Source organism: Streptomyces sp. NPDC057963, assembly GCF_042887155.1.
GTDB lineage: Bacteria > Actinomycetota > Actinomycetes > Streptomycetales > Streptomycetaceae > Streptomyces.
In genome coordinates, this window is the sequence record NZ_JBHVPX010000001.1 from 1 (window position 1) to 415748 (window position 415748).

At 70.6% G+C, this 415748-nt stretch carries 378 protein-coding genes, 4 tRNA genes and 6 pseudogenes; 158 read left to right on the plus strand and 230 right to left on the minus strand.

Features of this window, described 5'->3' with window-relative positions:
- Positions 1 to 124 precede the first annotated feature (124 nt).
- A complete protein-coding gene (locus ACFVT1_RS00005) occupies positions 125 to 724 on the plus strand; it encodes a TetR/AcrR family transcriptional regulator (protein WP_389791045.1) in 600 nt (199 codons plus the stop codon).
- 145 nt (positions 725 to 869) lie between these two features.
- Here the strand turns inward: ACFVT1_RS00005 and ACFVT1_RS00010 are convergent, their stop codons facing one another.
- Positions 870 to 1847 carry a DeoR/GlpR family DNA-binding transcription regulator gene (locus ACFVT1_RS00010; RefSeq protein ID WP_389791047.1) on the minus strand — a complete coding sequence of 326 codons (978 nt, stop codon included), beginning with the start codon at positions 1845 to 1847 and terminating at the stop codon, positions 870 to 872.
- A 194-nt stretch (positions 1848 to 2041) separates the two neighbouring features.
- Positions 2042 to 3481, minus strand: coding sequence for an NAD(P)H-quinone dehydrogenase (locus ACFVT1_RS00015; RefSeq protein ID WP_389791049.1), 1440 nt, complete (start codon positions 3479 to 3481; stop codon positions 2042 to 2044).
- A 261-nt stretch (positions 3482 to 3742) separates the two neighbouring features.
- Between ACFVT1_RS00015 and ACFVT1_RS00020 the strand changes: the two genes are divergently transcribed.
- The 5 genes from ACFVT1_RS00020 to ACFVT1_RS00040 all read left to right on the plus strand — a co-directional run bounded on the left by ACFVT1_RS00020 (position 3743) and on the right by ACFVT1_RS00040 (position 9085).
- Positions 3743 to 4180, plus strand: coding sequence for a gamma-glutamylcyclotransferase (locus ACFVT1_RS00020; RefSeq protein WP_362209734.1), 438 nt, complete (start codon positions 3743 to 3745; stop codon positions 4178 to 4180).
- A gap of 101 nt (positions 4181 to 4281) precedes the next feature.
- Positions 4282 to 5106, plus strand: a complete 825-nt coding sequence (locus ACFVT1_RS00025) for a purine-nucleoside phosphorylase (protein WP_389791051.1) — start codon at positions 4282 to 4284, stop codon at positions 5104 to 5106.
- A 162-nt stretch (positions 5107 to 5268) separates the two neighbouring features.
- The gene (locus ACFVT1_RS00030) at positions 5269 to 6909 is read left to right on the plus strand and encodes a phospho-sugar mutase (protein WP_389791053.1); all 1641 of its coding nucleotides are present in this window, start codon (positions 5269 to 5271) and stop codon (positions 6907 to 6909) included.
- A 521-nt stretch (positions 6910 to 7430) separates the two neighbouring features.
- Positions 7431 to 8042, plus strand: coding sequence for a TetR/AcrR family transcriptional regulator (locus ACFVT1_RS00035; protein WP_389791055.1), 612 nt, complete (start codon positions 7431 to 7433; stop codon positions 8040 to 8042).
- Positions 8039 to 9085 carry a DMT family transporter gene (locus ACFVT1_RS00040; RefSeq protein ID WP_389791056.1) on the plus strand — a complete coding sequence of 349 codons (1047 nt, stop codon included), beginning with the start codon at positions 8039 to 8041 and terminating at the stop codon, positions 9083 to 9085. Before ACFVT1_RS00035 ends, ACFVT1_RS00040 begins: the two co-directional genes overlap by 4 nt.
- Before the next feature lie 72 nt (positions 9086 to 9157).
- Here the strand turns inward: ACFVT1_RS00040 and ACFVT1_RS00045 are convergent, their stop codons facing one another.
- The gene (locus ACFVT1_RS00045; RefSeq protein WP_389791058.1) at positions 9158 to 9865 is read right to left on the minus strand and encodes a PH domain-containing protein; all 708 of its coding nucleotides are present in this window, start codon (positions 9863 to 9865) and stop codon (positions 9158 to 9160) included.
- A 124-nt stretch (positions 9866 to 9989) separates the two neighbouring features.
- Between ACFVT1_RS00045 and deoC the strand changes: the two genes are divergently transcribed.
- Genes deoC through ACFVT1_RS00060 form a run of 3 tightly spaced genes read left to right on the plus strand, consistent with a single transcriptional unit; the run spans position 9990 to position 13295 of the window.
- Positions 9990 to 10937: a deoxyribose-phosphate aldolase gene (gene deoC, locus ACFVT1_RS00050; RefSeq protein WP_389792184.1), complete on the plus strand. Its 948-nt coding sequence runs from the start codon at positions 9990 to 9992 to the stop codon at positions 10935 to 10937.
- Between the two features lie 5 nt (positions 10938 to 10942).
- Entirely contained in the window at positions 10943 to 12379 is a 1437-nt protein-coding gene (locus tag ACFVT1_RS00055) for an aldehyde dehydrogenase family protein (protein ID WP_389791060.1), read from the plus strand.
- The gene (locus tag ACFVT1_RS00060) at positions 12372 to 13295 is read left to right on the plus strand and encodes an aldehyde dehydrogenase family protein (protein ID WP_389791062.1); all 924 of its coding nucleotides are present in this window, start codon (positions 12372 to 12374) and stop codon (positions 13293 to 13295) included. The genes ACFVT1_RS00055 and ACFVT1_RS00060 overlap by 8 nt, the downstream gene beginning before the upstream one ends.
- Before the next feature lie 103 nt (positions 13296 to 13398).
- Here the strand turns inward: ACFVT1_RS00060 and ACFVT1_RS00065 are convergent, their stop codons facing one another.
- Complete coding sequence (locus tag ACFVT1_RS00065) at positions 13399 to 13815, minus strand: hypothetical protein (RefSeq protein ID WP_389791064.1); 417 nt, start codon at positions 13813 to 13815, stop codon at positions 13399 to 13401.
- A gap of 63 nt (positions 13816 to 13878) precedes the next feature.
- Between ACFVT1_RS00065 and ACFVT1_RS00070 the strand changes: the two genes are divergently transcribed.
- Positions 13879 to 14586 (plus strand): uridine kinase, encoded by a 708-nt coding sequence (locus ACFVT1_RS00070; protein WP_389791066.1) that lies wholly within the window; start codon positions 13879 to 13881, stop codon positions 14584 to 14586.
- 212 nt (positions 14587 to 14798) lie between these two features.
- Here ACFVT1_RS00070 and ACFVT1_RS00075 read toward each other — a convergent pair whose 3' ends face one another.
- Complete coding sequence (locus tag ACFVT1_RS00075; protein ID WP_389791068.1) at positions 14799 to 15560, minus strand: SigE family RNA polymerase sigma factor; 762 nt, start codon at positions 15558 to 15560, stop codon at positions 14799 to 14801.
- A 192-nt stretch (positions 15561 to 15752) separates the two neighbouring features.
- Between ACFVT1_RS00075 and afsQ1 the strand changes: the two genes are divergently transcribed.
- From afsQ1 to ACFVT1_RS00100, 5 genes are all read left to right on the plus strand, one after another.
- Entirely contained in the window at positions 15753 to 16430 is a 678-nt protein-coding gene (gene afsQ1, locus ACFVT1_RS00080) for a two-component system response regulator AfsQ1 (RefSeq protein WP_206433404.1), read from the plus strand.
- Complete coding sequence (locus ACFVT1_RS00085; protein WP_389791070.1) at positions 16427 to 17974, plus strand: sensor histidine kinase; 1548 nt, start codon at positions 16427 to 16429, stop codon at positions 17972 to 17974. The genes afsQ1 and ACFVT1_RS00085 overlap by 4 nt, the downstream gene beginning before the upstream one ends.
- Positions 17971 to 18594 (plus strand): hypothetical protein, encoded by a 624-nt coding sequence (locus ACFVT1_RS00090; protein WP_389791072.1) that lies wholly within the window; start codon positions 17971 to 17973, stop codon positions 18592 to 18594. Before ACFVT1_RS00085 ends, ACFVT1_RS00090 begins: the two co-directional genes overlap by 4 nt.
- Positions 18595 to 18690: 96 nt before the next feature.
- Complete coding sequence (locus ACFVT1_RS00095) at positions 18691 to 19239, plus strand: VanZ family protein (protein WP_389791074.1); 549 nt, start codon at positions 18691 to 18693, stop codon at positions 19237 to 19239.
- Positions 19240 to 19333: 94 nt separating this feature from the next.
- A complete protein-coding gene (locus ACFVT1_RS00100; protein ID WP_389791076.1) occupies positions 19334 to 19534 on the plus strand; it encodes a PspC domain-containing protein in 201 nt (66 codons plus the stop codon).
- Positions 19535 to 19608: 74 nt separating this feature from the next.
- Here ACFVT1_RS00100 and ACFVT1_RS00105 read toward each other — a convergent pair whose 3' ends face one another.
- Complete coding sequence (locus ACFVT1_RS00105; RefSeq protein ID WP_389791078.1) at positions 19609 to 19926, minus strand: hypothetical protein; 318 nt, start codon at positions 19924 to 19926, stop codon at positions 19609 to 19611.
- 144 nt (positions 19927 to 20070) lie between these two features.
- Complete coding sequence (locus tag ACFVT1_RS00110; protein WP_389791080.1) at positions 20071 to 21225, minus strand: adenosine deaminase; 1155 nt, start codon at positions 21223 to 21225, stop codon at positions 20071 to 20073.
- A 187-nt stretch (positions 21226 to 21412) separates the two neighbouring features.
- On the opposite strand from ACFVT1_RS00110, the gene ACFVT1_RS00115 reads away from it, so the two are divergent.
- From ACFVT1_RS00115 to ACFVT1_RS00125, 3 genes are all read left to right on the plus strand, one after another.
- Positions 21413 to 22090 carry an alpha/beta hydrolase family protein gene (locus ACFVT1_RS00115; protein WP_389791081.1) on the plus strand — a complete coding sequence of 226 codons (678 nt, stop codon included), beginning with the start codon at positions 21413 to 21415 and terminating at the stop codon, positions 22088 to 22090.
- A 331-nt stretch (positions 22091 to 22421) separates the two neighbouring features.
- Complete coding sequence (locus tag ACFVT1_RS00120; RefSeq protein ID WP_389791083.1) at positions 22422 to 23408, plus strand: helix-turn-helix domain-containing protein; 987 nt, start codon at positions 22422 to 22424, stop codon at positions 23406 to 23408.
- Positions 23409 to 23625: 217 nt separating this feature from the next.
- Positions 23626 to 25485 carry an RICIN domain-containing protein gene (locus ACFVT1_RS00125; protein ID WP_389791085.1) on the plus strand — a complete coding sequence of 620 codons (1860 nt, stop codon included), beginning with the start codon at positions 23626 to 23628 and terminating at the stop codon, positions 25483 to 25485.
- Positions 25486 to 25635: 150 nt separating this feature from the next.
- Here the strand turns inward: ACFVT1_RS00125 and ACFVT1_RS00130 are convergent, their stop codons facing one another.
- A complete protein-coding gene (locus ACFVT1_RS00130) occupies positions 25636 to 26589 on the minus strand; it encodes a LysR family transcriptional regulator (protein ID WP_389791087.1) in 954 nt (317 codons plus the stop codon).
- 62 nt (positions 26590 to 26651) lie between these two features.
- Here ACFVT1_RS00130 and ACFVT1_RS00135 point away from each other — a divergent pair, with 62 nt between their 5' ends.
- The 3 genes from ACFVT1_RS00135 (at position 26652) to ACFVT1_RS00145 (ending at position 29963) form a co-directional block, all read left to right on the plus strand.
- The gene (locus ACFVT1_RS00135) at positions 26652 to 27959 is read left to right on the plus strand and encodes an MFS transporter (protein WP_389791089.1); all 1308 of its coding nucleotides are present in this window, start codon (positions 26652 to 26654) and stop codon (positions 27957 to 27959) included.
- Between the two features lie 85 nt (positions 27960 to 28044).
- Positions 28045 to 28764 (plus strand): L,D-transpeptidase family protein, encoded by a 720-nt coding sequence (locus ACFVT1_RS00140; RefSeq protein ID WP_389791091.1) that lies wholly within the window; start codon positions 28045 to 28047, stop codon positions 28762 to 28764.
- 197 nt (positions 28765 to 28961) lie between these two features.
- On the plus strand, positions 28962 to 29963 hold the full coding sequence (locus tag ACFVT1_RS00145) for a sigma-70 family RNA polymerase sigma factor (RefSeq protein WP_389791093.1): 1002 nt from the start codon (positions 28962 to 28964) through the stop codon (positions 29961 to 29963).
- A 124-nt stretch (positions 29964 to 30087) separates the two neighbouring features.
- Here the strand turns inward: ACFVT1_RS00145 and ACFVT1_RS00150 are convergent, their stop codons facing one another.
- Positions 30088 to 30480, minus strand: a complete 393-nt coding sequence (locus ACFVT1_RS00150) for an STAS domain-containing protein (protein WP_389791095.1) — start codon at positions 30478 to 30480, stop codon at positions 30088 to 30090.
- Positions 30481 to 30798: 318 nt separating this feature from the next.
- Between ACFVT1_RS00150 and ACFVT1_RS00155 the strand changes: the two genes are divergently transcribed.
- Complete coding sequence (locus ACFVT1_RS00155; protein WP_389792186.1) at positions 30799 to 34074, plus strand: S8 family serine peptidase; 3276 nt, start codon at positions 30799 to 30801, stop codon at positions 34072 to 34074.
- A 154-nt stretch (positions 34075 to 34228) separates the two neighbouring features.
- On the opposite strand, the gene ACFVT1_RS00160 is transcribed toward ACFVT1_RS00155, so the two are convergent.
- From ACFVT1_RS00160 to ACFVT1_RS00210, 11 genes are all read right to left on the minus strand, one after another.
- Positions 34229 to 35506 carry a thymidine phosphorylase gene (locus tag ACFVT1_RS00160; protein ID WP_362209809.1) on the minus strand — a complete coding sequence of 426 codons (1278 nt, stop codon included), beginning with the start codon at positions 35504 to 35506 and terminating at the stop codon, positions 34229 to 34231.
- A gap of 128 nt (positions 35507 to 35634) precedes the next feature.
- Complete coding sequence (locus tag ACFVT1_RS00165; protein WP_362209811.1) at positions 35635 to 36033, minus strand: cytidine deaminase; 399 nt, start codon at positions 36031 to 36033, stop codon at positions 35635 to 35637.
- Entirely contained in the window at positions 36030 to 37319 is a 1290-nt protein-coding gene (locus tag ACFVT1_RS00170; protein ID WP_389791098.1) for an ABC transporter permease, read from the minus strand. Before ACFVT1_RS00170 ends, ACFVT1_RS00165 begins: the two co-directional genes overlap by 4 nt.
- Positions 37316 to 38431 carry an ABC transporter permease gene (locus ACFVT1_RS00175; protein ID WP_389791100.1) on the minus strand — a complete coding sequence of 372 codons (1116 nt, stop codon included), beginning with the start codon at positions 38429 to 38431 and terminating at the stop codon, positions 37316 to 37318. Before ACFVT1_RS00175 ends, ACFVT1_RS00170 begins: the two co-directional genes overlap by 4 nt.
- The gene (locus ACFVT1_RS00180; RefSeq protein WP_362209820.1) at positions 38428 to 40044 is read right to left on the minus strand and encodes an ABC transporter ATP-binding protein; all 1617 of its coding nucleotides are present in this window, start codon (positions 40042 to 40044) and stop codon (positions 38428 to 38430) included. Before ACFVT1_RS00180 ends, ACFVT1_RS00175 begins: the two co-directional genes overlap by 4 nt.
- A 277-nt stretch (positions 40045 to 40321) precedes the next feature.
- The gene (locus ACFVT1_RS00185) at positions 40322 to 41362 is read right to left on the minus strand and encodes a BMP family protein (RefSeq protein WP_389791103.1); all 1041 of its coding nucleotides are present in this window, start codon (positions 41360 to 41362) and stop codon (positions 40322 to 40324) included.
- A gap of 138 nt (positions 41363 to 41500) precedes the next feature.
- On the minus strand, positions 41501 to 42727 hold the full coding sequence (locus ACFVT1_RS00190) for an amidohydrolase (protein WP_389792189.1): 1227 nt from the start codon (positions 42725 to 42727) through the stop codon (positions 41501 to 41503).
- Positions 42728 to 42909: 182 nt separating this feature from the next.
- Positions 42910 to 43566 carry a hypothetical protein gene (locus ACFVT1_RS00195; protein ID WP_389791105.1) on the minus strand — a complete coding sequence of 219 codons (657 nt, stop codon included), beginning with the start codon at positions 43564 to 43566 and terminating at the stop codon, positions 42910 to 42912.
- Between the two features lie 238 nt (positions 43567 to 43804).
- Positions 43805 to 44191: a hypothetical protein gene (locus tag ACFVT1_RS00200; protein ID WP_389791107.1), complete on the minus strand. Its 387-nt coding sequence runs from the start codon at positions 44189 to 44191 to the stop codon at positions 43805 to 43807.
- A 94-nt stretch (positions 44192 to 44285) separates the two neighbouring features.
- Positions 44286 to 50453: an RHS repeat domain-containing protein gene (locus ACFVT1_RS00205; RefSeq protein ID WP_389791108.1), complete on the minus strand. Its 6168-nt coding sequence runs from the start codon at positions 50451 to 50453 to the stop codon at positions 44286 to 44288.
- A gap of 544 nt (positions 50454 to 50997) precedes the next feature.
- The gene (locus tag ACFVT1_RS00210; protein WP_389791110.1) at positions 50998 to 51258 is read right to left on the minus strand and encodes a hypothetical protein; all 261 of its coding nucleotides are present in this window, start codon (positions 51256 to 51258) and stop codon (positions 50998 to 51000) included.
- Positions 51259 to 51274: 16 nt separating this feature from the next.
- Here ACFVT1_RS00210 and ACFVT1_RS00215 point away from each other — a divergent pair, with 16 nt between their 5' ends.
- A complete protein-coding gene (locus ACFVT1_RS00215; RefSeq protein ID WP_389791112.1) occupies positions 51275 to 55360 on the plus strand; it encodes an FG-GAP-like repeat-containing protein in 4086 nt (1361 codons plus the stop codon).
- Between the two features lie 251 nt (positions 55361 to 55611).
- A complete protein-coding gene (locus ACFVT1_RS00220) occupies positions 55612 to 57105 on the plus strand; it encodes a N,N-dimethylformamidase beta subunit family domain-containing protein (protein ID WP_389791114.1) in 1494 nt (497 codons plus the stop codon).
- Between the two features lie 34 nt (positions 57106 to 57139).
- On the opposite strand, the gene ACFVT1_RS00225 is transcribed toward ACFVT1_RS00220, so the two are convergent.
- The 4 genes from ACFVT1_RS00225 to ACFVT1_RS00240 all read right to left on the minus strand — a co-directional run bounded on the left by ACFVT1_RS00225 (position 57140) and on the right by ACFVT1_RS00240 (position 61898).
- Entirely contained in the window at positions 57140 to 58195 is a 1056-nt protein-coding gene (locus tag ACFVT1_RS00225) for a hypothetical protein (protein WP_389791116.1), read from the minus strand.
- An 11-nt stretch (positions 58196 to 58206) separates the two neighbouring features.
- Positions 58207 to 59142 carry an N-acetylneuraminate synthase family protein gene (locus ACFVT1_RS00230; RefSeq protein WP_389791118.1) on the minus strand — a complete coding sequence of 312 codons (936 nt, stop codon included), beginning with the start codon at positions 59140 to 59142 and terminating at the stop codon, positions 58207 to 58209.
- Between the two features lie 150 nt (positions 59143 to 59292).
- Positions 59293 to 60528, minus strand: coding sequence for a cytidylyltransferase domain-containing protein (locus ACFVT1_RS00235; protein WP_389791120.1), 1236 nt, complete (start codon positions 60526 to 60528; stop codon positions 59293 to 59295).
- Positions 60529 to 60548: 20 nt separating this feature from the next.
- Positions 60549 to 61898 carry a DUF6716 putative glycosyltransferase gene (locus tag ACFVT1_RS00240; protein WP_389791122.1) on the minus strand — a complete coding sequence of 450 codons (1350 nt, stop codon included), beginning with the start codon at positions 61896 to 61898 and terminating at the stop codon, positions 60549 to 60551.
- Positions 61899 to 62107: 209 nt separating this feature from the next.
- Between ACFVT1_RS00240 and ACFVT1_RS00245 the strand changes: the two genes are divergently transcribed.
- The 3 genes from ACFVT1_RS00245 to ACFVT1_RS00255 all read left to right on the plus strand — a co-directional run bounded on the left by ACFVT1_RS00245 (position 62108) and on the right by ACFVT1_RS00255 (position 65807).
- On the plus strand, positions 62108 to 63085 hold the full coding sequence (locus tag ACFVT1_RS00245; protein ID WP_389791124.1) for a glycosyltransferase family 2 protein: 978 nt from the start codon (positions 62108 to 62110) through the stop codon (positions 63083 to 63085).
- On the plus strand, positions 63085 to 64467 hold the full coding sequence (locus ACFVT1_RS00250; protein WP_389791126.1) for a polysialyltransferase family glycosyltransferase: 1383 nt from the start codon (positions 63085 to 63087) through the stop codon (positions 64465 to 64467). The genes ACFVT1_RS00245 and ACFVT1_RS00250 overlap by 1 nt, the downstream gene beginning before the upstream one ends.
- A 413-nt stretch (positions 64468 to 64880) precedes the next feature.
- Positions 64881 to 65807 carry a class I SAM-dependent methyltransferase gene (locus ACFVT1_RS00255; protein WP_389791128.1) on the plus strand — a complete coding sequence of 309 codons (927 nt, stop codon included), beginning with the start codon at positions 64881 to 64883 and terminating at the stop codon, positions 65805 to 65807.
- Positions 65808 to 65868: 61 nt separating this feature from the next.
- Here ACFVT1_RS00255 and ACFVT1_RS00260 read toward each other — a convergent pair whose 3' ends face one another.
- Entirely contained in the window at positions 65869 to 66513 is a 645-nt protein-coding gene (locus ACFVT1_RS00260) for a TetR/AcrR family transcriptional regulator C-terminal domain-containing protein (protein WP_389791130.1), read from the minus strand.
- Positions 66514 to 66551: 38 nt separating this feature from the next.
- On the opposite strand from ACFVT1_RS00260, the gene ACFVT1_RS00265 reads away from it, so the two are divergent.
- A complete protein-coding gene (locus ACFVT1_RS00265) occupies positions 66552 to 68018 on the plus strand; it encodes an FAD-dependent monooxygenase (protein ID WP_389791132.1) in 1467 nt (488 codons plus the stop codon).
- On the opposite strand, the gene leuE is transcribed toward ACFVT1_RS00265, so the two are convergent.
- From leuE to ACFVT1_RS00280, 3 genes and pseudogenes are all read right to left on the minus strand, one after another.
- Positions 68005 to 68670 (minus strand): leucine efflux protein LeuE, encoded by a 666-nt coding sequence (leuE, locus tag ACFVT1_RS00270; protein ID WP_389791134.1) that lies wholly within the window; start codon positions 68668 to 68670, stop codon positions 68005 to 68007. The two genes, ACFVT1_RS00265 and leuE, sit on opposite strands and share 14 nt — an antisense overlap.
- 115 nt (positions 68671 to 68785) lie before the next feature.
- Positions 68786 to 69142, minus strand: a pseudogene (locus tag ACFVT1_RS00275) (Uma2 family endonuclease); the annotation flags it as partial.
- The gene (locus ACFVT1_RS00280; protein ID WP_389791136.1) at positions 69093 to 70673 is read right to left on the minus strand and encodes a methylmalonyl-CoA mutase; all 1581 of its coding nucleotides are present in this window, start codon (positions 70671 to 70673) and stop codon (positions 69093 to 69095) included. The pseudogene ACFVT1_RS00275 and the gene ACFVT1_RS00280, both read right to left, overlap by 50 nt.
- A 241-nt stretch (positions 70674 to 70914) precedes the next feature.
- Between ACFVT1_RS00280 and ACFVT1_RS00285 the strand changes: the two genes are divergently transcribed.
- The gene (locus ACFVT1_RS00285) at positions 70915 to 71841 is read left to right on the plus strand and encodes a L,D-transpeptidase family protein (protein ID WP_389791138.1); all 927 of its coding nucleotides are present in this window, start codon (positions 70915 to 70917) and stop codon (positions 71839 to 71841) included.
- A gap of 314 nt (positions 71842 to 72155) precedes the next feature.
- Here the strand turns inward: ACFVT1_RS00285 and ACFVT1_RS00290 are convergent, their stop codons facing one another.
- The 5 genes from ACFVT1_RS00290 to tgmA all read right to left on the minus strand — a co-directional run bounded on the left by ACFVT1_RS00290 (position 72156) and on the right by tgmA (position 77231).
- The gene (locus tag ACFVT1_RS00290) at positions 72156 to 73310 is read right to left on the minus strand and encodes a hypothetical protein (protein ID WP_389791140.1); all 1155 of its coding nucleotides are present in this window, start codon (positions 73308 to 73310) and stop codon (positions 72156 to 72158) included.
- Positions 73310 to 74131, minus strand: coding sequence for an RNA polymerase sigma factor (locus ACFVT1_RS00295; RefSeq protein WP_389792191.1), 822 nt, complete (start codon positions 74129 to 74131; stop codon positions 73310 to 73312). The genes ACFVT1_RS00290 and ACFVT1_RS00295 overlap by 1 nt, the downstream gene beginning before the upstream one ends.
- A 716-nt stretch (positions 74132 to 74847) precedes the next feature.
- On the minus strand, positions 74848 to 76017 hold the full coding sequence (gene tgmC, locus ACFVT1_RS00300) for an ATP-grasp peptide maturase system methyltransferase (protein ID WP_389791142.1): 1170 nt from the start codon (positions 76015 to 76017) through the stop codon (positions 74848 to 74850).
- Complete coding sequence (gene tgmB, locus ACFVT1_RS00305; protein ID WP_389791143.1) at positions 76014 to 76973, minus strand: ATP-grasp ribosomal peptide maturase; 960 nt, start codon at positions 76971 to 76973, stop codon at positions 76014 to 76016. Before tgmB ends, tgmC begins: the two co-directional genes overlap by 4 nt.
- 3 nt (positions 76974 to 76976) lie before the next feature.
- A complete protein-coding gene (tgmA, locus tag ACFVT1_RS00310) occupies positions 76977 to 77231 on the minus strand; it encodes a putative ATP-grasp-modified RiPP (RefSeq protein ID WP_389791145.1) in 255 nt (84 codons plus the stop codon).
- A gap of 213 nt (positions 77232 to 77444) precedes the next feature.
- Here tgmA and ACFVT1_RS00315 point away from each other — a divergent pair, with 213 nt between their 5' ends.
- Positions 77445 to 78443 (plus strand): XRE family transcriptional regulator, encoded by a 999-nt coding sequence (locus ACFVT1_RS00315; protein ID WP_389791147.1) that lies wholly within the window; start codon positions 77445 to 77447, stop codon positions 78441 to 78443.
- 20 nt (positions 78444 to 78463) lie between these two features.
- Positions 78464 to 79045, plus strand: coding sequence for an HD family hydrolase (locus ACFVT1_RS00320; protein ID WP_389791149.1), 582 nt, complete (start codon positions 78464 to 78466; stop codon positions 79043 to 79045).
- A 110-nt stretch (positions 79046 to 79155) separates the two neighbouring features.
- On the opposite strand, the gene ACFVT1_RS00325 is transcribed toward ACFVT1_RS00320, so the two are convergent.
- Positions 79156 to 80760 (minus strand): glycoside hydrolase family 20 protein, encoded by a 1605-nt coding sequence (locus ACFVT1_RS00325; RefSeq protein WP_389791151.1) that lies wholly within the window; start codon positions 80758 to 80760, stop codon positions 79156 to 79158.
- A 397-nt stretch (positions 80761 to 81157) separates the two neighbouring features.
- On the opposite strand from ACFVT1_RS00325, the gene ACFVT1_RS00330 reads away from it, so the two are divergent.
- The 6 genes from ACFVT1_RS00330 to ACFVT1_RS00355 all read left to right on the plus strand — a co-directional run bounded on the left by ACFVT1_RS00330 (position 81158) and on the right by ACFVT1_RS00355 (position 86094).
- Positions 81158 to 81688: a 2-oxo-4-hydroxy-4-carboxy-5-ureidoimidazoline decarboxylase gene (locus ACFVT1_RS00330; RefSeq protein ID WP_389792193.1), complete on the plus strand. Its 531-nt coding sequence runs from the start codon at positions 81158 to 81160 to the stop codon at positions 81686 to 81688.
- Positions 81689 to 81895: 207 nt separating this feature from the next.
- A complete protein-coding gene (gene sdhC, locus ACFVT1_RS00335) occupies positions 81896 to 82276 on the plus strand; it encodes a succinate dehydrogenase, cytochrome b556 subunit (RefSeq protein ID WP_389791153.1) in 381 nt (126 codons plus the stop codon).
- A gap of 5 nt (positions 82277 to 82281) precedes the next feature.
- On the plus strand, positions 82282 to 82758 hold the full coding sequence (locus ACFVT1_RS00340; protein ID WP_389791155.1) for a succinate dehydrogenase hydrophobic membrane anchor subunit: 477 nt from the start codon (positions 82282 to 82284) through the stop codon (positions 82756 to 82758).
- 29 nt (positions 82759 to 82787) lie between these two features.
- Positions 82788 to 84542 (plus strand): succinate dehydrogenase flavoprotein subunit, encoded by a 1755-nt coding sequence (gene sdhA / locus ACFVT1_RS00345; protein ID WP_389791157.1) that lies wholly within the window; start codon positions 82788 to 82790, stop codon positions 84540 to 84542.
- A complete protein-coding gene (locus ACFVT1_RS00350) occupies positions 84542 to 85309 on the plus strand; it encodes a succinate dehydrogenase iron-sulfur subunit (RefSeq protein ID WP_389791159.1) in 768 nt (255 codons plus the stop codon). Before sdhA ends, ACFVT1_RS00350 begins: the two co-directional genes overlap by 1 nt.
- 191 nt (positions 85310 to 85500) lie before the next feature.
- Complete coding sequence (locus ACFVT1_RS00355; protein WP_389791160.1) at positions 85501 to 86094, plus strand: hypothetical protein; 594 nt, start codon at positions 85501 to 85503, stop codon at positions 86092 to 86094.
- A gap of 328 nt (positions 86095 to 86422) precedes the next feature.
- On the opposite strand, the gene ACFVT1_RS00360 is transcribed toward ACFVT1_RS00355, so the two are convergent.
- Positions 86423 to 86932 carry a MarR family winged helix-turn-helix transcriptional regulator gene (locus tag ACFVT1_RS00360; protein WP_389791162.1) on the minus strand — a complete coding sequence of 170 codons (510 nt, stop codon included), beginning with the start codon at positions 86930 to 86932 and terminating at the stop codon, positions 86423 to 86425.
- Between the two features lie 88 nt (positions 86933 to 87020).
- On the opposite strand from ACFVT1_RS00360, the gene ACFVT1_RS00365 reads away from it, so the two are divergent.
- The 4 genes from ACFVT1_RS00365 to ACFVT1_RS00380 all read left to right on the plus strand — a co-directional run bounded on the left by ACFVT1_RS00365 (position 87021) and on the right by ACFVT1_RS00380 (position 89923).
- Complete coding sequence (locus ACFVT1_RS00365) at positions 87021 to 88247, plus strand: MFS transporter (RefSeq protein ID WP_389791164.1); 1227 nt, start codon at positions 87021 to 87023, stop codon at positions 88245 to 88247.
- A gap of 67 nt (positions 88248 to 88314) precedes the next feature.
- On the plus strand, positions 88315 to 88746 hold the full coding sequence (locus tag ACFVT1_RS00370; protein WP_389791166.1) for a hypothetical protein: 432 nt from the start codon (positions 88315 to 88317) through the stop codon (positions 88744 to 88746).
- Between the two features lie 8 nt (positions 88747 to 88754).
- The gene (locus ACFVT1_RS00375; protein ID WP_389791168.1) at positions 88755 to 89189 is read left to right on the plus strand and encodes a thiol-disulfide oxidoreductase DCC family protein; all 435 of its coding nucleotides are present in this window, start codon (positions 88755 to 88757) and stop codon (positions 89187 to 89189) included.
- Between the two features lie 23 nt (positions 89190 to 89212).
- Complete coding sequence (locus ACFVT1_RS00380; protein WP_389791170.1) at positions 89213 to 89923, plus strand: TetR family transcriptional regulator; 711 nt, start codon at positions 89213 to 89215, stop codon at positions 89921 to 89923.
- 151 nt (positions 89924 to 90074) lie between these two features.
- Here ACFVT1_RS00380 and ACFVT1_RS00385 read toward each other — a convergent pair whose 3' ends face one another.
- The 3 genes from ACFVT1_RS00385 to ACFVT1_RS00395 form a co-directional block, all read right to left on the minus strand.
- A complete protein-coding gene (locus ACFVT1_RS00385; protein ID WP_389791172.1) occupies positions 90075 to 91631 on the minus strand; it encodes an ABC transporter substrate-binding protein in 1557 nt (518 codons plus the stop codon).
- 186 nt (positions 91632 to 91817) lie between these two features.
- On the minus strand, positions 91818 to 93203 hold the full coding sequence (locus ACFVT1_RS00390) for a metallophosphoesterase (protein ID WP_389791174.1): 1386 nt from the start codon (positions 93201 to 93203) through the stop codon (positions 91818 to 91820).
- Between the two features lie 30 nt (positions 93204 to 93233).
- A complete protein-coding gene (locus tag ACFVT1_RS00395) occupies positions 93234 to 93479 on the minus strand; it encodes an SCO4848 family membrane protein (protein WP_093549020.1) in 246 nt (81 codons plus the stop codon).
- A 121-nt stretch (positions 93480 to 93600) separates the two neighbouring features.
- Between ACFVT1_RS00395 and ACFVT1_RS00400 the strand changes: the two genes are divergently transcribed.
- Entirely contained in the window at positions 93601 to 94863 is a 1263-nt protein-coding gene (locus tag ACFVT1_RS00400) for a D-alanyl-D-alanine carboxypeptidase family protein (RefSeq protein ID WP_389791176.1), read from the plus strand.
- Here ACFVT1_RS00400 and ACFVT1_RS00405 read toward each other — a convergent pair.
- Entirely contained in the window at positions 94811 to 95740 is a 930-nt protein-coding gene (locus tag ACFVT1_RS00405) for a YihY/virulence factor BrkB family protein (RefSeq protein ID WP_389791178.1), read from the minus strand. The genes ACFVT1_RS00400 and ACFVT1_RS00405 overlap by 53 nt on opposite strands.
- A 140-nt stretch (positions 95741 to 95880) precedes the next feature.
- Between ACFVT1_RS00405 and ACFVT1_RS00410 the strand changes: the two genes are divergently transcribed.
- Positions 95881 to 97230, plus strand: coding sequence for an FAD-binding protein (locus ACFVT1_RS00410; protein WP_389791179.1), 1350 nt, complete (start codon positions 95881 to 95883; stop codon positions 97228 to 97230).
- A 146-nt stretch (positions 97231 to 97376) separates the two neighbouring features.
- Positions 97377 to 98216, plus strand: a complete 840-nt coding sequence (locus ACFVT1_RS00415) for a decaprenylphospho-beta-D-erythro-pentofuranosid-2-ulose 2-reductase (RefSeq protein WP_389791181.1) — start codon at positions 97377 to 97379, stop codon at positions 98214 to 98216.
- A gap of 70 nt (positions 98217 to 98286) precedes the next feature.
- Here the strand turns inward: ACFVT1_RS00415 and ACFVT1_RS00420 are convergent, their stop codons facing one another.
- Together ACFVT1_RS00420 and trpS are read right to left on the minus strand one after the other, a co-directional pair.
- Positions 98287 to 98877 carry a 2'-5' RNA ligase family protein gene (locus tag ACFVT1_RS00420; RefSeq protein WP_389791183.1) on the minus strand — a complete coding sequence of 197 codons (591 nt, stop codon included), beginning with the start codon at positions 98875 to 98877 and terminating at the stop codon, positions 98287 to 98289.
- 130 nt (positions 98878 to 99007) lie between these two features.
- Positions 99008 to 100021: a tryptophan--tRNA ligase gene (gene trpS / locus ACFVT1_RS00425; protein WP_362208077.1), complete on the minus strand. Its 1014-nt coding sequence runs from the start codon at positions 100019 to 100021 to the stop codon at positions 99008 to 99010.
- 298 nt (positions 100022 to 100319) lie between these two features.
- Here trpS and rocD point away from each other — a divergent pair, with 298 nt between their 5' ends.
- Entirely contained in the window at positions 100320 to 101525 is a 1206-nt protein-coding gene (rocD, locus tag ACFVT1_RS00430; RefSeq protein WP_389791185.1) for an ornithine--oxo-acid transaminase, read from the plus strand.
- A gap of 31 nt (positions 101526 to 101556) precedes the next feature.
- On the opposite strand, the pseudogene ACFVT1_RS00435 reads toward rocD, so the two are convergent.
- Positions 101557 to 101640, minus strand: a pseudogene (locus ACFVT1_RS00435) (glutathionylspermidine synthase family protein); the annotation flags it as partial.
- Between the two features lie 293 nt (positions 101641 to 101933).
- Here ACFVT1_RS00435 and ACFVT1_RS00440 point away from each other — a divergent pair.
- Entirely contained in the window at positions 101934 to 102773 is an 840-nt protein-coding gene (locus ACFVT1_RS00440; protein ID WP_389792195.1) for a hypothetical protein, read from the plus strand.
- A 256-nt stretch (positions 102774 to 103029) separates the two neighbouring features.
- Here the strand turns inward: ACFVT1_RS00440 and ACFVT1_RS00445 are convergent, their stop codons facing one another.
- Positions 103030 to 104562, minus strand: coding sequence for an MFS transporter (locus ACFVT1_RS00445; protein WP_389791186.1), 1533 nt, complete (start codon positions 104560 to 104562; stop codon positions 103030 to 103032).
- The gene (locus tag ACFVT1_RS00450) at positions 104552 to 105124 is read right to left on the minus strand and encodes an SDR family NAD(P)-dependent oxidoreductase (protein ID WP_389791188.1); all 573 of its coding nucleotides are present in this window, start codon (positions 105122 to 105124) and stop codon (positions 104552 to 104554) included. The genes ACFVT1_RS00445 and ACFVT1_RS00450 overlap by 11 nt, the downstream gene beginning before the upstream one ends.
- 438 nt (positions 105125 to 105562) lie before the next feature.
- Between ACFVT1_RS00450 and ACFVT1_RS00455 the strand changes: the two genes are divergently transcribed.
- Positions 105563 to 106051 carry a winged helix-turn-helix transcriptional regulator gene (locus ACFVT1_RS00455; protein WP_389791190.1) on the plus strand — a complete coding sequence of 163 codons (489 nt, stop codon included), beginning with the start codon at positions 105563 to 105565 and terminating at the stop codon, positions 106049 to 106051.
- Positions 106052 to 106257: 206 nt separating this feature from the next.
- On the opposite strand, the gene ACFVT1_RS00460 is transcribed toward ACFVT1_RS00455, so the two are convergent.
- Complete coding sequence (locus ACFVT1_RS00460; RefSeq protein ID WP_389791191.1) at positions 106258 to 107466, minus strand: trans-sulfuration enzyme family protein; 1209 nt, start codon at positions 107464 to 107466, stop codon at positions 106258 to 106260.
- A gap of 63 nt (positions 107467 to 107529) precedes the next feature.
- Here ACFVT1_RS00460 and ACFVT1_RS00465 point away from each other — a divergent pair, with 63 nt between their 5' ends.
- Entirely contained in the window at positions 107530 to 108954 is a 1425-nt protein-coding gene (locus tag ACFVT1_RS00465) for a PLP-dependent aminotransferase family protein (RefSeq protein ID WP_389791193.1), read from the plus strand.
- Positions 108955 to 109167: 213 nt separating this feature from the next.
- On the opposite strand, the gene ACFVT1_RS00470 is transcribed toward ACFVT1_RS00465, so the two are convergent.
- Together ACFVT1_RS00470 and ACFVT1_RS00475 are read right to left on the minus strand one after the other, a co-directional pair.
- Positions 109168 to 109377: a DUF397 domain-containing protein gene (locus ACFVT1_RS00470; protein WP_389791195.1), complete on the minus strand. Its 210-nt coding sequence runs from the start codon at positions 109375 to 109377 to the stop codon at positions 109168 to 109170.
- Positions 109374 to 110204, minus strand: a complete 831-nt coding sequence (locus ACFVT1_RS00475) for a helix-turn-helix domain-containing protein (RefSeq protein ID WP_389791197.1) — start codon at positions 110202 to 110204, stop codon at positions 109374 to 109376. The genes ACFVT1_RS00470 and ACFVT1_RS00475 overlap by 4 nt, the downstream gene beginning before the upstream one ends.
- Before the next feature lie 104 nt (positions 110205 to 110308).
- Between ACFVT1_RS00475 and ACFVT1_RS00480 the strand changes: the two genes are divergently transcribed.
- The 3 genes from ACFVT1_RS00480 (at position 110309) to ACFVT1_RS00490 (ending at position 111755) form a co-directional block, all read left to right on the plus strand.
- Complete coding sequence (locus ACFVT1_RS00480; protein ID WP_389791199.1) at positions 110309 to 110569, plus strand: hypothetical protein; 261 nt, start codon at positions 110309 to 110311, stop codon at positions 110567 to 110569.
- The gene (locus ACFVT1_RS00485; protein WP_389791201.1) at positions 110566 to 110979 is read left to right on the plus strand and encodes a hypothetical protein; all 414 of its coding nucleotides are present in this window, start codon (positions 110566 to 110568) and stop codon (positions 110977 to 110979) included. The genes ACFVT1_RS00480 and ACFVT1_RS00485 overlap by 4 nt, the downstream gene beginning before the upstream one ends.
- Positions 110980 to 111068: 89 nt before the next feature.
- Positions 111069 to 111755, plus strand: coding sequence for a hypothetical protein (locus ACFVT1_RS00490; protein WP_389791203.1), 687 nt, complete (start codon positions 111069 to 111071; stop codon positions 111753 to 111755).
- Between the two features lie 166 nt (positions 111756 to 111921).
- On the opposite strand, the gene ACFVT1_RS00495 is transcribed toward ACFVT1_RS00490, so the two are convergent.
- Positions 111922 to 112734, minus strand: coding sequence for a DUF6585 family protein (locus ACFVT1_RS00495; protein ID WP_389791205.1), 813 nt, complete (start codon positions 112732 to 112734; stop codon positions 111922 to 111924).
- A gap of 224 nt (positions 112735 to 112958) precedes the next feature.
- Between ACFVT1_RS00495 and ACFVT1_RS00500 the strand changes: the two genes are divergently transcribed.
- Complete coding sequence (locus tag ACFVT1_RS00500) at positions 112959 to 113264, plus strand: YfhL family 4Fe-4S dicluster ferredoxin (RefSeq protein ID WP_389791207.1); 306 nt, start codon at positions 112959 to 112961, stop codon at positions 113262 to 113264.
- 19 nt (positions 113265 to 113283) lie between these two features.
- Here ACFVT1_RS00500 and ACFVT1_RS00505 read toward each other — a convergent pair whose 3' ends face one another.
- Positions 113284 to 113610, minus strand: coding sequence for a hypothetical protein (locus ACFVT1_RS00505; protein ID WP_389791209.1), 327 nt, complete (start codon positions 113608 to 113610; stop codon positions 113284 to 113286).
- A 252-nt stretch (positions 113611 to 113862) separates the two neighbouring features.
- On the opposite strand from ACFVT1_RS00505, the gene ACFVT1_RS00510 reads away from it, so the two are divergent.
- The 4 genes from ACFVT1_RS00510 to ACFVT1_RS00525 all read left to right on the plus strand — a co-directional run bounded on the left by ACFVT1_RS00510 (position 113863) and on the right by ACFVT1_RS00525 (position 117723).
- Entirely contained in the window at positions 113863 to 114021 is a 159-nt protein-coding gene (locus tag ACFVT1_RS00510) for a hypothetical protein (RefSeq protein ID WP_389791211.1), read from the plus strand.
- Between the two features lie 418 nt (positions 114022 to 114439).
- Positions 114440 to 115906 carry an IPT/TIG domain-containing protein gene (locus tag ACFVT1_RS00515; RefSeq protein ID WP_389792197.1) on the plus strand — a complete coding sequence of 489 codons (1467 nt, stop codon included), beginning with the start codon at positions 114440 to 114442 and terminating at the stop codon, positions 115904 to 115906.
- A gap of 416 nt (positions 115907 to 116322) precedes the next feature.
- Positions 116323 to 116829, plus strand: a complete 507-nt coding sequence (locus tag ACFVT1_RS00520) for a SigE family RNA polymerase sigma factor (protein WP_389791213.1) — start codon at positions 116323 to 116325, stop codon at positions 116827 to 116829.
- Positions 116830 to 116895: 66 nt separating this feature from the next.
- The gene (locus ACFVT1_RS00525) at positions 116896 to 117723 is read left to right on the plus strand and encodes a hypothetical protein (protein ID WP_389791214.1); all 828 of its coding nucleotides are present in this window, start codon (positions 116896 to 116898) and stop codon (positions 117721 to 117723) included.
- Between the two features lie 89 nt (positions 117724 to 117812).
- On the opposite strand, the gene ACFVT1_RS00530 is transcribed toward ACFVT1_RS00525, so the two are convergent.
- Positions 117813 to 119216, minus strand: coding sequence for a PLP-dependent aminotransferase family protein (locus tag ACFVT1_RS00530; protein WP_389791216.1), 1404 nt, complete (start codon positions 119214 to 119216; stop codon positions 117813 to 117815).
- Between the two features lie 47 nt (positions 119217 to 119263).
- Between ACFVT1_RS00530 and ACFVT1_RS00535 the strand changes: the two genes are divergently transcribed.
- Together ACFVT1_RS00535 and ACFVT1_RS00540 are read left to right on the plus strand one after the other, a co-directional pair.
- Positions 119264 to 119779 carry a carboxymuconolactone decarboxylase family protein gene (locus tag ACFVT1_RS00535; protein WP_389791218.1) on the plus strand — a complete coding sequence of 172 codons (516 nt, stop codon included), beginning with the start codon at positions 119264 to 119266 and terminating at the stop codon, positions 119777 to 119779.
- Between the two features lie 97 nt (positions 119780 to 119876).
- The gene (locus ACFVT1_RS00540) at positions 119877 to 120611 is read left to right on the plus strand and encodes an isocitrate lyase/phosphoenolpyruvate mutase family protein (protein WP_389791220.1); all 735 of its coding nucleotides are present in this window, start codon (positions 119877 to 119879) and stop codon (positions 120609 to 120611) included.
- A 213-nt stretch (positions 120612 to 120824) separates the two neighbouring features.
- Here the strand turns inward: ACFVT1_RS00540 and ACFVT1_RS00545 are convergent, their stop codons facing one another.
- The 3 genes from ACFVT1_RS00545 to ACFVT1_RS00555 all read right to left on the minus strand — a co-directional run bounded on the left by ACFVT1_RS00545 (position 120825) and on the right by ACFVT1_RS00555 (position 124401).
- A complete protein-coding gene (locus ACFVT1_RS00545; protein ID WP_389791221.1) occupies positions 120825 to 121814 on the minus strand; it encodes a malate dehydrogenase in 990 nt (329 codons plus the stop codon).
- A gap of 905 nt (positions 121815 to 122719) precedes the next feature.
- Positions 122720 to 123508 (minus strand): DUF3017 domain-containing protein, encoded by a 789-nt coding sequence (locus tag ACFVT1_RS00550; RefSeq protein ID WP_389791223.1) that lies wholly within the window; start codon positions 123506 to 123508, stop codon positions 122720 to 122722.
- Between the two features lie 29 nt (positions 123509 to 123537).
- Entirely contained in the window at positions 123538 to 124401 is an 864-nt protein-coding gene (locus tag ACFVT1_RS00555; RefSeq protein ID WP_351202770.1) for a bifunctional methylenetetrahydrofolate dehydrogenase/methenyltetrahydrofolate cyclohydrolase, read from the minus strand.
- 237 nt (positions 124402 to 124638) lie between these two features.
- Here ACFVT1_RS00555 and ACFVT1_RS00560 point away from each other — a divergent pair, with 237 nt between their 5' ends.
- On the plus strand, positions 124639 to 125226 hold the full coding sequence (locus ACFVT1_RS00560) for a hypothetical protein (RefSeq protein ID WP_389791225.1): 588 nt from the start codon (positions 124639 to 124641) through the stop codon (positions 125224 to 125226).
- Between the two features lie 107 nt (positions 125227 to 125333).
- On the opposite strand, the gene purH is transcribed toward ACFVT1_RS00560, so the two are convergent.
- Positions 125334 to 126887, minus strand: coding sequence for a bifunctional phosphoribosylaminoimidazolecarboxamide formyltransferase/IMP cyclohydrolase (gene purH / locus ACFVT1_RS00565; protein ID WP_389791227.1), 1554 nt, complete (start codon positions 126885 to 126887; stop codon positions 125334 to 125336).
- Positions 126874 to 127530, minus strand: a complete 657-nt coding sequence (gene purN / locus ACFVT1_RS00570) for a phosphoribosylglycinamide formyltransferase (RefSeq protein WP_389791229.1) — start codon at positions 127528 to 127530, stop codon at positions 126874 to 126876. The genes purH and purN overlap by 14 nt, the downstream gene beginning before the upstream one ends.
- Positions 127531 to 127963: 433 nt before the next feature.
- Between purN and ACFVT1_RS00575 the strand changes: the two genes are divergently transcribed.
- The gene (locus ACFVT1_RS00575) at positions 127964 to 128941 is read left to right on the plus strand and encodes a hypothetical protein (RefSeq protein ID WP_389791231.1); all 978 of its coding nucleotides are present in this window, start codon (positions 127964 to 127966) and stop codon (positions 128939 to 128941) included.
- 4 nt (positions 128942 to 128945) lie between these two features.
- Here the strand turns inward: ACFVT1_RS00575 and ACFVT1_RS00580 are convergent, their stop codons facing one another.
- Positions 128946 to 130649, minus strand: a complete 1704-nt coding sequence (locus ACFVT1_RS00580) for a DUF6350 family protein (protein WP_389792199.1) — start codon at positions 130647 to 130649, stop codon at positions 128946 to 128948.
- A 125-nt stretch (positions 130650 to 130774) separates the two neighbouring features.
- Here ACFVT1_RS00580 and ACFVT1_RS00585 point away from each other — a divergent pair, with 125 nt between their 5' ends.
- Positions 130775 to 132238 (plus strand): helix-turn-helix domain-containing protein, encoded by a 1464-nt coding sequence (locus ACFVT1_RS00585; protein ID WP_389791233.1) that lies wholly within the window; start codon positions 130775 to 130777, stop codon positions 132236 to 132238.
- A gap of 252 nt (positions 132239 to 132490) precedes the next feature.
- Here ACFVT1_RS00585 and sucD read toward each other — a convergent pair whose 3' ends face one another.
- The 6 genes from sucD to ACFVT1_RS00615 form a co-directional block, all read right to left on the minus strand.
- The gene (sucD, locus tag ACFVT1_RS00590; RefSeq protein ID WP_362207996.1) at positions 132491 to 133375 is read right to left on the minus strand and encodes a succinate--CoA ligase subunit alpha; all 885 of its coding nucleotides are present in this window, start codon (positions 133373 to 133375) and stop codon (positions 132491 to 132493) included.
- A gap of 21 nt (positions 133376 to 133396) precedes the next feature.
- The gene (sucC, locus tag ACFVT1_RS00595) at positions 133397 to 134578 is read right to left on the minus strand and encodes an ADP-forming succinate--CoA ligase subunit beta (RefSeq protein ID WP_266358625.1); all 1182 of its coding nucleotides are present in this window, start codon (positions 134576 to 134578) and stop codon (positions 133397 to 133399) included.
- Positions 134579 to 134999: 421 nt separating this feature from the next.
- The gene (locus tag ACFVT1_RS00600; protein ID WP_389791235.1) at positions 135000 to 136322 is read right to left on the minus strand and encodes a VWA domain-containing protein; all 1323 of its coding nucleotides are present in this window, start codon (positions 136320 to 136322) and stop codon (positions 135000 to 135002) included.
- The gene (locus tag ACFVT1_RS00605) at positions 136319 to 138964 is read right to left on the minus strand and encodes a DUF5682 family protein (RefSeq protein ID WP_389791237.1); all 2646 of its coding nucleotides are present in this window, start codon (positions 138962 to 138964) and stop codon (positions 136319 to 136321) included. Before ACFVT1_RS00605 ends, ACFVT1_RS00600 begins: the two co-directional genes overlap by 4 nt.
- Positions 138961 to 140073: an AAA family ATPase gene (locus ACFVT1_RS00610; protein WP_389791239.1), complete on the minus strand. Its 1113-nt coding sequence runs from the start codon at positions 140071 to 140073 to the stop codon at positions 138961 to 138963. The genes ACFVT1_RS00605 and ACFVT1_RS00610 overlap by 4 nt, the downstream gene beginning before the upstream one ends.
- Positions 140074 to 140184: 111 nt before the next feature.
- Positions 140185 to 140640 (minus strand): hypothetical protein, encoded by a 456-nt coding sequence (locus ACFVT1_RS00615; protein ID WP_389791241.1) that lies wholly within the window; start codon positions 140638 to 140640, stop codon positions 140185 to 140187.
- 133 nt (positions 140641 to 140773) lie between these two features.
- Between ACFVT1_RS00615 and ACFVT1_RS00620 the strand changes: the two genes are divergently transcribed.
- Positions 140774 to 142210, plus strand: coding sequence for an SWIM zinc finger family protein (locus ACFVT1_RS00620; protein WP_389791242.1), 1437 nt, complete (start codon positions 140774 to 140776; stop codon positions 142208 to 142210).
- A gap of 91 nt (positions 142211 to 142301) precedes the next feature.
- Complete coding sequence (locus ACFVT1_RS00625; RefSeq protein ID WP_389791244.1) at positions 142302 to 143915, plus strand: DUF5691 domain-containing protein; 1614 nt, start codon at positions 142302 to 142304, stop codon at positions 143913 to 143915.
- A gap of 475 nt (positions 143916 to 144390) precedes the next feature.
- On the opposite strand, the gene ACFVT1_RS00630 is transcribed toward ACFVT1_RS00625, so the two are convergent.
- On the minus strand, positions 144391 to 144804 hold the full coding sequence (locus tag ACFVT1_RS00630; protein ID WP_124716864.1) for a cobalamin B12-binding domain-containing protein: 414 nt from the start codon (positions 144802 to 144804) through the stop codon (positions 144391 to 144393).
- Positions 144805 to 144958: 154 nt separating this feature from the next.
- Entirely contained in the window at positions 144959 to 145210 is a 252-nt protein-coding gene (locus ACFVT1_RS00635; protein ID WP_389791246.1) for a hypothetical protein, read from the minus strand.
- 48 nt (positions 145211 to 145258) lie between these two features.
- Between ACFVT1_RS00635 and ACFVT1_RS00640 the strand changes: the two genes are divergently transcribed.
- Positions 145259 to 146215, plus strand: a complete 957-nt coding sequence (locus tag ACFVT1_RS00640) for an esterase/lipase family protein (RefSeq protein ID WP_389791248.1) — start codon at positions 145259 to 145261, stop codon at positions 146213 to 146215.
- 342 nt (positions 146216 to 146557) lie between these two features.
- Positions 146558 to 148144: a M23 family metallopeptidase gene (locus ACFVT1_RS00645; RefSeq protein ID WP_389791250.1), complete on the plus strand. Its 1587-nt coding sequence runs from the start codon at positions 146558 to 146560 to the stop codon at positions 148142 to 148144.
- Between the two features lie 257 nt (positions 148145 to 148401).
- Here ACFVT1_RS00645 and pcrA read toward each other — a convergent pair whose 3' ends face one another.
- The gene (gene pcrA / locus ACFVT1_RS00650; RefSeq protein ID WP_389791252.1) at positions 148402 to 150846 is read right to left on the minus strand and encodes a DNA helicase PcrA; all 2445 of its coding nucleotides are present in this window, start codon (positions 150844 to 150846) and stop codon (positions 148402 to 148404) included.
- 506 nt (positions 150847 to 151352) lie between these two features.
- Between pcrA and ACFVT1_RS00655 the strand changes: the two genes are divergently transcribed.
- On the plus strand, positions 151353 to 152492 hold the full coding sequence (locus ACFVT1_RS00655; RefSeq protein ID WP_389791254.1) for an NlpC/P60 family protein: 1140 nt from the start codon (positions 151353 to 151355) through the stop codon (positions 152490 to 152492).
- 215 nt (positions 152493 to 152707) lie between these two features.
- Here the strand turns inward: ACFVT1_RS00655 and ACFVT1_RS00660 are convergent, their stop codons facing one another.
- On the minus strand, positions 152708 to 153061 hold the full coding sequence (locus ACFVT1_RS00660; RefSeq protein ID WP_389791256.1) for a hypothetical protein: 354 nt from the start codon (positions 153059 to 153061) through the stop codon (positions 152708 to 152710).
- A 357-nt stretch (positions 153062 to 153418) separates the two neighbouring features.
- On the opposite strand from ACFVT1_RS00660, the gene ACFVT1_RS00665 reads away from it, so the two are divergent.
- On the plus strand, positions 153419 to 154465 hold the full coding sequence (locus ACFVT1_RS00665; RefSeq protein WP_389791257.1) for an NlpC/P60 family protein: 1047 nt from the start codon (positions 153419 to 153421) through the stop codon (positions 154463 to 154465).
- 40 nt (positions 154466 to 154505) lie between these two features.
- Positions 154506 to 155282 (plus strand): GNAT family N-acetyltransferase, encoded by a 777-nt coding sequence (locus ACFVT1_RS00670; RefSeq protein WP_389791259.1) that lies wholly within the window; start codon positions 154506 to 154508, stop codon positions 155280 to 155282.
- 1 nt (position 155283) lies between these two features.
- On the opposite strand, the gene ACFVT1_RS00675 is transcribed toward ACFVT1_RS00670, so the two are convergent.
- Together ACFVT1_RS00675 and ACFVT1_RS00680 are read right to left on the minus strand one after the other, a co-directional pair.
- Positions 155284 to 155979, minus strand: a complete 696-nt coding sequence (locus tag ACFVT1_RS00675; RefSeq protein ID WP_326767293.1) for a response regulator transcription factor — start codon at positions 155977 to 155979, stop codon at positions 155284 to 155286.
- Complete coding sequence (locus tag ACFVT1_RS00680; RefSeq protein ID WP_389791261.1) at positions 155963 to 157261, minus strand: PspC domain-containing protein; 1299 nt, start codon at positions 157259 to 157261, stop codon at positions 155963 to 155965. The genes ACFVT1_RS00675 and ACFVT1_RS00680 overlap by 17 nt, the downstream gene beginning before the upstream one ends.
- Positions 157262 to 157441: 180 nt before the next feature.
- On the opposite strand from ACFVT1_RS00680, the gene ACFVT1_RS00685 reads away from it, so the two are divergent.
- Positions 157442 to 158782 carry a PspC domain-containing protein gene (locus ACFVT1_RS00685; RefSeq protein ID WP_389791263.1) on the plus strand — a complete coding sequence of 447 codons (1341 nt, stop codon included), beginning with the start codon at positions 157442 to 157444 and terminating at the stop codon, positions 158780 to 158782.
- Positions 158769 to 159032 carry a hypothetical protein gene (locus ACFVT1_RS00690; protein WP_362207950.1) on the plus strand — a complete coding sequence of 88 codons (264 nt, stop codon included), beginning with the start codon at positions 158769 to 158771 and terminating at the stop codon, positions 159030 to 159032. Before ACFVT1_RS00685 ends, ACFVT1_RS00690 begins: the two co-directional genes overlap by 14 nt.
- On the opposite strand, the gene ACFVT1_RS00695 is transcribed toward ACFVT1_RS00690, so the two are convergent.
- From ACFVT1_RS00695 to guaA, 4 genes are all read right to left on the minus strand, one after another.
- Complete coding sequence (locus ACFVT1_RS00695) at positions 158939 to 159448, minus strand: DoxX family protein (protein WP_389792201.1); 510 nt, start codon at positions 159446 to 159448, stop codon at positions 158939 to 158941. The two genes, ACFVT1_RS00690 and ACFVT1_RS00695, sit on opposite strands and share 94 nt — an antisense overlap.
- A 128-nt stretch (positions 159449 to 159576) precedes the next feature.
- Positions 159577 to 160845, minus strand: a complete 1269-nt coding sequence (locus ACFVT1_RS00700; protein WP_389791265.1) for a hypothetical protein — start codon at positions 160843 to 160845, stop codon at positions 159577 to 159579.
- Between the two features lie 113 nt (positions 160846 to 160958).
- On the minus strand, positions 160959 to 161759 hold the full coding sequence (locus ACFVT1_RS00705) for a class II aldolase/adducin family protein (RefSeq protein ID WP_389791267.1): 801 nt from the start codon (positions 161757 to 161759) through the stop codon (positions 160959 to 160961).
- 193 nt (positions 161760 to 161952) lie between these two features.
- A complete protein-coding gene (gene guaA, locus ACFVT1_RS00710) occupies positions 161953 to 163548 on the minus strand; it encodes a glutamine-hydrolyzing GMP synthase (protein ID WP_389791269.1) in 1596 nt (531 codons plus the stop codon).
- Positions 163549 to 163912: 364 nt separating this feature from the next.
- Between guaA and ACFVT1_RS00715 the strand changes: the two genes are divergently transcribed.
- Positions 163913 to 164245 carry a chorismate mutase gene (locus ACFVT1_RS00715; protein ID WP_389791271.1) on the plus strand — a complete coding sequence of 111 codons (333 nt, stop codon included), beginning with the start codon at positions 163913 to 163915 and terminating at the stop codon, positions 164243 to 164245.
- A gap of 800 nt (positions 164246 to 165045) precedes the next feature.
- Here ACFVT1_RS00715 and ACFVT1_RS00720 read toward each other — a convergent pair.
- The 5 genes from ACFVT1_RS00720 to ACFVT1_RS00740 form a co-directional block, all read right to left on the minus strand.
- Entirely contained in the window at positions 165046 to 166875 is a 1830-nt protein-coding gene (locus ACFVT1_RS00720; RefSeq protein ID WP_389791273.1) for a GMC family oxidoreductase N-terminal domain-containing protein, read from the minus strand.
- Positions 166876 to 166924: 49 nt separating this feature from the next.
- A complete protein-coding gene (locus tag ACFVT1_RS00725; RefSeq protein ID WP_389791275.1) occupies positions 166925 to 168553 on the minus strand; it encodes a succinic semialdehyde dehydrogenase in 1629 nt (542 codons plus the stop codon).
- A 141-nt stretch (positions 168554 to 168694) separates the two neighbouring features.
- The gene (locus ACFVT1_RS00730; protein ID WP_389791277.1) at positions 168695 to 170428 is read right to left on the minus strand and encodes a serine/threonine-protein kinase; all 1734 of its coding nucleotides are present in this window, start codon (positions 170426 to 170428) and stop codon (positions 168695 to 168697) included.
- Positions 170429 to 170558: 130 nt separating this feature from the next.
- Positions 170559 to 173447 (minus strand): serine/threonine protein kinase, encoded by a 2889-nt coding sequence (locus ACFVT1_RS00735; protein WP_389791279.1) that lies wholly within the window; start codon positions 173445 to 173447, stop codon positions 170559 to 170561.
- A gap of 180 nt (positions 173448 to 173627) precedes the next feature.
- A complete protein-coding gene (locus ACFVT1_RS00740; protein WP_389791281.1) occupies positions 173628 to 175619 on the minus strand; it encodes a serine/threonine-protein kinase in 1992 nt (663 codons plus the stop codon).
- A 120-nt stretch (positions 175620 to 175739) separates the two neighbouring features.
- Between ACFVT1_RS00740 and ACFVT1_RS00745 the strand changes: the two genes are divergently transcribed.
- Positions 175740 to 176822 carry a serine hydrolase domain-containing protein gene (locus tag ACFVT1_RS00745; RefSeq protein ID WP_389791283.1) on the plus strand — a complete coding sequence of 361 codons (1083 nt, stop codon included), beginning with the start codon at positions 175740 to 175742 and terminating at the stop codon, positions 176820 to 176822.
- A gap of 172 nt (positions 176823 to 176994) precedes the next feature.
- Here ACFVT1_RS00745 and ACFVT1_RS00750 read toward each other — a convergent pair whose 3' ends face one another.
- Positions 176995 to 178701, minus strand: coding sequence for a glycerol-3-phosphate dehydrogenase/oxidase (locus ACFVT1_RS00750; RefSeq protein ID WP_389791285.1), 1707 nt, complete (start codon positions 178699 to 178701; stop codon positions 176995 to 176997).
- Positions 178702 to 179002: 301 nt separating this feature from the next.
- On the opposite strand from ACFVT1_RS00750, the gene ACFVT1_RS00755 reads away from it, so the two are divergent.
- Positions 179003 to 180265, plus strand: a complete 1263-nt coding sequence (locus tag ACFVT1_RS00755) for a nucleotide sugar dehydrogenase (RefSeq protein ID WP_389791287.1) — start codon at positions 179003 to 179005, stop codon at positions 180263 to 180265.
- A gap of 130 nt (positions 180266 to 180395) precedes the next feature.
- Positions 180396 to 181067, plus strand: a complete 672-nt coding sequence (locus tag ACFVT1_RS00760; RefSeq protein WP_389791289.1) for a hypothetical protein — start codon at positions 180396 to 180398, stop codon at positions 181065 to 181067.
- Positions 181068 to 181154: 87 nt separating this feature from the next.
- On the opposite strand, the gene ACFVT1_RS00765 is transcribed toward ACFVT1_RS00760, so the two are convergent.
- The 4 genes from ACFVT1_RS00765 to ACFVT1_RS00780 all read right to left on the minus strand — a co-directional run bounded on the left by ACFVT1_RS00765 (position 181155) and on the right by ACFVT1_RS00780 (position 185539).
- Positions 181155 to 182279: a GuaB3 family IMP dehydrogenase-related protein gene (locus ACFVT1_RS00765; protein WP_362207909.1), complete on the minus strand. Its 1125-nt coding sequence runs from the start codon at positions 182277 to 182279 to the stop codon at positions 181155 to 181157.
- Between the two features lie 106 nt (positions 182280 to 182385).
- Entirely contained in the window at positions 182386 to 183891 is a 1506-nt protein-coding gene (gene guaB / locus ACFVT1_RS00770) for an IMP dehydrogenase (RefSeq protein ID WP_362207906.1), read from the minus strand.
- A 163-nt stretch (positions 183892 to 184054) separates the two neighbouring features.
- Positions 184055 to 184630 carry a sigma-70 family RNA polymerase sigma factor gene (locus tag ACFVT1_RS00775; protein WP_072486721.1) on the minus strand — a complete coding sequence of 192 codons (576 nt, stop codon included), beginning with the start codon at positions 184628 to 184630 and terminating at the stop codon, positions 184055 to 184057.
- A gap of 297 nt (positions 184631 to 184927) precedes the next feature.
- Positions 184928 to 185539 carry a response regulator transcription factor gene (locus tag ACFVT1_RS00780; protein WP_003948568.1) on the minus strand — a complete coding sequence of 204 codons (612 nt, stop codon included), beginning with the start codon at positions 185537 to 185539 and terminating at the stop codon, positions 184928 to 184930.
- A gap of 411 nt (positions 185540 to 185950) precedes the next feature.
- Between ACFVT1_RS00780 and ACFVT1_RS00785 the strand changes: the two genes are divergently transcribed.
- Positions 185951 to 186286: a WhiB family transcriptional regulator gene (locus ACFVT1_RS00785; protein ID WP_362207903.1), complete on the plus strand. Its 336-nt coding sequence runs from the start codon at positions 185951 to 185953 to the stop codon at positions 186284 to 186286.
- Positions 186287 to 186370: 84 nt separating this feature from the next.
- On the opposite strand, the gene ACFVT1_RS00790 is transcribed toward ACFVT1_RS00785, so the two are convergent.
- A complete protein-coding gene (locus tag ACFVT1_RS00790; RefSeq protein WP_389791291.1) occupies positions 186371 to 187261 on the minus strand; it encodes a LysR family transcriptional regulator in 891 nt (296 codons plus the stop codon).
- A gap of 90 nt (positions 187262 to 187351) precedes the next feature.
- Between ACFVT1_RS00790 and ACFVT1_RS00795 the strand changes: the two genes are divergently transcribed.
- Together ACFVT1_RS00795 and ACFVT1_RS00800 are read left to right on the plus strand one after the other, a co-directional pair.
- On the plus strand, positions 187352 to 188026 hold the full coding sequence (locus ACFVT1_RS00795) for an MOSC domain-containing protein (RefSeq protein WP_389792203.1): 675 nt from the start codon (positions 187352 to 187354) through the stop codon (positions 188024 to 188026).
- 69 nt (positions 188027 to 188095) lie between these two features.
- Positions 188096 to 188869: an SDR family oxidoreductase gene (locus ACFVT1_RS00800; RefSeq protein ID WP_362207898.1), complete on the plus strand. Its 774-nt coding sequence runs from the start codon at positions 188096 to 188098 to the stop codon at positions 188867 to 188869.
- A 38-nt stretch (positions 188870 to 188907) separates the two neighbouring features.
- Here the strand turns inward: ACFVT1_RS00800 and ACFVT1_RS00805 are convergent, their stop codons facing one another.
- On the minus strand, positions 188908 to 190440 hold the full coding sequence (locus tag ACFVT1_RS00805; protein WP_389791294.1) for a right-handed parallel beta-helix repeat-containing protein: 1533 nt from the start codon (positions 190438 to 190440) through the stop codon (positions 188908 to 188910).
- A 200-nt stretch (positions 190441 to 190640) separates the two neighbouring features.
- Between ACFVT1_RS00805 and ACFVT1_RS00810 the strand changes: the two genes are divergently transcribed.
- From ACFVT1_RS00810 to ACFVT1_RS00830, 5 genes are all read left to right on the plus strand, one after another.
- A complete protein-coding gene (locus ACFVT1_RS00810; RefSeq protein WP_389791296.1) occupies positions 190641 to 191723 on the plus strand; it encodes a substrate-binding domain-containing protein in 1083 nt (360 codons plus the stop codon).
- Positions 191724 to 191912: 189 nt separating this feature from the next.
- Complete coding sequence (locus ACFVT1_RS00815; RefSeq protein WP_389791298.1) at positions 191913 to 193241, plus strand: ABC transporter substrate-binding protein; 1329 nt, start codon at positions 191913 to 191915, stop codon at positions 193239 to 193241.
- Positions 193241 to 194134: a carbohydrate ABC transporter permease gene (locus ACFVT1_RS00820; RefSeq protein WP_389791300.1), complete on the plus strand. Its 894-nt coding sequence runs from the start codon at positions 193241 to 193243 to the stop codon at positions 194132 to 194134. Before ACFVT1_RS00815 ends, ACFVT1_RS00820 begins: the two co-directional genes overlap by 1 nt.
- Positions 194131 to 194985 (plus strand): carbohydrate ABC transporter permease, encoded by an 855-nt coding sequence (locus ACFVT1_RS00825; protein ID WP_362207885.1) that lies wholly within the window; start codon positions 194131 to 194133, stop codon positions 194983 to 194985. The genes ACFVT1_RS00820 and ACFVT1_RS00825 overlap by 4 nt, the downstream gene beginning before the upstream one ends.
- A 35-nt stretch (positions 194986 to 195020) precedes the next feature.
- The gene (locus tag ACFVT1_RS00830) at positions 195021 to 196049 is read left to right on the plus strand and encodes a hydroxyacid dehydrogenase (RefSeq protein ID WP_389791302.1); all 1029 of its coding nucleotides are present in this window, start codon (positions 195021 to 195023) and stop codon (positions 196047 to 196049) included.
- 176 nt (positions 196050 to 196225) lie between these two features.
- Here the strand turns inward: ACFVT1_RS00830 and groL are convergent, their stop codons facing one another.
- Together groL and groES are read right to left on the minus strand one after the other, a co-directional pair.
- Complete coding sequence (groL, locus tag ACFVT1_RS00835) at positions 196226 to 197851, minus strand: chaperonin GroEL (protein WP_389791304.1); 1626 nt, start codon at positions 197849 to 197851, stop codon at positions 196226 to 196228.
- A 97-nt stretch (positions 197852 to 197948) separates the two neighbouring features.
- Complete coding sequence (groES, locus tag ACFVT1_RS00840; protein WP_093540722.1) at positions 197949 to 198257, minus strand: co-chaperone GroES; 309 nt, start codon at positions 198255 to 198257, stop codon at positions 197949 to 197951.
- A gap of 485 nt (positions 198258 to 198742) precedes the next feature.
- On the opposite strand from groES, the gene ACFVT1_RS00845 reads away from it, so the two are divergent.
- Positions 198743 to 199054 carry a DUF6234 family protein gene (locus ACFVT1_RS00845; RefSeq protein ID WP_389791306.1) on the plus strand — a complete coding sequence of 104 codons (312 nt, stop codon included), beginning with the start codon at positions 198743 to 198745 and terminating at the stop codon, positions 199052 to 199054.
- Here the strand turns inward: ACFVT1_RS00845 and ACFVT1_RS00850 are convergent.
- Together ACFVT1_RS00850 and ACFVT1_RS00855 are read right to left on the minus strand one after the other, a co-directional pair.
- The gene (locus ACFVT1_RS00850) at positions 198940 to 199299 is read right to left on the minus strand and encodes a hypothetical protein (protein ID WP_389792249.1); all 360 of its coding nucleotides are present in this window, start codon (positions 199297 to 199299) and stop codon (positions 198940 to 198942) included. The two genes, ACFVT1_RS00845 and ACFVT1_RS00850, sit on opposite strands and share 115 nt — an antisense overlap.
- Positions 199296 to 200321, minus strand: coding sequence for a polysaccharide deacetylase family protein (locus ACFVT1_RS00855; RefSeq protein WP_389791308.1), 1026 nt, complete (start codon positions 200319 to 200321; stop codon positions 199296 to 199298). Before ACFVT1_RS00855 ends, ACFVT1_RS00850 begins: the two co-directional genes overlap by 4 nt.
- 82 nt (positions 200322 to 200403) lie before the next feature.
- On the opposite strand from ACFVT1_RS00855, the gene ACFVT1_RS00860 reads away from it, so the two are divergent.
- The gene (locus tag ACFVT1_RS00860) at positions 200404 to 201699 is read left to right on the plus strand and encodes a methyltransferase domain-containing protein (protein ID WP_389792205.1); all 1296 of its coding nucleotides are present in this window, start codon (positions 200404 to 200406) and stop codon (positions 201697 to 201699) included.
- Here the strand turns inward: ACFVT1_RS00860 and ACFVT1_RS00865 are convergent.
- Together ACFVT1_RS00865 and ACFVT1_RS00870 are read right to left on the minus strand one after the other, a co-directional pair.
- Positions 201696 to 202061, minus strand: coding sequence for a hypothetical protein (locus tag ACFVT1_RS00865; RefSeq protein ID WP_362207871.1), 366 nt, complete (start codon positions 202059 to 202061; stop codon positions 201696 to 201698). The two genes, ACFVT1_RS00860 and ACFVT1_RS00865, sit on opposite strands and share 4 nt — an antisense overlap.
- A gap of 53 nt (positions 202062 to 202114) precedes the next feature.
- Positions 202115 to 202780, minus strand: coding sequence for a hypothetical protein (locus ACFVT1_RS00870; protein ID WP_389791310.1), 666 nt, complete (start codon positions 202778 to 202780; stop codon positions 202115 to 202117).
- Between the two features lie 102 nt (positions 202781 to 202882).
- On the opposite strand from ACFVT1_RS00870, the gene ACFVT1_RS00875 reads away from it, so the two are divergent.
- The gene (locus ACFVT1_RS00875) at positions 202883 to 203503 is read left to right on the plus strand and encodes a class I SAM-dependent methyltransferase (RefSeq protein WP_389791312.1); all 621 of its coding nucleotides are present in this window, start codon (positions 202883 to 202885) and stop codon (positions 203501 to 203503) included.
- Positions 203504 to 203519: 16 nt separating this feature from the next.
- Here ACFVT1_RS00875 and ACFVT1_RS00880 read toward each other — a convergent pair whose 3' ends face one another.
- The gene (locus ACFVT1_RS00880; RefSeq protein ID WP_389792207.1) at positions 203520 to 204914 is read right to left on the minus strand and encodes an MFS transporter; all 1395 of its coding nucleotides are present in this window, start codon (positions 204912 to 204914) and stop codon (positions 203520 to 203522) included.
- Positions 204915 to 205065: 151 nt separating this feature from the next.
- On the opposite strand from ACFVT1_RS00880, the gene ACFVT1_RS00885 reads away from it, so the two are divergent.
- Complete coding sequence (locus ACFVT1_RS00885; RefSeq protein ID WP_389791314.1) at positions 205066 to 205827, plus strand: TetR/AcrR family transcriptional regulator; 762 nt, start codon at positions 205066 to 205068, stop codon at positions 205825 to 205827.
- On the opposite strand, the gene ACFVT1_RS00890 is transcribed toward ACFVT1_RS00885, so the two are convergent.
- Genes ACFVT1_RS00890 through tsaB form a run of 4 tightly spaced genes read right to left on the minus strand, consistent with a single transcriptional unit; the run spans position 205766 to position 208336 of the window.
- The gene (locus tag ACFVT1_RS00890; RefSeq protein ID WP_389791316.1) at positions 205766 to 206050 is read right to left on the minus strand and encodes a hypothetical protein; all 285 of its coding nucleotides are present in this window, start codon (positions 206048 to 206050) and stop codon (positions 205766 to 205768) included. The genes ACFVT1_RS00885 and ACFVT1_RS00890 overlap by 62 nt on opposite strands.
- Positions 206047 to 207183 (minus strand): tRNA (adenosine(37)-N6)-threonylcarbamoyltransferase complex transferase subunit TsaD, encoded by a 1137-nt coding sequence (gene tsaD, locus ACFVT1_RS00895; protein ID WP_389791317.1) that lies wholly within the window; start codon positions 207181 to 207183, stop codon positions 206047 to 206049. The genes ACFVT1_RS00890 and tsaD overlap by 4 nt, the downstream gene beginning before the upstream one ends.
- Complete coding sequence (gene rimI / locus ACFVT1_RS00900; RefSeq protein ID WP_389791319.1) at positions 207183 to 207686, minus strand: ribosomal protein S18-alanine N-acetyltransferase; 504 nt, start codon at positions 207684 to 207686, stop codon at positions 207183 to 207185. The genes tsaD and rimI overlap by 1 nt, the downstream gene beginning before the upstream one ends.
- Positions 207683 to 208336 carry a tRNA (adenosine(37)-N6)-threonylcarbamoyltransferase complex dimerization subunit type 1 TsaB gene (gene tsaB / locus ACFVT1_RS00905; RefSeq protein ID WP_389791321.1) on the minus strand — a complete coding sequence of 218 codons (654 nt, stop codon included), beginning with the start codon at positions 208334 to 208336 and terminating at the stop codon, positions 207683 to 207685. The genes rimI and tsaB overlap by 4 nt, the downstream gene beginning before the upstream one ends.
- Positions 208337 to 208488: 152 nt before the next feature.
- Here tsaB and ACFVT1_RS00910 point away from each other — a divergent pair, with 152 nt between their 5' ends.
- The gene (locus ACFVT1_RS00910) at positions 208489 to 209055 is read left to right on the plus strand and encodes a hypothetical protein (RefSeq protein WP_389791323.1); all 567 of its coding nucleotides are present in this window, start codon (positions 208489 to 208491) and stop codon (positions 209053 to 209055) included.
- Positions 209056 to 209156: 101 nt separating this feature from the next.
- Here the strand turns inward: ACFVT1_RS00910 and ACFVT1_RS00915 are convergent, their stop codons facing one another.
- From ACFVT1_RS00915 to ACFVT1_RS00960, 10 genes are all read right to left on the minus strand, one after another.
- A complete protein-coding gene (locus ACFVT1_RS00915; RefSeq protein WP_389791325.1) occupies positions 209157 to 209342 on the minus strand; it encodes a hypothetical protein in 186 nt (61 codons plus the stop codon).
- Between the two features lie 257 nt (positions 209343 to 209599).
- On the minus strand, positions 209600 to 210151 hold the full coding sequence (gene tsaE / locus ACFVT1_RS00920; RefSeq protein ID WP_389791327.1) for a tRNA (adenosine(37)-N6)-threonylcarbamoyltransferase complex ATPase subunit type 1 TsaE: 552 nt from the start codon (positions 210149 to 210151) through the stop codon (positions 209600 to 209602).
- Positions 210120 to 211397 carry an alpha/beta fold hydrolase gene (locus ACFVT1_RS00925; RefSeq protein ID WP_389791329.1) on the minus strand — a complete coding sequence of 426 codons (1278 nt, stop codon included), beginning with the start codon at positions 211395 to 211397 and terminating at the stop codon, positions 210120 to 210122. The genes tsaE and ACFVT1_RS00925 overlap by 32 nt, the downstream gene beginning before the upstream one ends.
- Before the next feature lie 93 nt (positions 211398 to 211490).
- Positions 211491 to 212645, minus strand: coding sequence for an alanine racemase (gene alr / locus ACFVT1_RS00930; protein WP_389791330.1), 1155 nt, complete (start codon positions 212643 to 212645; stop codon positions 211491 to 211493).
- A gap of 124 nt (positions 212646 to 212769) precedes the next feature.
- Complete coding sequence (locus ACFVT1_RS00935) at positions 212770 to 213168, minus strand: DUF488 domain-containing protein (RefSeq protein ID WP_389791332.1); 399 nt, start codon at positions 213166 to 213168, stop codon at positions 212770 to 212772.
- A 125-nt stretch (positions 213169 to 213293) separates the two neighbouring features.
- Complete coding sequence (locus ACFVT1_RS00940) at positions 213294 to 214823, minus strand: NAD(P)H-hydrate dehydratase (RefSeq protein ID WP_389791334.1); 1530 nt, start codon at positions 214821 to 214823, stop codon at positions 213294 to 213296.
- A 4-nt stretch (positions 214824 to 214827) separates the two neighbouring features.
- Positions 214828 to 215196, minus strand: a complete 369-nt coding sequence (locus tag ACFVT1_RS00945; protein ID WP_389791336.1) for a holo-ACP synthase — start codon at positions 215194 to 215196, stop codon at positions 214828 to 214830.
- 20 nt (positions 215197 to 215216) lie between these two features.
- Positions 215217 to 217064 (minus strand): glutamine--fructose-6-phosphate transaminase (isomerizing), encoded by a 1848-nt coding sequence (glmS, locus tag ACFVT1_RS00950; protein WP_389791338.1) that lies wholly within the window; start codon positions 217062 to 217064, stop codon positions 215217 to 215219.
- Between the two features lie 69 nt (positions 217065 to 217133).
- Complete coding sequence (locus tag ACFVT1_RS00955) at positions 217134 to 218120, minus strand: GlxA family transcriptional regulator (protein WP_389791340.1); 987 nt, start codon at positions 218118 to 218120, stop codon at positions 217134 to 217136.
- 233 nt (positions 218121 to 218353) lie between these two features.
- Complete coding sequence (locus ACFVT1_RS00960) at positions 218354 to 219244, minus strand: S1 family peptidase (RefSeq protein ID WP_389791342.1); 891 nt, start codon at positions 219242 to 219244, stop codon at positions 218354 to 218356.
- Positions 219245 to 219385: 141 nt separating this feature from the next.
- On the opposite strand from ACFVT1_RS00960, the gene ACFVT1_RS00965 reads away from it, so the two are divergent.
- The 8 genes from ACFVT1_RS00965 (at position 219386) to coaA (ending at position 227006) form a co-directional block, all read left to right on the plus strand.
- Positions 219386 to 220387 carry a GlxA family transcriptional regulator gene (locus ACFVT1_RS00965; protein ID WP_389791344.1) on the plus strand — a complete coding sequence of 334 codons (1002 nt, stop codon included), beginning with the start codon at positions 219386 to 219388 and terminating at the stop codon, positions 220385 to 220387.
- Positions 220388 to 220712: 325 nt separating this feature from the next.
- Positions 220713 to 221129: a hypothetical protein gene (locus ACFVT1_RS00970; RefSeq protein WP_389791346.1), complete on the plus strand. Its 417-nt coding sequence runs from the start codon at positions 220713 to 220715 to the stop codon at positions 221127 to 221129.
- Positions 221130 to 221203: 74 nt separating this feature from the next.
- Entirely contained in the window at positions 221204 to 221458 is a 255-nt protein-coding gene (locus ACFVT1_RS00975; protein WP_389791348.1) for a winged helix-turn-helix domain-containing protein, read from the plus strand.
- 304 nt (positions 221459 to 221762) lie between these two features.
- A complete protein-coding gene (locus tag ACFVT1_RS00980; RefSeq protein WP_389792209.1) occupies positions 221763 to 222140 on the plus strand; it encodes an ATP-binding protein in 378 nt (125 codons plus the stop codon).
- Positions 222141 to 222385: 245 nt separating this feature from the next.
- The gene (locus ACFVT1_RS00985; protein ID WP_389791350.1) at positions 222386 to 222922 is read left to right on the plus strand and encodes a hypothetical protein; all 537 of its coding nucleotides are present in this window, start codon (positions 222386 to 222388) and stop codon (positions 222920 to 222922) included.
- Positions 222923 to 223113: 191 nt separating this feature from the next.
- Entirely contained in the window at positions 223114 to 224061 is a 948-nt protein-coding gene (locus ACFVT1_RS00990) for a hypothetical protein (RefSeq protein WP_389791352.1), read from the plus strand.
- A 4-nt stretch (positions 224062 to 224065) separates the two neighbouring features.
- Positions 224066 to 225814: a M16 family metallopeptidase gene (locus ACFVT1_RS00995; RefSeq protein ID WP_389791353.1), complete on the plus strand. Its 1749-nt coding sequence runs from the start codon at positions 224066 to 224068 to the stop codon at positions 225812 to 225814.
- 193 nt (positions 225815 to 226007) lie between these two features.
- Positions 226008 to 227006 carry a type I pantothenate kinase gene (coaA, locus tag ACFVT1_RS01000; RefSeq protein ID WP_389791355.1) on the plus strand — a complete coding sequence of 333 codons (999 nt, stop codon included), beginning with the start codon at positions 226008 to 226010 and terminating at the stop codon, positions 227004 to 227006.
- Between the two features lie 276 nt (positions 227007 to 227282).
- On the opposite strand, the gene glmM is transcribed toward coaA, so the two are convergent.
- The 6 genes and pseudogenes from glmM to ACFVT1_RS01030 all read right to left on the minus strand — a co-directional run.
- The gene (gene glmM, locus ACFVT1_RS01005) at positions 227283 to 228641 is read right to left on the minus strand and encodes a phosphoglucosamine mutase (RefSeq protein ID WP_389791357.1); all 1359 of its coding nucleotides are present in this window, start codon (positions 228639 to 228641) and stop codon (positions 227283 to 227285) included.
- Between the two features lie 276 nt (positions 228642 to 228917).
- Complete coding sequence (gene rpsI / locus ACFVT1_RS01010; RefSeq protein ID WP_362195979.1) at positions 228918 to 229445, minus strand: 30S ribosomal protein S9; 528 nt, start codon at positions 229443 to 229445, stop codon at positions 228918 to 228920.
- A gap of 44 nt (positions 229446 to 229489) precedes the next feature.
- On the minus strand, positions 229490 to 229933 hold the full coding sequence (rplM, locus tag ACFVT1_RS01015) for a 50S ribosomal protein L13 (RefSeq protein WP_072486702.1): 444 nt from the start codon (positions 229931 to 229933) through the stop codon (positions 229490 to 229492).
- Positions 229934 to 230211: 278 nt separating this feature from the next.
- Positions 230212 to 231102 carry a hypothetical protein gene (locus ACFVT1_RS01020; RefSeq protein ID WP_389791359.1) on the minus strand — a complete coding sequence of 297 codons (891 nt, stop codon included), beginning with the start codon at positions 231100 to 231102 and terminating at the stop codon, positions 230212 to 230214.
- Between the two features lie 151 nt (positions 231103 to 231253).
- On the minus strand, positions 231254 to 231997 hold the full coding sequence (locus ACFVT1_RS01025; protein WP_389792211.1) for an ATP-binding cassette domain-containing protein: 744 nt from the start codon (positions 231995 to 231997) through the stop codon (positions 231254 to 231256).
- 366 nt (positions 231998 to 232363) lie between these two features.
- Positions 232364 to 232765: pseudogene (locus ACFVT1_RS01030) on the minus strand (ATP-binding cassette domain-containing protein); the annotation flags it as partial.
- A 198-nt stretch (positions 232766 to 232963) separates the two neighbouring features.
- Between ACFVT1_RS01030 and ACFVT1_RS01035 the strand changes: the two are divergent.
- Together ACFVT1_RS01035 and ACFVT1_RS01040 are read left to right on the plus strand one after the other, a co-directional pair.
- Positions 232964 to 233815 carry a hypothetical protein gene (locus tag ACFVT1_RS01035; protein ID WP_389791361.1) on the plus strand — a complete coding sequence of 284 codons (852 nt, stop codon included), beginning with the start codon at positions 232964 to 232966 and terminating at the stop codon, positions 233813 to 233815.
- Positions 233816 to 233832: 17 nt separating this feature from the next.
- Positions 233833 to 235767 carry a hypothetical protein gene (locus tag ACFVT1_RS01040; RefSeq protein ID WP_389791362.1) on the plus strand — a complete coding sequence of 645 codons (1935 nt, stop codon included), beginning with the start codon at positions 233833 to 233835 and terminating at the stop codon, positions 235765 to 235767.
- 24 nt (positions 235768 to 235791) lie between these two features.
- On the opposite strand, the gene truA is transcribed toward ACFVT1_RS01040, so the two are convergent.
- The 32 genes from truA to rpsJ all read right to left on the minus strand — a co-directional run bounded on the left by truA (position 235792) and on the right by rpsJ (position 253825).
- Positions 235792 to 236646 (minus strand): tRNA pseudouridine(38-40) synthase TruA, encoded by an 855-nt coding sequence (gene truA / locus ACFVT1_RS01045; protein ID WP_389791364.1) that lies wholly within the window; start codon positions 236644 to 236646, stop codon positions 235792 to 235794.
- A gap of 87 nt (positions 236647 to 236733) precedes the next feature.
- Positions 236734 to 237237, minus strand: coding sequence for a 50S ribosomal protein L17 (gene rplQ / locus ACFVT1_RS01050; RefSeq protein WP_389791366.1), 504 nt, complete (start codon positions 237235 to 237237; stop codon positions 236734 to 236736).
- Positions 237238 to 237474: 237 nt separating this feature from the next.
- Positions 237475 to 238497, minus strand: a complete 1023-nt coding sequence (locus tag ACFVT1_RS01055; RefSeq protein WP_024755423.1) for a DNA-directed RNA polymerase subunit alpha — start codon at positions 238495 to 238497, stop codon at positions 237475 to 237477.
- 106 nt (positions 238498 to 238603) lie between these two features.
- On the minus strand, positions 238604 to 239230 hold the full coding sequence (rpsD, locus tag ACFVT1_RS01060; protein ID WP_093897256.1) for a 30S ribosomal protein S4: 627 nt from the start codon (positions 239228 to 239230) through the stop codon (positions 238604 to 238606).
- Between the two features lie 30 nt (positions 239231 to 239260).
- Positions 239261 to 239665, minus strand: coding sequence for a 30S ribosomal protein S11 (gene rpsK, locus ACFVT1_RS01065; protein ID WP_003956432.1), 405 nt, complete (start codon positions 239663 to 239665; stop codon positions 239261 to 239263).
- A gap of 105 nt (positions 239666 to 239770) precedes the next feature.
- Complete coding sequence (gene rpsM, locus ACFVT1_RS01070) at positions 239771 to 240151, minus strand: 30S ribosomal protein S13 (RefSeq protein WP_018519286.1); 381 nt, start codon at positions 240149 to 240151, stop codon at positions 239771 to 239773.
- A gap of 194 nt (positions 240152 to 240345) precedes the next feature.
- On the minus strand, positions 240346 to 240459 hold the full coding sequence (gene rpmJ, locus ACFVT1_RS01075; protein WP_003956441.1) for a 50S ribosomal protein L36: 114 nt from the start codon (positions 240457 to 240459) through the stop codon (positions 240346 to 240348).
- Positions 240460 to 240519: 60 nt separating this feature from the next.
- Complete coding sequence (gene infA / locus ACFVT1_RS01080; protein ID WP_003956442.1) at positions 240520 to 240741, minus strand: translation initiation factor IF-1; 222 nt, start codon at positions 240739 to 240741, stop codon at positions 240520 to 240522.
- 233 nt (positions 240742 to 240974) lie between these two features.
- Positions 240975 to 241811, minus strand: a complete 837-nt coding sequence (map, locus tag ACFVT1_RS01085; protein ID WP_389791369.1) for a type I methionyl aminopeptidase — start codon at positions 241809 to 241811, stop codon at positions 240975 to 240977.
- 130 nt (positions 241812 to 241941) lie between these two features.
- Entirely contained in the window at positions 241942 to 242598 is a 657-nt protein-coding gene (locus ACFVT1_RS01090) for an adenylate kinase (protein WP_389791371.1), read from the minus strand.
- Positions 242598 to 243917, minus strand: coding sequence for a preprotein translocase subunit SecY (gene secY, locus ACFVT1_RS01095; RefSeq protein ID WP_093540755.1), 1320 nt, complete (start codon positions 243915 to 243917; stop codon positions 242598 to 242600). Before secY ends, ACFVT1_RS01090 begins: the two co-directional genes overlap by 1 nt.
- 215 nt (positions 243918 to 244132) lie before the next feature.
- Positions 244133 to 244588, minus strand: a complete 456-nt coding sequence (gene rplO / locus ACFVT1_RS01100; protein ID WP_018550610.1) for a 50S ribosomal protein L15 — start codon at positions 244586 to 244588, stop codon at positions 244133 to 244135.
- A gap of 1 nt (position 244589) precedes the next feature.
- On the minus strand, positions 244590 to 244772 hold the full coding sequence (rpmD, locus tag ACFVT1_RS01105; RefSeq protein ID WP_018550611.1) for a 50S ribosomal protein L30: 183 nt from the start codon (positions 244770 to 244772) through the stop codon (positions 244590 to 244592).
- A complete protein-coding gene (gene rpsE, locus ACFVT1_RS01110) occupies positions 244772 to 245377 on the minus strand; it encodes a 30S ribosomal protein S5 (RefSeq protein WP_030914151.1) in 606 nt (201 codons plus the stop codon). The genes rpmD and rpsE overlap by 1 nt, the downstream gene beginning before the upstream one ends.
- A 47-nt stretch (positions 245378 to 245424) precedes the next feature.
- Positions 245425 to 245808 (minus strand): 50S ribosomal protein L18, encoded by a 384-nt coding sequence (rplR, locus tag ACFVT1_RS01115; RefSeq protein WP_093540756.1) that lies wholly within the window; start codon positions 245806 to 245808, stop codon positions 245425 to 245427.
- A gap of 2 nt (positions 245809 to 245810) precedes the next feature.
- Complete coding sequence (gene rplF, locus ACFVT1_RS01120; RefSeq protein ID WP_382899812.1) at positions 245811 to 246350, minus strand: 50S ribosomal protein L6; 540 nt, start codon at positions 246348 to 246350, stop codon at positions 245811 to 245813.
- A 21-nt stretch (positions 246351 to 246371) separates the two neighbouring features.
- Complete coding sequence (gene rpsH, locus ACFVT1_RS01125; protein ID WP_124716936.1) at positions 246372 to 246770, minus strand: 30S ribosomal protein S8; 399 nt, start codon at positions 246768 to 246770, stop codon at positions 246372 to 246374.
- A gap of 224 nt (positions 246771 to 246994) precedes the next feature.
- Positions 246995 to 247180, minus strand: a complete 186-nt coding sequence (locus ACFVT1_RS01130) for a type Z 30S ribosomal protein S14 (RefSeq protein WP_003948630.1) — start codon at positions 247178 to 247180, stop codon at positions 246995 to 246997.
- Between the two features lie 2 nt (positions 247181 to 247182).
- Positions 247183 to 247740 (minus strand): 50S ribosomal protein L5, encoded by a 558-nt coding sequence (gene rplE / locus ACFVT1_RS01135; protein WP_389791373.1) that lies wholly within the window; start codon positions 247738 to 247740, stop codon positions 247183 to 247185.
- Positions 247740 to 248063 carry a 50S ribosomal protein L24 gene (gene rplX, locus ACFVT1_RS01140; protein ID WP_018550616.1) on the minus strand — a complete coding sequence of 108 codons (324 nt, stop codon included), beginning with the start codon at positions 248061 to 248063 and terminating at the stop codon, positions 247740 to 247742. Before rplX ends, rplE begins: the two co-directional genes overlap by 1 nt.
- Before the next feature lie 2 nt (positions 248064 to 248065).
- A complete protein-coding gene (gene rplN / locus ACFVT1_RS01145) occupies positions 248066 to 248434 on the minus strand; it encodes a 50S ribosomal protein L14 (RefSeq protein WP_003966950.1) in 369 nt (122 codons plus the stop codon).
- Between the two features lie 109 nt (positions 248435 to 248543).
- Entirely contained in the window at positions 248544 to 248828 is a 285-nt protein-coding gene (gene rpsQ, locus ACFVT1_RS01150) for a 30S ribosomal protein S17 (protein WP_030977953.1), read from the minus strand.
- On the minus strand, positions 248828 to 249052 hold the full coding sequence (gene rpmC / locus ACFVT1_RS01155; RefSeq protein ID WP_015035581.1) for a 50S ribosomal protein L29: 225 nt from the start codon (positions 249050 to 249052) through the stop codon (positions 248828 to 248830). Before rpmC ends, rpsQ begins: the two co-directional genes overlap by 1 nt.
- Entirely contained in the window at positions 249052 to 249471 is a 420-nt protein-coding gene (gene rplP, locus ACFVT1_RS01160) for a 50S ribosomal protein L16 (RefSeq protein WP_014047785.1), read from the minus strand. Before rplP ends, rpmC begins: the two co-directional genes overlap by 1 nt.
- A gap of 5 nt (positions 249472 to 249476) precedes the next feature.
- The gene (rpsC, locus tag ACFVT1_RS01165) at positions 249477 to 250319 is read right to left on the minus strand and encodes a 30S ribosomal protein S3 (protein WP_093540760.1); all 843 of its coding nucleotides are present in this window, start codon (positions 250317 to 250319) and stop codon (positions 249477 to 249479) included.
- Complete coding sequence (gene rplV, locus ACFVT1_RS01170) at positions 250319 to 250666, minus strand: 50S ribosomal protein L22 (protein ID WP_004571827.1); 348 nt, start codon at positions 250664 to 250666, stop codon at positions 250319 to 250321. The genes rpsC and rplV overlap by 1 nt, the downstream gene beginning before the upstream one ends.
- A 43-nt stretch (positions 250667 to 250709) precedes the next feature.
- Positions 250710 to 250991: a 30S ribosomal protein S19 gene (gene rpsS, locus ACFVT1_RS01175; protein WP_003966956.1), complete on the minus strand. Its 282-nt coding sequence runs from the start codon at positions 250989 to 250991 to the stop codon at positions 250710 to 250712.
- A gap of 12 nt (positions 250992 to 251003) precedes the next feature.
- The gene (gene rplB, locus ACFVT1_RS01180) at positions 251004 to 251840 is read right to left on the minus strand and encodes a 50S ribosomal protein L2 (protein ID WP_124716938.1); all 837 of its coding nucleotides are present in this window, start codon (positions 251838 to 251840) and stop codon (positions 251004 to 251006) included.
- A 40-nt stretch (positions 251841 to 251880) separates the two neighbouring features.
- On the minus strand, positions 251881 to 252204 hold the full coding sequence (gene rplW / locus ACFVT1_RS01185) for a 50S ribosomal protein L23 (RefSeq protein WP_093897250.1): 324 nt from the start codon (positions 252202 to 252204) through the stop codon (positions 251881 to 251883).
- Positions 252204 to 252854 (minus strand): 50S ribosomal protein L4, encoded by a 651-nt coding sequence (gene rplD, locus ACFVT1_RS01190; protein WP_389791375.1) that lies wholly within the window; start codon positions 252852 to 252854, stop codon positions 252204 to 252206. The genes rplW and rplD overlap by 1 nt, the downstream gene beginning before the upstream one ends.
- Before the next feature lie 4 nt (positions 252855 to 252858).
- Positions 252859 to 253503, minus strand: coding sequence for a 50S ribosomal protein L3 (gene rplC / locus ACFVT1_RS01195; RefSeq protein WP_266747960.1), 645 nt, complete (start codon positions 253501 to 253503; stop codon positions 252859 to 252861).
- A gap of 13 nt (positions 253504 to 253516) precedes the next feature.
- Positions 253517 to 253825 (minus strand): 30S ribosomal protein S10, encoded by a 309-nt coding sequence (gene rpsJ / locus ACFVT1_RS01200; protein WP_003948644.1) that lies wholly within the window; start codon positions 253823 to 253825, stop codon positions 253517 to 253519.
- Between the two features lie 524 nt (positions 253826 to 254349).
- Here rpsJ and ACFVT1_RS01205 point away from each other — a divergent pair.
- Both ACFVT1_RS01205 and ACFVT1_RS01210 read left to right on the plus strand, forming a co-directional pair.
- Positions 254350 to 256020: an RNA ligase family protein gene (locus tag ACFVT1_RS01205; protein ID WP_389791378.1), complete on the plus strand. Its 1671-nt coding sequence runs from the start codon at positions 254350 to 254352 to the stop codon at positions 256018 to 256020.
- Positions 256021 to 258237 carry an RNA repair domain-containing protein gene (locus tag ACFVT1_RS01210; RefSeq protein WP_389791380.1) on the plus strand — a complete coding sequence of 739 codons (2217 nt, stop codon included), beginning with the start codon at positions 256021 to 256023 and terminating at the stop codon, positions 258235 to 258237.
- Positions 258238 to 258475: 238 nt separating this feature from the next.
- On the opposite strand, the gene tuf is transcribed toward ACFVT1_RS01210, so the two are convergent.
- The 15 genes from tuf to ACFVT1_RS01285 all read right to left on the minus strand — a co-directional run bounded on the left by tuf (position 258476) and on the right by ACFVT1_RS01285 (position 277150).
- Entirely contained in the window at positions 258476 to 259669 is a 1194-nt protein-coding gene (tuf, locus tag ACFVT1_RS01215; protein ID WP_362195928.1) for an elongation factor Tu, read from the minus strand.
- Positions 259670 to 259829: 160 nt separating this feature from the next.
- Complete coding sequence (gene fusA, locus ACFVT1_RS01220; RefSeq protein ID WP_389791382.1) at positions 259830 to 261959, minus strand: elongation factor G; 2130 nt, start codon at positions 261957 to 261959, stop codon at positions 259830 to 259832.
- 38 nt (positions 261960 to 261997) lie between these two features.
- Positions 261998 to 262468, minus strand: coding sequence for a 30S ribosomal protein S7 (gene rpsG / locus ACFVT1_RS01225; RefSeq protein ID WP_093897234.1), 471 nt, complete (start codon positions 262466 to 262468; stop codon positions 261998 to 262000).
- 2 nt (positions 262469 to 262470) lie between these two features.
- The gene (rpsL, locus tag ACFVT1_RS01230; RefSeq protein ID WP_003948652.1) at positions 262471 to 262842 is read right to left on the minus strand and encodes a 30S ribosomal protein S12; all 372 of its coding nucleotides are present in this window, start codon (positions 262840 to 262842) and stop codon (positions 262471 to 262473) included.
- Positions 262843 to 263105: 263 nt separating this feature from the next.
- Positions 263106 to 263633, minus strand: coding sequence for a DUF1707 and DUF4190 domain-containing protein (locus tag ACFVT1_RS01235; protein WP_389791384.1), 528 nt, complete (start codon positions 263631 to 263633; stop codon positions 263106 to 263108).
- Between the two features lie 147 nt (positions 263634 to 263780).
- A complete protein-coding gene (locus tag ACFVT1_RS01240) occupies positions 263781 to 267680 on the minus strand; it encodes a DNA-directed RNA polymerase subunit beta' (protein WP_389791386.1) in 3900 nt (1299 codons plus the stop codon).
- A 129-nt stretch (positions 267681 to 267809) separates the two neighbouring features.
- On the minus strand, positions 267810 to 271295 hold the full coding sequence (gene rpoB / locus ACFVT1_RS01245; protein ID WP_389791387.1) for a DNA-directed RNA polymerase subunit beta: 3486 nt from the start codon (positions 271293 to 271295) through the stop codon (positions 267810 to 267812).
- A gap of 601 nt (positions 271296 to 271896) precedes the next feature.
- Positions 271897 to 272280 (minus strand): 50S ribosomal protein L7/L12, encoded by a 384-nt coding sequence (gene rplL, locus ACFVT1_RS01250; RefSeq protein ID WP_362195911.1) that lies wholly within the window; start codon positions 272278 to 272280, stop codon positions 271897 to 271899.
- Positions 272281 to 272391: 111 nt separating this feature from the next.
- Entirely contained in the window at positions 272392 to 272922 is a 531-nt protein-coding gene (gene rplJ / locus ACFVT1_RS01255) for a 50S ribosomal protein L10 (protein ID WP_362195908.1), read from the minus strand.
- A gap of 314 nt (positions 272923 to 273236) precedes the next feature.
- Positions 273237 to 274136, minus strand: coding sequence for a hypothetical protein (locus ACFVT1_RS01260; protein ID WP_389791389.1), 900 nt, complete (start codon positions 274134 to 274136; stop codon positions 273237 to 273239).
- A gap of 162 nt (positions 274137 to 274298) precedes the next feature.
- Positions 274299 to 275021 (minus strand): 50S ribosomal protein L1, encoded by a 723-nt coding sequence (rplA, locus tag ACFVT1_RS01265; protein WP_389791391.1) that lies wholly within the window; start codon positions 275019 to 275021, stop codon positions 274299 to 274301.
- 81 nt (positions 275022 to 275102) lie between these two features.
- Positions 275103 to 275537: a 50S ribosomal protein L11 gene (gene rplK / locus ACFVT1_RS01270; protein WP_006126872.1), complete on the minus strand. Its 435-nt coding sequence runs from the start codon at positions 275535 to 275537 to the stop codon at positions 275103 to 275105.
- 176 nt (positions 275538 to 275713) lie between these two features.
- Positions 275714 to 276610, minus strand: coding sequence for a transcription termination/antitermination protein NusG (gene nusG, locus ACFVT1_RS01275; protein WP_389791393.1), 897 nt, complete (start codon positions 276608 to 276610; stop codon positions 275714 to 275716).
- A gap of 73 nt (positions 276611 to 276683) precedes the next feature.
- Positions 276684 to 276971 (minus strand): preprotein translocase subunit SecE, encoded by a 288-nt coding sequence (secE, locus tag ACFVT1_RS01280; RefSeq protein WP_389791395.1) that lies wholly within the window; start codon positions 276969 to 276971, stop codon positions 276684 to 276686.
- Between the two features lie 106 nt (positions 276972 to 277077).
- Positions 277078 to 277150 (minus strand) — tRNA-Trp (locus ACFVT1_RS01285).
- A 225-nt stretch (positions 277151 to 277375) separates the two neighbouring features.
- Between ACFVT1_RS01285 and ACFVT1_RS01290 the strand changes: the two genes are divergently transcribed.
- Positions 277376 to 278602 carry a pyridoxal phosphate-dependent aminotransferase gene (locus ACFVT1_RS01290; RefSeq protein WP_389791397.1) on the plus strand — a complete coding sequence of 409 codons (1227 nt, stop codon included), beginning with the start codon at positions 277376 to 277378 and terminating at the stop codon, positions 278600 to 278602.
- 120 nt (positions 278603 to 278722) lie between these two features.
- Entirely contained in the window at positions 278723 to 279745 is a 1023-nt protein-coding gene (locus ACFVT1_RS01295) for an adenosine deaminase (RefSeq protein WP_389791399.1), read from the plus strand.
- A 39-nt stretch (positions 279746 to 279784) separates the two neighbouring features.
- Here ACFVT1_RS01295 and ACFVT1_RS01300 read toward each other — a convergent pair whose 3' ends face one another.
- The gene (locus ACFVT1_RS01300) at positions 279785 to 280390 is read right to left on the minus strand and encodes a TetR/AcrR family transcriptional regulator (RefSeq protein WP_389791401.1); all 606 of its coding nucleotides are present in this window, start codon (positions 280388 to 280390) and stop codon (positions 279785 to 279787) included.
- Positions 280391 to 280477: 87 nt separating this feature from the next.
- Between ACFVT1_RS01300 and ACFVT1_RS01305 the strand changes: the two genes are divergently transcribed.
- Complete coding sequence (locus ACFVT1_RS01305; protein WP_389791403.1) at positions 280478 to 281113, plus strand: NAD(P)-dependent oxidoreductase; 636 nt, start codon at positions 280478 to 280480, stop codon at positions 281111 to 281113.
- Positions 281114 to 281125: 12 nt separating this feature from the next.
- On the opposite strand, the gene ACFVT1_RS01310 is transcribed toward ACFVT1_RS01305, so the two are convergent.
- The 8 genes from ACFVT1_RS01310 to ACFVT1_RS01345 all read right to left on the minus strand — a co-directional run bounded on the left by ACFVT1_RS01310 (position 281126) and on the right by ACFVT1_RS01345 (position 285866).
- Positions 281126 to 282181, minus strand: a complete 1056-nt coding sequence (locus ACFVT1_RS01310) for a UDP-N-acetylmuramate dehydrogenase (protein ID WP_389791405.1) — start codon at positions 282179 to 282181, stop codon at positions 281126 to 281128.
- Positions 282182 to 282251: 70 nt separating this feature from the next.
- Positions 282252 to 283682, minus strand: a complete 1431-nt coding sequence (locus ACFVT1_RS01315) for an MFS transporter (RefSeq protein WP_389791407.1) — start codon at positions 283680 to 283682, stop codon at positions 282252 to 282254.
- A 75-nt stretch (positions 283683 to 283757) separates the two neighbouring features.
- Positions 283758 to 284306: a TetR/AcrR family transcriptional regulator gene (locus tag ACFVT1_RS01320; protein WP_389791409.1), complete on the minus strand. Its 549-nt coding sequence runs from the start codon at positions 284304 to 284306 to the stop codon at positions 283758 to 283760.
- 131 nt (positions 284307 to 284437) lie between these two features.
- Positions 284438 to 284866, minus strand: a complete 429-nt coding sequence (locus ACFVT1_RS01325; RefSeq protein ID WP_389791411.1) for a MaoC family dehydratase — start codon at positions 284864 to 284866, stop codon at positions 284438 to 284440.
- Positions 284866 to 285318 carry a MaoC family dehydratase N-terminal domain-containing protein gene (locus tag ACFVT1_RS01330; RefSeq protein ID WP_362195869.1) on the minus strand — a complete coding sequence of 151 codons (453 nt, stop codon included), beginning with the start codon at positions 285316 to 285318 and terminating at the stop codon, positions 284866 to 284868. The genes ACFVT1_RS01325 and ACFVT1_RS01330 overlap by 1 nt, the downstream gene beginning before the upstream one ends.
- A gap of 103 nt (positions 285319 to 285421) precedes the next feature.
- Complete coding sequence (gene rpmG, locus ACFVT1_RS01335; protein ID WP_003956487.1) at positions 285422 to 285586, minus strand: 50S ribosomal protein L33; 165 nt, start codon at positions 285584 to 285586, stop codon at positions 285422 to 285424.
- Between the two features lie 89 nt (positions 285587 to 285675).
- Positions 285676 to 285748, minus strand: a tRNA-Met gene (locus tag ACFVT1_RS01340).
- A gap of 45 nt (positions 285749 to 285793) precedes the next feature.
- Positions 285794 to 285866: transfer RNA gene (locus ACFVT1_RS01345), tRNA-Thr, on the minus strand.
- 345 nt (positions 285867 to 286211) lie between these two features.
- On the opposite strand from ACFVT1_RS01345, the gene ACFVT1_RS01350 reads away from it, so the two are divergent.
- Both ACFVT1_RS01350 and ACFVT1_RS01355 read left to right on the plus strand, forming a co-directional pair.
- Entirely contained in the window at positions 286212 to 287519 is a 1308-nt protein-coding gene (locus ACFVT1_RS01350) for an amidohydrolase family protein (RefSeq protein WP_389791413.1), read from the plus strand.
- Between the two features lie 34 nt (positions 287520 to 287553).
- Positions 287554 to 288210: an SDR family oxidoreductase gene (locus ACFVT1_RS01355; protein WP_389791415.1), complete on the plus strand. Its 657-nt coding sequence runs from the start codon at positions 287554 to 287556 to the stop codon at positions 288208 to 288210.
- A 94-nt stretch (positions 288211 to 288304) separates the two neighbouring features.
- Here the strand turns inward: ACFVT1_RS01355 and ACFVT1_RS01360 are convergent, their stop codons facing one another.
- Positions 288305 to 288754, minus strand: coding sequence for a DUF523 domain-containing protein (locus ACFVT1_RS01360; RefSeq protein WP_389791417.1), 450 nt, complete (start codon positions 288752 to 288754; stop codon positions 288305 to 288307).
- A gap of 74 nt (positions 288755 to 288828) precedes the next feature.
- Positions 288829 to 288910: transfer RNA gene (locus ACFVT1_RS01365), tRNA-Tyr, on the minus strand.
- Between the two features lie 214 nt (positions 288911 to 289124).
- On the opposite strand from ACFVT1_RS01365, the gene ACFVT1_RS01370 reads away from it, so the two are divergent.
- The 3 genes from ACFVT1_RS01370 to ACFVT1_RS01380 all read left to right on the plus strand — a co-directional run bounded on the left by ACFVT1_RS01370 (position 289125) and on the right by ACFVT1_RS01380 (position 290995).
- A complete protein-coding gene (locus tag ACFVT1_RS01370) occupies positions 289125 to 289613 on the plus strand; it encodes a YajQ family cyclic di-GMP-binding protein (protein WP_362195857.1) in 489 nt (162 codons plus the stop codon).
- 196 nt (positions 289614 to 289809) lie between these two features.
- Positions 289810 to 290319, plus strand: a complete 510-nt coding sequence (locus ACFVT1_RS01375; protein ID WP_389791419.1) for a methylated-DNA--[protein]-cysteine S-methyltransferase — start codon at positions 289810 to 289812, stop codon at positions 290317 to 290319.
- 1 nt (position 290320) lies between these two features.
- On the plus strand, positions 290321 to 290995 hold the full coding sequence (locus tag ACFVT1_RS01380; RefSeq protein ID WP_389791421.1) for an alpha-ketoglutarate-dependent dioxygenase AlkB family protein: 675 nt from the start codon (positions 290321 to 290323) through the stop codon (positions 290993 to 290995).
- 6 nt (positions 290996 to 291001) lie between these two features.
- On the opposite strand, the gene ACFVT1_RS01385 is transcribed toward ACFVT1_RS01380, so the two are convergent.
- Positions 291002 to 291274: a GlsB/YeaQ/YmgE family stress response membrane protein gene (locus tag ACFVT1_RS01385; RefSeq protein ID WP_389791423.1), complete on the minus strand. Its 273-nt coding sequence runs from the start codon at positions 291272 to 291274 to the stop codon at positions 291002 to 291004.
- A 127-nt stretch (positions 291275 to 291401) separates the two neighbouring features.
- Entirely contained in the window at positions 291402 to 291959 is a 558-nt protein-coding gene (locus tag ACFVT1_RS01390; RefSeq protein WP_389791425.1) for an SMI1/KNR4 family protein, read from the minus strand.
- 178 nt (positions 291960 to 292137) lie between these two features.
- Here ACFVT1_RS01390 and ACFVT1_RS01395 point away from each other — a divergent pair, with 178 nt between their 5' ends.
- Positions 292138 to 292539, plus strand: coding sequence for a YccF domain-containing protein (locus ACFVT1_RS01395; protein ID WP_362195842.1), 402 nt, complete (start codon positions 292138 to 292140; stop codon positions 292537 to 292539).
- A 353-nt stretch (positions 292540 to 292892) separates the two neighbouring features.
- Here the strand turns inward: ACFVT1_RS01395 and htpX (ACFVT1_RS01400) are convergent, their stop codons facing one another.
- The 12 genes from htpX (ACFVT1_RS01400) to ACFVT1_RS01455 form a co-directional block, all read right to left on the minus strand.
- Positions 292893 to 293756, minus strand: coding sequence for a zinc metalloprotease HtpX (htpX, locus tag ACFVT1_RS01400; RefSeq protein ID WP_389791427.1), 864 nt, complete (start codon positions 293754 to 293756; stop codon positions 292893 to 292895).
- Positions 293757 to 294006: 250 nt separating this feature from the next.
- Positions 294007 to 294465: a large conductance mechanosensitive channel protein MscL gene (gene mscL, locus ACFVT1_RS01405; RefSeq protein WP_389791429.1), complete on the minus strand. Its 459-nt coding sequence runs from the start codon at positions 294463 to 294465 to the stop codon at positions 294007 to 294009.
- Positions 294466 to 294562: 97 nt separating this feature from the next.
- Positions 294563 to 296167 carry an NADH-quinone oxidoreductase subunit N gene (locus ACFVT1_RS01410; protein WP_389791431.1) on the minus strand — a complete coding sequence of 535 codons (1605 nt, stop codon included), beginning with the start codon at positions 296165 to 296167 and terminating at the stop codon, positions 294563 to 294565.
- A complete protein-coding gene (locus tag ACFVT1_RS01415; RefSeq protein WP_389792212.1) occupies positions 296164 to 297714 on the minus strand; it encodes a NuoM family protein in 1551 nt (516 codons plus the stop codon). The genes ACFVT1_RS01410 and ACFVT1_RS01415 overlap by 4 nt, the downstream gene beginning before the upstream one ends.
- A 27-nt stretch (positions 297715 to 297741) precedes the next feature.
- Positions 297742 to 299742: an NADH-quinone oxidoreductase subunit L gene (locus ACFVT1_RS01420; RefSeq protein WP_389791433.1), complete on the minus strand. Its 2001-nt coding sequence runs from the start codon at positions 299740 to 299742 to the stop codon at positions 297742 to 297744.
- Positions 299739 to 300152: an NADH-quinone oxidoreductase subunit NuoK gene (gene nuoK, locus ACFVT1_RS01425; RefSeq protein ID WP_389791435.1), complete on the minus strand. Its 414-nt coding sequence runs from the start codon at positions 300150 to 300152 to the stop codon at positions 299739 to 299741. The genes ACFVT1_RS01420 and nuoK (ACFVT1_RS01425) overlap by 4 nt, the downstream gene beginning before the upstream one ends.
- Positions 300152 to 300724, minus strand: coding sequence for an NADH-quinone oxidoreductase subunit J (locus ACFVT1_RS01430; protein ID WP_389791437.1), 573 nt, complete (start codon positions 300722 to 300724; stop codon positions 300152 to 300154). The genes nuoK (ACFVT1_RS01425) and ACFVT1_RS01430 overlap by 1 nt, the downstream gene beginning before the upstream one ends.
- Positions 300721 to 301350, minus strand: coding sequence for an NADH-quinone oxidoreductase subunit I (locus ACFVT1_RS01435; RefSeq protein WP_362195818.1), 630 nt, complete (start codon positions 301348 to 301350; stop codon positions 300721 to 300723). The genes ACFVT1_RS01430 and ACFVT1_RS01435 overlap by 4 nt, the downstream gene beginning before the upstream one ends.
- A complete protein-coding gene (locus ACFVT1_RS01440; protein WP_389791439.1) occupies positions 301350 to 302318 on the minus strand; it encodes an NADH-quinone oxidoreductase subunit H in 969 nt (322 codons plus the stop codon). The genes ACFVT1_RS01435 and ACFVT1_RS01440 overlap by 1 nt, the downstream gene beginning before the upstream one ends.
- Positions 302315 to 303586 carry an NADH-quinone oxidoreductase subunit C gene (locus ACFVT1_RS01445; RefSeq protein WP_389791441.1) on the minus strand — a complete coding sequence of 424 codons (1272 nt, stop codon included), beginning with the start codon at positions 303584 to 303586 and terminating at the stop codon, positions 302315 to 302317. Before ACFVT1_RS01445 ends, ACFVT1_RS01440 begins: the two co-directional genes overlap by 4 nt.
- Positions 303583 to 304263: an NADH-quinone oxidoreductase subunit NuoB gene (gene nuoB / locus ACFVT1_RS01450; protein ID WP_389791443.1), complete on the minus strand. Its 681-nt coding sequence runs from the start codon at positions 304261 to 304263 to the stop codon at positions 303583 to 303585. The genes ACFVT1_RS01445 and nuoB overlap by 4 nt, the downstream gene beginning before the upstream one ends.
- On the minus strand, positions 304254 to 304655 hold the full coding sequence (locus ACFVT1_RS01455) for an NADH-quinone oxidoreductase subunit A (RefSeq protein WP_037689408.1): 402 nt from the start codon (positions 304653 to 304655) through the stop codon (positions 304254 to 304256). Before ACFVT1_RS01455 ends, nuoB begins: the two co-directional genes overlap by 10 nt.
- Positions 304656 to 304825: 170 nt before the next feature.
- Between ACFVT1_RS01455 and ACFVT1_RS01460 the strand changes: the two genes are divergently transcribed.
- The 6 genes from ACFVT1_RS01460 to ACFVT1_RS01485 all read left to right on the plus strand — a co-directional run bounded on the left by ACFVT1_RS01460 (position 304826) and on the right by ACFVT1_RS01485 (position 313863).
- Complete coding sequence (locus tag ACFVT1_RS01460; RefSeq protein WP_389791445.1) at positions 304826 to 306016, plus strand: sensor histidine kinase; 1191 nt, start codon at positions 304826 to 304828, stop codon at positions 306014 to 306016.
- Between the two features lie 266 nt (positions 306017 to 306282).
- Entirely contained in the window at positions 306283 to 307638 is a 1356-nt protein-coding gene (locus ACFVT1_RS01465) for a sensor histidine kinase (protein ID WP_389791447.1), read from the plus strand.
- Positions 307639 to 307818: 180 nt separating this feature from the next.
- Complete coding sequence (locus tag ACFVT1_RS01470) at positions 307819 to 308493, plus strand: LuxR C-terminal-related transcriptional regulator (RefSeq protein ID WP_389791449.1); 675 nt, start codon at positions 307819 to 307821, stop codon at positions 308491 to 308493.
- A gap of 299 nt (positions 308494 to 308792) precedes the next feature.
- On the plus strand, positions 308793 to 310745 hold the full coding sequence (locus ACFVT1_RS01475; protein ID WP_389791451.1) for a 2-oxoacid:acceptor oxidoreductase subunit alpha: 1953 nt from the start codon (positions 308793 to 308795) through the stop codon (positions 310743 to 310745).
- Positions 310738 to 311796 (plus strand): 2-oxoacid:ferredoxin oxidoreductase subunit beta, encoded by a 1059-nt coding sequence (locus tag ACFVT1_RS01480; RefSeq protein WP_389791453.1) that lies wholly within the window; start codon positions 310738 to 310740, stop codon positions 311794 to 311796. The genes ACFVT1_RS01475 and ACFVT1_RS01480 overlap by 8 nt, the downstream gene beginning before the upstream one ends.
- Positions 311797 to 311907: 111 nt before the next feature.
- Positions 311908 to 313863, plus strand: a complete 1956-nt coding sequence (locus ACFVT1_RS01485) for an APC family permease (RefSeq protein WP_389791455.1) — start codon at positions 311908 to 311910, stop codon at positions 313861 to 313863.
- A gap of 158 nt (positions 313864 to 314021) precedes the next feature.
- Here ACFVT1_RS01485 and ACFVT1_RS01490 read toward each other — a convergent pair whose 3' ends face one another.
- Complete coding sequence (locus ACFVT1_RS01490; RefSeq protein WP_389791457.1) at positions 314022 to 314417, minus strand: winged helix-turn-helix transcriptional regulator; 396 nt, start codon at positions 314415 to 314417, stop codon at positions 314022 to 314024.
- A gap of 109 nt (positions 314418 to 314526) precedes the next feature.
- Between ACFVT1_RS01490 and ACFVT1_RS01495 the strand changes: the two genes are divergently transcribed.
- The 3 genes from ACFVT1_RS01495 (at position 314527) to ACFVT1_RS01505 (ending at position 316766) form a co-directional block, all read left to right on the plus strand.
- Positions 314527 to 315387 carry an SDR family oxidoreductase gene (locus ACFVT1_RS01495; protein ID WP_389791459.1) on the plus strand — a complete coding sequence of 287 codons (861 nt, stop codon included), beginning with the start codon at positions 314527 to 314529 and terminating at the stop codon, positions 315385 to 315387.
- 150 nt (positions 315388 to 315537) lie between these two features.
- A complete protein-coding gene (gene rarD / locus ACFVT1_RS01500) occupies positions 315538 to 316533 on the plus strand; it encodes an EamA family transporter RarD (RefSeq protein ID WP_389791461.1) in 996 nt (331 codons plus the stop codon).
- Entirely contained in the window at positions 316530 to 316766 is a 237-nt protein-coding gene (locus ACFVT1_RS01505) for a hypothetical protein (RefSeq protein WP_389792251.1), read from the plus strand. Before rarD ends, ACFVT1_RS01505 begins: the two co-directional genes overlap by 4 nt.
- On the opposite strand, the pseudogene ACFVT1_RS01510 reads toward ACFVT1_RS01505, so the two are convergent.
- Positions 316721 to 317254 (minus strand): annotated as a pseudogene (locus ACFVT1_RS01510) (MFS transporter); the annotation flags it as partial. The gene ACFVT1_RS01505 and the pseudogene ACFVT1_RS01510 sit on opposite strands and share 46 nt — an antisense overlap.
- A 169-nt stretch (positions 317255 to 317423) precedes the next feature.
- Between ACFVT1_RS01510 and ACFVT1_RS01515 the strand changes: the two are divergent.
- The 3 genes from ACFVT1_RS01515 (at position 317424) to ACFVT1_RS01525 (ending at position 320096) form a co-directional block, all read left to right on the plus strand.
- Positions 317424 to 318989, plus strand: coding sequence for an FAD-dependent monooxygenase (locus ACFVT1_RS01515; protein WP_389791463.1), 1566 nt, complete (start codon positions 317424 to 317426; stop codon positions 318987 to 318989).
- A gap of 56 nt (positions 318990 to 319045) precedes the next feature.
- A complete protein-coding gene (locus ACFVT1_RS01520; protein ID WP_389791465.1) occupies positions 319046 to 319288 on the plus strand; it encodes a hypothetical protein in 243 nt (80 codons plus the stop codon).
- Between the two features lie 559 nt (positions 319289 to 319847).
- Positions 319848 to 320096, plus strand: coding sequence for a DUF397 domain-containing protein (locus tag ACFVT1_RS01525; RefSeq protein ID WP_389791467.1), 249 nt, complete (start codon positions 319848 to 319850; stop codon positions 320094 to 320096).
- 388 nt (positions 320097 to 320484) lie between these two features.
- Here the strand turns inward: ACFVT1_RS01525 and ACFVT1_RS01530 are convergent, their stop codons facing one another.
- A complete protein-coding gene (locus ACFVT1_RS01530; protein WP_389791469.1) occupies positions 320485 to 321126 on the minus strand; it encodes a CGNR zinc finger domain-containing protein in 642 nt (213 codons plus the stop codon).
- Positions 321127 to 321148: 22 nt separating this feature from the next.
- Between ACFVT1_RS01530 and ACFVT1_RS01535 the strand changes: the two genes are divergently transcribed.
- Positions 321149 to 321598 carry a VOC family protein gene (locus ACFVT1_RS01535; RefSeq protein WP_389792214.1) on the plus strand — a complete coding sequence of 150 codons (450 nt, stop codon included), beginning with the start codon at positions 321149 to 321151 and terminating at the stop codon, positions 321596 to 321598.
- 63 nt (positions 321599 to 321661) lie between these two features.
- Here ACFVT1_RS01535 and ACFVT1_RS01540 read toward each other — a convergent pair whose 3' ends face one another.
- Positions 321662 to 322051, minus strand: a complete 390-nt coding sequence (locus tag ACFVT1_RS01540; protein ID WP_389792216.1) for a VOC family protein — start codon at positions 322049 to 322051, stop codon at positions 321662 to 321664.
- A gap of 65 nt (positions 322052 to 322116) precedes the next feature.
- Complete coding sequence (locus ACFVT1_RS01545) at positions 322117 to 323028, minus strand: nitroreductase/quinone reductase family protein (RefSeq protein WP_389791471.1); 912 nt, start codon at positions 323026 to 323028, stop codon at positions 322117 to 322119.
- Between the two features lie 369 nt (positions 323029 to 323397).
- Here ACFVT1_RS01545 and ACFVT1_RS01550 point away from each other — a divergent pair, with 369 nt between their 5' ends.
- Entirely contained in the window at positions 323398 to 324261 is an 864-nt protein-coding gene (locus ACFVT1_RS01550; RefSeq protein ID WP_389791472.1) for an HAD family hydrolase, read from the plus strand.
- A gap of 84 nt (positions 324262 to 324345) precedes the next feature.
- Here the strand turns inward: ACFVT1_RS01550 and ACFVT1_RS01555 are convergent, their stop codons facing one another.
- The 4 genes from ACFVT1_RS01555 to ACFVT1_RS01570 all read right to left on the minus strand — a co-directional run bounded on the left by ACFVT1_RS01555 (position 324346) and on the right by ACFVT1_RS01570 (position 328420).
- Complete coding sequence (locus ACFVT1_RS01555; RefSeq protein WP_362195764.1) at positions 324346 to 324960, minus strand: TetR/AcrR family transcriptional regulator; 615 nt, start codon at positions 324958 to 324960, stop codon at positions 324346 to 324348.
- A 195-nt stretch (positions 324961 to 325155) separates the two neighbouring features.
- On the minus strand, positions 325156 to 326055 hold the full coding sequence (locus ACFVT1_RS01560; RefSeq protein ID WP_389791473.1) for an ABC transporter permease: 900 nt from the start codon (positions 326053 to 326055) through the stop codon (positions 325156 to 325158).
- Positions 326042 to 327031 (minus strand): ABC transporter ATP-binding protein, encoded by a 990-nt coding sequence (locus ACFVT1_RS01565; RefSeq protein ID WP_389791475.1) that lies wholly within the window; start codon positions 327029 to 327031, stop codon positions 326042 to 326044. The genes ACFVT1_RS01560 and ACFVT1_RS01565 overlap by 14 nt, the downstream gene beginning before the upstream one ends.
- Before the next feature lie 117 nt (positions 327032 to 327148).
- Positions 327149 to 328420: an outer membrane lipoprotein carrier protein LolA gene (locus tag ACFVT1_RS01570; RefSeq protein WP_389791477.1), complete on the minus strand. Its 1272-nt coding sequence runs from the start codon at positions 328418 to 328420 to the stop codon at positions 327149 to 327151.
- 438 nt (positions 328421 to 328858) lie between these two features.
- On the opposite strand from ACFVT1_RS01570, the gene ACFVT1_RS01575 reads away from it, so the two are divergent.
- The 5 genes from ACFVT1_RS01575 to ACFVT1_RS01595 all read left to right on the plus strand — a co-directional run bounded on the left by ACFVT1_RS01575 (position 328859) and on the right by ACFVT1_RS01595 (position 335411).
- Positions 328859 to 329632 carry a DeoR/GlpR family DNA-binding transcription regulator gene (locus ACFVT1_RS01575; protein WP_389791478.1) on the plus strand — a complete coding sequence of 258 codons (774 nt, stop codon included), beginning with the start codon at positions 328859 to 328861 and terminating at the stop codon, positions 329630 to 329632.
- Positions 329633 to 329747: 115 nt separating this feature from the next.
- Positions 329748 to 331295 (plus strand): APC family permease, encoded by a 1548-nt coding sequence (locus tag ACFVT1_RS01580; protein ID WP_389791480.1) that lies wholly within the window; start codon positions 329748 to 329750, stop codon positions 331293 to 331295.
- Positions 331292 to 332725 (plus strand): FGGY family carbohydrate kinase, encoded by a 1434-nt coding sequence (locus tag ACFVT1_RS01585; protein WP_389791482.1) that lies wholly within the window; start codon positions 331292 to 331294, stop codon positions 332723 to 332725. Before ACFVT1_RS01580 ends, ACFVT1_RS01585 begins: the two co-directional genes overlap by 4 nt.
- Positions 332722 to 334164 (plus strand): NAD(P)/FAD-dependent oxidoreductase, encoded by a 1443-nt coding sequence (locus ACFVT1_RS01590; RefSeq protein ID WP_389791484.1) that lies wholly within the window; start codon positions 332722 to 332724, stop codon positions 334162 to 334164. Before ACFVT1_RS01585 ends, ACFVT1_RS01590 begins: the two co-directional genes overlap by 4 nt.
- Entirely contained in the window at positions 334164 to 335411 is a 1248-nt protein-coding gene (locus ACFVT1_RS01595; RefSeq protein ID WP_389791486.1) for an NAD(P)/FAD-dependent oxidoreductase, read from the plus strand. The genes ACFVT1_RS01590 and ACFVT1_RS01595 overlap by 1 nt, the downstream gene beginning before the upstream one ends.
- 474 nt (positions 335412 to 335885) lie before the next feature.
- Here ACFVT1_RS01595 and ACFVT1_RS01600 read toward each other — a convergent pair whose 3' ends face one another.
- The gene (locus ACFVT1_RS01600; RefSeq protein ID WP_389791488.1) at positions 335886 to 336896 is read right to left on the minus strand and encodes a polyprenyl synthetase family protein; all 1011 of its coding nucleotides are present in this window, start codon (positions 336894 to 336896) and stop codon (positions 335886 to 335888) included.
- Positions 336897 to 337052: 156 nt separating this feature from the next.
- Between ACFVT1_RS01600 and ACFVT1_RS01605 the strand changes: the two genes are divergently transcribed.
- The 5 genes and pseudogenes from ACFVT1_RS01605 to ACFVT1_RS01625 all read left to right on the plus strand — a co-directional run bounded on the left by ACFVT1_RS01605 (position 337053) and on the right by ACFVT1_RS01625 (position 343472).
- A complete protein-coding gene (locus ACFVT1_RS01605; protein WP_389791490.1) occupies positions 337053 to 338552 on the plus strand; it encodes a peptide MFS transporter in 1500 nt (499 codons plus the stop codon).
- Positions 338553 to 338561: 9 nt separating this feature from the next.
- On the plus strand, positions 338562 to 340556 hold the full coding sequence (locus tag ACFVT1_RS01610; RefSeq protein ID WP_389791492.1) for a CocE/NonD family hydrolase: 1995 nt from the start codon (positions 338562 to 338564) through the stop codon (positions 340554 to 340556).
- Between the two features lie 190 nt (positions 340557 to 340746).
- The gene (gene fahA / locus ACFVT1_RS01615; protein ID WP_389791494.1) at positions 340747 to 341976 is read left to right on the plus strand and encodes a fumarylacetoacetase; all 1230 of its coding nucleotides are present in this window, start codon (positions 340747 to 340749) and stop codon (positions 341974 to 341976) included.
- A complete protein-coding gene (locus ACFVT1_RS01620) occupies positions 341973 to 342665 on the plus strand; it encodes a GPP34 family phosphoprotein (RefSeq protein WP_389791496.1) in 693 nt (230 codons plus the stop codon). Before fahA ends, ACFVT1_RS01620 begins: the two co-directional genes overlap by 4 nt.
- 178 nt (positions 342666 to 342843) lie before the next feature.
- Positions 342844 to 343472 (plus strand): annotated as a pseudogene (locus ACFVT1_RS01625) (Uma2 family endonuclease).
- Between the two features lie 27 nt (positions 343473 to 343499).
- Here the strand turns inward: ACFVT1_RS01625 and recQ are convergent.
- The 15 genes from recQ to ACFVT1_RS01700 all read right to left on the minus strand — a co-directional run bounded on the left by recQ (position 343500) and on the right by ACFVT1_RS01700 (position 361786).
- The gene (gene recQ, locus ACFVT1_RS01630; RefSeq protein WP_389791498.1) at positions 343500 to 345596 is read right to left on the minus strand and encodes a DNA helicase RecQ; all 2097 of its coding nucleotides are present in this window, start codon (positions 345594 to 345596) and stop codon (positions 343500 to 343502) included.
- A gap of 159 nt (positions 345597 to 345755) precedes the next feature.
- On the minus strand, positions 345756 to 347420 hold the full coding sequence (nuoN, locus tag ACFVT1_RS01635; protein ID WP_389791500.1) for an NADH-quinone oxidoreductase subunit NuoN: 1665 nt from the start codon (positions 347418 to 347420) through the stop codon (positions 345756 to 345758).
- Complete coding sequence (locus ACFVT1_RS01640; RefSeq protein WP_389791502.1) at positions 347417 to 348988, minus strand: NADH-quinone oxidoreductase subunit M; 1572 nt, start codon at positions 348986 to 348988, stop codon at positions 347417 to 347419. Before ACFVT1_RS01640 ends, nuoN begins: the two co-directional genes overlap by 4 nt.
- Positions 348989 to 348993: 5 nt before the next feature.
- Positions 348994 to 350889: an NADH-quinone oxidoreductase subunit L gene (gene nuoL, locus ACFVT1_RS01645; RefSeq protein WP_389791504.1), complete on the minus strand. Its 1896-nt coding sequence runs from the start codon at positions 350887 to 350889 to the stop codon at positions 348994 to 348996.
- A gap of 14 nt (positions 350890 to 350903) precedes the next feature.
- The gene (gene nuoK, locus ACFVT1_RS01650; RefSeq protein ID WP_093543641.1) at positions 350904 to 351203 is read right to left on the minus strand and encodes an NADH-quinone oxidoreductase subunit NuoK; all 300 of its coding nucleotides are present in this window, start codon (positions 351201 to 351203) and stop codon (positions 350904 to 350906) included.
- Entirely contained in the window at positions 351200 to 352027 is an 828-nt protein-coding gene (locus ACFVT1_RS01655; protein WP_389791506.1) for an NADH-quinone oxidoreductase subunit J, read from the minus strand. The genes nuoK (ACFVT1_RS01650) and ACFVT1_RS01655 overlap by 4 nt, the downstream gene beginning before the upstream one ends.
- Positions 352024 to 352671 (minus strand): NADH-quinone oxidoreductase subunit NuoI, encoded by a 648-nt coding sequence (gene nuoI / locus ACFVT1_RS01660; RefSeq protein ID WP_389791508.1) that lies wholly within the window; start codon positions 352669 to 352671, stop codon positions 352024 to 352026. The genes ACFVT1_RS01655 and nuoI overlap by 4 nt, the downstream gene beginning before the upstream one ends.
- Entirely contained in the window at positions 352664 to 354064 is a 1401-nt protein-coding gene (nuoH, locus tag ACFVT1_RS01665) for an NADH-quinone oxidoreductase subunit NuoH (protein WP_389791510.1), read from the minus strand. The genes nuoI and nuoH overlap by 8 nt, the downstream gene beginning before the upstream one ends.
- Positions 354061 to 356592 carry an NADH-quinone oxidoreductase subunit G gene (locus tag ACFVT1_RS01670; protein ID WP_389791512.1) on the minus strand — a complete coding sequence of 844 codons (2532 nt, stop codon included), beginning with the start codon at positions 356590 to 356592 and terminating at the stop codon, positions 354061 to 354063. Before ACFVT1_RS01670 ends, nuoH begins: the two co-directional genes overlap by 4 nt.
- Positions 356589 to 357962, minus strand: coding sequence for an NADH-quinone oxidoreductase subunit NuoF (nuoF, locus tag ACFVT1_RS01675; RefSeq protein WP_389791514.1), 1374 nt, complete (start codon positions 357960 to 357962; stop codon positions 356589 to 356591). The genes ACFVT1_RS01670 and nuoF overlap by 4 nt, the downstream gene beginning before the upstream one ends.
- Positions 357959 to 358780 carry an NADH-quinone oxidoreductase subunit NuoE gene (gene nuoE / locus ACFVT1_RS01680; protein ID WP_389792218.1) on the minus strand — a complete coding sequence of 274 codons (822 nt, stop codon included), beginning with the start codon at positions 358778 to 358780 and terminating at the stop codon, positions 357959 to 357961. Before nuoE ends, nuoF begins: the two co-directional genes overlap by 4 nt.
- 29 nt (positions 358781 to 358809) lie before the next feature.
- Positions 358810 to 360132 (minus strand): NADH-quinone oxidoreductase subunit D, encoded by a 1323-nt coding sequence (locus ACFVT1_RS01685; protein ID WP_389791516.1) that lies wholly within the window; start codon positions 360130 to 360132, stop codon positions 358810 to 358812.
- Complete coding sequence (locus ACFVT1_RS01690; protein ID WP_389791518.1) at positions 360132 to 360857, minus strand: NADH-quinone oxidoreductase subunit C; 726 nt, start codon at positions 360855 to 360857, stop codon at positions 360132 to 360134. Before ACFVT1_RS01690 ends, ACFVT1_RS01685 begins: the two co-directional genes overlap by 1 nt.
- Positions 360854 to 361408 (minus strand): NADH-quinone oxidoreductase subunit B family protein, encoded by a 555-nt coding sequence (locus ACFVT1_RS01695; RefSeq protein WP_189546875.1) that lies wholly within the window; start codon positions 361406 to 361408, stop codon positions 360854 to 360856. Before ACFVT1_RS01695 ends, ACFVT1_RS01690 begins: the two co-directional genes overlap by 4 nt.
- A gap of 18 nt (positions 361409 to 361426) precedes the next feature.
- Positions 361427 to 361786, minus strand: a complete 360-nt coding sequence (locus tag ACFVT1_RS01700) for an NADH-quinone oxidoreductase subunit A (RefSeq protein WP_003992243.1) — start codon at positions 361784 to 361786, stop codon at positions 361427 to 361429.
- A 1101-nt stretch (positions 361787 to 362887) separates the two neighbouring features.
- Here ACFVT1_RS01700 and ACFVT1_RS01705 point away from each other — a divergent pair.
- Both ACFVT1_RS01705 and ACFVT1_RS01710 read left to right on the plus strand, forming a co-directional pair.
- Positions 362888 to 363733, plus strand: coding sequence for a C40 family peptidase (locus ACFVT1_RS01705; RefSeq protein ID WP_389791520.1), 846 nt, complete (start codon positions 362888 to 362890; stop codon positions 363731 to 363733).
- 265 nt (positions 363734 to 363998) lie between these two features.
- On the plus strand, positions 363999 to 365234 hold the full coding sequence (locus tag ACFVT1_RS01710; protein WP_389791522.1) for an MFS transporter: 1236 nt from the start codon (positions 363999 to 364001) through the stop codon (positions 365232 to 365234).
- On the opposite strand, the gene ACFVT1_RS01715 is transcribed toward ACFVT1_RS01710, so the two are convergent.
- On the minus strand, positions 365218 to 365664 hold the full coding sequence (locus ACFVT1_RS01715; RefSeq protein WP_389791524.1) for an ATP-binding protein: 447 nt from the start codon (positions 365662 to 365664) through the stop codon (positions 365218 to 365220). The two genes, ACFVT1_RS01710 and ACFVT1_RS01715, sit on opposite strands and share 17 nt — an antisense overlap.
- Positions 365665 to 365913: 249 nt before the next feature.
- Here ACFVT1_RS01715 and ACFVT1_RS01720 point away from each other — a divergent pair, with 249 nt between their 5' ends.
- The 4 genes from ACFVT1_RS01720 to ACFVT1_RS01735 all read left to right on the plus strand — a co-directional run bounded on the left by ACFVT1_RS01720 (position 365914) and on the right by ACFVT1_RS01735 (position 370097).
- On the plus strand, positions 365914 to 366768 hold the full coding sequence (locus tag ACFVT1_RS01720; RefSeq protein WP_389791526.1) for a helix-turn-helix domain-containing protein: 855 nt from the start codon (positions 365914 to 365916) through the stop codon (positions 366766 to 366768).
- An 11-nt stretch (positions 366769 to 366779) separates the two neighbouring features.
- Complete coding sequence (locus ACFVT1_RS01725; protein WP_389791528.1) at positions 366780 to 366980, plus strand: DUF397 domain-containing protein; 201 nt, start codon at positions 366780 to 366782, stop codon at positions 366978 to 366980.
- 477 nt (positions 366981 to 367457) lie between these two features.
- Positions 367458 to 368708, plus strand: a complete 1251-nt coding sequence (locus tag ACFVT1_RS01730; protein ID WP_389791530.1) for an MraY family glycosyltransferase — start codon at positions 367458 to 367460, stop codon at positions 368706 to 368708.
- A gap of 270 nt (positions 368709 to 368978) precedes the next feature.
- Positions 368979 to 370097, plus strand: a complete 1119-nt coding sequence (locus ACFVT1_RS01735) for a serine hydrolase domain-containing protein (protein WP_389791531.1) — start codon at positions 368979 to 368981, stop codon at positions 370095 to 370097.
- 151 nt (positions 370098 to 370248) lie between these two features.
- Here ACFVT1_RS01735 and ACFVT1_RS01740 read toward each other — a convergent pair whose 3' ends face one another.
- The 5 genes from ACFVT1_RS01740 to ACFVT1_RS01760 all read right to left on the minus strand — a co-directional run bounded on the left by ACFVT1_RS01740 (position 370249) and on the right by ACFVT1_RS01760 (position 375866).
- Positions 370249 to 370713 carry a hypothetical protein gene (locus ACFVT1_RS01740; protein ID WP_389791533.1) on the minus strand — a complete coding sequence of 155 codons (465 nt, stop codon included), beginning with the start codon at positions 370711 to 370713 and terminating at the stop codon, positions 370249 to 370251.
- 89 nt (positions 370714 to 370802) lie between these two features.
- Positions 370803 to 372743, minus strand: coding sequence for an alpha/beta hydrolase (locus ACFVT1_RS01745; protein WP_389791535.1), 1941 nt, complete (start codon positions 372741 to 372743; stop codon positions 370803 to 370805).
- Positions 372744 to 372746: 3 nt separating this feature from the next.
- Positions 372747 to 373289 (minus strand): amino acid ABC transporter permease, encoded by a 543-nt coding sequence (locus ACFVT1_RS01750; protein WP_389791537.1) that lies wholly within the window; start codon positions 373287 to 373289, stop codon positions 372747 to 372749.
- Positions 373290 to 373683: 394 nt separating this feature from the next.
- Complete coding sequence (locus ACFVT1_RS01755; RefSeq protein WP_362195683.1) at positions 373684 to 374967, minus strand: geranylgeranyl reductase family protein; 1284 nt, start codon at positions 374965 to 374967, stop codon at positions 373684 to 373686.
- 206 nt (positions 374968 to 375173) lie between these two features.
- Entirely contained in the window at positions 375174 to 375866 is a 693-nt protein-coding gene (locus ACFVT1_RS01760) for a demethylmenaquinone methyltransferase (protein WP_389791539.1), read from the minus strand.
- A gap of 136 nt (positions 375867 to 376002) precedes the next feature.
- Between ACFVT1_RS01760 and ACFVT1_RS01765 the strand changes: the two genes are divergently transcribed.
- The gene (locus ACFVT1_RS01765; protein ID WP_389791541.1) at positions 376003 to 376770 is read left to right on the plus strand and encodes a DUF3152 domain-containing protein; all 768 of its coding nucleotides are present in this window, start codon (positions 376003 to 376005) and stop codon (positions 376768 to 376770) included.
- Between the two features lie 12 nt (positions 376771 to 376782).
- On the opposite strand, the gene ACFVT1_RS01770 is transcribed toward ACFVT1_RS01765, so the two are convergent.
- From ACFVT1_RS01770 to ACFVT1_RS01785, 4 genes are all read right to left on the minus strand, one after another.
- Positions 376783 to 377409: a hypothetical protein gene (locus tag ACFVT1_RS01770; protein ID WP_389791543.1), complete on the minus strand. Its 627-nt coding sequence runs from the start codon at positions 377407 to 377409 to the stop codon at positions 376783 to 376785.
- Positions 377410 to 377416: 7 nt separating this feature from the next.
- Positions 377417 to 378616, minus strand: coding sequence for a cyclic dehypoxanthinyl futalosine synthase (mqnC, locus tag ACFVT1_RS01775; RefSeq protein ID WP_389791545.1), 1200 nt, complete (start codon positions 378614 to 378616; stop codon positions 377417 to 377419).
- Between the two features lie 72 nt (positions 378617 to 378688).
- A complete protein-coding gene (locus ACFVT1_RS01780) occupies positions 378689 to 380533 on the minus strand; it encodes a serine/threonine-protein kinase (RefSeq protein WP_389791547.1) in 1845 nt (614 codons plus the stop codon).
- Positions 380534 to 380929: 396 nt separating this feature from the next.
- Entirely contained in the window at positions 380930 to 381808 is an 879-nt protein-coding gene (locus ACFVT1_RS01785; protein ID WP_362195665.1) for a menaquinone biosynthesis protein, read from the minus strand.
- 402 nt (positions 381809 to 382210) lie between these two features.
- Here ACFVT1_RS01785 and ACFVT1_RS01790 point away from each other — a divergent pair, with 402 nt between their 5' ends.
- Complete coding sequence (locus ACFVT1_RS01790; RefSeq protein WP_003967102.1) at positions 382211 to 382414, plus strand: cold-shock protein; 204 nt, start codon at positions 382211 to 382213, stop codon at positions 382412 to 382414.
- A 175-nt stretch (positions 382415 to 382589) separates the two neighbouring features.
- Positions 382590 to 383417, plus strand: coding sequence for a MerR family transcriptional regulator (locus ACFVT1_RS01795; protein WP_389791549.1), 828 nt, complete (start codon positions 382590 to 382592; stop codon positions 383415 to 383417).
- 260 nt (positions 383418 to 383677) lie between these two features.
- On the opposite strand, the gene ACFVT1_RS01800 is transcribed toward ACFVT1_RS01795, so the two are convergent.
- The gene (locus tag ACFVT1_RS01800; RefSeq protein WP_362195659.1) at positions 383678 to 384910 is read right to left on the minus strand and encodes an amidohydrolase family protein; all 1233 of its coding nucleotides are present in this window, start codon (positions 384908 to 384910) and stop codon (positions 383678 to 383680) included.
- 263 nt (positions 384911 to 385173) lie between these two features.
- On the opposite strand from ACFVT1_RS01800, the gene ACFVT1_RS01805 reads away from it, so the two are divergent.
- Positions 385174 to 388134 carry a BTAD domain-containing putative transcriptional regulator gene (locus tag ACFVT1_RS01805; RefSeq protein ID WP_389791552.1) on the plus strand — a complete coding sequence of 987 codons (2961 nt, stop codon included), beginning with the start codon at positions 385174 to 385176 and terminating at the stop codon, positions 388132 to 388134.
- A 219-nt stretch (positions 388135 to 388353) separates the two neighbouring features.
- Complete coding sequence (locus ACFVT1_RS01810; protein WP_389791553.1) at positions 388354 to 388566, plus strand: hypothetical protein; 213 nt, start codon at positions 388354 to 388356, stop codon at positions 388564 to 388566.
- A gap of 371 nt (positions 388567 to 388937) precedes the next feature.
- On the opposite strand, the gene ACFVT1_RS01815 is transcribed toward ACFVT1_RS01810, so the two are convergent.
- Complete coding sequence (locus ACFVT1_RS01815) at positions 388938 to 390497, minus strand: FadD3 family acyl-CoA ligase (RefSeq protein ID WP_389791555.1); 1560 nt, start codon at positions 390495 to 390497, stop codon at positions 388938 to 388940.
- 92 nt (positions 390498 to 390589) lie between these two features.
- Between ACFVT1_RS01815 and ACFVT1_RS01820 the strand changes: the two genes are divergently transcribed.
- From ACFVT1_RS01820 to ACFVT1_RS01830, 3 genes are read left to right on the plus strand one after another with little or no spacing between them, the layout of a single operon-like run.
- Positions 390590 to 391738 carry a lipid-transfer protein gene (locus ACFVT1_RS01820; RefSeq protein WP_389792221.1) on the plus strand — a complete coding sequence of 383 codons (1149 nt, stop codon included), beginning with the start codon at positions 390590 to 390592 and terminating at the stop codon, positions 391736 to 391738.
- Positions 391739 to 391746: 8 nt separating this feature from the next.
- Complete coding sequence (locus ACFVT1_RS01825; RefSeq protein ID WP_389791557.1) at positions 391747 to 392187, plus strand: Zn-ribbon domain-containing OB-fold protein; 441 nt, start codon at positions 391747 to 391749, stop codon at positions 392185 to 392187.
- Between the two features lie 6 nt (positions 392188 to 392193).
- A complete protein-coding gene (locus ACFVT1_RS01830; protein WP_389791559.1) occupies positions 392194 to 392967 on the plus strand; it encodes an enoyl-CoA hydratase/isomerase family protein in 774 nt (257 codons plus the stop codon).
- Between the two features lie 82 nt (positions 392968 to 393049).
- Here the strand turns inward: ACFVT1_RS01830 and ACFVT1_RS01835 are convergent, their stop codons facing one another.
- Positions 393050 to 393595 (minus strand): hypothetical protein, encoded by a 546-nt coding sequence (locus ACFVT1_RS01835; RefSeq protein WP_389791560.1) that lies wholly within the window; start codon positions 393593 to 393595, stop codon positions 393050 to 393052.
- A 194-nt stretch (positions 393596 to 393789) separates the two neighbouring features.
- Between ACFVT1_RS01835 and ACFVT1_RS01840 the strand changes: the two genes are divergently transcribed.
- Positions 393790 to 394461 carry a hypothetical protein gene (locus tag ACFVT1_RS01840; RefSeq protein WP_389792223.1) on the plus strand — a complete coding sequence of 224 codons (672 nt, stop codon included), beginning with the start codon at positions 393790 to 393792 and terminating at the stop codon, positions 394459 to 394461.
- A gap of 141 nt (positions 394462 to 394602) precedes the next feature.
- On the opposite strand, the gene ACFVT1_RS01845 is transcribed toward ACFVT1_RS01840, so the two are convergent.
- Together ACFVT1_RS01845 and ACFVT1_RS01850 are read right to left on the minus strand one after the other, a co-directional pair.
- Entirely contained in the window at positions 394603 to 396996 is a 2394-nt protein-coding gene (locus ACFVT1_RS01845) for a PQQ-binding-like beta-propeller repeat protein (protein WP_389792225.1), read from the minus strand.
- 163 nt (positions 396997 to 397159) lie between these two features.
- Positions 397160 to 398068, minus strand: coding sequence for a VOC family protein (locus ACFVT1_RS01850; RefSeq protein WP_389791562.1), 909 nt, complete (start codon positions 398066 to 398068; stop codon positions 397160 to 397162).
- 320 nt (positions 398069 to 398388) lie between these two features.
- Here ACFVT1_RS01850 and ACFVT1_RS01855 point away from each other — a divergent pair, with 320 nt between their 5' ends.
- Positions 398389 to 399036: a TetR family transcriptional regulator gene (locus tag ACFVT1_RS01855; protein WP_362195632.1), complete on the plus strand. Its 648-nt coding sequence runs from the start codon at positions 398389 to 398391 to the stop codon at positions 399034 to 399036.
- A gap of 288 nt (positions 399037 to 399324) precedes the next feature.
- Here ACFVT1_RS01855 and ACFVT1_RS01860 read toward each other — a convergent pair whose 3' ends face one another.
- The gene (locus ACFVT1_RS01860) at positions 399325 to 399891 is read right to left on the minus strand and encodes a nitroreductase family deazaflavin-dependent oxidoreductase (RefSeq protein WP_389791565.1); all 567 of its coding nucleotides are present in this window, start codon (positions 399889 to 399891) and stop codon (positions 399325 to 399327) included.
- On the minus strand, positions 399891 to 401138 hold the full coding sequence (locus tag ACFVT1_RS01865; protein ID WP_389791567.1) for an acyl-CoA dehydrogenase family protein: 1248 nt from the start codon (positions 401136 to 401138) through the stop codon (positions 399891 to 399893). Before ACFVT1_RS01865 ends, ACFVT1_RS01860 begins: the two co-directional genes overlap by 1 nt.
- Positions 401139 to 401502: 364 nt before the next feature.
- Between ACFVT1_RS01865 and ACFVT1_RS01870 the strand changes: the two genes are divergently transcribed.
- From ACFVT1_RS01870 to ACFVT1_RS01885, 4 genes are all read left to right on the plus strand, one after another.
- The gene (locus ACFVT1_RS01870) at positions 401503 to 402672 is read left to right on the plus strand and encodes an acetyl-CoA acetyltransferase (RefSeq protein WP_389791569.1); all 1170 of its coding nucleotides are present in this window, start codon (positions 401503 to 401505) and stop codon (positions 402670 to 402672) included.
- A gap of 133 nt (positions 402673 to 402805) precedes the next feature.
- A complete protein-coding gene (locus ACFVT1_RS01875; RefSeq protein ID WP_389791571.1) occupies positions 402806 to 403621 on the plus strand; it encodes a pyridoxal 5'-phosphate synthase in 816 nt (271 codons plus the stop codon).
- A 189-nt stretch (positions 403622 to 403810) separates the two neighbouring features.
- Positions 403811 to 404722 carry a zinc metalloprotease HtpX gene (gene htpX, locus ACFVT1_RS01880; protein ID WP_389791573.1) on the plus strand — a complete coding sequence of 304 codons (912 nt, stop codon included), beginning with the start codon at positions 403811 to 403813 and terminating at the stop codon, positions 404720 to 404722.
- A 9-nt stretch (positions 404723 to 404731) separates the two neighbouring features.
- Positions 404732 to 405316: a hypothetical protein gene (locus ACFVT1_RS01885; RefSeq protein WP_389791574.1), complete on the plus strand. Its 585-nt coding sequence runs from the start codon at positions 404732 to 404734 to the stop codon at positions 405314 to 405316.
- A gap of 4 nt (positions 405317 to 405320) precedes the next feature.
- Here ACFVT1_RS01885 and ACFVT1_RS01890 read toward each other — a convergent pair whose 3' ends face one another.
- Together ACFVT1_RS01890 and ACFVT1_RS01895 are read right to left on the minus strand one after the other, a co-directional pair.
- Positions 405321 to 405797, minus strand: a complete 477-nt coding sequence (locus tag ACFVT1_RS01890) for a Zn-ribbon domain-containing OB-fold protein (RefSeq protein WP_389791576.1) — start codon at positions 405795 to 405797, stop codon at positions 405321 to 405323.
- Entirely contained in the window at positions 405794 to 406246 is a 453-nt protein-coding gene (locus ACFVT1_RS01895; protein ID WP_389791578.1) for a DoxX family protein, read from the minus strand. Before ACFVT1_RS01895 ends, ACFVT1_RS01890 begins: the two co-directional genes overlap by 4 nt.
- A 179-nt stretch (positions 406247 to 406425) precedes the next feature.
- Here ACFVT1_RS01895 and ACFVT1_RS01900 point away from each other — a divergent pair, with 179 nt between their 5' ends.
- Entirely contained in the window at positions 406426 to 407613 is a 1188-nt protein-coding gene (locus tag ACFVT1_RS01900) for a flavin-containing monooxygenase (protein WP_389791580.1), read from the plus strand.
- A 117-nt stretch (positions 407614 to 407730) separates the two neighbouring features.
- A complete protein-coding gene (locus tag ACFVT1_RS01905; protein WP_389791582.1) occupies positions 407731 to 408258 on the plus strand; it encodes an MFS transporter in 528 nt (175 codons plus the stop codon).
- Here the strand turns inward: ACFVT1_RS01905 and ACFVT1_RS01910 are convergent.
- A complete protein-coding gene (locus tag ACFVT1_RS01910; RefSeq protein WP_389791584.1) occupies positions 408161 to 409522 on the minus strand; it encodes a hypothetical protein in 1362 nt (453 codons plus the stop codon). The two genes, ACFVT1_RS01905 and ACFVT1_RS01910, sit on opposite strands and share 98 nt — an antisense overlap.
- A gap of 119 nt (positions 409523 to 409641) precedes the next feature.
- On the opposite strand from ACFVT1_RS01910, the pseudogene ACFVT1_RS01915 reads away from it, so the two are divergent.
- Positions 409642 to 409935, plus strand: a pseudogene (locus tag ACFVT1_RS01915) (IS630 family transposase); the annotation flags it as partial.
- A gap of 72 nt (positions 409936 to 410007) precedes the next feature.
- Here ACFVT1_RS01915 and ACFVT1_RS01920 read toward each other — a convergent pair.
- Entirely contained in the window at positions 410008 to 410385 is a 378-nt protein-coding gene (locus ACFVT1_RS01920) for a nuclear transport factor 2 family protein (RefSeq protein WP_053663874.1), read from the minus strand.
- Between the two features lie 81 nt (positions 410386 to 410466).
- Entirely contained in the window at positions 410467 to 411366 is a 900-nt protein-coding gene (locus ACFVT1_RS01925; protein WP_389791587.1) for a sigma-70 family RNA polymerase sigma factor, read from the minus strand.
- Positions 411367 to 411462: 96 nt separating this feature from the next.
- On the opposite strand from ACFVT1_RS01925, the gene ACFVT1_RS01930 reads away from it, so the two are divergent.
- The 3 genes from ACFVT1_RS01930 (at position 411463) to ACFVT1_RS01940 (ending at position 415578) form a co-directional block, all read left to right on the plus strand.
- Positions 411463 to 412149, plus strand: a complete 687-nt coding sequence (locus ACFVT1_RS01930; protein WP_389792227.1) for a nitroreductase — start codon at positions 411463 to 411465, stop codon at positions 412147 to 412149.
- Positions 412150 to 412475: 326 nt separating this feature from the next.
- Positions 412476 to 414704, plus strand: a complete 2229-nt coding sequence (locus ACFVT1_RS01935; RefSeq protein ID WP_389791589.1) for an acetate--CoA ligase family protein — start codon at positions 412476 to 412478, stop codon at positions 414702 to 414704.
- A gap of 43 nt (positions 414705 to 414747) precedes the next feature.
- Positions 414748 to 415578 carry an enoyl-CoA hydratase/isomerase family protein gene (locus ACFVT1_RS01940; protein ID WP_389791591.1) on the plus strand — a complete coding sequence of 277 codons (831 nt, stop codon included), beginning with the start codon at positions 414748 to 414750 and terminating at the stop codon, positions 415576 to 415578.
- The last annotated feature ends 170 nt before the right edge of the window (positions 415579 to 415748 follow it).

The following is a 415748-nucleotide window of genomic DNA, read 5'->3' on the forward strand; positions in this document are numbered from 1 at the left end:
GCTCGGAGCCGTACGGCTCCGAGCCCGCGGGGGCCCGTCGTGCGTCACCCCTCGGCGGACGTCACCCCTCCGGATCCGCGATGGCATCCTGGACCCTGGGGTGGAGAAGAGGGAGGACTGCGCAATGGCGATGAGCACGGCACAGACGCCGGCCCGGCCCATGCGCGCCGACGCGCGGCGCAATTACGACCGGCTGCTGAGCGAGGCCCGTACCGCGTTCGCGGACCACGGCACCGACGCGTCCCTCGAAGACATCGCGCGCCGCGCGGGCGTCGGGATCGGCACGCTGTACCGGCACTTCCCCAGTCGGCACGCGCTGATGAACGCCGTCTTCCAGGAAGCCCTGACCTCGCTGATCTCCCGTGCCCACGAGCTGGCGGGGGTGGAGCGGCCGTGTGCGGGCCTGGTGGAGTGGCTGGGCGCCCTCATCAGCCACGCGGGTGAATATCGCGGGCTCGCCCAGGCGCTCATGTCGACGTCACGGGACGAGACGTCCGCACTCTCTCCGTGCAATGTGCCACTGCGCGAGGCGGGGGCGGCTCTGCTGACGCGGGCGCAGGAGAGCGGTGCGGTGCGGGCGGACGTGTCCATCGACGACCTGATGCAGCTGACGAACGCGATCGCGCTGGCCGCGGAGCAGACGCCGGACGACCCGGAGTTGGCGGGCCGGCTGCTGACGCTGACCTTGCAGGGGCTGAAGAGGAGCGCGGCGGGGAGCGGTTGAGCGGGCGCGGCCGGCCGGCCGTGGGCGGTGCGGGGTCGCTGCGCGGGGAACCGTTCCCCTGCCCGCCCCTTCCCACAACCGGGGCCCTGCCCCGGACCCCGCGCCTCCGACCACCGGTGGGTCCGGCTTCGCCGGGGTGCACCCCCTACCGGCGCCGCAGGTCCGCCACCCTCGCCCGGTCCCCCGGCCCCTGGCCCTGTTCCGCCAGCGCCGCCGCGCTCCGGAGTTGCTGCGCCCCCGGGCCCCCGGGGCCGCCACGCGTCCGGCGCTGGCCGGGGAGCGGCATCTCGCGGCGGGGCTGGCGGCCCGGTGCAAGGGCTTCGGCCGGTGCGGGGCCGCTGCCCGCGCCGGCGACCGCGATCTGCACGCCCTGGTCCGCCAGGGCCTGCAGTTCGGTGGCGGCGCGCTCGTCGTGACCGGGCGGCTCGTCCGTCACCAGGCGGGTGATCAGATCCGTCGGCACCGTCTGGAACATGGTGTCGGAGCCGAGCTTGGTGTGGTCCGCCAGGACCACCACCTCCGCCGCTGCCTGCACCAGGGCCCGGTCGACGCTCGCCGAGAGCATGTTGGACGTGGAGAGGCCGCGTTCCGCGGTGAGGCCGCTCCCGGAGAGGAACGCGCGCGACACCCGCAGCCCCTGGAGGGACTGCTCGGCGCCGCTGCCCACCAGGGCGTAGTTGGAGCCGCGCAGGGTGCCGCCGGTCATCACCACTTCCACCCGGTTGGCATGGGCCAACGCCTGGGCGACCAGCAGCGAGTTGGTGACGACGGTCAGGCCGGGGACCCGCGCGAGCCGACGGGCCAGCTCCTGCGTGGTCGTACCGGCGCCGACGACGATGGCCTCGCCCTCTTCGACGAGACCGGCGGCCAGGTCGGCGATGGCCGTCTTCTCCGCGGTGGCGAGATGGGATTTCTGCGGAAAGCCGGACTCCCGCGTAAAACCGCCCGGCAAGACCGCACCGCCGTGCCGGCGGTCGAGGAGTCCTTCTGCCTCCAGCGCCCGCACGTCCCGCCGTACGGTCACTTCGGAGGTCTGGACGACGCGGGCGAGCTCACGGAGCGATACCGCCCCGTTGGCACGCACCATTTCGAGGATCAACTGACGACGTTCTGCAGCGAACACGAAACTGACAGTAACGTGATGTCCGAGCGTTTTCAGCGGTTTGCACCGAATACCAGAAGTTGTACATACACGGGGCCGCCAAGTGGTATAGGCGGCCCCGTTGTTGTCCCGTACTGACCGGACGGCGGCCGGACGACCGCCGTCCGGCCGCGAGTTGACGGGGATCGCCGGGTGTCGCCGGGGCCCCGAGGCGCTTACGCCTCGCCCGCGCTCTTACGGGTGTGCAACTGGCGGGCCACTTCCGCGATCGATCCCGACAGGGACGGGTACACGGTGAAGGCGTTTGCTATCTGTTCCACCGTCAGATTGTTGTCGACGGCGATCGAGATCGGATGGATGAGTTCACTCGCCCGCGGCGCGACGACGCAGCCGCCGACCACGATGCCGGTGCCGGGCCGGCAGAAGATCTTGACGAAGCCGTCGCGTATGCCCTGCATCTTGGCGCGCGGGTTACGCAGCAGCGGCAGCTTGACCGCGCGGGCGTCGATCGTGCCGGCGTCGACATCGGCCTGGGTGTAGCCGACGGTGGCGATCTCGGGGTCGGTGAAGACGTTCGACGAGACCGTCTTCAGGTTCAGCGGCGTCACCGCGTCCCCGAGGAAGTGGTACATCGCGATGCGGCCCTGCATGGCGGCGACCGAGGCGAGGGCGAAGACCCCGGTGACGTCACCGGCCGCGTACACGCCGGGGGCGCTGGTGCGGGAGACCCTGTCGGTCCAGATGTGGCCGGACTCCTTGAGCCGGACACCGGCCTCCTCCAGCCCCATGCCCGCGCTGTTCGGGATCGCGCCGACCGCCATCAGGCAGTGCGAACCGGTGATGACCCGGCCGTCGGCCAGGGTGACCTCGACCCGGTCGCCGACGCGCTTCGCCGCCCGGGCGCGGGAGCGGGCCATGACGTTCATCCCGCGGCGGCGGAAGACGTCCTCCAGCACGGCGGCCGCGTCCGGGTCCTCGCCCGGCAGCACCCGGTCGCGGGACGAGACGAGGGTGACGCGCGAGCCGAGCGCCTGGTAGGCGCCCGCGAACTCGGCGCCCGTGACACCGGAGCCGACCACGATGAGCTCCTCGGGGAGCTCGTCGAGGTCGTAGACCTGGGTCCAGTTCAGGATGCGCTCGCCGTCGGGGAGCGCGTCCGGGATCTCCCGGGGGTGGCCGCCGGTCGCGATCAGCACGGCGTCGGCGGTGAGCCTCTCCTCCGTGCCGTCGGCGGCGGTCACGACGACCGTGCGGGAGCCGTCGGCGGCCTGGAGGCCGTCGAGGCGGCCGCGGCCGCGCATCACGCGTGCGCCGGCGCGGGTGACGGAGGCGGTGATGTCGTGGGACTGGGCGAGTGCCAGGCGCTTCACACGCCGGTTGACCTTGCCGAGGTCGACGCCGACGACCCGGGCCGCCTGCTCGACGTGCGGCGTGTCGTCGGCGACGATGATGCCCAGCTCCTCGTACGAGGAGTCGAAGGTGGTCATCACCTCCGCCGTCGCGATCAGGGTCTTCGAGGGCACGCAGTCGGTGAGCACGGACGCGCCGCCGAGGCCGTCGCAGTCGACGACGGTCACCTCCGCGCCGAGCTGGGCGCCCACCAATGCCGCCTCGTACCCGCCGGGTCCGCCGCCGATGATCACGATCCGGGTCACGAAATGTCCGCCTCGCGTGTGTCATCCCGCGGCCGTCTGCTGCCCCGGCCGGGGGTCCGGGGGGCCGCCCCGGGGAATGCAGTACGTACTTCATTGTCCCGCACGCGCCCAAGGTGCTTCGCCCCGGGGCCCTCCATACGGGCACCGGGGCGTACGGGACAGGGGCGCGGGACCCGCTTCCCGGACCGGAGCGGAACCCCGTACGGAGTCTTCCTCACAGGAATCGACGTTCCGGCCACCACCTCCCGTACCCTCGATCACATGTCGCTCTACGCCGCGTACGCCGGCAACCTCGACGCGCGGCTGATGACGCGCCGCGCACCGCACTCCCCCCTGCGTGGCACCGGCTGGCTCAACGACTGGCGGCTGACCTTCGGCGGGGAGCAGATGGGCTGGGAAGGCGCGCTCGCCACGGTGGTGGAGGCCCCCCGTTCCCAGGTCTTCGTGGCGCTCTACGACATCGCGCCGATGGACGAGGACTCCATGGACCGGTGGGAGGGCATCGGCCTGGACATCTACCGGCGGATGCGGGTCCGCGTGCACACCCTGGACGGCGAGGAGCCGGCCTGGATGTATGTGCTGAACGGATACGAGGGCGGGCTGCCGTCCGCCCGCTACCTGGGCGAGATCGCGGACGCCGCGGAGTCCGCGGGCGCGCCGCACGACTATGTGATGGAACTGCGCAAGCGCCCCTGCTGACCGACCGACCAGCGCTTTTGTGTGAATGTACGAAGAAGCGTGCGCAGTCTCTGCGCCAGGGCATCTACGCGCGTAGGGAATCACCGGCTACCCTCATCCGCGTGAACGCATCAGTTATTCCGGACAACATCCAGGGCGACCCGCACGCCGCCGCCGCCGACGCCGCCGCCCGCCTGCGCGAGCTGACCGGTGCCGAGACCCACGACGTCGCGCTCGTGATGGGTTCGGGCTGGGCACCCGCGGGCGCTGCGCTCGGCACTCCGGAGGCCGAGTTCCCGGTGACCGACCTGCCCGGTTTCCCGGCGCCCGCCGTACAGGGGCACGGCGGCACGATCCGCTCGTACCGGATCGGTGCGAAGCGCGCCCTGGTCTTCCTCGGCCGCACCCACTTCTACGAGGGCCGGGGCGTCGCCGCGGTCGCGCACGGGGTCCGCACCGCCGTCGCCGCGGGCTGCAAGACCGTCGTGCTGACGAACGGCTGCGGCGGCCTGCGCGAGGGCATGCGTCCCGGGCAGCCGGTCCTGATCAGCGACCACATCAACCTGACCGCCGCGTCCCCCATCGTCGGCGCCAACTTCGTCGACCTGACCGATCTGTACTCGCCGCGGCTGCGCGCGCTGTGCAAGGAGGTCGACGACACCCTCGAAGAGGGCGTGTACGTGCAGTTCCCCGGCCCGCACTACGAGACGCCGGCCGAGATCGGCATGGTCCGGGTCATGGGCGGCGACCTGGTCGGCATGTCCACCGTGCTGGAGGCGATCGCCGCACGGGAGGCCGGCGCCGAGGTGCTCGGCATCTCGCTGGTCACCAACCTGGCGGCGGGGCTGAGCGGAGAGCCGCTGAACCACGAAGAGGTGCTCCAGGCCGGGCGGGACTCCGCCACGCGGATGGGCGCGCTGCTCGCGCGGGTGCTTGAGCGGATCTGAGCCGAACCGGGGCTCCGCCCCGAACCCCGCGCCCCGAACGCCGGTGAGGCCGGCTCTCACGCCGCACCCGCCCGGGACCAGGCCCCGCCGGCGTTCGAGGAGCGGGGGTCCGGGGGCCGGCGGCCCCCGCAACCCACCCCACCCCGCAGAAAGGCGGACACCGTGCAGCAGGAGCTGATCGCGCAGGCCAGGACGTGGCTCGCGGAGGACCCCGACCCCGAGACCCGTGACGAGCTCGCGGCGCTCATCGACGCCGAGGACCTCGACGAGCTGGCCGCGCGGTTCGCCGGCACGCTGCAGTTCGGCACGGCCGGGCTCCGGGGAGAGCTGGGGGCCGGGCCGATGCGGATGAACCGCGCCGTCGTCATCCGCGCCGCGGCCGGCCTCGCCGCCCATCTCAAGGCCGAGGGCCGAACCGGCGGGCTCGTCGTCATCGGCTACGACGCCCGCTACAAGTCCGCCGACTTCGCCCGCGACACCGCCGCCGTGATGACCGGCGCGGGCCTGCGCGCGGCCGTGCTCCCCCGCCCACTGCCCACCCCCGTGCTGGCGTACGCCATCCGGCACCTGGGCGCCGTCGCGGGCATCGAGGTGACCGCCAGCCACAATCCGCCCCGCGACAACGGCTACAAGGTCTACCTCGGCGACGGCTCGCAGATCGTCCCCCCGGCGGACGGCGAGATCGCCGCCGCGATCGCCGCGGTCGGCTCGCTCGACGGCGTGCCCCGCCCCGACGACGGCTGGGAGGTCCTCGGCGACGAGGTCCTGGCGGCCTACCTGGCCCGTACGGACGCCGTGCTCGCCACCGGATCGCCGCGCACCGCCCGGGTCGTGTACACGGCGATGCACGGCGTCGGTACGTCCGTGCTCACCGCCGCCTTCGCCCGCGCCGGGTTCCCCGCCCCGGTGCTCGTCGCCGAGCAGGCGGAGCCCGACCCGGCGTTCCCGACCGTCGCCTTCCCCAATCCGGAAGAGCCCGGCGCGATGGATCTCGCCTTCGCCACCGCACGCGGTACGGACTGCGACCTCGTCATCGCCAATGACCCGGACGCCGACCGCTGCGCCGTCGCGGTCCCGGACCCGCTGGCCGAAGGCGGCTGGCGGATGCTGCGCGGCGACGAGGTCGGGGCGCTGCTCGCCGCCCATCTGGTGGACCGGGGCGCGACCGGTGTCTTCGCCGAGTCGATCGTGTCGTCCTCGCTGCTCGGCCGGATCGCCGCCAAGGCGGGCCTCGGCTACGAGGAGACGCTGACCGGCTTCAAGTGGATCGCCCGCGTGGACGGCCTGCGGTACGGGTACGAGGAGGCGCTCGGTTACTGCGTCGACCCGGACGGCGTACGCGACAAGGACGGCATCACGGCCGCGCTGCTCGTCGCCGAACTCGCCTCCGGGCTCAAGGAGCGGGGGCGTACGCTCCTGGACCTCCTCGACGACCTCGCGGTCGACCACGGACTGCACGCCACCGACCAGTTGTCGGTCCGGGTGGAGGACCTGTCGGTCATCGCGGACGCCATGCGCCGCCTGCGCGAGCAGCCCCCGACCGCGCTCGCCGGGCTTCCCGTCACCTCGGCCGAGGACCTCTCGCGGGGCTCCGCGCAGCTGCCGCCCACCGACGGGCTGCGCTACCGCCTTCGGGGTGCCCGGGTGATCGTCCGCCCGAGCGGCACCGAGCCGAAGCTCAAGTGCTACCTGGAGGTCGTGGTGCCGGTCGCCTCGGCGGACGAGCTGCCGGCGGCCCGTACGAGGGGTGCGGAACTGCTCGCCGGGATCAAGCGGGACCTGGCGGTGGCGGCCGGGATCTGACGGCGGGGCCCGCCCGGCGGTTCGGCCCGATGCGTGGCCGTCCGCCGGTCCGCGCGCCATTCGCGCATCAGGTACGTGAAGCCGGTGTCCGGCCCCGGTACGGCCGGTGGCCGGGGGTTCGCGGCCGGACACCGTGCGGACGGGTCCGGGCCCGCGGAACCGCGGCCGGACCCGTCCGCACGGGCTCCGCCCGCCGGGACCGCAGCGGCGCCGCCGCGGGCTTTCACACGGAAGTTGCCCGTAGGGCGCCCGGCATACACGGAGGCGTTCCGCCCGGCGCCACGGCCGGTCGGCCTGAGGGCCGGGGACGAGGAGCGGATCACGGAAGGGGTGGGTCGGGCGCCGCCTCACCAGGACGTGACGGTCGGCCCCCGGTCTGTCACGTCCGGTCGGCCGCACCCCCCGCGCCGGGCCCGCCGACCCGGCAGGATCCGCCCTCCGACGGGCAGGCACGCGCCGCGGTCGGGTGCGGCCGCGCATACTAGGTAGACTGGTCTACCTAGTACCGGAGAGGGGCAGCCATGACGGACGCGAGGGCCACCGAGAAGCAGCCGGGGAAGCGGCGGCAGGGGCCCGCGCGGGGGCGGATCCTCGATGCCGCGGCGCGCCGGTTCTATGCCGACGGCGTGGCGGCGACGGGGATCGACACGATCACGGCCGAGGCCGGTGTGGCGAAGATGAGCCTCTACAACAACTTCGCCTCCAAGGCCGACCTCGTCCGCGCCTACCTCCAGGCCCGGCACGAGGAGTGGCTCGGCCTCTACCGGCGGCGCCTGGCCGAGGCACAGGGACCGCGGGCGGCCGTGCTGGCCGTCTTCGACGCCTACGCCGACCACGCCGGCCTCGCCTACGAGCACGGCTTCCGGGGCTGCGGGCTGCTCAACGCGGCCGCCGAGCTGCCCACCGGGCACGAGGGCCGCGCGGTGGTGCGCCGTCACAAGGAGGAAGTCGAGAGCCTGCTCGCCGCCCATCTCCGGGAACTGCTGCCCGACCGCGAGGAAGAGGCCCGAGCCGCGGCGGAGCACCTGGCGTTCCTGCTGGAAGGAGCCATCGTGCGCGCGGGTCTCGAAGGAGACGGCGTACGCATGCGGCACGCGCGCGACATGGCGGCGCACCTGGTGGACGGCCTGTGACGCGGCGGGCCGGGCGCGCCGCCGGGCCGGGGGCGGGCGCGCTCGCCGTGCTGCTGGCCTCGGTGCTCTGGGGCACCACGGGCACCGCGGCGACCTTCGCGCCGCAGGTCGGGCCGCTCGCGATCGGCGCGGCGGCGATGGGGCTGGGCGGCCTGTTGCAGGCGCTGATGGCCGGGCGCCGCATCGCGGGGTTCCGCACGGAGCTGAGGGCGCAGTGGCGGATCGTGCTCGTCGGCGGAGCGGGCGTGGCCCTGTACCCGCCGGCGTTCTACACCTCGATGCATCTGGCCGGTGTCGCGGTGGGGACGGTCGTCTCCATCGGCTCGGCCCCCCTGGCATCCGCCCTGATCGAGCGGATCGCCGACCGGCGGCGCCTGTCCCGGCGGTGGACGGCCGGTGCCGCCCTGGGGCTGGCCGGCACCGTGCTGCTGTGCGCGGCCGAGGCCGCGCAGTCCGGTTCCGAAACGGGCACGGGCTCCGCCGGGCAGACCGTCACCGGCGTCGGACTCGGGCTGGTCGCGGGCGTGACGTACGCCGTGTACGCGTGGGCGGCACACCGCCTCATCACGCGCGGCATCACCTCGCGCGCGGCCATGGGAGCGGTGTTCGGGCTGGGCGGGCTGATGCTCGTACCGGTGCTGGTGGCCACCGGCGCCCCGCTGCTCACCTCCTGGACGAACGCGGGTGTCGGCCTCTACATGGCGCTGGTGCCGATGTTCGCCGGGTACGTCCTGTTCGGGTTCGGCCTGTCCCGCATCCCCGTCAGCACCGCGACGACCCTGTCCCTGCTGGAGCCCGCCGTGGCGGCCGTGTTCGCGGTCCTGGTGGTGGGCGAGCACCTGCCCGCCCTCGGCTGGACCGGCATCGTGCTCGTCATCGCCTGCCTCGGCGTGCTGACCGCGCCCTCCCGGCGCCGGCACCCTCCCACCGTGCCGCAGGAGGCCGGGGCCGCGCCGGGTGCACCCGGACCCGAGGCCGCCGGGCGCCCGATCCGCCGGGCGCGGCGCGACCGCTCCGGAACGCTGCCGGCCAGGAACACGTAGCGGCGCGAACGGCCGGTGCGGGCGGCCGGGGTGACCAGCGGCGGGTTCCGCCCCGGAGGGGTCCGCGCGGCCTCAGCCGATCGCGAGCAGCACCACCAGCAGCACCACGCCCACCACCGCCGGTGCGATCACCTCGTACGCCCAGCGCACCGAAACCGAGGCCTCCGAAGACGCCGAATCCACCGAAGCCGCGGAAGCCTTCGAAGACGCCGAAGCCTTCGAGGACGCGGAAGCCTTCGAGGACGCCCCCGTCTTCGCCCGCTCCACCAGCTCCCGCAGGTCCGCCATGGTCTGGTCGGCCGTCGCCATGCGGGACCGGCTGTCGCGTACGTCGGCGTGCACGGAGGTCCGGCCGTACGGGTCGTCCAGCGACTGCCGGGACTGCTGGCGGGCCGCCTTCTTCCGCTGCCGCAGCGACACCGGTACCGCCCACAGCTGGAACTTGGCGCCGCTCTCGGTGAACAGCTCGCTCGAATACCCGGCCCGCAGGTCCACCACCTCGGTCCACGGCATGGTGATCGTCCGGAACGGATTGCGGATCCGGATGCGCTGCTCATTGGCGTACACGACGGGCCGCAGCGTGAACGCCACGACCAGCGGCACCGCGGTCAGCAGCCCGGCCAGTGCGAGCCAGGGCACCCGGCCGTGGCCCCGGAACACGGCGTCGCCGCCGATCCAGCAGACGAGGAGAAGCAGCAGGACACCCCCGACGATCCCGGCGGGCGACCGGAAGGTCCGGTCGGCGTAGGTCGGCTCGGCGGGCGGTGTGGGGCGTGTCATGGGCCCGATTCTGCCTGACGTACGCCAGGAGTACCGGGGCGGCCGCCCCGGTACTGCGCGACGCTCGGAGGACCCGGCCCCCTGTACAGGTCGCTACGCGCGTAGATATGCTGATCTGGTGACCATGCCCACCACAGCTCCCGCATTCTCCGACGCGACCGCGTCCGACAGTGCGCTGCGCCGCTTCCTGCACGGGCTGCCCGGCGTCGACGCCGTCGGCCTCGAAGCGCGCGCCGCGTCCCTCGGAACCCGTTCGATCAAGACGACGGCCAAGGCGTACGCCATCGACCTGGCCATCTCGATGATCGACCTGACGACGCTGGAAGGCGCGGACACCCCGGGCAAGGTCCGGGCTCTCGCCGCCAAGGCCGTCCATCCCGACCCGACCGACCGCACGGCCCCGCGCACCGCGGCGGTCTGCGTCTACCCGGACATGGCGGCGACCGCCGTCGCCGCGCTGGCCGGTTCCGGCGTGAAGGTGGCGTCCGTGGCGACGGCCTTCCCCGCCGGCCGCGCCGCGCTCGACGTCAAGCTCGCGGACGTCCGCGACGCCGTGGCGGCCGGGGCCGACGAGATCGACATGGTGATCGACCGGGGCGCCTTCCTCTCCGGCCGCTACCTGAAGGTCTACGAGGAGATCCTGGCCGTGAAGGCCGAGTGCGGCAGCGCGCGGCTGAAGGTCATCTTCGAGACCGGCGAGCTGTCCACGTACGACAACATCCGCCGCGCCTCCTGGCTCGGGATGCTGGCGGGCGCGGACTTCATCAAGACGTCGACCGGCAAGGTCGGGACGAACGCCACCCCGGCGAACACCCTGCTGATGCTGGAGGCCGTGCGCGACTTCCGGGCGCAGACCGGTGTGCAGATCGGGGTGAAGCCGGCCGGCGGCATCCGCACCTCCAAGGACGCGATCAAGTTCCTGGTGCTGGTGAACGAGACCGCGGGCGAGGACTGGCTGGACAACCACTGGTTCCGCTTCGGCGCCTCCAGCCTCCTGAACGATCTGCTGATGCAGCGTCAGAAGCTCAGCACCGGCCGTTACTCCGGCCCCGATTACGTGACGGTGGACTGATCCCCATGGCATCTGCATTCGAGTACGCACCCGCCCCCGAGTCGCGCTCGGTCGTCGACATCGCGCCCTCGTACGGCCTGTTCATCGACGGCGAGTTCACCGACGCGGCCGACGGCAAGGTCTTCAAGACGGTCTCGCCGAGCAGCGAGGAGGTGCTCTCCGAGGTCGCGCAGGCCGGCGCCGCGGATGTCGACCGGGCCGTGAAGGCGGCCCGGAAGGCGTTCGAGAAGTGGTCGGTGCTGCCCGGCTCCGAGCGCGCCAAGTACCTCTTCCGGATCGCCCGGATCATCCAGGAGCGCAGCCGCGAGCTCGCCGTTCTCGAAACCCTCGACAACGGCAAGCCGATCAAGGAGACGCGCGACGCGGACCTCCCCCTGGTCGCGGCGCACTTCTTCTACTACGCGGGCTGGGCCGACAAGCTGGACCACGCCGGGTACGGCGCGAACCCCCGCCCCCTCGGCGTCGCGGGCCAGATCATCCCGTGGAACTTCCCGCTGCTCATGCTGGCCTGGAAGATCGCCCCGGCGCTCGCCACCGGCAACACGGTGGTCCTCAAGCCCGCCGAGACGACCCCGCTCTCGGCGCTGTTCTTCGCGGACATCTGCCGCCAGGCGGGCCTGCCGAAGGGTGTCGTCAACATCCTCACCGGCTACGGGGACGCGGGCGCCGCCCTCGTCGAGCACGAGGACATCGACAAGATCGCCTTCACCGGCTCGACCGCGGTCGGCAAGGCCATCGCCCGGCAGATCGCCGGTACGGACAAGAGGGCCACCCTGGAGCTGGGCGGCAAGGGCGCCAACATCGTCTTCGACGACGCCCCGCTCGACCAGGCCGTCGAGGGCATCGTCACCGGCATCTTCTTCAACCAGGGCCAGGTCTGCTGCGCGGGTTCGCGCCTGCTCGTGCAGGAGTCGGTCCAGGACGAGCTGCTGGACGCCCTGAAGCGCCGGCTGTCCACCCTCCGGCTCGGCGACCCGCTGGACAAGAACACCGACATCGGCGCGATCAACTCCGCGGAGCAGCTCGCCCGGATCACCGCGCTCGCCGAGACGGGCGAGGCGGAGGGCGCCGAACGCTGGTCCGCCCCCTGCGAGCTCCCCTCGTCCGGCTACTGGTTCGCCCCGACGCTGTTCACCCACGTCACCCAGGCACACACCATCGCCCGCGACGAGATCTTCGGCCCGGTGCTCTCCGTGCTGTCGTTCCGTACGCCCGACGAGGCGGTCGCCAAGGCCAACAACAGCCAGTACGGCCTCTCGGCCGGCATCTGGACGGAGAAGGGCTCCCGCATCCTCGCGGTGGCGAACAAGCTCCGGGCGGGCGTCGTCTGGGCCAATACGTTCAACAAGTTCGACCCGACCTCGCCCTTCGGCGGCTACAAGGAGTCGGGCTTCGGCCGCGAAGGCGGCCGTCACGGCCTGGAGGCGTACCTCGATGTCTGACCGCTTGACTGTACTGAAGACCTACAAGCTGTACGTCGGGGGCAAGTTCCCCCGCTCCGAGAGCGGCCGGGTGTACGAGGTGACGGCGAAGACATCAGCTGGCGCGGCGGGCAAGGGCAAGTGGCTGGCGAACGCCCCCCAGTCCTCCCGCAAGGACGCGCGCGACGCGGTCGTGGCCGCACGCAAGGCGTTCGGCGGCTGGTCGGGCGCCACCGCGTACAACCGCGGCCAGGTCCTCTACCGCGTCGCGGAGATGCTGGAGGGCCGCAAGGACCAGTTCGTCCGGGAGGTGGCGGACGCGGAGGGCCTGTCGAAGTCCAAGGCGTCGGCCGCCGTCGACGCGGCGATCGACCGCTGGGTCTGGTACGCGGGCTGGACCGACAAGATCGGCCAGGTCGTGGGCGGGGCGAACCCGGTCGCGGGCCCGTTCTTCAACCTGTCCACGCCCGAACCGACCGGTGTGGTCGCGGTCCTGGCGCCCCAGGAGTCGTCGTTCCTGGGTCTGGTCTCGGTGATCGCCCCGGTGATCGCGACCGGCAACACGGCGGTCGTCGTGGCCTCGGCGGACTCCCCGCTGCCGGCCCTGTCCCTGGGCGAGGTGCTGGCCACTTCCGATCTGCCGGGCGGTGTGGTGAACATCCTGTCCGGGAGGACGGCGGAGATCGCGGCGCCGCTCGCGTCCCACCAGGACGTGAACGCCATCGACCTCACGGGGGCGGACGCCGCGCTCGCGAAGGAGCTGGAGATCGCGGCGGCGGACAACCTGAAGCGGGTCCTGCGGCGGCAGCCTGCCGGGGAGGACAGCACCTCCGACTGGACGGCCGATCCGGGCACCCACCGCCTGACGGCCTTCCTGGAGACGAAGACGGTCTGGCACCCAACGGGCGCACTGGGCGTGTCGGGGTCCTCGTACTGATCCGCGCGGGCACACCGGCCCGCACGGAGACGGCCCGCTCCGCCGGATTCCCGGTGGAGCGGGCCGTCTCCGCGTACGCGCCCCGTGCGTTCCCGCGACGGTCTCAGCCGTGCAGGACCGCTGCCGCCTGCCCCACCACCGGCAGGTCCTTCAGGGCGCCGCCGCTGGTCAACGGGTCGGTGACCGCGCTCGTGGAGAGCGGCTTGAAGTCGGCGACCTGCGTCCCCACCGCGTTGTCCAGCGGATCCGTGCCGGTACCGGCCAGCGGGTCGAGCCGCAGATGCGTCACCGGGGCGACGCCGTTCCTGAGCGAGTGCCCGAGCCCCCCGGTCACCGCGCCCGTGGCCGCCTCACCCGCCGCGCCGAGGCCGGTGTCGGCGTCCGCGGCCGGTACGAGGGGAAGCGGCGCCGCCTGGGCCGCCGCACCTCCCGCTCCGAGTGCGGCGCCGACCGCCGTGACGGTCAGACCTGCCCGCAGCAGGGCGCGGCGCCGGGACGTGGAAAGTGCGTGACGTGCCATGGATTTCCCACCTGATCGAGCCGATCGAGTAACCATTTGAGTACGTAGAGTAGTTGAGGTGTGATGCTTGATACCAACCCGACCTCCGGGGGATCCCCTGCGTGGGTCAATGCCTCACACTCGTGTCCTGTGAATTCCCAACCGCTCCCGACCCGCGTCGTGCTGCTCGCGGGCCCCTCCGGCTCCGGCAAATCGTCCCTCGCCGCCCGCACCGACCTGCCGGTGCTGCGCCTGGACGACTTCTACAAGGAGGGCGACGACCCCACGCTGCCGCTCGTCCCCGGCAGTACGGACATCGACTGGGACTCCGCGCAGTCCTGGGACGCCGATGCGGCGGTCGCCGCGATCACGCAGCTGTGCCGCACGGGGCGGACGGATGTCCCGGTGTACGACATCTCGACGAGCTCCCGCGTCGACCACGAGGCCTTCCACATCGACCGCACACCGCTGTTCGTCGCCGAGGGGATCTTCGCGGCGGACATAGTCGAACGGTGCCAGGAGCTGGGCGTGCTCGCGGACGCGCTGTGCCTGCGCGGCCGTCCGACGACGACGTTCCGCCGCCGGCTGCTGCGGGATCTGCGGGAGGGCCGCAAGTCGGTGCCGTTCCTGCTGCGGCGGGGGTGGCGGCTGATGCGGGCGGAGCGGCGGATCGTGGCGCGGCAGGCGGCGCTGGGCGCGTATCCGTGCGGCAAGGAGGAGGCCCTCGGACGGCTGGCCGCCGCAGCAGCGGGCCGGTGCCGCCGGGCGCCCGCGGCACGGGGCGCGGCGTAGCGGACTTCCCGCGCCCGGGGCCCCGCCCCGGGCCCCGGCTCCTCCGTTCCTCGGTCACCGGCGCAGCCGGGCTGCGCGCCGACGGGGCCGGACAGGACCCCCCGGCCCATCCGACCCCGCAGCACTCCCCCGTGCACCGCCGCCTCCCCCGAAGCAGCGGTCCCACTCTCCCCCGTATCCCCCGTTCGTCCCCCGGTTGTTCCCCCGTCCCCTCAGGCCACCAGCTCGCCGAAGGACTCCTCCTCGTCACGGCCGAAGCTGAGGACCTCGTCCTCGCGCAGCCGGCGGAGCGACCGCCAGATGCTCGACTTCACCGTGCCGACACTGATGTCGAGGATGGCCGCGATCTCCGGGTCGGTGCGGCCCTCGTAGTACCGCAGGACCAGCATCGTGCGCTGGAGTTCGGGCAGCCGCGCCAACGCCTGCCAGAGCACGGCGCGCAGTTCCGTGCCGCGCATCGCGTCCGTGTCGCCCGCCGTCTCCGGCAGCTCCTCGGTCGGGTACTCGTTGAGCTTGCGCCTGCGCCAGGCGCTGATGTGCAGGTTGGTCATGGTGCGGCGCAGATAGCCGCCGACCGCCGCCTTGTCGCTGATCCGGTCCCATGCCCGGTACGTCGAGAAGAGGGCGCTCTGCAGCAGATCCTCGGCCTCGAACCGGTCACCGGTCAGGTGGTAGGCGGTTGCGTACAGGGAGGCGCGGCGCTCCCGGACGTAGGCCGTGAACGCCGTTTCGGCGTCGTCGGCCCCCGCCGGGGACTTCCGCTCCCCCATGGCCTTCCCGTACGCGGATCCCCCGTTGCTTCCCCCGTTGCCCCCCGCAGGCACGTCAACCACCGTCATGTACGACGTGTGCTGACGCCCGGCGCCACGAGCGCACCCCCGCCCAGTCGCGACGCCGGACTTCTCGGCGCTCCGGCCGACATCGTGGAGACGCGTGACAACTGCGCTTGCGGTGGTGCTGTGAGCTGCGTTCATCTCGCGCCCCCCATCGGTGGAGTCCGTTCGTTCCTTGTGCCAATGAGCTTGCCGGGGCAGTTTCATCACGCTGTCCGCCGACTGTCACAGCCCTGTCACAGGGCCTGCCGTCGGTGCGTGCGCGGTGTGCCGGATGTATGAGTCGGCACCAACTGTCGAACTGGGGCTCCACCATGGGTCAGAATGACCAGCGTGCCTTTCCTGTTGCTGATCGAGGACGACGACGCCATCCGCACGGCCCTCGAACTCTCACTGTCACGCCAGGGCCACCGTGTGGCCACCGCGGCGACGGGAGAGGACGGCCTGAAACTGCTGCGTGAACAGCGGCCTGATCTGATCGTGCTGGACGTGATGCTGCCCGGCATCGACGGTTTCGAGGTGTGCCGGCGCATCCGGCGCACCGACCAGTTGCCGATCATCCTGCTGACCGCGCGCAGCGACGACATCGACGTCGTGGTCGGGCTGGAGTCCGGCGCCGACGACTACGTGGTGAAACCCGTGCAGGGCCGGGTGCTCGATGCCCGTATCCGGGCGGTGCTGCGCCGCGGCGAGCGCGAGTCCACCGACTCCGCGTCCTTCGGGAGCGTGGTGATCGACCGCTCCGCGATGACCGTGACCAAGAACGGCGAGGATCTGCAGCTCACGCCGACCGAGCTGCGACTCCTGCTGGAGCTGAGCCGCCGACCGGGCCAGGCCCTGTCCCGGCAGCAGCTGCTGCGGCTGGTCTGGGAGCACGACTACCTCGGCGACTCCCGGCTCGTGGACGCCTGTGTGCAGCGGCTGCGCGCCAAGGTGGAGGACGTGCCGTCCTCGCCGACCCTGATCCGTACCGTCCGGGGTGTGGGCTACCGGCTGGATTCGCCTCAGTGAGCGATGCCACCAGGCGGAGCCTGCTCACGGGACTCCGCTGGACGAGTCTGCGGCTGCGCCTCGTCGTCGTGTTCGCGCTGGTGGCGCTCACCGCCGCGGTGTCCGCCTCTGGGATCGCGTACTGGCTGAACCGCGAGGCCGTCCTGACGCGTACCCAGGACTCGGCGCTCGGGGACTTCCGCCAGGAGATGCAGAACCGGGCGGCGTCGCTGCCGCTGCGACCCACCAAGGACGACCTGCAGAACGCCGCCGTGCAGATGGCGAGCAGTTCGCCCGGCTACAGCGTGCTGCTGGTCGACGAGCGCGACACGGGCAAGCCGATCGTCGGCAACTCCGATCTGGACACCTTCACGCTCGACAACGTGCCGCTGTCGCTGCAGAAGGCGGTCACCGAGAAGCAGCCGGTCGAAGCGGGCAACAAGTACGAGTACCACCTGTTCTGGCAGCGGACCAGCATCGGCGGTACGCCGTACCTGGTGGGCGGCACGAAGATCATCGGCGGTGGCCCGACCGGCTACATGCTGAAGTCCCTCGACCAGGAGCGGCAGGATCTGAACTCCCTCGCCTGGTCGCTGGGGATCGCCACCGCGCTCGCCCTGATCGGTTCCGCGCTGCTCGCGCAGGCCGCGGCGACGACCGTGCTGCGGCCCGTGCAGCGGCTCGGCGACGCCGCCCGCAAGCTCGGCGAGGGCAAGCTCGACACCCGGCTCGTGGTGTCCGGCACCGATGAGCTGGCCGATCTCTCCCGTACGTTCAACAGGACGGCCGGTTCGCTGGAGAAGAGGGTCGCGGACATGAGTGCGCGGGACGAGGCGAGCCGGCGGTTCGTCGCCGACATGTCACACGAACTGCGCACCCCGCTCACCGCGCTGACCGCCGTCACCGAGGTGCTGGAGGACGAGGCGGACGGCCTCGACCCGATGATCGCGCCCGCGGTGCGCCTGGTGGTGAGCGAGACCCGGCGCCTCAACGACCTGGTGGAGAACCTGATGGAGGTCACCCGCTTCGACGCGGGGACGGCCCGGCTCGTCCTCGACACGGTCGACGTCGCCGACCAGGTCACCGCCTGCATCGACGCCCGCGCCTGGCTGGACGCGGTGGATCTGGACGCCGAGCGCGGCATGATGGTCCGCCTCGATCCGCGCCGGCTCGATGTGATCCTGGCGAACCTGATCGGCAACGCGCTCAAGCACGGCGGTTCGCCGGTACGGGTCGCGGTACGGACCGAGGGCGGCGAACTCGTCATCGAGGTCCGCGACCACGGCCCCGGCATCCCCGAGGACGTCCTGCCGCACGTCTTCGACCGGTTCTACAAGGCCAGCGCCTCCCGTCCGCGCTCCGAGGGCAGCGGTCTGGGTCTGTCGATCGCCATGGAGAACGCGCACATCCACGGCGGTGACATCACGGCCGCGAACTCCCCGGACGGCGACGGCGCGGTGTTCGTCCTGCGGCTGCCGCGCGACGCCGAGCCGCTCACCCGTTCCGCCGGGAGTGACGGGGATCAGGACCCGGGGGTCCAGGACGAGGAGGGCGACGCGACGTGAGGGGCAGCAACCGCCGGGGGCGCCGTTCGGCCGTGGCGCTGGCCGGTGCCGTGACCGCGGCCGTGCTGGCCGCGGGCTGCGGGATCAGGACCACCTCTGTGCCGGTGGACGCCGGAGCCGCGCCGTCCCAGGTACCGTGCTCGATGTCCGCCGAGGACGTCACCACCCAGGCGTTCCGGGGCATCCCCATACAGATCTATCTGATCTGCTCCTCGCAGCTGGTCACGGTGGACCGCACGGTGCGGGTCGACGAGACGACGTCGGACCGGGTCCGGATCGCGCAGGCCCTCCTGGCGGAGCTGGAGCAGAAGCCGTCCGCCGAGGAGCGGCAGGCCGGTTACTCCACCGCCGTACCGGCGGGCCTGCGGATCGGAGCGGCCCGCGGCGGCGACCGGCCGGGCGCGCTGCGGCTCAGCGAGCAGCCCGAGGACCTGCCGGCCGAGGCGCTGGCGCAGATCGTGTGCACGTACACGGAGAGCGACGCGCTCGCCCCGGACGGCAGGGTCACGCTGGGCGGGCCCGGGAACTACCCGGCGCGCGGATATCTGTGCACCTCGGAGACGAAGGCCCGGCCGAAGGCCGTGCCCACGCCGGAGGCGGGAACGGGCGCGGGGGCCTGAGCGGGAGGGGCGCCGGGGCCCGGTCCCGCCGCCCGGGGCCGGGCTCGGTTCCGGGCGAGCGGAACCGATCCTGCCGCCCGGCGCGTCTTGGGAAACGTGCGTCCAGGTTCGGGCAGTCAAACTGTCATCCGCTTCCGCGCGGCCGGAGTCTCCCTCCTTCTCGCGCATCTGCTGCTTGTCGGGTGGCTGACTCTGCGTCCGCTCGATGTGCCGTGGATGACCGCCTCGAATCTCCGACCGCTCGCCGGCATCAGAGCCGACCTGTCCCTCGGTCCGGTCGAGGCCACCCGCCGCATCGGTGAGGGGCTGCTGCTGCTCGCCCCGCTGGGCGTCCTGCTGCCGATGGCCGGGGGCCGGCTGTTCGTCTCCCCGTGGGCCTCGCTGGCCCGTACCGTCGCGGCGGGGGCGCTCATCTCGATGGCGATCGAACTGGCGCAGACCGGAGTCCCGGGGCAGGTCGTCGACGTCGACTCACTGCTGCTGAACACCATCGGGGTGGCGCTCGCCCATCTGCTGGTCGTACCCATGTGCCGGGCGCGGCTGCGCCGCAGGAAGCAGCGGCGGATCAGGGTGATGCCCCCTCCCAGGGACGAGACGGCTCAGGGACCGACCCCGACGATTCCCAGGGTCGGTATCGCACCGTAGAGCGACGCTTTGCCCCCGTTCGCCCGGCGACCATGGATGCATCGGGAGCACGACGGAGCTGCTCCCTCAGCAACGGTTCGCGAAGGAGCCCACCATGGCCGCACTTGCCCGCCCCCGTGACGGACGCATGATCGGCGGAGTGTGCGCAGCGCTGGCACGGCGCTTCGGCACCTCCGCGGGAACCATGCGCGTCATCTTCCTGGTCTCCTGCCTGCTGCCGGGGCCGCAGTGCCTGCTCTACCTGGCGCTGTGGGTGCTGTTCCCGTCGGAGAAGACGGCGTCCACCGCCTGGTGACCCGCGTACGCACGACATGCCTGTGGGGCGGGCACCCGGTCCGGGTGCCCGCCCCACGGGCGTGTGTACGGGGATCAGCCGCCGAACGGGAGACCGTTGGCCGACAGGCCGCCGGTCTTCAGGCCGCCCGCGGGCAGGCCGCCGAGCAGGCCCTTGACCGGGGCGGTGGCGTCGCCGACGAGCTTCTGCTGGCCGGTGCCGAGGAGCTTGGTGGCCGTGTCCTGGACCGGCAGGGACTGGGTCGCGGTCTCCAGCGCCGAGCCGGCGACCGGAAGGGCGGTGGCCGCGGCGTCGGCCGGCAGCACCGCGGCGGAGGCGGTACCCGCGGCGGCGGCGGCGAAAGCGGCGCCGAGAACGGCGGCACCGAGAGTCCTGACAGCAGACTGCTTCATGTGAAATTCATCCTTGGGGAGAGGGATGTGAGCGGCTCTGAAACGTAGTCAGCTCACTACCGGTCCCGCAAACATGCCCCACACGGAAAACAGCCGGGCAGCGGCTTCGATTTCGCCGTCCCGGCCGTTGCCCGAAAGCGCGGATCAGCCCGCGGAGGCGGAAGACGCGCTGGTCGTAGCGGTCTGCTCGAAGAGCCACTCGGACTTCAGCTCGGCGTATCCGGGCTTGATCACGTCATTGATCATCGCGAGACGTTCATCGAAAGGGATGAACGCGGATTTCATCGCGTTGACGGTGAACCACTGCATGTCGTCGAGCGTGTATCCGAAGGTCTCGGTCAGTTTCTCGAATTCACGGGTCATGCTCGTACCGCTCATCAACCGGTTGTCCGTGTTCACGGTGGCCCGGAAATGCAGCTTCCGCAGCAGCCCGATGGGGTGCCCGGCGTACGAGGCGGCGGCGCCGGTCTGGAGGTTGGAGGTCGGGCACAGCTCCAGCGGGATGCGCTTGTCCCGCACGTAGGAGGCGAGGCGGCCGAGCTTCACGGCGCCGTCCTCGGCGACCTCGATGTCGTCGATGATGCGGACGCCGTGGCCGAGCCGGTCGGCGCCACACCACTGGAGGGCCTGCCAGATCGACGGCAGGCCGAAGGCCTCGCCCGCGTGGATGGTGAAGTGGTTGTTCTCTCGCTTGAGGTACTCGAACGCGTCGAGGTGCCGGGTGGGCGGGAAGCCCGCCTCCGCGCCCGCGATGTCGAAGCCGACGACGCCCTGGTCGCGGTAGCGGTTGGCGAGTTCGGCGATCTCCAGGGAGCGGGCGGCGTGCCGCATCGCGGTGAGGAGGGCGCCCATGCGGATGCGGTGGCCGTCCCGGCGGGCCCGCCGCTCGCCCTCGCGGAAGCCCTCGTTGACCGCTTCGACGACCTCTTCGAGACTCAGCCCGGCTTCCAGGTGCTGCTCGGGCGCGTACCGCACCTCGGCGTACACCACACCGTCCGCGGCCAGGTCCTCGGCGCATTCGGCGGCCACCCGGACCAGTGCGTCGCGGGTCTGCATGACGGCGCAGGTGTGGGCGAACGTCTCCAGGTAGCGCTCCAGCGATCCGGAGTCGGCCGCCTCGCGGAACCAGATGCCGAGCTTGTCGGGCTCGGTCTCGGGGAGTCCGTCGTATCCGCTCGCGAGGGCGAGGTCGACGATCGTTCCCGGGCGCAGGCCGCCGTCGAGGTGATCGTGGAGAAGGACCTTGGGGGCACGTCGGATCTGATCCTGGCCGGGCACATGGAGGGTCGGGCTCATCATTTGGGCACTCTAGCGCCTACGCGCGTAGATTGTCGCTTGCCGATGCGTAACAGTGACCGCGAATACGGGTGGAGTACACCTGTCCTTCTGACACTGTTCTGTCATGGCACAGCGCGCACTCCCCCCGCCTGCTGCGAGGCTGGGACGGGCCGTCAGAACGGCCGGAGCACCAAACGCGGTCAGCGGCGTGGTTCTGCTGCTCCCGGACGGCGAGGCCGACTCGCACCGCCGCCCTTCCCCTCTTTCGTACGCCCTCCAGCTGCCGCTGGCCCGGACCCTGGCCCGCGCGGGCCGGGAGGACGGGCTCGCCGCGCATGTCGTGCGGTACCGCTGCCGCGGCTGGAACGCGACCGACGCGCAGCTCGCGGCGGACGCCCGGTGGGCGGTGGACGAGGTCGTACGACGCTACGGCGACGTCCCCGTCTGCCTCGCCGGCCACGGCATGGGCGGCCGGGCCGCGCTCCGGGCGGGCGGCCACGCGGCGGTCGGCTCCGTCCTGGCGATGGCCCCTTGGCTGCCCGAGAACGCCGCGGACGAGCCGGAACCGGTGAAGCACCTGCTCGGCCGGCAGGTCCTGCTCGTCCACGGCACGAACGACTCCCGCACCGACCCCGAGCTCTCCTTCCGGCTGGCCGAACGGGCCAAGAAGGCCAACCGCGACACCTGCCGCTTCGAGGTCCATTCCGACGGCCACGCACTGCGCCAGCACCGGGCCGAAGTGGTGGCCCTGGCGACGGACTTCGTCCGCGGCTCGCTCTTCGGCCGCGCCTACGCCCGCCCGGTCGCCGACGCCCTGGCGGCGCCGCCCCCGCTGGGGCTGCGGATGCCGCTGGCCGCGGGGTTCGGGAAGTCACTGAGGAACTGAAGAGGCCGGGGCGGGGGTGGGTACCGGCCCGTGGAGCGGGTGCGCGGTGACCACGAGGACGACCAGCCAGCGACCGTCCGGCAGCCCGTCGACCGGGCCCAGGCAGTGCGGCACCGTCCGGGCCCGCTCGTTCGCGACCTGCGCGGCCGTCAGGCCGTGCCTGCGCGTACGGGGCCGGAGCCGACGGCTTCCCCACGGATGCTCCTGGGACGAGGTGCTACCGGGGAATCCCCGGACCCGCCGCTGGGAGCAGTGGTCAGCAACTCCGTGGCGTGGAACCATCAGCAACAGTCATCCCCCGGAGAGCATTTGACCTGCGGTTTCAGGAACGGTGAAACGACAGTTGTTGGACGAGACGGTGTTCCGCAGCGAAGACGTGTCGGCGGCGGACCGGTTCGACTACTGGACCGAACTCTTGGGCCGTACCCATGCGCCCATGGAGCTGCGCAGCGACCACACCGACGACTTCCAGGCCTCCCAGCGCGTGCTGGACCTCGGTGGCGTCACCGTGTGGTCCGCCACGTTCCAGCCGCTGGTGTTCCGGCGCACACCGAAGCTGATCCGGCAGTCCGACCCCGAGGCGTACCACCTGTCACTCGTCGTACGTGGGAGCGGGGCGGGCGTGTGGCGGCACCGGGAGACCGAGTACAAGCCGCACGACCTGTTCATCAACTCGTCGTCACTGCCGAACGACGTCTACAGCACCGGGGATTCGGTGCAGACCGTGGCGCTGGAGGTTCCCAAGGCCCTGCTGCCACTGCCTCGTGAGATGGCCGGCCGGATCGTCGGTGCGCCGGTGTCGGCCCAGGAAGGCATGGGTGCCCTGCTGGCACAGTTCCTCACCCGGGTGATCGCGGACTCGGCCGCGTACCAGCCCTCCGACCGGTCGCGGCTGGCCTCCATCGCGACCCCGCTGGTCGCCGCGCTCTTCGCCCAGCTGCTCGAAGCCGACGCCTGCCTGCCCCCGGAGACGCACCGGCGGGCCCTCACCCTGCGCATCCAGGCGTTCATCCGAGAGCACCTGCACGACCCGCATCTCACCCCGAGCACCATTGCCGCCGCGCACCACATCTCCACCAGCTACCTGCACCGCCTCTTCCAGGACGCGGACGCCACAGTCGCCGCGTGGATACGACGCCTGCGCCTGGAGGCGGCCCGCCGCGACCTCACCGACCCCGCGCTCCGCACCACCCCCATCCACGCCATCGCCGCCCGCTGGGGATTCCCCCGCGCAGCCGACTTCAGCCGCGCTCACCGCGCGGCCTACGGCACCACGCCCAAGGACCACCGGAACCAAGCCCTCCACGACCGCGAGTGAACCCATTGCGAACGCGGTTGTGCACTCAGCGCTAACGCTCCGACCGCCTCACACAGGCATCCTGGAGGACGTCCGTGACGGTGAGCGGGCCCGGTTGTCCCGCTGGGTTGTCGAACCCTTTCCGGCCCGAACCCGGACCCGGACTGTCCGCCCCGCCCAGCCCGCACCGGTCGCCCTTCACCCCAAGCCCTCTTGCGACCTGACGGACCATCATCACATGTCCACTCAAGACAAATCGATCACACTTTGCGTCGATTTCACCGATGAATCGGGGTACGGCCACATGATTGCCAAGCAACGGGACCGCCGCAGAGGACGGATCACAGCGGCGCTGGTCGCTCTGTCCTCGTTGGCGGCGCTGATATCGGGCGCCCAGCAGGCGGTCGCCGACGATCCCCCCAAGATCGAGGACAAGGGCAGGCTGTTCAAGAGCGAGGATGCGTCCGGCTTCGTTCTCCATCCGCGGGAGATGCCAGGTGTCGACGAGGGCCAGACGGCACGCGCGGTGATCGAGGGGGCCGAGGCGAAGGGCGTCGTGACGCGGGTCTCCCCGCTGAGCGTCGCCCAGTCGAAGCAGCACATCGGCCGCCCTCTCTGCCACACGACCGGCATCAACGGCACGTTCAAGTACAACGGCTTCTGCTGGGACGAGGAGGACGACAAGACCAATGCCTGGGCCAAGGGATGGCATCCGCAGGGCTTCACCGCCTCCCACGACGCGGACCCGAGCGGCACGGTCGACGGCCACCACCTGTACATGGCGACCTGGTACTACGGCGTCGGGGACGGGGAAAACGACCGCAACAAGAAGGCCCGCGTCTCCATCCTCGAATCGAACGGCACGGAGCGCAGCTACGGGCACGTCCTGCTCGTCCAGCCCACCGGGAGCCGGGCCAACCCGGATTTCACCACCGCGGGCATCAAACAGCCGACCGGCGAGGGCGGCATCCACGCGGACGGCATGGTGTGGTACGGGAACAGGCTGTTCGTGGCCAACGGCGGCGAACTGCAGATCTACGACCTCGACCACCTGTGGAAGGTGAACTCCGTCTCCGACAAGTTGGGCATCTCGGGCGGCACGTCCTCGGCCGAGTACCACCAGTGGGCCCTGCCCATGGTCGCCCGCTACTCGACCCGCACCAAGGCCCAGCAGGACGCGGCCGATCCGGCCGATCGCTCCGATATGAACTGCGACGGAGCCATAGCGTGCCTGAGCTCCTTGAGCCTGGACCGCAGCACGTCACCGCCGCGCCTGGTCTCCGGACGCTACGGGGATCACAAGCGCACCCCTCCTGTGGACGTGATCCGCTGGCCGATCGAACACCTCGGTGAGGGCGGCACGTCCCCCGTCAAGGCGGAGGCCGCCTATGCCGCTCCTGTCCACGGCTTGCAGGGCGTGGCCACCGACGGCACGTACTACTACATGTCAGCCATGTGCGATACGGGCCACATGGGAGTCATCAACCCCGCGCACAAAGACGCCTACTACTGCATCTGGCAGGCCAAGCCGAACGGCCCCGTATCGATCCTCACCCGCACGCCGCCCCTCACCCAGAACCTGTCCTTCTCGTTCTCCTCGGGCCGCCTGTGGGGCATGAACGAGCGCAACGGCAAGCGCGTCGTCTTCTCCCTGCTGCCGCGGAAGGCCGACAACTACCAGTACCTGTACAACGACTACAGCAAGCTGTGCTCGGGCGTCGGCAGCAAGATCGAGAACAGCAGGCCGGTCATCCAGTGGGGCTGCAACAACGCCCAGGACGAGCGCTGGGTGTTCGAGGAGACCAAGGACAACAACGGCAACCCCGCCTACTTCATCCAGAACACGCACTCCGGCAAGTGCCTGGGCACCGGCAACAGCCTCGCCGACGGCAAGGGCATGATCCAGTACACCTGCAACAGCAAGGTGGACGAGAAGTGGTGGTACGACCAGGACACCCACGAGCTGCGGAACGTCTACTCGGGCAAGTGCCTGGGCCTGGGCTCCGCCGCCACCAAGGGCAGCCAGCTCATCCAGTGGACCTGCAACGGCGCGCAGGACGAGCGCTGGACCATCTCCAAAACCGCCCCCAGCGTGTGACCTGAACACGTGCCTCCGACGGCCCGCCGGGAAACCCGGCGGGCCGTCGCGTTCCCGGGGACGGTGTGTCGCGTTCCCGGGGACGGTGTGTCGCGTTCCCGGGGACGGTATGTCGCGTTCCCGGGGACGGTGTACAGCGCCCCGCTCCGTTCAGTCCGGCAGCAGATGGCCCCGGCGCGACAGCAGGAAGCGTTTGAAGGCGGCCACCGGCGGGGTGTCCGGGTGGCCGTCCAGCCAGGCGACGCCGATCTCGCGGGCCGCCCTCGGGGCCGTGACGGTGAGTTCGACGACGCCGGGGCGGGCCACGGCGGGCGGCGGCAGCAGGGCGACGCCGAGGCCGGCCGCGACCAGGCCGCGCAAGGTCTCCGCCTCCTCCCCCTCGAAGGCGACACGTGGCGCGAAGCCCGCCTCCGCGCACAGGTCGTCGGTGATCCGTCGCAGGCCGTACCCGGGTTCGAGGGTGACGAACTTCTCGTCGGCGGCCTCCGCCAGGCGGATGCGGCGGCGCGAGGCGAGGCGGTGGTCCTCGGGGACGACCAGGCGCAGCCGCTGTTCGTCGAGGCGACGGGCGACCAGGTCGGGGGCGTCCGGGACGGGTGAGGTGAGGCAGAGGTCGAGGCCGCCGGCCCGGAGCCGTTCGATCATGGCCTCGCCGTAGTTCTGCACGAGCTGGAAGCGGACCCGCGGGTGGTCGGCGCGGAAGGCCCGGATCAGGGCGGGCACGGTCTCGGAGCCCATGGTGTGCAGGAAGCCGAAGGCGACCTTGCCGGTGGCGGGGTCGGCGTCGGCCCGAACCGAGTCGGCGGCCTTCTCGACCTCGGCGAGGGCCCGCTCGGCGGAGCCCAGGAAGGTGCGGCCCGCCGGGGTGAGGGTGACGGTGCGGCCCTTGCGGGCGAACAGGGCGACGCCCAGGTCCTGTTCCAGCCTGACCATCGCCCGCGAGAGCGTCGACTGCGGGACGCCGAGCTCGTGCGCGGCACGGGTGACGTGCTCGTGGCGGGCCACCGCCTCGAAGTGGGCCAGTCGCGGCGCGAGGACGGCACGAATGTCTTCTTCGTAACTACTGGGTGACAGCCGGGGCTGTGAGCTGCGTTCATGCACCATGGGATTGATTATCGCCATTTCGTGCATTGGACGCATGAAACCGGGGCGCCTACGTTCGAAGCATGCCTCCTGCCAGTACCGGGGCGTCCACCCTCACCGTGGCCGCCTTGCCCCAGCCGTCCCCCGTCGCCGCCGCTCCTGCCGAGCCGGACCGGCTCGAACCCGGCCGCCCCGGCTACCGCCGGATGAGTTTCGCGCTCTTCGCCGCCGGTGTCGCGACCTTCGCACTCCTCTACTCCACCCAGGCCCTGCTGCCCGCCGTCTCCGCCTCCCTCGGCGCCACGGCCGGACAGGCCAGCTGGACGGTCTCCGCCGCGACGGGCGCACTGGCACTGTGTGTACTGCCGATGAGCGCGCTCTCCGAGCGATTCGGGCGGCGGCAGATGATGACGGCGTCGCTGACGGTCGCCGTACTGGTCGGGCTGCTGGTGCCCTTCGCCCCCTCGCTGGGCTGGCTGATCGCACTGCGCGCCGTCCAGGGCGCGGCGCTGGCCGGACTGCCCGCCTCCGCGATGGCATACCTGGCGGAGGAGGTGCGGCCGAAGGCGCTGGTCGCCGCGATCGGGCTGTTCGTGGCGGGCAACAGCATCGGCGGGATGAGCGGCCGTATCCTCACCGGCTGGATCGCCCAGCTGTGGGGCTGGCGGGCGGCGCTCGGCGCGGTCGGGCTGCTCGCCGCCGGCTGCGCGGTCGTCTTCCACTTCATGATCCCCAGGGCCCGGAACTTCACCCCCGGCTCGCTGAACCCGAAGGCCCTCGCCAAGACCGTGGGCGGGCACCTGGCCGATCCGCTGCTGCGCCGGCTGTACGCGATCGGCGCGCTGTTCATGACGGTGTTCGGCGCGGTCTACACCGTGATCGGCTACCGCCTGGTGGAGGCGCCGTTCAACCTCCCGCAGGGCGTCGTCGGATCGATCTTCCTGGTCTATCTCGTCGGTACGGTCTCCTCCGCCGCGGCCGGCCGGCTGGTCGCCCGGCTCGGCCGCCGGGGCGCGCTGTACCTGGCCGTCTCCACCACGGCCGCCGGTCTGCTGCTCTCGCTCGCCGACCAGCTGGCCGCCGTACTCCTCGGCCTGGTCCTGATCACGGCGGGCTTCTTCGCCGGGCACGCGGTCGCCTCATCGTCCGTGAGCCGTACGGCCACGAAGGGCCGGGCCCAGGCGTCGGCGCTCTACCAGTCCGCGTACTACCTGGGCTCCAGCGCGGGCGGCACGCTCGGCGCGGTCGCCTTCCACGCCGGAGGCTGGGCCGGGACCGTGTCGCTGGGGCTGCTCGCGGTCCTCGGTGTGGTATCGATCACGCTGTACGGCTCGCGGGCCGCACGCGCCGAACGCCGTCGGCCGGCGCCGGCGGCATCTGTACCGAACTGAGACATACGGCGCACAACCATCCACTCCCCGGCGCGCGTCTAGCAGGCGGAATCACCTCACGACGCGCGAAGGAGAGTTGGCGTACATGGGAATCGCAGGGAACATACGGGGGGTCCGGGCGCGGCGCACGCTCGCGCTGTCCGCCGCCGCTCTGACGGCGGCGCCCGCCCTCGTCCTGGGCACCGGCGGATCCGCGCAGGCGGCGGCATCCTGCACGACATCCACCGGGCCGTACCAGAAGCAGGTCGAGAAGTACCTGCACCGGCCGGTCGATGGCAAGCAGTCGGCCGCCGACTGCAAGGCGATCCAGTCGTTCCAGCGCACCTACGGGGTCACCCCCGACATCGGTTACGCGGGGCCGGTCACCTGGCGCACGATGAAGACGCTCACGGACCAGAAGGCGGCCGGCAAGAACCCGAACAAGGCCAAGAAGTGCCCCACCAACAAGGGGCGCATCGCATGCGTGGACCTGACCCGGCAGCTCAGCTGGATCCAGGACGGCAGCAAGCTGAAGTTCGGTCCGGTGCCGGTGCGGACCGGCCGGGACAAGTACGAGACCCGCACCGGGTCGAAGAAGATCTACATGCGGCACATCAACCACTGGTCGACGCTCTACCACGTGCAGATGCCGTACGCGCAGTTCTTCGACGGCGGGCAGGCGTTCCACTCGGTGGGCCTGAAGATGTGGAACCCGCCGGGGTCGCACGGTTGCGTCAACATGCGGCCCGGCGACGCGAAGTCCTACTGGAATCTGCTGAAGAACGGCGACGACGTCTACGTGTACGGGCGCAAGCCCGGAACGTGACCTGAAGGTGCGCCGCTCCGGCACTTCCCGCCGGCTGTGCTCCGCGGGCGTTCACGCACAGCCGAACGCCCGGCGCAAGGCGCTGTGCCCGGGGGGCGCTTCATCACCTGGCTGAAGAGCCCGGTGCGCCGCGCATGGGCCTGGTAGCTTCCGAAGTGCTGAAGTGAGCGGCGTCACAGCGCAACAGGGGTGGAGCGATGAGTGATCTGACAGCGGCGGCGGACATCGACAGCCGTCTGGAGGGACACCGGGTCGAGCTGACCGGCTACTGCTACCGGATGCTCGGCTCGGCCTTCGAGGCGGAGGACGCGGTACAGGACACGCTGGTGCGTGCCTGGCGCAACTTCGAGAAGTTCGAGGGGCGTTCCTCGCTGCGGTCCTGGCTGTACCGCATCGCCACCAACGTCTGTCTGGACATGCTGAACGCGGGCAGCAAGCGGGCCCGTCCGGTCGATCTGACGGGCCCGACACCGCTCGCCCGGGCGGCGCTCAACCCACTGCCGGAGAACACCTGGCTGGAGCCGATGCCCGACGGGCGGATCCTGCCCGCCGCGGCCGACCCGGCGGAGGCCGCGGTGGCGCGGGAGTCGGTGCGGCTCGCGTTCGTGGCCGCGCTCCAGCACCTGCCGCCCAAGCAGCGGGCCGTGCTGATCCTGCGCGAGGTGCTGGCCTGGAAGGCGAGCGAGGTCGCCGAGCTGCTCGACACCTCGGTCGCGTCGGTCAACAGCGCCCTCCAGCGGGCGCGGGCCACCCTCACGGAACACGAGGGCAAGGCCGTCGACACCGCGAACCCGCTCGACGAGGAGCAGCGCAAGCTCCTCGAACGGTACGTCGCGGCCTTCGAGGAGTACGACATGGCAGCGCTGACCGCGCTGCTCCATGAGGACGCCGTGATGACCATGCCGCCGTTCGACCTCTGGCTCCAGGGGCACGACGACATCACCGGCTTCATGCTCTCCATCGGTGCGAGCTGCGCGGGCTCCCGGCTGGTGGCCACCGCGGCGAACGGCACCCCCGCCTTCGCGCACTACAAGCCGAATCCGGACGGACCGGGGTTCGTACCGTGGGCGGTGCAGGTCATCGACATCTCGGACGGTTCCATCACCGGTATGCACTGCTTCCTGGACACGCCGCGCTGGTTCCCGCTGTTCGGCCTGCCGGACCATCTCGACGCCGACACCGACACCGAAGCGATGTGAGGCACGACGTGAGGCGCGGTGTGAGGCGCGGCGTACGGAACGGGCCGGTGGTGGCGGGCCGACGAGGCTGACGGAGCGGGGGCCCGCGGGGGTGAGGGCGGGTCGGCGGTGCGCGCAGGCGCCCTCAGCTCCCGCTTCCCCCGGCCTCGGTCCCCGTCCCGCTCCCGGGCCCGCAGCGCACGTCGACCACGTCGGCCAGCCCCACCAGGTCCAGCAGGCTCCGCAGCTCGGGCGGCACATTGCGCAGCCGTAGCCGGGTGCCGTCCGCCCGGCGTGCGACGAGCCCCAGCCGCGCCACCGCCTCGACCAGGGCCAGATCCGCGTGTACGACCCCGCCCACGTCGCAGTCCACCCCGGCGTCCGGGGCGCGGGCGGCGCCTTCGGGGCCGTACAGCAGCGACTCCAGCTCGGCGCAGAGCCCCGGCACCATGGCCCGCGTGACGCGGCCGGTGACGACGAGGACCTTCGGGGTCATGGATTCCACACCAGGAAGACCGGTCCGACGGCCGAAACTCATCGCCGACCGGTTCCACGGTTTCCCGGTGCACACCCCATCGCCCCCGCCGCACAGCGGCCCCCCGGCCACCACCGGCCCCACTGGTACACCGGCGAGCCTCCTTCAACTCCGGCCATCTGTGCGTTTCTTGTGAACCCTCTCGCTCAATTCCCCCTCTAGGAACGTGAACCGGTCCGCACCGGCATCCCATCGGTGCCGACTGACCAGTGGCCCCTCAGCGGGCCGCCTGATTCTCCAGGGGGAGAGTTGCGCAGACACGTGAGAAGCGCGTGTGTTTCGACCATCGCCACGGCGGCCGCCGTGGCGCTCGCAGCCGGGATGACCACGCCGGCCGTGGCACAGCCCGACGCCACCCACCCGGCGGACACCACGTCCGTGACACAGCACCGGCTGACGCTCATCACCGGCGACCGCGTCTCGATGGACGCCAAGGGCCGGGTCGTGCACTTCCAGCCCGCCAGGGGCCGCGAGCACATACCCGTGCAGCGGCAGATACGCGACGGCCACACCCTGCTCGTCCCGGCCGACGCACACCGGCTGATCAGCTCCGGAAAGCTCGACCGCCGGCTGTTCGACGTCACCGAGCTGAACCGTGCGGAGAACCGCAGGGCCCAGAAGGCGGGCCTGAAGCTGATCGTCGCCTACCGGGGCAGCCGGGCGGCGGCCGCGAAGGCGGAGGTCCGCGACGCGGGTGCCACCCGGGTCGACCGGACCCTGAAGTCGCTGAACGCCGAGTCCGTGACCACGCCGGAACGCGACGCGCAGGACATCTGGCAGGCGCTCACCAGCAAGCCCTCGCACGGCGCCCAGCGCACCACGGCCGCCGGCATCGACCGGGTCTGGCTGGACGGCGTACGCAGGGCCAGCCTCGACAAGAGCGTGCCGCAGATCGGTGCGCCGACCGCCTGGAAGGCCGGGTACACCGGAAAGGGCGTCAAGATCGCCGTTCTGGACACCGGTGTGGACGCCACCCACCCGGACCTCCAGGGCCAGATCCTCACGTCCAAGAACTTCACCCCGTCGCCCGACACCCGGGACCGGGTCGGCCACGGCACGCACGTGTCCTCGATCGCGGCCGGTACCGGCGCCAAGTCGGGCGGGAAGTTCAAGGGCGTCGCGCCGGACGCCAAGCTGCTGGAAGGCAAGGTGCTCGACGACGACGGCTTCGGCGACGACTCCGGCATCCTGGCCGGCATGGAGTGGGCGGTCGCGCAGGGCGCCGACATCATCAACCTCAGCCTGGGCGGCGGCGACACCCCCGAGATCGACCCGCTCGAAGCGGCGGTCAACAAGCTGTCGGCCGACAAGGGCGTCCTGTTCGCCATTGCGGCGGGCAACGAGGGCGACGGCGCCGGCACGGTCGGCTCCCCGGGCAGCGCGGACGCCGCGCTGACCGTCGGCGCGGTCGACGACAACGACAAGCTGGCCGACTTCTCCAGCCGCGGCCCGCGCATCGGCGACGGCGCGATCAAGCCCGATGTGACCGCGCCCGGCGTGGACATCACGGCGGCGGCCGCACCCGGCTCCGCCATCGACCAGGAGGTCGGCCAGAACCCGCCGGGCTACCTGTCGATCTCCGGCACGTCGATGGCGACCCCGCACGTCGCGGGTGCCGCGGCGCTCCTCAAGCAGCAGCACCCGCAGTGGCAGTACGCCGAACTCAAGGGCGCGCTCACGGCCTCGACGAAGCCGGGCGCGTACACCCCGTTCGAGCAGGGCTCCGGCCGGATCGCCGTCGACCGGGCGGTCGCCCAGACCGTCGTCGCGGACCCGGTCTCGGTGAGCTTCGGCGTGCAGCAGTGGCCGCACACCGATGACACCCCGGTCACCAAGAAGGTGACGTACCGCAACCTCGGCACGGCGGACGTCACCCTCGACCTCGCGGTCACCGCCACCGGGCCGAAGGGCGAGCCCGCCCCGGCCGGCTTCTTCACCGTCGGCGCCGACCGGGTGACCGTCCCCGCGGGCGGCACCGCCGACGTACCGCTGACCGCGAACACCAAGCTCGGCGGCACGGCCGACGGCTCCTACTCCGCGTACGTGGTCGCGAGCGGCGGCGGCCAGACCGTCCGCACCGCGGCCGCGGTCGAGCGCGAGATCGAGTCGTACGACCTCACGGTCAAGACCGTCGGACGCGACGGCAGGCCCGCCGTGTTCTACGACTCCGCCCTCTACGGGCTGTCCGGCGCAGCGAACGGCGTGTGGCTGGCCCCGACGGGCCCCGACGGCACGGCGAAGGTCCGCGTCCCCAAGGGCGGTTACGCGCTGAACTCGGCCGTCTACGTGGATCCGGAGGACGGCACGAAGGGCACCGACTGGCTCTCCCAGCCGAACCTGGACGTCACCAGGAACACCACCGTGACCTTCGACGCGCGCAAGGCGAAGCCGGTGGGCTTCACCCTGCCCGCCACCGGCACGAAGGCCCAAATGGCCTCGACCGACCTCCAGTTCGACGACAAGGACGGCGGCTACGGCTACGGCTGGATCCTCGACTCGTTCCAGGGGTTCCGCACCGCGCACATCGGCCCGAAGGTGACCGCCGGCTCGCTCTCCCAGCACTGGCTCGGCAGCTGGACGAAGGGAGCCTCGACCCGGTACGACATCGCGGTCGGCGGCCCGGTGGCCCAGGCCGCGACCGGCTACAGCCGGAAGTTCACCAGCGGTCAGATGGCCAAGGTCCGGACCACCCTCGGCTCGTCCGTCAAGGGCAAGACGGGTGGGTTCGCGGCCTCGGGCTCGCTGCCCGGTTCGTCCGGCGGCTGGTCGGCCTGGTCCAGCCAGAAGCTCCCCGGTACCAACACCGCGTACGTCTCCACCGCCGACAAGGTGCAGTGGAACTTCGACTTCAGCCAGGAGGGCGCGCTCGACGAGGACGGCTACCCGGCGACCGACGCGCAGTACTCCCTCGGTGACCCGCAGACCCTCAAGGCGGGCAAGACCTACACGAAGAACGTCAACACCGCGGTGTTCGGCCCCGCGCTCGGCACCGGCTACGGGATCTTCCGCGACGGCGGCGACATCATCGGCTCGCTGCCGCTCGTGGCCGACGGGCGCGGCAACATGGGCTGGTCCACGTACAGCTCGGTCAAGACCGTCCTGTACCGCAACGGCGTCAAGCTCGCGCAGAACACCGACCCGCTGGAGGGCGGCACCCCCATCGCCGTGCCCTCCGCCGCCGCCGACTACCGGCTGACGACCTCGGTGCGGCGCAGCACCAAGGTCTCGGCCGTCTCCACCCGGATCGACGCGAGCTGGACCTTCCGGTCCAGGAAGAGCGCCGGTCCGACCCCGCTGCCGGTCTCCATGGTCCGCTTCACACCCCATGTGACACCGGACGGCAAGGTGACGGCCGGAAGGACCGCTTCGGTGCCGGTGACGGTGCAGGGCGCGGCCGCCGGAAAGAACCTCAAGTCACTGACGGTGTACGTCAGTTACGACGCCGGAAAGACCTGGAAGAAGTCCGCGGTCAAGTCCGGCAAGCTCTCCGTGAAGAACCCGGCCAAGGGGAAGTCCCTCTCCTACAGGGCCGAGGTCACGGACAAGAAGGGCAACAAGTCCTCGGTGTCGATCTACAACGCGTACTTCGGCAAGTAGGCGAGCACGCAGGTGGGCGGGGTGAGCGCGTAGCCGCACCGCCCGCATGAGAGCGGCCCGTCGGAACGGATTCCTCCGCCCGACGGGCCGTTCGCGTACCCGTACCCGTACTCGTCCCCGTCGCTGTCCCGGGAGGCTCCGGGTCCGGGAGGCGTTACGCGATGCGCTCGCGCACCACCGGCGTCGGGGTGAACTCCGTGCCCTGCGGGGCGATGTCGTACGAGGAGGGCAGGGCCTTCAGCGCGTAGTCGAACTTCTCCGGGGTGTCGGTGTGCAGCGTCAGCAGCGGCTGTCCGGCGGTGACCGTGTCGCCGGGCCTGGCGTGCAGTTCGACGCCCGCGCCCGCCTGCACCGGGTCCTCCTTCCGGGCCCGGCCCGCGCCGAGGCGCCAGGCGGCGACGCCGATGTCGTACGCGTCCAGGCGGGTCAGTACGCCGGTGGACGGAGCCGTCACGACGTGCTGCTCACGGGCGACCGGGAGCGCGGCGTCCGGGTCGCCGCCCTGGGCGGAGATCATCCGGCGCCAGACGTCCATCGCGGAGCCGTCGGCGAGGGCCTTCTCCGGGTCGGCGTCCTTGAGCCCGGCCGCGTCCAGCATCTCGCGGGCGAGGGCCAGGGTCAGGTCGACGACGTCCTTCGGGCCGCCGCCGGCGAGCACCTCGACCGACTCGCGCACCTCCAGGGCGTTGCCCGCCGTCAGGCCGAGCGGGGTGGCCATGTCGGTGAGCAGCGCGACCGTCCGCACTCCGCTGTCGGTGCCCAGCGCGACCATGGTGGAGGCCAGTTCGCGGGCGTCCTCGATGGTCTTCATGAAGGCGCCCGAGCCGACCTTGACGTCCAGGACGAGCGCGCCGGTGCCCTCGGCGATCTTCTTGGACATGATCGAGCTGGCGATCAGCGGGATGGCCTCGACGGTGCCGGTGACATCGCGGAGCGCGTACAGCTTCTTGTCGGCGGGGGCGAGTCCGTCACCGGCGGCGCAGATCACCGCGCCGGTGGTGTCCAGGACGCTCAGCATCTCCTCGTTCGAGAGGTGGGCGCGCCAGCCGGGGATGGACTCCAGCTTGTCGAGCGTGCCGCCGGTGTGGCCGAGTCCCCGTCCGCTGAGCTGCGGCACGGCGGCGCCGCACGCGGCGACCAGCGGGGCGAGCGGCAGGGTGATCTTGTCGCCGACGCCGCCGGTGGAGTGCTTGTCGGTGGTGGGCCGGGAGAGCGACGCGAAGTCCATGCGCTCCCCGGAGGCGATCATCGCGGCGGTCCAGCGGGCGATCTCGGTGCGGTTCATGCCGTTCAGCAGGATCGCCATGGCCAGCGCGGACATCTGCTCGTCGGCGACCTCACCGCGGGTGTACGCGTCGATGACCCAGTCGATCTGCTCGGGGGTCAGCTCGCCTCGGTCCCGCTTGGTGCGGATGACGGAGATGGCGTCCATGTCCTGGGAGTCCTTCCGGCCGGTACGTACGCAAGAGTCCCGAATGACTCTACGCGCATAGAGGGTGAAGAGAGGGGTGGCCCTCCCGGCGGGCGGGAGGGCCACGGTGGCACGGTCGCGGGTGATCGCTACTTCAGGTGGTCCGGTCCGAACGCCTGCGGCAGCATCTCGGCGAGCGTGCGCAGTCCGTCCGGCGTCTCCAGGACCAGCTCCGGCCCGCCGAACTCGTACAGCAACTGCCTGCACCTGCCGCACGGCACCAGGATCTCGCCCGCCCCGTCCACGCAGGTGAAGTGGGTCAGCCGCCCGCCGCCGGTGGCGTGGAGCTGGGAGACCAGACCGCACTCGGCGCACAGCCCGATGCCGTACGAGGCGTTCTCGACGTTGCAGCCGGACACCGTACGCCCGTCGTCGACGCGGGCCGCGGCGCCGACGGGGTAGTGCGAGTAGGGGACGTACGCACGCGTCATGACGGACCGTGCGGCGCTCCGCAGCGCCGCCCAGTCGACCTCCGCGGCGGCCGTCACTTGCCCTGCCCCTTCCGGTAGCGCATGCCGTCCGCCTTCGGCATCCGCAGCCGCTGGGCGGAGAGCGAGAGGACGAGCAGCGTGACGATGTACGGGGTCGCGCTGACGAACTCGGTGGGCACCGTGTCCGTACCGAGGTACCAGACCAGCACCGCGGCGGCGACGACCGCGCTGACCACGCCCTGGACGAAGCTCTTCCGGTAGAGCTTCCAGGCCGCGAGCACGGCCAGCACGACCACGAGCAGCAGGAGCAGCGCGTGGACGGACTCGCCGCCGTTGCGCAGCTGGAGCGCGTCGGCGAAGCCGAACAGGCCCGCGCCCATGGCGAGGCCGCCGGGCCGCCAGTTGCCGAAGATCATCGCGGCGAGGCCGATGTAGCCCCGGCCGCCGGTCTGGCCCTCGTTGTAGATGTGCGAGGTGACCAGGGAGAGGAAGGCACCGCCGAGACCGGCCATGCCGCCGGAGATGATCACCGCGATGTACTTGTACGTGTAGACGTTCACGCCGAGCGACTCGGCGGCGATCGGGTTCTCGCCGCAGGAGCGCAGCCGCAGTCCGAACGAGGTCTTCCACAGCACGAAGAACGTGAGGGCGAAGAGGACCACGGCCAGGATCGTCAGCAGGGACACGTTGGTGACCAGGCCGCCGATGACGCCTGCCACGTCGGAGACGAAGAACCAGTGGTGCTTCTCGATGGAGTGCAGCCAGTCGGAGAGGCCCGGAACCGTCACCGAGGTGATGTCGTCGGCCGGCGGGGACTGCTTCGGACTGCCGCCCTTGGCCGCCGCCTCGCCCGAGTTGAACCAGAGCTTGGCGAAGTAGGTGGTGAAGCCGAGCGCCAGGATGTTGATGGCGATACCGGAGATGATGTGGTCGACGCCGAAGGTGACGGTCGCGATGGCGTGCAGCAGCCCGCCGAGCATGCCGCCGACGACCCCGGCCAGTACGCCGAGCCAGGGGTTGGTCTGCCAGCCGGCCCAGGCGCCGAAGAACGTGCCGAGGATCATCATGCCTTCGAGGCCGATGTTGACCACACCGGCCCGCTCGGCCCATAGGCCGCCGAGACCGGCGAGCCCGATCGGCACGGCCATCGCCAGCGCCGCGCTGATCTGCCCCGCCGAGGTGACGTCCTCGGCGCCGGTGATGGCGCGTACGGCGGACAGCGCGAGCAGCACGCCCGCGATGATCAGCAGGACGACGGGGAAGGAGGGGCGGGTGCGGCCGCCCTTGCCGCCGGCGACCTTGGGGGCCGCGGGGGGCGGGGTGGAAGTCGCCGTGACGGTCACGCCGACACCTCCTGCTGGTCGGAGTTACGGGCGGCCTGTGCGGCGAGTTCCGCGCCGACCTTGCTCTGCTGGCGCTTGAGTCCGTAGCGGCGGACGACTTCGTAGGCGATGACCACGCACAGGACGATGACGCCCTGGATCACGCCGACGATCTCCTTGTCGTACCCCTCGAATTCGAGCTTGCCGGTGCCGCGCTCCAGGAAGCCCCAGAGCAGCGCGCCGAGCGCGATGCCGACGGGGTGGTTGCGGCCCAGGAGGGCGATGGCGATGCCGGTGAAGCCGATGCCGACCGGGAAGTCGCCGCTGTACTCGAAGCTGTCGTTGAGGAGCGTCGGCATACCGATCAGACCGGCCACGGCACCGGAGATCAGCATCGAGGTGACGACCATCTTCTTGACGTCGACACCGCTGGCCTCGGCCGCGGAGCCGGACTGGCCGACGGTGCGCAGATCGAAGCCGAACCGGGTGCGCGAGAGCGTGAACCAGTAGGCGATGCCCGCGACGACCGCGACGACGATGAAGCCCCAGACGGGTGCCGGGGCGGTCGGGAACTCGAAGAAGTGCGAGGACTCCGGGAGCGGCTTGGTGGAGATCTTCGTGCCGGCCTTGTCGAGGTGGCCGAGGCGGCCCTGCTGGAGCAGGTAGCCGATGACCGCGGTCGCGATGGCGTTCAGCATGATCGTCGAGACGACCTCGCTGACGCCCCGGGTGACCTTGAGGACACCGGCGATGCCGGCCCACATCGCGCCGACGATCATCGCGGTGAGGATGATCAGCGGGATCTGCAGGGCGCCGGGCAGGGTCAGCGCGCCGCCGACCGCGGCGGCGAAGAAGGCGGCGAGGCGGTACTGGCCGTCGACACCGATGTTGAAGAGGTTCATCCGGAAGCCGACGGCCACCGCGAGACCCGCGAGGTAGTACGTCGTCGCCTTGTTCAGGATGTAGACCTGGCTGTCCGACTTCAGCCCGTAGTCGAACATGATGCCGAAGGCGCTGAACGGCTCCTTGCCGGTGGCGGCCAGCACCAGTGCGGTCACCAGGAAGGCGACCACGATCGCGAGTACGGGGGCCGCGATCCCCAGGAGCAGCCGCTCCTTGTCGATCTTCTTCATCGGTCCTCTCCCCCGTTCCGGGGGTCGGTGTCGGTGCTTTCGGCACCCGAGTCGTCCGGTGCTTCACCTGAGTCGTCCGGCGCTTCGCCCGAGTCGTCCGGTGCTTCGAGGTGGCCGGTGGCCGCGCCCGTCATCGCCGAGCCGAGCTCTTCCGGGGTGATGGTGGCCGGGTCGGCGTCCGCGACCAGCCGGCCGCGGTACATGACGCGCAGGGTGTCGGAGAGCCCGATCAGCTCGTCCAGGTCGGCGGAGATCAGCAGCACCGCCAGCCCCTCGCGGCGTGCCTCGCGGATCTGGTCCCAGATCTGCGCCTGGGCGCCGACGTCCACGCCGCGGGTGGGGTGCGCGGCGATCAGGAGCTTGGGGGCGTGGCTCATCTCGCGGCCGACGATCAGCTTCTGCTGGTTGCCGCCGGAGAGGGAGGCCGCGGTCACCTCGATACCGGGGGTGCGGACGTCGTACTCGCGCACGATCCGCTCGGTGTCGGCGCGGGCGCCCTTGAGGTCGAGGAACGCGCCCTTGCTGTTGGGGCTTTCGGTGACGTGCCCGAGGATGCGGTTCTCCCAGAGGGGGGCCTCCAGCAGCAGTCCGTGCCGGTGGCGGTCCTCGGGGATGACGCCCATGCCGTTCTCGCGGCGCTTGCGGGTCGGCGTCCGGGAGATGTCGGCGCCGTCCAGGGTGAGTACGCCGCCGTCGAGCTGGCGCATGCCCATGATGGCGTCGACCAGTTCGGACTGCCCGTTGCCCTCGACGCCCGCGATGCCGAGGACCTCGCCCTTGTGGATGGTGAAGCCGATGCCGTCGAGCACCGAGCGCACCACGCCGTCCGGGTCGGTGGCGCTCAGCCGCAGCCCCTCGACGGTCAGCATCGGGACGTCGGTGACGGTCGACTCGCGGGTCTCCGGAGAGGGGAGCTCGCTGCCGACCATCAGCTCGGCGAGCTGCTTGGTCGTGGTGTGCTTCGGGTCGGCGGTGCCCACCGTCGTACCGCGCCGGATGACGGTGATCTCGTCGGCGACCGACAGCACCTCGCCCAGCTTGTGCGAGATGAAGATGACGGTCAGGCCCTCGGCCTTGAGCTCGCGCAGGTTGTCGAAGAGCGCGTCGACCTCCTGCGGTACGAGGACGGCGGTGGGCTCGTCGAGGATCAGGGTGCGGGCGCCGCGGTAGAGGACCTTGAGGATCTCCACGCGCTGCCGGTCGGCGACTCCGAGGTCCTCGACCATGGCGTCCGGGCGGACACCGAGACCGTACGCGTCGGAGATCTCCTTGATCTTGGCGCGGGCCCGGTCGCCGATCCCGTACAGCTTCTCGGAGCCGAGGACGACGTTCTCCAGGACGGTGAGGTAGTCGGCGAGCATGAAGTGCTGGTGCACCATGCCGATACCGCGGTCGATGGCGTCGCCGGGGTTGTGGAAGGAGACCTGCTCGCCGTCCACCGCGATGGTGCCCTCGTCCGGCTTCTGCATGCCGTACAGGATCTTCATCAGAGTGGACTTGCCGGCGCCGTTCTCGCCGACGAGAGCGTGGACGGTGCCGCGGCGCACGGTGATGTCGATGTCGTGGTTGGCCACGACCCCGGGGAACCGCTTGGTGATGCCGCGGAGCTCCACGGCATGGGGACTGCTGGACGCGTTGATGGCGCACTCTCCTTGGCAGGAGCGGAGGGCGGAGGCGGTGGGACGAAGGCAGTGGGACGGAGGCGATGGAAGCGTGAAAGGTACCGTGCCCGATGGGTGCTACGCGCGTAGCGCCACCGAATCGTTGGCCACCTGATGACAGGTGGCGGACGGTGTGCGTACGGCTACGGCGAGAGCGGGGAAGCCGTACGTGAATCGGGGCCCGCGCCGAGCCGAAACGGCTCAGCCGGGCCCCGATCGACGGGCCGGATCAGGTCGTGGACTTGACCGTGATGGTGCCGTCGACGATCTTCTTCTTCGCCGCGTCGAGCTGGGCCTGGATGTCCTTGAGGTGGTCACCCGTGGTGGTCAGGCTGACGCCGCCCTTGGCCAGGGAGTACGTCTGCGTGCCGGCCAGCGGCTTGCCGTCCTTGACGGACTTGATCAGGTCGTAGACGCCGCCGTCGACGTTCTTGACGACGGAGGTCATGATCGTGTCCTTGTACTTCGCCAGCGACGGGTCGAGGGCCTGGTCGGAGTCGACGCCGATGGACCAGGCGCCCTTCTTGCCCGCGACGGCCTCGATCGAACCGGCACCCGAGCCGCCCGCGGCGGCGAAGATGACGTCCGCGCCCTTGTCGAGCATGCCCTTGGCGGCGTACGCGCCCTTGTCGGGGCTGCCGAAGCCGGACAGGTCCGAACCGGTGGACAGGTACTGGATCTGCACCTTGGCCTTCGGCTTGGTGTCCAGGACACCCTGCTGGAAGCCCGCGGCGAACTTCTTGATCAGCGGAAGGTCCACGCCGCCGATGAAGCCGACCTGGCCGTTCTTCGACTTCGTCGCGGCCGCGACGCCGGCGAGGTAGGAGCCCTGCTCCTCGGTGAAGACGATGCTGTCGACGTTCTTCACGTCGGAGACCGAGTCGACCAGACCGAAGTTGACCTTCGGGTACTTGGCGGCGATCTTGTCGACCGCGTCCTTGTACGCGAAGCCGATCGCGACGACCGGGTTGTAGCCGCCCTCGGCGAGGGACTCGAGGCGCTGCTCGCGGTCGGCGGGGGTCTCACCGGTCTTGGCGGTGAGCTCCTTCGTCTCGGCACCGAGCTCGGACTTGGCCTTGTCCAGACCACGCGCGGCGGAGTCGTTGAACGAGTTGTCACCACGGCCGCCCACGTCGTAGGCCATGCCGATCTTCATCTTGCCCTTGTCGGAGCCGGAGCTCTCGGTGGACGACTCGCCACACGCGGTGGCGGTGAGCGCGAGGGCCGCGGTGACAGCACACGCAGCGGTGATCTTGGATACCCGGCGCAAGGGAAGGCTCCTTCAAACCTGACCGAAGCGCCTCTTCCGGCGCTGGTTTCGCGGCGATCGTAACGCGCGTAGATGTCAGATAAAGCCCTGTACGGAAGCCGTTATCGGATCGTCGCGAACCGGGGGTGACCTGTCCCGTTACGGATGGTTGCCATCGAGCAACGCGGAGGCGGTGAAGAGCTCCACCGCCACGGTGATCGCCTCCTCGTCGGCGTCGAAATCGCCACGATGCAGGTCGAGCCGGGCGGTGTCACCGGGGGTGCGGACTCCGAGCCGGGCCATGGCTCCCGGGACGTGTTCCAAGTACCAGGAGAAGTCCTCGCCGCCGAGGCTCTGTTCGGTGTCCTCGATCGCGTACGAACCGCGGCGTGCGGTCATCGCTCCGGCGAGCAGGTCGATCACGGCGGCGTCGTTGACGACGGGCGGGACACCCCGGACGTAGTCGATCACCGTCTTGGCGCCGTGCATCGCCGCCACCTCGTCGATCGCCGCGTGCACCAGGTCCGGCGCCTCCCGCCAGGCCGCCAGTTCCAGGCAGCGCACGGTGCCGGAGAGCTCGGCGTGCTGCGGAATCACGTTGCAGGCGTGCCCGGCCTCCAGCCGCCCCCAGGTGACGGCGAGCCCGGCCCGTGCGTCGATCCGGCGGGCCAGCAGTGCGGGCACCTCGGTGGCGACCTTGGCCGCGGCCGTGACGAGGTCGGTGGTCAGATGCGGCCGCGCGGTGTGCCCGCCGGGGCCGTCGAGGCTGACCTCCAGCCGGTCGCAGGCCGAGGTGATCGCCCCGACCCGCAGCCCGATCCGCCCCACGTCCACCCTCGGGTCGCAGTGCACCCCGATGATCCGCCCGACACCCTCCAGCGCCCCCGAGGCGATCGCGTCGGGCGCCCCGCCGGGCAGCACCTCCTCGGCCGGCTGGAAGATCAGCCGCACCGGCCGGGGCAGCAGCCCCTGCCGGTCCAGCTCGGCGAGCACGAGCCCGGCGCCGAGGACCGCGGTGGTGTGGATGTCGTGCCCGCAGGCATGTGCCCGGTCGGGAACGGTGGACCGGTACGGGACGCCGCTCTTGGTGTCCGGAATGGGCAGGGCGTCGATGTCCGCACGCAGGGCGAGCACGGGCCGTGCGTCGCCTTCCCGGCGGCCCACGTCGCACAGGAGCCCGGTCCCGGTGTCGAGTACCCGTGGTTCCAGCCCCGCCTTCTCCAGCCGGGCCTTGATGGCCGCGGTGGTACGGAACTCCTGGTTGCCCAGTTCGGGATGCATGTGCAGATCGCGGCGGAAGGCGATCAGTTCGGCACGCAGGGCCTCGGGCAGGGTGCCGGGCAGCGCCTCGTCCCCGGACGGTCGGACATCGGAATCACGGGACATCAACTGGTTCACCTGGTGAAGCGTAAGGCCCTTCCCCCGTCAACTGACCATGAAACAAGAAAAGTTCAGCCACATAGACGAATAAATGACTGCGTCGTGGCGTGTGAGGCGATGGCGAGGTGGGTAGACTCGCCCATTTTGCGCCCACCGCCACCCGCACGGCCTCCTCCCTGGGGACTCCGTCAGCCGGGGAGCCCCCGGCGTACCGGAAACAGCGCCGCCCCGATGCACAGGGCTCCGACCGGCAGCAGGTCCAGGCTCATGGCCATCAGTACGGTCCCGGCCAGCACGGCCACGGGGGCCCACGCCCGGATCAAGTCCCGGCGGAAGACCGCGAGCAGGGTGACCAGGCCCAGCAGCCCGACCCAGAACAGCATCGGCACCACCGTGTAGACCAACGGCATCACGCCCGGTACGCCCTGCACCCGCCCGAACATGTCGCTCATGGCCTGCTCGTCCGCGGCGACGAACCCGACCAGCAGGTCGATCACCGCCTGGACCGCCACCGCCGCCGCCCCGACCAGCCCCGCCCAGGCCGCCACCTCGACGGCGACCCGCCTGCCGCCGCGCACCGCGGCGGTCTTCCGCAGGTCCAGGAACACCCGCACGAAGACGAGCACCCCGGCCAGGAACAGCAGATGCGCCACCGACCACCACCCACCGGGCCCGTAGTCACCGACGGCCCGCCCGACCAGCCGCACCACCCCGTACCCGGCCATCAGGGCCGGTCCGACGAGAAACGCCGCCCCTGCCACCCTGGCTGTCCCGGCCGTCCCGGCTGCCTTGGCCGCCCCGGCCGTCTCGCCCTGTCGCTCCGTCGGCATCCGCATCGTCGTCATACGCCGATGCTCGTGCCCGGCCGACCCTGCCCGCTATCGGGGCTTTCCCCCAACAAACCCTGAACGTAGTCCACTTCCGGCTCAGGATGAGGCCCGACGCATCGGAGCACGACTCAACCGGACACCGACTCCCCATCCCCGCGCGGCCGGTCCTCCCGGCCCACCACCACCCGCACGGCATCGGCAACGGCGGCCCCGTCACGACCGCCCCCTTTGCGCATCGAGCAAATTCCCTCTCTCACTCCGTGCATTCCACACTCAACATGATCTCACCATTCCATGCACCATCTGTCCTGATATAGGCAGTGTAATCAGGAAGACAATCACCGTTCCATTCTGCCGAACCAGTGCCCCAACCGTAGGAACCCCCACGCTTGATGGCCCACGCCTTCTCGCGGCTGACCGAAAGTTCCCGCACCGAGTCTTCAGACACTTCGGAAAAAGTATCGATCGGAATTTCGATCCGCTTCAGATATTTCTCCGAAACCGACGGCGGCGCCGCCAGCTTAAGAGTGGCTGACCTTTCGCCATTGTCGACTGATTCACAGAACCTAACGACGCTCCCCGCCGGAGCCGGGGGTAGTGAATAACGTCGACCAGCATCTGCGGGAATATCCCCGGACACGCACTGAACCTTCTGCCGATCGGAGCCGCCGCACCCAGTGATGGCAACGCAGGCAAGCAAGGCCACAACGAGCGCACAGATCCACCGCAAGTCGTCACCTCACATATTCTCGAGTGGAACTCTTGCCAACCATCCTGAATTCTCGCGCAAACCCTCTTTCATGAAGTTCAGCGAACGGGCGCAGCGAGATGCTGATGCCGATCACCGGGAGAGACGCGGTCTTCTCCTTGTCGAAATTCCAATCCTTGTAGAGCTCCACCCGGTAGGAAGAAGAGACCTTTCGCCCTCTACCCTTACCGCTCACATGATAGGTACCCGTGAGCCGCATCTGCGCGTGGCCAATACCCACAGCGCCATCAGCGCTCGTAAAATTCGTACCCTTCCATTCACTATCCGCATGGAAGGAACAGCTACCTCGCGGACACTTGAGTTCGGCCTCGGATGCCCACTTGCCAAGCAGTTGACTGACGCCAGACGATCCGTTTCCGACGTCATTTCCGCCCATGAATCCACTGTCACTACTCATAAGGGAATCCACATCGACATTCTTCTCTCCACCTTCCCGCGAGCTGTAATACCCCCAGAGTTCACATGTCACGTCGAGCCCTTTAGCGCATGCAAGCATTTGCAGGCTGGCGAGCTTGGCAATATCCTGACCCGCTGTGCTGGCGAGTACCGCGTACCACTTGACCGACCCGTACGGCTTGTTTTTACTGGGCGTCGTCGGTGTTTCTCTTCCACTGATCCATGTCAGATCCCCATCGGTTGTGCCATCACTCTTGGACGACGTCCCGAACGAGCCGTTGCCATTCGAATCAGTAGGGGTATATGTCTCCCACTTCGGGTTCTTTTTAGTGCCGACGTTGCAGACTCCTGCACCGCCGCAGGCGCCTTCAGGTCGCAGACCGGATGGGTCGGACTGTTTCACCGGGTTGTTGTTGGAGTACGTGTAGCCGTGTGTCTGCTGCGGATCCTGCAGGTCCATAACCGGGTCGACAGAGATGAAGCGGCCGGTGGCGGGGTCGTATTCGCGGGCGCCGAGGTGGGTCAGATCTGTATCGGTGTCCTGGGTGCCGCCGACGAATCCCTTGTCGCCCGCCCATCCGGTGGGTGCCGTGCCGCGCGGGGCTCCGAAGATCGTGCTCTGGCGTCGGGTGACGGCCTGCGTGGCGTCCGCGCTGACCTGGGTGGTGCTCGTGCCGTGGTGATCGCTGATCAGGAAGGTCAGCTTCCCACCGGTGCGCAGTGCGGCGGTTTCACCGGCCGCGCTGTAGTAGCGGCTTCCGGTGACCTTCCCCGCCTTGTCCAGGTGGAGTTCGTTGCCGGCGGGAAGATAGAGCGTGGTGCCGGTGGAGTCGCGGCGGACCAAGCGCTGGCCCGAGGTGTCGTAGAGGTAGCTGGTGGTATCGGTGACCTGGGTGACGGACGCCAGGTGGCCTTCGGGGTCCCACGCGAGGTCCTGAAGGTCGCCGCTGCCGATCTTGCGGGTCCGGGTGTTGCCGGTCGCGTCGTAGGTGTAGCTCTCGTTGTGCGGGTCGGTGCCCGCCTGGGTGACGCCGGGCAGATTGTGGGTGCCGGGCTCGGGAGCCGTGTAGGTGCGGACCGTGTCGGTGGCGGGTCCGGAGGCGGTGGTGTGCCGGGTCTCCGTCTTGCGGTTGCCGACCGCGTCGTAGGCGTACGTGGTCCAGTAGGCGTCCGGGCCGCCGACGGTCGCGGCGGTGGGCTTGGCGGCGCAGCCGTCGGTGGCGGTCCAGGCGTCGGTGATGCGGCGCAGCGCGTCCGTGAGGAAGCACTGGGTGTCGCTCTGCGCCGTGGCGTCCTGCCCGGTCGTCGTCGCGATCCTGTTGATATTGCCCGCGAGGTCGTACGTGTACCGCACGTCGTCGATGCGCTTGGGCGCCACCTCGCGGTCGGTGAAGGCACGCGTCAACTCGCCGGTGTGTTCGTCGTATTCGTAGTTCTTCCCCAGGTGCTGGCCGAAAGCTCCGTACTCCTGCTGGCTCGGTCTGCCGTAGTGGTCGTAGGAGGCGGAGTAGAGGATGGTGTCACTTCCGGCGGCGACACCCATCGGGAGACCGGAGCGGTAGGCGTAGGTGTTGATGACGCTCTCCGCCGGCAGGTCCCCCATGGCGGGCTGCCTCGTCTCCATGAGCTGGCCGGTATCGGCGTTGTAGATGTCCGTCCACTCGTACGTGCCGGCGAGCTCCGCTTCCGAGCCAGGGACGGTGAACCTGGTCGCAACGGGCTGGTAGAAGGCGTTGTAGTTGACGACCGTGCTGACGTAGGCGTCGGCGCCCTCGTAACGGGTGGTGCTCGAAAGCTGGCCGATCCCCTTCGTCGCCTTGTCGTACTCCCAGGCGGCCCGCTTGGTGGTGCCCTGGCTCAGTGCGGTCGGGCGGCCGAGTTCGTCGTAGTCGGTGTGCAGGACAGTGCCGCGGGCGTCCTTGACGTCGGTCGGCCGGTCGGCCTTGTCGTAGGCCGTCGTGTCGACGGTGCCCTTGTCGGGGTCCTCCGTGTGGTTCTGGCGGCCGGCGACGTCGTATCCGTAGGTCCAGACCGCGTCCGACGGGTCGGTGACCTTCTCCAGTCGCCCGAGGTGGTTGTACGCGTACGTGGTGGACTGGGACTTGGTCCTGTCGGCATCGGTGTACTGCTTCAGTTCCACGGTGCGACCGAGCGCGTCGGTCACCGTGGTGGTGGCGGTTCCGCCGGCCGGAGGGACGACCGTCGTCGTGTCGCCGGTGTACGAGGTGGTGACGGTGCGCTTGGTGTCACTGCCGAATTTCTTGGCGATCACCGCGGTCGGGCGGCCCGCTCCGTCGAAGACCGTTTCCGTCGACGACGGGTACTTGGTCTCCTGCCCGGTCACCAGGACCGGTTCGGCGGCACCGTCGGCGTAGTACGTACCGGAATCGCGCCACGCCTGGCCCCGGCTGTCGTACGCGATCTCGGTGACCAGCCGCCCCTTGTCGTCCGGGGCCTCCGCCTGGCTCTGGCGTTCGCGGAGCAGCCCGTCGTAGAACTGGTACGAGGTCTGGTACTCGGCGTTGTGATTGAGCACCTTGCTGGTGACCACGATCGGGCCGTCGTTGCGCACCTGGTAGCCGAACGTCCGACTCGGTTTGTCCGGGGAGGTGGCGGCGGAGCGGGTCGGCAGCCAGACGTTGGTGACACGGCCCAGCGGGTCGTACGCCGTCGTCGTCACCCGGGCATTGGCGTCCGTCACCTTGACCGGCTGGCCACGCAGCGGATCGAGTTCGGTGGTGACCCGATGGCCGCGAGGGTTGGTCACCGATGTACTGGTCGGGGCCTCTCCCGTAGTGGGCGTGTAGACGGTCGAGGTCTTCTTCCCGTACGGGTCCGCGGCAGCAAGGGCCCGGCCGTAGATGTCGATGTCCGCCACCGCGGTGGTGGCCACGGTGTCGTAGCCGTCACCCGCCCCGTTGATCTTCTCGATCTTTGTGACGTCGCCCTTGGTGGGTGTGGACAGCGTCGCCGTCGCACCGTCGTAGTACGTGCGCTCGTCGCTGATCACGTCACCGGGGCGTGACACCGTCGCGCCGCACAGCACCCCGACCACCTCGGTGCGGGCGACCTTGTTGAGCATCCACTTCGGGACGTTGGGGGCGTAGGAGCTGGTGGTGCACTGCTCGTCACCGGACTTTGCCGCGTCTCCCGTGTCCGAGACAGAGGTGATGAGGCCGTAGTCGTTGAAGCTCCGGGTCAGCACCTGCTTGCGTTCGCCGCCGGTGATCGCGGTGCGCACTTCCTCCTTGAGCGTGCCGGTGAGGTACGCCTCGAGGTCGGGCATGTCCGAGCGCGTGCGGCCGGCCGTCCGCGCGGATCGCCAGGGGGTGTACGAAGTCGCGGAGACGAGCTTGGCGGTGTTGTCGCCGTTGTAGGTGGCACTTTCACGCGCCTGGCCGGCGAACTGTTCACGGTCGGTGACCGCGACGCCCGTGGAGTCCTTCACCGCGGCACCGTCCAGACCGCGGAAGTACCGGGTCTCGGTCAGAGTCCGCGGGTCCAGGCCGGCCCCTGTGCGGGTCTGCACCAGACCGTAGCCGCGAGCCGTCGAGTAGGTCCGGTCGTCCTTCTTCGTGAACTCGTCGGTGCTCTTGGTCCATGCGGCACCGTTGAGGTAGTTGTATTCGGTGGTGGTGTCCGGGGTGTCGGCCAGGTTGTCGCCCTCGATGACCTTGGTCACCACATACGAGTTGAACCAGTCCTGTTTGGCCGTCTCACCCTCGTACGCCCACTTCACCGGATAGCAGCGGCTGCTGTTCGTGCCATCGGCCGGCGGGAGAGTGGAGGCGGTGCAGTCCGGCTGCGAGTAGTACGCGCCGATGGTGCCGCCGGTCTCCGTGGTGACCTGATAGAGCCGCAGCCGGATGAAGGGGGCCAGCCCGTCGCCCGTCTTGTCGACCCGGTTGGCCTTCTGCTCACCGGCGAAGGTGACCGCCGGCAGGGTCGCGCTGCCGCCGGCCTTGCCCGTGTGCTGGATGGACTCCAGCCACATCGGTGTGGAAATTCCGTCCCCCGAGGCCGGGAAGCCCTGCTTGAGCGCCCAGGAGTCGACCTCCTTGTAGGCACCTCCCGTCAGCACCTTGGTGGTGATCGTGCTCAGCTTCCTGCGTGACCAGAAGCTGGGCGAATACTGGTCCTTGCACTCGGTCGCACCAGGCTTGCAGTACAGGTCGTACGGGACGTCGGGCCAGTTCTTGGCGTTCGTCTGGTCGAACGTTCCGCAACCGCTCAGGCAGCGCTCGTCGGTCCCGAATTCGACGCGGCCCATGGCCTTGGCCGCGTAGGCGCTGCCGTCGCGCAGCCCGTAGTCGATGTGATCGAGGTAGCTGCCCCGGTCATACGCCGTGACCGTCGCTTTGCCGGTGGTCTCCGAGACGTTGAGGCCGTAGTTGTTGGCCTCGGTGTTCCAGTAGTACGCCATGGCGTTGTCGTGCGCGTCGACGACGTAGTCGAGCTGCCAGCGCCATGCCTGCTGGCACCAGGCCGAGGCGAAGGACGCGTTGTAGCAGGGTTCACCCGACTGGTTGCCGAACACCGGTACGGTGAGCGTGGAGTTGGTGACCGGATCGTCGTCGGTGGTCGCCTTGGTGCCGTGGTCGCTCCAGCCCGGCAATTTGTTCAGACCGAAGAAGTACTGCGTGCCGTCGGTCGTGGTGATCTTCCAGTGCTCACCGATGCCGTCGACACCGGCCGTCCCCTTGTCGTCGTTGGACGCGCCGGTCAGCTTTTCGACCTTCTCGCCCGAGTCCTGGGCCGGGTGCCACCCGCTCTTCGCGTCATGGACCAGTTCGGTGCTCTTGCCGCCGAGGGAGAGCGTCGCGTTGTCGTTGTACCAGCACAGGTCGCCGACCTTGGTGGTGTTGGTGCCGTTGTCCTTGTCGTCGTTGCAGGACTTGTACCGGCGTTCGATGTAGCCGGGCTCCCAGTTCCACCCGTCGCCGATCCAGCTCGGCTGGTTGTTGGACGCGGCGGTCTGGCCGTCGACCCGCTGCGAGGAGTAGTTCAGGGAGACGCTCGGCTGCAGTTCACCCGGGACGGACGGAACGCCGATCTCGTAGGACCAGTTGAACGCCCCGGCCGAGCCGCCGGCGCTCCACGAGCCCGATGGCTGGAGCGGCGTCGCCTTGTACGAGCCCGAGGAACCTGCCGCCCCCGCTGTCGCGGCCAGCACGGTGGCGGCCGGAGCGGCCGAGGAGACCGCAGTACGCGCCGCAGTACGGAGGGTGGCGTCGGCGGCCTCGGTTTCCACCTCGGCCGCCAGTGTGCTCAGTTCGGTGTCGTTCGCCGATGTGAGCGGGGTGCTGATCCGGCACTCCGGCTTCTGCGGTGTCGTCAGCACACACGCCGGGAGCTGCACCAGTCGAAGCCGTGCCGCCCAGTCACCGCCGTAGGCGCCCCGGAAGCCGGAGTAGTCGACCTTCACCTGCACGGACTGCTTGTCGCGTCCGGAGTCCGTCCGGCTCATCGACAGCAGTACTCCGTCGACGCCGGCCTCGGCCGCGGCTGCCCTGTTCGCGACCGAGACCTTGAGCTTCGCGGGACGCGTTGCGGGACCACGTGTCCGCTTGCCTGCCGGGGAGACGGAAACAGGCAGTCCTCCCACGCGCGCGGACTTGGTTCCGGCTGCTTCCAGCTCCATCTCGGCACTGGCCGCGGTCGGCCAGGTGGTCTTCGGCGCCCCTCGCCAGGCATGAGTCCTGGCATAGTCCTTGCGCTTGTTGCCGCCGAATTTCATGGGCGCCACCGGAACGGCCCTCGGCTGCTTTACCTGGGCACCCGGATGCTCCTGCGATATTCCGGAATCCGCTGAGACAGCGGATTCCGGCAGCATCCCAAACATAAGTGCAGCAGACAATGGCAATGCCATCAAGGACTTGCCGAACCAGCTCATTCCCCACCCCTCGCCCACCCCAAGAATGACCGTCGGAAGCTAACAGATCCTTCACAGAAAAGTCACTGGTTTATCGCCGCACACCCCGAGATCGCCCCTCCATATAGGGATATGACGCCACTCCCTCCTCCCCGCCCCCCACCCGACATCCACATTTGAAAATGTCCGATACATTCACCTTGCGAGAAATATCCACCGTTGAGTCGTTTAATTTCACATTGAATGCATTCGCCCCTGACAGAGATGCCGCCCTGAAATCATGAGCCGCCCTGCACTTCATGAGGCCGAGCCGTCACCTATAGGGTCGGCGCGAAGATCCATGACTTCCTGGGGGGAGCAAAATGAATCGCTTTACCAAACGGACCGTTCAAAGACACAGAACCCGACTTCAAGCCATTTCTCTGGCACTGGCCACCGTCGTCGGATCGGCCCTAGCCCTGACACCGGTCGCCTCTGCGTCCGCGGTCGCATCCGCGCCAAACAACGCTGCCGCTGCCGCTGCCGACGACCCTGTGGACGACGGCTCGGTCAGCGAGGAAGACAAGGCACTGGAAACGGCCAAATCCACCAACGCGCCGGCAGAGTTGGCATCGGCGCGTACGGAGACGTCGGACACCTGGGCGCTGCCTGATGGCTCCTTCTCGGTCAAGCGCTACGGATCTCCCGTGCGACTGTTCCGAAACGGCGCCTGGGTCGCGACGGACCCCAGCCTGGCATTCGGCGCCGATGGCACGGTCGTACCCCGGGCGACCACGGTGAACGTCGCCTTCTCCGGAGGCGGAACGGGACCGCTGCTGTCCGGCGTGAAGGACGGCCGTACACTCACGCTGTCCTGGCCGGCCGCTCTGCCCAAGCCGGTGCTCACCGAGAACGTGGCCACGTACAGCGAGATCCTGCCCGGGGTGGATCTGCAGCTGAAGGCCGAAGTCGAGGGCTTCTCCCAGCTGCTGGTGGTCAAGACCGCCGAGGCCGCCAAGAACCCCGAACTGGCCACCCTGAAATTCAAGATGAAGACAGCGGGACTGACCGTCACGGCCGACCCCGACACCGGCAGCATCTCGGCCGGTGACCCGGCGGGCCAGACCGTCTTCACCAGCCCCTCGCCCCTGATGTGGGACTCGAAGACCGCCACGTCCGGTGCTGCCGCCAAAACCGCCTCCCCCGCCGCTGCTGCTGCCGCCGGGACGACACCCTCGGACGCCTTCGAGCCCCCGCCCGGTGCCACCGACGCCCAGGTGCCGGCCACGGTGGTCGGCGACAGCATCGAGATCAAGCCTGACCAGGCCCTCCTGACCGGCACCGACACCAGGTACCCCGTCTACATCGACCCGTCCTGGGCCTGGGGCAAGAAGGAGAACTGGACCCGGGTCTACAAGAAGTACCCCAACTCCTCCTTCTGGAATGCGAACGAGGTCGCCCGCGTGGGCTACGAGAACGAGACTCTCGGGCTCTCCCGCTCCTTCTTCCAGGCCGACACGGACAACCTCAAGGGCGTACAGGTCAAGTCGTCGACGTTCAGGATCAAGAACGTCTGGTCCTGGTCCTGCCAGGCCAGGCCGGTCGAGATCTGGCAGACCAAAACCATCTCCAAGAAGACGACATGGAACAACCAGCCGGCCAAGGTCGGCAGCACACCGCTCAAGACCGTGAACGACTCCAAGGGATGGAGCAAGGACTGCGCCGCCGGCAACCTTGAGTTCGACGTCACCTCCAAGGTGCGCGACGCCGCCGCGGGCAACTGGTCGAGCCTCACGCTGGGGCTCTACGCGTCCGACGAGCAGGACACGTACGGCTGGAAGAAGTTCGACGCCAAGACCGCCGTCCTGGAGACCACGTACAACAACCCGCCCAAGACCCCGTACGACCTGGGCACCAACCCCAAGTCGTCCTGCTCCGCGGGCGGACTCATCGGCAACACCAAGGTCAGCGTGCACGCGACCGTGGACGACCCCGATGCCGGCAACCTCACCGCCCAGTTCCAGATCTTCAAGAGCGGCAGCACCACCCCAGTGGTCGACCAGTCCCTCTCCGCCCTGAAGAAGCGAGTGGTCACGCTTCCGGTCCCGGACGCTTACCTCCCCACGGGGGACTACACCTGGAAGGTCCGTGCCAAGGACAGCGACGGCGCGACCTCCGGTTGGAGCTCGACGTGCGCGTTCTCGGTGGACCGCACACGGCCGAGCAGCCCGCCCCGGATCAGCTCCACGTACTTCCCGGACGGCGAGAACGGTTGGCCGGAAACGACGGGCAAGGCCCGTACGCCGGGATCGTTCACCCTTGAGGCGAACGGCGTCACGGATGTCGAGCAGTACGGCTGGTACACCGACTCGGACCCGGAAGTCAGCTACATCGCAGCCGGCGGTCAGCCGGTTTCCGTGACCAGCACCCCGCCCGGCTACGGGGCACATTTCCTCCACGCGTTCAGCGTCGACAGAGCGGGCAATCGTTCGGACACCGCCACCTACGTCTACTACGCCACGCGGTCGGCCGAGCGAGACGCCCCCGGTGACCTCAACGGTGATGGCATCAAGGACATCTGGAGCGTGGACTCGAACGGCACACTGCTCACCTACTCCGGGCAGCAGGGCGGTCAGTTCTCGTCGGCGACCAACGGAGGTCAGGCCTTCGAGGACGTCGACATCGCGTACCGGACGGACTGGGGCCAGGACGGGTACACCGACCTCGTCACGCTTGAGTACGACCCGCTCGCCAAGCGCAAGAACCTCTGGACCTACACCAACAACGGCCTGGGCATCGCCACCACCGACTACAAGGAGGGCAAGCAGCGGCTGACCGTCGCGTGCCCGGTCGTCGACGAGGACTACGGCTGCGTGGGCGAGCCGGGATGGACCGGGAACGATCACTGGAGCAACGCCGAGCAGATCATCGCTCCCGGCGACCTGAACGCGGACGGCAAGCCCGACCTCCTCGTGAAGCAGGGCACATTGCTCTGGGCGTACTACGGGGACTTCAACAAGCGGCTGAGCTCCCCGGTACTGGTGGGCACCGACGACTGGGACAAGTTCACCGTCCTCTGCCCCGGCGACCTGAACAACGACGGCCTCGCCGACCTGTGGCTCCGGAACAAGTCCACGGGGGAGATCTTCCGCGCCTACGGCAGCAAGGGGCCGGACGGACTGCTGGACCCGACCGCCTGGGGCAACGCCTCGGCACGGGTGAAGATCGGCTCCGGCTATCCCGCGAGTGAGTATCCGACCCTCGGCACCGTCGGTGACCTCACGGGTGACGGTGTGGCCGACCTGTGGGGCCGCAAGACCGACAACACCATGACCGGCTGGCCGGGCCGGGTCACCGACACGGTCTTCTCCTTCGGTACCGCGTTCCCGATCGATGGCACCGTCGGGGGTACGCGGATCCCGGCAGGCACGACGCTCGCTGCCGGTCAGTCCTACACCTCCCGTTCGGCGAAGCTCACCATGAAGGACGACGGCGACCTGGAGATCTCCTCCAACGCGGGCCGTCGCCTCTGGTCCACCGGGACCGCCGGTAACCCCGGAGCGAAAGCGGTCATGCAGGCCAAGGGCAACCTGGTGGTCTACAAGGCCGACGGCAGCACCGTGCTGTGGGATTCGAAGACCAGCGGTGCGGAAGGGTACGCGGTGTTGCAGGACCGGGGGAACCTGGTCGTTCACAACGTCAAGGGACAGTCTCTGTGGAGCAGTGGGACCGCTCTTCGGCACGACTACAACGGCGATGGGCGCAGTGATCTGGCCGACTGGTACGACCACGTCGACGGCTCGGACACCATTCACAGCTTCCTGACGAACTCCGACGGGACCTTCAGGACTCCGTTCGCCGGGTGGAACGTCCCGCCGGACTCGTGGGCGGCGGCTCATATGAAGCGCACCACGGGTGACTTCAACGGGGACGGGATCGGCGACGTCGCGGCTGTGTACGGCTATGCCGACGGCCGGGTGGCTCTGTGGACGTGGCTCGGCACCCAGAGCGGCAAGTTCGGAACGCCGTTCGCGTCGTGGAAGGTCGCGGCCGGCAATTGGGGCTTCGACCGAATGAATGTGCACAGCGGCGACTTCAACGGCGATGGACGGGACGATGTCGCCGTCTGGTACGACTACGTGGACGGACACGATGCGCTGTGGACCTTCACCGCAGACGTCCGGGGCGGCTTCAACACACCGTTCATGTCGTGGACCAGCCCGACGGGCAGCTGGTCGGCTTCACGCGACAAGCCGGTCACCGGTGACTTCAACGGCGATGGACGGGACGATCTCGCCGTCTTCCACGGATACGCCGACGGAAGCAACAAGATATTCACGTTCCTCACCTCGCCCACAGGCGCGTTCAAGTCCCCGGTCGGTTCCTGGACCAGTACGTCGTGGGGGAGTTGGGCACGTACGACCGTTCACTCCGGCGACTTCGACGGGGACGGTCGGGACGACATCGCCGCCTGGTACGACTACGCCGACGGCCACGACAGCATCTACACCTTCCCCAGTAGCACGACGGGCACCTTCAGCGCTCTGTCCGAGGCCTGGACCACACCGGCGGGCTCGATGTGGCGTGAGCACATGTCGATCGTCATCGGTGACTACAACGGGGATGGCTTGGACGACTTCGGAGCCCTGTACGGCTACGACGACGGCAGCATCAAGGCCTGGACATGGTCGGCCAGGCCGGATCGCATGTTCGCAAACCCTGTGAGCAGCTGGGGAGTTGCCTCCGGCTACAGCTTCGCCCGCTCCTACGTGGTGGAGCGATACGGCAGCTGACAGCACAAGGGGCTGTGGCCGGGGTCACCCTCGTGCCGGTCACAGCCCCTTTGGGCCGATTATTAATCGCGCAGAGGCAACCGCACACGACTTCTCCTCATCTTCCTTCACGGTCGGTCACATGCGTGGGGTGAGCGACCACTGACGGGCACGGCGCGGGTTCTCGTACGTCGGCCGGTCATGCAGGTCCATGACGCGTGAGGCACGAGGCCCGGCGTCCGGGTCGTCGGAGTGTGTGTCCTGTGTCGAAGGTGTCCCGCCGGAGAGCGCTGGGAGTGATCGGGGTCGGTGCGGCCGCACTGACCGGGTGCGGGGTTCCGGGCAGATCCGCCCCGGCCACGCATTCCGGCGGCGCCCCGGCCGTGCGGCCGAAGCCCGTGGTCCCCACCGGTGATTGGGCCTCGGTCCAGGGCGGCATGAAGAAGGTGACCGATACCGTCGGCCAGATCCAGGGCTACGCGTCGAAGACCTCCGTCAGCCGTGGCGAGTCGATCGACTTCCACCTGTCGTCGCACCTCGCCCAGACCTGCCGGGTGGACATCCACCGCGTGGGCCGTGGCGACGGACCGGGCACCCGCCGGCTGATGACCAGCACCCCGTTCCCCGTACGACCCAGGACCAGGCCGACCCCCGCCTCAGGCACCGGGCTCATCGCCTGTGACTGGCCCGTTTCCTGGACGCTGCGCATACCCGGATCATGGGAGTCGGGGATATTCCTGGCCGTTTTCACGACCCAGGACGGGTACCGCAGCTACACGCCCTTCGTCGTACGCGACACCGGGCGCCGCTCCGACATCCTGATGGTGGTGCCCTTCACCACGTACCAGGCCTACAACCTCTGGCCCCACGACGGGCACACCGGAAGAAACCGGTACCGCGGGTACACCCCCGCAGGTGTGTGGGGCGGGATCGACGACCGGGCCCTCAAGGTCTCCTTCGACCGCCCCTATCCGGAGTCGGGACTGCCGCACTGGTTCGCACTGGACACCAGTGCCGCGCGGTGGGCGGAGAGCAACGGTTACGACATCACGTACGCCAGCAGCGTGGATCTGCACGAGGGCCGGATCGACCCGTCGAACCACCGCGTGATGATGTTCTCCGGACACGACGAGTACTGGTCCAGGGAGATGCGCGACTGTGCCGAGCAGGCCGTCTCCGCCGGAACCCATCTCGCGTTCCTGGCCGCGAACAACATCTACTTCCAGATCCGCGTCGAGGACTCCGCCGAGGGCCGGGCGAGCCGCGTGGTGACCTGCTACAAGGAGACCGCCGACCCCGCGCCCGGGCCGACCGGCCCCACCGTGCGGTGGCGCCAGCTCGACACGGATCACCGGCGCGCGGAGCAGGGGCTGCTGGGCGTCCAGTACAACGGCATCCTCAAGAAGCCCGCGCCCCTGGTCGTCCGCGAGAGCCGTCACTGGTTCTGGTCGGGCACCGGCCTGCGGGACGGCGACGAGATTCCGGATCTGATCGCCGTCGAGGCCGACGGCTTCGACCCGGCCATGCCCCGGCCCGCGGGCACCAAACAGACGCTGCTCTCCGCGTCGCCCTACGCCGACCGGCTGGGCCGCGGCCGCACCGTGCAGAACACCAGCCTGTGCGTGAACAAGAAAGGCACGTTCGTCTTTGTCGCCGGAACGTTCTACTGGCCGCTGGCGCTCGGCGACCCCCGGCACTTCAACCCGCATGTGCAGCGGGCCACCCGTAACCTCCTGACCCGCATGCTGGAGCACTCGGGCAAATGACCCTGCCGGACCGTCCGGCCGTGTCGCCGCGTGGTCACGCCTCCGTGATCGCCGTCGCCCGCCACGGGGCCAGGCGCTGGACGTCGCGGGCCGTTTCCGTGACGCCGCTCAGGAAGCCCTGGGCGCGCGGGGACGCCGTGTCGCGGAGCCATTCCGGGGCGATGTCGCAGACCGCGACCTTGACGTCCGTGCCGGCCAGGGCCAGCGGGAGGGTGTGGACGACCGTGGAGGGGAAGCTCAGGACCGTGCGGCCGATGGGGCCCCGGCGGGCTATGAGCTCCAGGGGGAGGTCGGGGCGGACGATCTCCAGGCCGGTGGCGGCTTCCAGGGCGTGGAGTTTCTCGGTGGACTCGCGGCGGTGGGCGAAGTAGCGAGTGGCCTGGTGGGTGCGGGCCAGGGCCGCGACGGCCTCCAGGTACTGGGCCCGGTCGAGGACTCCGGTCTCGACGAGCGAGGTGCCGACCAGGTCGGCGCCCTTGGTGAGCAGCGGCGGGCCGAAGCGGGCGCGGGTCCAGGCGAAGGTGTTGGAGGTGACGGTGACACCGGGCGGGGCCTCGACCGGCATGGCCGTGAAGACCTCGACCGTGCGGGTCGCGGACGGGATGAAGCGGCTGCGGGCGCGGGCGGTGACCGGGGCCAGGACGAGATCGCGCGGACCCGGGCTGCCCTTGCGGTGCCAGCGCACCAGCCGTTCGCCGCGCGCCAGTTGGGCGACGAACTCCATGGTGGCCGTGCCGTCGTCGACCACCGTGAGGCGGCAGGCGCGGACCAGGGTGAGCAGCAGCTGGACGTAGCGGGAGAACGGGTCGCCGATGACGATGCGGTCCGCTCTGCGCAGAAGTCCGGTCAGTGAGCGCAGGGTCTTCAGGGGCGCGCCCGTGCCGCCGCGCGCCTCCTGCCAGCGGACGTTGACGCCCTCGTCGCGGGCCAGCTCCGCCATCCGGCGCAGCTGGCCGCGCGACATCGGGTCGACCGGGGGAAGGACGACGACCGTGATGTCCGTGAGGACCTGGTCGTCGCCTCCCTCTGTGTAGGCCCACTCCAGGACGTTCAGGAGCTGGACCGGGCTCTCGACGAAGGCGAGGTTCACCGGTCGGCCCGTCAGACCGCGACCGGCTCGGCGGCCGGAGCCTCGTCGGCGTTCTCGGCGACGACGCCCGCGACCCGGCGGAGCTTCTTCATCGGGCCGAGCTCGGACTCGTACACCTTCTTGATGCCGTCGCCGAGCGAGGCCTCAATGGTGCGGATGTCGCGGACGAGACGGGTGAGGCCCTGCGGCTCGACGGAGGCGGCCTGGTCGGAGCCCCACATGGCGCGGTCGAGGGTGATGTGGCGCTCGACGAACGCGGCGCCGAGGGCGACGGCGGCGAGGGTCGTCTGGAGGCCGGTCTCGTGGCCGCTGTAGCCGATCGGGACGTTGGGGAACTCCTGCTGGAGGGTGTTGATCACCCGCAGGTTCAGCTCCTCGGCCTTGGCCGGGTAGGTCGAAGTGGCGTGGCAGAGCAGGATGTTGTCCGATCCCAGGACCTCCACGGCGTGGCGGATCTGGCGCGGGGTCGACATGCCGGTGGAGAGGATGACCGTGCGGCCGGTCGCCCTGAGGGCGCGCAGGAGTTCGTCGTCGGTGAGGGAGGCCGAGGCCACCTTGTGCGCGGGGACGTCGAACTTCTCCAGGAAGGCGACGGCCTCGGTGTCCCACGGGGAGGCGAACCAGTCGATGCCGCGCTTGGCGCAGTGCTCGGAGATGGCCAGGTACTCGGCCTCGCCGAACTCGACGCGGTGCCGGTAGTCGATGTACGTCATCCGGCCCCAGGGGGTGTCGCGCTCGATGTCCCACTGGTCGCGCGGGGTGCAGATCTCCGGGGTGCGCTTCTGGAACTTGACGGCGTCGCAGCCGGCCTCGGCCGCCGCGTCGATCAGCGCGAGGGCGTTGTCGAGGTCGCCGTTGTGGTTGATGCCGATCTCGCCGGTGACGTAGACGGGGTGGCCCGGGCCCGCGGTGCGGGTGCCGAGGGTGCGCAGACGGGAGGTGTTCATGGGTGGTGTTCCTTAGCTCGGAGGTTGGGGGCTCGGGGGCCCGGGGGTGGCTCGGGGCTTGGGGGCCCGGGGGTTGCTCGGGGTTTGGGGACCCCTGGGTCGCTCGGGGTTTGGGGACCCCTGGGTCGCTCGGGGCTCGGGGCCCCTGGGCTATTCGCGGGACTGAGCGGGAGTCGTGGTCGTGAGGGTGGGGCCCAGCAGCCAGGCCGCGATCTCGCGGATGGCGCCGAAGCCGCCGGGGGTCGTGGTGACGGCGCGCGCCGCGGCCCGTACCGAGTCGTGGGCGCTCGCGACCGCGACCGGCCAGCCGGCGAGTGCGAAGCACGGCAGGTCGTTGACGTCGTTGCCCACGTAGAGGACACGTTCCGGGGCGACGGACTGTTCGTCGCACCATTGCTTGAGGGCCAGGTCCTTGCGGTCGATGCCGTGCAGGACCGGGATGCGGAGCTTGTGGGCGCGGGCGGCGACGACCGGGTTCTGTTCCGTGGAGAGGATCAGCAGCGGCATTCCCGCCTTGCGCAGGGCCGCGATGCCCAGACCGTCGCCGCGGTGGACGGCGACGGTCTCGCGTCCGTCGGCGTCGATGAGGACCCGGTCGTCGGTCTGTGTGCCGTCGAAGTCGAGGACGACCGCGTCGATGTCGTCGAAGGTGGGCAGCGGTGAGGGGTCCAGGAGCGGCGCGAGGGCGCGGGCGCGGGCCAGGTCGTGCGGGTCGTCGATCTCCAGGACCCGGGCGGCGTCGGTGCGCACCAGGGCGGTGCGGCCGAAGAAGCGGTGGCGGTGGGTGCGGAAGCCGGCGGCGTTCATGGCGTACGCGGTGCCGGTCTCCAGCAGGTCCTCGGGGCGGTCCTGCCGCATCTGCCGGACGGACTTGTCGTGGTTGACGCCGTGGTTGTCCTCCTCCGGTGCACCGCCGTCGCGCCAGAGGAAGCCGTGGAAGGGCGCGACCGTGACCGCCGTGTCGGCGCCGTCGCGGGCGACCGCCGCGGCGACGCCGTCGATGTCCTCCCGCACGACGAAGGGGCTGGTGCACTGGACCAGCAGCACCACGTCGGCCGTGCGGGAGTGCATCGCCTCGTACGCATCCAGGGCGTGCAGCACCGCGTCCTCGCTGCTCGACCTGTCCCCGGCGATGGCGGCGGGGCGCTGGACGATGTGCACCCGCTCCGGGGCGCCCAGCGTGTCGCCCGCGGCGCGGGCCGCGTCGGCGATGGCCGCGTCGTCGGTCGTCACGACGACGTCCGTGACCTCGCGGGAGGCCAGGCAGGCGCGTACGGCGCGGGCGACCAGCGGTACGCCGCCGACCTGGGCGAGGTTCTTGGCCGGGACGCCCTTGGATCCGCCGCGGGCGGGGATCACGGCGAGCACGGTCGGGGTCGGGGTCATCTCTGCTCCTGAGGTCGTGTTCACAGCTCGCCCATCCGTCGGATCACCGGGGCGACCCGCTGGACGCCCTGCCGGTACGCGCCCCGCGCCGCCTCCCGGACGGCGTCGCGCACCGCGCCGCGCACCCCGCCGGTCTCGCGCGGCCGGTCGGCGCCCGGCAGCGGACGGCCGTCGGGGGCCAGGTGGTGGCGGGCGAGGATGCCGGGGAGATAGCCGGGCGCGGTGGCGGGTGTGTAGTACGGGGCGAGGTCGGGCAGGCGGGCGGCGGCGAGCAGGGCGTCGACGCGGGCGCGGGCGTTGTCGTAGGCCGTGGCGTACGTGCCGTCGGCGGCGACACCCTGGCCGGCCAGCCATTCCGGGTCGGGCTCCGGGCGGAAGCCGCCGTCCAGGCGGTCCCAGGAGGTGAGCAGGCCGGAGCCGATGAAGTGGTGGTTGCCGAGGGTCTCGCGGACGCCGAGATCGGTGAGGACCGCGGTCGGGATGCGCCGGTGCAGGGACTCCAGCGCGGCGGTCGAGGAGACCGTGACCAGCAGATCGGCGCGGTCCAGGACCTCGCCCATGTGCCCGTACACCAGACGGAAGTTGGGCGGCGGCCCGCCGGGCAGCTTCTCCGCGAGCCGCTGGTACGGGAGTTCCTCGATGTGTGTGGTGTGCTCGCCGGGCTTGGAACGCAGCTTCAGCAGCACCTCGCGGTCCGGGTGCAGCCTGGCGTGCTCGACGAGCCTGCGCAGCAGGTACGTGCGGTCGGCGCGGGAGGCCGGTACGGAGGGCTGGGCGGCGAAGACGACCGTGTCGCGGCCCTCCTGCGGGCGGTGCGGTGCGCCGCCGAGGAACGGCAGGGCGGCCTCCGTGACGGCCGAGGCGTCGGCGCCCACCCCCTCGTACACGGCCCGGAAACGCTCCGCGTCGTGGCGGGAGTTGGCGAGGACGACATCCGCGCCGTGCCGCAGCAGCAGTCCGTCGGCGAGCTTCTCGTAGACGACGCCGACGTAGCCGGTGACGACGACGGGCCGGGCCGGCAGGCGCAGCGCGGCGAGGCCGTGCAGCATCGCCTGAACGGCTCCCCCGACGAGGGCGAGGACGACGACGTCGTACCCCTCGTCCCGCACCGTGTGCAGGAACTCGACCGCCGTGACCTCGCGCACCCGGTCGGTGTCGACACCGACGTCGCCGACCTCGGCGAGCTGGCGCGGGGTCGGGGTGGCCCGGCCGCGCAGCAGGAGTCCGGTGATCTCTACGCGCTGCGCCGTTTCCCCGGACGCACCGGTGGTGAGGCGGCGCGCGGTGAGCGCGCCCCATTTCCACCGGGTGTCGGAGTCGGCGAGTACGGCTACCCGGAGGGCGGTCGTCCTATCGGTACGTGGGGGCACGCCCCAGAACTTAGGAAGGCATTTCGATTCGCGGCCCAACGCGACGGCAACAGCTGGTTAACAGCCCGCCGACGGTCGGCGAATCCACCTCGCAAATGCCTCGCGTTGAACAAGGAATCGATCCGGTTCATCATTTCGACATTCTTCGTTCACCTGTCGTCCTTTCCGGGGCCAAGGCAAATGACGGGCCCCCGCCTAGCGTGTGACTCGTGGTTAAGCTCTCCGTCATCGTGCCGTTCTACAACGTGCAGGCATATGCTCCCGACACCTTGCGAAGTCTGCGGGCCAATGCCCGCGAGGGCTTCGAATTCATCCTCGTCGACGACTGTTCGACCGATGGGACTCCGGAGATCCTCATGCGCGCCGAGCGCGAGATCCCCGGTGCCGTCCTGGTCAGACACGAGAAGAACGGAGGCCTGGCCACCGCACGCAACACGGGTATCGACGCGGCGCGCGGCGAGTACCTCACCTTCCTCGACGGCGACGACTGGGCGGCCCCCGGCTACTACGACCGGCTCCTCGCCGCCATCACGGATCTGGGCTGCGATTTCGTACGCACGGACCACGTCCAGTTCACGGACCGGGTGCGCACCGTCCACCAGGTGCCGCACGGACTGCGCGGCACCGTCATGCGGCCGCGCGACGTGATTCTGCCGTCCGACAAGTCGACGCCCGTGGACTACGCGTACGCCTGGGCCGGCGCCTACCACCGCCGGCTCGCGGAGTCGGGGCTGCTGCGCTTCCAGGACGGGCTGCGCACGGCCGAGGACCGGCCCTGGATCTGGCGTCTGCACCGCGAGGCCGAGTCCTTCGCCGTGGTCGGCCTGCTGGGGGTCTTCTACCGGCGCGGCGTGGCGTCCTCGCTCACCCAGATCGGCGATGTGCGGCAGCTCGACTTCATCCGGGCATTCGATCAGGTGCTTGAGGAAACGGCACAGGATCCCGAGGCGGAACGCCTGCTCCCGAAGGCGGTACGGACCTATTGCGCGGTCATGGCGCACCATCTGGAATCCATCGAAAGGTTCGAACCGGCAGTGGCACGGAAATTGCGCTCCCTGAGCGCGGCGTCCCTGCGGCGTATGCCCCAGGACATTCTCGCCGATACGCTGCATTCGCTGGGCGACCGCCGTGCGGCCCAGTTGCGCCGCGTACGGCGCCGCTCCGTGTCCCGGGAGGTCGCGGCCTGATGACTGGCACGTACACCGCGCCGGTCGGCCGGTCCACCACTCAGATCTTCTTCGCGTGCACGCAGTACTCCGTCGCCACGGTCGTCGCGGCGCTGCGCGCGGGCCAGTTCGGTCCGCGGTCCGGACACCGGCGCATTCTCGTCGTGAGCGACACCTCGCCCTCCCCCGAACTGGGCACTCCGCTCCACCGCAGGCCCGGATTCGAGAAATTGGCGTTCGAATTCGACACGGTGCATTCCTGGAACGACTTCATCGAGCCGTTCCACCCCGCCGGATGGTCGCCCCGGGAGCAGGACGCCTCGCTGTGGGAGCGGGCCGTGCGCACGGCGTGGGACCTCGGGGACGAACCGGTCGAGATCGCCTGCGAGTCCATCCAGGCCAATCCCTCCCAGGCTCTCGCTCTGATCTTCGGCGAGAGCCCGGTGCACATCTACGCCGACGGCCTGATGAGCTACGGACCGACCCGCAGCAGGATCGACCAGTTGATCGGCACCCGTATCCGCAGGCTGCTCCACCTGGACCTGGTGCCCGGCCTGCGGCCCCTGCTGCTGACCGAGTTCGGCGTCGAGTCCGAAGTCGTGCCGACGGACGTCTTTCTGAAGGTACTGGACGAGCTCGCCGGATCGGCGGGCACCCACGGTCCTTCCGGCCCGGCACCGGCCCTGCTGCTCGGCCAGTACCTCTCCACGCTCGGCATCCTGACCTCTCAGGAGGAGGAGGAACTGCACGCGCGGATGCTGCGCGGTGCCGTGGCGCTCGGCCACACCCGGATCGTCTTCAAGCCGCACCCCAGCGCGCCGGGCCACTGGGCACGGCTGCTGGAGCAGGAGGCGGAGCGGCTCGGCGCCGAACTCACCGTTCTCGACAGCCCCGTCCTCGCCGAGGCGCTCTTCCGGAGCATGCGGCCGGCTCTGGTCATCGGCTGCTTCTCCACCGCGCTGCTCACCGCCGCTTCGTTCTACGGCCTCCCGGTCGCCCGCGTCGGCACCGACACCCTGCTGGAGCAGCTCGCCCCGTACCAGAACAGCAACCGCATCCCGCTGACCATCGTCGACGCGCTGCTGCCCGACCTGGAGGACCCGGCCGCCGTCACCGGCTGGTCGCTCCCCTCCGCGGAACAGGTCCGGGGTGAACCGACCGGCCTGATCAGCGCGGTCGGCTACGCCATGCAACCGCAGATCCAGGCCGGTCTGCGCCCCGACGCCGAGCGCTACCTCAGCGGCCGGCACAGCGACATCTGGCGCTATTTCAAACGGCGCCGGCTGACCGCACTGGGGCTGCCCGGCGCCCTCCCCGCGCAGCTCGCGTTCATCCCGCGCAACGCGACGGTGCGCCGCCTCGCCCGCAGGGCCCGCACGTTGAAGCGGGCGGCGGCGGGCTGACGCGTTCTCCGGCCATGTGAACGGGGCGGCGGACGCATCCGCGCTCTCCCGCGCCCCCAGCCCTTCCGGAGGAACCCGATCCGGAAGGGCCGTCGCGTCAAGCGGCCGTCACAACCGCTCGACGGGGTGGTGGACGCGGTCCCGGTGGTCGGCGATCCATCCCTTTCCGCTCTCCGGCCACCGCCCCGGCTTCCCCCCGATCACCCGGATCGCCCCGGTGAACCGGTCCGGGCCGGCTGGCCCCACTGGCCCGACTGGCCCCACCGGCCCGCCCGGATCGGACGTCGCCGCAATGTCCTCAACTCCCCCAAAACATGGACACGTTCGCATTCCCACGGCGACACCGAGACTTCACCTGATCACCATCGCCACGTGGTGGGCCCCGCACATCGCGCCCGCGTACGTTCCCAGCCATGCCCTCCCTTCTGCGCAACCGCTTGACGAAGCGCGCCCTGCGCCCCGCCATCACCCTGGTCGACCGGCACATCCGGCTGCGCGTGGACCGCACCGCCGAACAACTGCGCAGCGAGCTCGACGTGCTGCGCAGGGACGCCGAGGACATGCGGCGGAGCCAGTACGCCCTCGGGCTGCTGCTCGACGGCACGGGCCGGGGCGCGCACCGCATCCCGCCGGCCCGGGAGATGGATGAACTGGTCCGCCAGATAGCCGACTTGTGCGGCAACGAGGCGCATGCCCGGCGCAGCGCCGTCGTCGCCTACCGCACGGTCGTGGCGCTGGAGGCTCTCGGGGTGGGCAGGCTGGCCGGTTCCACGTCCAATGTGTGCGGGAAGCTGGCGACCGTACCGCTGCTCTCGCCGCCGAACGGAAGCATTCTCGAAATCGGCACCCTGTACGGGCTGTTCGCCTCCGCGCTGACGCGCATGGTGCACCGGGCGGGCATCGAACCGGACCTGACGATCGTCGACCCGCTGGCCGGCTTCCAGCTCCAGCCGGGCACCGCGCAGCCCGCCGACCCCACGGGCACCCCGGTGCGTGCGGACGTGGTACGGGCCAACCTGGCGCTCTGCGGCGGAAGTTCGGCGCGGGAGACCCGGATCCGGCAGGGTTTCTCCTCGGACCCCGAGGTGCGGGACGCGGTCTCCGACCGGGCGTACGGCGTGGTCGTCGTGGACGGTGACCACTCCCTCGAAGGAGTGGCGGCCGACCTGGACTGGGTCGAGCGGATCGCCGCCCCGGGTGGCATCGTCGTCCTCGACGACTACGGCGACGCGTCGTGGCCCGGTGTCCAGGAGGCCCTGGACAAGCATCTGGCGGACGGCTCGTCCCGGCTGCGGATGCTGGGCAGGGTGTCGACGTCGGCGTACCTGCGGGCGGTGTGAGCGACGGGCGTGGCGCGGGCCGTCCGCCGACGGGGCAGGGCCCGCGCCGGCCCCGGCCCCGTCAGCCCACCCCGTACCGCGCTTCGATGCCCGCGACGATCAGCCGCAGTCCGTCCTCGAAGTGTTCGTCGTAGCGGGCGAAGATCTCGGCACCGGCCGCCGCGGCGAGCGGATACGCGGCCATGCGGTCCGCGCGCTCGCCGATGTCGAAGCCGTCGCGCCGCTCGTCCGGCATCGGCTGGACGCCCTGCTCCTCGGTGACGAAGCCCATGGTGTACGAGTACGCGGTGGTGCCCGCCCGGACGGCCTGCCACAGCTCGAAACCGGCGGCGACCATCGTGCGCAGATGGGACTCCAGCCCGTCGGCGTGGTCGGTACCGGTGAAGCGTGCGCCGCTGTAGACCTTCGCCCCGTCGCGGTAGCGCAGCAGAGCGGTGCGCAGTGCGCTGTTGTACGCGACGAGCTGGTCCTGCCAGCGCTCCGGGGCCGACCCCGGCAGGTCCTCGTCGAGCATCCGGCGGTACATCACCGTGGCCATCTCGTCGAGGAGTGCCTGCTTGTCCTTGAAGTGCCAGTAGAGCGCGGGGGCCTTGACGTCCAGTTCCCTGGCGATGGCGCGCAGGGTGAGCCCGTCGAGGCCCACCTCGTTCAGCAGCCGCAGCCCGGTGTCGGCCACCCGCGCCCGGTCGATCTTCGTTGTGCCCACCTTGACAATTTAACAGCGTTAAGCACAGACTCCGAATCATGGAACTTAACAACGTTAAGGAAACTGGGGTCCTGATCGTCGGCGCCGGCCCCTGCGGCCTGGCCCTCGGCTGCGACCTGGCCCGGCGCGGCGTACGCGCCCTGGTCGTCGAGCGGGCGCCCGCCCTCTTCCCCGGCTCACGCGGCAAGGGCATCCAGCCGCGCACCAGGGAAGTCCTCGACGACCTCGGGGTCGGCGACGCGGTGCGCGAGCACGGCGGCCCGGCCCCGGTGGGGATGGTCTGGCAGGACGGGGAGCGGCAGCGGGAGTACGACATGTTCCGCCGCGCGGACCCGACGGACGCCGAGCCGTACGGGGCGCCGTGGCTGATGCCGCAGTGGCGCACCCAGGAGATCCTGCTGGCCCGGCTGCGCGAGCTGGGCGGCGAGGTCGCCTTCTCCACCGCGCTGACCGGACTCGACCAGGACGCGGACGGCGTCACCGCCCACCTGACCACGGGCCCGGTCCGGGCCTCGTTCCTGGTCGCGGCGGACGGCGGCCGCAGCACCGTCCGGCGCGCGCTGGGGATCGCGATGACCGGCGAGGGGGGTCTCCCCGGCTCGGACGGAGCCGGGGGTTCGGGGGAGGTGGACCCGGCGCCGATGCTGGTCGCCGACGTGCGGGTGGCCGAGGACGCGCTGGACCGGGACAACTGGCATGTGATGAGCGGCGAACAGGGCTTCCTCGCGCTCTGCCCGCTGCCCGGTACGGCGGACTTCCAGCTGGTCGCCCAGTTCAAGGAGGGCGCGCCCGACACGTCCCCGGAGGGGGTGCGCGCGCTGGTCGCCGCCCGCACCCACCTGGCGGCGCGGGACGTCACCGAGGTCCGCTGGTCCTCCGACTTCCGGCCGCGCGCGGCGCTGGCCGACCGGTTCCGCGACGGGCGGGTCTTCCTGGCGGGCGACGCCGCGCACGTGCACTCCCCCGCGGGCGGCCAGGGCCTGAACACCAGCGTCCAGGACGCGTACAACCTGGGCTGGAAGCTCGGCCAGGTCCTGCGGTACGGGGCGCCGGCCGCCCTGCTCGACAGTTACGAACAGGAGCGCCGCCCGATCGCCGCCGACATGCTCGGCCTGTCCACCCGCATCCACCGCGGCGAGCAGAAACGCGGCGCGGCGGCCCAGCAGCTCGGCCTCGGCTACCGCGAGGGCCCGCTGTCGGCGGGCCGGGCCGGCGCCCTGCACTCCGGCGACCGCGCCCCGGACGGCCCGACGGCCGGGGGCCGGCGCCTCTTCGACGTCTTCCGCGGCCCGCACTTCACCCTGCTCGCGGTCGGCACGGACACCGAACTGCCCGTGTCCGACGGCGAGACGGTCCGCGTCCACCGTACGGACGCCTGCGAGGCGTACGGAAAGGGCCTGTTCCTGGTCCGCCCCGACGGCTACATCGGCTGGGCGGGCGAGGACGCCTCGGGGCTCGCCGAGTACCTGGCCCCGCTCGGCCTCGCCGCGGTCACACGCTGCTGAGCGAGAGCTTCGCCGCGAACCCGAGGAACAGCAGACCGGCCGCCGAAGTGGCCCCCGCCGACAGCCGCTTGCGACGGCGGAACGCGGCGGACAGGCGGGTGCCGCCGAATATCAGCATCGACAGATAGAGGAAGCTGGCGATCTGGAGCAGGGTGCCCAGCACCAGGAAGGACAGCGCCGGGTAGGCGTAGCCGGGGTCGACGAACTGCACGAAGAACGAGATCAGGAACAGGATCGCCTTCGGGTTGACGAGACTGACCACCAGCGCCCGCCGGTACGGCCGCTCCATCGCCGTGGCGGCCTCGGGCCCGGCGCTCTCCCCGGTCAACTCGGCCACCCGCCGGTGCCGTTCGCGCCACATGGCCACCGCGGCCCGCAGCATGCCGATCGCCAGCCAGGTCAGATAGCCCGCACCCGCGAACTTGACGACGGCGAACAGCACCGGCGTCGTCCGCAGCAGCGACGAGGCCCCGAGCGCGGACAGCGTCATCAGCACCGTGTCCCCGGTCCACACCCCGGCCGCGGCCACATAGCCGGTCCGCACACCGCGCCGGGCGGCGACGGACAGCACGTACAGCGAATTCGGCCCCGGCAGAAGAACGATCAGCAGCAGGCCGACGAGGTAGGTCGGAAGGTCGGTGACACCCAGCATGGAACGGAGTGTCGCACGCGGGTACGACACCGCGTTCGGGGGGTTCGGGGAGAGACCGGGGCCGGTCCTCGTCACCGTCGGGGAGGCGGTCCGCGGAGAGCTTCATCTCGACACCGACCACGTCCGGCACGGTGAACGACGACCCGCGCTTGTGGGGCACCTCGTCCCTGTACTCGGCGCTCCGTGGATCGCTGCGGAGCAGTACCTGGTCATGCTTGCGATCGGCCACGACGTAGGCCGGAATGCCCGCCTGGGCGCAGCCCTCGACCTTGGGACCGAGATCGTCCGCCCAGTTGGTGGACGTCACCTCCACCACCGAGCGGAAGACGTGGGCGGCGTAGCAGTTCTTCATGGCAGGGGCGTCCCATCGACCGTGGCCGTGGGCATTCAGCGAGAGATCACCCCTGCGGGCGGACACCGCCTCAGAACGCGTCCGACGGCGCGTACGTCCCCCACACGTCGCGCAGCGCATTGCAGACCTCGCCCACCGTCGCCCGCGCCTTGAGGGCGTCCTTCATCGGGTACAGGACGTTGTCCGTGCCCTCGGCGGCCTTCCGCAGCCGTGCCAGTGCCGCGTCCACCGCGCCCCGGTCGCGTTCGGCGCGGAGTTTCGCCAGGCGGGCCGCCTGCTGGGCCTCGATCGCGGGGTCGACGCGCAGCGGCTCGTACGGCTCCTCCTCGTCGAGCTGGAAGCGGTTGACGCCGACCACGACGCGCTCCGCGCTGTCGGTCTCCAGGGCGATGCGGTACGCGCTGCGCTCGATCTCGTTCTTCTGGAAGCCGCGCTCGATCGCCTCGACCGCGCCGCCCATGTCCTCGACCTTGAGCATCAGCTCCAGAGCGGCGGCTTCGACGTCGTCCGTCATCCTCTCGACGACGTACGACCCCGCGAACGGGTCGACGGTCGCGGTGACGTCCGTCTCGTACGCCAGGACCTGCTGGGTGCGCAGGGCGAGGCGGGCGGACTTGTCGGTCGGGAGGGCGATCGCCTCGTCGAAGGAGTTGGTGTGCAGCGACTGCGTACCGCCGAGGACCGCGGCCAGGCCCTGGACGGCCACGCGCACCAGGTTGACCTCGGGCTGCTGGGCGGTGAGCTGGACGCCCGCGGTCTGGGTGTGGAAGCGCAGCATCAGCGACTTGGGGTTCTCCGCGCCGAACTCCTCCTTCATCACCCGCGCCCAGATCCGGCGGGCGGCACGGAACTTGGCGACCTCTTCGAGGATCGTCGTGCGGGCGACGAAGAAGAAGGAGAGACGCGGCGCGAACTCGTCGACGTCCATGCCGGCGGCGACGGCGGTACGGACGTACTCGATGCCGTCGGCGAGGGTGAACGCGATCTCCTGTGCGGGCGAGGCGCCGGCCTCCGCCATGTGGTAGCCGGAGATCGAGATGGTGTTCCACTTCGGGATCTCGGCCCGGCAGTACTGGAAGATGTCGGCGATCAGCCGGAGCGAGGGCGCCGGCGGGAAGATGTACGTGCCGCGCGCGATGTACTCCTTGAGCACATCGTTCTGGATGGTGCCGGTGAGCCGGTGAGCCGGGACGCCCTGCTCCTCGCCGACCAGCTGGTACAGCAGGAGGAGCAGCGCGGCCGGGGCGTTGATCGTCATGGACGTGGAGACCTCGTCCAGCGGAATCCCGTCGAACAGGACCCGCATGTCGTCGATCGAGTCGATCGCGACCCCGACCTTGCCGACCTCGCCGGACGCGATCGCCGCGTCGGAGTCGTGGCCCATCTGGGTGGGCAGGTCGAAGGCGACGGAGAGGCCCGTCGTGCCGTTGGCGATCAGCTGCTTGTAACGCGCGTTGGACTCCGTCGCCGTACCGAAGCCCGCGTACTGGCGCATCGTCCACGGCCTGCCGGTGTACATCGTGGGGTAGACACCGCGCGTGAAGGGGTAGGCACCCGGCTCTCCCAGCTTGTCGTCGGGGCTCCACCCGTCGAGCGCGTCCGGCCCGTACACCGGCTCGATGGGCAGTCCCGACTCCGACTCGCGCGTCATGTGCTGTGCCTCCCGCTGAAGCCGTTCTATAGGACTACTTACTGGTAACAAATGATTCCCGCGACGGACTGTAGCGGCGGGCACGAGACCGGTGGAGGGGCACGGGCTGGGACCTTGCTCACAGCCCTCCGCCACGGACCCCGCCGCCGCTCTCCCCATCATGCGCGGGCTTTGGCAACCGGGCAGAGCGGGAATCCGTCCAAGGGGACACCGGAGCAACCCGGAGAAGCAGGGGGCCGAGATGACAGGCAGCACCACCGCAAGCACGTCACGACGCGGAGCACGGGGCCGGCCGGGAAAGACGGCCGCGGCGGCACTCGCCGTTCTCGCCATGACCGCCGCGACCGCCGGCTGCAAGGCGCAGCTTGCCGACGGCGCGTCGGCGGCCCCGGCGGCACCGCCCCGGGCCTCGGCGACCGACGACGCCAAGCCGCCCGCCCGGCAGCCGTCCTCGCCGCACGCGCCGTCGCCGTCGCCGTCCTCGAAGGCCCCCGTGGCGGGGGAGACGCCCGCCCCGAAGCCGCCGGACCCGCAGGGCACGACGCTGATGGCGAGCGGTTCCCAGGGCAAGCAGGTGCGGGAGCTACAGGCCCGGCTGCGGCAGATCGGCCATTTCGACCGCTCCCCCACCGGCTACTACGGCACCCTCACGGCCGCCGCCGTCCGGTCCTTCCAGGGCAGGCGCGGCCTCTCCGCCACGGGCAGGACGGACACCGTGACCTGGCAGAAGCTGCTCGGCATGACGCGCGAGCCGACCGCGGCCGAGCTGAACCCGCCGACCACCGTGCCCGTGGCCAAGCCGGACAAGCGCTGCATGACGGGGCGGGTGCTCTGCATCAGCAAGAACAGCCGGACGCTGTCCTGGATGATCGACGGCCGCGTCGTCTCGTCGATGGACGTCCGCTTCGGCTCCCAGTACACGCCGACCCGCGAGGGCACCTTCTCCGTCTACTGGAAGTCCCGGCACCACGTGTCGACGATCTATCACACGGCCATGCCGTACGCGATGTTCTTCAGCGGCGGCCAGGCGGTGCACTACTCGGCGGACTTCGCGGCCCGCGGCTACAGCGGCGCCTCGCACGGCTGCGTCAATGTCCGGGACGAGGGAAAGATCGCCTCGCTCTTCGCCCAGGTGAAGACGGGCGACAAGGTCGTCGTCTACGGGTAGGGCCCGTCCGGCCGGAGGAAGCCGGAGGAAGCCGGAAGGAGCCGGAAGGAGCCGGAAGGAGCCGAAGGAAGTCAGAGGGAGCTGAGCTGAGGGGAGCCGGAGGAAGCCGGAGGGAAAGGGGCGCGGACGGGACCGGGGGAACGTGTCCCGCCCGCGCCGATGCGCTGAGCCGAAGGTACGGGGGGAACCCCGGCTCTGTGCGCCGCCGATGACCAGTCGGCTCATTCTGTACTGCGTCGCGGCCTCGAAAAACGTCACACCCGGACGTCACACCCGCTGGTGGGCGGCGTGCAGAAGGGCCGGCGCGCGGGCACTCAGCGGGATGAGCCCGCGGCTGCGCCGGCCGCTCGCCCCGCCGCCGGCGGGGCGGCGGGGGCGGAGTCCGAGGTCGACGGCGACGGGGTGGTGGTGAACCGGATCGGCGGGAGCCTGCCGGAGTTCCCTCCGCCGTCCCCGTTCGCATCGCCGTCGCCGCCCTGCTCGTCGTCGTTCCCGTTGCCGTTGCCGTTGCCGTTCCCGTTGCCCTGGTTGCCCTGGCCGCCCTTTCCTGCTCGGGCGATCACGCGGTCGCAGAACCGGTCCAGATTGCGGGCGCCCTTCGCCAGCGCTTCGAGCCTCCGCCTGCTGGCGTCGTCCAGATCGCCGCCACGGTAGGCACGGCAGGCCTTGAGCGCCCTGGTGTACCAGTCTCCGGCGGCGAGGCCCCCGGAGCCCCCGGGCGCCTTGCCGTTCCCGGTGCCCTTCGACGACCCGCCCGCGGCACCGCCGGGCTTCCGGCTCTCGTCGCCGCCCTTGCGGTTCTGGCTCTTGCCGCTGTCCCGGTGGCCGCCGGGCGCGGAGGGGTCCGCCCGGGGCGCGGAGGGCTCCGTGTCCGGGGAGGCGGACCGCCGCGGAAGCGGGGTCTCGTCGGTGAGGGTCCCCGAGCCGAGCTCCTCGGGCGTCGCCGCGGCCGAGACGGAGGTGGCCGGTACGGGGTCGTGCCCGCCGAACGGTCCGGGGAGCATCCCCGTGCCCGCGGCCACGGCCACCCCGCCGAGCGCGCAGCCCGCGAAGGAGGCGACCAGGCCGAAGCGGATGGGCCTGCTCCAGCGCGGCGGGCGGGTACGGCGGGGCCCCGCGGCCGAGGTGTTCGCCGCGGTGCCGCCGGAGGCGGGCCGGATGTGCACCGGTTCGAGTACGTCGGGCCGTGCCGGTCCGGACGTCTGCTCGGCGTGCCCCTTCACCTGCGGGTGCGCCGCCCGGGTCCGCGCGCGTGCGGAGTGCGCGGCGGTGCGGAAGGCGGCCAGCGCCGCGGCCTCGCCCGGCAGTTCGCCGGTGGCCGGGCGGGCGGCACGCGCGGCGGCGTCCAGCGCTGCAGCGAGCATCTCCGCTTCCGTACACGCGTGGCCACCGACGGGATCGGCCGGTTCGCCGCGGAGCAATCTCTCCGCCGCGTCCTTGTCGAGCCATTCGTAGTGCTCGTCGGCCATCACATGTCCTTCTGCGTCGACAGACGCGAATGCGTCACACCGGCCGGCGCCGCCAGACCGTTGCGGGAAGGGCGCTGTGCGGGTACGGCGCCGAGTTCCGCCGTCCGGCCCGCAGCGCTCTCGCGCGAGGCGGACGAGTCCGCCGGACCGCCTGCGGGGGACCGGTCCGCGGCCGCGCCCTCGCCGCCCCCGGCACCGCCGTCCCGGCCCTCGTCACCGTCCTCGACAACGCTGTCGCCGTCGCTGCGGCGTCCGCCCGCACCGCCCGGACCGTCCGTACGCAGCAGCTCGGCCAGCCGCTTCAGCCCCCGGTGCGCCGCGGTGCGTACCGCCCCCGGTCGCTTGCCCAGCGTCTGCGCCGCGCTCTTCGCGTCCAGTCCGACGACCACCCGCAGCACCACGGCCTCGGCCTGGTCCTGCGGCAGCTGGGCGATGAGCGACATCGTGCGGCCGGTGGCCAGGGCCTCCATCGCCTCGTCGGCGGTGTCCGATTCGGCCGGCCGGTCCGACAGCTCCGACTCGTCGCCGCCGGCAGCGGGGCGCCTGCCGCGCATCCGCAGATGGTCCAGGGCGCGGTTGCGGGCTATCCGCGCCGCCCAGCCGCGGAAGCGGTCGGCATCGCCGCTGAAGCGGTCGAGGTCACGCGCTATCTGCAGCCACGACTCGGACGCCACGTCCTCGGCGTCCGGCTCCCCCACCAGCGTCCGTATGTAGCCCAGCAGCCGCGGCTGCACAGCGCGGTACACAGTACGGAAGGCGTCTTCGTCCCCGTCCTGCGCCGCGATCACCGCGGCAGTGAGCTCCGCGTCGTCCCCCAGCACTCCCTCAACCTGTCCTGCTGTCCTGAATCGCAGCTGGTCATCACTGCCGCGCCACCCTGCGCGACTCAGCACGCTACGTCCTTCGCGGGGGCCGCGTCCATGACTTGTACAACCCGCAACATTCCGCCGGCACGGCGCGGTGTGACAGAAAACGCAGTGACGGCGCTGAGAAGAGTACGGGGTCGTCCTACGGCCCCGCGGAAGACGACCGGGGCCTCTCCTGTGGGGGGTGGCGGCCCCGGTCGTCGTTCCATTTCCCCCGCTCTGGCGAGGCAATGCCCGGGGCGCGGCGCTTCTGCACGGCCAACGCGTGGCCAACGCATCCGGGCGTCCGCCTGATCCTCCCCAGACCAATGCGCTGCACTGTTCCCGATGCGAGCTCCCGGGCCCTCTCCGCCCGGCGGTCGCCGTGCTGGGCCATGGTCCGGCCCAGTGAGTGGTCTCTCACCCGGGCCGGGACCGCGACGGGGTTCTCTTCCCCCGGTCCAGGTCGTTGGTGACCTCGCTGGGACGCCAGTCATGGAAGCGGAACAGACCTCCCTCACGGGTAGCTGGCTGCTAAAGGGTGACGGGCTCATGGCAGCGAACGCCGAACGCCTGAAAGCTCTCGTGCGGGCGCACGCCGAAGCCAACGACGGCCTCTTCCGCGTCGCCCTGCAGGCGGCCGCCAAGTCGGCCCGCCAGGGACAGGCCACCGGTGCACACGTCTCTCTCGATCAGAGAAGGTGGTGCCGCCAGCGGAGCGCCGGGTGGCCTTCGATCCAATAGGTGTGGGTCTCCCGTGTGATGCGCAACCGTACGGCGGAGATGTCCGGGCTGCCCGCGTCCTGCCACGCGGTGAGGGCCTGCTCGATCGTGTCCCACAGCGGCAGCGGGCCGCCCTGGCGGACTGTCCAGCTCCCTCCGTTCTCCGTAAACGACGCGAAGGACTCGCGGCCCGGGTCGAAGAGGTGCAGCAGCCAGTTCCCCTCCGGCGACGTGGCCCGGGTGAAATGCGCTCCAGGGGCGGCGAGCTGCGCGAGGAAGGCCGGCATCCACTCCTCCAGCAGCAGCGGGGACAGCTTCGACTCGCGCTCGCTGTCGGCGTAGGCGGTGCGGGCGGACAGGTCACCGGCGATCGGCACCTCCGCCTGGGACCGGGCCTGCATGAACGAGCTACGGCCGACGATCTCGCCCTCGGCGGTACCGCCCTCGGCGACCGTGACCTTGGCGAGGCCCGTGCCGTAGTGCCAGTTCCCGCCGACCGTGGCGAGGATGATGCCACCCGGCTGGGTCTGCCTGATCCAGGTGTAGGGGATGCGGCGCACGGCGCAGGTGGCAATGACGCGGTCGTACGGTGCGCGACGAGGATGGCCGAGGAGGCCGTCTCCCGTGACGGTCCACGTCGAGAACCCGGCCGTCTCCAGCGCGGCATCCGCACGGGCCGAGACGTCCGGGTCCACCTCGACCGTGGTCACATTGTCCTCCCCCAGGCGGAAGCACATCAGGGCGCTGGAGTAGCCGGTTCCCGTACCGATCTCCAGCACCTGGTGTCCGTCCTCCACCTCCAGCTTCTCGATCATGTCCACGACAGTCACCGGGGTGGTGGACGACGACGTCGGGGAACCCGCAACGGGACCGTCGGCCCGGTCGGCGGTGAGGTGTCCGTCGAGCTGGGTAGTCAGGGACTCGTCGCGGTAGGCGATCTTCGCCCACTCCTCCGGGTCGGCTCCGACAGCCGTGACGGGTTCCCACCGGTAGCCTTCCGCCGGCAGGAACACACCGGGGTGCAGGAACAGCTCGCGGGGGACGGCCTCCACCGCCGCCCGCCACGAGGGGCTGACGAGAACGCCCGCCCGCGTCAGGCGGTCGGCAAGGGCACGCCGCTGAGGGGCGGTGTCGGTCATGGGACAACTCCTTGCGTCAGCAGGTCAGCAAATGCGGCGGACATCGCAAGGCCGGTGGATTCCTCCAGCCACCCCCACTGTCCGTTCGGGTTCAGCTCCAGCCACCAGAGGTCGCCCACCTTGTCCACCGCGAGATCGAAACTCCCCGAGACCAGCCCGAAGTGCTCCAGGTAAGCAAGGAGGGCCTTCCCCATACGGTCGGGCAGGTCCACCACGCTGTATGACAGGGCCGAGTAGTCCTTGCGCCAGTCCAGCATTCCGGACTGGATCCGCACGGCGAACGCCTCTCGGCCGACGACCAGCACGCGGAGGTCGGCCACCTTGTCCACGACGGCCTGGAACAGGTGCGGCACCACGCGCACGCTCTCGTCGATCTCGGGCGCGGTGACCGGGTCGGCCCATCCGGTGACGGGAACGCCGTCTCGCCGGCAAGGCGTCCACCGGAGCGTCTTGAAGACCACCTGATCGTGGCTCGCGACAAAGGACCGCGCCTCGTCCGGGTCGTTCGTCACCAGCGTCGGTGGCACCGTGAGCCCAAGACGCTGAGCGACGGCGAGCTGAGTGGGCTTGTAGTCCGCAGCGGCGTTCCGCAGCGGGTGGTTGACCCATAGCGGCCCGTCGAGGGCGTAGAGGATGCCGCCGAGCCCGTAGCGGGCCTGCGCCGCCGCGAACCGCGCGTCGTCAGCGCCGAGGTGGTCGAAGGCCGGCCACACCGGGCGGCGCCAGTACACCGACCGGATATGGGTCAGGTCCACGGTCCGCGACGGGGTGCAGACCTGGCCGGCCACGGGGGCCGGACAGGTTCCGAACCGAGCGGAGACCGTCAGGTCCGCACCGATGTCGGCAGGGTTGAACCTGGCCACCGGCACGTTTCGCCGGTTCAGCTCGGTGATCACCATGTCGGAGGTGACATCGTCCGCCTCGGTGGCCACGAGCACCGGCCTCACGTCGGTCACCGGTCAGTCCTGCTGGGAATCCTGGTCGTGCCCTTGGTCGGGGGCGGAGTCCGAGTTCGTGTTCGTGCTCGTCTCCGTGCCACTGCTGGTGCCGTGCTTGCCCATCTCGATCGCCTTGCCGGTGTGGTCCGCGTAGATGCCAAGCTGAGTGTCGGGGTCGAGCGTGACCGACGCATACGGACGGTGGGTGACGGTCGGGTACGGGGCGAGTCGACCAGCGCCCCAAGGACGAACGGCGGTCTCCACTGCGGTAGTCATCGTGGCCTCCTTGATGACGGTGGCTGTTCCGAATCAGACGCTACGGTCACCGTGGATGAAGTAGGACTGACTGTGAGTACGGGTTGGGCGGCCGAGGGCACAGGGGGCGGCATGGCCGTGAAAGGAACTGCACGCGGGCGTGCGGCAACGGGCACGATCGCCGGGTTCGTACTCCGCATCGCCCGGGAGAGCTCAAACACCACGCAAGTCGGCATGGCCGAAGCGATGGGCGTCAACCTCGACACATGGCAAGGCTGGGAGACCGGTCGAAGGCCGCTCGCCAACGTGAAGGCCGGGGCGCTCTTGGACCTCCGGCGCCGATTACCGGCCCTGGGGGCGGACACGCGCCTCCTCCACCTTCTCGATCCGGCCATGGACGCGGACCGTGTCATCTCCGCTACGATCCACCCGGAGAACACGGCACAGCATCCTCTGGCCTACTGGGTGCACACCCGCGATACGGCCCACATGATCGCGTGGGCGCTGAACGGCACAGTCCCGCCCGTCCTCGGACGCAGGGCGACGCCGGGACGCCGCGGCCCCGTCGCTCACGCTCCGGTGCTGCCCACGCTCGACCGCAGCATGTTCTTCTCCCGACTCCGGGATACAGCCGAGTCCTCCCTGCGCGCGGGAGACGACGGGCTGCTCCTTCACCGCCAGGCGCTCTACCTGTGCTCGTACGACCGCGCCCCGGAGGCGGCAACCTGGACGAACCACGCTCTGCATACGCGCCGAGACCTGATCGCAGCCCGCGGCTGGACACCCCACTGGGCAACAGCACGGTCAACTGCCGTCGCACTGGCTCGACTTGGCGACCGACAGCCTCTCCTGGACTTCATCGACCGGGGCATGGCGGACGACGATGCCGCCGAGACGGCCAACCTCAACTACTGGGCCTACTGGCTCGGATCGATCCGAGAACCGCAGCCGGACGACGGCTTCATGCGGCGCGGGCCGACCAACTGGGAGCCCGTGCACCTCCTTCACGGACTCGCCGCCGGTCTGCACCAGGCTCCGGCATACGTGGACCTGTACGTCCACTCACTCTGGGCCCTGCTGACCGCCCACCAGTGGCTGCCTCTGGCGGATACCGAACTGGCGGACGCGCTGTGCGCGCACACCGTGCGACTGCTCGATCACGGCGGGATCTCCCCACGATCAAGGCGAGAACTCAGTTCAGTGCATTACGTTCTACGCGAGAACCGCGCATGACTCATCGGAGGGCGTATTTCATGGCGGACACAGAGCAGGAGCAGACGAAGGGCACGGCGGGCTTCCTGTTGGAAATGGGGATGCTCAAGCGTGCGAAGCGCAGCGGGTGGTGGATTGCTGGGGTCAAGGACCCCGAGACCATCGCCGAGCACAGCTTCAGGGTCGCGCTCATCGGCTCCGTGCTCGCCATGATGGAGGGCGCCGACCCGGCGAAGGCCGCCCTCCTCGGGCTCTGGCACGACACGCAGGAGACCCGCGTCAGCGATATCCCGCACATCGGTCGTCGCTACCTCGAAGCCGCCGGCAACGAGAAGGTGACCGCGGACCAGGTCTCGGCCGCGCACCCGGCGGTGAAGGCCGGGGCTCAGCGGATCGTGGAGGAGTACGAAAACGGCGGCTCCCTCGAAGTGATCTGCGCCCACGATGCGGACAAACTCGAATGCCTCCTCCAAGCCGTCGAGTACCGCGAGCAGGGCTGCTCGAACGTCCAGCCCTGGATCGACAGCAGCATGGCCAAGCTCAAGACCGCCGCTGCCCAGAGCCTCGCCGAGGCCGCGCTCACCATGACCTCGATCGAGTGGCAGCAGACGTACCTCCGCTGACTGCCCACCAGGAGCCCGCCTCCGTCCCGGGGCAGGCGAACGCGGCCCCGCCCCGCCGTCCGCCCGCCCCGCCGCGCCGCGCCGCCCGCGGGGAGTTCCGCCCGCCCCGCTCAGCCCACCCCGTCGATCTGTCCGGCCAGCGCTTGGAACCGGTCCCAGCTCAGCGTCGGCTTGCGCGGGTCCCACAGCTTCTGGGCGGTCGCCCGCAGCGGCATCCGGATGCCCTGCGCCACCTGCGCCGGGGTCTGCGCCTGCGGGAGGTCGCCCCAGACCGCGAACCGGCCGCCGAGGATCTGGCCGGAGTAGCTCGCCGGGACCGGCTGGGTGCCGCGCAGGACAAGCGGGGTCCACTGCTCGTAGATCCGCTTGCCCGTGGGATAAACGAAGTTGTTGGGCTGGCCGAGTACGTAATAGAGGAACTCGTCGTTGAGGTTCACCACGCGCCGCCCCTCGCGCAGATACTCCTCCGGCGGCCGGGCGCCGTACTCCTTGCCCGTCCAGTACTCGACCTCGATGTCCTTGTCGGCGTGGACGACGCCGTCGCGGAAGAAGCCGTCGTTCCACGCCTTGGGCTGCTTGCCGTGCGGGCGCACCACCGCCGCGCGGTCGTTGAGCCAGCCGGTGGCGAGGTCCTTGATGCCGGCCTGCGGTCCGTATTTCTGCTGGGCGGCGCGTTGCAGCTGCGGGTACGAGGCGGCGGGGTCCCGTGCCATCAGCGCGAGGTACTCGTCGGCGCCGAGGTGCCAGTAGCGGCCGCCGAACAGCTCGGTGAACTCGCCGAGGAGTTCGTCGACGAGCTTCGCCGCTCCCGGGTCGGAGATGTCGAGCGATCCGGGCGAGCGGACCCCCGACACATTGCGCAGCTGGAGATCGGGGTGGGCCCGCAGGACCGCGCCCAGATGGCCGGGGGAGTCGATCTCGGGAACGACCTCGATGTGCAGCCGGCCGGCCAGACCGAGGATCGAGCGCACCTCCGCCTTGGTGAGGTGCTGCGGAGACACCACCTCGGGGTGGGTGTCGGACTGGATGCGGAACGCCTGGTCGTCGGAGAAGTGCAGGCCGAGCTGGTTGAGCTTCAGATCGGCCATCTCGCGCAGCCGGTCCTCGATCCACCCGGCGGTGTAGTACTTGCGCGCGATGTCCAGGTTGAGGCCGCGCTGCGGCCGGTCGGGGCGGTCGCGCACCTCGCCCTCGGGCATGCTGCCGTCGGCGCGCACCGACTGCTTCAGCGTGCGGGTTCCGTAGAAGACACCGGCCTGGTCGGGTCCGCTGATCGTGACCCGTCCCCCCTGGGTCTTGAGGGTGTACGACTCGGGGGTGCCCCGGCCCGGGGTGAGGGCCAGTTCCACGTCGCCCGCGCGGGCGGGGACGTCTCCCCGGTACTGGATCCGCAGCTCCTGGGCGAGCAGCTTGCCCTCGTCCGCGAGCGTCCCGCTGCCGTGGGCGACGACGACCCCGGTGGACGGGCCGGGCCGCCAGCCGGGGCCGCGGGCGGCGATGTGCTCGCGCACGGCGGGGATGGTGCGGGGCGGGGTGGAGAGCGGGTAGCTCCGGGTCGGCGAGGGGGCGGCCGAGGAGCCCGAGGGGGTACGGGCCCCCGACTCCCCCGCGAGTCCGCTGTCGGAGCTCTCCGGCCAGACGACGACGGCGATCGTCGCGGCGGCCGCCGCGGTGAGCACCGCACCGGCCACAAGAGCGCCACGTGAGGGCGACATCGGTCAGAGACCTCCGATACGAGCAGGAAAATGGGCAGAGAACTGGGCAGAAGCAAGACAAGAACAGGCAGGACCGAAGGAGGCGAAAGAGGGAGTCAGCCGGGCATTCTCCTCGGACCACGGCCCTTCAGCCGTTCCGAAACTCTCCCGTCCGGGTGAAGTTCGCTCATCCGTCGGACGGTCGTTGCCCGGCCTCGCTACCTTTGAGGCACATTCGTCACTCCCCTCACCCTGCACATCTCCTTTCGCTCTGTAAAACTCCCTTCACCCTGCATCCGCCCGGATCCAGCCGTCCCGCCCCACTCCGGGCTGCGGGCTGCGGGCTCACGGATGCCGCTGATTCGAGGAGCCCACGCTGTCCAGGTCCAGCGAGTCCCACGCCGGCCTCCCGAAGCGGCTGCGTCCTCCGGTCCCCCGGACGGCCGCACCCGTCCGGAATTCCGGACCGGCGCAGGGCCGGACCGGCCTCCCGGGCCTCGACCGCTTCAACACCGCGCCGTCCGCCGAGGCCGAGGCCGCCCTGCTGGGGTGCTCCGGCAGCCGCCGCTGGGCGCAGCGGCTGGCCGCCCACCGCCCGTACCCCGACCTGGACGCTCTGCTGGCCGCCGCCGACGAGGCGGGCTACGACCTGCCCCCCGCGGACCTCGCCGAGGCGCTCGCCGCCGAAGTCTCCCCCGGGCTGCACCACGCCGCGCCGCCCTCCGCCCATCTCGCGCTGCGGGCCGCGCACGCCGCGTACGAGTGCCGCTTCGGCCATGTCTTCGTGATCTGCCTGGACGGCTTCGAGCCCGCCGAGCGGCCGGATCAGGTGCTCGCCGGAATCCGGGCCAGACTGGGCCACGACCCCGACCAGGAGCGGGTGGTCACGGCGGAGGAGATGCGGCGACTCGCCCGGGGTCGCATCATCGGGCTGATATCGGGTTCATAACGGAATGGGATCGGTCCGTGGTGTTCAGCGGCCCGTTCTAGTCCGTCCGTGGCTGTTTGATTGCCACTTTGATCACACCAGAGGCCCCCGCGCGAACGAACCGACAAAGCGTCGCTACGATGGCCGGGGCCGGTGGACCGTACCCGGCCGGGTCAGACCGACAGTCAAGCCGGCCGGCCCCAATCCCCGCTCCCGGAGGGTTCTTCCGTGCCGGCTGGAACGCTGTACCGCGGCCGGGAAGGCATGTGGTCCTGGGTGGCTCATCGAGTCACCGGTGTCCTCATTTTCTTCTTCCTGTTCGTACATGTCCTGGACACCGCTCTCGTCCGCGTTTCCCCCGAGGCGTACGACGATGTCGTGGCCACGTACAAGACGCCGATCGTCGCGCTCCTCGAATACGGCCTGGTGGCCGCCATTCTCTTCCACGCGCTGAACGGTCTCCGTATCGTCGCCGTGGACTTCTGGGCCAAGGGCCCGCGCTACCAGAAGCAGATGCTCTGGTCCGTCGTGGGTGTCTGGGTCGTGCTGATGGTCGGGGCCCTGTACCCCGTCCTCGGCCACGCCGTACGCCAAGTCTTCGGGAGCTGAGGCCAATGTCCACCGAGTCCTCCGCCGCGATCGGCTCCGTCGAGGGCGTCAGCCTCTACGACGTCGACCACCCGGCCCCGGTCATCGAGCCGCCGCGTCAGCGGACGGCCAAGACCCCCAAGGGTTCGCGCACCAATTTCGAGATGTACGCCTGGCTCTTCATGCGCCTGTCGGGCATCGTCCTGGTCGTCCTGGTCCTGGGCCACCTGCTGATCCAGCTCGTGCTGGACGGCGGGGTCTCCAAGATCGGCTTCGCCTTCGTGGCCGGCCGCTGGGCCTCGCCGTTCTGGCAGGTCTGGGACCTGGCGATGCTGTGGCTGGCCATGCTGCACGGCGCCAACGGCCTCCGTACGGTCATCAACGACTACGCCGAACGGGACAACACCCGCTTCTGGCTGAAGATGCTGCTGTACACCGCCACGGTGTTCACCGTCCTGCTGGGCACGCTGGTGATCTTCACCTTCGACCCGAACATCCGCTAGGCGCCGGGCCAGAGGGACCAGAGGAAATCATGCAGATCCACAAGTACGACACCGTCATCGTCGGCGCCGGCGGCGCCGGCATGCGCGCGGCCATCGAGTCCACGAAGCGCAGCCGTACCGCCGTGCTCACGAAGCTCTACCCGACCCGCTCCCACACGGGCGCCGCGCAGGGCGGCATGGCCGCCGCGCTCGCCAACGTGGAAGAGGACAACTGGGAGTGGCACACCTTCGACACGATCAAGGGCGGCGACTACCTGGTCGACCAGGACGCCGCCGAGATCCTGGCGAAGGAGGCCATCGACTCCGTCCTCGACCTGGAGAAGATGGGCCTGCCGTTCAACCGCACGCCCGAGGGCCGTATCGACCAGCGCCGCTTCGGCGGCCACAGCCGCAACCACGGCGAGGCCCCGGTCCGCCGGTCCTGCTACGCCTCGGACCGCACCGGCCACATGATCCTCCAGACGCTGTACCAGAACTGCGTCAAGGAGGGTGTGGAGTTCTTCAACGAGTTCTACGTCCTGGACCTGCTGCTCCAGGAGGTGGACGGGGTCAAGAAGTCCGCGGGCGTCGTCGCGTACGAGCTGGCGACCGGCGAGATCCACGTCTTCCAGGCGAAGGCGATCATCTTCGCCTCCGGCGGCACCGGCAAGTTCTTCAAGGTGACGTCGAACGCGCACACCCTGACCGGTGACGGCCAGGCCGCCGCGTACCGCCGCGGGCTGCCGCTGGAGGACATGGAGTTCTTCCAGTTCCACCCGACGGGCATCTGGCGCATGGGCATCCTGCTGACGGAGGGCGCCCGCGGTGAGGGCGGCATCCTCCGCAACAAGGACGGCGAGCGCTTCATGGAGAAGTACGCGCCCGTCATGAAGGACCTCGCCTCCCGCGACGTCGTCTCCCGCTCCATCTACACGGAGATCCGTGAGGGCCGCGGCTGCGGTCCCGAGGGCGACCACGTCTACCTCGACCTCACGCACCTGCCGCCGGAGCAGCTGGACGCCAAGCTCCCGGACATCACCGAGTTCGCGCGTACCTACCTCGGTATCGAGCCGTACACGGACCCGATCCCGATCCAGCCGACCGCGCACTACGCCATGGGCGGCATCCCGACCAACGTCGAGGGCGAGGTCCTGGCGGACAACACCACCGTCGTCCCGGGCCTGTACGCCGCCGGCGAGGTCGCGTGCGTCTCCGTGCACGGCGCCAACCGGCTGGGCACCAACTCGCTGCTCGACATCAACGTCTTCGGACGCCGGTCGGGCATCGCCGCCGCCGAGTACTCCGCAAAGCACGACTTCGTCGAGCTTCCCGAGAACCCGGCGCAGCTGGTCGTGGACCAGGTCGAGCGGCTGCGCGACTCGACGGGCACCGAGCGGGTCGCCACGCTCCGTCTGGAGCTGCAGGAGTGCATGGACGCCAACGTGATGGTGTTCCGTACCGAGCAGACCATCAAGACGGCCGTCGACAAGATCGCCGAGTTGCGCGAGCGCTACCTGAACGTGTCCATCCAGGACAAGGGCAAGCGGTTCAACACGGACCTTCTGGAGGCCATCGAGCTGGGCAACCTGCTCGACCTGGCCGAGGTCATGGCGACCTCCGCGCTGGCCCGCAAGGAGTCCCGCGGCGGTCACTACCGCGAGGACTACCCGAACCGCGACGACGTCAACTTCATGCGCCACACCATGGCGTACCGCGAGGTCGCGGCCGACGGCACCGAGTCGATCCGGCTCGACTACAAGCCGGTCGTCCAGACCCGCTACCAGCCGATGGAGCGTAAGTACTGATGGCTACCCCGACAATGGAGAAGGCCGGCCAGGCCGAGGCGGGCTTCGCCGACTCCCCGTACATCACGGCCACCTTCCGGATCCGCCGGTTCAACCCCGAGGTCTCCGACGAGGCCCAGTGGCAGGACTTCCAGATCTCGATCGACCCGAAGGAGCGTGTGCTCGACGCCCTTCACAAGATCAAGTGGGACGTCGACGGCACGCTGACCTTCCGCCGCTCCTGCGCGCACGGCATCTGCGGCTCCGACGCGATGCGGATCAACGGCAAGAACAGGCTCGCCTGCAAGACGCTGATCAAGGACATCAACCCGGAGAAGCCGATCACGGTCGAGGCCATAAAGGGCCTCACGGTCCTCAAGGACCTCGTGGTCGACATGGACCCGTTCTTCCAGGCGTACCGCGACGTCATGCCCTTCCTCATCACCAAGGGGAACGAGCCGACCCGTGAGCGTCTGCAGTCCGCCGAGGACCGCGAGCGCTTCGACGACACCACCAAGTGCATCCTGTGCGCCGCGTGCACGTCCTCGTGCCCGGTGTTCTGGAACGACGGCCAGTACTTCGGCCCGGCGGCGATCGTCAACGCGCACCGCTTCATCTTCGACTCGCGCGACGAGGGCGGCGAGCAGCGCCTGGAGATCCTCAACGACCGCGACGGTGTGTGGCGTTGCCGCACCACCTTCAACTGCACGGACGCCTGCCCGCGTGGCATCGAGGTCACCAAGGCGATCCAGGAGGTCAAGCGGGCGCTGATCACGCGCCGCTTCTGACGCCCCGCGCACACCGGTCGCGTCCGTTCGCGTCAAGAGGTCCCGTTTTCCGCACGAACCGTGCGGGAAGCGGGGCCTCTTGCTGCGCCGTCCGGGTGTTGACGGTACGGTCATGCGGAACCGGGCACCGGTTCGCCGCCTCCGGCGCAGCAAGGCGCGGGGCGCACAGGCTTGATCGAGAGCGGGGAACGTTGAGCGATCCGAATCCGTACGCGGACGACTCATACAAGTGGGGGCCTCCCCAGCAGCCGGGCCATCCGCCCACCGTCGCGGACGGCCAGGGGAACGGGCAGCCCGGTCCGGGCGCTCCGGCCTACGGCTACCCGCAGCAGCTGCCCGGCTCCGCGACCCAGCCCGGCCCCGGCTACGGATACCCCCAGGAGCAGGCGGGGCAGCCGGCCTACGGCTACCCGCAACAGCCGGGCCCGCCGCCCGGCGGGGGCGTGCCGATGCTGGCGTTCGGTGACATCACCGTCATGAACGACCAGATCGTGACGCCGGCCGGCACGATGCCGCTCAAGGGTGCGGTGTGGACGGCCACGGACCTGTCGCGCACCGAGGAGAAGATCCCGACGGTCGCAATCGTGCTCGCGATCGTCTTCGCACTGCTCTGCCTGGTCGGTCTGCTCTTCCTCCTGATGAAGGAGAAGAAGACGACCGGCTTCATCCAGGTCTCGGTGACCAGTGGCGGCAGGCACCACTCGACGATGATCCCGGCCAACGGCCCGGAGACCTTCCAGATGGTGATGGCCCAGATCAACACCGCTCGCTCGATGAGCATCTGACGGCTCATGGGGAGGGCCCGAAGGGCTCGTCTCCGGCACACCGTCACGATCCTCGCGCCGGACCGCGACCGGCTCCACACGTACACCGCGCCGGTGGCTGCTCCGGCCGGTCGCCGCGTTCGCCCCGCTGCTCGCGGGTGCACCGCCGCGGCGCGGCTTCCGGGCCCCGGTGGAGCAGGCGGCCGAGCGGTCGAACGCGGCGCTCGGCAGCGCCCTGGCGCAGGGCCTGGACGGACTGCGGGCGGAGCCGGCCGATTACGCCGTCAGGGAGCCCGGCGGCGTGACCGGTGGCGCGCGCGGGGCCGGCTGAGCGCCCGGCCCCCGCGTCTCAGTCCCACCCGGCGCCGCCCCGGTCCTCCGCGACCACCATGATGCGCCGCAGCATGTCGTTGAGCAGCCCGCGTTCGTCGGCGTCGAGGACGCCGAGCAGCCGGTACTCCTCCTTGCCGACGGTGTCCATCGCCCCGCGCCAGGTCGAGCGGCCGTCGTCGGTGAGTTCCACGTCGACACGCCGGCGGTCGGTGGGGGACGGCGTACGGCGGACGAAGCCGCGCCGTTCCAGGGCGTCCAGCCGGCCGGTGACGGAGGCGGGCGCGAGGTCGAGGTCGGCGGCGAGTTCGGAGGGGGCCGCCTTCCCGCCGCGTGCGGCCAGCTTGTGGAGCGTGTCGAACTCCTGCCGGTCCAGGTCGAGGTCGACCAGTGACTGTTCGCGCACCCGGCGCAGGTGGACCGAGAGTTTGGTCATCCGGGTCACCGCGCCCTCGATGTCGGGGTCGAGGTGGGGCAGGACGGGCTTCCAGCGCTCCACATGTCCGTCGGTCCAGTCGCGTCGCTCCATGGGGAAAGCGTACGCCCGACGACCAAAGATATTTCGGTACCGAATATTCCGTTTGACGAATAATTCGGTACCGAAATAGATTGCGCGCATGCCGCACCCTCTGCGCACGCGCGCCTTCCGCCTGCTCTTCATCGGGCGCTCCCTCTCCCTCCTCGGCGACGCCGCCATCCCCACCGCCCTGTCCCTGGCCGTCTACCTGGCCACCGGTTCCACCGGAGCACTCGCACTGGTCCTCGGCTGCGCGATGGTCCCCAAACTGCTCCTGCTGCCGCTGGGCGGCGTCGCGGGCGACCGCTTCAACGCCCGTACGGTCGCGCTCACCACGGACCTCGTACGGTGCGCCACCCAGCTCTTCGTCGGCGCCGAACTGCTCGGCGGCTCCCCCGCGCTCTGGCAGATCGCGGTCGCCGAGGCGATCGGCGGCGCCGCCGGGGCGTTCGCGATGCCGACCGTCTCCCCGCTGATCCGCGGCACCGTGGCGGAGTCGGGGCTGCTGCGCGCCAACTCCCTGATGGCGGTGGTCAACAGCGCGACCCGACTCGGCGGCCCGGCCCTCGCCGGGGCCCTGATCCTCACGGCGGGTCCGGGCTGGGCCTTCGTGCTGGACGGCGCGAGCTTCGCGGTGAGCGCGGCGCTGCTGTCCGCCGTGAAGGTCGGCCATGTACCCATCCCCCGGCGCTCCCTGCTCACCGACCTCAAGGAGGGGTGGAGCGAGGTCAGGGGCCGCGACTGGTACTGGACGAGCCTGATCGCCCACGCGGTGTGGAACGGCGCGGCGGCCGTCCTGATGACCCTGGGCCCGGCGCTCTTCGTCCGCGAACCGGGCGGCAAGGGCGTCTGGATCGCCCTGCTCCAGGCCGGCGCGGTCGGCCTGCTCCTCGGCTCCCTGCTGGCCGGCCGGGCCCGCCCCCGCCGCCCGGTCCTGGTCGCCAACCTGGGCCTCGCCACGTACGCGCTCCCCCTCGGCCTCCTCGCCGCCCACGCGCCCGCCGCACCGGCCATCGCCGCGTACGGCCTCGCCCAGGCAGGCCTCGGTTTCCTCAACCCGGTCTGGGAGACCTCGGTCCAGTCCGCCGTCCCCGCGCACGCACTGGCCCGCGTGACCTCGTACGACTGGCTGCTCTCCCTCGGCGCGATGCCGCTCGGCTACGCCCTGGCCCCGCTCGCCGCCTCGGCCTGGGGCGCCGAAGTCCCGCTGGCCGCGGCCGCGGTGGCGGTCGGTGCCGCCTGCCTGGCGACGGCCGCGGTACCGGGAGTACGGCGCTTCGGCGCCCCGGACAGGCAGCCGGAGCCAGCCGTCGGGACAGCGGCTTGAACATGTTCAAAGTCAGGTCTACAGTCCATGACAACAGCTTTTGAACGCGTTCAAGGGAGGGTGGGACATGGATCTCACTGTGGTCGCGTACGTCATCTACCTGCTGATCAGCGTGGCGCTCACCATCTGGGTCGCGCGCACGCTCAGCCGCAACGGCAGGGTGTTCCTCGCCGATGTCCTGCACGGGAACGAGAAGCTCGCCGACGCCGTCAACCACCTCCTGGTGGTCGGCTTCTACCTGGTCAACCTGGGCTTCGTCACCCTCTACCTGAGGAACGACGACGGCGTCACCGACGCCCGCGGACTCTTCGAGGCGCTCTCGGTGAAGCTCGGCGTCGTCCTGCTCGTCCTCGGCGTGCTGCACCTCGGCAACGTCTATGTGCTGAACAAGATCCGCCGCCGCGGTCTGATGGAGCGTGAGCAGACCCCGCCCGTACCGCCGCAGGGGTGGACGACACCGGGCACCGGCCCGTGGACCGCACCCGCCGCCAAGGCCTGAGCCCCGCCGTGGCGACCGGAACCGGCGGACGGCACGCGTCCGTCGAACGGCTCACCGTGCTGTACGACGCGCAGTGCTCGCTCTGCGTCCATCTGCGCCAGTGGCTAGTGAAGCAGCGGCAGCTCGTCCCGCTCGACCTCGTCCCGGCCGCCTCCGAGGAGGCGCGCCGCCGCTTCCCCGGGCTCGACCACGCCGGGACGCTCGACGAGATCACGGTCATCGGCGACCGGGGGCAGATCTACCGCGGGACGTCCGCCTGGATCGTCTGCCTCTGGGCGCTGGCCGACCACCGGCCCAGGTCGCACTGGCTGACCACCCCGGCGGGCCGCCCGTTCGCCCGTGCCACCGTGCTCGCCGCCGCGAAGTACCGCTCGCTGACCGCGGCGCCGTGCGGCGACGGGGACGGGGACGGTGCCTGTACGGTCCCCGGATCCGGGGACTGACCGGGGCGGATACCCTCGGGACTGTGGTGAAGGAAGCGAAGGACGTGAAGGAAGTCAAGGCTCCCAAGAGCGAGCAGACCCGCACACTCATCCTCGAAACCGCGCTCCGGCTCTTCCAGGAACGCGGCTACGACAAGACGACGATGCGGGCCATCGCCCAGGAGGCCGGCGTCTCCGTCGGGAACGCCTACTACTACTTCACGAACAAGGAACACCTCGTCCAGGGCTTCTACGACCGGCTCGCCGCCGAACACGAAGCCGCGGTGCAGCCGGTCCTGGACGGCGACAAGGACCTCGCGGTGCGGATGCGCGGGGTCCTGCTCACGTGGTTGGACGTGGCGGAGCCGTACCACCGCTTCGCCGCCCAGTTCTTCAAGAACGCCGCCGACCCGGAGAGCCCGCTCAGCCCGTTCTCGGCGGATTCGGTCGCGGCCCGCGAGGCGGCGATCTCCATCCACCGGCGCTGCCTGGCCGGCTCCGACACCAAGACCGACCCGGAACTGGCCGAGTTGCTGCCGCAGTTGATGTGGCTGCTCCAGATGGGCCTGGTGCTCTACTGGGTGTACGACCGGACCGAGCACACCGAACGCAGCCGCCGCCTCGTCGAGCGCGCCGCCCCGATCGGTGCCCGCTCCATCGCACTCTCCCGGTTCCGGGTGCTGCGACCGCTGGTGCGGCAGATCCACGAGCTGCTGGAGGAGTTCCTCCCCGGCGCCGCGAAGCGCCGGGACTGAGAAGCCGGGGCCGAGGCTGAGGGACCGGGGCCGGGGCCGGGACCGAGAAGCAGGGCAGGTCGTCTCGGACGAAAGGGGCGGCCGTCCGACAGTGCCGGGACGACCGCCCCCGAGATCCCGTCGTACGCGCCGGATCCCGCGCGGCGGACCGTCAGATCCGCTTCAGCTCCCACAGCCGCCAGATTCCGGTGCCGTCCGAGAGGTACTGCGAACCGGAGACCTCGGTCGTACTGAGGACGTAGTCCTTCTTCTGCCACAGCGGCACCAGCGGCACGTCCTCGCCGACGAGCGCCTGGAGCTCCTTGTAGTCCGCCGCGGTACGGCCGCGGTCGCTGTACTGGAGCGTGGACGCGATCAGGGAGTCCATCTTCTTGCTGGAGTAACCGTTGTGGAGGCTGTTGTTGCTGCCGACCAGCGGCTGGCTGAAGGTGTCGGGGTCCGGGTAGTCGGGGAGCCAGCCGACGGTGTACGCGTCGTACTTGCCGGCCGCGTACTCCTTCTGGAACTTCTTCCAGTCGACGGCCTTGACCGAGACCTTGAACAGCCCGTTCGCCTCCAGCTGGTGGCGCAGCTCCGCGGTCTCCTTGGCGTACGCCTCGTCGCCGCCGCGGTAGGCGAAGGTGATCGACAGCGGCGTCTGCACGCCGGACTCCTCCATCAGCTTCTTGGCGCGGGCGGGGTCGGGCGAGGGGTAGGCGTCGAAGAACGGCGTGCTGTGCCCGATGAAGCCCTGCGGGATCAGCGAGTAGAGCGGTTCGACCGTCCCCTTGTAGATGTCGGTCACCAGCGGTCCGCGGTCGATGAGCGACGCGATGGCCTGCCGGACCTTCTTGTTGGCGAGGGGTTCGCCCTCCCGGACGTTGAAGACGAGGTTGCGGATCTCGGCGCTGTCGGCCTCGGTGACGCGCAGGTCGGGGTCGCCCGGGTTCAGCTCGTTGAGCGTGGTCGGCGGCAGCTGGCGGTGCGACACGTCGAGCCGTCCGGACTGCCAGGCCGCGAGGAGCTGGTCCGACTCCTTGTAGTAGTGCACGGTGACCGGAACACCGGTCTTCGTCAGCGCGCCCTTGTACCGGGGGTTGGGGACGAACTCGGCGAGGGCGCCGGGCCGGTACGACTTCAGGATGTACGGACCCGAGCCGTCGACCGTGTTCCCGGTGCGGAGCTTCTTCGCGGGGTACGACTCGCGGTCGACGATCGAACCGGCTCCCGTGGCGAGCTTCTGCGGGAAGGTCGCGTCGCGCGAGGAGAGGTTGAAGGTGATGGTGCGGCCCTCGGTCACCACGTTCTTGAGGCTCGGGAACAGCACCCAGGGGCCGACATCCGTCTTGATACTGATCATGCGTTCGATGGAGTACTTGACATCCGCGGCGGTGATCTTGCGGCCGTTGGAGAAGTACACGTCGTCGCGCAGCTTGCACTGGTACGTCTGGAGCTTCTGCCCGATGAACCCGCAGCTCTCGGCGGCGTCGGGTTCGGGGACGGTCGCTCCGGACTTGAACGTCAGAAGGGACTGGTAGATGTTGCCGTACATCGCCCAGGAACCGGCGTCGTAGGCACCGGCCGGATCGAGCGAGGTGACCTCGTCCGTCGTACCGACCGAGATCGGGTCACTCTTCACCTCGTCCGAGGGGAGCAGCTGCCAGGCGCCGACGCCTGCGATGACCAAAACCGCGAGAATCGCGAGAATCCGTAGTCGGATCGACCGCATTGCCGTGCTCTCCCTTACCAGCCCCACCTCGGCGTGGCGCACAGATACGCACATCACCGCATGCCCGGCTCAGCCAATCACACGATTTTCACATCTGGAAGAGCAAAACTAAGACTCATAGCCTTTTGTTCGACACTTGAAACCTCGGGTCGTCCGCAAGGTCTGTAACCGGCCATCGACGGAACGTCAGGCCTGCCGGGACGCGAGCTCCACGACGGTGATGTCGGAGGGTGCGCCGACCCGGACGGGCGGGCCCCAGGCGCCCGCGCCGCGCGAGACGTAGAGCTGGGTGTCGCCGTAGCGGTCGAGCCCGGCGACCGTGGGATTGGCGAGCTCGGCCACGAAGTTGCCCGGCCAGAGCTGACCTCCGTGGGTGTGGCCGGAGAGCTGGAGGTCCACGCCGTGGGCGACGGCGTCGTGGATGACGACGGGCTGGTGGGCGAGGAGGACGGCCGCGCGGGCACGGTCCCGGTCACCGAGCGCGCGGTCGAAGTCGGGCCCCTGCCCCTCGCTCTCCCCGGCGATGTCATTGACGCCCGCAAGATCGAATCCGCCGATCTCGACCCGGTCGTTCTCCAGGGGATGGAGTCCCAATTCCTTTACATGATCGACCCATTGGGCGGCACCGGAGTAATACTCGTGATTGCCGGTGACGAAGTAGCTGCCGTGGCGGGCACTCAGCAGCGCGAGCGGCTCCGCGGCCGGCCCGAGGTCGGCGACCGTGCCGTCCACGAGATCCCCCACGACGGCGACCAGGTCCGGCTGGGTCCGGTTGATGGTGTCGACGATCCGCCGGGTGTGGGCGCGGCCGAGAATCGGGCCGAGGTGGATGTCGCTGACGACGGCGATCCGGAAGCCGTGCGCGGACCGGGGCAGCTTGGCGAGCGGCACGGTGATCCGCTTGACCCGCGGCCCGCGCAGCACGCCGTACGTGCCGTAGCCGACCGTGCCGAGCCCGGCGACGGCGGCGGCGCCCCCGACGGCCCGTGCGACGAAGAGACGGCGCGTGGGGGCAGCGGGGCCGTGCGCGGCCGGGGCGACGGCGAGCAGGGTGCCAGCGGCGGAGGTGTCGGCAGGGGCGGCAGTGGAAGCGCCAGTGGTGGCGGCAGCGGAGGCGCCAGCGGCAGTGGAAGCGGCGGGCGCGGCGGGGGCGGCGGCGGGGGCGGAGATGCCGGCGCCCACGGTCGCGGCCTGCGTCTGGGGGGCTCCTGTCGCTGAAGTGCCGTCTGTCCGGTGCGGCTCCCGCGCGCGGCGCGCGAGTGCCCGTCGCAGGATCGGCCGCACCGCCTCGCCCACCAGCAGGGCCAGCGTCAGGTACAGCAGCGCGGCCAGCCACAGATAGCCCGGCCAGGCCAGCGCCCGCTGGAGCCAGAAGGGCGCACCCGTACGGCCGGAGACCAGGGCGCCGACGCTCAGCAGCGGCAGGAGGTACGCAGCCACCGTGCCGGTTCTGCGCAGGGCGCTGCCCTCGGCCGTGGTGTCGCCGACGAAGCGGCGCCACAGATAGCGGTGCACGCCGACGAGCAGGGCGAGCACCACGACCGCCGTCAGTGCGAGACCGGCCACTGCCACGTGCGACTCCTCCGCTTGTCGTGCGGCCTGTCAGGCACGTTCTCGGCGCAGAGCCCTGACACCACGGAACCCGATCACACCAACGGCCGTCCCCAGAAGAAAGGACGTGATGGCGAGCAGCAGATGCACCCAGAAGTAGGCAGTCGGGTCACCCGCGTCGTCGAAGGCGAGTCCGCTGCCGTCCTTCCACAGGTTCTTGACGAAAGTGATCCAGATGAACCAGCTCCACACCCCGAAAGCGAGCAGGAACCAGGAGACGGGGCGGCTGAGCTTCATGGATTCAGTATCTCCGCCGCGCTCCGGTGACGTCGCCCGGGGTGGGCTGTCCCGGGGGCATGCACGGCGGGTCAGGTCATCCGTGTCCCCAACCACATCTTCGCCCTGTACGTTTCCGACCGTGCCTGCTCTGAAAAAGATCGCATTGACGATCGCCTCGACTGCCTTTTTGTCCACTTTTGTCGTTACTCCGGCATCGGCGGTCGACAAGGACACCTCCGACGACCGGCCGAAGCCGCCCGCCGGCATGTCCCGGGTCGGTGGCGAACTGCTGGGCCGGACCGGCACACAGGTCAAGCTGGGGGCCGGCGCCCCGGTGCTGCCCGAGAAGCTCACGGGCAGGTCCTGGATCGTCGCGGACGCGGAGAGCGGCCAGGTCCTCGCCTCGCACAACGCGCACTGGCGACTGCCCCCCGCCTCCACCCTGAAGATGCTCTTCGCGGACACCGTGATGCCCGGCCTCCAGCCGAAGACCCGGACGTACACGGTGCAGGACGAGGACCTCGCGGATCTCGGCGAGGGCAGCAGCCTGGTCGGCGTCAAGGAGCACCTCAGCTACACGGTCCACGACCTGTGGCTCGGGGTGTTCCTGCGTTCGGGCAATGACGCGGTGCACGTGCTGTCCTCGATGTACGGCGGCATCCCCAAGACCGTCGCCGACATGCAGTCGCACGCGGAGGAGCTGCAGGCGCTCGACACGAAGGTGGTGTCGCCCGACGGGTACGACGCGCCCGATCAGGTCTCCAGCGCGTACGACCTGACGCTGTTCGCCCGCAGCGGTCTGCAGAAGGCGGACTTCCGGGAGTACTGCTCGACGGCCGAGGCGGAGTTCCCCGGCGCGGAGAAGAAGAACGGGAAGCGCGAGACCTTCGGGATCCAGAACACCAACCGGCTGCTCACCGGCGCGGACGGCGTCGACCCGTACAAGGGCATCGCGGGCGTCAAGAACGGCTACACCACCCACGCGGGCAACACCTTCACCGGTGTCGCCGAACGCGACGGCAAGGTGCTGCTCGTCACCGTCATGAACCCCTCGTCCGGAGAGCCGCACGCCGTCTACAAGGAGGCCGCCAGCCTCCTCGACTGGGGCTTCGACGCGAGCGGCAAGGTGACCCCGGTCGGCGAGCTGGTGCCCCCGAGGTCCGCCGATACCGGAACGGACAGCGGGAGTGGGAAGGGGCCGACGGCGAACGGGAAGAGCGACGGCGGCAACGGCTCCTCGGCCGCTGCCCGGACCGCCGCCGCGACCGGTGGGGGCGGCGGAGGCGTCGGGATCGCGCTGGGGATCGCCGGGGGCGTCCTGGTACTGCTGGCCGGCGGGGTGTTCCTGGTCAACCGGCGCTGGCCGCTGCCGGACCTGGTGCGCCGCCTCCCCCGTCGCTGACGGCCGCCGGTTCCTTCCCGGCGCCCCTGCCGCTCCGCGTCGCCGTCCAGGCGGCGCAGAACAGCAGCAGCTTCGCCGTGAAGTTGATCCACAGCAGCAGCGCGACCGGCACACCGAAGGCGCCGTACATGCTCTTCGACGCGACGCTCCTCATGTAGCTGCCGAGCAGCAGCTTGAGCAGTTCGAAGCCGACCGCGCCGATCACCCCGGCGACCAGCAGCCTGCGTCGCGGGGGCTCGACGCCGGGCAGCAGCGTCAGCAGGTAGAGCAGGAGCAGGAAGTCGGCGAGGGCAGCCACGACCAGGGCGGCCACCTGGAGCACCACACCGCCCGCGCCGCGGTCCGAGATGCCCAGTAGACCGGCGGTCCAGCCGACGGCGACCGAGCCGGCCGAGGAGACGGCGAGAGTCGCGAGCGCCGCCCCGCCCAGGCCGAGCAGCAGCCCGATGTCCTTGAGCTTGCGGATGACGGGATTGCCCTGGTCCACGTCGTCCATGCCCCACACGGCGCGCAGGCACCCCCGCATCGCACCGATCCAGCCGACGCCGGTGAAGAGCAGCAGCGCACCGGCGACCACCCCGACCGTGCCCGCGTGGGCCACCAGATCGCTGATGCCGAGCTGGTCGGAGATGCCCGGCACCTGCTCGGCGACCTTGCTCTCGATCTTGTGGAGCTGTTCGGTGGAGAGCAGCGTGGCACCGACCGCCGCACCGACCGCGATCAGAGGGAAGAGCGCCAGGAAGCTGATGAAGGTGATCGCGGCGGCGAGCCTGCTCCAGTGGACCCGTTCCAGCGTCTCGTACGAGCGCCAGGTGTGCGTCGCCATCAGCCGGGAGACGAGCGGCCCGATGACGGGGAGGTTTTTCAGCCAGTCCATGACGTACGACTACCCTCCCGGGCGCGGAAAACCGAATCCCGGTCACCGCCGGACGAGCTGACACTTCCTCAATCACCCATATCAGTGAGTGTTGTAACAAATGCCTCGAAAGGGTTTTCTCGGGCGATACGGTCACGATCATGTCTGTCGACACCGTGTCCCTGACCGGCTGGGGCCGTACCGCTCCGACGACCGCCCTGCGCTTCCGCCCCCGTACCTACGAGGAGGCGGCGGCGACGGTACGCGGCTGCGGGCCCCGCGGTTCCATCGCCCGGGGCCTCGGCCGGGCCCACGGCGACGCCGCGCAGAACGCGGGCGGCTCCGTGCTCGACATGACCGCGCTGAACCGGATCCGCACCATCGACGCCGCGACCGGCCTGGTGGTCTGCGACGCCGGGGTCAGCCTGCACCGGCTGATGGAGGTCCTGCTGCCGCTCGGCTGGTTCGTTCCCGTCACGCCGGCCACCCGCCATGTCACCGTGGGCGGAGCGATCGGCGCCGACGTCCACGGCCGCAACCACCACTTCGCCGGTGCCTTCTCCCGGCACGTCCGGGAACTGGAGCTGCTGACCGCCGACGGCGAGATCCGTACGGTCCGGCCCGGCACCCAGCTCTTCGACGCGACGACGGGCGGACTGGGGCTGACGGGCGTGATCCTCTCGGCCACGCTCCGGCTCCACCGCGTCACCAGCTCATGGATGTCGGTCGACACCGAACGGACCGTGGACCTGGACGACCTGCTGGCCAGGCTCTCCGCCGGAGACCACCGCTACCGCTACTCCGCCGCCTGGGTCGACCTCCTCGCCCGCGGCCGGGCCACGGGGCGTTCCGTACTCACCCGCGGGGAGCACGTACCCCGGTACCTGCTCCCCTCGCGCGCCCGGCGCACACCGCTGGCGTTCCGTCCGGGACAGCTGCCGTCCGCACCCGCCTTCGTACCGGAAGGGCTGCTCGGCCGCGCCTCCGTCGCCCTCCTCAACGAGCTCCGCTACCGCAGCGCTCCCGCGTACCGCATCGGCGAACTCCAGAAGCTCTCCACGTTCTTCCACCCCCTGGACGGCCTGCCGCACTGGAACCGGCTGCACGGCCGCGGCGGATTCGTGCGGTACCAGTTCGTCGTCGGGCACGGCCAGGAGGAGGCGCTGCGCCGGATCGTGCGCCTGATCTCGCAGCGGCGCTGCCCGTCGTCCCTCGCCGTCCTCAAGCGGTTCGGCGCGGGAGACCCGGGCTGGCTGTCGTTCCCGATGCCCGGCTGGACCCTCGCTCTCGACCTGCCCGCCGCCCTGCCGGGCCTGGCCGGGTTCCTGGACTCGCTGGACGAGGAGGTGGCGGGGGCCGGTGGCCGGGTCTGCCTGGCGAAGGACTCCCGGCTGCGGCCGGAGATGCTGGCCGTGATGTATCCGCGGCTGGCCGAGTTCCGGGCGCTGCGCGCCGAGCTGGACCCGAACGGGGCGTTCCGCTCCGACCTGTCACGCCGCCTGTCCCTGTGACCTGTCACATTGCCCGCTCCTCTTCTCCCGTCTTCTCTTCGCTCCTCTTCTCTTTCTCTCCTCCTTCTCTTGTCTCCTCCTCTCCTGTCTTCTCTTCTCTCCTCCTCTCCTGTCTTCTTCTTCTCTCCTCTGCAAGGAGTGTTTCCGTGAAGGACGCCTTCGGTGCCCCGCAGTCCCTGCTCGTTCTCGGCGGCACGTCGGAGATCGCTCTCGCCACCGCACGCCGGCTGATCGCCCGCCGCACCCGTACGGTCTGGCTGGCCGGCCGCCCCTCCCCCGCGCTCGACTCGGCCGCCACCGAACTGCGCACCCGCGGCGCCGACGTCCGTACGGTCGACTTCGACGCCCTGGACTCCGCGTCCCACGAGACCGCCCTGGGAAAGGTCTTCGCCGAGGGCGACATCGACGTGGTGCTCCTCGCCTTCGGCATCGCGGGCGACCAGGGGCGTGACGAGGAGGAGCCGCTCGCCGCGGTCCGGGTCGCCCAGACCAACTACACGGGCGCCGTCTCCGCCGGACTGGTGTGCGCCGGCGCGCTCCAGGCGCAGGGCCACGGCTCGCTGGTGGTGCTCTCCTCGGTGGCCGGCGAACGTGTCCGCCGCGCGGACTTCATTTACGGGTCCAGCAAGGCGGGCCTGGACGCGTTCGCGCAGGGGCTGGGGGACGCGCTCCAGGGCACGGGGGTGCAGGTGATGGTGGTACGCCCCGGAGTCGTGCGGCCCCGGAACGCGCGGCCGGAAGCCGCGGCCGGGCCGGGGGCGGCGGCAGGGACCCCGCGCACGAAGGCCCGGCTCTCCGCGGCCCGGTTCGCCGCGGCACCGCTGGAGGCGCCGCCGCTCACGACGACTCCGGACGAGGTCGCGGCAGCCGTCGTGACGGGCCTTCGGCGGGGTTCGGAGACGGTGTGGGTACCGGGGTCACTGCGGGTGGTGATGTCGGCACTGCGGCATGTGCCGCGCCCGTTGTTCCGGCGCCTGCCGGTCTGAGCCGGCGCGGGCCGGCGGGGCCCGCTCGGAGAGCGCGAGGGCGTCGGTCAAGGGCCGAGAGGGGGCTCCCTCAGGGCTGCAGAGAGGGCTCGTCCACGGTGGAGCCGCCCTGCGCGGGCACGGCGGGCGCACCGCCCCCGGCGCCGAACGGGAACTCGTTGATCTTGCGCCAGACGCTGTCCGGGCCCTGCTCGTACAGCGCGAAGGAACCGCAGGTCCAGGCGGCCTCGTAGTCGGAGAGCTCCTCGTACGCCCGGTCCATCGCCCGCTCGGGGATGCCGTGCGCCACGGTCACATGCGGGTGGTACGGGAACTGGAGCTCGCGCACCAGCGGCCCGGAGCTGTCCCTGACCCGCTTCTGCAGCCAGGTGCAGGCCGAGGCCCCTTCGACGACCTGGACGAAGACGACCGGCGAGAGGGGACGGAAGGTGCCCGTGCCGGAGAGCCGCATCGGGAAGGGGCGGCCCCCGGTCGCGATCTGGGCGAGATGCGCCTCGATCGCGGGCAGGTCGGCCGCCTCGGCCTCGGTCGGCGGAAGGAGGGTGACGTGGGTGGGAATGCCGTACGCGGCAGGATCCCCGAAGCTCGCGCGCCGCTCCTGGAGCAGGCTGCCGTAGGGCTCCGGGACCGCGATCGAAACGCCGAGCGTTACGGTCCCCACGTCGTTCTCCTCAATCCTCGATGATCGATGGTCCTCAGATGATCGATGGCCTGTTTTCGGCCATCCACCGGATCAACTTCCCGTCGCCAGTGTGACGCCTGCGGCCGCGAAACCGCCAGGGTCCTCGGACTCAGTGCTTCGCGGGCAGAAAGCCCATCCGGTCGTACGTCCGGGCCAGGGTCTCGGCCGCGACGGAGCGGGCCTTCTCCGCGCCCTTGGCCAGGATCGAGTCCAGGGTCTCCGGGTCGTCCAGGTACTCCTGCGTACGAGTGCGGAACGGTGTGACGAACTCGACCATGACCTCGGCGAGGTCCGTCTTGAGCGCACCGTAGCCCTTGCCCTCGTACTTCTGCTCCAGATCCGCGACACCGGTGCCGGTGAGCGTGGAGTAGATGCTGAGCAGGTTGCTGACGCCGGGCTTCTCGGCCCGGTCGAAGCGGATGACCGTGTCGGTGTCGGTGACCGCGCTCTTGACTTTCTTGGCGGTGGCCTTCGGCTCGTCGAGGAGGTTGATCAGGCCCTTCGGGGTGGCCGCCGACTTGCTCATCTTCGCCGACGGGTCCTGGAGGTCGTAGATCTTCGCCGTCTCCTTGAGGATGTACGGGTCGGGCACGGTGAAGGTGTCGCCGTAGCTGCCGTTGAACCGCTCGGCGAGGTTACGGGTCAGCTCCAGGTGCTGGCGCTGGTCCTCGCCGACCGGGACCTGGTCGGCCTGGTACAGCAGGATGTCGGCGACCATCAGCATCGGGTACGTGAAGAGGCCGACCGTGGTGCGGTCCGCGCCCTGCTTGGCGGACTTGTCCTTGAACTGCGTCATGCGGGACGCCTCGCCGAAGCCGGTGAGGCAGTTCATGACCCAGCCGAGCTGGGCGTGCTCGGGCACATGGCTCTGGACGAAGAGCGTGCAGCGCTCCGGGTCGAGACCGGCGGCGAGGAGCTGGGCGACGGCGAGCCTGGTGTTCGCGCGCAGCTCCGCGGGGTCCTGCGGAATGGTGATCGCGTGCAGGTCCACGACCATGTAGAAGGCGTCGTGGGATTCCTGCAGCGCCACCCACTGGCGGACCGCACCGAGGTAGTTGCCGAGGTGGAACGAGCCTGCGGTGGGCTGGATTCCGGAGAGCACGCGGGGGCGTTCAGAGGCCATGAAGCCCATTGTCTCAGGTACGGAACCCATCTCCGGCAGCCGGTGCGGAAGGGGCACGGGAGCAGCACGGAAGGTGGAGGGACTCGGGACGCGCACCGTCGCGAATGAGACGAGCACCACAATCGGGAGGCACGGCGGGAGGCGCGGGAGACACGAGGGGAGACGCGAGGGGAGACGCGGCCGGATCACGCAGCGGAACGGGCGCGCCGTGATTTGAAGGTTTCCTCGCCAGGGTTGCGACCGACGATACAAAGTGGGCACCACCCCCCGCCCACGCCGCACGACGAACGGAGATCCCGTGTCGACCACGGAAACTGCCATCGCCTCCGCCGAGGCGCACAGCGCGCACAACTACCATCCGCTGCCCGTCGTCGTCGCCTCGGCGGACGGAGCCTGGATGACCGATGTCGAGGGCAGGCGCTATCTCGACATGCTCGCCGGATATTCGGCGCTCAACTTCGGTCACGGCAACCGGCGCCTGCTCGACGCCGCCAGGGCGCAGCTGGAGCGGGTGACCCTCACCTCGCGCGCCTTCCACCACGACCGGTTCGCCGATTTCTGCACCCAGCTCGCGGACCTGTGCGGCATGGAGACGGTGCTGCCGATGAACACCGGCGCGGAGGCCGTGGAGACGGCGGTGAAGACCGCCCGCAAGTGGGGCTACCAGGTGAAGGGTGTCCCGGACGGCATGGCGAAGATCATCGTCGCCGCGAACAACTTCCACGGCCGTACGACGACGATCATCAGCTTCTCCACGGACCCGGAGGCGCGGGAGGGCTTCGGTCCGTACACGCCGGGGTTCGAGATCGTGCCGTACGGGGATCTGACCGCGCTCGCGGAGGCGATGACCGAGAACACCGTGGCGGTGCTGCTGGAGCCGATCCAGGGCGAGGCCGGGGTGCTGGTGCCGCCGCCCGGCTATCTCCCCCGGGTCCGTGAGCTCACCCGCGAGCGGAACGTGCTGTTCATCGCGGACGAGATCCAGTCGGGCCTGGGCCGGACCGGGAAGACCTTCGCCTGTGAGCACGAGGGTGTCGTGCCGGACATGTATGTGCTCGGCAAGGCGCTGGGCGGTGGTGTGGTGCCGGTGTCGGCGGTCGTCTCCTCGCAGGACGTGCTCGGGGTGATCCGGCCCGGTGAGCACGGTTCGACGTTCGGCGGGAATCCTCTTGCCTGCGCGGTCGCGCTGGAGGTCGTCGCGATGCTCCGCACCGGCGAATTCCAGCAGCGGGCGACCGAGTTGGGCGAACACCTCCACCAGGAGCTGGGGCTGCTGGCGAGCGGGGGCGCGGTGGAGGAGGTACGGGGGCGCGGGCTGTGGGCGGGCGTCGACATCGCGCCGAGCCACGGCACCGGCCGGGAGATCTCCGAGAAGCTGATGGACCGCGGGGTGCTGGTCAAGGACACCCATGGCTCGACGATCCGGATCGCCCCGCCGCTGGTGATCAGCAAGGAGGACCTGGACTGGGGGCTGGAGCAGCTCCGCGGCGTCCTGCGCGGCTGAGTCCGGGGGCGGGCCGCCGGGCCGGGATCCAGAGGATGACGTGGGGCAGGAAGCGGGCGTACTCGTCCGTGACCAGCCCCGCCGATTCGCGGATGCCGAGCCCGGCCGCCTCGTCCCTGGACGACCTCCATCCCGGTTCAGCCGCCGCCGGTGCCCGAGCAGCCGAAACCGCCGCGGTCGACCGCGGACTCGTTGATGCGACCAGCGCACCTTCACCGGCCCGATCCTGTGAAGGTTCAGTTTTCCGTCCGCTGTGACCGACCAGCGGGCATTCGCGGTGAAGCGGACGGATCGCCGGTTGTCCCGCCTCTACTTGAACCGGGGCTCGGCGGACAAACGGTCGCAGGATACGGCCGACAGCGGGTCCACCGAACGTCCGCAAGTAGAGTCCTTGGTGTGCTTCTCGGGATGATCTGCGCGCTCGGCGCCGCTGTTTGCTTCGGTACGGCCTCCGTTCTCCAGGCCGTCGCCTCGCGGGCCGCCGCCGAGCCGGGGTCGGACGCGGGAGTCGATCCGGCCCTGCTGCTGCGCGCGCTGCGGCAGTGGCGCTACCTCGCCGGACTCGCCCTCGACGGCTGCGGTTTCGTCCTCCAGATCGTCGCCCTGCGGTCCCTGCCGATCTACGCGGTGGGCGCCGCCCTGGCCGCGAGCCTCGCGGTGACGGCCGTGGTCGCCGCCCGGCTGCTCGGCGTGCGGCTGAGCGGCGTCGAGTGGACCGCCGTCGGGATCGTCTGCGCGGGGCTGGGCATGCTGGGGCTCGCCTCCGGCGGCGAGGGCCACGGGACCGGTTCGGCGGCTCTGACCTGGTGGATGCTGGGGATCGCCCTCGGCATCCTGCTGATCGGCACGGCGGCCGGACGCCTCCCGGAGAAGCCGCGGGCTCTCGTCCTGGGGCTGGGCGCGGGGTGCGGTTTCGGGGTGGTCGAGGTCACCGTCCGGCTGATCGACGACCTGTCCCCGTCCGCGCTGCTCACCAACCCGGCCGTGTACGCGCTGCTGCTGGGCGGCGGTTCGGCGTTCCTGCTGCTCACCTCGGCGCTGCAACGCGGTTCGGTGACGACGGCGACGGCCGGCATGGTGCTCGGCGAGACGATCGGCCCGGCGCTGGTGGGCGTCGTCTGGCTCGGGGACCGTACCCGTGAGGGCCTCGGCTGGCTGGCGGTCGCCGGTTTCGTGGTGGCGGTGGCGGGTGCACTGGCCCTGGCCCGGTTCGGCGAGGCACCGCAGGACGCCCCCGAACCGGCCTGAGCCCGCCCGCACCGTCCGCACCGTCCACAACCGGCGCGCACCGCCCGCACCACCTGCACTGCCCGCACCGCCTGCACTGCCCGCACCGCCCGCACCGCCCGCACCGCCCGCACCGCCCGCAATCGGCGCGAACCGCGCCGGGCGGGCGCCCGGGGAGCCGGGCGAGCTCGACGAGGGGGAGGCGCCGACCCCGGCGGCCTCCCCTTCGGTGCGGTCGTTCCCGAGTTGTCCCAACTGAGGGGTGCCCGGTGGTGCGTCAGGCTCTTCGACCGGGGTCGCGCTCGGCTCCCTCCACTGCCTTGTCCGCCGGTGCCCCGTTCGCCAGTGCCCCGTTCGCCGCGGCCACAGGGACGGTCGCCCTGCGGCGGGCCCATATCGACAGCCCGAGTGCCACGGCCGTGCCGGCGAGGAGGACGGCGACCGCGATCCAGGTGGCGTAGCCGACCGCGTCGGTGAAGGCGGTGCGCGGGTCGCGGACGTGGGCGAGGCGGTCCTCGAAGCGTGTGGTGATCAGCGTGCCGAGGATGCTGGTGCCGAGGACGGCGCCGATCTGACGGGCGGCGTTGACGGTGCCGCCCGCCTCGCCCTCGCGGCCGTGGGGGACGTGGCCGACGGCGAGTGCGGTGGACGGGGCGTTGGCGAGACCGCAGCCGAGGCCGAACAGGACGAAGGCGGCGGCGTATCCGGCGAACGCGGTGTCCGGTTCGACCCGCGCGAAGAGGGCGGCGCCGACGGCGGCCAGCAGCAGGCCCACCGTGATCAGGACGCGCGGGCCGAGTCGGCGTACGAGTATTCCAGCCAGGACCGAGGCCGCGATGAACGCGCCGAATTCCGCCAGGAGTTGCACGCCCACCTGTAGGGCGGTCAGCCCCCGCACCCGCTGCAGCCACAGCACCTGGAGGAGGGAGAGGCCGACGAAGCCGAACAGGACCGTCGCGGCCAGCAGCAGTGAGGCGCCGTAGGAGGGATCGCGCATCAGCCGCAGGTCGACCATGGGCGCCGCGCGGCGCAGTTCGACCACGGTGAAGGCGGCCAGCAGGAGGACCGCCGCCGCGGCGGCGGCCAGGGCTCGCGCCGACCCGTAGCCGTGGTGGCCGCCGTCGATCAGCCAGAAGACCAGCAGCGCCAGACCGGCAATCGCGGTGAACTGGCCTGCCCAGTCGAGGCGTTGGGCTGGATTGCGGGACTCGGCGACCCGGCCGAGCGCGACCGCCGCCGCGAGACCTGCCACAACGAGGTTGAGCCAGAACGCCGCGTGCCAGGTCCACCAGCGCAGCGCGAGGCCCGCGACGAGGGGGCCGACGGCCAGGCCCAGCCCGGAGGTGGCCGCCCATGCGGCGATCGCCCCGGCGCGGCGGCGCGGGTCGCGGACGGCGTGGGTGATCAGCGCGAGCGAGCTGGGAGTGATCAGGGCGCCGCCCAGGCCGGCGATCGCCTGACCGGTGAGGACGGTGGCCAGGCTGTCGGAGAGAATCAGCGTCAGAGCGCCCGCGGCCATCGCCGCGGTCCCGGCCAGGAAGACGCGCCGCCGCCCCCACCGGTCGGCCAGGGCGCCGGCGCCGAGCACGCAGGACGCCACGACCAGGGTGTACATGCTGGGCACCCACACCATGTCGGCCGGGTCGAGGCGAAGGTCGGCCTGGACGGCGCCGAGCGTGCCTATGGTCTCGGTGGTCTGGAGGAACACCGTGAACAGCCCCAGGCAGGCGGCGACGAGGACCGGCCCGGGGCGGCTGCCACCGGCATTGCCGCGTTCCTCGGTTGCCGGGTCACGTAGGTCAGTGGTCATGATTCGCTCCTGCAGACAGCGCGGACAGCATGGTCTTGATCCGGCCGGTGACGGCGTCGGCGAGGACTTCCTCGCGGTCGGCCTCGACGGCGTCGAGGACCTGGCCGACCACGTCGGCAGGGCTGATCTTGGGCTGGTCGACGTGGCCGGCCATGTCGGTGTCGATGAACGCGGCGTGCACGGCGACCGTGAGGGTGCCCTGCGCGCGCAGCTCTTCGCGCACCGCGTTGGTCATCGACCAGGCCGCCGCCTTGGAGACGCCGTACGAGCCGATCTGGGGCAGCGCGTGCCAGGAGAGTGCGGAGAGCCCGTTGACCAGGCCCCCGCCGCCGTTCCGGCCCAGAACGGACGAGGACGCGCTCTCCGCGGGGGCGCCCTGGACGACGCGGGCCTGCCGGGCGCGGACCGGGCGGCCCTGCCCGGCGGCCCGTTCCCGCATGGCGGTGAGTGCCGCCGCCACCGCATGGCTCCCGTGTGCACCCGCCCAGGACCGCCACAGGGGGTCGATCCGGGCCGCCGCCTCATCGGTGGCACACGTGCCGCCGGGTAGTGAAGTCCTCATTCCGGTCTCCTCGTTCGATCGAGCTCTAAGCCATGCTCGAACCAGATAGTTGGAAAACAGGACTCACTATAAAGACGTTAGTTGGAAAAACAAACGCACCCCTCGGCGACCCGTCGACCACGGGCTCACTGGTGGGTCTACTTTTCCAACTCGCGGGTTTACACTGGGAGGGCAAGCGGCCCGGACGGCAGACGATGGGTGACGTACCGCTGGGCGGCGGGTGAGCCCGGGGCTCCCGCCGAGACGCGCCGGGCACCCCTCGATCCGGGCCGCACCGGCCCGCCGCGAGACCGGCGAGGACGGGAGAGCCCGGCGGACCGGCAGACCGGCAGACCGGCAGACCGCAGGCTCTGCCGCCGAAGCGGCGCCCGCCCGCGCCGTGCCCCGCCCGCGCCGTACCCCGTCCGCACTCCGCCCCTTCCCCGGAGGTCCACACCGATGACCGTCGTCCGCCCGCGCCCCTGCTCCATCGCGAACTCGCTCGCCGTCATCGGCGAACGCTGGAGTCTGCTCGCGCTGCGGGAGGTGTTCCTCGGGGTGCGCCGCTTCGACCAGATCGCGGCGAACACCGGCGCCAGCCGGGACATCCTCACCGCCCGGCTGAAGAAGCTCGTGGAGCACGGCGTCCTGGCCAAGGAGCTCTACCAGGCCCACCCGCCGCGCTACGAGTACACGCTGACCGAGACCGGACTCGCGCTGCACCCGGTCCTGCTCGCCCTCAAGGAATGGGGCGACCGCTATGTGACCGAGGGAGAACCCCCGACGGTGTTCGGGCACGACTGCGGCGCGGAACTCCATCCGCGCACCGTCTGCGACGCCTGCAGTCGGCCCGTCCCTCTCGACAGCACCCACGCGATCCGCATCGGCGGCATCCCGCAGCACTCCGGGGCGGACGCTCCCGACGAGTCGCCGTCGACGAGCACGTGATCATTCCTTCGCCACCGAGGACCGCCCGTAAACGCGCCGTTCGCCGTGCGCCATGCGCCACACCTGCCGCCAACCGCCACAGCGCTCTCCGGACCGCCGCGGCGCTCTCCTGACCACCCGCGCCCGGCCGCCACGCGAGGAACGCTCCCGAACGGCGTTCAGGCAGGCCGTGACCGCGGCGACCGGGTGGCGTATGACGCGCTCGGTCAGTTCCCTGGCGTGGTCGAGCAGTTCCCGGGTGAGGCCGACGAGGCGAGCGCCTGGCTGAGATCGGCGATCAGGTCTGCTTCGTGTTCGAGGCCGACCGCGAACCGGATCAGGCCGCCCGGGACTCCGGCCTCGGCGAGTTCCTCCTCGGTCAGTTCGTTCGACCACATCGCGGCGGGCCGCACCAGTGTCGAGCGGGTGCCGCCCAGGCTGGGGGAACGCACCGGAAGGCTCAGCGCCGAGATGAGCTGCTCGGCCGTGGCCCGGCCGCCGCGGAGCTCGAAGCTCAGCAGTCCGCCGAAACCCCGCATCTGCCGCTTCGCGAGGTCGTGCTGGGGATGCTCCGGGAGCCCGGGGTAGTTCACCGTTCGTACCGCGGGGTGACCGGCCAGGTACTCCGCGACGGCCTGCGCGCACTGGTTCTGCCGCTCCGCCCGCAACGACAGTGTCCGCAGGCCGCGCAGCGCGAGCCAGGCATCGAACGGGCTGATCACCGAGCCCACCATGGTGTGTGCTTTCCAGAGCCGTTCGATCAGCTCGCCGCTCCCGAGCACGATTCCGGCCTGCACGTCCGCATGCCCTGATATGGCCTTGGTGACACTGTGCATGACGAGGTCCACGCCCTGCTCCAGCGGCCGCTGGTTGAAGGGGGTCGCCACGGTGTTGTCGGCGAAGGTGAGGACGCCCCGGGCGCGGGCCGCCGTGGTGACCGCTTCCACATCGGTCAGCCGGAGCAGCGGATTGCTGGGCGTCTCCAGCATGATCAGCCTGGTCTGCGGCGTGAGGGCCCGGACGAAGGCGTCGGCGTCGGTCTGGTCCACGAAGGTCACCTCGATCCCGAAGCGGGGTGCGACATCGCGCAGCAGACTCAGCGTGCCGCCGTACATGCTGTGCTGGGCGACGACATGGTCGCCCTGGGACAGCAGGGCGACCACGGCTGTGGTGATCGCCCCCATGCCGGACGCCGTGGCCAGGGCCGCCTCGGCCCCCTCCACGGCCGCGACGACACGCTCCAGCCGGGCCTGCGTCGGGTTGCCGTAGCGCCGGTAGTAGCGCAGGGGCTGGGACTGCTCGTTGAGTGCGTCGAAGTCCTCTGCCGTAGGGGCCGAATAGTTCACCGCCTGGTGGATGGGCGGCGCCACACCCAGTTCGTCCGGATCGGCGTCGGCGTGCGCAAGGAGAGTCTCGAAGGCCGGGAAAGAGTCCATGGCGTGAGCATGCAGGTTGATTGGCATTGTTTCCGATATCCAATCAGGGCAACATTGGACTGCATGGATGCCTCAAACCTGTCAGCTGGTCTCATCAGCGGCTCGTCTGGACCGCTCTACCAACGGCTGGCCGAGGGCCTCCGTGACGCCGTGCGCCGGGGTGAGGCCGGCGCCGGTTCCAAGCTGCCTTCCGAGCGCGACCTCGCACGGTTGCTGGGCGTCAGCCGGACCACCGTGATCGGCGCCTACCGGCTGCTGCGCGAGGAGGGCCTGCTGGAGAGCGCGCGCGGCAGCGGCACCCGGGTCGTCGCCTCCGGCCGCTGGATCGGTCCGGCGGTCCCGGCCGCGGCCCTGCCGTCGGGCAAGCTGACGGGCGAGCCGGCGGCCGGTGTGGTGGACCTGTCCGGATCCGCCGTCGTCGGCCCCGACGCGGTACCCCGCCTGGCACCGGACATCACCGACCTGTGCGCACTGACCACCGACTTTGGTTACCAGCCGCTCGGCCTTCCCTCCCTGCGGGGCCAGATCGCCGCCCGCTACACCCGGCTCGGGCTGCCGACCACGGCCGACGAAGTGCTCGTCACCAGCGGAGCGCAGCAGGCGATCAGCCTGCTGTTCACGCTGTTCGGCCGCAACGGCGGCGTCATCGTCACCGAGAACCCCGGCTACGTCGGCGCCCTCGACGCCGCCCACGCCGCAGGGGCGACACTCCTCGCGCTGCCCACCGACGCCGAGGGCATCAAGGTAGGCCCGCTGCGCGAGACGCTCGCCCGCTGTCCCGTCTCGCTGCTGTACGTGATGACGACCTGCCAGAACCCCACCGGCGCGGTCATGAGCACCCAGCGGCGCACCGAGATCGCCCGGCTCGCCGAGCACGCCGGTGTCCCGGTCGTCGACGACACAACCCTCGCCGACCTGGTCTTCGAAGGACGCTGGCGCCCCCTGCCGACCGCCGCTTCCGGCATCACCATCGGATCCTTGAGCAAGCTCTTCTGGCCCGGCCTGCGAATCGGCTGGCTGCGAGCGCCCCAAGCGCTGATGACCAGGCTCGCCCGCCTGAAGGTCGTGGCGGATCTCGGATCCTCACACGTCGGCCAGCAACTGGCCTCCCGTCTCCTGCCGGTGTCCGAGGACATGGCCACGGCACGGCGGGAGCAACTGACCGCGCGCCTCGACCTGCTGACCGAACTCCTGCGGACACGGCTGCCGACCTGGTCGTGGACCCGCCCGTCGGGCGGCCCCTTCCTGTGGGTGCGGCTCCCGTACGGCGACGCGGAGACCCTCGCCCAACTCGCCCTCGGTTACGGAGTCCAGGTACTCCCCGGCGCCAGAACCTCGGCCGACCGCAGCTTCGCCGATCACCTCCGCCTGTCGTTCGTGCACGAACCAGCAAACTTGCGGGTCGCGGTCGACCGACTCGGCGAAGCCTGGGCCGCGTTCCAGTCCGCCCACGACGCGAGCCACCCTCGCCCCTTCGCCACGGCCTGACGAAGGAGCGGCACCCGCCGTGCAGGCGCCGCCCGCGAGGGCCGAGCCAGACGCCGTGAGCCAGCAACTCGCGTCCCTTGAGCTTGAGTTCGCTAAGGCCACGGGAACCCGAGGGGTGCGGCGAGGGCCTTCGTCACGTCCGGGCAGCACGAAGCCCCACCATGCCGGGCACGATGGGGCGACGCCGAACCAGCCGGTCAACCGGTCAACCGGTCAGACGGTGCCGAACTCTCCGCCCCTGACGCCCGCCACGAAGGACGCGAACGCGGCAGCGGGAACGTCCAGAACGGGACCACCCGGGCTCTTCGAATCACGGACGGGAACCACGCCGCGCGAAGCGATGAGGTTTGCGGCGACCTCTACGCACTGGCCGCCGTTGCTGCTGTATGAGGACTTGAACCAGCGAGGGGATTCGGTCGTCACGGGGCGCCCTTTCGTACCTGCTCGATCACGGCTACGGACGCTGCTTGGGACAACGCTTCGGCCTGTAGTTGATGGTAGGCCGTCAACAGAGGCTGTACGAACCTCATATCGCGCTCCAGTCGCCCTTGCTGTGCCGACTCGGCGTATGCGATATGGGACCGGTCAGTGAGGGTCAGCAGTGTCACGGGAAGATCGAACGCCCTACGCTCCCCCAGGTCGTACGGGGCCACTTGCACGACAGTGGAAGGCAGCTCGGCGAACGCGGCGAGCCGGTCCAGTTGTCCCGCCATGACCGCGGGGCCACCCACCGGTCGCCGAATGCAACTCTCGTCGAGGACGACATACACCAACGGCGAGGGAGTCCGTTCCAGGGACGCCTGCCTTTGAGCGAGGAGTGCGAGTCGCTCCTCTGCCTGCTGCTCCGTGATCGCTCCCCGCCGCACGGCACCCCTGGTGATGGATGTGGCGTACTCCGGCGTCTGAAGCAACCCCGGAATGATTCCCAGTTCAAAGAGCCTGATCTCTACCGCCCGCACTTCATGCGCCACGAACTCCGGGAACCCCTCAAGTATCGCGGTGTTCCATACGGCCCGCCCCTGGCGTTCGAGCCGATCACCCGTTCCAAACGCCCTGTCAGCACTCGCCGCAAAGCGGGGGGTTGGAGGTCGCCGTCCAGTTTCGACGGCGGAAATATGCGTTCCGGAGCAGCCCATGCGCGCCGCTAACTCATCCTGTGTCCAGCCGCGCTCATCCCGCAACTGCCGTAGACGCTGACCAAAGCGCGCACCGGGCGACCTTTCAGGGTCCAGCTCTTTGCGGTTCACCATCTGGACGTCCCACTCTCCGTTCAAACGGCGCAAGTTGAAGACAGTCCGACTCTAGGTCAATGCTGGGCCTCCGGTAGCGGAATGACTACGGAGAGGAGTGGCTCATGATTGCGAAGAACAGCCTCCCGAACGGACAGGAATCCCACCGCACTCCAACCCCCGGCACGCTCATGGCAGATGCGAGTCACGGTGGCCGTGTAGGAGAGTTCCGCGGGCTCGCCGGCCCGCACTGGTCCCTGCGGCCGCTCGGTGGCGGTGCCGAGTGGGAAGCCGAGCCCGAGTGGGTCCGCGCGCTCACCCCCGCCGAGCAGCTGAGCGCCGAGAACGCGTTGCGGAACCTCAGGAGCAGGCGGGGTGGGCTGTGAGCACGAGCCCCTGCGCGTCTCAGGACCAGTACCTTGCCGAGGCGTATGCGGTCGACGGCCGGACGACCGTCTATCTCGGCGGAGTACTCGTCGCGACTCCCCGGCCTGCGCTCCGGTGGCTCCGGGGGCAGGCCGAACGGCTCGCGAGCGGGTTGGATCCGGACCCCGGCGCCCTGTGGATTCCCCTGTCCGTGTGCGAACGGGCACCCCGCTCCGCGGCTGACGCACCGACCGAGCTGCGGGCCTGGGCGGTTGACGACGGGCGTCAGGACGAGGCGTTGCAACGGCTCGCCGCGGGTGCCGAGTTCGAGTTCGTCGCCGAGGACGAGACGACCTGGTACGGGCTCACCGCCCGCGCTCTGCTCATACCGGAGTTCACCCCAAAGACGGACGCCCTGATCAGCACGTAGCCCACACGAACCCCGTCCGGCTGCCCCCAAGTCATAGGGGACGGTGGCATTCGGGCGGCTTCATCCGCCAGAGGAGAGATCGGGAAGGCATGAGCACCCTCGTCGACAGTCAGCACAGCCGCACGCGCCGAGCGCACGCAGAGGCAACGCCGGAGACGGAAGAACCCCCGCCGTTCATGGTTCCCCACGTCACGTCGCGGAGCACTGACGTCACCGTCCGGCTGTCCGAACTGACCGTTGAGATCACCCCGGGCGGGCCCCGGCTCGCCTACACCGTCCCGACGCCCACGGACCGCGACAACCACGGGAATCTCTGGATTCGCCTGTCCGACGGGCCGGTCAGGGGGCGCCCCTTGTACGAGTGCATGCACGCACACCGGCAACGCACGTGCATGGAAGACCTGCTGTGCCAGGTGTGCGCCGGGCCGGCCGACCGGAACAAGCAGGGCTGGCTGTTCATCGACTGGCGGCGCGAGGACTCGCCCCCGACAGGGCCCGAGCGGTCCATCACGTCCATGCCGCCCCTGTGCGCCCGGTGCGCCCGGGTCTCCGCGTGGTACTGCCCGTTTCTGCGCCGCACCGAGTACGCCGTTCTGCGTGTGCGGAAACCACAGCTCTACGGGGTGTCGGGAACCGTCTGCACCGTGATGGCCAACGGCTGGCGGGAGTCGGAAACCGACTTCCTTTCCGCATACAGCAAGCCCCGGTTTCCCGGCATGCTCGCGTCCCGTCTCCACCGCGAGTTGCGCGGTGTGACCGTCGTGGATCTCCCGTAGCCCCTCGCCCGCAGCTTCCGTCATCCGGCGGGGACCTCCCAGGGCTCCGGACCCACTCACGCCCGGCAGCCCACCCGATGACGGGCCGTTCGGCTCCGCGTGACGACACGGGGCGGAGTCGAACAACCCCGAGCCCGACCGGGACGGGGACCAGCAAGAGTGGATATCACCCCGCGTCTTCCCGACGGATCTTTGATCGCGGCCGCTCCCCGGCCGCCTCCTGGCGCATCCTTGTGGCGAGGGCCAGGAAGACCGACAGATTCTGGACCGTCTCCACGGGGAGCCTGGCCCACGGTTTTCCGTCGCCGTGCCGATGGATCTCCAGCCAGCCGTGTGTCACCGTGACCCGGTCGACCTCGCGCCAGCCGAGCCGGTGGTCGAGGTACCCGACACCGGCGGGATCGAGGTGGGCCCCGAAGAAGTCGACCCGTTCGCCCGCCTTCAGGCGGTCGCTGTCCTGCGGCAGCCGTACGCGCGTGAATGCCTTGTCCAGCTCGTCGGTGAACCGGGCGGCCTCCTTGTACGCGTCGGTCACCGTGATCTCGGTGCCCTCACGGGGACACACCCAGAGTTCGTGTGTGGTGGCGCTGGTGATCCCGTTCGTCACTTTGGTGCTGCGCCGCCGGATGCCCTCGATCTCGTCCCAGGAGTACGCCTCCGGCACGTGCCCGGCGAACTCCCGGACAATGCCGTGCTGGTAGTGGCCCACCCAGACCTGCACCTGCCGTCTCGTGAGCGCGAGGAAGAGGAAGTACCCGGCTACGGCGACCACGGCGGCCCCCAAAATGAGCAGCGGCAGCCCGTTGTACCAGGCGCCGTGGCTCCGCTGGCCCTCCACCGCGGTCGAAATCCCCAGCCGGAGCATCGGCAGCCCGACCAGCGCCGGCAGCAGCACCACGATCCACGGAAAGCGCTTGGGCTCGGTCCACACCAGCCCCTGGCGCGAACCGAGTTCGAAGTCCCGCGCGACTCTGCGCATGGAGGGCGGAACAGGAGTGGAACCACGATCCGACACAAGCCCCCCAAGGCCAGACAGTTGAGGGCCATTGTCGAGGAGAGGAGCCCGTACGGGAAGAGCGCCCCGGCCCGGCGCATCGGTTGCGCGGATGGTCCCGCACCACCTGCCTGCAGGCGCCGCGCGGTACTGCCCGGCTGTTCGCTCGTTGGTCATCTGACTGCACCAAACGACAGGAGCGAGCGGCAATGGCCATCAAGATCACCGAAGACTGCATCAACTGCGGTGCCTGCGAGCCCGAGTGCCCGAACGAGGCGATCAACGAGGGTGACGAGATCTACGTGATCGACCCCAACGCCTGCTCGGAGTGCGTGGGCCTCTACGACCAGCTCGCGTGCCAGGCCGTGTGCCCGGTGGAGAGCTGCCTGACGGATCCGGACAGGGTGGAGACCGAGGACGTCCTGATCAACCGAACCTTGAGCCTGCACCCCGACGACAACGAGCTCCGACGCAAGGCAGCCGCCAACGACTACCCCAGCCACTTTCGAAAGTGAACTTTCGCCGCTCTGCGGGTCAGGAGGAGCTCGCGCCGATCCGGCGGGCGTGGCGCTGACGTACGAGAGCGGTGTGCATGCGCTCCACGGCGGCGCGGTCGGGTGCGTGGTAGGCACGCGCGTCGCGGTCGTAGTTGTCGAGTAGCTGCTGTCCGACCAGTACCTTCTTGTCCAGGTCCTTGCCGCAGGCCTTGAACAGCTCGCGGTAGCGGGCCTGGTATTCCGGGCGGCCTTTCTTGCGGCTGGGTGCGGCGGCTGCGGGTTGTCCGTGACCTGCGAGGCATGACGCAGCAAGGCCGCCGAGCGTAACCCTGAGCGCCTGGCGGCGCGTTGGTTCGAAAGTCATGCACGGAAAGTAGCAGATTGGCTACGTGAAGCTACCGGGCGACCGTGGGCCCGTATCGGCCAGGCCCAGCCAATGCGCTGACGGCGGGCAGGGGCAACGTGGTCAACTCCTCCAGCTCTCCTTCAGCAACCTGGTGTTGAGATGGATTGGAGGAACGTTGCATTTCAGGGCGCTCAAGCAATTCGGCTGCCGGAACGTCAACAGGTCCGCGGGTGGCCGGGGGCAGGGGGCCGGACACCGGCTCCGGACCAGATGACGCAGCGCCGGTGCGCACTGGATGAGTACGAGGTCCACCGCTGCGTCGGCTGGTACCGGCACATCACCCTGGCCGTGCTCGCCCACGCCGTCCTGACCGCATTCGCCGCCCAGGCCGACAGCGAGGCCGGCCTGCCCGGCCGGCAGCCCGGTTGAGCCGATCGCGGCGCCCGCGGCAATGGCCGGCGGGGCGACCGTGGCGGCCGCCCCTGCCGACGGCGGTGATCTGCCGGCCGCACCCGTCCGCCCCGACGGCATCGTCGCCCCGGGCCGCCGCCCCGGGCCTTCCCGACGGACACCGCAGCTCCGGCGACCGCGCTGCGCACCCGGCTCGGCGAACCGCCCTCACACACTTATGACGAACGGCCAACAAGGTGAACCTGGTCAACCTGAAGGCGGGAAGAGCACCGGACAACGCAGGGGGGAGGTCTGATTGTGCGCGATCCAATCCGACGGTCGGTTCGGCAGAGATCTGCCCTGATGCTGCCGAAAGGCCGTCCCGCCTCCGCACCGGCAGAACAACCGAGGAGCAGGAACGACGATGGCACCCGATCCCACAATCGCCCAGGTGACCATGACCCTGGCTGCCCTTGCAGCCACCGGGGCCACCCCGCGTCCGTCCGGGGAAACCCTGGAGCATCAGACCGAGCGAATCATCACCGGCATCGACGCGCAACTGAGCGATCCCGGCCTTGCGACGCAGAACACGTGGAAGCTGGTGTGGCTCGCCCTGAGCGAGGCCAACGCCAATATGGCCTACATCGCACAGAGCACCGACGGCTCGAACGAGTTCGCCGTGGTCGCTCGCGGAACGGATGCCGATCTGACCGACATCCTCGAAGACCTCGACGTCGGCACAGTCGTCCCGTTCCCCGAAAGCGGATCTCCGAAGCCCATCGCCGTTTCCAAAGGGGCGATGGACGCGTTCAAACGGGTTGTCAACGCCCGCTCGATCGCCTCACCCTCCCCGAACGTCACGCTCGCTCAAGCGCTCGCCGTCGCACTCAAGTCGGCGCCCTCCTCGCCGCAGCCGACCGTCTATCTGACCGGTCACAGCCTGGGCGGATGCATCGCCACCATGCTCGCGCCGTACCTGCAGGCACAGACCTGGCCGAAACAGCCGAAGTTCGCGGTGATCACCTATGCCGCTCCCACCGCCGGCGTGCAGAGCTTCGTCGACTACTTCGACTCCGTGCCGTGGGTCATCGACGAGCGCCAGAACAACGCCTACGACCTGGTACCGCACGCGTGGGCCGATCTCGACACCACCGCCGGCTGGTACCCGAGCCCGGGACCGCAGGCGACCGAGGAAGTGAAGCTGCTCATCGGGGCGATCTCCAAGCGCACCAAGGGCAACGTCTACGTCCAGCCCGGCACGCTCTGCCTGATGAACACCGGATACACAAGCCTTGCCAAGAACCTGGTCAACAAGACCACCCAGGACTTCCTCGGCCAGGTCGCCTTCCAGCACGCCAACTCCACCTACCTGGACCTGGTGGGGGCGCCTGCCGTGCCTTCCGGGCCGGTGGTGACCGACGTGACCCCCACCTTCGGCGCACCGGGCGCCACCGTGACCATCAACGGCACCGGCTTCAGTCCGGACAGCGTGGTCGACTTCGGCCACTTCGCCTGCGCCAAGCGCGACATCAACCCCTCCGGCACCAGGATCACCGCTCAGGTCCCCAACGGAACCGGGGTCGTCCACGTCCGCGTCACCAACACCCTCGGCACCTCCCCGGCCGTCGCGATGGGGCAGTTCGCCTACGGCGGACCCGCACCTGTGGTGGTCAGTGCGGTCAGCCCGACCAGCGGAAAGGTCGGCACCCCGGTCACCATCAGCGGCTCGGGCTTCGCCAATGGCGCCACCGTGCACTTCAAGGACAAGGCATCCGATTCGGTCAAGTTCGTCTCCACCGGCCAGATCACCGCAACCGCGCCCGGTCAGCTCGACGACCACCAGACGGTCGACATCACCGTGACGGTCGGCAGGGCCACCTCTCCCACCAGCCCGGCCGACGAGTTCACCTACACCGGACGGTAGCGTCCGCACGCCCCCGTTCCCGTATCCGTATCCGTATCCGTCCCACACGCACCACCATCGGTCGCATCCCGCCCTCACCTGGCTTCTGACGCACCCCTGTTGCGCCCTGCCCTGCCCCCTTGGCGGCGCCGTCCGGCAGGCGCCGTCCGGCACGGGAAACAGGGGCCCTGGCACGGCTGACCGCACGGCGCCGGTACGCGCCGTGCGGTCGGCCGGGACGGCGGTTCCCGCCACCGCTGCGCGCCTGCCCGTGGCCCCCGCCCAGCCGGGCATCGTGCCTCCGACCCCCGCGGAACACTGCTGACGCGGCAGCGGTGGAAAAGAAGGTGCTCCTGTCGCGCGCGACATCCTGCCGTCCCACGTAGTCAAGAGGGTATGCACGGGGATCACGGAACAAGAGAACAGGCGGGGGCCGAGTGAAATCAGCACAGGAGGATCAGTACCTGGAGTTCGTTGCCGCGAGGGCGAAGGCGCTGTACCGCTCGGCATACGTCCTCGCGGCCGGCGACACACATCTCGCCGAGGACCTGGTCCAGGAAACCCTCAGCCGGGTGTACGTGCACTGGAAGCGGGTGGCCAGGGCGGACAGCCCGGCGGCCTACGCCCAGACGGTTCTGGTCCGCACCTCCCTCACCCTGCGGCGCCGGCGGAGCACCGGCGAGCGCCCCATCGGGAACATGCCCGACAGCGCGGCGGCCGGCCCGGACGCCGCACTGCGGCTCACCCTGCTCGACGCGCTCGGCCAACTGCCGCCCCGGGACCGGGCGGTGCTGCTGCTGCGCTACTGGGACGACCGCAGCATCGAGGAGACCGCCCGGATGCTCAAGCTGAGCAGCAGCGCGGTCCGCTCCCAGGGCACCCGGGCACTCAACAGGGTGCGCGCGTTGCTCGGCGACAGCCTGTCCGACCTGGTTCCGCACTGAACACCGGTGCACACAGGTCGAACCCACCGCACCATCCCCATCAGCGACAGAAAAGGTGACGCCAGCATGCCGTTCGAAGCAGACCTCGCACACGCCCTGGACCGCGCGACCGACTCCCTCGCCCCCGATCTCACCGCGCTCACGAGCGGAGCCGTCCAGCGCGGGCGGAGCCGCAGTCGGCGTCGGCGCAGCGCGGGCATCGTCGCCGGGGTCGGCGCCTGCGCCGCGATCGCGGCGGCCGGCCTGGTGCTCCCCGGTGCGCTCGCCGGGACTCTCTCCGAAGGATCCGACATGGAGACGGTGGCGCTGGCGATGCCCCGTTCCGCGATCACCGGCACCCAGATGATCGACGCTGTGAAGAAGACGTTCCCCGGGAGCCGGTTCGGCCAGGAGGACGGACAGAGCAACGACCCCTCGAATCCGTCCGGCGGGTGGGTCGCCAACGGCGGAGTGGACGTCAACGACGGGCACGGCGCCGCCAACGTCGGTGTCTCGGCCCTGCGGCTCAAGCTGCCGCTCAGGGACGGGGAAGGGCTGAACTGCGACAATACGGTCGGGCGTGCCGAGGTCGGCGACACCTGCAAGCTGAGCGAACTGCCGAGCAGCGCCGCGCTTCCCGGCGGAGCCCTGGTGATGTCGGAGAAGATCGCGGAAAGGCAGCCGATCGGTGCCGACCCCGTCCCCGACTCCGACATCGCTCACCGCTGGACGACGACGGTGACCCTGAAGTCGACCGGCGCCCAGCTCCAGATGGTGCAGTGGAACACCGCCGGCGACTTCGGTAACGGAAACAGGCCGAAGCCGACCCGTGACACTCCCCCGCTCTCCCAGAAGCAGGCGGTGGCCGCACTCACCGGTCCCACCTGGGCGCCGATCCTCGGTGCCGTCGGCTGACTCGTTGCCGCGCGCTCCTCAGCCCCGCGCGGTGAGGGACACGAGCCCCGCCCGGACCGTTCCCGGGCGGGACCTTCGCGTTCCCGGTCTCAGGAGAGCACCCGGCAAAGGGCTTCCAGCGCCCCCGCCCAGGCGCTGTCGGTCGGCGTCCCGTACCCGATGACCAGCGCGTCGCGCCCCGGCGGCGCCTGCGGGCACCGGAAGCGCGAGAGTCCCTCCAGCGCGAGCCCCTGCCACGCGGCCGCCCGCAGCGCCGCTGCCTCGGTGCCCTCCGGGAGTTCAAGGACGGCATGCAGACCGGCGGCGATACCGCTGACCCGCACATCGGGGGCCTGTTCCGCCAGTACCGCGACGAGTTGATCACGGCGGCGGCGATAGCGCAGCCGCATCGCCCGCACATGGCGGTCGTACGCGCCCGACGTGATGAACTCCGCGAGCGTCAACTGCTCCAACGCGCTCGACGACCAGTCGCTCGGCCCCTTCGCCTCGGTCACCTCCTGCACCAGGCTTCCTGGCAGCACCATCCACCCCAGCCGCAGCCCCGGCGCCAGGGATTTGCTGGTCGTCCCCAGGTGGACGACGCGTTCCGGGTCGAGTCCCTGGAGCGCGCCGACCGGCAGCCGGTCGTAGCGGAACTCGCCGTCGTAGTCGTCCTCCAGGATCAGCCCGCCCGTGCCGCGCGCCCAGTCGACCGCCGCGGCCCGCCGGTCGGGATGGAGCGGCACCCCCGTCGGGAACTGGTGCGCGGGCGTCATCAGGACCGCGCCCGCACCGCGCAGCCCGGCCAGTTCGCCGGTCCTGGCCCCGAGCCCGTCGACCGACAGGCAGGGCATGCGCAGCCCGGCGTCCGCGAGCAGTTGCCAGTGCACGTCGAGTCCGTACGACTCGATGGCCACCTCCCGCACCCGCCGCTTGCGCAGCACGGCCCCCATCAACTTCAGCGCCTGCACGAAACCGGCGCAGATCACGATCCGCTCCGGGTCCGCGTACACACCGCGGGCGCGGGCCAGATAGTCGGCGAGTACGGTGCGCAGCTCGATGCGCCCGCGCGGGTCTCCGTATCCGAAGGCGTCATTGGGCGCGGCGGTCAGGGCACGGCGGGCCGCCTTGAGCCAGTCGGCGCGCGGGAACGTCGAGAGGTCGGGCGATCCCGACAGGAGGTTGTGGACGGGCCGGGAGTGCACCGGCCGGGCCCTCGCCGTCCTCCTGGCCGCCGGGCGCGGCTCGGCCCGCTGCGCCACCCTGGTCCCCGAACCCTGCCGGGCGGTGAGCCAGCCCTCGGCGACCAGCTCCGCGTACGCGTCGGCGACGGTGTTCCGGGCGATACCGAGGTCGACGGCGAGGCTGCGGGAGGACGGCAGCCGGGTGCCGGGCGCCAGCCGCCCCGTCCGTACGGCCTCGCGCAGGGCGTCCATGAGCCCGGCCCGCAGCCCTGCCGAACCCGTCGTCTCCAGATGCAGGTCGGCACCGAAAGTGGCCCAGGGATCTGTCATGGAAATGGACCATACAGTTGTGCCGCCCGCCGCGTAGCGTCATACCCATGACGACGCACGAGCACAGCCAATCGCCCTCCGAACTCAACCCCGAGCACACTCCTCGTCTGCAGGAGTGGGCCGAGAAGGCCCCCGATGTCTTCAAAGCCATGGTCCGGCTGGACGCCGCGTCCTACAGGGGCCTCGACCCGGTCGTCGGGGAGCTGGTGAGGATCCGGTCCTCGCAGCTCAACCACTGCGCGTACTGCCTCGACATGCACTCCAAGGACGCGCTCGCGGCGGGCGAGTCCGTCGAGCGGATCGTCCAGCTCAGCGCATGGAGGGAGTCGCAGCACTTCTACACGCCGAAGGAAATCGCGGCCATCGAGCTGACCGAGGCCGTGACCGTACTGACCGACGGTTTCGTGCCGGACGAGGTGTGGGAGAAGGCCGCCGAGCACTTCGACGAGACCGAGCTCGCCCACCTCGTCGCCGCGATCACGACGATCAACGCCTGGAACCGGTTCGCCGTGGCCACCCGCAAGATCCCCGGCCACTACAAGCCGGGCGACATCAAGCACTGACCCGGCACGCCCGCCGCGTCCCGCACCCCGCCCGCCCCGCTGCCCGTCTCTCGCCCCTCTGCCCGCCCCTTTGCCGGACCGCCCCGGGAGCCCCGTGATGACCGCATCCGCCCTCCGAGCCCTGCACCACGACCGCACGCCCGGCGACCCGCTGATCCTCCCCGGTCCGTGGGACGCGGCGAGCGCCCGCGTCTTCGCCGAGGCGGGTTTCCCGGCGCTCGCCACACCCAGCGCCGGGGTCGCTGCCTCGCTCGGCTACGAGGACGGGGCGACGCCCGCCGCCGAGATGTTCGCGGCCGTGGCCAGGATCGTCCGCGCCGTCCCGGTCACCGTGGCCGTCTCGGCGGACATCGAAGGGGGTTACGGGCTGGCGCCGAAGGAGCTGGTGGAGCGGCTCCTGGAGACCGGGGCCGTCGGCTGCAATCTGGAGGACTCGGTCGACGGCGTCCTCGTCGACGCCCAGCGGCAGGCGGACCGGCTGGCGGAGGTGCGGGCGGTCGCGGGCGACCGGCTCTTCGTCAACGCCCGCGTCGACACCTACGTCCACGGCGTCCCCGACGGAACGGACCAGGAGGCGGAGACAGTGCGCCGCGCCCTGCTGTACGTGGCGGCGGGCGCGGACTGCGTCTACCCGATCGTGGCCCCGCCCGATTCCCTGCCCCGGCTGGCCGCCGCCGTCCCTGCCCCGCTCAACGCCCTCGGCCTGCCCGACGGGCCGGCCCCGCACGCGCTGGGGCGGCTGGGCGCCACCCGGATCACGTTCGGCCCCGGGTTGCAGCGCCGGGCCATGGCGGCCGTGCGCGGGATCGCGGACGAGCTGCGGAAGGGGTAGCCGCCCCGGGCCGCGCGGTCACGCCTGTCCGCCATCGATGGCCGCCGGGGTCCGCTCCGGCAGGTCCGGCCGGAGAGCGCATACGCGCCCTGTCGGCAGCCCCCGGTCACGGCCGCGTACCGGCACGAAGAACCCCTCCGCCCCCGGCAGCGACTGCTGCCGGGGGCGGAGGGGTGCGCCCCGGAGGGCGGGCGGATCAGATCGGCGTGCGGATCAGATCAGACCGAGCTCGCGGACCGCGTCGCGCTCCTCGATGAGCTCCTGCACCGACGCGTCGATGCGCGTACGGGAGAACTCGTTGATGTCCAGGCCCTGGACGATCTTGTACGTACCGTTCTCCGTGGTGACCGGGAAGGACGAGATGATGCCCTCGGGCACACCGTAGGAGCCGTCCGACGGGATACCCATGGACGTCCAGTCACCGGCGGCGGTGCCGTTGACCCAGGTGTGGACGTGGTCGATGGCGGCGTTGGCGGCGGAGGCGGCCGAGGACGCGCCACGGGCCTCGATGATCGCGGCGCCGCGCTTGGCGACGGTCGGGATGAAGGTGTCGGCCAGCCACGCCTCGTCGTCGACGAGCTCGGCGGCGTTCTTGCCGGCGACCTCCGCGTGGAAGATGTCCGGGTACTGGGTCGCCGAGTGGTTGCCCCAGATCGTCAGCTTCTTGATCTCGGAGACGGCGGCACCGGTCTTGGCGGCCAGCTGCGAAATCGCGCGGTTGTGGTCGAGGCGGGTCATCGCGGTGAAGCGCTCGGCCGGTACGTCCGGGGCGGCGGCCTGCGCGATGAGCGCGTTGGTGTTGGCCGGGTTGCCGACGACGAGGACCTTGATGTCGTCCGCGGCGTTGTCGTTGATGGCCTTGCCCTGCGGCTTGAAGATGCCGCCGTTGGCGGAGAGCAGGTCGCCGCGCTCCATGCCCTTCGTGCGCGGGCGGGCACCCACCAGCAGGGCGACGTTGGCACCGGCGAAACCGACATTGGCGTCGTCGGTGATCTCAATGTTGCGCAGCAGCGGGAAGGCGCAGTCGTCGAGCTCCATCGCGGTGCCTTCGGCAGCCTTGAGACCCTGCGGGATCTCCAGGAGACGCAGGTTGACCGGCACGTCCGGGCCGAGCAGGTGGCCGGAGGCGATGCGGAAGAGCAGCGCGTAGCCGATCTGGCCGGCTGCGCCGGTCACGGTGACATTCACGGGAGTGCGGGTCATGGCGATCTCCGTTAGACAGCTGGCGGTGGGGGCTCCTGGCCCCTGGTGCTGGACATCTCTGAATCTTGATGTGAAGAGATATCCAGCGATCAGGCTATCCGACCCGGAACCTCCGGTCGGCCCGGCCCCCTGTGGCACCGCACACAACTCGTCACACAGCGCTCACACGGCCGTATCGGTCCGCTGCCGACCCGTTGTCGCCCCGCTGCCGACCCGCTGCCGACCGCTTGGGAGACGGCCGCCCGGCGGTGGGGCGTCCTCGCAACGGCCCGTGGTGGGGCGTTCGCGACGCGGTCGGTGGTGAGGGCGTCCTCGTCGTCGCCGGATGCCCAGCCCCCGCGGCCGACCGGCGAACTCCCCTGCCTGCGGGTCGAGTTCGTCCGTCAGCACCTTCCGACGAGGCACCGCCCCCCCTCTTGCCCGGATCCGGTTCTCCATTCCGCATTCGGTCCGGATTCCGGCCCGGATTCCGGTCCATATTCCGTTTCGGATTCTGTTTCGGATTCCGTTTCGGACCGCCCAGGCGCCCGCACGAGCGCCGGACGAATGTTCTGGAGCCGGGGTGCACGGGGGTGTTCGGGTCCTCGCACCCCTCCACGCGCGCCCCCGGCGCCACCGCGCGGACTCAAGGCGCCACCGTTGCACGGTGATTGCGCCGTCGCGGGCCGATCACACCGTTGCGCGACGATCACACCGTGGCGGAATGGTCACTTCCGTGCCACAGGCCCCAGGGTTCCCTTGTACCGGCCCTCGCCGTCCACAAGGCTGAACGCAGGACGGAGGCAAGGCCGCCCATGTCGCCACATTCCGGAGCGGCCGCGTTCCGGTGAGCCCGTCCTCAGGTGTCCGTCCCTCCTCGGGGGAGGGGACGGACACCGTCCGCGCGCGGTGCAGCCGCACGCGGCTCAGCGGATCGTGAAGTGGACCGCGTCCTCCAGGAACGGAATGTCCAGCCACGGCTTGGGCTGCGCCACCAGCGCGAGCATCACGATGAGGAAGCCGAGCAGCCCGTACGTCACCAGGTCGGTGAAGCGGGAGCGGACCGCCAGCATGCCCACCGACGGGACGACGAGCCGCAGCACCGCGCCCCCGATGAGGGCCACGCCGATCAGCATCGTGCCGATCCTGAATGCCTCGGCGAACGGGTCGGTGGCCACGATCAGCAGCCCGATCCCGGCCGTGCAGAGCACGGCGAGCAGCGGCCACTGCCGAGCCGGGGCGGGCGCGTCCCCGGAGGCGGCCCGGCCACCGCCCTCGGGCCGAGCGGTGTCCCGGGTGAACGACGGAAACCTCCGCGACGAGCGGGCGGCCGGAGCGTCTGCCGGGGCGCCGCCGGAACCTGCGTCCACGACACCGGCGCCGGCGACCGCGCCGTCATCGGCCCCCGCTTCCGCTTTCACTTCCGCTTCTGCTTCTGCTTCTGCTTCTGCTTCTGCCTCACCACGAACCGCCGCGGCCTCATCCGTCACGTCGGCACCGGAACCGGCTTCCGCCTCGCCGTGGACCGGCGCCGGCGCGTCCGCCGCGTCGGCAGCGGCACCGGAACCGGCACCCGCGTCGGCACCCGTACCGGACACGCCCGCACCTGCCCCTGTCTCCGTCTCCGCGTCCACGCCCGCGTCCGCGCCTGACGGCACCGGAGACGTCCGGTCCGCCTCGGCAGCCGGGTCGGCCGGACTCCTACCAGCACCCATGGGGTTCCTTCCGGATCGGGGCAGCCGGCTCAGACGGCGTCGGCCGCGTTGCGCTCGGCCGCCTCAACCACGTTGACGAGCAGCTGGGCGCGGGTCATCGGGCCGACGCCGCCCGGGTTCGGGGAGATCCAGGCGGCGACCTCCGCCACGCCCGGGTGGACATCCCCGACGATCTTGCCGTTCTCGTCCCGGCTGACGCCGACATCGAGCACGGCCGCGCCCGGCTTCACGTCCTCGGGCTTGATGATGTGCGGGACTCCGGCGGCGGCGACGATGATGTCGGCCTGCTTGAGCTGGGCGGAGAGGTCACGCGTACCGGTGTGGCACTGGGTGACCGTGGCGTTCTCGGACTTGCGGGTCAGCAGCAGCGGGATCGAGCGGCCGATCGTGACACCGCGGCCGACGACCACGACATGCGCGCCGTTGATCTCCACGTCGTGGTGGCGCAGCAACTGGACGACACCCTGCGGGGTGCAGGGCAGCGGGCCCGCCTCGTTGAGCACGAGCCGGCCGAGGTTCATCGGGTGGAGGCCGTCGGCGTCCTTGGCCGGATCCATCAGTTCCAGGACGCGGTTGGTGTCGATCCCCTTGGGGAGGGGAAGCTGCACGATGTAGCCCGTGCACTCGGGGTTGGCGTTGAGCTCCCGTACGACGTCCTCGATCTCCTCCTGGGTGGCGGTGTCGGGGAGCTCGCGCTGGATGGAGCCGATGCCGACCTGCGCGCAGTCACGGTGCTTGCCGTTCACGTACCACCGGCTGCCCGGGTCGTCCCCGACCAGCAGGGTTCCCAGGCCAGGGGTGATGCCCTGCGCCTTGAGGGCCGCCACGCGGACGGTGAGATCGGACTTGATCGCGGCTGCGGTGGCCTTGCCATCGAGAATCTGGGCAGTCATGTCTCCATACTCGCGGATGACCCCGCCCGCATACCAATTCCGGGTGCCGGTGGTGGCCGGCAGATTGCGCTTGCACAACGCATTCGGCTATCGACTGGACAAAAAGCCGATGTCAAGACCACGATGAGCCGCGCAGTACCGCGGACAGTGTCGGGGGGACAGACCGTACTCATTGCGCATGTTTCCTCCGCCCGGACCGCGTCGTCCCCGCACTTTTTACAACGGAGGAATTTCGCCATGAGCTTCGGCGACCCGAACAACCCCTACGGCCAGCAGCAGGGCGGGCAGCCGGGGTACGGCTACCCGCAGCAGTCCCCGCAGGGCGTGCCGCAGCAGGGCGGCTACCCCGCGGCTCCGCCCGTGCAGGGCGGATACGGCTTCCCCGGCGTACCCACCGAGATGCCGGGCGGCGTGAAGGCGGCCCGCGTCATGCTCTACGTGATCACCGGCCTGCAGGTCATCGGCGCGGTCATCTTCGCGCTCGGCGCCGCGGCCGTGAGCGCCGCCAAGAACGACGCGACGCTCAAGGACGACGTCCAGTTCCAGCAGCTTGCCGACTACTCCGGCAACGCCCTGTGGGGCATCGTGGTCTTCGCGGTGCTGTGGGGTGCCTTCGCCGTGTTCCTGGCTGTGAAGTTCGGCAAGGGGACCAACGGCATCCGCATCGCGGCGATCGTCTTCGGCGCGATCACCGCGATTCTCGGCATCTACCCGTTCGTCTTCTTCGGCCTCGTGCACACGGTTCTCGCCGTGCTGATCATCGTCTTCGTCGCGAGGGCCGACGGCAACGCCTGGTTCAACCGGCAGCAGCAGCCGCAGTTCTGAGACGTTCAGCCTGCACGTTCCCCACGGGAACGAAGAAGGCCGTAAACCCGCACGCTCGCGGGTTTACGGCCTTCGGCCTTTCCGGGCCGGATGTCAGTGGCCCGACGTCAGTGGAAGAAGTGCCGCGTACCGGTGAAGTACATGGTCACGCCCGCCTTCTTCGCGGCCTCCACGACCAGTTCGTCGCGGACCGAACCGCCCGGCTGGGCCACGGCCTTGACGCCGGCCGCGGTCAGGATCTCCAGCCCGTCCGGGAACGGGAAGAACGCGTCCGAGGCGGCGTACGCGCCCCGCGCCCGCTCCTCGCCCGCCCGCTCGACGGCCAGCTTCGCGGAGTCGACCCGGTTGACCTGGCCCATGCCGACGCCGACCGAGGCGCCGCCCTTGGCGAGCAGGATCGCGTTGGACTTGACCGCGCGGCAGGCCTTCCACGCGAAGGCGAGCTCCTTCAGCTCGTCCTCGGAGAGGGCCTCACCGGTGGCGAGGGTCCAGTTGGCCGGGTCGTCACCGTCGGCCTGGAGGCGGTCGGTGACCTGGAGCAGCGCGCCGCCGTCGATCGGCTTGACCTCGACCGGGGCGGTCGGCGCGTCGGGACAGCGCAGCACGCGGATGTTCTTCTTGCGGGCCAGGACCTCGACCGCGCCGTCCTCGTACGCCGGGGCGACGATGACCTCGGTGAAGATCTCCGCGACCTGCTCGGCCAGGGCGACGGTCACCGGACGGTTGACGGCGATGACACCGCCGAAGGCCGACAGCGGGTCGCAGGCGTGCGCGTTGCGGTGCGCCTCGGCGACGTCCTCGGCGATCGCGATACCGCACGGGTTGGCGTGCTTGATGATCGCGACGCACGGCTCGGCGTGGTCGTACGCGGCCCGGCGCGCGGCGTCGGTGTCCGTGTAGTTGTTGTACGACATCTCCTTGCCGTGCAGCTGCTCCGCCTCGGCCAGGCCACCGGCGCCGGAGGTGTAGAGCGCGGCGGGCTGGTGCGGGTTCTCGCCGTACCGCAGGACGTTCTTGCGGTCGTACGTGGCACCGAAGAAGTCGGGGAAGCCCGAGTCGTCGGCGGCGGCGTAATCGTCCGCGAACCAGGAGGCCACGGCCACGTCGTACGCGGCGGTGTGCTGGAACGCCTCGGCGGCCAGACGCTTGCGGGCCGTCAGGTCGAAGCCGCCCGCCTTGACCGCGGCGAGGACGTCGGCGTACCGCGCGGGGCTGGTGACGACGGCCACGGACGGGTGGTTCTTGGCGGCGGCGCGCACCATGGACGGGCCGCCGATGTCGATCTGCTCCACGCACTCGTCGGCGGACGCGCCGGAGGCGACGGTCTCCTTGAACGGGTAGAGGTTCACGACCACCAGGTCGAACGGCTCCACGCCCAGCTCGGCGAGCTGCTCGCGGTGCGCGTCCAGGCGCAGGTCCGCGAGGATGCCGGCGTGGACGCGCGGGTGCAGCGTCTTCACGCGGCCGTCGAGGCACTCGGGGAAGCCGGTGAGCTCCTCGACCTTGGTGACCGGCACTCCGGCGGCGGCGATCCGTCCTGCGGTGGAGCCGGTGGAGACGAGCTCGACACCCGCCTCGTGCAGACCGCGGGCGAGGTCTTCGAGCCCCGTCTTGTCGTAGACACTGACCAGGGCGCGGCGGATGGGCTTATTCACCGACATGACCGAGATGAACCTTTCGTCCCTCAATGCGATAGCCGTCACGGGCGAGTCGCCCCACGGCCTCGACGAGCAGCTTGCGCTCGACTTCCTTGATGCGTTCGTGGAGAGCGGCTTCGCCCTCCGTCGTGTCCTCTTCGGCCACCTCGACCACGCCCTGCGCGATGATCGGACCGGTGTCGACGCCGTCGTCGACGAAGTGGACGGTGCACCCGGTGACCTTCACGCCGTACGCGAGGGCGTCACGCACCCCATGGGCACCGGGAAAGCTGGGAAGCAGGGCGGGGTGGGTGTTGATGAACCGGCCACCGAACCGGGCGAGGAACTCCTTGCCCACGATCTTCATGAACCCCGCGGACACCACGAGGTCCGGGCGGTGCTCGGCCGTCGCGGCCGCGAGTGCCGCGTCCCACTCGTCGCGGTCGGCGTAGTCCTTGACCCTGCACACGAAGGTCGGCAGCCCGGCGCGCTCCGCCCGGTCCAGGCCGACGATGCCGGAGCGGTCGGCGCCGACCGCGACGACCTGGGCGCCGAAGCCCTCGGGGTCGTCACCGATGGCGTCGAGCAGGGCTTGAAGGTTCGTACCGGAGCCGGAGACCAGGACGACCAGTCGGGTCGGCGTGGCGGCGGGGGGCGGGGAGGCCACGGCTGGGCCCTTTCTCGCGTGGTGAAGCAGAGCGACGCTGATTTGTATGGTCGTACGAAAGAATCGAGCCCCTCGATACGGGGAACTCTACGAACGAGCCGACCGTCAGCAACGATACCGGCACCTCGGAAGACCCCCACGGGACGGGGGTGAGAGGCCCCGGCCCGACTCCGGATCGACTGCGAGCAGTGTGATGATCGGCCTCCTTTCGGCGGCTGATCGGCCTCGGTCCGGCCTCTGGTTTGCCCTCTGATCGGCGGCTGATCGGCCATGGGACCGGCCGGGGGAGGGCGTGGGAGTGTCCGGAGAGCGGTCCTCGGCCGCACGGCGCAGCCGCTCCCAGCTTTCGGCCCCTCCTGGCCGGGAGGTAGCGTCAGGGGACAGGGAACCGTCCGCAGGGCGGAAATGACGAGATGGGGAAGACGTTCACCATATGCCGGACCGACGCCGCCGCACCGCCTTCCGCCACCCGCTGCCCGAGCGGACCTCGCTGCTGCTGCGAGAGCGCCAGTCCCCCACGGGCCCTTCTTCTTCCGGCTCCCCCGGTTCTTCCGGCTCCTCCGGTGCTTCCTCCGGCTCCTCTCCTTCGGGTTCGCCTTCCGACGACAACCCGTTCGCCCCGCCGCCCGAGAACCGGCCCGACCAGCCCTGGCAGCCCCGCCACCCCTCGAACACCGGAAACGGCAACGGCAAGGACGGCCAGGGGCACGGGGGCCGGGGCAACGGCGACGGGTCGCCCGAAGGCGATTCCTCCGGCGACCGGCCGGTCTGGGGCGGCCAGTGGAGCAGCCGGCAGCCCGGCCGCCAGGGCGGCGGCTTCGGTGGCCGTCCCGGAGGCCAGGGCGGGCCGAACAGCCAGGGCGGCCCCGAGGGCAACCGGGGCGGACTGCGCTGGGATCCGACCGATCCCGCCCAGCGCCGTGCCCGCTACGCGCTGCTCTGCGGCATGTGGGCCTTCTTCTTCGCGCTCTTCGACTTCCCGGAGATCGCCCTGCTGCTCGGCGCACTCGCCGTGTACTGGTCGATCAGCTCGCTCCGGGCGAAGCCGAGGGACGCGTCCGCACCGGGCGCCGCCGCCCGGGTCCCCGGAGCGGGCGCGGTGTCCGGTACGCCGGCTCCCGGCCCCCTTCAGGGTTCCGGTTCCGGTCATGTCCCCGGGCCCGCGACCGGGCCCGGAGGCGCGCCCGGCGCTCCCGCCCCGGGCTACGGCAGGCAGCAGACCACCGCCGCGGTCAGCGGGTTGGTGACGGCTCTGCTCGCGCTCTCGATCGTCGCCACGACGTTCACGGTGCAACTGGTCTACCGCGACTACTACACCTGTGTGAACGACGCCCTGACCAAGTCCGGTCAGCTGGCCTGCAACGACCTGCTGCCGAAGCCGCTGGAACCCTTCTTCGGCGTCAAGAGCTGACACCTCACGCACTGCCAAACGGCCCGGCCTCCTCGGGAGGCCGGGCCGCCGTCGGTTCGTGCCAGGGTTCGGCCGGCAGGAAGTCGTACGGCTCCGCGTCCCCGCCCTCACTGCCCGCACCGCCCGTCGCGGACGCCGCCCCGGCACCGCTCGCCGTGGCCGATACCCGGGGCCCGTAGGCGCGTCCGGAGGCGGGCACCGTTCCCGGCACGGGCATCGTTCCGGATACGGGCACGGTTCCGGATGGGGACGCCGTTCCGGATACGTGCATCGATCCGGACGCGGGCACCGGCTCGGTCCGCTCTCCTGCGTCCCGGCGCCCGGACCGCGTCCACCACCTCCGGCCGCCGCCCCCCGGTTCCTGCGGCACCTGCTCGGGGGCCTCCCCGAGTGCCCGGACCGCGGGTGCCCCTGCCGTCTCCGCCGTCTCCCGTGCCGGGCCCCGGTCGCCGCCCCGCAGCCGCCAGGCCCGCACCAGGAGCGCTCCGGGAACACCGAGCAGCGCCGTCCACGCCAGGGCCGCCGCACCGGTCAGCCACCACGACGGTCCGAACTCCGCCAACGCCCGGGTGCCGAGCGGTCCTCCCGCGGCGGCGGCCAGCACCGCCGTACCCACCCCGCACCCCAGCGCCCCCAGCCCGGCCGTCAACGCGGTCTCCCGCGGGCTCCACGCCCCGTCCCGTCCGGCGTCGGCGGGCGCGGCCCGCCGTACCGTGAACCAGGCGACCATTACCCCGGCCCCGACCGGCACCGCCGCGGCCGCCCAGTTCAGGACCGTCCCCGGACCCTGGTCCGGGACCGCGGCGAGCAACGGGAAGACGGGCAGTGCCGGACGCCCCGAGAACGCGAGCGGGGTGGCCGTGGACGCCGTACCGAGCGCGAAACCCGGCCCCATTCCGTACGCGGCACCCCACACCGCCGCGTTCGGCACCAGCACCAGCGCGAGCAGCAGCACCGAGACCCGGCCCGCCCAGCCGCCCGAGAGGTGGACGAACGACTGCTGCGCCGCCGACGCGTGCCACACCAGCCCCACCGCGACGAGCAGCGCCCCGCCGCCGAGCAGCGCCGCCACACCGGCCGCGGCCGACCGGCAGGCCGTGTCGGCGCGCTCCCTGAACCGGGAACGCGCCAGCTCCTCGTGCAGGCGCACCGGCGCCCAGGACGGCGGCGGCCCGATCGGGCGCCCGGATGCCGTCCAGACCCCGGCCCCCGCCGCGGCCGCCACCACAAAGACCGCGGGGAAGAGCAGCGACGGAATCTGCACGGACGGCGAACCGCCCCGCGCGTAGAGCGCGACGGCGCCACCGACCAGCAGATATCCGCCGGTGACCAGGGCGAACGCACTCGCCGCCGAGGGCGCCGAACGCCCCTCGTGCGCCTCCAGCGCGTCCCGGGCCGCGCGGTGCACCAGCCACACCGGCAGGACGGTGGGCAGCAGCGGAACGAGGCCGACCGGGGCGGGCGTTCCGCCGAGCGTGTCGGTCCTGATCAGCTCGGCGCCATGGGCGAGCAGCCAGAGCCCGGCCGCCGTATGGAGGGCCCCGCCGGGGCCGTTGTCGGAGGCCGGAGAGCTGATCCACAGCACCATCACCAGCACGGTGAGCGCACTCAGCCCCAGTCCGGCCGCGAGAGCCCCGCGCAGGAAGGTGAACGCCAGCCCGGCGGACCTGGCCCGCTCTGCCGACAACGAAGGGGTGCCTTCGGTCACTTGGGTCACACCGCCATGCTCCCAACGACACGCACTTATTCCGTGTAACGGGCGAACAGCCGTTGTGTCGCCCAAAATGCGTTTATGTACTTTTTTGCTCAGCGCAGGTCCAGGGGGGTTCGTTCATGACGCAGAGTTCGACCGATGCGGCCGCCGCCCTTCCGCTCCCCTCCCCCACGGAGCGGCGCAGGCTGCGTGAGGCGAAGTCGCTGAGTGAAGAGCAGGTCGCGATGGCGGTGGGCGTCACCCCGGCCACAGTCCGGTCCTGGGAGACGGGCCGCGCCACGCCCCGGGGGCGACAGGGCGAGGTGTATGCCACGCTCATCAGCGGCAGCCGGACGGACCCGCAGGCCACGCCTCCGCACGTCCGGACCAAGTCCACCGCCCCGAACACGCGGCCCAAGGCCGCCGCCAAGCGGGCGGCCCGCCCGGCGACGCCGACGACGACGGTCGCGAGGTGGTCCAAGCCGGTGACGTCCACGAAACCGCCGTCCCGTACTCCGACCCGTACTCCGCCCCGTACGCCGACCCCCGTCGAAGCCACCGGGAGCACCGCCATGGCCCCGACCGAGCCCGGCACCACGCCAGATCTGCCCGGCGCATCCGGCGCACGTGAAGCACCTGATGCCCGTGAAGCAACCCTGGCACCGGAGTCACGGAAGTCACGGGAGTCACGGAAGTCACGGAAGTCACCCGGGTCACCGAAGACACCGGAAGCACCGGAAGCGACAGAGGCAGCAGCTGCCGAAGCCTCAGCCGAAGCAACAGCCGAGGCGGCGGTCGCGGCCTTCGATGCCTTGTACAAGCACTACGCCGCCCCCCTTTTCCGCCAGACGTTCCTGCTGACCGGGCGCCGGGGCCTCTCCCACGAATCCGTCGTGCGGGCCTTCGCGCGGGCCTGGGAGCGCTGGCCCGAGGTCGCGGTGGACCGGGATCCGGTGGGCTGGGTGCGGGCCGCCGCGTACGAGTACGCGATGTCCCCCTGGCACCGGCTGCGCCGCACGCACCGCCGGCTCGACCCGCCCCCCGCTGAACCCGGTGCGCGCGCCCTGCTCGGCGCGCTGCTCGACCTGCCGCCCTCGTACCGTCGCACCCTGCTGCTCTACGACGGTGTCGGCCTGGACCTGCCGGAGACCGCGGCGGAGACGGAGGCCAGCACTCCGGCGGCGGCGAGCCGGCTGATGAACGCACGTGCCGCAGTCGCCGAGCGGCTGCCCGAGCTGGCGGAACCGTCGTCCCCCGCGGAACAGTCGGCGCTCCTGCATCAACAGCTCGGCGCGCTGGCCGGGGCCCAGACTCCCGCCTCGCTCCCCTCGCCCGACGCTGTCCGGACGGACAGCGAGCGCAGGGCGCAGCTGTGGACGAGGACCGTCATCTCCTTCACGCTGCTGCTCATCGGGCTGACGCTGTTCACCCTGGCGACGGCTCCGACGCGCTACGAGACCCCGGAGTCACCCGCTCGGCAGGTCGAGGGGGTGCCGCCACGAGGCGGCCCGCAGAAACTGACGCCTCAGGACCTGAACCTGCAGAGGCAGCTGCACGGCGAGCTCGTACAGGGCCCGGCCCGGCTGCTCCCCGAGCCCGGCTGAACACGTACGGGGACCGGCTGGACTCGAACGAGGGCCCACCGACGGACAGCCCCCGGACGGCGCCACGGCCGAGCACACAGCCGGAAACGCGGCCTGAGCCACGGCCGCGCGGCGAGAGACGGAATCGCCGTGCGGCGAGGCGCGGCGAGAGACGGCGCGGGCCCGTACCCCTGACCGGGGTACGGGCCCGCGCCGTCTGTGCGGTGACGCGATACTGCGGTGCTGCTCCGACGCGGTGAAGCGATCAGGCGATCAGGCGCCGAGGATCTCGCGCGCCAGCTTGGCGGTCTCGGTCGGCGTCTTGCCGACCTTGACGCCGGCGGCCTCCAGGGCCTCCTTCTTCGCCTGCGCGGTGCCGGAGGAGCCGGAGACGATGGCGCCGGCGTGGCCCATGGTCTTGCCCTCGGGGGCGGTGAAGCCCGCGACGTAACCGACGACCGGCTTGGTGACGTTCTTCGCGATGAAGTCGGCCGCACGCTCCTCGGCGTCGCCGCCGATCTCGCCGATCATCACGATCAGGTCGGTCTCGGGGTCGGCCTCGAACGCCGCGAGGGCGTCGATGTGCGTCGTACCGATGACCGGGTCGCCACCGATGCCGACGGCGGAGGAGAAGCCGATGTCACGGAGCTCGTACATCATCTGGTAGGTCAGCGTGCCGGACTTGGACACGAGACCGATGCGGCCGGGCTTGGTGATGTCGCCCGGGATGATGCCGGCGTTGGACTGACCGGGGGTGATCAGGCCGGGGCAGTTCGGGCCGATGATCCGGGTCTTGTTGCCCTTCGAGCCCGCGTACGCCCAGAAGGCGGCGGAGTCGTGGACGGCGATGCCCTCGGTGATCACGACGGCGAGGGGGATCTCGGCGTCGATCGCCTCGACGACCGCGGCCTTGGCGAAGGCCGGCGGCACGAAGAGAACCGACACGTTCGCGCCGGTCTTCTCCATCGCCTCGGCGACGGTCCCGAACACGGGAACCTCGGTGCCGTCGAAGTCGACGGACGTGCCGGCCTTGCGCGGGTTCACGCCGCCGACGATGTTGGTGCCGTCGGCGAGCATGAGCTTGGTGTGCTTCATGCCGGTGGCACCGGTCATCCCCTGGACGATGACCTTGCTGTCCTTGGTGAGGAAGATTGCCATGGTGTTGGAGTCCCTCGTCCTTTACTTCGCAGCCGCGGCGAGCTCGGCGGCCTTGTCGGCCGCGCCGTCCATGGTGTCCACGCGCTGAACGAGCGGGTGGTTGGCGTCGGAAAGGATCTTGCGACCCAGCTCCGCGTTGTTGCCGTCGAGGCGCACGACCAGCGGCTTGGTGACTTCCTCGCCCTTGGACTTGAGCAGCGCAAGCGCCTGGACGATGCCGTTGGCGACCTCGTCGCACGCGGTGATGCCACCGAAGACGTTGACGAAGACGGACTTGACGTCCGGGTCGCCGAGGATGATCTCCAGGCCGTTCGCCATGACCTCGGCGGAGGCACCGCCACCGATGTCGAGGAAGTTGGCGGGCTTCACGTTGCCGTGGTTCTCACCGGCGTACGCGACGACGTCCAGCGTCGACATGACCAGACCGGCACCGTTACCGATGATGCCGACCTCGCCGTCGAGCTTGACGTAGTTGAGGTTCTTGGCCTTGGCGGCGGCCTCGAGCGGGTTGGCCGCGGCCTTGTCCTCAAGCGCCTCGTGCTCGGGCTGACGGAAGTCGGCGTTCTCGTCGAGAGACACCTTGCCGTCCAGCGCCAGGACGTCACCGGAGGCGACCTTGGCGAGCGGGTTGACCTCGACGAGGAGCGCGTCCTCGGCGACGAAGGTGTCCCACAGCGTCACCATGACCTCGGCGACCTTCTCGGCCACCTCGGCCGGGAACTTCGCCTGGGCCACGATCTCGCGGGCCTTCTCGATCGTGACTCCGGTGTTGGAGTCGACCGGGACCTTCGCGAGGGCCTCGGGGGTCTTCTCCGCGACCTCCTCGATGTCCATGCCGCCCTGCACCGAGGCCATGGCCAGGAAGGTGCGGTTGGTGCGGTCGAGGAGGTACGAGACGTAGTACTCCTCAAGAATCTCCGGCGCGGTCTCGGCGATCATCACCTTGTGGACCGTGTGGCCCTTGATGTCCATGCCGAGGATGTCGGTCGCGCGGGCGACCGCCTCGTCGGGGGTGGCGGCCAGCTTGACGCCGCCGGCCTTGCCGCGGCCGCCGACCTTCACCTGCGCCTTGACGACCGACTTGCCGCCCAGCCGCTCGGTCGCCTCGCGGGCTGCCTCAGGCGTGTCGATGACTTCACCGGCCAGCACCGGTACACCGTGCTTGGCGAAGAGGTCCCTCGCCTGGTACTCGAACAGGTCCACGCGCGTCCGTCCCTTAATCAATGGTCTCGCGGTTCGTTTTCTGCGTGGGCGTGCCGCGAGGGGCAATGTGACTGCTCTGTCACTAGGAAGGCGCACAGGGTGACCCGGGGTACGCGGCATGTCCATCTCGCAGGTTATCCCCGCGCTCGACAGGACCCTAAATCGCAGATCCCACCTGGGCGGTGATTACGGTCACAGACCTCGCCGAGGGCCGGGTCGCGGTGGCCGACACCGCGCCGCGCGGTGCGCGGGGACGGACCCCGGACGGGCGGGGAGCGAGCCCCCTTTCACCACCGGCGCGAGCCCCGTTCCCCGATTCCCCTCCCCGATTCCCCGGCAGGCCTCGATGACGGGCCGCACCGAGGGACCTCTCCGAGGGGCCTCCCCCACGGGCCTCATCTACGGACCTCACCGACGGGCCTCACCGGGGGGCCTCCTTGTCCGGTACGGGAAGCGGCCTCTTCTCGATCGCCGCCGCCATCACTTCCGGGAAGAGGTCCGGCGTGCATGCGAACGCCGGGGCGCCCAGAGCCCCGAGGGCCGCCGCGTGGTCACGGTCATAGGCGGGAGCGCCCTCGTCGGACAGCGCGAGCAGCGTCACGAACTGCACGCCGGACGCCTTCATCGCGGCGACCCGCTTCAGCATCTCGTTGCGTATGCCGCCCTCGTACAGGTCGCTGATGAGTACGACGACGGTGTCGGCGGGCCGAGTGATCCTCGACTGGCAGTAGGCGAGCGCGCGGTTGATGTCGGTGCCGCCGCCGAGTTGGGTGCCGAAGAGTACGTCGACGGGGTCGTCGAGCTGGTCGGTGAGGTCGACCACGGCCGTGTCGAAGACGACGAGTCTGGTCCGCAGGGTGCGCATGGAGGCGAGCACCGCGCCGAAGACGGAGGCGTAGACGACGGAGGCGGCCATCGATCCCGACTGGTCGATGCAGAGGATGACGTCCTTCTTCACGGACTGCGCGGCCCGCCCGTAGCCGATGAGCCGCTCGGGGACGACGGTGCCGTACTCCGGGAGGTAGTTCTTGAGGTTGGCCCGGATGGTGCGGTTCCAGTCGATGTCGTGGTGGCGGGGCCGGTTGATCTTCGCCGAGCGGTCCAGCGCGCCGGTGAGTGTGGCCCGGGTGCGGGTGGCGAGCCGCTTCTCCAGGTCGTCGACGACCTTGCGTACGACCGCTCTGGCGGTCTCCTTCGTCGTCTCGGGCATGGCCTTGTTGAGCGAGAGGAGCGTTCCGACGAGATGGACGTCCGCCTCGACGGCCTCCAGCATCTCCGGTTCGAGGAGCAGTGCGGAGAGGCCGAGCCGGTCGATCGCGTCACGCTGCATGACCTGGACGACGGAGCTGGGGAAGTACGTGCGGATGTCGCCGAGCCAACGGGCCACGGAGGGGGCGGAGGCCCCGAGTCCGGCCGAGCGGTTGGTCCCGCCCCGGCCGCCGGATCTGCCTCCGCCGCCGTAGAGCGCGGTCAGTGCGCCGTCCATCGCGGCGTCGCGTCCGGTGAGGGTGCAGCCGGTGCTCTCTGCGCTGTCGCCGCCCAGGACCAGACGCCACCGTCGCAACCGTTCGTCGTCGGCGGGTCCGGGGCGCGCGCGGCCGGGGCGCACCGGGTGGTCCGCCGGGCCGGGGGCCGAGCCGTGAGCCCGGTGCGGTGCGGTGTCGGCCGCGTTCGCGATCACCCCATGGTCGTTCGTGATCACCTCTTGGTCGTTCGCGGTCGTCGCGTCGCTGTTCGTGGTCATCCCGTCGCCCCCAGCGGTTCCTCGACGATCCCGGCTCTCTCGTCCGTGCCGACGTCATCCGGGTCCGGATCCATGTCGGTGCCTGCGCCGGGGCCGGGGCCGGGGTCGGCGCCTGCGCCTGCACCTGCACCTGCACCTGCACCTGCACCTGCACCTGCACCAGTGTTGGTGCCGATGTCGGCGTCGGCGTCGGTGGAGGTGTCCAGGCCGAGCAGGAGGCGCAGGACCGGTACCACCGCATCGGCTCGGGCTCCGTCGAGTCCGGGGCCGAAGCCGGGTGCCGCCGCCACGGTGCCGTCGGCCCCGGCCGCCGGGCCCCCGGTGGCCGGACCGCGCCGTACGAGCTCGCCCAGCGTGCGCCGCACGCCCGCTTCGTACGCCGAAAAGGTGCGGCGCAGCAAGGGCAGCACGTCGGCGAAGGTGTCGGCGGGAACCCCGGTGAGCCAGGCGTCGACCAGGCCGAGCAGTCGCTCGTCGTGGACGAGGAGCATGCCTCCCCCGGCGGCTCCGCCGACGAACCCCTCGATCCAGGCCGCGGCGTCGGCCGGAGGTGTGCCGGGCGAGAGGGCCAGGCCCATCAGCCGTGCCGCGTCGTCCTCCGCGAGCCGCCCCTCGTCGAGCAGCAGGCGGGCCGCGCGGCCCCGGATGACGCCCGCGACCGTGTCCCGGGTGGCGAGCTTGTGCAGTACGGCGGTCCAGCGCTCGCGCAGCCCGTCCCCGTCGGTGTCCGTTCTGGCGGCCCCGGTGAGCAGGCCGATCGCGGTGTGGACCCCGTCCACCCGGCGGCGCAGTCCGGCGGCGCCGTCGGCGTCGAGTCCGGTGCAGGCGGGTGGCAGTCCGACACAGATCCGCTCGGCGAGCCCGGCCGCGACCTCGCCGAGCGCCGCGGTGTCCGTGGACCGCACGTCGCCGTAGCGCAGAGTGCGGGCCAGCGCGGGCAGGGCATCGGCGAGATGCCCGACGTCGGCGTCGAGCGCGGCACGGTCGGCGAGGGCCCGCATCACCACGGGCAGCGCGTCGGGCAGGTCTGCGAGGAGGCAGTGCTCGGCCAGTGCGGTGACGTCGGCGAGGCCGGTCGCCGAGGTCGCCTGGAACTCGGCCTTGGCGGTCGCCGCGGAGAGCACGGTGGTGCCCCAGGTCCCGGCCTCAGCGACCTGGACGTACAGCTCGGGTTCCCAGCGCAGCCGCCAGCTCTCCCGGAAGGTGCCGGTGCCGGCCCGGCCGGTCGCGGGCTCGCCCCAGCCGACGGCGAGGATCCGCAGCCGGTGGAGCAGCCGGCTGCGGGCCGCGTCGGTGTCCTTGCGCAGGTCGAGCTCCAACTCCCGCTCCAGCGCCTCCGGTTTGAGCCGGAGCGTGCGCTGCAGCCGGGCGAGGTCGCGCTGCAGGGGAACGGCGGGGGCGGCCTCCGGTACGTCGCCGAGCGTCTCGCCGACGATCAGCCGGTCCCGTACGAGCGCGAGCGGCACGTCGGACCCCTCGCACATCACGGCCCTGATCGCATCGGTGGTCTCGCTCAGCCCGGCGAGCGGCCGGCCGCGCATGGCTGCGAGGGTCTCGGCGAGCCGGACGGCCTCGATGACGTGGGCGGACGAGACGAACCGGTCCTCGTCGCGCAGGAGGCCGGCGACCTTGGTCATCCACCGCTCGATCGGGCGGTCGGTCGCGTCGAAGAGGTGTCCGTACCAGCCGGGCGAGTCGATGCCCGCCCCGTAACCGCTGTGCCGGGCGAGCCTGCGGTGCGACCAGGGCACCCAGGTCAACTCGGTCTTGACCTTGGGCAGCCCCTTGAGCAGGGCTCGGTCGGCGGCGAGTGTGGTCCTCGTGCCGAGCGCGGGCACGTGCCAGGCGCCGCAGACAACGGCAAGGCCGTCGCCGAACTCCTTCACCGCCTTGCGCAGTTGGATGCGCATGTACGCCTCCCGCACGGTGTCACGAGGATGGCCGCCGTCGCCGTACACCTCGCGCAGGGCCGTCATCGCCTCGGCGAGCACGGCGAACGGTGCCAGCGGGTCGGCGGCCGCTCCGTCCTGGGTTCGGTGTTCGACGACGTCCTCCCACCAGCGCTCCGGGTCGTCGTAACCCGCCGTTTCGGCCAGTACGCCGATGGGGTCGATCGGGACACGCGCAGGCGAGTCGCCGCCAGGCGTCCCCCCGTCCACGCTCCCTACTCCGTCCCCGTTCCCGTCTTTTTTGTCCCTGCCCCTGTCTCCGTCCCCGTTCCGGTCCCTGCCCCTCTCCCCGTCCCTGTCCCCGTTCTCGTCGACGCCCCCGTCCTGGCCGTCCCGGCGTTCCGCTGCCTGTGCCATGGCCAGCGAATGCGCCGCGGGCAGGTCGATGAAGCGGACCGGCACGTCGTGCGCCAGCGCCCAGCGGATCGCGGCCCATTCGGGCGAGAAAGCGGCCATAGGCCAGAACGCCGCCTGCCCCGGATCGTCCACGGCGTGGGCGAGCAGCGCGACCGGCGGCCGCATCTGCTCGTCGGCGGCCAGCGGAAGGAGTGCGTCACCCTCCGGAGGTCCCTCGATGAGCACGGCCTGCGGGCGGGCGACGTCCAGGGCGGCACGGACGGCACGGGCCGAGCCCGGTCCGTGGTGCCGCACCCCCAGCAGCAGCGGTCCCCCGGGCCGCGCGGCCCGGGTCATGCGGATACCTCGCGACAGGCGCGGTAGAAGTCCTTCCACCCGTCCCGCTCCCGGACGACGGTCTCCAGATACTCCTGCCAGACCACCCGGTCGGCCGCGGGGTCCCGGACGACCGCGCCGAGGATGCCCGCCGCCACATCACCGGGGCGCAGCACTCCGTCGCCGAAGTGTGCGGCCAGTGCCAGGCCGTTGGTGACGACGGAGATCGCCTCGGCCGTCGACAGCGTCCCCGAGGGGGACTTGAGCTTGGTGCGTCCGTCGGCGGTGACACCGTCGCGCAGCTCGCGGAAGACGGTGACGACGCGTCGGATCTCGGCCAGGCCGTCGGGCGCGGCCGGGAGGTCGAGCGAGCGTCCGATCTGGTCGACGCGCCGGGAGACGATGTCGACCTCGGCATCGGGGGTCTCCGGCAGCGGCAGCACGACGGTGTTGAACCGGCGGCGCAGCGCGCTGGACAGCTCGTTGACCCCGCGGTCGCGGTCGTTGGCCGTGGCGATGACGTTGAAGCCGCGAACCGCCTGGACCTCCTGGCCCAGTTCGGGAACGGGGAGCGTCTTCTCCGACAGGATCGTGATGAGCGAGTCCTGTACATCGGCGGGGATACGGGTGAGTTCCTCGATCCGCGCCGTCATGCCGTCGGACATGGCGCGCATGAGCGGGCTGGGCACCAGGGCGTCGCGGCTGGGGCCGTGCGCGAGCAGTTGTGCGTAGTTCCAGCCGTAGCGGACGGCTTCCTCCGGGGTGCCCGCCGTGCCCTGGACGAGCAGTGTCGAGTCGCCGCTGACGGCGGCCGCGAGGTGCTCGGACACCCAGGTCTTGGCGGTGCCGGGAACACCGAGGAGCAGCAGGGCCCGGTCGGTGGCGAGTGTGGTCACGGCGACTTCGACGAGGCGGCGCGGGCCGACGTACTTGGGCGTGATCACCGTGCCGTCCGGGAGTGCGCCACCGAGCAGATAGGTGGCGACGGCCCACGGGGAAAGCCGCCACCGGGCGGGCCGGGGGCGGTCGTCGGCCGCGGCAAGGGCCTTCAGCTCGTGGGCGAAGGCGTCCTCGGCATGCGGTCGCAGGGCCTGTACGCCGTCGGTGGCGGTGGTTTCGGACACGGTCATGGATCCCCCTCCAGATCGGTCGACCCGATGTGGTTCCCACCGTGCACCATGGCACTGACAATCGGCCCCGACCGCAGGTCAGGGCCGATTCGGCCGCTACGGGCAGAGAGTTCAGCCCGCCACCGGCGAGACCGCGACGCAGCCGCCCGCGGCGATGAGCCCCTCGCCCTCTGCCTCCTTGACGACCTTGCCCTTGTGCGTGATCGAGCAGGCGACGTCGGCCCCGTCCTCGTCCAGGGCGATCGGCGTGACGGCGGGCGGCATGATCCCGCGCAGTGTGACGGTCTTGCGCCACGGCAGCGTGGGTGACTCGACGGTCTCGGCCTTCGGTTCCATGGCCTTGCCCCCGCCCCCGTGGAACTGGTTCTCGTCGACGCCCGTGCCGGTGACCTCGTAGATGACCCCGTACGTCTCGTCCACGGCCTTGTCCACCTGGTCCACGGCCTCGGAGCAGGCGCCGAGGCCCAGGGCGAGGCCGAGGACGACCGCTGCGCAGAGGACGGTACGCGCGGTGCGGACGGTACGGAAGTTGCGACTGGTGCGGACGTTGCGGACGGTGTGGCTCATCGGTTGATCCCCCCGGATCCAGAGGTCGGAAGCTCGCAGCGAATCGCAAAGAGAAGGTAAAGCCAAACGCTGCGCAGGACGACGAATGAGCAGGTCAGGTTGATTGTCAGTGGTGGGCTCTACCGTCGTTCCCATGCTGCTATCTCACGGGGGAGAACCCTTGCGCACCGCCGGACCGGCGGCGCGCTGGACGGTGGAGCAGGTCCTGGCACTGGCTCCTGACGACGCCTCACGCACGGCGGGGAGCAAGCTCGGTTCGGCCGGCCCGTGGTCGGGCGGCGGGTGTGACGGTTCGGGTGCGGTGTGGGGGCTGTGCAAGGGAAGCGGAAGCAAGCCGTATCAAACGGTGGTGGACACCACCGGCCCCGCGTACAAGTGCAGTTGCCCCAGCCGGAAGTTCCCCTGCAAGCACGCGCTGGGACTGCTGCTGGTCTGGGCGTCCGGCCAATCGGCCCTGCCTGCGGGCGAAGTCCCGGACTGGGCCGGTGAATGGCTGACGGGCCGTCGCGAGCGTGCGGCACAGCAGGGGGAGCAGGCCGGGTCGGCGGCGGGCGGCGCCTCGGCCGCGGGCCCGGCCGACCCGGAGGCGGCCCGGCGGCGGGCCGAGCGCCGGGCCGGGCGGATCACCGGCGGAGCGCAGGAGCTTGAGCAGCGGCTGGCAGACCTGCTGCGCGGCGGTCTGGCGGCGGCCGATCAGTCGGGGTACGGGCTCTGGGAGGAGACGGCGGCCCGCATGGTCGACGCCCAGGCGCCCGGACTGGCCGCCCAAGTACGGGAGTTGGGCTCCATCCCGGCCTCCGGTCCGGGCTGGCCGGTACGGCTGCTGGAGGAGTGCGCGCTGCTGCATCTGCTGGACAGCGCCTGGCTGGGAATCAGCCGGCTGTCGGAACCACTGGCGGCCACGGTGCGTACCCGTGTGGGGTTGACCGCCCCCGCCGAGGGCCCACCGATCCGCGACCACTGGCTGGTCCTCGCGCAGTACGACACCCCGGACAGCAGGATCGTCACACGCCGGATCTGGCTCTACGGGAGGGAGTCGGGCCGTACGGCGCTGCTGCTCTCCTTCGGGGCGGCCGGGCGCTCCCCCGGACTGGCCCTGCCGGTGGGGGTGACGATCGACGCCGAGCTCACGCTCCATCCGGGCGCGGGCCGGCTGCGGGCGGAGCTGGGGCAGCAGTTCGGTGTCCCGTCCCCGGCCGCCACACCGCCTCCGGGCGGCACGGCGGCGACCGCGATCGGTGCGTACGGAGACGCCCTGCGGGACGACCCCTGGCTGGACGCCTGGCCGGTGACGCTGCGCGAGGTCATACCCGTGCCGTCCGGGGACGGCTGGCAACTGGCCGACGCGGCGGGCGAGGCCGCCCTGCCCCTCGCTCCGTCGGCGTTGTCCCGGCCCGGACTGTGGAAGCTCGTCGCGCTCTCCGGCGGCTCCCCGGTCACGGTCTTCGGCGAATGCGGCCACCGCGGCTTCGACCCGTTCGCGGCCTGGTCCTCGGACGCTGGCGGCACCGCGGGAGGGGCCGGGATCAGCGGCGCCGACACGACGTCCGAAACGGTGCCGCTCATCTGACGCCGCATGCGAAGGACGCGAAGGAAACGAAGGACGCGACGGATTTGAAGGGCTGAAAAGTCCGAAAGGCTCGATGTCCGGAGGGGGACCAATGCCTCGCACCACCACACCCGCGCCATGGGAAGACCTCGTCACCTCGGCGCTTCTCGGCACCGACCGCCGCCCGGCCGAGGGGGACGGCGGGCCGGCCGGACTGCTGGATGCGGCGGCGCTCCACACCGTGCGGCGCAGAGCAGGGCTGCTGCCCGCCTCCGCCGCCCCGCGGCCCGAGCCCGCACCCGCCGACCCGAGGCCACCGCTGCCCTCCGCCGCGCGACGCAGGCTGGCCCAACTGCTCGCGGACCGGTCGGCGGCGGGCGGCTCGGGCGGTCGGCGCGGTGCGGCTCCCGATCTCACGGAGCTGATCCCGCAGTGGCTGGCCACCGCCAACCAGCACGGCTTCCGAGCCCCGGCCGCACTGCTCCCGCCCCTGCTCGACGCGGCCAGGTCCCGTACCGATCTACGTCCCCAGGCCCTGGCCTTCGCCGGGCCGCGCGGACTGTGGCTGGCCGGGCTGAACCCCGAGTGGAAGTTCGCCCTGCGCGGCTCGTCCGGCGGCTCGTCGCTGCCCGACGTCACGGCGCCGGAAGCGGTCACCCGGCTGTGGGAAGAGGGGCTGTTCGCCGAGCGGGTCGCCCTGCTCGGGGCCGTACGGGCGCACGACCCCCGCGCGGCGCTCGCACTGCTCGCCACCACGTGGCCCACCGAACGCGCCGAGGACCGGCTGATGTTCCTCGATTCGCTGCGCACGGGTCTGTCCACCGTGGACGAGGCATTCCTGGAACAAGCCCTCTCCGACCGGAGCCGCAATGTGCGCTCGACGGCTGCCGAACTGCTGTCCGCGCTGCCGGAGTCGGCGTTCGCCGGACGGATGGCCGCCCGTGCGACATCCTGCGTGAGCCCGGACCTCTCGGGTGACGAGGCATCCGTCGCCGTGGAGGCCCCGCACGAATGCGACGCCGCGATGGAGCGCGACGGCGTGGTGGCGGCGCCGCCGTCCGGGCGGGGCGAACGCTCCTGGTGGTTCGGCCAGTTGGTGGAGGCGGCCCCGCTCGCCACCTGGCCTGCGCGGTTCGGCGGCCGCACCGCGCAGGAGGTCGTCACCCTGCCGGTGGCCGACGGCTGGGCCGAAGAACTGCATGCGGCCTGGTGCCGGGCAGCGGTGCGGCAGCGGGATCCGGAGTGGGCCCGCGCATTGCTCGGCGCCCCGTCCGTCCCACCGTCGAGCGGCCCCGGCACGGCGTCGCTCGCCGAGCGGTCGAAGCTCCTCGCCATACTTCCCGCGGCCGAACGGGGCGGATGGGTGGCCGACTTCATCGCGGCACACGGACTGTCGGAGGCGTTCCAGCTGCTCGGGGTCTGCCCGACGCCCTGGTCCGAGCCACTCGGCCGCTCGGTCGTCGACGCGCTGGACATCGCCCGGGACGCGGGCAGCTATCCCTGGAGCTTCAGCGGCGTGATGGGCCTGGCCGAACGCTGCCTGAACCCGGCCGAAGCAGACCGCCTGGAGGTCCTCACCACCACCCCGGACGAACCGGAAAACGCCTCACCGGGCGCGAACGGCTACTGGTCGGAAGCCTTCCAACGACTGGTCTCCACGCTGCGACTGCGCGCGACGATGGAGCGGGAGCTGACACCGGCCCGGGAGGAACCGATACCGGCCTGAAACGAATCGCCGGACCTCCACCGGGGGAGAGACAGACGCGCCCGCGGCTGAGCGCGCACCCGTCCGAGACAGATCCGCGGACGCCGGACACCTGGGCACGGGGGCAGCCGTCGAGCGCCGGGGCAGGGGGTACAGGCAAGCCGGGCAGCCGGTCCCGGGCGGGTTGCTCCGGGCCGATCAGCCGGGGACGCCGGCCCGGCCCGGAGCAACCGGCCCAGGGCGGGCAGACCGGGCGGCCGACCGAGGGGTGGCCCGGCCCGAGGCGGCTGCCCCAGGGCGGTCGGCCCGGATACGCGGACCCGACGGCCCTGCCCCCGGGCGGCCGACCCAGGGGGCCAACTCGGGGGGCCAACCCAGGGTGGCCAGACCGGACGGGCGGACCGAATGGACGGCGGACCGAATGGACGGCGGGCCGAATGGACCGGCGGGCCGGCCGGGTGGACCCTTGTCCGGGGGTGCCTCGGGGTGGTGGGGGTCAGGCTTCGGCGGGGTGACGGACGTTCGCGTTGACCCAGTCGACGATCGACGTCGTCGTCGCGCCCGGGGTGAAGATCTCCGCGACGCCCTGGTCCTTCAGCGGCGCGATGTCCGCCTCCGGAATGATGCCGCCGCCGAAGACCTTGATGTCCTCCGCCTCGCGCTCCTTCAACAGCTCGATCACCTTGGCGAAGAGCGTGTTGTGCGCACCGGAGAGGATCGAGAGGCCGATCGCGTCGGCATCCTCCTGGATCGCGGTGTCCACGATCTGCTCGGGCGTCTGGTGGAGCCCGGTGTAGATGACCTCCATACCGGCGTCGCGCAGCGCCCGCGCGATCACCTTGGCCCCACGATCATGGCCGTCCAGGCCCGGCTTGGCCACCACCACACGAATCGGACCGGTCACACCCATCACTGCCTCCACATGCGTCTCCCGTGCCTGTAGGGCCGGGGATGTGAACGAACGTTATCTACAGCATCCCGCAACCCGCCGTTTCACGGTGTACGGGGAGGGGGAAATCACACGTGGGACATGTTCACCGGGTGCCGTTCCCGTTTGACGCGGCTCACCTGCCGTGCGGGACCGGCCGCCAGGGGAGCCGCTTCGAGGTCGTCGTACCACCGCGCCGCCAGCCGCGCGGCACGGTGGTACGGCCCGTCGGACCCATGGCCATCGGGTCCGGCGACCAGCCGTCCGTCGGCCGTCCGCCTGCTGTCCGCCGGTCACCGACGGACAGCAGGGGCCCGGCCATCAGGACCGGACGCCGGTCGGACAGGCAGGCCGCCCGTACCTCCGCAACGGCACCCCACGAGGGCATACGGGGACCGGAGTCGCCTCCCCCGCTTGCCGAAGCAGGAGGTCGGCCATGCAGGTCCTGCCTTTCCTACCGCTACTGCCGCACCGGCCGTGTCCGTGCCGCACCCAGCTGTCATCCGCCCTGCTCAAGGCCACTGCCCTCGAACTGGTGGTCCTCGCCGGGCATGTGCTCCTCTACCCCACCGGCATCGCCGGGGAGCGGCGGCCCGCACCGTGCCCGGCCGAGGCGCCCACCGACACCGCACCCGCCGAGGCGTCCGCACTCCGCGCCGAGGGCGGCGAACAGCCGCCCGTCGTGCTCCTGCACGGCTTCATCGACAACCGTTCGGTCTTCCTCCTGCTCCGCCGCTCCCTCGCCCGGCACGGCCGACGCCATCTGGAGTCGCTCAACTACTCGCCGCTGACCTGCGACATCCGTGCGGCGGCCGAGTTGCTCGGCCGGCACGTCGAGGAGATCTGCACCCGCACCGGACACCATGAGGTCGACATAGTCGGGCACAGTCTCGGCGGCCTGATCGCCCGCTACTACGTACAGCGGCTGGGCGGTGACCGGCGGGTCCGCACCCTGGTCACCCTCGGCACGCCGCACGGGGGCACGGCCGTCGCCCCGCTGGCCAGCGCTCACCCCCTCGTGCGCCAGATGCGTACGGACTCCGCGCCGATCGAGGAACTGCGCAGGCCGGCGCCCGGCTGCCGCACCCGGTTCGTGAGCTTCTGGAGCGAGCTGGACCAGGTGATCGTCCCCGCCGAGGCGGCCTGCATCGACCATCCGGATCTCGACGCGGTGAATGTACGCGTCAGCGGGATCGGCCACCTCGCGCTCCCCGTGCATCCGACCGTCGCCACAGCAGTCCGGCAGGCGCTGGAATCCCGCGAAGCGATGACCGGGACCGCGGGAACCGCAGGAACCGCCAGGGCGACCGGGACCACCGGGACTGCTGGGGCTGCTGGGGCTGCTGGGACTGAAGGAGCAGCCGGGACCGAGGGGTCAGCGGGGGCTGCTTGAGCCGGGCGGGCAGGACGAGCAGGTCCTGCCCGGCCTCAGCCACCACTTCCCATCGCTTCCCACCCCCTCGCCCGCTCCCCACCCCCTCGCACCGCTTCCCACCGCCTCCCGGCCCTCACCGGACCACGCAAATAGAACGCGTTTCGAACATAAGGCCAAGGCTGTGTGGACAGGCCGTCGAAAGACGGCCGATTGCCCGTTTCCTGAGCCGCCCGAAGCCGCCGAAGATTGTCGACGCCGCATACCGCCGGGTACAGTCGCGGCCACTACTCCCCCTGGGATTCGGATTCCCCCACCGGACCCCAGACCACAGGTCCTGCTGCCGAGGCGAGAGAGAAGTTGGTGAACGACCAGCACCCCCACGCCGGGTACGCCGGATACGACAGCCAGGCCACCGGCAGCTTCGACAGCGACCCGCTCTTCGGTTCCCTCCCGGGTGGCTACGACGGCGGCTACGGCGCCGGGCAGACCGGATACAGCGGTCAGTACGACTCCGCACAGTGGGACACGGGCGCGCACCCGACCACCTCGTACGACACTTACGCCCCGTACGCGACAGAGTCCGAGCAGCAGCCGTACGCAGCGGGCCCGCAGTACGGCGCCACGGCCACCTGGACACCCGCCACCGCCGCCTTCGCCGACCTTCCGGAGCAGGCCGGCACCCCCGACGCCACGGGCCAGTGGGAGACCAACGGCTGGCACCAGACCGGTCAGTGGGCGACGACCCACACGGCCGCGTACGACACCGGCGCGTACGACGCCACCGCCTGGAACACCGGCGCCACGCCCGAACACGAAGAGCAAACCGCGCAAACTACGCAAACCGCACAGGTGTTGGACGAGGCAACGGCAACACACGGGGCACACGGGGTACACGGGGCACAACAGCCGTACGAGGCGCGCGACCCGTACGAGCCGCACGACACCGCCCAGTTCAGCACCGCCGAGTTCAGCACCACCCAATTCAGCACCACCCAATTCAGCACCGCCGAATTCAGCCTCCCCGAGAAGGACTTCGACGCCGACCGGCACGAAAACGGCTCCGCCACGACCGACGACGACGTGAGCGGCGACGACGTGACCGGAAACGCAACCGGTGATCCGGCCGGTGATCCGGCCGACGCCGTGCCGGATGTCCGCCGTCCTCTCAGCCGCCCCGCCACCCGCGGCGGTGGCGGCAGCAGTCGTAGTCGGCGGCGTTCCCCCGCGAAGCGTTCCGCGCTCCTCACCGTCGCCGTTCCCTCCGCCTGTGTGATGAGCGTGGCCGGTATCGCTGCGGCCTCCGTCGGCGGACTGGGCGGCGAGGACAAGAAGGACGACAGCAAGACCACGATGGCGGCCGCCGATCCAGGCTCCGTCAAGCCGGTCGCCGCCAACAACAAGCTGGACACCCAGCTCGCCAACCTCAGCGCCGACGCCGAGAACTTCGCGGACCGCGCCAGCCGCACCCAGGAGCGCATCGATCTGCGGGAGCGGCAGGCCGCCGAGAAGAAGAAGCGCGAGGACGAGGCCGCGCGCAAGGAGGCGTTGCGCCCCAAGTACGTCATTCCGGTCGCGCGGCACGGCCTCAGCGCGTACTTCGGGCAGGCGGGTGTCAACTGGATGTCCGTGCACACGGGCATCGACTTCCCCGTCTTGTACGGCACGCCCGTGATGGCCGCGACCGACGGCACCGTACGCACGCAGTGGAACAACGCCTACGGGAACATGGCCATCGTCACCATGGCCGACGGGACCGAGACCTGGTACTGCCACCTCAGCAGCACCAAGATCCGCTCGGGCCCGGTCAAGGCCGGTGACGTCATCGCGTACTCCGGCGACTCCGGAAACTCGACCGGTCCGCACATGCACTTCGAGGTACGGCCCAGTGGCGGTGCGGCGATCGACCCGCTCCCCTGGCTCCGCAGCCACGGCGTCAACCCGACCTGAGCCACCCCACCGGACGGCCGGACCCTACGGCCGTCACCCGGTGAACCACGGCCGTCACCCCGGCAACGTGAGCCACGGCCCTCACCCCGCGCCCGACGCCCCGCCCCCGACGCGGCATGCCCAAAGACCGGCGCAACGCACCCGGCGCCCGGTGTTCGACATGCCATGCCCAGCGGCCGGAGCAACACACCAGGCGGCCGGAGCAACGGTCCCAGTCGCCTGCGCGCCTGCCCGTCCGCCCCGGCCGTCGCGCCCGCCTACAGCTTCTCGACCGGCGCGTACCGCAGCAGCAGCTTCTTCGGCCGCTCGTCCCCGAAGTCGACCGTGGCCTTCGCCTGGTCGCCGACGCCCTCGACCGCCGTCACCGTGCCGAGGCCGAACTGGTCGTGCGTGACCCGGTCCCCGACGGCCAGCGTGACTGTCGGCTTGTCCGAGGTCCGCCGGGTCGCGAAGCCCGAGGGGCCGGAGCGCGCACGCGACGAGGACAGCGACGAGGTGATCCCCGACGTGGGCCCGGCCGGAGCCGCCATCGGCCCGGTCCGCTTCCACTCCAGGTGCTGGTCCGGGATCTCCTCCAGGAACCGCGACGGCGGGTTGTACGAGGGCTGGCCCCACGCGCTGCGCATCGCCGCCCGGGTCAGATACAGCCGCTCGCGGGCCCGGGTGATGCCGACGTACGCGAGCCGCCGCTCCTCCTCCAGCTCCTTGACCTGGCCGAGCGCCCGCATGTGCGGGAAGACACCGTCCTCCATGCCGGTCAGGAAGACCACCGGGAATTCGAGGCCCTTCGCCGTGTGCAGCGTCATCAGCGTGATGACGCCGGAGCCGTCCTCGTCCTCGTCGGGGATCTGGTCGGAGTCGGCGACGAGTGCGACCCGCTCCAGGAACTCGGCCAGGGTGCCCCTGCCCTCCTCGCCGGACTCCCCGCGCTCCTGCTCGAATTCGAGGGCGACGGCGGCGAGCTCCTGGAGGTTCTCGATGCGGGTCTCGTCCTGCGGGTCCGTGGACGCCTGGAGCTCCGCGAGATAGCCGGTCCGCTCCAGGACGGCCTCCAGGACCACCGCCGGTCCCGCGCCGGACTCGACGATCGTGCGCAGCTCCTCCATCAGCGTGTTGAACCGCTTGACGGCGTTGGCCGACCGGGCCGCCATGCCGTACGCCTCGTCGACCCGGCGCAGCGCCTGCGGGAAGGTGATCTTCTCGCGCATGGACAGCGCGTCGATCATCGCCTCGGCGCGGTCCCCGATGCCGCGCTTGGGCACGTTGAGGATGCGGCGCAGCGGGACGGTGTCCTCGGGGTTGGCGAGGATCCGGAGGTAGGCCAGGACGTCCCGGACCTCCTTGCGCTCGTAGAAGCGCACGCCGCCGACGACCTTGTACGGCAGGCCGACGCGGATGAAGATCTCTTCGAAGACCCGGGACTGCGCGTTCGTACGGTAGAAGATCGCGACGTCGCCCGCCTTGGCGTCGCCCGCGTCGGTCAGCCGGTCGATCTCGTCGGCGACGAACTGCGCCTCGTCGTGCTCGGTGTCGGCGACGTAGCCGGTGATCCGGGCGCCGGTGCCGGCGTTCGTCCACAGGTTCTTGGGGCGGCGGCTCTCGTTGCGCTCGATGACCGCGTTGGCGGCGGACAGGATCGTCTGCGTGGAGCGGTAGTTCTGCTCCAGCAGGATCGTGGTCGCGTTCGGGTAGTCCTCCTCGAACTGGAGGATGTTGCGGATGGTCGCGCCGCGGAAGGCGTAGATCGACTGGTCCGCGTCACCGACGACGCACAGCTCGGCGGGGGCGTCGCCCTCGCCGGCCGGGCCGACCAGTTCGCGCACGAGGGTGTACTGGGCGTGGTTGGTGTCCTGGTACTCGTCGACCAGGACGTGCCGGAAGCGGCGGCGGTAGTGCTCGGCGACGTCGGGGAACGCCTGGAGGAGGTGGACCGTCGTCATGATGATGTCGTCGAAGTCCAGCGCGTTGGCCTCGCGCAGCCGGGACTGGTACATCGCGTAGGTCTGGGCGAGGGTCTTCTCGAAGCCGTCCGCGGCCTGGCCGGCGAAGGTCTCCTCGTCGATCAGTTCGTTCTTCAGATTGGAGACCTTGGCCGTGAACGACTTCGGCGGGAAGCGCTTCGGGTCGAGGTCGAGATCGCGGCAGACCAGGGCCATCAGCCGCTTGGAGTCGGCGGCGTCGTAGATCGAGAACGACGAGGTGAAGCCGAGCTTCTTCGATTCGCGGCGCAGGATGCGTACGCACGCGCTGTGGAAGGTCATGACCCACATGGCGTTGGCGCGCGGCCCGACGAGCTGCTCGACGCGCTCCTTCATCTCGCCCGCGGCCTTGTTGGTGAAGGTGATCGCCAGGATCTGCCCGGGGTGCACCCCGCGCTCGGCGAGGAGGTGGGCGATCCGGTGGGTCAGCACCCGGGTCTTGCCCGAGCCCGCCCCGGCGACGATGAGCAGGGGCGAACCCGCATGGACGACGGCGGCGCGCTGCTCGGTGTTCAGCCCGTCGAGGAGCGCCGCGGGGTCGATGACGGGGCGGGGGGCGCCGTCGCGGTAGTACGCGTCCCTGGGCGGCGGGGGCCCGTCGAACACACCCGCGAAGAGGTCCTCCGGCACCGCTTCGGGTGCGGAGTCCTCGGGGGGCGGCGGGGGCTCTTCCTCCGAGTGCTGGAGGCCGGCCAGGAAGCTGTCGTCAAAGAGGCTGCTCATCGCTTGCCGAGTCTAGGCCGCCGGACCGACACACGGAGGCCGCATGCCGAACCGCACCCCGGCCGCATGACGAACCCCACTCCACGGCCGGGCACGCAAAGAGAGCGGACAGCCACTGCGGGTGAGACGGACGGGGCCCCCGTCCGTCCCCGCCGCCCCACTTCACGAAGGTCACGAACATGTATCGGGCATATCGAACATCAACCTTCACAGCGGCGTCATGGGTTGGCTAGCGTGCTCGACCGGGCGGCCCGTCCCCCCTGAGGCGAACCACGCCGAGCGGGCGCCCGCGCCGAATCCGGGCTGCCCTCGCGGGCGTTCGGAGCCGGGGACCCACACGCAGCACCGGGGTGAATCGGTCCTTATCCCCCACTCGGACCGCAGGGCAGCCTTCCGTTCCGCCCGCACCCGACAGCTGGGGTCTTTCGTTTGGATCGGGCGAGCCCGGCGTGATCCGAACGAGAGGCCCTGACCCGGCAGGCGGTCCACGGAAGGAGATGCCCGCCTTGGCGTCGCATCGCAAACCACGCACCCGGGTGCGCACCACCACTCCGGCCGTCGGGCTCACGACGGCGGCACTGGCGTCCGTGACCCTGCTCTCCACCCAGAGCGCCACGGCCGCCCCCGCGCCGAAGCCCGGAATCGAGGACGTCCAGAAGAAGGTCGACGGCCTCTACCGGCAGGCGGGCACCGCGACCCAGCAGTACAACCGGGCGAAGGAGGCCGCCACCGCCCAGCGCACCGAGGTCGACGCCCTGCTGAAGGACGTCGCCGAGCGCGCGGACAAGCTCAACGACGCCCGCAGGACGCTGGGCAGCTACGCGGCCGCCCAGTACCGCGGCGGCACCGTCGCGCCGAGCGCCACCTTCTTCCTGGCCGACGACCCGCAGTCGTACTTCGACCAGAACCAGCTGATGGACCGGATGACCAGCCGCCGGCAGAAGGCGATCACGGACTTCCGTACACAGCAGGCCGCGGCGGCGACGAGGCGTGCCGAAGCAGTGCGGAGCCTGGAGACGCTGACCACGACGCAGGCCACGCTGCGCACCAGCAAGCAGAACGTCCAGAAGAAACTGGGCGAGGCGCGCGCGTTGCTGTCGGAGCTGACCGCGCAGGAGAAGGCGCGGCTCGCGGCGCTGGAGCGGAAGAAGGAGGCGGAGGCCCGGCGCAAGGCGGAGGAACTGGCCAAGAAGCAGGCCGCCGCCAGGGCGGAGGCGGACCGCGAGGCCGCGAAGAAGACGGGGTCCGGCGGCGGTACGGGAACGGGCACCGGGACCGGCTCGGACAGCAGCGCCTCCACCAAGGCGGAGAAGGTGCTGGCCTTCGCCCGGGCCCAGATCGGAAAGCCGTACGTCTGGGGCGCGACGGGTCCGTCGTCGTACGACTGCTCCGGGCTCACCCAGGCGGCATGGAAGGCCGCGGGCGTCGACATCCCGCGCACCACCTGGGACCAGGTGAAGGTCGGCACCCGGGTCGCCACGGCCGACCTGCGCCCCGGCGACCTCGTCTTCTTCTACGACGACATCAGCCACGTCGGCATCTACAAGGGCGACGGAATGATGATCCACGCGCCGAAGCCGGGGGCGAACGTGCGCGAGGAGTCGATCTACTACATGCCGATCTACGGCAGCGTGCGGCCGGCGTAGTGGCCGGCCTCGCCGTCGCCCGAGGCGTGAGCCGGCCGTGCCGCCCAGCGGCCGGTCGGCTCACCGGCCGCCCCGCGCACCGGTCGGGTCACGCCCCGGAGCCGGGCCACCCCTGCGACTGGCTCACCCCCGAAGCCTGCCCGCCTCCCGAAGCCGAGCCGCCCCCGGCAGGCTCGGGCCTCGGGCCTCGGGGCGGCGGTCTCCGGCCTCGGTTCTCAGGTCCAGAGCGTGGCGATGAAGATGTTGGCGAGCGTCAGCCCGCCCACGGCCGCGAAGGCGCCCTTGTCGACCTTCTCCTCGTCCCGCTTGATGTAGACCAGCGCCAGGACGACGACCAGGAACAGCAGCTTGACCCCGATCTTGACGTTGTTCACCTGGCCGCCGTCGGCCTGGTTGAGCCCGACCAGCGCGACCCCGGTGACCAGCATCGTCAGCGCGCCGTGCAGCATCGCCGGGACGAACCGGGCCGCGCCCGCGCCCATCGCCTTCATCTGGGTCAGGAAACCGCCCAGCAACGCGGCGATACCGATGATGTGCAGGGCGACGAAGACATGAATGAGTACGTCCATGAGGCCGCAGCCTAGCCCCGCCCATATCACCACTCCGCAGCCAGGTGCGGCTTCCTGGCACTTCACTCGCGTCTGCACCAATTGCCTGACTCTGTTGCCATTCTTCCGATCAGATAGCGACAATGTCGCGCCAAATTCGGGCAATAGGCTTCATTACGACTCTTCCTCGTGCCCCGGGTTTAGCGTCCCTGACCAGGTGACCGGCTTCACCGCCGCTCCGCACCCGGAGGGCACGCCGGTCACCCCGCCGAGAGATCCGTCGGCGGGCCGCTCCCCCGTTGGCGGCCCGCCGACGGGCCTCGGGCGGGCCCGCCGGTAGTCCCCGACGGGCAGTCGCCAGGAAGGACGCACGCCCCCGTGGCAGCGCACCGGAAACCCAAGCAGCGCCCGTACACCGGCTCTGCTGCCCGCACCGCGGCGACCCTCGCCTTCGCCGGAGCCGCCACCGCTGCCGTACTGCCGGGCCCGGCGCACGCCGATCCCCAGCGAAGCCCCGCCCAGGTCAGGGCCGAGGTGGACCGGCTCTACCACGAGGCGGAGGTCGCCACCGAGCAGTACAACGGCGCGAAGGAGAAGGCGACCGCCGCCGCGGATGCCGTCGACACCCTGCGCGACGAGGCCGCCCGCAGGACCGAGCGCCTCAACGCCTCGCGCGACGCACTGGGTTCGTTCGCCGCCGCGCAGTACCGCACGGGCGGCCTCGACCCGTCCGTACAGCTGGCGCTCTCCTCCGACCCCGACCAGTACCTGGAGCGCGCGTCGTACGTGGACCGGATGGGCGACCGGCGGGCCGCCGAGATCGGCGAGGTGGAGCGGCAGGTCGCCGGGATCGCCCAGCTGCGCGCGCAGGCCAAGGGCAGGCTGTCGGCGCTGGCGGCGCGCCAGGCCGAGCTGGAGAAGCACAAGGCGACGATCAAAACCAAACTGGCCGACGCGCAACGGCTCCTCGCCACCCTCTCCCCGGCCGAGCGCGCCGCCTACGAGGGTGCGGACGGTGCGCGTTCCGCCGGCCGGGCCGACCGCGGCACCGGGCGCGGCACCGTCCTGGCCCCCGACGCCCGCGCCGCCGAGGCCGTCGCGTTCGCGTACGGGGCGCTCGGCAAGCCGTACGTCTGGGGCGCCACCGGCCCGTCCTCGTTCGACTGCTCCGGGCTCACCCAGGCCGCCTGGCGCTCCGCCGGTGTCGCGCTGCCCCGGACCACGTACACCCAGATCAACGCCGGACAGCACATCTCGCGCTCCGAACTGGCCCCGGGCGACCTGGTGTTCTTCTACTCGGGCATCAGCCATGTCGGGCTCTACATCGGCAACGGCCAGATGATCCACGCCCCGCGCCCGGGGGCGCCGGTCCGGATCGCGCCCATCGATCAGATGCCCTTCGCCGGAGCGACCCGGGTGACGTAGGCTCCCGGCTTCCGGTCGATCGGCTAGAGGACACCCACACATGCCCATGGACGTCGAGGTCCAGATCCACGCCCGTACGCTCGCGCTGCGCTCCCCCGGCCATCTGCGGGTCGGCCCCTTCACCGTGCGGTACAACGCCGGCTGGTCGACCAAGTACGCCAATTACGCGATACCCGATCAGGACGCCGAGCCGACGGCCGAGGAGATCGACGCGCTGATCGCGGCGTTCCGCGAACACGACCGGCTGCCCCGGCTGGAGTTCCTGCCCGGCTGGGCTCCCGCGGTCGAACCGGCCCTGCTCGCCGCCGGGTTCACCGTCGAGAACCGGGCCCCGGTCCTGGCCTGTGACCCGGGCGGTCTGCTGCTCCCGAAGCCGGTAAACGCCCTCACGATCACCGAGCCGGTGACCGATGCGGAGTTCGATGCCGCCGCGCTCGTCCAGCACCTCGGATACGGCGGTACGGGCGAGCCCGAGGGCGGCGAGGCGGCCTGGCTGCGCGAGGCGGCCGGGGGCGGCGGGGTCGCGGCCCTCGCCGCGGTCGACGGCGTCCCGGCGGGCGCGGGCGGCTGCTCGATCCCGGTCGACGGCCTCGGCGAACTGGTCGGCCTCGCCGTCGCCGCCGCCTTCCGCCGCCGCGGCATCGGCGCCGCGCTCTGCGCCCACCTGACGGCGACCGCCTTCGCGCGGGGCTGCCGGGCGGTGTGGCTGGAGCCGGGCGACGCCGATGTGGAACGGATCTACGCGGGCATCGGCTACCGCAGGGTCGGCGAGAAGCTGAACATCTCGCTCGACCCCGACTCCGCGGCCGTCGGCTGACTCAGACCAGCCGTCGCGCCGTCGCCCACCGGGTCAGCTCGTGCCGGTTCGACAGCTGGAGCTTGCGCAGCACCGCCGAGACGTGCGACTCGACCGTCTTCACCGAGATGAACAGCTGCTTGGCGATCTCCTTGTACGCGTAGCCGCGGGCGATCAGCCGCAGCACCTCGCGCTCGCGCTGCGTCAGCCGGTCCAGGTCCTCGTCGACCGGCGGCGCGTCCGTCGAGGCGAAGGCGTCGAGGACGAAGCCGGCCAGCCGGGGCGAGAACACCGCGTCGCCGTCCTGGACCCGGAAGACCGAGTCGACCAGGTCCGTGCCGGTGATCGTCTTGGTGACGTAGCCTCGGGCGCCGCCGCGGATGACGCCGATGACGTCCTCGGCGGCGTCCGAGACGGACAGCGCCAGGAACCGCACCGGGTTCTCCACGGCGCCCATCAGCGGGGCGCAGCGGCGCAGCACCTCGACGCCGCCGCCGCCCGGCAGGTGGACGTCGAGGAGGACGACCTCGGGGCGGGTCGCCGTGATGACGGTGACCGCCTGGTCGACGTCGGCGGCCTCGCCGACCACCTCGACGCCCGTCTCCTCGGTGCGGCCGATCTCGGCCTGGACACCGGTGCGGAACATCCGGTGGTCGTCGACGAGCACGACCCGTACCCGGCGCTCCGGGCCCCCGGTCGCCTCAGTGGTCTCCGTCATCGCTCGCCCTCTCCATCTCCAGCTCGACTTCCGTGCCCCCGTCGGGCACCGAACGCAGTCGCGCCGTACCACCGTTGCGCTGCATCCGGCCGATGATTGATTCTCGTACGCCCATTCTGTCCCCCGGCACGGAATCCAAGTCGAATCCCGGGCCCCGGTCGCGCACCGAGACGAAGACCGTACGGCCCTCGACCTCGGCGTAGACCTGCACGGCGCCGCCCTCGCCACCGTACTTGGCGGCGTTGACCATCGCCTCGCGCGCGGCCTGCATCTGCGCGGCCAGCTTCTCGTCCAGCGGGCAGTCGCCGACGACGACGACCTCCAGCGGGACGCCGTGCTTGTCCTCGACCTCGGCGGCGGCGCGTCTGACCGCCTCGGCGAGGGTCTCGGGTTCGTCGTCCTCGTCCTTGCCGGTGCCCTCGGGGTTGTAGAGCCAGTTGCGCAGTTCGCGTTCCTGGGCGCGGGCCAGTCTGCGGACCTCGCCCGCGTCCTCCGCGTTGCGCTGGATCAGGGTGAGGGTGTGCAGCACCGAGTCGTGGACGTGGGCGGCGACCTCGGCGCGTTCCTGGGCCCTGATCCGCATCGTGCGTTCCTCGGAGAGGTCCTGGGTCATGCGTACGAGATAGGGGCCGGCCAGCAGCGCGATGCCGGTGAGGACGGCGATCGCGGCGGTCAGGACGTTGCCGAGCTGGGCCGCGGAGCCGCGTACCACCATGAAGACGGCCAGGCCCAGGCCGACCAGGGCGACCCCGGCCAGTCCCCGGGCCAGATGGAGGACCCGGCGGCGGTTGCCGACCTCCATCCAGCGGGCGCGCCGGGCGTTGTCGGCCTGCCGCCACACCAGTACGGAACCGGCGCCGATCAGCAGCGTGGGCCAGATGTAGCGGTCGGCCTTGCTGCCCATGTCGACATTGCCGACGAAGATCATGGCGCCGATGAACAGCGCGATGAGGGCGAAGACCTGGCCCCTGTCGGGTGTGCGGAGCCGGCGGCTGCCGTCCGGGGCGGTCGCGAAGAGGGAGCGCGGCGCCTCGACGCCGCCGACGCCGAGCGGGACGACGATCCAGAACACGGCGTAGAGCAGCGCACCGAGGCCGTCCGCGAAGAACAGGCCGAGGAAGACGAACCGCACCCAGGCGACCGGCAGCCCGAGATGCCCGGCGAGACCGCGCGCGACGCCGCCGAGCAGCCGTCCGTCGGCGCTGCGGTACAGCTTGCGCAGCGGTTGCTCCTCCGGGTCGGCGTTGAGGGAGCTTGTGGCTCGGGGGGTGGCGGCAGGCATGCACCGATCGTCACATGTCCGTACGGGTGCAGGCATCAGGGTCCGCCCCGGACTCGACCCTGAGAGCCCGTCCCGAAGGTGCGCGGCCGCGCACCTTCGGGGACCCGTGGGGGCAATATCAGGGATCGGCCAGGGTCGGCGCGGGTCCCGGACCGGCGCTCGGCCCGTCACCATGGAGCCATGACCGTTCCCCAGGACGCCTCCCCCGGTGTCGCACCGCCCTCCGGACCAGGACCGCAGCTGCGGCGCACCCCGCGCCACAAGGTCGTGGCCGGGGTGTGCGGCGGGCTCGGCCGGTACTGCGGCGTCGACCCGGTGATCTTCCGGATCGTGCTCGGTGTGCTGTCCGTGACCGGCGGCGTCGGGCTGATCTTCTACGGCTTCGCGTGGCTGCTGATCCCCCTGGACGGGGAGGACGAGAACGAGGCGCGCCGGCTGCTGTCCGGCCGTGTCGAGGGTGCGTCGCTGATCGCGGCGCTGCTCGCGCTGATCGGCTGCGGGCTGTTCCTCTCCATGCTGGGCAACGGCGGCACGCTGGCGTTCTCCGCGATGCTGTCGCTCGCGGTCGTCGGCTTCGCCGTCTGGACGCAGAACCGCAGGACGGCGGCGCCCGAGGACCCGCTGCACCCGGCGACCGCGCAGGCGGTGGCGGACGCGCCGCCCGAGGTGAAGGCGCCGCCGTCGCCGGGCAGCCCGTCGTGGTGGCGGGACCCGATCGTCAAGGACGGCACCTCCGGGCCGGTGGGTCCCGGCTATCTGTGGGGTCCGGCCGACGCGGCGCCGGACGACCGGAAGGCGCGCCCCGGGGGGGCGACGCCGGAGAACCCGTTCCGCGCGCCCCGGCGGGAGCCCGGCACCACGGGCCCGGCCCCCATCGGCGGCCTCGTGTTCCTGCTCGCGCTGATCGCGGGCGGGCTGGGTACGGGGCTGAGCTGGGAGTCCCATCCCCTCGGCACGAGTCTGCAGATCGGTCTGGCCGCGGCGCTCGCGGTGTTCGGGCTGGGGATGCTGGTCAGCGCGTTCTTCGGAAGGACCGGGTTCGGCACGGTCATGCTGTCGATGGTCACGGCGGCCCTGCTGGCGGGCGCCTCCGCGCTGCCCAAGGACATCTCCACCCAGTGGGTGCGCGAGGGGTGGCGGCCGGCCTCGGTGGCGGCGGTCCAGCCGCGCTACGAACTGGAGTCCGGGGTGGCGCGGCTGGATCTCACGGAGATCGCGGTCCCGCCGGGCGGCACCGTCCGGACGGCGGTCAAGGTCGGGGCGGGCCGCGCGGTCGTCGTCGTACCGCAGGCGGTAACGGTGAAGGTGGACGCCAGGGCGGCCCTCGGCGACATCACGCTGCCGCTCAGCCGGCCGAGCGACGCACCGGCCGAGCTGATGGGGGGCGAGGTGGACATCAACCCGTCGCAGAACGAGCACAGGACGATTCCGCCGCCCCCGGGCAGCAAACCGGCCGGCACGGTGGAGCTCACTCTCGAAGTCGGCATCGGAAAGGTGGAGGTCACCCGTGCTGCGTCATGAGATCCGCCCGGGGCGGGCGGTTGCGGGCGTGGCCATGCTCGCTCTGGCAGCGGGATACGCGGCGGACGCGGCGGGGGTGTGGGACGCCCCGTGGGTCTTCTTCTTCCCGCTGTTCTTCGGCGGCCTCTGGCTGGCCGCCACCGCGACCTGGGTCAACTACCGGATCCGTCGCCGCCGGGACGCGAGGAAGGCGTCGGCGGAGAACGCCGCGGCCCCGCCGAGCAGCAGCGGCAGCCAGGCGATGAAGTAGGCCAGGTCGTTGCCGAAGTAGTACGGCTTGACCTGCCAGCTGACCGTCAGCCACAGGCTCAGCGAGATCAGCGCCCCGCCGAGCGCGGCGAGCCGCGCCCGGAACCCGATCAGGGTGCCGATGCCGACCAGGAGTTCGCCGATGGCGATGGCGTACCCGAAGGCCCCCGGGCTCTTCAGCGCGAGGTCGACGAGGGCCGGGACCGCCGCCGAGTCGCGTACCCCGTGCATGGTCTCGCCGATGGAGCCGGCGCCGCTCGCGCGGAAGAAGGAACTGTCCGTCAATTTGTCGAGCGCCGCGTAGATGAAGGTGATGCCGAGGAAGATCCGCAGGGGCAGCAGGGCGTGTTCCCGTGCCAGCTCCTTGAGCCCCCTCGACTCGCCCAGACCGCGTACGTTCGTGCCGTAGCCCAGCATGTGGCTGCTCGCCTTCCGTAGATCCGTCACCAGACCATACGTATGCACTGAACGCCCTGTTCACCCAGCAGGTCCCCCGATCGGACGGTGGTCTTGTGTCCGCCGCCCGGCCGGGCCCCTCCCGCCGGTCAGTCCGTCACATCGATCTCGACCCGGTTCGTCTCCACTCCAGCGGCGGTCACGACCTGTACCTCCACCAGCCCCGGTTCCACCTCCACCGGTACCGGCACGGTGAGCACGCCGTCGGTCGGATTGGCGAAGCCGCCGGGGACCGGGATCAGCGGCACGTGCACATGGACCCGGCCGATCCGGACGACCATGCGGGCCAGCCGGTCGGGCGTCCCGGCGCCGGGCGGCACGAAGCCCGCACCGCGGATCTCGATGTCGTCGCCGGTACGGATCGGCGCGTCCAGGTCCCCGGCCTCCCGGGTCCGGACCACCGAGAGCACCACCGGTCGCCCGCCCTCCGCGTATTTCCCGGCGAAGTACGCGACCGCCGAGACGGTGACCAGCAGCGCGAGGCCCCAGGGCAGGTCGGGCAGCTGTTCGGGCCTGCGCGCCAGCCGGACCGCGGCGAACAGCACGGCGACGGTGCTCACCAGCACGTACTGGACGTCCGTGAAGCTGCCCCGTCCGGAGTCGTCGGTGAGGAGATCGGCGGCGCGCGGCCGGTCGGCCCGCAGCTTCTGCAGCCGCCCGGACAGCGCGCGTACGGTCACCACCCGGCGTACGACCACGGCGACGGCGCACACCAGCGCCAGCACGGTCACCACCCCTGCGCCCCGGGACAGCTCCAGCCCCTCGATCAGTTCGTCGCGCTCGGTGTGGTCGGAGGCACCGGCCAGCTGGAGCGCCAGCACCAGGACGGAGAAGACGGCGAGCAGCACCCAGGACGCGGCGACCGCCCGGGAGGTGGAGAGCCGGTTGTCCTCGCCGATCACCGGGGCGAGGAGGCCGCCGCGGGCCCGGTGGAGGTGGGCGGCGCCGCTCAGCAGGCCCGCGGTGACGAGTCCGGCGACGAGCCCCGCCGTACGGGCGTTGGTCCAGCCCGCGCCGATGGCGGTGGCGGTCTCGGCGACGACCAGTACGGCGACGCTCCCCCACACCGCGATCAGGGTGCGCCGCCACACCCGGTACAGCCAGGCGTCGCCCGCCTCCCGGCCCCGTTCGGCCACGGTCCTGGCCGACTGGGTCAGCTCGTCCGAGACCCACTGGCGGGTCGCGGAGGCGGAGCGGGCGACCCCGGGCGGCAGCCCCTGGCCCGCGGCCAGTTCGTCCCGTTTGGCCAGGAAGGCGGCCACCGCACGCCGGTGGCCCTCGCGTGCCCCGTGCGGGCAGCCGCCGCACGTACAGCCGCCGCCGTGCGTGCCGCTCGCCCTCGCCTCGTCCAACGCCACGGAGAACGCCGCCCTTTCAAGCCCCGGTACAGCCAACTCGGCTGTGATTGCTGCGAATTGTGCCGTACCGCGGGGCTCCGGGCCGCATCGGGGCGGCCGGTCGGCGCGTATCGTCAGAATGTGCGACTGATCCGGCGCCACAGTGGCTGGTAGTTGATCCAGGCCACCAGGTCGCTGCCGAGCTGCTCCCGGGTGGCGACGGCGTCCCGGTGCTCGATCAGCACCGGCTTTCCGGCCGCCCGCGCGGCCAGTTGCACCTGGCAGGAGCGCTCCAGCGCGATGAACCACCAGGCGGCCGCGTCCACCGAGCCGCCGACGGTCAGCAGCCCGTGGTTGCGCAGCACGATCGCCTTGTGTCCGCCGAGCGCGGCGGCGATCCGGCGCCCTTCCTCCTCGTCGACCACGACGCCGGTGTACGCGTCGTACAGCACATGGTCCTCGTAGAAGGCGCAGGATTCCTGGGTGATCGGTTCGATGAGCTCGCCGAGCGCGGACAGGGCCCGCCCGTGCACGGAGTGGGTGTGCGCGACGGCGACGACGTCCGGACGCGCCCGGTGCACCTGCGCGTGGACGGCGAACGCCGCCTGATTGACGTGGTAGCGCCCCTCGACGACCTGCCCCTCCCCGTTGACCAGGATCAGCTCGTCCGGGGCGAGCCCGTCGAAGGGGGCCCCGAAGGGGTTGACCCAGAAGCAGTCGGTGAACTCCGGGTCGCGCGCGGTGATGTGACCGGAGACGCCGTCCTCGTACCCGTACTCCCCGAACAGCCTGAGCGCGCCGGCCAGCCGCGCCTTGCGGTACGCGCGCTCCTCCCGCGCCGACGCGTGGACGGGCGGCATCGCGAAGTGGAGCTGGTCCACCGGCAGGGGAACGGGGGCGGGCACGGGCGCGGGTACGGGTGCGGGCTCGGGCATGGCGGCTCCTCCGGACTCCCAGGACGTACGGGATCGGAAGTTACCGCCGGTTGCCGCAGGTGGCCAGAGGCATCGGGGATCGATTCGGGCACGGGCAGCCGTCCCGCGTCCCGAACGCGCCGATGCCGCCGTCCAGGTGGTGGAGCGGCGGCATCGGCGTCGACCGGATGTCAGGCAGGGCCCGTCGGGAAGGTCACTCCCACTCGATGGTGCCCGGCGGCTTGCTCGTCACGTCGAGCACGACGCGATTGACGTCGGCGACCTCGTTGGTGATGCGGGTCGAGATCTTGGCGAGCGTCTCGTACGGCAGCCGCGACCAGTCGGCCGTCATGGCGTCCTCGGAGGAGACCGGGCGCAGGACGATCGGGTGGCCGTAGGTGCGGCCGTCGCCCTGGACGCCGACCGAGCGGACGTCGGCGAGCAGGACCACGGGGCACTGCCAGATGTCGCGGTCCAGGCCGGCCGCGGTCAGCTCCTCGCGGGCGATGGCGTCGGCCTCGCGGAGCAGGTCGAGCCGCTCCCTGGTGACCTCGCCGACGATACGGATGCCGAGCCCCGGGCCGGGGAACGGCTGGCGCTGGACGATCTCGTCGGGCAGACCGAGCTCCTGGCCGACCATCCGGACCTCGTCCTTGAACAGCTGGCGCAGCGGCTCGACGAGCTGGAACTCGATGTCGTCGGGGAGACCGCCGACGTTGTGGTGGGACTTGATGTTGGCGGTGCCGGTGCCGCCGCCGGACTCGACGACGTCCGGGTAGAGCGTGCCCTGGACGAGGAACGCGACGTCCTCGCCGGCCGCGCCCGCCTCGGCGACGAGTTCGGCCTGGGCCTGCTCGAAGACGCGGATGAACTCGCGGCCGATGATCTTCCGCTTCTGCTCGGGATCGGAGACCCCGGCCAGCGCGTTCAGGAACCGCTCCTCGGCGTCGACCACCTTCAGCTGGACGCCCGTGGCGGCCACGAAGTCCTTCTCGACCTGCTCGGTCTCGCCCTTGCGCATCAGGCCGTGGTCGACGTACACGCAGGTCAGCTGGGAGCCGATGGCCTTCTGTACGAGGGCGGCGGCGACCGCGGAGTCGACTCCGCCGGACAGGCCGCAGATGGCGCGCTTGGTGCCGACCTGCTCGCGGATCAGCGCGATCTGCTCGTCCACCACATTGGTCGTGGTCCAGGTCGGCTCGATGCCGGCCCCGCGGTAGAGGAAGTGCTCCAGAACCTGCTGGCCGTGCGTGGAGTGCAGGACCTCGGGGTGGTACTGGACGCCGTAGAGCTTCTTCTCGTCGTTCTCGAAGGCTGCGACGGGCACGACGTCGGTGGACGCGGTGACGGTGAAGCCCTCGGGGGCGGCGGAGCAGGCGTCGCCGTGCGACATCCAGACCGACTGCTCGGCGGGCGTGCCCTCGAAGAGCGTGGAGCCGGACTTGGAGACGGTGAGCGGGGTGCGGCCGTACTCACGGGCACCGTTGTCGTCGACGGTGCCGCCGAGCGTGGTGGCCATGAGCTGGAAGCCGTAGCACATGCCGAAGACCGGGACCCCGGCCTCGAAGATCGCACGGTCCAGGGAGGGCGCGCCCTCCGCGTACACCGAGGAGGGGCCGCCGGACAGGATGATCGCCCGGGGGTTCTTGGCCAGCATCTCGGCCACCGGCATCGTGGACGGGACGATCTCGCTGTAGACCCGGGCCTCACGGACGCGTCGGGCGATGAGCTGGGCGTACTGCGCCCCGAAGTCGACAACGAGGACCACATCGGTGGCGATGTCGGGGGCGGCGAGGGGTGCTGCTGGCACGGGCGGCCTTCCGGCGGTGTAAGTGGGGTCGGTTTTGTCGATTCTACCGGGGTTGCGAAGCAGGCCGTCGTCCCGCCCGCGCACGCGGGTGCGGGAAGCGCGGGCCGCGGACCGGGTCCGGGCGGTGTCTCAGCATCCGGGCCCCGTGTTGGCCCACCCGTGCGGGCGGGGCCATACTGGGTGACATGCGACAGCACACGACCTTCGTCTTTACCTATGGCATCCGGCCCGCCGGCTGCCATGGTCGTGCTGCTTGATCCGCTGACAAGCAACGTTCCAGGCGCCCCGGGCCGAAAGGCCCGGGGCGTTCTGGCGTTCCGGACCGGTCGGCTCCGGGGACCGCACCCCACGAGGAGTCCTCACCATGACCAGCACCGCCCCCGCGAAGACCATGACCGAGAAGACCGTGCCGGCGAAGACCGCCGCCGAGAAGACCGGTGCGCACACCGATGAGGCCGCCGCGCTGATCGACACCGCGAGGTCCCGCATCGACGCCCTCGACGACCGGATCATCGGACTCGTCCAGGAGCGGATGGCCGTCTCGGCGGTGATCCAGGAGGCCCGGATCACCTCCGGCGGCCGCCGGATCAACCTCTCCCGCGAGATGGAGATCCTCGGCCAGTACCGGGACGCGCTCGGCAGGCCCGGCACCTCCCTCGCCATGACGCTGCTGGAACTCTGCCGCGGCCGGGCCTGACACCTCGCGGCCGGGTGCCCGGGGTGCGGGCGTATCCCAGTTCGGGCCTGCTCTCACCCGTACGGCGCGTGACCGGGTCCGCCGCGGCTTCGTTGGTCCCGGTGTCCGTGCCAGCCAGGGGCGGCTGTGGAAAGAACCACGCGTGGCTCCGTTGGAGCGTGTGGCGTACCGCAGGTACGCCGTGGGACCGCGCCCCAGCGTGCGTGACCGGTCGGCAGGGGACAGCAGCCCGGTCACCCGAAGAACGGCCGGCTCCGGGGACGCCCGGAGCCGGCCGTATCCGGTTTGAGCGGCTTCCGGTCCGGCGTATCCGGCCGGAGCGGCTTCCGGCCCGGCGTATCCGGCCGGAGCGGCTTCCGGCCCGGTCGAAACGGTTTGCGCGGGTCGCGACCGTCCCTTTCGATGCCGAGGCCGCCTCCCAGTGCTGAATCGCGCAGGGCCCGATGGACCGATTCCCGGTCCACCGGGCCCTTGCTCGTCCCCTCCCGGTCCGCAGGCGGCGTCCGCCGCGCGCAGCACGCCACCCGATACGAGTTCGCCCGCGCGGCCCTCTGAACAGTTGCGCAGCCGTGGATCACGGATCGAGCACGGAGAGACGTGAGGGGTGTCACACACATGTTCGGTGAGCATCAGGACAACCATTGCGGCGGACCGCAGGTCAACCATGCGGACCCACGAGCGCGTCGAGCGTCTCGTCACCACAGGCGCGGAGGGGCTGCACTCGGAGGGGGGTGCAGCCCCTTCTGCTGTTCCGACCCGATACGTCAGGGGCCCTGAACCACCAGGAGTCCCGCCGGCTCCTACGCCTTCTTCTTCGGCGGAACCGTGGGCAGCCCGAGGAACGGCAGCCTCAGCGCGCCGAACGCCTCCTTCGGTACGGCCGGCTCCTGCGGCTCGACGGCGGCCAGCCGTTCGTACGCCTCGCCCTGCGCCGGACGCGGGTCCGCCTCGCCCTTGTTGGGCCAGAACGACATCGCGCGCTCGGCCTGCGCGGTGATGGTGAGCGACGGGTTGACACCGAGGTTCGCGGAGACCGCCGAGCCGTCGACCACCGAGATGCCGGGATGTCCGTAGAGCCGGTGGTACGGGTCGATCACCCCTTCCTCGGCGCTCGCGCCTATGGGGCAGCCGCCGAGGAAGTGCGCGGTGAGCGGGGTGCCCATCAGCTCACCGATGTTCGAACCGGCGAAGCCGTTGATCTCGTCGGCGAGCAGCGAGGCGCTGCGCGTCGCCTCCTCGATCTGGGTCGGGTTGGGTGCGCCGTGCCCCTGCCGGGCGGTGAGCAGGCCCTTCCCGATGCCGTCCGGTTTGCGGTACGTCGTCAGGGAGTTGTCCAGTGACTGCATGACGAGCCCGATGATGGTCCGCTCCGACCAGCGGCGGTTGGAGAGCGACCGCAGGGCGAGCGTCGGGTGCTTGGCCATGTTGCCGAACCAGCCCAGCACCCGGTGGCCGCCGTACGGCACCTGGAGGATGGACAGCGCGCCCATCGCGTTGGAGCCCTTGCCGTAGCGGACCGGCTCGATGTGGGTGTTCTCGTCGGGGTGGATCGAGGAGGTGATCGCGACGCCCCGGGTGAAGTCGGCCTTCGCGGTGCCGTGCTTCCTGCGGTAGCGCCGGTCGCTGGTCTGCGAGCCGACGAGTGCCTCGGAGTTGGTACGGGTCAGCTCGCCGAGCCGGGCCGAGAGCCGGGGCAGCAGACCGCGGTCCTTCATGGTGTGCAGCAGGGTCTGCGTTCCGTACGTGCCCGCCGCGACGACCACCTTGCGGGCGCGCAGCCGCGTGGGCTTCGCCTTCCCGCGCCGGTCGGTGGGGACGGTGGTGACGCGGTACCCGCCCTCCGGGTGGTCCGTGACCGCGACCACAGAGGTCATCGGGTGGATGACGGCTCCGGCCTTCTCGGCGAGGTGGAGGTAGTTCTCGTTGAGGGTGTTCTTCGCGCCGTGGCGGCAGCCCGTCATGCATTCGCCGCATTCGGTGCAGGCCCTGCGGGCGGGGCCCGCGCCGCCGAAGTACGGGTCGGCGACCGTGCCGCCGGGCTTCGCCCTGGCCGTGCCGTCGGCGTCCTCGCCGTCGCCGAAGAAGACACCGACCGGGGCGGGATGGAAGGTGTCGCCGACGCCCATGGCCTGGGCCGCCGCCTTCAGATGGACGTCGGAGGGGGTCGTCGTCGGGTTGAGCCGGACCCCGAGCATCCGCTGGGCCTGGTCGTAGTACGGCTTCAGCTCGTCCTGCCAGTCGGTGATGGACGCCCACTGCCGGTCCTCGAAGAACGCCGCCGGGGGGACGTACAGCGTGTTGGCGTAGTTGAGCGAGCCGCCGCCGACGCCCGCACCGGCCAGCACCATCACATGGCCGAGCAGATGGACGCGCTGGATGCCGTAGAACCCGAGCGCGGGGGCCCACAGGTAGTTCTTGACGTCCCAGGAGTTCTTGGGAAGGGTGCCGGGTCCGAAGCGGCGGCCCGCCTCCAGGACGCCGACCCGGTATCCCTTCTCGGTCAGCCGCAGGGCCGACACCGCGCCGCCGAAGCCCGAGCCGACGACCAGGACGTCGTAGTCGTACGCGGTGTCGTCGCCGGTCCCTTCCGCGGAGACGGACCGATTCTGGGCAGGGCTGTCCTGGGGCATGGCTCTCCTCGGCACGAAAAGGGCAGAAGGCGCGGCGGTGCTACGGGGGTCAGCGCAGGCGGAACGCCTTCATCGCCTTCAGGCTGCGGGTCATGAACGCCGCGTACTTCTCGTCGTCCATGCCGAACGCCGGGGCGAGCGGGATCAGCCGCTGCTGCGCGACGGTCTGCGCCTCGGTGAACTTGAGGATGCCCTCGGAGCCGTGCCGCCGGCCGAGCCCGGAGTCCTTCATGCCGCCCATCGGGGACTGCACGCTGCCGTACGCGGGGGCGTACCCCTCGTTGATGTTGACCGTGCCGGTCCGCAGCCGGGCGGCGACCCGGTGGCCGCGCTTGGCGTCCTTGGTCCAGACGCTCGAATTCAGGCCGTACGGGGTGGCGTTGGCGAGGGCGACGACCTCGTCCTCGTCGGTGAACCGGTAGAGGGAGACGACCGGGCCGAAGGTCTCCTCGTCGCAGACGGCCATCGGCGCCTCGACGCCGTCGAGGATGGTCGGCTCGTAGAAGAGCGGGCCGATGTCCGGGCGGGCCACCCCGCCCGCGACGAGCCTGGCGCCCTTCTCGACGGCCTCCGCGACATGCCGGGTGACGGTCTCCAGCTGGCGCTCGCCGACCAGGGACCCCATGTCGGCGCCGTAGGCGAGGGAGTTGCCGAGCCGCATGGCCTTCGTACGGGCGGCGAAGCGGGCCACGAAGTCGTCGGCGACCGACTCGTGGACGTACAGCCGCTCGATGGAGACGCAGAGCTGGCCGGCCGAGGAGAAGCAGGCGCGGACGGCGCCCGCGGCGGCCTTCTCCACGTCGGCGTCCTTCAGGACCAGCATGGCGTTCTTGCCACCGAGCTCCAGCGAGACCCCGACGAGCCGGGCCGCCGCGCCCTGCGCGACCTCGCGGCCGGTGCGGGTGGAACCGGTGAACGAGACGTAGTCGGCGTGCTCGACGACCTCGGGGCCGACGACCGGTCCGTCACCGAGGACCACCTGGAACACCTCGGCGGACAGCCCGGCCTCGATCAGCAGGTCGCGGGCCCACAGCGCGGTCAGCGCGGTCTCCGTGTCGGGCTTCATCACGACGGCGTTGCCGGAGGCGAACGCGGGCAGCGCGTCGCCGACCGACAGTTCGAACGGGTAGTTCCACGGCACGATCTGACCGACGACGCCACGCGGCTGGCGCAGTTCGGTGACCTTGGTGAGGGTCGGCACGACTCCGGTGTGCCGCTTCGGCTTCAGGTACGCGGCGGCCCTGCGTCCGTAGTGGCGGGCCGCGACGGCGACGGCCTGCACCTCCTCGTGGGCGTGCAGCCGGGCCTTGCCGGTCTCCAGCTGGATGAGGTCGAGCACCTCGGCCTGGCGGTCGAGCACGAGATCGTGGAAGCGGAGCAGGACGGCCGCCCTGGCCCGGACGGGGGTCGCGGCCCAGGCCGGCTGGGCGGCACGGGCGCGCTCGAAGGCCGTCGCCACGTCCTCGGGGGTGGACTCGGGCAGATCGGCCAGCTTCTCCCCGGTGAAGGGGGTGTGGTTGGCCGTGCGGCCCGAGCCGGCCACACCACGGGTCAGCCGGGCGACCACCTCGGGTGTCACCACATCGGCGGCGGTACGCGCGCCTGCGGGGGCGGCGGCCACGGGGTTGGTGCCGACCGGGGCTGCGGGGGTGGACGTGGAGACCTGCGAGTCCGTCATGAGGGCGAGAGTACGTCCAGCCGCACGCTTTGGGTACCCGTGAGTAACGGGTTTTCACACTCCCCACAAACCAGCCAGTGATCACTGGCAACAAAGCCCCTGATCAGGACCCCTGTGATCGTCGGCCCGGTCCCGCGGGCCTCAGTCGGCGCTGCCGGGCGCCCGCCATCCGCGCAATATCGTGTCGAACTGCGTCCGGGTCGTCTCCCAGTCCGAGGCCGGCCCCGTCATGTACATCGCGTACTCCGGGCCGCCGTCCTCGCCGTAGTACATCTGGTCGATCGCATGACGCGGGCCCGGGTGGTCCTTGGTCTCGGTCCAGGTGAACTCCCAGAGCGAGCCCGCCCGGTCGCGGTACGTGTTGGAGTGCAGGGTCTCGCGCTGGTATCCGGGGAGCCGCTTGGCGAGCTGCTTCTCCAGGTTCAGCATGTGCATGTACGGGTTCTCGAAGTCGGGCGCCGGGTCGATGCTGATCCGGATGTAGTGCACGCCGTTGTCCGGGGTGTAGTCGATCTGATTGCCGTCCGCCCGGCGCACCCAGCCGTCGGGCACGCTCAGGCTGAAGCCCGCGGGGTCGTCCACCCGGTTCCAGCCCTTGGGTATGCCCTTCTCCGGAGTGTCGGTCTTCGGCGCGCGCGACGTGGCGGGCTTCGAGGGGGCGGGGGTCGTGCGGGCTTCCGTGCTGCTGTGCTCGACGGTGTTGTCCGCGCGGTCCCCGTACTTCATCGCGGCGAGCCCCGCGCCACCGCCGACCAGCGCCGCGGCGGCGATGACCAGGACCGTCGTACGCCATCGGCCCCGGCTGCGCCGGGTCACCGGGGGCGACACCGGGCCGTCGGCCGGGTGGGGAAGCGGGGCCGTACCGGCGGTGCCGGCGGTGCCGGGAGTACCCGCCGCACCCGCTGCACCCGTTGCGGCCACTGCGGCCACTGCGGCAGCACCGGTCCCGCCCGCTTCCGGCGTGTCGTCCGGGCCCAGCGTGCGCAGGACCTCGTCGGAAACGCGCTGCGTCGGTACGTACGCCTGCGCGGCGAGGGGTTCGCGGCCCTCCATGGCGTCCAGCAGCATCCGTTCCGCCTCGGCGGCCGACGGCCGTTCCTCGGGGTCCTTGCGGAGCAGCGCGGTGATCACGGGGGCCAGCGGACCCGCCTGCTCCGGCGGCGGCGGCTCCTCGGTGACGACGGCCTGCATGGTGGAGATCGGGGACGTGCGGCGGAACGGCGAGCGTCCCTCGACGGCGGTGTAGAGCGTGGCGCCGAGGGACCACAGGTCGGACGCGGGGCCGGGATCGCCGCCGCGTACCCGCTCCGGCGCCAGATAGTCGATGGAGCCGACCAGTTCACCGGTCCTGGTGATGGTCGAATCGCCTTCTATCGCCGCGATCCCGAAGTCGGTGAGCAGCACCTGGCCGTCCTTGGCCAGGAGTACGTTGCCGGGCTTCACATCCCGGTGCAGGACCCCCGCGCCGTGCGCGGCGCGCAGGGCGCTCAGCACGTGGAGGCCGATCCTGGCGGCCTCGCGGGGTGCGATCTCGCCGGACTCCTTGGCCGCGTCGGCGAGTGACGGGCCGTCGACGTACTGCATGACGATCCAGGGCCGGTTGTCGTACTCGATCACGTCGTGGACGGTGACCACGCCCGGATGCGTGATCCGGGCGGCCGCGCGGGCCTCCTTCTGGGTCCGCGCGTGCAGCACGATCCGGTCGGCCTCGGCCACGTACAGCCCGGCGGTCAGCTCCTTGACCGCGACCGTGCGGTGCAGCACCTCGTCGTGAGCGCGCCAGACCTTGCCCATGCCGCCGCGCCCGAGGACTTCACCGAGCCGGTACCTTCCGGCCAGCACCAGTCCCGCTTCCGTGCCTTGTGATCGATCCACGTATTCCGCCCCGTTCCCTCGGAGGCCAGATTACGGAGGGGGTGTACGACGACGGAACCTCGCCTCCCCCAAGAGACCGCACTGTGATGCTTGTCGCTCTGCCCTCGTGCGGGTGACGCCCCGCCATGCTTCAGGGCGTCACGCGGTAGGAAGCGATGGCTTGTTCATAGATGTCCGAAACCTTGTCGCGCCGGTTCTCCGGGCCGATGACCTGGAGAATGTGGTAGCGGCCGTCGACGATCATCGCGAGATTTCGGACATACACCTCGCGTCCGGCGGCGTCCTGCCAGGTGAACTGGCCCTCGGCCATGGCCTGTCGGCCGACGTCGATCCGGCGCAGCCCGCTCGACCCCGACCAGCTGGAGTCGCGGAACGGCTGCAACTCCAGTTCCTTGTCCGCCTGGTACGCCAGCGGGTCTGCGCCCTTGGCCTTGACGGTGTCGCGTCCGGGGACGATCAGCAGACTGAAGCCGTCGCTGCCGTACCGGATCTGCCGGTCCGCGTTGGCCGGGCTGCGCTGCCAGCCCTTGGGCGCACCGATCTCGAAGCCCTCCGGGTCCTTGCGCAGGGCGTAGCCGGGGGCGAGCGCCACGGCGGAGCGGCTGGTCTGCGGCTGCTGCGCGGACGGCTGCCCGCCGGAGGCACCGTCGCCGCGCTCCGGCGAACCGGACGCCGACGCCGCCGGGCCCGAGGAACGGGTGCCGGAGTCGCCGCCCGCCTTGGGCAGGAACATCACGGCGTACGCGATGGCCGCGACCAGGGCCAGCAGGATCAGCACCAGAAGCAGCCGTCCCAGCCGTCGCGGCGCCCGCCCCTCGCCCTGCTGGGGGCGGGGCGGCGGAGTGCGCAGCGCCTTGGGGCCCTTGGGCTCGCGCGGCGCCCTGGGCGCCTTCTCCGCCCGGGGTCTGTCGTGCCGGTCGGTCTTCTCCTTCGTGTGGCGGTGGCGGCCGTGGCCCGTGCCCTGGCCGCGGCGCCTGCGGACCAGCTCGCCCCGGCGGCGTACGACGGGGAGCCGGGCGCTGTCGGCGGACGGCAGCGGTACGACGTCCAGACCGGCCTCGGGCTCGGGCGCCGAGCGCACGAGGGAGCGAAGCCAGCCGCTCAGCTCCTCGAAGTCCGGCCGCTCGGTGGGGTCCTGGCGCAGCAGCGACTCGACGACGGGACGCAGCGGACCGCATTCCTCGGCGAAGGCGGGCGGCTCGGCGCACACCATCTGGACGAGCTCGGCCGCGTCCTCCTCGGGGTACGGGGCATGGCCCTGGACGGCGCGGTAGAGCAGCGCGCCGAGCGCCCAGAGGTCGGTGACGGGGCCGATCGGCGGCGCCAGCTGCCAGTTCTCGTAAACGGGTCCGGCCTGCTCGGGCGCCCAGCGCTCGGTGACCGCGCCGACGACGGCGATCCGGGCCTGCCGGGCGCGCTCGGCCGCGAGGGTGGTGGCGGGGCCGCGGTAGACGGGGCCCGTACGGCCGCTCGCCGCGAGGTCGTCCCAGCGGGCCGGCTGCTGCTCGGGCCGGTGCGCGGGCAGTGCCGGGGAGCTGCCGTGGCGCCGGGCATCGGCACGCAGGGCGTCCTCGCCCGATCCTCCGGCGGGGACCGGCCGCCCGGATCCGGGCCCGTCGCTCCAGGTGCCGGTGAGATGCAGCCGCCGACCGGACGGTGCCCGGCCGTCGCCCCCGTACCCGTCGTCGTCCTCGTCGTCGTAGGGGGTGTCGTCGTGGGAGCTGTCGTCGTACGGGGTCTCCTCGTGGGAGGTGTCGTCGTACGGGACGCGTTCGTGCGAGCCCTCGGCGTGCGGTCCTTCCGCGTGCGGTCCCTCGGTGTGCGGGCGTTCGGTGTGCGGGCGTTCGGCGGCTCGGCTCCAGGGGGAGACCGGCTGCGGTCGGTCGTGGTCCGGGTCGGCCGGTCGCATGCCTTCCGGCGGCACAGGACGCTGGACGGGGAGGTTTCCGGTGTCCTGCGCCTCGCCCGCTCCGTCCCGGCGCCGGTCCTCGCCGACCCGGGCGGCGGCGCGGGCGCCCGCGCGGTAGGCGGCGATGGCTCCGGCACGCTCGGCCCGCGACTGCGCCGCGCTTCCCGTTCCGGGGTCGGGCGCCGGGAGGGCGGGGTTCACCGACCGCGGTACGGCCTCCAGCTCGACCGTGGGCTCGCCCTGCGCGTCGCCACGCGCGGCGTCACCGTACGGAATCTCCGCGTCGGACGGATCGTCGGCGTCCTCGTCGTACGGAATCTCCGTGTCGTACGGAGCGTCCGCGGCATCGTCGTACGGAGCGCCGGTCGCGCGGCCCGTCTCGATCGCCGCCGGGCCGCGCGAGGCCGGCACCTCGGCCGGCGGGACGGACGGCACGGGCGGTACCTGGGGGACGGGAGGCGCGAACGGCCCGGACGGGCCCGTCCGGGCCGCCGGGCGGCCGAAGGCGATCTCGTCCTCGTCGTCGGGCTGCGGCGTCGGGACGTATCCGCAGAGCGCCTCCTCCGCGGCCCCGGCCGCCAGGCCGGTGAGTACGACGCGGCCGTCGTCGCAGATCAGCACCGTACGGACGGTGATGTTCCGGTGGGTCCAGCCATGGGCGTGCAGCACCCGCAGCGCGGTCAGCACGTCGGAGCCGATCTCGGCGGCCCGGAAGGGATCGAGCGGGCGATCCGTCAACAGGGCCGCGAGCGGGCGGGCCATGACGAATTCGCTCACGATCCAGAGCGAGCCCGCCTCCGCGAACACGTCGAAGACCTGGTCGAGCCTGGGGTGGTCGGGGACCTGGGCCGCCGCCTGCGCCGCCTCGATGGCGCGCCGCACCACCGGATCCGCGGGCCGCCGCACGGCACGCCCGGTGATCTGCCGGGCCGGGCCGTCGGCGTCGAGCACCTCGGCGTCCACCACCTCGGGCAACGGCACCTGCCGGACCAGGACCTCCTGCCCGCTGTAGGTGTCGAACGCCCGGATCTCGACCGGTTCGTACTCATCGGACGGAGGCAGCGGAAGGCGGTAGCGGTCGGCAAGCACCCGACCCGCGTAGTCGTCCACGACGCCTCCCCAGAGCGCGCTGTCCCCCGGCCACGATGACCGCACGAACCATCAATTGCGGTCACTCAGCGTGCAATTGACCCGCCGTTCCGGCTGCGTACGGCTTTCAGGCTCTCACGATACGTGGCAAGTCACGGCCACGCGCCAGGGTCGGCCCATCCCGACCCCTTTCACCGCGGATCAGTCGGCGGGCCCGAACGTGTCGAACGCGGTGTTGCGCAGCGTCCGGCACTCCTCGCCGTCCCATTCGCTCGCCTTGCAGCTGATCATGATCGCGTAGCCGTGGGTGGCATCGACCTTGAAGCCGCGGTTCAGCACCCGGACCCGCTGGCCCTGCTGGGTGCGCTCGAACTGCCAGTCGGCGACGGTCGGGTATCCGTTGTACTGGACCTTGCCGATGCCGAGGTGGTGGTAGCCGTTGCTGCTGGCCGCGACGTTGCCCTTCGCGGCGTTCCAGGCTGCGGCGGCGTCACCGCCGGGCGAATCGGTGTAGTCGACCTGGACGCGCGGGAAGCCGCCGTCGACGTTGTAGATGGCACCCGAGTTGATGCCCGCCGTCTTGTCGAACCGGAATTTCTCGGGCAGCGCCATCGTGAAGTGGAAGTCCTTGCTCGCGACCTTCCGGTACCCGGCGGGCGGGGCGTCCTTCGGCTTGTCGCCCCCGGAACCGTCCGAGCCCTTGTCCGAGCTGTCGCCCTTGCCCTGGTCCTTGCCCTGATCGCCGCCCTGGTCCTGGGCCTTGCCGCTGCCGTTGCCGCTGTCGGTGTCGGCGGAGCTCCCGGCCGTCGTCGAGGCCCCGGCGGAGGTGGACTTGTCGTCCTTGCCGCCGCCGTCCGCGTCGGCCTTGTCGCCTCCGTCGAGTGTGAGCGCGAGGACCGTACCGATGACGGCGAGCACGATCACGGCCGCGATGATCGCCAGGGTGCGACGCGGCACCACGTCCGTGAGGGACGCACGGGGCGGGGTGGTCGGCGACGTGGCCCGGCGCGGGGGCGGTACGGCGGCGGAGGCCGTGGCAGGCTTCGCCGGGGCCGCGGTCCGGGCGGACTTCGACATGTTCGCCGCACCACCGGCCGACGGGGCGGCCGCCGGAGGCGTGGAGGGCGGGGGCGGTGCGGTGGCCGGGGCCGCAGCCGCGGCGGCCGGGGGCGTCTTCGTGTTCCGGACGGAGCGCAGCGCGCCCCGCAGCCGGTCCCGCGCCCCCTCGCCCGACTCCCCGGGCTTCGACGCCGCCTTGGCACCGGAATCGGCGGTCTTCCCCGGCAGCGCCATGATCTGGGTGGCGTCGGCGGGCGGGGGCACCACCGGGTCCGGCTTCTCGGGGGCGTGGATCACGTCGTTGAGCAGGGCGCGCGCGCCCGCTTCGTCGAGCCGCTGATCGGGGTCCTTGGCGAGCAGGCCGTAGATGACCTCCTTCAGCGGACCGGCGTTCTTCGGCGGGTCGAGCGGCTCGGTCATCACCGCGGTCAGGGTGGCGATGGCCGACCCCTTGTCGTACGGCGGGGAGCCTTCGACGCTGGCGTAGAGCAGTCCGCCGAGCGACCACAGGTCGGCGGGCGGTCCCGGCTTGTGTCCGCGGGCGCGCTCCGGGGAGATGTACGAGGGCGCGCCGACGAGCATGCCGGTGGAGGTGACCGACGGGTCGCCCTCGACCTGTGCGATGCCGAAGTCGGTCAGCACGACCCGGCCGTCCTCGGCGATCAGCACGTTGGACGGCTTCACGTCGCGGTGCAGAATGCCCTCGCGGTGCGCCGATCGCAGCACGTCGAGGATGGCGAGGCCGACCTCGGCGGCGCGCTTCGGCGTCAGCACCCCGTCCTCGCGGATGGCCTCGGCGAGGGACTTGCCCTCGACCAGCTCCATCACGATCCACGGCCGGTCGTCCTCGTCGACCACGTCGAAGACCGTCACCGCGCCGTTGTTGCGGATCCTGGCGATCGCCTTCGCCTCGCGCAGCGTGCGCGTGATGAGGCGCCGCTTCTCGTCCTCGTCGATGGCCGAGGGGAACCGCAGCTCCTTGACCGCGACCGTGCGGCCCAGCGTCTCGTCGACGGCGCGCCAGACCGTGCCCATACCGCCCCGGCCGAGCACCTCCCCGAGCCGGTACCGCCCCGCAAGGAGACGCCCGTCCTTGTCCCGTTGGGGCTCCCGTGCCTGCTCCGCCTCCGACATGCGTCCCCTCTGCGATCAACCCGCCCTGGCAGAGCGTTCATTGTCCCTCACCCCGGGACCGGTCATGGTGCCGGGTCCGCGGGCCCGCCATCATGTGACCGGAGGAAGGGAATCCCTGCCGTGCCGATACTCAGGGCGCTGTTCGCCACCCCGCTGCTACTGGCGCTGTTCTGCCTGGGAACAGCGACCCTGCCCAGCGAACCACACCTCACGCCCGCAGCCGCCTACCTTCCGCGGCTCGTCGCCGGGGGCGGTCCTCCCACGGCGGCGCTGCTGGCCCATCACGCCTCCCCCGCACCGTACGACACCTACCGTTCGACGGGCCCCGGCATCCACAGGGCGGACCGGTTCCGGGCCGGGAGCATCACCAAGACCTTCGTCGCCACCGTCGTGCTCCAACTCGCCGGGGAGAGACGGCTGCGGCTGTCGGACACGGTCGACCGGCTGCTGCCCGGCCTGATCCACGGCAACGGAAACGACGGCCGCCGCATCACCCTGCGTGCCCTGCTCGGCCACACCAGCGGCCTCTACGACTACACCGCCGACACCTCCGCGCGCCCCGTCTCCGCCACCGCGGCGGTCCGCGTCGCCCTGGCCCACCGTCCGACGAACGCCCCGGGCCGCTACTCCTACTCCAACACCAATTACGTCGTCCTGGGGCTCGTCGTCCGACGCGTCACCGGACACGGCTACGCCACCGAGATCCGCCACCGCATCATCACCCCCCTCCGTCTCACCGGCACCTCTCTGCCCGGCGCCCGCACCACGCTGCCCTCCCCGCACGGCCGCGGCTTCACCCGCGACCCGGCCGACGGCAGCCTGCGCGATGTCACCGTGCTCGACCCGCGCACGGCGGGCGCGGCCGGGGAACTGATCTCCACACTCGCCGACCTGAACCGCTTCTACGCGGCCCTGCTGGGTGGGCGCCTCCTCCCGCCCGCCCAGTTGGCGGCCCTGCTGAACACCGGTGCCACGCACGGCGTCTACGGCCTGGGCATCTATCCGCAGCGGCTCTCCTGCGGCACCACCGTCTGGGGCCACAACGGCCACATAGCGGGCAGTTACGTCCGTACCGCCGCCACGCGCGACGGCCGGCACACCCTGACCTACCGCGTCGACACGGACACGTCGGCCGATACGGAGACGCTCGAATCGGCACTGCTCGACGCGGAGTTCTGCGGCCGCGCGTCCCACGCCCGGTGAGCGCCGCCCGAACGAAGGGCCCCGCACCCGAAGAGGCCAGGTCCGAACGAAGGCCCCTGCCCCCGGAGAGGCCGGGCCCGAGCAGAGGACCCCGCACCCGGAGAGACCGGGCCCGAGCAGAGGACCCCGCCCCCGGAGAGACCGGGCCCGAACGAAAGGCCCTGCCCCGGTCCTAGAGCGGCACGATGTCCGGCGCTCCGAGCCGCGCCGCGTCCGCCGTGAGGTCGTCCGGCTGCCGCTGCGACTCCCGCTCCGCCTGCACCCGCTTCTCGTAGTGCTCGACCTCCCGGTCGATCTGCCCCTCGTCCCAGCCCAGCACCGGCGCCATCAGCTCCGCGCAGATCCTGGCGCTGCGCGTGCCCCGGTCGAAGGTCTCTATGGAGATCCGGGTGCGGCGGGTCAGTACGTCGTCGAGATGGCGGGCCCCCTCGTGCGAGGCGGCGTAGACGATCTCGGCCTTCAGATAGTCGTCCGCCGACGGGAGCGGTTCGCCCAGCACCGGATCGCCGACGATCAGTTCGAGGAGCTCCTCGGTCATGGAGCCGTAACGGTTGAGCAGGTGCTCCACCCGGGCGACATGGAGCCCCGTCCGGGCCGCGATCCTCGCCCGGGAGTTCCACAGCGCCCGGTAGCCCTCCGCCCCCAGCAGCGGAACGTCCTCGGTGACGCAGTCCGCCACGCGCCGGTCGAGGCCGTGCACCGCCTCGTCCACGGCGTCCTTCGCCATCACCCGGTACGTCGTGTACTTGCCGCCCGCCACGACCACGAGGCCGGGCAGCGGATGCGCGACCGTGTGCTCGCGCGAGAGCTTGCTCGTCGCGTCCGACTCGCCGGCCAGCAGCGGCCGGAGCCCCGCGTAGACGCCCTGGACGTCGTCCCTGGTCAGAGGGGTGGCAAGGACCGAGTTGACGTGTTCGAGGAGATAGTCGATGTCGGCGCTGGACGCCGCGGGGTGCGCCTTGTCCAGGTCCCAGTCGGTGTCCGTCGTCCCGACGATCCAGTGCCGTCCCCACGGAATGACGAAGAGGACGGACTTCTCGGTCCGCAGGATCAGGCCGGTCGAGGAGTGGATGCGGTCCTTCGGGACGACCAGGTGGATGCCCTTGGAGGCCCGGACGTGGAACAGCCCGCGCTCGCCGATCAGCGCCTGGGTGTCATCCGTCCAGACCCCGGTCGCGTTGACCACCTGGGTGGCCCTGACCTCGTACTCACCGCCCGCCTCGACGTCCTCCACACGGGCGCCGACGACCCGCTCGCCCTCGCGGAGGAAGCCGGTCACCCGCGCCCGGTTCGCCACATGGGCGCCGTAACCGGCGGCGGTGCGCACCAGGGTCGCCACATAGCGGGCGTCGTCCATCTGCGCGTCGTAGTACTGCAACGCCCCGACCAGGGCGTCCTTCCTCAGCGCCGGGGCGACCCGCAGGGCTTGGCGGCGGGACAGGTGCCGGTGGACGGGCAGACCGCGGCCGTGCCCCGACGACACCGACATCGCGTCGTAGAGCGCCACTCCGGAACCGGCGTAGAGCCGCTCCCATCCCTTGTGCTGCAACGGGTAGAGGAACGGCACCGGCTTCACCAGATGCGGGGCCAGCCGCTCCAGGAGCAGACCGCGCTCCTTCAGCGCCTCGCGGACGAGCGCGAAGTCGAGCATCTCCAGATATCTCAGCCCGCCGTGGATCAGCTTGCTCGACCTGCTCGATGTGCCCGAGGCCCAGTCACGCGCCTCGACCAGGCCCGTCGAGAGCCCTCTCGTCGCCGCGTCCAACGCCGTACCGGCGCCGACCACGCCCGCCCCCACGACCAGCACGTCCAGTTCGCGCTCGGCCATCGCGGCGAGCGCCTCGGCGCGCTCCGCGGGTCCCAGTGTCGCTGTCCTCACCGCTGCCTCCCGGGTAGATCGGGGTGGTCCGGCCCGGGACGCGACCCGACCCAGCAGTCGGACGCCCCGTGCCCACCTCTCGATTCTGTCCGGCGTCCACGACTTCGGCCACCGCCTGTGGACAACACCAGGACGACGACAGCCACGCAATGCGGCATATAGGTCATATTTACGCCTAGTCTGACATTGCGCTGTCCCCAGCGGTTGCGCTTTCTGCTCTCATGGTCTTGGGACCGACCGGCAAAGAGAGGGTGGCGCCCTCCATCTGCCGGTCGGTCCAAGGGAAGGACGGCCCATCCATATGCCCGCAGACCTCGCAGTCATCGGACTCGGCCATCTCGGCCTGCCCCTCGCCCAAGCCGCCGTCGCCGCCGGTGTCCAGACCGTCGGCTACGACACCGACCCGCGCGCCTACGCGGAACTCTCCGCGGGCCACACCCCCGTCGAGGGATCGCTCACCGCCTCGGACATCCGCCGGATGCTCTCGGGGGGTTTCCGGCCCACCACCAACCCGGCCGAACTGGGCCGGGTCCGTACCGCGGTGATCTGCGCGCCCACCCCGCTCGGCGCCGACCGCACCCTCGACCTCACCGCCGTCGGCGACGCGGCCCGCGCGCTGGCCGCCCGGCTGCGTCCGCACACCACCGTCCTGCTGGAATCGGCCGTACAGCCCGGCACCACCGAGAGCTATGTGCTGCCCCTCCTCGAAGAGGGCTCGGGGCTCCGCGCCGGCCGCGACTTCCACCTCGCCTGCTCCCCCAGCCGCCTCGACCCCGGCAACCGGACCCACGTCTACGCCAACACCCCCAAGGTCATCGGCGGTCTCACCCCCGCCTGCACCGAGTCCGCCGCCGCCTTCTACGGCCGCCTCACCGACAAGGTCGTCCGCGCCCGCGGGCCGCGCGAGGCCGAGATGACGAAGGTCCTGGAGACGAACTTCCGGCACGTCAACATCGCCCTGGTCAACGAGATGGCGGTGCTCTGCCACGATCTCGGCGTCGACCTGTGGGACGTCATCCGGTGCGCCGAGACCAAGCCCTTCGGCTTCCAGCCGTTCCGTCCGGGCCCCGGCGTCGGCGGTCACGGCGCCCCCGTCGACCCGGGCTACCTTCCGTACAACAGCCGCACCCCCGGCCACCCCCTGCGGATGGTCTCGCTCGCCCAGGAGATCAACGACCGGATGCCCCAGTACGTGATCCAGCGCTGCGCCACTCTCCTGAACGAACACGGCAAGTCCGTACGCGGCGCCCGGGTGCTGCTCCTCGGGGTGACCTACAAGCCGGACCTCGCCGACCAGGAGGCTTCCCCCGCCCGGGAGGTCGCGACCCGGCTGATCGACATGGGCGCCCAGATCGGCTACCACGACCCGCACGTCCTGGACTGGCGGATCCGCGAACTCCCCGTCCCGCGCGCCGACTCGCTGTACGAGGCGGCGTCGAGCGCCGACCTCACGGTGCTGCTCCAGCACCACCGCACGTACGACCTCCAGGGCCTCGCGGTGAAGGCCCAGCTCCTCCTGGACACCCGGGGCGCGACCCCCGCGGGGGCAGCGCACCGGCTGTGAGAAGAAAGGGTTCCCCGAGGATTCAAAAGGGTTCCCCAAGGATTTCGGTGGGCGATGTCGTAGGTGGCTGCTAGCCTGCGGCGTCACTTCTCGCACAATCGTGCGCTTCCGTCCCAGGGGGGATCCCACCATGAGCCAGCCCGTGCCGCCGCCGAACCAGCCGCAGCAGCCGTACGACGCACAGCCCGGCGGCGGCAACCCGTACGCGGGCCAGCCGGGACAGCCCGGCGGCGGCAATCCGTACGCGGGCCAGCCGGGACAGCCTGGCGGCGGCAATCCGTTCGCGGGCCAGCAGCCGGGACAGCCCGGCGTGCCGACCGGCAACCCGTTCGCCGGGCAGCAGCCCGGCCAGCCCGGCGTCCCGTTCGGCGGCGCGCCGTTCGCCCCGCCGGCCCCGGCCCGCAACAACATCGGCCTCGGCCTGGCCGCCGCCGTCGTCGCGGTCGTCGTCGCCGCGGGCATCTACGGCGCGATCATCGGCGCCACCAAGCACGAGATCGGCTACGCGGCCGTGGGTGTCGGCGCCATCGTCGGCTTCGCCGCGGGCAAGGTCGGCGGCCGCAACCCCGTCCTGCCGGTCATCAGCGCCGTCCTCGCCCTGATCGGTGTCTACTTCGGCCAGCTGCTCGGTGAGGCCATCATCATCAGCAAGCAGCTCCCGCTCTCGGTCAGCGAGATCTTCTTCGACCACTTCAGCGACCTGAACAAGGTGTGGAAGGAAGACGCCGACCCGCTGACGTTCGTCTTCATCGTGATCGCCGGAGTCGTCGCCTTCTCGGCCGCCCGCAAGGCGTCCGACTGAGCGCCGCCGGCTGATCGCGACATACGGGAGGGCCCGGACCGCACACGCGGTCCGGGCCCTCCCGTATGTCACAGCCCTCGCAGTGGCTCAGCGGCTGTGCTGGGAGTCCGCCACCGTCACCTCGACGCGCTGGAACTCCTTGAGGTCGCTGTATCCCGTCGTCGCCATCGCCCGGCGCAGCGCACCGAAGATGTTCATCGAGCCGTCGGGGGTGTGCGAAGGACCGGTGAGGACCTCCTCGGTCGTGCCGACGGAGCCCAGGTCCACCAGCTTGCCGCGCGGCACGTCCTCGTGGACGGCCTCCATGCCCCAGTGGCGGCCGCGGCCCGGCGCGTCCGTCGCACGGGCCAGCGGGGAGCCCATCATCACGGCGTCCGCGCCGCAGGCGACGGCCTTGGGCAGGTCTCCGGACCAGCCGACCCCGCCGTCCGCGATGACGTGCACGTACCGGCCGCCGGACTCGTCCATGTAGTCGCGGCGGGCCCCGGCCACGTCGGCCACCGCGGTCGCCATCGGGACCTGGATGCCGAAGACGTTGCGCGTGGTGTGCGCGGCGCCGCCGCCGAAGCCGACGAGGACACCGGCCGCACCGGTACGCATCAGGTGCAGGGCGGCGGTGTACGTGGCGCAGCCGCCGACGATCACCGGGACGTCCAGCTCGTAGATGAACTGCTTGAGGTTGAGCGGCTCGGCCGCACCCGACACGTGCTCCGCGGAGACCGTCGTACCGCGGATGACGAAGATGTCCACGCCCGCGTCGACGACGGCCTTGGAGAACTGCGCGGTGCGCTGCGGGGAGAGCGCGGCGGCGGTGACGACGCCGGAGTCGCGCACCTCCTTGATGCGCTGCCCGATCAGCTCTTCCTGGATCGGCGCGGAGTAGATCTCCTGGAGGCGGCGGGTCGCCGACTCGACGGGCATCTCGGCGATCTCGTCGAGCAGCGGCTGCGGGTCGGCGTGCCGGGTCCACAGGCCCTCGAGGTTGAGGACACCGAGGCCGCCGAGCTCACCGATCCGGATCGCGGTCTGCGGGGAGACCACGGAGTCCATGGGAGCCGCCAGGAACGGAAGCTCGAAACGGTAGGCGTCGATCTGCCAGGCGATCGAGACCTCCTTCGGGTCGCGGGTACGGCGGCTCGGAACGACGGCGATGTCGTCGAATGCGTACGCCCGGCGGCCGCGCTTGCCGCGCCCGATCTCGATCTCAGTCACGATGGTGTGGCCTTTCCCTCTATGTCTGCGCTGTCCAGTATCCCCGACACACGGCTGAGGGGCGGTCCCGGGAACCCCGGGCCGCCCCTCGGCTGCGCTGGACGCGTTACTTCCTGCTGTAGTTCGGTGCTTCGACCGTCATCTGGATGTCGTGCGGGTGGCTCTCCTTGAGACCCGCCGACGTGATCCGGACGAACCGGCCGTTGGCCTGGAGCTCCGGGACGGTGCGGCCGCCGACGTAGAACATCGACTGGCGCAGGCCGCCGGTGAGCTGGTGGACGACCGCGGAGAGCGGGCCACGGTAGGGAACCTGGCCCTCGATGCCCTCGGGGACCAGCTTCTCGTCGGAGGCGACGCCCTCCTGGAAGTAGCGGTCCTTGGAGAACGACTTGCGGTCGCCACGGGTCTGCATCGCGGCGAGCGAACCCATGCCGCGGTACGACTTGAACTGCTTGCCGTTGATGAAGAGCAGCTCGCCCGGGGACTCCTCGCAGCCCGCGAGCAGCGAGCCGAGCATCACGGTGTCCGCGCCGGCCACCAGGGCCTTGGCGATGTCGCCGGAGTACTGCAGGCCGCCGTCGCCGATGACCGGGACACCGGCCTCCTTGGCGGCGAGCGAGGCTTCGTAGATCGCGGTGACCTGCGGGACGCCGATGCCGGCGACGACGCGGGTGGTGCAGATGGAGCCGGGGCCGACGCCGACCTTGATGCCGTCCACGCCGGCGTCGATCAGCGCCTGGGCGCCGTCACGGGTGGCGATGTTGCCGCCGATGACGTCGACGCCGGAGGCATTCGACTTGATCTTGGCGACCATGTCGCCGACCAGCCGGGAGTGGCCGTGGGCGGTGTCGACGACGATGAAGTCGGCACCCGCCTCGATCAGCGCCTGGGCCCGCTCGAAGGCGTCGCCCGCGACACCGACGGCGGCGCCGACCAGCAGCCGGCCTTCCTTGTCCTTGGCGGCGTTCGGGTACTTCTCGGCCTTGACGAAGTCCTTGACGGTGATGAGGCCCTTGAGGACCCCCGCGTCGTCGACCAGCGGAAGCTTCTCGATCTTGTGGCGGCGCAGCAGCTCCATGGCGTCCACGCCGGAGATGCCGACCTTGCCGGTGACCAGCGGCATCGGCGTCATGACCTCGCGCACCTGACGCGTGCGGTCCGACTCGAACGCCATGTCGCGGTTGGTGACGATGCCGAGCAGCTTGCCCGCGGCGTCGGTGACCGGAACACCGCTGATGCGGAACTTGGCGCACAGCTCGTCGGCGTCGCGCAGCGTCGCGTCCGGGTGCACCGTGATCGGATCGGTGACCATGCCGGACTCGGAGCGCTTCACCAGGTCGACCTGGTTGGCCTGGTCGGCGATGGAGAGGTTGCGGTGCAGCACACCGGCGCCGCCCTGCCGGGCCATGGCGATCGCCATGCGGGCCTCGGTGACCTTGTCCATCGCGGCGGAGAGCAGCGGGATGTTCACCCGCACGTTCTTGGAGATATACGAGGAGGTATCGATCTGATCGGGCGCCATGTCCGACGCGCCGGGCAGCAGCAGCACGTCGTCGTATGTCAGCCCGAGCGTCGCGAATTTCTCGGGCACTCCGTCGACGTTTGCAGTCATGACACCTTCCCCAAATGGCCTTGATCGGTGCGGATGTCCATGCTAACGGCCTTCGGAGGTATCTCATTCCACGAACAAGATCAACCAGAGGTTCTGTAGTTTCGTACGGACCCCGGCGGGCAGCCGGCACGGCTCCGGACAGGCGGCCCCGCACGGGTCCGGCTCACTGCTCCGCGAGGGCTCGCAGCCTGCTCAGCGCCCGGTGCTGGGCGACCCGGACCGCGCCCGGCGACATGCCCAGCATCTGTCCGGTCTCCTCCGCGGTCAGGCCGACCGCGACCCGCAGGACCAGCAGCTCACGCTGATTGTCCGGGAGATTGGCCAGAAGCTTCTTGGCCCAGGCGGCATCGCTGCTGAGCAGCGCGCGCTCCTCGGGCCCGAGCGAATCGTCCGGCCGCTCGGGCATCTCGTCGGAGGGCACGGCCGTCGATCCCGGGTGCCGCATGGCGGCCCGCTGGAGATCGGCGACCTTGTGGCCCGCGATGGCGAAGACGAAGGCTTCGAAGGGCCTGCCGGTGTCCTTGTAGCGCGGCAGCGCCATCAGCACCGCTACGCACACCTCCTGCGCCAGGTCCTCCACGAAGTGGCGGGCATCACCGGGCAGCCGGTTCAGCCGGGACCTGCAATAGCGCAGCGCGAGGGGGTGGACATGGGCCAGCAGATCATGCGTGGCCTGCGCGTCTCCCTCGACGGCACGGTGCACCAGTGCACCGATTCCCGTCGTCTCGTCGTCGCGCATCGGACCATGGTGCCTCGGAGCCACCTCTTCTGCCCCGCCGCGTCCGTAGTTGTGCACCGAAGCGTTATGAGCGGGTGCGCCGGAAGTCATGTCCTGCGCCCTCCCCTTCCGCTCGACCGAATCGTCCCCGAGGAACTCCACATCTCAAGGATGCGGCATCGGCCGGGAAGCGTCACATGCCGCCGGGGCGGAAGGCGCCGCCGGCGGACCGGAGCCCGCCCCGCGCTCCCCGGTCGCATCGCCCCGTCCGCCGGTGTGCGGACGGGGAATCGATCGGCTGCCGGCCATGACCGGTCCTCAGCGGACCAGGCCCCAGCGGAAGCCGAGCGCCACGGCGTGCGCCCGGTCCGAGGCGCCGAGTTTCTTGAACAGACGCCTGGCGTGCGTCTTCACCGTGTCCTCGGAGAGGAACAGCTCACGGCCGATCTCGGCGTTCGAGCGGCCGTGGCTCATTCCTTCGAGCACCTGGATCTCACGCGCGGTGAGCGTCGGCGCCGCACCCATCTCGGCCGACCGCAGCCGACGCGGGGCGAGCCGCCACGTCGGATCGGCCAGCGCCTGGGTGACGGTGGCCCGCAGCTCCGCGCGGGAGGCGTCCTTGTGCAGATAGCCGCGGGCACCGGCGGCGACCGCGAGCGCGACGCCGTCCAGGTCCTCGGCGACGGTCAGCATGATGATCCTGGCGCCGGGGTCGGCGGAGAGCAGCCGCCGGACCGTCTCCACACCCCCCAGACCGGGCATGCGTACGTCCATCAGAATCAGATCCGAACGGTCGGCGCCCCAGCGGCGGAGGACTTCCTCGCCGTTGGCCGCCGTCGTCACACGCTCGACGCCGGGCACGGTCGCGACCGCGCGACGGAGCGCTTCTCGGGCAAGCGGGGAGTCGTCGCAGACGAGGACGGATGTCATGACCGTCCTCCGCAGCTGATGCGCGTCACCTTGAGCCTCCAGGCTGTTACAAGTCGTCACCTGAGCGGTTGACGCTCTCGGACATCTGCCCGATCGCCATTTCTGTCAACCGCCTCCGCCCTCTCAACGATGGTCACTCGAAAGAGTTACGGGTCGGACCGCGGCGTTCGGCACTCTACGTGAGGGCCCGCACACGGAGGAGAGCGGCACGGATCATCCAACCGTCAACCGAAAATTCCCATAAACACATGCCCCATTTAGCGGGTTTTCTTCCCTTTTGCTGGTGTCTGTGGATAGATTCGCAATCAGTCATATTTACATCTACTTACACCGTAGATGTAGTGTCATGGGCACGGTCAAACATGGATGACAACGACGATTCCGACTCAGCATGGTTTGAGGGGACAAGCAATGGCAGATTTCTCCCGCCTTCCCGGACCCAACGCCGATCTGTGGGACTGGCAGCTGCTGGCGGCCTGCCGCGGGGTCGACAGCTCGCTGTTCTTCCACCCGGAGGGTGAACGCGGGGCGGCACGGAGCGCCCGCGAGAACTCGGCAAAAGAGGTCTGCATGCGATGCCCGGTGCGTGCCGAGTGCGCGGCGCACGCGCTGGCCGTACGAGAGCCCTACGGAGTGTGGGGCGGACTGACAGAGGACGAACGCGAGGAGCTCATGGGACGGGCCCGCAATCGCCTGATCGCGGCAGGGGCGCCGTCGGGCGTTCCGTCCCCGGCGGGGCACGGCTGAACCCGCCCGCCCGCACAACAAATACAAAAACGTTTTTGCACTTCACCCGGCCACCGAGGGGGCCGGGTCACAGGCAGGCCCGCTTCAGCGGGCGGCCGCCAGGGACAGCCGGTCCAGGGTGGCAGCCACCGCCGGCACCTGGGCCAGGTCGGGCAGGGTCAGGGCGACGATCTCGCGCTCGATGGCCGGTTCCACCGTGACGGTGCGGGCCCGCTTGGGGCGTACCGACTCGATCGCCAGCTCCGGCAGCACGGCCACGCCCAGCCCCGCGCCGACCAGGCCGACGACGGCCGGGTAGTCGTCGGTGGCGAAGTCGATCCGGGGGGTGAAGCCGGACTCCTCGCAGACCTCGACCAGCTGGCGGCGGCAGCGGGGGCAGCCCGCGATCCACGACTCGTCGGCCAGCTCGGCGATGGAGACCGCGGCCGAACCCGCCAGCCGGTGCCCTTCGGGGACCAGGCCGATCAGCCGGTCGGTGAGCAGCGGGCGGACGACCAGGTCGTCCCACTCGGCGCCGGAGGCGCCGTAGCGGAACGCCAGCGCGATGTCGCAGTCGCCCTCGCGCAGCATCTCGACCGAGCGCGGTGGCTCGGCCTCGACCAGGGAGACCCGGGTGCCGGGGTGGGCCGCGCGCAGCGCCGCGAGGGCGCCGGGGACGAGGGTGGAGCTGCCGCTGGGGAACGAGACGAGCCGGACCCGGCCGGCCCGCAGCCCGGCGATCGCGGCGACCTCCTCCTCGGCGGCGGTGAGCCCGGCGAGGATGCCGGAGGCATGCCGGACGAGCGCCTCGCCCGCCTGCGTGAGCCGCATCTCGCGCCCCGTACGGATCAGGAGCGTGGTCCCCGCGGAGGCTTCCAGGGCCTTCATCTGCTGGCTGACAGCAGGCTGGGTGCAGCCCAGCTCGCGGGCCGCGGCGGAGAACGAGCCGGTGGCGGCCACGGCGCGCAGGACACGGAGATGACGGGCTTCGATCACCCTTCAACCATAAGCTGCTCTTGGGTCGGATGCGAATTATCGGCATGCACCTTTGGGTATGGAATGGTTAGCGTTCTCCGTATGAAGCCGATGAAGTTGCTGACCGTGAATGTGGGACGGCCCAGGGCCGCCGACCACACCGACGCCCCCGGGGGCGCGACCGGGATCGACAAGCGGCCCGTCGACGGCCCCGTACGGGTCGCCGACCCCGGCCCCAAGGGCACCGGCGGCAGCGGCCTCGCCGGGGACGCGGTGTGCGATCTGCGTCATCACGGCGGCTCCGACCAGGCCGTGTACGCCTTCGCCCGCGAGGACCTCGACGACTGGGAGCGCGTGCTCGGACGCCCGCTGGCCAATGGCGCGTTCGGCGAGAACCTGACGACCGGCGGGCTCGACGTGAACGGCGCGAGGATCGGCGAGCGCTGGCGGATCGGCCCCGATCTGGTGCTGGAGGTCACGTCGAGCCGCATTCCGTGCCGTACGTTCGCCGGCCGTCTCGGCGAGAAGGGCTGGGTCAAGCGGTTCACGCAGGCGGGCGCCCCGGGTGCCTATCTGCGGGTGATCGAGCCGGGTGAGATCCGCTCCGGGGATCCGGTCGAGATCGTGCACCGGCCCGGCCACGAGGTCACCGTGCGACTGGACTTCGCGGCGTCGACGACGCGACGGGAGCTGCTCCCGCAGTTGCTGCCGGCCGGCGACGCGCTGCATCCCGAGACGCTGCGTGCCGCCCTGGAGTACGTGGAGAAGGAGGCCGCGCGCGAGTGATCGCGGTGGTCGGCGGGGCAAGGGCGCCCGTCGGCCGTGTCGCGCCGGTCAGGCACTAACGTGCCGCGTATGACGACTGCACTGATTACGGGCGCGACCGCGGGGATCGGAGCCGCCTTCGCGCGGCGGCTGGCGGCCGACGGGCACAACCTCGTGCTGGTGGCGCGCGACACCGAGCGGCTGCGCGAGCAGGCGACCGAACTGCACGACCGGCACGGCATCGAGGCCGAGGTGCTGACGGCCGATCTGTCCGAGGACAAGGGGATCGCCGCGGTCGAGGACCGGTTGACCGACCGTCAGCAGCCGGTCGACCTCCTGGTCAACAACGCCGGGTTCGGCAACAAGGGGCACTACCTGGAGGTGCCCATGGCCGATGAACTGAACATGCTGAAGGTGCACTGCGAGGCCGTGCTGCGGCTGACCTCGGCGGCCGCGGCCGGGATGCGGGAGCGGGGGCGGGGCGGCGTCGTCAACGTGGCCTCGGTGGCGGCGTTCGTGCCGCGCGGGACGTACGGCGCGTCCAAGGCGTGGGTCGTGCAGTTCACCCAGGGCGCGGCGAAGGACCTGGCCGGTTCGGGGGTGCGGCTGATGGCGCTGTGCCCCGGCTTCGTCCGGACGGAGTTCCACCAGCGGGCGGGGATGGGCACCGGCAACATTCCGGGCTGGATGTGGCTCGACGCGGACAAGCTGGTGGCGGCGGCCCTGGCGGACCTGGCACGCGGCAAGTCCCTCTCCGTCCCGGATCCGCGGTACAAGGCGCTGATGGGGCTCGTGAAGGTGACGCCGCGCGGCCTGCTCGGCGGGGTCACCTCCAAGACAGGCCGCAAGTACGGTCCTCAGTGAGCGGTCGGTTAACGGGTGCGCGTCCCCCTGACGGGCGGTCAGCGCACTCCGCGGCCCGCGTAGGCGCCGATGTTGGGGGCGCCCGGCTTCAGCTTGTTGCCGAAGTAGTCCTTGCCGCCGTTGTTCTCGATGACGGCTCCGGCGGCGAGGGCGGGCGAGCCGGCGCCGAGCCGGAAGTCGGTGCGGAGCTTCGGGTCGGCCGTGATGCCACCGGGGTCGGGGCGGGTCATGTCGATGCCGTAGAAGGCGTTGTGGTCGAAGGAGAGCCCCGGCGTCGGGTTCTTGAAGGCGTAGCCGCCGGTGCCCTCGCTCACGAAGACGTTGTTCCGGATGGACAGTTCGTGCTGGGTGGTGGCGGGGCTGCCGGCGTCGTCCTGGACGAGGTGACCGGGGATCTGCTCCTTGTTGTGGAAGGTGTTGTTGTAGATCTCCGTGCCGAGGATCGGGCCCCAGCAGTTCTGGATCAGGCGGGCGCCGTCGTTGCGGCTGACGTTGTAGCGGGCCACCGTGCCGATCGTCTTGGCGCCGCTGTACGGGCAGATCAGCAGGAAGCCGCCCTTGTTGTCGTGGCTGTAGTTGTACTGGAAGACCGTGTTCTGCGAGGCGCCGTCGGCGTCGAAGGACATCCCGTCATGGGTGTTGCCGCCACCCGAGACCTCGTTGTACTCGACGGTCGTGTCGTCGGTGTTGAAGGTCCAGATGCCCGCGTTGGCGGAGGGCGAGCGGAGCTGGAAGCCGTCGACCCGGTTGTGGTCGACGCGGGCGCCGCTGGTGGTGTCGAGCTTCATGCCGTCGCCGGCCAGCGACTTCAGCGTGTTGTGGTGGATACGGACCCCGGTGCTGGGCGTCCACTCGCCCGGGTAGACGTTCGGGTCCTGCTGCTGGCCGACCAGATCGCGCTTGGAGAAGGTCGACTTGAAGTAGATGCCTTCGCGGTCGACGTCCTCGATGCGGTTGTGGCCGATGTCCAGGCCGTCGTACCGACTGGCCTTCGCCGTGCCCTCGACCGCGATGTGGATCGCGCTGGAGCCGGACACCGTCTTGTAGTCGCCGCCGCGCACGTCGTGGATGTAGAGGCCGGAGAGGTCGAAGCCGCGCGCGACGCCGTAGTCGGTGAGGCGCAGGCGGACGCCGTTGCGCTCGCTGCCCGGGTCGTCGGCGTTGGTGATCTCCAGCGCCTTGAGGTGCACGTACTGCGTGTTGGAGAGCAGGACGACATCGTGGGCGCCCGCGCCGTCGAGCCTGGCGCGGGCCGGGCCGCTGCCGTAGTCGGCGATGGTGAACGGGGCGCGGGCGGAGCCGGTGCCGGTGGGGGCGAGGGTTCCGGTGCACGTGGCGCCGCGTTTGAAGAGCAGTCGGTCACCGGGGCCGTAGGGGTGCGCGTTGGCCTCGGCGAGCGTGGTCCAGGGGTGCTTCCTGCTCCCGGTGGCGCCGGCCGGGTCGGCTGCGCAGTCGACGTGGAAGGCGCGGCCGGCGGGTGCCGCGGCCTGCGCCGCGCTCTGGCCGGTCGCGGTCAGGCCGGCGGCGGCCGTCAGGGCCACGAGCGTCGCAGCGGTGACGCGATGTCTCACAATTCCTCCGTACGAACAGTCAGGGACGGGACGAGTCGGCATCGCCGGAATCCTGGACTCGGATTGATCGAACGTCAATGGATTGCGTTTGAATGATCGAAACTCCCATCGTTCGATCACGGTGGTCTAGGGTCGGACAACGGCCCCGACACCGGCCGGACCGGGGGGCCGGGCCACACACATGCGAGGGGACTGCTGCCGTGCGCGAAAGTGCTGCTGAACGTCATGACCGCCTGCTGGGGCTGGTGCGGGAACGGGGTTCGACCCGGGTCTCGGAGCTGGCCTCGCAGCTGGGGGTCTCACCCGTCACGGTGCGCCGCGACGTGGAGGAGCTGGCCGGCCGGGGCCTGCTCGACCGGGTCCACGGCTCGGTCTCCTGGCCGCAGGACGCCGCCGGTGCGGGGACCGGCGGCAGCGGCAGCGGCCTGGTCCTCGGCATGCTCGCGCCCTCGTCGACGTACTACTTCTCCGAGGTCATCCGGGGGGCCCACGAGGCCGCGGCGGGGGCGGGCGCCCGGCTGATCCTGCGGATCTCCGACTACCGGCCGCAGGAGGACCAGGCCCGTACCGAGGGGCTGCTCTCCGCGGGCGCCGAGGGGCTGCTGGTCGCACCGGGCTGGCAGCACCCCGGCGACCCCGCCGCGTTCGGCGACTGGATCGCCTCGCTGCCCGTGCCGACCGTCCTGCTGGAGCGCAGGCCCACCGTCGGGTCCCCGCTGGACGGCCTGGACCGGGTCTGCTCGGACCACGCGCACGGGGTCCTGCTCGCCGTCCGCCACCTGGTGAATCTCGGGCACGGGGCACCGCTGCTGATGGCCCGCGCGGACTCGCCGACCGCTCTCGCGGTGCGGTCCGGATACGAGGAGGCCCTGGCCGTGCTCCGGCTGCGCGCCCCGCAGGACGTGATCGATTCCGTACCGGCCGAACTCGCCCCGGACGCGTTCGAGCAGGCTGTACAGGCACTGCGCGAGGCGGTCCACTCGGGCGTGGCGACGGCGGCACTGATCCACAATGACGTCGACGCGATCCAGGTGGTGCAGCGCCTGGCCGAGCTGGGCGTGCGGGTGCCGGACGATCTGGCACTGATCGCCTACGACGACGAGGTGGCGGCCCTCGCGGACACCCCGCTCACCGCGGTGGCACCGCCCAAGCGCGACGTGGGCCGCCATGCGACGGAACTGCTGGTGGAGCGGGTCGGCCAGGGCGCGGGCGCGCCCCGGCGGCATCTGACGCTGCTGCCGCAGCTGCGGGTCAGGGACTCCTGCGGAGCATCCCTGCCGTAGGTCGTAGACGGGGGCGGCGGGCGTTTCCACGGGTTCGTGCACCCTTCACGAAGAGCGTCCCACAGTGGTTCCGTACGTAACTTATCTGATCTTTTTTCGATCAATCGCTCTTTCGCTCTTGACTTCGGTCACGGCTGGTCCAAGGATCACGGCCAACGCCAATGTCGTCGCCTGTTCAGGAGCCTCGCTGTGAGCCGCAGTTCGAGCAGAACGTCCCTCGCCGTAGTCGGCGCCGCCACCGCCCTCGCCGTTCTCACGGCCTGTGGCGGCAGCGGCGACGGCACAACCGCCGCCGGAAGCGACGGCAAGCCCGTCAGCATCACCTTCTGGGGCTGGGCCAAGGGGTCCAAGGAGGTCGTTGACGCGTTCAACGCCTCGCACAAGGACATCAAGGTGGTGTACGAGGAGATCCCGTCCGGCAACGCGGGCGGCTACGCCAAGATCTCCAACGCGGTGAAGGCGGGCAACGCCCCCGACCTGGTCTCCATCGAGTACCCGCAGCTTCCGGAGTACGTCAGTCAGGGCGCGCTCCAGGACATCGGCCAGTACTTCACCGACGACATCAAGAAGAAGCTGCTGCCGCAGGCGGTCGAACTGACGACGCTCGGCGGCAAGAGCTGGGCCGTCCCGTTCGACGCCTCGCCGCAGTCGTTCTTCTACCGCAAGGACCTGTTCGAGAAGTACGGCGTCGAGGTCCCCAAGACCTGGGACGAGTTCCGCAAGGCCGCCGAGAAGGTCAAGAAGGCCGACAAGAAGGCCCGCATCGGCACCTTCTTCCCCGACGACCCGAGCACGTTCCAGGCGATGTCCTGGCAGGCCGGCGCCCAGTGGTACAAGCCCGAGGGCGACACCTGGAAGGTCGAAACGGCCGACGCGGCCACCAACAAGGTCGCCGACTACTGGCAGGGTCTGCTCGACGACGACCTGATCCGCTCCAACGCCTCGTTCAGCCCCGAGTGGACCAACTCCCTCAAGAACGGCGGCACCGTCGGCTACCTCGGTGCCGCCTGGGGCGCGGGCGTCCTCAAGGCCACGCTGCCCGAGCAGAGCGGCAAGTGGGCCGTCGCCCCGATGCCCAGCTGGGACGGCAAGGCGGCCAGCGGCATGCTCGGCGGCTCCACCTTCGCGGTGACGAAGACCAGCAAGAAGGCCGCGGCCGCGGTCGAGTTCGCCACCTGGATGTCGACCACCGAGGAAGGCATCAAGGCCCGCATCGAGTCCGGCACGTCGAGCGCCTTCCCGGCCGCGGCGGCGCTGCGCCCGGTGGCGAAGAAGTCCTTCGACGCCGGCTTCTACGGCGGCGAGGACATCTACCAGGTGTTCGAGAGCGCCGCGACCTCCATCGGCCCGAACTGGACCTGGGGCCCGACGACCGGCACCACGAACACCACCATGAAGGACCAGTTCGGCAAGGTCTCGAGCGGCGGCACCACCATCAAGGACGCCGTGAAGGCCGGGCACGACGCCACGGTCGCCGAGCTGAAGAGGCGCGGTCTGAAGGTCGAGGACGCAGGCTGATGAGACGCGCCCGGACGACCAGAGCCGCCGCCATCCTGCTGGGGCCCTTCTTCGTACTGTTCACCGTGGCCATGGTGCTGCCGATCGGATACGCGGTCTGGCTCAGCCTGTTCACCGAGAAGCAGTCCGGTCTGGGCTTCGGCGGCACCGAGACCGTCTTCAGCGGACTCGACAACTACACGGCGGCCCTGGGCGACCGGGCGTTCCGCGAGGGCTTCGGCGTACTCCTCGGATACTGCCTGTTCTACATTCCGCTGCTGCTCATCGGGGCCCTCGCCCTCGCCCTGCTGCTGGACTCCGCACTGGCCCGCGCCCGCCGGTTCTTCCAGCTCGCGCTCTTCCTGCCGCACGCCGTGCCCGGCATCATCGCCGCGCTGATCTGGGTCTACCTCTACACACCCCAGCTCAGCCCGGTGGTCGACGCCATGGAGTCCGGCGGCATCGGCTTCGACTTCTTCTCGCCCGAAGGCGCCCTCCCCTCCATCGTCAACATCGCCCTGTGGGAGTGGCTCGGCTACAACATGGTGATCTTCTACGCCGCGTTGCAGGCCATCGACCGCTCCGTACTCGAAGCGGCCACGGTCGACGGGGCCGGTGCCTGGCGCGTCGCGCTCAGCATCAAGGTCCCGTTGATCCGCGCGTCGGTCGTGATGGTCGCGCTGTTCACGGTCATCGGCTCGCTCCAGTTGTTCACCGAACCGCTGATCCTCAACAAGGGGACCGGTTCCGCCGTCTCCTCCACCTGGACGCCGAACATGTACGCGTACACCGCGGCCTTCGAGCGCAACGACTACGGTCTCGCCGCGGCCTCCTCCATCCTGCTGGCGCTCACGGCCGCGCTGCTGTCCTTCGTCGTCACCCGCTTCACCGGCCGGAAGGGCAAGAAAGCATGAACTCTCCCGCCTCCCGCGGCCGCTGGATGTCGAAGACCGCCGTCAACGGCTTTCTCCTGCTCGCCGTCGTCTACATGCTCTTCCCCCTCGTCTGGCTGGTCACCGCCGCCACCAAGGACACCGGCGGACTGCTCGCGGGCAACGCGTTCTCCTTCGAGGGCTTCAACCTCGGCGAGAACCTGTCGAACCTGGCCTCCTACGGCGACGGCATCTACTTCCGCTGGTACCTCAACAGCCTCTTCTACGCGGGCGGCGGGGCGATTGTCTGCTCGCTGATCTGCGTCGCCGCGGGATACGCCTTCGACAAGTACGAATTCCGGGGCAAGGAGAAGCTGTTCGCCCTCGTGCTGATGGGCGTGCTCGTCCCCACGACGGCGCTCGCCCTGCCGATGTATCTCCTGGCCTCCAAGACCGGCCTGGTCAACACCTACTGGTCCGTCCTGATCCCGGTGCTCGTCAACCCGTTCGGCGTATATCTCGCCCGGGTGTTCAGCACCGGCTACATACCGAACGAGGCTCTGGAGGCCGCCCGTATCGACGGAGCGGGCGAGCTGCGCGTCTTCTGGTCCATCGGGCTGCGCATGGTCATGCCGGGCTTCGTGACCGTCTTCCTCTTCCAGTTCACCGCGATCTGGAACAACTTCTTCCTCCCCCTCGTGATGCTCTCGGACCGCAAGCTCTTCCCGCTGAGCCTCGGTCTGTACTCCTGGAACACCAACACCCACGGCGAGCCGAGCTTCTATCCGCTCGTCGTCACCGGCTCCCTCCTCGCCGTCATCCCCCTGATCGTCGCCTTCGTCTCGCTCCAACGGCACTGGAAGGCCGGTCTGACCGCCGGCAGCGTCAAGTGACTCTCGCGCGAGCCCTGAGGAGTACGAGTTCCACCATGCCCCACGCCACTGACAACCGGCCGACCGCCCTGCTCGCGATGGGCCCCGGCATCGACGCGCGCCTCCTCGCCGACCGCCACCGCACCCGGCTGGCCGCCCTCACCCGCACCGACCCGCACCTCGTCGCCCACGACCTGGCCGACCCGACACCCGAGGTGGCGGCCGCGCTCGCCGATGCCGAGGTGCTGTTCACCTGCTGGGGCGCGACGCCGCTCACCACCGAGGTGCTGGCGGCCGCGCCCCGGCTGCGGGCCGTGGTCCACGCGGCCGGCTCCGTGAAGCACCACATCACGGACGCCTGCTGGGAGCGCGGGATCGCCGTCACCTCGGCGGCCGGGGCCAACGCGCTGCCGGTCGCCGAATTCACGCTCGCCGCGATCCTGTTCGCGAACAAGCGCGTCCTGCACTCCGCCGACCGCTACCGCGCGCTGCGCACCGAGCACGACTGGCTCGCGGAGCTCGACGGCTCCGGCAACTACCGGCGCACGGTCGGCGTCGTCGGCGCCTCGCGCATCGGCCGCCGGGTGATCGAGCTGCTGCGCCCCTTCGATCTGGACGTCCTGCTGTACGACCCGTACGTGGACGGTCCGGAGGCGGCGCGGCTCGGTGTCCGGCTCACCTCGCTCGACGAGCTGTGCGCGAGCAGCTCGGTCGTCTCGGTGCACGCGCCGCAGCTCCCGGAGACGCACCATCTGATCGGCGCGGCGCAGCTGTCGGCCATGGCGGCCGGGGCGACCCTGATCAACACGGCGCGGGGTTCGCTGGTCGACGAGGACGCGCTGCTGCCCGAGCTGACGAGCGGGCGGCTGCACGCGGTGCTGGATGTGACGGAGCCCGAACTTCCGCCTGCGCACTCGCCGTTGTACGACCTGCCGAATGTGCTGCTCACTCCGCATGTCGCGGGCTCGCTGGGCGATGAGCTGCACCGGATGGCCGACGAGGCGCTGGACGAGCTGGAGCGGTACGTGCAGGGGCGGCCGTTCGCGGATCCGGTCGTGGCGGGAGTGCTGCCGCACTCGGCGTGACGCCGCGCCCGCTCCTCCGCCGCCGGGGCGGGCCCGACGCGGCCCCGGCGGGCCCGACGCCGTTCCCCGGGCGGGCCCGATACGGCCCCCCGGCGAGCCCAATTCGGGCCGCACGTGCCGAGGCCCGGTACCCCGCGACGGGGTACCGGGCCTCAGTGGCTGGGTGATGCTGTGCGTCAGTGCGAGTGGCCGTGGCCACCGTGACCGGCCTCGGCCTCTTCCTCGGCCGGCTTCTCGACGACCAGCGTCTCGGTCGTGAGCAGCAGCGACGCGATGGACGCGGCGTTCTCCAGCGCGGAGCGGGTGACCTTGACCGGGTCGATGACGCCGGCCTTCACCAGGTCGCCGTACTCGCCGGTCGCGGCGTTGAAGCCCTGGCCCTTGTCGAGCTCGGAGACCTTCGAGGTGATGACGTAGCCCTCAAGGCCGGCGTTCTCGGCGATCCAGCGCAGCGGCTCGACGGCGGCGCGGCGCACGACCGCGACACCGGTGGCCTCGTCGCCGGTCTTGTCGAGGTTGCCCTCCAGGACCTTGACGGCGTGGACCAGAGCGGAGCCACCACCGGAGACGATGCCCTCCTCGACCGCGGCGCGGGTCGCGGAGATGGCGTCCTCCAGACGGTGCTTCTTCTCCTTGAGCTCCACCTCGGTGGCGGCACCGACGCGGATCACGCACACGCCGCCGGCCAGCTTCGCGAGGCGCTCCTGGAGCTTCTCGCGGTCCCAGTCGGAGTCCGTGCCCTCGATCTCGGCCTTGATCTGGTTGACCCGGCCCTTGACGTCGCCGGGCTCGCCGCCGCCGTCCACGATCGTCGTGTCGTCCTTGGAGACCGTGACGCGGCGGGCGGTGCCCAGCACGTCCAGACCGGCCTGCTCAAGCTTGAGACCGACCTCCTCGGCGATGACGGTCGCACCGGTGAGGGTGGCGATGTCGCCGAGCATGGCCTTGCGGCGGTCACCGAAGCCCGGGGCCTTCACTGCGACGGCGTTGAAGGTGCCACGGATCTTGTTGACGACCAGGGTCGACAGGGCCTCGCCCTCGACGTCCTCGGCGATGATCAGCAGCGGCTTGGAGCCACCGGCCTGGATGACCTTCTCCAGCAGCGGGAGCAGCTCCTGGATCGCGCCGATCTTGCCCTGGTGGATCAGGATGTACGGGTCGTCGAGGACGGCCTCCATACGCTCCTGGTCGGTCACCATGTACGGGGACAGGTAGCCCTTGTCGAAGGCCATGCCCTCGGTGAAGTCGAGGTCCAGCCCGAAGGTGTTGGACTCCTCGACGGTGATGACGCCGTCCTTGCCGACCTTGTCCATCGCCTCGGCGATGAGCTCGCCGACCTGCGGGTCCTGCGCGGAGAGCGCGGCCACGGCGGCGATGTCGGTCTTGTCGTCGATCGGGCGGGCGGTCGCGAGGAGCTCCTCGGACACGGCCTTGACCGCGGCGTCGATGCCCTTCTTCAGGGCGGCCGGGGACGCACCCGCGGCGACGTTGCGCAGACCCTCGCGGACGAGCGCCTGGGCCAGCACGGTGGCGGTGGTCGTACCGTCACCCGCGACGTCGTTGGTCTTGGTCGCCACCTCCTTCACCAGCTGGGCACCGAGGTTCTCGTACGGGTCGTCGAGCTCGACCTCGCGCGCGATGGTGACACCGTCGTTGGTGATGGTGGGAGCGCCGAACTTCTTGTCGATGACGACGTTGCGGCCCTTGGGGCCGATCGTCACCTTGACCGTGTCGGCAAGCTTGTTGACGCCGCGCTCAAGGGCGCGACGGGCGTCCTCGTCGAACTTCAGGATCTTCGCCATGGGAGCTGAGCTTTCCTCTCGAACGAACTGCGCCCCCGACCGCCCGGCTGGTTAGTTCGCAGGGGGCCAGGGGCGCAGAACAGAAAACGTGGGTGAATTACTTCTCGATGATCGCGAGCACGTCGCGAGCCGAGAGGACGAGGTACTCCTCGCCGTTGTACTTCACCTCGGTGCCGCCGTACTTGCTGTAGAGCACGACGTCGCCGGTCTTGACGTCGAGCGGAAGGCGCTCGCCGTTCTCGAAGCGGCCCGGTCCCACGGCCAGGACGACGCCCTCCTGGGGCTTCTCCTTGGCGGTGTCCGGAATGACCAGGCCGGAGGCCGTGGTCTGCTCGGCGTCGAGCGGCTGGACCACAATGCGGTCCTCGAGCGGCTTGATCGCAACCTTGGTGCTGGCGGTCGACACGATCCGGTCTCCCCCTTCGGAGATCTCACGGGGTAACAGTCTTTGGGTGGCGACCAGGTGGATCCGTCGTCGCGGGTGCCGGACCTGCCAGTCGCACAGTACTGCTGGCACTCTCCAGTGGTGAGTGCCAGCACCGAGACTATGACCGCGATTAGCACTCGGTCAAGCGGAGTGCCAATCCAGCCAGTCGTGGCGTCGGGAAATCCCCGTCGGCGCGCGGTGCGGCGGAGGGCCGGCCGCAGGCAACGGTCCGGGCACCATGGGGACAACGCGGGGACGGACCGCACCGTTCCGTACGACTGTGGGTTCATGCTCGAACCTCCGTACCCACCGCCGCCGCCGGGCTCTTCCTCGCCCCGCCCCTCGGCCGCACGGGACTCCCCGCCCGCGGCGAGCGGCTGCCTCGACGTGCCGCCGGGCCTGCTGCTGGTGGTTCTGGAGGGGCTGATCTGCACGGCCGCCGCCTACTGCCTGGCCTTCGCGCGGTGGGACCCCCGCGGACAGGAGCCGGTGGGGCCGCCGCCGATGGACCGGACGCCCGTCCTCGTCTTCGGCGGGATCGCCGCGGTGGTCTGCCTGATCGCCGCGGCACTGATCCGCGCGGGCCTGCCGCGGGCGGGGCGATCCGGATCCTGGTGGCTCTGCTGCTGAGCGCGGTGACGGTGCCGACCGGGCACGAGGACTACCGCCGCTCGCACCCGGCGCCGGCCTCCACCCCTTCGGACGGTCCCGGCCGGTCCGGCCACCAGTGCCTCAGCGGCGGCGACAACCACGAGTGCCTGGACTCCGGCGGCTGATCGCAGGCGATGACGACCAGCGACCCCGGCGCCCCGTGGTCGCCACGCTCACCGTGATCACCACGCCCACCGCGCGGACGCGCCTGCGAGCCCGCCGCGGGGGTCGGCCGGGGGTGGGCCACCCTCTGCGCGGCCTTGCGGCCCAGCCGTTCGATCGGGTCCACCGACTGCGCGCACCCGGCGATGGCGGTCAGGAGCGCACCGGCCGCCAGCAGTCCGGCGAGCGGCCGGTACGCCCCTCTCATACGTAGTCCTCGAGCCGGGCCACGGCGTACCCCTTGTCCGTGACGGTCTTCATGACCGCGCGGACCAGGTCGGCCATGCCGGCACCCCATTCCTTCGGTCCCCGGAAGTGCGTGAGGATGATGTCGCCGGGGTGCAGGTCCTGGTCCTCCTCGCGCCACTCCATGTGGTCCGGGAACGCCTCCGCGTTCCAGAGCGGCACGGCCTTGATGCCGCAGGACTTGGCGATCCGGAGCGTGTCGCCGTTGTAGTTGCCGTACGGCGGCCGGAAGAGGGTGGGGCGCTTCCCGAACTGCTTCTCGATGATGGCCTGCTGGTCGCAGATCTCGCGCTTCTGCTCGCGGTGGGAGAGACCGGGCAGGTAGGGGTGGTTGAGCGTGTGGTTGTTGAGACCGGTGCCCAGCCGCTGCGCCTCCCCGAAGTACCCGTAGTTGTCGCGCACCTCGTAGTCGCTGAGGAAGGCGCTGTACGGGATGTCCAGCTCGTCCATCATCTGGAGCAGTTCGGGGTCCTTCTCGGCACCGTCGTCCATCGTCAGGAAGACGACCCGGTCCTTGGTGGGGACGGTGGTGAAGACCGGCGGCAGGGAGTCGTCGCCGCCCGTCACCTCGAAACCCTTCCGGGTGGTGAGGTGCGGCTTGACGGCGGGCGGCGGGGGCGCGATCAGCGGGGGCCGGGCCAGCCGCCATTTCTTGGCGAGGGCCGCGCGTACGGCCGGGCGGAGTTTCGCGTTCTCGTAGGACCCGACGGGCGCGCGGCCCTGCCCGCCCGGCCGCCCGGGGCCCGCCATCTGCCCGGGGCCGCCAGGATGTCCGGCGGAGAACCCGACGCGGTGTTCGATGTCGGCGTCGGCCCGGCCACCGGTCCCGGAGGCGCAGCCGGAGCCGACGGCGGCGATCAGGAGCGCGGCCAGGACCGCGCCGGCCGGCCGGTACCCACCGGGGCCCCGTCCGCGCCCGGGTCCCCGCGCACCCGATTCACCGTCATACATGACTAATTCTTCCTTTTGTCGTACAAGTGACATGGAGTCGTATCCTGCCAGCACGGGCGAGGCGCTCCCGGCCGACACCGCGGCCGGGTCCACCGGTCAACCCGGCTGGCTCACAATGGGGCGGGTGAACGCTCTCGCCCCGAACACTCCGCACGGCCCGAACGACCCGTCGGGCGCCCACGGCCGGCCGGCCGGCACCGACAGCCCCCTGGCCGCCTTCATGGCCCTGCGCACCCCCGAGGGCGCGGCGCTCCTGGACGAGCTGCGGTCGTACGACTCCGCCCAGGAGCTCGCCACCGCCACCCGGCTGCGCCGCACCCACCCGGCCTCCCTGGTCTCGGCGGCGCTGGGGCAGGCGCGGCTGCGGCAGCGGGCGGTGGCGAAGTTCGGCGCGGAGGACGCGTACCGGATGTTCTTCACGCCGAACGGCGTCGAGCAGGCGACCCGTACGTCGGTGGCCGCCCATCGCGCGCGGCGGTTCGTGGCGGCCGGCGGGGTGCGGAGCGTCGCCGACCTCTGCTGCGGGATCGGCGGCGACGCGATCGCGCTGGCGCGGGCGGGCATCTCCGTCCTCGCCGTGGACCGCGACCCGCTGACCGCCGAGGTGGCCCGCGCCAACGCCGTCGCGCTCGGGCTGGACGGCCTGATCGAGGTGCGGTGCGCCGATGTCACCGAGATCGACACCTCGCCGTACGACGCGGTCTTCGTCGACCCCGCCCGGCGCGGCGGCAGGGGCAGGATCTTCGACCCCGAGGCGTACTCACCGCCGCTCTCCTGGGCGACCGGCGCCGCGCTCGCCGCCCCCCGCGCCGCGCTGAAGATCGCCCCCGGCATCCCGCACGAGGCGATCCCGGCACAGGCGGAGGCCGAGTGGATCTCGGACGGCGGCGATGTGAAGGAGGCGGTGCTCTGGTTCGGCGAGGGCTTCACGCCCGGTTCGTACCGTGCCACCGTGCTCCCGGCCGGCGCCGCCCTCCGGTCCGCGGCCCCGCTGCCCGCCCCGCCCGTAGGACCCGTCGGCCGCTATCTGTACGAGCCGGACGGCGCCGTCATCCGCGCCCACCTGGTCGCCGACATCGTGGCGCGGTGCGAGGGCCGGCTGATCGACGAGACCATCGCGTACGTCACGAGCGACGAGCCGTACGACTCCCCGTACACCGCCGCCTACGAGATCACCGACCGGCTGCCGTTCAACATGAAGAGGCTGAAGGCGCTGCTCCGGGAGCGGAAGGTCGGCGTCCTGACGGTGAAGAAGCGCGGCTCGGCCGTCGAGCCTGAGGAGCTGCGCCGCAGGATGAAGCTCCAGGGGCCGAACTCCGCGACGGTCTTCCTGACCCGGGTGGCCGGAGCCCCGACCATGCTGATCGGCCACCCGGTGACCGCCCGGCCCACGCGGCCGAAGACGCCTTAGGCCAGGTCGGTCAGGTCCTCGGCGTACACCTGCGAGAGCGGCTGAGGACCCACGTACTGCTGGCAGTTGCACCGGCCCGACTCGAAGCGGACCGGCTTCTTGGACTCGTCCCAGGCCGTCGGCAACTCGACCCGCTCATGGCACTTGCCCTGCTTGTCGTGCTTGGCGAGATGGTGCGTGCAGCCGCAGACCGGCTCCGGCGGCCGGTGGGCCGCTTCGACGGCCAGCCGCTCCTGCTTGGACGCCTCCAGCAGCTCCAGCTTGCGGGTGTGCCGGTTGCGCAGCGCGGTACGGACGTTGTCGACGGCCCATCCGAAGCCGCCCGTCCAGAAGATGATGAGCACCCACCAGTACCACTCCATGCGACACTCCTCCCCCTGTGTGACTCATGTATCCGGTCAGGATAGGTCCGGGCTCAGCGGTGCGCGCCGCCCCCGGCGGAGAACAGCGGCTCCGGAGCGCGTGCCCCGATCAGCACCCGCAGCACCCAACGGCGGTGGGCGAACGCCTTGGTGATGCCGATCAGTCCGACGATCCAGCCGGTCATCCCGAGTCCCATGATCAGGGCGACCAGGCCGAAACTTTCCTGGGCCGCCTCGGCGGTCGCCGGGACGGCGATGCACGCGTACAGCCCGAGTGCGCACAGCGCGAAGGACATCAGCAGCCAGACGAGGCTGACGCCCGGCATCCGCAGGCGCGCGTCGCGCTCCGGATCGCGGTCCAACTCGCCCCAGGCGACGAGCAGTTTGCGGATGTCGCGGTCGCGGCGCACACCGACGGCGACGAAGACGATCGCGGGCACCGTGCAGCAGGCGCCCATGCCGACGAGGATCACCCCGATCAGGGCGCTGAAGAGGTCGTACGTCTCCTCCAGCGTGATGAGCGCCGCGCCCACCAGCGACCAGCCGATCGCACCGAGCACTCCCCACAGCCACAGCGCCACCAGCCGTCCCGGTGAGACATGCCGCTTCACCAACTCCCCGAGCACCGCGGCGCGGTCGGTGAGCAGCGCCTCGCGGTCGGGCCAGGAACGTATCTCCACGGGCGGTGGCGGCGGCGGCAGTTGTGCGCGGTGAAACATGGGCCAGACCCTACCCACCCGCGCACCGTGCCCCCCGCGGGCGGCACGGTGCGCCGGGGCCGCCGCGGTGCCATGCTGGAAGGGGACACACGGAGGTTCGCGATGGGGTTCTATGTCGAACGGATCGTGCCCCGGATCGCCGATGCCGTCGGCGGGATGAAGTCGGTCGAACCGCTGCGGCGCCGGGTCTGCGAGGGGCTGTACGGCGAGATCATCGAGATCGGGTTCGGTTCCGGGCACAACGTTCCGTTCTACCCGGCTGCCGTCACCGACGTGGCCGCGGTCGAGCCGTCCGATCTCGGCTGGAAGCTGGCCCGCGACCGCATCGACGCGGGACACACGCCGGTACGGCGCGCCTGCCTGGACAGCCAGTACCTGCCGTTCGAGGACGACACCTTCGACGGTGCCCTGTCGACGTGGGCGCTGTGCACCATCCCCGACGCCGACGCGGCGCTCCGCGAGGTGCGCCGGGTCCTCAAACCCGGTGCGACCCTGCACTTCCTGGAGCACGGTCTGGCGCCGGAGGAGGACGAGAACGTACGCCGCTGGCAGCACCGCCTCGACCCGCTGGAGCGGCGGCTCTTCGCCGGATGCCGGCTGACCCGGCCGGTCGCCGAGATGCTGACGGCCGCGGGGTTCACGATCGTCGATCTCGACGTGTTCTACGCGGAGCGCGCACCGAAGGCGATGGCCGCCGACTCGATGGGCGTCGCCGTGCCCTGAGGGGGCGAGCGGCTGCTCAGTCGGCCGCCGGAGCGGGCGCCTGGTCGGCCGTCGGAGCGGCTGACGTGCTCGCCGCGGCGGCGGTCCGCGTGCGTGCCGGGAGCAGCACCAGGGCCGCCAGCGCCGCCACCGCGAGCAGGCCGGCGCAGACCCAGAACGCGGCCGAGTACCCCGCCGCGAGATCGGCCGGCCGGCCCCCGTCGCCGGTGACCTGGGCGGCGACGGTGACCAGGACCGCGAGCCCCAGCGAGCCGCCCACCTGGCGGGCGCTGTTCAGCAGTCCGGAGGCCATCCCCGTCTCGTCGGGCGCGACATCGGTCGTGGCCGCGGTGCCCAGCGGTACGAAGCACATCCCTATGCCGAGGCTGCAGACCAGGGACGGGCCGAGGATCGAGTACAGGAAGCCGCCGTCCGCCTGCGCCGTCGCCGCGAACCCGGCCAGGCCGAGCGCGGCGAGGCCGCCGCCCACCGCCAGCAGCCGCCGGGTACCGAGCGCCGCGACCGTACGGGTGGCGACGATCGAACCCGCGACGACGCCCGCCGAGAACGGCAGGAAGGCGGCACCGGCCGCGGTCGGCCCGTAGCCGAGCACCTGCTGCATGTAGAGCGAGACGAAGTAGAACGCGGCGAACTGCCCCGAGCTCAGCAGCAGGCAGAAGAGGTTCGCGGTCAGGACCGGCCTCCCCTTCAGCAGACCGAGGCGCAGCAGCGGAGTCCCGGCCCGCAGCTCGACGGCGGCGAACGCGATCAGCAGGAGCACGGCGGCACCGAGCGTGCACAGCGTCTGGGCCGATCCCCAGGAGTGGGTCGAGGTGCGTACCAGGCCGAGGACCAGCAGGGTCGTACCGGCGGTGACGAGCAGCGCTCCGGCCACATCGAGCCGGGCACGGGTCCGGGCGGAGCGGCTGTCCAGCCCGGAGCGTACGGCCCCCACCAGCGCGAACACCACGATCGGCACATTCACCAGCATCACCGCGCGCCAGCCCGCCGCATCGGTGAGCAGCCCGCCGGCGAGCACGCCGACCGCGCCGCCCGCCGCACCCGCCATGCCCCACAGCCCGAGGGCACGGGAGCGGGCGGGCCCGGCCGGGAAGGCGATGGCGATCAGGGCGAAGGCGACCGGGGCGAGCGCCGCCGCGCCGATCCCCTGCACCGCCCGTGCGGCGATCAGCCCGCCGGGCGACCACGCGAGCCCCCCGGCCAGGCTCGCGGCGCCGAACAGCGTCAGGCCCGCCGTCAGGACCCGGCGGCTGCCGAGCAGGTCGGCGAGCCGCCCGCCGAGCATCAGCAGCCCGCCGAACGCCAGCGCGTAGGCGTTCACGACCCAGAGGAGCCCTTCCGGGGTGAAGCCGAGATCGCGGCGCATGTCCGGCAACGCGACGTTCACCACGGACATGTCCAACGCCACCATGAACTGCACGGTGAGAGCCACCACCAGCAGCCAACGCACCTGCCGTGACTGGTCGTTCACGGCTTCTCCTTCCCTCGCGGTCACTCGGTACAGTCATTACTATACGCGTATAGAAATTAATCGCGTCAACGCGACGGGGGACAATGCCCGGATGCCAGGGACAGAGGAGACGCCCGGAACGGCGAAGGCGTCAGGAACAACGAAGAAGCGGACCGCGGCGAAACGGTCCGTGGGGCGGCCCCGCAGGCTCGACCCGGACGCGATGGTGGCCACCGCGCGCCGCATCATCGAGGAAGAGGGCCTGGACGCCCTGAGCATGCGGCGGGTGGCGAAGGAGCTCGGCTCGACGCCGATGGCGCTCTACCACTACGTGCAGGACAAGGACGAGCTGCTCATGCTCACCCTGTCGGGCACCGCGGCCGGCTTCCCGCACCCCGAGCTGCCCGAGGACCCGCGCGAACGGCTGCTCGCGGTGGCGGTGCACATGCACGGCCTGCTGGCGCGCATCCCCTGGGTGCTGGACATCCTGGCGCTGGGCGAGCTGACCGACAGGAACGCGCTGTGGATGGTCGAGGAGATCATCGACTCGGCGCTCGCCTGCGGCCTCTCCCCCGCCCAGGCGGTACGCGCGTACCGGACGATCTGGAGTTACGTCTACGGCGACCTGGTCTTCCGCCGGTCGGCCGAACGCCGCGCGCAGAACCCGCCGAGCAGGCGCTACTTCCCCGAGATGGTCACCGAGGAGGACGCGGCCGCGCTGCCCCGGCTGACCGAGGTCAAGGACCGGTGGCGCGAGTACGCCGCCGACTACGAGGTCGCGGAGGAACTCGACGCGATCATCGAGGGACTGATCAGCCGGGGAACTCGACGGCCCCCAGGGACTCGAAGCGCCAGCGGTGCACCGGACGGGTGATCAACTCGGCGTCCGGCTCGGGGAGTTCGGGCAGCTCGTCACCGTACGCCCCTTCCCACCAGGTGATGACCAGGACCCGGTCCAGCGGGGCGCGCAGCAGCTCGCGCCGCAACGGCTCGCGGGCCAGTTCGGCCGATCGGGCGCGCGCCCACTCCAGGAGTTCGGAGCCCCTGCCGGCGGCGGCGCGGGCCTCCCACATCAACGCGACGGTCGTACCGCTCATGAGTAGAGGTTGTCCTTGCTGATCTCGTGGACGTGATCGTGGTCGTGCGCGTGACCGTGGCCGTGCGTGTGGCCGTGACCGTGCGTGTCGGCACCGGGGACGTGGGTGTCGGTCACCGGCAGCGACGAGTCCGCGGACAGCCCCAGGTCCGAGGCCGCCCGGCCCCGGGCCACCATCTCCGCGCCCAGCGCCGCGACCATCGCCCCGTTGTCCGTGCACAGCCCCGGCCTCGGCACCCGCAGCCGGATGCCGGCCAGCTCGCACCGCTCCTCGGCCAGCGCCCGCAGCCGCGAATTGGCCGCGACGCCGCCGCCGATCATCAGGTGGTCGACGCCCTCGTCCTTGCAGGCCCGGACGGCCTTGCGGGTCAGCACGTCCACCACGGCCTCCTGGAAGGACGCCGCCACGTCCCGTACCGGCACCTCCTCGCCCGCCGCCCGCTTGGCCTCGATCCAGCGGGCCACGGAGGTCTTCAGGCCGGAGAAGGAGAAGTCGTACGCGGGATCGCGCGAACCGCTCAGTCCGCGCGGGAACGCGATCGCCCCCGGGTCGCCCTCCTTCGCCAGCCGGTCGATGACCGGGCCACCGGGGAAGCCGAGGTTCAGCACCCGGGCGATCTTGTCGAAGGCCTCGCCCGCCGCGTCGTCGATGGTCGCGCCCAGCGGCCGTACGTCGTTGGTGATGTCCGGCGCGAGCAGCAGCGAGGAGTGGCCGCCGCTGACCAGCAGCGCCATGGTCGGCTCGGGCAGCGGGCCGTGCTCCAGCTGGTCGACGCAGATGTGCGAGGCCAGGTGGTTCACCCCGTAGAGCGGCTTGTTCAGCGCGTACGCGTACGCCTTCGCCGCGGAGACGCCGACGAGCAGCGCGCCCGCGAGTCCGGGACCGGCCGTGACGGAGATGCCGTCGAGGTCGCGGGCGCTGACCCCGGCCTCCTTCAGGGCGCGCTCGATGGTGGGGACCATCGCCTCCAGATGCGCGCGGGAGGCGATCTCCGGGACGACGCCGCCGAAGCGGGCGTGCGTGTCGACGCTGGACGCGACGGCGTCGGCGAGCAGCGTCGTACCGCGGACGATGCCGACGCCGGTCTCGTCGCAGGAGGTCTCGATGCCGAGTACGAGCGGTTCGTCAGCCATCAGTCAGTCTCTGTTTCTTGTACGTGTTCGTGTACGTGGAGGCGCATGACGAGTGCGTCGACGTTGCCCGGCTGGTAGTAGCCGCGGCGGAAGCCGATGGGTTCGAAGCCGAAGCGTTCGTACAGCTTCTGCGCCCGGGTGTTGTCGACGCGGACTTCGAGGAGCACCTCGGCGCACTCGAAGGCCGTGGCGTGCTTCAGCAGATCGGTGAGGAGCTCGGAACCGAGGCCGCCGCCCCAGTGGTCGCGGGTGACACCGATCGTCTGCACGTCGGCGAGGTCGCCGGCCGCGGCGAGCCCGGCGTAGCCGACGATCCGGCCGGTGGCGGGGTCCTCGGCGACGACGTAGCGACGGGTGGCCCGCGGGCCGCGGGAGTGCGCCAGCTCGGACCAGAACATTCCGGCCGACCAGGCGTCGTCCGGGAAGAGCTCGTGTTCGAGCTCCAGCACCGGATCGATGTCCCACCAGCGCATCTCGCGCAGTACGGCAGTCGCGCTCGTCACTTCGGGGTGACCACCTTGTAGTTCTTCGGGACCTGGGCGTCGGGCCTGCGGAGGTAGAGCGGCTGCGGCGGCAGCAGTTCCGCACCCGCGGCGAGCCGCTCGGCGGCGACGGCGGCCAGCGCACCGGCGCTGACGTGCTCGGGGCCCCGGGCGTCCCCGAACGCCTCGGGGTAGAGCACCGCGCCCGCCCCGACGACGGGGAGTCCGGCGAGCCGTTCGGCGATGTCGGCGGGCCGGTCGACGGCGGGCTCCGTGACGCGCGTACGGAAGTCCTCGTAGCGCGCCCAGTAGACCTCCTTGCGGCGGGCGTCCGTCGCGACGGCGAACGGGCCTTCCAGACCGGCGGCGTACGCGAGACCGTCCAGGGTGCACACCCCGTGCACGGGGACGGAGAGGGCGGAGCCGAAGGTCGCGGCCGTGACCAGGCCGACCCGCAGGCCGGTGTACGGGCCGGGGCCGACGCCCACGACCACGTCCGTCACGGCGTCGAGTCTCACCCCGGCCTCGGCGAGGACCCGGTCGACGGCGGGCAGCAGCAGCTCCCCGTGCTTTCGGGCGTCGACCTGACCGGACTCGGCGACGACGGAGGTCCCGTCGTGCAGGGCGACGGTGACGGCGGGGGTGGCGGTATCCACGGCGAGCAAGAGCACGCAAACAGCCTACGGCTCCTCCGACGGGGGCACGGCGCCCGTACGGCGTCCCGGTACGACTGGTTCCGGCTGCTACCGTCACCGTTTACACGCGGGTACGACGTAATCGCTAACCGCTTGTACGACATACGGAAGCGAAAGGGGCGCGCACGGTGGCAAGGGGCAGCTCGGGAATCGTGGCCGGGCTCACCGCGGCGGCTCTCGCCGCGGTCGGCTTCCTGGCCTACCAGGCATCGGCGAACGCGCCCGACTCCGTCGCCGCCCCCAAGCCGACGGTGTCCGCCAGTGCACCCGCCACCGGCCACGACAAGCCGAAGGCCAAGAAGCCGCCGGCCGCGCTTCCGGTCGGCTCCGGCACCGGGAAGCGCGTCGTGTACGCCCTGAAGGACCGCCAGGTGTGGCTCGTCGACGAAGCCGGCAAGGCGGTCAGGACCTTCGAGGTCATGCCGAGCGCGCTGAGCCCGAAGCCCGGGACGTACCAGGTGGGTACGCCGCGACAGGGGCCGCCCACCAAGGGCTCGGACGGCGTGATGATCGAGCACGTGGTGCGGTTCACGATGGTGGAGGGCGTGTCCGTCGGATTCAGCGCGGCGGTGGACGGCTCGATGGAGAGCCCGGACCCGACGCTGAAGACGGGCGGCGTACGGATGTCCCGGACCGACGGGGACGCGGTGTGGGAGTTCGCGACCGTCCGCACGAAGGTGGTCGTCGTCCCGTAACGGGGCCCGCCCACGGGCGGTGCCGCATGGCTTCCATGCCGCGCCACGTCCCATGCCGCACCGTTTCCGGTGCCGCGTTGCATCCTCTGCCGCGGTGCGTCCTATGCGGCGTCGCGCCGGGACGGCAGCCCGTCCGCCTCCTCCGCGGCCGGCTCGGCCGGCGGTGTGGACACCGCCGTGGCGGCGGCGCACGAGGCCAGCAGATCCTTCATCGACAGGGCGGACGGCGCCTGCGACTGCGCTTGCGGCTGCGGCTGCGGCTGCGGGTCACGCTCGGACGTCGGCATGGATGCCTCCTGGAGCTCCGGTGGAGGTCGTGGTTAGGTACACCTAACCAGGTCTCCCATCCATGTGACCACGACCGCCACTCCCTGCGCAACAATTTACCGACGGCTTGTCGGAAAGAGTGCGGGACGGCCGGATCAGCACACGAACGAGCGCACGGAACACCTCCGCCACCCGGTGTCACCGGGACGTCTCCGGTCGCCGCGCGCCGAACAAGCCCATGCCACCGAGCACGCGCCGCGGCCCCCTGCCGGGCCGCCTACCCCGGCTGTTCGGTGGCCATCTCCTCGCGCAGTCCCGCCCAGCGCGTCCCGATGCCGATCAGCGTCACCGTGCGCCGTTCGTCGTCCGTGTCGCCGACCGCCCGGTGGATCACCACGTGCAGCCGGTCCTCGGACAGCTCCTCGACCTTGCCGTCGCCCCATTCCACGACCACCACCGACTCCGGCAGCGACACGTCGAGGTCCAGGTCCTCCATCTCGTCGAGTCCGCCGCCCAGGCGGTACGCGTCGACATGGACCAGCGCGGGACCGCCGGTCAGCGAGGGGTGGACGCGGGCGATCACGAAGGTGGGGGACGTGACGGCGCCGCGCACCCCGAGGCCCTCGCCCAGCCCCCGGGTCAGTGTCGTCTTTCCGGCGCCGAGCTCGCCGGTGAGCATCACGAGGTCGCCGGGGCGCAGGACGGCGGCGATCCGGCGGCCGAGGGCCTGCATCTGTTCGGGGGATCCGACGGCCAGGCCGATGGTGACGGTGCCCGTCGCGGCGCCTTCGCCGGCCTCAGTCGCCAGGCTGTTGTGCGGTGCTTCCATGCCCGCCAACGTTAGCCGCTGCCGGCACCGCCCCGGCGCGTACCAGCAGGTCCGCCAGCCGGTCGGTCACCGTCTCCGGGTGTTCCAGCATCACCAGATGCCCGGCGTCCGGGACGATGACCAGCTCCGCGTCCGGGAGGTGGTCCGCGATGGCCTCGCTGTGCGAGCTGGGCGTCACCAGGTCCTTGTCGCCCGCCAGGATCAGCACCGGGAGGTCGCGGAACGCGGGCACCGCGGCGCTCTTGTCGTGTTCGGTGAAGGCCGGGTAGAACTCGGCGACCACGTCGATCGGGGTGGATTCGATGAGCCGCTCGGCGAACCGCTCGACCGCCGGATCCACATCCCGCGAACCGAACGAGTACCGCTTGATCAGCCCGGCGAAGAGATCGGCGGTCGCGCGCCGGCCCCGTTCCACCAGCTCGGCCTGGGAGCCGAGCGCCCTGAGCACACCGGGCAGCACCCGCCGCACCGCGTTCACGCCCGCGATCGGCAGCCCGAAATTGACCTCGCCGAGCTTCCCGCTCGATGTGCCGACGAAGGCGACGGCGGCGACCCGGTCCCGGATGAGCTGGGGGTACTGCTCGGCGAGCGCCATCATCGTCATGCCGCCCATCGAGTGCCCGACCAGCACCAGTCGGCCCTCCGGCGCGGCCGCGTCGATGACCGCCTTCAGATCACGGCCCAGCTGGTCGATGCCGACCGTCACCCCGTCCGCCTGGGCCCGGCCCCGTTCGGAGCGGCCGTGGCTGCGCTGGTCCCAGTGGACGGTGCGGACCAGCCCGCGCAGCGCCGCCCGCTGGAAGTGCCAGGAGTCCTGGCTGAGGCAGTAGCCGTGACTGAAGACGACGGTGACGGGCGCGGGTGCCTTGCGGCCGAAGAGCCTGCGGCGGCGCGTACCGGCCGCCCCCGTGGCGGCGCCGGTGCCGCTCCCGCCGCTCTCCGCGGTCCCCGCGGTGCCGGTGCCGCCGTCCGGTTCGACCTCGTCCACCTCGTAGTACAGCTCGGTGCCGTCGTCGGCCGCGGCCCGGCCCGGCAGTCCCCGCAGCGAGCCGTACGGCCCCGAGGCGTCCAGCGCGAGCCTGGCCCGCCTGCGCATGCCCCGGCCCACGGTCAGCCGCTCGACGGCGACCCCGGCGGCCGCGCCCGCCGCGATCACGCCTATGGCGGCTCCGGCGATCCCCGCCCGGCGCCAGCCGACCGCCGTGGCGGCCGTCGTCACCGCGTCCCCCGCGCTGGTCTCACTCACCGTGCCGCGCTCCTCGTCGGTCGTGTCCGTCAGGTCAGGGCCGGTCGGTTCCGGTCGTGCTCAGATCGTGCCTGGTCAGGGGCGCTTGATCGGTCAGGACTCGGCCGGGGTGCCATGCAGATGGACGCGCGGCACCCGGGCACCGATCCGGGTGACGATCTCGTAGGCGATCGTGTCGGCGGCCCGTGCCCAGTCCTCGGCGCTCGGCTCGCCCCGGTCCCCCGGGCCGAAGAGCACCGCCTCGCTGCCCACCTCGACCTCGTCCCCGTGGAGGTCGACGACGAACTGGTCCATGGCCACCCGGCCCGCGATCCGCCGCCGCACTCCGCCGACGAGGACGGGGGCCCGGCCGGAGGCATGGCGCGGGATGCCGTCCGCGTAGCCGACCGGCACCAGGCCGAGGGTGGTCTCGGCGGAGGTCGTGTAGTGGTGTCCGTAGCTGATCCCGTGACCGGCCGGCACCCGCTTGACCAGGGCGATCGACGCGACGAGCGTCATGACGGGGCGCAGCCCGAAGTCGGCCGGGGTGCCCAGCTCGGGGCTGGGCGAGATGCCGTACATCGCGATCCCGGTCCGTACGAGATCGAAGTGCGCCTCGGGGATCGTCAGCGTCGCCGGGGAGTTCGCCATGTGGCGCACCTCGGGGTCGACGCCCTCCTTCTCCGCGTACGCGACCATGTCGCGGAAGGCGTTCAGCTGGGCGGCGATGGAGGGGTGGCCGGGTTCGTCGGCGCAGGCGAAGTGGGACCAGAGGCCGGTGATCCTGACGGTGCCCGCGTCCTCGGCGGCGCGGGCGGCGGCGACCAGTTCGGGCCAGTCGGCGGGCTGGCAGCCGTTGCGCCCGAGGCCCGTGTCGGCCTTGAGCTGGACACGGGCCGGGATGCCGGCCTCCGTGGCCGCGGCGACGACCTCGCGCAGGGCCCACATCCCGCTCACCGACACATCGATGTCGGCCTCGATCGCCTCGCGCCAGGGCCCGCCCGGCGTCCACAGCCAGCACATCACCCGGCCGCCGAGCCCGGCCGCCCGCAGGGCGAGGGCCTCCTGCGGCGTCGCGGTGCCCAGCCAGGTCGCCCCGGCCTCCAGCGCGGCGCGGGCGCAGGGCACCGCTCCGTGCCCGTAGGCATCGGATTTGACGACGGCCATGAGTTGCGCGCCGCTCGCCCGTGCGCGCAGCGCGCGCACGTTGGCGCGCAATGCGGCGAGGTCGATCTCGGCACGGGCTCTCAAGGACGCTGTCTCATTCATCGCGCCCAGTCTCTCAGAGGCGTACGGCAGACCCTTCGGGCGGCGGGCCGGGAGGGGCCGGCCCGCCGGGGTCGCCGGCCGGGCCGCGCGCGTACCCCTCACGCGTACCCCTCACGCGCATACCTCAGGGGTGGCGCAGCTCGTGTTCCAGATGGTCGACGAGGACCGGGACATGGCTGTGGGGTACGTCCTTGACCGCCGTGACCAGGGTCACCGGGCCGCCCTCGCGGACCAGTTCCAGCAGTTCGCCGACGGCCGCCGTGTGGACGGGGTCGGCCAGTTCGGCGCGGTAGCGGTCGACGAAGTCGTCGTAGCGGGCGCCGGTGCGGTCCTCGTGGTACCAGGAGCGGAGCTCCTTCGACGGGGTGACGTCCTTGAGCCATTTGTCGATCCCGGCCCGGTCCTTGGCCACGCCGCGCGGCCAGAGCCGGTCGACGAGGACGCGCGTGCCGTCGCCGTCCTCCGGCGGGTCGTAGACCCGGCGTACGCGCACGTCGGTGCCGCTGCCCTTGCTGGTGCCCACGATCGGCCCTCCTGTCGGCGTCCGCCTGCCGTTTCCCGGCGCTGCCTGCCGGTGCCTGCCGCGGCTGTCGTCGGCGCCTGCCGCAGCCGTCATCGGTGCCTGCCGCCGCTTGCGCCCAGGATCACTCAGGCCCGCACGTCCCGCCACGCCGCCGGGATCGCCTCCGCGACGTCCTGCGCGGCGACCGGGGCCCCGTCCGAGGCGTACCGGGCGGCCAGCCCGTGCAGGTACGCACCGGCCGACGCGGCGTCGCGCGGGGCCAGGCCCGCCGCCAGCAGGGAGCCGGTCAGGCCGGAGAGGACATCGCCGCTTCCGGCCGTGGCCAGCCAGGAGGTGCCGGTCGGATTGACCCGTACGGGGGTGGGTCCGGCGTCGGCGGCGACCAGGGTCGTCGACCCCTTGAGCAGGACCGTGGCGCGGAAGCGGGCGGCCAGTTCCCGTACGGCGGCGAGCCGCCCCGCCTCGACCTCCTCGCGCGGGACGCCGAGCAGGGCCGCGGCCTCACCGGCGTGCGGGGTGAGGAGGGTCGGGGCGGTGCGCGCGCGTACGGCGGCGGCGTCGAGCAGTCGCAGCCCGTCCGCGTCCACGAGCACCGGAACGTCCGCCTCCAGCACGTCGCGGACCGCCTCCACGGCCTCCGTGCCGTCCCCGAGCCCCGGCCCGACGACCCATGCCTGCACCTGCCCGGCCTTGGCGGGCGGCCCCGCGTGGACCAGCGTCTCCGGATGGCGGGCGATCACCGCGTCGGCGCCCGGCCCGACGTACCGCACCGCTCCGGCACCGCCCCGCAGCGCCCCGGAGACGGCCAGCACCGCCGCCCCCGGATACCGCGCCGATCCGGCGACGACGCCCACGACACCGCGCCGGTACTTGTCGCTCTCGCTGCCGGGTACCGGCAGGAGCGCGGCGAGGTCCGCGTACTGCAACGCCTCCAGGTCGGGCACATCGGGCAGCTCCGGGCCGAGCCCGATGTCGACGAGGTGCAGCGCGCCCGCCAGTTCGGCGGCCGGGTCGATGAGCAGGCCGGGCTTGTACGTGCCGAAGGTGACGGTCGCGTCGGCCCGCACCGCGTCGCCGAGCACCTCGCCGGTGTCCGCCTCGACGCCGCTGGGCAGATCGACGGCGACGAAGGCCGCACCGGTCGCCTCGAAGGCCCGCACCAGTGCGGCGGCGTCCGGGCGCAGTCCGCCGCGCCCGCCGATGCCGGTGATCCCGTCCACGACGAGATCGACGTGCCCGCCCCAGGCGCCCGCCACCACGTCCCGCGCCGCGCCGCCGTGCGCGTCCCCCGTCGCCCCGCCGTCCGTGCTCCCCGCCGCGCCTTCGTCCGTGCTCCCCGCCACGCTTCCGCCCGCCGTGAGCAGCGCCCCGAGCCCGCCCCGGTGGGCGCGCCCCGGCGAGGTGAGCACGGCGCGCACGCCCGCGCCGCGGCGGGCCAGCCGGGCGCCCGCGTACAGCGCGTCACCCCCGTTGTCGCCGCTGCCGACGAGCAGGACGACCCGCGCCCCGTACACCCGTCCGCGCCGCCGCAGCACGTCGGCGCAGGCCGCCGCGAGTCCCGCCGCGGCGCGCTGCATCAGGGCACCCTCCGGCAACCGGGCCATCAGGGCGCGTTCGGCGGCCCGTACGGTCTGAACGCTGTAGGCGGTACGCATGTGCTCAACCCTCCGCGATCACCACGGCCGACGCCACCCCCGCGTCGTGGCTGAGCGACACATGCCAGTGCCGTACGCCCAGCTCGGCCGCGCGCGCGGCGACCGTGCCGCGGACCCGCAGCCGGGGCTGCCCGCTGTCCTCGACGCACACCTCGGCGTCCGTCCACAGCAGGCCGCCCGGTGCGCCGAGCGCCTTCGCAAGGGCCTCCTTGGCGGCGAACCGGGCGGCGAGCGAGGCGATCCCCCGCCGCTCGCCGCTGGGCAGCAGCAACTCGCTCTCCAGGAAGAGCCGGTCGGCCAGGTGCGGCGTACGCTCCAGCGCCGCGTCGAACCGTTCGATCTCGGCCACATCGATCCCGACCCCGATGATCACGCGTATTCCCTCAACTCTCGCTACTCCACGGTCACGGACTTCGCCAGATTGCGCGGCTGGTCCACGTCGTTGCCGCGGGCCGTCGCCAGTTCGCAGGCGAAGACCTGCAACGGCACGGTCGACACCAGCGGCTGAAGCAGCGTAGGCGTAACGGGAATCCTGATCAGGTGGTCGGCGTACGGGACGACCGCCTCGTCGCCCTCCTCGGCGATGACGATGGTGCGCGCGCCACGGGCCCGGATCTCCTGGATGTTCGACACGATCTTGTCGTGCAGCACCGACCGGCCGCGCGGTGAGGGCACGACCACGACGACCGGCATGTCGTCCTCGATGAGCGCGATCGGCCCGTGCTTGAGCTCGCCCGCGGCGAAGCCCTCGGCGTGCATGTACGCGAGTTCCTTGAGCTTCAGCGCGCCCTCCAGGGCCACGGGGTAGCCGACGTGGCGGCCCACGAAGAGCACGGTGTCGTGGCCGGCGAGGGAGCGGGCCAGCGCGCGTACGGGTTCCATGGTCTCCAGGACCCGTCCGACCGCCCCGGAGATCTCGGCGAGCTGGCGGATGACGGTCCGGATCTCGTCGCCCCACTTCGTTCCGCGGATCTGTCCGAGATACAGGGCGACGAGGTAGCAGGCGACGAGCTGGGTGAGGAACGCCTTGGTGGAGGCCACGGCGACCTCGGGCCCGGCGTGCGTGTAGAGCACGGCGTCGGACTCGCGGGGGATGGTGGAGCCGTTCGTGTTGCAGATGGCCAGGACCTTCGCCCCCTGTTCGCGGGCGTGCCGCAGGGCCATCAGGGTGTCCATCGTCTCGCCGGACTGCGAGATCGCGACGACGAGGGTGCGGTGGTCGAGGATCGGGTCGCGGTAGCGCAACTCGCTGGCCAGCTCGGTCTCGCAGGGGATCCGGGTCCAGTGCTCGATGGCGTACTTGGCGATCATCCCGGCGTGGAACGCGGTGCCGCAGGCGACGATGACGACCTTGTCGACCTCGCGCAGCTCGTGGGGCGGCATCCGTACCTCGTCGAGGTGGAGCGTGCCCGCGCCGTCGATCCGCCCGAGGAGCGTGTCGGCGACGGCCTTGGGCTGGTCCTCGATCTCCTTGAGCATGAAGGAGGCGTGGCCGCCCTTCTCGGCGGCGGAGACGTCCCAGTCCACGTGGTACTCGCGGACGTCGGCGGGCCGCCCGTCGAAGCCGGTGACGGTGACGCCTTCCCGGCGCAGCTCCACCACCTGGTCCTGGCCCAGCTCGATCGCCGAGCGGGTGTGCGCGATGAACGCGGCCACGTCGGAGGCCAGGAACGACTCGCCCTCCCCCACCCCCACCACGAGCGGTGAGTTGCGCCGGGCCCCGACCACCGTGCCGGGGTCGTCCGCGTGCAGGGCGACGAGGGTGAAGGCGCCCTCCAGCCGCCGGCAGACCTGCCGCATCGCCTCCGCCAGGTCCGCGCAGGACGAGAACGCCTCGGCAAGGAGGTGGGCGACGACCTCGGTGTCGGTCTCGGAGGCCAGATCGTGGCCGCGCTCGGCCAGCTCGGCGCGCAGGACGGCGAAGTTCTCGATGATCCCGTTGTGCACGACGGCGACGCGGCCCGCGTTGTCGAGGTGCGGGTGGGCGTTGCTGTCGGTGGGGGCGCCGTGGGTGGCCCAGCGGGTGTGCCCGATCCCGGTGGTCCCGGCCGTGAGCGGGGCCTCGGCCAGCGCCTTCTCCAGGTTGACGAGCTTCCCGGCCTTCTTCGCGGCGGCCAGCCCGCCGTCCGCGAGGACGGCGATGCCCGCCGAGTCGTAGCCCCGGTATTCAAGGCGCTTGAGACCCGCGACGACGACGTCCTGCGCCGACTGCCCACCGACGTATCCGACGATTCCGCACATACCGTTCCCTTCCTGGTCGTCCACCCCATTTCTTCGCATCGTCGCAGAAGGCGAACAGGGCGGCAGAAATCAGGCGGGGTGCGGTGGCTCCGGGGCGCGGCGCGTCCCGCCCGAGGCGAGGTGGGTCCGGCGGTAGGCGCGGGGGGTGGTGCCGGTGAGCGCGCGGAAGTGGTGGCGCAGGGCGGCCGGTGAGGTGAATCCCGTGCGGGCCGCGACGGCCTCGACGGGGGTGCCCGTCTCCCGCAGCAGACGCTGAGCCTCCTGGAGGCGCACGCGGAGCAGGTACTGGAGCGGGCTGAGGCCGGTGCGGGCACGGAAGCGGCGGGTGACGCTGCTGATGCTGGTCTGCGCGTGGGTCGCGATGTCGGGGAGGGTGAGGGGGAGGTGGAGGCGGGTCTCCATCCACCGCAGGGTGGGTTCGAGGCCCGTGCTTTCCGCGATCTCCCGGCCGATGGTCCGCTGGACGCTGTCCGCGTGGAGGTGCAGGGGCGCGAGGAGTTCCCGGGAGGTCCCGTCGGCCACCCGTGGGCCGTGGTCGCGGCCCAGCAGGCGCAGACAGACGTCGATGCCCCCGAAGACGCCCGCCGCCGTGACGAACGGCCCGTCCTCGACCACGGTGCCGAGCGGGTCGACGTCGATACGGGGATGGAGCCGCGCCAGCTCCTCCATGTACCGCCAGCCGGTCGTGGCCCGCCGCCCGTCGAGGAGCCCGGCCGCCGCGAGGGTGAACGTCCCGGTGCCGACGGCGGCGATACGGCTCCCCCGGCCCGCCGCGGCGCGGAGCGCGGCGAGGACATCCGCCGGCGGTTCGTCACGGCGGCCGCCGCTCGCGGGGACCAGCACGGTGTCCGCGTCCGCGAGGCCGTCGAGGCCGAAGGGCGTGCTGATGGCCAGCGGGGCCGGGGCCCCGGTCGCCCGCAGACCGGGGGCCGCGCAGAGCCTGACCTCGTAGGCCACGTCACGGTACTCACGGCAGGCGGTCCCGAACACCAGCCCGGGGGCGGTGAGTTGATGCCCCGGCACCCCGTCGGGGGCGAGGACGGCGATCACTGGCATGTCTGGAATCTAGAGCCTCTCGCCGGGATCCGGCCGGGGCGGCGTGCGGGACACTTCCGCGAGGCGGCGGTGGGGGGCCGGTGAGGGGGCCGGGTCGCCCCGTACCGGCGGCCCGGAGCCGGACCGACGGTACGGGGCCGCACCACCGGCGAGGGCGCCGCGCCACCGGCCCGGGGACCGGACCACCGGTACGGGGACCGGACCACCGGTACGGGGCGTGCGCCCCCTCCCCGTCAGCCGTTCTTGTGGATGGTCTTCCGGATCCAGCCGGAGAACGCGGGCACCTTGCTGTAGAGCCCCGGCCCGGTCGCGCACTTCGGGTCCCAGTCGCCGTCACCCGAAGTGGTCCCGACGAGCTCCCAGTGGCCGTTCCTCCCGCGCTGGATCTGCGGGCCGCCGGAGTCCCCGACACACGCCATGGCTCCCGGCTTCGGACTGACCGTGCACAGCCGGGTGTCTCCCTCGCGGCCGAAGCACTCGGCCGCGGAGCCCCTGCGGGTGTCCAGCTGCTGGAGCCGCTCGGGGAACACCACCTTGTCGAGGTCGCTCGTGTCGACGACGGTCCCGAAGCCGAGAACCCGGGTGGGCGTACCGGCCGGTCCCGCCTCCTTGGCCATGCGGATGGGCTTCTCGGCGACAGGGCGGTCCAGGCGTACCAGAGCGAGGTCGTTCTGGTTGGGGGCGCCGTTCCTGCCGGGTTCGGTGCTCTGCCCGCCCTGCTGGTAGCGGGGGTGGATCACCACCTTGTCGATGGTGCGGACGGTGCCTCCGGACTTGCGGTGCTCACTGCCGATGCGCACCTTCCCGGTCCGGTGGATGGGCAACTCGGGGTCGACGCAGTGAGCCGCCGTGAGCACCCACTGCCGGTCGATCAGCGTCGCCCCGCACTGGGCGTCGGCCTCCACCATGGGGATGGTCGCCATGAACGGGTAGCGCTGCGTCGAGTCGTTCCCGTTGACGACGGCCCCGGCGCTGCCGGTCATCGCCGTGGCACCGAGGACGGCGGCCGCGCCGACCGCCGCGGCCGCTCTGGCGAGCAGGCGGCGCCCCCGTCGCGGGGAGCGGGCGCCGGGGCCGTCGAAGGCGTCGGAGACCGGGCGGGAGTGGGAGTTCGGACGGTGCATGTGGTGGCCTTTCGAGGATGGTGGTTCAGCGGTGCTCGGGCCGGGCGTCCCCTCGCTTCCGTCCCTCACCGCTGTTCATCCTCCGTGCCGGGTCCGGCCCGAAACAGCCGCCTGAATGTCACCCTCGGCTAAATTCTGGACATGTCAGTGATCGCCGTCCTCGCCCTCGACGGGGTCCCCGGCCACCAGCTCACCACGCCCGCGCTCGCGTTCGCCACGGCCGCCCGGCACCACCCCACGGTCGCCTACGACCTGCGGATCTGCGCCGCCCCGGGGTTCGCGGGGACGAGCGGCCCCGGTGCCTTCCGCATCGAGACCCCCTGGGGCCTGGACGGGCTCGACGGCGCCGGCACGGTGCTGGTGCCGGGGCACGAGGGCTTCCGCGACGCACCCGCGCCCGAGGTCGTCGAGGCCCTCCGCGCGGCGGTCGCGCGCGGCAGCCGCATCGGCGCCGTCGGCACCGGGACGTTCACCCTCGCGGCCACCGGTCTCCTCGACGGCCGCCGCGCCTCCACCAGTCGCCGGCACACGGCGGAACTCGCCCGCCTCCACCCCCGTATCGAGGTCGACCCCGAGGGCACGGCCATCGGCGACGGCCCCTGCCACAGCGCCGCGGGCGTCCTCGGAGGTCTCGATCTCTGCCTCCGTCTGATCACCCTGGACCACGGCGAAACCGTGGCCATCGAGACCGAGCGGCAGGTGTTCATGCAGCTCCACGCACCGGCCGACGACGCCGATACCGATACGGGGTACAACGCCGTCACCCCTCCCGGCAGCGCCATCGAGCCGACCACCCGGTGGATGGAGGCCAACCTGCACCACCCGCTGGCCCTCACCGACATCGCCGCCCACGCGGGGCTCGGCGTCCGCAGCCTCACCCGCCGTTTCCGCGCCGAGACCGGCCTCACCCCGCTCCAGTACCTGCTCCGCACCCGTATCCAGCGGGCCCAACGGCTCCTCGAACGCACCGACGAACCGGTGGAGCGCATCGCCGCGCAGACCGGCCTCGGCACACCTGCCAACCTGCGCCACCACTTCCAGCGGCTGACGGGCACCAGTCCCAGCACCTACCGCACGGCCTTCCGCGCCCTCGTCACCGACCTCACCCGGCCGGAGCGGGAAGGAGCCGGGCCGTCGTCCTGAGACCGGGCCACCGCCCTGAGACCGGGCCACCGCCCTGAAGCCGGGCCACCGCCCTGAACGGCCCGGCTCCCGGCTGCCGGCTCCCGGCGCACCGGTGGTTCAGGTCGTCCGCGAAGGTGTCGAAGTCGTAGCCGTCCCAGACCGGGGTCGAGCGCCCGTGCCCGCGCCGGTCGTGCGCGATGCCCCGGAACCCGTGGGGTCACGACCGCCTCGGGCGGCAGCGCCGGGGGCGCAAGTCTCCATTTCGGCAAGTAGTTGCTACCATGGCAAGTAGATGCCAAGGCGGGCAACGGGGTGCCCCCGGCGGCGACGGAAGGGATATGCCATGCGTGAGCAGGTCGATGCAGCCGCGGCGTTGAACGGGATTGCGCGGATCGAGGCGACCGCGCGGGCGCGAAGTCGCTGGTATGTCGGCTACTTGTGGCTATTCGCCGTCTGGCAGCTCGTCCTGGTTCCTGCCGTGCTGCTGTGGCACGGGCCGACGGGGGCACTGGTCAGCGCACTTGCGAATGCTCTCGTGGTCATGGGGCTGTCTCTGTTCGCCACGCGACAGCCTGTGGTTCCGCGCGGCTACGGCGGCCTGCACCTCAAGGTGATCGGCGCCTGGGCGGCTGTCTACGTCTTGGCCCTCGTGCTCGGCTTCACAATCTTCGTGGGCAGCGTCGCCTTCGCGGCCGCGGCTGCCCTCGCATGCGCGCTGCCGGCCTCCGCGGCAGCCTGGCGGGAAGCGCGCGCCGCATGATGCCGGAAGCCTCGGCGGGTGCGGGACAGGGCTCTCACCCGCGACACGCACTCGCCCCTCTTCTGGCCTCGGCTGTGCGTCTGTCGATCGTCGCAGCTCTCGCTGCTGTGGAGAAGGCCGAGTTCGCCTACGTGCGGGACCTCGTGGAGATCACCGACTCCGCCTTGTCGAAACAGGTCTCACGTCTGGAACAAGCGGGCTGGGTGACAGTCGAGAAGGGGCAGGTCGGGCGTCGGCCGCGGACCTGGCTGTGTCTGACCGAGGACGGAGCAGCTGCTTACCAGCGCCACCTCGCCGCGCTCACGGCAATCGCGGGCCCACTGCGGTGAAGTGACACGGGCAGGGGTGAACGGCTGGTCACAGGTGTGAGCAGCCGATCCCAGCCAGCTCGTCGGATTCTCCTCACCGTGGCCCGGATGCCTTCTACGATCCGGTGCATGCTGGATCCCGAACCCACTGGAACGGATCACCGCGCGGCGTGCGGAACTGGACGAACTCGAAGAACAGCTGGCCAAGCAGCCGGCGGAGGTACGGGCCGAGCGGGACGAACTCGCCGTCGCCGAACGGGGCCTTGAGCGGGTGAGCGAACGGATCTCGGCCGCGCCGTTACCCGGGCAGGTGGGCGGACAGCCGGTGACGCTGATCCCGCCCCGCGCACCGGGTGTGGAGGAGGCCACGCTCCCGCCGGCGACCGAGCAACTCCGGTCCTGGGCGCTGCCGCTGGACGACGCCGGGCATGTCATCGCCGAGCTGGCGTCCAACGCCGCGCTGCACGGGCACATGCCGGGGCGGGACTTCCGCATCATGCTGAGCGTCACTGGCGGCACGCTCCGTATCGAGGTCGCCGATGCTCGCGGGGACGTGCTGCCCCGCGTTCCGGAGCGGAACGACGACTCCGAGGCGGGGCGCGGGCTCCTGCTCGTCGAGGCGATCGCCATCCGGTGGGGCGTGCGGGTCGGCCCCTTCCCCCGCAAAACCGTCTGGGCAGAGGTAGCCCTCACCGGATCGTGACAGTCACGACCCGGTATGTCACGTCCCGGTGAACCACGACCTGGTGAACCACGACCCGGCGGGCCCCGACGTAAAAGGCTTTTAAGGCTTTGGAGAGAAGGAACTTCCCCAACCCAACCCCAACCCCTACCCCGGCCTCACGCAGAGGCACACACACGAGCCAGTCACTCACACGAGTGAGGATCACCAACTCAGCTGGATCTCTGCTCGGTTGGCAGGCATATGCTCGCCCCACAACCCCAGACATGCGTCGGCCCCCGGCCGGGACTGCAATCCCGATCGAGGGCCTGACCAACGAGGAAGAGAACAGCTTCCTGATGGATACCCAGCAGATTAGCGCGCCCCCACGCACCCCGTCTCCCGTTCCTGAGGGCGCCGCGTCGCAGTCCGGCGTCATGCACATCAACTCCCGCCACACGACCCGCTTCACCGTGGTCGGCAACCACCTCGCCCAGCACCGCGAGCTCTCCCTCCTCGCGATCGGCCTCGCCACCCACATCCAGTCGCTGCCCACCGGAGCGAAGGCCGGGATCAAGACCCTCACCGAGCGCTTCCCGGAGAGCGAAGCCCGCATCGCCGCCGCACTACGCGAACTGGAAGCCCACGGCTACCTGAAGCGCACCCGCGAACGCCTCACCCACCTCCTCCCACCCCCACGCACCCCGCTCCACCAGCCCACCCCGCTCCAGAACTGCAACCTCTGCGACCGCGCCTTCCGCTCCCCCACCCCCGGCAACTGCCGCGACTGCGCGAGCGGGCCACCGCTCACGGGGCAGCCATGAGCGGCCCTGCCCCGGCCCACGGAAGTCGCTGTCTCGCTGTCAGTACGGACTGCTAACCTGCGTTTTCTTCACATACTCTCCACGCACACACGTTCGCTCGACCGCTTTCTTTCCGTCCCACCTGCACGCCCATGCGCGCTCGGAGCACCGAGCCCGTGCGGCAGCCGGTCGCGGCCGCTCCGAGGACTGTCATGTCTCCCACCGCTCCCCCGATACGCGCGGAGTTCGATCCGTACGTCAACATCCCCTCGCTCGCCGAACTCCGGAACGTCGTGCGCAACGACGACTGGGCGTCCACCGAGGCGTACTTCGGCTTCCTCGACCACGAGGACGACCGGGCGATCGCCGCAGGCATCTTCCACGACCTCAGCTCCTCCGAGCGCTTTCTGGAGCGGGTCGTCGCCGAGCACCCCGGTTCCGCCCTCGCCCGGACTCTGCTCGCCATCCGGTACATCGGCGTCGGCTGGGAGATCCGCAGCTCCTACCGTGCCGAACACGTCTCCCGCGACCAGTTCCGGCAGTTCCACACGTGGTTGCGGCGCGCGGAGAAGCTGCTCATCGACGTGTGCGCCGAGCACCCCGCGTACGCGCTTGCCTGGGCAACCCGCCTGACCACCGCACGAGGGCTCGAACTCGGGCAGAGCGAGGCGCGGCGGCGTTACGACCGGCTGGCCGAGCACCACCCGCACCACATTCACGGGCAGACCCTGCTGCTCCAGCAGCTGTGCCCCAAGTGGGGCGGCAGCTGGGAGGAGGCGCACGGGTTCGCCCGCGCCTGCCTGGAAGCGGCGCCCCCGGGCAGCCACGCGGGCCGGCTCATCGCCGAACTGCACCTGGAGCGCTGGCTCGACGACGCCGAGAACGGCCACAGCGACCACCTGCGCTCGATCCAGGTCCGGGACGAGATCCTGGCCGCCGCCGCCCGCTCCGTGCAGCACCCCGACTACCGGCCCGGATTCCACTGGGTCGGCGACCACAACGACTTCGCCGGGGCGCTGAGTCTGGGCGGCCACCACCGCGAGGCCGCACCGTTCTTCCGCACTCTCGGCGACAAGGCCACCAAGACGCCCTGGGGCTACTTCGGCGGCGAAGAGGCCCAGTTCCTCAAGCACCGCAAGACCGCACTGTCGAAGGGCTGAGCCGATGTCCCAGGAAACCTCCGCACACAGACCCGACACGGCCTCCGACCCGGAGATCCGTGAGACCGAGGTCGACGGCATCCGTACGGTGCTCGCCGCGGCCCCCGGCCCGGTCACCGCGGGCCTCTTCTTCCGCGTCGGAGTCGCCGACGAGACCCTCGCCACCGCGGGCGTCACCCATCTCGTCGAACACCTCGCGCTGCACCGCCACGGCGTGTCCGACCTGCACTACAACGGCGCCACCGCCGCCACGTACACGCTCTTCCACGTCACCGGCACGCCGGAGGAGGTCACCACCTACCTCAACGGTGTCTGTGCGGCCCTGCGCGATCTGCCGATGGAGCGGCTGGAGACCGAACGCGAGATCCTGCGCACCGAGGCGGCGGGCCGCCGCGTCGGCCCCAACCACCAGCTGCCGCTGTGGCGTTACGGCGCCCAGGGCTACGGGCTCAGCAGCTACGACGAGCTCGGCCTCTGGCATCTGACCGCCGAGGACGTACGCGACTGGGCGCGCACCCGCTTCACCCGTGACAACGCCGTCCTGTGGATCACCGCCGACACCGTGCCGGAGGGCCTCGACCTCGCCCTCCCGGCAGGCACGCCGCAGCCGCTGCCCGCCCCGACGTCGGCGCTCCCCGTCACCCCCGCGTACCTCACGGGCCGCAGCGGCGGCGTCGTCCTGGACGGCATCGTCCGGCGTTCGACGGCGGCGACGCTCTTCACCGAGGTGCTCAGCCGCGCGCTCTTCACGGACCTGCGCCAGAAGGGCGGCTACTCGTACACCGCCGAGGCCGGTTACAGCCCCCGGGACAACGGCTTCGCGACCGTCACCGCCTTCGCCGACGCGCTCCCGAAGAAGCACGGCGCGGTGGTCGGCGGCTTCGTCGACGCACTGGCCCGACTGCGGGCCGGCACCATCGAGCAGTCCGAACTCGACTCGGCCCGCGCCAAGTTCCTCAAGCAGTTCGACGCCCCGGACGCCGGCGCGTCCCGGCTTCCCTCGTACGCCCTGAACCTGCTGACCGGGCACCGCAACCTCACCCCGCACGAGCACCGGGCCGAACTCGCCGCCGTCACCCTCGGCGACCTGCGCGAGGTCGCCCGCGAGCTGCACGCCACGGCACTGCTCCAGGTCCCCGGCCGGGGCGCCGACTGGGCCGGCTTCACCGAGGCCCCCCAGTGGTCCGCCACGACCGGGACGAGCGCGGGCAGCCGGCACCGGTCACTGGAGGACGACTCCGTCCTGCTGACGGTCTCCCGTGAAGCCGTGTCCCTGACCACCGCCGACGGCACCGTCGTCGTCCGGTACGACGCGTGCGCGGCGATGCTCGTCCACCCGGACGGCGGCCGCCACCTCACGGGGCTCGACGGCTTCCAGATCCGCGTCGAGCCCACGCTCTACAAGGACCTCACACCGAACCGCCTGGCCGTGATCGACGCGGGCGTGCCGTCCTCCGCGGTGATCCCCGCGCCGACCCGCGACCCGGACCGCATCCCCCGCCCCGAGCGGCAGGGCGGCCGCCGGAGCAGCACACCTCAGTCCAAGGGCGCCCGGCTGGTCCGGACCGTCCTCATCTGGCTGTCCGGCATCACGACGGTGATCTGGGGCCTGATCGCCTCCATGTCCATGGTCATGGAGCTGGACGAACCGCACCCGGATCCGGTCACGATCATCCTGATCTGGCTGCTGATCGTGCCGCCGCTGGCCCTGCTCATCGCCCTGCGAAGGGGGCGTGCCAAGCGAGGCGGCTGACGAGCGCCCGCGCCGGAGCCCTCGCGCCGCGGCGCGCCGTATGCCGATCTGCGAACCGTTCCGGTCCCTGCGGGGCTCGGGGGGCTCGCGGGTGACACGCTCGCCCCCGAGCCCCCCGGAGCCGATGTGGCCGCTGTCCACACGTGACCGAGCCCACCCCCCGCTCCGTCAGAACTCCCGCGACAATGAACATGTGATCACTTCGCCGCCACGAAGCAGCACCCCCCGACGCGCCGAGCACGCGGCGACGCCGTACGTCGATCTGTCGCGCGCCGAGTGGAGCGCCCTGCGCGACAAGACGCCGTTGCCGCTGACCGCCGACGAGGTGGAGCAGCTGCGCGGGCTCGGGGACGTCATCGACCTCGACGAGGTACGGGACGTCTACCTGCCGCTCTCCCGGCTGCTCAACCTCTACGTCCAGGCCACCTCGGGTCTGCGCGGCGCCCTGAACACCTTCCTCGGGGACGCGGGCAACGGGCACGGGGCGCAGCGCGGCACCCCGTTCGTCATAGGGGTCGCGGGCAGCGTCGCGGTCGGCAAGTCCACCAGCGCCCGCATCCTCCAGGCGCTGCTGGCCCGCTGGCCCGAGCACCCCCGTGTCGAACTCGTCACCACGGACGGGTTCCTGCTGCCGATGAAGGAGCTCCGGGCGCGCGGGCTGATGTCGCGCAAGGGGTTCCCCGAGTCGTACGACCGGCGGGCCCTGACCCGTTTCGTCGCCGACATCAAGGCCGGCAGGGACGAGGTGACGGCGCCCGTCTACTCGCATCTGATCTACGACATCGTGCCCGGCGAGCGGCTCACCGTACGGCGCCCCGACATCCTGATCGTCGAGGGGCTGAACGTGCTGCAGCCCGCGCTGCCCGGCAAGGACGGGCGGACCAGGGTCGGGCTCGCCGACTACTTCGACTTCAGTGTGTACGTGGACGCGCGGACCGAGGACATCGAGACCTGGTATCTCAACCGGTTCCGGAAACTGCGCGAGACGGCGTTCCAGAACCCGTTCTCGTACTTCCGCAAGTACACCCAGGTCTCCGAGGAGGAGGCCATGGAGTACGCGGCGACGATGTGGCGGACCATCAACAAGCCCAACCTGGTGGAGAATGTCGCGCCCACCCGGGGGCGTGCCACTCTGGTGCTGCGCAAGGGACCGGACCACAAGGTCCAGCGGCTGTCCCTGCGCAAACTCTGAGGCTTCGAGCCCTTTCAGCAGCGTCCGCGTGCCGCGTCCGCCCCTGATCGTCCCCGCCGGCCGCACGGACGAGGTCGTGCACCTGCGGGAGAGCACCGCCGGTACGGCGCATGCCGTGGCGACGCCCGGGGCCGCCTGACGGAGCGGGCCCGCACACCGGCCGAGCCCCCACCGACAGCAGGACCCACCCGGCGTGTGGCGCCGGACGGGCCCCGGCCGGCACCGCGACCGGCCCGGACCTGCCGGTGCGGGCCCGGCGCCCGGCCGCCGCCCGGACTAGCCGAGTGCCGACTTCACCACATCGGCGAGCCGCTCCGCGACCGCCCGTGCCTGCTCGATGTCGGCCGCCTCGACCATGACCCGTACCAGCGGCTCCGTACCCGACTGGCGCAGCAGTACGCGCCCGGTGGTGCCCAGCTCGCGCTCGGCCTCCGCGACCGCCTCGGCCAGCTCCGGGGAGGTGCCGACCCGGGACTTGTCGACATCGCGGACGTTGATCAGCAGCTGCGGCAGCCGCTGCATGACCCCGGCCAGCTCGGCGAGCGAGCGGCCGGTGGCGGCGACCCGGGCCGCCAGCAGCAGGCCGGTCAGCGTGCCGTCACCGGTCGTGGCGTGGTCCAGGACGATGACATGGCCGGACTGCTCGCCCCCCAGGGCGTACCCCTCGGCCTTCATCGACTCCAGGACGTAACGGTCGCCGACGGCGGTCTGGACGAGCTGGATGCCCTCCCGCTCCATCGCGAGCTTGAAGCCGAGGTTGGACATGACCGTCCCGACCACGGTGTCCTTGCGCAACTGTCCGGCCTCGCGCATGGCGAGGGCGAGCACGGCCAGGATCTGGTCGCCGTCGATCTCCTCGCCCCTGCCGTCCACGGCGAGGCAGCGGTCGGCGTCGCCGTCGTGCGCGATGCCGAAGTCGGCCCCGTGCTCGACGACGGCGGCCTTCAGCAGCTCCAGGTGGGTGGAGCCGCAGCCGTCGTTGATGTTCAGGCCGTCCGGGTCGGCGCCGATCGTGATCACGTCCGCGCCGGCCCGCGCGAAGGCCTCGGGAGAGACCCGGGAGGCCGCGCCGTGCGCCTCGTCGAGGACGACCTTCAGCCCGTCGAGCCGGTTCGGGAGGACGGAGATCAGGTGGGCGACGTAGCGGTCGAGGCCCTCGGCGTAGTCCGTGACCCGGCCCACTCCCGCGCCCGTCGGACGCGCCCAGGGCTCACCGGTGCGGTGCTGCTCGTAGACCGTCTCGATCCGGTCCTCCAGCTCGTCGGCGAGCTTGTGACCGCCGCGGGCGAAGAACTTGACACCGTTGTCCGGCATGGCGTTGTGGCTGGCGGAGAGCATCACCCCGAGGTCGGCGCCCAGCGCGCCGGTGAGGTGCGCCACCGCGGGGGTGGGCAGCACACCGACCCGCAGGACGTCCACGCCCGCGCTGGCCAGACCGGCCACGACCGCGGCCTCCAGGAACTCTCCGGACGCACGTGGGTCACGTCCCACCACGGCGGTCGGCCGATGCCCCTCGAAGGTGCCCGCCTCGGCAAGCACATGCGCCGCAGCGACCGACAGACCGAGCGCGAGCTCGGCCGTCAGATCCGCGTTGGCGACACCGCGCACACCGTCCGTGCCGAAGAGTCGTCCCACTGGTGTCCTCCGAAGATGCTCCGAAACCACAAACCGAACAAACCGATCCGAGCCAGGCCGAACCAGGCCGAGCAGGACCGAATCGGGCCAAGCCGAACCAAAGTCGAACCAAAGCAAAGCAATGCAAAGCGAAAGAAAAGCAGCACCGCAACGCTACGCATGTAAGCGTATGAACGTCTTATGCCGTTATACGCCCGAGAGTGCCGATAGACGAACGCCCCGGCAAGCACGAGGTGTGCCGCCGGGGCGAACGTGTAATGCAGACGAGCAGGCGGTTTAGCGCTTGCTGTACTGCGGGGCCTTACGGGCCTTCTTGAGACCGGCCTTCTTGCGCTCGACCGCACGGTCGTCGCGGGAGAGGAAGCCGGCCTTCTTCAGCGGGGCGCGGTTGTTGTCCACGTCCGCCTCGTTCAGCGCGCGGGCGACACCGAGGCGCAGGGCGCCGGCCTGACCCGAGACACCGCCACCCGAGATGCGGGCGATGACGTCGTAGCGGTTGTCGAGCTCAAGCACCTTGAAGGGCTCGTTGACTTCCTGCTGGTGCACCTTGTTGGGGAAGTAGTCCTCAAGGGTGCGACCGTTGATCTTCCACTTGCCGGTGCCCGGGACGATCCGGACGCGGGCGATGGCGTTCTTCCGGCGGCCAAGGCCGGCGGCGGGCTGCGGGTCGCCGAAGCGGGACGCCAGCGACTCGCTGGTGTACTCGCCCTCGACGGGAACCTCGGACTCGAAGGTGGTCACCTCGGCGAAAACCTCTTCGCCCTCGACGCCCTCGACGGGGTTCTCAACAGTGGTCTCGGCCACGATTCTCCTCAGATCTTTCTTTTGGTCTTAGGGGGAGGCCGGAACTACTGCGCGACCTGGGTGATCTCGAACGGGACCGGCTGCTGAGCAGCGTGCGGGTGCTGGTCGCCCGCGTAGACCTTGAGCTTCGAGAGCATCTGACGGCCCAGGCTGTTCTTGGGGATCATGCCCTTGATGGCCTTCTCGACGGCCTTCTCGGGGCTCTTGGCGAGCAGCTCGTCGTAACGGACGGAGCGGAGACCACCCGGGAACCCGGAGTGGCGGTACGCCATCTTCTGGGTCTTCTTGTTGCCGGAGAGGTGAACCTTCTCGGCGTTGATGATGATGACGAAGTCGCCCATGTCCATGTGGGGGGCGTAGATCGCCTTGTGCTTGCCGCGGAGGAGGTTCGCAGCCGTGGTGGCCAGACGGCCCAGGACGATGTCCTGCGCGTCAATGATGTGCCACTGGCGCGTCACATCGCCGGGCTTGGGGCTGTACGTACGCACGGTCGTAGCCTTCGCTTCTTCAGTGAGTGGGTCCTGACAAGGCCACCCGGACGATCACACCAGCCTTGGCGGCGCTACGGGGACGCAACCCGAGTGCCTGCCGCTGGTCATCGGCCCGGTGGACCGGCGTAAGGGCCCCTCGCGTGAGAACGACCAAGCCAATACGCATAACGAACCAGAAGAATACCGCCGCTCCCCCGTGCGGGTCAAAACAGCCCTCGAACCCCGTCCCCGCCAGGCATCGGCTGCCCCGAAGCCTGGCGTACGGGCGCCCGGAATCAGGCCTGGGCGGCCACGAACAGGTCCTCGGCGACCTCGGCGGTCAACGACCGGTCGAGCCAGTCGCTCAGCACATCCAGATCGGCACAGGAAACGATCCGCCCCCGCACCTGCTCGGACACCGCGACCCCCCGCTTGGAAAGAATGCGCAGAATGTCCTCGGCGCGCCCCTCGGCACGCCCCTCGGCCCGCCCTTCGGAACGCAACCGCTCAGACGTCTCCGAGCGGAAGAAAGAGAGGTCGACAGACATCAGATCCCTCCAGATCTGTGCGGCCGGAGCGGAGCCCAGGCCGAGTTCGGTGAGCTCGGCGAAGATCATCGCCGTGTCGTCGTCAACGGTCTGCAGTGCGGCAGCCAACGCTTTGAGTATGGCACCGGCATTCGGATCTTTACCATGCGTGATGGCCGAGAGCGTGGCGAGGGGAATGTCCCTGGCGGCAGCGTCCGAGTCGGTGAAGACAGGCACATTGTGCGGCCCGAGCACCAACGGACGGAGCGACAGGGTCGGCCATGTCGTGGGGCCGATCGCCACCGTCTCGGCGGCCCACTCGGCCGTGGCCCTGTCCTGGCACGTCACCAGGAGTAGCGGAGGGAGCCGGTACTTCGCGTAGAGGTGAGCCACGTAGTAGGCCCAGCTGCCGGGTTTGCCACGGTCCTTCTTGCCCTGTGCCTCCACGGCAAGCAGATAGCTGTCGCCTTCAGCGGCATCGATCCGCAGAAGGGTGTCCACCCGTCGTTCGAGCGGCTGGATCTCGGTGAGATCGGTGGGCATGAGGGACACCGCGACGGGTTCCGGAAAAGGGAGCCCCAACGTGCGGAAGGTCCGCGCAAAGACTCCGGGATCCTCCTGGAAGATCCTGTGCATCGCCTCGTGTGATGAGCTGACCATGCGGCCACGCTAGGGACACGGCACCGGACACGTCCGCCCTTCGCGGAGCGCTCACCCGGACGGGTGAGCACCACCCCGGCACCTCCCCGGCACCTCCCCGGCACCCCCACCGGGTCCACGCCGCACACCCCACCGCACCCCCGGCGGAGCGTCACCGTGCCCGTTGCACCCTCCGCTCGTCCCACACCGGCTCCGCCGTCTCCCGTACGACGCCGTCCGAGCCGAACACCAGGTACCGGTCGAAGGACTTCGCGAACCACCGGTCGTGCGTGACGGCCAGCACCGTCCCGTCGTACGCCTCAAGTCCGTCCTGCAGGGCCTCCGCCGACTCCAGGTCCAGGTTGTCCGTCGGCTCGTCCAGCAGCAGCGCCGTCGTGCCCGCCAGCTCCAGGAGCAGGATCTGGAACCGCGCCTGCTGCCCGCCCGACAGCTTCTCGAACGGCTGGTCGCCCTGCCGCTCCAGCTCGTACCGCCGCAGTACGGACATCGCCCCGCCCCGGTCCTTGGCGTGCTCGGTCCACAGGATCTCGACGAGCGTGTGGCCCAGCAGCTCCGGATGGGCGTGCGTCTGCGCGAAGTGCCCCGGTACGACGCGCGCCCCGAGCTTCCACTCCCCCGCGTGCGCCACCGGCTCACCCGCGAGCAGCCGCAGGAAGTGCGACTTCCCCGACCCGTTCGAGCCGAGGACGGCGACCCGCTCCCCGTAGAAGATCTCCAGGTCGAACGGTTTCATCAGCCCGGTCAGCTCCAGCCCCGTGCAGGTCACCGCCCGTACGCCGGTCCGCCCGCCGCGCAGCCGCATCCTGATGTCCTGCTCGCGCGGCGGCTCCGGCGGCGGCCCCGCGTCCTCGAACTTCTTGAAGCGGGTCTGCATCGCCCGGTAGCGGGACGCCATGTCGGGGCTGATCGCCGCCTGCTGCCGCAGCCGGTGGACCAGCGCCTTCAGCCGGGCGTGCTCCTCCTGCCAGCGCCGCAGCAGCTCCTCGAACCGGGCGAACCGGTCCTTGCGGGCCTGGTGGTACGTATCGAAACCGGCACCGTGCACCCACACGTCGCTGCCCGCCGGACTCGGCTCCACGCTGACGATCTTCTCGGCGGCCCTGGACAGCAGCTCCCGGTCGTGGGAGACGAAGAGGACCGTCTTGCGGGTCTCCTTCAGCTTCTCCTCCAGCCACCGCTTCCCGGGGACGTCGAGGTAGTTGTCCGGCTCGTCGAGCAGCAGCACCTCGTCCGGACCGCGCAGCAGCGCCTCCAGCACCAGCCGCTTCTGCTCACCGCCGGACAGCGTGCGCACCTCGCGCCACTGCGCCTTCTCGTACGGGACACCGAGCGCGGCCATCGTGCACATGTCCCACACCGTCTCGGCCTCGTATCCGCGGGCCTCCGCCCAGTCGCTCAGGGCCTGCGCGTACGTCATCTGCGCGGCCTCGTCGTCAACGGTGAGGATCAGCTCCTCGGCCCTGTCGACCGCCACGGCGGCCTCCTGGATCCGGGGCTGGGCGACGGAGACCAGCAGGTCCCGGACCGTGCGCTCGTCCCGCACGGAGCCGACGAACTGCCGCATCACCCCGAGCCCGCCGCTCACCGACACCGAGCCGCCGTGCGGCTGGAGCTCCCCGGCGAGCAGCCGCAGCAGGGTGGTCTTCCCGGCGCCGTTCGCCCCCACGAGGGCGACCACGGCCCCGTCCGCGACCCGGAACGAAGCATCGCCGAGCAGCACCCGCCCGTCCGGTAGGTAGTACTCCAGGTGGCCCGCTTCAAGATGTCCCATACACAGCATTGTCACGGGCCGCGAAGCCCTGGCCCAACCGGTTTACGTGCCCGGACCCAACCGGTTGGGGTTCCGTCTAGGATTCGCCGCATGAGCTTTGGGCAAGGGGAGCCCTCGTGGGGGCCCGGGGGCAATCAGACCCCGGACTGGGCAGCGCTGGCCGACGAGTCCGCCGCGCGCAACCGTCGCAAGAAGTGGCTGCTGATCGGCGGGGGCGTGCTCGCCACCGCGGCCGTCGGCGCGATCGTGGCGGCGGCAGTCATCTCGGCCGGCGACAAGGGCTCCACCGGCACCGGCAAGAACGCGCGCGAACTCCCGGCACCGACCGACCTGCCGAACGAGACCGCCGAGCCCGAGCCGTCCTTCTCCTCGGTGGCCCCGGCGCCCCCGCCGGACCCGAAGGACTACATATCCGACGCCAAGAAGGACAGGGCGCCGATCACCGTCGACGCGTTCTTCCCCGGCAAGAAGCTGACGACGGGCGACCGCGTCTACCTCAAGGGCGCGACCCAGCAGACGAAGAACTGCGCCGCGACCGCCAAGGGCGCGCTCGGCTCGATCCTCGTCGACAACGGCTGCGACCAGGTCATCCGGGCCACGTACAGCAGGGACGGAGTCGCCGTCACCGTCGGCCTCGCGGTCTTCACGACGGAAGCGCAGGCCAAGAAGGCCGCCCAGCAGTCCAGCGGCAGCATCGCCACCCTGAGCGGCTCGGGCGTGCCGGCCTTCTGCGCCGCCGGATCGGTGTGCCGCCGCACCTCCAACTCCTACGGCCGCTACGCCTACTTCGCCATCAGCGGGTACACCGGCGGCAAGGACATCACCAAGACCGACAAGAAGGCCTACGCCACCGGTGACGACCTGACGAACTTCACGTTCCGTCAGATCCGCCACCGCGGTGAGCTCCAGGCCTCCGCCGCGGCCACCGCACCCGCCGACTGACCCGCCCGGGGAATCGCGTGCGCCTTCCGTTCCTCCTCACCCTTCCCCGCGTGCTGCGCCACAGCGCGGCCGTCGGCGCCGACCTCCCGCCGGACGAGGCCGTCGTCCTCGACGCCCCGGACGCCGCGCTGCGCACCGCCCTGACCTCGGCCGCCGAGGGCGACCACGGCCCCGCCCGCGAGCTGCTCGCCGCGACGCGTGAGCACACCCAGTGGGAGCTGCGGGACGGCTACGTGTCCCGCCTCGCCGAGGCCGCCCTGCACAACCCCGGCTGGCTGGACGCCTGGCTGGCCGAATCCCCCGAGGACCCGGACGCGGCTCTGGTCCGGGCGGACCTCTGCATCGACCGGGCCTGGGAGATACGTACGGCGGAACGCGCCAGGCACGTCTCACGCGACCAGTTCCAGGCATTCTTCGCGCTGCTGGAGGACGCGGCCCCGGTGATCGGCAGGGCGGCCGACCTCAACCCCGCCGACCCCGTGCCGTGGCGCATCGCCCTGGTCCACGCGGTCGGCAGCCAGGCCCCGCGCGAGGTCTTCGACGGCTACTGGGCCCGCGCCCTGGCGTGCGACCCGCACCACTACGGATGCCATGCCGCGGCCCTTCAGTACCGGTGCGCGAAGTGGCACGGCTCGCACGAGGAGATGTTCGACTTCGCCGAGAGCGCGGCCGCCGCGGCCCCGCCCGGTTCGAAACTGCACGCACTGCCCCTGCTCGCGGCGCTGGAGTACGCCGTCCTGTCCCCCTCCCCCGGCGCCCCGGCCGGTCCCGACCCGTACGCACCACGCGTCGAGGCGGCGGTCGCCCGCGCCCTGGACCTGTCCGCCGCGTACGGACCGGGCAGCCACGAGGCGGCCGGCTTCCGCAACCACCTGGCCCTGATGCTGCTGCGCGCGGAGCGCTGGGACGAGGGGCTGGAAGCCTTCCGCACCATCGGCGTCCATGCCACGAAGTACCCGTGGGCGTACTTCGGCGACGACCCGCGCCAGGAGTTCCTGGACACCCGCTCGGGCATCCGTATCCACGTGGCCACCCTGACCCCGTTCTTCGGCCGCCCGCCGCAGCCCCGCACGGCCCCCGCCGCCCCCGCCTGGACGCCGGGCGCTCCCTGCGCGGTCGCGATCGCGGCGGCCCGCCCGGCGGACGTGGCGCAGGCGGCCCTGATGTGCGGCGTCTCGCTCCGCACCGCTCCGGCGACGGCCACGCACACCTACGTCGAGGCCGTCCCGGAAGTCCGGCCCGCCAAGCGCTCGGTCCTGTCCACGGAGGACCCGCTGACCACGGCGGCGGACAACTTCACCACGGGCGAGAAATGGCCCACGCTGGTCCTGCGCCGCACGCCCGAACGCTGCGGGTTCACCCTGTTCCTCAAGGGCAGGCCGCTGGCCGCCCACGAGTGGAACGCCACCTCCCCGGCCCCCGACCACACCACGGTCGCCGCCACGGCCGAAGCCCTGTCCCGCGCCTTCGCGCGCACGGACCCCCGCCCGCTGATCCACATCCTCCGGTCCATGGGCAACCCGCCCCGCCACCAGTCGGACCTCCTGGCGGCTCTCTCCTTGCCCCCACTGCCCCCGGGCTTCGGTGACCGCCCCGAAGTCCTCGACACCCTCCCCGACGCCCGGCTCCTCACCCGCCGCGGCCTGCTGGCCGGCATGCGCTCCACCATGACCACCCAGGACGGCGAGCACCCACCGGCCCCGGACGGCCACAAACCCCGCTCGCCACGATGGTGGCTGCTCCGCGTCCTGGCCCTGCTGCTGTTCACGGCGTCCGCGGTCCGCAGCTGGTCCGGCCCCGGCATCAGCCCGGTCGGCGCGACGGTGGTCACGGTCTCGGCCCTGTACGTGGCGACCCGGCTCACGGGCGCCTGGCGACAGCGGCGCCGGGCCGGCAGAGCAACGGCACCGGCACCACCCCCGGCACCGTCCCCGTCCCCGTCCCCGGAGTGAGCGAAGCCCTCTCGCACGGAGGGCTCAGCAGCAACCGTCCCCGGGGAGCGTGCGCACGTTGCGCGCCTCCTTCGCACGGGCGGCCAGCGACTCGGCGGCCGGGTAGGCCACTTCCTCCAGCGTCAGCCCATGGGGACGCACCACATGCACTCCGGGATCCCGCACCCGCGCCGCCAGCACCCGCGCGGGCCACTCGGCCGGCCGGCGCCCGTCCCCGACGAACAGCGCCGCCCCGATCAGCGCCCGCACCATGTTGTGGCAGAACGCGTCGGCCTGCACGGTCGCCGTCATGATCCCGGACGCCCCGTCCCGTACCCAACTCAGCTTCTGCAGCGTGCGGATGGTCGTCGCGCCCTCGCGCTTCTTGCAATAGGCGGCGAAGTCGTGCTCCCCCACCATCCGGGCCGCCGCCTCGTTCATCGCGTCGATGTCCAACGCCCGGTCGTGCCACAGCACATGACCGCGCAGCAGCGGATCCACCCCACCGGGACGATCGGCGACGCGGTACGCGTAACGGCGCCACAGCGCCGAGAACCGGGCGTTGAACCCGGCCGGCGCCTCGGCGATCCGCCAGATCCGCACGTCGGGCGCCATCCGCCCGGCCATCCGCCGCAGCAGCTTGTCCGCGTGCTCGGCCCACACCTCGGCCGGCAGATCGACATGGGCGACCTGGCCCCGGGCGTGCACCCCGGCGTCCGTGCGCCCCGCGACGGTCAGGTCGTACGTCCGAGAGGACCGCGTCACGGTCCTCAGCGCGTCCTCGATCTCCCCCTGGACCGTCCGCCTGCCGGTCTGTTTGGCCCAGCCGGAGAAGTCCTTGCCGTCGTAGGCCAGGTCCAGCCGCACCCGCACAAAGCCGGGCTCCACTTCGTCACTCACCGAAGGATCCTTTTCTGCCAGTACATACGGAACGGGCCCGCACCGCCCCGAAGGGTGATGCGGGCCCGTCCAGTGGTCTCAGAACGCTCAGGCGTCCTTGGACTCGGCGTCGGCCTCGGCCGGCTTGGCGTCCTCGACGACCTCGGCCGCAGCCGCGTCCTCCTTGAGGGCGTCTTCCTTGACCGCACGCTTCGTGGCGGCCTCGGCCTCACCGGTGGCCTGCTGGGCCACGGTCAGCGCCTCGACCAGCTCGATGACGGCCATCGGGGCGTTGTCGCCGCGACGGTTGCCGATCTTGGTGATGCGGGTGTAACCACCGGGGCGGTTCTCGTACCGCGGGGCGATCTCGGTGAAGAGCGCGTGCACGATGCCCTTGTCCGTGATCGACTGCAGCACCAGGCGACGGTTGTGGATGTCGCCCTTCTTCGCCTTGGTGATGAAACGCTCGGCGACCGGACGCAGGCGACGGGCCTTGGCCTCGGTCGTGGTGATGCGGCCGTGCTCGAACAGCGACTTCGCGAGGTTGTTGAGAAGAAGCTTCTCGTGCGCAGCGCTGCCGCCCAGACGGGCGCCCTTGGCGGGCTTCGGCATGGTTTTTCTCCTTGTGTGCTGCACCGGCCGTATCAGGTACCGGTGTCAGTTCCCGTGCGGCGGGCGCCACACGGAAGATCAAGAGCCGATCGGGCCACCGATCACAATCGAGCCCGTCCGGCGATTGAGGACAACGCCCTCACGCCCGAGCCCATAATCAAGCCCGTCCGGCGATTGAGGACAAAGCCCCACCCCGGTCCGGGGCACCCGGGAAACCCGGGCGCCCCAGCCAGTGTTCTAGTACTGCTCGGTCTCCACGAAACCGGCGTCCGCGTCGTCGTCGGCGCCGAACGCGTCGGCCGCGGCCGTCGGGTCGAATCCGGGCGGGCTGTCCTTGAGCGCGAGGCCCATGCCGGCCAGCTTCGCCTTGACCTCGTCGATCGACTTCGCACCGAAGTTGCGGATGTCGAGCAGGTCGGCCTCGGAACGAGCCACGAGCTCACCCACGGAGTGGATGCCCTCGCGCTTGAGGCAGTTGTACGAGCGGACCGTGAGCTCCAGCTCCTCGATCGGCAGCGCCAGATCGGCGGCGAGCGCGGCATCCGTCGGCGACGGGCCCATGTCGATGCCCTCGGCGTCGATGTTGAGCTCGCGCGCCAGACCGAACAGCTCGACCAGGGTCTTGCCGGCCGAAGCCATGGCGTCACGCGGACGCATGGCCTGCTTGGTCTCGACGTCGACGATCAGCTTGTCGAAGTCGGTGCGCTGCTCGACACGGGTCGCCTCGACCTTGTACGTGACCTTGAGCACCGGCGAGTAGATGGAGTCGACCGGGATGCGGCCGATCTCCTGGCCCGCCTGCTTGTTCTGGACCGCGGAGACGTAGCCGCGACCGCGCTCGACGGTCAGCTCCATCTCCAGCTTGCCCTTGCCGTTCAGCGTGGCCAGGACCAGGTCCGGGTTGTGGACCTCGACACCGGCCGGCGGGGCGATGTCAGCAGCGGTGACCAGGCCGGGGCCCTGCTTGCGCAGGTACATCACGACCGGCTCGTCGTGCTCCGAGGAGACGACCAGCTGCTTGATGTTGAGGATGAGGTCGGTGACGTCCTCCTTGACGCCCGGCACGGTGGTGAACTCGTGCAGGACACCGTCGATCCGGATGCTGGTGACAGCGGCGCCCGGGATCGAGGAGAGGAGCGTGCGGCGGAGAGAGTTGCCGAGGGTGTAGCCGAAGCCCGGCTCCAGCGGCTCGATGACGAACCGGGAGCGGAACTCGTCAACGACCTCTTCGGTCAGCGACGGACGCTGAGCGATAAGCATGTTGGTTCCTTCAGTCGTGGGCGCCCACTATTTGACGCCCCCAGATACTGACAAGGGTACGGGCGGCACGACCCGAAAGGGCCGTACCGCCCGGACCCGCGAGCGTCTACTTGGAGTAGAGCTCGACGATCAGCTGCTCCTGCACCTGGGTGTCGATCACCTGGCGCTCGGGCAGGGAGTGCACGAGGATCCGCATCGTCGACGGCACGGCTTCGAGCCACGCCGGTACGGTGCGCTCGCCGGCCTCGGCCTGGGCCACCTGGAAGGGGGTCAGGGCCTTGGACTTCTGACGAACCTCGATCACGTCGTTCACGGCGACGCGGGCCGACGGAATGTCGGTCTTCGTGCCGTTCACCGCGATGTGTCCGTGACGCACCAGCTGACGGGCGTGGTCGCGGGACTTGGCGAAGCCTGCCCGGTAGACCACGTTGTCGAGGCGGGTCTCAAGGATGCGCAGAAGGTTCTCACCGGTCTTGCCGGTCTTCTGGTTCGCTTCCTTGTAGTAGTTCACGAACTGTCGTTCGAGGACACCGTAGATACGCGAGCACTTCTGCTTCTCACGAAGCTGAAGGAGGTACTCGCTGTCCTTGGTGCGCCCGCGTCCGTGCTCACCCGGGGGGTAAGGACGGATCTCGATCGGGCACTTCGCGCTCTCGCACTTGCTGCCCTTGAGGAACAGCTTCTGCTTCTCCCGACGGCAACGCTTGCAGTCGGCCCCGGTGTATCGCGCCATTTTCCAGTTGTCTCCGTTGCTTCAGACGGATCAGACGCGGCGGCGCTTGGGCGGCCGGCATCCGTTGTGCGGAGTGGGGGTGACGTCCTGGATCGAGCCGACCTCCAGGCCGGTGGCCTGGAGCGAACGGATCGCGGTCTCGCGGCCGGAGCCCGGACCCTTGACGAAGACGTCAACCTTGCGCATGCCGTGCTCCTGCGCGCGGCGGGCGGCCGACTCGGCGGCCATCTGCGCGGCGAAGGGGGTGGACTTGCGCGAGCCCTTGAAGCCGACGTGGCCGGCGGAGGCCCAGGAGATCACGTTGCCCGAGGGGTCCGTGATCGAGACGATGGTGTTGTTGAACGTGCTCTTGATGTGCGCGTGGCCGTGAGCGACGTTCTTCTTTTCCTTGCGACGCACCTTCTTGGCTGCGCCCTGACGACCCTTGGGGGGCATGTCTTGACTCCAGATGGAGAGGGGAGGTGATCGGTCCTACAGCGAAGACCGCTGGTTGCTGCGGACGGCCGGTGATCCGGACGACCGCAGTGCGTCCGCTGAGGACTACTTCTTGCCCGGCTTCTTCTTACCGGCGATCGCGCGACGCGGGCCCTTGCGGGTACGAGCGTTCGTGCTGGTGCGCTGACCGTGGACCGGCAGACCGCGGCGGTGACGCAGGCCCTGGTAGCAGCCGATCTCGACCTTGCGGCGGATGTCGGCCTGGATCTCGCGACGAAGGTCACCCTCGGTGCGGAGGTTGGCGTCCACGTACTCGCGGATCTTGACCAGGTCCTCTTCGGCCAGGTCGCGAACGCGGGTGTTGGGGTTCACGCCAGTGGTGGCGAGAATCTCCTTGGACCGGGTGCGCCCGATACCGAAGACGTAGGTGAGGGCAACCTCCACGCGCTTTTCGCGCGGGATGTCAACACCTGAAACGCGTGCCATTCAATGGCTCCAGTTGTTCATTCGGGGGTCTTCCGCAGCGCCACTCCCGACCGCCGACCTCTCATGACGAGAGGTGGTACGCCCAGGTCCCCGGCCCCCGCCGGAGGTGTCGTCAGCCGAAGCTTGGACGGACTCTGCGTATGTACGTATTACGTGCGTCGCGCGAAGTACTGCGAGATGCAGGGGGTCGTGCGTCAGCCCTGGCGCTGCTTGTGGCGCAGGTTGTCGCAGATGACCATGACCCGACCGTGACGGCGGATCACCTTGCACTTGTCGCAGATCTTCTTGACGCTCGGCTTGACCTTCATGGGATGTCAGGTTCTCCGGGTCAGTGCCGTCACCGCGCCGAAACGGGGTGGAGGCAAGATCTACTTGTAGCGGTAGACGATCCGGCCACGCGTCAGGTCGTACGGGGAGAGCTCCACGACGACCCGGTCATCCGGAAGGATTCGGATGTAGTGCATCCGCATCTTGCCGCTGATGTGCGCGAGGACCTTGTGACCGTTCTGGAGTTCCACCTTGAACATGGCGTTCGGGAGGGACTCGATCACGGTGCCCTCAATTTCGATGGCACCTTGCTTCTTGGCCACGCTTCGCCTTTCGAATCGGCTACCTTGATCGACTTTCGACATCGCATGTGGACACACGGATGCACGAGAGCCGACGAGTCAGTCTACGTCAGCGAACCCCAAAAGACGAATCCGTCAAGTTTGCCCACCAGGGGAGATCCTTAGACCTCCACAAGGGGGTCAAATCGACCGATGCGGTCTCTCCTGACCCTTGAGACCTCGGCGAAAAGCCCGATGCGTCCACCAGGTGACGATCAGCCCAGCGGGTCGGGCGCCGCCTCGATGCCGTACTGGGCCAGCTTCGCCTTGCCGCAGTCGGGGGCGGTCAGGACCAGGGGGCCCTGTTCCGTGAGGGCGATCGAGTGCTCCCAGTGGGAGGACCAGGTGCCGTCCGTCGTGATCACGGTCCAGTCGTCCTGGAGCACCTCGGTCTGCGGCGTACCCAGGGAGACCATCGGCTCGATCGCCAGGCAGACGCCGGGGACGAGCTTGATGCCCTTGCCGCGCTTGCGGGCGACGTAGTTCAGCAGGTGCGGGTCCATGTGCATCTCGGTGCCGATGCCGTGGCCGCCGTAGTCCTCGATGATCCCGTACTTACCGGTGGCGGGGCGGGGCTGGCGACGGATGTAGGACTCAATCGCCTTCGAGATGTCGACGAGGCGGTTGTTCACCTTCATCGCGGCGATACCGGCCCACATGGACTCCTCGGTCACCCGCGAGAGCTCGATCAGCTCCGGAGCGTGACCGGTGCCGACGAAGGCCGTGTACGCGGCGTCGCCGTGCCAGCCGTCGACGATCGCGCCGGCGTCGATGGAGATGACGTCGCCGTCCTTCAGGACGGTCTTGTCGTCCGGGATGCCGTGGACGACGACCTCGTTGACCGAGGTGCAGATGGTCGCGGGGAACCCGCCGTACCCGAGGAAGTTCGACTTCGCGCCGTGGTCGGCGATCACCTTGCGGGCGACCCGGTCCAGGTCCAGCGTGGTGGCACCGGGGACCGCCGCCTCGCGGGTGGCCGCGTGAATGGCAGCGACCACCAGCCCCGCCTCACGCATCTTCGCGATCTGCTCGGGGGTCTTGATCTGCACCATTGCGCGGCGCCTCTCTGCATCGGACTGCATCGAACGGTGACTGCGGCGTACTCAACGATACGGCGCAAACAGTCGGCCGCGGCGCCCATGGACGCCGCGGCCGACTGGAGGAGTAATACGGGAGTTGCGCTCAGCCCTTGTCGGACTTGAGTGCTTCCATCGCCCGCTCGGTCACATCGGTGACCTTGCCGAGCGCCGAGATGGTGACCACCAGGTTCTGGGCCCTGTAGTAGTCGATGATCGGCTCGGTCTGCGTGTGGTAGACCTCCAGCCGGGTACGAACCGTGTCCTCGGTGTCGTCGTCACGCTGGAACAGCTCGCCGCCGCAGGTGTCGCAGACGCCCTCGGTCTTCGGCGGGTTGTACGTCACGTGGAAGACGTGCGATCCGTCGTTCCGGCAGATCCGGCGGCCCGCGATCCGCTTGACCACCTCGTCCTCGGGGACCTCCAGGTCCAGGACTGCGTCCAGCTTGGTGCCCTCGTCCTTGAGCATGGCGTCCAGGGCCTCGGCCTGCCCCACGTTGCGGGGGAAGCCGTCCAGCAGGAAGCCGTTCTCGGCGTCGGGCTGGGACATGCGGTCCTTGGCCATCCCGATGGTGACCTCGTCCGGTACCAACTGCCCCGCGTCCATGTAGGCGCGGGCCTGCTTGCCAAGGTCGGTGCCCTGGCTGATGTTGGCGCGGAAGAGGTCGCCCGTGGAGATCTGCGGAATCGACAGGTTCTTGGCAAGGTACGCGGCCTGCGTTCCCTTGCCGGCACCGGGCGGCCCGACGAGGACGATTCGCATCAGCGGAGGAACCCTTCGTAATTGCGCTGCTGGAGCTGACTCTCGATCTGCTTCACGGTCTCCAGCCCCACACCCACGATGATCAGGATGCTCGTCCCGCCGAACGGGAAGTTGGCGTTCGCACCGCCGAAGCCGGCCAACGCCATCGTCGGCACAAGAGCGATCAGACCCAAGTACAGCGAGCCCGGCCAAGTGATCCTGTTGAGCACGTAGCTCAGGTACTCGGCAGTAGGTCGACCAGCCCGGATACCCGGGATGAAGCCACCATACTTCTTCATGTTGTCGGCGACTTCCTCGGGGTTGAACGAAATCGCCACATAGAAGAAGGCGAAGAAGACGATCAACAGGAAGTACGCGGTGATGTAGTACGGGTGGTCGCCCTTGACGAAGTTGTCCTTGATCCAGGTGGCCCAGCCCGCGGTGGAGTTGGAGAACTGGACGATCAGGGCCGGAATGTAGAGCAGCGAAGAAGCGAAGATGACGGGAATCACACCCGCCTGATTCACCTTCAGCGGAATGTACGTCGAGGTTCCGCCGTACGACCTGCGGCCGATCATGCGCTTCGCGTACTGCACCGGGATACGGCGCTGGGCCTGCTCGACGAAGACGACGAGGCCCACCATCACGAAGCCGATCAGGATGACGGTGCCGAACTCGATCCAACCGTCGGCCAGCTTGCCGCTGGTCTTGATGGCCCACAGGGCACCGGGGAAGCTGGCGGCGATCGAGATGAACATCAGGATCGACATGCCGTTGCCGATGCCGCGGTCGGTGATGAGCTCACCGAGCCACATGACGGCCGCGGTGCCCGCGGTCATCGTGATCACCATGACGATGGTCGTGAAGATCGACTGGTTCGGCACGATCTGGTCGGCGACCGGGCAGCCGCTGAAGAGCGCGCCACTGGTGGCGGTGGCCACCAGGCCGGTGCCCTGGAGGATGGCGAGCGCGACGGTCAGATAACGCGTGTACTGCGTGATCTTGGCCTGGCCGGACTGCCCCTCCTTCTTGAGCGCCTCGAGTCGGGGAATCACCACGGTCAGCAGCTGGAGAATGATGCTGGCCGTGATGTACGGCATGATGCCGAGCGCGAAGATCGTGATCTGCAGCAGTGCACCACCGCTGAACATGTTCACCAGGCCGAAGAGGCTGTTGTTGCCCTTGCTGGCCTGATCAACACAGGTCTGGACGTTCTCGTAGCTCACTCCCGGTACCGGGATGTGCGCCCCGAGCCGGTAGAGCACGATGATGCCGAGCGTGAAGAGCAGCTTCTTGCGCAGGTCGGGCGTCTTGAACGCCCGGGCGAACGCGGTGAGCACGGTGCCTCCTGCGACCCCCGCGCAATGCGTAGAGGTGACGGTCTTGAGGATCGACGAATACGTAACAGTCAAAGGTCCCCGGGCGGGTGCCCAGGGGGATACCACACAACGACGCACGCCACCTTACCGGCGACCATGCCCCCCTAGGAACGACCAACCGGGGATGCCCCATATGAGAGGCATCCCCGGTCGGATGTTCAGGCCATCGAGTTGTCTCAGACGAGCTCGGTGACGGTGCCGCCGGCGGCGGCAATCTTCTCCTTGGCGGAGCCGGAGACGGCGTCAACCGAAACCTGCAGCGCCACGGAGATCTCGCCCTGTCCGAGGACCTTGACGAGGTGGTTGTTGCGCACCGCACCCTTGGCGACCAGGTCGGCCACGGTGACCTCTCCACCCTCGGGGTAGAGCGTCGCGAGCTTGTCCAGGTTCACGACCTGGTACTCGGTGCGGAACGGGTTCTTGAAGCCCTTGAGCTTCGGGAGACGCATGTGGAGGGGCATCTGCCCACCCTCGAAGCGCTCCGGAACCTGGTAACGGGCCTTGGTGCCCTTGGTGCCACGACCGGCGGTCTTACCCTTGGACGCCTCACCACGACCCACACGGGTCTTGGCGGTCTTGGCGCCCGGGGCGGGCCGGAGGTCATGGGCCTTCAGCGGCTTGTTCTCCGCCATGTCAGTCGACCTCCTCAACCGTCACGAGGTGGCGGACGGTGTGCACCATTCCGCGGAACTCGGGGCGGTCCTCCTTGACAACCACGTCGTGCAGGCGCTTGAGCCCGAGCGAACGCAGGGTGTCGCGGTGGTTCTGCTTGCTACCGATGTACGACTTCGTCTGCGTGATCTTGAGGCGAGCCATTACGCACCCGCTCCCGCACGTGCACGGAGCAGAGCCGCGGGGGCGACGTCCTCGAGGGGCAGACCACGGCGCGCCGCGATCTCCTCGGGACGCTGCAGGCCCTTGAGGGCCGCCACGGTCGCGTGCACGATGTTGATCGCGTTGTCGGAGCCGAGCGACTTCGACAGGATGTCGTGAACGCCGGCGCACTCCAGAACGGCGCGCACCGGGCCACCGGCGATAACACCGGTACCGGGGGAAGCAGGCTTCAGCAGGACGACGCCCGCGGCCTTCTCGCCCTGGATCGGGTGAGGAATGGTGCCCTGGATGCGCGGAACCTTGAAGAAGTTCTTCTTGGCTTCTTCCACGCCCTTGGCGATGGCCGCGGGAACTTCCTTGGCCTTGCCGTAACCGACACCGACGGTGCCGTCACCATCGCCCACCACGACCAGCGCGGTGAAGCTGAAGCGACGACCACCCTTCACAACCTTGGCGACGCGGTTGATCGCGACAACGCGCTCAACGTACGCGGTCTTCTCGGCGGCAGCTGCGCCGCCGTCACGGCCCTTCCGGTCCCGCCGCTCGCCGCCACCGGCACCGCTTCCGCGGCGCTGGGGTCCAGCCATTGGATTTACCTCTCTCTGTTACGTCCGCTGTGCGTAGGAACCGGGGCTTAGAACTTCAGCCCGGCTTCACGGGCGGCGTCAGCCAGAGCGGCAATCCGCCCGGCGTACTGGTTACCACCGCGGTCAAACACGACGGCCTCGACGCCTGCGGCCTTGGCACGCTCAGCGACCAGGGCACCGACCTGCTTGGCCTGGGTGCTCTTGTCGCCCTCGCCACCACGGATGGAGACGTCCAGGGTCGACGCCGACGCGAGCGTGTGGCCCGCGATGTCGTCGATGACCTGGGCCACCATGTGGCGGTTGGACCGCGTCACGACCAAGCGCGGACGCTCCGGCGAACCGGAGATGTGCTTGCGGACGCGGATGTGGCGACGCTTGAGGGCGGCACGCTTGTAGGCGTCGCCCTTGGCGATCTTTACGCCGTATGCCATGGCTACTTACCAGCCTTTCCGACCTTGCGGCGGATGACCTCGCCGGCGTACTTGACGCCCTTGGCCTTGTACGGGTCAGGCTTCCGCAGCTTGCGGATCTTGGCCGCGGTCTCGCCGACCTTCTGCTTGTCGATGCCCTCGACGGAGAACTTCGTGGGGGACTCCACCTTGAAGGTGATGCCCTCCGGGGCCTCGATCAGGATCGGGTGGCTGTAGCCCAGGGCGAACTCCAGGTTGGAGCCCTTCGCCTGGACTCGGTAACCGACACCACTGATCTCGAGCGCCTTGGTGTATCCCTGGGTCACACCGGTGATCATGTTCGCCACCAGCGTGCGGGACAGGCCGTGAAGGGCCTTGTTCTGACGCTCGTCGTTCGGGCGGACGACGTTCAGAACGCCGTCCTCACCCTTGGTGACCTCGATCGGCGACGCGACGGTGTGCGCGAGGGAACCCTTGGGGCCCTTCACCGCAACCGTGCGGCCATCGATGGTGACGTCCACACCGGCGGGAACCTGGATGGGGAGCTTGCCGATTCGCGACATGAGCTATTCCTCCGTTCCCGACTACCAGACGTAGGCGAGGACTTCCCCACCTACGCCCTTCTTGCTGGCCTGCTGGCCGGTCAGGAGACCGTGGGACGTGGAGATGATCGCCACGCCCAGGCCGCCGAGAACCTTCGGCAGGTTGGTGGACTTTGCGTATACACGCAGACCCGGCTTCGAGATTCGCTTGATGCCGGCGATCGAACGCTCGCGGTTCGGGCCGAACTTCAGCTCGAGGATGAGGTTCTTACCAACCTCGGCGTCCTCGACCTTCCAGCCGGTGATGAAGCCCTCCTGCTGGAGGATCTCCGCGATGTGCGACTTGATCTTGCTGTGCGGCATCGCGACATCGTCGTGGTACGCCGAGTTCGCGTTACGCAGACGCGTGAGCATGTCTGCGATGGGATCAGTCATGGTCATGAGTTGGCCTTCGGCCTCTCTCGCCGGGGTTTCCTGTATGCGCCATCCCTCTCCCCACTCAGTGGCGGGACGGGTGCGGTGCGGGGACCTACGGCGTAGTAAGTCGGTCTTGGGCGGCAGGCGCCCAACCCCACAAGCCTACGGCATGTGAGGGCGGACTCCTGCCGACCAGATGCTTACCGAGAGTCTCCAGGTAATCCCAACGCCCAAAGGGCGAAGGAGATTTACCAGGAGCTCTTGGTCACGCCCGGCAGCTCGCCACGGTGAGCCATCTCACGAAGGCACACGCGGCACAGGCCGAACTTGCGGTAGACGGAGTGGGGCCGGCCGCAGCGCTGGCAGCGGGTGTACCCGCGAACGCCGAACTTCGGCTTACGGGCGGCCTTAGCGATCAGAGCCTTCTTCGCCACGGTCAGTTCTCCTTGAACGGGAAGCCGAGGTGACGAAGGAGGGCACGACCCTCGTCGTCATTGGTCGCCGTGGTGACCACGGTGATGTCCATGCCCCGGACCCGGTCGATCTTGTCCTGGTCGATCTCGTGGAACATGACCTGCTCCGTGAGACCGAAGGTGTAGTTGCCACGGCCGTCGAACTGCTTCGGCGACAGACCACGGAAGTCACGGATACGCGGCAGCGCGAGCGACAGCGTACGGTCCAGGAACTCCCACATCCGGTCACCACGAAGGGTGACGTGGCAGCCGATCGGCTGGCCCTCGCGCAGCTTGAACTGCGCGATGGACTTGCGGGCCTTGGTAACGGCCGGCTTCTGACCGGTGATCGTGGTGAGGTCGCGCACGGCGCCGTCGATCAGCTTGGAGTCGCGGGCGGCGTCGCCCACACCCATGTTGACCACGATCTTCACGAGGCCGGGAATCTGCATGACGTTCTCGTACGAGAAGTCCTCACGCAGCTTGCCGGCGATTTCCTCGCGGTACTTCGTCTTCAGACGCGGAGTGGTGGTGGTAGCCATCAGATGTCCTCACCCGTCCGCTTGGCAACGCGGATCTTGTTGCCTTCGTCGTCGAAGCGGTAACCGACGCGCGTGACGACCTTGTTGCCGTCCTTCTCAACAACCAGCTGCACGTTGCTGACGTGGACGGGGGCCTCGGTCGTGACGATGCCACCGGTCTGCGAACCGCGAGCGGTCTGACCGGCCTTGGTGTGCTTCTTGACCCGGTTGACACCCTCGACGAGGACGCGGTCCTGAGCGGGGTAGGCCACGATGACCTTGCCCTGCTTGCCCTTGTCCTTACCGGTGATGACCTGAACCAGGTCGCCCTTCTTGATCTTCATGCTTACAGCACCTCCGGCGCGAGCGAGATGATCTTCATGAACTTCTTCTCGCGCAGCTCACGGCCCACCGGGCCGAAGATACGGGTGCCGCGGGGGTCGCCGTCGTTCTTCAGAATGACGGCGGCGTTCTCGTCGAAGCGGATGTACGAGCCATCCTGACGGCGACGCTCCTTGACGGTGCGAACGATGACGGCCTTGACGACGTCACCCTTCTTCACGTTGCCACCGGGGATCGCGTCCTTGACGGTGGCGACGATGACGTCACCGATGCCCGCGTAGCGGCGACCCGAACCACCGAGAACACGGATGGTGAGGATTTCCTTCGCACCCGTGTTGTCGGCGACGCGAAGTCGCGACTCCTGCTGGATCACGTCTATCTCCTGATCGTCTGCCGGTTCCCGGCGGGGGCTGCATGAGTCGACTCACGCAGCTCCCCGCCGAGCCTGGCGGAACTTGCCTGAGGGGAATGCCCCTCAGGAATTACTTGGCCTTCTCGAGGATCTCGACGACGCGCCACCGCTTCGTGGCGGACAGCGGCCGGGTCTCCATCAGGAGGACGCGGTCGCCGACGCCTGCGGCGTTCTGCTCGTCGTGCGCCTTGAGCTTGTTGGTACGGCGGATGACCTTGCCGTACAGCGCGTGCTTGACACGGTCCTCGACAGCGACGACGACGGTCTTGTCCATCTTGTCGCTGACGACCAGACCCTCACGGGTCTTGCGGAAACCGCGGTCGGTGTTCGTCTCAGTCACAGTCTTCTCGCTCATCAGGCGCTCTCCACCGTCTCGATGCCCAGCTCGCGCTCGCGCATCAGGGTGTAGATCCGGGCGATGTCCTTACGGACGGACTTGAGCCGGCCGTGGTTCTCGAGCTGCCCCGTCGCCGCCTGGAAGCGGAGGTTGAACAGCTCTTCCTTGGCCTCGCGGAGCTTGTTGAGGAGCTCCTCGTTGCCCAGCTCGCGCAGCTCGGACGCCTTGGTACCGGCCGACATCACGACTCACCTGCCTCGCGCCGAACGATCCGGCACTTCATCGGAAGCTTGTGAGCAGCGCGGGTAAGCGCCTCACGAGCAATCTTCTCGTTCGGGTAGGACAGCTCGAACATCACCCGACCCGGCTTGACGTTCGCGATCCACCACTCGGGAGAACCCTTACCGGAACCCATGCGGGTCTCGGCCGGCTTCTTCGTCAGGGGACGGTCCGGGTAGATGTTGATCCAGACCTTGCCGCCACGCTTGATGTGACGGGTCATCGCGATACGAGCTGCCTCGATCTGACGGTTCGTCACGTACGCCGGGGTCAGCGCCTGGATGCCGTACTCGCCGAACGCAACCTGCGTGCCACCCTTGGACATACCGCTGCGCTTCGGGTGGTGCTGCTTGCGGTGCTTGACCCTACGGGGGATCAGCATTTCGGTCAGGCCTCCGTTCCGGTGCTCTCGGCAGCCGGAGCGGCAGCGGCGGGAGCCTCGGCCTTGGGGGCCTCGGCAGCCGGAGCCGACTGCTGCTGCGGCTTGCGACCGCGACCGCCACGCTCGCCACCGCGGCCACCACGGCCGGCCGGGCGGTCAGCGCCGCCACGAGCCGGGCGGTTGCCGGCGCGGGCAGCGGCGTTCTCGGCGCGGACCTCGGCGATGTTCTTGACGTCGCCCTTGTAGATCCAGACCTTCACACCGATGCGGCCGAAGGTCGTCTTGGCCTCGAAGAAGCCGTAGTCGACGTTCGCACGGAGCGTGTGCAGGGGCACACGGCCCTCGCGGTAGAACTCCGAGCGGGACATCTCGGCGCCGCCGAGGCGACCGCCGCACTGGATCTTGATGCCCTTGGCGCCGGCCTTCATCGAGCTCTGCATGCTCTTGCGCATGGCACGACGGAAGGAGACGCGGGAGGAGAGCTGCTCGGCGACGGCCTGGGCCACCAGCTGAGCGTCCACCTCGGGGTTCTTGACCTCGAGGATGTTCAGCTGGACCTGCTTGCCGGTCAGCTTCTCCAGCTCGCCACGGATGCGGTCGGCCTCGGCGCCGCGGCGGCCGATGACGATGCCCGGGCGGGCGGTGTGGATGTCAACGCGGACGCGGTCGCGGGTGCGCTCGATCTCGACCTTCGAGATGCCGGCCCGCTCCATGCCCTTCGTCATCATGCGACGAATGGCGACGTCTTCCTTGACGTAGTCCTTGTACAGCTTGTCGGCGTACCAACGGGACTTGAAGTCCGTGGTGATGCCGAGCCGGAACCCGTGCGGGTTTACCTTCTGGCCCATTACCGGGTTCCTTCCTTGCTGCTGACGACCACGGTGATGTGGCTGGTCCGCTTACGGATCCGGTAGGCACGGCCCTGAGCACGCGGACGGAACCGCTTCAGGGTCGGGCCCTCGTCCACGTACGCCTCGCTGATGACCAGCGAAGAGGCGTCGGTGTGGTCGTAGTTGTGTGCGGCGTTGGCAATGGCGCTGTCCAGCACCTTGCCAACCGGCACGCTCGCGGCCTGCGGGGCGAAACGCAGGACCGCCTGAGCCTCCGTGGCATCCATGCCACGGATGAGGTCCACCACGCGGCGGGCCTTCATGGGCGTGACGCGGATGTACCGCGCCTGGGCCCTGGCTTCCATGGTTGTCCCTTCGGTGTAAGTCATAGTCGTTTCCACCCCGCGGTTAGCGGCGCTTCGACTTCCGGTCGTCCTTGACGTGGCCGCGGAAGGTGCGAGTCGGCGAGAACTCGCCGAGCTTGTGGCCGACCATCGACTCGGTGACGAACACCGGGACGTGGATCTTGCCGTTGTGCACCGCGATGGTGTGACCCAGCATGGCCGGGACGATCATCGAGCGACGGGACCAGGTCTTGATGACGTTCTTGGTGCCTGCCTCGTTCTGTACGTCCACCTTCTTGATGAGGTGGCCGTCGACGAAGGGCCCCTTCTTGAGACTGCGCGGCATCTAAACCCGCTCCTAGCGCTTCTTGTTCGTCTTGCGGCGGCGGACGATGTACTTGTTCGATGCCTTCTTCGGCGAACGAGTACGACCCTCCTTCTGACCCCACGGCGAGACCGGGTGGCGACCACCGGAGGTCTTGCCCTCACCACCACCGTGCGGGTGGTCAACCGGGTTCATCGCGACACCGCGGACGGTCGGGCGAACGCCCTTCCAGCGCATGCGGCCGGCCTTGCCCCAGTTGATGTTCGACTGCTCGGCGTTGCCGACCTCACCGATGGTGGCGCGGCAGCGGGCGTCGACCAGGCGGATCTCACCCGACGGCATACGAAGGTGGGCCATGGTGCCCTCCTTCGCCAGCAGCTGCACGGAGGCACCCGCGGAACGGGCGAACTTCGCGCCGCCGCCGGGCCGCAGCTCGATGGCGTGGATGGTCGTACCGACCGGGATGTTGCGCAGCGCCAGGTTGTTGCCGGGCTTGATGTCGGCGGCCGGGCCGTTCTCGACACGGTCGCCCTGCGTCAGGCCACGCGGCGCGATGATGTAGCGCTTCTCGCCGTCCGCGTAGTGCAGGAGCGCGATGCGCGCGGTGCGGTTCGGGTCGTACTCGATGTGCGCGACCTTGGCCGGCACGCCGTCCTTGTCGTGACGACGGAAGTCGATCACTCGGTAGGCGCGCTTGTGGCCACCGCCCTGGTGGCGAACGGTCACACGACCGGCGTTGTTACGGCCGCCCTTGCTGTGCAGGGGGCGGACCAGCGACTTCTCCGGCGTGGACCGCGTGATCTCGACAAAGTCGGCGACGCTGGAGCCACGACGGCCCGGGGTCGTCGGCTTGTACTTGCGGATACCCATTTCTCAGTCCTCGTCCGATTCCGGACGATCCAGACCGCCCTCAGGCGGTCGGACCGCCGAAGATGTCGATACGGTCGCCCTCGGCGAGGGTCACGATGGCGCGCTTGGTGTCAGCACGCTTGCCGAAACCGGTCTTGGTGCGCTTGCGCTTACCCTGCCGGTTGATCGTGTTGACCCCGGTGACCTTGACCGAGAAGACCGCTTCCACGGCCTGCTTGATCTGGGTCTTGTTGGAGCCGGGCGCGACGATGAACGTGTACTTGTTCTCGTCGAGCAGCGCGTAGCTCTTCTCGGAAACAACCGGCTTGACGAGAACGTCGCGCGGGTCCGAGTAGGTCTTGCTGGTAACGGTCGCCTCGCTCATCAGGCGTCGCTCCCTTCGGTCTCAGCGGTCTGGGGGCCAGACACGAAGGACTCGAGGGCGGCCTGGGTGAAGACCACGTCGTCAGAGACGATCACGTCGTACGTGTTCAGCTGGCCCGGCTCCAGGATGTGCACCTGGGGCAGGTTGCGGGCGGACAGCCACGCGGCCTCGTCGGCGCGGTCGACGACCAGGAGCAGGTTCTTGCGCTCCGAGATCTTGCCGAACAGCGTCTTGGCGGCCTTCGTGGACACCGCACCGTCGACCACGCCGGTGACGACGTGGATACGGGAGTGACGGGCCCGGTCGGAGAGGGCACCGCGCAGGGCGGCGGCCTTCATCTTCTTCGGGGTCCGCTGCGAGTAGTCACGCGGCTGCGGGCCGTGGACGACGCCACCGCCGACGAACTGCGGCGCACGGGTCGAACCCTGGCGCGCGCGGCCGGTGCCCTTCTGGCGGTACGGCTTGCGGCCACCGCCACGGACTTCGCCGCGGGTCTTGGTCTTGTGCGTGCCCTGACGGGCAGCTGCCAGCTGTGCGACGACGACCTGGTGGATCAGCGGAACGCTGGTCTTCGCGTCGAAGATCTCCGAGGGGAGCTCGACGGTACCGGCCTTGTCGCCTGCCGGCGAAAGGATGTCAATGGTGCTCATTACCTCAAGCCCCCTTGGCCGCGGTACGGACCAGGACGAGGCCGCCGTTCGGACCGGGGACCGCGCCCTTGATGAGGAGCAGACCCTTCTCCGCGTCAACCGCGTGGATGGTCAGGTTCTGGGTGGTGACACGCTCGTTGCCCATGCGACCCGCCATGCGCATGCCCTTGAAGACACGGCCGGGGGTGGCACAGCCACCGATGGAGCCGGGCATGCGGTGCACACGGTGGGCACCGTGGGACGCCTTGCCGCCCTTGAAGTTGTGACGCTTCATGACACCGGCGAAGCCCTTGCCCTTGCTCTTGCCCGTGACGTCGACCTTGACGCCGGACTCGAACACCTCGGCGGTGACCTCCTGGCCCAGCGTGTACTCGCCGGCGTCAGGGGTGCGGAGCTCCACCAGGTGGCGGCGCGGGGTCACGTCGGCCTTGGCGAAGTGGCCCTTGAGGGGCTTGTTCACCTTGCGCGGGTCGATCTCGCCGAAGGCGAGCTGAACCGACTCGTAGCCGTCGCGGTCGTTGGTGCGGACCTGGGTGACGACACAGGGCCCGGCCTTGACGACGGTCACCGGGACGACCCGGTTGTTCTCGTCCCAGACCTGGGTCATGCCGAGCTTCTCGCCCAGGACGCCCTTAATGTTCTTAGCCATCTCGCGCGTCACCTCAGAGCTTGATCTCGATGTCGACGCCCGCCGGCAGGTCGAGACGCATCAGCGAGTCAACCGTCTTCGGCGTGGGGTCGAGGATGTCGATGAGGCGCTTGTGCGTGCGCATCTCGAAGTGCTCGCGCGAGTCCTTGTACTTGTGCGGCGACTTGATGACGCAGTACACGTTCTTCTCAGTGGGCAGCGGCACCGGGCCCGCGACCGACGCACCAGTGCGGGTCACCGTCTCGACGATCTTCTTCGCCGAGGAGTCGATGACCTCGTGGTCGTAGGCCTTGAGCCGGATGCGGATCTTCTGTCCCGCCATGGCTACTAGTAGTCCTGTCTCTCGTAACGCTCTGGAACCCGAGGGCTCTCGTAACTCCGTCTCCGACCCACGCGGTCGGGCGTGTCGCATCCCCTCTACGCAGATCTCCCGAAGGATTTCCCAACCAAGGGGGTGCGGGCCCGAGGACCGCGAGACCGGGGGCGGAACACCCACCGGGTGCCTGGCCGGTGCCCCACTGACGCTTCCCGAAAGATTCCCGTACGTCCGACCCGCAGGGGGTCGACGAGTACTGTGGGACTCGCTTCCGGTCCTCCCGGCGGGAGGCGCGCAGCATTGACACTCAACCGAGCAACCTGGTCAGTGTGCCATACGCGGCGTGAGCCTGGCCAATCGGGCGGAGGATCTTACCCCGCGCGCTCCGATGGTCAAACGCGGGCGCGCGGCGGGAGCCGTGCCGGGCGTCCCTCCCGGCGATCCGGGGCCCTTCCAATTCGGTCGAGCGACCCGCGCCCCCGCCCGTACAGTGACCGGCCGGCACACCGTCGTCACCAGGGACATCGACCATGCGTACGCACTACCCGCGCACCGCGCATCTGCCCTGGTCCCCGGGGGCCACCTCGGACGACGTACGGATCGCGGACCTCTCCGCGATGACCGGCCGCGAGGTCGTCGTCACCGAGAAGCTGGACGGCGAGAACACCACGCTCTACGCCGACGGCCTCCACGCCCGCTCGCTCGATTCCGCCCACCACCCCTCGCGGGGCTGGGTGAAGGCGCTCCAGGGCCGGATCGGGGCCCGTATCCCCGAGGGGTGGCGGGTGTGCGGGGAGAACGTGTTCGCGCGCCATTCGATCGCGTACGACGGCCTGGAGAGCCACTTCTACGGCTTCTCCGTCTGGGACGGGGAGCACTGCCTGGACTGGGACCGGACCGTGGTCTTCCTCCGCGATCTGGGCATTCCGGTGCCGCCGGTGCTGTGGCGCGGGGTGTTCGACGCGCGGGCCGCGAAGGCGCTCCGGGCGCTGAGACCGGACACCGGGCGGCAGGAGGGGTACGTCGTACGGCCCGCGGACGGCTTCGACGCACGGGACTTCGGGCGGCTGGTGGCGAAGTGGGTACGGCCCGGCCACGTGCGGACCGATACGCACTGGATGCACGCCGCCGTGGTGGAGAACGGGCTCGGCCCGGCCGCCGCCCTGTGGGCCGTGCGGTCCGGGGCTCCGGTCGACGCCGCGGCGCTGGCCGAAGCGACGGGGACGACCGCGGGGGACGCCGGGGCCGCCGCCGCGATGGGCGACGCCCTCGACGCCTCGGGCCGGACGGGCGAGGACCGGCTCACCGGGGTGCTGGCCGCGCTGCTGCACCGGTCCCGCCGCGCCGGGACGGCGCCCGCACTGGCGGGGACGCTCGGGATGCCGCTCGCCCGCCGGGTCGCGGACCTCGTCGGACTGCACCCGGCACTGCACCGGCCGTACCCGGACGAGGAGCGCCGGACCGGTCTGGTCCGGATGTCGTTCGCCGCCGATCTGCCGCTGCTGCACGCGCTGGCCGCCGTGGTCGCGGAGACCGGAGGGGCCCGCGAGCAGGTGGAGTGGTCCGCGCTGCACGCGGAGGACATACGGGAGCCGGACGGGCTGTGCGAGGCGTTCGCGGATCTGGACCCGGAGGCCGCCGACCGCTGCCGGGCGCAGGCCCGTGAGGCGTACGCCCTGGGCCGGGTCACCACCGCCGAGGAGGCCGTGGCCGCGACCTGGCGGTGGCGCACCGGCGAGTTCCCGCGCCTGGTCCAGCTGGTCGGCCCCTCCGGCAGCGGCAAGAGCACCTTCGCGCGCGGGCTCCGCGGCATCGACACGTATCTCTCGCTCGACGACCTGCGCCTCGCCCGGGGATCGCGCGCCGACCAGAAGGCCAACGGGGAGGTGCTGCGCGAGGGGGTCGACCGGCTGGACGCCGCGCTCACCGCGGGCTCCACGGTCGTCTGGGACGCCACCTCGCTCAACGCGCACCAGCGCTCCCTGGTGCACGCGGTCGCCCGGCGCAGGGACGCGCTGCTCACCCACGCCGTGGCCCTGGTCGACGAGGCGGAACTGGTCCGCCGCAACGAGCGCCGCACCCACCCGGTCCCCCCGGAGGTGCTGAGCTCGCAACTGCACCGGTTCGTGCCCCCGTACCCCGGCCAGGCGCACCGCACCTGGTACATCGGCGCGAGCGGAACCGTGGAGGACAGGTCGTAGATGCGTACCAGTGAGGAGATCTACCACCGGGTCCGCTGGGACGCCCGGTTCGACCCGGCGCGCTTCGTGATGGGCGTGGCGCAGCGCGGGACCGCGCCCAAGCGGGTGCCGCTGCCCCGTTTCACGCCCGGCGGGGAGATTCCCTGGCACCGGGTGCTGTTCTTCGCGGCCGACGGCGAGACGGTGTGGGACCGGTCCGCGGGCGTGGACCGGATCGACGCGACGGATGCCGGACGGGTCCGCGCCCCGCGCCGGCTGCCGTCCCCGTACTTCGTCTCCCGCACGCCGCACGCCTACTCCGTATCGGAGGCCGCCTGGACGCCGGTGCCCGAGGACGTACCGCCGCCCGCGCCGGCCCCCGGCCCCCTGACCCTGCTGACCTGGAACACCCTCTGGGACCGCTACGACAGCGACCGCATCGACACCGCCCGGCGCCGGCCGCTCCTCCTCGACGCCCTGCGCGCGGCGGACGCCGACGTCATCGCGCTCCAGGAGGCCGAACCCGCCCTGCTCGGCCTGCTGCTGTCCGCGCCCTGGATCCGCGAGGGCTACACCTTCTGGGCCGATCCGGCCGGCCGGGACGTCGCCGACTGCGGCCTGCTGCTGCTCAGCAGGCTCCCGGTGCGGGAGGCGGGCCTGCACGCCCTCGGCCCGCACAAGGCGGTCGCCGCCGTGGTCGTGGAGGGCGCGGAGGGACCGGCCACGGTCGCCGTCACTCATCTCAGCAGCGACCACTCGGCGGACGGCGCCGCCCGGCGCGATGCCGAACTGACCGATCTGGCAACGGGGTTGGCCGGAATCGAGGGCGATGTGGCGCTGCTCGGCGACTTCAACGACGGCGGCGCCACCCCGCAGGACCGGCTGTGCATGCCGGACGCCTGGAGCCTGGTGCACGGCGCGGACGACCGGACGCCGACCTTCGACCCGTCCGTCAACCCGCTCGCCGCCGTCTCCTCCCTGACCGGGCGGGTGTCCCGGCTGGACCGGGTGCTGCTCCGCTCGGAGCAGCTGCGGCCCATGTCGGCGGTGCTGCTGGGCGACGTACCGGCGCCGGACGGGCTGTACGTCTCGGACCACTTCGGGGTACGGGTGGAGCTGGCCGGAGCTGGGGTAGAGGCGGACGGCGGGGCCGGGGTGGAGGTCGTACGCCGGGTCGCCGCAGCCCTGTCCGGGGGCCGCGTCCATCTGGCCGGCTCGCGGCGGACGGGCTGTGCGCTGCCGGGCGCCGACGTCGACCTGGTCGCCGCGCTGCCCGGTGACGGGGACCTCCCGGGAACGCGGGCGCGGCTGACCGCGGCCCTGCCGGGCGTCGCCGGCCTGCGCGAGGTGACCGGTGCCCGCGTACCGGGGCTGCGCTTTTCGCTCGGCGGGCTCGGGGTGGACCTGGTGACCGTGGCGACGGGCGCCCTCCCCCCGGCCGAGGCGGTGGCCCGGCGCGCCGAACTGGGCGAGGCGGCGGCCACGGCGCTCAGCGCGGTGAGCGACGCGGACGCGGTGCTCGCGGCGGCGGACCCGCACCGGGCCGCGTTCGTCCGGCTCGCCCGCGAGGTGAAGGGCTGGGCGCGGGCGCGCGGCCTGGACTCCGCTCCGTGCGGCGGGCTGCCGGGCCTGGCCTGGTCCGTCCTCGCGGCCCGTACCGCCCACGAGTCGGGCGATCTGCCACCGCTCCCCCTGCTCAGGCGGTTCTTCGCGACCTGGGCCATGTGGGACTGGGACCGCGCGGTCGGCTCCGGGGAGGCGTGCGGCCTCCCCCTCACCGTGCTGACCCCGACCGCCCCCGTCCGCTCCTGCACCATGCAGGTGTCCGAAGCGGGCCGCGACCTCGTCGCCGAGGAACTCTTCCGCGCCTGGGAGATCCTGGAGTCCGCCGCCGACCACGGCCCCGTGCCGCACACCCTGCTCTGCGCCCCGCCGCCGCTGCACCTGCGTCACGCCGCCTGGGTGCTCGTCTCCGTACGGAAGGGCCCGGACGAGGGGCGGCTGCGCGGCCGGCTCCTGGCCCTGCTCGCCGCCCTCGCGGAGGCGGGCGCCCCGGACGCCCACGCCTGGCCCCGCCCGTGCGGCGCCGACGCGTCCCACGTCCAGTACGCGATCGGCCTGGGCCGCACCCCGCCCGATGAAGCCCGGCTCGCGGAGATCGGCGCCCGGCTGCTGCGCGGCATCCCGGAGGCCGGGCTGCGCCGGGCGGACCGGGGCGAGGTGCCCGAGCTGCGGTGAGGACGGCCGCCGTACGGGCGAGGCATCGGCTCCCGGTCTCATCCACGCTCATCCGTGCCCCACTTCCGGTGTGCGTGCCGTTCCCGACCCAACCCTGGTGTCCCCGACACCCAGCAGCTCTCGACGCCGGAAGGCCCCGCCGCCCCCACGCCGAAGGGCCCCGGTCCACCGCTCGCGCGGCGGGCCGGGGCCCTTCTTGGTGCTCTGTGCGGAGCAACCAGGTCAGACAGTCAGGTAATTACTTGACGATCTTGGTGACCTGGCCGGCGCCCACGGTCCGGCCACCCTCACGGATGGCGAACTTCAGGCCCTCTTCCATGGCGACAGGCTGGATGAGGTTGACCGTCATGACGGTGTTGTCACCCGGCATGACCATCTCGGTGCCCTCGGGAAGGGTCACCACGCCCGTCACGTCCGTGGTACGGAAGTAGAACTGCGGGCGGTAGTTGTTGAAGAACGGGGTGTGACGGCCGCCCTCGTCCTTCGACAGGATGTAGGCCTGGGCCTCGAACTCGGTGTGCGGCGTGACCGAACCGGGCTTGATGATGACCTGACCGCGCTCGACGTCCTCGCGCTTGATGCCACGGAGGAGCAGACCGACGTTCTCACCGGCCTGGCCCTCGTCGAGCAGCTTGCGGAACATCTCGATGCCGGTGACCGTGGTGGTGGTCTTCTCCTGCTTGATACCGACGATGTCGACGGTCTCGTTGACCTTCAGGACACCACGCTCGATACGACCGGTGACGACGGTGCCACGACCGGTGATCGTGAAGACGTCCTCGATCGGCATCAGGAACGGCTTGTCGACGTCGCGCTCGGGCTGCGGGATGTTCTCGTCGACGGCCTTCATCAGGTCGAGGACGGTCTGGCCCCACTCCTTGTCGCCCTCGAGCGCCTTGAGCGCCGAGACCTTGACGACCGGCAGGTCGTCGCCCGGGAACTCGTACTCGGAGAGGAGCTCACGGACCTCGAGCTCGACGAGCTCCAGGATCTCCTCGTCGTCCACCATGTCGGCCTTGTTCAGGGCGACGACGATGTACGGAACGCCGACCTGGCGGGCCAGGAGCACGTGCTCCTTGGTCTGCGGCATCGGGCCGTCGGTGGCGGCGACCACGAGGATGGCGCCGTCCATCTGCGCCGCACCCGTGATCATGTTCTTGATGTAGTCCGCGTGACCCGGGCAGTCGACGTGCGCGTAGTGACGCGACTCCGTCTGGTACTCGACGTGCGCGATCGAGATCGTGATACCGCGCTGGCGCTCCTCGGGAGCCTTGTCGATCTGGTCGAAGGCCGAGGCCTCGTTCAGGTCCGGGTACGCGTCGTGCAGCACCTTGGTAATGGCGGCCGTGAGGGTCGTCTTACCGTGGTCAATGTGACCGATGGTGCCGATGTTGACGTGCGGCTTAGTCCGCTCGAACTTCGCCTTCGCCACTGGGTCCTCCTGTGGAGTGGTTCTGTACGCCTTGCTTCATCGGCGCCAGGTGATCTTTGCTGGGATGCCGGGGCCGGGGGCATTCACCGCTTTGCTTGCGCTCTGCGACGAATGCCCCACCAGGCTCCGGTGACAAGCCTAAAGCGTGAGCTCGGGAGAGTTACTCGCCCTTGGCCTTCGCGATGATCTCCTCGGCGACGTTCCGCGGAACCTCGGCGTAGGAGTCGAACTGCATCGAGTAGCTTGCGCGACCCGAGGTCTTGCTGCGGAGGTCTCCGACGTAGCCGAACATCTCCGAGAGGGGCACGAGGCCCTTCACGACGCGAGCGCCGCTGCGCTCCTCCATGGCCTGGATCTGGCCACGGCGGGAGTTGAGGTCGCCGATGACATCGCCCATGTAGTCCTCGGGCGTGGTGACCTCGACGGCCATCATCGGCTCAAGGAGCACGGGGGACGCCTTGCGAGCACCCTCCTTGAACGCCTGCGAACCGGCGATCTTGAAGGCGAGCTCGGAGGAGTCGACCTCGTGGTAGCCACCGTCGAGAAGGGTGACGCGGACGCCCACCATCTCGTAACCGGCCAGGATGCCGAACTGCATGGCCTCCTGGGCACCCGCGTCCACCGAGGGGATGTACTCACGGGGGATGCGGCCACCGGTGACCTTGTTGACGAACTCGTAGGACGCGTCGCCACCCTCGATGGGCTCGATGGCGATCTGCACCTTCGCGAACTGGCCGGTACCACCAGTCTGCTTCTTGTGCGTGTAGTCGATGCGCTCGACGGCCTTGCGGATCGTCTCGCGGTACGCGACCTGCGGCTTGCCGACGTTCGCCTCGACGCGGAACTCGCGCTTCATGCGGTCGACGAGCACCTCGAGGTGAAGCTCGCCCATACCACCGATGATGGTCTGGCCGGTCTCCTCGTCGGAGTGCACCTGGAAGGACGGGTCCTCCTCGGAGAGGCGCTGGATGGCGACACCCAGCTTCTCCTGGTCACCCTTGGACTTGGGCTCGATGGCGACCTGAATGACCGGCGCCGGGAAGTCCATGGACTCCAGGATGACCGGGTTCTTGTCGTCACACAGCGTCTCACCGGTGGTGGTCTGCTTCAGGCCCATGACGGCGATGATGTCGCCGGCGCCCACCGACGCGATCTCCTCACGCTTGTTCGCGTGCATGCGGTAGATCTTGCCGATGCGCTCCTTCTTGCCCTTGACGGAGTTCAGCACCGCGGTGCCGGCCTCCAGGCGACCGGAGTAGATCCGGACGAAGGTGAGCTTGCCGAGGTGCGGGTCGCTCGCGATCTTGAACGCCAGGCCGGAGAACGGCTCGTCGTCCGAGGGCTTGCGCTTGATGACGACCTCGGGGTCCTTGACGTCGTGGCCCTCGATGGCCTCGACGTCCAGGGGGGAGGGCAGGTAGCGGACGACCGCGTCGAGCAGGGGCTGGACGCCCTTGTTCTTGAACGCCGTGCCACAGAACACCGGGGTGACGGTGACGGAGTCGGCGCTGCCCTTCGATGCGAGGGTGATCCGGCGAATCGCCTCGTGCAGCTGCTCCTCGGTGGGCTCGACGCCCTCCAGGTACAGCTCCATCATCTGGTCGTCGTTCTCGGAGACGGCCTCGAGCAGCTTGCCGCGCCACTCCTGAGCCGCCTCGATGTGGGTGTCCGGGATGTCGACCGTGTCGTACATCTCACCCTTGGCGGCCTCTTCCGGCCAGACAAAGGCCTTCATCGACACGAGGTCGACGACGCCCCTGAAGTCGGCCTCGGCGCCGATGGGGAGCTGCATGACCAGCGGAACCGCACCGAGGCGGTCGACGATCATGTCGACGCAGCGGTGGAACTCGGCACCGGTGCGGTCGAGCTTGTTGACGAAGCAGATACGCGGCACGCCGTAGCGGTCCGCCTGACGCCAGACGGTCTCGGACTGCGGCTCGACGCCCGCCACACCGTCGAACACGGTGACGGCACCGTCGAGGACGCGGAGCGAACGCTCCACCTCGACGGTGAAGTCGACGTGACCCGGGGTGTCGATGATGTTGATGGTGTGGTCAACATCATTGAGCGGCCAGTGGCAGGTCGTCGCGGCGGACGTGATCGTGATGCCGCGCTCCTGCTCCTGCTCCATCCAGTCCATCGTGGCAGCGCCGTCGTGGACTTCACCGATCTTGTACGAAACGCCGGTGTAGAACAGGATCCGCTCGGTGGTGGTCGTCTTGCCCGCGTCGATGTGGGCCATGATCCCGATGTTGCGGACCTTGGCCAGGTCAAGCGAAGTGGTGGCCATAAGGCTCAATCTTCTCTCGGTCTCGATGTGGGTAGCGACTACCAGCGGTAGTGCGCGAAGGCCTTGTTGGACTCGGCCATCTTGTGGGTGTCCTCGCGCTTCTTGACGGCAGCGCCAAGACCGTTGGAGGCGTCGAGCAGCTCGTTCATGAGGCGCTCGGTCATGGTCTTCTCGCGGCGGGCGCGGGAGTAACCCACGAGCCAGCGCAGCGCGAGGGTGGAGGCGCGACCGGGCTTGACCTCGATCGGCACCTGGTAGGTGGCGCCACCGACACGGCGGGACTTGACCTCGAGCGAGGGCTTGACGTTCTCAAGCGCGCGCTTCAGCGTGATGACCGGGTCGTTGCCGGTCTTCTCGCGGAGGCCTTCCATGGCGCCGTACACGATCCGCTCGGCAGTGGAACGCTTGCCGTTGAGCAGGATCTTGTTGATCAGCGAGGTGACAAGAGGAGAACCGTAGACCGGGTCGATAATGACCGGGCGCTTCGGGGCGGGGCCCTTACGAGGCATTCTTACTTCTCCTTCTTGGCGCCGTAGCGGCTGCGGGCCTGCTTGCGGTTCTTGACACCCTGGGTGTCGAGCGAGCCGCGGATGATCTTGTAACGAACACCCGGCAGGTCCTTCACACGGCCACCACGCACGAGCACGATGGAGTGCTCCTGCAGGTTGTGTCCCTCACCCGGGATGTAGGCCGTGACCTCGATACCGGAGGTCAGACGCACACGCGCGACCTTACGGAGTGCCGAGTTCGGCTTCTTCGGGGTGGTCGTGAACACACGCGTGCAGACGCCGCGGCGCTGGGGCGAACCCTCGAGTGCGGGCGTCTTGTTCTTCTCGACCTTGTCCTGCCGGCCCTTCCGGACCAGCTGCTGGATCGTAGGCACTACTTCTCCGGTTTCTGTGTGCCGTTCGTGAAACTAACCTGGAACGTCACCGACCCACGCGGTCGGGTGTGTCGAATGCTGCAAGCTCCTGCCGCAAGGCAGGGAAGGATGCAGATCGCGGTGGCCAGTGACGGACTCGCATGCGGTTGAGGACACGCACAAGAGCCCAGGCACACCCCAGGCACAAGGTCTGAGCGTACCTACCTCATCGACTCCGGTCAAAACAAATGCGGCGCGCCTCCACACGCCGCACGCCGACGACCTCAGCGTGTGACCATCACGGCGGTGACGAACCCGGCCACGAGCAATATCCAGCCGATGATCGACGCCCATCCCAGCACGAGCCCGGCGACCGCCAGGCCGTCGCCCTGCTCATCACTGCGCCGTATCTCCTTGCGTGCCATGTGCCCGAGGACGACCGCGGGCACCCCCGTCACCGCGGTCACCGGGGCCAGGATGCCGAAGACCAACGCGCCCTTGGCCTTGCCGTTCGTCCTGAGCTGCGGCGCGGGCAGGAAGGTCGCCGGCACAGCGGGGCCGTAGTGGACGGCGGGGGCGGGCCCGGAGAAGACAGGGCCCTGGGGCAGGTCGTCGACGAGAAGGCTCAGTTCCCCCACAGTCCGGGCCTCGTGGGCCCGCGCGACCCGCTTCTCCAGCTCTTCGTCATCAAGGCGCCCCTCGGCGAAACCGGCCCGCAGCACATCGACAGCGCGCTCGCGCTCCGCGTGCGAGGCCAGCATCGACGGGCTCTGCGCGGGCAGCCGGTCCGGCTGCCTCGGCGGATACGACACAACCAACTCCCCCGGACGATCTGTATCCCCCCATCATCCGTCACCGCCGAGGTGAGGGGAACGAGTTTGCGCCTTCGCGCGTACGCCGGAGGGCGGCCACCCCGCACGCAACGGGGTGACCGCCCTCCGGTCGGTCAAGCGACTCGCTTACTGGTTGTACGGACCGTAGTCGTAGTCCTCCAGCGGAACGGCCTGGCCGGAGCCCGTGCCGAACGGCGAGTAGTCGATGTCGTCGTAGCCGACGGCCGAGTACATCGCGGCCTTGGCCTCCTCGGTCGGCTCGACCCGGATGTTGCGGTAGCGGGACAGGCCCGTACCGGCCGGGATGAGCTTACCGATGATGACGTTCTCCTTGAGGCCGATCAGGGAGTCCGACTTGGCGTTGATCGCCGCGTCGGTCAGGACCCTGGTCGTCTCCTGGAAGGACGCCGCCGACAGCCACGACTCGGTGGCGAGCGAGGCCTTGGTGATACCCATCAGCTGCGGACGGCCGGAGGCGGGGTGACCGCCCTCGGTGACCACACGACGGTTCTCGGTCTCGAACTTCGAGCGCTCGACGAGCTCGCCCGGCAGCAGCTCCGCGTCGCCGGACTCGATGATCGTCACACGGCGCAGCATCTGCCGGATGATGATCTCGATGTGCTTGTCGTGGATCGACACACCCTGCGAGTTGTAGACCTTCTGGACCTCGCCGACCAGGTGGACCTGGACCGCGCGCTGACCGAGGATCCGCAGCACGTCGTGCGGGTTGGTGGCACCCACGGTGAGCTTCTGGCCCACCTCGACGTGGTCGCCCTCGCCCACCAGCAGACGGGCGCGCTTCGAGATCGGGAACGGCGTCTCGTCGCTGCCGTCGTCCGGGGTGACGACGAGCTTCTTGGTCTTCTCGGTCTCCTCGATACGGACGCGGCCTGCCGCCTCCGAGATCGGGGCGACACCCTTGGGCGTACGGGCTTCGAAGAGCTCGACGACTCGGGGCAGACCCTGGGTGATGTCGTCACCGGCCACACCACCGGTGTGGAAGGTACGCATCGTCAGCTGGGTACCGGGCTCACCGATGGACTGGGCGGCGATGATGCCGACCGCCTCACCGATGTCGACCAGCTTGCCGGTGGCGAGCGAGCGTCCGTAGCAGAAGGCACAGGTGCCGACCGCGGACTCGCAGGTCAGAACCGAACGGGTCTTGACCTCCTCGACGCCGGCGCCCACCAGGGCGTCGATCAGGACGTCACCGAGGTCGACGTTGGCAGGCGCGATGACCTTGCCGTCGACGACGACGTCCTCGGCGAGCATGCGGGCGTAGACCGAGGTCTCGACGTCCTCCGTCTTGCGGAGCACGCCGTCCGCACCCTTGACGGCGATCTTCAGCTTGAGGCCGCGGTCGGTGCCGCAGTCCTCCTCGCGAATGATCACGTCCTGCGAGACGTCCACCAGACGACGGGTCAGGTAACCCGAGTCGGCGGTACGCAGGGCGGTGTCCGCCAGACCCTTACGGGCACCGTGCGTGGAGATGAAGTACTCCAGAACGGTGAGGCCCTCACGGAAGGACGCCTTGATGGGACGCGGGATCGTCTCGTTCTTGGCGTTGGACACCAGACCACGCATACCGGCGATCTGACGCATCTGCATCATGTTTCCTCGGGCACCCGAGTCAACCATCATGAAGATGGGGTTCGTCTTGGGGAAGTTCGCGTTCATCGCCTCGGCAACCTCGTTGGTCGCCTTGGTCCAGATCGCGATGAGCTCCTGCGTGCGCTCGTCCTTGGTGATCAGACCGCGCTCGTACTGCTTCTGGACCTTCTCGTCCTGCGCCTCGTAGCCGGCGACGATCGCCTTCTTGGCCTCGGGGACCACGACGTCGGAGATGGCCACGGTGACACCGGAACGGGTCGCCCAGTAGAAGCCCGCCGCCTTCAGGTTGTCGAGCGTCGCCGCCACGATGACCTTGGGGTAGCGCTCGGCGAGGTCGTTGACGATCTCGGAGAGCTGCTTCTTGCCGACGGAGTAGTCGACGAACGGGTAGTCCTCGGGCAGCAGCTCGTTGAAGAGCGCGCGGCCCAGGGACGTACGCAGCCGGAACGTGTCGCCCTGCTGGTACTCCTGCTCGCCCTCCTCGGCGACCGGCGGCACCCAGCCGCGCGGCGGGATGGTGCCCACCGGGAAGCGGATGTCGACCTTCGCCTGGAGCGACAGCTCCCGGGCGTCGAAGGCCATGATCGCCTCGGCCGTGGAGCCGAAGGAACGGCCCTGTCCGACGACGTTGCGCTCCTCCTCGTCCGTGGTGAGGAAGAACAGGCCCAGCACCATGTCCTGGGTCGGCATGGTGACGGGACGGCCGTCGGCCGGCTTCAGGATGTTGTTCGAGGACAGCATCAGGATGCGGGCCTCGGCCTGCGCCTCCGCGGAGAGCGGCAGGTGCACGGCCATCTGGTCACCGTCGAAGTCCGCGTTGAACGCGGTGCAGACGAGCGGGTGGATCTGGATGGCCTTGCCCTCGACCAGCTGCGGCTCGAAGGCCTGGATGCCGAGGCGGTGCAGCGTCGGTGCACGGTTCAGCAGCACCGGGTGCTCGGCGATGACCTCTTCGAGGACGTCGTACACCACGGTGCGGCCGCGCTCGACCATGCGCTTGGCCGACTTGATGTTCTGCGCGTGGTTCAGGTCGACCAGGCGCTTCATCACGAACGGCTTGAAGAGCTCCAGCGCCATGGCCTTCGGCAGACCGCACTGGTGCAGCTTGAGCTGCGGGCCGACGACGATCACGGAACGCGCGGAGTAGTCCACACGCTTACCGAGAAGGTTCTGACGGAATCGGCCCTGCTTGCCCTTCAGCATGTCGCTGAGGGACTTGAGCGGGCGGTTGCCGGGACCGGTGACCGGGCGACCGCGGCGGCCGTTGTCGAACAGCGCGTCGACGGCCTCCTGCAGCATCCGCTTCTCGTTGTTCACGATGATCTCGGGGGCACCGAGGTCGAGAAGACGCTTGAGGCGGTTGTTGCGGTTGATCACACGGCGGTACAGGTCGTTCAGGTCGGAGGTCGCGAAGCGGCCACCGTCCAGCTGCACCATCGGACGCAGGTCCGGCGGGATGACCGGCACGCAGTCGAGCACCATGCCCTTGGGCTTGTTGCTGGTCTGCAGGAACGCGGAGACGACCTTGAGGCGCTTGAGCGCACGGGTCTTCTTCTGGCCCTTGCCGGTACGGATGATCTCGCGGAGGCGCTCGGCCTCCTCGTCGAGGTCGAACGACTCCAGGCGCTTCTGCAGGGCGGCGGCGCCCATGCAGCCGTCGAAGTACGTGCCGAAGCGGTCACGCAGCTCGCGGTAGAGCAGCTCGTCGCCCTCCAGGTCCTGGACCTTGAGGTTCTTGAAGCGGCTCCACACCTCGTCGAGGCGGTCGATCTCGCGCTGCGCACGGTCGCGCAGCTGCTTCATCTCGCGCTCGGCACCTTCGCGCACCTTGCGGCGCACGTCGGCCTTGGCGCCCTCGGCCTCCAGCTCGGCCAGGTCGGTCTCGAGCTTCTTGGCGCGGGCCTCCAGGTCGGCGTCGCGGCGGTTCTCGATCTGCTGACGCTCGACGGAGACGTGCGCCTCCAGCGAGGGCAGGTCGCGCGTACGGCGCTCCTCGTCCACGAACGTGATCATGTACGCGGCGAAGTAGATGACCTTTTCGAGGTCCTTCGGCGCGAGGTCGAGGAGGTAGCCCAGGCGCGACGGGACGCCCTTGAAGTACCAGATGTGGGTGACGGGAGCGGCAAGCTCGATGTGGCCCATGCGCTCACGGCGCACCTTGGCGCGCGTGACCTCGACGCCACAGCGCTCACAGATGATGCCCTTGAAGCGGACACGCTTGTACTTGCCGCAGTAGCACTCCCAGTCCCGGGTCGGACCGAAGATCTTCTCGCAGAAGAGTCCGTCCTTTTCGGGCTTGAGCGTGCGGTAGTTGATGGTCTCCGGCTTCTTCACTTCGCCGTGGGACCAGGTCCGGATGTCGTCCGCGGTGGCAAGGCCGATCCGCAGCTCGTCGAAGAAGTTGACGTCGAGCACTTGTCGTCAATCCCTCTTTCGGGGGTTCGAGCCCCCTCGCGTCACGCGAGAAATCGGGGCACTTCAGCAATGGTCTGAACGGGTCCGGGGAGAGCCGGCCGGATCACAGGGATCCGGCCGGCCAACCCGTCAGACCTCTTCGACGCTGCTCGGCTCGCGCCGGGACAGGTCGATACCGAGCTCCTCCGCCGCGCGGAAGACGTCCTCGTCCGTGTCGCGCATCTCGATGGACATGCCGTCCGAGGACAGCACCTCCACGTTGAGGCAGAGCGACTGCATTTCCTTGATGAGCACCTTGAAGGACTCGGGAATGCCGGGCTCGGGGATGTTCTCGCCCTTGACGATCGCCTCGTAGACCTTCACGCGGCCGGTGACGTCGTCGGACTTGATCGTCAGCAGTTCCTGGAGGGCGTATGCGGCGCCGTATGCCTCAAGGGCCCACACCTCCATCTCGCCGAAGCGCTGTCCACCGAACTGAGCCTTACCACCCAGCGGCTGCTGGGTGATCATGGAGTACGGACCCGTCGAACGCGCGTGCAGCTTGTCGTCGACGAGGTGGTGCAGCTTGAGGATGTACATGTACCCGATCGAGACCGGGTCCGGGAACGGCTCGCCGGAGCGGCCGTCGAACAGATTGGCCTTGCCGGAGGGCTGCACCAGGCGGTCGCCGTCGCGGTTCGGGATCGTGGCCTCGAAGAGACCGGAGATCTCGTCCTCGCGCGCACCGTCGAAGACGGGGGTGGCGACGTTGGTGCCGGGGGCGACCTGGTCGGCGCCGATGGCCTGCAGGCGCTTGGCCCACTCGTCACCGAGGCCGGAGACGTCCCAGCCGCGGCTGGCGAGCCAGCCGAGGTGGATCTCCAGGACCTGTCCCGGGTTCATTCGGGACGGGACACCCAGCGGGTTGAGGATGATGTCGACCGGGGTGCCGTCCTCCAGGAACGGCATGTCCTCGATCGGGAGGATCTTCGAGATGACGCCCTTGTTGCCGTGACGGCCGGCGAGCTTGTCACCATCGGTGATCTTGCGCTTCTGCGCGACGTAGACGCGGACCAGCTGGTTCACGCCCGGCGGCAGCTCGTCGCCCTCTTCGCGGTCGAAGACGCGGACGCCGATGACCTTGCCGATCTCACCGTGCGGCACCTTCAGCGAGGTGTCGCGCACCTCGCGCGCCTTCTCACCGAAGATCGCGCGGAGCAGGCGCTCCTCGGGGGTCAGCTCGGTCTCGCCCTTGGGCGTGACCTTGCCGACGAGGATGTCGCCGGCGACGACCTCGGCACCGATACGGATGATGCCGCGCTCGTCGAGGTCGGCGAGGACCTCCTCGGAGACGTTCGGGATGTCCCGGGTGATTTCCTCCGGGCCGAGCTTGGTGTCACGGGCGTCGACCTCGTGCTCCTCGATGTGGATCGAGGAGAGGACGTCGTCCTGCACGAGGCGCTGCGACAGGATGATCGCGTCCTCGTAGTTGTGACCCTCCCACGGCATGAACGCCACGAGCAGGTTCTTGCCGAGGGCCATCTCACCGTTCTCGGTGGCCGGACCGTCGGCGAGGACCTGGTCGGCGACGACCCGGTCGCCCTCGGAGACGACAACCTTCTGGTTGACCGAGGTGCCCTGGTTGGAGCGCATGAACTTGGCGATGCGGTACGTGGTGTACGTGCCGTCGTCGTTGGTCACGGTGATGTAGTCCGCGGAGACCTCCTGGACCACACCGTCCTTCTCGGCCTTGAGCACGTCGCCGGCGTCGGTGGCGCAGCGGTACTCCATGCCGGTGCCGACGAGCGGCGCCTCGGACTTGATCAGCGGCACGGCCTGGCGCATCATGTTCGCGCCCATGAGCGCGCGGTTGGCGTCGTCGTGCTCGAGGAACGGGATCATCGCGGTCGCGACCGACACCATCTGGCGCGGCGAGACGTCCATGTAGTCGACGTCGGCCGGCGGGACGTAGTCGACCTCGCCGCCACGGCGGCGGACCAGCACGCGGGATTCGGCGAACCGGAGCTCGTCGGTCAGCGGCGCGTTGGCCTGCGCGATGACGAACCGGTCCTCTTCGTCGGCGGTCAGGTAGTCGACCTCGTCGGTGACCTGGCCGTCGACGACCTTGCGGTACGGCGTCTCGATGAAGCCGAACGCGTTGATCCGGCCGTAGGAGGCGAGCGAGCCGATCAGACCGATGTTCGGGCCTTCAGGGGTCTCGATCGGGCACATGCGGCCGTAGTGCGACGGGTGCACGTCACGGACTTCGAAGCCCGCCCGCTCACGGGAGAGACCACCCGGGCCGAGGGCGTTGAGACGACGCTTGTGCGTCAGGCCCGACAGCGGGTTGTTCTGGTCCATGAACTGGGACAGCTGGCTGGTGCCGAAGAACTCCTTGATGGAGGCGACGACCGGCCGGATGTTGATCAGGGTCTGCGGCGTGATCGCCTCGACGTCCTGAGTGGTCATGCGCTCGCGCACGACGCGCTCCATACGGGCGAGACCCGTACGGACCTGGTTCTGGATCAGCTCGCCGACGTTGCGGATACGACGGTTGCCGAAGTGGTCGATGTCGTCGGTCTCGACCATGATCGAGCGACCGGACTCGCCGACCGTCTCGGTCTCACCGGCGTGCAGCTTCACCAGGTACTTGATGGTGGCGATGATGTCGTCGGTGGTGAGGACGCCAGCGTCCAGCGGCTCGTCCGCGCCGAGCTTCTTGTTCACCTTGTAGCGGCCGACCTTCGCCAGGTCGTAGCGCTTCGGGTTGAAGTAGAGGTTCTCCAGCAGCGTCTGTGCGGCCTCGCGCGTGGGCGGCTCGCCCGGACGCAGCTTGCGGTAGATGTCGAGCAGCGCGTCGTCCTGGCCCTGGGTGTGGTCCTTCTCCAGGGTGGCGCGCATGGACTCGTACGCGCCGAACTCCTCCAGGATCTGCTCGGTCGTCCAACCGAGAGCCTTCAGGAGAACGGTGACGGACTGCTTGCGCTTGCGGTCGATGCGCACACCGACCATGTCGCGCTTGTCGATCTCCATCTCCAGCCAGGCACCACGGGACGGGATGACCTTGGCCGAGAAGATGTCCTTGTCGGACGTCTTGTCGATGGAGGAGTCGAAGTAGACACCCGGCGAGCGGACCAGCTGCGACACAACGACACGCTCGGTGCCGTTGATGACGAAGGTGCCCTTGTTGGTCATGAGCGGGAAGTCGCCCATGAAGACCGTCTGGGACTTGATCTCGCCGGTCTCGTTGTTGGTGAACTCGGCCGTGACGAAGAGCGGGGCGGCGAACGTGAAGTCGCGCTCCTTGCACTCGTCGATCGAGTTCTTCGAGGGCTCGAAGCGGTGGTCGCGGAACGTAAGCGACATCGACCCGGAGAAGTCCTCGATCGGTGAAATCTCCTCGAAGATCTCCTCCAGGCCGGACTTGGTGGGGACGTCTTGTCCACTGTCCAGAGCAGCCTCGACGCGAGCCTTCCAGGCAGCATTGCCGAGGAGCCAGTCAAAGCTCTCGGTCTGCAGCGCGAGGAGGTTCGGAACCTCGAGGGGCTCCTTGATCTTTGCAAAGGAGATGCGCAGCGGGGCGGTGCTGGCACCGTTGTTCGTATTCGCGGTCGAGGCGTTGCGCGAGGCGGCCAAGAGGGGGTCCTTCCGAGGGCTCGGACTCACTACGCGCGTACCGGTCCCAAGTTGTACACGGAGACAGAAATCCCAGGTCAGAGACTTTCGGTCATCGGTGCTCAAGCGTGGGCATGCCCCTGGTGACGGGCAGGAGGCAGCTAACAGGCAGCGCAAAGGGTCAGTGTAGCCAAACGGCACACTGATGTCCAGTCGGGGTTCTCAGAGACCCACGTATCTCTCAACAGCTGTTCTCAACACCTATGACTAGCCGGTGCGCGCGGTGCGCTCTTCTTTACTGCCCTCTTCGTCCACGATCCATGCCTCGAATTCGGATCGATGTGTGACGACGCGTCCTGAGAATTGCGCGCCGCGTGCGGTTCGTCAAGGCCCCCCTGCCGGGACGACGCCCCGGGACCCCTCACCCGGCCGCCTCCCGGCACCGGTCGGCCGGCCCCGAGAGGCAACGGCGAAGATCACCATACTCGTCGCCGCCGGAAGAGCAAGGCAGCCGCCGCGGGTACGCCGAAGGGCGACCACCCGGATGGGTGATCGCCCTTCGTGAGATGACGTCCGTGCCGTGCGGCACGGGCCGTCAGGAGGAGTCAGCAGACTCCCTGAGTCACTTGACCTCGACGGAAGCGCCGGCGGCCTTGAGGGACTCGGCAGCCTTCTCGGCGGCCTCCTTGGCGACCTTCTCGAGGACCGGCTTCGGGGTGCCGTCGACGAGGTCCTTGGCCTCCTTCAGACCCAGCGAGGTCAGCTCACGCACGACCTTGATGACCTGGATCTTCTTCTCGCCGGCGCCGGTGAGGATGACGTCGAACTCGTCCTGCTCCTCGACGGCCTCAGCGGCAGCGCCCGGACCGGCGGGGCCGGCAACGGCGACCGCGGCGGCGGCGGTGACGTCGAACTTCTCCTCGAAGGCCTTCACGAAGCCGGAGAGCTCGATGAGGGTCATGTCTTCGAACTGCGCGAGCAGGTCGTCCTGGGACAGCTTCGCCATGATGGCGTCCTTCCACTAATCCGGCAGGTGCCGGAGGTACATGTAGGCGGGCGTACATTCGGCCCGCTGCGACCGTCGCCCTAGTGAGCGGCGATCATTGCGCGAGCCGAATTACTCGGCACCGCCCTGCTCGGCCTGCTTGGCACGAAGCGCCTCCGCGGTGCGGACGAACTTCGACGGGAGCGCCTGGAAGACCTGAGCAGCCTGAGTCTGCTTGCCCTTCATGGCGCCCGCCAGCTTGGCGAGCAGAACCTCGCGGGACTCGAGGTCCGCGAGCTTCTTGATCTCATCCGCGGTCAGCGCCTTACCGTCAAGGACACCGCCCTTGATGATGAGGTTGGGGTTGTCCTTGGCGAAGTCACGAAGACCCTTCGCCGACTCCACCGGGTCACCGGTGACGAAGGCAACCGCCGTCGGACCCGCGAACAGGTCGTCGAGCGAGTTGATCCCGGCCTCGTTGGCCGCAATCTTGGTCAGCGTGTTCTTCACCACGGCGTACTGGGCGTTCTCACCGAGCGAACGGCGCAGCTCCTTGAGCTGTGCCACGGTGAGACCCCGGTACTCGGTCAGCACGGCGGCGTTCGAGCTGCGGAACTGGTCCGTCAGCTCGGCTACCGCGGCAGCCTTGTCGGGCCTAGCCATGAGCGTCGGCCTCCTTCCGGGTGATGAGGACCGCTCAGAAGGGGCCGGGAAAGACGAACGCCCCGGCGCAGGCGCCAGGGCGTAGCTCGACCGAACGGAGTCGGGAGCTTTCCACAGTCACCTGCGCGGGTCGCCCGTACTCGACGGATCCTTCGGTCGCTGTCCCCTCTTGCGAGAGCACAGCAACGACCAGCGGTCTTTGGCTTCCTCATGAGAGTACGCGACCGATGTCGCGCCGGGCAAATCCGTCCCTCTCCCACCGGTCCGGGCCGTCCGGCGACCGGGGAGCTGCACCGCCCGGTCGCCGGCCGCTCTCAGTTCGCGCCCGCGCCGGCTCCCTGCCGCTGCACGAGGTCGGTGAAGTCGACCGTGTCGCCGGCCGGGGGCTTCTCGGTCGAGACCTTCGTGCCGTAGTCGCTGTAGTACACCGTCGAATTGAGTTCGCCGGTCTTCATCTGGCCTCGCTCGGTCTTCTTGACGAGGAGGTCGTTCTTGTCGACCCAGATGTCGACCTTCTCCGTGGTGATCCCGGCGTCGCTCAGCTGCTTCTTCAGCTGAGCGAGCTGGTCGGCGTCGAGCTCGGAGTTCTTCGCGGTCAGCGCGGCGACGTCGACGGTGCCGGTGTAGTGCGTGGCCGAGACCCCGCGTACGTCCTCCTGGCCGATCTTCTTCACGTCACCGGAGGCCAGCAGAGACTTCACACCCTGGTCGGGCGTGGTGTTCTGCATCTGCTGCTTCATCGCCTCGCCGGAGGCGCCGGCGAGCTTGGCGAGGTCGGCGTAGGCGTAGTTGATCCAGTGCTTGCCGCCGGCCTGCTTGGCGAAGGCCTCGCCCATGTTGACCGCGTAGCCGTCCTTGAAGTAGCGGGCCTGCATGGTGCCCGTGCCACCGTTCTGCTTCATGGCGTCCGCCATGGTGCCGCCGGTGTACGTGATCTCCATGGTGCCGGTGAGACCGTCGGTCCAGTCGACGGTGCCGGTCTGCTTCATGGACATGGTGGTGCCCATCTGCGTGGTGCCCTCGACCTTCGCCGAGCTCTCCCCACCGGTCTTCTTCTGCACATCGCGCAACGCGGCGATCGGGTCGGCCTTCAGCACGGCGCCACCGCGGTTGTCACTGCCCTTGTCGTCCGATCCGCCACAGGCCGCGACCGACGTCAGCGCCGCCGCCACCGCCACCGACAGACCCACGCGTCGCACGGTACTGGTCCTCATGTCCGCTTCCACCCCTCGTTCGGCTCTCGGAGCCTCACGCTAACGCACAGCTCCGACACAGCCACCGGATACGTACGGATACGAGGACGGGCCCCGCACCTCGAAAGGTTGCGGGGCCCGTCCATGTCACACGTGACGCGGCCTACTGCCGAGCGCGGGGGCTCAGACGGCGGCCGGGTCCTCCTCGACGAGGAGGTTGCGGGTGCGGTTGGCGTCCAGCGGGATGCCGGGGCCCATCGTGGTGGCCAGGGTGGCCTTCTTGATGTAGCGGCCCTTGGCGGCGGACGGCTTCAGACGGAGGATCTCCTCCAGCGCCGCTGCGTAGTTCTCCACCAGCTTGGTGTCGTCGAACGAGGCCTTGCCGATGATGAAGTGCAGGTTCGAGTGCTTGTCGACGCGGAACTCGATCTTGCCGCCCTTGATGTCGTTGACAGCCTTCACGACGTCGGGGGTGACGGTGCCGGTCTTCGGGTTCGGCATCAGACCACGCGGACCGAGCACCCGGCCGAGGCGGCCGACCTTGCCCATGAGGTCCGGGGTGGCGACGACGGCGTCGAAGTCCAGACGGCCCTTCGCCACCTCGTCGATGAGCTCGTCGGCGCCGACGATGTCGGCGCCCGCGGCTTCCGCGGCCGCAGCACGGTCACCGGTCGCGAAGACCAGGACCCGGGCGGTCTTGCCGGTGCCGTGCGGGAGGTTCACGGTGCCACGGACCATCTGGTCGGCCTTGCGCGGGTCGACACCCAGGCAGAACGCGACCTCGACGGTGCCGTCGAACTTGGTGGAGGCGGTCTCCTTGGCGAGACGGACGGCCTCGAGCGGGGCGTAGTTGCGCGCCCGGTCGACCTTGGCGTCCGCAGCGCGGAGGTTCTTGCTGCGCTTCACTTCTGCTCCTGTGGTTTCAGGGTGTGGAGTCGTGGTGCGGGCCAGCGCTTGGCCCTACCACTGAGGACGTGAGGGGCTGAATCAGCCTTCGACCGTGATGCCCATGGAACGGGCGGTGCCAGCGATGATCTTCGACGCGGCGTCGAGGTCGTTGGCGTTCAGGTCGGGGAGCTTCGTCGTGGCGATCTCGCGGACCTGGGCAGCCGTCAGCTTGGCGACCTTGGTCTTGTGCGGCTCGCCGGAGCCCTTCTCCACGCCCGCGGCCTTGAGGATCAGCTTCGCGGCCGGCGGAGTCTTGGTGACGAAGGTGAAGGAGCGGTCCTCGTAGACCGTGATCTCCACCGGCACGACCATGCCACGCTGCGACTCGGTCGCGGCGTTGTAGGCCTTGCAGAACTCCATGATGTTGACGCCGTGCTGGCCGAGCGCGGGGCCGACCGGCGGGGCCGGGTTGGCCGCACCGGCGTTGATCTGGAGCTTGATAAGCCCCGTGACCTTCTTCTTCTTGGGAGGCATTGCTCTCTCCGGGTCCTAGTGAGAGTGTTTCGCCGCCGTCCGGTCATCCGGATGGAGGCATACCGCACAACGATAACGGGTATAGCTGCGCGACCAAAAACCGAGCAGGTCAGACGGGCTTCGCAGCCGGTCTGACCTGCTCGGTAGGCATGTGTCCAGAAACTGGCGGGAACCTGCTAGTTCTTCTGGATCTGGTCGAAGCTGAGCTCCACCGGGGTCTCGCGGCCGAAGATCTCGACGAGGCCCTTGACCTTCTTCGAGTCGGCGTTGATCTCGTTGATCGTCGCCTGCAGGGTCGCGAACGGCCCGTCGGTGACGGTGACCGAGTCGCCCACCTCGAAGTCGAGCACCTGCACCTCGACCTTGCGGGACGGAGCCGGCTTGCCCTCGGCCTCGGCGGCCTCGCGGGCGGCCTTCTCCTCTGCCTCCGGGGCGAGCATCTTGACGATCTCGTCCAGGGTCAGCGGGTACGGGTCGTAGGCGTTGCCCACGAAGCCGGTGACACCGGGGGTGTTGCGGACGACGCCCCAGGACTCGTTCGTCAGGTCCATGCGCACCAGGACGTAGCCCGGCAGCTTGTTCTGGCGGACGTTCTTGCGCTCGCCGTTCTTGATCTGGACGATCTCTTCCTCGGGCACTTCGGCCTGGTAGATGAAGTCCTCGACGTTGAGCGAGACGGCGCGCTGCTCCAGGTTGGCCTTCACGCGCTTCTCGTAACCGGCGTACGTGTGGATGACGTACCACTCGCCGGGGAGACCGCGCAGCTCCTCGCGCAGGGCCGTGACGGCGTCGACGGGGGCGGCCGGCTCGGCCTCCTCGTCGGCCCCGGCGGGCTCGTCGTCGTTCGCGTCGCCCTCGGAACCGGCCTCGGCCTCGTCGGCCTCGTCGGCCTCGTCGTCGTCCTCGGTGTGCAGGGCCGCCTCTTCGGCGGGCTCGCCTGCGGCGGCGTCGGCAGCTTCGGCCTGGTCCGGCTCCTCGGCGTCCGCCGCCTCGACGATGTCGAGCTCGTCCTCGGCGGACTCGAAGGCGCCCGCCGTCGGCTCGACGGCGTCGTTCAGGTTCGGGTCAGACACGGTGGCTGCTTCTTCCTGGATACAAATGGGTGGAACATGCGAAAGGGGCGCCCATGAGGCGCCCTCCGCGGGATCAGCCGAAGACGTACTTCACGACCCGCTGGAACCCGAAGTCAATCACGGTCACCAGACCGATCATGACGACGACGAAGACAATCACCACGGTGGTGTATGTCGTCAGCTGATTTCGAGTCGGCCAGACAACCTTGCGCAACTCGGCGACGATCTGGCGGTAGAACAGCGCGAGGCGGCCCAGAGGACCCTTCTTTCCGCGCTTGCCGCCCTTCCGAGCCCTCTTCTTCGACTCGGGTACTTCATCCTCGGCATCAGGCATGTCGATGGAGCCCACGGCGTCCGTCACGCTTCTCACCTGATTCCGGGTCATGGCCGTGCCGCGCCCGGTGGAGCCGCACGGCGGTGCATTGAAGTACGTACATGCGCACACTTCCTGGCGAAGGAGTGTGTAGCAGGGCCGGAGGGACTTGAACCCCCAACCGCTGGTTTTGGAGACCAGTGCTCTACCAATTGAGCTACGACCCTTTGTGGTTTCCACCAACCTACCGCATCTTCCCGGAAGACCCGGGTGTGGGAACGGTTCGGCTGGTGAAGGCCAACGACAGGTGAGTGTACGTGTTCAGCGGCCCGGCGTCGAACAGATCGCTCCCGACAGCTTCGGGCCGCATGTTGTCCGCATGCTGTCCGGGTCCTGTCCGGTCCCTGAAACCGCTGTGCCGACAGGGATCGCGGTCTGGGACCATGGGGGCCATGAGCGCTGCAACTCCTCCGTCCGAGCGCCGGGTCTCCGCCCGCATCGGTGCCATCTCCGAGTCCGCCACCCTCGCCGTCGACGCCAAGGCCAAGGCCCTCAAGGCCGCCGGCCGTCCGGTGATCGGCTTCGGCGCCGGTGAGCCCGACTTCCCGACCCCCGGCTACATCGTCGAAGCCGCGGTCGAGGCCTGCCGCAACCCGAAGTACCACCGCTACACCCCGGCGGGAGGGCTGCCGGAGCTCAAGGCCGCCATCGCGGAGAAGACGCTGCGCGACTCCGGTTACGAGGTCGACGCCTCCCAGATCCTGGTGACCAACGGCGGCAAGCAGGCCATCTACGAGGCGTTCGCCGCGATCCTCGACCCGGGCGACGAGGTCATCGTCCCGGCGCCGTACTGGACCACCTACCCCGAGTCGATCAGGCTGGCCGGCGGCGTCCCGGTGGAGGTCGTGGCCGACGAGACCACCGGCTACCGGGTCTCCGTCGAGCAGCTGGAGGCGGCGCGCACCGAGCGCACGAAGGTCGTCCTGTTCGTCTCCCCGTCGAACCCGACCGGCGCCGTGTACAGCGAGGCCGATGCCGAGGCGATCGGCCGCTGGGCCGTCGAGCACGGCCTGTGGGTGCTGACCGACGAGATCTACGAGCACCTGGTCTACGGCGACGCGGTGTTCACCTCGCTGCCGGCGATCGTGCCCGAGCTGCGCGACAAGTGCATCGTCGTCAACGGCGTCGCCAAGACGTACGCGATGACCGGCTGGCGGGTGGGCTGGATCGTCGGCCCGAAGGACGTCGTCAAGGCCGCGACCAACCTCCAGTCGCACGCCACGTCCAACGTCTCCAACGTCGCCCAGGTCGCCGCGCTGGCCGCCGTCTCCGGGAGCCTGGACGCGGTCGCCGAGATGCGGACCGCCTTCGACCGGCGCCGCCGGACCATCGTCCGGATGCTCAACGAGATCGACGGCGTGCTGTGCCCCGAGCCCGAGGGCGCGTTCTACGCGTACCCCTCGGTGAAGGAGCTGCTCGGCAAGGAGATCCGCGGCAGGCGCCCGGTCACCTCGGTCGAGCTGGCGGCGCTCATCCTGGAGGAGGCCGAGGTCGCGGTCGTGCCGGGAGAGGCCTTCGGCACACCGGGCTACCTGCGGCTCTCGTACGCCCTGGGTGACGACGATCTCGTCGAGGGCGTGTCGCGACTCCAGAAGCTGCTGGCCGAGGCCAAGGCGTAGTACGTACCGCGTTCCCTGGGCGCCCCCCGGCTCCGGCCGGGGGGCGCTCGTATGTTCGAGAGTCAACTCGATGGGGAAAGCGGCTACCGCTGGACCGCACGTGTGCGGCAGGATCTTGGAATGGAGCGTGATGTACGGCTGTTGCCCAAGGCCCACCTGCACTTGCATTTCACCGGGTCGATGCGGCCCACGACCCTGCTCGAACTCGCCGACAAGTACGGCGTACATCTGCCGGAGGCCCTGACCAGTGGCGAGCCGCCCCGGCTACGGGCGACGGACGAGCGCGGATGGTTCCGCTTCCAGCGGCTCTACGACATCGCCCGGTCCTGCCTGAGGACCCCCGAGGACATCCAGCGCCTGGTGCGCGAGACGGCCCAGGAGGACGTCGCCGACGGCTCCGGCTGGCTGGAGATCCAGGTCGACCCGACCTCGTACGCCCCGCTGCTGGGCGGGCTGATCCCGGCGATCGAGATCATCCTGGACGCGGTGGACGGCGCGTCGCGCGAGACCGGTCTGCCGATCCGGGTGGTGATCGCGGCGAACCGCATGAAACACCCGCTGGACGCCCGCACGCTGGCCCGGCTCGCGGTGCGGTACACGGACCGGGGCGTGGTCGGGTTCGGGCTCTCCAACGACGAGCGCCGCGGTATGGCCCGGGACTTCGACCGGGCCTTCGCCATCGCCCGGGACGGCGGCCTGCTGGCGGCCCCGCACGGCGGCGAGCTGGCCGGCCCGTCGAGCGTGCGGGACTGCCTGGACGACCTCGACGCGGCCCGGATCGGGCACGGTGTGCGGGCCGCCGAGGACCCCCGGCTGCTGCGCAGGCTGGCGGAGCGCGGGGTGACCTGCGAGGTGTGCCCGGCGTCGAACGTGGCGCTGGGGGTCTACGAGAAGCCCGCCGACGTCCCCCTGCGCACACTGTTCGAGGCCGGGGTGCCGATGGCGCTGGGCGCGGACGATCCGCTGCTCTTCGGCTCCCGGCTGGCCGCGCAGTACGACCTCGTACGGCGCCACCACGCGTTCACGGACGAGGAGCTCGCGGAACTGGCCCGGCAGTCGGTGCGGGGCTCCGCGGCACCCGCCGCGATTCGGGCGGAACTCCTGGCGGGCATCGACGACTGGCTGTCGAAGCCCGCGGGCTGACCCCCTCGTCCGGGCCGGGTCCGCCGGAGCGGGCGCGCTCTACGGCACGAGGCTGCGCATCAGCGTCCCGGCCACGGACGCGGCAAACTCGTCGAGGGACTGCGGCGGCCCCCCGCTCTCCGTGGCGTCGTAGGCGAACGCCCGCTGCACGCAGGCCCCCAGGAGCAGCGACGCGGCCGCGTAGGTGTCCGCGTCGGCCCGCACCCGGCCGGCCGCCTGCTCGGAGCGCAGATACGCGTCCAGGCCGCGGATGGGCACGTGCGGGCCGGTGCCCAGCTCCCTCATCGCATCGTTGTGGCGCTGCCTGAGTCTGGGCTCGGCGTACAGCGACGCGGCTATCGGGAAGCTCTGCTCGTAGAAGAGGGCGGCCTGCCGGGCGATCTCGGTGAGGTTCTGCTCGACGGTCCGCTCCCCCGCCCCCGGCGACACGATGAGCCGCTTCAGCAGGGGGGTGAGCTTGGGCAGCCGCTCCTTGAGCACGGCTGCGAACAGCTCCTCCTTGCTCGGGAAGTGCTTGTAGAGCGCAGCCTCCGAGCAGCCGGCGGCTCGTGCGATCTCCTTGGTGGTGGCGCGGGCCAGGCCGATGGTGAGCATCAGCTGGTGAGCGGCCTCGACGATGCGGACGCGGGCCGGCTTCTGCTCCATGTGTACTCCGACGAAACTTGACGAGGTGGTGAGTATCCACTCACTCTAGAGGTGAGTGAATGCTTACTCACCACGGGAGGGCACGCAATGAGGATCACGGTGTTCGGCGCGACGGGCGGCGTCGGCCAGGAGATCGTCCGCCAGGCGGTGGCGGCGGGCCACGAGGTGACGGCGGTGGTCCGCGATCCCGCGCGGCTGCCCGTACTGCTCTCCGACGTACAGGTCCACGCGGCGGCGGGACTGGACGACCCGGAGGCGCTGCGGGAAGCGGTCGCGGGACGGGACGCGGTGCTCTCCGCGCTCGGCTCGCGGGGCCGGAAGGCGGACGGGGTCGCCGAGCGGCTCACCCGGTCGGTGCTGGCGGCGATGGAGGCCGAGGGGGTGCGGCGGCTGCTGGTGGTCAGCGCGGCCCCGATCGGCCCCCGGCCCGCCGACGACCCGCTCGTGGACCGGATGGTCCGCAAGGTGGTCGGGGCGGTCCTCAAAGAGGTCTACGCGGACCTGACCCGGATGGAGGCCGCGCTGGCCGGGAGTGCGACGGACTGGACGTCCGTACGGCCGCCGAAGCTCACCAACGGGCCGCTGACGGGGAAGTACCGGACGGAGATCGGCGGCAGTCCGCGCGGCGGCCGGACCATCTCGCGGGCCGATGTGGCGCACGCGATGCTGGCGCTGACGCACGATCCGGCCGCGGTGAAGCAGGGCGTGGGCGTGGCGTACTGAGCCGCGCGCCTTCTACAGGCTCACGCCGACCGTCACGGGTTCGTTGAGGAGCGTGACACCGAACGCCTCGTGCACCCCGGCGACGACCTCGCGGGCGAGCGCGAGGAGGTCTTCGGTGGTCGCGCCGCCGCGGTTGGTGAGCGCGAGGGTGTGCTTGGTGGAGATACGGGCCGGTCCTGTGCCGTAGCCCTTGGTGAAACCGGCCTTGTCGATGAGCCAGGCCGCGGAGGTCTTGGTGCGTCCCCCGTCCGCGGGGAAGGCGGGGGGCGTCACCTCGGGCCCGAGCCGGTCCTTGGCGCGGGCGCGGAACGCCTCGTACTCCGCCGCCTCCAGGATCGGATTGGTGAAGAAGGAGCCGGCCGACCAGGAGTCGTGGTCCTCCGGGTCCAGCACCATGCCCTTGCCGGCGCGGAGCCTGAGCACCGTTGCGCGCGCGTCCGCGGCGGGCACGCGCTCGCCCTGCTCGACACCCATGGCACGGGCCGTTTCGGGGTACTTCAGGGGCGCGGACAGGCCGCCCGCGTCCTCCAGCTCGAAGCGGACACGCAGCACCACGAAGCGGTCGGGCTCGGCCTTGAAACGACTGTGCCGGTACGAGAACGCGCACTCGGTGTTGGGAATGGTGACCGTTTCACGCACGTAGCGGTCGTAGGCGACGACCTCGGTGAGGGTCGAGGACACTTCCTGCCCGTAGGCACCGACGTTCTGGATCGGCGTCGCACCGGCGGATCCCGGAATTCCGGCCAGGCACTCGATGCCCGCGAGACCGGCTTCGACGGTACGGGCGACGGCGTCCGTCCAGACTTCGCCGGCGGCCAGCTCCAGCCTCGTACCGTCCAGGGCGAAGCCCCGGGTCGCGATGCGCAGGGCGGTGCCGTCGAAGCCCTTGTCGCCGATGACCAGGTTGCTGCCGCCGCCGATGACCAGGAGCGGAGTGCCGCTCCCGTCGGCCTCGCGCACGGCGTCGACCACCTCGGCGTCGGTCGTCGCGGTGAGGAGGCGGGTGGCGGGGCCGCCGAGCCGGAAGGTGGTCAGGGGGGCGAGGGGCGCGTCGTGGAGTTCCTGCACGGGGACAAGGGTACGGTCCGCGCCCCCGCCGCTCGGGCGGGGCCACGGACCGCACGTGCACGGCCGCGGCTCAGGCCGCGACGGGAACGCGCTCCTCCGCCGCCTCCGGCGCCTGGGGCGCGGCGTGGCGGCGGCCCGGGATGAGCAGGGCGGTGAGGGCGGCCAGCGCCACCGCACCGGCGCCTATCCACACCGCAGGGACGGTCCCGTCCGTGAAGGACCGCGCGGATTCGTAACCGCCCTGCGAGGAGAAGACGGTGGCGAGCACGGCCACCCCGAGGGCTCCGCCGACCTCGCGCAGCGCGTTGCTGGCCCCGGAGGCGATGCCCTGTTCGGCGGGGCGGACGCTGGACATCACCAGGCTGGCGGCGGGGGCGAAGTACATGGCCATGCCGACGCCGCCGATGATCAGACCGGGCAGCTGCGAGGCGTACGAGGCATCGGGCCCGATGACCGTCGCGAACAGGGCGAGGCCGATCGCCTGGAGGGTGAGCCCGGCCACGACCACCGGGCGGCCGCCGAACCGGTCGGAGAGCGCCCCCGCGACGGGGGCGACCAGCATCGGCATCCCGGTCCAGGGCAGCATCCGCAGGCCGGCCTCGGTGGGCGAATAGCCCAGCACGCCCTGGAAGTACTGGCTGAGCAGGAAGATCGACCCGAACATCCCGAGGAACATCAGCAGCCCGGCCATGTTGATCCCGAAGAACGCGCGGTTGCGGAAGAGCCGCATGGGCAGCATCGGGTTCTTCGCGTGGAAGCCGTGGTGGATGAACCCGCCGACGAGCACGGCACCGGCGATCAGGGCCGTGAGGACGGAGGGGCTGGTCCAGCCGTCGGCGTTGGCGTTGACCAGGCCGTAGACGATGCCGAAGAGTCCGCCGCTGACCAGGAGTGTGCCGGGAATGTCGAGCCGCGGGTCCGGGGCGTGCGACTCCGCCAGCCGCAGTCGCGCCAGCGGCAGCAGGACCAGGCCGATCGGGACGTTCAGCCAGAAGATCCACTGCCAGGAAAGGTGCTCGGTGAGGCTGCCGCCGATCAGGGGGCCACTGGCCACGGCCAGTCCGGTGACGGCGCTGAAGATGCCGAGCGCGGCACCGCGCCGGGCGGGCGGCACGGCGGCCGTGAGCAGCGTGAGCGTCAGCGGCATCATGATCGCCGCACCCACGCCCTGAACGGCCCGGAAGGCGATCAGTTCGTTGATCCCGGGCGAGAGGGCGGCCGCGGCAGAGGCGCCGGTGAAGACGGTGAGCCCGGTCAGGAAGAGCCGGCGGCGGCCGAACCGGTCGCCGAGGGCCGCCCCGAGCATCAGCAGGACGGCGAAGGTGAGCGTGTAGGCGTTCACCGTCCATTCGAGCTCGGCCAGTTCGCCGCCGAGGCTCTCGCGGATGGAGGGCAGGGCGGTGGTGACGACGAGGTTGTCGAGGGCCGCCATGAATCCGGCGACGCTGGTGATGACGAGGGCCCAGACCGCTCCTGAGCGGCCCGCTATGCGCTGGGTCACTTTCTCCCCCTGGGAGTTAGTTAGCAATTACTAATTTATCTGGGCAGAGAACGGGCAGAACCCGGGTCGCGCCGTTCAGGCGGTCGGCCTGGCCGAGTCGTAGAACCCCGACCAGATCCGGTGACCGGCCGGGAAGCCGAGCGAGGCGAGCGTGTTGATGAGCATGCCGTACGCGAGAAACGTCGTCGTCTCGTCGTCATCGGCACCGAGTGCGAGATGGACCTCGTCCCGCATCTGCAGCCAGCCGGCGCGGGCCGACTCGCCGAACTCGTGATCCCCCGCGGCCTCGGCCGCCGCGACGGCCGCGTACATCTGCATCTGCATCAGCAGCTTGTCCGGGTCGTCGACGATGAGCCGCTGGTACGCGGCGGCCATGGCATGCAGCGCCTCGCTGCCCTCAAGCCCCTCGGCCGCGCCGGAGAAGACCTTCCGGGTGTCGGCGAAGCAGCGCTCGGCGGCGGCGAGGAACATGGCCTGCTTGTTGGGGAACAGGCGGAAGAGGTACGGCTGCGAGACACCCACACGCTTGGCGATCGCCTCGGTGGAGGTGGCGGCGTAGCCGCCGCGGGCGAACTCGGTAATCGCCGCACGGATGACGCTCTCGCGCCGTTCTTCTGCGCTCATCCTTGCCATGCGATGAAGTTAGTACTCAATCACTAACTTGGTCAAGCGGTGGGCACCGGAGGGCCCGAGCCCGCCGACACGCGTGAGGGGCACCGCCCCAGGACGGTGCCCCTCACCCGTACTCGGCGGTCTCAGCCGAGCCGCACCACGGCGCGGGACATGCCCAGCACCTTCTTGCCCTCGCTCATGGCCGTCAGATCCACCCGCACCCGGTTGTCGTCCAGCAGCGCGGCCACCTTGGCGCTGACCTCGATCAGGGCGCCCTCGCCGTCGTTCGGCACGACGACCGGCTTGGTGAACCGCACCCCGTACTCGACGATCGCACCCGGGTCGCCGACCCAGTCCGTGACCACCCGGATCGCCTCGGCCATGGTGAACATGCCGTGCGCGATCACATCGGGCAGCCCGACCTCGCGGGCGAACTTCTCGTTCCAGTGGATCGGGTTGAAGTCACCGGACGCGCCCGCGTACTGCACCAGCGTCGCCCGGGTCACCGGGAAGGACTGCGCCGGCAGCTCCGTACCGACCTCGACCGACGCGTATGCCACCTTCGCCGTCATCACGCCTCCTCGGCGGCGCGCGCCACCAGCTTCGTCCACGCGGTCACGACGTGCTCACCGGACTCGTCGTGGACCTCGCCGCGGATGTCCAGGACGTCATTGCCCGCCAGGGACTTGATGCCCTCGATCGTCGAGGTGACCGTCAGCCGGTCTCCCGCCCGCACGGGGCGCACATAGCTGAACTTCTGGTCACCGTGCACCACGCGGCTGTAGTCCAGACCCAGCTGCGGGTCCTGCACCACCTGTCCGGCGGCCTTGAAGGTGATCGAGAACACGAACGTCGGCGGCGCGATCACGTCGCTGTGACCGAGCGCCTTGGCCGCCTCGGGGTCGACGTACACCGGATTGGTGTCGCCCACCGCCTCGGCGAACTCGCGGATCTTCTCCCGGCCCACCTCGTACGGCGGGGTGGGCGGATAGGTCCGCCCCACGAAGGACTGGTCGAGCGCCATGAGCTCGCTACCTCCTGATGAAAGATGAAAAGGCCGAAGAACAGCCCCCATACAACGACACGAGGCCGCCCCCAGTGGGGACGGCCTCGTGTACGAGCCTGTTTCAGCGGGTTTCGCGGTGCGCAGTGTGCGAGTTGCAGCGCGGGCAGTGCTTCTTCATCTCAAGACGGTCCGGGTTGTTACGCCGGTTCTTCTTGGTGATGTAGTTCCGCTCCTTGCACTCCACGCAGGCCAGCGTGATCTTCGGGCGGACGTCGGTGGCAGCCACGTGAGTGCTCCTTGGACGGACGGATGGACGGATGAACGCAAAAAAGAGTAGCCGATCGAAGGACCGACCCCACAATCGGCTACCGTAAGTAGCGGTGACCGGACTTGAACCGGTGACACAGCGATTATGAGCCGCTTGCTCTACCGACTGAGCTACACCGCTTTGATGACGAGTCCCCCCGCCGAAGCGGGGTTTCCCGATCACCAGAGCCCCAATGCGGAATCGAACCGCAGACCTTCTCCTTACCATGGAGACGCTCTACCGACTGAGCTATTGGGGCGAGCGATGAAGACATTACACGGTTGGTCGCCGATCGCCCAAATCCGTTTCGAGGCCCCGCCCGGCGCCCGTGATCGACGCCCCGTCGGCCCCTTGATCAGCCGCCTTCCACCCGCCCGCCGGCCACCCTCCACCCCACCCATCAGCGGCCTTGCGGTCCGCCTCCAGCCGCTCGAAGAGAGCCACGGCCGCCGCATGAGCCACTGCGGCCCCGGCCGTACACCTGTGCCCCGGTTACCCCCAGGGCCACGCCGGTACGACTATTTCGCTCCTCCTCGAACCGGACCGAACACGCCCCTAGGCTCGTCTCACTCTGCGTGATCTTGTATCCCTTCCCAGGAGCGCGATGCCCGACAGCCAGCCGCGGCAGCCGGACGACCACGCCGCCGACGCGGCCGACGCGACCAGCAGCCACGACACCGCCGCCACCGCCGAGACCGGCACCCTGGTGCTCTGCGGCGCACGTCTCACCGACGGCCGCATCGTGGACGTACGGCTCGGCGGCGGCCGCATCGAGGCCGTCGGCACCGCGGGGAGCCTGACCGCGCCCGGCCCCCGGGTGGACCTGCGCGGCTATCTGCTGCTCCCCGCCCCGGCCGAACCCCACGCCCACAGCGACACCGCGCTCACCGCCGGCGGCGCGGGACCCGACAGCGCCCCGGGACCCGTCTCGCACCGCCCCGAGGACATCCAGCGCCGCGCCACCGAGGCCGCCCTGCTGCAGCTCGGCCACGGCGCCACCGCACTGCGCGCACACGTGCGGATCGGATCCGTCCAGGGCCTCGCCTCCCTCGAAGCCGTGCTGCAGGCGCGAAGTTCGCTGCGCGGACTCGTCGAACTGACCCCGGTCGCCGTACCCCGCCTGCTCACCGGCGTCGCGGGCGCCGACAACCTGGCCATGCTGCGTGAGGCGGTGAAGACGGGAGCCTGCGCGGTCGGCGGCTGCCCCGACCTCGACCCGGACCCGGCGGGGTACGCGGAAGCCGTCCTGGAGATCGCCGCCGAACAGGGCTGCCCCGTCGACCTGCACACGGACGGTGCCGATCCGGCCCGGCTCGGCAGGCTGGCCGCCATGGCCGGCGGGCTGCGGACCGGCGTCTGCGTCGGCCCGTGCGCCGGCCTCTCCCGGCTGCCCTCCCAGGCCGCGGCCCGGACCGCCGACCAGCTCGCCGCGGCCGGGGTGACGGTCGTCTGCCTCCCCCAGGGCGGCTGCTGCGGGGTGGAGGGCCGGGGCACCGCCCCCGTACGGCTGCTGCGTGCGGCCGGTGTGCCGATCGCGGCGGGCAGCGGGGCGCTGCGGGACATCGCGAACCCGGTGGGGCGCGGGGATCCGCTGGAGGCCGCCTATCTGCTGGCCTCGCAGAGCGGGATGCAGGCCGACGAGGCGTACGAGGCGGTGTCGTCGGTCGCGCGGAAGGCGATGGGGCTGCCGGGGATCCGGGTCGAGGCGGGCTTCCCGGCCGAGTTGCTCGCCGTACGCGGGGAGCAGCTCTCGGGCGTGCTGTCGCTCGCCTACAGCCGGATCGTGGTGCATCGCGGCCGGGTGGTGGCGCGGACGAGCGCGGTGCGCGAGTACTGCGACTCGGAGACCGTCGTCGCCCTCGGCCTGCCCCGCCAGGGACGGCCGGACTCCGGCCGCTGCGGCGGTCCCTGAGCGCGGCGGCCCGCCGCGGCGTACGGTCGGGACCATGCGCATTGTCATCGCAGGTGGACATGGTCGGATCGCGCTGCGGCTGGAGCGGCTGCTCGCCGCGCGCGGGGACGAGGCCGTGGGCGTCGTCCGCAATCCGGAACAGAGCGGGGACCTCCGGGCGGCGGGGGCCGAATCGGTCGTCCTGGATCTCGAATCGGCCTCCGTGGAGGAGGTGGCCCAGGTGCTGCGCGGCGCCGACGCGGTGGTCTTCGCGGCCGGCGCGGGCCCGGACAGCGGCCCGGCGCGCAAGGAGACGGTGGATCGCGGCGCGGCGGTGCTGTTCGCGGACGCGGCCGAACGGGCGGGGGTACGGCGTTGTGTCGTGGTCTCGTCGATGGGCGCCGACGCCGACCACCCGGGCGACGAGGTCTTCGACGCGTACCTGCGGGCGAAGGGCTCCGCGGACGCGTACGTGCGCTCCAGGAGCGCACTCGACTGGACGATCCTGCGCCCCGGGATGCTGACGGACGACGCGGGCACGGGGATGGTCCTCCTGACCGCCTCGACCGGCCGCGGCCCGGTGCCGCGCGACGATGTGGCGGCCGCGCTGCTGGAGCTGCTGGACACCCCGGCGACAGCCGGGCTGACGCTGGAGCTCATCTCGGGGAACGTGCCGCTGTCGGTCGCGGTGAAGGACGTGGCGGGGAACTGAGCCGTTCCCCCCGGGGCGGTCCGGCCGGTGGTCACGGCGAGCGGTCAGCCGCCCGCCCGGTCCGCCCCTGACCGGTCCGCCGCCCCCGGCCCGGTCAGCCGTGCGGTGCCGGGCGGACCGTGATGCCGTGGCGTTCCAGAAGGGCGGCGGTGACGCCGTCGCCCGCGCGGAGCTCGCCCGTGAACGTCCCGTCATAGACCGTGCCGCGCCCGCAGGAGGGGCTGCGCGGCATCAGCAGCGCCTCGGTGCACCCGGACCGCCGTGCGGCGTCCAGCGCCCGCCGGGCGCCGTCCACGAACTCCCGCGTCACGTCGCGTCCGGTGTCGTCGACGACGCGGGCGCGGCCGTCCAGCACGTCGTGGCCGTCGCCGCCGACGATCTCGGCGGGACGGCGCGGGGTGGGCAGTCCGGCGGCGACCTCGGGGCAGAAGACGACGGGGCGGCGGTCCGCGACGGCCTCGGCCACGGCGGCGGATTCCTTCCCCCGGCCGTCGAAGCGGCAGGGCACACCGCTCAGGCAGGCACTGACCAGCACGGATTCCATGTTCACGCCCCTCGCGGCAGAGACCGCAGCAGAAACAAAGAAGGCCCCTGTCCTAGGACAGGGGCCTTGCCATGTGGCGGCGCCAGGGTTCGAACCTGGGTAGGCTGAGCCGGCAGATTTACAGTCTGCTCCCTTTGGCCACTCGGGCACACCGCCAGGGATTGCTGCCGTGAGAACCGCTTTTCGGCGGCGCTCCGTGGCAACGACGTAAACGATACCTGATGCCCAGGGGTGCTACGCCACTGGATTGATCAGCGGCCCGACCGGGCGCGGGTGGCTAGGCTTTGACCGGCGGCGCGGGGCCGGCAGGCCCGCAACCGCCCGTATGCACCCCGATTCCCAGCACCCCCGATACAAGGAGCCACACGTCATGGCCGACTCCAGTTTCGACATCGTCTCGAAGGTCGAGCGGCAGGAGGTCGACAACGCCCTCAACCAGGCCGCCAAGGAAATCTCGCAGCGTTACGACTTCAAGGGCACCGGCGCCTCGATCTCCTGGTCCGGCGAGAAGATCCTGATGGAGGCGAACGGCGAGGAGCGCGTCAAGGCGATCCTCGACATCTTCCAGTCCAAGCTGATCAAGCGCGGCATCTCGCTGAAGTCGCTGGACGCGGGCGAGCCGCAGCTGTCCGGCAAGGAGTACAAGATCTTCGCCACGATCGAGGAAGGCATCTCCCAGGAGAACGCCAAGAAGGTGGCGAAGATCATTCGCGACGAGGGCCCGAAGGGCGTCAAGGCTCAGGTCCAGGGCGACGAGCTGCGGGTCAGCTCGAAGAGCCGGGACGACCTGCAGGCCGTACAGGCGCTGTTGAAGGGCAAGGACTTCGACTTCGCCGTGCAGTTCGCGAACTACCGGTAGCTCCCGGGCGGTTCCCCGGCCTGTCCCGCGCCTCGCGGGTGCGGGGTGGTGCGGAGCGGGAGGCGCCGCTCCGCCCCGCGCGCGGGATGCGATGTCCGAATACCGCCGGTCGCGGCGGTGCCGGGGACGCAGACTTGACCGTGCCGGACGACGATCCCGCCGATTTCCGGCAGAACGGCAAGGAGAGGGACGAGTCATGACCATGTACGCAACGGTCGACAGCCCGCTGGGTGAACTGCTGCTGGTCGGCGAGGAAGACACCGGCGCCGCCGGAGGGGTCGCCCTCGCCTCGCTCTCGCTGCCCGGCCAGAAGGGTGCCACGGTCGTCCAGGACGGATGGACCCACGCACCGGCGGCCTTCGCGGGGATCGCCGCACAGCTGCGGGAGTACTTCGAGGGGCGGCGGACCCGGTTCGACCTCGTGTACGCGGACGGCCGGGGCACCGACTTCCAGCGCCGGGTCTGGGCGGCGCTGGACTCCGTCCCGTACGGGGAGACCGTGTCCTACGGCCGGATCGCCGAACGGATCGGCATGCCCGGGGCGGGCGTGCGGGCCGTGGGGACGGCGATCGGGCGCAATCCGCTGCTGATCGTGCGGCCGTGCCACCGGGTGATCGGCGCGGACGGGGCCCTGCGGGGTTACGCGGGCGGTCTGGAGTGCAAGGAGCGGCTTCTGGGGCTGGAAGGCGCCCTGGCGGTGCGCTGACATGTCCGGGCTCTTCCCGCGGCCGCGGGCCGTCGTCGCGCCGGGGGCCGTGCACGTGCCCGAATGGCTGCCGCCGGAACGCCAGCGGGAGTTGGTGGCCGCCTGCCGGGAATGGGCGCGGGGGCCCGTACCGCTGCGGCACACGGTGCTGCCGGGCGGCGGGGTGATGTCCGTCCGGACGGTCTGCCTGGGATGGCACTGGCAGCCGTACCGGTACTCGCGCACGGCCGACGATGTGAACGGCGCCCGGGTCGCCGGATTCCCCGACTGGCTGGCGGAGTTGGGACGTCAGGCGCTGGCCGACGCGTACCGGGACGAGGGACCGGTCCCGGCGTATGCGCCGGACACCGCCCTCATCAACTTCTACGACGACGCGGCGCGGATGGGCATGCACCAGGACAAGGAGGAGCGGTCCGGTGCTCCGGTGGTGTCGCTCAGCATCGGCGACAGCTGCGTCTTCCGCTTCGGGAACACGGAGAACCGCGGAAAGCCGTACACGGATGTGGAGTTGGCCTCCGGCGACCTGTTCGTCTTCGGTGGGCCCTCGCGTTTCGCCTTCCACGGTGTGGTCGGGATCCGCCCGGGGACGGCGGATCCTGCGACGGGGATGCGCCGCGGCCGGCTCAACCTGACCCTGCGCGAGACCGGGCTGGACGCCCCGGGCCCCGGACGCTGACGGGCGTCAGCGACGTTCGCGGGAGTTCCCGAAGAGCAGTCGGTAGGCGATCAGCAGGACCAGCGAACCACCGATGGCCGCGATCCAAGTGGCCGTGTCGTAGAAGTCGTTGGAGATGGGGCGGTCGAGGAAGCGCGACGATATCCAGCCGCCGAGAAAGGCGCCGACGATCCCGATGAGGGTGGTGCCGATCAGGCCGCCCGGGTCGCGGCCCGGGAGCAGGACCTTGGCGATGGCGCCGGCAAGCAGTCCGAGAATGATCCAACCAATGATGCTCATGCGTGCGAACCTACCCGTCACTCGTTCCTGAAATCCAAGACGTCCCTGCCGGTCGGACGGTTGCGTGCATGGCCCGCGGTCCGGGTCCGCCGGCGCGCGGGCGGGCCGTGCCCCGCTCGCCCGTGGGTCATGCGCGGGCGCTGAAATCCGGCCAGGGCGCCATCTCGGCCCCTTCGTCCTCGGAGTCCTCGCAGTACCACGCGGTGCCGTCCAGCCAGCCGCGGAGCCACTGGGCGAGGTCGGGCTGGTCCACATACCAGGCGCGCTCCGGCTCGTCGGCGTTCGGCTCGAAGAGCAGCACCGTGGTGTGCTCACTGCGGCAGTCCACGCAGGAGTACATCCCGCACCCCAGGCTGCATATCGGCAGTACGCCCTCCGGCCACGGCCACTCGCCGTCCTCGGCCGCGGCCCGGCGGTGGGCGAGATACCGCCCGACGACGGACTCCTCCCCGTCCGGGGCCCGGTCGCCGATCAGCGGCAGCAGGCCGTACTCCGGTCCGAAGCCGCCGTTGGCGATCCGGGTGTACAGGGCGGTGAGCAGCGGGGGCAGGGGGAAACCGAGGGCGGCTTCGGCCCGCTCGACGGCCTCGGCGGGCAGCGGGGCGGGGAGGGGGGACTCCTCCCGGCGCGGGGCGGTGTGCGCGGTCTTCTCCGCGGCTGCCAGCAACTGCTCGGTGTCGTTCATGGGTTCATGGTGGACGGCAGCACTGACAATTCCCGTCGGCGCGGGTACCGGGGCCGTGGGCGCGGGTACCGGGCCGCGGACGGCCCCTCCCGCCCCCTCGGGTTCCGGCTCTCGGCGTCCGGGCCTGATACTGGCATGGAGCAGGGCCGGCGGACGAGCGAGACGGAGTGCAACGATCATGAAGCCTCTACAGTTGATCCTCAACATCCTGTGGGTGGTGTTCTGCGGCTTCTGGATGGCCCTCGGCTACGCGGTCGCGGCACTCATCTGCTTCATCCTCATCGTGACCATTCCCTTCGGCATCGCCTCGATGAGGATCGCGGGGTACGTCCTGTGGCCGTTCGGCCGGACGACCGTGGAGCGGCCCGACGCGGGGGCGCCCTCGTGCGTGGGCAACGTGATCTGGCTCGTCTTCGCCGGATGGTGGCTGGCGCTGGGGCACCTGCTCACGAGCATCCCGCTGTTCCTGTCGATCATCGGCATCCCCTTCGGCTGGGCGAACCTGAAGATGATCCCCATCTCCCTCATGCCGCTGGGGCGAGAGGTGGTCACGACCGACGAGGCGTTCGGAGCCCGGTGACGCCGTAGGTCTCGGTGACGCCGCAGATCTCGCGGCGATGGTGACACCGCAGGTCTCGCGCCTGGCGGGCCGCCCGAACGGGCGGCGGTGGAGCGGGCTGCCCCCTCGGTTCCAGGAGGGCAGCTCCGCTGCGCACGGCCGGGGCCGCGAGGAGAGCGGGGCTGTACCTCACCTCCACTCCGGGACGGCTCCGCCGCGCGCCGGGGCCACGAGGAGAGCCGGTCATGTCGACGAGGCCGCTCCGCCCGAGGGCCCCTACGTGGCTCCGGTCGGCGCGACGGCTCGTGGTGACCCGTCGGAGGCTGGTGGCCCGTCGGAGGTGGAACCGCACCGCGCGGCTCCCCCGGCCGTCTTCACGGCCGATGACCTGCCATCTGCTCCAGTCGGGCGATGCGCTCCGCCATCGGCGGATGGGTCGAGAACATCTTCGACACCCCCTCGCCCGGCCGGAACGGGTTCGCGATCATCATGTGACTCGCGGTCTCGATCCTCGGCTCGGGGGGCAGCGGGAGCTGTTTCGTTCCCGCGTCGAGTTTTCGCAGGGCGCTGGCGAGGGCCAGCGGGTCGCCGGTCAGCTGGGCGCCCGAGGCGTCGGCCTGGTACTCGCGGGAGCGGCTGACGGCCAGTTGGATGATGGAGGCCGCCAGCGGGCCGAGGATCATGATCATCAGCATGCCCAGGAGGCCGGGACCCTCGTCGTCGTCGGACCGGCCGACCGGGATCAGCCAGGCGAAGTTGACCAGGAACATGACGACGGAGGCGAGCGCTCCGGCGACGGACGAGATCAGGATGTCGCGGTTGTAGACATGGCTCAGCTCGTGGCCGAGGACGCCGCGCAGCTCTCGCTCGTCCAGGATCTGGAGGATGCCCTCGGTGCAGCAGACCGCCGCGTTGCGCGGGTTGCGGCCGGTGGCGAAGGCGTTGGGGGCCTGGGTCGGGGAGATGTAGAGCCGGGGCATCGGCTGGCGGGCGGCCGTCGAGAGCTCACGGACCATCCGGTAGAGCTGTGGCGCCTCGAATTCGCTGACGGGGCGGGCACGCATGGCCCTGAGCGCCAGCTTGTCGCTGTTCCAGTACGCGTAGGCGTTGGTGCCGACGGCTACAAGGAGCGCGACGATCAGGCCCGTACGTCCGAAGAAGCTTCCGATGACGATGATGAGTGCGGACAGTCCCCCGAGGAGTACGGCGGTTTTCAGCCCGTTGTGCCGGCGGTGCACGGTACGCCCTCCAAGTGGTGCGGCAGGGGAACCCTTTGCTTGGTGGTCTCCACTCCCCCAGTGGAGCCTCCCGTACAGGTCAACGCCAGGCGAGGAGAGCTAGTTCCCTTGTGTGCGCGGCCGCGGGGCAGGACCTGCCCGGCTCCGACGGCCCGATCGGGCTCTGGGCCGAACGGGTCAGGGCCGGTCCGGCCGTGATGCGCCGGGCAGGCCCGAGGGGCTGCGCGCCGAGCCGTCCGGGCCGGACCGCTCAGCGCTGGGCGGGAAATCCGGCGACGGCGAGGGCCTCGGGGTCCGGCTTGATCTCGCTGGTGCAGTGGGCGCAGCGGGAGGCGATGGCCGGGATCTCGGTGTAGCAGCGGGGGCAGTCGCGCAGGGCGGCCTTGATGTCGACCTTCTCCTCCGCCTTGGAGAAACGGTTCTGGACCTTCGTCATGGGGACGACGACGCCGAAGTAGAGCACCGCGGCCGTGATCAGGAAGGCGATGGCGGCGGCCAGGAACTTCCCGTACGGGAAGATGGCGCCCTCGACCGAGAACTGCGCCGAGCTGAAATCGCCGACGGAGCCGGTGGCGAGGCCGATCAGCGGGGTGATGAAGGCGGTGCTGAATCCGGTGACGACTGCGGTGAACGCGGCTCCGACGGCCAGCCCGATGGCCATGGAGATGACGTTTCCGCGCAGGATGAAGTCCTTGAACCCGTTCAGCACTGCTCTGGCTCCTCTGGGATGTGGGTGCGTGTGTGGGGATGTGCGGGCATGACCTTGCCCTGTGCGGACCGTCCCGGGCAAACCGATCTTGAGTAGGTCAGAAGAGATTCACGGCGGCGAACCGGAGGATCGTCTGCGGAGCGCCGGAGAGTACGACGCCGACGACCGCGGTGAGCGCGATCGCGAGGGTGACGGGCGTCATGGCGTGGTTCCTGGTGGGGGCGGGTGCGGCGGCGTCCGCGGGCGCGGCCTCGTCCGCCGGGGCACGCGCCGGGGCCTCTTCGGGGGCACGGAAGAGCGCCGCGGTCCACCCCAGGTAGTAGTAGAGCGCGATCACCACGTTGACGGCCATGACGACCGCGAGCCAGCCGAGTCCCGCGTCGACGGCCGCGGAGAAGACCGTGACCTTGGCGAAGAGGCCGACGATGCCGGGCGGCAGACCGGCCAGGCAGAGCAGGAAGAACGCCATCGCGAGGGCGGCGAGGGGGCGGGTGGCGTACAGGCCGCGGTAGTCGGTGATCCGGTTCCCGGGGTTCGTACGGGCGACGAGGGCGGCCACCGCGAAGGCGCCGAGGTTCACGACGGCGTACATGAGGGCGTACGCGACCGTCGAGCCGATGTGTTCGTCGCTGGAGTACGCGGCGGCGGCGATCGGCACCAGGAGGTAGCCGGCCTGGGCGACGGACGACCAGGCGAGGAGGCGTACGGCGCTGCGGACGCGGGTGGCGCTCTGGCGCAGGGCGGCGACGTTGCCGATCGTCATGGTGAGTGCGGCGAGGACGGCGAGGGCCGGTCCCCAGACGTCCGCGTACGCCGGGAACGCGATCACGGTGACGAGGATGAGGCCGGAGAAGCCGACCGCCTTCCCGACGACCGAGAGGTAGGCGGCGACCGGCAGGGGGGCGCCGACGTAGGTGTCGGGCACCCAGAAGTGGAAGGGCGCGGCTGCCGTCTTGAAGGCGAAGCCGACCAGGGTGAGGACGACGCCCGTCCGGGCCAGGGTGTCGAGCTGTCCCGGTACGTCGTCGAGCCGGGCGGCGATCTCCGTGAGGTGCAGGGTGCCGGTGGTCGCGTACACGAAGCTGACGCCGAGCAGCATGACGGCGGTGGCGACCACGGAGGAGAGGAAGAATTTCAGCGCGGCCTCGGAGGACCGCCGGTCGCCGCGCTTGATGCCGACGAGGGCGAAGGCGGGCAGCGAGGCGACTTCGAGGGCGACGACGAGAGTGGCGAGGTCGCGGGCGGCCGGCAGGAGCGCGGCGCCCGAGGCGGAGGAGAGCAGCAGGAACCAGAACTCCCCGGCAGGGAGTCTGCGGGTGTCGCCGAGGGAGAGCAGGGCGGTCAGCAGGGCGCCGCCGAGTACGAGGGCCTGGATGACGAGGGCGAAGTGGTCGGCGGTGTAGCTGCAGGCCCCGGTGGTACCGGTGCCGGTGGTGGCCGCGGTCAGGCAGAAGGTGGAGTGGTCGCCCTCGCGCAGCGGGACGAGGAGGACGAGTCCGGCGACAAGTCCGGCCACGGTGAGCCAGCCGAGGAGCGGTTTGCGTTCCGCGGGGAGGAAGAGGTCGGCGACCAGGACGATCAGGGCGACGGCCGCCACGACGACCGGGGGCGCGATCGCGAGCCAGTCGATGGTCTGGACGAGGCTGGTGGTGCTGTCGGCCGCTGTGGTGACGACGCCCGGGGTGACGACGGCTGAGGTCACGACTTGCCTCCTGCGAGGAGCTTCTGCACGGCCGGGTCGGTGAGGCCGAGGAGGACGGCGGGCCACAGGCCGGCGAGGACGGTGAGGGCGGCCAGTGGGGTCCAGGCGGCGAATTCGTACGTCTGGACGTCGGCGAACCGCTGCGGCTCCTCGCGCTTCTCGCCCATGCAGACGCGGCGTACGACGATCAGCATGTACGCGGCGGTGAGCAGGGTGCCGAACGCGGCGATCGACATGAAGGTGAGGAAGGCGGGGCGGCTGAGTCCGTCGGCGGGGTCGAAGGAGCCGAACAGGGCGAGCATCTCGCCCCAGAACCCGGCGAGCCCGGGCAGGCCCAGGGAGGCGACTGCCGCGAACGCGAGGAGGCCGCCGAGGCGGGGGGCCCGGCCGTAGAGCGCGGCCCCGGTGGCGCCGGAGAGGGTGTCGAGGTCGGCGGTGCCGTACCGGTCCTTGACCGCGCCGGCCAGGAAGAACAGCAGGCCGGTGATGAGGCCGTGGGCGATGTTGGCGAAGAGCGCGCCGTTGACTCCGGTGGGGGTCATGCTCGCGATGCCGAGGAGCACGAAGCCCATGTGGCCGACGGAGGAGTACGCGATCAGGCGCTTGAGGTCGCCCTTGGAGCCGGGGCGTGCCAGCGCCAGGCAGGCGAGCGATCCGTAGACGATGCCGACCACCGCGAAGGCGGCGAGGTAGGGCGCGAAGGTGTGCATGCCGTCGGGGGTGATGGGGAGCAGGATGCGGACGAATCCGTACGTACCCATCTTCAGCAGGACACCCGCGAGCAGGACCGAGCCGACGGTCGGGGCAGCGGTGTGTGCGTCCGGGAGCCAACTGTGCAGCGGCCACATCGGGGTCTTCACGGCGAGCCCGATGCCGATCGCCAGAACGGCGATGACCTGCACGGACGAAGTGAGCCCACGGCCGTTGTCAGTGGCGAGTGCCACCATGTCGAAGGTGCCGCTCTTCAGTCCGACGAGGAGCAGGCCCAGCAGCATGATCACCGAGCCGAGCAGTGTGTAGAGGATGAATTTCCAGGCGGCGGCCTGCTTCTGCGCACCGCCCCAGCGGGCGATGAGGAAGTACATCGGGATGAGCACCATCTCGAACGCCAGGAAGAACAGCAGCAGATCGAGGACGGCGAAGGTCGCGAGGGTGCCGGACTCCAGGACGAGCAGGAGAGCGACGAAGGCCTTCGGGGAGGGGCCCGCGGGCAGCTTGAAGTAGCTGTAGAGCGCGCAGAGGAAGGTCAGCAGCGCGGTCAGTACGAGAAGGGGGAGCGAGATGCCGTCGATGCCGAGATGGATGCGGACGTCGAGCGCCGGGATCCAGCTGATGTCGGTGGTGGCCTGCATCTTCGACGGGTGGTCGTGGTCGAAGCCCGCGGCGAGGACGATCGCGGCGACGAGGATCGCGCCGGTGACGGTCACACCGTGGCGGAGCACTGCCTGGTCGGGGCTGCTGCCCTTCAGCCCGGGCGGGGCCGGCAGCAGAGCTGCCACGGCGCCGATGAGCGGGGCGACGACGATGAACGCGAGAAGGAACTGCATCACGGATTCACTGATATCGATCACGGCTCACGACCCGGCGTTGACGTTGGCAAAAACGACGGCGGCGATCGCCAGGACCAGCGAACCGGCGAGCAGTGCGCTGAGGTAGGTCTGCACATTGCCCGTCTGGGCGCGGCGGACGGCGGTGCCGAGCCAGCGTGCGCCGGTGCCGGAGCCGCGTACGTAGGTGTCGACGACCTCTCGGTCCAGGAAGCGGACGAGGCTCGCCGCGGCCTGGACGGGGCGGACGAACAGGGCCGTGTACAGGGCGTCGAGGTGGAAGCCCGTGGCGGCGTGGCGGTGGAGCGGGCCGAGCAGCAGACGGCCGGGGTCGGCCGGGTCGGGGGCGTCCCCGTAGCTGCCGTAGGCGGCGGTGTGCGCCGACATGGCCTGGGCCTCGACGAGGGCGGGTTCGGCCTCGGGGTGGGCCACGACCGTGCCCGCGGGCGTGCGGGCGGCGAGGGCCGAGGTGTGGCGCCAGGCACCGTAGGTGACGAGGCCGCCGACGAGGCCGGCGCCCGTGGAGAGGACGGCGGTGGTCAGGGACGGGGTGAGGCTGTGGCCGTCGAACCAGTCGGTGATCGCGCCGACGGTCAGTCCGAAGGCGATGGTGGGGACGGCGAGGACCCAGAGGACGGCGGTCATCGCGACGGGCTGCCTGCCGTGGTCGGGGGCCTCGGCGCCGCGGCCCCGGAAGGCGAGGAGCCACAGCCGGATGGCGTACGCGGCGGTGAGGACGGCGGCCAGCAGCCCGGCGACGAGGACGGTCCAGCCGGCGGCGGCCGGGGCGACGTGCCGGTCCCCGAGCGCGGTGTGCTCGGCGGCGACGAGGACGGCTTCCTTGGAGAAGAAGCCGGCGAACGGCGGGATGGCGGCGAGTGCGAGGAGGGCGACGGTCATCGTCCAGTAGGCGTCCGGGATGCGCTTCGCCAGGCCGCCCATGCGGGACATGGCGGCCAGCGAGTTGGTTCCGGCGGCGTGGATGACGACGCCCACGGCGAGGAAGAGGACGGCCTTGAACGCACCGTGCGAGAGGAGGTGGAAGACGGCGGCCCCGCGGTCGCCGACGGCGAGGGCGCCGGACATGTAGCCGAGCTGGCCGATCGTCGAGTACGCGAGGACGCGCTTGATGTCGTCCTGGGCGAGGGCGGCGATCCCCGACCCGATCATCGTGACCGCCGCCATCACGGCGAGGACGACGAGGGCCGCGCCCGACTGGGCGAAGACGGGAAGGAGCCGGGCCACGAAGTAGATGCCGGCGGCGACCATCGTCGCGGCGTGGATCAGCGCGGAGACGGGGGTGGGGCCGGCCATCGCGTCGGGCAGCCAGGTGTGCAGGGGGAACTGCGCGGATTTGCCCGCGACACCCGCGAGGAGCAGCAGGGCGATGAGCGTGGGGTGGTCCAGGCCGCCGTTCGCGACGGCGCCCAGGATGCGGGTGATGCGGAACGAGCCGGTGTCGGCGGCGAGGGCGAACAGCCCGATCAGGAAGGGGACGTCGCCGAGCTTGGTGACCAGGAAGGCCTTGAGGGAGGCGGCGCGGGCCTCGGGCGTCTCCCAGTAGTGGCCCACGAGGAAGTACGAGCAGATGCCCATGATCTCCCAGCCGACCAGGAGCACCATCAGGTCGCCGGAGTAGACGACGAGCAGCATCGCGGAGGTGAAGAGGGAGACGAGGGCCGCGTACGAGGGGTAGCGGGGGTCGTCGCGCAGATAGGCGGTCGAATAGATCTGCACACAGGTCGCGACGAGCCCGACCAGGACGGCGACGAGGACCGCGAAGCCGTCGAGGTGCAGGGCGAGATCGATCGGGACGGAGCCGGTGGGGGTGAGCCGGGTCGCCGCGTCGATGGCCCGTCCGCCGCCCTGGCGCGAGGCGACGGCGACGGCGAGCACGAAGGCGGCGAGGGTCGGCAGTACGGCGAGGGGGCGTACGTAACCGGGGGCGGTGCGTCCGAGCAGGAGGCCGGCCGCGGCGCCCAGGAACGGAAGGAGGGGGACGAGGACGGCGAGGGTCGTGGTGGTCACGTGGTGGCCTCTGCCTTCTTTGCCTTCCCTGCCGGAGCAGTGGCCTGGTCTTCGGTGCCCTCGGTCTCGTCGGCCTCGTCGCCGGGGAGGGTTTCGGCGGCGTCGGTCTCGGCGGTGTCGCGGAGGCGGTCGATGTCCGAGCTGCCGCGGTTGCGGTAGACGGCGAGGACGATGGCGAGGCCGATGCCGATCTCGGCCGCCGCGACGGCGATGGTGAAGAGGGTGAGGGCCTGGCCGGAGTGCAGGGTGTCGCGGATCCAGACGTCGAAGGCGACCAGGTTGAGGTTGACGGCGTTGAGCATCAGCTCGACGGACATCAGGACCAGGATCGCGTTGCGGCGGGCGAGCACTCCGTACAGCCCGGTGCAGAAGAGGAGGACGGCGAGCACGGCGGGATAGGCGAGGTGCATCAGCTCTGCTCCTTACCGCGCTTGCGGGACAGGACGATCGCGCCGACGAGGGCGGCGAGCAGCAGGACGGAGAGCGCCTCGAACGGCAGTACCCAGTGCCGGAAGAGGAAGGCGCCGGTCACTTCGGTGGAGCCCTGGGCCGGTCCGCCCAGGTCGATCCAGGTGGTGCGGAAGGCGTCGACGACGACCCAGACGAGCGTGCCGGCGGAGGCGGCCGCCACGCCGAGGGCCGCCCAGCGGTTGCCCGAATCGGCGTCCGGGGAGCGGCCGATGGGGGCCTTGGTGAGCATCAGCCCGAAGAGAAGGAGGACGACCACGGAACCGACGTAGATCAGTACCTGTACCCACGCGATGAACTCCGCGGTGAGCAGGAGGTACTCGACGGCGAGCCCGCCGAGCGCCGCGACCAGCCAGAGGGCGGCATGCACCAGCTGCTTGGTCGTGACGGTGACGAGGGCCGCGCCGAGGGTGGCGATGCCGACGAGGACGAAGGCGATCTCGATGCCGGTCGGGGAGAGGAAGCCGGAGGGGGCGGAATGGGCGGAGTGGGCTGCGGCGGCTGCGAGTGTCACTCCTCCCCCTCTTCCTTCCGGTCCTGCTGGATCTGCTGGGCCGCTCGGGCCTGCTGGGCTTCCTGCGCCTCCTTGGCGCGCTGGGCTTCGAGCTTCTCCGCCGTCTTGCGCGCGGCGGCGATCTCCTTCGGCTCCTCGGCGCCCGGGTCGAGCGCGGGTGGTTCCGGCACCGTCCACATCCATGCGCGGAGCTTGTCGCGCTCATGGGTGAGTTCGAGGATGTCCGTCTCCGCGTACTCGAACTCCGGTGACCAGAACAGTGCGTCGAAGGGGCACACCTCGATGCAGATACCGCAGTACATGCAGAGCGAGAAGTCGATCGCGAAGCGGTCGAGGACGTTGCGGCTGCGCTCCCGGCCGCCCGGAACCGCGGCGGGCACCGTCTCCTTGTGGGAGTCGATGTAGATGCACCAGTCCGGGCACTCACGGGCGCAGAGCATGCAGACCGTGCAGTTCTCCTCGAACAGGGCGATGACTCCGCGGGACCGGGGCGGGAGCTCCGGCTGGACGTCCGGGTACTGGGCGGTGACCGACTTCCTCGTCATCGTCCGCAGGGTGACGGCCAGGCCCTTGGCCAGACCGGAGCCGGGGATGCGGGGCCGGGAGGGCGGGAGCGACGCGGTCATCAGTTGATCGCCACCTTCACGATGCCGGTGAGCGCGATCTGCGCGAGAGCGAGCGGGATGAGCGTGGTCCAGGCGAGCTTCTGGAGCTGGTCCTCGCGCAGCCGGGGGTAGCTCACGCGCAGCCAGATGATGACGAAGGCGAGGACGGCGGTCTTGAGGAGCGTCCAGACCCAGCCGAGTCCGTCGGCGCCGAACGGGCCGTGCCAGCCGCCGAGGAAGAGGACGGTGGTCAGTCCGCACAGCACGACGATGCCGGCGTACTCGGCGAGCAGGAACAGCGCGAAGCGGAGGCCGGTGTACTCGGTGTACGCACCGAAGATGATCTCCGAGTCGGCGATCGGCATGTCGAACGGCGGGCGTTGCAGCTCGGCGAGTCCGGCCACGAAGAAGACCAGGGCGCCGACGATCTGCCAGGGCAGCCACCACCACTCGAAGGCGTTGAGGATGCCCGGGAGGGAGACGGTGCCGGCCGCCATCGCGACGGAGGCGGCGGCGAGCAGCATCGGCAGCTCGTACGCGAGCAGCTGGGCGGCGGTACGCACCGCCCCGAGCAGGGAGAACTTGTTGGCCGATGCCCAGCCCGCCATGAGCGAGCCGAGCACTCCGACGCCCATCACGGCGAGCACGAAGAAGATGCCCGCGTCGACGACCTGGCCGACCGCGCCCTCGCTCGGGCCGATCGGGATGGCGACGAGCACGAGGAGGTACGGGAGCAGCGCGACGGCCGGTGCGAGCTGGAAGATACGGCGGTCGGCCCCGGCCGGGACGATGTCTTCCTTCTGCGCGAACTTCACACCGTCGGCGACGAGCTGGGCCCAGCCGTGGAAGCCGCCCGCGTACATGGGTCCGAGGCGGCCCTGCATGTGGGCCATCACCTTGTGCTCGGTCTGTCCCACGACGAGGGGGAGGACCATGAACACGGCGAAGACGATGACGAGCCGGAGGGCGACGTCGAGTACGTCGTTCACGCGGTATCGCCTCCGGCGGGGCGGTCGGGGGTTTCGGTCTCGGTCTCGGACTCGGGCTGCTCGGGAGCGGCGGGCGAGGGCGGGGTGCCGGGCTGCTCCGGGGTGCCTGGGGCGTCTGGGGCGTCTGGGGTCTCCGGAGCGTCTGGGGCGTTCGTCGTGCCGCGTGGCTGAGAGGCATCCGGGGTGCCGGAGGTGCCGGAGGTGCCAGAGGCACCCGGCGCACCCGGTACCGCGGGCGGTTCGGGGGTGGTGTCGAAGGCCGGGCGGGCGTGGTGCCAGGGAGCGTCGGTGCTTCCGGTGCCCGGCTCCACCGCCCCCGCCCCGGTGCTCGTCCCCGTCCCCGTCCCCGTCCCCGTACCCGTGCTCGTCCCCGTACCCGTGCTCGTCCCCGTACCCGTGCTCGTCCCCGTACCGGTGCTCGTCCCCGTCCCCGTACCCGTGGTCGGCTTCGGCGCTTCGCGCTGCTGGCTCGCCGAGCCCTGGGAGGCGCTGCGGGTGCGGCGCGGGGGTGCGGCAGGCGTCGTGGTCCCGGCCCCGGCTGCCGGTGCGGCTGCCTCCGCCCGCTGGCCGGCCGAGCCCTCGCTCGCGCTCCGGGTACGGCGTACCGGGCGGTCGCCCGCCGCGCGTGCGGCGCGCGCCGGGCGGGACGGGGCGGGCGGGAGCTGGCCCTTCAAGGGGCCCCATTCGTTCGGGTCGGGGACGCCGGGCGGCAGCATCGTGCGCCGCTTCGGGCCGCCGTGCTCCGACTCGCCCGGCTCCTTCGCGCCCGGCCAGGCCTTCGCGACGCGTGCCGCCAGGACGAAGTCCTTGCGCAGCGGGTGACCCTCGAAGCCCTCGGGCAGCAGCAGCGGCACCAGGTGCGGGTGGCCCTCGAAGCCGATGCCGAACATCTCGTGCGTCTCGCGTTCGTGCCAGGCCGCGCCCGCGTAGATGTCGATGGCGGTGGGAAGGACGGCCGCCTCGTGCGGCACGGTCGTACGGATCAGCAGGCGGCGGATCCTGCCCTCGGCCAGGGCCGCGACGTGGGCGCAGACCCGGAAGCCGGTGCCCGGTTCGTCGACCGCGCTCAGCCAGTCGAAATAGGTGCAGCCCAGCCGGTCGCGGGCCGTTTCGAGGGCGGCGGTCCAGGAGGCGGCCGGTACGTCGACGGTCAGCAGGTCGTACGCGTACGCGGCGGTCGCCTCCGCACCGAAGAACTCGGCGGCGGCGTCCGGCAGGCGGTCGTAGTCGTAGGCGTCGTCGGCGGCGCCGACAGGGGTGCCGGTCATGCGCGGTCCTCCTCCGGTGCCGGCGGGGCGGGGACCAGGCCGCTGCGCAGTGCGGTGGTGGAGGGACGGCTGCCGCCGCCCGTCGCGTACCGGTCGCCCAGCGACTCGCGGGCGATCTTCTCCTGGAGCTTGAGGATGCCCTGGAGGAGCGCCTCCGGCCGGGGCGGGCAGCCGGGTACGTAGACGTCCACCGGAATGATCTGGTCGACGCCCTTCGTCACGGAGTACGAGTCCCAGTAGGGGCCGCCGCAGTTGGAGCAGGCGCCGAAGGAGATGACGTACTTGGGCTCGGGCATCTGCTCGTACAGCCGCTTCACGGCCGGAGCCATCTTGTCCGTCACCGTGCCGGAGACGATCATGAGGTCGGCCTGGCGCGGGCCGGGGGCGAACGGGATCACGCCGAGCCGGATGAAGTCGTGCCGGGCCATGGAGGCGGCGATGAATTCGATGGCGCAGCAGGCGAGCCCGAAGTTGAAGACCCAGAGGCTGTAGCGGCGGCCCCAGTTCAGGACCACCTTCATCGGCTCCGGGGCCAGGCGCGACAGGACGCCGAGCCGCTTGGGCTCCGGCAGGAACGTCGGAACGGGCTGCGGTTCGGATCCCGCCCCGGGCTCCTGCTCCGGTCCCGGCTGCGTCGTGGGCCGGTGCTCGGGGGGCGGAGCGCTCGTCACGTCCATTCGAGGACGCCCTTCTTCCATGCGTAGAGCAGTCCTACGGCCAGGAAACCGAGGAAGATGAACATCTCCACCAGAGTCGTCGCCCCGTATCCGGGTGCCGCGAATACGGTCGCCCACGGAAACAGGAAGATCGAGTCGACGGCGAAGATCACGTACAGGAAGGCATAGACGTAATAACGGACCTGGGTATGTGCCCATCCTTCACCCACCGGGTCCACGCCGCACTCGTACGTCAGGAGCTTTTCCGGTGTGGGAACCACGGGGCGCAGCAACCGGCCCGCCCCGAAGGCGACGGCGACGAACAGCACGCCGATCACGGCGAGCAGTCCGACCACGGAATAGCTGTGGAAGTAGTCCGACGCGAGAACGGTCGATTCCGGCAGGTCCGCCACGTCCGCCCCTCGCTCCCTCAAACCCGTTCGACGATCTGTACGCACGGGAGTCTAGGCCCTGTTAAAGAGAGGGTAAGCAGCCGCGTCGGGCAACGGGTGGGGTTATCCCTACTTCACGCCACCCACGAGCCCCATGGCGCGCGCGGGCCCTCGCCCGGCAGGCTGGGCGTATGACCATGAGCCCCCTGCCCGACAACGACCGTCCACCACCCGCCCGCTTCGCCCTCGATCGGTGGACGTGGAAGGAAATCGCCTATCTCCTGGCCAACTTCCCCATGGCTGTGGCCGGGTTTCTTTACACGGTGTTCATGATCGGCGTCGGCGTGGGGCTCTCGGTCACCGTGGTCGGCCTGCCCTTCCTCGCCGCCGGGCTGCACGGGGCGCGCCTGATCGGCAGGGCCGAGCGGGGCCGGGCGCGGGCGATGCTCGGGGTGCGGATCGACGAACCCAGCCCGATGGAGCTGTCCCGCCCGGCCCAGGGCTTCTTCCCCTGGCTGTGGTCGAGCCTCAAGGACCCGGTGGGCTGGCGGGCGGTGCTGTACTCCTTCATCCGGCTGCCCTGGGGTGTGCTCACCTTCGTCGTGACGCTGGTGAGCCTCTTCGTGCTGTGGCCGGTGCTCCCCTACATCGCGCGGTTCCTCACCCATGCCGACCGGGCGATGGCACGCGGGCTGCTCTCCCCCTCCGACGAGCTGGAACGCAGGATCGCCGAGCTGGAGTCGGGCCGGGGGGTGGTCGTCGACACGGCCGCAGCCGACCTGCGCCGCATCGAGCGCGACCTGCACGACGGCGCACAGGCCCGGCTCGTCGCCCTCGCCATGGGCCTGGGCCTGGCGAAGGAGAAGCTGACGGACGACCCCGAGGCCGCGGCCCGCATGGTCGACGAGGCCCACGGCGAGATCAAGGTCGCCCTCCAGGAACTCCGCGACCTCGCCCGCGGCATCCACCCCGCCGTCCTCACCGACCGCGGACTCGACGCCGCACTCTCCGCCATCGCCTCCCGCTGCACCGTCCCCGTGACGGTGGGGGTGGATCTTCCGGCGCGTCCGGCGGAGGCGATCGAGGGGATCGCGTACTTCACGGTCTCCGAGCTGCTGCAGAACGTGAGCAAGCACAGCAGGGCACGCTCGGCGTCCGTGGAGGTGTGGCGGTCGGCGGACCGGCTGCTGCTCCAGGTCACGGACGACGGGCAGGGCGGGGCCCGGATGGACGGCGGTACGGGCATGGCCGGGCTGGCCGAACGGCTGGGCGCCGTCGACGGGCTGTTCGTCCTGGACTCCCCGGTCGGCGGCCCCACGACCGTCACCGCGGAACTGCCCTGGCGGGACCGGGACACCGACCGGACCGCCGGGCACCCCTAGGGTCTTCACGTTCGGATCACGCCGGGCTCGCGGAGTCCGGCCCCTGAAGCGGTTCCGGGCTGCGGGACGCCTCGTCCCGGCCCCCTCGGGGGGTGGGGAAAACCCCCGGCCGAAGAGGGATACCGCCCTCATGGCGGGCGGGCCCGCGACCCGGCACCCTTGGCGTACCAGCCTGAACCCCGGAACCCGGAACCGTGAGACCCGCCCGGAACCCGGAACCGTGAAACCGCCGGAGAAACCGGCCCCGAGACGAAACGGAAGCATCCATGACCACGGCATACGGACCGGACACTCGGGACCACCAGCGGTCCGGAGCCGGTTTCGGGGACCGTCCCCCGGTGAAGCACTTCCTCCCCGCCGCGCTGCGCGCGCCGTTGGAGGGCAGGACCTGGCGCGAGTTCGGCTATCTGCTGCTGAGCCTGCCGATCAGCGCGATCCTGTTCGGTCTCTCGATCGCCCTGACGTCGCTGGGCATCGGCATGCTGATCACCTTCCTCGGCGTCCCGATCCTGGCCGGCACGCTGGCGATGTGCCGCGGTTTCGGCGCGCTGGAGCGGGCTCGGGCGCGCGGACTGCTGGGGCTGGAGGTGGCCGAGCCGGCGCCCGTGCGCGGCAGGACCGGCGGTCTGATGTCCTGGGTGGGCGCGGTCCTGAAGAGCGGGGTGTCCTGGCGGCATCTGCTCTACGCGCTGCTGCACTTCCCGTGGGCGGTCTTCTCCTTCGTCGTCTCGCTGACGTTCTGGTCGTACGGGTGGGCCGCCCTCACCTACCCGCTGTGGCACTGGATCTTCCCGACGGCCGTGGGGGTCCAGGGCATTCAGCTGTACGGCGACGACCACCGCCAGATCTACCTCGACACCACCTTCGAGCTGGCCGCGACCGCCGTGTGCGGTCTGGTGGTCGTCCTCGTCACCCCGTGGATCATCCGCGGTCTGACGAGCGTGGACCGGGTGATGGTGGCCGGGCTGCTCGGGCCGTCCCGGCTGGCGACGCGCGTCTCGGAGCTGGAGTCGGACCGCGGGGTGGTCGTCGACACGGCCGCAGCCGACCTGCGCCGCATCGAGCGCGACCTGCACGACGGCGCACAGGCCCGGCTCGTCGCCCTCGCCATGGATCTGGGCCTGGCGAAGGAGAAGCTGACGGACGACCCCGAGGCCGCGGCCCGCATGGTCGACGAGGCCCACGGCGAGGTCAAGGTCGCCCTCCAGGAACTCCGCGACCTCGCCCGCGGCATCCACCCCGCCGTCCTCACCGACCGCGGACTCGACGCCGCACTCTCCGCCATCGCCTCCCGCTGCACCGTCCCCGTGGCGGTCGAGGTGGACCTGGCGTCCCGGCCCGCCCAGGCGATCGAGGGGATCGCGTACTTCACGGTCTCCGAGCTGCTGCAGAACGTGAGCAAGCACGCGCACGCGACCCATGCGTCGGTCGACGTGTGGCGGGCCGCGAACCGGCTGATGCTCCAGGTCACCGACAACGGACGCGGCGGCGCCGACGTGTCGTCGGGCAGCGGGCTGGCCGGGCTGACCGAGCGGCTGGACGCGGTGGACGGCGTCCTCGTCGTGGATTCCCCGCAGGGCGGTCCGACACGGATCACGGCCGAGCTGCCGTGGCGCGGCTGAGCCCACCCGCACCGGGCCGCGACCGGACCCCCCGGTCCGCGGCCCTCTCCACACCCTCTCGTCCCCGGCCGCCGTGCGGGCTCGATTTCGAGCCAGTACGGCGGCCGGGGACACAGCACTGCCGATACTGCGATGCTGGATACCGTACGAGGACCAGCGAGCAGTGGGGGATACGGCGTCATGGCGGAGGACAGAGTGCGGGTAGTCATAGCCGAGGATTCGGTACTGCTTCGGGAAGGGCTCACCCGGCTGCTGACCGATCTCGGGCACGACGTGGTCGCCGGGGTCGGGGACGCCGAGGCACTGATCAAGACGGTGCACGATCTCGCGGGACAGGACGCGCTGCCCGATGTGGTGGTCGCCGACGTGCGGATGCCGCCCACCCACACCGACGAGGGCGTGCGGGCGGCCGTGCGGCTGCGCAAGGACTACCCCGGGATCGGGGTCCTGGTCCTTTCGCAGTACGTCGAGGAGCAGTACGCCACCGAGCTGCTGGCCGGATCCAGCCGGGGTGTCGGGTATCTGCTCAAGGACCGGGTCGCAGAGGTCCGGGAGTTCGTGGACGCGGTGGTCCGGGTGGCGCAGGGCGGCACGGCGCTGGACCCGGAAGTGGTGGCCCAGCTGCTGGGCCGCAGCCGCAAACAGGACGTCCTGGCCGGACTGACGCCGCGCGAGCGCGAGGTGCTCGGCCTGATGGCGGAGGGGCGGACCAACTCCGCGGTGGCCAAGCAGCTGGTGGTGAGCGACGGCGCCGTGGAGAAGCACGTCAGCAATATCTTCCTGAAACTCGGCCTGTCCCCCAGTGACGGGGATCACCGCCGGGTACTGGCAGTACTGACCTACCTGAACTCCTGACCCACTGACACCCTGTCAGTCATCTGGTGGGGGCCGGGGAAGGATCACCACGGGCCCCCGACCGGCCGCCCTCGGCGGCCGGTCGGGGGTCCTAGAACCAAAGAATGAGCGCACGGCGTCTTCGTCGAACGGCTGGGGGGCTTGCCAAGCATGACAAATCGGTATCAAATCGCGTCTCAAAACGACGTCCACCATATGATCGGTCCAGGGAAGGTGACCCTTACCGTCGTAGGGTGGGCCTTGGGACCGCCGGCGGGCCGGCCGGTCCCGAGCCGCCGCCCCGAGGGAGGTCCAGTTCAGTGACCAGCCAGGTCAGTAGCCCAACCGAACAGGCCGATGAGGCCGACGAGGCGCTCGTCGGACAGCGTGCCCCTGGTTCCGATCATGCGGGCGCCGGCGAGAAGGAGATCCGCCGCCTCGACCGGGTGATCATCCGCTTCGCGGGTGACTCCGGAGACGGTATGCAGCTCACCGGTGACCGGTTCACCTCGGAGACCGCCTCCTTCGGGAACGATCTCTCCACGCTGCCGAACTTCCCCGCCGAGATCCGCGCCCCCGCAGGCACCCTGCCGGGGGTTTCGTCGTTCCAGCTGCATTTCGCCGATCACGACATCCTGACTCCGGGCGATGCGCCGAACGTCCTGGTCGCGATGAACCCGGCCGCGCTCAGGGCCAACATCGGCGATGTGCCGCGCGGTGCCGAAATCATCGTGAACACCGACGAGTTCACCAAGCGCCCGATGGCGAAGGTCGGCTACGGGACCAGCCCCCTGGAGGACGGCTCACTGGAGGCGTACAACGTCCATCCGGTGCCGCTGACCACGCTCACGATCGAGGCACTGAAGGAGTTCGGGCTCTCCCGCAAGGAGGCCGAGCGCTCGAAGAACATGTTCGCGCTCGGGCTGCTGTCCTGGATGTACCACCGGCCGACCGAGGGAACCGAGGCGTTCCTTCGCGCCAAGTTCGCGAAGAAGCCGCAGATCGCCGAGGCGAACGTGGCCGCCTTCCGGGCCGGATGGAATTTCGGGGAGACGACGGAGGACTTCGCCGTCAGCTATGAGGTGGCACCCGCCTCGCATGCCTTCCCGACGGGCACGTACCGCAACATCTCCGGGAACCTGGCGCTGTCCTACGGGCTGATCGCGGCGAGCCGGCAGGCGGATCTGCCGCTCTACCTGGGCTCGTACCCGATCACCCCGGCCTCCGACATCCTGCACGAGCTCAGCAGGCACAAGAACTTCGGCGTACGCACCTTCCAGGCCGAGGACGAGATCGCGGGCATCGGCGCCGCGCTGGGCGCCGCGTTCGGCGGGTCGCTCGCGGTGACGACGACGTCCGGGCCCGGGGTGGCCCTGAAGTCGGAGACCATCGGGCTGGCCGTCTCCCTGGAACTGCCGCTGATCGTCGTCGACATCCAGCGCGGCGGCCCGTCCACCGGCCTGCCCACCAAGACCGAGCAGGCCGACCTGCTCCAGGCGATGTACGGGCGCAACGGCGAGGCCCCGGTCCCGATCGTGGCCCCGAGGACCCCGGCGGACTGCTTCGACGCCGCACTCGACGCCGCCCGGATCGCGCTGACGTACCGCACCCCGGTCTTCCTCCTCTCCGACGGCTACCTCGCCAACGGCTCCGAACCGTGGAAGATCCCCGAGGTCGACGAACTCCCCGACCTGCGCGTCCGGTTCACCACCGGCCCGAACCACGAACTGGCCGACGGCACCGAGGTGTTCTGGCCGTACAAGCGCGACCCGGAGACCCTGGCCCGCCCCTGGGCGATCCCCGGCACCCCCGGCCTCGAACACCGCATCGGCGGCATCGAGAAGCAGGACGGCAGCGGCAACATCTCCTACGACCCCGCCAACCACGACCTCATGGTCCGCACCCGGCAGGCCAAGATCGACGGCATCGAGGTCCCCGACATCGAGGCCGACGACCCCGACCAGGCGCGCACCCTCGTCCTGGGCTGGGGCTCCACCTACGGCCCCATCACCGCCGCCGTCCGCCGGCTGCGCGCCGCCGGACACCCCATCGCCCAGGCCCATCTGCGCAACCTCAACCCCTTCCCGAGGAACCTCGGCGAGGTGCTGAAGCGTTACGAGAAGGTGATCGTGCCCGAGATGAACCTCGGCCAGCTGGCCACCCTCGTCCGGGCCAAGTACCTGATCGACGCGCGCAGTTACAACCAGGTCAACGGTATGCCGTTCAAGGCCGAACAGCTGGCGACGGCTCTGAAGGAGGCCATCGATGCCTGACACCAACGAACTCCTCCATCTGGTGCCCAAGGCCGAGGCCAAGCAGTCCATGAAGGACTTCAAGTCCGACCAGGAAGTCCGCTGGTGCCCCGGCTGCGGCGACTACGCGGTCCTCGCCGCCGTCCAGGGCTTCATGCCCGAACTCGGACTGGCGAAGGAGAACATCGTCTTCGTCTCCGGCATCGGCTGCTCCTCCCGCTTCCCGTACTACATGAACACCTACGGGATGCACTCCATCCACGGCCGCGCCCCCGCCATCGCGACCGGGCTCGCCTCCTCCCGCCGCGACCTGTCCGTCTGGGTCGTCACGGGCGACGGCGACGCCCTGTCCATCGGCGGCAACCACCTCATCCACGCCCTGCGCCGCAACGTGAACCTCAAGATCCTCCTCTTCAACAACCGGATCTACGGGCTCACCAAGGGGCAGTACTCCCCCACCTCCGAAGTCGGCAAGATCACCAAGTCGACGCCGATGGGCTCGCTCGACGCCCCCTTCAACCCGGTGTCCCTGGCCATCGGCGCAGAGGCGTCCTTCGTCGCCCGCACCGTCGACTCCGACCGCAAGCACCTCACGAGCGTGCTGCGCGCGGCGGCCGACCACCCGGGCACGGCACTGGTGGAGATCTACCAGAACTGCAACATCTTCAACGACGGCGCCTTCGAGGTCCTCAAGGACAAGGACCAGGCGCAGAACGCGGTGATCCGGCTGGAGCACGGGCAGCCGATCCTCTTCGGCGCGGACAACGACAAGGGTGTCGTCCGCGACCCGGCCACCGGCGACCTCAAGGTCGTCGCGGTCACCGAGGAGAACCAGTCGCAGATCCTCGTCCACGACGCGCACGCCGCCAGCCCGGCCACCGCCTTCGCACTGTCCCGCCTCGCCGACCCCGACACCCTGCACCAGACCCCCATCGGGGTGCTGCGCAGCGTCGACCGGCCCGTCTACGACACGCAGATGGCCGAGCAGCTCGACTCCGCCGTCGAGAGGGACGGCAAGGGCGACCTGGCCGCGCTCCTCGCGGGCAACGACAACTGGACCGTCGTCGGCTGAACCGCCTCCAGCCGCTGCCCGATGCTTCTCTCCGTCGCCGGACGGGCTGAATTTCGGCCCGTCCGGCGATTGCGTCCGGGGGTCCGGCCGGCCACCGCGCACCATGTGGCCATGACCCTGGACCGCCCGGCGTACCGCATCAAGAGGCGTCTGCTCGGCAAGGCGCTCACCACCGAGCGCATCAGCGAGGAGAAGCTGAACAACCGGACGGCGCTCGGGGTGCTCGCCTCCGACTGCGTCAGTTCGACCGCGTACGGCTCCGAGGAGATGCTCCGGGTCCTCGTACCCGTCGTCGGTGCCGCCGCCTTCACGCTGCTCCTGCCGGTGACCGGCGCGATCCTGCTCGTGCTGCTGCTCCTGACGCTCTGCTACAGCGATGTCGTGATGATCTACACCCGGGCGGGCGGGTCGTACGTCGTCGCCCGGGAGAACTTCGGGCCGAACGTCGCGCAGATCGCCGCCGTGGCGCTGCTCGTCGACTACATCGTCACCGTCGCCGTGCAGGTCTCGGCCGGTACCAACGCCCTGATCTCGCTCGCCCATCTGGTCGGCGGCGACTTCACCGGCCTGGACCACCTCCAGCTCCCGGTCTCCGTCGCCGTCATCGTGCTGCTCGCGTACGGGAATCTGCGCGGGGTCCGCGAGGCGGGCCGGGCCTTCGCGCTGCCCGCCTACCTCTTCATGGCCGCGATCGGCCTCGTCCTCCTCGTCGCCGCGCTGCGCGGGCTCACGGGCGAACTGCCGCACGCCGATCTGCACGCCGAGGGGGTCGTGCCGCTCGGCACCCCGGGCAGCGGCTGGCTCTACGGTGCCTCGCTCTTCATCGTGCTGCGCTCGTTCGCCAACGGCGGCTCGTCCCTCACCGGGCTCGAAGCGATCTCCAACGGCATCTCCGCGTTCCGTGAACCCCAGGGCCGCAACGCCCGCCGCACCCTCATCGCCATGAGCGCGGTACTCGGCACCCTCGTGCTGGGCGTCTCCACGCTGGCGCACTTCACCCATGCGGTCCCGTACACCGACGGCACCCCGACCGTGATCGCGCAGGAGGCCCATCTCGCGTTCGGCAGCGGGCCGGTCGGCACGGCCGGGCTGGTCTTCGTGCAGCTGGCGACCGCGCTGATCCTCTACACCGGCGCCAACACGCCGTTCACGGGCTTCCCGTACCTCGCCAGCTTCGTCGCCGAGGACCGGTTCCTGCCCCGGATGCTGACCCGGCGCGGGCACCGGCTGGCGTTCTCCAACGGCATCATCTCGCTGACCGTCGTCTCACTGGCACTGCTGCTGGCGACCGGCGCCAGTGTGGACAGGCTGGTGGCGCTGTACGCGATCGGCGTGTTCACCGCGTTCACCATGGCCGGGGCCGGCCTCACCGCGTACCACCTGCGGCGCCGGGAGCCGCACCGCAGGCTGAAGATCGCGATCAACGGGCTCACCGCGGTCATCTCGGCCACCGTGGTGCTGATCTTCGCCGTCACCAAGTTCACCGAGGGCGCCTGGCTGGTCGTGGTGGTCTTCCCGCTCGGGGTCTGGGCGCTGATGCGGATCAACCGCGAGTACCGGCACGAGGCGGCCGCGCTGCAGAGCATCCAGGCCCCGGGAGCCGACCGGCCCCGGTTCCGCCGCCATCTGGTCTTCGTCCTGGTCGAGACGCTCGACCTGGCGGCGCTGAAGGCCCTGCGATACGCCCATGAGCTGCGCCCGGACGAGATCCGGGCGGTGCACTTCGCGATCGACGAGGCGTACGGCAGACGGCTGGCCGCCCGGTGGGAGGCGACGGCCGCCACCTCCGTCTCCCTGGAGCTGGTGGAGTGCCCGGACCGGCGGCTGCGCAACGCGATGAAGGAGCTCGCGTCCCGCACGACGGAAGACGGGAACACCTGGCTGACAGTGCTGGTGCCCCGGCGTACGTACAGCAATGTGCTCGGGAAGCTGCTGCACCGGGGCACGGGCGAGCAGATGGCGAAGACGCTGGCGCAACTGCCGCACGTGGCGGTGACGATCCTGCCGTTCGACGTGTCGCTGGCGCTGCGGAGGCTGAACGAGGGGCAAGCGCCTGAGCCCGACTGACCGCCCCTGCCCGCCTGCGGCTCTCGACTGCCTGCTGCTCCTGACGGCCCGCCGGCCTCTGCCTGCCCGCCTCTGCCTGTCTACTGCTCCGCTGCTCCGCCTGTCTGCGGCTCGGGGCCCGCCTGCGGCTCTCCTCGCGCCTGCTCCTTCCGGGCGGTCTACGCCTCGCGCGCCTTCTGCGCGTCGTACGTCTCGCGCGCCGCGTGCACGGCGTCCAGGCGCCGCTCCGTCCAGCGGGCCAGTGCCCATACCTGCTCGGCGGCCTCCCGGCCCAGCGCGGTGAGCGAGTAGTCGACCCGGGGCGGGATCACCGGCTTCGCGTCCCGGTGCACGAAGCCGTCGCGCTCCAGCGTCTGGAGGGTCTGGGCCAGCATCTTCTCGCTGACCCCGCCGACCTCGCGGCGCAGTTCGCTGAAGCGGTACGAACGCTCCAGCAGTGCGGCGAGGACCAGGACGCCCCAGCGGCTGGTGACGTGATCGAGAACCAGCCGTGAGGGGCACATCTGCCGGTTCACGTCGGGCTTCCTGCTCGGGCTCGGGTCACTCACGCTCATGCCAGTACCTTACTTCAAAGTGGGTACTTTCGTTTGGTTAGTGCACGCCGTACAGTGAGTGGGCGAGCCCGAACCAGGACCAGCGCCACCCAAAGAGGAGAAACCCCCCATGAGCATCGTTGTCACCGGAGCCACCGGACAGCTCGGCCGTCTCGTCATCGACCAGCTGCTCACCACCGTGCCCGCGGACGAGATCGCCGCCGTCGTCCGCGACGAGGCGAAGGCCGCCCCGCTCGCCGCCCGCGGCATCGAGCTCCGCGTCGCCGACTACGACCGCGCGGAGTCCCTGAAGGACGTCTTCCGGGCCGGTGACCGCGTCCTGCTCATCTCCGGCAGCGAGGTCGGCAGGCGCGTACCGCAGCACACCGCCGTCATCGACGCGGCCAAGGCGGCGGGCGTCGCGCAGCTCGCGTACACCGGCGTGCTCGGCGGCCCCGACGCGGACTTCACGCTGGCCGACGAGCACAAGATCACCGAGCGGCTGATCCTCGACTCCGGGCTGCCGCACACCATCCTGCGCAACGGCTGGTACACCGAGAACTACACCGACAACCTCGCCCCCGTCCTGGAGCACGGCGCCGTCGTCGCCAACGCGGGCGACGGACGGGTCGCCTCCGCCACCCGCGCCGACTACGCCGCCGCGGCTGCCGCCGTGCTGACCGGCGAGGGCCACATCGGCGCGGTCTACGAGCTGAGCGGCGACGTCGCCTGGTCGTTCGCGGAGTACGCCGCCGAGGTCGCGAAGGCCACCGGCAAGGAGATCGCCCACAAGAACGTCCCGGCCTCCGTGCACCAGGAGATCCTGGTCGGCGCCGGTCTGCCCGAGGGCTTCGCGGCGATCCTCGTCGACGTGGACGCCGCGATCGAGCGCGGACTGCTCGCCGGTACCAGCGGCGACCTGGCCCGACTGATCGGCCGGCCGACCACGCCGCTCGCCGAGACCGTGGCCGCCGCGGTGGCCGGGGCGTAACTCCGCCCCTTCTCTCCCCCGCACCCCAGGGGCCCCGTGTCATGACCGTATGACGATACGGCTATGACACGGGGCCCTTCCGGCGCTACCGTCGTGCAGTCGACGGGGCGATGGACGCGGAGCGCCGACACAGAGACGCCGGGAGGGTCCGTGAAGGGGACGAATGAACAGCGGGCCGGGCTGTTGTCCGGTATCGGCGCCTACGGTCTGTGGGGCGTCGTCCCCCTCTTCTGGCCGCTGCTGAAGCCCGGCGGCGCGATCGAGATCCTCGCCCACCGCATGGTCTGGTCCCTCGGGGTCGTCGGCATCGCGCTGCTGGTGCTGCGCCGCTGGTCCTGGATCGGCGAGCTCGTCCGGCAGCCGAAGAAGCTGGGCCTGATATCGGTCGCGGCGGCCGTGATCACGGTCAACTGGGGGCTGTACATCTGGTCCGTGAACAACGGCCACGTCGTCGAGGCGTCGCTCGGCTACTTCATCAATCCGCTGGTCACCATCGCCATGGGCGTCCTGCTCCTCGGTGAACGGCTGCGCCCCGCGCAGTGGGTGGCGGTCGGCACCGGTGTCGCGGCGGTGCTGGTCCTGGCGATCGGTTACGGACAGCCGCCGTGGATCTCGTTGACGCTGGCGTTCTCCTTCGCGACGTACGGCCTGGTGAAGAAGAAGGTCAACATGGGCGGCCTGGAGTCGCTCACCGCCGAGACCGCCGTACTGTTCGTGCCCGCGCTCGGCTATCTGCTGTGGCTGGGCGCGCGGGGCGAGTCGACGTTCGCCTCCGAGGGCCCCGGTCACGCGGTGCTGCTGGCCTCGACGGGCATCGTCACGGCCACACCGCTCGTCCTGTTCGGGGCGGCGGCGATCCGCGTGCCGCTCTCCACGCTGGGCCTGCTGCAGTATCTGGCGCCGGTCTTCCAGTTCGTCCTCGGCATCCTGTACTTCCACGAGGCGATGCCGCCGGAGCGGTGGGCCGGGTTCGCCCTGGTGTGGCTGGCGCTCGCCCTGCTGACGTGGGACGCGTTCCGGACGGTACGGCGGACGAGGGCTCGGGCGCAGACCGCCGCGGCGCAGCTGGCGGCCCGGCCGGCGCGGCGGACACCACCGGCCGGGGATTCCGCCTCGACCTCCTCCGGCGCAGCCCCGAGGCAGTGACCAGCGCCCCGGCCGCCACCATCACCACCGGCACGACGAGCGCCGCCCGACAGGCCGCCAGGGCGGCTTCGGGCGAACCGTCCGCACCCCTCGACGCGATCCCGTACACCGCCGTCACCGCCGAGATCCCGACCGCCGAGCCGCATTGCGTCGAGGTGTGCAGCAGCCCGCGCGCCAGACCCTGTTCCCGGTCCGGTACACCGTCGGTCGCCGCGATCGTCAGCGGTCCGTAGGCGAGGGCGAAGGCGGCCCCGGTGAGGATCAGGGTCGGGAGCATCGCCCCGTACGACCGGTCCATCCCGACCGGCAGGAACAGTCCGTACGCGACGACGGCGACGACGAAGCCGCCGATGACGACCCGGACGTTGCCGAACCGGTTCACCAGGCGCGGCGTGAGGGTCGGTGCGACGACGGCGTCGGCACCCATCGCCACCAAGGCCGGCGCGGTCTCCAGCGACGACCAGCCGCGCAGCTCCTGGAGGCAGAGCGTCACCACGAACTGGAAGCCGAAGAAGGAGCCCACGAACAGCAGGGCACCGAGGTCGGCGCGGATCATCGCGGCCCGGCGCAGGAGGGCGAGCCTGACCAGCGGCGACGGGGCGCGCCGCTCGATCAGGACGAAGGCCGCGACCATGAGCAGCCCGGCGGCGAACGCGCCCGCCGACCAGCCCCGGCCCGCCGCCCCGTCCAGGCGCACGATCCCGTAGACGAGCAGCAGCATCGCCCCGGCCGCCGTGGCGGCCCCGGTCGGATCGAAACCGCCGGTACGGACCGCGCGCGCCGTCTACGACGCCCGCGAGGCCGCGAGCGCAAATATTTAGTGACTGGGTTGCTTTTTTTACTTGGTTGCCTTTTCCTGGTGGCCCACGGAACGCAACCGAGGAGTCCGCATGCCCGCATCCCCGCCCACCGCCCAGGTACTGATCGTCGGCTCGGGTCCGACCGGTCTGACCCTGGCCTGCGATCTGGCCCGGCGCTCCATCGACGTACGGATCATCGACAAGTCGCCGGAATTTCCGCGCAGTTCGCGGGCCAAGGGCCCCAACCCCCGTTCCCTGGAAGTCCTGGAGGACCTCGGGGTCGCGGACAGGGTCCTGGCGGCGGGCTCGGCTCCGCTGCCCATGCGCAAGTACCGCGACGGGCTGCCGATCGCCGACACCGACCCGTTCGGGGCGTCGCGCCCGGCACCGGACGCCCCGTACGACCGGCCGTGGCTGATCGCCCAGTGGCGGCTGGAGGAGATCCTGCGGGACCGCCTGGCGGAGTACGGCGTGCGGGTGGAACTGGGCGCGGAGGCGGCCGGGTTGGCGCAGGGGCCCGACTCGGTGACGGTCCCGCTCGCCGACGGCCGGAGCATCACGGCGCGGTACGTGGTGGGGTGCGACGGCGGCCACAGCCCGGTACGCAAGCTGCTCGGCGTCCCGTTCGAGGGGAAGACCACCGAGGAGCAGATGATGGTCTGCGGCGACGTGGAGGCGGACGGCCTCGACCGCGGCTACTGGCACCAGTGGTTCGACGAGGACGGCGCGGTGCTGCTGTGCCCGATCCCGGGTACGCGGTCGGGCTGGTGGTTCCAGGCCGGGCCGGAGCGGGACCGGGCGGGAGCGCCCGTACCGCCCTCGCTGGAGAGCTTCCGCCGGCTGTTCGCCCGGCACACCGGGCTGCCGGGCACCCACCTGTCGCGGGCCTCGCTGCTGTCCACGTACCGGGTCAACGAGCGCCTGGCCGACCGCTACCGGGTGGGTCGTGTCCTGCTGGCCGGCGACGCGGCCCACGTGCACTCCATCGCGGGCGGACTGGGCATGAACACCGGGATCCAGGACGCGTACAACCTGGGCTGGAAGCTCGCCCGGGTCGTCACCGGCCAGGCGGATCCGGTCCTGCTGGACACGTACGAGGAGGAGCGGCTGCCCGTGGCCTCCTGGACGCTGGACTTCGCCTCCGAGCGCCTGCGGGCCACCCTTGAGGCGATCAGACTGCCGGGCGGCGGCCTGGACACGGCGGTCACCCCGGAGACCACCGGCCTGAGCCGCGGCTACCACTGGAGCTCGCTCTCCCCCGCGGGCTCCACCACCCGCCTGCGGGCGGGCGACCGCGCCCCGGACGCCCCCTGCCGCGACGCCGCAACGGGTGCTCCGGTCCGCCTCTTCGAGGCGTTCACCGGACCGCACTTCACCCTGCTGGGCTTCGGGCCGGGCACGGCGGACGCGCTACGGGCGGCGGAGGCGGCGTACGGCGACACGGTGCGGGTGTACGGAGTGGGTACGGGCGGCCCCGCCGGCCTGACCGACGAGGCGGGCCACGCCCGCACGGCGTACGGCATCGAGCCGGGCACCGACACCCTCGTCCTGGTCCGCCCGGACAACCACGTGGGACTGATCGCACCGGCCGCGGACAGCCGGGCGGTCGGGGCCTATCTGGACCACCTGAGCGGTACGGCATTCAGGCGGATCTGAGCGCGTCGCGCTGCACAATCCCGGAACTATCACACGTTTATATTTTTCTGACATTTATGAGCCGATCCACGTACACGTCCGGGAACTCCCGCGTGCTCCTGCGCACCGCCGTCGCGGCCCTGTCCACGCTGTCCTTCCTCGCTCTCGGAGCCTCGCCCACCGCCCACGCGGCCACCGGCACGGACCGGGCCCGCCCGTCCGGCCCCGATGTCCCGCACCGCGTCCAGGCCGTCGTCGCGTACCTGAAAGGTCCACTCCCACGGCCCTTGGCCCACGGCCTCGTGACCCCGGCCTCGTGACCACTGCCTCGTGACCACTGCCTTGTGACGACGTCCTCGTGACCACGCCCTCGTGACGACGTCCTCGTACGCGGCGCGATCCCCCCGCCGACCGGGCCGGCGCCTGGATGCGAGGACATCTCCGCCGCCCGTGGACGGCTGGTTTCCGCGGCGGGGTCCACCGATCGGGTGGGTGCCCGGTCGGCCGCCGGCCGGTGCGTGGCCGGGTCGGCATCGCCGCGGCCACCGTCTCCGGCGGCGCCGCGACGTACTCCCGTGTGCGCGCAGGACGGTGCGGAGGGCGGGGCGGACCACGCCGGGGGCTCGGGGGTCCCGAGGGAGTGGGAGGGTGTGCGTCCGGGGCGGGGATACCGTGGCACCGGCCATGGATGTCTCCGCTCACGGAGGGAAGCCGGAAGATGCGCTTCGGGTTGCCGGGTGGCGAGGCCGCTCCGCAGACGCGCCCTCCCCCGCCGGCGTCCTTGGCCCGACCGGATGCGGCGAGCCGAGCAGTGCGGCGGGCCATACCGCCCCACCGCCCCGGCCGCCCTTCTCCACGCCCTGAAGAAGGAGACCGCCCATGGCTGACATCCCCACCGACCTCACCTGGATCCGCGCCGCTCCCGAGGGCGAGGAGGGACCCGGCCCCTGGATCGAGATCGCCTTCGGCCCGGACGGACTCGTCCACCTCCGCGAGACCGGCGACCCCGCCACCGTCGTCACGACCACCCGGACGAAATGGGACGCCTTCACCAAAGGTGTCCAGGCCGGCGAGTTCGACCACTTCGTCGAGGGCGCCGACGGGGAAGGCCCGCCCGCTCGCCCCTGACGCCGTCACCCCGCCCCCAGCCCCCATCCCCGTACGAAAACGTGACACCACAGGGGCCAACTGTCACGTTCACACACAGGGAGGTGCCTCCCCCTCAGCCGGTCACGGAGCGCCGAGCACGGTAAGCCTGCACCTCAACGTGACACCACAGGGGCCAACTGTCACGTTCACACACAAGGGGGTGCCTCCCCCTCAGCCGGTCACGGAGCGCCGAGCACGGTAAGCCCGCACCTCAACGTGACACCACACGGGCCAACCGTCACGTTCACACACAGGGAGGTGCCTCCCCCTCAGCCGGTCACGGAGCGCCGAGCACGGTAAGCCCGCACCTCAACGTGACACCACACGGGCCAACCGTCACGTTCACACACAAGGGGGTGCCTCCCCCTCAGCCGGCCGCGGAATGCCGAGCGCGGTGAGCCCGTACCTTGTGGAGGTTTCCGCAGCGTTCCATCGCACACCAACGCCGCCTGTTCGGCCGCGAGGTGTCGACGAAGAGCAACTTGCACCTCTCGGAGCCGCATTCGCGGACGCGGTCGGCGTACGGACCGGTGAACAGATCCACCGCATCGCGGGCGACGGTCGACAGCAGGGCGCTCCCGGTGGCGTCCGGGGCCCACGCGAGGCCGCCGGAGTCGATGTCGACACGGGGGACGAGCGGGGGCTCGGCCGCCGCGGCGTTCACCGCGGCGAGGTCGGCCGGGGCGAGGGAGCGGCCGTGCGCGCGGGCGACGGCCAGATTCCAGAGGGCGGCGCGCAGCTCGTGCGCGCGGCGCAGCTCCGCCGTACTCACCGAGAGGCACAGGCCGTCCGGCAGCCGACTCTCGCCCGCCCATCCCACCAGGTCGGCGGGGGTGTGCAGCACCTCGTACGCGGCGTACCGGGTGTGCAGCATCTCGTACGCCGCGTCCGCCGCATACCCGCCGGTCGGCAGCAGCTCCAGGCACAGAGCGCCGGGATCGAAGCGGTAGGGGCGGCCCTCCGGCGTATGGAGGATCAGGCCCGGCGTTCCCATTGCCGACTCAGTCATGTAACCACTATAAATGGTTTCCATGACATGGGACTGGAAACTCGTCGTGGACTCGTCCGACCCGCACGCCCAGGCCGCCTTCTGGGCCGAGACCCTCGGCTACCTGGTCGAGGACAACAGCGCGCTGATCGACCGGCTGCTCGACCTCGGGGCGGCCCCGGAGGAGGCAACGCTCCTGGTCGACGGCCGCCGGGTCTGGCGCGACCTCATCGCGGTCCGGCACCCGGACGATCCGTACGAGAAGGACAGCGGAACAGGACTCGGGCGACGGCTGCTCTTCCAGCGCGTGCCGGAGGCCAAGACCGTGAAGAACCGCCTCCACCTGGACGTGCATGCGGGACCGGAGCGGCGGGACGCAGAGGTGGAGCGGCTGGAGCAGCTGGGCGCGACGGTGCTCCGCAGGGTCGCGGAACCGGGGGGCACCTGGGTGGTTCTCGCCGACCCGGAGGGCAATGAGTTCTGCGTACAGTGACCCGCCCGGATCCGGCCCGGCCCTCCGAAGAGGGGCCTGGGCCCGGACCCGGGCCGCCCCGGTTCAGTCCTCCACCACGTCCTGCGGATACCAGCGCAGCTCCACGGTGTTGCCGTCCGGGTCACGGACGTAGATCGACTGCGCCTCGCCCCGGGCGCCGGAGCGGCCGGCCGGCCCTTCCAGCACGGTGAAGGTGCCCGAGTCGATGACCTGTTGCCAGTCCAGCGGTTCGACGACCAGGCAGATGTGGTCGACGTTCGATTCGGAGCGCGGCCCGCCCAGCAGATCGATGATCATGTTCGGGCTGACTCGCACCGACGGGAACGGGAGCTCACCGGCCCGCCACTCTTCCACCCTGATCGGCTCCAGGCCGAGTGGCCCGCAGTAGAACTCCAGGGCACGCTCGACATCCTGCACGTTGAGCACCAGGTGGTCGAAGTCCTTGACTCTCACTCGCACGGCACAACCTTTCAGCCATTCATATTCGGTTCGGTTCAGTTCAGTTCGGTCGGTCCGGTTCAAGGAGTCGCAGGGGCCGGGGGCCAGGGGACCCCGGTCAGCAGGGGCAGAATCTGCTCCTCCTCGTAATCCAGATGCGCGTTCAGTTCCATGGACATCCTGTCCAGCTCCGCGTGGAAACGCTCAGGATCCGCGATACCGATGTCCGCCAGGAGTGCCGCCAACTCGCCCTGGATCCGCGCGACCGTGCGGTGTTCGTCGGCGAGGCGGGCGAATGTGCCGGTCAGGTGCGGGTGATGGCGGGCGATTCCGGGGAACAGGTGCGCGTCCTCACTGGTGTGGTGGAATTCCAGCGCCTGGCAGAACGCCAGGCAGCGCTGCCTGATCTGGAGCCCCAGACCCGGGGCCGGCGGTTCACCGGGACCCTGGTGGACCGCCCGTACGGCGAAGTGGGCGTCCACCTCCGCCTTCACCTGGCGCAACTGGCCCCGCAGCCAGGTGTGGACCTCCATGACCTTGCCGGCGAGGCTGCCGACCTCACCGGGGGCCTCCCAGCCGTCGGGCTCGGCGCGCTCCAGGACCACGACCGGCAGGGGCCGGACGGTCCGGGCCTGGTAGTCGCCGTATCCGGGCGCCGCCTTCACCACGTGCGCGAACAGCTCCTCGCGCCGCGCTCCTTCGGCGGGGACCGCCAGGGCCTGGAAGGTACGGGTGCCGAGCTCCACCCGCACCACGGGGTGGGCAAGCAGGTTGTAATACCAGTCGGGGTGAGCCGGGGCACCGAGGTTGGAACCGACGATCAGCAGCGAGTCGCCGTGGCGGACCTGGCCGAGAGGGGTGGTGGTCTCCCTTCCCGACTTCGCGCCGGTGGTCGTCAGCAGGAGGAGGTCGACGCCTTCGAAGGGGCCACCGACCTTTCCTCCGTTGGCGCGGAACTCCTCGATGACCGATTGATGGAAAGACGTGGGCATACGGGTCTGTGTCTCCGTGGGTCGCAGGGCGGCCGGAGCCGCGGTGATCTGCGGGAATGGGTGATCGGGGTGCGCGTCCGCGCGCCGGTTTCGCACAGCGCGGGGCGGACGGCACGGACGGTGGTGCGCAGCGCCGGAGGATGTGACCGGCGAACGGCGGCGCACGGCCGCCGTACTGTCGCTACGTCAGATGCAGGGTGCGGAGCTGGAACTCATCACGGACCCCTTGAATGAAGGGTGTTCACCCGATCACCGGCCGGCCCACTGCTCTTTGGCCGGCGTCACGCGACACCGTTTTCATTACACGCAGTCGACCGTCACCTGTCAACGCGGACGGGTGCGCCCCCGGGCCGACCGTAGGCTTGATCCATGCCCATCCCACCCGCATATGCCCTCGTCGCCACGGACCTGGACGGCACCCTGTTGCGCCGCGACGACACCGTGAGCCCCCGCACCCGTGCGGCGCTCGCGCTGGCCGCACGGGCCGGGGCCCGGCATCTCGTGGTCACCGGGCGGCCCGTGCCCGGCATACGGAGACTGCTCGCCGAGCTGGACTACCGGGGGCCGGCGGTCTGCGGGCAGGGGACCCAGCTGTACGACGCCGGCTCCGGCCGCATAGTGCGCGCGGTCACCCTGGACCGGGAGGCCGCGGACACCGCGCTCGGCAAGATCGAGGCCCAGGTGGGGCCGGTCCACGCGGCCGTCGACCAGGACGGCGCCGAAGGCCGGACGCTGATCGAGCCGGGATATCTGATGCCCCATCCCACACTCCCCGCCCAACGGACCCGCCATCGCGACGAGTTGTGGTCCGATCCTGTCATCAAGGTGCTCATCCGGCACCCGGAGCTCACCGACGACGCGCTGGCCGAGGCCGCCCGTACGGCCGTCGGCGATCTCGCCTCCGTCACGCTCTCCGGCCCCGGCACCGTCGAATTGCAGCCGTACGGCGTCGACAAGGGAAGCGGGCTCGCGTCGGCCGCCGAATTCCTGGGCGTGGACGCGGGCACCGCGATCGCCTTCGGGGACATGCCCAACGACCTGCCGATGTTCCGCGCGGCCGGGTACGGCGTCGCGATGGCCAACGCCCATCCGGACCTTCGGGCCGCGGCGGACGAGGTGACGTCGTCGAACGAGGGCGACGGGGTCGCCGAGGTGCTTGAGCGGGTGTTCGGCCGGGCGGGCGCCGGACCGGGCGGAGGTCCGGCCGGGCAGGGGACGGCCCGGCGGGCGTGACCGTCCGGGTCACCGAGATCGCACCGTGGACGGCTCCCGCCCGCTCCCCCTCCGGCCGCCTTCCCCCTCGGGCCGCCTCCCGTCTCAGCCGTTCCCGCCCTCCGGAGAGTGCGGCTCCGGCGCCCCGAGCGCCCGCAGCACATGTGCGACCAGGGCCGCGACGGTCTCCTCGTCCTGCACCGGTTTGCGCAGCACATGGCGGTAGTACACCGGGCCGTACAACATCTCCACCGCCAGCGGAAGGTCGGCGTCCGGCGGAATCTGGCCTTGTTCCTGAGCCCGTCGCAGGCGCGCCACCGCCTCCTCGAAGCGGGGGTCGATCAGCTTCGTCCGAACCGTTTCCGCCAGTGCGTCGTCGTGGTGGACCTCGGAGAGGATCCCGGCGTACGCGGGGCCGAAGGGCGGCGTGGAGAGCAGCTTCACCGCGCCCGTCACATTGGCCCGCAGGTCGGCGGCGATGTCGCCGGTGTCGACGAACGGCGTCGTGCCGACCAGTGCGTCGGTGAACGCCTCCAGCATCACCGCACTCTTTGACGGCCACCAGCGGTAGATCGTCTTCTTGCTGACGCCCGCTCTGGCCGCGATGGCCTCGATGGTGACGCGGCCGTACCCCTTCTCCGTGCACAGTTCGAGGGCGGCTTCCAGGGTCGCGCGTCGTGATCTCTCGCTGCGGCGCAGTGAACTCGGCGATGTGATCATTCGGTGAGCATAGGTGTGTTTGAGCCAATCCTTGTTGACAGTCCGTCGCCACAAGTCGAACAATGCTGAGGCGGAAACGGAACGTGCCGTGTCGTATCGTTCCTGCTGTTCGCACCGTTCGTGCCGTTCGTGCCGCGACGAGCCGATCGGGGGACGGCTCGCCCGGCCGACGGCGCGAGGGCGATGCGCCGTACATCAGGCGGTGATGTCCTTCGCCGTGAAACGCGCCCACGCCGCCGAGCCGAACACCGCCGCGTACACCCCCTGAAGCCCCAGGTTCTTGACCACCTCGTCCCAGTAGACGGGGTCGCGCAGCAGGTCCGCGTACGACATCCAGTAGTGCGGGAAGAGATACGGGTGGATGCCGCTCAACTGCGGAATCGTGTCCACGATCTGCACCGTGATCAGCAGTCCGACGGTGGCGGCCATGGCCGCGATCCCGCTGCTGGTGAGGGTCGAGACGAACAGGCCGACCGCCGCGAATCCGACCAGTGACGCCGCGACCACCACCGCGATCAGTCCGGCCCGCAGCAGCGCCTCGCCGAGGCCGATCCGGGTGCCCGAGATCGTGGTGACCTCGCCGACCGGAAACAGCAGCGCACCCACGGCCAGCGCCGAGACCGCCACGACCAGGGTCGCGACCAGGCAGAACGTGAGGACGGAGGCGTACTTCGTCAGCAGCAGCCGGGTCCGGCCCGCCGGGGCGACCAGCAGATAGCGCAGGGTTCCGGCGTTGGCCTCGCCCGCGATCGAGTCACCCGCCACGACCCCGACGGCCATCGGGAGGAAGACCGGGAGCGTCACCGCGAGGGCGGCGAAGACCAGGAAGAGGCCGTTGCCGGTGACCTGGGAGAGGAACGCGGGGCCTCCTCCGCCACCGGCCGGTCCGGGCGACGAGCCGTGGTCCGTCTCGATCCTCACCGCGATCCCGATCAGCACGGGAACGGCGGCCAGCACTCCGAGCAGCGCGAGAGTCCGCCAGCGGCGGAGTGTGGTGGCCAGCTCGGAGCGGAGGATGCCGAACGTCCACAGCGGACTGCGCGCCCTGCCCGGCCCGTCCGTCCCGGCCGCCCGTGCGGCCTCAGCCTGCGACATCGAAACCCTCTCCCGTGAGTGCGACGAAGGCGTCCTCCAACGAGGCCCGTTCGACGCCGAAGAACCGCACCCGTACTCCGGCGTGCACGAGCGCCGCGCTGAGGTCCGCGAGCTCGACGTCGCCCGCCGGGACCTCGGCGCTCACCCGGTCGCCGTCGACCGTGATGCCGCTGACGCCCCGTTCCTCAAGGACGCGGGCGGCGTCACCCGGGTCGGGGGTGGTGACGGCCAGCCGGCCGCGGGCGCCCGCGGCCAGCTCCGCGACCGGGCCCTGGGTGATCAGCCGCCCCCCGGCCATCACCGCGGCATGGGTGCAGACCTGCTCGATCTCGTCGAGGAGATGGGAGGAGAGGAAGACCGTGGTGCCCTCCGCCGCCAGTGCCCGGACCAGGGTGCGGATCTCGCGCATGCCCTGCGGGTCCAGGCCGTTGGTCGGCTCGTCCAGGACGAGCAGCCGGCGCGGCTGGAGCAGGGCGGCGGCGAGACCGAGGCGCTGCTTCATGCCGAGCGAGTACGCCTTGGCCTTCTTGCCGGCCGCCGCGGCCAGCCCGACCCGGTCCAGGGCCTGTCCGACGCGGGCCCGGCGGGTGCGCGGATCGGCGGTCGGGTCGGCGGAGTCGTAGCGCAGCAGATTGTCCCGGCCGTTCAGGAAGCCGTACAGCGCGGGCCCCTCGATCAGTGCCCCGACCTGCGGGAGCACGGAGCGGGCCGCGCCCGGCATGGAGTGGCCGAGGACCCGCGCGGTGCCGGAGGTCGGATCGATCAGACCCATCAGCATCCGGATGGTCGTGGTCTTCCCGGAACCGTTGGGGCCGAGGAATCCGAAGACGCTGCCGCCGGGAACGCTGAGGTCGAGGCCGTCGACGGCGAGCTGGCCACCGCGGTACCGCTTGGTGAGGCCCCGTGTCTCGATCACGGCCCCGGTCCCGGCCCCGGTCACCGCCGTCGGTCCGCCCACGGTCCCGGGCTCTGTCATACGTACTTCCCCTCGGTCGGGCAGGGACTGCGGACCGCCCCGCCGTACGAACGCTACGGCGGGGCGGTCGGGCGTCGGGCGTCGGGCGGTCCGCCGGAAGCGCAGCGCGCCCCGGCGTCAGGAGGCGGCGTTGGCCGCCTTGACCAGCGCGTCCGGCGTGACGGCGCCGACGTACACCCTGCCGTCGTCCGTCATCAGCGCGTTGACCAGGCGGGTCTTGAAGACCGTGCCCGAGCCGAACGAGCCGGAGACCTTGTCGCCCAGCGAGTCCAGGAACTGCTGCGCCTCGCCCGGTGCGTCACCCGACGCCTTCGAGGGGAGTCCGGTACCGCCCGGAGTCCTGATCTCGGCGATCGCGTTCCAGCCCTCGCCGATGACCTTCGCGTCCCCGACGCCCGCGTCCCCGGCGCCCCGTCCTTCGGCACCCAGTCCTTCGGCGCCCGGGAACATGCCCAGCCCCTCCGGCCCGTCGGCCTTCCGCTGCGCCTTCGCCTCGTCGGCCTCGGTCACCTCGGCGCCCTTGGGCGGGGTGAAGGTGAACGAGGAGGCGGCCGGCTTCGCGAAGTCGACCTTGGTGAATCCGGCGTCGACGACGGCCTTGCCACCGCTGTTCGGAAGCAGCGTGAACTTCAGCGGCACACCGTTCTCCGCGTCGACCGCGATCGTGACCGACTTGATCGTGGAGCCGCCCTGCCGGGGCTTGACGACCAGCTTGTACGCGTCGCGTCCGGCGACCCGCGCCGTGCCGTCGACCGTCACCGACGTGGTGGGGCCCGCGGCCTTGAGTGCCTGCTCGGCGAACGCCTTCGGCGTGGCCGGCACGCCTTCGGGGGCCGCGTGCCCGGACTTCTTCCCCGAGCCCTGCCCGGCCCGGTCCCCGGCGGCGTGGTAGGCCTGGTTCGTCCTGCTGTCGTACGCCCAGACCTGGTCCCCGTTGTGGATCAGGCTGTACTCCGCCGCGTTCTCCAGGATCGACACCCGCTGCTTGTCGGGACCGTCGGCGGCGATCCGCAGGGTGTGCGTGCCGGACGCCAGCTCCGTCATCTTCGTCTGCGGGTCGGCGGTCGAGCCGCCCTTGCCGCTGCCACCGACGCCCTGGGCGAAGGAGCCGGCCAGACCGCCGAGCGAGGGCAGGCCGAGGTCCGTGCTGATCTTCACCGTGCCGGAGAGCCGCTGGGTGTCCGAAGCGGCGATCTTCTCGATGAGCTGCTGCGCGGTGATCTTCGGCAGATCGGGGTCGCCGGTGCTCGCGAGCGCCGGGACGAGCCCGATGGTCGCGGCCGCCACCCCCGCCACCGCGACCGGGACGATGTAGCGCGCCGCCTTGCGGCGGCCGACGGCGGTGCCCCTGGTGCCGCCGTTGCTCTCCACGCTGTCGTTCGGTGCCATATGTGCCCTACCTCCGTGGTCGGCGGCTTCCGTCCGGATGCACTCGTCCACTCCGTGCCGCCGTTCTCACCGATTCGTTCAGGAGTGGTTGTTCTCCATCTGACCAAAACGGCGGCCCGGAATCGTCACTCCCGGGGAGCAACTCCGCCTACCTCTGCGGTATGACGCCACGCGGGCGGATCCCACCCCGTCCCGTAGGGGAGGTACCCCGACTCCAGGGCCGCCACAGCAGCCGGAGCCGGTCCGGAAACCGCGCCGTACGCCTGCCGATCGGGTCACGGCGCGCTGGGAATCGGGTCACGGCGCGCCGGGAATCGGGTCACGGCGCGCCGGGACAGGTGAATTCTGTGCCAACTCTTGACGATTTCCAGTCATGCGTCCACACTTTCAGGCATCCCCAGTCACTTTTCCACGAATTCAGTCAGCGAGGTTGCCGGGATGCTGCCAGCCGAACGTCACCGTCGAATCTCCACCGTCGTGGAGCGCAGCGGCACGATCAGCACCGAGAGTCTGGCCGAGCAGCTCGGCGTCTCGGCCGAGACCGTGCGCCGGGACCTGGCTCAGATGGAGAAGCAGGGGCATCTCATGCGGGTGCGCGGCGGGGCGGCAGCGCTGTCCGTCGTCCGCGGTCTGAGTGGCGAAGAGGCATCCTTCACGGAGCGGTCCGCCTCGCAGCAGCAGGCCAAGACGGCGATCGGGCGAGCCGCCGCGGATCTGGTCCGTTCCGGCATGACCGTCGTGATCGACGTCGGCACGACGGCCTTGCAGGTCGCCTGTGCCCTGGCGCCGGACTTCCGGGGGACGGTGGCGACCCCGTCCCTGCTCGTCGCGGCCGAGCTGTCCACCCGCCCCCATGTCGACGTGCTGGTCCCCGGCGGACGCATCCGGGGCGGCGACCTGGTCTGCTCCGGACCTCTGACGGTGGACTTCTTCAACGGCCTCTACGCCGACATGGCGTTTCTCGGCTCCGGCGGTGTCGACAGCTCCGCCGGGATGACCGACTTCTACTTCGAGGAGAACGCGACCAAGCGCGCGATCCTCGCCCGCAGCACGCTCAGCTACGTCCTGGCCGACGGGAGCAAACTCGGCCGGGTGGCTCCGCACCGCGTCTGCGGATTCGACGACTGCACCGGTCTGATCACCGACCTGGCACCCGAACCGTCCCTGGCTTCGGCCATCGAGCGGTCGAGCGCAGTGGTGATCTCGGCCTGACACCCCTGAGCGCCGCGGCGCTCTCTCCTCGGCGATGTCTCCGTGCGAGACCCGCCCCGTGCAGCGAACGGCAGTTTCCGTAACGAGCGGTAGTTTCCGAAAGGACAGCAGTGCCATGGTCACGACCAACACCGATGTCGTACAGGGTGACGACCCATCATCCACAACGGGCTCCGGCTACAAGCAGGAGATGCGCCGGGAGCTGAGCCGGTACGCCTCCTTCGCCATGGCCTTCGGCTTCGTCTCGATCGCCACGGGCATCTTCACCACCTACGGCTCCGTGCTGAATAGCTCGGGCCCGCGCGGCATCTTCGCCTGGCCGATCAGCGTCGTCGGCCAGCTCTCGGTCGCACTCGTCTTCGGCGCTCTCGCCGCCCGTATCCCCATCAACGGATACGCCTACCAGTGGGTGTCCCGACTGGTGAACCCGGTCTGGGGCTGGGTCATGGGCTGGATCTCGTTCTCCTTCCTCGGAGTCGTCGTGGTCGCGGTGGACTACACCGTCGCCGCAACGATCCTGCCGGAGCTTCTCCAGTACCGGGGGACGACCCAGAACGCCTGGGCGATCACCGCCGTGGTCATCCTGCTCCAGGCGATTCTCGTGGCCGCCTCGACGCATCTGACGCACAAGGTCAACAAGGTCGCCGTCACCGTGCAGCTCATCGGCATGATCTCGTTGACCGTGCTGCTCTTCGTCGTCGGAGCGTTCACGGGCAAGCTCGACTTCTCCACTCTGTTCAGCGCCGCGCCGGCCGCGACCGACGGCTACTACAGCCTGGGCACCGCCACCGAGGCGGGGCCGTTCGCCCTCGCGTTCCTCCTGGGCGCCTTCACCATCGTCGGGTTCGAGTCCGCGGCCAACCTCGCCGAGGAGACCAAGGACCCGGCGCGGGTGATCCCCAAGGCCATGGCCCAGGCCGTGCTCTCCCTCGGCGTCCTCGGATTCCTGTTCCTCGTAGCCATCACCGCCCTCATCGACGACCCCGCGAAGCTCGCCACGTCCGCCACCCCCGTGGCGACCGTGATCACCGCCGTGCTCGGATCGACGGTCGGCAAGGCGCTCCTGGTCCTGGTCGTGGTCTCGATCTTCTCCTGCGGTCTGGTCATCACCATGAGCGGCACCCGGCTGGTGTGGGCGATGTCCCGCGACGAGCGGTTCCCCGGCTGGCAGGCGCTGCGCAAGGTCAGCCCGTCCCGTGGCACCCCGCTGAACGCCACGCTGTTCATCTTCGTCATCGCGCAGCTGATCCTCGCCAGCTTCTCCAGCTCCACCGACGCCCTGTTCTCGCTGTTCTCCGCCGCCACTCTGCTGCCCGCGATCATCTACGCCGGCACGGTGCTCATGTACATCGTCAAGCGGAAGTCGCTGCCGCCCACGCAGGGTTTCTCCCTCGGGCGCTGGGAGATACCGGTCATCGTGGTCGCCTCCGTGTGGCTGGGATACGAACTCCTCATCTTCCGTGACCAGTCGTTCCGCGACCCCTGGCTCTACGTCCTCGTCCTCTTCGCCCTCGGGGCCGCCTACCTCGCCTATCTCCTGGTCCGGCGCGGTGTGTCCGGCATGTCGATGCCCGACATGATCAACATCGACGAAACCCTCGACGTCACCGACCCGGCGGCCCCGGGCACGGTGCACACGACCGCCAAGGAAAGCAAGCGATGAGCACCATTCTGGCCATCGACCAGGGCACCTCCGGTACGAAGGCAATCGTGGTGGACGAGCGGGGCGAGACCATCGCCATCGCCGAGGAGGAGTTGCGGCCGGTCTACCTCAGCGGCGGTGGCGTCGAGCAGGACCCGCAAGAACTGCTCGACTCGGTCCTCACCGCCGGACGGCGTGCCGTCGCCGCCGCAGGCAGGCCCGTCGACGCGGTCGCCCTCGCCAACCAGGGCGAAACCGTCCTGGCCTGGGACCCGCACACCGGCACCCCGCTGTCCCGGGCGATCGTCTGGCAGGACCGCAGGGCGGAGTCGATCTGCACCGCTCTGGCCGAGCACGCCCCGTGGGTGGCCCGGCGCAGCGGGCTCGTACTCGACTCGTACTTCTCGGCGCCGAAGATGGCCTGGCTGCGACAGAACGTCACCACCGAAGGAGTGGTGACGGCCACCGACACGTGGCTGGTACACCAGCTGACCGGCGAGTTCGTCACCGATGCCTCGACCGCGAGCCGATCGCTGCTGATGGACCTCGACAAGGTCTCCTGGGACCCGGAGCTGGTGGATCTGTTCGGTCTTGGCTCCGAGAGACTGCCGCGGATCGTGGGCTGCGACGAGATCATCGGCACGACCAGTGCGTTCGGACGCGAGGTGCCGGTCGCCGGCCTGGTCGTCGACCAGCAGGCAGCTCTGCTCGCCGAGGGCTGCCTGGAGCGGGGAACCGCGAAGTGCACCTACGGCACAGGCGCGTTCCTGCTGGCCAACACCGGTGACACCGCCCTGCGTTCACAGGCCGGGCTCACCTCCTCGGTGGCCTGGCGGACCGCGGCCCAGACGCCGTACTGCGTGGACGGCCAGGTGTACACCGCGGCCTCGGCCGTCCGCTGGATCCGGGACCTGGGATTCATCGGGTCTGCGAGCGATCTGGACACCGTAGCGGCGAAGGAGTCCGACGGCACCCTGTGCGTACCGGCCCTGGCGGGCCTCGCGGCACCGTGGTGGCGTCCCGACGCGACCGCCACGTTCACCGGGATGACCCTGTCCACCGGCAGGGAGCACCTGGTCCTCGCCGTGCTGCAGGGCATCGCCGCCCAGGTCGCCACCCTGTGCGGCCTGGTCGAGACCGACCTCGGTGCGCCGCTCAGCCGGCTGCGCGCGGACGGCGGGCTGACCCGCAGCCGCACCCTGATGCAGGCCCAGGCCGATCTGGCTCAGGTACCGGTGGACATCTACGCGTCCTCGCACGCCACCCCGCTCGGCGCGGCCGCGCTGGCCAGGCTGGCCCTCACCCCGGGCCTGAGCCTGGAGGAAGCCGTCGGTGACTGGAACCCGGTCACCGTCTACGAACCGGTCTGGTCGGCCGACCGGGCCGCGCACTACCGCAGTACATGGGCGGCGGCCGCCGAAGCCACCGCCCGCAAGGGAGAACTCGGATGACCGACACCACACCGCACGAGCCGGACCATGTCTACGACGTCGTCGTCATCGGCGCAGGCATCGTCGGCTCGGCGATCGCCCGCGACCTGTCCGGCCACCAGCTGTCGGTCGCGCTCGTCGAGGCACGCGACGACGTCGGCGACGGAACCAGCAAGGCGAACACCGCGATCCTGCACACCGGATTCGACGCCAAGCCGGGCACCCTGGAATCCAGGCTCGTCAAGCGCGGATACCACCTGCTGTCGGAGTACGCCCGCTCGACCGGGATCCCCGTCGAGCACACGGGCGCGATCCTCGTCGCGTGGAACGCCGAGGAGCTGGCCGCCCTGCCCGGTCTCAAGGAGAAGGCCGAGCAGAACGGTTACGACCGGTGCCAAATCGTCGGCGCAGACGAGGTCTACGAGCTGATCCCCGCCCTCGGCGACGGCGCCCTCGGCGGGCTCACGGTCCCCGACGAGTCGATCATCTGCACCTGGACCACGAACCTGGCCCTGGCCACCGACGCGAGACAGCGCGGCGCCGAGGTACTGCTCAACCATGCCGTCACCGCGGTCTCCGTGAACACCCACTCCACCACGCTGACCACCACGGGCGGCTCCGTAGAGGCCCGTTGGGTGGTCAACGCGGCGGGCCTCGGCGCCGACCGCATCGACCGGCTCTTCGGCCACGAACGGTTCACCGTCACCCCGCGCCGCGGTGAGCTGTTCGTCTTCGACAAGCTCGCCCGCCCGCTGGTCGACAAGATCGTCCTGCCGGTGCCGACGTCCCGGGGCAAGGGGGTGCTCATCTCTCCCACCATCTACGGCAACGTGATGCTGGGGCCCACCTCGGAGGACCTCACCGACCGCACCGCGACCGGGACGTCCGAGGACGGATTCGCCTTCCTGCTGGACAAGGGCGAGCGACTCATGCCCCGGCTGCTCACCGAGGAGGTGACCGCTTCCTACGCGGGGCTGCGGGCCGCCATCGACCACGGGGACTATCTCATCGAGCCCACCCCGTCGCAGCGGTACCTCCTCGTCGGCGGAATCCGCTCGACCGGGCTGACCTCCGGCATGGCCGTCGCCGAGCACGTCCACGAGGTGCTCGAAAAGGCCGGAGTCGCACTCACCGCACGCACCGAACTGCCCGGCCCTCCGCGCATGGCCAACATCGGCGAGGCGACCGTACGTCCCTACCAGGACGCCGACCGCATCGCCGCCGACCCCGAGTACGGCAGGGTCGTCTGCTTCTGCGAGCGCGTCAGCGCCGGAGAGATCCGCGACGCCTTCCAATCGCCCCTGCCCGCACGCAACCTGGAGGGCCTGCGCCGCCGGACCCGGGCCATGAACGGCCGCTGTCAGGGCTTCTTCTGCGGCGCGGCTGTCAACCGACTCCTGAACGAAAACGGTTGCGGCGGCACTGCCGCCGTGCCGGCGCGGCCCGAGGTGAACTCCTGATGACCAGCACCACACTCACACCCGATGTCCTGATCATCGGAGGCGGCCCGGCCGGGCTCACGGCCGCCGCCGCCCTCGCACCCCGCATCCGCGGCGAGGTCCTGGTGCTCGACCGGGAGAAGGACGCCGGAGGCATCCCGCGCCACAGCGACCACACCGGATACGGCCTGCGAGACCTGCGCCGGGTCATGACCGGCCCGAAGTACGCGCGCCACCTCGTCGAGCAGGCCATTTCGGCCGGGGCCACCATCCGCACCGAGACCATGGTCACCCACTGGGCGGGCGACCGGGCCGTGGAGGTCACCGGTCCGCAGGGGCGGCTGCGCGTCGAGGCCAAGGCCGTCGTGCTCGCCACCGGCGCACGCGAACGGCCCCGCGCCGCCCGGCGCATCCCGGGTGACCGGCCGCAGGGCGTCTACACCACCGGACAACTGCAGAACGCCGTCCACCTCCACCACAGCGCTGTCGGCAGCCGGGCCGTCATCGTCGGAGGGGAACTGGTCAGCTGGTCCGCCGCCGTCACCCTTCGCGAAGCCGGCTGCGTCACCGAACTGATGGTCAGCCAGTACCCCAGGACGGAGTCGTACGCCGCTTTCAACGTCGCCGGCCGCACGCTGCTGCGCGTGCCCGTCGCCAATCGCAGCCGGGTCACCCGCGTCATCGGCAAGGGACGGGTCGAGGCCGTGGAGATCGAGAATCTCGACACCCTCGCCCGGCGCACCGTCGCCTGCGACACCGTGGTCTTCACCGGGGACTGGATCCCCGACAACGAACTCGTCCGCAGCGGCGGACTCGACCTGGACCCGGGAACCCTCGGCCCGCTGACCGACACTGCCCTGCGGACCAGCCGCCCCGGCGTCTTCGCCGCGGGCAACCTCCTGCACCCGGTCGACACCGCCGACGTCGCGGCCCTCGACGGCCTGCACGTCGCGGACCAGGTCGAGGCATGGCTGACCGGGACCGGCGAGCCTGCCCCGGGCCTGCGCATCCTCGCCGATGCGCCGCTGCGCTGGGTGGCACCGGGGCTGCTTCGCCCGGGTGACCCTGCTCCCCCGCGTGGGCGCCTGCTGCTGTGGACGGACCGGTCCATCCGGTTCCCGCACGTCGTCGTCCGTCAGAACGGGCGGGTCGTCTCGGAACGGACCCTGCCGTGGCCCGCCGCGCCCGGCCGTGTCTTCCGCGTGCCGTGGTCCGTGATGAAGGGCCTCAGCCCCCAGGGCGGCCCGGTCACCATCGGCCTGCGCTGACGAGCGGCCCGCACCCGGAGGACGAACGTGTCCCGGGTGCGGGCCGGTCGCGGTGGAGCCCCGGGGATCTGCGGGTGATCGGCGGCCAGGACCGCGTACGTCCTTGACGCGCCCGGGACGGCGGCCCTCGCAGTCCCCGGTGCGTGCGCCATGCCTCGGTCAACGGCAGGAAGTCCCGCCGGGCCGAGGCACGGCCATGCCCGGGATACGGCGCCGGGGGCGCCCTCTTTCCGCGTGGTCACGTCCTCGGCGCCTGCCAGGCGCCGGCGCCGAGCCGGGTGGAGCGCCACTTCCCGAACCCGGCGGGGGCCACAAGCACGTCCCGGCCGCGCCCCGGGGCCGGTCGGGCCGCTTTCGACGCCTCCGCCCGGTGAGCAAGGCGTTCGGCCCCGGCGCCCGCCCGATCACCGCGAGGGCGGTGCACAGCAGCGGGGACGGGATCAGCCCGCCCGGTGCACAGCAGCGGGGACGGGCTCAGCCCGCCCGGTGCACCACCGCGTCGCACATCTCCTCCAGCGCGGCCTTCGCGTAGCACTCGGGCAGCGGCGCCAGCGTCGCGCGGGCCTCCTCCGCGTACCGGACGGTGTCCCGCCGCGCCTGGTCCAGCGCCGGGTGGGCACGCAGCCTGCGCAGCACCTCGGCGTGCCGGGCGTCGTCGCTCAGGTCGCCGTCGAGCAGCTCGACGAGTTCCAGGTCGTCCGGCTTGCCGTCGGCCGCCGCCTGGGCCCGCAGATGGAGCACGGGGAGCGTCGGGATGCCTTCGCGCAGGTCGGTGCCGGGGGTCTTGCCGGACTCGTGGGAGTCGGAGGCGATGTCGAGTACGTCGTCGGCGAGCTGGAAGGCGACGCCGAGCCGCTCCCCGTACTGGGTGAGGATGTCGACGGCCGACTCGTCCGCACCGGCCATCATCGCGCCGAACCGGCAGGCCACGGCGATCAGCGAGCCGGTCTTGCCGCGCATCACGTCGAGGTAGTGCTCGACCGGGTCGCGCCCGTCGCCCGGACCCGCCGTCTCCAGGATCTGGCCGGTGACCAGGCGCTCGAACGCCTCCGCCTGGATGCGTACAGCCTCCGGACCGAGATCGGCCAGTATGTGCGAGGCGCGGGCGAAGAGGAAGTCGCCGGTCAGGACGGCCACCGAGTTGCCCCAGCGGGTGTTGGCGCTGTCGACGCCGCGGCGTACGTCCGCCTCGTCCATCACGTCGTCGTGGTAGAGCGTCGCGAGATGCGTCAGTTCGACGACGACGGCCGCGGGCACGACACCGGGCGTGTCGGGGTCGCCGAACTGGGCGGCCAGCATGGCCAGCAGCGGCCGGAAGCGCTTGCCCCCGGCGCGCACGAGATGCTGCGCGGCCTCCGTGATGAAGGGCACGCCGCTCTTGGTGGCATCGAGCAGCCCCGACTCGACAGCAGCCAAACCGGCCTGGACATCGGCCTCAAGAGCGTGGTCCCGCACGCTCAGTCCGAACGGCCCGACGACGGTCACGAGGGGATCTCCTGTCTGCTGACGATCACACGGAATGTCGATGTGTCGCTGTCATCACTCAAGTCAGCGTATCCGGTCCCCTTTGGATCACCGTGGGCGCCTTCCCGCCACCGCCGGTATGTTCGAGATCAGCTCATACGATCAGGAGTTCTCCCTTTGTCCCACACGGCCACCGACACCGAACCGACCCAGCCGCCGCCCGGCGACGACCATGCCTTTTTCGGCCAACCACGGGGCCTGATGACCTTGTCGGGTCTGGAGGTCTGGGAACGGTTCTCGTTCCTCGGCATGCAGGCGATCCTGGTCCTCTACTTCGCCGACACCGTCGCCCGCGGCGGCATGGGCATGGAGGCGGGCACCGCGGCGTCCGTCTCGGCCGCCTACGGCACCCTCGTCTACCTGGTCTCCGTGGCCGGCGGCTGGCTGGCCGACCGGATCCTCGGCTCGTACCGCGCCGTCCTGTACGGCGGAATCCTCATCGCGTGCGGGCACTACGCCATGGCGGTGCCCACCGACGCCATGACGTGGGCCGGCCTCGGTCTGATCAGCGCCGGAACCGGTCTGCTCAAGCCCAATGTGGCGACCATGGTCGGCAAGCTCTACCGCACCGACGACGAGCGCCGCGACGCCGGCTTCGCGCTCTACTACATGGGCATCAACATCGGGGCGTTCCTCGGCCCGCTGGTCACCGGCTGGCTCGGGGACCACGCGAGCTGGCACTGGGGCTTCTCTGCCGCCGCCTTCGGCATGACGCTCGGCCTGATCCAGTACGTACTGGGCCGGCGTCACCTGGCCGGCCGAAAGCACAGCGCCGAATTCGCGCTGGCGCCCGAGCCGATGCGCCGCGCCGTCCGGCTCATCGCGGCCGGCGCCGTCGTGGTCGCCGCCGCCGCCACCGCGCTGGCCCTGGCCGGCTGGCTGACCATGAACCGCTTCGTCGACCTGCTCACCCTCATCTCGGTGATCGCACCGGTCGTGTACTTCGCGGTGATGTTCCGCAGCCCGCGCGTCACCGGCGAGGAGCGCGGCAGGCTGCGCCCGTACGTGGTGCTGTTCCTGGCCTCCGTCGTCTTCAACTTCATCCTCTTCCAGGCGTACTCGACGATGATCCTGCTCGCGTCGACCAACGCCCGTACCGAGATCCTCGGCTTCCACTTCCCGGCGAGCTGGTACGCCTCCGCGCTCGGCGCCTTCGAGGTCGCCCTCGCCCCGGTGGTCGCCGCCGTCTGGGCCCGGATGGGCCCGCGTCAGCCGCACGCCTCCAACAAGATCGCGATCGGGGTGATCCTCGGCGGACTGTCCTTCCTGCTGATGGTGCTGCCGACCTCCGGGCACTCCGGCGACACCTACAAGATGGCCGCCTGGTGGATCGTCGGCTCGTATCTGCTGCTCGGCCTCGGCGACATCCTGCTGGAGACCTCCGGCATGTCCGCGACCACGAAGCTCGCGCCCAAGGCGTTCGCCAGCCAGACGATGGCGCTCTGGTTCCTCTCGCTGGCCCTCGCCAACGGCATCCAGGCCCAAGTCGTGAAGCTGTACGGCGAGGTGTCCAACCCCGCCTACTTCGGTGTCAATGGCGCGATCGCGGTGGTGGCCGGTGTGGCCGTCATCGCCGCCGCACCCTGGCTCAAGCGCACCATGCACCCCGTCCACTGAGGTACCGCCATGCACATCCGCACCACGTATCCGTATGACACCACCCATGAGGACGTCCGCATCCCGCTGCCGGACGGCACCCGGCTGTACGCCCGGATCTGGCGCCCCCTCACCGACGAACCCGTCCCCGCGCTCCTCGAATACCTGCCGTACCGGCTGAGCGACTGGACGGCGCCGCGCGACTGGCAGCGCCACCCCTGGTACGCGGGCCACGGCTACGCCTCCGTCCGGGTGGACGTGCGCGGGCACGGCAACAGCGAGGGCCTGCCGGGCGACGAGTACGACGCGACGGAGCTGGCCGACGGGGTCGCCGTCGTCCACTGGCTGGCCGAGCAGGAGTGGTGCTCCGGGCGGGTCGGCATGTTCGGCATCTCCTGGGGCGGCTTCAACTCGCTCCAGATCGCGGCACTGGCCCCCGAGCCGCTGAAGGCGATCGTCACCGTCTGCTCGACCGACGACCGCTACGACAACGACGTCCACTACATGGGCGGCTCGGTCCTCGCCGTCGACATGCACGCCTGGGCGGCCACCATGCTGGCCTTCGTCTGCCGGCCGCCGGACCCGGCACAGGTCGGCGAGGGGTGGAAGGACATGTGGCTGAAACGGCTCGAAACGGTCGACCCGTTCATCCACACCTGGCTGGCGCACCAGACCCGCGACGACTACTGGAAGCACGGCAGCGTCTGCGAGGACTACTCCGCGATCCGGGCGAACGTCCTCGCGGTGGGCGGCTGGCACGACCCGTACCGCGACACCGTCCTGCGGCTCGTCGAGCACCTCGCCCCGGACCGGGTCCGCGGGCTGATCGGCCCCTGGTCGCACCAGTACCCCGACCGCGGCCTGCCACCGGGCCCGGCGATCGGCTTCCTCCAGGAGACGCTGCGCTGGTGGGACCAGCACCTGAAGGACAAGGACACCGGCGTGATGGCCGAACCGCTGCTGCGGTCCTGGATCAGCGAGTCGCACCGCCCCGCCACGGTCTACGAGACGCTGCCCGGCCGCTGGGTCGGCGACACCGCCTGGCCGTCCCCGAACGTCTCGACCGTCGCGTACGCCCTCCAGGGCGGCCCGCAGATCGTCGACTCGCCGCAGCAGACGGGGCTGGACGCCGGGCGCTTCTTCCCGTTCGGCAACGACGCCGACCTGCCGCCCGACCAGCGCGACGAGGACGCCAAGTCGGTCTGCTTCGAGTTCCCGGTCGAGGACGCCCCGATCGAGATCCTGGGCCGCCCCCGGGTCACGCTGCGCCTGCGGATGGACGTGAAGCGCGGCCAGGCGATCGCCCGGCTCTGCGACGTGGCGCCGGACGGCTCCTCCACCCTGGTCACCCGCGGCGTGCTCAACCTCTCCGCCCGGCACGGCCGCGACCGCGCGGACGACTGGCCGGTGGGCCGGTACGAGGACGTGGTCTTCGACCTGAACGGCATCGGGCACACCTTCCCGCCCGGCCACCGGATCAGGCTCGCGGTCTCGTCCTCGTACTGGCCGTGGATCTGGCCGCAGGCCGGGTCGGTGGGCTTCACCCTCGACGCCGACGGCAGCTTCGTCGAACTGCCGGTGCGCCGGCACACCGAGGACCCCGCGATCCGGTTCGAGGAACCGGAGCAGTCCGAGCCGCTCGGCGTCGTCCACCCCGTGTCCCTCGACGAACAGCGCCCCGAGCGGCTGGTGGTCCGCGATGTCGCCGAGGGCGAATGGCGGCTGGAGGTCGACCCCCGCTACGGCGGCACCCGCGTCTACCCGGACGGCCTCGAATTCACCGAGGACGCCCTGGAGACGTACACGATCCAGGAGGACGACCCGCTCTCCGCACGCACCCGCTCCGACTGGGCGATCCGGCTGCACCGGCCGGAGATGGCGTGGGACGTCCGGATCGAGACCCGCTCCGAGATCAGTGCGGACGACACCGACTTCATCACCTCCAACGAGGTGGTGTGCAAGGACGGCGGCGAGGTCGTCTTCCACCGCACCTGGGAGAAGCGGATCCCCCGCACGGCGGGCTGAGCGGGCCCGGCAGCGGGCAGCGCGACGCCGCGCGGCCCGCTGCCGGGCCCGCTGAACCGCCGCCGTGCCCCCGCACACCGGGGGCACGGCGGAACTTTCCGGGCATCAGGAGCAGTTGGGACACTCCCGCGGGGCAGGGGCACCGACGTAACGTGTCCCCCAAGCGACCTGGAAAGCGAGGCAGCAACACATGCCCGAGCAGAGCAGCCCGCTCGATCTGGCCGAGGGCGACCCCTTCGGTCCACACAACCTTCCCTACGGCGTGTTCTCCACCCCCGACCGCCCCGAGGACCGCCGGGTCGGCGTCCGCATCGGCAGCCACGTACTGGATGCCGGAGCCGCGGCGCACGCACTCGGCTCGCCCTACGCGCAGCTCCTCGCCCAGCCGGACCTGACCGCGCTGCTGGCCGCGGGCCGCACCGCCTGGCGGGACGTCCGACGGGCCCTGACCGCCTGGGTGACCGTCCCGGGGCACCGCGCGGACATCGAACCGCTGCTGCATCCGGTCGAGTCCGTGACACTCCATCTGCCGTACAGGGTCGCGGACTACGTCGACTTCTACGCGAGCGAGCACCACGCCACCAACGTGGGACAGATCTTCCGGCCGAACGGTGACGCGCTGACGCCCAACTGGAAGCACCTCCCGATCGGCTACCACGGCAGGTCCGGCACCGTCGTCGTCTCCGGCACCGACGTGGTCCGTCCGTCCGGCCAGCGCAAGGCGCCCACCGACGCGGCCCCCGTCTTCGGCCCGTCCGTCAAGCTCGACATCGAGGCCGAGGTCGGCTTCGTCGTCGGAGTCGGCTCCGAGCAGGGCCGCCCGGTCCCGCTCGGCGACTTCCGCGACCACGTCTTCGGGCTCTCGCTGCTCAACGACTGGTCGGCGCGGGACATCCAGGCGTGGGAGTACGTCCCCCTCGGGCCGTTCCTCGGCAAGTCCTTCGCCACGTCCGTATCGGCGTGGGTGACCCCGCTGGAGGCCCTGGAGGCGGCCCGGATCGCGCCCCCGGCCCGCGACTTCCCGCTGCTCCCCTACCTGGAGGACGCGGGTGAGGACGAGGCCGGCGGGCTCGACCTGCGGATCTCCGTCGCGATCAACGGCCGGCCGGTCGCCGAGCCGCCGTTCGCCACCATGTACTGGACGGCGGCCCAGATGCTGGCCCAGATGACGGTGAACGGCGCCTCCCTGCGCACCGGCGACCTCTACGGCTCCGGCACCGTCAGCGGCGCCGAGCCCGGACAGCGCGGCTCGCTCCTGGAGCTCACCTGGAACGGCCGCGACCCGCTGGACCTCCCGGACGGCAAGCGGGCCTTCCTGGAGGACGGCGACACCGTGACGATGACGGCCTGGGCACCGGGGCCGGACGGCACCCGGGTCGGCCTCGGCGAGGTCACGGGACGGATCGTGCCCGCGTCGTGAACCCCGCTCCCCCGGAGCCCACGCTCCCCGAGGAACTGCTCCTGCTCGCACTGGACCCGCAGCGCGGCAAGCCGTACTGCCGAAACCGCTTCCTGGAGTACGGGGTCGCGGGCGCGGTCCTCGCGGAGCTGGAGCTCCACGGCCGGATCGCCGAACAGCACGGCCGGATACGGGTGATCAGCCAGCTCGCTCCCCAGGACCCGCTTCTCGCGCAGGTCCTGGGGAGCCTGCCGGCCCCGGACCGGGGCGGGCTCGCGGGCGGCATCGGCGCGAAGCAGTGGGTCCGGCGGACCGGCCGGACCGTCGAGGAGCTGTGCCTGGAGCATCTGGTGGGCCGTTCGGTCCTGCGCAGGGAGACCCACCGGTTCCTCGGCCTGCTGCCCCACCACCGCCACCCGGCGGCGGACCCGGCCCTGCCGGCCGCGGCCCGGGAGCGCTTCGCGGCCGCCGAGGCGGCCGGCTTCCCGGACCGGCGCGGCCGCGTCCTGGCCGCGCTGGTCTCGGCGACCGGCCTGTCGGGCGCGGTGGCCCGGGGCGGCTGGAGAAGCCGTTCGGCCATGCGCGACCTGGTGCGCGACGAGTGGACCGCGTACGCGGTGCACCGGAACGTACGCCAGGACAAGGCGAACCGGACCGGCGGGGGCTTCGGCAGCACCGGCAGCACCGGCAGCGGGGGCGACGGGGACTGACGGGGACTGACGGAAACGAGGCCGGGGCCGACGGGGGACGGGGCCGACCGGGTCCGGCCGGGCAAGAAACCGAACCGGTCAGCCGTGTGCAGGTCGCTCACACGTTTGGGGGAGCCGTACCCCGTTCCCGGCCGATACGCTGGATTCTCCCGCGAGACTCTGCGTCATGGGAGCACTGATGAGCATCGAACCCGGGGCCCCCGAGCCGCGGTGGGCGGTTCCGCCCGTGGGCGGCTGGACCGCCGATGACCTGGACACACTCCCGAATCTGCCTCCGCACACGGAGCTGATCGACGGGAGCCTTGTTTTCGTGGGTCCGCAGACCCTGTTCCATTCACGGGCGGTCAGCTTCTTCGAATGGCAGCTGCAGTCGCTGGTGCCGCCCGACCTTGAGGTCGTGCGCGAGTTCACCATCGACATCGACCGCTACAACCGGCCCGAACCCGATGTGATCGTCCCGAACCCGATGTGATCGTCGTGGACGGCGAGATCATCCAGGACCCGAACCAGACTCGCTTCCCCGCCGAGTCCGTACGGCTGGCGATCGAGGTCGTCTCCCCTGAGTCCCTGACCCGGGACCGGGAGACCAAGCCCGTGAAGTACGCGCGGGCCAAGATCCCGCACTTCTGGCGGGTCGAGAATCACGGCGGCCGGGCCGTCGTCTACGTCTTCGAGCTGGAACCCGCCACCGGTGCCTACACCTCCACCGGCATCTTCCACGACCGGATGAAGGTCGCCGTGCCCTTCCCGGCCGACCTCGACCTCACCGCGATCACCCCGCGCCGCCGGGCAGCGGCCCCGGAGTAGCTCCGGCGCCGCCACCGGTCCCCGCGCTCACTCGTACTCGGGCGGTTCCTCGTCCCAGCCGAACTCCGGATCGGCGTCGGGGACCGCCACGCGTGCGGCCGGACCCGGGGCGGGCGCCTGGGCCACCGGGACCGGGACGGGCGCCTGGGCCACCGGGACCGGGACGGGCTCCTGAGCCGCCGAGGCCGGAGCGGACGCCTGAGCCGCCGAGGCCGGGGCGGCGGGGACCGCCGCAGGAGCGGGCTCCGGGCCCGCCGCGACGTCCCCGAACGGCGCGAGCACCTCCAGCACCCCCTCCCCGTACGTCGCCAGTTTCTTCTCGCCCAGGCCGCTGATGCCCCCCAGCGCGGCCACCGAGTCCGGCCGCGCCGTGGCGATCTCGCGCAGCGTCGCGTCGTGGAAGATGACGTACGCCGGGACGCCCTGCTCCTTCGCCTGTGCGCCGCGCCAGGCCCGCAGGGCTTCGAAGACCGGGACGGCCTCGGGGGCCAGCTCGGCGGCGGCCGTCGTGGACTTCGCCCTGCGTTCGCCCTGTGTGGAGCGCGACGCGGGCTTCGGCGCCTCCTTGCGCAGCAGCACCTCGCGCTCCCGGCCGAGCACCGCGCCGCTCTCCTCCGTCAGCACCAGCGTGCCGTACTCGCCCTCGACCGCGATCAGCCCCTGCGCGAGCAACTGCCGTACGACTCCGCGCCATTCGGCCTCGGCCAGCTCCTCGCCGATGCCGAAGACCGAGAGCTGGTCGTGGTCGAACTGGATGACCTTCGCCGTCTTGCGGCCCAGCAGGATGTCGATGATCTGGCCCGCACCGAACTTCTGCCCGCGCTCGCGCTTCAGCCGTACGACGGTCGACAGCAGCTTCTGCGCGACCACCGTGCCGTCCCAGGTCAGGGGAGGGGTCAGGCAGGTGTCGCAGTTTCCGCAGGCCGCCGCACCGGGCTCCTGGCCGAAGTACGTCAGGAGCTGGGCGCGGCGGCACTGGACCGTCTCGCACAGGGCCAGCATCGAGTCGAGGTGCGAGGCCGCGCGGCGCCGGAACGCCTCGTCGCCCTCGCCGCCCTGGATGAGCTTGCGCTGCTGGACGACGTCCTGGAGTCCGTACGCCATCCAGGCCGTGGACGGCAGCCCGTCACGCCCGGCGCGGCCGGTCTCCTGGTAGTAGCCCTCGACCGATTTCGGCAGGTCCAGGTGGGCGACGAAGCGGACGTCCGGCTTGTCGATGCCCATGCCGAAGGCGATCGTCGCGACGACGACCAGGCCCTCCTCGCGCAGGAAGCGGGACTGGTGGACGGCGCGCGTGCCCGCGTCCAGGCCGGCGTGGTACGGCACGGCCTCGATGCCGTTGCGGCAGAGGTACTCGGCCGTCTTCTCGGTCGAGTTGCGCGACAGGCAGTAGACGATGCCCGCGTCGCCGGTGTGCTCCTCCTTGAGGAAGGAGAGCAGCTGCTTCTTCGGGTCGGCCTTCGGCACGATCCGGTACTGGATGTTGGGCCGGTCGAAGCCGGCGACGAAGTGCTTCGCGTCGGGCATGCCCAGGCGCCGGGTGATCTCCTGGTGCGTCGCCTCGGTCGCGGTCGCGGTCAGGGCGATGCGCGGTACGTCGGGCCAGCGCTCGCCGAGGACGGAGAGGGCCAGGTAGTCCGGGCGGAAGTCGTGGCCCCACTGGGCCACACAGTGCGCCTCGTCGATCGCGAAGACGGAGATCTCGCCGCGGGAGAGCAGGCCGAGGGTGGTGTCCAGGCGGAGCCGCTCGGGGGCCAGGTAGAGCACGTCGAGCTCACCGGCGACGAACTGGGCCTCCATCGAGCGGCGCTCGTCGAAATCCTGCGTGGAGTTGATGAAGCCGGCCCGCACACCGAGCGCCCGCAACGCGTCCACCTGGTCCTGCATCAGGGCGATCAGGGGCGAGATGACGATGCCTGTACCGGCTCTGACCAGGGCCGGGATCTGGTAGCAGAGGGATTTTCCGCCGCCGGTCGGCATGAGCACGACGGCGTCCCCGCCCGCCACCACATGGTCGACGACCGCTTCCTGCTCGCCGCGGAACGCCTCGTACCCGAACACCTTGTGCAGCGTCCGCCGCGCGTCGCTCTCGGTCGCGTCCATGGTCTCGCCCGTCACGCTCATCGCTCTGTCTCCCGAGATCCCGGGTCCGTCCCGGGACTGTCCCGTTCCGTTTCCGTCCTGCCGCCGTCCCCTGCCACGATAGGCGCCGCATACGACAACGCCGGACGGGCTTGACTTCTCAAGCCCGTCCGGCGGGGTCCCAGCCGTGTGGCGTGTGCGCTACCTCACGAAGACTCCGGCCTGGCTCGCCAGGTCCAGGAAGTACTGCGGGGCCAGGCCCAGCACCAGCGTGACCGCGACACCCACCGCGATCGTCGTCATCGTCAGCGGGGACGGGACGGCGACCGTCGGGCCGTCGGCCTTCGGCTCGCTGAAGAACATCAGCACGATGACCCGGATGTAGAAGAACGCGGCGATCGCCGACGAGATCACACCGACCACGACCAGGCCGACCGCGCCGCCGTCCGCCGCGGCCTTGAACACGGCGAACTTCCCGGAGAACCCGGAGGTGAGCGGGATACCGGCGAAGGCCAGCAGGAACACCGCGAAGACCGCGGCGACCAGCGGCGAGCGCCGGCCGAGCCCCGCCCACTTCGACAGATGCGTCGCCTCGCCGCCCGCGTCGCGCACCAGGGTGACGACGGCGAACGCGCCGACCGTCACGAAGGAGTAGGCACCGAGGTAGAAGAGGACCGACGAGATGCCCTCCGGGGTGGTCGCGATGACACCGGCGAGGATGAAGCCGGCGTGGGCGATCGAGGAGTAGGCGAGCAGCCGCTTGATGTCGGTCTGGGTGATGGCGACGACCGCGCCGCCCAGCATCGTGACGATCGCGACCGCCCACATGACGGGGCGCCAGTCCCAGGCGAGGCCCGGCAGGACCACGTACAGCAGGCGCAGCAGCGCACCGAACGCGGCGACCTTGGTGGCCGCGGCCATGAAGCCGGTGACCGGGGTCGGGGCGCCCTGGTAGACGTCCGGGGTCCACATGTGGAACGGGACGGCACCGACCTTGAAGAGCAGACCGGTCAGGATCATCGCGCCGCCGATCAGCAGCAGCGCGTCGTTGCCCATGGTGTCGGCGAGCGCCGGGTCGATCTTCGTGACCGAGCCGTCGACCACGTTCGCGAGGGTGGCGTACGAGACGGAGCCCGCGTACCCGTACAGCAGGGCGATCCCGAAGAGCAGGAACGCCGACGAGAAGGCGCCGAGCAGGAAGTACTTCACCGCCGCCTCCTGCGACATCAGCCGCTTGCGGCGGGCGACGGCGCACAGGAGGTAGAGCGGGAGGGAGAAGACCTCCAGGGCCACGAAGAGCGTCAGCAGGTCGTTGGCCGCCGGGAAGACCAGCATGCCGGCCACCGAGAAGAGGACCAGCGGGAAGACCTCGGTGGTGGTGAACCCGGCCTTGACCGCGGCCTTCTCGCTGTCGCTGCCGGGGACCGAGGCGGCCTGTGCGGCGAAGGAGTCGACGTGGTTGCCGTGCGCGGCGGGGTCGAGCCGGCGCTCGGCGAAGGTGAAGACGGCGACCAGTGAGGTCAGCAGGATGGTGCCCTGCAGGAACAGCGTCGGGCCGTCGATCGCGAGGGCGCCCATCGCGGCGATGTGCGCCTTCGTCGTGCCGTATCCCCCGGCCGCCAGGCCGACCACCGCGGCGAACGCGGCGGCGAGGGCGACGACCGTCAGGAAGACCTGCGTGTAGTAGCGGGCCCGGCGCGGCACGAAGGCCTCGACGAGTACACCCACGACGGCGACACCGATCACGATGAGGACCGGGGTCAGCTGGGTGTACTCGATGACCGGTGCCTTGAACTTCTCGGCCGGGGCCGCCGATGCCACCCCGCCCGCCGTCGTCCACAGGCTGTGGACAGCTGTTGCGCTCACTTGGCGGCCTCCACCTCAGGCTGGGGGTCCTTCTTCTGGACGTCCGACATGGTGTGCTGCACCGCCGGATTGACGATCTCCGTCAGCGGCTTCGGATAGACACCCAGGAAGAGCAGCAGCGCGATCAGCGGCAGGACCACCACCAGCTCCCGGACCTTGAGGTCCGCCATGCCCTGGACCTCGGCCTTCACCGGGCCCGTCATCGTCCGCTGGTAGAGGACGAGGACGTACAGGGCGGCGAGCACGATGCCGGTCGTGGCGACGATGCCCGCCGCCGGATACGCGCTGAACGTGCCGACCAGGACCAGGAATTCGCTGACGAACGGCGCGAGTCCGGGCAGCGACAGGGTGGCCAGACCGCCGATCAGGAAGGTGCCGGCCAGGACGGGCGCCACCTTCTGCACCCCGCCGTAGTCGGCGATGAGCCGCGAACCGCGCCGGGTGATCAGGAAGCCCGCCACCAGCATCAGCGCGGCGGTCGAGATCCCGTGGTTGACCATGTAGAGCGTGGCGCCCGACTGGCCCTGGCTCGTCATCGCGAAGATGCCGAGGATGATGAAGCCGAAGTGCGAGATCGACGCGTAGGCGATCAGCCGCTTGATGTCGCGCTGGCCGACGGCGAGCAGCGCCCCGTACACGATGCTGATCAGCGCCAGGACGATGATCACCGGCGTCGCCCACTTGCTGGCCTCGGGGAAGAGCTGGAGGCAGAAGCGGAGCATCGCGAATGTGCCGACCTTGTCGACGACCGCGGTGATCAGGACGGCGACCGGGGAGGTCGCCTCGCCCATCGCGTTGGGCAGCCAGGTGTGCAGCGGCCACAGCGGGGCCTTCACCGCGAAGGCGAAGAAGAACCCGAGGAAGAGCCAGCGCTCGGTGCCGGTCGCCATGGAGAGCGAGCCATTGGCCCGGGCCTCGGCGATCTCGGAGAGCGAGAACGTCCCCGCGACCACGTACAGCCCGATGACCGCGGCCAGCATGATGAGGCCGCCGACCAGGTTGTAGAGGAGGAACTTCACGGCGGCGTACGAGCGTTGCGCCGCCGCGTTCTCGTCGCTGCCGGTGTGCGCCCGGTCCCCGAAGCCGCCGATGAGGAAGTACATCGGGATGAGCATGGCCTCGAAGAGGATGTAGAAGAGGAAGACGTCGGTGGCCTCGAAGGAGAGGATCACCATCGCCTCGACCATCAGGATCAGGGCGAAGAAGCCCTGCGTCGGGCGCCAGCGCGAGGACTTGGTCTCCAGGGGGTCGGCGTCGTGCCAGCCGGCCAGGATGACGAAGGGGATCAGCAGGGCAGTGAGCGCCATGAGCGCCACCCCGATGCCGTCCACGCCCAGTTCGTACCGGACGCCGAAGTCCTTGATCCAGGCGTGCGATTCGGTGAGCTGGTAGCGGGCGCCGCCGGGCTCGAAGCGGGCGAGCGCGATGCCCGCCAGGACGAGTGTGGCCAGCGAGAAGAGCAGCGCCAGCCATTTGGCCGCGGTGCGCCGCGCGGCGGGGACGGCGGCGGTGGCGATCGCACCGATCGCCGGGAGCGCCGCCGTCGCTGTCAGGAGGGGAAAGGACATCGTGATCAGACCGCCCTCATCAGCAGGGTCGCGGCGATGAGAACCGCCGTACCGCCGAACATCGAGACCGCGTAGGAGCGGGCGTAGCCGTTCTGCAGCTTGCGCAGCCGGCCGGAGAGCCCGCCCATCGAGGCGGCCGTGCCGTTGACGACGCCGTCGACCAGGGTGTGGTCGACGTACACCAGGGAGCGGGTGAGGTGCTCGCCGCCGCGGACCAGGACCACGTGGTTGAAGTCGTCCTGGAGGAGATCGCGGCGGGCGGCCCGGGTGAGCAGCGAGCCGCGCGGGGCGACGACCGGTACCGGCTTGCGTCCGTACATCGCCCAGGCGATCGCGACCCCGGCGACGAGCACCACCATGGTGGCGGCGGTGACGGTCGTGGCGCTGACCGGGGCGTGGCCGTGGCTGTGTCCGGTGACCGGCTCCAGCCAGTTCAGGAAGCGGTCGCCGATGGAGAAGAGGCCTCCGGCGAAGACCGAGCCGAACGCCAGGATGATCATGGGGATGGTCATCGACTTCGGGGACTCGTGCGGATGCGGCTCGTGGCCCTCCGCGTCCGGCTGCCAGCGCTTCTCGCCGAAGAACGTCAGCAGCATCACGCGCGTCATGTAGAACGCGGTGATCGCGGCGCCCAGCAGGGCCACCGAGCCGAGGATCCAGCCCTCGGTGCCGCCCTTGGCGAAGGCCGCCTCGATGATCTTGTCCTTGGAGAAGAAGCCGGACAGGCCGGGGAAGCCGATGATCGCCAGATAGCCGAGGCCGAACGTGACGAAGGTGACCGGCATGTACTTCCGCAGGCCGCCGAACTTCCGCATGTCGACCTCGTCGTTCATGCCGTGCATGACCGAACCGGCGCCGAGGAAGAGCCCGGCCTTGAAGAAGCCGTGCGTCACCAGGTGCATGATCGCGAAGACGTAGCCGATCGGGCCGAGCCCGGCGGCCAGGATCATGTAGCCGATCTGCGACATCGTCGACCCGGCGAGGGCCTTCTTGATGTCGTCCTTCGCGCAACCGACGATCGCACCGAAGAGCAGCGTGACCGCGCCGACGACCACGACGGCCAGCTGTGCGTCCGGCGCGGCGTTGAAGATCGCGCCGGACCGGACGATGAGGTAGACCCCCGCCGTCACCATGGTCGCCGCGTGGATGAGGGCCGAGACCGGGGTCGGGCCCTCCATCGCGTCACCGAGCCAGGACTGCAGCGGCACCTGGGCCGACTTGCCGCAGGCCGCGAGCAGCAGCATCAGGCCGATCGCCGTCAGCTTGCCCTCGCTCGTCTCCCCGGTCGCCCCCAGGACGGGACCGAAGGCGAACGTGCCGAACGTGGTGAACATCAGCATGATCGCGATCGACAGGCCCATGTCACCGACCCGGTTGACCAGGAACGCCTTCTTGGCGGCCGTGGCCGCGCTGGGCTTGTGCTGCCAGAAACCGATCAGCAGGTACGACGCCAGACCGACGCCCTCCCACCCGACGTACAGCAGCAGGTAGTTGTCCGCGATGACCAGGATCAGCATCGCCGCGAGGAACAGGTTCAGATAGCCGAAGAAGCGGCGCCGGCGCTCGTCGTGCTCCATGTAGCCGATCGAGTAGATGTGGATCAGGGTGCCCACACCGGTGATCAGCAGCACGAACGTCATCGACAACTGGTCGAGCTGGAAGGCCACATCGGCCTGGAAGCCCTCGACCGGAATCCAGCTGAACAGCTTCTGGTGCAGCGCCCGGTCCTCCGCGCCCTTCCCGAGCATGTCGAGGAAGAGCACGACACCGATGACGAACGACCCGGCGGCGAGCAGGGTACCGAGCCAGTGTCCAGACCGGTCCAGCCGCCGGCCGCCGCAGAGCAGGACCGCCGCTCCGAGCAGAGGCGCCGCGACGAGCAGCGCAATCAGGTTCTCCACGATTCAACGTCCCCTTACAGCTTCATCAGGCTGGCGTCGTCGACCGAGGCCGAGTGGCGGGAACGGAACACCGACACGATGATCGCGAGTCCGACCACGACCTCGGCGGCGGCGACGACCATCGTGAAGAAGGCGATGATCTGCCCGTCGAGATTGCCGTGCATCCGGGAGAAGGTCACGAACGCGAGGTTGCAGGCGTTGAGCATCAGCTCCACGCACATGAACACCACGATCGCGTTCCGCCGGATCAGCACCCCGGCCGCACCGATGGTGAACAACAGGGCGGCGAGGTAGAGGTAGTTGACCGGGTTCACTTGGCGGCCTCCTCATCTTCGTTGTCACGGCCGAGGCGCTCCTCGGAGCGCTGCTCCAGCGCCTTGAGCTGGTCCAGCGACTCCTTCGACACGTCGCGGATCTGACCGCGGCCGCGCAGCGTCCGCATGACGGTGAGCTCGGACGGTGTGCCGTCCGGAAGCAGGCCCGGGATGTCCACGGCGTTGTGCCGGGCGTAGACGCCGGGGGCGGGCAGCGGCGGCAGCTGCTTGCCGCGTACGCGCTCCTCGGACATCTCCCGCTGGGTCTTCGCCCGTTCGGTGCGCTCCTTGTGGGTGAGCACCATCGCGCCGACCGTCGCCGTGATCAGCAGGGCGCCGGTGATCTCGAAGGCGAAGACGTACTTGGTGAAGATGAGGCTGGCCAGCCCCTCGATGTTCCCGCCGTGCTCGGCGTTGGCGGTGCCGAGCCCGTTGAAGCTGTTCAGCGAGGCGTTGCCGATGCCGGCGATCAGCAGGACGCCGAAGCCGGTCCCGCACCCCGCGGCCAGCCAGCGCTGGCCCTTGAGGGTCTCCTTCAGCGAGTCGGCCGCCGTGACACCGACGAGCATGACCACGAAGAGGAACAGCATCATGATCGCGCCGGTGTAGACGACGATCTGGACGACGCCCAGGAAGTAGGCGCCGTTGGCGAGGTAGAACACCGCCAGGACGATCATGGTCCCGGCGAGGCTCAGCGCACTGTGCACGGCCTTCTTCATCAGTACGGTGGACAGCGCGCCGAGCACGGCGACGGTGCCCAGCAGCCAGAACTGGACGGCCTCGCCGGTCGAGGTCTGGGAGGCCGCCGCGGCCAGGCCGGTCATGCGTCCACCTCCCGCGCCGAGCCGTTGTTCTCGCTGCCGCCGTTGCTCCGGCCGTCGCCGTCCGCCGGCTTCTCGCCCTTGGAGGCCGCGACCTGACGCTCCGTACCGGGCGCGGCCTCGGTGACCAGACCCCGGTAGTAGTCCTGTTCGTCCATCCCGGGATAGATCGCGTGCGGGGAGTCGACCATGCCCTCCTCCAGGCCCGCGAGCAGCTCGTCCTTGGTGTAGATGAGGCTCTCGCGGGTGGTGTTGGCGAGCTCGAACTCATTGGTCATCGTCAGCGCCCGGGTCGGGCACGCCTCGATGCACAGACCGCAGAGAATGCAGCGCGCGTAGTTGATCTGGTAGACGCGGCCGTAGCGCTCACCCGGGGAGTAGCGCTCCTCGTCGGTGTTGTCCGCGCCCTCCACGTAGATCGCGTCCGCCGGACAGGCCCAGGCGCACAGCTCGCAGCCGACGCACTTCTCCAGGCCGTCCGGGTGGCGGTTGAGCTGATGCCGGCCGTGGAAGCGCGGCGCCGTCACCTTCCGCGTCTCCGGATACTGCTCGGTCAGCCGCTTCTTGAACATGGCCTTGAAGGTCACGCCGAAGCCGGCGACAGGGTTCTGGAACTTCTCGCCCGAGGGCTCTGATGACTCAGACACCGTCAGCCTCCTTCCCGTCACTCGAATTTCCGTCACTCTGAGTATCCGACCCGCCACTGACAATGAGCTCCCGCTCGCCCCGCGGCCTGCGGCGCGGCACCGGCGGCAGGGTCTGTCCGGGCAGCGGCGGCACCGGGAATCCGCCCGCCATCGGGTCGAACTCCGGCTCCGGTCCCGCTTCCGCCTCCGCGGCCCGGCCCTTCTTGTCGCGGAAGACGTCGGCGACGAAGGAGATCAGCAGGACCGCGATCACGGCCCCGGCCACGTACAGCACGATCTTCGTGAAGTCGTACCCCTCGTTGCGCAGCGCCCGCACCGTCGCGACCAGCATCAGCCAGAGCAGGGAGACCGGGATCAGGACCTTCCAGCCGAGCTTCATCAGCTGGTCGTAGCGGACCCGGGGCAGCGTGCCGCGCAGCCAGATGAAGAAGAACAGCAGCAGCTGGACCTTGATGACGAACCAGAGCATCGGCCACCAGCCGTGGTTCGCGCCCTCCCAGAAGGTGCTGATCGGCCACGGGGCCCGCCAGCCGCCCAGGAACAGGGTCGTGGAGACCGCGGAGACGGTGACCATGTTGACGTACTCGGCGAGCATGAACATCGCGAACTTGATCGACGAGTACTCGGTGTTGAAGCCGCCGACCAGGTCGCCCTCGGACTCCGGCATGTCGAACGGGGCCCGGTTGGTCTCGCCGACCATGGTGACGATGTAGATGATGAAGGAGACCGGCAGCAGGAGGATGAACCAGCGGTCCTGCTGCGCCTCCACGATCTTCGAGGTCGACATCGACCCGGAGTAGAGGAAGACCGAGGCGAACGCGGCGCCCATCGCGATCTCGTACGAGATCATCTGGGCGCAGGAGCGCAGACCGCCGAGGAGCGGGTACGTCGATCCGGACGACCAGCCCGCCAGCACGATGCCGTAGATCCCGACCGAGGCGACCGCGAGGACGTAGAGCATCGCGATCGGAAGATCGGTGAGCTGCATCGCCGTACGGTGCCCGAAGACCGAGACCTCGTCGGACGGGCCGAACGGGATCACCGCGATCGCCATGAACGCCGGAATGGCGGCGACGATCGGTGCGAGCACGTACACGACCTTGTCGGCGCGCTTGACGACGACGTCTTCCTTCAGCATCAGCTTGATGCCGTCGGCGAGGGACTGGAGCATGCCCCAGGGGCCGTGCCGGTTGGGCCCGATGCGCAGCTGCATCCAGGCGACGACCTTGCGCTCCCACACGATGGAGAAGAGCACGGTCACCATCAGGAACGCGAAGCAGAACACCGCCTTGATGACGACGAGCCACCACGGGTCGGTGCCGAACATCGACAGATCCTCGGCGGCGAGTACGGCGCTGTGCGGTGCCGCGGCCAGTTGAGCGAAGGCAGTCACGCCCCCACCTCCGGTGTGATGTCGGGAGTGCCCGGTCCGGCGGGGCCGATCCGGACCAGACCGCCGGGCCGGGCGCCGGTGTCGGCCGGGACGCCCCGCCCGACGGAGTTCAGCGGCACCCAGACCACCCGGTCCGGCATGTCGGTGACCTGCAACGGGAGTTCGACGCTGCCCGCCGGGCCGGTGACGGCCAGCAGGTCGCCGTCCTTCACACCCGTCTCGGCCGCGGTGGCGGCGGAGAGCCGGGCGACCGCGGCGTGCCGGGTACCGGCCAGCGCGTCGTCGCCCTCCTGGAGCCGGCCCAGGTCGAGCAGCATCCGGTGGCCGGCGAGGACCGCCTCGCCGTCGCCGGGCCGGGGCAGCGGCCGCGCCGGCTCGTCCGGGTCGCCGGCGTGCGCCCCGGCCCAGCCGCCGAGCCGGTCCAGCTCACGGCGTACGGACTTCAGGTCCGGCAGCGCGAATCGGCCGGGTCCGTCAGTGCCTGCGGCGCCGGCCAGCGCGTCGGCCAGCATGTGCAGCACCCGCGCGTCGGCCGGCGCGAGCGTGCGCGTCATCTGCTCGGGCTTCAGCGCCGCCTCGAACATCCGCGCCCGGCCCTCCCAGTTGAGGAAGGTCCCGGCCTTCTCGGCCACCGCGGCGACCGGGAAGACCACATCGGCCCGCTCGGTCACCTCGCTGGGCCGAAGCTCCAGCGACACCAGGAACCCGACCCGGTCCAGGGCCTCCAGGGCCCGTGCCGGGTCCGGCAGGTCCACCGGCTCGACCCCGGCGACGAGCAGCGCGCCCAGTTCACCGGTGGCGGCGGCCTCCAGGATCTGGCCGGTGTCGCGGCCGAAGCGGGACGGGAGTTCGGCGACGCCCCAGACGGCCGCCACCTCGTCCCTGGCCCGCGGATCGGTCGCCGGACGGCCGCCGGGCAGCAGCGACGGGAGCGCACCCGCCTCCACCGCACCGCGCTCGCCGGCCCGTCGCGGAATCCACACCAGGGTGGCCCCGGTCGCGGTCGCGGCCCGCACCGCGGCGGTCAGCCCGCCGGGCACGCCCGCCAGCCGCTCGCCGATCACGATCACGGCGCCCTCGCCGCGCAGCGCCTCGGCCGCCGCGGCTCCGTCGCCTTCGAGCCCGGCGCCGCCCGCGATCGCGTCCAGCCACTCGGTCTCGGTGCCGGGGGCGGCGGGGAGCAGCGTGCCGCCCGCCTTCTCCAGCCCGCGCGTGGCGTGCGAGGCGACGGCGAACGTGCGCTGCCCGTGGTTGCGGTTCGCCTTGCGCAGCCGCAGGAAGACGCCGGGCGCCTCCTCCTCCGACTCGAACCCGGCCAGCAGCACCGCCGGGGCCTTCTCCAGCGAGGTGTACGTGACCCCCGCGCCGTCCAGGTCCCGGCCGCGCCCGGCGACGCGGGCGGCCAGGAAGTCGGCCTCCTCACCGCTGTGCGTCCGGGCCCGGAAGTCGACGTCGTTGGTGCCCAGCACGACCCGGGCGAACTTGCTGTACGCGTACGCGTCCTCGACGGTCAGCCGCCCGCCCGTGAGGACACCCGCCCTGCCGCGTGCGGCCAGCAGACCTGCGGCCGCGGCGGCCAGCGCCTCGGGCCAGCTCGCCGGCTCCAGGACCCCGTCCGCGTTGCGCACCAGCGGAGTGGTGAGCCGGTCCCGCTGCTGCGCGTACCGGAAGGCGAAGCGGCCCTTGTCGCAGACCCACTCCTCGTTGACCTCGGGGTCGTTGGCGGCGAGCCGCCGCATGACCTTGCCGCGCCGGTGGTCGGTACGGGTCGCGCAGCCGCCCGCGCAGTGCTCGCACACCGACGGCGACGACACCAGGTCGAAGGGCCGGGAGCGGAACCGGTACGCCGCCGAGGTCAGCGCCCCGACCGGGCAGATCTGAATGGTGTTCCCGGAGAAGTACGACTCGAACGGGTCGCCCTCGCCCGTACCGACCTGCTGGAGCGCGCCGCGCTCGATCAGCTCGATCATCGGGTCGCCGGCCACCTGGTTGGAGAACCGGGTGCAGCGCGCGCACAGCACGCACCGCTCACGGTCCAGCAGCACCTGGGTGGAGATCGGTACGGGCTTCTCGTACGTGCGCTTCCTGCCGTCGAAGCGGGAGTCGGCGCCGCCGTGCGACATCGCCTGGTTCTGCAGTGGGCACTCGCCGCCCTTGTCGCAGACCGGGCAGTCCAGCGGGTGGTTGATGAGCAGCAGCTCCATCACACCCTTCTGCGCCTTCTCGGCGACGGGCGAGGTGAGCTGCGACCTCACCACCATGCCGTCGGTGCAGGTGATGGTGCAGGACGCCATCGGCTTGCGCTGGCCCTCGACCTCGACGATGCACTGCCGGCAGGCGCCGGCCGGGTCGAGGAGCGGGTGGTCGCAGAAGCGCGGGATCTCGATGCCGAGGAGTTCGGCGGCCCGGATGACCAGGGTGCCCTTGGGCACGCTGATCTCGATGCCGTCGATGGTCAGCGTGACCAGGTCCTCGGGCGGGATGGCCGCCTCGCCGCCCCCGGAGGGCGCACTCGTGGTGACTGTCATGCGTTCACCCCCTGGTGAGCGTTCTTGTCGTCGGCCCAGACGGTCGACCTGGCGGGATCGAAGGGGCAGCCCCGGCCCGTGATGTGCTGTTCGTACTCCTCGCGGAAGTACTTCAGCGAGGAGAAGATCGGCGAGGCGGCGCCGTCGCCGAGGGCGCAGAAGGACTTGCCGTTGATGTTGTCGGCGATGTCGTTCAGCTTGTCGAGGTCGGCCATCTGCCCCTTTCCGGCCTCGATGTCGCGGAGCAACTGCACCAGCCAGTAGGTGCCTTCGCGGCACGGTGTGCACTTGCCGCAGGACTCGTGGGCGTAGAACTCGGTCCAGCGGGTGACGGCCCGCACGACGCAGGTCGTCTCGTCGAAGCACTGGAGCGCCTTGGTGCCGAGCATGGAACCGGCGGCGCCGACGCCCTCGTAGTCGAGCGGCACGTCGAGGTGCTCGTCGGTGAACATCGGGGTCGAGGAGCCGCCCGGGGTCCAGAACTTCAGCCGGTGGCCGGGGCGCATGCCGCCGCTCATGTCGAGCAGCTGGCGCAGCGTGATGCCGAGCGGGGCCTCGTACTGGCCGGGGCTCGCGACGTGCCCGCTGAGCGAATACAGCGTGAAGCCGGGGGACTTCTCGCTGCCCATCGACTTGAACCACTCCTTGCCCCGGTTCAGGATCGCGGGAACCGAGGCGATGGACTCGACGTTGTTCACCACAGTGGGGCAGGCGTACAGACCGGCGACCGCGGGGAAGGGGGGTCGCAGCCGGGGCTGGCCGCGTCGCCCTTCGAGCGAGTCGAGCAGTGCGGTCTCCTCACCGCAGATGTACGCGCCCGCGCCCGCGTGCACGACGAGTTCCAGGTCGAGCCCCGAGCCCAGGATGTTCTTCCCGAGGAAGCCCGCCTCGTACGCCTCGCGCACCGCCTCGTGCAACCGCCGCAGTACGGGGACGACTTCGCCCCGCAGATAGATGAACGCGTGCGAGGACCGGATCGCGTAGCAGGCGATCACGATGCCCTCGATGAGGGAGTGCGGGTTGGCGAAGAGGAGCGGGATGTCCTTGCAGGTCCCGGGCTCCGACTCGTCGGCGTTGACCACCAGGTAGTGCGGTTTGCCGTCGCCCTGGGGAATGAACTGCCACTTCATCCCGGTGGGGAAGCCCGCGCCGCCGCGGCCGCGCAGACCGGAGTCCTTGACGTAGGCGATGAGGTCGTCCGGGGACATGGCGAGGGCCTTGCGCAGCCCCTCGTACCCCTCGTGGCGCCGGTACGTCTCCAGGGTCCAGGATTCCGGCTCGTCCCAGAAGGCGGAGAGGACGGGGGCGAGCAGCTTCTCGGGGCTGCTCCCGTTCCCGTTGCCGTTGATCTCGGCGGCCAAGGTCATCACTCCCCCTCCTCTGCGGCGGGACCGGCCGGGTGGTCCGGGTCGGAGGCCGATGTCTGCTGCGGTGCGTCGTGCGGGCCGAGGTCCTCGGACGGCGACGGTTCGTGGGGCTGGTCGCCGCGCGGGCTCTCGCCGCGGGGGGCGACGACGCGCGGGTGCGGCTCCTCCCCCCTGGCGATCCGGAGGCCGATCAGCGAGGCGGCGCCCGCGCCGCCGGACGCCTCGACGGCGCCGGGGCGCTCGTCGGGGAAGCCGGCCAGGATCCGGGACGTCTCCTTGTACGAGCACAGGGGCGCGCCGCGGGTGGGCTCGACGGTGCGCCCGGCGATCAGGTCGTCGACCAGGCGCGTCGCGCTCTCGGGGGTCTGGTTGTCGAAGAACTCCCAGTTGACCATCACCACGGGAGCGAAGTCGCAGGCCGCGTTGCACTCGATGTGTTCGAGGGTGACCTTGCCGTCCTTGGTGGTCTCGTCGTTGCCGACGCCGAGGTGCTCCTTGAGCCGGTCGAGGATCGCGTCGCCGCCCATCACCGCGCACAGGGTGTTGGTGCAGACGCCGACCTGGTACTCGCCGCTCGGCTTGCGCCGGTACATCGTGTAGAAAGTGGCCACCGCGGTGACCTCGGCGGTGGTGAGGCCGAGCAGCTCGGCGCAGAACGCCATGCCGGTGCGGGAGACGTAGCCCTCCTCGGACTGCACCAGGTGCAGCAGCGGCAGGAGCGCGGAGCGGCTTCCGGGGTAGCGGGCGATCACCTCCTTCGCGTCCGCTTCGAGCCTGGCGCGCACCTCGGCCGGGTAGGCGGGGGCGGGGAGCTGCGGCATCCCCAGACTGACTTCCTGACGTGCTTCGGTCACCGGTCGACGCCTCCCATCACGGGGTCGATGGACGCGACGGCGACGATGACGTCGGCGACCTGGCCGCCCTCGCACATCGCCGCCATGGCCTGCAGATTGGTGAAGGACGGGTCGCGGAAGTGGACCCGGTAGGGGCGGGTGCCGCCGTCCGACACGACGTGGACGCCGAGCTCTCCCTTGGGCGACTCGACCGCGGTGTACACCTGTCCGGCCGGGACCCGGAAGCCCTCGGTCACCAGCTTGAAGTGGTGGATCAGGGCCTCCATGGAGGTGCCCATGATCTTCTTGATGTGGTCGAGCGAGTTGCCGAGCCCGTCCGGGCCGAGCGCGAGCTGCGCCGGCCAGGCGATCTTCTTGTCGGCGACCATCACCGGTCCGGGGGCGAGCCGGTCGATGCACTGCTCGATGATCCGCAGCGACTGGCGCATCTCCTCCAGCCGGATGAGGAAGCGGCCGTAGGCGTCGCAGCTGTCGGCGGTGGGGACGTCGAACTCGTAGTTCTCGTATCCGCAGTAGGGGTCCGTCTTGCGCAGGTCGTGCGGGAGTCCGGCGGAGCGCAGGATCGGGCCGGTGGCGCCGAGCGCCATGCAGCCGGTCAGGTCGAGGTAGCCGACGTCCTGCATGCGGGCCTTGAAGATCGGGTTGCCGGTGGCGAGCTTGTCGTACTCCGGCAGGTTCTTCTTCATGGTCTTCACGAACTCGCGGAGCTGGTCGATCGCGCCGGGCGGCAGGTCCTGGGCGAGTCCGCCGGGCCGGATGAACGCGTGGTTCATCCGCAGGCCGGTGATCAGCTCGAAGAGGTCGAGAACGAGTTCACGATCGCGGAAGCCGTAGATCATGATCGTCGTGGCGCCGAGCTCCATGCCGCCGGTGGCGATGCACACCAGGTGCGAGGAGATCCGGTTGAGCTCCATCAGGAGCACGCGCAGGACGGTCGCCCGGTCGGGGATCTGGTCCTCGATGCCGAGCAGCTTCTCGACGCCCAGGCAGTACGCCGCCTCGTTGAAGAACGGCGTCAGGTAGTCCATGCGCGTCACGAAGGTGGTGCCCTGGGTCCAGTTCCGGAATTCGAGGTTCTTCTCGATGCCGGTGTGGAGATAGCCGATGCCGCACCGGGCCTCGGTGACGGTCTCGCCGTCGATCTCCAGGATCAGCCGGAGCACCCCGTGCGTGGACGGGTGCTGGGGGCCCATGTTGACGATGATGCGTTCGTCGTCGGACTTGACCGCCGACTCGACGACCTCGTCCCAGTCGCCGCCGGTGACTGTATATACAGTCCCCTCGGTCGTCGCCCGAGGTGTTGCGTGGGGAGTAGTCATCAGGAGTACGACCTCCGCTGGTCCGGAGCCGGGATCTGGGCGCCCTTGTACTCGACGGCGATGCCGCCGAGCGGATAGTCCTTGCGCTGCGGGAAGCCCTGCCAGTCGTCCGGCATCATGATCCGGGTGAGGGCGGGGTGCCCGTCGAAGACGAGCCCGAAGAAGTCGTAGGCCTCGCGCTCGTGCCAGTCGTTGGTCGGGTAGATCTCGACGAGGGACGGGATGTGCGGATCGCTGTCCGGGGCCGAGACCTCCAGGCGGATCAGCCGGCCGTGCGTGAGCGAGCGCAGGTGGTAGACGGCGTGCAGCTCACGGCCCTTGTCGCCGAGGAAGTGGACGCCGCTCACCCCCGTACAGAGCTCGAAGCGCAGCGCCGGGTCGTCGCGCAGGGTCCGGGCGACCCGGACGAGGTGCTCGCGAGCGATGTGGAAGGTGAGTTCGCCGCGGTCGACGACGGCCTTCTCGATGGCGTTGACGGGAAGCAGGTCCTGTTCCTCCAGGGCCCCCTCCAGCTCGTCGGCCACCTCGTCGAACCAGCCGCCGTACGGGCGGGAGGTGGCGCCGGGCAGGGTCACCGTGCGGACGAGGCCGCCGTAACCGGAGGTGTCGCCGCCGTTGTTGGCGCCGAACATGCCCTTGCGTACGCCGACGACCTCGCCGGTCTCGTCGCGCGGCGCGGGCACGGCGTTGTTGTCCGTCTCGTCGTGCTTCGGGTTCTCACTCACCGCAGCAGCCCCTTCATCTCGATCAGGGGCAGTGCCTTGAGGGCCGCGTCCTCCGCCTCGCGGGCGGCCTCCTCCGCGTTGACCCCGAGCTTGGAGGTCTGGATCTTCTGGTGGAGCTTGAGGATCGCGTCCATCAGCATCTCGGGCCGCGGCGGGCAGCCCGGCAAATAAATATCAACCGGGACAATATGATCAACACCCTGAACAATGGCATAATTGTTGAACATTCCGCCCGATGATGCGCAAACCCCCATGGAGATCACCCACTTGGGGTTGGGCATCTGGTCGTAGACCTGCCGCAGGACGGGCGCCATCTTCTGGCTGACCCGCCCTGCCACGATCATCAGGTCCGCCTGCCGTGGCGATCCGCGGAAGACCTCCATGCCGAAACGGGCCAGGTCGTAGCGCCCGGCCCCGGTCGTCATCATTTCGATGGCGCAGCAGGCGAGGCCGAAGGTGGCCGGGAAGACGGAGGACTTCCGTACCCAGCCGGCGGCCTGCTCGACAGTGGTCAGCACGAAGCCGCTCGGCAGCTTCTCTTCGAGTCCCATGGTGTGCCCCTCAGCCCCTCAGTCCCATTCCAGGCCGCCGCGACGCCATACGTACGCGTAGGCGACGAAGACGGTGAGCACGAAGAGCAGCATCTCCACGAGCCCGAAGATCCCCAGGGCGTCGAAGGTGACCGCCCAGGGATAGAGGAAGACGATCTCGATGTCGAAGACGATGAAGAGCATCGCCGTCAGGTAGTACTTGATGGGAAAGCGGCCGCCTCCGGCCGGAGTCGGGGTGGGTTCGATACCGCACTCGTACGCTTCGAGCTTTGCTCGGTTGTACCGCTTCGGGCCGATAAGCGTGGCCATGACCACGGAGAAGATCGCAAACCCTGCCCCGAGGGCGCCGAGCACGAGGATGGGCGCGTAGGCATTCACGCTCCTCGCTCCTTCCAGTCGTCCTTGACCGTTGGACCGCATCGGGCGATTCGGCTCGCCACCCCACCAAGATCGTGCACATGTGAGGCAGTTCACAAGCCCGACTGCCCCGCATCCTATGCCCGCCGTCCTGTGATCTGCGACACGGGGTACGACAACGAGTTTGTGATCTCCACCACCAGGCGAAGGGCCACGAAGCCGTCTGAGCGGTGATCTTCGTACGCAAAGCGGCCGAGTGATCACGAGACGTGACATCTCATGCTGTCTTCGCTGGTCAAGGAGGTTTTCCTCTAACAATCAGATACCCGCAGAAGCAAATTGGCAATGGACGGTCGGCACGTGATATGGGGATCCGTCCCACTCTGGGCTCACCCCGACGAGGGTTCCGGGGGAGCGAAGTGGACGTGTGCACGTATTCACGATCTTCGGGACGAATGGCCGGGGTGAACGGGCAGGACGGATGCGCGGCCACCCGGGATCGGGGGCACTCGGGGCGCCGGGGGCGTCCGGGGTACCGGGGTGCCGGGGTGCCGGGGCTACCGGGGCCACCGGGGGCACTCGGGGTGCCAGGGCGCCGGGGCGTTCGGGTCGCCAGGGGCGTTCGGGGGATACCGGGTGCGCTCGGGGCGCCGGGGGCGCTCGGGACGCCGGGAGTACCCGGGCCCAGGGGCGCTCGGGATCCAGGGGCACCCGGGACGCCGGGCGCACTCGGAATCGGGAGCGTCGGAATCGAGGGCCTCGGAAATCGGGAGCCTCGGAATCGGGGCCCGGAATCAGGAGCCTCGGGGTACCGGGCGCACCCGCACCCCTCACGCCGCGGTCACGCCGCGCTCACGTCCCGATCTCGCTGTGACCTGCGTCACCCTGTCGCGGCTCCGACAAAAGCGGGCTTGGCCATCGGTGTGAGCGGATGGTAAGTGGCGGGCAATTCGGGCGTATTGCCGAAAGTCCGTGATCACAGCGTTGATCGACACTGCCCGGTTTGCCCGTTACGGCGTCAATAAGGGCCGCCGGAAAGCGGATTCACAGATTCCGTACGTAACTGTGTCGCAACACACGTTTCTTGATGGGAGCCCCGGAGCCCTGATAGCGCTAGTACTCATGTCCCACACCGCTCACATACCCAGCCACCGGAAGCCCCGCCGAAACGCGCCGAAGACGGCGCTGCGGGCCGGAGTTGCCGGTGGCGTCCTCAGCACCATCGCGGTCGCAGGCGCTGCCGGTCCGGCCCAGGCCGAGCCGGTGACCCAGACCATCGAGATGCCCACCATCACCTCCGGGCTCTCCACCGCCGTCGCCGCGTCCGCCCAGGCCACGCAGCAGGTCGCCCAGGACCTGCAGACGCAGGCCCAGGAGGACGCCGCAGCCGCCACCGCGGCCAAGGCCGCCAAGAAGGCCAAGGCCGAGGCGGTCCGCAAGGCAGAGGCCAAGAAGAAGGCGGAGGCCGCCGCCAAGAAGAAGGCGGAGGCCGCCGAGCGCGCTTCCCGCACCGCCGCCCGTACGACGCTCAGCGCGACCTCCGGTTCGACCGCGAGCACCACCGCCGCCTCGTCCTCGTCCTCGTCCTCCTCGTCCTCCTCGTCGAGCGCGACCGGCTCCGCCGCGTCCGTCATCGCCTTCGTGAAGGCCCAGGTCGGCGACGCCTACGTGCCCGGCGGCACCGGCCCCAACTCGTGGGACTGCTCCGGTCTCGTCCAGGGAGCCTTCCGTTCGGTCGGTATCGACCTGCCGCGCGTCTCGCAGGCCCAGTCCACCGCGGGCACCCAGGTCTCCCTGAGCAACCTCCAGCCGGGCGACATCCTCTACTGGGGCGGCGCGGGCAGCGCGTACCACGTCGGGGTGTACGTGGGCGGCGGCCAGTTCGTCGGTGCGCAGAACTCCAGCACCGGTGTGGTGCAGCGCCCGCTGTCCTACGACCCGCCGTCGGGCGCGGTCCGCGTTCTCTGATTCACAAGCACGCGTGAGCGCGCACAAGCACGCGTGAGCGCGCGCAGGCGCGCGTGAAGACGCCGAAGGGCCGTCGCTCCCCCGCTCGGGAGCGACGGCCCTTCGGCGTGCCCGCACCGCTCGGGGTCCCGGCCCGGATCCGCCGGAACACGACATCGGCGCGGCGGACATCGTTGACGTCGCGAACCTGCCGGACACCGTCCACCACTGCTTGTGAACTGGGGCGAACAACCCTCGCGTCACCGAGCACAGGACGGCACCCACCATGACCACCGCGGCCACCACCCCCTCCGATCGCACCGCACGCTCGCCCCGCACTCCCTTACGCGGTCGGCTCGCCGTGGTCTCCGTCATGCTGGGCATCTTCTCGATCGTCACCACCGAGATCCTGCCCATCGGCCTGCTGACCTCGATCGGCTCCGACTTCGCCGTCTCGGACGGCACGGCGGGCCTGATGTTGACCATGCCCGGACTCCTCGCAGCGGTCTGCGCGCCCCTGGTCACCGTCGCCACGGCGCGCGTCGACCGCCGGGTGATGCTCTGCGCGTTCATGCTCCTGCTGGCCCTGGCCGACTTCCTCACCGCCGCCGCCACGGACTACCGCCTCGTCCTGGTCGCCCGGGTGATGGTCGGGATCACCATCGGCGGCTTCTGGTCGATCGGGGCCGGACTCGCCGGACGGCTGGTCCGCCCGGCATCGGTGGGCAGAGCGACGGCGGTGATCTTCTCGGCGGTCCCGCTGGGCTCCGTACTCGGCGTCCCCGTCGGCACGTTCATCGGCGACCTGGCCGGCTGGCGGACGGCATTCGCGGTGGTCGGGGTGGTGACCGTGGCCGTTCTGGTCCTGATGCTCCTGGTGGTTCCGGCCCTGCCCCCGGCACAGGCCACCCGGGCGAGCGTGCTGCGTGCCGTGCTCGGCCGGAGCGGAACCCGGTTCGCACTGCTCCTCACCTTCCTCATCGTTCTGTCACACTTCGCCACGTATACGTACGTAACTCCCTTCCTGGAACAGGTCACTCATGCCGGCCCCGTACTGATCACGGTGTTCCTGCTGCTCTACGGTGCCGCCGGGATCGTCGGCAACTTCGTCGGCGGCGCACTCGTTTCGCGCCGGCCGCGCGCCGCGATCGCCCTCGCCGCCGGGCTGATCGCCGCCGCGACCGCGCTGCTCCCGGTCCTGGGCGAATGGCAGGCCGGAGCCGTCGCGCTGCTGATCGTCTGGGGCGTCGCCTACGGTGCGGTGCCGGTCTGCTCGCAGACCTGGTTCGCCAAGGCCGCGCCGGACGCACCCGAAGCGGCGTCCGTCCTCTTCACCGCGTCCTTCCAGGCGACACTCGCCCTCGGCGCCCTGACCGGCGGAGCCGTCCTCGACCACGTGTCCGTGTCGGCACTCATGCTCCTCGGCGCCGCGACGGCGACGCTCGTGGTGGGCGCGGCATGGGCGTACTCCGGCCCCGACAGGGCTCTGCCTTCTTCCGAAGACGTCATTCGACAAGCGTGAACCAGACGGATTTCACGTCCGGCCCGTGCGGCCCGCCGCTGATCGCCGATCCCCAGCGGGCGGCGAGGGCGTCCACGAGGACGAGCCCGCGCCCGTGTTCGTCCTGTTCCGGGTGCACGGCGTCCCGAGGGCTGGGCAGCGAGCCGGAATCGTCGTCCGTCACGTACACGGTCACCTGCCTGCGATTGACCGTGACGTCCACCCGGATCAACGGCGAACGCGTATGGCAGTGCGCGTTGGTGACGATCTCACTGACGCACAGGCGCGCGTCGTCCGCGAGGGCGGGGTGCTCGGTGACGTACAACAACGTCCCGACGAAGTCCCGCACGAGTCTGGGCGCGGTGCGGCTGTTCGGCGCGACGAGACGGTAGCGCTCCCCGCGCTGGGGGAGGTAGGGGGCCGGGGGCGGAGGGGCGGTTACGGGGGTCATGCCGAGGTCTCCCAACTCACGTGTCCGTGATCCCGGTCCGTGGCATCGGCCGCGTGTACGCGCGAGGCGCGTTCAACTGGCTTTCGAGCGGCTGCACTTCGGACCGGATAGGCGGTACTGCACCCTCCGCACCGTAGGGGGCAATCATGCTCCGGAGCAATAATGTTGCTTGGCTTCACACGACTGGGTGAACGAGAGCCATCGCTTCCAGTGGTCCTGCAAAACTATGTGCAGACAGGAGAGGGTGACATGCCGCCGAGGGACAACCCGACTACCCGCCAAGCCCGCTTGGGCGGCGAGCTGAGGAAGTTGCGTGAGCGAGCCGGCAAGACCGCTCGCGAAGCTGCCGGACTGATCTCCGCCGACCAGGCGAAGATCAGTCACATAGAGGCGGGCCGCACTGGCATTGGCGAGGATCGCATCCGCCGCCTGGCCAGCTTCTACGCCTGCGGCGACAGCGCGCTGATCGAGGCACTCTGCGCCATCTCGCGGGAGCACCGCGGCCAGTTCTGGTGGGACGAGTACCGCGGCATACTCGCACCCGGCTTCCTGAATATCGCGGAGCTGGAACACCACGCGACCCATATGCGCTGCCTCCAGTCCGTGACGATGCCCGGGCTGCTCCAGACGCCCCAGTACGCGCGGGCACTGTTCGAAGGGGTCCTGCCCAAGCTGCCCGAGGACGAGGTCGAAGCGAGAGTCGAACATCGCATGCGTCGGCAAGCCGTGCTCGACCGCGAGGTGCCGCCGAAGTTCGACGTCATCGTTCACGAAGCCGGCCTGCGCATGAGAGTCGGCGGCCGGGAGGTCGCGCGCGGACAACTGGAACGCCTTTTGGAGGCAACGGGCAGGCCAGAGGTAACGGTCCGCGTGATCCCGTTCGCCAGCGAACAGTTCGTGGAGGTGACACAGACCGTCCTGTACGCGGGCGGGGTCGTGCCACAACTGGACACCGTCCACATCGACGCCCCGTTCGGTGGCGTGCAGCTGGACGCCGTGGCAGATCTGAGCCGGTACGGCATGCAACTCGACTTCGCCCAGCGGGTCAGTCTCGCGCCCGAGGAGTCACAGAGCTTCATTCACCACATCGCGCGGGACCTGTGATAATCCGCAGCATGAGCGCAGACATCGAGTGGCAGAAGTCGTCGTTCTCCGGCGGCGGCGGGGAGCAGTGCATCGAGGTGGCGCGGCACACCGACGACATCCTGATGCGCGAGAGCGACGATCCGAGCGTGGTGACCACCACGAGCCGGGCCAAGTTCGCCGCGTTCATCCAAGGCGTCAAGGCAGGCGAGTTCGACCGCTTCGTTCAGTAGGCCTCCATCGAGCAGCCCTCGTCCGGACGGACGGGGGCTGTCGTGCGTCCGGAACACCCGAAACACATACTTGCCCCGGAGCACGCTTGCACCGACGCCACGGGTGACGCTACCGTCACCGTACGTCGCCGACGCCGATCCGATCTCAGGAGCGGCCCCATACGCGGCGTCGCAACTCTCCTGCGCCCACGGCTGGTTGGAGCCGTGTTCCCGACGGGCCGCGATCGGGCGGTCGACCGTGCGTACATGCCCGCACGTCCACACCCACGCCCACTCCCCCGCCCCGGGCCGCACTCCATCGCGGCGAGCCATGCGGCTTCGTCCTCCTGCTCCGCAAGGGCCGCCACCTGGAGTGGAACGTACGCCCCCCTGGCCCACCTCGTCGGAAAACCGAGTGCGTTAGGGTCGACGGGGCGCGGTGAGTGACCTCTGTCTGTTCAGATAACGGCTGATCCGGGCCGGGATGTGGGGTCGTTCATGCGGGATTACTTGCTCATGCTGTTCATCACGGCAGCGGTGACCCATCTCCTGACCGGTCCGGTACGGAAGTTCGCCATCGCCATCGGGGCGATGCCCGAGATCCGGGCACGTGACGTCCACCGCGAACCCACTCCACGCCTCGGTGGCATCGCCATGTTCGGCGGGCTGCTGGCCGGATACCTGGTGGCCTCGCACCTCCCGTACCTGGAGGAGATCTTCACCCAGAGCTCGACGCCCCGGGCGCTGCTGTCCGGTGCCACGCTGATCTGGCTGCTGGGGGTGCTCGACGACAAGTGGGAGCTCGATTCGCTGGTCAAGCTCGGCGGGCAGTTGCTGGCCGCCGGTGTGATGGCGTTCCAGGGGCTGACGATCCTCTGGCTCCCGGTGCCGGGCACCGACGGGATCTACCTCGCCGACTGGCAGGGCACCCTGCTGACCGTGGGACTGATCGTCTTCACCATCAACGCGGTCAACTTCGTCGACGGGCTCGACGGGCTGGCCGCCGGGACGGTGGGCATCGCGGCGACGGCGTTCTTCCTGTACGCCTACCGTCTCTGGTACGGCTACGGGATCGAGGCCGCCGCGGCCACCACGCTGATCTCCGCGATCCTGGTGGGCATGTGCCTCGGCTTCCTGGTCCACAACACGCACCCGGCCCGGATCTTCATGGGGGACTCCGGGTCCATGCTGCTCGGGCTGCTCATCGCCGGGTCCGCCATCTCCGTCACGGGCGAGGTCGATCCGAGCCTCCTCAAGCAGACCGTCGACGGTACGTCCGGGTCGGCCGCGATGGTGCCGGTCTACATTCCGCTGCTGCTTCCGCTGTCCGTCATCGCGCTGCCGGTCGCGGACCTCGTGCTCGCCGTCGTCAGGCGTACGTGGAACGGACGGTCCCCCTTCTCCGCCGACAAGGGGCACCTCCATCACCGGCTGCTCCAGCTCGGGCACTCGCAACGCCGGGCCGTCCTTCTCATGTACTTCTGGTCGGCGCTGTTCTCGTTCGGGATCGTGGCCTACTCGGCGCGGGGCGCCAAGTCCTGGATGCTGTTCGCCGTCGCGTTCGTCAGCGGACTGGGCCTGCTTCTGCTGCTCCAGCCCCGCTACGACTTCGCCATCACCGACGTGCTGGCCCGGATGCGGCTGATGCGGCCCCGGACCGGGGGGCGTGTGGTCGCCACCGGCGGCCGGCGCGCCGAGGAGGACGCGGACGACCGGCGTCCGCACGCGGACGCCGGTCAACGGTCGTAGGACACGCGGCGACCCGGTCGGCCGCGACGGGCCGGCAGGAACCCGCCCAGGACGGCCCCCAAGCCCCTGGCGACTGCGGGTCCACGGCTCCGGGGGGACTGCGGGCCTGCGGGCCTGCGGCTCCCGGGGCCACTCGGGCCTGGGGGAGACTCCCCAAGGGGACAGCGAGGATCACTCAGGGACGCATCAGGGTGATTCCCGATCGTCAACGTCCAGGTAACAAAGGAGAGTTGAGGGCATCCGCCGAACTCTCCCCGCTGGAGCCAGCCCATGCGAAGCCGTCTCGCCCCCGCCCTCGTCGCCACCGCCCTCGTCCTGGGTGCGACCCTGCCCGCGACGGCGGCGGAACCCCGCCCGGACACCGCTGGGGCGACCGCCCCCGCGAGCCCGTCCGCGCAGGACATCGTCGACGCGCTGCCGAAATCGGTCTACACCGGTGCACTGATCAGGCGGGACGGTGTCGGCGCGGCCATGGGGCCGGTCGTCCCCGACGCCTACTTCAGGATCGGCAGCACCACCAAGATCTTCACCCAGACCATCGTCCTCCAGCTGGTGGCCGAGCGGCGGATCGGGCTGGACACCCCCGTCCGCGCCTACCTGCCGACGCTCGTCCCTGCCACATACGAGCAGGTCACCGTGGGCCAGCTCCTCGACCACACCAGCGGCTTTCCGCGGCCCGCCAGGACTCCGGGCCCGGACGACGGTGCGGGCTGGTGGCTGCGGTCGGTGACCCCGGCCGGATTGCTGAGCGCATCGTTCGCCGCCGCGGCGGACCGTTCGGAGACACCGCCCGATCCGGGCTCCGTACAGCAGTACAACGGGCTCAACGCGTTCGCCCTCGGGCTGATCGTCGAGAAGGTCACCGGCCATTCCTTCACCCATGAACTCCGGCACCGCATCATCCGGCCGTTGGGACTGCGTCACACGAGCCTGCCCGCTGCCGACGACCCGACCATTCCCTCGCCGCACGCCCGGGTGTACGTCGACGGGGACGAAGTCACCGAGCAGAGCCCGTACCCGTGGGCCGAGGGCGGCATGATCTCCACCGCCGCCGACCTGGACCGCTTCCTGACCGCTCTGTTCCGGGGCAGGCTGCTGCCGCCCGCCCAGCAGAAGCTGGTGTTCGCGGTCCCCCGCGTGGACAGTGCCACCACCAACACCAGCTGCCCCGACGGGGAAGCCTGCTTCAGCGTCGGCGGACTGATGCGGTACACGCTGCCGAACGGACAGTCCGTCTGGGGAAAGACGGGGTCGCGGCCCGGCTGGGACAACGGGTTCTTCGCCACCCCGGATCTCGGACACCGGGTGGTCTATTCGCTGAACCCCACCGGAACCGACTCCGGCATCGCGTACATACAGCGGATCATCATCGCCTCACTCATGGACTGAGCGCGGCGACCACCGGTCCCGGGGGCGGTTCAGGCCCTCGGGGCCACCTTGGACAGCCCATTGCCGATCCGGCCCATCGCATCACCTGCGGCAGCACACGGCTGCACAGCACGCGGAGGCACCCGGCAGAGGCCGCCGCCCTGCCCAAGCGTCACGTACGGGAAGAGGGAGAGCTCTTCACGGACCAGAAATCCGACCTGACGTCAGGAATGGGGGTCTTCTTTCCTGCATAGTTCGGGCCAACCGTCTCCGCCTTCGGCGGAGAAACCTCGGAAGCATTCACACAAGGCGTCGCAACTTCAAAAAAGGCTTGCCCCGCACCACCGATCAGCACGCGCACATTGAATCCGTCGGGCGTCCTGTAGTACATGGCCGGCATATCCGAGTTGTTCACTGAGAGCTGCTTATATCCCTGGCTCTCCCAGTAGCGCTCGATCACCCCCAGGAAGTTCCCCCGGTGTTCCTCCGAGATGATCGTCATGACAGCTCGGCTCCTTTGTACGTCACATCCCCCTTCAGTCGACTGCTCGTGCGTCCAGTGCACCGGCGGCTTGATGGCGGCGAATGTCCCGTCGAGGATTTCGTCCGCTCGTACCGCCGCATCCTGCATGTTCATCTTTACCTCCCGCCCAGTCGATTCGCCCGATACACCGCATCCGGCCAGGAGCAGCGCTCCAGTCACCAGCACCACGGCTCTCAAAATCCTCATCGAGGCGTCTCCAAGCTGATCTTGTCCGACTTTCCAACGACAATCTTGGCAATATTGTCGGCCGAGGCCTGATCTTTCGCCGGGTTGAAGTAATTCGAATGCGCCGACAACTCTCCGCGGTCTTCCACGATGGTTGCCCCGTCGTCCACCATGAACCGCGTGGCTCCGAAATCCTTACTTGCCGGGTCGGTACCGAACCAATGCTCACTGGGGTCGGTCTGTGCGTCTTGGGCCATGTAGCCGCCGATGCCTCCAACGATGGCCCCGGCACCGCCACCGATAACCGCTCCCGGCGGGCCTGCCATGCCGGCTCCCAGAACAAATCCGGCCGACCCGCCGCCGACCGCGCCGGAGGCCATGCCAGATACTTCGTCGTGGTTCGGGAGTTTGGTGACGACGTCGTTGTCGGCTGCGCCCACGTACACATGGCCCTTACCCACGTTGAGGTCCTGGGCATTGTCCGCGCCGGTGCCGGGACTTCCGACCAGGATGATGTCATCGGCGCCGGGGATGCCGCCTTTCTCCTGAGCTGCGAGCCCGACCGTGAGGGAGCCATAGGAATGTCCGATGGCGGTGACGTGCGGGTCGCCGCCCTCGTGCGTTGCGGAGATCCCCTCCATGAACGCGTTGTAGTCAGGGGCTCCCGCCTGGGCATCGTTCGTGAACATCACGCTTTTACCGCTGGCCAGATCACTCGGTGTCATCTGCGGCGCGTCGTATCCGAGCCACACAATCGAAGAGGTTCTGCTGAGCTGATCAGCATGATGCGCACCAAGGGCTGTCTGCAGCGCTCGGTTGACCGTTCCGCCGGCGAAATCCGCGTCCAACTTTGTGTCGAGCCCAGGGACATACGCGGAGACGTTGTCGGCGGTGTCGGGGTTGCCATAGGCGATGATCGCGCGGCCGTTTCCCTCGTCGCCGATGCCCAACAGGTACATCGGCGGCTCGCTGCCTTTCTCCAGCTTCTCCTGGATCTTCTTCAGACCGCCCAGCATGTCTCGGGAAGCGCCATCGTGCTTCCCGTCGAGTTGCCCGATGAGCATCTGAAGATTTTCACGGTTTGCCTCATCACGCACCAACACCGGAATCCCGTCCAAGTTCCCGATCAGCTCCGGAAACGCGGAGATGTACTCGTCCCGCTGCTCCTTGCCGAGGCGGTCCCACCACTTCTTGCGTTCCGCGGGCGACTTGTCGAGCGGAAGGTGCTCCTCCACGTAGTTGTGGGCGGCTTGGCTCACCGCATCGACGTCCAAGGCCATGCCCGCCCACGTCTTGGAGTCGACCGTGAGGCCCGGGGCTGCCTTGAGCTTGTTGAGTGCCGAGCTGTACCGCTCATCGATCTCGCGTGCTTCCCGCAAGGCATGGGCGAGGCGGTCGGCGACGTCCTGGGCCTTGGCACGGTGCGGATTGGGACTCTTCAGCACAGGACCACCCGGGCCCAGAGCCGGGTCCAGCATGCCGTTGACATCGCGGTACAACCCCGGGTTTCCAGCCCCGATGAGGCCGTTGTTGCCCACCACGGAGCCGCCGGGCATCGTCTCGCCGGTCATCTCGTTCTTGCCGCCGGCCGGGTAGTCGATGCTGCCGTTGTCGTTGACGGTGTATCCGAGAGAAACGGCGTCGTCGAGGGCTTCGCGCAGCCGACGCTGTGGGGTGCCGAGTTCGCTGGCGAGCCCGTCGAGGGCGCCTCGGACGAGGCCGGTCTCGGTGCGGACGTAGTGGTAATTCTCGCTCAGTCGCTTCAATCGCTTGACGGCTGCTCGGGCGGACTCGCTGTCCTGGGTCTTGGTGAGCTTGCCGCTCATGTCGCCGTCGACGCGTTCGCGAGCAGCGTCGGCGAACACGGAAGCCGCGCGCCAGCCGTCGGCGGCATCGGTCAGTTCCGACAGTTCGAGGTCGCGGAGCCGCTGCCATGTCAGCCCGGATGCTGTGGCCATGGTCTACTCGCCCCTCCTCGTGCCCGGCACCGTGACCGCCTTCACTCTGTCCCCCACCTCGGCATCCACTTCGGCGAGGTCCACGGCCACCTGCCGCAGCTTCGGCTCCAGAGAACCGCACTCCGCACGGACACGACCGAGGCGTTCGTCCCACGAGGTGAGCACAGACGTGAGTGCTCCGAGGCTCGACAGCCCGGCCAGACCGCCGGCAGTGCCGTCGTGAGCTCTGCGCAGGTCGGTCTTTGCGGTGATCGTGCTGGTCTGGAGACCATCCGCCGTGCCGGCCGCCTGCGTCCAAGGGCCGCCCTTGTGCTTGAGCCTGCCGGTACCGCCCCCACCGCCGGACGGCTCGGCGTCACCGCGCTCTCCCCGAAGGCCGTTGATCTGCATATGGGTGGTGTGCCGCTCGACGGCCTGCGCCTTGAGCTGTTCCCACTCGTCCCACGCCATGCGCGTGTCCTCCCCCGTGACCCGGGCGTCGCCCGGGTAAGCGCCCCAGTTGCGTCCGCTGTGCTCGCCGAGATCGCCGACACAGACGTTACGCACGGATGCGCTGCGTCATGCCCGCACGATCACTCAAACCGGCCCTGAGTATCCGTACCTACACGCACCGTCATCGTGCCCGGCTCGCCGGCCGCTCGTGCACGTGGCACAGAGCCGTCACCGTGCGCAATGCGCGTCGGTGCCGTGCGGGCCGGCAGGCACTTGCGGCACTTGCGGCACTTGCGGGATAAACGTGGCTTTGGTGTACGGAAGTTGGCCGGATGCCAGTGGCGCGGTGTGCGGATGGGCGCTGCGCCGGCGCCGAATCACCACGGCGGCCGTCGGCGTCCACGGAGCGACAGCTGCTCCTCCATGGGCATACGTACAGCAAAAGGACCGGCCACGGCCGCGCTCACCGACTGAGCACGACCGACCATGGCCGGTCCGGGGGTGCTTCTCAGGCCTTCGGGGCCACCTTCGACAGACCGTTGATGATCCGGTCCATCGCGTCGCCGCCCGTGGGGTCGGTCAGGTTGGCGAGCATCTTCAGCGTGAACTTCATCAGCAGCGGGTGCGTCAGTCCGCGCTGGGTGGCGACCTTCATGACCTTCGGGTTGCCGATCAGCTTCACGAAGGCGCGGCCCATCGTGTAGTAGCCGCCGTAGGTCTCCTTGAGCACCTTCGGGTAGTTGGTGAGGGCCAGTTCGCGCTGGGCCGGGGTCGCGCGGGCGTGGGCCTGGACGATGACGTCCGCGGCGATCTGGCCCGACTCCATGGCGTACGCGATGCCCTCGCCGTTGAACGGGTTGACCATGCCGCCCGCGTCACCGACGAGCAGCAGGCCCTTGGTGTAGTGCGGCTGCCGGTTGAAGGCCATCGGGAGGGCGGCGCCGCGGATCGGCGTCGTCATGTTCTCCGGGGTGTAGCCCCAGTCCTCCGGCATGGAGGCGCACCACGCCTTGAGCACCTCGCGCCAGTCCAGTTCCCGGAAGGCGGAGGAGGAGTTGAGGATGCCGAGGCCGACGTTGGACGTGCCGTCGCCCATGCCGAAGATCCAGCCGTAGCCGGGCAGGAGCCGGTCCTGGGGGCCGCGGCGGTCCCACAGCTCCAGCCACGACTCCAGGTAGTCGTCGTCGTGGCGGGGGGAGGTGAAATACGTACGCACGGCGACGCCCATCGGGCGGTCCTCGCGGCGGTGCAGGCCCATCGCCAGTGACAACCGGGTGGAGTTGCCGTCGGCCGCGACGACGAGCGGGGCGTGGAAGGTGACCGGGGTCTTCTCCTCGCCGAGCTTCGCGTTGACGCCGGTGATGCGGCCGGTGCGGTCGTCGACGATCGGGGCGCCGACATTGCAGCGCTCGTACAGCCGCGCGCCCGCCTTCTGCGCCTGGCGGGCCAGTTGCTCGTCGAAGTCGTCGCGCTTGCGGACCAGTCCGTAGTCCGGGTACGAGGCGAGATCCGGCCAGTCCAGCTGGAGGCGCACGCCGCCGCCGATGATGCGCAGCCCCTTGTTGCGCAGCCAGCCGGCCTCTTCGGAGATGTCGATGCCCATGGAGACGAGCTGCTTGGTGGCGCGCGGGGTGAGACCGTCGCCGCAGACCTTCTCCCGGGGGAAGGCCGTCTTCTCCAGAAGCAGGACGTCCAGCCCGGCCTTGGCGAGGTAGTACGCGGTCGTGGATCCGGCCGGGCCTGCCCCGACGACGATCACATCCGCGCTGTGTCCGGAGAGGGGCTCGGTCACGGTCGGATCTCCCGAAGACTCGAAATCGCGTGCCGCGCGGCACCTGTCCCGTGCAGTCTATGGGGGCCCGCCGGGCAACCTCCCGAAGGGCTCCCCGATGTCGGCCGGGCCCTGCGCCGCCCCTCCGCACAGCTGCGCGGGGAGGGAGCGGAACTGCCCTGTCCCACCGCCCGGTTCCCGCCCACAGGGGTCACCGGAGCGCTGCTTCAGGAACGTACGCCCCGGTGCAGCGCCACCACACCGCCGGTGAGGTTGCGCCAGGCGACCTTCGACCAGCCGGCCCGCTGGAGCTTCGCCGCGAGCCCGGCCTGGTCGGGCCAGGCGCGGATCGATTCGGCGAGGTAGACGTACGCGTCCGGATTGGACGACACCGCGCGCGCGACCGGCGGCAGGGCCCGCATCAGGTACTCGGTGTACACCGTGCGGAAGGGCGTCCACGTCGGGTGCGAGAACTCGCAGATCACCACCCGGCCGCCCGGCTTGGTCACCCGGTACAGCTCGCGCAGCGCCGCGTCCGTGTCCTGGACGTTGCGCAGCCCGAAGGAGATCGTCACCGCGTCGAAGGTCTCGTCGCGGAACGGCAGCCGGGTGGCGTCGCCCGCGGTGAAGGGCAGCCAGGAATTGCGCTTCTTGCCCTCCTGCAGCATGCCGAGGGAGAAGTCGCAGGGCACGACGTACGCACCCGTCGCGGCGAAGGGCAGCGACGACGTCGCCGTGCCCGCGGCCAGGTCGAGAACCTTCTCCGCAGGACGGGCGTGCACCGCCTTCGCGACCTCCTTGCGCCACAGCCGCGCCTGGCCGAGCGACAGCACGTCGTTGGTGAGGTCGTAGTTCGCCGCCACGCCGTCGAACATCGTGGCGACTTCGTGCGGCTGCTTGTCCAGGGAAGCTCGGGTCACCCGCCCATTCAAGCAGCCCGGTCTGCGATGCTTCGCGCCGGTCGTGACTCACGCGCGGGCGGACTGAACCGATTCGGTCCACCGGCCCTCAGTACAGGGGGAGCACAGAGCCACCGGGAGCCAGGGGGGGACCCAGATGTCCGCACAGGGTGCGCGCCGGCGGTTCCGGCCGGAGCAGGGCCGGAACCGGCTGATCGTCGCCGTTCTCGTCCCGGTGGCACTGATCTGCGCCGCCGCGGTGGTGGGGCCCCGGTGGGGCGGCGGCGGTGACGAGAAGGCGGCCGAGCCGTCCGCGTCCGGGAGCCCGGCGGGTATCGGCAGGTTCACCGTCGCCCGCGCGGGCGTCTCGGGCACCTCGGGCACCGGGGGTGCCGGCAAGGACGCCCCGGGTGCCGGCAAGGGCCGGGGCAATGCCTACCGGGTCGAGGTGGAGGACGGTTCGGGCGTCGACCCCGACCGGGCCGCCGCCGAGATCGCCCGCGTCCTCGCCGCGCCGCGGGGCTGGTCGCACCACGGCGAGCACACCTTCCGCCAGGTCGCCGAAGGCCCCGCGGGACTGGTCATACGGATCGCCACCCCCCGGACCACCGACGCCATCTGCGGGCAGAGCGGCCTCGACACCCACGGCGAGGTCAACTGCCGGGTCGGCACCGACGTCATGGTCAACCTCAAACGCTGGCAACAGGGATCGCCCGAGTTCCACGGCCCGCTCGCCGACTACCGGGCCCTCATCATCAACCACGAGGTCGGACACTGGCTGGGGCACGGCCACGAGACCTGTCCGGGCAAGGGCCGCCCCGCCCCCGCGATGATGCAGCAGATCTACGGCCTGAAGGGGTGCGTCTCCAACGCCTGGCCGTACGACGCCGAGGGCCACTACCTGGGCGGCCCCTCCGTACCGTGACGGCCCCCGGCCTCAGCTGAGGCGGAAGACCAGCCGTCCGCCGAGCACCGTCGCCGTGCAGCTACCGGCGCCCGCGGTGCGCAGCGCCGCCCCGTCACGTACGGCGAACACCGCCAGATCCGCGGGTGCGCCGACGGCCAGGGCCGCCGCGAACACGTCGGCCGGCTCCGGCACGGACGCCAACGGGTCGAGCGAGACGGGTTCCGGCGCCGGGCCCGGCGCGTGGACGCGCAGTCCCGAGCGGGCGACCGCCGTGCGTACGGCGGGGCGGGTGAAGGGGCCCCGGACGGCGGTCGTGCCGTGCCGCAGCATGCGTTGCAGCCCGCGCCGGGCACTCGCGCCCCACCGGGCGTCGTCCATTGCGAGCGCGGCGAGGGCGTCGCCGGTGAGCGGTTCGCTGCCGAGCGTGTCCGCCTCGCGCGGGTCCGGGTGGTAGGCGGCCTCCAGCAGCGCCGGTGCCGCGGCGTTCAGCAGTCCCGGGGTGATCAGGCCGGACCACCGCCGGATCCGGGCCCGCGGACGGTCGGCGGTCAGCTCCGCGTACGCGCCGACGGCGACGACCACCCCGCCGTCCACGGCCACGGAGTCCACCCCGTCCGGGGCACCGTGCACCGCGTCGGCGGCGTGAATCGTCAGCATGGGCAGGCTAGTTGGCGTTGAGGAGCTTCAGCTCCGGGTGAGCCGTGCCGCCCTCGATCGCCGTGGACGAGATGTGCGAGACCACGCGCTCGTCGACCGGGTCGTTCGCCGGGTCGTCGTGCACGACGAGGTGCTCGTACGTCGTGGCGCGCTGCGCCGGGACCCGGCCCGCCTTGCGGATGAGATCGATGATTTCGAGGCGGTTGGAGCGGTGCTTGGCACCGGCCGAGGAGACGACGTTCTCCTCCAGCATGATCGAGCCGAGGTCGTCGGCGCCGTAGTGCAGCGACAGCTGGCCGACCTCCTTGCCGGTGGTCAGCCAGGAGCCCTGGATGTGCGCGATGTTGTCCAGGAAGATCCGGGCGATGGCGATCATCCGCAGGTACTCGAAGAGCGTCGCCTGCGTCCGGCCCTTCAGGTGGTTGTTCTCCGGCTGGTACGTGTACGGGATGAACGCGCGGAAGCCGCCCGTCCGGTCCTGTACGTCGCGGATCATCCGCAGGTGCTCGATACGCTCGGCGTTGGTCTCGCCGGTGCCCATCAGCATGGTGGAGGTGGACTCGACACCGAGGCGGTGCGCTGCCTCCATGATCTCCAGCCAGCGTTCCCCGGACTCCTTGAGCGGGGCGATCGCCTTGCGCGGCCGGGCCGGCAGCAGCTCGGCGCCCGCTCCCGCGAAGGAGTCGAGACCGGCGGCGTGGATGCGCTGGATGGCCTCCTCCACGGAGACCCCGGAGATCCGGGCCATGTGCTCGACCTCGGAGGCGCCCAGCGAGTGGATGACCAGCTGCGGGTACGCCTTCTTGATGGCGGAGAAGTGCTCCTCGTAGTACTCGACGCCGTAGTCCGGGTGGTGTCCGCCCTGGAACATGATCTGCGTACCGCCGAGTTCGACGGTCTCCGCGCAGCGGCGCAGGATGTCGTCGAGATCGCGGGACCAGCCCTTGGCGGTGTCCTTGGGCGCGGCGTAGAAGGCGCAGAACCGGCAGGCCGTGACACACACGTTCGTGTAGTTGATGTTGCGCTCGATGATGTACGTCGCGATGTGCTCCGTACCGGCGTATCGGCGTCGGCGTACGGCGTCGGCGGCCGCGCCCAGCGCGTGCAGCGGCGCCGACCGGTAGAGGTCGAGCGCCTCCTCCGGGGTGATCCGACCGCCCTCGGCGGCTCGGTCGAGGATGGGCTGAAGGTCGGCCTTCTCGGTCACCGGGCTGTCACCTTTCGGCGGTTTTTCAACGGATCTACGGACCGGTTCACCCTACGCCAGCGCCTGTCGGAGTCAGCTGCCGGACCGGCTGAGCGTGCCGTACGGGAGTCCCGCGGCCCTCTCCTCGGACCGGAAACCGAGGGTCCCGTCGGCGGCGCGTGTGAAGTGGACATCGGTGGTGGTGGACGTACAGAGGGTCGGGTCGCTGGGGCGTGTGGGGTCGGCCCGTTCGCGGAGCGCCAGTTCCTGCTCCGTGCCGGAGGAGAGGCGGGCGACGCTGTTGCAGCGGACCGTCAGTCCGAGGGCGGAGACCTCCGTGGTCATGCGGACCACGTCCGTGCCCTTCTTCCCGGCGGTGAACACGGCGGTGAGCGTGCCGTGCGACTGCCCGGTGGTCTTCTCGGTGAGCGGGCCCTTCCAGGTACCGATGAACTCCTTCGGGACCTCGGTGACCTGGTCCGTGCCGCCGGCGCCACCCGTACCCGAGTCCGAGTCCGAGGGGCGCGGGGATCCTGCGGGGGGTGTGGCGCCCGGGGTACGGACACCGTCGCCGTGCTCGGCGGTGTTCCGGTCGCGGCCGCCCGGCATCAGGTCGAAGAGGTACGCGCTGCCCACGGTCACGGCGGCGAGCGCGCCCGCCACGGCGAGGGCGACGGTGCAGCTCAGTCGTCGGCCGCGGTGCGCATCGGGGTGGGGCGGGCCGGAGTCCGCGCCGACGGTGGCGGAGAAACGGAGGTCCGATGCCCGTTGCCCGGGCAGCCCGGACGCCCCGGCCGGCCCGAATGATCCCGACGGCCCGGCCGCGTCGGCCGCCCCGGCGGTCGCGGGCCAGGAGGGCGGCGCGTTCGGCCGGGGTGGCCGGGCCGCTTCGTGCGACGGGGACGGCTCGAACGGCGGGCCGAATCCACCGCCCGCACCGCCCCCGCCGTGCGGGCCGTTCCCGCCCTCCGCACTGTGGGGACCGCGGGCGCCCCACGCCGCACCGCTGAACGGCACCGGCCCCGACTGCACCGGCGCGTCCTGCGGCTCCAGGTCCAGCAGCGCGACCGCCGCCCGGCTGACCTCGCGCACCAGGGGGCCGGGCAGCCAGCCCGCCGCCACCAGCGCGGCCGCTCCGCCCGGCGCCAGCTGCCGGGCCAGCTCCGTCGGCGTCGGCCGGTCCTCCGGATCCTTCTCCAGGCACCCGGCGACGATGTCCCGCAGCTCCCCGTCCAGCTCTCCCAGCTCGGGCTCCTCGTGCACCACCTTGTAGAGCAGTACGGCCGAGGAGTCGCCGAGGAAGGGGGCGGCACCGGTCGCCGCGTACGCGAGCACCGCGCCGAGCGAGAAGACGTCGGCCGCGCCCGAGATCTCCACCCCCCGGATCTGCTCCGGTGCCATGTACCCGGGCGAGCCGACCGAGACCCCGGTGGAGGTGAGCGAGGCGGTGGCACCGATGGCGTGGGCGATGCCGAAGTCGATGAGGCGGGGGCCGTCGAGGGCGAGCAGCACGTTGGACGGCTTCACGTCACGGTGGATGACGCCCTGTGCGTGCACCGCCGCGAGGGCCTCCCCCAGTCCGGCGCCCAGCGTCCGTACCGCGTGCTCGGGCAGGGGCCCGTGCTCGGCGACCGCGGCGGAGAGCGGTGGCCCGGCCACGTAGCCGGTGGCGACCCACGGAATGGGCGCATCCGGGTCGGCGTCCAGGACCGGCGCCGTCCACTGCGCCCCGATCCGCCGGGCCGCGTCCACTTCGCGCCGGAAGCGAGCCCGGAACTGTTCGTCGAGGGCGAAGTGGGGGTGCACGACCTTGACCGCGACGGTGCGTCCGCCCGCGCTGCGCCCCAGATAGACCCGGCCCATGCCACCCGCACCGAGCCTGCCGAGCAATCGGTAGGCACCGATGGTCAGCGGTTCTCCGGCTTCCAGCGGCTGCATATGTGGACTCCCCCCTGTGGACCGGCCGGACCTCCGACCGAAGCCTAGGGGGCGAAGGTCATCGGGTCACAGAGGAAACCATCCGCCGATTTCACCCCCAAGGGAACGAACAACGGCTTTCGACACAACAAAAGGCGTGAATGCGTCGTTCACCCGAGCGATTCCGGTACACGACCGGGACTCACCCCGGACACCATCCGGGAATCGACTATTCGACGCGTATTAACCCGAATCGATTCGATAGCCGGGCCGGGAGAAGGCCGGAGAAGGAGAAGGACCGGGAGAAGGGGCGGGAAGCGATATCCGACCCGGAAGTACGGGATTCACCTATACCCCGGCCCATTCCCTCGTCCGGTGCGGCGGCGAGCGCCCCGCCCCGCCTCGCCCCGTCGCGCGTCAGCCGCCGAGCAGTTCGACCTTCACGTCCGCCGGAAAGCCGGTCGTCGGACCGACCCGGCGCGCGAACTCCCGTACGCCCGCCAGCTGGTCCGGGCCGAAGCGGAAGTCCAGGGTCGTGAAGTACCGCTCCAGCACCTCCGCGTCGAAGGCCTCCCAGCGCGCCGCCTGCTCCGCGACCTTGGTGACCTCCTCCAGCGAGACGTCCCGCGAGGCCAGGAACGCCTCGTGCACCTTGCCCACATGGTGGGGTTCGGCCGCCAGGTAGTCCCTGCGGGCCGCCCAGACCGCGAAGACGAACGGCAGCCCCGTCCAGTCCTTCCACATCTGGCCCAGGTCGTGGACCTGGAGGCCGAGCCGGGGCGCGTCGTGCAGGTTGGCGCGCAGCGCGGCGTCGCCGATCAGCACGGCGGCGTCCGCCTCCTGCATCATCACGCCGAGGTCCGGCGGGCAGGTGTAGTAGTCCGGGCTGACCCCGTACCGCTCGGCGAGCAGCAGCTGGGCCAGGCGCACGGAGGTGCGCGAGGTGGAGCCGAGCGCGACCCGGGCCCGGTCCAGCTGGTCCAGCGGCACCTGCGACACGATCACGCACGACATGACGGACCCGTCGCAGCCCACCGCGATGTCCGGGAAGGCGACCAGGTCGTCGGCGTTGCGGAGGAACTCGACCAGCGTGATGGGGCCGATGTCCAGATCCCCCCTGACCAGCTGCTCGCTGAGCCGCTCCGGGGTGTCCTTCGAGAGCTCCAGGTCGAGCAGGGTTCCGGTTCTCGCCAGCCCCCAGTACAGGGGGAGGCAGTTCAGGAACTGGATGTGGCCGACGCGCGGCCTGCTGCGACGGTCGTCGCCTGCGACGGTTGAGACGGTTGAATTGTCCACATCGGGAGGCTAGACCCGTGGTGCCGTCCGGGCGGCACCGGGTGCGCGCGGTGTCGCCGCCGCGCCTTCCTCCCGCGCCTTCCTCCCGCGCCTCCCCCGTGCCACCCCCGGGGAGCCTGCCGAAGCCTTGCCGTACCCCGTGAAGACGCCTCCGCGACGCCTTCACGACACCCTCCGGGACAGCCACTTCGCCAGGTCGTCGCCACGTCAATCAAACATCCGGGTGAAGTGATCTTTCCCTCTACCCTTCCCTACACGCTGCGTGCTAGGCTCGACGCAAGTTGCAGTTTGGTTTCCCTTGCAGTACAGAGCCTGCGGAGCATGTAACCCGCAGGCTTTTGTAGTTTTCAGACTTCTTTGCAGGTTCTGGAGCAGGGCAACCCTTTGGCCCAAGGAGGGCTTATGGCTACCGGAACCGTCAAGTGGTTCAACGCTGAAAAGGGCTTCGGCTTCATCGCCCAGGACGGCGGCGGCCCGGATGTCTTCGTTCACTACTCCGCGATCAACGCGTCCGGGTTCCGCTCCCTCGAGGAGAACCAGGTCGTGAACTTCGACGTCACTCAGGGACCCAAGGGTCCGCAGGCTGAGAACGTCACCCCGGCCTAGTTGCCCGGGTCGGCCGATCGCGGCCGGCTAGCAGTACCCAAGGAGCCCCGCTCCTCCGCTTCGGCGGGGAACGGGGCTCCTGCCTTTTCCGGAAAGTGGGCGCCGGGGCGCTTCGGCGCCACGGCACCGCAGCGCTTGACCTTGACACCGTGTGAAGCAGTGCAGTGGAGCCATCATGTTCACCATCGGAGACTTCGCCCGGTACGGACGGGTGTCGGCCCGGATGCTGCGTCACTACGACGCCATCGGGCTCCTGCGCCCCGACCGCACCGACCCTGTCACCGGCTACCGCTTCTACGGCGCTGCCCAGCTCGCCCGCCTCAACCGGATCATCGCTCTCAAGGACCTCGGCTTCACGCTCCAGCAGGTGCGGGCCATCCTCGATGAGCAGGTGGGGCCGGAGGAGCTGCGCGGGATGCTGCGGCTGCGGCGGGCGGAGCTGGAGGAGGCCATGGCGGCGGCAGCCGCGCGGCTCGCGCAGGTCGAGGCGAGGCTCCGGTCGATCGAGAGCGAGGGACACATGTCTGCGGACGATGTGGTGGTCAAGAACGTCGCAGCGGTACGGGTCGCCGAGTTGACCGGCACCGCGGTGGGCTTCGAACCGGAGGACATCACTCCGGTGATCGGCCCGCTGTACGACCGGCTCTTCCCGCTGCTGGGCACGGTGGGCGTCAGCCCGAGCGGCCCCGGGATCGCGCACTACGAGGATGCCCCGGAGGGCGGCGGCGCGGTCGTCGTCCACGCCGGAGTGACGGTCTCCGCCCCGCTGGGCCCGCTCGGGGACACCGGGATCACGGTGGTCGAGCTGCCCCCGTTCGAGGCGGCGACCGCGGTGCACCGGGGCTCGATGGACGGCGTGCTGCCGACGGCCCAGGCCCTGGCCCACTGGATCGACGCCAACGGCTACCGGTCCGCGGGGTACGCCCGTGAGGTGAGCCTGGAGTGCCCCGAGGACCAGGAGAAGTGGGTGACGGAACTCCAGGAGCCGGTCGCCAGGGCCTGACCCTCCCAAGGTCCCGCAGGTCGGGAAAGAACGTGACACCTCGGCCTCCGGGTGTCACGTTCTTTCGCACCGCACCGCACCGTCACCTCCGACCGGCCGAGGCCGAGAACCCACACTCCGAAAGAAACGTGACACCCCACCCCCCGGGTGTCACGTTCTTCCGCACCCCACCGTCACCTCCGACCAACCAAGGCCGAGAACCCACACCCCGAAAGAAACGTGACACCCCACCCCCCGGGTGTCATGTTCTTTCGCATCCCCTATCGCCCTCCCCCGGGCCCGGCCCAGAGCCCGTCGTCCGTCAGCCCGAGCAGTTCGATCGCGTTGCGGCGCACGATCCGGTCCACGACATCGGCGGCCAGATGCCCCATCTGCGCCTCTCCGACCTCGCGCGACTTGGGCCAGGTGGAGTCGGAGTGCGGGTAGTCCGTCTCGTACAGGACGTTCCCGACGCCGATCGCGTCCAGGTTCCTCAGCCCGAAGGCGTCATCGAAGAAGCAGCCGTAGACGTGTTCGGCGAACAGCTCGGACGGCGGACGGTGGACTTTGTCGGCGACACCGCCCCAGGCCCGGTTCTCCTCCCAGACGACGTCGGCGCGTTCCAGGATGTACGGAATCCAGCCGATCTGGCCCTCCGCGTACATGATCCGGAGGTTCGGGAAGCGTTCGAACTTGCCGCTCATCAGCCAGTCGACCATGGAGAAGCAGCAGTTGGCGAAGGTGATGGTGGACCCGACGGCGGGCGGGGCGTCGGCCGACGTGGACGGCATCTTCGAGGACGAGCCGATGTGCATCGCGATCACCGTGCCCGTCTCGTCACAGGCCCGCAGGAACGGATCCCACTCGTCCGTGTGAATGGACGGCAGCCCGAGATGCGGAGGTATTTCGGAGAACGCCACCGCGCGCACACCGCGCGCCGCGTTCCGGCGGACCTCGTCCGCGGCCAGCCGGGCGTCCCAGAGCGGGATCAGGGTGAGCGGGATGAGCCGGCCCCGCGCCTCGGGGCCGCACCACTCCTCCACCATCCAGTCGTTGTACGCCCGCACCCCGAGCAGCCCCAGCTCGCGATCCTTCGCTTCGGTGAAGGTCTGACCGCAGAAGCGCGGGAAAGTGGGGAAACAGAGGGCGGACTGGACGTGGTTGACGTCCATGTCGGCGAGCCGGTCGGGGACCGAGAACGAGCCCGGACGCATCTGCTCGTACGTGATGACCTCAAGTCTGATCTCGTCCCGGTCGTAGCCGACCGAGGTGTCGAGCCGGGTGAGCGGGCGGTGCAGATCCTCGTACACCCACCAGTCGCCGACCGGCCCGTCGTCGCCCTTCGCACCCATTACAGGCGCGAACTTGCCGCCCATGAAGGTCATTTCCTTGAGCGGTGCGCGAACGATCCGGGGGCCGCGGTCGAGGTACTTGGACGGGAGCCGGTCCCGCCAGACATGAGCGGGCTCCACCGTGTGGTCGTCCACCGAGATGATCTTCGGGAAGGTCTCCATGCCTTCCACGGTAGCGCCGATCTGACGAACCGTCAGCTATCTGTACCCGTTCCCGCCCCGCAATCGTTGTCGAGGGCTTGTGCAGAGAGTCACCCACTGCTGACGTGTACGCCCCTGACAAGGCAGACTGTTGAGCGCGATACCAGCGGTACCGAGCAATCCGGATCCACCCACCCCGGACCGGCACAGGGGCGGACAATCCGAAACAGACAGCACCAGCACGATCGGCAGGACCGGCGGGGCGAGCAGGGCAGGGGGCAGCAATGGACCGTGACAACGGGCCGCGCATGCATGTTCCGGAGCAGCGCGCTCCGCAACAGCGATCGGCCGACGGCGCCGATCTGCGCTTTTCCGTGCTCGGCCCGGTACGGGCCTGGCGGGGCGGCGAGGCGCTGCCGTCCGGCTCGCCGCAGCAGCGCGCCCTGCTGACCGCGCTGCTCCTGCGCGGCGGCCGCACGGCCACCGCCTCCGAACTCATCGACGCCATCTGGGGCGACGACCCGCCCTCGCAGGCGCTCGCCGCCGTACGCACGTACGCCTCCCGGCTCCGGAAGGTCCTCGACCCGCAGACGCTGGTCAGCGACGCCGGTGGGTACGCGATCCGGACCAGACGCGACGCCCTCGACCTGACCATGGCCCAGGAGCTGGCGGCGGAGGCGGAGAAGGCCCGGGCCGGCGGTGACCGCGGCCAGGCCCGCACCCTCTTCAACAAGGCACTCGGCCTGTGGGACGGCGAGGTCCTGGCCTCCGTGCCCGGCCCGTACGCCGAGAATCAGCGCACTCGGCTGGAGGAATGGCGGCTCCAGCTCACCGAGACCCGTCTGGACCTGGACCTGGAGGTCGGCTGCCACGCGGAGGCGGTCTCCGAACTGACCGCGCTCACCGCCGCGCACCCGCTGCGTGAACGGCTACGCGAACTCCTCATGGTCGCCCTGTACCGCAGCGGCCGCCAGGCGGAGGCGCTCGCGGTGTACGCGGACACCCGCCGGCTGCTCGCCGACGAACTGGGCGTCGACCCACGCCCCGAGCTCTCCCAGCTCCAGCAGCGCATCCTGCAGGCCGACGAGGAGCTGGCCCGCCCGGCCGACCAACCGGCCCCGGCCTCCGCACCGATGCGTCCCGCCCAGCTCCCGGCCACCGTCCCGGACTTCACCGGCCGCGCCTCCTTCGTACGCGAGCTGGGCGACCGGCTGGCGACCGCCGAAGGTTCGGTCATGGCCGTCTCGGCACTGGCCGGCATCGGCGGTGTCGGCAAGACGACCCTCGCCGTACACGTCGCCCACCAGGCGCGCCAGCACTTCCCGGACGGCCAGCTGTACGTGGACCTCCAGGGCGCCGGCGCACGCGCCGCCGACCCGGAGACGGTCCTCGGCGCCTTCCTGCGCGCCCTGGGGACCGCGGACACGGCGATCCCGGACTCCCTGGACGAACGTGCCGCGCTCTACCGGTCCGCGCTCGACGGCCGCCGCATACTGGTCCTCCTCGACAACGCCCACGACGCGGCCCAGATCCGCCCCCTCCTCCCCGGCACCGCGGGCTGCGCGGCCCTGGTCACCAGCCGCGTCCGCATGGTCGACCTGGCCGGCGCCCACCTGGTCGACCTGGACGTGATGTCGCCGGAGGAGGCGCTTCAGCTCTTCACCCGCATCGTGGGCGAGGAGCGCATCAACTCCGAGCGCGAGGCCGCCCTGGACGTGGTCGCCGCCTGCGGCTTCCTCCCCCTGGCCATCCGCATCGCAGCCTCCCGCCTGGCCGCCCGCCGTACCTGGACGGTCTCCGTCCTGGCCGCCAAACTCGCCGACGAACGCCGCCGCCTGGACGAACTCCAGGCCGGTGACCTCGCGGTGAAGGCCACCTTCGAACTCGGCTACGGCCAGCTGGAGCCCGCCCAGGCCCGCGCCTTCCGCCTCCTCGGCCTGGCCGACGGCCCCGACATCTCCCTGGCCGCGGCGGCGGCCCTGCTCAACCTGGAGGCCCACACGGCGGAGGACCTACTGGAAGCCCTGGTCGACACCAGCCTCCTGGAGTCGGCCGCCGCGGGCCGCTACCGCTACCACGACCTGGTGCGCCTCTACGCGCGTTCCTGCGCCGAACGGGACGAACAGTCACCGGAGGAGCGCGAGTCCGCGCTGTCGCGGCTGCTGGACTTCTATCTGGCGACGGCGGCAGGGGTGTACGCGCTGGAGCGGCCGGGGGATCGCGCTGTCGCCCACCTGGTGGCCACCGAGTACCCGGGACTCGAATTCACCGACGGGCACGAAGCGGTGGACTGGCTGTACGTCGAGGCCGATTCGCTGCTCGCCTGCGCCCATCAGAGCGCTTCGCGCGGGATGCTGCGGCGGGCCGTCGATCTGCTGTGCGCAGCCAAGGACCTGGCGGAGTCGGGGGCGAACTCACGTCAGTACGAGATCACGGGCGCAGCCCTGCGCGACGCGGCGAAGGCCGCCGACGACCCGCGCTCCGAAGCGCGGGCCCGCGCCTCGCTGTCGACCGTCTACCTCGTCTCCGGCCGTTTCGCGCTGGCCGACGAGGAAGCTCTGCACGCGATGGCACTGGCCAAGAGCACCAAGGACCCGATCCCCGCGTGCTGGGCACCCAACGACCGCGGAATCATCGCGTTCTACCAGGGCCGGCACGCGGAGGGCGAGAAATTCCTCCAAGAGGCCATAGACAACTACCGCGCGGACGGAAACCTGGTCGGCGAGGCGTCGGCGCTGTGCAACCTCTCGCGCATCCACGTGAACATGAACCGCACGGCGAGCGCGGTGGAACTTGCCCAGCGGGGCACAGCCATCTTCGACGAAATGGGGCTGAGCCTGCGTACGGCCAACGGCCGTTTCGCGCTGGGCATCGCACTCACTCAGGCCGGAAGGCCGGGTGAGGCTCTGAAGGAGCTCGACGAAGCACTGCATGTGTTCCAGGGGAACCGGCAACGGCTCTGGGAGGGTTCGACCCACTACCGCATGGCGGAAGCGCATCTGGCCGACAGCCGCCCCGCGCAGGCGGCCCAGCACGCGGAACAGGCACTGGCTCTGCGTGTCATCGGAGGCGATTGGATGCGGGGCAACGTCCTGATTACTTTGGGACACGCCCTCGAACGCCTCGGCCAGATCGACCGGGCACATGCATGCTGGACCGAGGCACTGGCCATCCACGAGCAGTTCGGGGCCGCTGAGGCGGACGAGGTACGGGCCCTCCTCGCCCCGGTCAGCACCACTGCCTGAGCCACCGCCACCGGCGGAGAACCGTCGGCGTTCATCGAACGTTTATCGCCACTCGTCAGTCTTTAGCCCATCGATCCGTCGCGTCGGGGGGCAGGCGGGTTGTACGGGGGACCACACCGCTAGGGTGAACGGCCCTGATACGCCCGTCCGGCGGCCCACGGGGGAGTCGCCGGACGGGCATTGCCGACAAGCAAGCAAGACCTCTGGGAGTTGACAGGCATGAGCGACGCACTGAAGCCCAAGACTGGTGCCGCAACCACGCACGAGAACCACGCGGGCAGCCCTAGCAATGGTGACGGCACCGTCAAGCCGCTGGAGAACCACGCGGGCAGCGTGAGCGAAGACGTCACGACTCTGGAGAACCACGCCGGCAGCACGCCGAAGGACCTTCTCAGGACGCAGGAGAACCACGCGGGCTCCGAGAAGGCTTAAGAACCTCACTGAGCGGGGGAGCGGCCGCGGCGGCGCGGAGGGGGAGCCGTCGCGGCCGTCGCACGTCCGCGGAGAGGGCCCGAGCCGATGGCTCGGGCCCTCTCCCGTACCCGTTGCCCGTACCGCATGGTTCCCGGGCTCAGGGGCTCACCACCGTCCCCACTCGCGGCCTCGCGCGCACGGACCCCCGGGCACGCCGCACCTCGCCGCGGCACAGGAACCGGGAACGGAACCGGAGCAGGAACCGGCACAGGAGCCGGAGCCGGACCGGGACCGGCTTCCGTCGCCGTCGTCGTGTACGACGAACAGCCCGCCGGATCCGCACCGGTCGCCGGGTCCGCTCGTCGAGCGCCCCAGAACGGCCCGGCCCGTCAGACCCCCCTCCCCCGCAGCTCCCCCTTCAGCACCTTGCCGCCGGCATTGCGCGGCAGTCCGTTCACGAACTCCACCGCCCGCGGGACCTTGTAGTTCGCCATCTCCCGCCTCGACCAGGCGATCAGGTCGTCGGCCGTCACCGTCGCGCCGGGCCTGCGGACCACGTACGCCTTGCCGACCTCGCCCAGGCGGGGGTCCGGGACACCGATCACCGCCACGTCGGCCACGTCCGGGTGCAGGCCGAGGAGTTGCTCGATCTCGGCGGGGTACGCGTTGAAGCCTCCGACGATGAACATGTCCTTGATCCGGTCGGTGATGCGGAGATTGCCGTCCTCGTCGAGGACGCCCACGTCGCCCGTGTGGAGCCAGCCGTCGGCGGTGATCGCGGCGGCCGTGGTCTCCGGGTCCTCGAAGTAGCCCCGCATCACGTTGAAGCCGCGGACCAGCACCTCGCCGGGGGTGCCGGGTGCGGCCAGGACGCGGAGTTCCGTGCCGGGGATCGCCCGGCCGGACGTCGCGGCGATCGTCCGCGCGGGGTCGCCGCGTCGGCACATCGTGACGATGCCGCTCGCCTCGGAGAGGCCGTACGCGGTGAGGACCGTCGCTATGCCGAGCTCCGTGCGCAGGCGTTCCACCAGTTGCAGCGGGACCACCGCCGCACCCGTCACGACCAGGCGGAGGGCGGAGAGGTCGTGGGCGTCGCGGGCCGGGTGGTCCAGGAGGGACTGGTGGAGGGTGGGCGGTCCCGGCAGGACCGAGATGTGTTCGGCGGCGATGTTGGCCAGGACCGTGTCCACGTTGAACACCGGCTGCGGAACCATCGTCGCGCCCCGCATCAGGCACGCGATGACGCCCGCCTTGTAGCCGAAGGTGTGGAAGAAGGGATTCACGATCAGATAGCGGTCGCCCTCGCGCAGATCCGCCAGCTCGCTCCAGATCGCGTAGCAGCGCAGGGTCTGGGCGTGGGTGATGACGGCTCCCTTGGGCCGGCCCGTGGTGCCCGAGGTGTAGATGATGTCGGACGGGGCGGCGGGTTCGACGGCGGCGGCCCGGGTCCGTACCGCCGCGCCGGACACCCCCTCCCCCGCCGCCAGGAAGTCCTTCCAGGTCATGTAGTCGTCGGGGGCGCTGTCCGCCAGCACCACCACCCGTTCCAGGTGCGGGAGCCGCACGTCGGCGCGGCGCAGGGACGCCACGTACGAGGTGCCGAGGAAGGTTCCCGTGACGAAGAGGAGTTTCGCCCGGCTGCGTTGCAGGACGTACGCCGCCTCCGTGCCCTTGAAGCGGGTGTTGAGGGGCACGAGGACCGCCCCGGCCGTGACGGCGCCGAGCGCGGAGACGATCCAGTCCAGGGTGTTCGGGGCCCAGACCGCGACCCGGTCCCCCTGCTCGACGCCCGAGGCCATGCAGGCGGCGGCGGCCCGTTCGACGCGGTCGCCGAGTTCGGCGTACGAGATCCGGGTCCGGCCCTCGACGACCGCCTCCCGGTCCCCGTACCGCCGCGCCGCCGCCCGTACCAGCTCCGAAATGCTGCCCCACTCCTCGTCGCCGCGCATCGGCCGCCCTCTCTGACGCAGTAGCTGACTATCCGTCAGATTAGCTGTAGCCTCAGCCGCTGTCAGCAGTCATGGCGGTCTCGGAGGTGGCGGTGGCGGCGCTCAAGGACGTGACGGTGATAGCCGGCATAGGGCAGACGCCCTTCGCGAAGCAACTCCCGGAATCCGAGAAGACCTTGGCCTGCCGGGCCATCGTCGCGGCGCTCGACGACGCGGGCATCGCCGCGTCGGAGGTGGACGGATTCGCCTCGTACACGATGGAGGAGACCGACGAGGTCGAGGTCGCCAAGGCCATCGGGGCGGGCGATGTCACCTTCTTCAGCAAGGTGGGGTACGGGGGCGGCGGTTCCTGCGCGACGATCGCGCATCTCGCCGCGGCCGTGGCGACCGGGCAGGCGGGCGTCGGGGTCGCCTGGCGGTCGCGGAAGCGGGGTTCGGGGCCCCGGCCCTGGAAGAACACCGCCGTGCAACTGCCCACCCCTGCCCAGTGGACCCGGCCGTACGGACTGCTGCGGCCGGCCGACGAGATCGGGATGCTGGCGCGCCGGTACATGCACGAGTACGGGGCGACCCGCGACCATCTCTTCAACGTCGCCCTCGCCTGCCGCAACCGCGCCAACCAGAACCCGGACGCCGTGATGTACGAACGGCCGCTGACCCGCGACATGTATATGACCTCGCGCTGGATAAGCGAGCCGCTCTGCCTCTTCGACAACTGCCTGGAGACGGACGGCGCGCTGGCCTGCGTCATCGTCTCGGCGGAGCGGGCCCGTGACTGCCGGCGGAAGCCGGTCTACATCCACTCCGTCGCCCAGGGGCTGCCCGCCCAGCACCACGGCATGGTCAACTACTGGAACGACGACCCGCTCACCGGACCCGCCTGGACGGCCGCCCGGCAGCTGTGGAAGCAGGCCGACTTCGGCCCGGACGACGTGGACGTCGCGCAGATCTACGACGCGTTCACCCCGCTCATCCCGCTCTCCCTGGAGGGCTACGGCTTCTGCGGGCGCGGCGAGGGTGCCGCGTTCACCGAGGGCGGGGCGCTGGAGAGCGGCGGGCGGCTGCCCATCAACACCGGGGGCGGCGGACTCAGCGAGGCGTACGTGCATGGCTTCAACCTCATCAACGAGGGCGTGAAGCAGTTGCGCGGCACCTCCACCGCACAGGTCCCCGACGCTGCGACGTGCCTGGTCACCGCCGGCGAGGGCGTGCCCACCTCCGCCGTACTGCTGAGGAGTTGAGGAGCGACATGGACGCACTGCTGATGCCCGTCGTGGACGAGGACGGCGCCCCTTTCTGGGAGTACGCGGCCCGGGGCGAACTCCGCGTCCAGGCGTGCGCCGCCCCGAAGTGCGGACGGCTCCGTTTCCCGCCCCGGCCGTGCTGCCCGCACTGCCAGTCCTTCGCGAGCGAGTGGCGGCCGATGAGCGGGCGCGGCCGCATCTGGTCGTACGTGCTGCCGCATCCGCCGCTGCTGCCCGCGTACGCGGCGCAGGCCCCGTACAACGCCGTCGTGGTCGAACTGGCCGACGCCCCGGAGATCCGGCTGGTGGGGAATGTGGTGAGCGGTCCGGACGCGCCGCTGGACTCGGTCGATCCGGGGCGGCTGCGGATCGGGGCGCCGGTGCGGGCGGTGTTCTGCCCGGCCGGTTCCGGCGCGACACTGGTGCGCTGGCTGCTGGAGAGGTGATCGGCGATGACGCTGCGGACGGAGACGGACAAGGAGACCGGGGTCGCGCTCGTCACCCTCGACCGGCCCGAGAGGCTCAACGCGATCGACCTGGCGACGGCCACCGAACTGTCCGCCGCCTGGCGGGCGTTCCGCTTCGACGACGGGGTACGGGCCGTCGTCGTCACCGGTGCGGGCGGCCGGGCCTTCTGTACGGGGATCGACCGGGACGTGGAGGTGCCGCAGCCCTCGTCCCCGTACACGATCGACGATCCGCTGATCGCGATCGGACCGAAGGCGAACAGCCTGTGGAAGCCGGTGATCGCGGCCGTGGAGGGGATGGCCTGCGGCGGGGCGTTCTATCTGCTGGGCGAGGCGGAGTTCGTGATCGCGTCCGAGGAGGCCACGTTCTTCGACCCGCACACGACGTACGGCATGGTCAGCGCGTACGAGGCGATCTCCATGGCGCAGCGGATGCCGTTCGGCGAGGTGGCCCGGATGTCCCTGATGGGCACGGCCGAGCGGATCACGGCCCGGCGGGCGTACGAGACCGGGCTGGTCAGTGAGGTGACGGCGCCCGGCGAAGCGGTGGAGGCGGCGTTGCGGGCCGCGGGGGTGATCGCCTCGTACCCGACGGAGGGCGTGCAGGGGACGGTGCGGGCGGTGTGGTCCGCGAAGGAGGCGGCCAGGGCACAGGCCATGGCCCATGCCCCGCACCTGATCGCACTCGGGAACCTGCCGCCGGAGCGGCAGACCGAGTTGTTCCGGGGGCGGGGCGGCAACGAGTTCCGGACGCGCTGACTCAGCGGCTGAGAGGCCGGTGGTCAAGGCGGGTGACCGAGGTCCGAAGGCCGAGGCCGGTAACCGAGGCCGGTAACCGGGGTCAGTAGCTCAGCTCGGCCTCGACCCGGCACTTCTTCACCCGGGAGACCTTGCGCGGGCTGCCCATCCGCACGGAGACGGTCCTGGTCTCGCCGCCCGAGGCGTCCACGTTCGCCTCGCCGGTGTCGACGGCGTTGCCCCGCGCGTCGAGGAAGGTCACATCGACCTCGTAGGTGTGCGATCCGGCGGCGTTCGCCGTGAGCCTGACGGTGGAGGTGGTGACGGCCTTGCGCTTGCCCTTGCGGGGCTGGGCGCAGCGGAAGACGTACGCCTGGGGCGCGTTCGAGGCGTCGGCGCTCGGGGCCGGCGTCTCGTAGCCGGCGCTGCCGGAGGAGCCGCTCGACGAGTCGTAGTCGTTGTCGTTGTCGTTGTGGTGGTAGCTGCCGTTGCTCTTCTTGGAGTTGGAGCAGCCGCCGCCGCTGCTGCTGCTCGATCCCCTGCTCTTGCTCTTGCCGCTCCGGCCGCCGTGGCTGGAGGTCGAGAAGCCGGTGAGTGCGAGTACCACCACGACCAGTACCGCGGAAAGCTTTATGTGCTGCCGCATCATCGATGCAGCCCCCCTTGTGTTCTTGTCCGTTGTTCTGTCCGTCTTTGCTGTTGCTTTGCTGTTGCTTTGCTGTTGTCGAACGACCGCGCGACACCGTAGCGCAAGGATGCGGGGGCCACAGGCCCGGCGTAGCGTCGAGGACGGGAGCGGTACAGATCCGTGATGCCGGTCCGCGCACCCGCAGGAGGCCGATGATGATGCGCAATGTCCTCGGCTCGTTCCTCGCCCTCGTGGGAGCGGCGGCGGCCGTGCTGAGCCCCTTCCGGCACTGGTACGACGGCCGTCTCGGGCGCCACTACCGGATCGACGAACTGTTCACGGGTATCACCGGCGGCCGGCCCGGACCACTGAGTTCGGTGCTGCTCGCCTTCCTCTTCGCCGCCCTGCTGGTGGTGATCGGCGTGGTGCTGCGGTCGCGGCTGCTGGTGGCGGCCGCGGGTGTCGTGACGCTCGGGTTCACCGTGCTGTGGATGGTGCGCCAGGGGGAGGCGGTGGGCGGCCTGACGGTCGCGGGCAACGGTTCCGGTCTGCAGTGGGGCGTGGTGTACGCGGCGGGGGGCGCGGTGCTGATGCTGCTGGGTGCGGTGCTGATGTCGGGGCGGCACGGTGGTGGGCGCCGCCCTGCCCGCGGGCAGGCCGACGAGCCGTACGCCGCGCCCGGTTCGCAGAACCCGGACACGTGGCCGCCGACGCAGGAGCCGGGGCCTTCCGTGCAGACGAGTCCGCTGCCGGAGCCCGAGCCGGACCCGTACACGGGGCCGCCCCCGGTGCGGCGGCCGGAGAGCCGGCCGGAGGACCAGGACACGGCCCCGCATCCCGTCGTACCGGACGAGGGTCCCGGCACGGACCGGCCCCCGCACCGCTGAGGCCCGCGCCGGAGGTCCCGTCCGCCACTGAGGCCCTGCGCCCGGGAGGTTCCGTCCTCGGACCCCGGACGGGCTTGATGCCGCCGGACGGGCTTGATGCTCGATGGGGCTTGACGCTTGATGCTTGATGCGGGCGAGGCCCTATGCCCGGGGGCGGTTGCCCGTGCCCGTTCCCTTCAGCGCGTCCAGCGCGTATACGCAGCGGTCCTTGCTGCACGCGTACACGACACCGCCCCGGGCCACCGGCGAGCCCGTGATCTCGCCGCCCGTCGCCAGCTTCCAGCGGAGTTGGCCACCCACCGCGTCCAGGGTGTAGAGGACATGGTCGGCTGAGCCGAAATGGACCCGGCCGTCGGCGACCACCGGGGCCCCCACCACCTCGCCGCCCGCCGCGAACCGCCACTTCGGGGTGCCGGTGACCGCGTCGAGCGTGTACAGCGCGCTGCCGCTGCCGACATGGACGTTCCCGCCCGCCACCAGGACCGGTTCGATCGACTGCCGGGCCTCCGTGGCGATGCGCCAGCGGTCCTTGCCGGTCACGGCGTCGATCGCGTACACCGTGCCGAGGTAGTCGGCCAGGTACACGCCGCCGCCGGTGACGGCGGGCCCCGGCACGAACGCGGGCGGGGAGAGGAAGACCGCGGGCGACTCGAAGTGCCAGCGGACATGGCCGGACACGGCGTCGACGGCCAGGACCCGGGCTCCCGCGCCGACATACACGAAGCCGTCCGCCGCCGAGGTCACCCGGACCGGCACCCCGCCGCAGGAGGCCGCGTCGCCGATGGGGTACGACCAGCGCTCGATGCCGGTGCGGGCGTCGACGGCACGCAGCCGGGCGTCCTGCCAGAGGTAGACCGTGCCGTCGTGGATGACGGGCCCGGCCTCCGGCGCCTCGAAGTCGGTCTGTACGCCGCCGCTCTCCCACAGCTTCTCGCCCGTGGACGCCTCCCACGCCTGGACGCCGCCGCCCCGGGTTCCGGTGACGACGGTGCCGCGGTCGGCCTTGAGGGAGTACACCCAGGCGTCGGTCTGCAGCCGCCACCGCTCGGCGCCGGTCGCCGCGTCCAGGGCGTACAGCGACGGCCCGTCGGAGGCGTGGATGCGACCGTCCTCGACGGCCATCACCCAGGCCACGTCCCGGGTCTTGAACTGGCGCCGTCCATTGCCGATGTCCAGGGCATGGACCTCGAACGACGTGACGTAGAGGAGGTCCCCGGCGACGACGGGCGTCCCCCAGACGTCGTTGGACATCCGGAACCGCCAGGGCCGCCAGCGGTCGGGGGCCGGGGGTGCGACCTCGGGGGCGTGCGCGGGGGCGGGCAGCGGGGCGGGCGGCGCGGCGGGGGCCGTGCCGTTCACTCCGGCGGGCGGGCGGACCCAGCCGGTCGCGGGGCCGGCGTCCGCGGTGGCCGTGCCGGTGGCCCGTACGTCGTGGGCGCGCGGGCCGGGACCGATCGGCACCTTCGCCCCGGGCAGCCGCACCGGGCCGCCCCCGTCGGGCAGGTGTGCCGGCGCGGCGGCCGGGGGGCGCAGGTCGGCGCCGCTGCGCCAGGCGGTGTCCCGGCCGGTTCCGGGCGGTTGCTGGGGCGGCGGCGGCACCGGGGCCGGGGCCGGTGCCGGCGCGGGAGCCGCGGCCTTGCGGCCTCCGCCGCGGCGCTGCTCGATCATCGCGGTCGCCGAGATCGGCAGCCAGGCCGAGGCCGTACCGCTGTCGTCGCCGCCGGAGGCGAAGAGGTGCGGGGCGAGCTGGGCCTGCAGATCGGCGGGGGTGGGCCGCAGCCCGGCGTCCATCTGCATGCAGGACTCGATCAGCGGCCGCAGCTCGTCGGGCAGACCCTCCACGTCGGGCCCCTCGCGCAGCAGCATGAAGACCGTCTCGACGGGGTTGGCGCCATGGAAGGGCGCGTGCCCGGTGGCGGCGAAGACCAGCGTCGAGCCGAGCGAGAAGACATCGCTGGCGCCGGTGACGCTGCGCGAGTCCCGCGCCTGTTCGGGCGACATGTAGGCGGGCGTGCCGACGGCGACGTTCGTCATGGTCAGCCGGGTGTTGGAGACCCCGGACGCGATCCCGAAGTCGATCACCCGCGGGCCGTCCTCGACGACGAGCACGTTCGACGGCTTCATGTCGCGGTGGACGAGTCCCGCGCCGTGGATCGACTGGAGCGCCTCGGCGATACCGGCGGCCAGCCAGCGCACCGCCTGGGCCGGCATGGGGCCGCACTCGTTCACTATCTCTTCGAGCGAGGGGGCGGGCACATAGGCGGTGGCCAGCCACGGCACGGCGGCCCGGGGGTCGGCGTCCACCACCGCGGCCGTGTAGAAGCCGCTGACGGCCCGGGCGGCCTCCACCTCACGCGTGAAGCGGACCCGGAACAGCTGGTCCTCGGCGAGCTCCGTACGGACCGTCTTGATCGCCACCCGTCGGCCCGAAGCCGAGCGGGCGAGATAGACCAGCCCCATGCCACCGGCCCCGAGCCGTCCCAGCACCTCGAACGGGCCGATCCGTCTCGGGTCGTGCTGCGTCAGCTGCTCCACCACTTGCCCTGCCACCTCCCCGTACGGGCCTCAGGAACAGAAGCCCGCGAAAACCCGCCCTGTACGGCGTCTCACCACTGGGCACCACCCGGCGGTGCGCACCCCGATTGTTCCTGGCTGAGGCCCTGGTTGCGAACCCGGGGGCGGACCGGGGTGTCATAGCTCACTCTGTCGTCTTCCCGGACACAGGGGGCTGAAGTACGGCGAACACGGCACCCTGATCGTCCTGGAGGACCGCCATCCGCCCGTACGGGATGTCGAACGGCGGCGCGGAGATGCGGCCGCCGAGGCGTACGGCGTGTCCGGCGGTGGTGTTGCAGTCCTCGACGGCGAAGTAGCTCAGGAAGTAGCTGGGCATCTCGGCCGGGAAGGCGTCGGTGATGACGCTGCGCCCGCCGATCGCGGTGTCCGGTCCCGGTTCGGTGCCGGCCGGGGACCACATGCGGAAGTCGGCCCCGGATTCGGCCGCGCATTCCGCACCGGACCCGGCGGCACCGGCTTCGGTCGCACCTGCTTCAGCCGCACCGGCTTCGGAAGCGCCGCCTTCGGAAGCGCCGCCTTCGGAGACGCCAGAGGTGCCCGAGGTGCCGAGATCGGTGCCCTGGAAGCCGAAGACCTCCTCGTAGAAGGCGTCGACGCGGTCCTTCTCCCGGGTGTAGACCTCGGTCCAGCAGAAGGAACCCGGTTCGTTCTGCTTCTGGAAGCCCTCGCGGTCACCGGCCTGCCAGAGCCCGAAGACCGCACCGCCGGGGTCGGCCGCCTGGGCGAGCACTCCGGCCCGGCCGGCCCGGACGGGGTCGGTGATCACCTGACCGCCCGCCTCCCTGATACGGGCGACGGACGCGGCGATGTCGTCGGTGGCGAAGTAGACGCCCCAGGCGGTGGGCATCCGGCCGTCCTGCTTGGCGGCGAGTGCGGCGACGAGCTTCCCGTCGCTGAGGGCGTCCGCGTACGGGCCGTCGCCGGCCCGGAAGGTCCAGCCGAACAGCTCACCGTAGAAGCGCTTGCCCGCTTCGAGGTCGGGAAGCTGCACATCCACCCAGCACGGCGCGGATTGCGCGAATGCGGCCATGGGCCCGGGTCCTTCCGTCGCGGTCGTACGCGGTGGTTCACCGTTCGTGGTTGGTGACGCTCGTCACAGCAAACGTAACCGGCGGTGGCATGCACCGCGCCCCGACTCCTCCACATCGAACTAATTTTCGATAGAGGAGTTCCCTGCCCGCGACGTCACGGAAAGTTATCCACCGAAGTTATCCACAGGCTGTTGATAAGACTTATTGCCCTGTGGGCCGCGTACGTCGATATCCGGCCACTCCCCCTGCCCCGTCTGCGGTGCTCCCCATTTGCAGTCGGCCGAATCGCGCTCCGATCCCCCCTCGGTAAGCTGACGGCATGACAGGACAAGTACGCACCGTCGACGGCCGCGTGGCCGGTCGACGCGGACAGGCGACGCGGCAGAAGCTGCTCGACTGCCTCAGCGAGATGCTCAGTTCCTCGCCGTACCGGGACGTCAAAGTCATCGACGTCGCCCGGAAGGCGGGGACTTCACCCGCGACCTTCTACCAATACTTCCCCGACGTCGAGGGCGCCGTCCTCGAAATCGCCGAAGAAATGGCCAAGGAGGGGGCCGGGTTGACCGAACTGGTCGCAGGCCGCTCCTGGGTCGGCAAGGCCGGCTGGCAGACCGCCGAAGAACTCGTCGAGGGATTCCTCGACTTCTGGCGACATCACGACGCGATCCTGCGCGTGGTCGACCTCGGGGCGGCCGAGGGCGACAAGCGGTTCTACAAGATCCGCATGAAGATCCTGAACTCGGTCACCAACTCCCTTACGGATTCGGTGAAGGAGCTCCAGGCCAAGGGCAAGGTCGACAAGGACGTGAGCGCCGCCGCGATGGCGGGCTCGCTGGTCGCGATGCTGGCCGCGGTCGCCTCGCACCAGAAGGGCTTTACGACCTGGGGCGTCAAGCAGGCCGAACTGAGGCCGAATCTCGCACTGTTGGTACATCTGGGCATCACCGGCAAGAAGCCGACGAAGTAAGGCCGCACCGGGCCCCTTCCCCCCACTGGGCACCGCGCGGCCATTCCGGGCGCCCCAGGTCCTGTCTCACCGGCGGCGGACCACGCATGTGGTCCGCCGCCGGTGCACCCGGACCATTCCGGGATCGCCCCGACGGCGGCTCCCATCCACGGTTTTCACACACCGCGCACCGCCCGCGCACCGTCTTTGCGTGCACCGCCCGCCCGCACCGCCCGCGCACCGTCTTTGCGCGCACCACCCGCCCGCACCACCGCCTCCATGGGCCGTTCCCGCCCGGCGTCCGGGCCGTCAGCTCGCGGCGTCGTCCCGCCGCTCCAGCCTGAAGAGCCGGATCTCCCGCTCGACCCGCGCCTGGTACGTCGCATAGGGCGGCCAGAACGTCAACGCCGTCCGCCACACCGCGTCCCGTTCCGCGCCCGTCAGCAGCGTGGCGTGCACCGGAATGTCCCGGCCCTGCCAGTTGACGACGGCCTTGTCGGGACCGGCCAGCAGATTCGCGGTCCAGGCCGGGTGCCCCGTCCGGCCGAAGTTGCTGCCCACCAGAATCCAGCTCCGCACCGCCCCGTTGCGCTCCCTGCTCCCCTTTCCGCCCTCCGCCGCAGTCCCCTTTCCGCCCTCCGTCCCGCCCTCCGCCCCGCTCTCCGGCATGCAGGCCAGCGGAGTGGTCCTGGGCTGCCCGCTCCTGGCGCCCGGCACCGTCAGGATCAGCCCGGGGAGCATCCGGGCGCTGAGCAGCACCTTGCCGCGGGTGAGCCGGTGCACCGTACGGTCCATGGCGGGCACGACATGCGGGGCGATCCTCGCGAACGTGCGGGTCGAGGAGACCTTCTGGATCAGCCGGACGCCGGGCGCCATCAGACCGCCACCTGCCCGGCCGGTCCGGAGGCGGCCGGTCCCGGGGCGGCCGGGCAGGTGGCAGCCGGTCCGGGGGCGGCGAAGAGCCCGGCCCGTTGCGCCGCATGGTCGCGGAGCCGGTGGACGGGGCCGAAGAGCAGTTCGTCGGCGGCGGCCCGCTTGAAGTACAGATGCGCCTCGTGTTCCCAGGTGAAGCCGATGCCGCCGTGCAGCTGGACGGCCTCGGCGGCGGTGATACGCAGCGCCTCCAGGGCCTGGGCGAGGGCGAGGCCCGCGGCGGTGGCCGGGTCCCAGGCCGCGTAGTACGTCGCGGAGCGGGCCGCCTGCACCCGTACGTACAGATCCGCCAGGCGGTGCTTCACGGCCTGGAAGGAGCCGATCGCGCGGCCGAACTGTTCGCGCGCCTTGACGTATTCGACGGTCCGCTCCAGTGCGCTCGCCGCCGCCCCCACCGCCTCCGCCGCGAGCAGGACGGCGGCCCCGCGCCCGGCCGGGACGAGGGCGCCGGTCACGTCCGCGGTGTCGTCCGCACCGAGGAGCTCGGCCTCGGTGTCACGGAGTTCCACGCGGGCCAGCGGCCGGGTCTCGTCCAGCGAGGTCCGGCGGGCGCGGACGACTCCGGCCGCCGTGTCCGGGCGGACCAGGAAGAGGAGCGTACGGCTGCGCGGGAAGCCGCCGGCGTGGGCCGCGACCAGGAGGAGCCCCGCGCTGTGCCCGTCGAGGACCTGGCTGGCCTCCCCGTACAGCCGCCAGCCCTCCCCGCCGCCGACCGGCCGCGCCTGCACACCGCCCGCCCGTCCACCACCCGCCCAGGCGCCGCCGGTGGGGTCACCGGTGAGGCCGAGCGCGGTGGTGAGCGAGCCGCCGGGGACGGCCAGCGTCGCGGTCAGCCCGCCGGTGGCGACACGCGGCAGCAGGGCGGTGCGCTGGGCCTCGGTGCCGAGCGCGGCGATCAGGGGCGCGGCGAGCGCGACGGTGGCGATCAGGGGCGACGGCAGCAGGGCGCGGCCGGTCTCCTCACAGGCGACGGCGAGCTCGGCGAGGCCGCAGCCGACGCCTCCGTACTTCTCCGGGAGCGCGAGGCCGGGCAGCCCGAGGTCCTGGGCGAGCTGCCGCCACAGGGCCGCGTCGTACCCGTCGGCGGTCCGTACGGCGCTCCGGACGTCGCCGGGGCCGCTGCGTTTGGCGAGCAGTTCGCGCACGGTGCGGCGGATCTCGTCCTGTTCCGCGGTGAAGGCGGCATCCATCGTCGGGCTCCTTCTCCTCAGGGACCTTCGGTCTCTGATCTGACGGTCCGTCATATTAGGGGCGAATCTTCGAGATGCCCAGAGTCGCGCACCCGGGCAGCCGCCCGGCCACCACCCGGCCACCACCCGGCGATCCCCCCGACCATCCACGCAGCCGCCACCCGGCCATCCAACCGGCCACCACTCGACCACCACCCGGCGGTCCTCCGGTCGCCACCCGACCACCACTCGATCGCCGCCCGGCGGTCCGTCGGCAGCGCACTCGACGGCCCACTCGACGGCCCACTCGACGTCCCGCCCGGCGGCGTACTCGACAGCCCACTCGGCGGTCCGCTCCACGCGTATCTGATGTACCGTCAGATACATGCCTTCTTCCCACCGCAAGGTCGCTGTCGTCGGCATATCCCTCGCCGACTGCGGACGCGTCGACGAGGCCACGCCGTACGCCCTGCACGCGCAGGCCGCCCGCCGGGCACTGGCCGATTCGGGCCTGGACCGGTCCGTCGTCGACGGCTTCGCCTCCGCCGGGCTCGGCACGCTCGCCCCGGTCGAGGTCGCCGAATATCTGGGGCTGAAACCCACCTGGGTCGATTCCACCGCGGTCGGCGGCTCGACCTGGGAGGTGATGGCGGCCCATGCGGCGGACGCCGTCGCGGCGGGTCATGCCAATGCCGTACTGCTGGTGTACGGGTCGACGGCACGGGCGGACATCAAGGCGGGCCGCCGGACGTCCAACCTCTCCTTCGGGGCGCGCGGGCCGCTCCAGTTCGAGGTGCCGTACGGGCACTCGCTGATCGCCAAGTACGCGATGGCCGCCCGCCGCCATATGCACGAGTACGGGACGACCCTGGAGCAGCTCGCCGAGGTGGCGGTCCAGGCGCGGGCGAACGCGGCGGCCAACCCGGACGCGATGTTCCGCGACCCGATCACCGTGGACGACGTGCTGTCGGGGCCGATGATCGCGGACCCGTTCACCAAGCTGCACTGCTGCATCCGCAGCGACGGCGGCTGCGCGGTGCTGCTGGCCGCCGAGGAGTACGTACCGGACACGGCGAAGGAACCGGTGTGGATCCTCGGTGCCGGTGAGCACGTCTCGCACTCCACGATGTCCGAGTGGGACGACTTCACGGTCTCCCCCGCGGCGGTCTCCGGCCGGCTGGCGTTCGAACGGGCCGGGGTGCGGCCGGCGGACATCGACCTCGCCGAGATCTACGACGCGTTCACCTACATGACGCTGGTGACGCTGGAGGACCTGGGTTTCTGCGCGAAGGGCGAGGGCGGCGCGTTCGTGGAGAAGGGCCGGACCGGCCTGACGGGCGAGCTGCCGGTCAACACGGACGGCGGGGGCCTGTCCGCCTGCCACCCCGGGATGCGCGGGCTGTTCCTGCTGGTGGAGGCGGTGCGGCAGCTGCGCGGTGAGGCGGGCGGGCGCCAGGTGCGCAAGGCCGGCGGCCGGCTGCCGGAGCTGGCGGTGGCGTCGGGGACGGGCGGCTGGTTCTGCTCCTCGGGAACGGTGGTGCTGGGGCGGGGATGACGGGCCGGACGGGGGAAAGGCCCGAACGGGGGGACGGGGGCCCGGACGGGACGGGGACGGGGCGAGGGCTCGGGCTCGGACTCGGGCGGGGGTGGCGAGGGCCGGGCGGGGGCCCATGCGCTGCAATGGGTCCATGAGCGATGCACAGAGGACCGGAGAGCAGCAGAGACCCGGAGAGCAGCCGAGGACGGGAGCACAGCAGAGGGCCGGAGTACAGGAAACCGGAGTACAGAGAAGCGACGCAGCCGCCCCCGCCGCAGCCGCAGCCGCCCCCGCCGCACCGGGGACCGGTACGCGGCAGAGCTTCCTGGACCTGCTCCACGCCCAGCGCGTCTGGGACGTGGACCTTCCCTCGTTCGACCCGGCCACCGCCCCCTCCACCCCGCTTCCCCTCTTCCACGCCTGGTTCGCCGAGGCCGTGGCCGCCGGGCAGGCCGAGCCGCACACGATGTCGCTGGCCAGCGTCGACGCCGAGGGCCGGCCCGATGTGCGGACGCTGATGCTGCACGACGCGGACGAGCGCGGCTGGCACTTCGCCACGCACCGCACCAGCGCGAAGGGCCGCCAGCTCGCCGCCCACCCGCACGCCGCCCTCGGCTTCTACTGGCCGGTGCAGGGCCGGCAGGTACGGGTACGGGGGCCGGTCACCGAGACGAGCCGGGCGGAGAGCCTGGCTGATCTGCACGCCCGCTCGACCGGAGCACTGGCATCGGCGCTGACCGGTTCGCAGAGCGAGGTCCTCGGCTCCCGGGAGGAACTGGCCCGGACTGCCGACGCCGCCTGGGAACGGGCGCGGACCGAACCGGACGCGGAGGTGGCGAGCTGGACGCGGTACGTGGTCGAGCCGCAGGAGGTCGAGTTCTTCCAGGGCGACGCGCGGCGCAGGCACGTACGGCTGCGCTACCGCCGGGACGGCGCGGACTGGGCACGGGAACTGCTCTGGCCGTAGGACGCGGGAGCCGCCCCGGCAGCCGCAGGAGGGGCGGCGAGCACAGGCCCCCACGAGGGGCAGCGAGCACGGGCCCCGGTATCGACCGACCTGTCGGGTCTTATTCGGTTTCAACAGTGAAGGGGCACTATGGGAGAGAGGTGGAGAGACAGGCGAAGAAACAGGTCCTGACGAGGGCTGGAGGCACCGATGAGCCGAACCCCTTCCCGTTACGCCGCGGACCGCGGTCTGACCACGCGCATGGTGACCACCATGTTCCTGATCGGTCTGTTGTACGTGGTCCTGATCGGCGTGCTGCTCGCGGTGCTGCGCGGCGCCTGGCCGATCATCCTGATCCTCGTCGGCGGCATGTTCATCGCGCAGTTCTGGTTCAGCGACCGCATCGCGGCCTTCAGCATGGGCGCCCGGGAGGTCACCCCCGAGGAGGCGCCGGAACTGCACGGCACCGTCGACCGGATCTGCGCGCTGGCCGACATGCCCAAGCCGCGGGTGGCGATCGCCCAGAGCGATGTGCCGAACGCCTTCGCCACGGGCCGGGGCGAGAAGAGCGCCCTCGTCTGCGCCACCACCGGTCTCCTCCGCAGGCTGGAGCCGGAGGAGCTGGAGGGCGTGCTCGCCCACGAGATGTCGCATGTCGCGCACCGCGATGTGGCCGTCATGACGATCGCCTCGTTCCTCGGCGTGCTCGCCGGCATCATCACCCGCGTCGCCCTGTGGGGCGGCCTCTCCCGCAACAGCAGGAGCAATGACCCCATAGGCATCGCGATCATGCTGATCCCGCTGGCCAGCGCGGTCGTGTACTGCCTCAGCTTCCTGCTCACCCGGCTGCTCTCGCGCTACCGCGAGCTCTCCGCCGACCGCGCCGCCGCCCTGCTCACCGGCCGCCCCTCGGCGCTCGCCTCCGCCCTCACGAAGGTGACCGGCCAGATGGCCCGCATCCCGACCGAGGACCTGCGCAAGGCGGAGCCGTACAACGCCTTCTACTTCGCCCCCGCCTTCTCCTCCAAGGAGAGCCTCAGCCGACTGCTCTCCTCCCACCCGACCCTCGAACAGCGCCTCGACCAGCTGGCCCGCATCTCCGCCGACCTCGCCCGTCCGTAAGGAACGTCCATGGGTCTCCTCGACACCATCCTGGGCCGCAGCAAACCGGTCCGCCCCGACCTCGACCAGCTCTTCGCCGTTCCCTCCGCCGCCCTGACCCTCGAAGCGGGCGCCGGCTTCGCCCCCACCGGTCTCGGCTCGGTCTGCTTCGCGGGCGTCGAGGGCGGCACTTTCGCCCGCATCCAGGAGGACGTACGCGAACTGCTGGACGCCGACACCGGCCGGGGCGGCATCCCGGTGGAGTTCAGCCAGGACACGTACGGCTACACCTGGCTGCTCGCCCGCCGGCCGACCGAGGACACGGCCTCCCTGGTCAACGACCTGCACGCGGTCAACACCCTGCTCCAGGACGGTGGCTTCGGGCCGCAGCTGCTCTGCTCCCTGCTCGGGTTCCGGGACGCGCGGGACCGTCCGCTGGCCCTGGTCTACCTCTACAAGCGCGGCACGTTCTACCCGTTCGCGCCGGTGCCGGGCAGTGTCGAGAAGCGGGACAACCAGCTGGAGTTGCAGGTCAGGGCGGTGCTCGGGGACGACCTCCGGATGGAGAAGGATCTGGCCCGGTGGTTCCCGGTGTGGGGGGCGCCGGGGCTGTAGCGGATCAGCCGGGGCCGGAGGACCAGGGCCGGAAGACCGGGACCGCTTCCCGGACCACCTCCTGACCCACCTCCCGGCCCGTCCCCCGGCGCGTCTCCCGGCCCGTCTCCTGCCGGAAGGCGACCCGGAGCCGCATACCGATCGCCAGGGCCGACTCCGCGCACTCCACGACCTCCGTCATCATCCGCGGCCCCTCGGCCAGGTCGACGACGGCGGCGGTGTACGGAACGCGGGCGCCGAACGGCGGCAGGTCGTTGCGGTGCACGACGGACCAGGTGTACAGCGTGGCGTCCCCGCTCGCCCGCTCCCAGGCCACGTCCTCGCTCCAGCAGTGCGGGCAGAACTCGCGGGGGTAGTGGTGGGCGCGCCCGCAGGCGCCGCAGCGGCGCAGCAGCAACTGTCCCCGGGCGGCGGCGTCCCAGTAGGGGCGGGTGAAGGCGTCGGGCTCGGGGAGGTCGAAGCGTACGGCTGCCGTGGTCACAGGAAGAGTCCGATCGCGTCGTCGAGGGACCAGGTCTGCCAGGACATCGCGAACAGCGCGACGAGCGAGATGAGCGCCATCATCGCGTTCTGCCCCTGCTCGGCCCAGTCGTGGATCATCAGCACGAGATAGAGGAGGTTGAGCAGGAGTCCGGCGACGAGCGCGACGGGGGTGAGGAATCCGGTGATCAGGCCGAGCCCCAGGGCGAGTTCGGCGTACACGACGAGGTGGGCCATGACCTTGGGGCGCGGGGCGACGATCCGCCGGAAGCCCGTGCGCACGGCCGCCCACCGGTGCTTGCCCGCGACGTCGGCGGCCCAGGCGATCCCCGTACCGCGCTCGAACCAGGCCTTCTTGTCCTTGTGCCGCCAGCTCTCCAGCCACCACAGGCCGAGGCCTATCCGGAGGACGGCGAGCCACTCGGCGCCGCCGAGCCAGATCGTCTGCATGGGTCTCCCGCTCACTGGAACCAACATCTGACGGTACGTCAGTTCACCTGATGGGAAAGGCTGCCGCAAGAGTCGTGCACGAGAGAGGCGCCCGGGAAACGCACACCCGTGATCAATTCGCAATCGATTCCCATCTTGACCGAGACCCATCAAGTAACCGCGCGATTACGCTCCGAACCATGCCTGACAGCGCACTGACCGCCGGCAGTACCGCCCCGGCCCCCACCGACCTCACCGAGGGCCGGCCCGTGTACGTGATCGGCGGCGGCCCCGGCGGTCTCGCCGCCGCCGCGGCCCTGCGCGAACAAGGGGTACGGGCGGTCGTGCTGGAGAAGTCCGGGAACGTGGGGGCCTCCTGGCGCCGCCACTACGACCGGCTGCACCTCCACACGACCCGGCGCCGGTCCGCGCTGCCGGGGCTCGCGATGCCGCGCCGGTTCGGACGCTGGGTGGCCAGGGACGATGTGGTGCGCTATCTGGAGAAGTACACCGAGCACCACGAGTTGGAAGTGGTGACGGGTGTCGAGGTGTCCCGGATCGACCGGGCCCCCGACGGCACGGGCTGGCAGCTGACCGCGACCGGCGGCCGGATGCTGACCGGCCGGGCCGTCGTCGTCGCCACCGGCCACAACCACACCCCGCGCATCCCCGACTGGTCCGGGCGCGACACCTTCACCGGCGACCTCGTGCACGCCTCCGGCTACCGCAACCCCGTCCCGTACGCGGGCAAGGACGTCCTCGTCGTCGGCATCGGCAACACGGGCGCGGAGATCGCCGTCGATCTGGTGGAGGGCGGGGCGTCCCGGGTACGGGTCGCCGTGCGCACCGTGCCGCACATCGTGCGCCGCTCAACGGCAGGCTGGCCCGCACAGGCGACCGGCATCCTGGTGCGCAGGCTGCCGGTTTGGCTGGTCGACCGGGCCGGGGGCCTGATGGCGCGGATCGCCGTGCCCGACCTCGCCGCGCAGGGGCTCCCGCGGCCGGACACCGGCCTCTACTCGCGGGTCAGGGAGGGTGCCATTCCGGTGCAGGACGTGGGGCTGATCGACGCGGTGAAGTGCGGTCGGGTGGTACCGGTGGCCGCCGTCGAGTCGTTCGACGAGGACGCGGTGGTGCTGGCCGACGGGGAACGGATCACCCCGGACGCGGTGATCGCGGCGACCGGCTACCGGCGGGCCCTGGAGGGCCTGGTCGGCCACCTCGGCGTACTGGACGCCCGGGGCAGGCCGGTGGTGCACGGCGGCCGCACCCCCAAGCAGGCACCCGGGCTGTACTTCACCGGGTTCACCAACCCGATCAGCGGGATGTTCCGCGAGATGGCCCTGGATGCACGGAAGATCGCCAAAAAACTGGCGCGCACGGGCTGACCGGCCGAGCGCCGTACGGGGACCGGGGGCGAGGACCGTACGGGGACCGGGGGCGAGGACCGTACGGGGACCGGCCGAGCGCCGTACGGGGACCGGGCGAGGACAGGAAGAGGCCGTGTGGTGACGGCACAACTGGTCACGGCACAACCGGTCACGGCACAACCGGCTCCCTGGCACAGGCCCGCGGTGCTCGTGGCCCTGATGCCGGCCGCCTTCACCTTCACCACCGCGGAGAACCTGCCGATCGGCCTCCTGGAACTCATCTCCGAGGACCTGCGGATGCCCCTGTCGGCGGTCGGCTACCTGGTCACCGGTTACGGCGTGACGGTCGCCGTGGCGTCCGTGCCGCTGGCCCACGTCACGCGGGCCATGCCCCGACGTCACGAGCTCACAGGACTGCTGGCCGCGCTCATCGCGTCCGGTCCGGTCGCGGCGCTGGCCACCTCCTACTGGCTGCTGCTCGCGGCGCGGCTGCTGGGGGCCACACACACGCGGGGCGCGGCCGGGAAGGACCGGCCGCGCCCCGCGCTGTTCCGTGAAGCGTCCGTCACGCCTCGGGCGTGGCGTTCACCACGACCTTCGCCGTGTTGTTCTCGGGCTTCGGGTCGAACGGGAAGGACGTGCCCCCGGGGCCGCCGGAGGTGAGGACGACCCGGCCGGTGGCGTCGGCGACGACCCGGTCGACGCGCAGCTGGAACGGGAACGACCGCGCCGTGTCCGGCAGCGTCCAGTACGGCAGGGAGCAGACGTACCGGGGCGCGCCTGTCGGTCGCGGGTAGTAGCCGCCGCTCAGGGTGCGCGGCTCGCAGGCCTCGGGCGCGGAGGTGACGGTGACGCCCTCGGGGACGGTGAAGTCGACGTTCGCGACGGGGTCGCCGGAGCCGAGGTTGCCGAGCCAGGCCGGTCCGTTGTTGCGGAAGCCGAGTTCGGCGGTGACGGTCTCACCGGCCCCGCCGGTGACACGGGCGCCCTCCACCGCGAAGTCGGCGGTGTTCACCGCGGTCAGGGCGGCGATGGCGTAGTTGTCCTCGTGCGCCAGGTCGGTGGCGCCGTTGCCGGGCTCGACGCTGATGTCGAGGCGCTCGGCGAGCGCGTGCGAGGCGAGGGCCACCCGCATCGGCTCGGGCAGCGTGTAGGTGTCCCCCGGCTCCAGCACCTGGTCGAAGGAGCAGGTGGCGTGGGTCATGGGGGCGTAGTCGCCGCCGGTCGTCCGGTAGGTGCACTCGGGGTACCGGGTGACGAAGTCGAGTCCGTAGGAGGCGGAGAGGGTGGCGGTGAAGCCCTCGGACCGCTCACCGCCGTTGTTCGTCAGCACGAAGGGAACGGTCTGCTCGCTGCCCGGCTGCGCGCCCGTCACGGGGGCGATCCCCCCGAGGGACAGGTCCGGCCCCGAGGCCACGGTGACCGTGGTGTCGAACGAGTCGAGCGGGGCCTCCAGGGTGCCCGAGGGGCCGCCGGTGGCCACGGCGGCGTAGGTGATGCGCCCATGGGCCCCGGCCGCGGCACCGTCGGCCGCGCGGAGCGTGAGCCGGACCTGCGGGCTGTAGTCGCCGCCGATGACCGGCACCGCGGGAACGCTGCACACGGCGGTCGTTCCACTCGGTGCGCAGTTGTCGGGCCAGGTCACCTCGGCCACTCCGGCGACACCGGAGATGTCGACCGAGAGCCGGCCGTCCGTGACGGTGAAGTTGTCGTTGTCGTGGTAGAGCCCGACGTCCAGCGGACGGCTCTGCGACTCACCGTCGCCGCCGCCGACCTGCAGGTTCTGCTCGGCGGGCGCCTGGATCCAGAGCTGGTCGGACTGCTCGTCGGCGGACGCGGGAGCCGCGAGTCCGGCGGTCAGGAGTCCGACGGCCGCGACGGCACAGGCTCCCAGGCGCGCGGTGCGCCGGGTGGAAGCAGGTCTCATGAATTCCCCCAGTGATGGGCCGGTGAAGGCGAACGGCGGCCGGTAACTCCGGCCCGTTCGTTGGACGTTCAAGATCGGCCCGAGGTTGTACGGCACCCGCGACAGCGAATCTTCCGCCGCCTGCCCGCCGTTGGGCGAAGAAGAACAAGGTCGAGCTGTGCTTCACCCCGGCCTGCGCATCCTGGGCCAACCCGATCGAGGCCCACTTCGGCCCGCTGCGGCAGTTCACCCTGGCCAACTCCCACCACCGCAGCCACCCCACGCAAACCCAGGCACTGCACCGCTACCTGCGCTGGCGCAACGCCAACGCCCGCCACCCCGACGTACGTGCCGCCCAACGCAAGGAACGCGCCCGCATCCGCAGCGAGAAGGGCATCCCCTGGGGCGGACGCCCCCTCAACGCCGCAGCCTGACCGACCGCGAACCGCAGCCCCGGAGTGCCGAAAGGGACAGGTTCACGAGAAGGACAGCGACAGAAGGACGACTCAGGAGGCGGACGGCTTGATCTCCCCCGCAAAGACGATGACCTGGTCGATGAGGCTCCGCCGCAGATGGACGACGTCCGTTCCCGCCAGGCGGGGGCCTCCATCCGGCGTGGTGAAGACCCACTGGTACCGGGCCCACTCGTCAGGCATGTCCACCGCTGAGCAGCGCACCATCGTGCCGGTCCCCGCCGGGTGGCGCCGGATGTCCAGCACGAACCGCTCAACCGCCGCGATTCCTTCGCTGCGACCCAACGGCCCCCAGAAGACCACGTCTGAGGTCAGGGCCTGGGAGAGCAGGGCAGTCACATAGCTGTCGTCCGAGGCGTTGAACGCGGAGATGAACGTGTCGATCGCGGAGCGTGCCGTCTCTTCCTGCATGCCCCAGTAATACCAGCCGTTGCGCGTGCGCTCGTCCCGCGAGCCGCCTTCCGATCACGGTGGACCATCCCGGTCACAGCACTAGGCGGCCGAGGAGGTCTCGTCCAGCACGGCGAGATCGAGACCACGGAGTCGCTCCGGATCGGCGATGAGCTCATAGCCGGTGATCCGGTCGTCCTCGACAGTGACAGCGAGCACAAGGCTCAGTCGGCCGTACGGAGCCACCACGATCCCACCGGTGCCGTCGACCAGAGCCGCCTCGGCGCACCACGCCTTCCGCCCGAACACGACAATCTCCTCTGCCACCGCCCGCGCACCGCGGACCTCGATCGGCCTGCCGTCGGGAAGTGCCGCCCGATCCGCTTTCCGCACGACGTCGGGGGCCAGCACGGCGAGTACCGCGTCGACATCTCCGGCCCTGGAGGCAGCGAGAAACGCGTCGATCACGTGCTGCCGCCGGAACAGTTCCGCGGCGGAGACCGTGGGGGTGCCTCGCACCTTGCGGCGGGCACGGCTCGCGAGTTGCTTCGCAGCAGCTGATGAGCGGTCCAGGACGAGCGCGATCTCATTGAACGGAACAGCGAACAGGTCGTGCAGTACAAAGGCGACCCGCTCGGCCGGAGCCAGCCGGTCCAGTACGACCAGCAGGGCGCGGCCGACCGACTCGGTCAGCAGGGCCTCCTGCTCCGGGTCGCCGTCGGCGTGGGGATCCGCGAGGTCGTCCGCCCTGTGATCGCCCACGAGTTCCTCGCGCCGGGCCTCCCGGGAGCGCAGCATGTCGAGGCAGATCCGCGACACCACCGTGGTCAGCCAGCCCGGCGGATTCACGATGCTGTCCGCGTCCGCGCGGGCCAGCCGCAGCCATGCCTCCTGAACCGCGTCGTCCGCCTCGGCCGGGGAACCGAGTATCCGGTGGGCGACCGCGCGCAGGCGGTCGCGGTGGGTGTCGAACAGATGGGCAAGGCCGTCGTTCTGGTTCACCTGTTACCTCTCTTCACCGCCAACCGTCACCACGGTAGAGAACGCAGAGCTGCGGGTGCCCTGGCGGCCCGCTCAAGCATCCGGGAGGTCATGCCTGTGGACGTCTACCAGGCGGTTGCGAGCCGACGAGCGGTACGCGGATTCACGGACGAGCCGGTCCCGAGGGCGACACTCGAACGCGTCCTGGCCGCCGCCGCCCGGACACCCTCCGGCGCAAACCTTCAGCCGTGGAGGATCTATGTACTGACTGATGCCCCTTTGGCCGAGCTGAAGAAGCGCACTGCCAGGCGCACTGAGGCCGACGACCCCGGTGACGAGCCGGCGTACGAGATGTATCCGCCGGAACTGAAGTCTCCGTACCAAGAGCGGCGCTCCGCCGCCGCGGCACAGCGTTTCGGCGCGCTCGGGATCCGCCGCGAGGACGCCCGGGCACGCCGGGAGGCCGTCGCCGGAAACTGGCAGTGCTTCGGCGCCCCGGCCCTGCTGCTCTGTTACATCGACTGTGAAATGGGCTCGGCCCAGTGGGGCGATATCGGCATGTATCTCCAGACCGTGATGCTGCTGCTCCGCGCCGAAGGTCTGCACAGCTGCCCGCAGATGGCGTGGTCGGTGTATCACAGGACGGTCGCCGAGGTCGTGTCGGCCCCGGAGGAACTGATCCTGGTCGGCGGCCTGTCGGTGGGCTTCGCGGATCCGTCCGTTCCGTTCACCCGCATCAACCGCGCCCCTCTTGGCGAGACCGTCACCTTCCTCGGCGGTGCGACTCCCCAGCTCCGCCGCTAAGGGCTGTCCCGGAATCACGGCGATTCCCCGCGGCTGTCGAGTGCGTGCCCGGCCCGGCACACGGCAGGGGTGATCTCTCGGCCGAAGGCGATGGGTCCCGGTCGTGCGCCGCCGCAAGGCAGTCCGGTCGTGCGCCGCCGCAAGGCAGTCCGGTCGACGAAGCGGCAGGACAACTCGCCTTGGAGGCAATCGAGACAGCTCCGGAGCAGCCTTTGCCTGCACACCCATTCCTGACGGAGCGTCAGTTCAGTAACCTGACAGAGCGTCAGCTTCATGTTGACCGGACACGATCACCCGACGGACTTCGAGCAGGAGTGGGCGGAACGATGCTTGGATCGACTCACGGCACCCTCACCACCGACTTCCGCGCCAGGGTGGTGGCCTGCGGCGAAGAGCCGTATGCCATCGTCCACAGCATGGCGGCCGCCGCCACGGAGGGCGATCTCGATGTCAGCGGCCGCCCGCTGCACGCGCCCGTGCCGGACCTGGACCGGTTCTTCCGGCCCGAGTCCGTGGCCGTCATCGGCGCGTCCGATGCCGAGGGGCGGCCCAATACCGGGATCACCCGGCAGCTGATCGGCTGGGCCGAGCGGGTCGGGGCGCGGCTGCATCCCGTGCATCCCAGCCGGGAGTCCGTGTTCGGGCGGGCCTGTTCTCCTTCCGTCGCGGACCTGCCGGAGCAGGTCGATCTGGCGGTGCTGCTGGTCGGTGATCCGCTCCCGGTGATCGAGGAGCTCGGGCAGGCCAAGGTGAAGTTCGCCGTCGCCTTCGCCTCCGGGTTCGCCGAGACCGGCGAGGAGGGCGCTGCCGCCCAGGCGCGGCTGGCGGCGGCGGTGGAGCGGTCGGGACTGCGGCTGCTCGGGCCGAACACCAACCTCAACGCCTTCGAGAGGTTCCGGGACGATCTGGACGGGCCGGCGATCGCACTGATCACCCAGTCCGGTCATCAGGGGCGCCCCGTCTACGCCCTTCAGGAGCTGGGCGTGCGGCTCTCGCACTGGGCGCCCACGGGCAACGAGGCGGATCTGGAGACCGCCGACTTCATCTCGTACTTCTCGCAGCGCCCCGAGGTCGGGGCCATCGCCTGCTACGTGGAGGGGCTCAAGGACGGGCGCTCCTTTCTGCTCGCCGCGGACCGGGCGGCGCGGGCCGGGGTTCCGGTGGTGGCGGTCAAAGTGGGACGTACGGAGGCGGGGGCCAGGACGGCCGCTTCACACACCGGCAAGCTGACCGGCGCCGACCAGGTGGTGGACGCGGCGATGCGGCAGTTCGGGGTGATCCGGGTGGACGGGCTCGACGAACTCCAGGACACCGCTGCCCTGCTGGCGCGGGCGCGCAGGCCCGTCGCCGAGGGGGTCGTCGTGTATTCGATCTCGGGCGGCACGGGCGCGCACTTCTCGGACCTGGCGACCGGTGCCGGACTGCCGCTTCCCACCCTGTCCGAGGAGAAGCAGCGCGAGCTGCACGAATGGATTCCCGGCTATCTGAACGTGGCGAACCCGGTCGACAACGGCGGCCATCCGGTCGGCGACTGGCGCGGGCGGAAGATCATCGACGCGATCCTCGCCGACCCCTCCGTCGGCGTGCTGATCTGTCCGATCACCGGCCCCTTCCCCCCGATGAGCGACAGGCTCGCGCAGGACCTGGCGGACGCGGCGGAGACCACGGACAAGCTGGTGTGCGTGGTGTGGGGCTCGCCCGTCGGCACGGAGGACGCATACCGTACGACGCTGCTCGGCTCGTCCCGCGTCGCCACCTTCCGCACTTTCGGCAACTGCATCACCGCCGTGAATGCCTATCTGGACCACCACCGGTTCACCGCCTCCTACCGCTCCCCCTTCGACGAGGCACCGCGCACGCCGTCGCCCTCGTTCCGCAAGGCGCAGGCACTGATGCGACCGGGCCAGCAGCTGAGCGAGCACGCGGCGAAGCAGTTGCTTCGGGCCTACGGAATCCGCGTTCCGCGGGAGCAACTGGTGACCAGCGCGGCGGCGTCCGTCCGGGCCGCGGGGCTGGTCGGCTACCCGGTCGTCATGAAGGCGTCGGGCGCCCGGCTCGCCCACAAGACCGAGCTCGGCCTGGTCAAGGTCGGGCTCACCTCCGCCAGCCAGGTGCGGGACGCGTACCGCGAGCTGACCGACATCGCGCGGTACGAGGGCGTCGAACTGGACGGGATCCTGGTCTGCCAGATGGTCGAGCGGGGCGTCGAGATGATGGTCGGTGTCACGCAGGACGCCTTGTTCGGGCCGACGGTGACGGTCGGGCTCGGTGGGGTGCTGGTCGAGGTGCTGCACGACGCGGCGGTGCGGGTGCCGCCGTTCGGCGAGGACCAGGCGCGGTCGATGCTCGGCGAACTGCGCGGCAGGGCCCTGCTGGAGGGCGTACGCGGCGGTCCGCCGGTGGATGTGGACGCGCTCGTCGAGGTCGTGCTGCGGGTGCAGCGGATGGCGCTGGAACTGGGTGACGACCTCGCCGAGCTGGACATCAATCCACTGATGGTGCTGGGGCGGGGGCAGGGCGCGGTGGCGCTGGACGCGCTCGCCGTCTGCCGCTGACCGGACCCGCCGCCCGACCCGCCACCCACGCAGGAGCTGCCTCATGCCGTCCTCCCCCGAAGACACCGCCGGGCCCACCGACCCGCTCGACTCATTGGTACTCCACGCCACTGACAACGGCGTCTCCTGGATCACGCTCAACCGCGCCGAAGCGATGAACGCCGTCACCTGGGACCAGCGGGAGCGCGTCATCGCCCTGCTCGCCGGGGCCTCCGCCGACCCGGCGGTCCGGGCCGTCGTCCTCACCGCCACCGGCCGCGGCTTCTGTGCGGGCGCCGACCTGCGCGGGGCCCCCGCGACCGGCGACCGAGTGCCGGGCGATGTCGCCCGGACGATCCGGCTCGGCGCGCAGCGGCTGATCGCCGCGGTCCTGGACTGCGAGAAGCCGGTGATCGCGGCCGTCAACGGTACGGCGGCCGGCATCGGCGCCCACCTCGCGTTCGCCTGCGATCTCGTGCTGGCCGCGGACTCGGCGAAGTTCATCGAGGTGTTCGTACGCCGCGGTCTCGTACCCGACGGCGGCGGCGCGTACCTGCTGCCACGCCTGATCGGCCCGCAGCGCGCCAAGGAGCTGATGTTCTTCGGCGACCCGCTCCCGGCGGCGGAGGCGGAGCGGCTGGGACTGGTCAACCGGGTCGTCCCGGACGAGGAACTGGCGGAAACGGCCGGGGCATGGGCACGGCGGCTGGCCGACGGCCCGACCCGGGCGATCGCCCTCACCAAGCAGCTGGTGAACGCGTCCCAGGAGGCCGACCGGGCAACGGCCTTCGCGGCGGAAGCAATGGCTCAGGAGATCAATATGACGACGCAGGACGCGTGCGAGGGCGTGGCGAGCTTCGTCGAGCGGCGGACGGCGAAGTACCGGGGGCTGTGAGGTCTCCGGTGACGAGGGCGTCGACCGCCGTCACGAAGCGAACCGCCCGAACCCACGGGCCACGGCGCTCTCCCCCTGTTGTGCGGCCGGGGTCCGCCGATGGGGTGAAGCCCCCCAGCGGCCCGGCCGCAGCCCACCTACTCCCCTGCGAACACGTCCTCGACAGACCG

Coding starts and splice junctions, on each gene's coding strand:
- ACFVT1_RS00445 (WP_389791186.1), bottom strand. CDS start 104,562: ATGACCACTGACCTACGTGACCCGGCAACCGAGGAACGCGGCAATGCC.
- ACFVT1_RS01330 (WP_362195869.1), bottom strand. CDS start 285,318: ATGGCGCTCGACCAGTCCTTCGTGGGGCGGACCTATCCGCCCACCCCG.
- ACFVT1_RS01295 (WP_389791399.1), top strand. CDS start 278,723: ATGGAGCGTGATGTACGGCTGTTGCCCAAGGCCCACCTGCACTTGCAT.
- rplJ (WP_362195908.1), bottom strand. CDS start 272,922: ATGGCTAGGCCCGACAAGGCTGCCGCGGTAGCCGAGCTGACGGACCAG.
- rplB (WP_124716938.1), bottom strand. CDS start 251,840: ATGGGTATCCGCAAGTACAAGCCGACGACCCCGGGCCGTCGTGGCTCC.
- nuoE (WP_389792218.1), bottom strand. CDS start 358,780: ATGCCGCAGCTCCCCGCCCCCGCCTACCCGGCCGAGGTGCGCGCCAGG.
- ACFVT1_RS00955 (WP_389791340.1), bottom strand. CDS start 218,120: ATGCCAGTGATCGCCGTCCTCGCCCCCGACGGGGTGCCGGGGCATCAA.
- ACFVT1_RS00610 (WP_389791239.1), bottom strand. CDS start 140,073: ATGACCGTGTCCGAAACCACCGCCACCGACGGCGTACAGGCCCTGCGA.
- pcrA (WP_389791252.1), bottom strand. CDS start 150,846: ATGAGCAGCCTCTTTGACGACAGCTTCCTGGCCGGCCTCCAGCACTCG.
- glmS (WP_389791338.1), bottom strand. CDS start 217,064: ATGTGCGGAATCGTCGGATACGTCGGTGGGCAGTCGGCGCAGGACGTC.
- ACFVT1_RS00360 (WP_389791162.1), bottom strand. CDS start 86,932: ATGGAGCGACGCGACTGGACCGACGGACATGTGGAGCGCTGGAAGCCC.
- ACFVT1_RS01790 (WP_003967102.1), top strand. CDS start 382,211: ATGGCTACCGGAACCGTCAAGTGGTTCAACGCTGAAAAGGGCTTCGGC.
- rpsD (WP_093897256.1), bottom strand. CDS start 239,230: ATGGCGCGATACACCGGGGCCGACTGCAAGCGTTGCCGTCGGGAGAAG.
- ACFVT1_RS00125 (WP_389791085.1), top strand. CDS start 23,626: ATGTCCACTCAAGACAAATCGATCACACTTTGCGTCGATTTCACCGAT.
- ACFVT1_RS00190 (WP_389792189.1), bottom strand. CDS start 42,727: ATGTCCCGTGATTCCGATGTCCGACCGTCCGGGGACGAGGCGCTGCCC.
- ACFVT1_RS00035 (WP_389791055.1), top strand. CDS start 7,431: ATGACGGACGCGAGGGCCACCGAGAAGCAGCCGGGGAAGCGGCGGCAG.
- ACFVT1_RS01380 (WP_389791421.1), top strand. CDS start 290,321: ATGTCCGGGCTCTTCCCGCGGCCGCGGGCCGTCGTCGCGCCGGGGGCC.
- rplE (WP_389791373.1), bottom strand. CDS start 247,740: ATGGCTACCACCACCACTCCGCGTCTGAAGACGAAGTACCGCGAGGAA.
- ACFVT1_RS01855 (WP_362195632.1), top strand. CDS start 398,389: ATGACAGGACAAGTACGCACCGTCGACGGCCGCGTGGCCGGTCGACGC.
- ACFVT1_RS00315 (WP_389791147.1), top strand. CDS start 77,445: ATGGCCGAAGCGATGGGCGTCAACCTCGACACATGGCAAGGCTGGGAG.
- rpsE (WP_030914151.1), bottom strand. CDS start 245,377: ATGGCTGGACCCCAGCGCCGCGGAAGCGGTGCCGGTGGCGGCGAGCGG.
- ACFVT1_RS01900 (WP_389791580.1), top strand. CDS start 406,426: ATGCCTGACAGCGCACTGACCGCCGGCAGTACCGCCCCGGCCCCCACC.
- ACFVT1_RS01515 (WP_389791463.1), top strand. CDS start 317,424: ATGCCCGCATCCCCGCCCACCGCCCAGGTACTGATCGTCGGCTCGGGT.
- ACFVT1_RS00535 (WP_389791218.1), top strand. CDS start 119,264: ATGACGACGCACGAGCACAGCCAATCGCCCTCCGAACTCAACCCCGAG.
- guaB (WP_362207906.1), bottom strand. CDS start 183,891: ATGACTGCAAACGTCGACGGAGTGCCCGAGAAATTCGCGACGCTCGGG.
- ACFVT1_RS00340 (WP_389791155.1), top strand. CDS start 82,282: ATGTCCACCGAGTCCTCCGCCGCGATCGGCTCCGTCGAGGGCGTCAGC.
- ACFVT1_RS01460 (WP_389791445.1), top strand. CDS start 304,826: ATGACCATGAGCCCCCTGCCCGACAACGACCGTCCACCACCCGCCCGC.
- ACFVT1_RS00540 (WP_389791220.1), top strand. CDS start 119,877: ATGACCGCATCCGCCCTCCGAGCCCTGCACCACGACCGCACGCCCGGC.
- ACFVT1_RS01480 (WP_389791453.1), top strand. CDS start 310,738: ATGCCTGACACCAACGAACTCCTCCATCTGGTGCCCAAGGCCGAGGCC.
- rplP (WP_014047785.1), bottom strand. CDS start 249,471: ATGCTGATCCCCCGTAGGGTCAAGCACCGCAAGCAGCACCACCCGAAG.
- ACFVT1_RS01870 (WP_389791569.1), top strand. CDS start 401,503: ATGCCTTCTTCCCACCGCAAGGTCGCTGTCGTCGGCATATCCCTCGCC.
- ACFVT1_RS01745 (WP_389791535.1), bottom strand. CDS start 372,743: ATGGCCACAGCATCCGGGCTGACATGGCAGCGGCTCCGCGACCTCGAA.
- rplC (WP_266747960.1), bottom strand. CDS start 253,503: ATGGCTAAGAACATTAAGGGCGTCCTGGGCGAGAAGCTCGGCATGACC.
- rplV (WP_004571827.1), bottom strand. CDS start 250,666: ATGGAAGCCAGGGCCCAGGCGCGGTACATCCGCGTCACGCCCATGAAG.
- ACFVT1_RS00885 (WP_389791314.1), top strand. CDS start 205,066: ATGCCAGGGACAGAGGAGACGCCCGGAACGGCGAAGGCGTCAGGAACA.
- ACFVT1_RS01560 (WP_389791473.1), bottom strand. CDS start 326,055: ATGTCGCAGGCTGAGGCCGCACGGGCGGCCGGGACGGACGGGCCGGGC.
- ACFVT1_RS01840 (WP_389792223.1), top strand. CDS start 393,790: ATGATGCGCAATGTCCTCGGCTCGTTCCTCGCCCTCGTGGGAGCGGCG.
- ACFVT1_RS01575 (WP_389791478.1), top strand. CDS start 328,859: ATGCTGCCAGCCGAACGTCACCGTCGAATCTCCACCGTCGTGGAGCGC.
- rplR (WP_093540756.1), bottom strand. CDS start 245,808: ATGGCATACGGCGTAAAGATCGCCAAGGGCGACGCCTACAAGCGTGCC.
- ACFVT1_RS01670 (WP_389791512.1), bottom strand. CDS start 356,592: ATGACAGTCACCACGAGTGCGCCCTCCGGGGGCGGCGAGGCGGCCATC.
- rpsQ (WP_030977953.1), bottom strand. CDS start 248,828: ATGAGCGAGAAGACTGTGACTGAGACGAACACCGACCGCGGTTTCCGC.
- ACFVT1_RS01205 (WP_389791378.1), top strand. CDS start 254,350: ATGCGTACGCACTACCCGCGCACCGCGCATCTGCCCTGGTCCCCGGGG.
- ACFVT1_RS01320 (WP_389791409.1), bottom strand. CDS start 284,306: ATGAGCGCAGAAGAACGGCGCGAGAGCGTCATCCGTGCGGCGATTACC.
- ACFVT1_RS00350 (WP_389791159.1), top strand. CDS start 84,542: ATGGCTACCCCGACAATGGAGAAGGCCGGCCAGGCCGAGGCGGGCTTC.
- rplK (WP_006126872.1), bottom strand. CDS start 275,537: ATGCCTCCCAAGAAGAAGAAGGTCACGGGGCTTATCAAGCTCCAGATC.
- ACFVT1_RS01730 (WP_389791530.1), top strand. CDS start 367,458: ATGCGGGATTACTTGCTCATGCTGTTCATCACGGCAGCGGTGACCCAT.
- ACFVT1_RS00235 (WP_389791120.1), bottom strand. CDS start 60,528: ATGACCCCGACCCCGACCGTGCTCGCCGTGATCCCCGCCCGCGGCGGA.
- ACFVT1_RS01595 (WP_389791486.1), top strand. CDS start 334,164: ATGACCAGCACCACACTCACACCCGATGTCCTGATCATCGGAGGCGGC.
- ACFVT1_RS00865 (WP_362207871.1), bottom strand. CDS start 202,061: ATGGAGTGGTACTGGTGGGTGCTCATCATCTTCTGGACGGGCGGCTTC.
- ACFVT1_RS00070 (WP_389791066.1), top strand. CDS start 13,879: ATGCTTGATACCAACCCGACCTCCGGGGGATCCCCTGCGTGGGTCAAT.
- ACFVT1_RS00670 (WP_389791259.1), top strand. CDS start 154,506: ATGCCCATGGACGTCGAGGTCCAGATCCACGCCCGTACGCTCGCGCTG.
- ACFVT1_RS00695 (WP_389792201.1), bottom strand. CDS start 159,448: ATGCTGGGCTACGGCACGAACGTACGCGGTCTGGGCGAGTCGAGGGGG.
- ACFVT1_RS00850 (WP_389792249.1), bottom strand. CDS start 199,299: ATGAGAGGGGCGTACCGGCCGCTCGCCGGACTGCTGGCGGCCGGTGCG.
- purH (WP_389791227.1), bottom strand. CDS start 126,887: ATGTCGGTGAATAAGCCCATCCGCCGCGCCCTGGTCAGTGTCTACGAC.
- ACFVT1_RS00660 (WP_389791256.1), bottom strand. CDS start 153,061: ATGGACGTACTCATTCATGTCTTCGTCGCCCTGCACATCATCGGTATC.
- ACFVT1_RS01725 (WP_389791528.1), top strand. CDS start 366,780: ATGAGCGCAGACATCGAGTGGCAGAAGTCGTCGTTCTCCGGCGGCGGC.
- rplL (WP_362195911.1), bottom strand. CDS start 272,280: ATGGCGAAGCTGTCCCAGGACGACCTGCTCGCGCAGTTCGAAGACATG.
- ACFVT1_RS00440 (WP_389792195.1), top strand. CDS start 101,934: ATGATCTGCGCGCTCGGCGCCGCTGTTTGCTTCGGTACGGCCTCCGTT.
- ACFVT1_RS01710 (WP_389791522.1), top strand. CDS start 363,999: ATGACCACCGCGGCCACCACCCCCTCCGATCGCACCGCACGCTCGCCC.
- ACFVT1_RS00060 (WP_389791062.1), top strand. CDS start 12,372: ATGTCTGACCGCTTGACTGTACTGAAGACCTACAAGCTGTACGTCGGG.
- ACFVT1_RS00455 (WP_389791190.1), top strand. CDS start 105,563: ATGACCGTCGTCCGCCCGCGCCCCTGCTCCATCGCGAACTCGCTCGCC.
- deoC (WP_389792184.1), top strand. CDS start 9,990: ATGCCCACCACAGCTCCCGCATTCTCCGACGCGACCGCGTCCGACAGT.
- ACFVT1_RS01850 (WP_389791562.1), bottom strand. CDS start 398,068: ATGGCCGCATTCGCGCAATCCGCGCCGTGCTGGGTGGATGTGCAGCTT.
- ACFVT1_RS00550 (WP_389791223.1), bottom strand. CDS start 123,508: ATGGGTGCTGGTAGGAGTCCGGCCGACCCGGCTGCCGAGGCGGACCGG.
- ACFVT1_RS01445 (WP_389791441.1), bottom strand. CDS start 303,586: ATGACCGGCACCCCTGTCGGCGCCGCCGACGACGCCTACGACTACGAC.
- rplW (WP_093897250.1), bottom strand. CDS start 252,204: ATGAGCGAGGCGACCGTTACCAGCAAGACCTACTCGGACCCGCGCGAC.
- ACFVT1_RS00460 (WP_389791191.1), bottom strand. CDS start 107,466: ATGGACTCTTTCCCGGCCTTCGAGACTCTCCTTGCGCACGCCGACGCC.
- ACFVT1_RS01395 (WP_362195842.1), top strand. CDS start 292,138: ATGAAGCCTCTACAGTTGATCCTCAACATCCTGTGGGTGGTGTTCTGC.
- ACFVT1_RS01090 (WP_389791371.1), bottom strand. CDS start 242,598: ATGCGAATCGTCCTCGTCGGGCCGCCCGGTGCCGGCAAGGGAACGCAG.
- rpsG (WP_093897234.1), bottom strand. CDS start 262,468: ATGCCTCGTAAGGGCCCCGCCCCGAAGCGCCCGGTCATTATCGACCCG.
- rpsS (WP_003966956.1), bottom strand. CDS start 250,991: ATGCCGCGCAGTCTCAAGAAGGGGCCCTTCGTCGACGGCCACCTCATC.
- ACFVT1_RS00510 (WP_389791211.1), top strand. CDS start 113,863: ATGACGCAGCGCCGGTGCGCACTGGATGAGTACGAGGTCCACCGCTGC.
- ACFVT1_RS00875 (WP_389791312.1), top strand. CDS start 202,883: ATGGGGTTCTATGTCGAACGGATCGTGCCCCGGATCGCCGATGCCGTC.
- ACFVT1_RS00145 (WP_389791093.1), top strand. CDS start 28,962: ATGAGTGATCTGACAGCGGCGGCGGACATCGACAGCCGTCTGGAGGGA.
- sucD (WP_362207996.1), bottom strand. CDS start 133,375: ATGGCAATCTTCCTCACCAAGGACAGCAAGGTCATCGTCCAGGGGATG.
- ACFVT1_RS00880 (WP_389792207.1), bottom strand. CDS start 204,914: ATGGTGGCGTTGGACATGTCCGTGGTGAACGTCGCGTTGCCGGACATG.
- ACFVT1_RS01210 (WP_389791380.1), top strand. CDS start 256,021: ATGCGTACCAGTGAGGAGATCTACCACCGGGTCCGCTGGGACGCCCGG.
- ACFVT1_RS00830 (WP_389791302.1), top strand. CDS start 195,021: ATGCCCCACGCCACTGACAACCGGCCGACCGCCCTGCTCGCGATGGGC.
- tgmA (WP_389791145.1), bottom strand. CDS start 77,231: ATGACTACCGCAGTGGAGACCGCCGTTCGTCCTTGGGGCGCTGGTCGA.
- ACFVT1_RS00490 (WP_389791203.1), top strand. CDS start 111,069: ATGAGCACCCTCGTCGACAGTCAGCACAGCCGCACGCGCCGAGCGCAC.
- ACFVT1_RS01835 (WP_389791560.1), bottom strand. CDS start 393,595: ATGATGCGGCAGCACATAAAGCTTTCCGCGGTACTGGTCGTGGTGGTA.
- ACFVT1_RS00205 (WP_389791108.1), bottom strand. CDS start 50,453: ATGAAATTCGGCGGCAACAAGCGCAAGGACTATGCCAGGACTCATGCC.
- ACFVT1_RS01355 (WP_389791415.1), top strand. CDS start 287,554: ATGCGCATTGTCATCGCAGGTGGACATGGTCGGATCGCGCTGCGGCTG.
- ACFVT1_RS01800 (WP_362195659.1), bottom strand. CDS start 384,910: ATGGAGACCTTCCCGAAGATCATCTCGGTGGACGACCACACGGTGGAG.
- ACFVT1_RS01300 (WP_389791401.1), bottom strand. CDS start 280,390: ATGGAGCAGAAGCCGGCCCGCGTCCGCATCGTCGAGGCCGCTCACCAG.
- rplX (WP_018550616.1), bottom strand. CDS start 248,063: ATGAAGATCAAGAAGGGCGACCTGGTTCAGGTCATCACCGGTAAGGAC.
- ACFVT1_RS00780 (WP_003948568.1), bottom strand. CDS start 185,539: ATGACATCCGTCCTCGTCTGCGACGACTCCCCGCTTGCCCGAGAAGCG.
- ACFVT1_RS01810 (WP_389791553.1), top strand. CDS start 388,354: ATGAGCGACGCACTGAAGCCCAAGACTGGTGCCGCAACCACGCACGAG.
- ACFVT1_RS00740 (WP_389791281.1), bottom strand. CDS start 175,619: ATGTCGGAGGCGGAGCAGGCACGGGAGCCCCAACGGGACAAGGACGGG.
- ACFVT1_RS00395 (WP_093549020.1), bottom strand. CDS start 93,479: ATGAAGCTCAGCCGCCCCGTCTCCTGGTTCCTGCTCGCTTTCGGGGTG.
- ACFVT1_RS00685 (WP_389791263.1), top strand. CDS start 157,442: ATGACCGTTCCCCAGGACGCCTCCCCCGGTGTCGCACCGCCCTCCGGA.
- rplQ (WP_389791366.1), bottom strand. CDS start 237,237: ATGCCGAAGCCCGCCAAGGGCGCCCGTCTGGGCGGCAGCGCTGCGCAC.
- ACFVT1_RS00450 (WP_389791188.1), bottom strand. CDS start 105,124: ATGAGGACTTCACTACCCGGCGGCACGTGTGCCACCGATGAGGCGGCG.
- nuoK (WP_389791435.1), bottom strand. CDS start 300,152: ATGCACCTCGCCTATCCCGCCGTGCTCGCCGTCCTCCTCTTCTGCACC.
- ACFVT1_RS00870 (WP_389791310.1), bottom strand. CDS start 202,780: ATGTTTCACCGCGCACAACTGCCGCCGCCGCCACCGCCCGTGGAGATA.
- ACFVT1_RS00495 (WP_389791205.1), bottom strand. CDS start 112,734: ATGCGCAGAGTCGCGCGGGACTTCGAACTCGGTTCGCGCCAGGGGCTG.
- tsaE (WP_389791327.1), bottom strand. CDS start 210,151: ATGGAAGCACCGCACAACAGCCTGGCGACTGAGGCCGGCGAAGGCGCC.
- ACFVT1_RS00985 (WP_389791350.1), top strand. CDS start 222,386: ATGCGTCGGCCCCCGGCCGGGACTGCAATCCCGATCGAGGGCCTGACC.
- rplO (WP_018550610.1), bottom strand. CDS start 244,588: ATGGCGGAGAACAAGCCGCTGAAGGCCCATGACCTCCGGCCCGCCCCG.
- ACFVT1_RS01375 (WP_389791419.1), top strand. CDS start 289,810: ATGACCATGTACGCAACGGTCGACAGCCCGCTGGGTGAACTGCTGCTG.
- tsaD (WP_389791317.1), bottom strand. CDS start 207,183: ATGGCTGACGAACCGCTCGTACTCGGCATCGAGACCTCCTGCGACGAG.
- ACFVT1_RS00365 (WP_389791164.1), top strand. CDS start 87,021: ATGCCGCACCCTCTGCGCACGCGCGCCTTCCGCCTGCTCTTCATCGGG.
- rpmD (WP_018550611.1), bottom strand. CDS start 244,772: ATGGCTCGCCTCAAGATCACGCAGACGAAGTCGTACATCGGTAGCAAG.
- ACFVT1_RS00100 (WP_389791076.1), top strand. CDS start 19,334: ATGGCCGCACTTGCCCGCCCCCGTGACGGACGCATGATCGGCGGAGTG.
- ACFVT1_RS00995 (WP_389791353.1), top strand. CDS start 224,066: ATGTCCCAGGAAACCTCCGCACACAGACCCGACACGGCCTCCGACCCG.
- fahA (WP_389791494.1), top strand. CDS start 340,747: ATGCCCGAGCAGAGCAGCCCGCTCGATCTGGCCGAGGGCGACCCCTTC.
- rpsH (WP_124716936.1), bottom strand. CDS start 246,770: ATGACCATGACTGATCCCATCGCAGACATGCTCACGCGTCTGCGTAAC.
- ACFVT1_RS01585 (WP_389791482.1), top strand. CDS start 331,292: ATGAGCACCATTCTGGCCATCGACCAGGGCACCTCCGGTACGAAGGCA.
- ACFVT1_RS01305 (WP_389791403.1), top strand. CDS start 280,478: ATGAGGATCACGGTGTTCGGCGCGACGGGCGGCGTCGGCCAGGAGATC.
- ACFVT1_RS01770 (WP_389791543.1), bottom strand. CDS start 377,409: ATGCTGACGATTCACGCCGCCGACGCGGTGCACGGTGCCCCGGACGGG.
- ACFVT1_RS01490 (WP_389791457.1), bottom strand. CDS start 314,417: ATGAGCGTGAGTGACCCGAGCCCGAGCAGGAAGCCCGACGTGAACCGG.
- ACFVT1_RS01765 (WP_389791541.1), top strand. CDS start 376,003: ATGTCCGCACAGGGTGCGCGCCGGCGGTTCCGGCCGGAGCAGGGCCGG.
- ACFVT1_RS01415 (WP_389792212.1), bottom strand. CDS start 297,714: ATGCAGTTCCTTCTCGCGTTCATCGTCGTCGCCCCGCTCATCGGCGCC.
- ACFVT1_RS00800 (WP_362207898.1), top strand. CDS start 188,096: ATGACGACTGCACTGATTACGGGCGCGACCGCGGGGATCGGAGCCGCC.
- ACFVT1_RS00525 (WP_389791214.1), top strand. CDS start 116,896: ATGCCGTTCGAAGCAGACCTCGCACACGCCCTGGACCGCGCGACCGAC.
- ACFVT1_RS01865 (WP_389791567.1), bottom strand. CDS start 401,138: ATGGATGCCGCCTTCACCGCGGAACAGGACGAGATCCGCCGCACCGTG.
- ACFVT1_RS01815 (WP_389791555.1), bottom strand. CDS start 390,497: ATGCGCGGCGACGAGGAGTGGGGCAGCATTTCGGAGCTGGTACGGGCG.
- alr (WP_389791330.1), bottom strand. CDS start 212,645: ATGAATGAGACAGCGTCCTTGAGAGCCCGTGCCGAGATCGACCTCGCC.
- ACFVT1_RS00705 (WP_389791267.1), bottom strand. CDS start 161,759: ATGCCCGAGCCCGCACCCGTACCCGCGCCCGTGCCCGCCCCCGTTCCC.
- ACFVT1_RS00230 (WP_389791118.1), bottom strand. CDS start 59,142: ATGAACACCTCCCGTCTGCGCACCCTCGGCACCCGCACCGCGGGCCCG.
- ACFVT1_RS00020 (WP_362209734.1), top strand. CDS start 3,743: ATGTCGCTCTACGCCGCGTACGCCGGCAACCTCGACGCGCGGCTGATG.
- ACFVT1_RS00160 (WP_362209809.1), bottom strand. CDS start 35,506: ATGGACGCCATCTCCGTCATCCGCACCAAGCGGGACCGAGGCGAGCTG.
- rpmC (WP_015035581.1), bottom strand. CDS start 249,052: ATGTCGGCCGGTACCAAGGCGTCCGAGCTGCGCGAGCTGGGCAACGAG.
- ACFVT1_RS01035 (WP_389791361.1), top strand. CDS start 232,964: ATGAGCTTTGGGCAAGGGGAGCCCTCGTGGGGGCCCGGGGGCAATCAG.
- ACFVT1_RS00195 (WP_389791105.1), bottom strand. CDS start 43,566: ATGACGACGATGCGGATGCCGACGGAGCGACAGGGCGAGACGGCCGGG.
- ACFVT1_RS00480 (WP_389791199.1), top strand. CDS start 110,309: ATGATTGCGAAGAACAGCCTCCCGAACGGACAGGAATCCCACCGCACT.
- ACFVT1_RS00970 (WP_389791346.1), top strand. CDS start 220,713: ATGCGTGAGCAGGTCGATGCAGCCGCGGCGTTGAACGGGATTGCGCGG.
- ACFVT1_RS01715 (WP_389791524.1), bottom strand. CDS start 365,664: ATGACCCCCGTAACCGCCCCTCCGCCCCCGGCCCCCTACCTCCCCCAG.
- ACFVT1_RS00465 (WP_389791193.1), top strand. CDS start 107,530: ATGGATGCCTCAAACCTGTCAGCTGGTCTCATCAGCGGCTCGTCTGGA.
- ACFVT1_RS00675 (WP_326767293.1), bottom strand. CDS start 155,979: ATGACGGAGACCACTGAGGCGACCGGGGGCCCGGAGCGCCGGGTACGG.
- ACFVT1_RS00585 (WP_389791233.1), top strand. CDS start 130,775: ATGACGCAGAGTTCGACCGATGCGGCCGCCGCCCTTCCGCTCCCCTCC.
- ACFVT1_RS00285 (WP_389791138.1), top strand. CDS start 70,915: ATGACAGGCAGCACCACCGCAAGCACGTCACGACGCGGAGCACGGGGC.
- ACFVT1_RS00265 (WP_389791132.1), top strand. CDS start 66,552: ATGGAACTTAACAACGTTAAGGAAACTGGGGTCCTGATCGTCGGCGCC.
- ACFVT1_RS00505 (WP_389791209.1), bottom strand. CDS start 113,610: ATGACTTTCGAACCAACGCGCCGCCAGGCGCTCAGGGTTACGCTCGGC.
- ACFVT1_RS00620 (WP_389791242.1), top strand. CDS start 140,774: ATGCTGCTATCTCACGGGGGAGAACCCTTGCGCACCGCCGGACCGGCG.
- ACFVT1_RS01695 (WP_189546875.1), bottom strand. CDS start 361,408: ATGGGACTCGAAGAGAAGCTGCCGAGCGGCTTCGTGCTGACCACTGTC.
- ACFVT1_RS00575 (WP_389791231.1), top strand. CDS start 127,964: ATGCCGGACCGACGCCGCCGCACCGCCTTCCGCCACCCGCTGCCCGAG.
- ACFVT1_RS00760 (WP_389791289.1), top strand. CDS start 180,396: ATGAGCCAGCCCGTGCCGCCGCCGAACCAGCCGCAGCAGCCGTACGAC.
- ACFVT1_RS00320 (WP_389791149.1), top strand. CDS start 78,464: ATGGCGGACACAGAGCAGGAGCAGACGAAGGGCACGGCGGGCTTCCTG.
- ACFVT1_RS01920 (WP_053663874.1), bottom strand. CDS start 410,385: ATGCAGGAAGAGACGGCACGCTCCGCGATCGACACGTTCATCTCCGCG.
- ACFVT1_RS00075 (WP_389791068.1), bottom strand. CDS start 15,560: ATGAACGCAGCTCACAGCACCACCGCAAGCGCAGTTGTCACGCGTCTC.
- ACFVT1_RS01325 (WP_389791411.1), bottom strand. CDS start 284,866: ATGACGGCGAAGGTGGCATACGCGTCGGTCGAGGTCGGTACGGAGCTG.
- trpS (WP_362208077.1), bottom strand. CDS start 100,021: ATGGCCTCTGAACGCCCCCGCGTGCTCTCCGGAATCCAGCCCACCGCA.
- ACFVT1_RS00530 (WP_389791216.1), bottom strand. CDS start 119,216: ATGACAGATCCCTGGGCCACTTTCGGTGCCGACCTGCATCTGGAGACG.
- ACFVT1_RS01885 (WP_389791574.1), top strand. CDS start 404,732: ATGGGTCTCCTCGACACCATCCTGGGCCGCAGCAAACCGGTCCGCCCC.
- ACFVT1_RS00600 (WP_389791235.1), bottom strand. CDS start 136,322: ATGACCACGAACAGCGACGCGACGACCGCGAACGACCAAGAGGTGATC.
- ACFVT1_RS00110 (WP_389791080.1), bottom strand. CDS start 21,225: ATGATGAGCCCGACCCTCCATGTGCCCGGCCAGGATCAGATCCGACGT.
- ACFVT1_RS01860 (WP_389791565.1), bottom strand. CDS start 399,891: ATGGCGCCCGGCGTCCGGCTGATCCAGAAGGTCTCCTCGACCCGCACG.
- ACFVT1_RS01550 (WP_389791472.1), top strand. CDS start 323,398: ATGCCCATCCCACCCGCATATGCCCTCGTCGCCACGGACCTGGACGGC.
- ACFVT1_RS00475 (WP_389791197.1), bottom strand. CDS start 110,204: ATGGTGAACCGCAAAGAGCTGGACCCTGAAAGGTCGCCCGGTGCGCGC.
- ACFVT1_RS00785 (WP_362207903.1), top strand. CDS start 185,951: ATGGCAGATTTCTCCCGCCTTCCCGGACCCAACGCCGATCTGTGGGAC.
- ACFVT1_RS01570 (WP_389791477.1), bottom strand. CDS start 328,420: ATGGCACCGAACGACAGCGTGGAGAGCAACGGCGGCACCAGGGGCACC.
- ACFVT1_RS00755 (WP_389791287.1), top strand. CDS start 179,003: ATGCCCGCAGACCTCGCAGTCATCGGACTCGGCCATCTCGGCCTGCCC.
- ACFVT1_RS01495 (WP_389791459.1), top strand. CDS start 314,527: ATGAGCATCGTTGTCACCGGAGCCACCGGACAGCTCGGCCGTCTCGTC.
- map (WP_389791369.1), bottom strand. CDS start 241,811: ATGGTGCAGATCAAGACCCCCGAGCAGATCGCGAAGATGCGTGAGGCG.
- ACFVT1_RS00250 (WP_389791126.1), top strand. CDS start 63,085: ATGACTGGCACGTACACCGCGCCGGTCGGCCGGTCCACCACTCAGATC.
- ACFVT1_RS01610 (WP_389791492.1), top strand. CDS start 338,562: ATGCACATCCGCACCACGTATCCGTATGACACCACCCATGAGGACGTC.
- ACFVT1_RS00005 (WP_389791045.1), top strand. CDS start 125: ATGGCGATGAGCACGGCACAGACGCCGGCCCGGCCCATGCGCGCCGAC.
- ACFVT1_RS00890 (WP_389791316.1), bottom strand. CDS start 206,050: ATGAGCGGTACGACCGTCGCGTTGATGTGGGAGGCCCGCGCCGCCGCC.
- ACFVT1_RS00605 (WP_389791237.1), bottom strand. CDS start 138,964: ATGACCCGGGCCGCGCGGCCCGGGGGACCGCTGCTGCTGGGGGTGCGG.
- ACFVT1_RS00500 (WP_389791207.1), top strand. CDS start 112,959: ATGGCCATCAAGATCACCGAAGACTGCATCAACTGCGGTGCCTGCGAG.
- ACFVT1_RS00915 (WP_389791325.1), bottom strand. CDS start 209,342: ATGCCGACGTCCGAGCGTGACCCGCAGCCGCAGCCGCAGCCGCAAGCG.
- ACFVT1_RS00555 (WP_351202770.1), bottom strand. CDS start 124,401: ATGACTGCCCAGATTCTCGATGGCAAGGCCACCGCAGCCGCGATCAAG.
- ACFVT1_RS01740 (WP_389791533.1), bottom strand. CDS start 370,713: ATGAACATGCAGGATGCGGCGGTACGAGCGGACGAAATCCTCGACGGG.
- ACFVT1_RS01910 (WP_389791584.1), bottom strand. CDS start 409,522: ATGAGACCTGCTTCCACCCGGCGCACCGCGCGCCTGGGAGCCTGTGCC.
- ACFVT1_RS01580 (WP_389791480.1), top strand. CDS start 329,748: ATGGTCACGACCAACACCGATGTCGTACAGGGTGACGACCCATCATCC.
- ACFVT1_RS01555 (WP_362195764.1), bottom strand. CDS start 324,960: ATGATCACATCGCCGAGTTCACTGCGCCGCAGCGAGAGATCACGACGC.
- ACFVT1_RS00725 (WP_389791275.1), bottom strand. CDS start 168,553: ATGACGGACTCGCAGGTCTCCACGTCCACCCCCGCAGCCCCGGTCGGC.
- ACFVT1_RS01530 (WP_389791469.1), bottom strand. CDS start 321,126: ATGACTGAGTCGGCAATGGGAACGCCGGGCCTGATCCTCCATACGCCG.
- ACFVT1_RS01360 (WP_389791417.1), bottom strand. CDS start 288,754: ATGGAATCCGTGCTGGTCAGTGCCTGCCTGAGCGGTGTGCCCTGCCGC.
- groL (WP_389791304.1), bottom strand. CDS start 197,851: ATGGCGAAGATCCTGAAGTTCGACGAGGACGCCCGTCGCGCCCTTGAG.
- ACFVT1_RS01260 (WP_389791389.1), bottom strand. CDS start 274,136: ATGAGGACCAGTACCGTGCGACGCGTGGGTCTGTCGGTGGCGGTGGCG.
- ACFVT1_RS00150 (WP_389791095.1), bottom strand. CDS start 30,480: ATGAGTTTCGGCCGTCGGACCGGTCTTCCTGGTGTGGAATCCATGACC.
- ACFVT1_RS01655 (WP_389791506.1), bottom strand. CDS start 352,027: ATGACCGGCCTGGCCGCGGCGGCCTCCCAGACCTCGACCGGCGAGGCC.
- ACFVT1_RS01055 (WP_024755423.1), bottom strand. CDS start 238,497: ATGCTTATCGCTCAGCGTCCGTCGCTGACCGAAGAGGTCGTTGACGAG.
- ACFVT1_RS00960 (WP_389791342.1), bottom strand. CDS start 219,244: ATGCACCGTCCGAACTCCCACTCCCGCCCGGTCTCCGACGCCTTCGAC.
- ACFVT1_RS00635 (WP_389791246.1), bottom strand. CDS start 145,210: ATGCCCTCGTGGGGTGCCGTTGCGGAGGTACGGGCGGCCTGCCTGTCC.
- ACFVT1_RS00990 (WP_389791352.1), top strand. CDS start 223,114: ATGTCTCCCACCGCTCCCCCGATACGCGCGGAGTTCGATCCGTACGTC.
- nuoB (WP_389791443.1), bottom strand. CDS start 304,263: ATGGACGTGACGAGCGCTCCGCCCCCCGAGCACCGGCCCACGACGCAG.
- ACFVT1_RS01685 (WP_389791516.1), bottom strand. CDS start 360,132: ATGACTACTCCCCACGCAACACCTCGGGCGACGACCGAGGGGACTGTA.
- ACFVT1_RS00410 (WP_389791179.1), top strand. CDS start 95,881: ATGTCTGTCGACACCGTGTCCCTGACCGGCTGGGGCCGTACCGCTCCG.
- ACFVT1_RS01720 (WP_389791526.1), top strand. CDS start 365,914: ATGCCGCCGAGGGACAACCCGACTACCCGCCAAGCCCGCTTGGGCGGC.
- ACFVT1_RS00135 (WP_389791089.1), top strand. CDS start 26,652: ATGCCTCCTGCCAGTACCGGGGCGTCCACCCTCACCGTGGCCGCCTTG.
- ACFVT1_RS01470 (WP_389791449.1), top strand. CDS start 307,819: ATGGCGGAGGACAGAGTGCGGGTAGTCATAGCCGAGGATTCGGTACTG.
- ACFVT1_RS01545 (WP_389791471.1), bottom strand. CDS start 323,028: ATGCCCACGTCTTTCCATCAATCGGTCATCGAGGAGTTCCGCGCCAAC.
- ACFVT1_RS01935 (WP_389791589.1), top strand. CDS start 412,476: ATGCTTGGATCGACTCACGGCACCCTCACCACCGACTTCCGCGCCAGG.
- ACFVT1_RS01795 (WP_389791549.1), top strand. CDS start 382,590: ATGTTCACCATCGGAGACTTCGCCCGGTACGGACGGGTGTCGGCCCGG.
- htpX (WP_389791573.1), top strand. CDS start 403,811: ATGAGCCGAACCCCTTCCCGTTACGCCGCGGACCGCGGTCTGACCACG.
- ACFVT1_RS00825 (WP_362207885.1), top strand. CDS start 194,131: ATGAACTCTCCCGCCTCCCGCGGCCGCTGGATGTCGAAGACCGCCGTC.
- rpsK (WP_003956432.1), bottom strand. CDS start 239,665: ATGCCCCCCAAGGGTCGTCAGGGCGCAGCCAAGAAGGTGCGTCGCAAG.
- ACFVT1_RS01465 (WP_389791447.1), top strand. CDS start 306,283: ATGACCACGGCATACGGACCGGACACTCGGGACCACCAGCGGTCCGGA.
- ACFVT1_RS00630 (WP_124716864.1), bottom strand. CDS start 144,804: ATGGGTGTGACCGGTCCGATTCGTGTGGTGGTGGCCAAGCCGGGCCTG.
- ACFVT1_RS01565 (WP_389791475.1), bottom strand. CDS start 327,031: ATGACAGAGCCCGGGACCGTGGGCGGACCGACGGCGGTGACCGGGGCC.
- ACFVT1_RS00325 (WP_389791151.1), bottom strand. CDS start 80,760: ATGTCGCCCTCACGTGGCGCTCTTGTGGCCGGTGCGGTGCTCACCGCG.
- fusA (WP_389791382.1), bottom strand. CDS start 261,959: ATGGCCACCACTTCGCTTGACCTGGCCAAGGTCCGCAACATCGGGATC.
- rpsJ (WP_003948644.1), bottom strand. CDS start 253,825: ATGGCGGGACAGAAGATCCGCATCCGGCTCAAGGCCTACGACCACGAG.
- ACFVT1_RS00515 (WP_389792197.1), top strand. CDS start 114,440: ATGACCCTGGCTGCCCTTGCAGCCACCGGGGCCACCCCGCGTCCGTCC.
- ACFVT1_RS01735 (WP_389791531.1), top strand. CDS start 368,979: ATGCGAAGCCGTCTCGCCCCCGCCCTCGTCGCCACCGCCCTCGTCCTG.
- ACFVT1_RS01940 (WP_389791591.1), top strand. CDS start 414,748: ATGCCGTCCTCCCCCGAAGACACCGCCGGGCCCACCGACCCGCTCGAC.
- ACFVT1_RS01525 (WP_389791467.1), top strand. CDS start 319,848: ATGGCTGACATCCCCACCGACCTCACCTGGATCCGCGCCGCTCCCGAG.
- ACFVT1_RS00290 (WP_389791140.1), bottom strand. CDS start 73,310: ATGGCCGACGAGCACTACGAATGGCTCGACAAGGACGCGGCGGAGAGA.
- ACFVT1_RS01350 (WP_389791413.1), top strand. CDS start 286,212: ATGCCCGACAGCCAGCCGCGGCAGCCGGACGACCACGCCGCCGACGCG.
- ACFVT1_RS01435 (WP_362195818.1), bottom strand. CDS start 301,350: ATGACCGCGTCGCTCCCGCCCTCCCGGCCCCGCATCCCCGGCTCCGGT.
- ACFVT1_RS00130 (WP_389791087.1), bottom strand. CDS start 26,589: ATGGTGCATGAACGCAGCTCACAGCCCCGGCTGTCACCCAGTAGTTAC.
- ACFVT1_RS00715 (WP_389791271.1), top strand. CDS start 163,913: ATGACCAGCACCGCCCCCGCGAAGACCATGACCGAGAAGACCGTGCCG.
- ACFVT1_RS01535 (WP_389792214.1), top strand. CDS start 321,149: ATGACATGGGACTGGAAACTCGTCGTGGACTCGTCCGACCCGCACGCC.
- ACFVT1_RS00105 (WP_389791078.1), bottom strand. CDS start 19,926: ATGAAGCAGTCTGCTGTCAGGACTCTCGGTGCCGCCGTTCTCGGCGCC.
- ACFVT1_RS01385 (WP_389791423.1), bottom strand. CDS start 291,274: ATGAGCATCATTGGTTGGATCATTCTCGGACTGCTTGCCGGCGCCATC.
- ACFVT1_RS01590 (WP_389791484.1), top strand. CDS start 332,722: ATGACCGACACCACACCGCACGAGCCGGACCATGTCTACGACGTCGTC.
- ACFVT1_RS00775 (WP_072486721.1), bottom strand. CDS start 184,630: ATGCGCGACGACGAGACGACGGGAATCGGTGCACTGGTGCACCGTGCC.
- ACFVT1_RS01520 (WP_389791465.1), top strand. CDS start 319,046: ATGAGCCGATCCACGTACACGTCCGGGAACTCCCGCGTGCTCCTGCGC.
- ACFVT1_RS00385 (WP_389791172.1), bottom strand. CDS start 91,631: ATGCGGTCGATCCGACTACGGATTCTCGCGATTCTCGCGGTTTTGGTC.
- ACFVT1_RS01825 (WP_389791557.1), top strand. CDS start 391,747: ATGGACGCACTGCTGATGCCCGTCGTGGACGAGGACGGCGCCCCTTTC.
- ACFVT1_RS00155 (WP_389792186.1), top strand. CDS start 30,799: ATGACCACGCCGGCCGTGGCACAGCCCGACGCCACCCACCCGGCGGAC.
- ACFVT1_RS00615 (WP_389791241.1), bottom strand. CDS start 140,640: ATGAGCCACACCGTCCGCAACGTCCGCACCAGTCGCAACTTCCGTACC.
- ACFVT1_RS01020 (WP_389791359.1), bottom strand. CDS start 231,102: ATGGTCAGCTCATCACACGAGGCGATGCACAGGATCTTCCAGGAGGAT.
- ACFVT1_RS01780 (WP_389791547.1), bottom strand. CDS start 380,533: ATGCAGCCGCTGGAAGCCGGAGAACCGCTGACCATCGGTGCCTACCGA.
- ACFVT1_RS00545 (WP_389791221.1), bottom strand. CDS start 121,814: ATGACCCGCACTCCCGTGAATGTCACCGTGACCGGCGCAGCCGGCCAG.
- ACFVT1_RS00560 (WP_389791225.1), top strand. CDS start 124,639: ATGAGCTTCGGCGACCCGAACAACCCCTACGGCCAGCAGCAGGGCGGG.
- ACFVT1_RS00680 (WP_389791261.1), bottom strand. CDS start 157,261: ATGCCTGCCGCCACCCCCCGAGCCACAAGCTCCCTCAACGCCGACCCG.
- ACFVT1_RS00065 (WP_389791064.1), bottom strand. CDS start 13,815: ATGGCACGTCACGCACTTTCCACGTCCCGGCGCCGCGCCCTGCTGCGG.
- ACFVT1_RS00720 (WP_389791273.1), bottom strand. CDS start 166,875: ATGCCCCAGGACAGCCCTGCCCAGAATCGGTCCGTCTCCGCGGAAGGG.
- ACFVT1_RS00625 (WP_389791244.1), top strand. CDS start 142,302: ATGCCTCGCACCACCACACCCGCGCCATGGGAAGACCTCGTCACCTCG.
- ACFVT1_RS00280 (WP_389791136.1), bottom strand. CDS start 70,673: ATGACGCGCGAGTCGGAGTCGGGACTGCCCATCGAGCCGGTGTACGGG.
- ACFVT1_RS01830 (WP_389791559.1), top strand. CDS start 392,194: ATGACGCTGCGGACGGAGACGGACAAGGAGACCGGGGTCGCGCTCGTC.
- leuE (WP_389791134.1), bottom strand. CDS start 68,670: ATGCTGGGTGTCACCGACCTTCCGACCTACCTCGTCGGCCTGCTGCTG.
- ACFVT1_RS01290 (WP_389791397.1), top strand. CDS start 277,376: ATGAGCGCTGCAACTCCTCCGTCCGAGCGCCGGGTCTCCGCCCGCATC.
- rplD (WP_389791375.1), bottom strand. CDS start 252,854: ATGAGCACCATTGACATCCTTTCGCCGGCAGGCGACAAGGCCGGTACC.
- ACFVT1_RS01370 (WP_362195857.1), top strand. CDS start 289,125: ATGGCCGACTCCAGTTTCGACATCGTCTCGAAGGTCGAGCGGCAGGAG.
- ACFVT1_RS00055 (WP_389791060.1), top strand. CDS start 10,943: ATGGCATCTGCATTCGAGTACGCACCCGCCCCCGAGTCGCGCTCGGTC.
- ACFVT1_RS00965 (WP_389791344.1), top strand. CDS start 219,386: ATGTCAGTGATCGCCGTCCTCGCCCTCGACGGGGTCCCCGGCCACCAG.
- rplF (WP_382899812.1), bottom strand. CDS start 246,350: ATGTCGCGAATCGGCAAGCTCCCCATCCAGGTTCCCGCCGGTGTGGAC.
- ACFVT1_RS00175 (WP_389791100.1), bottom strand. CDS start 38,431: ATGAAGAAGATCGACAAGGAGCGGCTGCTCCTGGGGATCGCGGCCCCC.
- ACFVT1_RS00855 (WP_389791308.1), bottom strand. CDS start 200,321: ATGTCACTTGTACGACAAAAGGAAGAATTAGTCATGTATGACGGTGAA.
- rpmJ (WP_003956441.1), bottom strand. CDS start 240,459: ATGAAGGTCAAGCCGAGCGTCAAGAAGATCTGCGACAAGTGCAAGGTG.
- ACFVT1_RS01705 (WP_389791520.1), top strand. CDS start 362,888: ATGTCCCACACCGCTCACATACCCAGCCACCGGAAGCCCCGCCGAAAC.
- ACFVT1_RS01805 (WP_389791552.1), top strand. CDS start 385,174: ATGGACCGTGACAACGGGCCGCGCATGCATGTTCCGGAGCAGCGCGCT.
- ACFVT1_RS00640 (WP_389791248.1), top strand. CDS start 145,259: ATGCAGGTCCTGCCTTTCCTACCGCTACTGCCGCACCGGCCGTGTCCG.
- ACFVT1_RS00045 (WP_389791058.1), bottom strand. CDS start 9,865: ATGACACGCCCCACACCGCCCGCCGAGCCGACCTACGCCGACCGGACC.
- ACFVT1_RS00860 (WP_389792205.1), top strand. CDS start 200,404: ATGGGGCGGGTGAACGCTCTCGCCCCGAACACTCCGCACGGCCCGAAC.
- sdhA (WP_389791157.1), top strand. CDS start 82,788: ATGCAGATCCACAAGTACGACACCGTCATCGTCGGCGCCGGCGGCGCC.
- ACFVT1_RS01895 (WP_389791578.1), bottom strand. CDS start 406,246: ATGCAGACGATCTGGCTCGGCGGCGCCGAGTGGCTCGCCGTCCTCCGG.
- ACFVT1_RS01640 (WP_389791502.1), bottom strand. CDS start 348,988: ATGTCCTTTCCCCTCCTGACAGCGACGGCGGCGCTCCCGGCGATCGGT.
- recQ (WP_389791498.1), bottom strand. CDS start 345,596: ATGAGCGTGACGGGCGAGACCATGGACGCGACCGAGAGCGACGCGCGG.
- ACFVT1_RS00140 (WP_389791091.1), top strand. CDS start 28,045: ATGGGAATCGCAGGGAACATACGGGGGGTCCGGGCGCGGCGCACGCTC.
- ACFVT1_RS00940 (WP_389791334.1), bottom strand. CDS start 214,823: ATGCGTACCGCCTACAGCGTTCAGACCGTACGGGCCGCCGAACGCGCC.
- ACFVT1_RS00820 (WP_389791300.1), top strand. CDS start 193,241: ATGAGACGCGCCCGGACGACCAGAGCCGCCGCCATCCTGCTGGGGCCC.
- tgmC (WP_389791142.1), bottom strand. CDS start 76,017: ATGACCGACACCGCCCCTCAGCGGCGTGCCCTTGCCGACCGCCTGACG.
- ACFVT1_RS00370 (WP_389791166.1), top strand. CDS start 88,315: ATGGATCTCACTGTGGTCGCGTACGTCATCTACCTGCTGATCAGCGTG.
- ACFVT1_RS01875 (WP_389791571.1), top strand. CDS start 402,806: ATGAGCGATGCACAGAGGACCGGAGAGCAGCAGAGACCCGGAGAGCAG.
- ACFVT1_RS00405 (WP_389791178.1), bottom strand. CDS start 95,740: ATGGACTGGCTGAAAAACCTCCCCGTCATCGGGCCGCTCGTCTCCCGG.
- ACFVT1_RS01025 (WP_389792211.1), bottom strand. CDS start 231,997: ATGGCGTCCCGCTACCGGGCGATGCAGACCCGCTTCAAGAAGTTCGAG.
- rpsM (WP_018519286.1), bottom strand. CDS start 240,151: ATGGCACGCGTTTCAGGTGTTGACATCCCGCGCGAAAAGCGCGTGGAG.
- ACFVT1_RS01390 (WP_389791425.1), bottom strand. CDS start 291,959: ATGAACGACACCGAGCAGTTGCTGGCAGCCGCGGAGAAGACCGCGCAC.
- ACFVT1_RS01485 (WP_389791455.1), top strand. CDS start 311,908: ATGACCCTGGACCGCCCGGCGTACCGCATCAAGAGGCGTCTGCTCGGC.
- ACFVT1_RS00795 (WP_389792203.1), top strand. CDS start 187,352: ATGAAGTTGCTGACCGTGAATGTGGGACGGCCCAGGGCCGCCGACCAC.
- ACFVT1_RS00255 (WP_389791128.1), top strand. CDS start 64,881: ATGCCCTCCCTTCTGCGCAACCGCTTGACGAAGCGCGCCCTGCGCCCC.
- rpsC (WP_093540760.1), bottom strand. CDS start 250,319: ATGGGCCAGAAGGTAAACCCGCACGGGTTCCGGCTCGGCATCACCACG.